Source organism: Bacillus sp. JUb11 (assembly GCF_024807925.1).
GTDB lineage: Bacteria > Bacillota > Bacilli > Bacillales > Bacillaceae > Bacillus > Bacillus altitudinis.
On sequence record NZ_JANUEZ010000004.1, the window covers coordinates 1 to 396,303 of the forward strand.

Genomic DNA, 396,303 nt, shown 5'->3' on the forward strand with positions numbered 1-396,303 from the left:
AAACGAAACTAAACAACCAATCACCGATAAACTATCGGCAATTGGCTGTATAAAGGTGTTTTGATCCCTGTCTCAAAAACGGGGGTCAGTCCCATACGTCGGGTCTTTTTCTTTTTAATACTGCTCGTAATAGGATTGAATTTTATCTGGATCTTTTGTTTTCGTCAGAGCCAGCATGAGTAGAATGCGGGCTTTTTGTGGATTTAATGAATCCGATGAGACAAAATGATGTTCATCATCCATTTTTTCATGTGTGACAATGCCATTTCCTGCACGGCTTGACCTCACGATCACCACGTCTTTCTTCACTGCATCTGTTGCCCCATTGATCGCTTCTGTTGACATCGTTCCATTTCCTGCGGCGGCAACGACAATGCCTTTCGCTCCTGCTTTAACCGCAGCATCATACACATACTTTTGATCATTTTGATAGCCGTATAAGATATCCACTTGCGGCAGCTCTTTTAGCTTTGAAATATCGAATTCACTGTCAGCTGTATGTTTTCTTGTCGGTTCGTTATAGAAAGAGACAACTTCACCTGCCACTTCTCCAATGTACCCTTGCTCAAGAGACTTGAACGAATCGGTTGTGGTGGTATTTGTCTTCGTAATAAAACGAGCAGAGGCAATTCGGTCATTTAATGTCACCATTACACCTTTGCCTTTGGCTTCTTTTGTCGAAGCAATTTTCACTGCATGATACAGGTTAAGCGGGCCATCCGCACTAATGGCAGATGCTGGCCTCATGGAACCCACAACCACCACTGGCTTATCACTTTTTACAACCAAATGTAAAAAATAGGCCGTTTCTTCTAAAGTATCTGTACCATGTGTCACCACAATGCCATCCACTTGATCATCATTTAAAAGCTGATTGACTCGTTTCGCTAATTTTAAAAGAAGAGCGTTATCCACATTTTCACTGCCGACGTTCGCTACTTGCTCACCCGTGACATTTGCAATATCCTTCAGCTGTGGTACGGAAGCAATGACTTTATCGATTCCAAGTGCACCAGATTTATATCCAGTCGTATCTGTATTGCTGTCTGAACTACCGGCAATCGTTCCGCCTGTTGCCAGCACCTTAATATTGGATAAAGATTTATTCCCTGTCTCAACAGCCGTGTTTTTTTCTTTTGTTTCACTGGTAGTGCTTTCTTGATTACTTTGATTATTCTCTTGAGTGCTATCGTTCGCACAAGCTGCGGTCACCAATAGTGAAACAGAAAGAAGGGCAGCACCAAACCATTTTGTTACGTTCATAAGATCATCTCTTTTCTTAAATGTGATGAATAATTATCTATCTATAGGGTTTACTTTATACCATTCCTTCATTCATCAGCATGAGGTGAAAGTCACAGAACCAAATAAAGGAAAAAGGACACTATTATCAAAATTTATTTATACCATAATACCTAAATTGACTTCAGAAGTTGTTTTCTAACCATTTATGATAAAATATAGGAAATCTTACAAAAAGGAGTACATACAGTGCGTTCCGTTCAACCATTTTACAAAATCCTACTCACACTATTCTTCAGTTCCATTTTACTCAGCTTGTTCGTATGTTTATATCCACCGATTCAGGGCGAGCCTGCGTTTATGATGTTTTACACTCCCATCTTTTTTGTTTATTATTTCATCTTTGCGGTACCTTTACAGTTGTTGTTTTCTTTACAGCCTAAGGCTTTTCATCCTCTTTATTTAGCGGCTTACTTACTGATAGCAATGATTGTCATGCTTTTTGTTATGGATGGAATTGAGAGCTCCACATCCCTTCCGATCATGATTGTCAGCAGTCTCATCTACTGGACCTGCGATTCTTTGATTTATCAAAAAATGCATAAAAAAACACCTAATGTGTAGGTGTTTTTTTCTATTCTAGTATGTGTTGACAGTGTTCCACATTATCCAAGACATCTTTCGGCTCGGTGACCTGCTGATCACTAAGAGAATCTATCCTCAGTGATTGGAACTTTTTATTTCATGCTTGTGCCAGCGTGTGAAAAAATGGGGTCCTTCAATTCAAAATCAAATGTCTTCCCATCAACGATACCAACTGTTTTTGAACTGTCGTAAAGCTCAAGCAAGCACGCTGCCATTTCTTTTGATGTGTGATATTTCTTGATAGTGCCTTCATATTCGAATTGATCGACATCTAATGAACGCTTTGCAAATTCCGATTCTGTCGCAGCAGGCGCTAATACTTTTGCCTGTAATTTGGCTCCTTTTTCTTTCAATTCTAGGGCCAGCCCTTCTGTAAAGGCACTCACATAAAATTTCGTGGCTGAATAAGTGACAGCGTTGCCGACGACGGTATAACCCGCTCTTGAAGAGATATTGATTAGCTGCGTCCCCTCTTTTTGCTCATAATCACGGACAAACAGAGTGGATAATATTGTTAACGCTTCAATATTGAGATGAAGCATGTCCCCAATTTTTTTCACATCCTGCTCTCCTATTGAACCAAAATGGCCAAACCCGGCATTATTAATGAACGTATCCAGCTCATCACCAGCTAATGACTCATAGAAAGAATACACTTGCTCTCTGTCTGTTAAATCAACAGACTGGACTTTCACTTGAATATCGGGATATGTTTCTAGAATCTTTTCTTTCAGTTCTTGGAGTTTATCAAGCCGGCGTGCAGCTAAGATCAGATTTTTTCCTCTTGCTGCAAAGGCCAAAGCCGTTTCATACCCAATACCTGAACTTGCCCCTGTAATGACTGTATAGCCCATTGTATATCCCCCTATTCGTATCTTCTAGCTGTTTAAAGTATAGCGAGAGCATGTGACTCTAGTCAATTTTGAAGAGATTCAAAGAGACATGAACAACTGAACGTTCAGCATTTAATCGGTTTCTTTTGAATTATGTTGGAGGATAGCCTGCTGAGCTTTTTTTGTTAATTTGTGAAAAACCAGTTGATAGGAATGTTCAATTAGCTCTTCGACAAATGAAGATGGAATATCTGCATCAAGATAAATAGAATTCCAATGCGTCTTATTCATGTAATATCCGGGAATAATTCCTTCATGCATTTCTCTTAATTCTTCAGCGCGTTGCGGATCACATTTTAAAGTGATGACTGGCTTGCGATCGACGTCTCCCCCCATCATGGCAAACATTTTTCCACCTACATGATAACGATCTGCCTGCCACTCAGGTTGATAGTCGTGGGTTGCTCCTTGTAAAGAAAGACAAAATGCCTGTAGTGTCTCTTTTTTCATTCTATTAGCTCCTTTTTAGATGTCTTCTATCTTACTATTATATCGACTGCTGCGATTGTTGTATCTACACTTCTTTTCAAGACGTCAGCAAGAACACAAAAAAAGCACAGACAAAAAGGTCTGTGCTTTTTACTGATATCCGAATATTTCTTATTCAAACGCCTTCTTAAGCTGATCGCTCATCAGATGCCAAGCCTCTTCAGCTATCTCTAAGTCTCCGGCATGAGTGAACGCATGAGGGACTCCTTTAAATTGTTTGTATGTGACATCTACCCCTGCTTCTTTTAACTTGCCTGCATAATGCTCAGCTTCTTCAGCTAGTGAATCCTTCTCAGCTGTGATAACAAGAGCTGGGGGCATTTGTGCTAACACTTCTCTCTCTGCAAAGACTGGAGAAACGAGCGGATTGTGCGGATCTTGACCTTGCAGGTAGAAGGCATTAAACAGTCTCGCCATTTCAACTGGAATTGCTTCTTCAAACGCTGGCTTTTGTGCTGGATCAGTAGCCAAATCAAGCGGTGGATAGTCAAGCACTTGATAGACAATCGGAAGTTTGTTCCCTTTTTGGATATCAAGCAGACAAACCGCTGTTGCCAAGTTCCCACCTGCACTATGTCCGCCAATGGCTAATCGATTTGGGTCTATTTGTAGTTCATCAGGATGCTCATATAACCACTTCATCACATCGTAGCATTCATGAAGAGCGGCCGGAAAAGGGTGTTCCGGTGCCAGCTGATACTCCACATTGACGACGATACACTCCGCACGATCTGCTATGACCGGACACCAATGATTATCCATTTCAGCACTTCCAAGTATAAAACCGCCCCCATGCAAATTCACGAAAACAGGAAGGGGTTGTTTCAATGTTTTCACAGGTTTAAATACCCACACCTTTGTTTCACCAGCACCCGTTGGGATATCATATTCCATTTTGTTCACTTCAGGAGGGTGGACTGGCTTTAATTCTGATTGACCAGCTAATGAATCTTCAGCTGGTTGACGCAATGACTCAGCCATTTTAATTTGTTCGTCTAAGTTCATGATCTCAGCTCCTATCTTATTCTTTTATCCCTATCCATTCGTTACGAATTTCGCCTTTTCCTTCAATGTCGTCAGAGAGTCGTTGCTTTTTATCTATCTCCCCATTTACAGCTCCTTTGAAACAAACATTCACCCCTATGAGTAAATAAAAAAAGCACTGCGGCGCTAAGTCCTCAGTGCTTTTCATATATTATGATACTTGTTGTTCTACTTTCACTCGTTTAATAAAGAAAGCAATCACCAAACCAATCACTGTCATAATGACAGCAAAGATAAAGGCATGCTGGACGCCATTTGTAAAGGCGAGCAGCTTATTGACTGGATTTGCGGGATCAGCCACATTTTCCATAAAACTGCGCGCTCCTGATGAAAGGATCGAGATACCAACCGCAGTCCCAATCGCTCCTGACACTTGCTGCAATGTATTCATAATCGCTGTACCGTGCGGATATAGCTCTGGTGGCAGCTGATTTAATCCATTTGTTTGGGCAGGCATCATGATCATCGCAATTCCTATCATTAACGTAATATGAAGCGTCACGATATAACCGATGGACGTATTCACACTTAAGTTCGTGAAGCCAAACATGGTCGCTGCAACGATGACAAGGCCTGGGATGACAAGCCACTTCGGCCCAAATTTATCAAAAAGCCCACCCATGATTGGCGATAACAGTCCATTGATAATTCCACCTGGTAATAGCATTAAACCTGCTGTAAATGTAGAAAGTGCCAAGGACGTTTGCAGATATAATGGCAAAATCATCATAGCAGACAGCATCACCATCATACACACTAAGATCAGAAGTAACCCGATCACAAACATTGGATATTTAAATGGGCTTAAATTCAACATCGGTTCTTTCATGTTTAACTGTCTTAGGGCGAACACAAGAATACCAATGACACCTACAACAATCGCCACAATCACATGCATACTGCTCCAGCCGCCGCCTTCACCAGCACTGCTAAAGCCATACACAATTCCACCGAAACCGATGGTTGATAGCACAATCGATAAAATGTCGATTTTCGGTCTTGTGGGTTCCGTAATATTTTGCATAAAAATATACCCAAATACGAGTGCAGCAACTAATAACGGAAGCGAAATCCAAAAAATCCAATGCCATGTTAACGATTTAAGAATGAGACCAGAGACCGTTGGACCAACTGCTGGGGCAAACATAATGACAAGACCGATAATCCCCATTGATCTACCTCTTTTATGAGGCGGAATGATAACCAAAATCGTATTAAACATCAATGGAAGGAGCAAGGCTGTTCCTACTGCCTGCACCACACGTGCCACCATTAAAATACTGAAGACTGGTGCAACGGCCGCAATAAATGTACCGATGATCGAAAAGACCAGTGAGGTTATGAAAAGCTGTCTTGTTGTAAACCATTGAAGAATGAGGCCAGAAATTGGAACAAGAATCCCTAGTGTTAATAAATAGCCGGTTGTAAGCCACTGAGCAGTCGTTGCTTCAATACCAAAGTCTAATGTTAAACTTCTCAGCGCCATGTTGAGTGCCGTTTCACTGAACAGTCCAATAAATCCAGCTGTGATAAATGAAATAATAATGGGCAGCGTTCGAATGTCGGAAGCTGCTGTTTGCTGTTTGTTCATATTAAGTTGGCTCCTTTTCTTTTTCAATATTGAGCAATCTTAGGAAGTCAGGCTAGTCAGAAATGAGCCACTTCATTGTCGTTGAAAAACAGATAAAATTTGTTTTTCCGCAGCGAATTGTGCAATTTTTTCGATTGAGTAGCCGGATTCATGAATATAAAACATGAGTTCAGGCGTCATTGGAGAGGACATACATAATGTCGTCAACTCAATGTCTTGTATGTTCGCTTCTCCCTTTACTTTCGCTTCCTCGAGCAAATCACGAATGATTTGTTTGAGTGATTGACTGTAATGACAATCATATACTTTACTTGTCTGCTCTAAGTTCCCAGAGATTGTGAGCATACGAATCCAATCTAAATGATGACCGACGATGAGATGAATTTCTTCAAGAACATATCGTAAACGCTCACGAACCGGCTGATCACTGATTTTACTTAAGTAAAGATGCAACGCAGGGATCAGTTGTTCAAATTTTTCTCCAAGGATCGAAAGGCATAAATCACTTTTATTGGCATATCGGCGGTAAAGAGTACCCTGTCCAACACCAGCTGTTTTAGCAATTTTATGCATACTGACATTCTCTACACCAAACTCTTGAAACAAAGAAAAAGCGACCTCTTCAATTTCCTTTCCAATATCCTTTTCCATGATGCTTCACCTTCTTTACCTTCATCCACCTTGCATATATCTCTATGTGTAAATCAAATTTCTTTCATTTTCATTAGGACAATTGTACCGGTATTATCTTACGGACAACTGTCCGCTTTGTCAATCATTATTTTTTACCTATCAATTTTCTTTTCATTCTATTAAAAAAACACACTGTTTATCATTATTTAGACCGATTTTCCATTTTGAGAGAATCATGTATGATCAAAAAGAAAACGCTTTCAAAAAGAGAGGGGAATGCCTACATGTCTTACCCTGTAAAACGAATGTTGATGCTGCTTGTCACTGGATTATTCTTAAGTTTGTCCACATTTGCTGCAAGTGCCTCGGCACAAACGGGCGGGTCGTTTTATGAACCGTTCAACAACTATAATACCGGGTTATGGCAAAAAGCCGATGGGTACTCGAACGGAAATATGTTTAACTGTACGTGGCGCGCAAACAATGTCTCCATGACGTCGTTAGGGGAAATGCGATTATCGCTCACAAGTCCTTCCTATAATAAGTTTGACTGCGGAGAAAACCGTTCTACTCAAACATATGGCTATGGGCTTTATGAAGTCAGCATGAAACCAGCCAAAAATGTTGGGATCGTGTCTTCGTTCTTTACTTATACGGGACCGACTGATGGTACGCCTTGGGATGAAATCGACATCGAATTTCTAGGAAAAGATACGACAAAGGTTCAGTTTAACTATTATACCAATGGTGTCGGAAATCATGAAAAAATCGTCAACCTTGGTTTTGATGCAGCAAACTCTTATCACACATATGCGTTCGACTGGCAGCCTAACTCAATTAAATGGTATGTGGACGGTCAATTAAAACATACGGCTACTACTCAAATCCCTCAAACACCGGGAAAGATTATGATGAACTTATGGAATGGTGCAGGTGTCGATGAATGGCTCGGCTCCTACAACGGTGTTACTCCACTTTACGCTCATTACAATTGGGTGCGTTACACAAAAAGATAACCACATCACAAAACCTGTGACAAGTCACAGGTTTTTCTTCATTTAAATAGAGCTCGTTTTTAATTGATGAACTAGTTTTTGTTCATAACTGTGGATAATATCTTCATAACTTTCGATCTTGTAATCTAACCGTTTAATCGTTTCTTCGATTTCCTTTTGTTTGTCTACAAGTCTTTCTCTCTCATTGACCAAAATACTCTTCCTTGAGGACAATGTACGATCCTCTCCCTCGATAAATAAAGCCGTATATTCTCTAAGAGCATCAATTGACAGACCCGCATTTCTCATACATTTAATAAATTCTATCCACTGAATATCTTCTTCTGTATAATCTCGAACACCATTTTCATCACGCCTGATCGGTCTAATTAAACCTATATTCTCATAATACCTGAGCGTAGCAGTAGATAAATCGAGCTGCTTGGCGGCTTGTGCTATTTTCATTGTTTTCACCCTTCTCTTCTTTCTCTTACTTGACGATCTCCCTTTTCCCATCATCTCCATTTTAATCGAGAAGACAAGATACTTTTGGCTCAAATCTTGATTCAAGGTTGATGCTAAAGCCTGAATTGAGGCGATCAGAGGGTTCTATGTTGACTTAAAGTTCACTTTAAGACGTACAGTATAGAGGAAGGACCGAATCTTACTTTTGAAAGGATGATCAAGAATGTGTCAGACGCACCAATCAAACGTTTTAAGTGTTTCCCATGCAAAAGCAAACTTTGAACGGACAACCATTGAACGAAGAGCACTTCGTCCACATGATATTTTAATTGATATTCAGTTTAGCGGGATCTGTCATTCAGATATCCACAGTGCCTTTGATGAATGGGGCGGCGGTATTTTCCCAATGGTTCCGGGTCATGAGATTACTGGAGTTGTTTCAGCTGTTGGGGATGCTGTCACGAAATTCAACATTGGTGATCGTGTAGGCGTCGGTTGTTTTGTCGATTCTTGCGGTACATGTGAATATTGCCAAAATGGAGATGAACAATATTGCAAGAAAGGAGTCGTTCAAACTTATAATAACCTGGATTATGATGGAGAACCAACTTACGGCGGCTACAGTCAGAAAATTGTTGTGACAGAACGATTTGTTGTCAATATTCCTGACCAGCTCTCCCTCGATGTCGCCAGCCCTCTTCTCTGTGCCGGCATCACAACGTATTCTCCGTTAAAACACTGGAAGGCTGGGCCTGGCAAAAAAGTGGCGATTGTCGGAATGGGCGGTCTAGGTCATGTCGCCATTCAATTTGCACGCGCACTTGGCGCAGAAGTGACTGTATTAAGCCGCTCTTTGAATAAAAAAGAAGAGGCCCTGTCATTTGGTGCAAAAGACTATTTTGCTACAAGTGACCCTGATACGTTTAAGACACTAGCCGGTCAATATGATCTCATTCTCAATACCGTCTCTGCCAATATCAACGTGGATGCCTATTTGTCCTTACTTCGTGTTGACGGAACATTAGTGAACGTCGGTGCACCACCAAAGCCAGACAACTTCCATGTGTTTTCATTAATTACGGGACGTCGCAGCATCGCCGGCTCACTCGTTGGCGGCATCCAAGAAACACAAGAAATGCTCGATTTCGCAGCTGCTCACAATATCGCACCACAAATTGAAATGATCAACGCAAACCAAGTCGATGAAGCATATGAACGTGTGCTCAAAAGTGATGTGCGTTATCGGTTTGTGATTGATATTTCGACATTATGATCGAATTCTATTTGGAAAGACCAGCTCAATGGCTGGTCTTTTTTTAATGGTGGATATTCTGTTTTTCTTGTAGCAAGGATTCTTGAGGATATGATCAAAAACCATCCTAAATTCACATGAAAAAATCTCTCTTTTTTAGAACCAAATTTATTGACATAAAATAAATAAACATGTTATTATTAAAAATTTGATTATTTTACCCCTAAGTGTGGTACCCTTAAAGTAGATACATGATATGGAGGCGGATGATATGTTTCAAATTGGTGATAATATTGTTTATCCAATGCACGGAGCAGGTATAATTGAAGCCATAGAAGAAAAAGAATTCTCTGATGAAAAACAATCGTATTATGTCATTAAGATGGCCGTTAGCCATATGAAAGTGATGATTCCTACAAGGAAGATGTCAAGGTCAAAGATAAGACCTGTTACAGATATACTTGCCTTAAAGAACATCATACACACTTTCCAAAATGGAACATCAGATAAGTTATTGCCATGGAAAGAGAGATATAAAATCAACACAGACAAAATCAAAACGGGCCACATACTAGAAGGCGCTGAAGTGGTACGTGATCTCATGCGGATGAAGAAAGAAAAAAAACTGAATGCAAGCGAAAAGAAAATGCTTGACGATGCTCATGGTTATTTGCTTAGTGAGCTAGAAGTCATCAAAGGAATCACTGAAAAACAAATCAAGAGTTTCTGCTAACATTGTCTACCTGCTTCCCCATTTTTTGAATACATTTTCTCTACGAACAAATCCCTCTATCTTCGACCAGTAAAGAAAAAAGAATTTATTTAGGCAAATTCCGCATATTGTAAATCCAATATGCTATACTGTTGATAAACCTTTGAAGCATGAATTTTTTTTACGATTACCTTGTAACATCTCCCTACTTGTACGCTGAGTAGGGTTTTTTATTGCAGAAATAAATGAAAACACAAAAAAACAGGCTCTCTACAGAGAACCTGTTTTAAAAAATGAAGATTAAGCAGTTTTTTGAACGTTAGCAGCTTGAGCTCCACGAGAACCTTGCTCTACGTCAAAAGTTACTTTTTGACCTTCGTCTAAAGATTTGAATCCGTCACCTTGGATAGCTGAGAAATGTACGAATACATCGTCTCCTTCTTCACGTTCGATAAATCCAAAACCTTTTTCTGCGTTAAACCATTTTACTGTACCTTGTTCCATGTTTGTTGCCTCCTAGTGCGTTACCACACAATGTATTATACTATCCTTGCCCAAAGTATCCTCAAGACGAAAAGTCTTTCTTCATGCTATCCTTTACGCCGAACAAAAATAATTATTCTTATTGTAACATGAATCGGAAATTATTGCAATTTAGGATTTAAAAGAGCACCGAATGTGCTATGGTAACACAAATAAGACAGAGATTTAATGATGAAATGTTTATTTAGCTTTGTTCAATCATTTGTGCATAAAATCAGCTTTTTTCAGCATGAAAAGAAATCTTTATCTAAATTCTCTCTAAAATCGATTGGACAAAGTTAGTTTTTCCCTCGGCATATTTGTGTTTGTCATTTTTAATTAAGCTAGATAGGTTCAGTTTGAGTTGCTCGTACTCAATTCTTACTAATTTGTTACTTCTTAAATAATCCCTGAAATTTAACTGTTCAAGTAAATATCTATTACCTGTTTGATACATATGAATTTGGTGAGTACGTGGTTCTCCTTTGTTAAAATAGTGTCTCTCAGGTAAAACTTTGGTCCCTCTATATGAATAACCAAGCCCTTGCAAAGCTGTTACACACTGTTTTCCGTCAAAAAAACAATCTATTTCAATCGCAATATCAATAATGGGTTTCGCACTCAAACCATTAACTGCTGTACTTCCAATATGATGCACATTCACTGTATACTGACCAATGACCTCTACTATGCGTTTCTTTTCCCTTTCAAATTCTTTGCCCCATTCAGCAGACCAGGGAACTAAAAAAACTTCCCCTCTTGGCAATCCAAGCATAAGCTCAACCCCACCTTATCATTTCGTTGTTTAGTTGGAAATTTCAATAGTTTGAAGCCATTCGATCGATTAGAATGACATTTATTATATGATAACTCATACAAAAAGCCCACTCACATAAGATGAGTGGACTTTTTCGTTCAGAAACTATAAAAATTATTAATACAGCCACGAACCCGAATCAAGAAAATTTCTATTTATACAAAGGTGTACAACTACATATTTTCCGACTCAAGTCTGTTTAACCAGTTATAGACTAATGAATGAAACACATCGGGTTGTTCAATCTGCAGGTTGTGACCAGCCATATCAAGCACTGCAAAAGTGGCCCTTGGATAGTCTTCGATCAGCCGCCACGCATCTTGATATCCGACTACATCGTCTTGACGCCCTGTGATCATGAGCGTGGGATACTGAAATTCAGCTGAAATGTCGAAGGTATAGCCATACCCATTTTGAAGAATGTTATTGATGAATTCATGATTTGTTTGTTTAGAAGGAAGGTAAATTTCATCGCGAAACCTCTCCCATTCCGTTTTTCCTTGCACAACCGCCATGGAGCAAAATGCATCCGCCTCCTCTGAAGACAAATGCGATATCAAGTGGCTGTCACTTTTTAGAACTGTCTTCTCTGGTACGACTCTTTCATCGAATGTAGGTATCGTCATTGGTGCCACAAGTAGTAATCCACGAACGGTTTCCCTGCGTGAATGAACAATCCCTCTAGCTATGTACCCTCCATATGAATAACCACAAACAATAAACTGTTCATCAGGAATAATCTCATCCAAAAGACGCAATACCGCTTCTAACATATCATCAGAATTCTGAATAGACGGGTGCGGCTTGGAACGTCCCATCCCCGGTAAGTCTATGTATATTCTTTTCCAACCGCTTTGTTTTTCAAATACCGGTTCCAATGCATGTAACATCACTTGATGGTCAAGTGTCCAACCATGCAATATCACGATCGGAAATCCTTCTCCAATGACTTTATGATAAATTGACATGTATTTGCATCCCCTTTTCTAGCGCTTCCCTAGTAATCTCAAGATTTTTTGTTGTTTTGCTTGTTAGGAAACTATGTTGCGATAACCCCAAAAAACTTCTAACAAAAAATATTGTGCAGCCTGTTTATATTCTTTCACTTCATCATAACAAATCCCCATATTCATGTGTGACATTGAAATGCTTTATGTTACTTCAAATTTTAAAGAATTGAAAATTGTTCCAAAGCTCTTCTAATGAATTGATCAGTTTCTTGCTACAATAAATTGACAACGAACAGTTTGAACCACATACTCTCCATACATGCTAAAATATAAAATTCTGAGAGGAGAAATGAAATGAACCCTTTATTGTTAGATATTCCTTTACAATTAGAGACAAAAAGACTCATACTTCGAGCACCCCACCAAACAGGAGACGGGAAAATTGTAAACCAAGCAATAAAAGATTCCTTTTCTGAATTAAAAGCATGGTTGCCATTTGCTCAAGAACTTCCTACTGCTGAAGAAACAGAGATCAATTTAAGAAATGCTCATATCAATTTTTTAAAAAGGGAAAGTTTCCGTTTTCTTATTTTTGATAAAAACAGCAATCACTTCATTGGGATAACTAGCCTTCAGGGGATTGACTGGACCATTCCTAAATGTGAGATTGGGTACTGGATAAATACAAAGTTTAGTGGGAATGGATATATGACAGAAGCAGTGGAGAAATTAGCTGACTTCGGATTAAACAATGTCAAATTTAGAAGAATTGAAATAAGGTGTGAATCAACCAACCTCAAAAGTCGGGCTCTCCCAGAAAAACTTGGCTTTGCATTTGAAGGCACTTTAAGAAATGATGATTTATCCGCGGATGGCAGCAAGCTGACTGACACTTGTTTTTATTCCATAATAAAGTAACCTAATGAACATCAGCAATTAAAGTAATGGGTGCATTAGTGGAACAAGAAAAAACATAGCATATTATATAATATGCTATATTTTTTAATTTTGGCCTTGATAAGTGGGTCTACTCCTCTAACATTGTCCTTATTGCCTTTACTTCTTCATAATCTGATGTTTTCTTTGATAAACCCTGACAGAAAGTTTTCAGCAGCAGGCTCTCAACACAAGACCACAATGTAACTGCAATCAGCTTCGACCTGTCACGAGGTACTTTTTTATCCCAGTCAATTTCTTTTATAGAGCAATTGGATTCACTCTCCATTCACAGATTTCTAAAGACTTTCCTCCTGATTAGCTTTCATGTTTCTTGCCATTTTTTCATAGTTCGGTCTGTTTTAACTCCGTCACCATCATTTCCACTGGTTTAACTTAATTTCAACGACCTCAACACTCTGTTCATGAAAGGACTCGTAACCTGTTTTAAAAAAACAAAAAAGATGCTACATGTTGAAACACCTTTTTTTGTATTGACAGCTCTCATTAGCAGGGTAATATTACACTTGATTATTTATACAAGAATTTTTATACAACCAGTTTATAGCATCATTAAGGTCATTGGCTATATAGTCTATTTTAATCCCACTTAATTTATCAAAGTGTTCACTAAGCGAATATTCACCAGCCCCAGTTCTAACCAAAATTTTAATACTTCCTACTTTATCAGCTGCAACAATATCACTCCAACGGTCCCCGATTACGACACAATTTTCGAGAGTTAAATCGTGTTTTTGTTGAGCTTCCATTAACATTCCTATGCCGGGCTTCCTACAAGAGCATCCGTCATTATGACCGTGTGGACATATATATACTTCATCAAAACCAAAACCTTTCAATTCCTCTTTAAAATCTTCTACCTTAGCTAGTCCACTTGATATACCAGGTTGATTTGTAAAAGAGAATATTTTCACATTATCTTTTTTTAGTTTATTAATTTGAATTGCTGTATAAGGAAAGAGTTCGAATTTTCCGGGATAATGAATAGTGTCATCACCACCAATTGTTCCATCTCTATCTAAAAAAATTGCTTCTATCTGTTTCATGTTATCCCCCCATTAGCTAGCAACTGATCCTGCGTTAAGATTTATTATTCCATTAGAAAATTTTGATGACATCAGTTTATCATAAATATTTATTATCAATATCCCCTAATAAAAATTAAAATCTTTTCAACTGTCTTTCTTTTCAATTTGTTTCATTCTTTCCAAGAAAGAGAAAAAGGATGTTCATGTTACAGACTTGCCAAATGAATTTACATAATAAGTTTCTACGTGGTGTCTTTGTAAATTACATTTGTTTCATACTCACCAACCATTCAACTTAATTATTAAGGAAGGCTCTGTTAACCTCTCATTAATTGAAAGAAGCTAAAAACATATCTTTAATATTGTGTTGTGTACTTCCGTGTACTGCGACTATCTACAAACAAAAACTTCAAAAATCTTCACTATCTTAAACACTCTCATATCGCTCTATTAATTGAACAAGGAGAAGAATGTATAAGGTCATTTATTTTCTAAAAAAGGCTACGGCTGAGAATTAGACGACAATATATAAAAATATCAAACTCAAACAAAAAAATCCATTTACTTAAGATAAGTGGCCAAATTCATTTAAAAGTTATAAAAAACAAAAAAACCAAAGGTCTATAACCTTTGGTTTCTTAGATGCGGCCGAGAGGACTTGAACCTCCACGGGTTATTCACCCACTAGGCCCTCAACCTAGCGCGTCTGCCATTCCGCCACGACCGCGTGTATGATGTGCTCATATATTCATAAGTGCACTGTTTGAAAAAACAATGCGGGTGAAGGGACTTGAACCCCCACGTCATAAAGACACTAGATCCTAAGTCTAGCGCGTCTGCCAATTCCGCCACACCCGCGTGACAATGGTGAGCCATGAAGGACTCGAACCTTCGACCCTCTGATTAAAAGTCAGATGCTCTACCAACTGAGCTAATGGCTCATCTGCTATGCAGAAAAACATATATAAAAAATGGCTGGGCTAGCTGGATTCGAACCAACGCATGACGGAGTCAAAGTCCGTTGCCTTACCGCTTGGCTATAGCCCAACGAATCAACATAATAAGAAAACATGACCCGTACGGGATTCGAACCCGTGTTACCGCCGTGAAAGGGCGGTGTCTTAACCGCTTGACCAACGGGCCATATGATAATGGCGGAGAAGGAGGGATTTGAACCCTCGCGCCGCTTGCGCGACCTACACCCTTAGCAGGGGCGCCTCTTCAGCCACTTGAGTACTTCTCCATTATGGCTCCGCAGGTAGGACTCGAACCTACGACCGATCGGTTAACAGCCGATAGCTCTACCACTGAGCTACTGCGGAATAATAAGACATGTTTCATTATATCTATGCCAGAAAAATGTGTCAAGAATTTTTAAACGTTTCATTCCTGCTCCATTTGCGACGGCTTTTATAATTTAACATATACTAATATAACAGTCAAGCCTTTTTCCATGCCATTTGTTTAACTTGGCAGAAAGCCCCCGACCTCCACGTAGACCAAGGGCCTTGATGCAGCCTTCCTCATAAGATTAAGACAGATGAAACTTTCGCATCCACTTATAAAAAGTACTTCTTGGCACTCCTGCTAACCTCGCTGCTTCTGACACATGACCTTTTGTTTTATGCAGTGCGTCTATCACTGTTTGCTTTTGAATGCGTTCCCTGAATGTGAGTTCTTTTGAAGTCTCGGGTTGCTCTGCTGGATGCAGCTTCTGTTTTTTCTGATCAATCGTCTCTAATACTGAAGCATATTGCGATTCACCAATCCATCCACCTTTCGGAAAGAGGACCCTTAGATGTTCAAACAGGTTAAAAAGCTCTCGTATATTCCCTGGCCAATGATACGCCTGTAATTTCCGAAAAAATGATTCAGGAAACGCTGCATTCCAGTGATGCTTCTTTTGGTAATAACGATACAAATCATGAATGTCTTCTTTTCTTTCTCTAAGCGGCGGGATATTGATCGGATAGACATGAAGACGGTAATACAAGTCTTCTCGTATTTTTCCTTCCTTCAGCAGTTCGTTCATATTACGGTGAGTCGCTGTAATGATTCGAATATCCAAAGGGATTTCGTGTGTCCCGCCGAGCGGTACGACTGCCCTTTCTTCTATCACCCTAAGAAGCGCTACTTGCATCGCATATGGGATTTCGCCTATTTCATCTAGAAAGAGTGTTCCTTTATGGGCTTGTTCAAATTTCCCTTTAGCTCCGTGACGTTTTGCTCCTGTAAAAGCACCTTCAGCATAGCCAAACAGCTCACTTTCTAACAGGCTTTCAGGAATGGCTCCGCAATTAACAGCAATGAACGGCCCTTTATGCCTTTCACTGGCGGAGTGAATGGCTCTAGCGGCGAGTTCCTTCCCTGTCCCTGTTTCTCCCCAAATATACACATGTGCATCTGTTTGTGCCGCTCTCTTCATCTCACTAAGCGTCTGTTGAAATACCTTACTTGTTCCTGATTCCCCGGGAAATTGAGCAAAAGAAACGGTCATGCTGCTTTTCGCTGCTTCTTCAAGAGAAAGGGATATACCTAGCACCATCCCGTCTTGCTCTGATTGAATGATCTCCTTTCCCCGAATAACAAATGAATGATCCTTAAGCCGCTCAACATCCATTCCATGCCAGTCTGAAAATCGATCTCTAATCGACCTGCTGGCAGACACAATTTGCTTTTTTTCATTACAGACCACATACGGTTCATCTGCTTCCACCTGCTGGAGACAATGAGTGATCAGCTCCATCTCTCTCCTTTTTTGCTCGACTTGAATGTCTCTCTCTATGGCATAAGCAACCGTTGAAGCCATTCCAAGCATAAAAGGGTGCTTGTTATCCGTCATACAGGAGATGTCAATCACCCCTATGATTGTACCGTCCGCATCGCGAATTGGAGCAGCTGAACAACTCCAATGATGAGAGGCGATAGAAAAATGCTCCGTTCCGTTGATCGTCACCGCTTCTCCGATGACGAGTGCCGTTCCGATCGCATTTGTCCCTACATCTGTTTCAGTCCAGCGTGAACCCTCCATAAAATTAATTCTTTTTGCTTCCACCATCGTTCTTTCGCTTCCTGTCAGACTTAGCACATAACCATCTGCATCGATGAGTAAGGCCAGCATATCAGAATCTTTTAATTGCTGATTGATTTTATTTAAGTAAGGAAGAGCCGCATTTAGGAATAATGAATATTTCTTTTTTTGGGCACTGAATCGTTCCTTTTCTAACAACGACTGTCCTTTATCTAAATACGGATTCACATTTGCCTGTTTACACCTGTGCCATGATTCTGCCACTCTCTTATTCAGACGAGACTGATCAAGCAAACCTTCACGAACAAAACGTTTCCACGTATTTAAATAACAAGGCGTCGGATTCATTCCATCCTCTCCTCTGGGGGCTTTTTATTCATTATAGATAAACATAAAAGCGCTTTCAATTATCATTGGCTAACCCAAGAAGTCAATTGGATAGAAAAGGAGTCTCTTTCAGCAGTGCACCGCTCTTCCAATGGTTTGCAGAACGGCTTCGTGTATTGCCTCTGAAAGTGTCGGATGTGCCGCAATAAACTGCTCTAATGTATCAGCGGTCAACTCTGCATGCATCATCACCGCCGCTTGTCCAATCATTTCTGTTGCATTCGGTCCAATGATTGAAACGCCTAATATTTCTTGATATTGCGGTTCTACAATGACCTTTACGTGACCGGCTGGTTGATTTAAGACTAATGCTTTTCCATTTGCAGAAAATGCACATGTCCCTATCCGAATCTCCTCATATTGTTTTCTAGCACTCTCTTCATTTAAACCAACACTCGCGATTTCTGGAGAGGTGTAGATGCACCTCGGAATCACTTGTTCATTGACCTTTAGATGTTCACCTGATGCATGGGAAGCCGCAACCGTCCCTTCATGAAAGGCAGTATGAGCAAGCTGGACACCACCTGTCACATCACCGCACGCATAAATATGCGGGAGATTGGTTTGCATATGTTCATTGACGTAGATTCCATTTCTATCAAATTCAATTCCAATCTGATCAAGATTCAACTCTCCAAGTTGCGGAGTTCTGCCAATGGCCACTAAGCAAAAATCCGACTGGATGTCACAACGTTCTCCTTGATTATTCTCCACCACTACTTTTCTTGAAGTGGAATCAAGCTGTTTGACTGTGGCGGACGTCAAAATGTTTACACCCGTTTCTTCGAGCTGCTCGTGAAGACATTGTGCTGTATCACGATCTTCTTCTGGTAAAATGTGCACTGCCCGTTCAACCATAACAACCTTTGATCCCATTCTGCTAAAGATGCTCGCAAACTCACAGCCAATCACCCCGCCCCCAATGATACAAAGTGAATCTGGGATCGAAGAAAGTGACATGGCGTCCTTGCTGTGAATGATCCATTCGCCATCAAAAGGTGCAAACGGTAAAGCCGCAGGCACAGCCCCTGTTGCAATAATGATTTGTTTTGCTTGAATGATTTCAGACTTCCCTTCACTTTCTATGAATAGCTCATGTGCTGATAGAAATGAAGCCTTCCCATTTACCACGGTAATTTTGTTTTTATTCATCAAGTAACGAACACCATCAGTGAGCTGCTTGACGACAGACTGTTTCCGATTTTGGACAGCATTCCATTGAATGATAGGCTCATGTTCTGGAAGCTCAATTCCAAAATGTCCAGCCGATTTCACATGCTCATACATATCGGCGCTTTGCAAAAGTGCTTTGGTCGGGATACAGCCTTCATTGAGGCAGGTACCTCCCAGCTGACCTTGATCAATTAACACAACCTCTCTGCCAAAACGGGCGGCTGTTATGGCCGCCACATAACCTGCTGGTCCGCCTCCTATAATGACCAGTGTCATGGTACATTCACCTTCTTTCTATAAAAGAATGGATATTGGTTCTTCTAAGTGTGCTTTGACCGTTGATAAAAATGCAGAGGCAGGCGCCCCGTCCAGCACGCGGTGATCAAACGTAAGACTGAGTGGTAGGATGGTCCCTTTGCACAATTCATCCTCTCGATAAACAGGGGTGTCATACATTGTTCCGACACCAAGGATCCCCGCTTCCGGCGGATTCAAAATTGGTGTGAAATGCTCTACACCATACGCTCCAAGATTGGTGATGGTAAAGGTAGAACCTTTGATTTCGTCATGTAGAAGCTTTCCTTCACGTGCTTTTTTACCATACAATTTAATGCCCTTCGCCAGCTCTATCAGCGTTAACCGCTCCGCATGCCGAATGACCGGTACAGCCAATCCGTTATCTAACGCAGCAGCAATCCCAAGATGAACATTCTCAAAGGTTTCGACAACTCCGTTATGATATTGACTGTTCATCGCAGGATGTTCTAACAACGATAGGATCGCTGCTTTGGCTACAAAATCGGTGATGGTCAACTTTGTCTCGTAACGTGCGATGGCTGTTTCATTCAGCTGTTGTTGTAGGTTTGTCAGTTTTGTCACGTCCGCTTTCATCGTAATGGTTAATTGTGCACTTGTTTGCAGGCTTTCCATCATTCTTGAGGCAATTGTTTTCCGCATCATGTTAATAGGCTGTTGCACTGTCTCGTTTTGTTTCTTCTCTTTCCGTTCAGGAAGTGCACGAAGCACATCCTCTTTCGTAATTCTTCCACCTGGTCCTGTCCCCACCAGCGTATCAATGTCTAGGTTTGCGCTATTCGCCATTTTACGGGCAACAGGGGAGATTTTTTTTCTCTCTTTCTTTGGTTTTGACTGGATTTCTTTTTCTTTCTTTCTCTCCACCTGTTCATTTCCTTCACCGATATAGCAGATGACCGTGCCAGGCGGTACACCTTCTCCCTCAGGCACTTTTATATCCAAAATGGTTCCTTCAGCAGGTGATTCGATCTCCATTTCAATTTTTTCGGAGTTGATGCTTGCAATGCTTTCTCCTTTATTTACGGTCTCACCGACCTCTTTATTCCAGACAGATACCGTTCCTTCTTTCATCGACATGCCCAATTTAGGCATCACAACTTCGACAGCCATCTCCCTCTCTCCTTTCTCTAGTTCAAGATCTTGTCATGACTCTTGCCAATCATCTCTAATACGGTGTTCACAACTTTATCAGGTGTTGGCAGATATATATCTTCAAGAGGTGGTGAAAATGGTACCGGTGTATGAGGAGCCGTCACTTTTTTGATTGGTGCGTCCAGTAAATCAAATCCTTTATCTGCAATCAAAGAAGAGATATCTGCGGCAATTCCGCACCTTGGATTTGCTTCATCGACAATGACAAGTCGATTTGTTTTTTCTACTGAAGTCAGAATGGCCTCTTCATCGAGCGGTGACAAACTTCTTGGATCAATTACTTCCGCTTCAATACCTTGAGCAGACAATTGCTCTGCCGCTTCGAGTGCTGTATACACTTGTTTGCCCACCGCAAAGATGGTTACATCAGAACCTTCCCTCTTCACATCTGCTTGACCAAGCGGCAATGTGTAATACCTCTCCGGCACATCTCCTGTGATATTGTAAAGCGTCTTGTCTTCAAAAAAGATGACAGGGTCCTGATCCTCAATGGCTGCCAGCAGCAGCCCTTTGGCATCATATGGTGAAGAAGGTACAACTACTTTCAAACCAGGGATGCTTGTAAATAGCGCATACAAACTTTGTGAATGCTGGGCAGCTGCTCTAAAACCCGCCCCATGTGTCGTTCTAATCGTGATAGGCACCTCTGCTTTTCCACCAAACATGTATCGAAATTTTGCGCCTTGATTCAGCACTTGGTCCAAACAAGTACCGATAAAATCATTAAACATAAGCTCCGCAATTGGTCTTAATCCTGTTGAAGCAGCTGCCATGGCCGCACCTATATAGCCAGCTTCACTAATCGGTGTATCAAGGACACGTTCACGCCCAAATTCCTGAACAATCCCTTTTGTTACACCAAGAACACCGCCCCATGCTTCATCATCCTGTAAGTGATCTACATGAGCGCCTCCTGCAACATCTTCTCCCATTAAAATGACATCTTCGTCTCTTCTCATTGCCAGTTTAATCGCTTCATTCAAAGCACTAGACATGCTGATTTCTCTTGTCATTTCCCTCTCTCCTTTCAGATTTATTGATACGAAACATACACATCAGTTAGCAATTCAGTATGATCTGGATATTCACTTTCTTCACTGAATCTCACGGCTTCATCTATCGCTTCTGCTACAGACGCTTCAATACTTGATATTTCTTGATCTGTTAGCAGCTGCTGCTTTAATAATTCATTTTTAAAAAGAGTGATGGCATCTTTCTCTTCTTGATGTTCGGTTTTTTCTTGATTGGTTTTGTAGCGCTGAGCGTCTCCTTCAAAATGACCATAATTCCGATATGTCATGCATTCAATCAATGTCGGACCTTCTCCATTTTTTGCTCGTTCTATCGCTTGTTCTGCTGCTTGATAAACGGCTGTCACATCTTTTCCATCCACTTGAATACCCGGAATACCATAACTGGCGGCTCGATCCACAATCGATTTGCAGCTTGAAGCATACGAAAATGGTGTCGCTTCCCCGTAACCATTGTTTTCTGCGATGAAAATGACTGGCAGTTTCCAGATGGCAGCGAGATTGATTCCTTCGTGAAAAGTCCCTTGATTATTAGCACCATCCCCAAAAAAGCAAACGCTTACATTATCTTTTTTTTTATATTTAGCCGTGAGGGCTGCCCCGCACGCAAGTGGAAAGCCGCCTCCAACAATCCCGTTGGCACCGAGCATTCCTTTATCAAAATCTGCTATGTGCATAGATCCACCTTTACCTTTACAAAGACCTGTGGCTTTTCCATAGATTTCTGCCATCATTCCTTTTAGATCACAGCCCTTGGCGATACAATGACCGTGGCCACGGTGTGTACTTGTAATACTGTCTTGTTCATTCAGATGAGCGCAGACTCCTACAGCAACAGCTTCTTCACCAGCATAAAGATGGACAAAACCTGGCAAGATCCCCTTTGTAAAAAGCATGTGTACTTGATCTTCAAATTGGCGAATTTCCTGCATTTTTTGATACATCCAAACGGCTTTTTCTTTTGTAAGTGCCTTTTCCATGATAAAACCTCCTATCTTTTTTGCTTGCACTTCTATACAAGCAAAAAGCGTGCCAACATCATGGCGCTTGAAAGCTTAGGATTTGAGCGATTCCCATCGATCAAAAAAGAGACAAAATGAGACTCGCGTCTCTATTTGTCTCAATATGTCTACTTCATCTCACAAAAAAAGCATCCCATAAAGGAATGCATATCACTCTGAACCGATTGTACGCTGCCATTTTAATTTTCCTTTGCAGACGCCGCACACATAACGAGAGGTATCAACTCGCCTTTTCCTGATAAAATACTGACCGCATCCTGTGCAAACATATTCTTGTCGCTTCTGTCCACGTCGTTTATTTTGTACGGTCTTTAGCGGTGTACAAAAACGCGGGGCTCCTACTTGTTTTAATAACTCTTTAAAGGAACGGTCACGATGCTGATAGCCTTTTCCCTCAAGATGCAGATGATAATGACACAGCTCATGCTTGATGATTCCGATTAATTCTTCTCGTCCATGCTCTTCTAGGTATCGGCGGTTCAATTCGATATTGTGTGTTCCAAGTAAATATCTCCCGCCTGTCGTTTTTAAACGGGGATTGAAAACAGCCTGATGGCGAAACGCCTTACCAAAGAACTGCTCTGAAATGTCTTCTGTTAACTGCTGTAACTCGCTCTCGTTCAATCAAGATCGTTCCTTTCTATAAAAACCTCGAACGGGACAATTTCCTCTTTGCATACATTGAAGGTACACCCACTGTTTTGATCAAAGGAGGAATGGGCGATGCCCAACTGGCTGAAAAATCAGATGCAGAAAGCATTTTATGAGAAAAATCATTATCAAATCAAATTGCTCAATCAATGCTGGTACTTCTATAGAAAAAAGCATTCAGTCACATCAAGGCACACCCCATCCTAAGGTGCGCCTCGTTTTTTGTTTACTCTGGTTTTAGCATCGAAAGAGCCACTCGGCCTTTTGCCTGGTCAACGGAGTCTACCCAAACGGTCACAATATCACCAACTGATACCACGTCAAGCGGATGTTTCACAAATCGATTGCTTAGCTTGGAAATGTGGACAAGTCCATCCTGCTTTACACCAATATCAACGAATGCGCCGAAGTCTACGACGTTTCTCACCGTTCCTTGTAGCTCCATCCCTTGCTTCAAGTCCTCCAATTTCAACACATCTGTTTTCAAAAGAGGTTTTGGTACTTCATCGCGCGGATCACGCTCAGGTCTTGTGAGCTGATCGATGATATCCTGGAGTGTAATTGGACCAATGTCAAGCTGCTGTGCGGCTTCGTCTAGCTTGACCTCTGCGATTTTCTCTTTTAACTGCTCTGTACCAAGATCGTCTGGCGTCATCTTAATCATGCGTAAAAACTGTTTTGTTTCTTTATAGCTTTCAGGGTGAATACCTGTGCGGTCAAGTGGATCTTGTCCATCTGTGATGCGCAGGAAGCCGATACACTGCTCATATGTCTTTGCACCAAGCCTTGGGATATCCTTCAGCTCTTTTCTGCTTGTGAATCTCCCAATTTCTTCGCGGCGCTTGACGATGTTCCCTGCGACGGCTTTTGAAAGACCTGACACATATTGCAGCAGTGCCTGTGAAGCTGTATTAACGTTCACACCGACTTGGTTGACGACCGTCTCCACCACGAAGGTTAACGAGCTGTTTAATTGCTTTTGGCTCACGTCATGTTGGTATTGGCCTACTCCGACAGACTTCGGATCTATTTTCACGAGCTCTGCTAATGGGTCCTGCAACCTTCTGGCGATGGAAATGGCACTTCTTTCTTCCACTTGCAAGTCTGGAAACTCTTCTCTTGCCAGTGCAGATGCAGAGTATACACTTGCCCCTGCTTCATTCACGATCAAATATGAAACTGGCTGGTCCAGCTCTTGGATCAAGTCTGCGATGAATTGTTCGGTCTCTCTTGAGGCTGTTCCGTTTCCGATCGCAATGACTTCAATGTTGGATGATTGAATGATTTCTTTCACTTTTTGTTTGGCTTCCGCTTTTTTCTGCACAGGCGGGTGCGGATAAATGACGCCAATATGATGGACTTTTCCTGTATCATCCACGACGGCTAATTTACAGCCTGTACGAAACGCAGGGTCCACCCCAAGTACACGTTTCCCTTTCATCGGCGGTTGAAGAAGGAGCTTTCTTAAGTTTTCAGCGAAAATATGAATGGCTTGTTCCTCTGCTTTTTCTGTCAGCTCTTTTCGTATTTCCCGTTCAATTGAAGGCTGAATCAAGCGCTTGTATGCATCATCAATGGCCGCTTCAATGTAAGGCCTCGCCGTCGTTTGCTTGCCTTTTAAGACTTGTTTATCGAGGTAGAAACGAATATTTTCAGCAGGTGGTTCGATGGCTGCTTTCAAAATTCCTTCTTTCTCGCCTCGGTTGACCGCGAGTACACGATGAGGCACAATTTTTTTAATCGGCTCTTGATAGTCGTAATACATTTCATAGACGTTTTTCTCGTCGTTTTCAACGTCTTTTCCTGATGTGACAAGACTTCCCTTTTGGTACGTCTCACTGCGAATCCATTTCCGCATATCAGGATCATCCGCAAGCTGTTCAGCAATGATGTGCTGGGCGCCCTCTAGTGCTTCTTCTGCGGTTGTGACTTCTTTTTCTTCATTAATAAAAGCCGATGCCTTCTTTTCGATCTCATCGTTTGGCAGCTTCAGTAAATACTCCGCCAGCGGCTCAAGTCCTTTTGCTTTGGCTACATTTGCCTTTGTTTTACGCTTTTGTTTAAATGGACGATATAAATCTTCGACCTCTTGCAACTTATGCGCCTGTTCGATCTTCTGTTTTAATTCATCTGTTAATTTGTCTTGTTCAGCGATTAAGCGAATCACTTCTTCTTTTCGATTCGTCACATTTTGGATATATGTATAGCGTTCAGAAATGGTTTGAATTTGCACCTCGTCTAGTGAGCCTGTCTGCTCTTTCCGGTAGCGTGCAATAAACGGGACGGTATTGCCATCCTCTAATAGCTGGATCACACTTCCAATTTGTTTTGTTGAAAGCTTTAATTCTGTCGCAATTTGTTTCAATAAAAAGTCAGATGTCTTCATACTTTGCATCCTCTCACTGTGTCTTCTCTTTTAGTGTATCAAAAAAACCGGCAAAACAGAAAAAAGGTCAGCTATTTCATGTAAGCTGACCAAGTACATAGGTGAGATCGTCTTTCTTGTCTTGTGTGTATGTTTCAAGTTCTTTTGCGATGTCTGCAACTGAATGGCTATGCTTTAAACACATTCGCATGTTTGGCACATTCAGCCCGTCTGAATACATAATGAATGTCGAACCTTTTTCGTAGGAATAGGTGTATGTTTTGTATTTTCTAGGTTTACCTGATAGATATCCTGATGTCGGAAGTGGATAAATATAGTCGCCAGAAGGTGCATTCAAGATAAAACGAATGTTACCAACCGAACAATAGGTAAACTGCTGTTGGGAAAAATTCACCTTTAATATGGCTACAGTGGCCCCGCGTTTATTTTTCATGGCCTGATTGCATCTATCAATGAGGGTTATTACATCCTCATGTCCATATTCTTCGACAATTTCGCTGACTAAAGAAGATGATTCATTGGCGAACTGGCCGCTGCCTAATCCGTCTGCTACAGCACAAATTAGTTCTTCATCATCTGCTTTAATAAAAAAACTGTCCCCGCAGCATGATTTTCCTTCTTTGTTCGATTGATAGATAATGGCGTTTACATGCTCATGCTGTTCAATCTGCTTCATTACCCTAGCTCCATAGACGCATCTTCTGACAGTGCATCTCGTAGCTTTTTAACTGCCTTCCGCTGCAGCCTTGATACATGCATTTGAGATATGCCGAGTAAATCGCCTGTTTCTTTCTGGCTTTTATTTTGCAAGTACGTGAGATTGATAATTTCTTTTTCTCTATCTGTCAGAACGTGAAGCACACTTTCAAGCATCATTTTTTGGTTTACACGTTCGTACCCTTCTTCTTGTGAGCCGACGACGTCTAAAATCGTCACAGTGCTTCCTTCAGAATCTGCCTCTACGCCTTGGTCAACAGACAGCGCTTGATAGCTTTTGCCCATCTCCATTGTTTCAAGCACTTCTTCTTCTGTTACATCTAGATATTCTGCGATTTCTTGTACTTTAGGTGACTTTTGCGTTTCCGTTGTCAGGTGATCAACAGCCATCTTGATTCTTGGTCCAAGCTCTTTAATTCGTCTTGGTACATGGACACTCCATGTTTTATCACGTAAAAAGCGTTTGATTTCCCCGATAATGGTTGGAATGGCAAATGCCTCAAATGATTTACCGACAAGTGGATCATAACGCTTAATTGCGCCGAGTAGACCAATCATTCCAACTTGTCTTAAATCCTCATGAAAGCTTTTTCCTTTGGAGTATTTCTTAGCGAGCATATCTACAAGATTTGTATAACACTCAACTAGTGTTAGCTGCGCCTGCTCGTCTTGGTTGGATTGATAGCTTTGAATGAGGCGATCCACTTCATCTTTAGTTAGTTTCATAGTTTTGGATGGTTGTGTCATGGTCAACTCGCTCCCTGTTTAAAAACTTTGTCATCGCCACGGTAACTCCGGAGTTTGCTTGCACCTCGACTTCATCCATCAATGTTTGCATTAAGTATAAACCAAGACCTCCTTCTGCCAATTGATCCACCGTATGAGCAGATGTGTACGGCCCTAGGTCTTCCTGCTTTTGCTTAAAGTCAAAGCTACCGCCTTTATCAGCGACAATGATTTCTAGACGATCTTCATAGACAAGAAAGCGAACCGCTACCTCTCCATCTTCGCCATCTGCACCTTTATAGGCATGCTGAACTGCATTTGTACATGCCTCACTGACGGCAATTTTCAAGTCCTCAATCTCTTCGTAGGCATAGCCCATCCGGCTTGCAACGCCTGAAAGAGTCAGACGAATGATGCCTACGTATTCTGGTTTCGCCGGTATTTTCATCTCGATTAGATCTACTGATTCGTTCATTGTACCCCACCCTCTGACTTTGCAGAAATGTCAATGATGTCCTTTAGTCCAGTGATTTCAAACAATCTGATAAGCCGATCCGACAAGTTCTCAAGCTTTAGTGTTCCACCTGCTTTTTGAGCTGCTTTAAACAACCCAACAAATACACCTAATCCTGTACTATCCATATACGTAACATCCTTCAAACAAATCTCTAGATGCTCTCCCGCCTCGGCTTTAGGCATGAGTGTTTCTCTTAGCTGAGGAGCAGAGTACACATCGATTTCTCCGCTAACACTAATTTTTGTTTTTTGATCTATTTGATGCTCTTTTACAGACATATTCATTATGCATTCACCTCGAAATTCTTGTTTCCTTGAATTTTATATACCCGTCTATGCACTTTCTAAACCTTCCTTTTGAGGACAAGTAACGTAAAATCATCATGCAGCTGAAATTCTTGCAGCTTGAGTAAGCTGTCATAGATGGCATCCACCATTTCCTGAGCTGAATAGGATAGGTTCTCAGATATCAGGGCTTTGATATCCTCACGCTCTAGGAAGCCATCCTCCGATTTGGATTCTGTGACACCATCAGAGAATAAGATCACCATATCCCCTACGTCCAAATGCTTCTCATACTGCTTATAATCAAAATCTGGTGCGATTCCAAGGACAAGACCTTTTGCATCTAAATCGTAAAATTGATTTTCTTTTTTGCAATAGAAAAAGCCCGGCTCATGTCCAGCCGATGCGTACTTAAATTCATGTGTTTCTTTATTATAGCTGCCATAAAACATGGTGATAAACATGCTTGGGTCTACGTTTTGCTCGACCACACGATTAAGGGTTTTGAGCACTTTCGTTGGGCCGCTGCCTGACTCTGGCAAGGAATCCATCGCATACTTAATCATCGACATACAGAGCGCAGCTGGAATGCCTTTCCCAATGACGTCTGCAATCGCGATATTGATTGTATCGTGATCTGTTACGAAATGGTAATAATCCCCACTCATCTGTTTTGCCGGCACACTGATGGCTCCGATATCAAATGTGTCTCCTTCTGGAATTTTCGTTTCCAGAAGGGTTTGCTGAACATTTGCAGCAATTTCAATTTCCGACTTAATTTCTTGCTGGATGCCTCTTAGTGTTAAATGCTCCTGGTAGGCAAGTCCGTATCCAATCATGACTTCAATTAAGAAGTCTAGTGAATGAAAGACATCTTCCGGCAAATCAGGGTAAAGCTCCTGAATCACTTTTCGGTGAACACTCACTATTTCTTCAGGAGGTATTTGATGCTCAATGGTTTTACGGCTAAATTTTTGAGCTTGATAAAGCGATGTTTCAGTTAAATCACTGATATAACGACTGAGCAGCTGATGATAACGCTGCTCCATTACCTCCTTAAAATCCATGGTTTCCCTCCTAGCGAAGCCACTTGACAGCTTGTATCTCAGTTCCTTGTTCTGGTGCGGAATCTAATTTAAATTCATCCATCAGTCTTCTGACGCCCGGCAAGCCTGCTCCGAGTCCGCCTGATGTAGAAAATCCGTCTTCCATTACTTTACGTATATCCATGATGCCAGGCCCCTCATCGGCTGCGATGACTTTGAGTCCACGCTTTCCGCGCTCCATCACTTCTTCTATACAAATCTGACCTTTACCAGCGTATAAATAGATGTTACGAGCTAATTCTGAAATGGCCGTCGTAATTCTTGCTTGGTCAACTGTTCCAAAACCAAGTTCTTTTGCAACATTCCGCCCCAATTGTCTTGCTGCGACTATGTCCCATTCCGTCAATATTTTTACACAGGATTGGTCTTTCATATCTATTCCCCCAATTCCCGCTTCAGTGTCTCAAGCCCTTGTTCAAGATCTAGTGCTGTCTGAATTTCTTCCAGTGAAATGCCAAGTTCAATAAGCGTCACAGCGACTGCCGGCTGTATTCCTGTTAATACAACTTTTGCCCCCATGAGCTTGGACATGGTGATCACATCGCCTAATACCTTTGCGATAAATGAATCAATCATATCGACGGATGTTAAGTCAATGACCACACCGTTTGCTCCTGTTTCATGAATTTTATTCAGTAAGTCTTCTTGAAAGTGAAGAGCTGTTTGATCATCAAGCTCCCACTGTATTGAAATCAGAAGACAATTATATAATTTTAAGATTGGAATCTTCGGGTGATTTCTCAATTGGTTATCCCTCCAATGAAACAATTTTTCGATTTGTCATTTCCAAAGCAGTTTGAATTCCTTTTTGAAGGGTATTCTTTGTTGTAACCTGAGATAAATCAATTCCAAGGTTAACGATCGTTTGGGCTATTTCTGGGCGAATACCGACAAGTAAACACTTCGCTCCTACTAATCTCACAGCCTCTGACGCTTGAATAATATGGTGTGCCACCATTGTGTCTACGACAGGTACACCCGTGATATCAATCAGGACGACCTGTGAGCGATGTTTGACGACACCATTAAGCAGGTTCTCCATAATTTTTTTCGCACGATCTGTATCAATTGTGCCAACAAGTGGCATGACGGTGATGTGCTCAAACACAGGGATTAGCGGGGCAGAAAGTTCCTGCAGCGCAATTTTTTGAAGGCTGACGGTTTTTTCCCATGAGATGGAATACTGGTTTAAGATCTCATTATGGATGGGTGTGATGAATCGATCGATTTGCCAGATGAGGTCATGACTTTCTTGTGTTGTATCTTTGTCATCGTTCATTTTTTCATATAAATGTGTACGGATTTCCGTTAGACCGTTTGCCAGTAACTTAAGTGATATACCCATTTGAACGATTTTCAAAGCAAAATTTTGCACTTTTTCTTCAAAATCCTCATTACCCCCCTCTGAAAGAGATGTAATGATGAGTTGAACATATTCCGAACAGATGGTTTCATACATTTTGTCGTTCAGCATCATGTCCGTTTCTTTTTCTCCGAGTCGTTTTAAAATGTCCGTCCACTCTGTTTCTAATTCCTTTTGGTGCTTTCTTGCAAAAGCTAACACGATATGATTCGACATGTTTTACCCCCTACTTACATTTAAAGCTCTTCTTTAGTCTTTCTTCATTATAACGTTAAAAAAAATTGAACACAAAAAAAGTTGCTCCCAATAGAGCAACCAAGTATCACCATATTAAAAATCAATAAGAGCCAAACTAACTTGTAAGGCTTCATCAACCTTCTCCATCATCTCATCATCAAGATGTGTGATTTTATCTGTCAATCTTTGTTTATCGATCGTACGAATCTGTTCCAAAAGAATGACAGAATCTCGTTCAAAGCCGTAGCGCTTTGCATTAATTTCGACGTGAGTCGGTAATTTCGCTTTTTGTATTTGGGCTGTTATGGCTGCAACGATAGCAGTCGGGCTGAAGCGATTTCCAATGTCATTTTGAATCACCAATACTGGGCGAACCCCGCCCTGCTCGGAGCCAACAACAGGAGATAAATCAGCAAAGTAAACATCACCGCGTTTAACAATCAAATGTTTAACCCCCGCTGACTAATCGCTCAACTGTATTCTCAGCCTCAAACTCTGCGTATTGTGCTTCTGAAGAGATATTCAGATTAATTTTCGCCATCTCCATGTAGCCGCGTCTCATCGATTCACGATTTTGTCGAATATTACGTTCACGAATATACGTTTTTGTCGCTCGGTAGATCAATTCATTTCTTGTTACCTTATCCTGCTCTGCTACTCGTTCGATCTCAGACATCAAAGTCTCCGGCAGTCGAATCTTCATTTCGTTTGTTGCGCTGGATTCAGACAAAAAACATACACCTCCACAAAACTTACGGATACCGTTTCGATCCATTCCAAGACTAATCATACCATTATTCAATGCACAAGCAAAGCTGTTTTTTCATGATTTCTTATTAGAACATGAAGCGGCTCGCCACCCGTAAATCAAGATGATAATGGAGTTCCTCTTTCCCATTATACGCTTTTTTCCGAAAATCATACGGTATTTCCAAAATCTCTAAAAAAGGGAGAATGTTTAAGATGCCTTTGTAGAATAAAAGAGAACGATGTCAGTTTGAACATCGTTCCCGTGGATGCTGTTTATAAAAAGCTTGGCCCGCCTTGAAGCAGCGGATTACGTACATGAACCCTTTTGCCGTCCTCTATATAGACTCTTGGGACGCGGTAGCCAACAGAACATGTGACTTCGTAGTTAATGGTTTCAAGCCGCTTGGCTATTTCATCGACAGATATCTTGTCTTCGCCTTGTGTCCCGATGAGCACGACTGGCTCACCTGCCGGAATGTCCTTTTTCAAATCAACCATGAATTGATCCATACACACCCTTCCAGCAATTTTTCGGCGTTTTCCGCCAACGAGCACTTCTGTTCCGGCAAGCTTCCTGATCCAGCCGTCTGCATACCCGATTGGAATCGTACCAATCCATGTATCTTGATTCGCTGTATAAGTTGCACCATAGCTCACGCTCTCACCCTTTTGAATGGGCTTTACATGTGCAAGTTTTGTATGAAGAGATAATGCTTCTTCCAGTTGAAACGGCAATTCATCTTTGATTTCTTCCGACGGCGACAGCCCGTACATACTGATGCCAAAACGAACCATATTAAATATAGTGTCTTTAAACCTTAGACCTGCTGCACTGTTGGCGCAATGAATGAGCAGTTTGTCCGTATGAAGCGGTTGAAGCAATGTTTTAAACGTATCAACCTGCATACCGAAGTAGTTTTCATCTTTTTCATCCGCTGTCGCAAAGTGAGTAAATACGCCTTCCAGTTGTAAAAAAGAATGATCGTGGACAAGCTCTTTTACTTCGCTCACCTGCTCGATTGTTTTCACACCTAACCGATTCATGCCGCTGTCGATTTTCAAGTGGAAACGAATGGGTTGTCCCATCTGCCCTTTCATCACTTTGACGACTTCTCTTAGCCAATCGATCGAGTAAGCAGTCATGATAACGTTGTATCTAACGGCGACTTTGACATACTCTGACGGTACTGCGCCGAGCACAAGAATCGGGGCTTTGATACCTTTATTTCTTAAAGAAATGGCTTCATCTAAAAAAGCGACGGCTAATAGGTCTGCTCCTGCTTCGAGGGCAGCTCTTGCCACTTCTATATCTCCATGTCCATATGCATTGGCTTTCACAACAGCCATTAGTTGGACGCTTTGACCAATATGGTCTTTCATATGTGAAACATTATGCTTGATTGCTGATAAATTAATTTCTGCCCATGTGTCTCTATAAAAGGCGTTTGTGTCCATCCGTCACACTTCCCTATTGAATGATTCAATCCCCTCATATGATACTAAAAATCAGGAATAAAGTGAAACAAATCAAAGAAAATCAGCCCTTGTATAGGGCTGATGTTTCATTTCTAAGGCTCTCGCCTGAGGTATTTATTTAGCTGACTGGCCTTCTACACTCTTTGCAACCATCAAGAGCTCTTCCTTCGATAGATCACTTGAAGAAATCAAGTAGTCAACTCCATCAGATGTCCAAGAAAGAGATTTGTCTGTCAGAACACCCACTGTCATGCCAAGGTCGACTGGCTCGCCATTCATCGTCACAGGCGTAGACGCTTCTGCTACCCGCGCTTTTTCCTGAATAAGCGTGAAGGATTTCTTTCCGCCATACGTCATTACATACCGCTTTCCAGCATCTGTTGTCATTTCTTTCTCTTCCATTTTCTTCACGCCCTCTGGCATATCCACAGGCGTTTTCACAGCAAAGCTGTCAGATGGATCTGCACTTGTGGCAACATCCATTTGAGAAAGTGTCATATTTTTCTTTTCATCAAAGGCGTCTTTGTCAAAGGATTTGTTGAATTCAAAGTGAGAGAATTCTACTTTCACCATTGGCTTTTTATCGCTATCCAGTACTTTCACACTGGCAGGCGCCATTGTTTTTTTATGAAAGGTAATCTCTTGGGTCGGCAGCATTTGGTTGTGCTGATAGTTGGTTTTTGTTTCAAAAACGTACTTCGACTCTTTTGCTTTGAACTGAGCTGCACTGTCATTTTTAATGTCTTTCACAAGTGATTCAAATAAATACACCTGACTGCTGTTGTTCGGCCAATCGCTATGGAAGCGGAAGCTTTTGTTTAATGAAGGTGTCAGCACAAATACACCATTACCATTTCTTAAAATGACTTGACTCTGATCCTTCTTCGGATTTTCTAAGTAGACACGGTAAAGCTCCGGCTTCTTGTACCAAATTTCCACATGGTATTCCTGCGGATCATTTCCTGTCTCAATGGTCATTTTTGCTTTGGCTTTGTATGATGTCATTTCCTCTGCCTTTTTGTTTAAATCTCCAACGATATCCTGTTGAGATTTTTGACCGCATGCGGAGAGAATCAGTACAAAAAGGATCCCCGTTACAAGCAAAACAAAGCTTTTTCTCACCCTTTTCAACCCCTTCGTTAATTGTGTTAAAAGGAAGAAACCGCTTGTTTGACTTTAACAGTACGCCTCAAGAGTTAACTGCGTACCGCGAACCATCAAAGCCTGTTAGCAACTCGCCCTTCCTTATCGCACTACCCAATATATGAAGGGGGGACAAACAATATGCAGACTAGCTTGACAACCTTTCAATTAAAACTTGTGCTGCAGCATATTCTTTTGTGTGTGTAATGGATACATGAACGTAGTCTTCTTTTGTTTTCTCACTTTTGATGAGAGGTTTTCCGTTCGCATCTTTTTGTATCTCGATGTCGTGAAAGCTGACATACTGACCAATTCCCGTACCGTATGCTTTTGCAAATGCTTCCTTCGCCGCAAAACGTCCTGCCAGAAACTCCAGCTGTCTCTTTTCACTTAGTGTGCGAAAGACTTCCTGTTCACGTAAAGTCAAAATTCTTTCTGGTAAACGGGGCTGCCTGCTAAGAACTCGTGACAGCCGGCCGATCTCTACAATATCCATACCGATTCCTTTAATCATGAGGTACCTCCTATGATACTCGTACTAATTTGGATGTTCGCTTCATAAACGTGTTACTATAAACTTACCATTATCTAGTCAAAAGGGGTTTGTTATGTTTATTCGAACGGAGAGCTTTCAACAATTTATTAGATCGTATCCAATCGTAACAGCGATCCTTGCTTTGCAAATCGGCCTATGGCTTTTATTTGCAATCCCTATTCCAATGATCCAGCTTGGGCAGGACCATCTCGTTGGTTTTAATTATGGTGTTGCAGCAGGAGAATGGTGGCGGCTTTTAACGCCTATTTTTCTTCACGGAAGTCTGACACATATTCTGTTCAATTCCATGTCGCTCTTCCTATTCGCTCCAGCACTTGAGTATTTGCTTGGAAAGGTTCGATTTCTTGTGATTTATCTGGGTGCTGGATTCATTGGCAATCTCGGAACCTATTGGGTGGAGCCTTTAGAGTACGTACATGTCGGGGCTTCTGGTGCGATATTTGGTTTATTTGGCGTCTATCTTTATCTTGTCCTATTTAAACCGCATATGATGGACCGGGGTAATTCTCAGGTCATCTTAACGATTCTCGGCGTTTCTGTCATTATGACGTTCGTCAACTCGAACATCAACATCATGGCCCACTTATTTGGATTGATAGGCGGCATGATCCTAGCACCGATCACCCTATTCTTCCATTCAAAAAAACGACGCTATTAAGCTCATAAAAAATGTCGATCACTCCGTTTAACGGGAGCTGATCGACATTTTTTTGTTTAAGTTGATTGATTCGTTTCATAGGAATACCAATCGCATACACGTTCAGCATCTTCCTCTTCAAGGTGATGCACACCAAAGGAATCAAGCAAGGCAGAGGACTTCACAAAGGTGTGAATACTTGCCACCCGCCCTTTCTTTTGAAAATAGGATTGGGTCATCGTATAGTTTTGCATTCGTTTTCTTAAAACAATTCCGGTGGTCTTTCCGATACCTCTTGTCGTTAATTGAATCAGTTGATCTTTGATCACATATCCTGATTGTTTATAGGCTAAATACCCAAAGAACAAGGCAAATGGTAATGGAATCAGTGCCAAATATCCCCATGGTGGAAAACGTACAGAAAGAATTATACCTACAAGTAATGGAACAAATCCGTAAGATATCAGATAACGTTTTAGTGAACGCTTCGGCACTTTTTTCAATTCACTTTCTGGTGCCAGCTGATATTGATCTGTAAATTGCGTTAACAATTCATTGATTTTTTTCTTCCGTATGAGTGGAAATAAGACAGAAGAGGTCTCTTTTTCTGTAATGGAACCTCCTGCGCTGACAAGCATGACCGTCGCAAAACCAAATGGTTCACGCAGAATATTTTCTTTGATTTTCACTGCTTGAATTCTCGCAAGCGGAATGGTCATTTGATGCCTTTCGATGAGTCCTCTTGTGATGATGATGTCTTTCCCTTTTCGTTTTGCGTTAAAATTCGCATATTGAAGGGCTGTTACCCCAACACTAAGAATCCACGCAATCAATACGGCAATAAATATGAGAATCGCATAAATCTCAACACTCGCATGACTTAAAAAAGAGAATTGCTTGACGAATCCGTCCAAAGGCAGAATTTCATCTATTTGTGTGTAAATGGCGAGACACCCAGAAATAATGACGCCGATTCCGCTTGAAGTGGTCGCAGCCAAAAGTAGCTCTGGTATACCCATTCGGTAGGAAACACTGATTTCTTTTTCTACAGGCTGTTGCGCTGTCAGAGGATCAGGGAGATCTAAATTTTCATCATTCATTTCTTCTTGTTGCAAGCTTTTCTTCCGGTTGAAAATCGATTGCTTTAATTGCTCAGCTTCTGCTTTTGTAATGGCCGTCAGGCTCACTTCAGGTCCATCCGTCCCGCCTGCCGTTTCGATTTGCACCCGAACCAAACCGAAAATCCGCTGGAAGATGCCTTCACTTGTATTCACCGTTTGAATTCGTTCTAACGAGATATACTTTTTCTTTTTGGTGATGACACCTGATTCCACTCGAAATTCATCGTCTTCCATTCGGTAGGTGAATCGTCTCCATGCTAAAACGGTTGAAACAGCTTTCCATAAAAGAAGCACACCAAGAATGATGAACGCATAAAAACGAATACTTGAATTCGAGTTCACAAAAATAAGCACGAAAAAAGGGATGATGAAGTTTTTGATCATGGATACGGCATCTGATATAAAATCAATGAACATCGAGATTGGATGTACACGTTTTGGTTCAGACATCATCTTCCGTCACCCTTGCTAATCGAGATATGTAATCGCGAAGCTCATCTGCCTCTTCTAATTCCAGTGCCGGAATATCATGCACTGTCGCAGCAGTAGAAATTTGAACAGATGCCAACCGGTAGCGCCTTAAAAGCGGCCCTTGGGATGTATCCACATGCTGAACACGTACCATTGGCACAATGACACGTGTGACACGAATCAATCCGTGCTGTATTTCAATTTCGTTCTCAAATACTTCGTAGCGCCAGATGTGATGGCGGATTTTCGGAATGAGCCAGATTCCGAAGATGACCTGTAAAATCCACAAACCGATGAGGATGGCTCCAATCCAATATGGCCATTGAAAATAATAACTAGCTACAAATACCCCAATGATGATGAATAAGAAAATCAATGAGATAATTCCATTTTGAAGACGCCATACTTTTAATCCATTTAAGCTGATTTGACGTTGCGGCTGTTTTCTCACATTCTTCCCCCATTCTCTTACTTTTCTATCAATATATTACGAAAGAAAACCTAAAAAGTTTCATTAGACCTGTTAAAAAAAGCGAACCCTGCAAAGGATTCGCTTTTGAATTAGTTGTTATAAGATTTCTTTTGACGACGATCGTTAGAAGAACGATTGCGGTCATTTGAAGAACGCTTTTTATCACCGTAAGATGAACGGCTTTTTCCGCGATAGCCGCCTCCGCCGCCACCGTCTCTACGTTTTGAAGAGCTGCGGTTGTTACGATTGCGTTTTGAAACCATTGGTGCTTCATCTGTCAAACGAACAGGCGTTGCATCTGGCTCTTTTGTCATCATTTTGATGGCAGCCGCAACCACTGTAACAGAATCATGATCTTCTAATAATTCAGCAGCTGCTGTCATGTAGAAGTTTAAGTTGTTTTCACTGATGATTGTGCGCAGACGATCAATGGTTACTTGTTGTTGTCCTTCGATTGCCTCATCTAGTGTTGGTTCTTTCATACGATCCATTTTACGTTTAGTCGTTTGCTCGATCGCACGAAGCATATCTTTTTCACGTGGTGTGATAAATGTCATCGCCATACCTGTACGTCCAGCACGTCCAGTACGTCCAATACGGTGTACATAGCTTTCTGGATCTTGTGGCACGTCAAAGTTATACACGTGTGTTACGCCTGAAATATCAAGTCCACGTGCTGCAACGTCTGTTGCTACAAGCACATCGATTGAACCTTCTTTAAATTTACGAAGCGCAACCATACGTTTCGCTTGAGTCAAGTCACCATGAATTCCTTCAGCTGTATAACCTCTAAGGTTCAGTGCTTCAGTCAATTCGTCAACGCGGCGCTTTGTACGGCCGAAGACAATTGAAAGCTCAGGTGATTGAATGTCAAGAAGACGAGTCAATGTATCAAACTTTTTACGTTCATGGATATCCAAGTAGAACTGCTGGATGTTAGATACAGTCATTTCTTTCGCTTTTACTTTTACGTGTTCTGGGTTTGTCATGAAACGTTCTGCAATACGCTTAATTGGTGCAGGCATTGTCGCAGAGAATAAAAGTGTTTGGTGTTCACTTGGTACATTTGAAAGGATCGATTCAATGTCTTCGATGAAACCCATGTTTAGCATTTCGTCTGCTTCATCAAGCACGACTGTTTCAACATTTTGAAGACGCATTGTACGACGGTTAATGTGATCGAGTAAACGTCCTGGAGTCCCTACGATGATATGAGGATTTTTCTTGAGCGAACGGATTTGGCGACCGATATCTTGTCCACCGTAAATCGGAAGTACGCGCGCACGCTTGTCTTGGCCAATTTTGTATAGCTCTTCAGATACTTGAATCGCTAATTCTCTTGTTGGCGCAATGATAATCGCTTGGATATTTGGAGACGCTGGGTCGATTTTTTCTACAAGAGGAATACCAAACGCTGCAGTTTTTCCTGTTCCTGTTTGTGCTTGTCCAATGACATCTTTATTCTGAAGACCGAGAGGAATTGTTTCCGCTTGAATCGGTGTTGCTTCTTCAAATCCCATGCGGTTAATAGCTTTCATGAGACTTTCGCTTAATTGAAAATCTTGAAACGTTATAGTCAAATTATTCAAACTCCTTCTAATTGCTGTTTCAGTAATCTCGTGAATGATCATTAAAAACTGCCCTTTGTATGAAAGGACAGGTCCATTATATACAAAGCCCGAATTACCCTACATTATATCTTACCATTACACTATTTGTTTTTCAACAAGACAGAAATGGATATATCTACTGCTCGACAATGACCGATTCACCTTCACTTTGATCTCCGTCCATCCATTTCCACTTTTCAAACAGTTGAATTTTTCCGTTATCCAGCTGCTTAGGAGTGGAATGACATGAACCGCTTCTCATGCTGCCATCCTTACTAACATGATGATATCTAAAATGAAGTGCTCCGTCTATATTCACAGTTCCTACAAGCACGCCAGATTGAATACTGCCGCCTTGATATGTGCCCGTTAAAATATTCCCGTCCTGACGATATTGAAATACGGTTCCTTCCGATACTTCCCCATTGCTCGAATTAGACTGCGGGATAAAGGTTTTTCCGTCATATTGAAACAACCGAATCGACCACCTTTTCTTACCTATTGTAACATAGGCCTGTCACTCATTCGACAAAAATGATGCAAATTTTAACAAGTGGGATTCAATTTATATTAGTTTAGCCACATTTTAGCTTTTCTATAGATTAAATTGTTTTTTTTAGAAATTGTTCGACTTTCTCAAACAATTGCTGTGCACAAGGCTCATGACAAACGTGATGTTTACAATCAGGTAAATAGAACATTTCTTTCTGACGGGACGGGATTTTATGATAAATGAATTCTGCACTAGAAGCGGGGACGATCCCATCACTTTCACCTTGAACGATCAAGACAGGTAGATGAAGCTTTTCAAGAGAACCTTTCGTTTGCTTCACCAATTTCATAAATTCTACAGCAGCTGATAGCGGTGTACTCGTCAGCTTATGACGATATCGATCATACAATGGGTTCGTCTCAATCAAACCAGACAAGGATTCCTTCACCATCTGCCTTGTGTCTTGAATCATTTGTTTTGGGTTTACATATTTAGCAGCAGCACTTAACAGAACAAGACGGGCCACTGGATACTTCGCTGCTAAATATGAGGCAATCATCCCGCCCATAGAAAAGCCGACCAAATAAATGGTGTCACATGTTCGGTAAAGGGATAAGAGTTCTAATTCAGCGGTGGCAATCCACTCCTGATAGAGAATGCCTTTGAGCTGAAGTTCCTCCCCATGCCCCGGAAGCGTGACAGATTGTACCGTCCAATCTGTCGTCTGCTTTAAATATTCCGCAAGCGGCTCTACTTCATACGGGGCACCAGTAAAACCGTGTATACATAGACAGCCAATCACCCTGTCACCTTCTTTGCCGATCTGATTTATAGTGCAGTAATAACGTCTTCCAATCTCATGCCACGGGAAGCTTTGACCAGAACGACATCATCAGGTCCTGCCACATCCGCTAGTTTTTTCTTCAATTCTTCTTTGTCCATATAAGAAGACACGCGGTCGTCTCCAAATGCTTTCTTTGCTCCTTCAGCAATGAATGCGCCAAGACGGCCAAACGTTAAAACATGATCAATAAACTCAGGCTTGATGTACTCCCCTACTTCAAAATGATAGTTCTCTTCTTCACTGCCCATCTCCAGCATATCTCCGAGAACGAGTATGCGGTTAGCAAAGCCATCCATATCTCCTACAAGATCAATCGCTGCTTTCATCGACGTAGGACTCGCATTATACGCATCGTTGATAACCGTGATGCCCTTATCTGTTTTAAACAGTTCTAAACGCATGCCTGTCAATTTCGTTTGCATCAGCCCTTGGGCAATTTGTCTTTCATTCAGACCGAAATGCTGGCCGATTGCAATAGCTGCAAGAGCATTCTTTACATTGTGTTTCCCTAATACAGGAATGAGAAACCCTTGAGCATATCCCTCCACTTGAAATTCAGTGCCTTCAGCGAGTTGGTGGATGTGAATCACCTTGATATCACAGTCCTCTGATTCTCCAAACGTTTTTACGCTGCGTGCCAGGGCATTTGCTCTTTGGCGGAGTAAAGGCTCATCTCCTAAATAATAAAAAGTCCCATCCTCTTTTAACCCTTTTGTGATCTCACATTTTGCATCTGCAATAGCTTCTCTTGATCCTAAATCCTGCATATGAGATTCTCCAATATTCGTGATGACAGCTGCATCAGGTTCAGCGAGTTTAGATAAAAATTCGATTTCCCCTTTTGCACTCATGCCCATCTCTAGTACAGCAATCTCGGTTCCTTCTGGCATCGCAAGGATGGTCAGCGGAAGTCCAATATGATTATTAAAGTTGCCATCTGTTTTATGGACTCTGTATGTCGTTTGTAGGACAGAATGGATCATGTCTTTCGTCGTTGTTTTGCCATTACTTCCAGTAATACCGACAACTTGAGGGTTTTCCTCTTTTAAGAATGATTTCGCAAGTTGTTGGAGTGCTGTCAGAGTATCCTCTACAAGAATGACAGGTACACCGGATGGTGGGTTCGCTTCTGTTTCATTCCAAAGAACCGCTGCCGCTCCAAGCTCCACTGCTTTTGAAGCAAAAGTGTGACCGTTAAAATGTTCCCCAATAAGCGGGATAAATAGTGCGCCTTTTGATACTTTTCGTGTATCTGTTGTCACTCCGTGTATCTGTTCTTCGCCAAAAGCTTCATTCGATAATGTGCCACCAGCCATTTGGGCGACTTGTTTCACTGTACGTTTGATCATGTTTTTTCGCCTCTCTTTCTCATTTCACGTTTGAAGGAAAAGAGACACTACCTATAGGATAGTGTCTGCTTGCTTCTTACATTAAAAAGTGGTTTTAATGGTTTGTTTTTCTTGATGGCGTTCAATTGCAAGTGACACCAGCTTCTCAATCAGCTCAGGATACTCTACACCAGTATGTTTCCAAAGCAGCGGGAACATACTAAAAGGTGTGAACCCTGGCATTGTATTCACTTCATTGATCAGCACTTCGCCTTCTTCTGTTAGGAAGAAATCTGCACGTACGAGGCCAGATCCATCAATGGCTTTAAATGCCTTAATCGCCATATCGTGAATCGTCTTGTACTCTTCCTCTGTCACACTCGCAGGAATGATCAAATCTGTATCGCCATCTTCATATTTTGCTTTGTAGTCATAAAAATCTGTTTTAGGTGCAATTTCACCAACGACTGAGCATTTCAGCTCGTCATTTCCTAATACACCAATTTCAATTTCTCGTCCTACAACGCCTTCTTCCACAACAACACGACGATCATATTGGAAAGCCAAATCAAATGCTGTTTGCAGCTCTTCTTTGCTGCGGCATTTACTAATTCCGACACTTGATCCCATGTTGGCAGGTTTCACAAAACAAGGATACCCGAGAACTGCTTCTACCTGTTCTAGACTGTCTGATATGGCTTTCTCATAATCCTTTTTATTGAAGGAAAGATGCTTTGCCTGCGCAAGACCAGCTTGAGCAAACACATCTTTCATCATGACTTTATCCATACCCGCAGCAGACGCGAGAACGCCGTTACCGACATACGGGATATTCATTAGTTCAAGTAACCCTTGCATGGTCCCATCTTCACCATTTGGCCCATGTAGCAATGGAAAGACAACATCAATCTTTTCATCAGCAGATGCAGGTTGTGGAAACATGCTTTCATTTAAAGAAGTTGGTAAAAACGTCTTTGCATTTTGTTCAAATTGAAGCATTTTGACGTTTGATACTGGTTCAGTGAGTTTTTCTCCTCTTAGCCATTCGCCCTCTTCTGTAATATAAATTGGATGTATATCGAACTTCTCAGTGTTAAGTGCTTTCGTAACTGCAAGGGCTGTTTGCAGTGACACATTATGTTCGGCTGACTTTCCGCCGTAAACCAATCCTAAACTTATTTTCAATGGATACTCCCCCCACTAAAATTCATCTTTACTATCTTATCACTTTCAAGCAAAAATGCTCTAATTAATTTTTGTTGTTACGGAATTGAAATGATTTGTAAAGGTTGTAAGCGCCCCCCGAGCATTTGTATGTCATTCGCCTTTATTTTATATTAAAATGACATTGAAAAGGAGTTGTGACAAATTGAAAAAAATTACAAGCACTGAACAATTCAACGAAATCATTCAATCAGACAAAGAGGTCATCGTTAAATTCTTTGCGACATGGTGCCCTGATTGCACTAGAATGGACATGTTCATTCCAGACATCTTAGAGGCTTATGCTCAGAATGAATGGTTTGAAATAAACAAAGACGACTTTCCTGAGTTAGCGGAAACGTATCAGGTCATGGGAATTCCTAGCCTGTTAATTTTCAAAAATGGCGAAAAAACAGGTCATTTACACAGCGCCAACGCTAAATCACCTGAAGAAGTAACAGAGTTTCTTCAAGAACACGTTTCATAACTCATTTGAATGGAGACATCAGCCAACTCATGCTGGTGTCTTTTTTTATATCCTTTTAAATCAAATCTCTTCATAAGACGAGATGTGCGGCTAAAATGTTTCAACATCGGCAGGAATGTTTGATCCGATTTCATGACAAGGTTTGACAGCGGATTATTTCCTGGGAAAGAATTCATCGTCGATATGGATGGGAATATGTCGGTTACGTGAATTTTCTGAATTGAATCTTTACTTATGTCATTCTGCTTTGTATAATGGAGTTGCTAATTGAAAATGATTATCAATTTCATCTATGTGAAATCTTATAGAGTCCATTCTACCAAAGGAGCGTTGAGTTACATGTCTAAGAAGAAAATCAAAACGTATCAGCAATTGATTGAAGAAAACAAGGAAGCGATCATGCGAGACCCTAAGATGATGGAAAGTATATACGCAACCATCGACAAAAAGCACCAGAAGCAGCTTGCCGCTGCTGGACGTGAATCATAAACACAAGAAGAGCAGTCAAACAGATGGCTGCTTTTTTATTTGCCTGAAGAAAAGAAAAAGCCGATAAAATCTATTCTTCGATTTTATCGGCTTTTGTTTTAATGTGATTTCGCTACACGGTCTTGTTTCATTCCTAAATAGATGAGCATATATGTTAGATAACCCATTGTCATCGTTAAACCACCGAAGAAAAATTGTGAAAACACAGGTTCTTCAAATGTCGTAACGGCAGCAAGAACGATCCAGCTCGCATATAAATAGACCATGAACCATTTCATGTTTCTTTTAAGTGTATACAGAAAGAAAAGACCCGCTAATGAAAAGATCCCTAGCGCTAGTCTGAAATAAACAAGATGATCAAACTGGAAGGCAAAAGACACAAACGAAAACGACAACAGCAGCAAAATAGGTAAAGCCGTAATAAAATTTTTCACGATAGTGCCACCTCCATGACTCTGTCTTATTATAAGACAAAATCAGCCGGTTATCGTGAAATACAGACTCGTTTTCACAAAGATGTCACGAATTTTTCTTGTTATTTGACACAATTTTTACACATTTACATCACGCTTCCAAAAAAGGAGCCAAGCAGCACCAACAAAGAAAACAAAATGCGCCCCTACAATGAATAGTGAAAACAGAGGGCTCATGCCCTGAAAGAGCGGCGGACCTTGAAAACTGTATTGTGTGAAGTCCGTATTAGCGAAAAGTAGAATCTTCCCCCACTGATTTTCTAACAGAGACATGATCGACACTAGTGATTTCGCCGCGTATAAGACGAAAAATGAAGTCACAAGTGCAATCAGACTGTTTCTAAACAAACTTGAGCACAGAAAAGCAAAGCTTGCCATCATGACCACTTCCACCCACTGTGATCCAATCACAGCAAATGTGTGCAGAAATAACCGCCCAGTGCTTTCATCAAAATCAGTACCAAAGAAAATAAGGCCAAAAAGAAAAGCGAACACATAATAAAAAACAAACAAGTAAAGGACCATCAGCACAAGAGTGATGTATTTTGACAAGAAAATATGAAGCCTTGTCTTTGGCCGGATCAACAAGAACTTGATGGTTCTTTTTTGAAACTCTGTTGAGATCAATGTGGCGCCAATCACGACAGCGAACACTTGTAAAATAAACACAACATTCGTGGAATAAGCAAAATAGTTCGCGACTGTATCTTGCCCGCCAAGCCCGGAAATGACTCGTTTCAATGCTAGAGCCATCGTCAATTGAAAGACAACAATCAGTCCAAGTGCAATGAATGTGATCTTTTGTCTCGTGATTTTTTTATGTTCATTCTTGATGAGTTGAAGCATCTGCCGTCCCGCCTTCCGTCCATTTCATAAAGGCCTCTTCAATTGATTGTTTTTGAGGCGTCATTTCAAGTACATCAAATTCTGCTAAGACAAGCTGTTTATTCAGCTCCGGTACACGGTCTTTATTCAGTTGAACCAGCACATGCTGCTCCCTTTGTTCATATGTATATCCTTGCTTCTCTAGCCATGAAACTGCCTTTTCTACTGGCTGAATATTCATCAGCACCTGCTCTTTTCCTTCCATGTCGCGAAGGTTTGTATTGGCTTTGATCTGTCCTTTTTGGATGATGATCATGCGGTCACAAAGCTCTTCTACTTCATGCAAAAGATGTGTAGCAAATAACACAGAGACACCTTCTTCTTGTACAAGCATTTGCAAGTGCTCTCGAAACTCCTTCATTCCTGCGGGATCAAGCCCATTTGTTGGTTCATCTAAAATGAGCAGATTGGGCTTATGCAAAATGGCTTGTGCAATCCCGAGCCTTTGTTTCATCCCTAGTGAATACGTTTTGACCTTCTGGTGAATGGCGTGCTCCAGACGAACTCTTTTTACCACTTCAAGAATGCGCTCTTCTGAAACTCCATCATGCATAGACGCATACAGCTCAAGGTTTTCAAAACCTGTTAAATATGAATAAAATTCCGGATTTTCTATGATCGCCCCAACAGATGACATCGCCTTTTGATGATCATCATCTTGAGAATATCCATTCATGATGATCCGGCCGTTGTTTTTTTTCATCAAGCCAACAATCAATCGAATCAAGGTCGTTTTTCCAGACCCATTTGGTCCAAGTAAACCGACAATTTCTCCTTGCCTAATGTCCATCGAAATATGTTGTAAAATTTGATGCCGGCCAATTTGTTTATCGACGTTCTCTATGTGTAGAACAGCAGACTGCAAAGTGGTTCCTCCTTCTAATGTAAAACATATGGCGGCAGTTACGGCCGCTCATCCTGTAAAAAGTATATCACGCTAGACAAGCCGTTCCACGAAAAAAAGGGCTGGTCCAGTCAGCCCTTTCAGATTGTTGACAAAGGGCTAAAATGAACTTTATTTTAGCCCTTTGTCTTCTATTCAGCGTGATAGAAAGCCCTTGTAGTCTAGGAAGGACGAGCACTGGCACGGAGCGAATTTGACATTCGTGAGTACCAGCGCGCAGGACTGACAAAGAATGCGAGGGTTTGTCTACACGCTGAGGGCTGATCCAGTCAGCCCTTTTAAACATTACATTGATACATGAGGTGATGATGCATCTTTCTCATGTTTTTTCTCAGTTTCTGTCACAATCACTGCACACGCTGCGTCACCTGTAATATTGACAACCGTTCTTGCCATATCTAATAAACGGTCTATCCCAAGGATCAGTGCAATGCCTTCAACAGGGAGGCCGACAGAATTTAGTACCATGGCCAGCATAATCAAGCCAACTCCCGGTACACCAGCAGTCCCGATACTGGCTAATACGGCGGTTAATACAACGGTAAGCATTTGTATGAGCGTTAGCTCCACACCAAACACTTGTGCAATAAAAATAGTTGCAACCCCTTGCATAATTGCTGTGCCATCCATATTGATCGTAGCGCCTAACGGCTGCACGAAACTAGAGATCGGCTCAGGTACTTTCAATTTCTTTTGAGCGGTTTCCATTGATACGGGAAGAACAGCATTACTGCTTGATGTACTAAATGCCACGACCATTGCAGGTGAAAAGTCTTTAAAGAATGTAAAAGGATTCCGTTTTGCAAATATCGCCAATGTGGAACCATAGGTGAGAAAGAAATGAACAAGCAGCGCTACTAGAACGACTGTAAAGTACAGCCCCATGGCTTTAATGGCAGCAAGACCTTGGCTTCCAATAGCCGTCACAATTAAGCCAAATGTTCCATACGGAGCAAATTTCATGACCACGCCCACAAGGTACATCATGAGTTCATTGCCTTGTTCTAATATTTTGAGTAATCCTTCTGTTTTTTTACCTAGTACTGCAATACCTAGGCCTAAGAAAACACAGAAAACAATGATTTGCAGCATATTACCTTCAACTAGAGATTGGACTGGGTTTGTTGGAATGATGTTTAATAATGTTTCAGCTGTAGATGGTGCTTCTTGAGGTTTGTATTCTGCCCCTTTTGTATCGAATGAACCAAAAGAACCTGGTTTAATCAATAAGGCTAAAGCCATTGCAATGATAATAGCGAATGTTGTTGTCAGTAGAAAATAAGAGATGCTTTTTGCGCCGATCCTGCCAAGTTTTTTCGGATCGCCAAGGCCTGCTACACCAAGTGTGATCGAAAAGAAGACAATCGGTACAACTAACATTTTAATCAGGTTTAAGAAGATTTGACCTAGAGGTGTAAATAGATAAGGGTCTAACACTTTGAATACATTTGGAGCAAAAATGTTGAGCAGTAGTCCTGTGATTGCACCTACAATTAAAGCAATAATAATTTTCGTCGCAAGCTTCAATAAAATCTCCCCTTCCTCGTCAAAAAGGCCCACGAGAGAGTCTTCTCGTGGGCCTGCGTGTCCATACGTGTACCACTGTCTACTCTCTTCACGCTGATGAGGTTAGCTGACGGGTTAGGACGAAGAGATGTCCTTTTTTCTTAAAATAAGAAAAATTCACCCCAAAAACTTGGGTCCCCCATTCCTTTAGAAGGATTAAGCGTGTGGTAATATGATATTTTCATACTATTTATACCTTATTTTTAGAAAATTGTAAACAGGTTCATATGAACTTTTTAATTACTTTCTTCCTTATTCGTGACCTCCAAGATATCTAAGATAAACACAAAGATTGGGATGCCGATAATCAGTCCCCAAATGCCAATATAGTGTTCAGAAAAGATCAGGACAATAAACGTGAAGAAAATAGGGAGCTCTGTTTTAGCTGACATGAGCTTCGGATTTAAGAAGTAGGCTTCAATGGCATGGATGATCACAATCACCAGCACAATATATAGGACGTACATTCCGCCTCCAAGTGTATACGCAATGATGCTGAGTGGAACAAGGGAGATGACCACACCCGCTACCGGAATTAAACCTAACAAGAAGACCATGACTGCTAATCCAAATAATTGCGGGAAGCCCATAATGCCAAGCGCAATTGTCGTTAAGACACAGTTAACTGTTGCAATGATGAACTGTGCTTCAAGTACCTTACCAAATGTTCTGGAAAACTTACGTCCAAAGAAGGCAATTTCATGATAGAACACGGAGATTTTACTCGTTTTGAACTTATTCATGAATTGAATGAGGCGTTCCTTTTCGAACAGGAAGAACATGCTTAATATTAAGGACATAATGACCTGGATACTGAACGTGCTGAAATCTGTTAAGTATGTATAGAGGAAATTAAACCCTTTCTCGAAGAAAGAAGATATTTTGAAATCTCCGAACACATTGGTGACGACGTCAAAGAAGGGTAAATCTTGTGGATGATCTGCAATCTTTTTCCCTAAATGAAATAACTGTTCCACCTGTTTAGCAATGATGGGCACAAACACAAAGCCGCCAAACGTCAATCCACCAGCCAGAAGGATGTACAAAATGGTGATGACTGATTTCTGCCCTATTTTCAGGAAGCGATTTAAAAAGCCTCTTATGACCTCTTCTAACCGGTTCATTAAAAAAGTGAAAATGAAGGTCAGGAGGATTAAATTCATCATTCCTCTTAATAGATATAATGCTGTGGCTAATACTACAAATACTGAAAACCTCTTGACACCAGGTTTTTCGAACAATTTAAAAAATGCCGCCATACGTTACACACCTGCCAGGACTAAAGTCTATTTTTCGTTGGATCTCATATTCATTATATCGGATCTTTCTGTAAATTATATAACAAAAGGTCAATGAGGTCTTACGATTCGTCCTAAATTAATCAAGCTTTTATGTTTTTTCTTTTTTTACACAAGAAAAAACCGAACCCCATGTAGACATAAGGTTTCGGTTTTTGGTTGTTTTTATACTAAACAGCCTGCTTGATATTTCGCATTTCCTGAAGCGCTGTTTTACTCTTCGCTTCGTCAAATTCCCCTTCACTTTTCGCTACAACAATTGTAGCAATTCCATTTCCAATCAGGTTCGTAATCGCTCTTCCTTCACTCATGAAACGGTCGACCCCTAATAGCAGTGCAAGACCTTCTAGCGGGATAACCTGAAGTGCAGCAAGTGTAGAAGCCAGCACGATAAATCCGCTTCCTGTGACTCCAGCTGCTCCCTTTGATGTGAGCATCAGAACAAGGATAATCGTGATTTGCTGTCCGATGGATAGGTCAACCCCAAACACTTGTGCTAAGAAGACCACGGCCATGGACAAGTAGATTGAGGTTCCATCTAAGTTAAAGGAATAGCCTGTCGGAATGACAAGTCCAACGACCGACTTAGAGCACCCGTAGCGTTCCATTTTATCCATCATTCTTGGCAAGACAGATTCTGACGAACTTGTGCCAAGAACAATTAAAATTTCATCTTTGATAAAACGGAGGTAACCGATCAGGCTGAAGCCATACATTTTACAAATGATGTTCAGCACGACGAAAATAAACAGGAACATCGTCATATAAACGGAAAGCATCAGACTAGCCAGTGGTTTAATTGAAGCTAAACCGAAGTGTCCGATTGTATAAGCCATTGCTCCAAATGCCCCTAATGGTGCGGCACGCATGATGTAACCAATGATTTTAAAGAAGACAAGCGACAGTTTATCAAGCCATTCGATGATGCCTTTCCCCTTCTCGCCAAGTGCAGCGAGCGCAACACCGAATAAAATAGAGAAGAATAAGACCTGTAAAATATCTCCCTTTGCAAAGGCATCTACCATGTTAGATGGCACAATGTGTGTGACAAACTCCATCCAGTCGATACCCTGTCCCCCATTTTGGGTATATTGCGAGACATCCCCTTTTTCAAGCTTACTATAGTCAAGACCTGCTCCCGGCTTCATGATATTGACCACAAACAGTCCGATGACAAGCGCAAGCGTCGTCACAACTTCAAAATAGATAAAAGCTTTTCCCCCAACTTTTCCAACCTTTTTCATGTCCCCCATCTTGGCAATTCCAAGAACAATGGTTAAGAAAATAATGGGTGCAATGACCATTTTCACTGCATTAATAAATGTGTCACCAAGCGGCTTCATTTCTTTCCCGACGTTTGGCCAAACCATCCCAACAATGATCCCGATAATGACAGCTGCAATGACCTGAAATGTCAGGTTCTTCAATAGCCTCTTCATAAAAAATCAACTCCCTCACCCTTTGATGTAAACGCTTAACTATTATCTGTAGATAAATGATAGCGATTTCATCAAAGGCTGTGAAGCTTATGGACATATCGTACATTTTGGTCTTTTTGGTCTCTTAGTCAGAATGTACGATATATTTATTCACAGGGCGTCCGACCCCGCCATATTGCATATCTAATTTCAGCTCGCCTTCTTTTACAAGGAAGTCTAAATAACGGCGTGCCGTGACACGTGCAATCCCAAGTGCATTGGCGACTTCCTCTGCAGACTGCGCTCCTTCTTGCAGACGCATATAGGCTTTAATTTCATTCATCGTATGCACATTCAGCCCCTTAGGAAGCCATGTCTCTTCCTGCTTAACCGCAGGCTTTCGTATGATATCATCGAGCATCTCTTGAGAAAATTCTGCTGCGGTACGAATTTTTGATTTGAACGCTTTATAGCTTTCAAGAGATTCTTTCATCCGTTCAAACTTAAATGGCTTAATGATATAATCTCGGGCACCATTTTGAAGCATGGTGCCGATCGTCTCTTTGTCCTTTGCTGCCGAAATAACAATCACATCCACCTGCATCTTTTGCTTTCTGATGTCTTGCAGTGTTTTGACGCCATCTTTTTTAGGCATATACACATCGAGCACCACAAGATCTGGGCGAATGTCTTTGATCAGCTGGATGCCCTGCTCGCCATTTCCTGCTACAGCCGCAACTTGAAAGCCAGGGACGCTCTTAATGAACTCTTTATTGACTTCTTGCACCATCGGGTCATCTTCAATTAATAGCACCTTAATCTGAGTCATCTGTCTCTCTCCTCTATTGTCATTGGGAATTCGATTGAGAAGGTGGTACCAATGCCGATGCTTGATGTGACTTCTACATTTCCCATTCCTTTGTCGATAATCGTTTTTACAATATACAGTCCGTAGCCTGTTCCGCCTTCTTTACCGTGAGTAAAGCCTTTGTCGAAAATATGAGGAATCATGTCCTCTTCTATTCCAGAACCATAATCTTCAATTAAGATCGCGAGGACATCCTCTGTTTGATCAATACTAATAGAAATGAGTTTTGTGTCTCTTTCTACAGTATCATACGCGGCAAAGGCGTTCTCGATCAGGTTGCCAAGTAGCTTCGTCATATCATGCTGATCCAGCCGCTCTGGGAAATCGCGCAGACTGCTATTTTCATCTACTTCAACCTTGATTCCAAGCTCCTTGCCCCTTCTTATCTTGCTCATCAATAAACCAGCCACTGCGTCATGCTGTATCACACGGTGGAGAAAGTCCGTCACATGCTCCTGTTCTTCGGTCGTTTGAAACGCTAAATCGAGTGCTTGATCGGCTTTCCCCAGCTGAATTAATCCCGCAATTGTATGAAGCTTATTCATATGTTCATGATTTTGCACCCGCAGGCCATCAACGAAGTTCTTCACCCCGGTTAATTCCTCCGCCAATTTGGCCGCCTCTGTCCGGTCCTGAAAAATCGCAACCGCTCCGATGATTTTCTTTTTCATCACAATCGGAATTCGGCTGCTCATGATCCGCTTTCCGCTCATATGAATTTCTTCATTGTAGACGGGTTCTGCGCGGTCAATGATTTCTGGAAGCCTTGTATCTGATAGCACATCCCAAATATTTCGGCCCACTACATCACCTGTCACGCTGAAAATTTGCTTTGCTTTTTCATTAAAAATGGTGATCATGTGCTGGTTATCAATGGCAATGACCCCTTCATTAATGGAATGAAAGGTAGCAGTGCGTTCCTCTAGCATTCTGACAATCTCATGTGGCTCCAGCTTAAACATTTGCTGTTTAATATGACGGGCGAGCAAAAATGAACCGACAAGCCCGAAGCTGAGCGTCAGCAAAAGGATCATGAGGATATCCTGCTTCATTTCTCCTAATATATCTGCCATACTCGGCAATGTTCTTCCGACTAGTACAACCCCTGTTTGGTTAAATTTTTCATCCTTTACTGGATAAAAGGCTCTAATGGCTGTGCCAAGCTCTCCCTGTGCTTCTGAGAAATAGATATGCTCTGCAAAGGCAGGTTCTTCATCTGTCCCCTCAGAGCGCTGGCCTATCCTTGTTTTTACTGGATGTGTCAATCGCACGTGATCCATATCCATGACAACAATGTAGTCAGCATCTTGGATAATCCGAATCTCTTCAATGGCATGCTGTAACTGCGCACGCTCCTTTGTCTGATCATCCAATGCCTGCTTTACCTCATTCATCTCAGCTACTGTTCTTGCCGTGTTCATGAGCCTTTTTCGAAGTTCTCGTTCCTCTGTTTGCTGAATTCCCCCGACCAGAACAATTCCTCCGATTAAAAGGGCAAAAATGACAACGAAATATGTGAGGATGGTGAGCTTCCATCTAATAGATAATTGTTGTAATTTCAGTCGATTTCTCATCATTTTTTCACCTGTATCTTTACGAATTCTTCCTCTGTCAAGTATCCTTGACATAAGGGGGATCTGACGCATGAAGAATTTACTCGCCTATACGCTATTGCTCATCATCGGTTTTGTAACCGCTTTATACTTTGGTTTTTATCATATGATGCCTAAATCAGCGACGATCTTCGACGATGAACAGACTGGGCTGAAGGATCAGCTTGTGTTCAAATTCAGCCATGTTGTCGCAGATAATACCCCAAAAGGGCTGGCTGCAAAGAAATTTGCTGAACTTGTTCACGAAAAATCCGACGGCAGGATCAGCATTCAAATCTTTTCAAACGGGAGTCTTTATTCTGATATCGAAGAAATTAATGCACTAAAAGAGAATCAAGTTCAATTTATTGCTCCGTCTACGTCAAAGCTCGGCATGCTATCTCCTGAATGGCTGGCACTTGATCTGCCCTTTGCCTTTTCTAACTACGATGCTGTCCAAGAAGGGTTACATGGTGCGATTGGACAGAGACTGTTCGGCACACTGCAAAAAGACGGACTAAAGGGAATGGCCTACTGGACAAATGGCTTTAAGCAAATCACTTCGAATAAAGGCCCAATCAAGCAGCCTAGTGATTTAAAAAAGCAATCTCTCCGTATTATGCAAAGTGATATGATTGAAAAGCAATTCAAGCTTCTTGGCGCAAAACCCTATCAGGAATCGTTTAATTCAACATTTCAGCTGCTAGAAACAAAAAAAGTAGACGGTGAAGAAAATACAATTTCAAATATTTATTCAAAAAAATTCTATCATATACAAGACTATATGACGATCAGTAATCACGGGTATTTAGGGTATGTCGTCTTAACAGATCAATCCTTTTTTGATCGTCAAACACCTGAGACGAAGCGAATTTTACTCGAAGCGATGGAAGAAACAACGGCATGGAACGAAAAACATGCCGAACAAATGAACAAGGATCAGCTGGAGGATATTAAACGCGAATCTCCAATTGCCATACACGAATTAACACCAGCAGAGCGGCAAAAATGGATGAAGGCGCTCGATCCTTTGTATGATGAAGCAGGAAGGATCATCGGTTCAACCTTGATCAAACAAATCCGCGAGCTCCGGGCACGCTATGAATATTCTCCGATTCAAGCGTTTGAAGAAGATGCTGAGACCAAATAAAAAATCCCTTCGAGAAAGGGATTTTTTTATGCGCCGGAGTCACGCTGTTCTTGCTGAGCGAGCTCCTCTAATCTTGTTAATATTCTGCGCTTTCGATATTGCATGATGCCTGTTTCGGCAATTCCTTTTAACTGTGAGCGGTTGGACGCTGCACCAAACAAAATCCCCGCAATTGGGACAAGTTGAAACAGCTTCTTCCAGCCAAACGAATCACGGTAGTTATATACGACCTCACGCCATCCTTGAATTTGAGAGATCATGTTTTCGTGCTTCCCTTCTGATGCATGATAGCTCTTCAGCTCTTTTAATATTGATTTTTTCCCAACAACGTCAGCAGAATTCAGCTGTAAACATTTAATGATAAAGACTCGTTCTTCTTTATTTTTCGGATCATAGCCATAGGTGACGGCGATATCCTGTAATGTTTTTAAAGAGAGACCGAGGACAGCCGGAATATCTGCCGCTAATGTAAACATACCTCCGACACCTGTTGTCGCACCTTGTACAGTGGCGAGGTTTGTTCGATTTTTCCCCATCTGATCACTAATGGCATCCATGATCTCAATCGGAGCCGCCTCAATATCTTCAATACGCTGAATCGATTCATCAGCACATTTCTTTTGAAATTGATGAATAATGCCTTTCTCTGACGTCAAATAGACACCGCCTGATTGAATGTAGTGCCCCATCTCATCTAATAACACACCGATTTTCTTTTGAATAAAGGCAGGGGTCAGCTTGTCCAGCATTTGAAATGGAAGCCGGCTGAGTTTCTCCCAAAACCATACCTTTTGCTGGTCTTTCTCCCATTTTTCAATCTCTTTTAATTGTGCTTTTAGCCACTCTCTTTCCTCCATGCCATTTGCCTCCTTAGATGCCGTTCATGTATATGTCTGTTATTATACACAATCCTTGTCCATCATACGTATCGAACATTGAAGTGGTTCCGAAAGGTTTTAATCTCTTTTAAAACGGTTATTGCTTAGTAAACAAACAAAAGAGGAGTGATCAACATGTTAGGATTTCTGATTTCATTAGTTGTGGCGATTGTCATTGGTCTCATTGGGAGTGCACTCGCTGGAGGCAGTGTACCAGGAGGCTGGATCGGTTCAATGATTGCTGGGCTTGCAGGTGCTTGGATTGGTCATGGATTACTTGGAACGTGGGGTCCTAGTCTGGCAGGATTTGCGATCATTCCAGCGATCTTAGGAGCAGCCATTTTCGTCATTATTTTAAGCTTGATCTTCCGCAGCGTTGGATCAAGGGTTTCTTAAAAAACGATACAAAAGAAGAGGAAGCAGAGGATGCACCGCCTAAGATAAGAGGCGGTGTTTTTTATGTGTTGATTGACAAGGTATCTATTTTTTTCACTTACATATGATAAACAAACCTATTAGTTCAGATAGTTGACTTTTCATGAAGATGGGCATATGATGATTAAAAATTGCATCGAGGAAACTTTTTGTGCCAAAGCAAAACTTTGTAGAATCTAGGTGATGACATATGACAAACAAATACATCGAGGCACAAGCCCACATGTCAGTGGCAGCGGAGCGTGCACTTGAAGGAAAGGTGAAGGGATTTAGAAGGCTCCTTCCTTTTCTCGGGCCTGCTTTTATCGCCGCCATTGCCTATATTGATCCAGGAAACTTTGCGACCAACATTGCAGCTGGCTCGAAATATGGCTACCTTCTGTTATGGGTCATTCTCATATCCAATCTCATGGCCTTACTCATCCAGTCTTTGTCTGCAAAGCTTGGAATCGCAACAGGGAAAAATTTACCTGAAATTGCTCGAGAAGAGTTTCCAAAACCAGTCTCGATTGGTTTATGGATTCAGGGCGAACTCGTCATTATCGCCACAGATTTAGCCGAATTTATCGGGGCTGCCCTTGGTTTATACTTACTCTTTCGTATCCCGCTGCTTGAAGCATCGATTATTGCAGCGATCGGTTCTTTTGCCATTTTAGAGCTCCAAAGACGAGGTTATCGAGCGTTAGAAGCAGGAATTACCGGCATGCTGTTTGTTGTCGTGATTGCTTTCGCTGTACAAACCTTTGTCGCCAAACCTGATCTTGCAAGTGTCGCCGGTGGACTGTTCATTCCAAGGTTTGAAGGGACAGACAGCGTACTGCTTGCCGCTGGTATTTTAGGCGCTACGGTGATGCCGCATGCGATCTATCTCCATTCAGCCTTAACGCAAAGAAGAGTCGTCGGCAGAACGGAAAAAGAGAAAAAGCTGATTTTTCGTTTTGAGTTTTTAGACATCCTCATTGCGATGGTAGTTGCTGGCGCCATCAATGCCAGCATGTTGATTGTAGCAGCTGCTTTATTTTTTAAAAATGGTCTTTTTGTTGAGGATTTAGATGTAGCATTTCAGCATTTTGGAACTCTCGCAGGTCCTGTATCAGCGATCTTATTTGGTGTAGGTCTGCTTGTAGCCGGGCTTTCCAGTTCTTCTGTCGGTACACTGTCAGGCGATATTATTATGCAAGGTTTTATTCAGTACCGAATTCCGCTGTATGTCCGCCGGCTGATTACCATCATTCCACCTATTGCGATCATTGCATCTGGAGTCAATCCGACATCTGCGCTTGTGATGAGTCAAGTGGTCTTATCATTTGGAATTGCGTTTGCTTTAATTCCGCTCATTTTGTTTACAAGTAAAAAACGAATTATGGGCGATTTGACGAATGCTCGCTGGGTGACCGGAATATCTTGGGTGATAGCAGCTCTTGTTGTCGCACTTAATGTGTTTTTAATTGTGGATACGTTTATGTAAAAGACAGTGATTAGGCTGTCTTTTATATCGGGTTGTGGTAGAATTTCCCTTGAGAGGATGTGATCACATGTTTTTTTATCAGGATCAAGATCTATCCATGCGGCTGCTTGAACCAAGAGACGCGAGAAGTCTGTATCTGCTCATCCAACGCTCAAGAGAGCACTTACGTGAATGGATGCTATGGGTCGATTCGACGCAGACAGAAGAAGACAGCATGGCGTTTATTCAAGGTGCCATGCAACAAGCTTTGCAAAACAATGGTTTTCAGGCTGGAATCTGGTCACATGGAGAACTCGTTGGTATCATTGGCACCCACCAAATTCATTGGATTAATCGGACGGTTTCCATTGGCTATTGGCTCGGGGAAGGCTATCAAGGAAAAGGCATCATGACAAAAGCATGCAAAGCGGTCATTCACTATTTATTTGAAGAGTGCGGTCTGCATCGCATTGAAATAAGGGCCGCTGTTGATAATCAAAAAAGCAGACGCATCGCAGAGCGTTTATCTTTTTCACTTGAAGGCATATTAAGACAATGTGAATGGCTAGGCGACCACTTTGCCGATCACTGTGTGTACGCACTTTTACAGCCTGAATATATGAAACAAAAAACGAATTCGATCAATCAGCCCACTTAATTGTGTCGATTGCATGAACTATTTTACAAAGTGAAGTTTTGTAGTATCCGTTGTGATTGGCATCTGATAAAATAGAAGGAAAAAATCGAGGTATGATGTATGTCTCTTATTATTTTATTTTACTTATGGATTGTCCCTTTATTATTTGGCATTTTCTTCTCATTCCTAACAAAGAAAGCCACATACAAACGCCGCTTTGTTCCATCATATAGCATGGCAGGACTCAGCATCGTGTTTCTCATTCTGGCACTCGTCTTTTCAGCCAGTCATTTTCTATTCATTTGCGGTATGTTCCTATTCGCCACTACACTTGTCGGCACAGGCATCCCGTTATTTTTAGCCTTTACCAAAACACCTTCATAAACAAAACCACCTTTTCGCGATGGAAAGGTGGTTTCTTTTTTTACTGCTGAGGCATTCGATAGGTCATCGTACCATTTGGGTTTTTTTCAATTACTTTCACAATGTCTTGAAGGATCTCTGACGCTCGATCATTTGAGTCATACTTGCCGAGCGTCTTGACCCAAGAATCACTGCCTGCGATAAACCCTTCAATCTTTTTACCGGTTACTGTGACTTCGTGAACATTAACGAAACTTTGTTCGTTTTGTGTGAAAATCCATAGCATGGTTTATTCCCCTTTTTTTGTGGTGATTGGGTTAGTTTAACATATGATTCCCAATTATGTGTGGGGTGATTTGGTATGAAAGTGAATTTACAGTTTAAAAAACCTTGATTTTATCAGAAAAATCAAGGTGAAATTTTCTATCTATGATAATCGTAATTCCTTCTACGAGTTCACCCATATTTTTATTTTCAAATTTCTCGGATATGATACTTATTTTATTGTCAATCTATGTTTTCACCGTTTCTTTCAAAATTTTATAAAATGATCCTATATATAACATTCCACGTAGAATTCAATCACCAAAGGACTTCTGCAATTGCATGAAAATCCCTATGCTCAAGAGAAAGGTCATTAGACAAACAATCTTATGTACGAAAAAACGATGGCTTATTTATCCATCGTTTTCTTTAAGTTCTCTACTTATTTAAAATCAATTGTTTTTCATTTTCTAAAAACTCTTCTACAAGTTCTTTCATTGTTTTTTGTGAATCATGGGGATAATAAAATGCGTCTGATACTTCTCTAAAAAAAACATACATATTTTCGGGCGTGTGAAAGACTGAGAAAATATGTTCAATTTCTTCAAAGATGGTATCATCAGTTGAGTGAGTATACGCTTCTTTCATAATACTATATAGCCACTTATGATATTCTCTCGTCATGTCTTCCGAAGAATTATCAGAGATTATGCTTTCAAGTATATCATCTACCTTTACTTCTTCTTGTTCCCACGCTAATTCAAGAATGAGCTCGTTATCATCATGAGGGTTATTTTCTAGATATTCCACTGCATAGTTTGTTACTTCTAAGGCAGGAATTAAATTATACTGTCTACCAATAAACAACGTAGCCCAATTACATTCAAATCCACTTTTCTTGATTATTTCAATTTTATACAATTTTTTATTTCCCCCATTGATTTATTTTTCCTGTAACTTTGCCGTCAGGTATAAAAGTTCTATGGGTTACTTTGTTAGTTGTTGGATCTACAACCCATTCAAACACGCCATTTCTTATCTCTTTCGACTGTATCATTTCAGGTGCATTATTCTTAATTTTTACAAACTTTGTCTCATACTTAACCATTGATCCCTCAATTTGATACAACGAATCCATATGTCCTCTTCTATTCGGCAAATCAAATCTTTTAGAATGAACTGCATAGTTGTCAATAATATCATTAAATCTATGATAAAAATCATCTTTTAATGCACTACCTACTCTTGGATTATCTAAAACCGGATGCTTAAGTTCACTCGTACTCTTAATCCCCATCTTCCCACGAAAACCTTTCGATCCAAACGGTAAAAGCATTGTAAGCGCCGTATTCATACTCGCTTCCTGTTGTTCTTTCGAGACTTTATTTCCAAACATGTCTCGACCCGTAATCGCTTCGCTGAAGCCGTTGGTCGCGGTGAGTCCATATAAGCCTTTTTGTGATGTTTTCAACGCATCGAAAGACTTCTGTGATGTCTTGTAAATGTCGACCGCTCTGACTGCGGCGGACGTGGCTTGAGTCGTTTTATAGACGGCTTTTCCGCCTTTGAAAATACGTCCTGCCCAGCCGACAATCGGGATGTAGCCTGCTGCTGCCATGCCGCCTGCGGCGACTCGCTGGCCTGCGGTAAGTTCTTCACCTGTGATCGGATCGACACCTGTTGCGGCACGTTTTGCATCGTTCACGCCTGTCAGTTCATTGACGATATTTCCTCCGTAATCAAGAGCTTTTTCATACCACGGACGGTTGGCTAGCGCTTCTTGTTCCTTTGCAATCTTGCGAGCTTCTTCTTGATCTTTTTTGATTTTTAGATATTCAGAAGTTTGCTTCTCAATATCGCTTTTTGCCTTGTAGATTTCGCTATTTTGATACGCTTTCTTGTCAAAATTCATAGGCGAAATGGACTTTCTGTTATTTGTGGCATTGATCATTTCTGCGTACAATGCCATTGTAGCCTTCTCCTCAGTCTCTGACAAAGCATATTCATCTTTTAGATTTTGATCAAGTTCTATTAAATCTTTAACCGTTTTCTTCCGTTCATCTTCCGCATCTGCAATCTTTTCGTCAAAGGTTTTACTATCAAATACCTCCAGAGAAATGAGGTCATCAATATCTTGAAAAATCGTTTTGAGTGCCTTTTTTTGATCCTTCACGATGCTTTTGGCATTCTTGATTCCCATATGTACAGCGTTGTCTAAAAAGTGTTCTTCTACAAAGGTGTCGCCGCCAAAATTTGTATCATCAAGCGTTCCAGAAACACCTTCATGAAAGGCTTTTTGTTTATCAATGAAGCTAATAAACATGTCCACATTTCCGGCGAGTTCTTTGTAGAAGCTTTTAATGTTATCGGCACCTTTTCCAGTGAAGTCGTCACCGAGATTGGCAACACCTTGTAATGCCTTTTTTAAATCTATCATTTGTTCGCGGAGTTCCTGATAGTGTTTTGCCCTTGTATCCATGGCACTGGTTAGTGCTTTTGCATCAAGTATCTTGCCCAGATTAAGCCACTCCCTCCATTATTGATCATAAAGTCTATTTTACCTTTCTCACCGAATTGGAAAAATAGGCTTTAAGTTGCAAAAAATCCAGTCTGTATATTTTTATATAGAAGAAAACAAGTGACAATTGAAATGATTTTACCTATTCAACAAAAAAAGTCAGTCTTCTAATTAGAAGACCGACTACCTGCTGTTTAGAAAAAGCGTTTAAGGCTTTTCTTGAGTGGAGGGGTATCCAGCTCACCTTTTTCAAAGAATTTTTTCAATAAATATTTACTAAAGCCTGCTGCTTGTGTGTACGTGATTTTACCAGGTAACGGTGGTTCATTGGTCACCGCAACATCAATGATCACAGGTTTCTCAGCTTGAAGTGCTTGATCAAAGGCTGGTGCTAGTTCTTCATGTGATGACACCGAGATTCCTTTACCACCGCACGCTTCTGCAAATTTTGCAAAATCAATATCTTCCAGCTCTATACCATAGTTGATGTTGCCTTTTACCTGTTGTTCATATTCAATCATACCAAGGTTGTTGTTGTTTAAGATCACAACGACAATTGGCAGTTTATATTTTACCGCCGTCACAAAATCTTGCATCACCATTGTGAAGCCTCCGTCACCACAGACAGCAATGGCTTGGCGATTTGGTTCATTTAATTTAGCTGATATTGCGCCAGGTAAACCACAGCCCATTGTGGCAAGCCAGCTGGAAATAATGAAATCCTGCTGCTTCATTTCGAAATGACGTGCCATCCATACCGTCACATTACCGACATCAACTGAAAGAATGGCATCATCATCTACCGCTTCTTCTAATCTAGCGATGACTTGCTGCGGTTTAAGCGGTGATGTGGCAATAGATTTTTCCTTATCCATTTCTTCTCGCCACTTCATCATGTGCTCTGTACAAGCTTCAAGGAAACCGCGCTGCTCTTTATATTCAATATAAGAGGTTAGTTCATGAAGACCAGTCTTACTGTCACTTACAATCCCCACTTCTACTGGATATCTTTTACCGATCTGATCCGGTTTGATATCCAATTGAATGGCAGGTGTGTCTTCCGGTAAGTAATCCCTATATGGGAAGGAGGTTCCAAGCATGATTAATAAATCGCACTCTTCCATCGCTTCATATGCCGGCTTCGTACCGATCTGACCTAGGTTTCCTAAAAAGTATGGATGCCTGTCTGGAACAACACCTTTTGCAGGAAGTGTAATGACGATCGGTGCAGCTGCCTTTTCTGCAAACGAAAGAAGTTCTTCTTTAGCATTTCTTAATCCTTTTCCTGCTAAGATGACTGGCCTCTTCGCATTGTTAATGAGTTGAGCAGCCTTTAGCAGTTGATCTTTCTTCGGCCGCACATCTCCCTCTACATAAAGAGGTGATGTATAAATGGGACTCCGCTTAATTTTCTGAGAAAATAAATCATCTGAGACAGTGAGAACCGCCACCCCTTTATGGGTATACGCAGCTTTGATGGCTTGATTCAATAAGTCAGGCAGAGCTTCTGCTGTTTGTACTTGCTGATTAAAAACAGCAACATCGTCAAACATCCGCTCTAATTTGATTTCTTGAAATGCATCTCTGCCTACTTCAGTTGAGGCAACCTGCCCTGCTATCGCTAATACAGGTGCACCATCCGCTTTTGCATCGTATAGTCCATTTAATAAGTGGACAGCACCTGGCCCAGCAATTGATAAACAAACACCAAGTTTGCCTGTTAGTTTCGCATCAGCTGCAGCTGAAAGTGCTGCCACTTCTTCATGTCTTGTTTGTATAAATTGAATTTTGCTTGATTCATGCCTTAGTTCTTCGATCAATTCGTTAATACTGTCGCCGGGCATTCCATAAATATGTTTCACGCCCCACTCTTCCAGTAGCGCTGTTACTTCTTTTCCTGCGGTTCTTTGCGGCATGTGAGAAAACTCCTTTTTTCTTAATCCATACCACCGCACCCTTTTGATCAAACGTTTCAACTTGCTCTTGTTACTTTTTAAAGTGATATGGAAGAGTGGCGACAACAATATCCCGTTTCCATAATAAACGGAATCTTAATAAGAAAGCAGATTGATTATGCAAAATGGTGTGCCATCTTTTTTTCGGAATAAATTGAGGGACGAGCACCATCACTCTATATTGATGTGCATTTGCTTTCGCTTCAATCGTTTCAAGAAATTTATCAAGCGGGTGAATGAGACTTCGATAAGACGAATGTAAAATCACAAGACGCACATCACTATTCAGCTTTTCCCAATCAGCTTCAATTTTCTTGTCTTTCTCTTTATCAAACGATACATGAACCGCTATGACCTGGTCTGATAAGGATTTTGCATATTGCACAGATTGTTCGACGACACGTGTGACACCTGCTATTGGGACGATGACCACATTTCCTTTGATTTCGACAGGCTCGGTTTCATTCAATAAACGTAATTGTTCTCCAACAGACAGATAATGTTTCTTAATAGAATGAAAAATAAATAGAACAATTGGTATGAAAACAAATACCGGCCATACAAGATGGAACTTGGTCAAAATGAGAATCATGAAAACCGTAAATGAAATAAGTGCTCCCACGATATTGATAGGCATTTTCACTTTCCATCCCTGTGGTTTTTCACGAATCCACTTTACACACATACCTGTCTGAGACAAGGTAAATGGAATAAACACACCGACAGCATAAAGTGGAATGAGGTGTTCCGTTTTCCCATCAAATAGCCAAATGAGCAGCATAGAAGCTACACCTAAAAAGATAATACCATTAGAATAACCGAGCCGATCTCCTCTCACTGTAAACATGCGCGGCATATATTTATCCTTTGCTAAGTTGACAGCCAATAATGGAAAAGCTGAAAAACCTGTGTTTGCCGCTAATATTAAAATTAAAGCTGTGACAGCTTGAATGACATAGTAGAAAAATGTCCGTCCAAATGTGTCTGATGCAATCTGTGACACAACCGTTTCTTCTGGCTTTGGCGAGATGCCAAAACCAAACGCAAGCAATGTCACTCCTACAAATAGAACGGCCAGTAATCCCCCCATCATCAATAAAGTTCTCGCTGCATTTTGTGCAGCTGGTTTTTTAAAGGATGGAATTGTATTAGAAATCGCTTCAACACCAGTTAAAGCAGAACAGCCAGACGAAAATGCCTTTAATAAAAGAAATAACGTGATGCCTGATACATGTGTGCCAAATGCTGTATGTTCAGGTGCTGGCGGCACTTGCCCAGTTAATAGTTTAAAACCGCCCACCCCAATTAAAATGAGCAATGAAAAGACAAATAGGTACACAGGATAAGCCAAAATAGATGCCGACTCTGTCAGTCCACGAAGGTTTAACACCATAATTACTAGGACTAATACGATTGAGATCATGACATGATATGGATATAGAGCTGGAAAAGCCGATGTGATCGCATCGGTCCCAGCAGAAATGCTCACTGCTACGGTTAAAATGTAATCGACGAGTAATGATCCACCAGCAACCAGCCCTGGTTTTTCACCTAAGTTTCTGCTGGAGACGACATACGCCCCGCCGCCTTCTGGATAAGCATAAATAATCTGGCGGTAAGATAGAATTAACGCCATTAAAAGAATTAATACACAACCTGCAATCGGGAGTGAGTACCAAAACGCTGCCGCACTAACAACTGATAGAACAATTAAGATTTGTTCTGTACCGTATGCGACTGACGACAATGCGTCTGATGACAATAATGCCAAAGCTTTGATTTTTGATAGTTTTTGTTCTCCTGCTGCCTGTGATTTTAATGGTTTACCAATTAAAATACGCTTCATCAAACTGTACATGTGATGCCCGCTCCTTTAGTGTCAAACGATTTGAGTTACAAAATTTGGATCGCCAAAAAGACACAGAGGCAATAGAATGCCCCTGTGCCTATTGTTTAGATCACAGGTTGGTCTTTGCTCTCTTTAACGCTTACGAGGTTAGCTGACGGATTCGGGCGCATGAGATTTTGCCCTACCTTAAAAGGATTCACCCCACGTGGTGTTTTATACCACCACAATTGGTTCCCCCGCTCATCGAAATGATTCAGCGATTGGTCTTTTATAAAAGAGATCATACTCCCGTTTGACACCAAAGTAAAGAGATTTTTTCAAGGTCTTTTGATCGTTTAGAACTCAGTCTTTTTACGGTTTTTTCGTACGAAATAGACAATCATTAAAAGCACAAAAAGGATGAGTGCAGCGATACACACAAAGTAAATCCAAGACTCGCTACTGCTTTGTTTTTCACTTGTTTTCAGACTGCTCGATGTGCTACTGACGGATTGATGATTAGTAAACACGCCTTTGTTTTTACTCTCTATTGCAACTGTTGCTTTTTCTGTATTTGTTTGAAGAAATTGCATTACTTCATTTGACACGTTAGCTTCAGCTGCAGTCATTCCTGAAAAGACTGTCATTGTCTGTTCTTTATTCCAAACAGATGGCTGCGTCCATACAATTCGAGCCGTTGTTTCGTTGATCATGCCGAAAGAAGATACATCATACTGATCCTTTTTCACCGGAACAACGAGATCGGCTGCTTTTTCTTTCAGAAGAGAGAATGTTTGAATGCCTCCGATGAAAATGAGAGGGTGATTTTTCAATTGTTCATTTGTCACTTGAGAAGCTTTCATTAAATGATATTGAGCTACTTCTGGCTGACTAAAAGATTCCGTCAGCATGGCCATTTGATTGATTGTTTCACGTTTGATTTGATCTGGTATGATGATCAATGTATTTTTCGAAGTGAACGGGAGCGGCCATGCGGCTAAATCTGGCTTTTCACTCGTTGTTCCTTCTGGTATTTGAAGAGAGCTGTCTTTGTCAATGAATATCCAGCCTTCTTCATCCGTATGTCTGCAAGATTCCATGTTTTTAAAACCACTTGTGACAAATTGCAAATCAATATATTCATTTTTTTGAAGTATCTTTGAATCTACTGGAATCGAGACATGATAGAATCCATTCGCATCTTTGCTGCCTAGTTTTGTTAATGGTACGTCGTGCGGTTCGTCATTGATCATAACAGTTAACCGTTCTGTTTTGCTTGCCGCTGTCTCAGATTTTTTGAATGAAAGATTGAGCTTTGCACCTGATTTTTGGTTAGCCAGTAGCGCTTTCGGATAATAGTAGTGGTCGGATGCCGTCTTGTTGGTCCCAACCGTGACATCATCTCCGCCAAAATCTTTCAAATGAATCTTGTGAGATGGTTTAGACGTTTGAGCTGCAGCCTTTTGAAGCACTAGGTCTGTTCCAGTCAGTTGATCCGTTAATTCTGACTGAGTTAGAACATTGATTTTTTCAGCGATTGTCACAGGCTTTTCCGCTGTCACAAATAGAATGGGCTGTTCTGTTTTCTTTGCTGTCAAAGTTCTCATCGCTAACGTAAGATGATTGCTTTTCGTTTTAATTCCTGCAGCTTGTTCAATCGTTTTCATCCGTCCATCCCAGCTTCCTTTAGCTCCCACAGCAATCGTTGGGTGAGCCACTTGCTTGATGTCCTTTTCTTGGATAAGTTTGATCTCTTTTTGGCGATCTTTGTTTTTCAACGTACGGTATACTTTGATGGCTGCTTCTAATTCAGCTGCATCCGGTGAATTAGGAATTACAATGTCTGTCTGTTCTTTCTGATCACCTGTTTGAATAAAAGGTGATGGAAAGCTATCTAATGTGAAATCTTTTGTCTGGATTCCTTTGAATGTAAGTTCACTTTCAGGATACACTTTTAGCCAATTAGCAGGTGTCTCTTGGTTGATACACACGCCTTCTTTTAAAACACCATAAAATGTGACCTGAATGCGGTGAGTACCTTTTTTCAATTGTGCTTTGTTCAACTTGATTTGAATCGACTTCTTCTGGTTTTCCCCTGATACAGGGATGGTCTTTTCGATCTCTCCATCAATCATAACAGTGAATGAGGAAGGTGAAATCAATAATGGTGAAGCCTCTATATTGAACGTCAATGTGCTTGACTCTGTTTTTTCCTGATCCACTTGATAGGTAAATTCAGTGCGGTCTTCTTGTCCATATAAGGTCACTACGTCTTCTGATAGATGCTGCGTTTTTGTTTTGCTTTCTTTTGAAAAATGAATCCACTCATCTTTGACTTGAACTCGGTTGGATTGCGCCATTGCTTGACCTGCCATGAAAAAAGGCTGGATCGCTAAGGATAATCCTAATATATAAATCAACCATTTTAACGATTTCAATATGTCACCCGCTTTTCTTTTGTTGTTGATTGTAACGCTCGGTTTTGTACCATTTCACTTCTTGTTTCAATAATCGGCTTTTCACCTCTACACATAAGGAGTACACAACAAGCGCAATCCATACTTGGGAATAGGTAAAGTACATGAGAACGACAATGAGAATGTTTTGTTTGGTCAGCTCTGTTTTCTCTATGCTTAACGTAATCATTACTTCTGTTAAAAAGAGGAAGAAGGCTAACCCCCATAGGATGAGTGCCACAGCTCCCACAGATAAGTGAAGATCAACGAATAAGTTTACGATAAAAATGCCATTGGAGAGCAGTACACCAAAGAAAAATAAGAAATACGTAAAGAAAAAATAAAATAAATCGAAAATCATTCGTTTTCGTTTTAATTTCATAAACTGCCTTAAAAATTTGAGCACAACATATTGGTTGCCTCTAGCCCAGCGTGTTCGTTGCCGCCACCAGACTTTCCATGTTTCAGGCTCTTGTTCCCATGTAATCGCAGCAGGAAAGAACCGAATCACATAGCCCAGGTTATACACACGAATCGTTAATTCAGTGTCTTCAGCTAGTGCATGGACATCCCAGCCGCCAAGCTCTTCTAAAATGTGCCGACGGATCGCAAAGTTGGTGCCTGGTATTGTCGCAATTCCAAACCATTTCCATCTCCCGCCTTGCGCCATCCACTGGAAGCAGATCGTTTCTATGTTAATGAATTTTGTCAGGAGGTTTTTGGCTGCATTGATGACCCTGAATTTCCCGACAACAGCACCTGCTTTAGGATCATTCAATAATCCAAGAACCAAATGGTAGACGGCTTTCTTTTCAGGCATATTATCTGCATCGTATACACAAATAACGTCTCCTGTCGAAGCCTTTAAGCCTTCATTCAGTGCAGTAGATTTCCCCTTCCCTGCAAATGGCGGCTTTGTTTCAATCATATGGACATGATCGTATTGCTCACTAAATGATTGCACAATCTCCCCTGTACGATCAGAGGAATTGTCATTAATCACAATGATTTCAAGAAGGTGTTTGGGATAGGATAACTGGACCATGGCTTTTAGCGTCTGCCGAATGACCACTTCTTCATTATGTGCTGGAATGAGAATGCTGACGGTCGGCAGATCTTTCCCTTGTTTTGTCCATTTAGGCAGCACTTTTTCGTAAGTTAAATAGTGCTGAAAGCCTCCCTGCATCAGAAACATATGATATAGGAGCATGATCCAAATCAGTATTAATGATAGGTAAAATAAGATATCAGCCACCTGATTTTCTCTCCTTAAAGATCCGTTTTTTCATCGTCAGCCTTAAATACAATGTGTAAAAAGCAAATGCCACAATAAAGAGCAGCACCACCATTGTGAGTATTCGAAGCATATTTTCCATCCCGCTTCGTTTGTTTGTTTTTGGTTCAGCTATATTGGATTGCTCTATTTGAATCTGTCCATTTCCTGTTGTTTTGATCTGGACATTCTGAGTTTGAACAGTCTGTTTTGTTTTCTTTAAATCTAGCCATTCACTAGAAGGGATCGCATCCATTTGTGTGATTACATCTTGCAGCCCATCTATCCCCGCTTCCACATCATAGGACAGCTCAATGGCGGCGGATTGGATATGCTGCAAGGATTGAATTGTTTGCTCAGTCAGTATGTTTGCACCTTCTTGGTCAGACGCTGTATCTATAGACTGTTCAGGATATAAAGTCATGCCATGAAGCATGGCGGGTGTCGACAAAAATGGTGATGCACTTCTTGTTTTCCATGTACGGTCTGAGAGCTGCACCTGTCCAAATAGACTGGACACATGGCGGGAAATCACTTCATAGCCTTGCAGGGAAATGGCGTCATTTGGCACTTCAAATGCAAGAGGATATAATCCCTGCTGCGCAAGCAGTTCAATGCCTTTTGTCAGCTTTTCTTCTGTATAGATGGCTTCTTGATGTTGATTGGATGTGTTATACGCATTAAAATCTTTTTCATTTGGAAAAAAGCTTTTGTTCAGCTGTTGATTAGCTTTCTCTGGTTCATTTGACGTAACGGGCTGATCGTACTTGACATCCCAGAATTCAAAGCCTTTACCCGACTCCTCCGTTCGATACGTACGGCTAAACCCGTGAAGAACGACACTTGCTCCATTGCTTTGCAATTGTGTTAACACGTGGACAAGTTTAGGCCGGTCACTGAGCGTCACTTCATCCCCTGTTGCTGGATCAATCCATATAGGGGTCACCGCCAGCAGAAAAGGGATATGGCGAGCTGTTACGTATCGTCCAAGTTCAAGTAACTTCTTCTCCTCCGTGACGGGGTTAATCTTCCCAATCTGTAAGTACTTTGTCGTCGTTTGATTAGAAGCCGGCAGGAGACTTTCCAGCACCTCTGCAAGCAGCTTGTCGTGCTGAAGGATATTTAGCATTCCGACATATGCCGCACCTTCTTTTGTTTGAATCACAAATGGCTGTTCAGCTTGATTTTTCTTCAATAAGAATTTACGTTGCAGATCTGTCCCTTGAACCGTCTGAGCTGTGATTCCTCTCTCTAACTGACGGTATTCTTGATCATCAGTATCTTTGATTTGACTGATGTGATCTTGTTTGTGAAAAGTAAGCTTGGAGAATGGACGAAGCTGTTCCGCATTGTATCCTATTGCGATTAAGCGTTTTGATTCGTTTATAAGACGAATTGTTTGTGCTTTCAACGTTCTCTTTTCTTCACCTATATAGATAACTAGCTGAGAGTCATTGAGGTTCTTTTCAGTGATTTGTTCATCAGATAAAATGGTCGTTCGTGTGGAAAAATGCCCCACAAGTACATCAAGCATATGAACAGATGGCGTTGTCTCACCTGATTGTGTGGAATAGACGATGAGGGTCCTTGACTCTTTCTCAAGTGCACCGGCTGATGTACTGTCTTTGATCGAAAGCATAGAGAAAAGAACGATTAACAAACAACATTTCGTCAAAACATTAAAGTTCATTCATCATCATCTCGTTTTCTAGTTCTTCTAAAAATTGCTCTGGTGTCCGATAATCCGAGCTGCTTGTTAAATGACAAACATGAAAGGTTAAGGTCACTTCACGACCATTTAGCAGGACATGCGTTTGCAGTTTATCCTTTAGCTTTTCAAGAACGATCGAGACGTTTTCTGCAGGTGTGTGAGTGAGCAGCAGCCCGATTCGTTCTTCGGATAATCGAAATTTCTTATCGGTTTCTCTCACACTTTCGCGTATCTTCATACTGAGTTGCTGGAAAAGATGCTGCATTTCTTTTTCTCCATATAATGTTTTGAATTCAGCTGAGTAGTGCATATGAAGAAGGATAAAGACGAATGGCTGTTTGTATCGTTCTGCTCGTTTCATTTCCTCAGACAATTCGAGCCTCATCCGCTCTGCATTGTCAAAGCCTGTGGTTGAGTCAATCGCTACAAATTGTTTGATGGCCCTCTTTTGTTGTTCAATGGTGTAACGCATCGTTTTTATTCGCTCATGCACGTTTCCAGCAGAAATAGCAAAAAAGAGAAGCGCCACGCCCCATATCACGACATCTTGCAACGTTTGATGAGAAAAGAGGGAATTTGTGTGACCAAGCTCTGTAAAGAACATCCCGCTTCCTATAAAGAACAAAATCAACAAAGTAAAAACCAATGCTGGCAAAATACCAAATAAAATGCCGCATCCTATCACGACAAATGTGAGTGTGATGATCATGACACTCTCCGCATCACGTCCATTCAAGTAGCCCATAAATAAAATGAGTCCCGCAAACATGAGGAGCACCGTATAATACGTGCGATAGGTGTTACTGAATAACCTTTTCATTTAGAAGCTCCCTTTCTGCAATTAGAGGCAATAAATTATCAAATGAGTGTGTATCTTTTTCGTTCATGTAGCCTCCGTAATAAGGCTTGAGAGGATCTTGGATTTGCAGCTCTTTCATTCGGTGATAGACGTCTTTTGCAAAATCATCTTCTCCTTGTTTGAGTGCATATAAGATCACCAGTGCATAGACCGAAGGTGATTCATACGTCACTGCTGGCTTTAATGTGCTCAGTTTATATCGTCCATACAGTTTTCCTTCCTTTTGGAAGTTGGTTTTCAGCCATTTCATGATGACTGTTGTATCAACCTGTGCACGTTCGGCATAAAGAGCCGTATAAAGCTGGTCGATCAAGTTGATTTCCTGATCAAATGAGTAGACTTTCTTCGCTATGTCATAGGATTTTGGAAAAAATCCTTTTTGTCTCGGTGCATTTTTTAGAATGGCCAATTGGTTGTTCATCATTTGTTCTGTGAATAGGTGGAGGGATACTAGTTCTTTGATTGCTTTTGGGTCAAGATATGAAAGTGTGATTGTATGTGAAGTTTGCTTTGTCGATGCATCATAATAGTCGGTCAACATACCCTTGAACATGTTTTTGTCTTTTAACGCTTTTGCGATTTTTTTGGCTGTGGTTTGATACACTGACTTCTGCCACAATTGATCTGCTTTTTGAAGTGCTGTTACTACACGTAAGTCATCAACTAAAGCATTGACTTTGCTTTTTTGATGAGATTCGATTTGCCAGCTAAGAAGATTATGTTCCAGTAAAAATTGAGTGCGCAGGACGTCTACCTGTTGATCAAAAGATGTTTGATCTTTTTTTCTAACAAGATAATCCATCCAAAGTCCGAGCGATTCTGATAAGTAAGTAGGCTGCTCCGCAAGCGAGGTCCGGATCATGCCTTGATCTGTCATTAAGTGGTGAGTCATAAAGTACTCTCCTGACAATACTGGCTTTGCAGGTTCTGGTTGAGCTGAATGTTGCTGCTGTTTCCAGGTACATCCGCCTAGTAGAATGACAATGAGTATAGCGATAGCTGTACGATATATGGGTGTATCCATTCGTGTCCCCTTTCAATCCTTGTTCTCTCTAAGCATCTAACGATTTATTATAGAGCGTTTCTGTTTAAATGAAAATAAATATTTTATACCAAATTACGAGTCTTTTCGCTTACATATTCCCATTTACAGAAAAACAACATGTCAAAATACTCTAACAAACAAAAAACCCATGCGAATTCACATGGGTTTTTACACAACTATTTATCTAATTTTAGTTTCTTCAATTGTTCTGCAAGTGCGTTATTGATTGGTTCTTCCACTTTCTTTTGTTTCTTCATATATTTGGACACATCGTGCTTACTGGCTCGTTTTTGATTGGATTGTGATTTGCGTTTTTCGAAAACAGACAGTTTCTCTCTATGACCACAAACACAGGCAAATATTTTGCCATCACCTTCTCCTCGTAGCTCAAGCTTTTTATGACAGTTCGGGCAGCGTGCATTTGTTTTCTTTGCCACATTTTTTCGATGTCCACATTCTCTATCCTGACAAACAAGCATGGTGCCGTTTTTCCCGTTCACTTTTAACATGAGTTTTCCGCAGTCAGGGCAATGTGTGCCTGTCATGTTGTCATGCTTAAAGGTTTGGTTCGTTTGTTTGATTTCAGATACGGCTTGTTTTGCATATGACTTCATTTCACTCATGAATTGAGAAGCTTTCAATTGGCCTTTCGCAATTTTAGAAAGCTTTTGTTCCCATTCCGCTGTTAAAGCAGGTGACTTTAAATCTTCAGGTACTAAAGAAAGAAGCTGCTTCCCTTTCGATGTGATGAAGATGTCTTTGCCTTTTTTCTCAATTAAGAAGCTGTTAAACAGTTTCTCAATGATATCAGCTCTAGTTGCCACTGTCCCCAATCCACCCGTTTCGCCAAGGGTTTTCACTAAGTCTTTTTCCTTGTTCTCCATAAATGCAGACGGGTTCTCCATGGCAGATAAAAGGGTCGCTTCGTTAAAACGAGCAGGAGGTTTCGTTTCGCCTTTTGTCTCTTTTAATTGGCGTACATCAAGTGACTGCCCCTCTGTTAATGCCGGCAAGTGCTGATCTGCTTCGGCTGATTCCTCGTCTTCATAGGAATCATCGTACACGGCTTTCCAGCCGGCTGATTGCACAATTTTTCCTTTCGCTGTGAATGTCTCACTGCCGATCTTGGCGATCACTGTTGTTTCCTCATATTCAAAAGGGGTCATCAGTACAGCGAGGAATCGCTTGGCAATCAGGTCATATAATTTACGCTCTTTATCGCTTAATGCACCTGGATACAGCTCTTCCTCGGTTGGAATGATCGCATGGTGATCTGACACTTTGGCGTCGTTGACAAAACCTTTATGCGCTTTAATGCCTGATTGTAGAATGCGATTCACATGCTGCGCGTAAGGTCTAACGTTCATTCCTTTGAGTCGATCTTTTAATGTAGGCACGATATCTGCCGAAATGAAACGTGAATCCGTACGCGGGTACGTGACGAGCTTATGCTGCTCATACAGACGCTGAAGTGTAGACAGTGTTTCTTTTGCTGAAAAACCGTAGCGTTTATGGGCATCACGCTGCAATTCTGTCAGGTCATACAACCCTGGAGCAAAGGATTTTTTCGCTGTTTTTTTCAGTGCATCAATCACTGCAGATTTTCCTTTACAGGCTGCCAAGCGCTCCTTCACTACATCCTCTTGGAATGTACGGTTTTGTTTTGTCTTTGCATCCTGCCAAGTCAGCGTCAGTCCGTCAACTTGTGCAGTCAGCCCAAAGAACGGCTTCGGCTGGAATTGCTGAATGTCTTCCTCTCGCTTGGCGATCATAGCAATCGTTGGCGTTTGCACACGTCCACAGGATAACTGCGCATTGAACTTCGTTGTCAGCGCTCTTGTTGCGTTGATCCCTACAATCCAGTCTGCCTCTGCACGCGCCACCGCAGAGCGGTACAAGTTGTCATACTCTCTACCGTCTTTTAATCGTTTGAACCCTTCTTGAATGGCTTTGTCTGTAACAGACGAAATCCATAGACGTTTTAGAGGCTTTTTCACATGTGCTTTTTCAAGAATCCACCTTGCCACAAGCTCCCCTTCACGTCCAGCATCTGTTGCGATGACAATGTCTTTTACATCTTTTCTCGCCAGCTGCGCTTTAACCGCTTGGAACTGCTTCCCTGTCTTTTTCATCACGACAAGCTTGAGTGGTTCTGGAATAATTGGTAAATCCTCTAGGCGCCAGGATTGAAATTCTTTCCCGTAGCCTTCTGGATCAGCCAGTGTGACCAAATGGCCAAGCGCCCACGTGACAATGTATTGATCTCCTTCTAAAAAACCATTTCCTTTTTTATGACACTTCAGCACACGTGCAAGGTCACGTCCTACCGAAGGTTTCTCTGCTAATACAACTGTTTTTGACACGAAATTTCACATCTCTTTCTTCTATCCATCCTTTTATTATAGCAGACGTGGAGATGCGGTTCTAATGACGGATTATTTCTTCAAGCGCTTGATGATTTCGTTTGTGATTTCTTGTGTTCGATAAGCCCCGCCGATGTCTGCCGTTAAAAAGCCGTCTGCTGTGACTGACTCGATGATTTCGAGCAGGTGTGTACCGAGTTCTTCCTCTCCGAAATGATCAAGCATGAGTTTAGCGGTCCAAATTTGACCGATTGGGTTGGCGATTCCTTTTCCTGCAATGTCTGGGGCTGACCCATGTACAGGCTCAAACATTGATGGATATTTGCCATTTACATTGATGTTGGCAGCAGGCGCCACGCCAATACCTCCCATAATGGCTGCCCCAAGATCAGTTAAAATATCGCCAAATAAATTACTGGCAACAATTACATCGAATTTCTCAGGTCTTGTCACAAAGAAGGCTGAAAGCGCATCAATGTGCTGCGAGTCTGCTGTCACCTTTGGATAATCCTTGGCTACGTCTTGAAACACTTCATCCCAAAATGGCATTGTATGAACGATTCCATTCGATTTGGTTGCACTTGTCACATGCTTTCGTCTCTTTTCTGCTAATTGAAAGGCAAAACGCATGGCTCGTTCTGTCCCTTTTCTTGAGAAAACAGCATTTTGAATGGCAAGCTGATCTTCCCCTTGATAGATGCGGCCTCCAATTTCACTATATTCACCTTCACCGTTTTCTCTTACAACAAGAAGATCGAAATCCTTTGGGTGAGCAAGCGGGGAGCGAATGCCGCTCAGCTGTTTTGCAGGTCTAACGTTGATCACTTGCTCAAATTCACGTCTAATTTTAATGAGCAATCCCCAAAGTGATACATGATCCGGCACTAAATTGGCATCTCCGACTGCTCCTAAGAAAATGCTGTCAAAGGCTTTTAGTTGTTCCAATCCATCCTTTGGCATCATTTCGCCATGCTCTAAATAATACTCACAGCTCCACGGAAAGTCCTGAAAGGTGAAAGACAGACCGCCATGCACATCTGATACCGCTTTCAAAACTCGAATAGCTTCAGGCACAACTTCCTTTCCAACCCCGTCACCTGGTATCGCTGCAATTGAAACATGCTTCATTGATTTTTCCCCCTTTGTTATCGGTCGACCGTCGACCGTTTTATTTGAGTTTACTAAAGAGTGCGTGTTCTTACAATGGACAAAAGACGCTTTTTTTGATCAAAGCGCCTTTTTATCCTGCATCAGCACATGGGGCTTCTGTTTCTTTCTTCCCTCACTTTTTTTATCTGAAAGCAGCAAACCTCCTAAGGTCAGTGCTGTTCCAAGCCCAGACATGAAGGTCAAGCTCTCGTGAAGAACGATCATTGAAATGATCATCGTGATAATAGGCACTCCATAAATATACATACTTGATTTCACCACACCGATCGTCTTCACGGAAAAGCTCCATGTCAGAAAACAAATAGCAGATGCAAAGACGCCTAAAAACAGCAAGTGGAAGGCAAACGATGGATTGGTCAACCGCTCCCAGTCTAAACGAACCTTAAAATGCCAGATCAGTGGAATCATCCATAGCAGTCCGTAAAAGAAGACACGCCTTGTTACCTGAATGATATGGTAGCCATATTGGTTGATCATCTTCGATAAAATGGAATAGAATGCCCAGACGATGGTTGCTGTTAATGCTAAGGCATCACCGAGTGGATTCAATTGAAACGTCGTCATTCCATTCATGCTAATCAGCACGATTCCCGTCATCGCGATGAAAAAGCCTATGAAAAACCGGCTGTGCAGCGGCTCATCTTTTAATAAAAAATAAGCCAATAAAAAAGAGAAGAATGGGACAACGGAGCTGATGACACCTGCATTCGAAGCGAACGTATAAGTAAGTGCGACATTTTCTAAAAAGTAATATAAGACCACACCGCATAAACCTGCCAGCGCAAACATCCCTTCATGCTTTTTACTTTGCACCTTCATCGTAAACGGATAGATGATCATCAGAGCCAAGTACCCTATAAAAAAACGGAAAAATAAAATCTCTGTTGGAGAAAAAGCCGTTAATAATATTTTGGTAGAGATAAAGGTAGATCCCCATAAAAAAATGGTGAACATGGCCGCTAAATGACCGAGCAGCTGTTTATTTTTCATCAGCTGTTACCTGCTTTACAAAAATTTGCTGATACTGCCCTGGCGTGAGCCCAATAAATTCTGAAAAGAAATGACTCAAATGACTTTGATCAGAAAATCCAGCGGAGGCAGCCGCATCTACAGGCTTCACTCCTTGGGCGAGAAGCTCCTTCGCAAAGTTCACTCTGACTGTCTGTAAATAACGATACGGCGTGATGCCTCTAAACTTTGTAAAAGCACGCAGCAATGAATATTTGTTCATGGACACAAGCTCGCCTAAGTCTTCTAACGATATATTTTCCGTGAGGTGTGTTTCGATATATTGCTGTACGTCTCGGACTTTTTGTTCGTTGGCACGTGTGGCTGATGCTTTTTCCTCTGAGGTATCAGCATAGGCTTCAATCAATTGTTTCATAAAGAAATAGAAGGTTTCCTGTTTATTCAAAGCAGGAGCTTCTTCTGTGATCATTTGATGTAGATCATATAATGGCTTTGTTAGTTCACTTTGTGAAAACACAGGGGCTTTAAAATGCGGTTTGTGCTGAAAGACCTTCTCTAGCACACCTGCTTCAATATTTAAGCAGCGATAATCGAGTGTCCTGTGATCAATTTGTTCACATGCGTGATTATCATACGGATTAAAAAGAAGGATATCACCTTTTTCAATGATGTATTCTTGATTTTGGCAGACCAAACGTCTTTGACCGTCTTCAATAAATCCAATCACATAATATGTATGAAAATGATTCGGGAACTTTTGCATGATGCCATGAAAGCGATATGCCTCTATTTGTAAGTCTTGATCAAAATGTACAGTTCGTTCCTCTTGTGTGTTCATGTCGATCCCTCTTTTCGCTGAACTGATCATAAGTGTAGCACACCCCTTTTCTCTTGGATTGTACGATATTGACTTTTTGATGCAGGCTTGCCTAGAGGGAAAAACTTGGATAACATGAGACAAAAGATGATGTATAAAAGAGGGAATGATGGCATGAATTCATTCGAGATGGAAAGACCAACACCGTATCACATGCAATTTTATGAACAGCTGAAGCAAATGATTTTTGATGGCCAGTTTCAGCCAGGAGAGCGCATCAATGAAACACAGCTTGCCAAACAATTTGGCGTAAGCCGATCACCGGTAAGAGAGGCGATGAGGCTGTTAGAAAAAGACGAGCTCTTAATCGCGGATCATCGATCAGGCTATTCCGTCTATACGTTAACAGAAAAAGATGTCGAGGAGCTTTATCAAATTCGGGTAGCTTTAGAAACACTTGCTGTTGAGCTTGCCTGTAAGGAAGCCGTGCAAAGAGAAATGGATGAAATTGAGCAGGTTCTCACGCAGGCGGACGAAGCGATCAAGCAGCAACTGCCCTCTAAAGAGATCGTCCAGTTACATGAAGCCTTTCACCAAAAAATCATTTTGGCGAGTCACAATGACCGCTTATCCAAACAATTGAATCACGTAAATGCACTCATTCACTATTGCCGCATTTTTCATTTTAGCGGCGGGGCTCGTGCTGAAATCATTCAAAGAGAGCATGCAGCCATCTATTCTAAAATAAAAAAGCGCCGCTCCACAGAAGCCGTTCAAGCAATGACGGAGCATTTATTGCATGATGTGATGCACTTAAAGCAAGTACTCTCTGAAACAAACAAGGAGTAAAGGACTTTTCCCATTTTTTAAGCATTCCATGAACATATTTTGAATTTTTCGTAGATTTCAGCATGTCCAGACGATCTTTCGTTTATATTAGAAGATGAGAAACTAGCTTTTATACAGGAGGATTTGTATATGCATACAAGTATTAGCCGTCTGAGACAGGCGGGTTTTATTGAGGGTATGTCTCTTTTAACCCTTCTTTTAATTGCCATGCCTCTAAAATATTTTGCGGATATTCCGATGGCGGTCACCATTGTGGGCTCTCTTCATGGCGCATTGTTTGTGATCTATATGCTCATTTTGGCATATGTGACATTTAAAGTTCGCTGGCACTTGAAATGGTCCATCGCTGGTTTTTTTGCGGCTTTCATTCCTTTCGGTAACTTCGCCTACGATAAGGTGCTCCGCCAATATGATACAAAAGCTTAATCAAAAAGGGCTAAAACGAAATTCGTTTTAGCCCTTTTTTTCACGCTGGGGAACGCTTTTTTAAATCGATGCATATTTCACAATGGCTGCTTGACGCGTCATGTCGTGATACGCCACCCATAATTCATCACCAGGCAAGACGCTAGTGATTGGATCGATCGGCTGCTTCACTTCATACATGATGCCATCTCTCTCAACCTGAATGATCGCTAACGGCTGGTTGCCGATGACACCAGAAAATGTGACATGAGTCACTTTTGCACTTCCTTGTTTCTCTTGCATAAGACTGATTTCTTTATCCAGCTCTTCTTGTTTTGTCTGCATCGTGATTTGAGTTCCTGGCGCGACCTCCATATGGTCAGGGATGAATTGACTGACCGTTTTTGTGATGGATTGATCTCCGCTAGAAACCGTCACATCCAGCGTAATAGGCTTCTGATCATGAATTGTGACTGGATATTGCTTCACCCGTTGGATCGTTCCTGTTAATGTCACGTCTTTCCCCGAACGATTCCGCACTTCATGCCCATAGGCTGCCATTTTCAACTGACCGCTGATGTCAACGAGATCGGCTTTTTCTCCTCTTCTAAACTCAAAACCAGCGGCTTGAATCATCGGAATGGTATACCTTTTCTGATCTGCTTCAAATGTAAGCGATAAGACGGTGCCTCGTCCTACGGTTCCATATGATTCTATGTTTCTTAAAATAGCGCCTTTGATGAACTTTGGCTCGCTCGGCTGCGAGAAGTCACCCTCTTTTAAGAGCATCGCTTTTTTCTTTTTCGGATTGTAGAGAATGGCGATACGCTGACCCGGCTGCGGTATCTGAGTATAGGATACAACCGTTTTAACCGCCTTCTCGATATTTTCCCCATCATATTGAAATTGAAGCTGCATGTTGACCAGCGGCTGTTCATTGATGTAGGTACCCGTTTCTTTGACAGATACAATATTGGCTTCTAATGTGACACTGTCCTTGATCTTGTTCTTTCTCACCAGTCTCAAAATCGGCGGTAGGAAGATCGCTAGCACAAATAACAGCAGTGGGATAAAGAGCCATATCGCCCAGTTGAGAATGAGTGGTCCGCCCTTCATGACATATTGTATAAAGGTGTCAACAGACGTTTGGTGGGCTGGACTGGCATTTTCGATTGAGATGACCTTTTGCAAAGGGAATTCCTTTAGCTGTTTGCTTTTCGCCTCAAATGCCCCCGTTAATTGGTTGCCAAGTGAATAATAGAGCCAATCGCTCTTCACATTTTTATGAAAAGAGAGATCTTCTTTTTGTAAAGACTCATATGACAACGACTGAATAAGCTTGCTGGCAGACGTCGCCTTATTCGTGCGATGATTATAAATATAACCAGTCAGCTTGCCTTTTGCTTCATCCTTTGCTGTAGAGCCTAAAAGAAGAACTTCTTCTTCATTCAGCTGATAGATAAAGGTTTGGTAAATCGGTTTTGGTGTTGGGACGACTTCCCCAAGCCTTCCCTCTGCATCCACTTTCCTTGGTCTTTTTGGATAGTTGGATTCGACAGCGACAGCAACGTTTTGTGATGATCCGATCGTTTTTTGCAGCTGTTGCACGACTTTATCTTCAATGAGGCTAAACGGTTCAGCACTTTTGGAGACATAGACCCCAAGCTGATGTTTCTCGTTTGAGATTCCGCTGACATACGCCTTCTGGTCATTTTTCAAAGTCAATTCAAACATAGGGAATGGGGTCTGCCCTCTAAAAGAATTCATGACGACATCGATGGAAACAGGTCTTGCTGGCAGCTTCAGCTCGTTGAGATTGTGGACATGAAACTGACCATTCTTTAGCTCACCGAGGACCGCAGCAGCGCCTTCCTTTTCTCCTGTAAACAAGAGTCGTCCATTCCATTGATATGTATTCGTTTTTAAAAACGAGGGTATCTGTAGATTTTGCTTAACGAGCTCTTTCTTTTCCCCGCTCGGCGTTAGTTTCTCGATCAACAGCTGTCCCTCTTTATTTTTTAAAGCAAGTAAGAGGTTGTTACCTTGAGTGGATGGCAACATTTCATTAAACGTATCGCTTTCCGTGGTCCATTCACTGATTCTTTTTCCTGATTGAGGATCATACATTGCAAAATGAAGCTGCTGGTTTTTTGATACAGCACTCACCACTCGTTTTCCTTCATCGAATGTAAATATTTGTTTGACATCATATTGCGTCGCTTTCCCTGCTGACAAATCATCTTGGTAATGGTTCCACACCAAGACACTAAGAATGATTGCTGGAATAAAGAAGACAATATACCTGAGGAAAATTACTGGTATTCTTTTCACTTGATCGCTTCCTTTCATGGAGTTCCTTTTTCTTATACGTCAGTGCAGCGAGAATGTTTCATGCTAGCAGAATACCATTCCAACTTTCTAAATCCATATTTTACATATTTGATTATTTACGATAAAATCCAATCAGATTCAAAAAAAGGATGTTATCTCAATGGATAAGCTATCATCGATCATTCTAGCGGCTTGGCTGCGTGTTCCCCGTTGGTTCAAGCAAGGGGTGCTCGTATCTATTACCATTTTCTTTTTTTATATGTGCTTTGTAAAGGGGCTGACTGGCTGGTACACCTTGCCTCCTGTTACTTTGCTCGCATGCGCCATTTGTTCCTTCTTCATCTGGATGGTGTGGCTAAACAGTCAAAAAAACAAGTAAAAAGGAGAATTTCATGAAAGAATCCATCTTTTATTTTGCTATCTCTTTTGTTCTTCAATGGGTTTGGTTTGGGGTTGTGCATCCAGATAGAGGCGTGACACTGCTGGACATGTTGATCTTCTCTATTTTGTTTACGGTGATGTTCTTTTTTATTGGCCGGATTTGGAAGTATCAGAAGAAAGGGCGAAGTGAGTAATGATGAAGCATTTCCTCTTTCTGTCGATGAGTGTTCGTTGTTCTATTGTTGGCGGCGGATCTTTTTGAAGGGGATGTCATGCGGATGGTGTCCGCTTTTATCTTCCTTTTTCCTATTTTATTGTTTAAAACGTAAAAAGGCTGCCAAATAGATGGCAGCCCGTTTCTTACTCTTTTCATGCAAATAAATAATCAATGTTTAATCTCCGTCACGGAGTGTATGAATTAAGATTCGATCATATCAGTGTGTCATATGTGTTCCGAGTGAACCTACGTTTGAAAGTAAACGCCATGGAAGTTCTGGATAACAAGACAACGAAAGCCCTACCTCTCATTCGTCCTTACGGCTCCGAAGCCGTGCCAGTGTGAATTGTAAATCAAAACGTCTTTTTTCCATTCTTCCGCTTTTATAGGGGGCGGTTGCAGAAGGAAAAGAATAAGTTTGTTCGCTTTGACAGCGTCTCGTTCTTATCAAGTAGAAGCTCTATTGCTTCTCATTATGTCATAGAAAAAAGAAAGTTTACTTTCTTTATTTATTTGCTATTTCAACACTTAATATAAAACTATAACACATTCCCCCAACTTACGCAAGTGTTAAAGTGATAATTCTGCTGGTGTCCGGTTTCCTTCGTTCATATAACGAATGGAGGTTGGGTCAATCTTAAGGATCACTAAGTTTGGATCATCTTTTCCTTTAAACCATTTCTCCATCTCATCAGACCAAAGGCGGTCGATCAGTTCTGGATCATCCGTTAATGTGGCTTTACCTGCGATTTCTGCATATGTGTCCCCAAATCCTTCACCTGAATAACCAATGAGAATATGAACATTCGGATTTTTTTCAATCTCATCAGCTTTATGTGTTTCTTTGCTTGTTGGTGTATATAATGTCAGCCCTTCATGAAAAAAAGTCATATAGCGGGTATGCGGCTTATCTTGTTCAACAGTCGCCAATGTTCCCACTTTTTGTTCGTCTAATAAGTTCATTACCTTTTTCTTTAACTCTTCTTGTGACATGTATCTTCACTCCTTCAAAATGTCATCCGTACTCTTAGGTTTCCACGACAATCCATTCATTAAACAAAGAAATGTGTTTTTCATAAAAAGACATCTTCTAGCTGATGCTATAAAAAACGGACACATTGAAAGGGGAAGTTGAATATGCATCATGAAACGATGTTCCATTTGAGTTCACTTGTTATTGCAGCGGTTGTTGTGGGCATTATCATATGGTCTGTCTCATCTGTACAGAAGAATCGGAAGAAATACTAAATACACCGCCCAATTAAATCTGGGCGGCGTGCTATTGATCATGTATTCATAAAGGAACCGCCGTTGACGTGAAGTGTCTGTCCCGTCATATAAGACGATTCGTCCGAAGCAAGCAGTACATAGCAGCCTACATGCTCCACAGGCTGTCCTGGTCTTCCCATTGGTGTCTCGGCCCCGAAGCTTTCGACACTGTCTTCATCAAATGTAGATGGAATGAGCGGCGTCCATATTGGACCGGGTGCTACACCGTTTACCCGAATTCCATCTTTCACAAGCGACTGTGCCATAGAACGAGTAAAGCCGTTGATGGCCCCTTTTGTCGCTGTATAATCAATCAGTACCTTGTTGCCTCGATACGGGTTAATAGATGTTGTATTAATAATGGAACTTCCCGGTTTTAAGTAATCGAGTGCCTTCTTCGTAAAATAAAAATAAGAATAGAAATTGGTTCTAAAGGTTTGGTGAAGCTGTTCACTAGAAATATCTTGAATACGTTCTTTCGGATGCTGTTCGGCCGCATTATTGACTAAGATGTCCAGCTGTCCAAAGGCTTCAACTGTCTTTTCTACCGCTTTCTCACAAAAGGCTTCGTCCCCGACATCCCCTGCAATCGTTAAACATTTGACGCCTTCCTGTTCTACACGTTTTTGCGTATCCTCTGCATCCTCATGTTCATTTAAGTATACGATCGCGACATGAGCTCCTTCTTTGGCATACGCAACAGAAACAGCACGTCCAATTCCGCTGTCTCCACCTGTAATCAGCGCTACTTTACCTTTTAGCTTACCAGACCCTTTATACGATTCATCCTCATAGATCGGGGCAGGATTCATTTCTCTTTCACTGCCTGGCTGCTGATCCTGCGTTTGGCGCGGAATGCCATTTGTTAAGTATTCACGTAAATCCATGTGTAAGCTCCTCCTTGATTTGTTGATGTATCCTTTCATTACCACTTCATTTTTTCACTCAAACATCCCTATGCGTCATCGATGCGTTTTGAAAACTGACAGGTTTCATGATGGGAAAAATCGGTTACATAAACATAAAAAAGGAGCGTTCTCACATGCTGTCAACCATTTCTAAAACCTTTAGCAGACCAAAAGGCTGGCTCGGAAGCATCGCAGGTTTTATTATGGCAAATGAAAATAAGGCACTGAATCAATGGGCGATCCAGCATTTAGATTTATCAGATGGTGAAAACATATTGGAAATAGGCTATGGCCCCGGCTATAGCATCAAACATATGCTCAAGCATTATGACGATCTTCACATTGATGGACTAGATGCTTCTTCAACTATGATGGAACAGGCGCATTCGCGTATAAAGAAACGATCCAAAGAGAAGCAGGTCCGGCTATATGTCGGGAAAATTGAAAAAACACGCCTGCCGGCGGATCAGTATGACAAAGTACTTTCTGTTAACAATTATACGATTTGGGATGACCCAAAGGCTGGCGCACTCAACCTTTATCACACCTTGAAACCGGGCGGAACACTCGTCATTGTGATGCAACCAAGAGAAAAAGGAGCGGACGCCAATCGAACAAAAGAAATGAGCGAAAGCATCCTCAATGATTTAGAATTTGCTGGATTTGATCAGTTTTCTGTTGAATATGAGGAGATTCGTCCCACCCTCGCTGTCTGTGTCACAGCAAAAAAGCCGAGAAGCGAATAAGCTCTCGGCTTTTTTCTTACCATTTTGACTCTTTGACAAATTGATAAAAAAGTTGATGTAATTTCTGTTCAATCTCTTCCTTTGTTCCTTGTCCATAAAGTGCCATGCTTTCTTCGCTTTCAATGATGGATGAACTGATCAGGCTAAACATTTCAGACCCTTCTTTGCCAAGCTCTAGCGGCGCCAGCATGAGGAGCATTCTGGACATAAGCTGCTGCCCGCCATCCATGCTTTTGATCTCGTATGCCTCATCAAGATCATAGATATGAAAGACCGGTTTCTTAATGAGATCATGCTTTAAGTGAAAAAGAGCAAACTCGGTTCCTGGAATGCCTAAACCACCTTGCTGCTCACGCTCAAGCAAACCGGCTGTCACTTCGTCTGCACGTTCTAAATAGCCTTGACTTTCAACCTGACGCATCAGCTCTCTCATTGTTGACTCATGCTGCTCTGTCGTCTTCTTTTTTTCGATTGTAAAATGGGACAAGATGCTGCGAATCACTGACATATAATTCGTGATTTGCTCTGCCATTCCTATCATATCAACCGTTTCCTCCACCGATTCTTTTGCAGATTCCTGCGCTCTTTTTTTCTCAATCAGATAAGGAATTTTTCGTTTAATATGAGACTTGACCCGCACTGCGTCATCCTCGTTTAAGAGCGGGCTGACCATAATGTAATCAATATGCTCATAGGGGATCGGCACGGTTGATACAATCATGTCATAGCTTGCAGCGTCGATTTCCTTTAGCTCCATTAAGGAAGATAGATCAAATTTGGCGATTTCAGGCAATTCTTTTTTTAATCGTGATGCGAGCATTTTTGACGAACCGATACCGCTTGAGCAAACGACCAATGCATGAATCTTGGTTTCTTCTTTTTTAATTTCAAGCACCGAACCAAAATGAAGCACGATAAAGGCAATTTCATCCTCTGGAAATTCGATCTCAGGAAAGAAGCGCTCCACACCTTCTTCAATCGCCATGAACAGCAAGAAGTAGTCTTTTTTTATTTGTTGTGTGAGCGGATTATAAATCCGCATCTTTTCTTTTAATCGGTTCATAGCTGGTTCAAGATGAGACACGAGTCCCTCATACAATGAATCGTTTTCATTTAAATGATAGCCTGTTTTATGAGAAATAAAGTCAATGAGTTTCTTCGTTCTCAGCGCGATATCTAACTCAATCTCATCAATGCGGTATTCTGCCGTAAAGCTTCGATTTGCACTGCGCAAATGGATGGTCATGTATCCAACTTCAGCTTCAGGAATCTCTACATTAAACATGCGTTCTAATGCTCGCGCGATTCTGAGTGAAGATTCAAATTCCTTCGTCCGCTTTAATTCAAGCAATTCTTCCTCTTCCATCCGAATGGTTTCACCGATTTGAATGCGTTCAATGGCATAGGTTAAGTGAACGACAAGTGCAATATAGGCACTATCTGACAACGAGAGAGAAAGTCTGTTTTTCAAATGAAAGAGCAGCCTTTCTACCTTGAGCAGCTGTCCTCGACTGACTACCCCAAACACTTTTTCAGTCGCTTTCGTTCGATGTTTAATATTCATCTCAATCGTTTCGAGGAATAATTGAATGTCGAGACGGTCAACGATCAGGTTCCCGACAATTTTTCGTTTGGCTTCCTCCGGTCCTTTTAATTCAATGCCGTACCCACGCTTGCGGATAAGCAGTAAACCGTAAGGAGCGATCCAGTCCGTCAGTTCATCTAAGTCGTAGCTGATGGTCGCATTTGTGACCTGCAAGTCGGCTGCAAGTGTATATAATTTCACCGGTTCTTTTGCTTCAAGCAGGGCACACAGGATTAAGAGCTTCCGTTCATCAGAACTATATTCAATTTGGTCTTCATTTGAAATATGAGACAGAAGCCGCTGTTTGTCTTCCTGTTCACCGACCGCCTTCAAGCCCTTCCCCGGCTGTTTATCAAGTGATAGGTTGTAATTCTTTAAAATAGGTTTAATGGATTTAAGTTCTCTATGAATCGTTCTTGTACTTACCTGAACAGAATCGGCGATCTCACGAATGGTGACATAACGATTTTGCTGAATCATATATTTGATCACTTTCTGTTCTCGTGCCGTTATGTACATGAAATGCCTCCTTCTGCTTAAATAGGTCTATTGTCACACTTTAATATAAAACGCTTTCACTGATCGATGCAACCTGAAGTTGATCTAAATTTGGCACACAGGCTGTGACAAAATGAAAGACTCACACGTTTCTCCAAAAGGAAGGTCCATAATCCTTTTGATGAAATTGAATCGTTTGTTCATGAAATGGCAGTGTGCCCCCGACCTTTAATGAATAGGTAGGATTATAGACGGGAGAGCCAAAGCAATACTCCATCGTCCCTTCCTCCGGCCGAAACATGACGGTTCGCATCGTCCCAAACAGCTCTTCATAATTGTGCACAGTCAGACCAGCAGGGTATTCTGTCTGAAATAGTTCCGTAAGAGACTCGCTTGACGGCTGTTCTTCTAAAGCTTGAATTAACATGTCGTACCTGACAACAGAATGATGTTTCGTCAACCCTTTTGCCGTGTAATCAGCGAGCGGATGGTTCGTAGCCGCAATAAATCCACGCTCCGGCCTTCTCACCTTTTTTTGCCCATCTATCATTTCAATCACAGCCGCCTCTCCCTTCCGGTCAGCAAGCATGAGGTGAACATTAGACGCGACGGGCATTTCCTGTACCAAACGGACGGCATCCTCCACCGTTTTACAGGACTCTAGCACAGCACGAATGACATGATATACTTGCAAGCCAGCAACAGCAGGCGGCTTTAAGCCTGGTTCGTTGCCAACAGGCGGACCGCATGCAGAAAATGTTACCGATAGACCATGCTCATTCATCCCATCCGATCGACCAAATAAGATTAATGATGAGCCTGTATGGACTGCTGAGCCCTTCACATGCGTAGATACAAGACGCATATCATCAAACAGCGGAGAAAAATCATAGTTGCGAAGCATCACCGTCTGTTGATTGGCAGCCTCATTCCCCTGCATCACACAATGGGAACAGCCTGGCTGAAGATGCGAAGAATAGAAAAAGGTCAAATCGCTTTCATCTATTTGCATTTCATCACAAAATCCCGAGAGCTCTTCTTCTAACTGAGGAAGAAACGGTCGAATCAGCTGCTTTATTTCCTTCACAGCCTCTTTTGATAACGGTTCTGATTGAATGTATTGTTTCTTAAGCAAAGGGCGTTCCTTCAGCCAAATAGCCTGCTGCTTTCCTACCTCATAAGCTGTTCCTTTCAATTCATGAAAATACGCACTCATCTCCTGCATGCATCCACCTCTTTTGTCTTAGTTTCTTTTATCATATCGAAACAGCCCTTCATTTAAAAGAATGAAAAAAACTGTAATCCCGCGGAATCACAGTTGCTTAGTGGATTTTTGAAACAGCGCTTCTGCCATTGCTTCATATCCTCTGTGGTTTGGATGAAATTGATCAATCGATAAGTATGCGCTTTGATGACCTTCAAATACACCGTAAATATCCACCACTTCTACATGTGGATTCGTAGCAAGCTGGCGAAGGTGATGGTTGTATTGCTTCAGCCATCTCTCGGCGATCGGAATCTCAGGAAAAGGATTATATAAATTCAATAAATATACGCAGTATGGTTGATGCTGCCCTCTTTTTATCAGGGCGATTTCTTGAACCATTTTGCTGAAATTCACCTGACAATGCATAGACGCTTGCAGCAGTGTCTTTTCATCTTCACCTTTTTCATACTGCAGAACAGCTTGAACAAGATCATTCCCGCAGCCTGTGATGGTGATGATGTCAGCATGAGCAATCGCCCGTCTTACATCAGACCGCTGAAAAAGCTGCAAGATTTCTTCCGTTGTTAACCCTGATTTCGCAAATACGGACAGTTTCACCGGTATATGCAGCTTCTTTTCAAGCTTCGCCGCATATCGCTCCGTAAAACCGCCGCCAAATAAACGTGCCCCCACCCCAACCGTTAAGGAATCTCCAATCGCAACATAGGATCGTCCCACTCTTATCCCTCACTCTCTCCTGCCTTCTCTTATATATACGAAAAAGAAGAGCAAATGCTTGTAGCAGATGGCTTAAAGGCATCCACCTTTTTTTCAAAAACGCAGGATGAGCGCATTTACAAACACTTTACTTGCGATATCGATCCATTTTTTGTTCAATGGGAGTAGGGTTTTTTTGCTTAAATCGCGGACTTGAAGCGTTTCAGAAAAATTTACAAACTTTTTATCTTGATTTCAAGACTTTATACCTTGACTTCAAACTATATAGTGATTACAATGAAAATATCAGTTTTTATGTAACTGTGCTTGTTACATCTTTTTCATAGCATTCCAATATGATTAAAGATGCCACATATTCAGTGTATCTTTGGGATACACTAAAAAAATCATTGAAACAGGAAGGATTGAATGAACATGGCAAAAGTTTTATACATCACTGCACATCCGCATGATGAAACAGTTTCTTACAGTATGGCTACTGCTAAAGCATTTATCGAATCTTATAAGGAAGCAAATCCAAGTGACGAGGTTGTACATATCGATTTGTACAAAGAAAACATTCCTCACATTGATGCAGATGTATTCGCTGGATGGGGCAAGCTTCAATCTGGTGCTGGCTTCGATACACTTTCAGCTGAAGAGCAAGCGAAAGTTGCTCGCCTAAACGAATTAAGCGATCAATTCGTTTCTGCTGACAAATACGTATTTGTTTCACCACTTTGGAACTTCTCATTCCCACCAGTTCTTAAAGCATACATCGACTCTGTTGCTGTAGCTGGTAAAACATTCAAATACACTGAGCAAGGTCCTGTTGGATTACTAACAGACAAAAAAGCGCTACACATCCAAGCACGTGGCGGATACTACACTGAAGGTCCTGCTGCTGAACTTGAAGCAGGTCACCGTTACCTTGGAACAATTGCAAACTTCTTCGGTATTCCTTCTTTCGAAGGTCTTATTGTTGAAGGTCACAATGCTGAGCCTGCAAAAGCAGAACAAATTAAAGCAGATGCGATCGAACGTGCAAAAGCTTTAGGTAAAACTTTCTAATCATGAACACGCAAAAAGCCAATGATCTTAACGGTCATTGGCTTTTTATTTGTTCAGTTGCAAAACCTAATTCTTTTGAAATGCCGCTGGCCGCTTTTTTGACCTGCTCAATTAAATAAGGAAGCCGTTCCTTTTGATAGCCGGCCTCAAACCCCGCAATACTAATGCCTGCTGCCACTTCTCCATGATGATTGAAAATGGGCGCTCCAATAGCCGCAGTATAGTTTTCAAGCTCTGAATAGCTTAACGTATATCCACGCCTGTTTGATTCTTCGATCATGTTTCGCAGGACATCTTTATCGGTAATGGTTCCGATCCCGATTTTCCCGAGCTCTACCGAATCAATATAGGCAAGTCTCTCTTCCTCTGGCAAAAAGGAAAGAATACTTCTCGCACAAGCTCCCGCATATAATGGGGATCTTCTTCCGACAGCGGTATAGAGCCGGACGGGCTGCGTTCCTTCCATTTTCTCCACATAAATGGCTTCATCTCCTTCACGAATAATGAGCTGAACAGCCTCACCTACCTCATCACGCAAGTTTTCCATAAAGGGCCTTGCAATTCTACGGATATCAAGGCGGTCTGCGACAAGCTGACCGTATTCAAGGAACATCAATCCTAATCGGTAAACACCTGAAGGATGCTTTTCTAATAACCCCATATCGGCTAACGAGTTGGCCATTCGGTGTACAGATGTTTTGGGCATGCTCGAGAGCTCAATCATGTCATTTAACGTTAATTGTTCGTGTGTGATAAAAAGCCGTAATATCTCCATTGATTTCACAACAGTTTTATTTGTGTTCTGCATGTTTCTCACCTTTTCTAAAACGAAAATGCTTCGAGTTTTAATCTTGCCGTCAGGTCCTTCATCTCTGCTTCTTGTGTGAATAAGGCTTGCTCTGCTTCTTGGCGGCCAATTTGTTGAAACGTGAGATTCGCTCCAGGCATCGCCTGCGCAATGAGCGGCAAATCGACTGTAGCCACCTCACCAATACGGGGATATCCACCTGTCGTTTGACGATCTGCGAGCAGAATAATCGGCTGGCCGTCAGGAGGAATTTGAATAGAGCCAAAAGCAACCGCTTCTGAAATCAATTCAAGTTTTTGCTTTAAACGAATCGGTTCCCCTTTCAATCTGCATCCCATACGATCAGATTGGGGAGTGACCTGATAAGACCGCTCGAAAAAAGCTTGCTGCGATTCTTCCTGAAAATGAGATAAATGTCTGCCTGCAAGCACCCGAATGACTGGTGATTTCCCGAGAGGCAAAAAATGCGCATGATTGACTGTCCAGTCTGGCGCACGTTCCCCTTTGCTTTTTAACATGTGAACGAGGCGCTCCGCCAGTGGTGACGGTTCTCCAATTGGCAGGACGTCTCCTTTTTCTAGCGGACGCCCTTCTATTCCGCCTATCTTCGCTCTGACGTACGTACTTTTACTTTTCATCACCGGCTCAACATCAAATCCACCGGCTACAGCGAGGTAGGAGCGGCATCCCCTCTTACAAGGGCCAAAGGTGATCGTGCTTCCTGCTCGAATGAAGAGTGGTTTCCATAGAGGCGCTTGTTCCCGGTCAATCTCAATCTCCACATCAGCACCGGTCACGGCGATCAGCTGATCCTTCTGACATGTCAACACTGGGCCGGGCCCCATTAAAGTGATTTCCAGCACCGCTTCGTTTTCTTGATTCCCGGTGAGGATGTTGGCGATTCGGAGTGAGAGCGGGTCCATGCTGCCGCTCGTTAACACACCGTACTTCTGATAGCCTATTCTCCCTTTATCTTGAATGGTGGTGAACATTCCTGGCTTGATGACATGCATACTCAACGATCTTCCTCCTTCATGCTGAAAAATTCCTTTTCAGACAGTTGAACAAATCGAACCTCGTCCCCTGCCTTTAGTAGACTAGGTCTCTCAGCATTCGGCCGAAATAAGGACAAAGGGGTTTGTCCAATGAGCTGCCAGCCTCCGGGTGTAGATATCGGATAAACCCCTGTCTGCTTCCCCGCAATACCCACAGATCCTTTTGGAATCGACATTCTTGGTGTTTGTCTGCGCGGAGCTGCAATTTTTTCAGAAAGTCCGCCTAAAAACGGGAACCCAGGAGCAAACCCAATCATATAGACAAGATACGTCCCGGAGGTGTGAATGCGTACAACTTCTTCAGGCGTTAAATCATTGATACGGGCGACTTCTTCTAAGTCAGGACCGAGCTCTCCTCCATAACATACAGGAATGTCGACGATCCGGCGCTTTGCCTGATTCCCCTCCTGCCAGTTGTCTTCAAGGAGGTTTTCAATATAGTCTTTGACCCATTCATACGGAGAGATCGCACGTTGCTTAAGCTGAGCAGATTGATACACCTTATAGGGCTCATAAAAGACGGTCACGTTTGTAAAAGCTTGAACAGCTTCCACATATCCTTCAAATGGATGCTGTTCAATACACGAAAACAGCTGCTTCACACGCTCATGAATGTCTTCACTTATGTCAGTCCCGGCTTGGATGACAATGGCTGCGTCTCCTAGCGGGTGGAACGTGATCGTATCTTTTATCGTTGAAAATGCCACTCTTATGACACCTCTCTTTCTACAGGACACCGAGCTTTTGATCTCTTACATCTGTGATAAACATATGACCGGGTGCATGGGTGATCGCAATGTCTGGCTTAGTGTGCATGACGATGGCTTGCGGCGTCACACCACATGCCCAAAACACCGGAACTTCCCCTTTTTTGATCACAGATGGCTCTCCAAAGTCTGGTTGATCTACATGTTCAATGCCAATCACAGCTGGATCACCTATATGGATAGGACCGCCATGTACCGATGGGAATCTAGACGTCACCTGAACACTTCTTGTGACTTGATGTGCTGGGATCGGCCTCATGCTGACAACCATCGGACCATGGAATACACCTGCCCTTTCACATGAAATGTTCGTTTGATACATTGGGACATTATGTCCATTTTCAATATGGCGGACAGGAATGTCATTCAGCATGAGTGCATGCTCAAACGTAAAGCTGCATCCGATGAGAAAGCCCACCATATCATCCTCCCAATAGGAAGCAATATCTGTTATCTCTTCTTGAAGAACCCCTTTTTTGTAAACACGGTATTTAGGGAAATCCGTTCGAATATCCGCATCAGGTGCTGAACGCCTTGGCACTGGATCACCTGGATCGAGCACATCAAGCAAAGGACACGAAGCCGGATTCCGTTGACAAAATAAAAGAAAATCGAAGGCCAGCTCTTTTTTGACGATCATTAAGTTGGCTTGCGCAAATCCCTCAGCAAAGCCAGCCGTTGGTCCTGTGATCTTCTGCTTACGAATCAATTCCCTTATTTGTGACGGCTTATAGGTTTGATATGCTTTCATGTGATCAGCTCCATAGTTTTGGAATTTCATTCATGATGGTATATCCGCCCATGATTGCCATGATGACAACAACAAACGCACCTGTTGCGGTCAAAAAGAATGGATGGCGATAATCACCGACAATTTCTTTTTTATAGGCAGCAATCAGCAATGTTCCGAGTGCAAGCGGCAAGATCAATGCATTGATGGCCCCAACCAAAATCAATATGTTCACAGGTCTTCCAATCGTTATAAAACAAATGGTCGAGAGCGCAATGAATCCAACGATAATGCCTCGTTGATTTTTCTCGATTTTTGGTGAGAAGGTTTTAAAGAAGGAAACGGAGGTGTATGCTGCTCCAATGACTGAGGTAATGGCAGCAGCCCACATAATAATCCCGAACATTTTATATCCAACATTTCCAGATGCTAATTGAAAAACAGACGCAGGCGGGTTCGACGGATCAATCTGTAAGCCTTTTGAGACAACTCCTAGAACGGCTAAAAATAAAGCCACACGCATTACGGATGTGATCAAAATACCGAAAATGGAACTTTTCGTCACTTGCGGCAATGCTTCCTTCCCCTTAATGCCAGCATCCAGCAGACGATGACCACCAGCAAAAACGATATAGCCACCAACTGTCCCGCCGACAAGTGTGACAATGGATAACATGTCAATTTTCTCTGGCACGAAAGTTCTCATGACCGCTTCTCCAACTGGCGGTGCTGTGGAAATAGCCACATACAGCATCAGACCAATCATGACAAAACCAGCGATTTGTGTGAATCGGTCCATCGCTTTTCCTGCCTCTTTGATGACAAAAATGAGAATGGCAATGACTGCACTGACCCCAGCCCCTATGCGGGGATCGACGCCGAATATGACCTGAAAACCGAGACCCGCACCAGCGATATTTCCAATATTAAAGGCAAGACCCCCAATGACAATCAAACAGGCTAACACATATCCGAGCCCCGGCAGAACCATATTGGCAATGTCCTGTCCTCTTTTTTCCGAGACGGCAATGATACGCCATACATTTGTTTGCGCAAAAATGTCTAGCAAAATGGAAATCAAAATGACAAACCCAAAGCTAGCTGCGAGCTGCTGTGTGAACACCGTTGTTTGTGTTAAAAATCCCGGTCCAATGGCGGACGTTGCCATTAAAAAGGCTGCGCCCATCAGCATAGAACGGTTCCCTTTTGGAGCTTTCATCTGTTTGGCTTTCTCTCTTTTCATGCTGTTTCCCCCTTTGATGACGATTTATCGAAAGGCCTTGAGTTGAATAGTGGCTTCTTTTAGCTTCGCTGTAATGGTTTTTGCAAATTGAAGCGCGTGACTGCCATCCCCGTGGATGCACACCGTATCTGCTTTGAGCTGAACATCTTCCCCTTGCACTGTCTGCACTTTTCCCTCTCTTACCATACGGATGACCTGCTGAACCGCCCTTTCATCCTCTTCAATGAGTGCATGAGGTTCACGGCGGGATGTCAGTGTTCCGTCTGGTTGATACGTCCGATCAGAAAAAACTTCATGTGCCACTTGAAGACCGATTCTTTCCCCTGCTGACGCAAGTTCACTGCCTGACAGCGCAAATAACACAAGGTTAGGATCAATATCATACACAGCCTTCGCAATTGATTCAGATAATTCAGTATTTTTAGCCGCCATGTTGTAAAGGGCGCCATGTGGTTTGACGTGCTGCATCATGCCGCCTTCTGCTTTCAGAAAAGCTGATAGTGCACCAATTTGATAGATCACAAGATCATAGGCTTCCTCTGCTGAGATCGCGATTGGACGTCTGCCAAAACCGACTAAATCTTGCAGACCTGGATGTGCACCAATTTGGACCCCTTTATCCAGTGCCATTTTCACCGTCTTTCTCATCACAGTTGGATCTCCCGCATGAAAACCGCATGCAATATTGGCTGAGGTAACATATTCAAGAATTTGTTCATCTGAACCGATGGTGTATTGACCAAAACTTTCTCCCAAATCACAGTTAATATCCACTTGATACATAGGACCCCTCCTTGTCGTTCCGAATTGCGGAATAGAAAGTCCGAATATTCGAATTTATATTGATTATACCAACTTTGAATAGACTGCACATGAAATTGTCAGAAAATATAACAATAGAACTAGGAGAAAACAAAAAAAGTGAGAGGTCATGTCCTCTCACTTTTTCTACTCGCTTATTTAGACAGCACCCAATGCTGGATGGCTTTTGCTACCCCGTACTCTGTATTAGGAGCCGTAATCCAATCAGCGGCTTCTTTCACAACTTCTTGTGCATTGCCCATTGCAATCCCTAATCCGGCTTCTTGAATCATCGCCATATCATTCAGACTGTCGCCAAGTGACATGACGTTGTCCATTGTGCAGCCAATGCGTTCTGCTACTTTCGCAAGAGCTGCCGCTTTGTTAATGCCTGCTGCATTGACTTCGATATTGGTTGGACTGGAATTCGTGATTTCTAGCTGTCCATTTGTTTTCAATGTATGGAGGACTTCCTCACGAACAGCATCGTCATAAATATCAAAACCAAATTTCAACCATTCGTGGTCATGAATGCGTTCTGGGAATTCTCCTCTCCACACCTTATCCACAGTAGATGCCCAGTAATCGGTTTCGTATCTGTTTTTTAGATCCCACATCATCTGAACGTGATCGGGATGCAGCAGTTCCCGTTCGATCAACTGGAAGTTTGAATCCCAAATTTCACTTCCGTTCGCTGTGACAAGATAAGAAGAGAGTTTCAGCGGCTCGACCAGCTCTCGGCATGTCATCAGCGTACGTCCTGTGCTAATCACCACATGGACCCCTTTGGCTTCTGCTTCTTTAATGGCTTGTTTATTTTCCTCAGGAATGACGTGTTCACTGTTTAACAGCGTGCCATCCATATCAATGGCAATCAATCGGATGTCTTTCTTATCAGCTTGTGTTGACAAATTGAGTACCCCACTTTGTATCATTTTTTGAATCTATCTTTATTTTAATATAAAGATGAAGATGGCACAAAGGGACGAGTTTGATCCCAAAGAAAAAAGACCTTGTGACAGGTCTTTTTTCTTCTTCTTAACGTTCACATGCGATGCCGTCTTTATCACGGTCAAGGTGTTTATTTTTTAAGTAGAGTGCTTTTGATACATAAGGCTTGTACTTCGTTTTTCCACCTTTGTTTTTCGTATTTTTGCTTTTTGCCACGCCGCCTTTATACACTTTGTTGAGTGCTTTGCAGTTTTTGTACTTGACTGTCTTTGCATCCGCTGTGTGAGTGTCAACTTGTGTAAAGCTAAGTAAAAGACCGAAAGATATGACAGCCACCATGATTTTTTTCAACATGTAAGTTCCCCCCTATTTTTTCTCATTTTACATTTTTATCATATGTCACCACATTTTGTTTTTCAAGACGATTGAGATAGGAATATTGTTTTTTTTGGAATTAAATGAATCTTATTGCCTATGTGGTAAAATTAGTGGGAAACCTTTCCGGTTTTGACACGTATATGAAGAGAGGAGCTTTCCACATGAAAATGAAATATACCATTCTATATGTAAACGATGTTGAAGCAAGTATTCAGTTCTACCATCATATCCTCGGTTTCCCGATTAAATTGAGAGTTGAATCCTATGTTGAGTTTGATACAGGAGAAGTGACCTTATCAATTAATTCACGCCAAGATGTGAAAGAGTCACTTGGTCTGCCTGTTCCAGAGGCAGTTAGCTCGTCACAAACGTTTGAGATTGGCTTTGTTGTGGATGATGTGAATGAAACAATTGCATCCTTGAAGGAAAAAGGAGTACCTGTCATCAAGGAACCTGCCAAGAAGCCGTGGGGACAAACGGTCAGTTATGTGTCTGATCCTGATGGACATTTCATTGAAATATGTGATGCGGTCTCCTAATAGCTGTCTGAAGGAGTGAAGCATAATGAGAAAGAAACATGCTTTTTTTGCTGGTGTTTGCTCCATGCTGTTGATTTGCAGTGCGGCGCTCATATTACAGCACCATGAATGGATTGGATTCGTCAGTGGTGGAATCTCTATTATTGCGTTCGTTGCATCTGGATTTCTTATGGGTGCATGGACCAACGGGGAAGAGGCACGAGCGGCCTATCACTCTGAAACAAAAGAACACCGGATGTTTCGTCTTGATACGGCTTTTCTTTTCATCATCTTTGCCCTTCCGCATATGGGTGCAGCACTGTTATATGTTTTTATGTAAATAGTTAATTTGGTTCAAAGGAGTAATTAACATGGCTGTTTTTGTCTTATTCGTTGTATTTGGTTTCCCTATGATCTCTGTGCTGATTGGTATTTTCGGCACATTGTTTTTAAAGAACATTTGGTTTCCTACCTTGATTGTGCTGGTTGCGAGTGTGATTCTGATGTTCACCTCTATTGGTGGAAATGAATCTTTTCTCATTTGGGTCATCGTCTACACAGTCTGTGCATTTCTCGGTGCATTCATTACAAAGCGATTCCAAGCTGTTTCATAAATACTCATCAAAAAAAAGAACAGTTTGCACTGTTCTTTTTTTGATTAAATATCGGCACACCATAGCTCTATTTCGATTTTCAGCTCTGGCCACCCTAATGCAGTCACATAGGCAACGGTCATTGATGGATATGCCGTTTTGAAGATTGCATTCCACTGTGGATATAGATGATCCCAATCAATTTCTTCTGTTGCCCAAATATTGACTTTGATGACGTGTTCTTCATTCAACCCTTCTGATGCAAGGATTCTCTTTATATTTTCAAACGTATTGGTGACTTGGTCGTTTAAGCTTGATGGGATCTGTCCATCCGCTCCTGTCCCTACTTGACCTGATGTCACAAATAACCCCGCACCCTTTGGCACCCTTGTGATATGACTGTAGTTGCCAACGGGTTTAGGCATACTTTCTGGATTTTTTCTCGTGATTTTCTCCATGTAAATCCCTCACTCACTATGATTTTTCTGCGTGTTTTTCTTCCTGTAGACAGACTTCACCAATTTTTGTCTATCCTAAAAGAAAACAGCAGTGGAGTATCCGTAGCCACAAGGTAAGAACATCAATATTTTCTTTTTCATGGACGAAACACTCCTTTTTGATTGCGTGAGCAAGGTTTAGATTCATTTCATCCTACCTGATAAATGAACCACAGTCAAAAATAAATGATAAACGATAACGTGCAATATCTTGATTCTTATTGCCTATTATCTAAAATCGTTCTTTTCTTGTTCATGGTTTGTTCAAATTTCTTCTATATAGTAGATCGTAATAGGAGGTAGGATACATCATGGCAAAAATAAATAAGAAAATGATTAGTCTTTGCACCGCAGCTATCAGCAGCTTATACATCACTGGTTATGCAACTACCCATCATGCGCAAGCCGTTCAGACAGCACAATCAAATACACAAACAGACGCTTCTAATCATACATCTCTCACATCAGATACTACCGCCACTCAAACAGAAGATACCACTTCAGAAACTGAACTCAAGGATGGTACTTTCTCTGGTACTGGATCAAATGAGATTGGCTCTATTAGTGTATCTGTTACCATCAAACAAGGAAATATCACTTCTGTCGAGATTACGAGTGATAACACTAGATACGGACAAAGCTCCATTTCCTCATTACCCAATGAAGTGGTCATCAGACAAAGTGCTGATGTAGATACGGTGAGCGGTGCAACATTAAGTACACAGGATTTTGAAACAGCTGTTGCTCAGGCTTTAGAGCAGGCAAAGGCATAGAGAGGAGACACCATGATGAAATGGTTAGGACAACAAAAACTCATTACTTTTCAAAAATCCATGCTGGCTATGGGAACTGTTATCAATATTCAAGTGGTTGCCTATGAAAAAGATCGACGGGCTGTTTTAGAGGACATCAACCGTGCCTTTTCCATTTTTTACGATATCGAGCATCGTTTTAGCCGTTTCCGCTCTGATTCTGAAGTCATGAAGTTAGCCAATCGTTCAAAGCAAGAGGTATTAGTCAGTGAAATGCTTTTCGATTTAACAGCCTATGCGCTAGAGTTAGCCGAGTTAACAAATGGCAAGTATGATCCAACCATCGGAAAAATCATGGAACAAAAAGGATTCGATCGTTTATATACGACAGGACAAACTTTTTCATCACATGACGTTCCACATGCAGCCGTTCATTATCGTGACGTCCAGTTAAACGAGACGAATCGGACGATTTATTTGAACAAACCGCTGATTTTGGATTTTGGTTCTATTGCAAAGGGATTTGCGTGCGATCTTGCCGCAAAAGAGCTTGAAGCATGGGAAGGCTTTATGATGAATGCTGGTGGGGATGTGTTGGTATCTGGATTTAACGAACAACAAGAAGAGTGGACAATTGGGATTCGGCATCCCATTCACAAACAGACCAACATCTCGGTCATTCGAACGACTAATTGTGCGATTTGTACATCTGGAAGCTATGAACGGATCAGTCGTTATGATCCTCATACGCACCATTTGATACACCCTCAAACGAAACAGTCTGAACAAAGTTTGTTAAGCTGTACCGTCATTGCACCACTCGGTATGCTCGCCGATAGTCTATCCACAGCTGCTTTTTTATTAGGTCGAGAAGAGGGTTATTCATTTTTAGCCGAACATGAAATACCTGCCGTGATGGTAGATCAAACCGCTGATATGATCGTAACACCGGAGATGAAGGAGGTTCACTCATGGAATCACAACCAGCACCTATCACAAACCAAACATTTTTGAAACCATCACCCTCACTAAAAGCCTACATTCGGACACCGAAACGGTATGTCATCGCCATTCTTTTGGTCCTTTTATCCGCCGGGAGTCTGCACGCTGGTTTTCTTAGTGGTCTCGCTACAGTTGCTACCAGCATCGGGACAGCACTAATTCTTGACTCTTTCATCTCAAGAGTGATTTGGAAAAACAATAAACACACATTCCCTGATGGAGCTCTGCTCACAGGGCTGATTATTGGCATTGTTCTAAGTCCAGCTACTTCTTTTGCTGTTTCTGTTTTCACAGCCGCAGCAGCCATTTTATCTAAGCATGTCATCACTTATCAAAAGAAACCAATTTTGAATCCAGCCGCATTTGGTTTATGGCTCTCAGTCATTTTATTTTCTTCCAATCAAAGCTGGTGGGGCGGTATGTCTCTTCTACCTTGGTGGACCCTATTCCTTGTGGTGGTCGGCGGTTATTTGGTGACCAGCCGCGTACAAAAATTCCCGCAAGTTTTCGCCTTTCTAGCAGCATACGGCCTGATCCACCTCATATTGGGATTCATTGGCTTAACGGATGCTTCATCTGCTTTTATTACGCCCTACTTGAATGCTGTCTTGTTTCTTGCGTTCTTTATGTTGACTGATCCACCTACTTCACCAGCAAAGAATCGTGATCAAATCATCTTTGGTATCCTGTGTGCTGTCGTTTCGTGTGTGGACTTCTATTTATTTAACAGCCTATCTTACTTACTCACAGGGCTTTTATGTGCCAATGCTTGGAAAGCCTATCGAACGTACCAAACAAATCAAAAGCGACGGGCAATAAGGACGAAAGTTGTCTAAATAAAAAAACGGACATCGACTTCTCGACGTCCGTTTGACCATACCTTATAAACGATAACGTGCAATATCTTGATTCAATCGCATGCTTAGCTCATTGAGCCTTTCTGCTGCCTTCGCCACATTGGAGATGGCGGTGACTTGTTCGTCTGTAGATGCAGTGATTTCTTCAATCGCTGCGGCATTTTCTTGAGAAATATGGGCTGCACCATGCATCGCTTTTGTGATGAGGTCGTTTTGTTCCAGTAATGTGTTCAGCTCTTTTGCCATCGCATTTGTTTCAACGATGGTTTGTGAAATCGATGTAGAGATGGAATTGAATTCTTGTTCTGTTGCGTGAACCGCTTCATCAAGCTCGGCAAAACGATCCATTGTTTTGGACATCATGCCAGCTGTAGCCGTCGTTTCTTCTTTAATGCCTTGAATCATCTGCTGGATTTGAACGGCTGATTGCTTTGTCTGTTCAGCTAAATTCCGCACTTCACTCGCCACAACCGAGAATCCTTTGCCATGCTCTCCTGCACGAGCTGCTTCAATGCTCGCATTCAGGGCCAGTAAGTTCGTTTCATTTGAAATGCTTTCAATGGTATCTGTGATTTGAGAAATATCTTGTACTTTTGTACTTAACTGCTCAATCCCTGATCGAATACCTTGAGATGCCTGAATGGATTGCTCATTTGATTGTTTTAATTGCTGGACAATTTGCTGACCCTGCTCGGAAGATTGGTTCGACTGGTCTGAAATTCGTTTGATCTGGTCGCTTTGTTCTTTGACGTTTTCAATGGATTGATTGAACTGAGTCATTTGTTGATTGGCTACCTCAAGGTCTGATGCTTGATGAAGTGTCCCAGTTGAGATATCCCCAATCGCTCGGCCAATTTCTTCACTGCTAGCGGATGTTTCTTCAGAGATGGCGGATAGATCTGTCGCAGATTCGACGAGCTGGCTGCTCGTTTCCTGCAAACCGCTCACAAGTGCTCTAAGCTCTCCTGACATATGATTAAAGCCTTTTGCCAACTGCCCAATTTCATCCGAGGTTTCTTTTAAGCTGGTGCGTTCAATATTGCCCGCCGCAATTTCTTTTGAAGCAGCCGTAACTTGCTTGAGCAGTCTCACTTTTCCTCGGGCTGCCAAATAAAAGACACCCATACTTAAAAGAGCGACACCTGCTGTAATGAGAATAATATAGAGCTTCATCTGCTCTAGTTCTTTATAAAATTCATCCTGAAATACGGCGATTCCTATACTCCAATTCCACGGTGTAAACTGGTTCATATAAGCGAGTTTTTGCTTTTCTTCCCCCGTGGCATCGTCTTTATCCATATAGGTGATATAGTGTGCATCCTCGCCTTTTGCTGTAGCGCCAGCGACCATTTTTTGACGATTTGTCGTGTTATCTGGGATGACGCCGATGTCGTTAACCGGATGAACCTGTGATGAATAATCGGCTCCATATGCGACAAGGTAGCCTTTATTTTTATAGATGAAATCTGATTTTTGAAATTGATACCCTTTGCCGTCGTCATTTTTAGGCCCGCTCAAGTAAATACGGGCTTGTTCCTGCGCCTGTTCAAGCGTCAGTTCTTTGTTCTCCACACGGTCGTTCAATTGTTCAAGAGTGGCCATCGCTCCATTTACGATGTGTTTTAAATCTGCTTTCCCTGCATCAATTAAGACATTTTTCGCTAAAAAATACCCCGTTGTTCCTACAAGTCCGCCTGTTAAAATCGTAATAACGATAATGGCTGACATCAATTGAAAAAAGACACTTCTTGAAGCAAACGCTTTCTTTTTCATGTTCTAATTCCCCCTTACTACATATATCGTCATGCAGGGGAAAGTATTAAAAAAGTCATAGAAAAAATCCCTTTCACGTTAGAAAGGGATCTTTTGATTATCGCTCGGTTTCTTTGAGGATGGCTTGATAGAGATCGTCTTCAGGTTTGAGTCCACATACCTCTTGAAGCACACCTTCAATGCCTTTTTCTTTCCTTAATGCCTGCAAGCGAACCGCTTCTTCGTCTTCTGCAAAGTCGTAAGCCAAAGCAGCAGCGATCCCTTTGATTAAGTACACTGGCTGCTTGATCTTTTTCGCTGGACCGATTAAACGGTCATCTGCTCCCAGCTTTCTAAGAGGAGAGCGTGCGACACGAGTCACTTCATCGGAGATAAAAGCATTTTCAAATCGTTTGATGATTTTTTGAATGTACGCATCATGTTCTTCTTTTTGGAAGCCATACGCGTCAATTAAATAACTGCCCGTTTCATGAAGGGCACCTTCGACAACTTGACGAATATCTGGTGTATCAACAGCTTCTTTAATGGTTTTTACGCCTTGCTGATACCCGACATAAGCCGCTAGTGCATGTCCTGTATTGACGGTGAAAAGCTTCCGTTCAATATACGGCGTCAAATCTTGGACAAAGGTCGCTCCGTCAATTTGCGGAACATCTCCAATAAAGCCCGTCTCATCAATGACCCACTCGAAAAATGGTTCAACCGACACTTTGAGAATGTCCTCATGGTGCTGAATCGGAACAATGCGGTCAACCGCAGCGTTTGGAAAGCCAACGGTTTGTGATATCGCTGCTTGCTCATCTGCTGTTAAATGAGAGAACACCGCTTCTTTTAAATGAGCACTTCCCCCAATCATATTTTCACATGCCACGATGTTGATGATATGGTCAGGCTTTTTTTGTTTTAATCCTTCAGCAATTGATGAGGCAATGATCTTCAATACGGCTGGTCCAACCGCTGTTGTAATCAAATTGGCTGTGGCAACGGCCTCTGTTAATGCTGCTGGATTTTGCGAAGAATTGATCGCTGATACGGGCCCGACTACTTCTTGCTTCTGCCCTGGTGCTGCCAGTTCAACCGTGTATTCTCCTCTTTCATTCAGCTCATTGATGACCGCTTCATTCACATCGGTAAAGACAAGCTCAAAGCCTGATGTCTTTAACAAAGATCCGATAAACCCTCTGCCGATATTCCCTGCTCCAAAATGAAGTGCCTTCATATTAGTTCACCTCATTAAAGATGGCGATCAGTTCATCCTGATCCTTTGCATGAATGATCCGTTCTACATTTTCTTCTTCTGAACAGACAATCGCAATTTGAGACAGAATATCAAGATGCTCGTTGTTTTTCCCAGCGATCCCAAAGACGACTTTCGCCACATTTCCTTCACCATATTCAACACCATCTGGAATTTGGATAATCGAAATCCCTGAATGAAGGACTGCCGCTTTCGCATCCTCTGTTCCATGAGGGATTGCAATGCCGTTCCCCATAAATGTAGAAGAGATCTCTTCTCTTTCAAACATTTTGTCGACATAATCACTTGTGACATAGCCGTTTGCTACGAGGACTTCGCCTGCTTTTTTGATGGCTTCTTCTTTAGAACCTGCTTGTTCGTTTAGAAAAATATTGTCTTTAGAAAGTACTTGTTTCATACATGATCACACACCTTTTTTAGAATAAAAATCAGGAAAACAACCAAAACGGGGAGTTCAATTAGGAAAAATTGGACTCAACCCGTTTCGTCATGTTATTTTTTCAATTTCTCAATCAGCTCATCATATTTCGGGCTGTTTAAGAAATTATCCACTGAGATATGCACAGCGCCTGGCAGCTTTGCCTTGGCTCTGTCTGTTAAATCTTTATGAGTAAAGACCACATCCGCATCGTCTGGGATGTTGCTGATAGAAGTGTTTGTCACATCGATATCAAGCTCTGCCTTTTTCACTTTGTTTTTCAGAATGGACGCACCCATTGCACTTGAACCCATCCCTGCATCGCAGGCAAAGATGATTTTGTTCACGTCATCTGGATTGACATCACTTGGAGATGCTGCTTGCTCGTTTGCTTGAGCGTCTTCTTTTTGTGCCGTAAGAGCAGCGGCTGCTGCACTTTTCTTGCCTTTCATGTCCTGCATCTTTTCTGTTGCTGCTGTTAAATCTTCGTCAACTTCTTTAGATGCTTTCAAAATGACCGATGCGACAAGGAACGATACGATAGCTGCTACGACAACACCTGCTAAAACGGCAAGGTGACCGCCTTTTGGAGACATCAGCATAAGCGCAATAATACTTCCTGGTGACGGCACAGCTTTTAATCCTGCATTTAATAATGTGAACGTCAGGACACCACTTGCTCCCCCTGCAATGACAGCCAAAATAAGTTTTGGTTTCATTAAGATGTACGGGAAGTAAATTTCATGGATTCCTCCTAAGAACTGAATGACAATGGCACCTGGTGCAGACTGTTTCGCATTTCCTTTTCCAAAGAACATATACGCAAGAAGAACCCCTAAGCCTGGCCCTGGGTTTGTTTCAAGCAAGAACAAAACAGATTGCCCTGTCTTCGCTGCTTGCTCGACCCCTAACGGACCTAAAATACCTTGGTTAATCGCGTTGTTTAAGAATAATACTTTTGCAGGTTCAATGAAGATACTTGCCAGCGGTAGTAAATGAGCATTGACAATGATATCTACACCTGCCGCAAGGGCTTTATTCAGACCTAGTACCACTGGGCCGATAGCATAGAATGCAATGGCAACAAGAATGGCACCGAGGATACCTGCCGTAAAGTTATTCACAAGCATTTCAAAGCCAGATTTGATTCGGTCTTTGAACAGCTGGTCGATTTTCTTAATAAGATAACCGCCCAGCGGCCCCATGATCATGGCACCTAAAAACATTGGAATGTCTGAGCCAACAATGACCCCAATCGTAGCCGTAGCACCGAGCACTCCGCCTCGATGGTCATAGACGAGTTTACCGCCTGTGTAACCAATTAAGAGCGGCAGTAAGTAGTTAATCATCGGTCCAACGAGTGTAGCTAATTGCTCATTCGGAAGATAACCACTTGGAATGAACAAAGCTGTAATCAGTCCCCATGCAATAAATGCACCAATATTCGGCATAATCATGCCGCTTAAATAGCTTCCAAAGCGCTGTACTTTCACGCGGAATCCGCTTTTTTCCTGCATCTGTGAAAACCCCTTTCTTCTCTCCCTTTATTTCGGGCTTTATAGGTCAAAAGATATAAGAACAAGAGTCAGTGAAGCCCTTATACCTATCGTAAAACGCTTTCACTTTCCCTTCAATTGAAACTAAATGTCACTTTGTCACTTAGTGTGTGACAAAATTGAAAAATAATGTGACACCTCTCGGCATACCATAGATGATAGCGGGGTAAAAGTTGAATCTACTGTTGTTTTGGCGCAAAATTCATTGGAATTTCACAACTTTCAAATGGTCACTTCTTGTTTCCTCTACTTAAATCGAATAGGCTTATATTGATCAAACATTCAAGAAATGTCTGCGCAGACAAGACATGACACAGAAAAAGTGAACCATCTTGCTATTTGTTTCGTTTACCTTTTAGAGTGGGCGGTACAATAGAAAGAGCGGTTTTTCTGTGACTCACAGTTTACTGCCGCTTTCTTTCTGATACATGAGACATTTTCATAGGTAGAAAGGCGGTTATTCACATTGTTGAAATATAGTAAGTGGCTTTTGCTGCTCATCTTCATGTTCTCCTTCTTCATGCCAAAAGAGGCATTTGCTCATGCATATGTAGTGAGCTCAAATCCAGTGGCAAATGAAGAGCTAGATCAGCAGCCTCCTGCAGTCTCGATCACCTTTAGTGAAGGAATCGAAAGTGGATTTCATGCCATTAAGGTGTTCAATGCAAAAGGGGATCGTGTAGATCAAGGAGATACGGTCATCAAAGAGCAAAAGATCATGGAAGCAGCTTTAAAAAAGAATTTACCTAAAGGAATTTACACCATTCAATGGAATGCGGTATCAGCCGATGGACACTCTGTGTCTGGCATGATTCCGTTTAGTATCGGAAAAGCGGATGGAGGATTTGATCAATTAGATCAAGGACAGTCGAGTGAATCCATCGATATGGCTTCAACCATTGACAAAGCCTTTCTGTATACGTCATTTAGCTTATTTCTTGGAACCATTTTATTTGGGCTTCTATGGTTTAAAGCGGCCATAACCGACGTTTTAGCCCGGCGAATGAAGCGACTCTTAACTGTTTCATTGATCATGATGGGCGGAGCACTCTTGTTCCAGCTGCCGATTCAAACTAAATCAGCGGCAGACGTGTCCTTTTTAGGGGCATTTCAACCATCGCTTTTACAAGAAACCATTGCGTCGACTTCAGGCGGGAGTCTGTGGATGATGCTAATGGCGTCATTTGTTCTACTGACGATCTGGACGATTGTGGCGATGAAAAAAGGAAACTTCACTTCCTTCCGGGTATGGCTGTTTCCACTGCTCATTTTCATCGTGCTCCTTTGGCTGAAAGCACAAATCGGTCATCCAGCCGCAACAGATAATAAAATACTGACAACGTCACTTGACTTCATTCATCTCGTTTCTGCATCCATTTGGGTCGGCGGCTTAACAGCCATTGTTCTTCTTTTGATGAAGAAACTGCCGAATGAAGATCAGCCGCTCATACGCAGCACCCTGACAGCTTTTCATCCGTGGGCACTGCTCTCGGTTGGACTGATTGTGTTTTCTGGGTTTGTGAATGCGATTTTTATTCTGCAATCATTTGATGCCCTTTTCCAATCAGCTTATGGACGCACCTTCTTAATCAAACTTGGTTTATTTATCATCATGGGTCTTCTTGGGCTCGTCCATTATTTGATGCTGAGATGGGAAAAGAAGCAGAAACGAAACGTATCTTTACGAGCAGAGTGGATCATTGGGATCGCTATTTTACTATTAACAGCCGTATTCACCAATATCCCAAGTCCTCCGCCGCCTGCACCAGAGCCATTCTTTGCAGCCAATCAGGTGGAGCATCGTGACCTTGTGTCTTTGAGCATTACCCCGAATGCTCCTGGTAAAAACACGTTCGAGGTGGCATTTACGAAGAAGGATGGACAAACGATCACAGACATTCAATCTGTGACAGCTAAGATCCACAAAGTCTCCTTGTTCGGTGATGAAACGCCTAACGAGTTTCAGCTGAAACGATTAAAGAATGGACACTTCTCGGCTGAAAACCTCTTACTAAATGAAAAAGGCACTTGGAAAATTAACATTCATGCGTTAACTGGTTCTTTTGACAACATCGATACGACATTCATTAGAAGAAACTAAAAGGAGTTTATATGATATGAAAAAATACGTTAAAGCTTTATTACCAATGCTTCTCGCTTCATTTTTACTGGCGATTCCTGTAAGTGCACACGTGACAGTCAAACCTGATACATCTGCAACTAATGCTTGGGAAACCTATACGTTAAAAGTACCTTCTGAAAGCGACAGTCCGACAACAAAGGTTGTCATCACGATGCCTAAAGGCGTAGAATTCCAGCAATATGAGCCAGTGCCTGGCTGGAAAACAACAACTGAAGAGAAAAACGGAAAAGTCACAAGAGTCACTTGGGAAGCAACTGGCGATGGTGTCCTTGCTGGGCAGTTCCAGCAATTCGTGTTTGTCGCAAAAAACCCTGAAAAAGCCGGCGAAGCGGCATGGGATGCGTATCAATATTATAAGGATGGAACAGTAGTTGAATGGACTGGCGACAAGGACGCTGATAAGCCTCATTCAATCACAAATATTGTTGCGTCTAATACCTTAACGGATTCACATGGGCAAGAAAAACCAAAAGAAGAAAAGGCATCTGAAACAGCCTCTGCTTCTTCTTCACCCCTTGTTCTTGGTCTGTCCATTGCAGCCTTAGTTGTGGCATTGATTGCACTTGGGCTTGCTTTTAGAAAGAAATAAACCTTACATGAGCGATCGTTTTTTCAAGCGGTCGCTTTTTATTTTCCCAACCTATCATTTCCAATATAGGATTGAATAGGATACTCGTGCATGCCATAATGAGACACATGACCACCTAGGAGGCTATGAGATGAACCATCTAATCATATTTGCTCATCCCCAGCAAAGCTTAAATCAAACCCTATTAGATCTTGTTGTAAGCACTCTTTTGAACAATGGTCATGATGTGACAGTTCGTGATGTGTATGCCATTGGCTTTCCGCCAGAGCTGACAACAGCAGAAAAGGCTGCCATGAAAAATGGGCATGTGCCGATACCGGTTCAAAGAGAGCAGAAGCTGATTCAGCAAGCCGATGTCCTCACATTTATCTTTCCAATATGGTGGACAGGCTTGCCGGCGATGCTAAAGGGTTATGTAGAGCGCGTTTTTTCAGAGGGGTTTGCGTATGAGATCAATGAAAACGGAGTGGTGAAAAATCTGCTTCGAGACAAAAAAGGGGTCATTATTAATACGCATGATGCACCGAGGACCTTTCTTGATTCAAATATGATCATCACCCCCAGCCATCAGATGACGACAGATACAGCCGCCTTCGATCTGATCGGCGTTGAGCCAGTCGAACGGCTCTTGTTCAGCAGCATGGAACAAGCATCTGCAGACGACATCCACGAGATTCTCAAAGAAACAAAAGAAACGGTGGATCAACTTTTCCCACCGGCTGTTTAACATAAAAAAGACTGCCGAGACTTCTCGGACAGTCTTTTTCACATGTTATTCATCTAAACCAATTGACACATACTTCGTTTCTAAATAAGGTTCGATGCCTTCGATGCCGCCTTCACGGCCAATACCGCTCTCTTTCATACCGCCGAAAGGTGCCTGCACAGCGGATGGTCCCCCGTCATTCCAGCCAATAATCCCGTAATCTAGATTCTCAGATATATAGAGGCCATTGCGGTAATTCTCTGTAAAGAAATAAGCCGCAAGTCCAAAAGGTGTATCGTTCGCTAATTCAATGGCTTCATCTAATGTGCTAAATGTCGTAATTGGTGCAACTGGACCAAACGTCTCTTCATGCATAATGTTCATTGAAGGGTCGACATGAGTTAGCACCGTCGGCTGAACAAAATAATACGACTTCTCCTCGTCAAAATGTGTATCGCCGCCGACAAGAACTTTCGCCCCTTTATCCACGGCATCTTGAATTTGGTCGACAATTTTATCGAAGCCTCGCTTATTGATAATCGGTCCGATGGACGTGCCTTCTTCAAACCCATTTCCTACTTTCAGCTTTTCCACTTCTTTGCTGAAGCTTTGCGCAAATGCTTCATGAATTTCTTCATGGACGATTAAGCGATTGGCACAAACACACGTCTGGCCTGCATTACGGAATTTAGATGCCACTGCTTGTTTCACAGCCAATTCAAGGTTGGCGTCCTTATCTACGATCAGCGGGGCATGACCGCCAAGTTCCATAGAAACGTGCTTCACTGTGCTCGCACTGTTTTTGATGAGATGTTTTCCAACTGGTGTTGAACCAGTAAACGTGATCTTGCGGATCAATGGACTATCTGTGAAAATTTCCCCCACTTCTTTTCCATCTCCAATCACCCATTGCAAGGCTTCCTCTGGAATTCCGGCTTCATGGCCTAATTTCACAAGCTCAATGGCCGTAAGCGGCGTGTCTTCAGCAGGTTTTACGATAAACGTACAGCCCGCCGCAAGCGCTGGTGCCGCCTTCCTTGTAATCATCGCCGCAGGGAAATTCCATGGTGTAATGGCGGCAACAGGACCGACTGGCTGTTTTGTGACAAATAGGCGTTTGTTTGTCGTATGAGACGGGATCGTTCTGCCGTAAATCCGCTTTGCTTCCTCTGCGTACCACTCAATATATCCAGCGGCATAGACAATTTCTCCTAATGCTTCTTGATACGGCTTCCCGTTTTCTTCTGTGATGATTTTTGCAAGTCTTTCTTTATGCTCGATCATGAGATCAAACCATTTGCGAATGATATTTGCACGTTCATGGGCTGACGTTTTTGCCCATGTTTTGAATGCTTTGTGTGAGCGAGTGATCGCATCTTCAATCTGTTCTTTTGTATGCTGAGCAACTGAGGCAATTTCTTCTCCGGTTGCAGGATTATACACTTTGAGTTCGTTTGTCATGCTCTATCTTCTCCTTCGTTCTTGGATTCATTACATATAGTATATACCCAATGAGTGCCCAACCTAAAAGCAAAATCCATTCAGCTGGCCATGACAAGGAAGCCGGCATCCCTGGAAAATAAAATGAAAGAAAAAGGAGACTGAGTCCAATGGCAAAAACGCCGGTCGTCCGCCAATATTTAATGCGGTATGGACGCTCAAGCTCAGGTTCTGTCTTGCGAAGTCTCATAAAGGCAATGGACACAATCAAATACCCAACGATGATGCCCACCCCCCCTGCATTGACAATCCACACGAGGGCAGGTCGGCCTAGTAATGGTGCAAAAAAGGCCAATGCACCTAAGAACAAAATGGCATTTGTCGGAGTTTTATACTTCGGATGAATATACGCAAACCATTTGGAAATCATGCCTCTTTCCGCCATTGCGTAGAGGATACGGCTTGCACCAATGATAAAAGCATTCCAGCTCGTTACGATACCTGCTACACCGCCAATGACAAGCACAGTCCCAAACGCCTGATGACCAAGAAGCTGTACCATGGCATCTGCTGTTGCTAGTGATGAAGCCTCAAGTTGACCTTTTGACAATCCTGCCGCTACTCCAAAGACAATGAGCAGATAAAATACAACCGCACTCACAATGGAGATAATCAAAATTCTCCCGATGATTTTCTTCGGTGCGTTAATCTCCGCCGCTACCTGCGGGATGACATCAAACCCAACGAATAAAAAGGGAATCATCACTAACACAGCCATCAGACCGCCAACCCCGCCTTGAAACATCGGCTCAAGGTTTGCAAAATCTCCATTAAATGTAGCTCCGCCTAATAGAAGAAAACCTGTCAGGATAATGGCCACTGTGAACACCGATTGAAAAATAGCAGCAGGCTTTGCGCCAATGTAGTTCAGAGCTGTTAAAAACAGCGCACCGCCAGATCCAATCAATACCCATGTAAAGTAAACATCCCATCCTCCTATATTCCATAGGAAACCAACATGCTGTGTTGGAATGACATAGTCAATGACTGTCGGAAGTGCGACCGCTTCAAACGTAATCACCGACACATAACCGAACAATACGCCCCATGCGGAGACAAACGCTGATTTGATCCCAAATGCCCGCTGGACAAAGACGAGTCCTCCGCCTGTTTCTGGAATTGCAGAGGAAAGCTCTGCATACGTTAGTCCAATAAAGATGACGAGAATGCCCCCTATGACAAAGGCAATCACACTTCCTAAAAATCCAGCTGTTAAAATCCAATCTCCCGAAAGTACAACCCAGCCCCAGCCAAGCATTGCACCAATGGATAAAAACAGTACGTCTGACTGCGACATGGTTTTAGCCATTTGTTGTTTTTGCATACAACCATCCCCCTTTGTTGTTTAGCGTGCTGTGAAGGCGTCTTCGATAATCCCTAGTCCTTCTTGCAGCAGCTCATCTGTGATGACAAGTGGTGTTAAAAAGCGAATAATATTCCCATTGATCCCTGCCGTTAATAAGAGTAGTCCGTGCTTGTTTGCATAGGCTGCAATCGCTGCGGCTGTCTTCTTATCTGGTGTACGCGTTTTTTGATCTTCCACAATTTCAATGGCCGCCATTGCCCCTAATCGCCGGACTTCCCCGATGAATGAATACTGACTTCTCCACTCATTCGCTTTGTCCTCAATGACTTGTCCAATGTGTTCAGATCGTTCATTCAGTTGTTCTGTTTCAATAATATCAAGTACTGCCAATGCCGCCACACAGCCTAATGGACTGCCAGCATACGTACCCCCTAGCTCCCCCGGGTCCGCTGCATCAAGTAATTCTTTTCTGCCAACGACCCCGCTCAGCGGCAGGCCAGCTGCAAGTGATTTTGACACAGTGATTAAGTCTGGCACAACATCGTAGTGTTCAATCGCAAAGTATTTCCCTGTTCTTGCGAATCCTGTTTGGATTTCATCTGCCACGAATACGATTCCATGCTGCTGACAGAATGAAGCGACGTGCTGGACAAAACGCTTCGATGGTACAATGAATCCGCCCTCCCCTTGGACTGGCTCCATCACCACACAAGCGACTGTTTCTGGTGCAACGGTTGCGACAAAGAATTGATTGAACTGATCAATGATGTATTCGTCGTAGGCTGCATCGCTTAATCCTTCAGGTTTTTGATAGTAATAAGGATACGGCGCTTGATACACCTCTGACGCAAATGGGCCGAATCCAAATTTATAAGGCTTGACCTTGCTTGTCATGCTCATCGTCATATTCGTTCTTCCGTGGAACCCTCTTGTAAAAGAGACAACCGCTTGTCTTTTCGTATATTTACGGGCAATTTTCACTGCGTTTTCAACTGCTTCTGCACCTGAATTTAAGAAAATGGCTTTTTTGTCGTGGTCGCCTGGTGTGAGGTGGCATAGTTTTTCTGCCAATTCGATATAGGATTCGTACATCATGACATTAAATCCTGGGTGAATCAGGCTGTCTGCCTGTGCTTTGACTGCTTCCACAACCTTTGGATGGGAGTGTCCTACATTTAATGTACCGATGGCGCCTGCAAAATCGATAAAACGATTGCCATCAATATCGAAAAGCTCGGCTCCCTTCCCTTTCGCTGCAAGATGACGGTTGCCATTACTTACGCCTCTTGCGACGTATTGATCTCTTTTCCCCTGCCATTCCTCTGTTGAAAAACGGTTTGTTGTCGTTTGACTCATTGTCATCCATCCCCTTTATGTCTTTTTTATTATTCTGAATATTTTTTGGTATGATAGAAAGTACCAATATCATTTTTTTCATGGTACCAGAGAGGATGGAATGACGAGATGCTGACAATTCAACTAGATCAAACAGGGGAAAACGGGTTTATTTATCATCAAATTTACACGAAAATTAAAGAGGAAATTTTAAACCGCAACCTGCAACCACACGATCAATTACCGTCTAAACGAGAGTTAGCAGATACTTTAAACGTCAGCGTCAATTCAGTGAATGGCGCCTATCAGCAGCTGCTTGCCGAGGGATATTTATATTCAGTTGAACGGAAAGGCTTTTTCGTGGAATCACTGGAAACATTTCATGAATCAGGTCAACTGAAACCCTCTTCCCTTCCAGCTGATTTAAAAGAGAATCCGATTGAACGAGATGACTGGTATTCCTTTTCACATATTTCTGTTGATACAGCCAATTTTCCTTTTAAAAGCTGGCTGAAAAGTGAGCAAAAAGCGATTCATCTCCATCAAGAAGCCTTTGGTGAGCTGCCGCACCCACAAGGCGTCTATGAGCTGAGGGAAACGATTGCCCGGCTGATTGGACTTGCACGAGGGGTCAAATGCTACCCTGAACAGCTCATTTTAAGTGCAGGTACACAGTCACTCATTCATTCATTATCTAGCATCCTTCCAGCTGATCAAATATATGGATTAGAAAACCCCGGCTATCGCAGACTGTATCAAATGCTGAAAAACAATCATCACCGGATTGAAACGATTGGCATTGATCGAAAAGGGGTGCGGATGAGCGATATTCAGAAGAAAGAGCCAAATGTGTTGATCATTACGCCTTCTCATCAGTTCCCAACAGGGGTGATCATGCCGATTTCCCGGCGGATACAGCTGTTAAACTGGGCAGCTGATCAGCCAGACCGCTATATCATTGAGGACGATTATGACAGTGAATTTAAGTACGGTACAGACAGCATACCGGCGCTGCAGAGCCTTGACCGCTATGACAAAGTCATTTATATGGGGACCTTTTCGAAATCATTGCTGCCCGGCTTGAGGATCAGCTACATGGTGCTGCCGCAGCATTTATTAAGACGCTATAAAGAAGAACAGCACTTTTTTATTCAAACGGCCAATCTTTTTACACAATACACCCTTCTTTATTTTATAAAAGATGGCGCCTATCAGCGGCATATTAAAAGAATGAATGGGCTATATGAGGAAAAACGAAAACAACTCATTGGAGAGCTCAATACGGTTTTTGCTGACAATGTGCGGATTATTGGTGAAAATGCTGGTCTTCATTTTATCGCAGAGTTCCGCTCTGATCGGACGCAGCATGAGATTTTACAGCGTGCCAAAGACCGAAAGCTGAAAATGTACGGAATGGACCGTTTCACCCTTGATGAGCATGTGCCCGGTCACAAAGAAGGTTTTGTCCCACTCGTCCTCGGCTTTTCGCACATGCGGCCAGAGGATATTAAGCCAGCGGTGAAACGCCTGTATGACTCGATTTATGGGAAATAAAACAGCCAGTTGCTTTTCTAGACAGCTGGCTTACCACCGCTCTTTATCTACGGCTAAAATGGATGACACGAGTTCAGGAAAAGCGGTCTCAATGTCTTCTTTTCTTAAAGAATAATAGCGGTGTTTTCCGTCAATTCTCACTTTCACGATGCCTGCCTCCCTCAACACTTTGAAGTGATGTGACAGCGTGGATTTGGCAATATTCATCTCATACGTGCCGCATGTCCTCTCGCCTGCTTCAGCTAAGCAGCGGACAATTTCTAACCGGATGGGATCGGCCAATGCGTGCAGCACCGAAATCAGTCTCATGTCTTCTTGGGTTGGATGGATTGGATTATTCATACGATAAATGTACCGTATTTCGTGCCAACATACAATCTCCTTACTCGCCTCATTAAAGTAACGATACATCCTTCGGAAACGACTATGACTATATAATAGCTTTCTTGTGAAGGGGAGGATCTCATTTGACACGAAAATTATGGACTTACTTTTGTTTAATGTTACTCACCATTTGCTTATGTGGATGCCAATCCGTCCGGTATGCCGAATCTAAACCACCTAGTGCAGAAGAGGTATTAGCTCTCGATGAACAGGCAGATTTATTTCAATGGGAAGAAACGGTCTATGAAACAAACATAGATTGGACAAAATCATTAAATGTAACAAAACATCAGCAAGTAGGTGTGATTCAGAAAACAGTTGCCGAACATTTTAATCACGGCACAGCTTCCAAGTTGAAAAAAGGGACAGCGATTTACTCTGTCAAGGAGCGAGAAGACCTTTTAATCGCCGAACTTAACGGACAGATCATCATATATGCCGCACATGCGGAAGGATAAAATACCTGTCATCAGATAGGTATTTTTTTAAGTTCATTTTCTTGTCATAGGTCATTGGTTTTGTTATCATAGCAAAAGTGACCACTCGGTTTCCATTGTGACCATATGGTTTTGCCGATTCGGAAAGGACTTATGAAGATGAACGAAAAGCAAGAAGAGATTTTGCGGGTATCGAAGAAATTATTTTCTCAAAAAGGCTATATGAGTGTCTCCATGCAGTCAATTGCTGATGCCTGTAAAATATCAAAAGCGTCTATTTATAAACTGTTTGATTCAAAGGAAGCTCTTCTATTGGAACTGATTAAATACAATCAGCGCAAAATGAGAGAGATTTCTCAGATCATTCATTCCGAAACGACGCTGTCCAAAAAGGAAAAATTCACAAAAAAGATTAAGCTTGAGCTTGAAGAGTTTAAAGAGAATCATAAATTTTTGAATATGCTGTCCTTTGAAGCTTTTTCACAGCATTCGCCCATCGTCATTAAGCATTTACGTGAGACACGCTCCATTATCATGCAGCGACACAGAGACATCATTTTAAGCACATATGGTGAATCTGTTGCGCCTTATGTGTGGGATCTTGTGATTGTCCTCAACGGATTAATGAGAGAATTCATCTTGATGTTGGCGATTGAGCACAAGAACATCCAATTAGAAAATGCCGCCGAAATGATCATCGGTGTGATGGATCGTGTATCAATAAAGCCTTGCTCCATTGAGCCTGTGCTAACAGATCAGCTGATGGACTCTTATTTGCTTTCCACACAGGAAGAATATGATGAAGAAAAGCTTGTCATCTCGTACTTAACAAAGATGAAACAAGAGCTTCACACACTATCAAACGGAGAAGAAAAGGACGATCTCCTCTCTGCGTTTGAGCTGCTGAGTCAAGAACTGTCAAAGGACCAACCGAGAACCTTTTTAATCAGCTCATTGCTTGATTATTTAGGCAAACACAGCGTTTTATCTCAAAACGTGTCACAGCTGAAAAGCATTATTTTATAGATAAAGAAGGGATAATATGAACCAATCAACAACATCGTATAACCGGTCTGTGATTGTTGGGATTTTCCTCGTTGGGGCGTTCGTTGCGATCTTAAACCAAACGCTTCTCATTCCAGCGATCCCGCATATCATGGAGGAATTCAATATCGATGTCAGTAAAGGCCAATGGCTGACCACAGCCTTTATGCTGACAAACGGGATTCTCATCCCAATTACGGCCTTTTTAATTGAGAAATTTTCAAGCCGTTCCTTAGTCTTAACGGCTCTTAGCATTTTTACAGCAGGTACCATTCTTGCTTCGTTCGCCACGAATTTCCCGGTGCTTCTTGCAGCACGTATCGTGCAGGCAGCCGGTGCAGGGATTTTGATGCCGCTCATGCAAACGATCTTTTTAACCATTTTCCCAAAAGAAAAACGCGGGCAAGCCATGGGTATGGTCGGACTAGTGATTTCATTCGCACCGGCGCTTGGACCAACACTTGGCGGCTGGATTGTCGATTCCTTTAGCTGGAAGTTCTTATTCTATATTGTTCTTCCAATCGGTATTATTGATCTCATTCTTGCTTTCTTCTTAATGAAAAATGTCACACAGCAAAGAGACACTCGTATCGATGTCTTATCGGTAATCCTGTCTTCCTTCGGATTTGGCGGACTGCTGTACGGATTTTCAAGTGTCGGAACGTATGGCTGGACGAGTGCGACCGTTCTGATTTCACTCATTGTCGGCGCTGTGAGCTTGTTCTTCTTTATCCTGCGTCAGTCGAATTTGAAAAGACCCATGCTTGAGTTTGGCGTCTTTAAGTTTGCGATCTTTAGCTTAACGACCTTCCTCGGTATGCTCGTCTTTGCCTTACTAATTGGAACAGAGACGATTTTGCCGCTCTATACGCAGAATGTCAGAGGGTTATCTGCCCTTGATACAGGGCTGATCTTATTGCCAGGGGCTCTCTTTATGGGATTCCTATCACCGATTATCGGACGAATTTTTGACAAAGTAGGCGGTAAAGGGCTGGCTCTAGGCGGGTTTACGATATTAGCTGTCACTTCCCTGCCATTTATGATGCTGAGCCTTGATTCATCGATTACCCTCATTACAGTGGCCTACACGCTTCGCTTAATCGGGGTTGGGATGATCATGATGCCGCTGACAACAGCCGGTATTAACTCGTTACCACCGCATTTGATTCCGCACGGGACAGCAATGAATAATACGATGAGACAAATGGGCGGCTCTATCGGGACGGCTGTGCTTGTCTCCATTATGAGCAGCTCTGCTGCCAATGCAGCATTATCCGATCCAATGAAGTCAGCCGTTCATGGCATGAATACGTCATTTATCGTGTCTGGTGCTATTGCGGTCATTGGACTCGTCCTTTCATTCTTCTTAAAAGAAAAACGTAAGAACAAAGTGATGAAGCAGGAGCTATCTTCTTCGTCCTCTTCTTCATAAAGACAAAGAGCTCGGCATATCGCCGGCTCTTTTTTCATCTATTCACACATAACGTCCTCTCCAAAAATACATTTGTTCATTCAGAGAAGAAAAACCTTGATAATTTGAAGAAAAGAGTTGATAATAGAAACTATTCAATTTGTGAGAAAATTTTTACTATAGGAGATGTATGCATTGAAGGTCGTTAAATTTGGTGGCAGTTCTCTTGCTTCTGGCAAGCAGCTGCAAAAGGTATTTGACATTGTCACAGCAGATCCAGCTCGAAAAGCAGTCGTTGTTTCCGCACCAGGAAAACGGCATTCAACGGATACGAAGGTCACCGATCTATTAATTAGCTGCGGTGAACAATATTTACGTTTAGGTGAAGCAAACGATTTACAAGAAGCTGTCATCGAGCGATATGCCTCGATTGCGGATGAGCTGGGATTAGGTCAAGACATTATTGACACCATCCGGCAAGATGTAAACACGTTATTACAGGCTGATTCTTCTCATCCTGAGCGTTATCTTGATGCGATTAAAGCAAGCGGTGAAGATAATAACGCAAAGCTGATTGCAGCCTACTTTCAGCATCAAGGGGTCGAAGCGCACTATGTGAATCCAAAAGAAGCGGGTCTATTTGTCAGCGACGAGCCTGGTCAAGCGCAAGTCCTTCCAGAATCGTATGATCATTTGTACAAATTAAGAGAACGCTCTGGCATTATTGTGTTCCCTGGCTTTTTCGGTTTTAGTCTAGCGGGTGATATCGTCACTTTTTCCCGTAGTGGATCAGACATTACCGGTTCCATTTTGGCAAATGGACTGAAGGCAGATGTGTATGAAAACTTTACGGATGTGGATGCAGTCTACGCCGTCAATCCAACGATCGTTCATGAACCAAAGGAAATCACAGAGCTGACGTATCGTGAAATGCGTGAATTGTCCTATGCGGGTTTTTCTGTATTTCATGATGAGGCACTTATTCCAGCCTTTCGGGCAGGCATTCCTGTTCAGATTAAGAACACCAATAATCCAGCGGCCAAAGGCACGAAAATTGTAAATCAACGGGATCATACGAATGGCCCTGTTGTGGGAATCGCGTCAGACAATGGATTTTGCAGTATTTATATCTCTAAGTATTTGATGAACCGAGAAGTGGGCTTTGGACGTAAGGTGTTGCAAACGTTAGAGGAATATGGACTTACGTATGAACACGTGCCTTCTGGCATTGATGATATGACCATTATTTTAAGGCAGGATCAGCTGGAGGAGCAACAGATTGAACAAGAGCTTTTAGACCGATTAAAGCTTGTGCTTGATGCAGATGAAGTGGTTCTAGAGCGGAACCTCTCGCTTATTATGGTCGTAGGAGAAGCGATGCGTCATAATGTTGGTACAACAGCAAGAGCAGCAAAAGCGCTGTCAAAAGCCAAAGTGAATATTGAAATGATCAACCAAGGCTCTTCAGAGGTGAGCATGATGTTTGGCGTCAAAGCAGCTCAAGAAAAAGAAGCCGTTCAAGCCTTATATGAGGAATTTTTCTCTATGTCCACGGTGCCTGTCTCCATTTAATCAGCAGACTGTCAGATCTCCGGATCGGCAGTCTTTTTGATCTCACACGATTTGCGCATTAAAGTATATCTATTTCTCGTTTGATTTTGTATGATAGAGACAAATCAACTATTGTTCCGGCCATTGATCGGAGCTACAAGGAGTCCTAATCCATGCCTCGTCAACAACTATTAAAACAGTTTCGCAATTTTCATGATGCTTCTACAAGTATTTTAAACATGATGAGTCAATTCATTCATATGAATACACTGTTTATTGCTAAAAATGATCAAAACACCAATCAGATTGTGAAGGTGCTAAATCATGACGAGCAACTTCTTGAAGAAGGAGAAGAAAATCCTTACGAGAAGACATTTTGCAAGCTGGCGGTCGATCATCGCGATACGCTGTTGATCCCTGATATCCGCTTGGACGAGCGTTCAAAAAACTTAGACGTCACGAAACAGCTGCAAGGCGGCTCATTTATTGGGGTTCCCATCGATTTTACTGATGGTACGAACTATGGAACCATTTGTGGACTTGATCTAAGGCCGCAGCAATTTACAGAAGAGCATGTTCATATGTTTGAAACGATGGCATCTTTGTTGAGTTACGTCTTAGAACTCGACCAGGCCAATCGGCAGATTCAGCAATTATCTGTACCGATCGTACCTGTTGTTGACGGTGTCGCCGTGCTCCCTCTTCTTGGTGATATCGAAGAGACACGTGCGCAGCATATTTTAGAAACCATTTTACAGGAAAGCTACAGGCTGTCGCTCTCTCATTTGGTCATTGATGTTTCAGGGACAAAACGACTCAATGAACAAAGCATTCAATACTTGGTCAGCTATGCGCAAACGTTAAGACTGTTAGGCATTTCAGCTGTTTTAACAGGAATTAAGCAAGACCTTGCGCTGAGTGCGATTCAATCGAATATTTCATTTAAAGACATCACCATTCGTAAGGATTTACCGCAGGCACTTGCTCATATCGGCTTAACGTTCTCCAAAACAGAATAAGTGATGATACACCAAAAAGGGCTAAACCGAGTTTAGCCCTTTTTCTCCTTTTCAGCGTGATAGAAAACCTTTGCAGTCTAGGAAAGACGAGTACCGGCGCGGAGCGAATTTCACATTCGTGAGCACCGGCACGCAGGACTGACACCGAATGCGAGGGTTTGTCTACACGCTGAGGCTAAACAGAGTTTAGCCCTTTTCCTGTGGGAGCGGCAATCGAATGATAAATGTTGTTCCCTTATGTTTTTCACTTTTTAAATCAATCTGTCCGTCATGCAAGTCTACAAGCTGCTTGACAATCGACAGGCCAAGTCCGTATTCTCCATATGGTGTATTCGTTCTCGAAATATCCGCTTTATAAAAACGTTCCCAAATGTGTTTGACTTCTTCGGGTGCAATGCCGATTCCCGTGTCTTCTACTTCAATGATCGTTTCCCCGTTCTCTTCTTTCCCTCTCAAAGAAATACGGCCGCCTTCTGTAAATTGGATGGCGTTCTTTGTGATGTTGACGAGGATTTGAATGAGCCGGTCATAATCTGCGTATACCTTTTGTTCAGGGTGAACCTCTACCATGAGCTGATTGTTTTTCTCTTCAGCCATTCGGCTCAGCTGCTCCTTAATCACTTCAAACGTATCAATGAGTGGATAGTGAAATTTTTGAAGGGTGATTTGATTCGACCTGATTTTCTCATAATCCATATTTTCATTGACGAGACGCAGCATTCGTTTTGTCTCATCAGTGATGAGCGCATAGCATTTCTCTTTCTCTTCTGCCGGCACATCCGCAGTATTCAGCCATTCGACCAATCCTCGAATGGTCGTCAGCGGTGTTTTCAATTCGTGAGACACATCCGCAATGAATTGGCGTCTCCGTTTTTCAAGCCGGTCAATTTCCTCTCTTGATCGTTGGAGGCGTTTGGCCATCATATTAAAATCCTCACCTAGTGTGCCAATTTCATCAAGGTGTTTGTTTTCAAGATGAATGTTGTAGTCACCATGTGCAATTTTCTCAGTTGCCTCTCTCAGTTTTTTGATACGATTCACATGGAACTTCGACAGAAACAGACTGAGAATAAAGGTAATCGTCAATGCCACAAACACGATGATATATAAATACCGGTTCATTTGAGCAATCAGCTCTTCTGCTCCTTGAATAGGAGCTATGAGCACCACCCCGCCCTTCAGCTTTCCGTCTTCCATGACAGGAAGTGCCACAAGTGATGCTTCTTGATCAAGCCGGCGCGAATCACTTCGCTTGACAATGATTTCTTCTCCTTTTGCAAGCTTGGTCCACAAATCTTTTGTGAGTAACGCTTCATGCGGTGGCATCTCTTGCTGCTGAGACAGCACAGTCCCTTTTTCATCAAAGACGAAAAAACGGATTTGTCTTGTCGAAAGAATGTCTTCAAATGGACGCAAACGGAAGTTCATCTCGGCTTTCGACAGTTGTTTAAAATTCTCCAAAATTTCATTCCCATACGAACTCATTTCGTCTACCCTATTTTGATAGGCAATATCTTTTACAAAATGAGACATGAGGGTGCTGATAATAATGATGGCAATGAGCAATAACCCAAGGTGACTAATCAGCAACTGGTAAAAATATTTAATCTTCATCGAACTTATACCCTACGCCCCATACCGTATATAGAAAGGGCTTAGGTCCGTCTCCGATTTTTTGGCGCAACCGTTTAATATGAACATCAACTGTTCGTTCATCACCATAAAATTGGTATCCCCAAATTTGCTCAAGCAATTGTTCTCGTGAAAATACTTGCCGAGGATGCTGTATAAAAAAGCACAGTAGATCGTATTCCTTTGGCGTTAAATTTTCGATCCGTTTCCCCTCTAGAAACACTTCTCTCGTTTTTTTATCTAACTGAAAATGTTCGGTCTCTAGCCGTTCATCCTCTTTCGCTCCTTCTTGAGTAGATGTTGTTTGAGCAAAACGTCGTTTCACTGCTTTGATTCTTGCCATTAAGGTGAGCGGACTAAAGGGTTTTGTCACATAATCATCTGCCCCAAGATCGAAGCCCAGCACCTGATCAGATTCCGTTTCCTTTGCTGTCAGCATAATAATCGGAACATCACTGATCTGCCGTACTTTTTGACAAATGGTCAGACCATCCATTGAAGGAAGCATGACATCTAAGATGAGCAGATCCCAATCCTCCTCTTGCTTAAATCGATTCAATCCTTCTAATCCATCATGGACGAATTCCGCTTGAAATCCTTCTCGTTGAAAAAACATATCCGTCATTGTACAAACACTCTGGTTATCTTCAATCATTAATATTTTCATCATCAGCCTCCGCTGTTGCCTTTGTTTTTCTTTATGTAGCTTTATTTTACATGTTCCTTCTCAAATCTCAATTGGATTGATACGATTTCATGAACTTATCATGCTTTGGTCATCTTTTATTCATACTTTTTGATGGAGCTGACATTTTGGGGAATCACATTGTTCTTTTTTAATATAGTAGAATGGAAAAATGAAGGAATTGTAGAGGATAGTCTAAGATGAGGACAGTGTCATTTACGTTCTTTGAGAAGAAGAAGTCTCCCATGAAGTAAAAGAATGAAATGACACGCTTCCTGATCGTTATAAATGGTCTATATAAAACAGTTTGGAACTGGACATGCATATCGAGGGCGGGTGTGCCCTAACGAAGCTAATTGTGTTTTTCTATAAGGCACCCCATTTCGATGCGAATTTCCTTTTTCTTCATATCTTCATTTGAATAAGAGTTGACATTTAATCCAATCAGTTGAAAGCCATTTTTCAAATAAAACTGGATAGCTGGAAAATTGGATGATTGGGTTTCTAATACAATCATTCTAACTCCCAATTCACGAGCGCGTTTTTTTGCCATTTTAATGAAAGTGCTGCCAATACCTTTTCTTTTAAATTGTTTATCCACATATAAATCATGAATGAGTAATGTATTATTCCATTTCATGTGTTGAATGACTATAATTCCAGTTTCTTCACCATTCATCTCTGACACGTAAACCTCTGAACCCTCTTTATATGGATCGAAAATCTCCTCTTTTAGATTTTTTTTAACTGGCGCTTCAAATTCTTCTTCTGTAAGGGAGATGTTCCAACCATTGTGACTGGTTTCCATATGAATATCATAGTATTTTTCAGATGTATATTGATAATATACTTGTTTTCCTTTAGGATAATTTTTTTGATAGATACGACGAATCGTTAACATTTCATACTCCCTTCATTTCAATGATTTAAATCTTTAATCGTACTACTAAATTCGTCGATTTGCGATTTGATACCTTTAAAAATACACCTAAAAGATAAAACTCGTTTTGCCTCTGTCATAGAATAGGGTCGTTTTTAAATGTGATTGTTGTAGATCAAGATCAATTGTTCACCTGACGAAGAGAATATCTTCTTTGACGTTATAGAGTGTATTCACTCTTATAAGAATAAGGACATTTAAAAAGCTCATCTCCAAAGATGAGCTTTTTTCATATCACACGAGCAACTTCAGATAGGCAGCGTCATTTCCCTCTTCAACCGCCTGTAAAAGCTGCTTTGCCTTAGATGTGCTGGTGACGCTGCTTAACTTTTGTATGATGTCTTCTGTCGATAACGCACAGCCTGGTGCTCCCCGAGGGATATCGACTCGTTTGCTAATTGTGGTTCCGTCAGATAAGGTGAGCTTTACAATCGTAAATCGTCCTTTTGGTACTGCGTCTGGATGGGGTTCTATCGTTTGATCATATACTCTATTCACCCGCTTCATCCATGTCAGCAGCTCTGGTGAAATGGCTTTTTTCGTAAAAGCATCCAGTGATAAAGGTTGTCCAAACACCGCTAGTGCGATGACATACTCGACACTAAATCGTCCCTCTTCTCCCGTCAAAGGTGTCCGCTCCGTGAGTGCGGCATCTCCGCCAGGCGGAAACATGACGTCGACCTGTTCGATCTTCCCCTGTAAGGAAGAGTGTTCTTGTACTAATGACTCGATCGCATCAGCTGCATGATGCGCCGCTGAACAGAACGGATACACTTTAAACCATAGACCTGGCGACACGATACGCCACGCAGTGCCATAGTCTTCTAGCAAACATCTTTCCGCTAGTTTCTGATCCCCATAGAGAGAAAAGAAGCCCAGCTCTCCATCCAGAAGCGATTCACTCCCGCCAAAACCTGAGCAAGCTAAATCTATGGACCATACGGCTGTTTTAGCGGCGAGGCCAGCTTGTAATGGTTTCATATCAGTCCCAAACTGCTTTCGCATTCCAGCTGATTGCGCACCTGCAAAGCCGATCGCTTTCGCCAGCTCTTTCTGTGAAACTTGTTTCAAATAACCAATCGCACAGACTGCTGCAATGGCTCCGAGAGTTCCGGTATTATGCCAGCCCCGCTCATAGTGCGACTTGCCGATGGATTCACCTAGCCTTGCCATTACTTCGACGCCAGTAATGTAGGCTGCTAGAAATCGATCACTGTACGCCTCCCCGTTGGTCAGCTGGGAAAGCAAGGCCGGGATGATGACCGCACTTGGGTGTCCTCTCACATCAGAATGCACATCATCATAATCAAGGGCGTGAATCAGGTAGCCATTTAGCATGGCTGCGGATTGACGGCTGACCTTCTTCCCTTGTCCAATGACAGGAATTTGAGCCGCGCCGCCTTCTTGTTCCACCAGCGCCATGAGCTTCTGAATCCCTTCATCCTCTTTTGCAGCAAGCGCTGCTGCCGCAGCGTCTAACAGACCGTTTCGAGCCATTTGAACGGCCTGTTGATCTTGCAGCGGATGAGCAGAGAGCACTGCCTCTGCGAGCTGTTTCGTTAGTTCCATGTTCTTGACTCCAACGCCCGAACCGCAAGCTCGGAGAAGAAAGCAGCAGCGACTGGGATTGCCTCTTCATTTAACGTAAAGGCAGGATGATGCCACTCCTCGGTACCGCTCGTCCCCATCCATACGAAAAAGCCTGGAATGCGCTCTTGGTAAAGAGCAAAGTCTTCTCCGCCTGGTGACTGCTCTGCCTCTACTACTGCGAGATCAAGCGCTCCTGCCGTTTCTTCAACAACCTTTGTCAAACGCTCATCATTCATCACAGAAGGCAAATACGGATGCCATTTCACTTCTGCCTTTGCTCCAAACCCTTCTGCGATACCGCTCACGATTTGTTTCATGAGATCTGGAATCATCGCTCTCACTTCAGGTTCAAACGTCCGAACGGTCCCTTCCATCTCGACGCGATCAGGTATCACATTCCATGATGTGCCACCTTGAATACGTGTGATGCTGACAACCGCATGATGCAAAGAACTAATGCGGCGGCTGACAATTTGCTGTAGGGCGCTTGTGATCTGACCGCTGATGGCAATCGGATCAATTGTGTGATTTGGAATTCCAGCATGACCACCCGTTCCTTGAATGTCAATTTCAAACCGGTCGACGCTCGCCATTAATGCTTTTTCTCTTATCCCGATGGTGCCAACTGGCAGGTTAGGTTTATTGTGCATACCAAATATCGCATCCACTCCATTTAAGACGCCTGCCTCTATGACGTGTTTCGCTCCTTGCGCCACTTCCTCAGCCGGCTGGAACAAAATGCGGACTGTTCCCTTGAGCTCATGTTTCCGTTCGTTTAATAGGACGGCCGCACCAAAAATCGAAGCGGTATGGAAATCATGGCCGCATGCATGCATTTTTCCCTGTATCTTTGAAGAAAATGGTTCACCAGATGCTTCTTCGATCGGAAGTGCGTCAATATCGGCTCTCAGAGCAATCGTTGGTCCCTCTTGTTCTCCTTTGATTTCACAAACGACCCCTGTTTGAAGATCTGGGAAATCGAGCACTGTGATCCCTTCCTCTTGTAACCAGCCTCGTAGTTTTTTTGTCGTTTCATACTCTTCAAATGCTAGCTCTGGATGCTCATGAAGCGCTCGGCGCATGTTAATTAAACGTTTGTTTAAAGCTTCATTTCCTAATGATTTCACTGATACTCACCCCTCTAAAGAGTAAAAAGCAGCTTATGCTTCTTCAGCCGCTGCTTCTTTTTGGATAAATCGTTTTGTTCGTTCATTCTGCGTTTCGTCAAATAGTTCGGTTGGCGTTCCCTGCTCAATGATATGACCATCTGCCATAAAAATGACATGATCTGCTACTTCTCTTGCAAACGCCATTTCATGTGTCACGATGATCATCGTTGTTTCTTGAATGGCAATGGATTTAATCACTTGAAGCACACCTGAGACAAGTTCTGGATCGAGTGCTGATGTTGGTTCATCTAGCAAAATCGCATGTGGATCGACCGCTAACGCACGGGCAATGCCAATCCGCTGCTGCTGACCGCCGGATAGTGTAACCGGATAGCTGTCAGCTTTTTGTTCTAGCCCTACTTGTTTCAATAATTTCATACCGATTTCATTTGCCTGCTGTTTTGTCATTTTTTTCGTCACAAGCAGTGACTCTGTAATGTTTTGCAAGGCTGTTTTGTTTTTGAATAAATTATAGTTTTGAAACACCATGGCCGTTTGCTGACGCAGGTGATGGGCTTCTTTACGTGTATATTTAGACGCATTCAGCTTCGCATCGCCAATTTCAATCGTACCTTCATCTGGCGTTTCTAATAGATTTAGACAGCGTAGCAATGTTGATTTACCGGAGCCAGAAGGTCCGATAATGGCCACAACCTGCCCTTTTTGCACGTCAAGATTAATTCCGTCTAAGACGACAAGGTCGCCGAATGATTTTTTCAAATTGGTGAGCTTGATCATGTCCACACCTCCTTAATTCCGGTAAGGTTTGCTGAGTTTTCGTTCAAATAGGTCTTGCAGGAAACTATAAATGATGGTGAGCACCCAATACACAATGCCAACCGCTAAATACGTTTCAAAGTACTTATAGTTGGCCGATGCAATCATTTTCCCTTGCGCAAACATTTCTGCCACCCCAATGGTAAAGGCAAGCGATGTTTCTTTTAAAAGTCCAATAAAGGTATTCCCCGTCGCTGGAATGGCATTTCTGACGGCCTGCGGGAAAATAATTCTGACGTAAGACTGCCATCTTGTCATGCCGACAGATAAACAGGCCTCAAGCTGCCCTTCATCCACTGAATTAAGAGCCGCTCTAAAAATTTCTGCTAAGTACGCTGAGTTTTTAATACTTAAACCGATAATGACCGCTGTTAAGGCATCCATTGAGGTCATCGCAGGGAATAGCTGCGGAAGACCAAAATAAATGAGAAAGAGCTGAACCAAAGTTGGAACCGCTCTGAAAAAAGAAATATACAGCTTGGCAAATTGGTATAAGACAGGTATCCGGTTTTTCGTTATAAGCGCGAATACCACACCAATGATAATGGCAAATACCATGGAGACAATCGCCATGAAGATCGTTATCGGCAAGTATTGAATCAAGGTTGGAAAAACCGTCACCATATACTGCCAATCAATGTGATTCATGTCTGCTTTTCACCGCCGCTGTTGTTATTTTTTAATTGGAACTGTGACATCATCTTTGAAATATTTCTCAGACAATTTCTTCAGTGTTCCGTCTTCTCTTAATTCTTTGATCGCTTGATTGAATTCTTCTCTTAGCTTGTCGTGCTTTTCATCTTTGGCAAATGGGTAGCCGACTTCTTCATATACGATTGGGTTGCCGACGATTTTGAGTGGAAGTCCTGTTTTTTCAATTTGAGCTAACAAGACACTGCGTCCGTTGACGTAAGCATCTACACGGCCATTTGCGACTTCATTTAATACACCGTCTTGTGTTTCATATGTTTTGATGTTGATTTTCTTGTCTGGGTCTTTGCTCTCTAGGTTTTTGGCATGGTTTGAGCCAAGAACAGCCGCCACCGTTTTTCCTTTTAAGTCGTCAAGTCCTTTAATGTCCTTGTTGTCCTTCTTGACAATGATTTGTGTTCCTGCGTATGCATACGTATCTGTAAAGTTGAACGTTTGTTTACGCTCATCTGTAATCGCAACTTGGTTTGATACGGTATCCAGCTTACCAGATGTCAGCTGGCCCATCAGCCCGCTGAATTCACTCAGCTGCCAGTCTAGTTTGTAGCCTAGCTTTTTCGCAATGGCTTCTGTGACCTCGACATCAAATCCTACTAGTTTGCCGTTTTCTTTATAGGCAAATGGATAGCTTTGGCCTGTAGCGCCCACTTTAAGCACTTTTTCGTCTTTGCCTTCACTCTGATTACCCCCGCCGCATGCTGCTAACACCGCAAGCATTGCCGCAAATAAAACAACTAGCCACTTTTTGTTTTTCATGTTCGTACACCCTTCTTTCCTCTTATGGTTGTGTAATATCTGATCTTAATTGTTTTTTAAAATAAATGGTGATATGGCCTTTGCCTAGATTCTTTTCACCTGCTCTGACATAGCCTTTACGCTCATACATGTCCATGAGCCACGGATGCTTATCAGCTGTCCCAAGAGAGACAAACGGTACCTTTAGTGTGTCCCTTAGCACTTCCGTTTCAACCCACTCAAGCAAGGCTGAGCCTGTGCCTTTTTTTGCCGCTGGTTCTGAAGCAAACCACCATATATGCGGAACGCCGAATGGTCCTGGCTGTTCTCCCCAAGGCATACGGAGTGATAAAGTGGAGAGAAGCTCTCCGTTTTCTTCCATTACATAGCAAAGGTTCTTTTGTACATTTTTCTGAACGAGGGCGATATCTGCATGTGCTGCTTGGAACTGAATGCCGAGCTCACGAATCGGTTCATAGGCTCTTGTTGTCAGTTCAAGCAGCGCTTCTATATCATCCTCAGTTGCCAGACGAAACGTATATCCCAACGTTAGTCACCTCACCTTTATGTCGTGTAGCGATTTTTTGGCTGTTTTAATCCGAGATTTTCTCGTAAAGTTTGTCCTGTGTATTCTGTTTTGAACAGGCCTCTTTCCTGAAGGATCGGAACGACGCAGTCTACGAAGGCATCAAGTCCTTCTGGCAATAATGGCGGCATCACGTTAAAACCGTCGGCTGCTTCCTCAACGAGCCATGTCTCCATCACATCTGCTAGCTGCTCTGGTGTTCCAATGAAGATATGGTGCCCACGGGACCCTGCAACAGATTGGTAGAGCTGGCGAATGGTCAGGTTGTCCTTTCTCGCCATATTCATCACAAGGTCAAAGCGGCTTTTCACGGCATTTGACGCGCTTGGATCAATCTCTGGAAGCGGTCCGTCTAGTGGATACTGCGAAAGATCAATACCCCCTAAGTAGTTTTGTAAAATGCTAAGGCCGATCTCTGGAACAATCAGCTCTTGTAATTCTTGATACTTCGCTTTTGCTTCTTCGACAGTATCGGCAATGATTGGGAAGATGCCCGGCATGATGCTGACATCCTCTTTAGCTCGCCCAGCAGCCTCTACTTTTCCCTTCAAGCTTTGGTAAAATTCCTTCGCTTTGTCGAGATCGTTTTGTGCCGTAAAAATGAGCTCAGCCGTTTTAGCCGCAAGCTTTTGACCATCTTCAGAAGATCCTGCTTGAATGATCACTGGCTGTCCTTGCGGGGTGCGTGATACGTTAAGCGGTCCCCGTACAGAGAAGAATTCACCTTTGTGCTGTAGCTCATGAAGCTTACTAGACTCAAAGAATTCTCCTGTTTCTTGGTTTCTGATAAGTGCGTCCTCTTCCCAAGAATCCCACAGACCTTTGACGACATCGACGAATTCTTCAGCTCGTTCGTATCGTTTGTGGTGCGCTAAATGCTCTTCTCCGCTAAAATTTTTCGCTGTTTCTTCAATAGAAGATGTGACCACATTCCATGCTGCTCGTCCGCCTGATAAATGATCAAGTGAGGCAAACTGTCTCGCAATATGGAATGGCTCACTGTATGTAGTTGATGCTGTTGCTGCTAAACCAATTGTTGAGGTAGACTCTGCAATCGAAGAAAGCAGGGTGAGCGGTTCAAATCTCGTTAATACATTTGGATGAGATGTATGATTAATTGATAAGCTGTCGGCTAAAAAGAGCAAATCCAGCTTCCCTTCCTCGGCCTTTTTCGCTAATTGTTTAAAGTAATCAAGATTCATGGCTGCGTCTGGTACTGCTTTCGGATGTCTCCAAGAGGCGACATGATGTCCAGTTCCCGCGATGAATACGCCTAGCTTGAGCTTCCGTTTCGGCTGTGACACTTGTTCTTCATCCTTTCTATATCTTCCTTGTATCAAGTGATTATTTTACAAGATACATTTTTCTGATTGAATTAATCGGTTTTATCCATAAAAAAGGGCAAATGTTGTGAAAAATGAAAAATAATTATTACTATATGCCCTTTTTACATGATTGTCAACCGCCTTCTAAACCTCCAAAAAAAGGGATTTACAGGCGGTTACGGTGGATCAATTTCAATATTTCCGATGAGCCGGTCCGTGGAGTGCGTCATCAATTGACTGCGCTCTAGTACGTTATGGGCAATCACCGAATGAGTGGAAGATGTAGTGCGGACGGCAATCGCTTTTTGAGGAGAGAGATTAATGATGTTATTCCGCAGCACACGTGCTGAGACAACCTCATCAAGAAAAACGGCTGTCGGCTGTCCGATTGAACGATTTAAATAAAAGCGGTTATCACCAATTTGGGGTGAGCCATTTTTAATATACATCACCACATATAAGGACGTTTCTTCAAAGGAATTGTCTTTAATCTCTAAAGGAGCGGTCGTATTGCTGTAGACGGCATAGTTTTGATAGTGCTTAAAACGATTCTGCCATATGAAAGCCTTTGCATTTCCTGTCACGCTGATTGTATACGAAGATGCGAGCTGTGAATGTCCTTCTTGAATAAAGTGATTGCCGTTGATCCCCGCTTCTCCCTCCTGCACCCATATCCCTCGGCTGAATTCCTTGAATTGATTATGCTGAATTAAGATATTCGTTCCTCTGACCATCGCCGCATCGATGACAGAGTAGACGGTATTGTTTGAAAAGACAATGCTGTCTGATTGATAAATACGCAGCGATGTACTTCTAAGCCGTGTGTTTGTCCCTGACTCAATATGATTTCCTTCTATTAAAATGCGATTGGCCATATAGACAGACACAGCCGCATCTTCAAAAAGACTGATTTTATTACCTGTGATGTGCACGCTGTCTCCCCTCACATCAATACCCTTTTCAAATCCTTCAATCATATTGCCAATAATGATCACATTGTTTTCCGATTGATCAAGCGGCACACCTAAGCTCGTAATCCCTGCTTTTGTCACGCCCCCTCTCACTGCACGAATCAAATTATTCGCAATGATCATTTCAGTGGCGAAGCCATAGGAGATACTGCTGTCCGTTTGATTGCCTTCAATGATCACACCATAGCCGTTGAAATTATAGATAGAGCTGGCTGCGCCGCCTCTGACTATGTTGTTTCGAATCTGAATATTCAGCGGTTCCTCCAAGTTGGTCGCATTTTCTCCGTATCCTTCAATATCAATGCCCATTTTTGGCTCGACCCCGTTTACCCCTGCCCTTTCAAGCAAACAGTCTTCCACAATGACACCATCACAGCCTGTAATAGAAATATTGTTTCGCCTTGAGTCAGTGATGGTGCAGCCAGAAATATGAATAGACGAAGCAGGCGAGTACGATTCGATATGGGTCAATAAACCGTGCGGACTGACAATGATACCGTCTCCCGTACAATTGTTGATTTGAACACGATCGATATTCACATGGGAAGCACCTTCAATACACACCCCGAAGCCCCATTCATGTGTTTTTCTTTCTGGCGGGAGCGCCTTATACACATGCTCATCACGGTCGCCTTCAATCCGCCCGCCCCGAATGGTCACATGCTCTACCTCTCCTATATAAAAGGCTGCATATCCCCACGAATCATTTGGTTTCACTTTGATGACGGCATCTGATGCCATCTCAATACAAATATGACTTGGCACTCGTATGCCGGCATGACGAAAAGGAAAAAATTGATCCCCCCTGTACACCGCATCTATTAGATACGTTCCACTCGGCAGCCAGACGTGGGAGTAACCCTGTGCTTTTGTCCATTCCAGGCATTCGTTCAGTTTCGCTGTACAGTCCGTTTTCCCGTCAGCAATCACGCCAAAGTCTAATACATTGACAATGGGTTTCTTCAGATCAGATTCATTTACATCCCCCAATGAAAACCCCTCCTTTTTACACATGTCCTCTTGTCATCCTATGCATGTGGGAAAGGTTTGCTTGTACGATATTTCAAATTTTATATAAATTCTTCTGGAATAACTTTCCGATGATTTTCACTTGAACGAATTTTTCATCTTTTTGAGTCTTTACGCCTATTGAACTAACATTTTCCTGTTTTAGAATAGTTTTATATTGACACAAGAACTATACAAGAATATCATTTTTCTCATATCTCTTTTTTTAAGAAAGGATCTATGCCATGTCTACAATTGACCACGATAAAATTGTTAAAAGTGTTCCTCAAAAAGGGTTTTTTGGACATCCTAAAGGACTTTACACACTGTTTTTCACTGAATTTTGGGAGCGTTTTTCTTATTATGGCATGCGTGCACTGCTTATTTATTATATGTACACAGAGGTGACAAAAGGCGGTCTTGGCTTCGACCAGACAACCGCTAATTCGATCATGTCTGTCTATGGTGCGCTTGTCTACATGTCAGGCATTATTGGCGGATGGCTTGCCGACCGGGTATTTGGTTCATCCAGTACGGTCTTTTATGGCGGGGTATTCATTATGCTTGGTCATGTCATTTTGGCACTGCCTAGCGGTGCAACAGCGCTCTTTATTAGTATGGGGCTGATTATTATTGGGACAGGCCTCCTAAAGCCGAACGTGTCAAACATAGTCGGTGACCTATATACAAAAACAGACCCTCGCAGGGATTCTGGATTCAGTATTTTCTATATGGGGATCAACATGGGTGGTTTTATCGCCCCATTAATTGTCGGAACACTCGGTCAAAAAGTGAATTTCCATCTTGGTTTCTCACTCGCTGCCGTTGGTATGCTTGTTGGACTTATTACGTTTGTCATCACGAAAAAGCCGAATCTTGGACTTGCCGGCACTTATGTCACAAATCCACTATCAGCTACTGAACGCAAGAACTTCAAAATTTTCGGTACATTGATCGTGATTGTACTTGCTGTTTTTGCTGTCATCGGTATTCGAACAGGAGCGCTCACGATTAATCTATTCACTTGGTTTGTCAGTGTCCTTGGTGTGCTGATTCCAATTGTTTATTTTATTGTGATGTATTTTAGTAAAAAAACGAGTGCAGTGGAGCAGTCGAGGGTACTCGCTTATATTCCATTGTTCCTAGCTGCGGTGATGTTCTGGGCCATTCAAGAACAAGGCTCAAATATTTTAGCCACATATGCAGATCAGCGAACAAACTTGAATTTCCTTGGCATGACATTAGCCTCTTCTTGGTTCCAATCATTGAACCCAATCTTTATTGTGCTCCTGTCACCAGTATTTGCTTGGTTATGGGTCAGACTCGGTAAGAAACAGCCGTCTACCCCGATTAAATTCTCACTTGGCCTTCTGTTCGCAGGATTATCCTTTATCATCATGATCATTCCTGCATACATGTCTGGTCCGAACACACTTGTGAGCCCATTATGGCTCGTTCTGAGCTTCTTCCTCGTCGTCATCGGAGAGCTCTGCTTATCACCAGTCGGGCTGTCAGCGACAACAAAACTGGCACCTGCTGCCTTCTCAGCGCAAACGATGAGCCTTTGGTTCCTTTCCAATGCAATGGCACAGGCGATCAATGCGCAAGTGGTCAAGCTGTTTGATAAAGTGCCAGAAACCGTCTATTTCGGGATCATCGGCATGCTCGCCATCATTTTATGTGGTGTCATGCTCCTGCTTACACCGGTGATTAAGAAAGCGATGAAAGGCGTGCATTAAATTGAAAAAGAAGCCTCCCGAATGGGAAGGCTTTTTTTTTTGAATTAAAACCGAATTTCATCATCTCCGTGGATTTGCAACTGGAGCGGTTCACTTTTCACCTGATGTTTTTTCACATAGCGGTGATAGACAACATATCCAATGATCATGAGCGGTACGCCGACATACAGCCCAATCCGCTGCTCCGCATCAAAGGCAAGACTGATTAGCACAATCGAATTCAGCGTGATCGCAATGATCGGCAGTACCGGATAAAGAGGGGTTTTAAATTTTAGGTTTTCCAGCTTTCCGCCTGCTTTCAAATATCTTCTGCGGAAAAGCAGTTGTGATAATGTAATCGTAATCCAGCCGGTTTGGGCACTCATGCCCGCAATAGACACGATCCAAGCAAAAACGGTTTTCTCTGCAAAGAATCCTGATAATAACGAAATACCTGTAAACAGGAAAGTGAGCAGTAAGGCATTGATCGGGATGCCCCGCTGATTGACTCGTCTAAACGCCTTCCCTGCCATTCCTTCCTTCGACAAAGAGTACAGCATTCTCGTAGAGGCATATAGGCCAGAGTTCGCCACAGATAATAAAGCAATGATAATGACAAAGTTCATGATATCTGCCGCATAAGGAATGCCCGTTCTCTCAAACACAGTGACAAATGGGCTTTGCAGCACACTCGCTTCTTTCCAAGGCACCATACCCGCTAAGACAAAAATAGATAAAACGAAAAAGACAAGGGTGCGCCAAACCGTCTGATGAATCGAGCGAGGTACGGTTTTCTCCGGATTTTCACTTTCTCCTGCCGCAATCCCGATCAGCTCCGTCCCTTGAAACGAAAAATTCACCGTGATCATCGTGACGACAACGGCCAGCAAGCCATTCGGAAACAGGCCGTCACTCACAAAATGACTAAAGTAAGGAGCTGGTTCCCCGCTCGTCGTTTGAATAAAACCAAACATCGCCGCTCCACCTACGCCAATAAATAGTAAGATGGCAACAATCTTAATGGTTGAGAAGAAAAACTCCGACTCCCCGAACGCTTTCGCTGATCTGGCATTTAATAAGAACAAACACAGCCCAAATATGAGACACCAAATCCACACATCCACTTGTGGAAGCCAGCGTCTCATCAGCTGCCCTGCTGATAAAAATTCCAGCGCCACGGTGGCTGCCCAGCCAAGCCAATAAATCCAGCCAACAGCAAATCCTGCTGCAGGACTCACAAATTTCGTCGCATACGTATGAAACGACCCCGACACAGGAAGCGCGACTGACAGCTCTCCAAGACACAGCATGGTTAAATACATAATCAATCCGCCCACTATATAGGAAAGAACAGCTCCAACTGGCCCTGCTTGTCCAATCGTATAGCCTGTTCCAAGGAAAAAGCCTGTCCCAATGACACCGCCAAGAGAAATCATAAATAAATGGCGGGAGGTCATCGCCCTTTTCAATTGTTCGGGCTGATTTTGTCCAACATCCACAATGATGCCCTCCTTCTTCTAAGATGTTCTGTTATCAAAACATGTCTCCATGTGATTATTCCATTTTCAAAACAACCTACTAATTATACATCTTTTATAATAAATATGCTTCCTTCTATCGTCACTGTAACAAAGTCTTTATTTTAGTAATGTTCGCACAACTAAGAGCAAATAGACATTGTAAAGAATGGAGGTTTGAAAGAATTGGGTTCAGGGCATAAAGTTGGTGAGATTCGCTCAAGCTAGTTTCAAATGCTTTACTTTTAGGTTGCTTCTCTGTAAGATCATATGTTGTAAATACCAACAAGAAAAGTGGGGAATAAAATGAAAAAAATGTTCTTTGCCATTATTTTAGGCGCTTGTGTTGCATTGATCACGGCATGCGGATCAGCTGCAAACGACAGCGCAAATAAACAATCTGGGTCTAAGGAATCAGGTGACCTTTGGAAATCCATTCAGGATAAAGGCGTATTAACCATCGGTACAGAAGGTACATATGCTCCTTTCACCTTCCATGACAAAAAGACAGATAAACTAACTGGCTATGATGTCGAGGTCATCACAGAAGTTGCAAAACGTCTTGACTTAAAACCAGAATTCAAAGAAACACAATGGGACAGCATGTTTGCTGGTCTGAATTCAAAACGTTTTGATGTGGTAGCGAACCAAGTTGGTAAAACTGGACGTGAAAATCAATATGATTTCTCTGATAAATACACAACATCTCAAGCCATTGTTGTGACAAAATCAGATAACAATGACATCAAGAAACTTTCTGATGTGAAAGGCAAAAAAGCAGCACAATCATTAACAAGTAACTATAACAAATTAGCTACAGATGCTGGCGCTAAAATTGAAGGGGTTGAAGGTCTTGCACAATCCATTCAATTGATTCAGCAAGGGCGTGCTGATTTGACGTTCAATGACAAATTGGCTGTCTTGAATTACTTGAAAACAAGCGGTAACAAAAACCTAAAAGTTGCATTTGAAACAGGAGATCCACAAGAAACGTATTTTGCCTTCAGAAAAGGCAGCGGCGAAGTCGTTGACAAAGTGAATGGCGCACTAAAAGAAATGAAGAAAGATGGTACACTCGCTAAGATTTCCAAGAAATGGTTTGGTGAAGATGTTACAAAATAATATCCTCGGAGTCGTCATTCCGTGGGATCTTCTTCAGCAATCTTTTTGGCCAATGGTGATGCAGGGAATTTATTATACAATTCCCCTCGCCATCATTGCTTTTATCATTGGTCTTTTTATCGCGCTTGTGACAGCTCTTGCTAGAATGTCTAAAATCAAAGCGCTCAGATGGATTTTTTCTATCTATGTGTCGGCTGTTCGCGGAACGCCGCTTTTTGTGCAATTGTTTATTATTTTCTATTTCTTTCCGACATTTAATATCACACTTGATCCATATCCAAGTGCTATCATCGCTTTTTCTTTAAACGTAGGTGCGTATGCTTCGGAAATTATTCGTGCATCCGTCCTATCTGTTCCAAAAGGACAATGGGAAGCGGGGTATTCGATTGGGATGACCCATCGCAAAACGCTCGTCCGCGTGATTTTACCGCAGGCAGTGCGTGTATCGATTCCGCCGCTGTCTAATTCATTCATTAGTTTGGTGAAAGATACATCGCTTGCCTCCCAAATCCTCGTGGCAGAGATGTTCCGTAAATCACAGGAAATTGCTGCGGCGAACTTGGATCAAATTTTATTTATTTATATGGAAGCAGCCCTGATCTATTGGGTATTCTGCTTCATTCTATCGCTCGTTCAACACCAAATTGAAAAACGACTTGATCGATATGTCGCAAGGTAAGGAGGGAACGACATGCTAACAGTCAAAGGCTTAAACAAATCCTTTGGTGAAAATGAGATTTTAAAGTCGATTGATTTTACGATCAACAAAGGGCAGGTTGTGGCGATTCTTGGTCCATCAGGTTCAGGAAAAACAACGATGCTTCGCTGTTTAAATGCACTTGAAATTCCAAATGCCGGCTCCTTTACCTTCGATGATTTCTCGATTGATTTTTCTAAAAAAAATAAACAAGCTGATTTGCTCAAGCTTCGCCGGAAGTCAGGCATGGTGTTTCAAGATTATCATCTGTTCCCACATCGCACTGTTCTTGAGAATGTGATGGAAGGTCCAGTCCAAGTCCAGCGCCGTCCGAAAGAAGCGGTGCGAAAAGAAGCGATTCAGCTCCTGCAAAAGGTAGGACTTGAGGATAAAAAAGATTTGTATCCCTTCCAGCTGTCAGGCGGTCAAAAGCAGCGTGTCGGCATTGCCCGTGCACTTGCCATTCAGCCAGAGCTTATGCTCTTTGATGAACCAACCTCTGCGCTAGATCCTGAGCTTGTCGGAGAAGTCTTAAAGGTCATGAAAGATTTAGCGAAAGAAGGCTGGACGATGGCGGTTGTCACACATGAAATCAAGTTTGCCCAAGAAGTGGCAGACGAAGTGATTTTTATTGATGGCGGCGTCATCGTCGAACAAGGTCCTCCTGAAGAAATCTTCAAACGACCAAAGGAAGAACGAACAAAACAATTCTTAAATCGGATTTTGAATCCAGTATGATCAAAAAGGCTGTTCTCATCATGTGAGAACAGCCTTTTTTTATATCTCTTTTTGCAGCCGCAGCGCTAATAAATCTTGCAGGAGCAGTCTCGCTCCCTCTGGGCTGACAACTACACCGCCTGACAGCGCCTTATTGGAACAGGTGACTTGCCCTGTAACGATACAAGGTTTATCCTGCCAATAAGGCTTTATCACAATGTGACTTTCTTCTTGATAGATTTCAATAAAATCTTGTGGATGAATTTTCAACCGTTTTCTTATATCTGTCGGCAGGACAATTCTTCCAACGTTATCTATATACTTTACATCTTCTTTATTTAACAAATTGACCCCCCCTGCATCTCTAGATATGATATAGACGATTCCCTGTTTATCAAGGGATTAAGCGCTCTAATCGGTTAATGAAAGAATGAGCTGCAGGCTGATCCAGTGGCTAAACACGCTTCCCATATATAATATATCTGTTTGGCGCAGGACCAATGAAAGAAAAAGGATAACATGTGGTGAGGACAAGTTCTTCCTTTTCCTGTTGTAGTGTAATAATACTTTGATCATCTTTTTTCACAATCTTTGTTTTCTCAATTTCATAGGTGAATCGTCCGTATGAAAGCTCTATGACAAGTTGATCCCCTTTCACAAGTTCTCCTGTTCGTCTAAACACAGTATCACGATGCCCAGATAAAACGATTTGTCCCTGTTCGTTAGGAAAATAGCTCTCGTGATAATGACCCACTCCCTTTGCCAAATCCTCCGCCGCTGTTCCTTCTACAATTGGTAACTCAGCGTTTAACTTTGGAATGTGCAAGAGCCCAATGGTTTCACCAGCCTCCGGCACAAAAGAGGAATCCATTTTCCCCTTTTGCTGGATGGCTGCTTGCGCAGACTGGAATGATTGATCTACTTGTCTTTGTCCATCAACGATTTTCATATATCCTACAATCACAAGACAAATACCTGCTGTAATCAATAGAGCTGAGATGATTTTTTGAAACATGGACGATTATCCGTTTCTTTTTCTTCTTTTCCATACAATAAGGGATGCACCTATTAGTACAAGTGCAAATCCTGCTAGTAAAAGGTTGTACATCTCTGTTGCAGTGTTCGGAAGATGATGACCAGGTGTATCCGGTTCTGAATGAGAAGGATGCTCTGGATTTGCTGGTACCTCTGGCACATGCGGCGGTACTACCGTTGTTGAGTTTTCAGGTTTGTCTGGTTCGTCAACATTATCACCCTTCACAACTGCGATATTTTGAATGGTTTTACCTTCAGATCCTTTCGCGACCTTCGCTTCAAAAGTCACCGTATGCCAGTCCGTGTCTTTGATATCACCAAATTGTCCGGTGACTGTGCCTTTTGTGTAGTCTCCGTTGTCGTCATCTTTTGCATCTGTGACAGCTTGTCCATCTACTTTTAATGACCCTTCGACGTATTCAAGACCTTCTGGCAGTTGATCTGTGATGACTAGATCTTTGATGATACTGTCTTCTACACTATTTTTTGTTTTGATCGTGTAAAGGAGAGTGTCGCCTACTTGTACTTCTTTTTCATTTGTATTGCCTTCTGCTTTTTGAGCAATCTCAGATGTTTTTTCTGATTCAAGCTTTGGATCTCTTGGATCAATATTTGTTTCGGTTGTCGGCTCATCTGGCGGCGTGTTTTCGCCTGTTACTTTTGCTGTGTTTTGAATGGTTTTATCCGCTTGGCCTTTTGCGACCTTTGCTTCAAACGTCACTGTATGCCAGTCCGTATCTTTGATATCGCCAAATTGACCGGTCACTGTGCCTTTTGTGTAGTCTCCGTTGTCGTCATCTTTTGCATCTGTAACGGCTTGTCCATCTACTTTTAATGATCCTTCGACATATTCAAGACCTTTTGGTAGTTGATCTGCGATGACTAAATCTTTGATGACACTGTCTTCTACACTATTTTTTGTTTTGATGGTGTAAAGAAGGGTGTCGCCTACCTGAACTTGTTTTTCATTTGTATTGCCTTCTGCTTTTTGAGAGATCTCAGATGTTTTTTCTGATTCAAGCTTTGGATCTCTTGGATCAATGTTTGTTTCGGTTGTCGGCTCATCTGGCGGCGTGTTTTCGCCTGTTACTTTTGCTGTATTTTGAATGGTCTTACCTGCTTGTCCTTTGGCTACTTTCGCCTCAAACGTCACAGTATGCCAGTCCGTGTCTTTGATATCACCAAATTGTCCGGTGACTGTGCCTTTTGTGTAATCTCCGTTATCGTCATCTTTTGCATCTGTGACGGCTTGGTCATCTACTTTTAATGACCCTTCGACGTATTCAAGACCTTCTGGCAGTTGATCTGAAATCACGAGATTTTCGACGATGCTGTCCTCTTCAAGATTCTTTGTTTTGATCGTATAAAGAAGGGTATCGCCTACCTGTGGTGTTTTTTCATCTGTGTTCCCTTCTGCTTTTTTCTGAATGCTCGCTGTCTTTTCTGATGCTAGTTTTGGTTCACGAGGATAAATTTCTGTTTTCGTTGTTGGATCATCTGGCGGTGTGTTTTCACCTGTTACTTCGGCAGTGTTTTGAATGTCTTGACCAGCCTGTCCCTTTTCAACTGTCACTTCAAACGTCACGGTATGCCAGTCCGTGTCCTTCACATCACCAAAATAACCTGTGACCTTTCCATCTGTGTAGTCTCCGCTATCGTCGTCTTTCACATCTGTGACAGATTCTCCATCAATTTCAAGAGACCCAGCGACATACGTCAGCCCTTTTGGTAATTGATCTGAGATCACTAGATTTTCCACAAGGCTGTCTTCTATCGTGTTCTTTGTTTTAATTGTATAAAGCAGGGTATCTCCTACTTCTGGATGCTTCTCATCTTTGTTACCTTCAGCTTTTTTCTGCAAGACCGCTGATTTTTCTGATTCCAGCTTTGGATCACGAGGATAGATTTCTGTTTTTGTTGTCGGATCGTCTGGTGGTGTGTTTTCACCTGTGACACTCGCTGTATTTTGAATGTCTTTGCCAGATTGTCCTTTTTCAACCGTCACTTCAAATGTCACGGTATGCCAATCTGTATCTTGAATGTCACCAAATTGTCCTGAAATGGTACCATCTGTGAAGTCTCCGTTATCGTCATCCTTTGCGTCAGTGACTGCCTCTCCATCCACTTGAAGTGAATCCGGCACATACGCTAATCCTTCCGGCAGTTCGTCTGAGATCACTAAATTTTCAACGAGACTGTCTTCTATCGTATTCTTTGTTTTAATCGTATAAAGAAGTGTATCACCGACCTCTGGATGCTTATCATCTGTATTGCCATCTGCTTTTTTCTGCAAGACCGCTGATTTTTCTGATTCAAGCTTTGGGTCACGAGGATAGATCTCTACATTCGTTGTCGGCTCGTCTGGCGGTGTGTTGCCGGTTGTGACATTCGCTGTATTTTGAATATCTTTGCCTGCCTGGCCTTTTTCAACTGTGACTTCAAACGTCACGGTATGCCATTTCGTATCTTTCACTTCACCGAACGTTCCAGTGACAGTTCCATCTGTCATATCACCGTTGTCGTCATCTTTTACATCTGTGACTGGATTTCCATCTACCTGAAGTGAATTTGGTACATAAGATAATCCTTGAGGTAACTTGTCAGAAATGACAAGGTCTTCTATTACACTATCTTCAACAGCGTTACGGGCTTGAATGGTATACAGCAATGTGTCCCCTACTTCTGGGTGCTTCTCATCTGTATTCCCATCTGCTTTTTTCTGTAAGACCGCTGATTTTTCTGATTCAAGCTTCGGATCACGAGGATAAATTTCTATGTTTGTTGTTGGATTGTCTGGCGGTGTGTTTTCCCCTTTGACATTCGCTGTATTTTGAATATCCTTGCCAGCTTGCCCTTTTGCTACTTTCGCTTCAAATGTCACGGTGTGCCAATCGGTGTCTTTCACATCACCTATTTGACCTGTCACAGTACCATTTGTAAAATCACCTTTGTCTTGATCCTTTGCATCTGTTACGCTTGTGCCATCTACCTTAAGAGATCCAGAAACATAGGTTAAGCTGCTCGGAAGATTATCTGATATGATCAGATTTTTAAGAATGCCGAATTGCACCGTATTTTTTGCTCTAATTGTATAAAGCAAAGTGTCGCCTACTTCTGGATGCTTTTCATCTGTGTTGCCTTCTGCTTTTTTCTGTAAAGTAACAGATTTTTCTGATTCAAGGTTAGGAGGATATGGATCGAATTCAGGTTTCACCCTTGAAGCTAAGTCGTAAGATAATGAATCACCTACAGTGCCCATATATGTTGTACTTAATGTTTTCGCATCAAGTGTAAAAAGAGTAGAATGACCAATAGAGTCATCTTTTCCTGATTGTAATAGCATTTGTCCATTTGGCAAAAAGCTAATTCCTCGTACTCCTCCCTCAATCGGTTTACCATCTGCATTTGTGATTGGAATCACTCGAATGACTTCAGCTGTTTCAGGATTCATTTGCGCAATGGACCCACTGGTATTAGATGCGAACCAAAGATAGCCATCCTTATCGACGACAAGGTCTCCGCCAATGTCTCCGCCAATGCCAGGACCAACGTCATAACCGACAATTTTCTTAGACGTTTTTTGACCAGTTGCTAAGTCGTACGTTGCAAGGTAGGGTTCTCCATCAACCGCATACGAATGAATATATTTACCGTTATAAACAACGGCATTAGGCGCTCTTCCGCCTAAAACACCTACACGCTCTGCTTGTCCAGTGGTCGCATTTATTTTATAAAGAACTGGCTCTCCACTTGCTGTCGTAGTTGCATACACAGTGTTTTCTTGATCATTCACAGCAACACCGTTCACTACAGTCGAATTAATTCCCTTCACCTGTACACTAGCCTTTACGTTTGTTGGATTTTGCCCATCAAGCTGATAAAGAACTAACTTCCCATTTCCAATCATGTAGGAATCTGCGTTATTGACAACCACTGTCCCAGCGGCTTTCGTAACAGGTGGCGAAACTGTTAATAAATTCCCAGCAATCAGCACCAATATTAGAAATAATTGACTCGTTCTTTTTAATATGTTCATTTTTTGACATCCCCTTTTCCCTGCTCTAAATCATAATGGTATGTACCAGTTCACCTCCCACACTTTGGTAAAGAATATCAGTAACATTTCAGAACCCTCAACATGACTAAAAGACTATTTTCGACAAAAATAGCCCTTTTGTCATATACAGCTTTCGACATCTGATCCATCTATGTTTTTTCCAATAAAACAAGTTTTTTTATCGTGTATTAAATATTTTATCTATCAATAAAAACAGGCCTAACGGCGCAATTTACATACAATCTATTCTAATTTATCTTGAATATTCTTTAATTGGATAAAGGTTGTTTTTTTGTCATTTTATATTGAATTTTTTTCTTATTTTCATAAAAATTGTTAATTATTGGTTCACTTTGTTAAAAAAAACAAGGCAAAAGTCTTGCTCCAAAATTTGATGTTCTCTGCTCTTTTTATGGAAAAAATTCTTTTTATCGAGTAAGCGATTACAATGGAGCAAAGCCATTTAAAGGGGCGTGCGAGTATGTTACGATTGAAATCGAGTGTTTAAGAAAGAAGGGAAAGCTTTTGAAGCGGGAACATCTTTTACGTTGGTTTTTTTATTTTGTTGGATTGATTGTACTTGCTTTTGGACTATCGCTGACAGTGAAGGGAAAGATCCTTGGCATTGGTCCGTGGGACGCTTTTCATTATGGACTGTTTCAGCATTTTGGTTTAACCATTGGACAATGGTCGATCATTATTGGTGCACTCATTGTGACACTGACATCTGTTTTCACGAAATCTTTTCCAAAGATCGGCGCCCTTCTCAATATGGTGCTGATTGGCGTGTTTATTGATTTCTTTAATGCAGTATTACCTGCACCACATGGGTATTTACCTGCTTTATATGTATTTATTACGGGCGTGATTGTGTCTGGGTATGGCGTTGGCATTTATGTCTCAGCTAATCTTGGCGCCGGGCCAAGGGATTCATTAATGCTGCTCATCTCAGCAAAAACAGGGCTGAACGTACAGTGGGTTCGAAATGGTATTGAGTTAACCGTGCTCCTATTTGCATGGATGCTCGGCGGCCCGATTGGCATTGGAACGATTCTGACGGCCATCTTTACTGGACTCGTCCTTCGCTTTTCATTGCCACAATCGACACGGCTCTTGCAGCTGCTCATTACAAAAACAGCGGAGAAACCTGTTCAAACCCTTACCCGATAAGAACAAGCCATTCTACTAAAAGAATGGCTTGTTTTGTGCTAAACTAAATAGACGCAATATTCTTAAAACAGGAGATGATCCTCTGATGCAGCTTTTCCATTATCATTACTGGACACCATTTGTTGAGGAGACGGAGCAGGCGTACACTTCATTAGGCTTTGAAGTAAAGGGTCGTTTCGCAAAGGAAGGTTCCTTTCCTCCTCCGCAGACATGGGATGATTTTAGAGAGAAGAAGCCCCCTTTCCGAATCATTGAGATGAGAAAGGGACAGATCAATATCACATTTGGTTATAGTAAAAAAGTCCTTTTTGATCACATCGGCTTTCTAGTGACTGATGATGAATATGATCAGCTGCTGGTACAAGCGCAAAAGAGAAACTGGGCAATCCAGACCGGGGAGCGAAGAACGTTTCTTTCTACACCAATGCGCTTAAGGCTTGAATTGCAGCGGCGGACAGATGTGATTGAAACTGGTGAAGAAGCAATTGCCGAGATGACGATCGCAGTACCTGATTTGACTCATACACCTGCGGTCGATCAGTTGCTGGACGGTTTGACACAACCTATTCATTGGAAAAAGGGAGAACGTCTCTCTTTACTTGAAGTGAAGATGATGGATTCTCATGGGATGAATACGACCGATCCAAACGGTGTTCACGTCCTCAAACAAGGATAAAAAGCAGCGAGATACGCTGCCTTTTTTATAATTGTTTACGGATTGGAATCCAAATCAATGTCACATGATCTGGAGAATGTATCTCTCCATCTAAAGGATACGTTTCCATCTCCATTCCCCCAGCATGCTCATATCCTGAGGCAGGAAACCATTCTGTGAAAATACGTGTCCATGTTGAATGCACAGCGGTTTCGACAGGCCCCTTTGCCTGAAATACAGCCCACGTACTGGCCGGAATCTGCTCGACTGTCATGGCCGAATCTGGTTCTTCCTCACCTTGCTCAATCCCAATGATATAGTCAAATGTTTCAAGCGTTTCATCAAAATGCGCACATACACCGATATATCCGAGTTCTCCAGCTGCATGAGCCAGTGAATGCGTCCATCCTTCTTGATTGACACGCTTCCAAAAGGCGGGAATATCCTGTTTGTTTTGGCTATTCTTTGTTGTTGTCTTTAGTCTTCTGCCCATGATTGAAAATGAATCCTTTTCCACAATTCGATAATGCATCGGTTCGACTCCTTTTATTTGAAGTTCGAAGGAGAGACGGGGGTAGGCTTTCACTGTAAACTCGCCTGTTTTCACTGCTGCCGGTGTATATCCGTGATGCCGCTTGAAGGCTTTCGCAAACGACTCTGGGGTTTCATAGCCATACTTCACCGCCGCATCAATGACTTTCACTTGCTTGGTCATGAATTCTTCTGCCGCAAGGGTTAATCGTCTTTTGCGAATATATTCTGCTACTGCAATTCCTGTCAGCATATGGAATAGCCGCTGATAATGAAATTTAGACATACAGGCGGCCTCTGCCACTTCTTCGATCTGCAAAGGCTGATCCAGCCTCTCTTCCATATAATTGATACTATCCATGATCAAGTGAATCATTTTTCCCTCTCCTTCCTTTTCCACTATATCGAGAACCGCCCGCACCTTCCTGTCATTTTGTGCTTTCATTGAACAGGATGTCTGTTTCTCTTTTGCAGAGGTTCATCCAATGGTACAATAAATGTAAAAAATTGAGGTCCGTTATGAAGATTTTCGCAATTCAATTACAACCTTTAGATGATAAAAATGCACGAAAACAAATAGAACAGCTGAAGCCTTTTGTGTCACTTGAAAAACGCGCCGCCGCTGAGCGCTTTCGTTTTTTGATCGATGCAAGAAGAACGCTTTTAGGTGAGGTCCTGATTCGTCACATCATTCATGAGATGTACGCACTGCCTATGGAACAGATCATTTTTGAAACAGAAGGGAATGGAAAGCCTGTTGTCCGGCAAATTCCTTCTTTTCATTTTAATCTTTCTCACTCTGGTGATTGGGTCGTGGGCGCAGTAGATGATGCGCCTGTTGGCATTGATATTGAAGAGATTAAACCGATTGATTTAGCCATTGCCAAACGATTTTTTTCAGCTGACGAATATCAAGATTTACTCTCACAGCCGGCAGAACGGCAGGAAGCCTATTTCTTTCATTTATGGTCCATGAAGGAGGCTTTTATCAAGCTGACAGGGAAGGGAATATCCTATGGTCTTTCATCCTTTACCGCTCGCTTGTCAGAGGATGGACAGGCTACTTTGAGATTACCTGATCACGAAGCCCCTTGCGTTGTCCAAACATATTCGCTTGATCCTGCCTACCAAATGGCGGTTTGTACAAGAAAACCTGCTGCGGCTGAGCACGTCGATATACTCACTTGTGAGAACATGCTATCTCGCCTTAATAACGTGTGATTTGTTGAAGTGATGACTTTAGCAAATCGACGCCTCGTGCGATTTCCTCTTCTTTTACATGCCAAATGTTCAGCTGAAGTATAGGCTCCTTTTGATAAGTAGAAATGAAATGGCGGTCGATCGGCTGAACCATCACAGAAGCCTTTTTTAGCTGCTGAATGAGCTGATTCATTGGAATGGACCGGTCGACACGAACGTGGGTATGGGTAGCTGGCTCCTCTTCTCCCAGCTCATAAGCGCCTTGATCATTTTTCAAACAGGCCACAAGTTGTTTGGATCGAGCTCTATAGGTCGCCTGCATCCTTTCTCTATGACGCTCAAACATCCCGCTTTTCAAATAAATTTCTAAAGCAGCCTGCGAGAGCATCGAGCTGTCGATATCTATAAGCCGTTTATGTTCACTAAAGGGGCCAATCAGCTCGTTTGGTAAAACGACAGCACCTGTTCTAAGCCCCGGAAAAATGATTTTTGAGAAGCTTTTTAAATAAATGACCTTCCCCGCCCGATCATATGAATAGATCGGGTCTCTTTTTGTATCGAATTCTAAATCAGCCAAATAATCGTCTTCAACGATGTAGACATCATATGCTTCGGCAAGGGCTGCAATCGCTATTTTTTCTTGTTTCGACAGACTCGTTCCAAGCGGATTTTGAAACCTTGGCATCGTATAGAAAAAGCGAATATCCTCCTCTCGGAAGATACGCTCCAATTCCTGAAGATCGAGTCCTTTTTCCGTCCGCTGAATCCCCCGGACAGGCAGCTGGTTTTTCTCTAAGTATTGGAGGAATAGGTGATAGCCTGGCTGTTCGACCAATATGGTCTGTTTTCCATTTGGAAACGGGATGGTGCTTAAAATCGATAAAGCCAGCTGAATACCAGAAGTCATGACGATCTGTTCTGGAGAGGCAAACACTTGATAATCCGTTAAACGCTTTGAAATGATTGGCAGTAAAGATGGTAATCCATTGGTGGTGCCATAGATAAATAAATCATTTTGATACAGATCAATCGCTTGATTGATGCAGTGCTGAAAATCGACATATGGAAACACAATGGGATCAGGCGCAGAGGAAGCAAAATCAATCCATGTGCTGCCCTTCTTAACGGCTGACTGATTGGTTTTCACGACAAAATAGCCACTTCTTTCTACAGAGTACAGCAAGTGTTCACGCTCTAATGTGTCTAGTGCTTTTATGACAGTGCTTTTGCTCACAGCATATTGAGCCGCTAAGTGACGAATGGATGGAATTTTCATTCCAGCATTGTATTCACCGCTCTCGATTTTGTTTTTTATATTCAACACAAGCTGATCATATTTCCTCACAGTACTACCCTCCTTGTACCGGTACAGATATCAATAACTCTTATTGTACACTTTACTTGATCCGTTTACGATAAAAAGACAGAACCGGTCAATTCAACTGAAGCATGCATGCTCGTGTAAGGAGAATTCTGATGGATATGTCAAAACAAAAAGCGTATGTTGCTTCGATCGCATACGCCTGTATTATTGGTTTTTCATTCTTGTTTGTCAAAGTAGCCTTAGCATCAGCGAATCCAATTGATGTATTGGCACACCGATTTACCGTTTCTTTCGCAGCGGCTCTTTTGTTATTTCCATTTTTACGAAAAAAGTACCGTTTTTCCATTCAATGGCGTGATCTCTTTTACATTGTGCCATTTTCCTTGCTTTATCCTGTGTTGTTTTTTGCATTTCAAGTGTGGGGGCTGATGTTTACCTCTTCATCAGAGGCCGGCATTATTCAGGCGACCATCCCTATTTTGACAATGGTGCTTGCAGCATGGTGTTTAAAGGAACGTCCTACCTCGATTCAGGTGCTGTTTACCATTCTTTCTGTGTCCGGGGTGATGCTCCTCTTTGTGGTGAAGGGAATTGATGTGAAACATTCTCATCTCATTGGTTATGTGCTGATCTTACTTTCAGCCTTATCATCCAGTGCCTATAGCGTATTTGCCAGGGTGATGACACGGCGATTCCATGTCATTGAACTGACTTTCGTGATGACATTCTTTGGATTTGTCTTCTTTAATGCTGCTGCTCTCATTCGGCACTCGGTACATGCTACACTACCGCAGTTTTTTAGTCCGTTTACGCAGCCATCCTTTGTATGGTCTATGCTCTTTTTAGGCATTCTCTCTTCACTGCTCACAGCGTATTTATCAAACTATGCTCTTTCCCACCTTGAAGCAGCAAAAGTGAGTATCTTTAACAATCTTTCTGCTTTCATTACCATTGCCGCTGGCGTGCTTATTTTACATGAAACGATTGATATGGTTCACCTCATCGGGGCTGTGCTCGTCATTGGCGGAGTGATTGGCGGGAATGTGGTGAGGAAGGGGAATTCATAAAGAAAACGGCCCTCGTTTGACGGGGCCGTTGTTTTCTTTTATTGGCTGATGAATTGCTTTTTTGTTGTCTGCTCAATGACATGCCTCATATGTTCTGCGAACTGCTCGAGGTGTGTGTTGATATACATGTGGCCTCCTTCGAAATCAGTGCGTTCGATGGCGTTTGCCCATGTTAGCCAGCCGTCTGCGTCTTCCATGCATTTTTTATCTTGCTTTCCGTTCAATAAATAAACGGGTGATTCAATGATTGTTTTGTCTGTATGCTGGAAGGATTCTAATGCTTGATAGTCGGCACGTAAGGATGGTGTAAAGTAATCCATCATTGGTTTGTTCTCTAACAATTCTTTTGGAATCCCGCCCATTTCAGCAATATGCTGAACAAATGCTTCACTCGATAAATGGGTCAATATTTGTCTTTTTGTTTGCGGTGGCTGAATGGCAGAAATGACAACTGCTGCCGGATCGATGCCTTCCTTTTCTAGCAGCTGAGTCAGCCTGTACACCACAAGTCCGCCCATGGAATGTCCGAACAAAATAAATGGACGGTTTAATTTGCCTGTCAGTCCTTCTTTATACAATTCAGCCAGCCGGTCAATGCTTGTTTCAAGCGGCATGAGGTTCGTTCCATGACCCGGAGGTTCTGCTGCTGTCACTTCGGCCGTGTCCTTCAGCTGTTCAAAGAGCGGACGGTAAGAGGCGGAATATCCGCCTGCAAAAGGAAAACAAATAAGCTGAATGAGATCTGATTTTTTTTCAAAGGTTTTAAATAATTGGTTCATACGTCCTTACCCCTTTACGATCGTTTCAAGAATCTGCGCAAGTTGATCTGCCTGCGGTCTTTTCATCATGGTCACATGGTCGCCTTTTATTTGATAATACGAGCACGTTTCTCTCGTGTAAGCTTCCCAATCGGCAAATTTCTTCTGGAAATCTGTGGCGTGATCGCTGCTTTGTATAATATAAAACGGCACAGAGAATGGGTCTTTTTCTAATTCAATGGCTTGTGACATGATGGTATTATGTGTCTGCATTTGCAAGTATTTATCTAAATAGTGATCATTCATAAATTGATGAACGACTTCATCCTTTTCTGCTTCTTTGAGGATTTTCTGCTTCACTTCTTGGAAGCTGAGCCCTTGTAATGCTTCTGGTTTGATGCCGACGAGGTTCCCCATACCTAGGACGAGGGCGAGCATTTTCACTTCTTCTTCGTTCATATCGGCATGAAGCGCTTGATCTGCCTCATCTCTTAATACCGGAACCGTATCTAAAATGATCAATCCTTTTGGCGCTTTTCCTGCATGACAGAGTCTCTGATTCATTCCGTAAGCAAGATGTCCGCCCATGGAATGCCCTGCCAAATAATCAATGCCAGGTCGATAGAATGTCTCAATGGCTTCAATAAAAATGGTGACAAGCTCTGTATAATGAAGGAATTGTGGTTCTTCATCCTCATACAAGCCTGGAGACTGCAAGGCGTAAACAGCTCCTTCATGTGTCATGAGCTTGGCCACATCGATATACCCCATCACCGTTCCACCAGCAGGCGGTGCAAAGAAAATTCTCGGTTCAGCCGGATCCCCTTTTTTCAACTCGATCACATAGTCTTTCGGCGCTCTTTCGACAGGCTCGCCTGTTTCTGGCACTGTGTCCAAATATGCCGCTAACTGCGCTGGCGCTGGGTGCATGAAAATCCATTTCGGATCAACACGGACACCTTTTTCTTTTAATTTGGCAACAGCTTGAATACTCATAATGGAATCTCCGCCTAAATCAAAGAATGAATCATGAATTCCTACTCGTTTGACACCAAGCACTTCACTGAAAGCTGTCACAATCAGCTGCTGTGTTTCTGTTGCCGGTTGATCGTCTTCATGTGAGGAAGAGACTGCGTCTGTCGGCTCCGGCAATGCTTTTTGATCGACCTTCCCATTTGTTGTGACAGGAATTGCGTCAAGTACGATAAAGTAACTTGGAATCATATAGCCTGGCAGGCTTTCCTGTAAAAATGCTTTCCATCCAGGAACAGGCTCTCCCCCATCTGTGACAAGGTAGGCTGCCAGCCGTTTTGAGCTGCCGTACGTTTTAGCAATGACGGTACATTCTTTTACTTGTGGATGTTTGAGCAGGGCTGTCTCAATTTCTCCACATTCAATTCGGTAGCCTCTAATTTTGACCAAGTTGTCTTTTCGGCCAAGGTATTCAATACTGCCATCAGACCGCCATTTCCCTAGGTCACCGGAACGATACAGTTTGTCCCCTTTTAATGCCGGGAATGGATTGTCAATAAACCGCTCCTGCGTACGCTCTGGGTCATGCAAATATCCCTTCGCCAACCCTGTTCCACCGATATAGATTTCTCCTTTGACGCCTGTTGGTACTGGATTGAGATGATCATCTAGTATGACAACCGTTGAGTTGGCGACTGGCACACCGATTGGCACTGATCTTGCATCCTCCGGTACGTGTGTGACTTGATAAGTAGTCGCTAATGTTGTGTTTTCTGTTGGACCGTAAGCATTGATCAGCACCCCCTTCATATGTGGCAATGCCTTCCGTGCATGCTCACTAGACATGGCTTCTCCGCCAACAAGTAATGTACGGTATCCAGCTACACTTTTTGGATCATGCTCAATCAGCCGGTTGAATAAAGCAGTTGGCAAACAGTTGGCTGTGACTTGATGCGTTTTGATTAAACGAGTTAATTCGTCCATATTCAGAGCAGCATATTTCGGGATCAGAACCAGCTGACCGCCATTGAGCAACATCCCCCATAATTCAAAGGTAAATGCGTCAAATGCATAGTTAGACAGCTGAAGCATTTTATCTTCTGAACCAAGCTCAATATAGTTTGTTTCTTTCACTAAGCGGACCACTCCTGCATGAGGTAGCATCACGCCTTTTGGTGTGCCTGTTGAGCCTGAAGTGTAGTTCACATAGGCAAGCTGGTCTTCTCCTACAATCGATTTTTCCCTTTGATACACTGCGCCTGTTTCTGGTAACGGCTTGTCCATTTCAATCTTTGTGCCGCTCAGATCGTCTAAACGATTGATCAGATGCGACTGGGTTAAGATGATATCGCTTTGTGTATCGCGAACGATCAGACCGATGCGGACATCTGGATACTCAGGTGACATCGGTACATAAGCAGCACCCGACTTGACGATCCCTAGAACTGAGACCATCATGTCAAACGAACGATCAAACAGCATCGGGACAAGTGAACCTGGTCCAACGCCCTTTGATTGTAAATAGGCAGCCAGTTTTGTCGCCTTCTCGTCTAAATCTTGATACGTCATATGCTCTTCCATATAAGATACAGCAATCCGGTGCGGGTCACGCTGCACTTGTTCTTCAAATAATTCTTGCAGCGTACGCTTTGGATAAGGCGTGTCAGTTTGATTTTTCCCTATGATCATGGCATCCTGTTCTGTTTTGTCCATGACGCAAAAGTCAGCAAATGTCCGTTCAGGCTGAGCCGTCATGCCATCTAACAGATTGAGATAATAATTCATCATACGGTGGACCGTTTCTTGCTCAAATAAATCCGTATTATATTCCACATGGATAGACAGCTTGTCCTCCTGCTCAAATACATGCAAGGTGAGATCAAATTTAGAGACGGTATGATGGACCATCACTTGTTCCGATGTCAGTCCTTTTAGGTTGATATCCAGCGAATCAGTGACATACCCCATGGCGACTTGGAAGATCGGTGAACGACTTAGGTCTCTATCCATTGAAAGGTCATCCACAAGCTTGTCGAATGGATAATGCTGATGCTCAAAGGCTTTTAACGTCATTTCTTTCACCTTTTCCAGTAAATCGGCAAAGGTATCGGCTTTTGAAACGTCCTGTCTCAGCGCCAATGTATTGACAAACATGCCGACGAGCTTCTCTGATTGTTCGACATCACGGCCAGCGATCGGCGATCCAACAATGACATCTGTTTGTCCAGACAACTTGTGAAGCAGGACATAATAGGCTGACAACATCGTCATAAATAGTGTTGTCCCCTGCTGCCTCGACAAGGCATGTAAACGACGAACAAGCGGTTCATCTATCACGAATTGCTCTGTAGCTCCATTAAATGTTTGAACCGGCGGACGAGGACGGTCAAACGGGAGCTCTAATACCGGCAACTCTCCTTGTAACGTTTCTAGCCAATAGCTCTGAGCCTCATGGTGGTTCTTTAATTGCTCATTCTCCCAATGAACATAATCGGTCCATTCAATCTCAAGTGCAGGTAGCTCAGGCGTTTTCTCTGATAATAGCGCACCATACACGACTTCTAATTCTTGAATAAGCAGGCTGAGCGACCATGCATCGGAAATGATATGATGCTGCGCACAAAGCAAGTAATATTCCTCTTTCCCCATATCAACAATTGTCCATTGTGCAAGCGGTCCCCGTTCTAAGTCATAGATGCGGTTCGCCTCTTGCTGAATCAGCTGTTCCAATCTTCTTACTCTTGTTTTTTCATTAAATAATGAGAAGTTCGCAACGGTTACTGATGGCGGAAGATCTTCACGGATGACTTGAACCGGCTTGCCGCCAATGGTTTGAAATGTTGCGCGCAGTGCTTCATGACGTTTTGTTAAGAGACCGATCGCCTTTGTTAACGTTTGGATGTGTAATTGGCCCATCAGCTTCCAAGCACCTAATATATTGTAATGATGGCTCTTTTCTAATGTAGATAAGAACCAAATTCGCTTTTGAGCGTGTGACAGCTCATAGCTTGTTCGTTTTTCCAGCTTTGGAATGCCGACTTCCTGAATGGCTGGTGCTCCATTGATGTCATCGACCATTTGTGCCAAGTGTGCCAGATTCTTGCTTTCAAATAATATTTTTAGCGGTGCCTTTATTGAAAACTCATGATTAATACGAGAAATCGTTTGAGTGGCCTTTAATGAATGTCCACCAAGGTCAAAGAATTGATCCTCTTTGTACACACGATCGACTTCTAAAATATCCTCCCATATGGCCGCAAGCACCTGCTCTGTCTTCGTTTCTGGCAATTGCTTTTCAAACGGCTGTGCGTGTTTGTGATGGAACTGTTTGAGGGCTTCATGATCAATAGAGCCATCTTGTTTTTTCGGTATATCTTCCACTTGCCTGATGTCCCATTTCCCCTCTATGATTCCTGTGATCTTGTCAACATCCACTTCTTTGCCTGATTGCACCGTATAGTACAGTTTCTTTTCAAAATGTGGTATTGGTGCTGGTTGAAGATGTTCAGCGATTTCTTGATTCGCCCCATCTAGGCCAATAAATAGATGCGCTTCATTCAGCCGAACACCTAGACATAATGAATGGAGTCCTTGTTTTTTTCCAATCAATTGAAAGCCCTTGCGAACGGTTAGCGCAGCCCCAGTATGTCCCTTAGACAAACCAAGATTATCCCACATGCTGAAATTCAACGAAATCGCTCTTCTTCCCTCATGATAGGTAAGAGCATGTGCGAGTCCATCTAAAAAGCTGTTCGCCGCAGAATATGCGCCAAATGTGGTGCCGCCAAAAAAGCCATTCACTGATCCAAAAAAGACGAGTGGAACTGACGGGTCATGCTTGAAAGCTTCCTGCAGCACCCAAGCACCATCTGCCTTCCCTGAAAGTTCTTTGACGAAATCTTCTTCTGTTGTATGAGCCAGTGTGTACGTATCCACATGCTGAAAGTGCTCAGATACATTGCCAGCACCGGCTAAATGAAGCGCTCCTCGGATCGACTGTCCGAAATGCTTTTCTGCTTCATAAATCGCCCGCTCGACGTCACATAAATTCGTCACATCGGCTTGTACATAAAGGACGTCTCCCAGATCTTTAAGCTGTGAGAATGACGCCTCTTTTTCTCTGTCTTCTTCAAGGGATGTCCGTCCAATTAACACGAGCTTCAAGCCAAATTGGAGCATTTGCTTAGACAGTTCAAATCCAATACCGCCAAGCCCGCCAGTCAGCAAGTACAAGCCTTCATATTCTAAAAACCCTTCTGTCTGAGGTGCCGTCATCATATTCACTTTTTCCAGCTTTGGTACGAGACGCTGGCCATGCCGGTAAGACACTTCTGCTTTCAAATGAATCGCACCTAGTTCGTCCGCAATATGCTTGGCATCCTGTTCCACATTCTCCGCTTCAATATCAAGGTGAGACACTTCTGCCCCTTCCCATTCTTGCGGGATGGTTTTTAATAATCCGGCAAGAGACGTTTTCTCCACATGAAGCTCATCTTGCGGTTTTACAAATTGACCACCTTTTGTGACAACAACGAGACGCATCGGCTCTTTATTTTCTTGTCTCAATGCTTGATACAAATACAAAATGGATTGGCTAGTGCTTGCATTCAGTTCTTTGAACTGCGCAGGGCTCGCAATCATCTCCCTGTCTGATACATTCCACAAGTGGAGCATACGGTCAATTTTTAATTCATCGGCTTCAAGCGCCGCCACAAGCCTGACGTAATCCCCCTTGATTCGAGGGTTCATCTGATACATCCCTTTTGACAGGCGTAAAAATTCATAACCCTTTTTCACAGAAACATAAGGCAGGTTCATTTGTTCAAATTGTGTATAAAGCGATGGATAAAGCCCTTTTTCATCCTCAAATACGAGTACATGATCAGTGGAGACTGGCTGAGATGGACCGATATTCTCTTTTACCCAAATACGTTTAAAGAACCAATCTGGGAGGGTTTGTTCATTTTCCGAAGCAAGATCAAGTGCATGTTCAATGTCATGAAATACCCCATCTTTCAGTGCCGCACCTAGTTGGGCACGTTGGATTTTTCCGCTTTCTGTTTTCGGAAATTGGTCTTTTTTCACCGGAATGATATGGTCAGGTTCGATTCCCATTTTGCGAATGATGCTCTCTCTAATCTGCTGAATCATTGTGATTTGATCCTCTATCGAATCCTTCTGCGTGACAAAAAAGACGGCGAGTGTGTCATTACTTGATTCGGGATTGTAAATGCCGTACGCAGCGGCAAAGGTGACTTCAACCCCCTCAACTTCTTCCACAACGGCTTCAATTTCGTAATTCAAATAGTTCGCTCCGTTGATGACGATGATATCCTTTTCCCGTCCTGTGAGGACTAGGCGCCCTTCATGAATAAATCCTAAATCTCCTGTATGAAACCAGCCGTTTTCCGCAAATACTTCTTCATTGGCTTCCTCATTTTGATAGTAGCCCATCATAATCGTTGGACTCTTCACCTGCAAGCGGCCGACTTGATCTTCTGGCAGCACTTGGTGATGCTCGTCTACAATCCGAATCCATACAGAAGGGATGGGTGCACCGACTTCTGTAAAAGTCATCTTGTGCGGATGATCGTGCGTCACATATTGAATCTCACTTGTTAATGAGGTCTGATCAATGGTCAGTTGTCCACCCTGATCATCATGACGCATGAATTCTTTTGACTGGACAATGGCTGATGATGTTTCTGACATGCCATAAGCCGGCACCATCGCATGGCGGCTTAATCCGTGCTCACCCATGATGTGCATGAAACGCTGCGTCACTTTAGGAACAACTGCTTCGGCGGCGTTCATGATATAGGTCAAGGTGGAGAGATCCCAGCTCCCTTTGCGAATGTCGTCTTCATATTCATTCATCATCGCAAAGGCAAAGTTTGGCGCCCACGTCCTTGTGACACCATATCTTTCTATCCAATCCAGCCACACCATCGGCCGTTCGATAAATTGATCAATGGATGGACTAATTTGCTGGCAGCCGAGGTAGACATCATGGACATGAAACATGACAATGCCCCCTACATGATCAAGCGGCATCCAGTTCATTGATACATCCTCATGCGTGAAACCATTTGCCTGCTCAAAGGAAATGATTCTAGATAAAATGCTTTGATGGTTGTGCCGGATACACTTTGGCACACCTGTACTTCCTGAGGACAGCAGCTGAAGCACAGGCTCATCCGGCTCTGGCTCATAATGCTGTTCATCTGGGTCACAGGCAAGTAATGTTTCGATTGTTAAAATCGGAATCGCTTTTGATTCAAACGTTTTACGTAGCCCTGCAATGTCCTCAGCACTCGCTTCGTTTGTAATAATGAATGGTTCATTTTGCAGCTGAAACACGCCCTTGAGCTTGTTCACACCTTGATTCATTTCATCATACACAGGTGGTACAGAGACTGGGGTTGGAATGATTCCACCGAGAATACAGCCCCAGAATACTGTGATAAAATCTTGATGGTCTTTCAATTGAAGCAGCACTTGATCGCCGTTTGAAAGTCCGGCTGCCCTTAATCCAGATAGGACACGTTCCGCTCCTGTGAGTAATTCCGGGTAAGTCTGGATCACCTCATGACCGCCTTCTTTGAGATACGTGACTCCGCGATTTGGTGACATAAAGGCGGCTCGGATCAGTACCTCTGTCAATGTGACTGGTGTACCTGGTTTTCTGATCACATCACCTCCATAAACAAGAGCTGGTGGTTTTTCTTGTACGGAGGATTGTATGGTTTGACTGACTTCATCTTTTGAAAACGATTCGTTTCCATTTGTACGCTGTCTATCTGGGAAGAGGTCATCTAAATGATAGGGTGTTTGTTTTTCTGTCTGTCTCTCTATCAAAACGGCTGCTTCCTCTACTCCATCTATGGCTTTCGTGCGCTCTTCTATCTTTCTTCGTTCCTCTTCATCTAGTACGTCAATGGCAAGCAGCGCCTCGGTATCGACCGCTCCACTTTCTTTTCGAGGCAAGGAAGGGACGAGGACGAGTGCGGCTGGCACTTCATCAGGATGAAGTGGTCCTTTCATCAAATCCTCTCTTGTCAGCGAAGGGTCCTTCGCCTGTGCAAACAGCACAAGCGATAGGCCTCCTTCTTGATTTTTCTTCGGGATGAGCGCACATTCCTTTAGTGGAAAGTGAAGCATGAAGACTTTCTCTAATGCTTTGAGATCGATTCGTTTTCCATTGATCCTGACAATATGATTTACTGCATTTCCTTTTCGTCTACTAACTAGCATTCTTCTTCTCCTCCTACATCCAATCCAAAATCTGAATCTTGCTTTCTTCCGTCCAAACGCCGACATCCCCTGTCGGATAAAGATATTCGCCTGTTTGATGTTTGAATGGATGCGGAATTTTATGCGCCTCCATCCAATCGGCTAGCTCTCCAAAAAGTGCTTTGATCTCTTTGGCGCCGATAAAAATATCTCCAGGAAATCCAATCGGCATGAGCTGATGTTCTTCATTCAGGACATATATTTCCGTTTCATAGGCAGGATCATGTACGCCTGCATAAACTTCTTCTTGGTCTGGGTATAGCACGCTGACATGTGCGTTTTTCGCCCAATCACTGATCATCCGCTCTTTTTCCTCATTTGTCACAATGGAGAAGGAAGATAGCGGCGTATCCACTTGTTCTGTCATGGCTTCAAGTGTGTGAATCAGCTGCTGCATCAGCGTTTGTATTTGCTGTTCTGTATATTGATTTAAGTTGTATGTGATCCGAAGCTCCAGCGTATCTCCCGGCACTGCGACAAGGGTTAAGTCATAATTTGTTTCTTCATGACTGGCAATGTCTAAAATGCGTACGCCATACGGCTCAATGGATTCAATCGGATAGTTTTCAAACACGACAATGCTGTGAAACAATGCCTCTCCATTTGGAATTTCCGTCATCTGCTGAATATCTGGCAATACGGTATACTCGTATTCTCTCATCTGAAAAACGGTTTCCTGTGTATGGGCGAGCAATCGCGCAATCGTCCAGTCCGAATGGATCGGTAGACGAAGCGGCAATGTGTTAATAAAGAGCCCTGTCATACTTTCCACTTCTGGTAAGTCAGCTGGCCGGCCAGATACGGTCACCCCAAATATGACATCCTCTGCGCCCGAATGAAGGTGCAAGAGCAGTCCCCACGCTGATTGAATCAGTGTGCTCATCGTGACCTTCTGCTTGCCAGTCATCTTCTCCAGCTTCTGCTGCATCTCTGGCGTCAGTTTGACGCTGGACTGCATCATGCTTGCTTCTTGGTCTGAAGCATGTTCTTCGCCGTCTCCTGGAAGCAGTGTCGCTTCCTCTACACCTGACATATAACGCTGCCAGAATTCTTGCGCCTTCTCTTGATCCTGCTTTTGCAGCCATTCGATAAAATCTTTATATGGACGGACTGTAGAAAGACTGATCTCTCGTTCATCCACAAGAGAGCGATACAGCGCAAAAGATTCCTGAATAAAACTGAACAAACTCCAGCCATCGATTAAAATGTGATGAAAACTAAAGACAAACGTGCATCTTTCCTCATCACAACGGAATAAAGCAATCCGAATCAGCGGTTCATCTATATGGTCTAAATTGAAATCCTTTGAACGATCAGATACTAAAAAGTGTTCGATTGTCTCTTCTTGCTCCGCATCACTCAGGTGGCGCACATCGTGCTGAGTGAGGTGGATGCTTCCTTCTGATTGAATGAACTGAACAGGCTCTTTCAGCCCTTCCCAAGCGAATTTTGTTCTCAAAATCGAATGACGTTCTACAAGAAGGTTCCAAGCTTGTTCATAGGCATCACCGTTTGTTAAGCCTTGGAGCGTCATATGCACCTGACCAAAATAAGCTTGTGAGGCTTGATCTAGCAGTGCATGAAACAGCATTCCTTGCTGCATTGGAGACAGCGGATACACATCGACTACATTGTCTGGAAGTTCATCTATTTGCTTTTGCGTAAGATGAACCATCGGAAAATCAGATGGTGTAAAGCCGCCGCTCGTTTCAACACAATGCGCCAAGATGATCTCCATTTTTTCTTTAAAACGTTCAGGTAACAACCGCACCTCTTGATCTTGAAGCAGTTCACGATTGATCATAAAGTTCATCTGCAACTGACCATCTGTAACATATCCATACACATCGATCAAATGCTGTCTTTCTGCTTTCGGATCGTGAACATGTCCATTTCGTTCGTCTGCGATATAAAGCTTGGCTTCGCCATCTGCCTGATCTAACTGACCGAGGTAATTAAAGCTCATCTGCGGCGTTACCGTTTTGAGTAAACGAGATTCTGTCATGTATTGAAGCAAACCATAGCCGATTCCCTTTTGCGGTACAGCTCGTAAGGTTTCTTTGACGTCTTTGATTTGTCTTGCAACATCGGTTTGTATAAAAGGAATAAAAATAGGATAAGAGCTTGTAAACCAGCCGACTGTCCGTGACAAATCCATCTGTTCAAATAAATCCTCGCGTCCATGCCCTTCTAACGTGATGAGCATTGGCTTTCCAATGGCTTGCGTGAGGCCTGATAACAGTAAATCGTTAATCTCTGTTCGGTATGCTTGTGAGGCCTGTCTAAGTAACATATCTGTTTGTTCCTTTGTGAGCTGAACCGACAGGATCTCTGCATGTTCTTCTATATTAGAAAGCGCAGGCAGTTGGAAAGGAGAACCTTCTTCCTCTTGATCCTTGATTTTTTGCCAAAAAGAGGCCTGCGCTTGTAATTGATCTGTTTGTGCATATTCATATAAGGCATCTGCCCACTGCTTGTAGGAGGCGGTTTTTTTCGCAAATATGATGTCCTGCCCCGTAGCAAGCTGTTTCAATCCATTTAGTACATCTTCTTGTATCATGCGCCATGATATGCCATCCATGACGAGATGGTGTGCAGCAATAAAGAGCTCAGACGTGTCTTCACCTGTATGAAAAAGAATCGCTTTGATCACTTCTCCTCGCTCTAATGACAATGTTCCTTGACAGGCACTTGTCTCCAAGCGGATTTGTTCCCGTGCTTCCTCCTGAGATACATCCGTCACATCAAAGAATGTGACACATGGTGTGACACCAGGCTCACGAATGGTTTGAATCCATGTGCCATCTGCCTCTTTTGTATATATAGCTCTCAGCATATCGTGATGATCGACCAGTTTTGAAAGAACCTGTGTTAACTGTTCATGTGGAACAGATCGCTTCATTTCAATATGCGCCGATAGATTCCAATAATCTTGATTGGTCATCGATTGCTCAAAGAACCAAGATTGAATCGGGAGAAGACGAACCTCTCCTGTCACAGGTGATTGATCATAGACCGTAGAGACCTCTGCCTTTCTCATCGCTTGTGCGAGTTGTGAGATGGTCTGTTTTTCAAATACATCTCTCGGCTGGATGACGTAGCCTTCCTGTGCTAAGCGTGCCACCATTTGTATGACAATAATGGAATCTCCGCCAAGCTCAAAGTAGTTATCATGGACGCCAATAGAAGGAACGCCTAGCAGCTGAGACCACACTTTTTCTAACACACGTTCTTCCTCAGTAGCTGCTTTGTCAATGGCTGTTTCTACTTCTTCTTGTCTCCACTCTGGCGGGGGAAGACGCTTTTGGTCTACCTTGCCATTTGGCGTGAGCGGTAATTCATCCAGCTCTATTAATAGGCTTGGTACCATATAATCTGGCAGAATGTCTTTTAAGTTATGGCGAATGTCTTGCGTGGTCATGCCGCCTTTTTGGACAACATAACCGATCAATCGCTTATGACCACTCTCATGCTGATGCGGGATAACGGCACATTCTGTGATGTCATCAAATGTCAGCATAGCGGCTTCAATTTCTCCACATTCCACGCGGTGTCCACGAATTTTCACTTGATGATCGATTCTTCCAAGACAGTCAATGATGCCATTTGACAGCCAGCGGCCCATATCGCCTGTTTTATATAAACGCGCTCCTTCTTGGAAAGGATGCGGGATAAATGATGATGCTGTTTTTTCTTCATCTCCAAGGTAACCAAGTGCTAGCCCTGTGCCGCCAACATAAATTTCGCCGATGACGCCTTGCGGAACTGGCTGCATTTGGTCATCTAATACATAAGCTTGTGAATAAGCAATAGGCTGTCCAATCGGGACCGTCGCCTGATCTTCTTCCAGTGCCCGAATGTGATGCACACAGGAGAATGTTGTATTCTCTGTTGGTCCATAACCATTTAAAAGCCCTTCAGGCAAATATGGTAGTGCTTTTCGGATATGAGCGGCTGATAAGGCATCTCCTCCGACCAATAATGCATGAAGTCCAGATAAAGCTTCTGGATGTTCTTCTGTTAAACGGTTGAACAGCGGCACAGTCAAGAACCCTGTTGTAATCTGATGAGTTTTTAGTGCTTCCGCTAATGTATCCATTGATAAAATGGTATTTCGATCCGTCAGTATGAGCCTTCCCCCGTTTAAAAGGGCACCCCATATTTCATACGTAAATGCATCAAAAGAGAAGCTAGCGATTTGTAAAATGCGCGTTTGTTCATTAAGGGTGACATAGTCTGTTTCACACACAAGCCGGACGACCGCTTGATGCGGGATCAGTACTCCTTTTGGCTGTCCAGTTGACCCCGATGTGTAATTGATATAAGCAAGTCCATCAGGTCTTAGTGCAGCGGGCATGACCTCTGCTTCTGGTAAAAATTCTTCATACCCTTGATCAAGACAAATGAGTTCCGTTTGATGGATGGATACTTTTTTCAGCCATTCATTTTTTGTCAGTAAAAGCTGAATCCCTGTATCTCTCAGCATATAATCAATGCGGGCATCTGGATATTCAGGATCAATTGGCACATAAGCCCCGCCTGCTTTCACAATGGCCAGCACCCCAAGAATCATTTCAGGCGATCTATCGATGAGCAGTCCAACTGGTTCATGCGGCGTCACGCCTCGCTGCTGCAAATAGCCTGCTAGACGATCGGCTTTCTCATGTAACTCCTGGTACGTCCACTCATCTCCCTGGAACTCGAGCGCCACTGCATGAGGTGTCTTTTTCACTTGCGCTTCAAATCGTTCCGTCATAAGCAGCGGACCTTTTGGTTGATCAGTCTTTCCGCTCCATTCATAGAGCAATTGATGCTTTTCTTTCTCTGGCAGGAAATTCACTTGTCTGATCGGCTGCGCTGGATTTTCACAAATGCTTTCAAGCAGGTGCTCGTAGTATGCGAGGAATCGCTCCATCGTGTCATCAGAAAATAAATCCGCTTGATACTCAAGTTTTAACTGAAGGCCTTCAGCTCCTTCAAACACAAACAGGGAGAGATCAAATTTCGCTGTATCATTATCTTCAATGGCTAAAACCGACGTCGCCTCCCCCATTGGAGATGCTTCCAGCGGTAGGTTTTGCAGAACAAACATGACCTGAAACAGCGGCTGCTTACTGGCATCACGCACAATATTCAGTTCATCGACCACCATCTCAAACGGCACATCCTGGTGTGCATAAGCACCGACGGTTGTCTCCTTCACTCGCTCTAATAATTCCGTAAAGGCTGGATTCCCGCTATGGTCGATCCGAAGCGCCAATGTATTCACGAAAAATCCGATTAAATGCTCCATTTCCGTTCGATTTCTCCCAGCAATGACCGAGCCAATGACAAACTCATCCTGTGAAGACAATCGATGTAAAAGCGTAGAGAAAGCCGACAGCAAGGTCATATACAGTGTGCTGTCTGTTTTCTTAGATAGCTCATCAATCTTTTCAGACAGTGACTTCGACAGTTGATATGTTTTCGTCTTCCCTTTGTAGGATTGAACGGCCGGCCGCGGATGATCATACGGCAATACCAAATCTTCAACAGGTGCCGCAAATTGCTCCTTCCAATAGGCAAGCTGCTTACGCAATGGCTCTCCTGTCAAATACTCCTTCTGCCACAGTGCGTAATCCGCATATTGAATAGGCAATGCCGGCAAGTGAGGCTCCCGCCCTTCGATCGCCGCTGTATACCACTCAGATAATTCTCTTGCAACAATGCCGATCGACCAACCATCTGACACGATGTGGTGAATGGACATAAGTAAGATATGCTCTGCGGGTGAAAGTCGAATCAGCTTCACTCGAAAGAGCGCTTCGTGTTCTAATTGAAAAGGTGTGGATGCCTCTTCTTTCGCCCATTCAGTCGCTTTTTGTTCTTTCTCTTCCTGTGACGCTATGCCTGAAAGGTCCATCACCTCAAGCTCTGGCAGGTCCATCTGTTCATGAATGACCTGTACCGGTTCATCCCCGCTCATCGTAAAGGACGTTCTGAGCGATTCATGCCTTTCCACCATATGTTGCAGACTTTCCTGAAGCACCTTGATATCTAAAGGCCCATTCATCCGAAACGAAATCGTATTATTGTAAAATGGCAGATCCGGCTCTAATTGATAGAGGAACCACTGTCTTTGCTGGGCATAAGACATCGGAATGTCCTGACCCTTCTCCATTTTTCTCATCGGAATCACTTCATCTGCTTTGGCATTTGAATCGATCCAGTCTGCTAATTCTCCGAGTCTCGTATGTTCAAACAACACAGCAAGCGGCACGTCAAACCCTGTTTTTTGCCTAACCGCAGACAGCATTTGCGTCGCCTTCAGCGAATGACCTCCTAGTAGAAAGAAATGATCGCCGCAGTTGACATCTGGGACACCGAGCAGCTCTGACCAAATGTGTGCGAGCAGTTTCTCCGTTTCTGTGTGAGGTGCTCTGTTGTCTGCATCCATTCCGCTTTCCTCTATTAATTCATGAAAATATGCCTCGTCTGGCGATCCATCTTCTGTTTCTTTCCAATATTCCTCAGGAAACAAATGTACGGCATATTCACCAGATAGACGGGACTGTAAACATGTATGAATCGATTGATAAAGCCGCTCTTCCACCGCCTTTGTTTGATCAGTTTTGAAAAAGACGTAAAAGGTCTGCTCTGTTTGCATCTCCGCATCCGCATGGACCATCTCGTGAATCTCTTTCTTCGATCGATCCAATCCCGCATAAATGAGCGGAGCATCTGTCATCAGACATGCGAGCATCGTTTGGAAGCCTGCCTGCTTTGAAATTGGAAGATAACCTCTTTCTTTTAACATGCCTTTTACCATGGAGCCTTCACTCATGCCAATCTCGTCCCACATGCTGAAACTAAAGCAATATGGCTTCACTGTAGATGTCAGCTTCTGATAATGAGCAAATTGTTCCACGAACTCATTGGCAGCGCAATAGGCGCCGACAGTCATACCGCCCTTTAGCGTTCGGGCTGACGAGCTGGAAAGAAATAAAACATCCCTGCGTTTGGAGGCAGCTTCATGAAGCGCAATCGTTCCATACACCTTCGCTTCGTACATTTCATTTAGAGACACAGATGTCATATCAGCAAGCAGTTCTTCTTGAATGATACCTGCGAAATGAATGATGCCATCCAGCCTTTGATTTCCAGCGACCTCATGTCTAGAGATGATCGCTTCCACCTCTTTTTCAGCCGTGATGTCTGCTTTCTCATAAAGAACCTTGCCGCCATGCACTTTTGCCTGCTTCTCTAGGAAAGCCAATGTCTCTTGCTGGTCACTAGAAAGTGCCTCTCTCTCTTTCCTTCCAAGCAACACGAGATGTGCTTGATAAGATGTCAGTAGGTGTTCACTGACTAAACGTCCAATTCCGCCTAGCCCGCCTGTTATGACATAAAGCCCAGATGATTCAAATGGCGGCTCTTTCCTTTTCTGTTCCTTTTCCAAATGAAGAGGTGCTAAAAAGGGAATATAACGAACACCTTGACGATAAGCAGCGACATGACGGTCTTGGTCATGTGTGAGTTCTGCCATAATCGCCATTGCATGAGAATGACTAGATACCGATTCTGCTAGAGAAAAATCAAGACATTGCACCTTGATAAACGGCCATTCATGCTGAACTGCTGTCATCAGTCCGGCTGTCGTTGCTTTTTCTACATCGTGGATGTGATCCTCCGGCACATTCATCGCATGGGTTGAGACAAAAGTGATGGCCACCTGCTCCTCATAGACGGAAATGGCTTTTGTTAAAAATAATGCACTCATGCTGCCCGTTTTCTGCGCTTGTTTCGCCTTGGCCACATAAAGCTTGTCTTCTTGGTTTGTATAGTTCCAAAGGTGAATGATGTGTTTCACCGAAACGCCATACGAACGGAGCGTCTCAAAGAGTTGTTCGTAGTCAGACGGCCGATTCGGGTGGATGATGAAGTGAGTGTGTGTGAGTTGTTTGAACGCTTGACCCGGTTCAACCGTAATGTATGTTTGTTCACTGTTTGCAAAAGATTTCAATTGATCTGCCAGTCCTAATGGATCTGCAAAGATCACAACGTCCCCTATGATCTGCTTGTCAGCTGCATCAAGTGGAGCAGGTATCCACTTCTTTTGATAACTCCAATCAGGCAAGGTATGTTCATTTTCAAGTCTCATATCCATTTCCATGATCATTTCATCAAATTCGCCTTCTTGCCATCTTGTCTTGAGCTGTGCCCTTTCTATTTTTCCAGAGCTGGTTTTGGGAAATGCATGCTTCTGGACAGGAATGATGCGAGATGCAGACAAGCCCATTTTTGTTGCAATATGGGATTTAATGTGCTGACTTGCCCTCATAATATAAGCCGGCTCATACAGCTTCGGTGTAAAAAAGAGAATCAGTTCATCGGATGCAGAAGCCTCCATTCGGACGGAACAAGCAGCCACAAAGCTCGTTTCTACTCCCGGTACTTCCTCTGCTATGGCTTCAATTTCATAGTTGTGATAGTTTTTTCCGTTGATGATAATCATGTCTTTTTCTCTACCGGTTAGTGTCAGCCTTCCTTCGTGCAGGAAACCTAAATCACCCGTGTGAAACCAGCCATCCGCTTGAAATACTTCTTGATTCGCTTCGTCATTCCGGTAATAGCCCTTCATGGTGGTTGGGCCTTTTATTTGCACACGGCCAATATGATCTTCTGGAAGAAGCTCATGCTGATGATTGACGATGCGTATCCTGATACCTGGAATCGGTTTGCCCAACTCTGTAAAGCTGACGGTTCCTGTCTCACGTGCTTCTGCTGGTCTTAGCTGCTCTGTCAGCGACGTTTCCTCAAAGGTCAGAACCCCGCTGTTTTCATCTCCACGCTCAATCGCAAAGGAAAACACAACCGCTGATGAGATTTCAGACATGCCGAAAGCCGGTCTAATCACATCTCCCTTTAAGCCGTGCGGAGCAAGCAGGTGTAGAAATCGGTGGATGGTTTTTGGAACGACCGCCTCTGCCCCATTGATCATGCAGGTCATCGCCGACAGATCCCAAGACCCTGATGAAATCTCTTTCTCATAATCATTGATCATCGCAAATGCAAAGTTAGGTGCCCACGTCTTCGTTGCACGGTAGCGGTCCATCCAGTCAAGCCACCGCAGCGGCTGAGCGATAAAGTCATCTGTTCTTGCCCGAATCTGCTCGCAGCCTGTGTACACATTGACAAGGTGGAACATCACGATGCCACCAATATGATCTAAAGGCATCCAGTCTAACGAGACATCCTCTTGTGTAAATTGATTCGCTGCCACTGTTCCTTTGACGTTCGCCAGCACACTTCTATGGGAATGCTCTACACACTTTGGCATCCCTGTACTTCCAGACGTTAAGATAAAGAAGACGGAATCATCCGGCGCGGCAGGATGAGCGGCTGTATCTCTTTCTAATGTCAGCATCGGCTCAACTGCTGCGACACGTAATTGGTCTGTATGCCACAGTAAGGCTAACCCTTGCACCTCCTCGATCAGTGAGTCATCTGTTAGGATGAGCGGATGCTCGAGCAGCTTCCAAGCATGATGAAGCTTCTTCACTGCAGCATTCATCTCCCGATAGGTTGGGGCAGCCGACACAAGCGTTGGAACAAATCCGCCTAATACACATGCCCAAAAGGCAGTGACCATGGCATGATTCGATGAGAATTGAAAGAAAACAGGATCGCCTGCCTTAAGCCCCAGTGCCCTTAAACCAGTCAGAACCCTCTCGGCGTCTCCTTGTAACTGTGCATAAGATTGTGTGAGTTCGTTCTTGCTATTCACGATATACGTAAGCCCATTTGTCGTTTTTGCAGCCTCTGTTAAGACTTCCTGTAAGGTCTGTGCGCCTTGTGTGACGTCGAGATCCCCTCCATAGGAAAGAGCGGGCGGCATGTCGGCCAAAGCAGGTACAGCCGTTTGCGTCTGTATCGCTTCCGCTGCGGCCTCCTGCTCAATGTGCTTGTCGAGAAATAAATGAGAGAGGTGATACGGCCGCGGTCGAATGGTTTTTTCACGTGAAAAAACAGCGAAGCGTTCGATTTCGTTGGTTTGTAAAATGGTTGTCTTTACATCTTGTAAAATCGCATCCATTGATTCATGTATACTCGTTTGGTTAATGGTTGATGGTTTCATATGAGTTCCTTTCCTTTTTTGTTAGGCAGGACTGCAAAAGCTGCATCCTGCCTAATCTAAAGTTTACAAGACTCGTTCTCTATTTGTTTGATTGACAATATGCTTGATCAGCTTTGCATTTTGAGCTGCACATTCTTTATGTTTGAACATATCAGCATGCCGGCCATAGCCTTGGTATTGGGTAAAAGATCCGGCCGTTGCCTGTGTCCACTCTTCCATCCAGTCCGGGATCGCTATTTGTTCTTCAGATTGGATGAACGTAATATCTGCCTGTATTTTGCCTTGATTCACCCCCTTAACAAACGTTTCATAGTAGGCGCGCGTCTTTTGGGCAAGCGCTTCTTGAACGATCTCCCCTTGAGCAAGTTCGCTTTGTTTCGTTTGATGAACAATCGCTTCAATATCATCATCAATGGATCGCCCTTCTAAATCACTTTCTCCAATTTTCTTATAGGAATCGATCATGATGACCTTCTCGACTGTCCGCCCTCCTTGTTCAAGCGCTTGAACAAGCTCAAAGGCGAGGTAACATCCGCCTGAGTACCCCATCAACGTCAGCGGCCCTTTTGGCTGAAGGTGCTGAATATGCTGAACGTACTGCGCCATTCGGTTATTCGTTTCAATAAAATCAAAGGCGATCAACCGAACATCATCAAGCGTTTTTGCTGCTTCCTGATAGACAAAGCCGTAGCCTGGTAATGGCGGAAGAGCAAAGACTGTTGATGTTTGAGATTCATTGAATACAAGATAGCCAGCGGTTTCCCCGTCCTGATGCTGAATATAATGACTAAGCGCTTCAATCGTCGGGGTCTCAAACAACAAATGGATCGGCACCTGAACCTCAAACTCTTTTGATACTTTGGACAAAAGAGACATCGCTTTTAAAGAATGTCCGCCAAGCTCAAAGAAATGGTCATCTGTGCTAATATCCTCTCGTTCAAGTACTTCCCGCCACATCACCAACAGCTTTTGTTCCACTTCATTTGCGGGCAGTTTCACACGGCGGTTTCCTTGCGGTGCCTCTGGTTTTGGTAGCTGGCGTTTATCAACCTTCCCGTTTGGCGTAAGTGGGAGGTTCTCCAGTTCAATCAGCTCATGAGGCAGCATATAAGCTGGAAGACGCTCTTTCAGCCTTGATTTGATGTCATCGAGTTTGCCTTTCCATGCATCATCACACGTGATATAGGCAAGCAGCCTTGTATGATTGGTTTCATCATGATCCGCTAGGATTACAGCTTGTTTTACACCTGGGTGCATGAGAAGGTTGGCTTCAATTTCTGTCAGTTCAATACGGTGTCCTCGAATTTTTACCTGATCATCAACTCTGCCTGCATACTCAATCAGACCGTTTTCTCGAAAGTAAGCTAAATCCCCTGTACGATACAGGCGCTCACCCGAAGCGAAAGGATGAGGAATAAACACTTGTTTTGTCAGATCAGGACGATTCAAATACCCTTTTGCCAGTCCTTTGCCGCTCAGACAAAGCTCTCCAACCATTCCAATCGGCTGAAGCTGCCTGTGCTCACTTAATATATAAGCGCCCGTCTGGTTGAGCGGCTTCCCAATTGGAATAGAATGTGCCTCTAAAGGGATCGCTTCATCTATCGGATAATACGTGGCAAAAACCGTTGATTCGGTTGGTCCGTATACATTCAACAATCTGCCTTTTCCCATCACATCAAAGGCTTTTCTCACATGCTGAACCGATGCCCTCTCTCCCCCAAACAGCACCTTACGCACACCGCGCATCCAGTCTGTTCCTTCATCAACGAGAAGATGGAATAAAGCGGTTGGAACAAACATGACAGAAATATGCTCTCCTTTTATCAGCTCAGTGAGCTTCCCCATATCTAAAATGGTTTCTTTTTGCGGCAGGACAAGCTTTGCTCCGTTTAAAAGCGCACCATATACATCAAATGTAAAGCCATCAAATACGCTATTTGATAACGACAGCAATGTATCTGTTTCTAAAATGGTTAAATAATTCGTATTTTTGACCACCCGGGCAATATTGGAATGGGTCGTCATGATGCCTTTTGGCTGTCCGGTTGTTCCAGATGTATACATGATGTATGCCGTATCATCTAAACCAGCTTCAAGTGGCAGATTCTCTGAGCTCATCAGTAAAATTTCTTGATCATCTGCAAAAAGATACGTGCCATCAAATGCGAGTGACCTCGTCTGACTGATAAAGGATGAATGAGTCAGAAGATGCGTCGCTCCGCTGTCTTTCAGCATATATTGGATACGGCTTTCTGGATAATCTGGATCAATCGGCACATAGGTGGCACCTGCTTTTAAGACAGCGAGTAAGCTGACAATGAGTTCAGGTGTCCGCTCTGCTAAAATGGCGGTCACCGTTTGATGATTGACCCCATTTTTTTGCAAATGCCTTGCCAGTCGATTGGCTTGTTCGTTCAGCTCCGCATATGTCATCGTGTGATCACCTGTCGATAATGCCACTGCATTCGGCTGTTTTCGGACATTATGTTCAAACCACTTTGTCAAATAAAGCTGATCATGCTCCAGCTCAGGTGCATTCCATTCCTCTAACATTCGCTGCTTTTCCTGCTTTGTCACGAGTGTCAGTGTATGAACTGACTGATCTGGATGTTTGATGGTCCCTCTGATCAAAAGGGTCAGCTGATCCTTTAATTTATGGACAAATGCAGAATCAAATGCACGCTGATTAAAGGCCAGCTTCAGCTGCAATCGTTCCCCAGGTGATGCAAGTAAATTGAGATCATAGTTCGATTTTTCATAGACATTCATGTCTTCTACTGTAAAGCCAAGCAGTGACTCCTGCTCGTCTTTCTTTGCAGCAGGGACATTCTCAAACACCACAATATGATCAATGAGCTGCTGCTGACCTGCCTTAGCCTGAATATCATAAATCGGGATATATTGGTGCGGTTCAGCCGCTAAAGACTGCTGCTGCGTCTCTGATAATAGAGAACGGAACGTCATATGGTCTGTCAGCTGAATTCGTCTTGGAATGACATTGATGAACAATCCCACCATCCGGTCCACACCAGCCAAATCTGCCGGACGTCCTGACACAACCGTTCCAAACAACACATCGTTTGAGCGCTGATACCTGCTGAGTAAGATAGACCAAACCGATTGAAGCGCACTACTTAACGTGGCATTCTGCTGCAAGGCTAACTCTGATAAAGCAGCTGTTTCTTCTTTACTCATAGCCCATTCGATTTCGCCTAATTCATGCTCATTTGTTTGCTTTCGCTGTTCTTTAAAAGTCGATTGCCCCTCAAAGCCAGCCAAAGATTGCGTCCAATATTCAAGTGAGGCTTGTTTATCTTGTTTTTCCAGCCATTGAATATATTCTTTATATGGCTTGACTGGCTCCAGCCTGTAAGGGATGTCATGCAAAAGTGCATGATAAATCGCAAACAATTCCTGTACAACTAGGCCAAAACACCAGCCATCTAGAAGGATATGGTGATAGCTCCATATCCAGCGATAGCTTGAAGGACCCGTTTGAAAAACAGAGGCCCGCATGAGCAGATCCTTCGAGAGATCAAATCCTCTTAGCTGATCCTTTTGTTTAAAACGATCGATACGTTCAAGCTGTTCACTTTCAGAAAGATCCTGTATGTCCACAATATCAAGCTGGAAAGGTCGATTCTTTAATACAACTTGGACAGGACGCTTCACTTTTTCGTGGAGGAACACGGTACGAAAAATATCGTACCGTTCCACGATGATATTCATGCTTTTCTCAAGCAGATCAGACCGAAGTGTCCCCTTTACGTTCATATCCATTTGTTCTACATAAAAGCCTTTTTCATGATGATGGAGGGTATGAAACAGCATTCCTTCTTGCATCGGTGACAGATAGTACATATCTTGAACTTGATCCCTTTTAAATTGACTCATCTATTTCATTCCTCCTTTCCTTTTTCATGACTGATCTAGTGGTGTTAAGTCAATTTCTCCTCGAGCATGTCAAAGATATCGTCCATTTCATCCATTTCAAGGTCTGCAGCCGAGAAGTCACTTGGCGTAAATTCTCGCTCTTGATGCGCTAAGCAATGAGTGATGATGGATCTGATTTTCTCCTTCAACAATGCGATGAACTGCTGTATCGTTTGTTCTTCATATTCACTTGCACAATATGAGCACGACAGAATGAATTGATTGTGCTGAACAAGACCGCTGAGGTTCAGCTTATAAACAGCTTCTGATTCAGGGCTTGCTTGACGGCCCATATCATAGGTTGAAGGTCCAAAGAGTTCTGTCGTCACTTCCTGATCTATCTGCCCGAGATAGTTCAAGCTGATTTCAGGCTGCACGTGTTTGACTGACGGTTCGGATGGTGTCATGTATCTTAAAATACCGTAACCAATCCCTTTATTCGGTACACGCCGCAGCATCTCTTTCGTTCCTTTGATAGCGTCTGCAATGGTCTGATTCGGTTTCGCTTCAAGAACGACTGGATACATGCTCGTAAACCAGCCAACTGTGCGGGATATATCTAATCCTGATAAAATATCCTCTCTTCCATGACCTTCAAGCTGTACATGTACATGAGATTGTCCTGTCCATTCCTGAACGGCCAGCCCGAGCGCACATAGAAGAATATCATTCATTTCTGTTGTGTACGGAAGATGGATATTCGTTAACAGATGCTCGGTTTCTGCTTCTGTCAGCTGCATTTTGACCGCTTTCGTATCCGCGACTTTTCTTTCTTTTACTTCATGGTCAACAGGTAAAGTCGTAAACGGTCTATTTTCAATCGCCGCCCAATACTCCTTCTGGTTTTTTAGCAGCTGCGACTGCGCGTATCGTTCAACCGCTTCTGCCCATTCTTTGAAAGAGTGCGTTTTTGGCGGCAGAACCATCGTTTCTCCTTTTTCTGCCTGATGATAAAGAGACATAAAGTCTTCTAGTAAAATCCGGCAAGAAACGCCGTCAATCACAAGATGATGGGTGATGATGAGTAAGTGATCACCGTTTTCTGTTTGGAAACAAATCACTTTCATCAATGGACCTTTTTCAAGATTCAGTTGACGCTGATACTCATTGGCGTATGTGGAAATCGCCTGTTTCACGTCTTGCGCTTTTGAAACATCACAAGAAATAATTGAAAATGGTTCTGTCAGCTCCCGCTGATTGTATTGCAGAATGTCATCATGCTCCTGTCTGAACACCATGCGCAGTGCATCATGATGTGAGAGCAGTCTTTGCAGAACTTGTTCTGTGACAGCCAAGTCAAACCCTTTTGGTGCATGAAGCATCATTGAGAGATTCCAGTGGTGCTGGTGATCAAATTTCCGTTCAAAGAACCAGCGCTGTATCGGTGTTAAAATGACCTCTCCTTCGACATGTGATTGATCAGCTGTGAGAAGATCCGCTTCTTCGATATATGGGCGAAGCTCCGCAATCGTTGGATATTGGAAAAGCAGTTTCATATCGAGCTTCCAGCCCTCTTGCGTGAGTCTGCTTGCCATTTGGATGCCTTTAATCGAATCTCCGCCAAGGAAGAAGAAATGGTCGTGAATACCGACTTGGCTGACGCCAAGTACATCTTCCCAAATGCCGCAAAGTAGTGCTTCCACTTCATCTCTTGGCGCTTCGTATGCTGTTTGATTCGCTTCCACATCAGGTGCTGGCAGTGCTTTGAGATCCACTTTGCCATTTGCCGTCATCGGCAGTTGGTCTAGCTTAATGATCCATGATGGCACCATATATTCAGGTAAGGTGCGCTTTAGGCTTTCTTTCAAAGTGCCCGTTTCTTTATCTGTGATGGCGTAAACGACAAGAGCGTCTTGATCACTTGCGTCTTTGACCGTTGTCACGACGGCTTCTTGGACTGAATCCAGCGCAAGGAGCTGTGCTTCGATTTCTGATAGCTCAATCCGGAATCCACGGATGTTCACTTGATGGTCTTTTCTGCCGAGATAGATCAGCTCGCCATCCTCTGTCCACTTCACCAAATCACCTGTACGGTACATGCGCTCTCCTGGATAAAACGGATCTGGGACAAACCGTTTGTCCGTTTCCTCTGGGAGATTCCAGTAACCTCTTGCCAGTCCTTTCCCCGCAATCACGAGCTCACCCGGTACGCCTTGCGGCGAGAGGTCATATAACGAACCCATAATGTAAAAACGAGTATTGGCAATCGCTGTTCCGATAGGAAGCGTGCCTTGATCTGGATCAATGATCCCGCTTGTCGCCACGACCGTATTTTCTGTTGGGCCGTAGTTATTGACGAGTTTGTATGGAACGGGCTTCACCTGTTTCAGCTTGTCCCCGCCTGTCAGTAAGTAACGGAGAGAATGATTGTCCATCGACATAAACTGCTCACATAGCTGTGTTGGCAGGAACGCAATGGTGATGCCTTCGTCATTAAAATACGAATTGAGCTTGATCATATCGAGGCGAATCGCTTCGTCGATGATATGGAGCTCTGCGCCGGCCATCCACGTCGGGAACATCTCCCAAATGGAAGCATCAAAGCCAAAGCCGGCATATTTGGCGGTTCGGTCTTGTTTCGTCACCTGGAAAGCATCATTGTGCCAAAAAGCAAGATTGACAAGAGACTGGTGCTCGACCATGACACCCTTCGGCTGTCCAGTCGTTCCAGATGTGTAAATCATATAGGCGAGATCCGTTGGTTTGACAGGAACCTGAATCTCGTGCGCTTCTCCTTCTACTGCCTCTTCTATGAAGAGGGTATGACCTGTGAATGAAGGTGGTGCAGTGAGCCCTTTCTGAATCAGAAGGACCTCTGCCCCGCCATCTTCCAGCATGTAGGCAATGCGCTGCGCTGGATAATCAGCATCAATCGGCACAAATGCCGCACCTGCTTTGAGAACTCCGAGAACAGCGGCTGTCATCTCGAGCGATGGACGTGTGAGAATGCCGATGCGGTCTCCCGGTTTTATGCCGCTGGAAATAAGTCTTGCGGCGACTGTATTCGCTCGGTTGTTCAGTTCTTCATACGTCCAGCTCGTGCCGCAGAAGGCAGCTGCTTTTTGATGAGGTACTTCTTGTGACTTCGCCTCAATCAATGCATGAACCGTTTGATCTGTCGGGACATCTAGGATAGGTCCTGACCATTCATCAAGCAGATGTCGCTCTTCTTCTTTTGTTAAGATGGAGATGGTTGAGATCGGCTGATTCAATTTCGCAAGCATTTCGTCTATGATTCGCTCAAAATATTGACTCCATCGCTGAATGGTACTCTTTTTAAATAGTGCCGCTGCATATTCAAAGCGCAAGCCCACTTGATCTTGTTCCTCAAAGATGCCGAGCGTTAAATCAAACTTTGCCTGAACGGCTTCTTGCTGTTTGTGCGAAAGCGTAAGTCCATTCAATTCCGGTAACGTCAGATCACGCTCATCCGTTGTCATCATGACACTAAATAACGGGTTGCGACTCGTGTCTTTCGGAAGGTCTAACTGCGCGACCAAATCCTCAAATGGGAATCCTTGATGTTCATAAGCTGATAGATTGTGATCTCTTATTTTTTCTAGCAGATGCTCTGCAGTTTCTTCTAACTGAACGTCATGTCGAAGGGCCAGTGTATTCACAAACATGCCCGGAATCCGTTCGATTGACGCATGTGTACGTCCAGCCGTTACAGCCCCTATGACGATGTCATGCTGCCCAGTCAATTTATGAAGAAGAATGGCAAAGGCCGTTTGCATCACCATGTTCAAACTCACATTTTTTTCAGCCATGAGCGCTTTGATATGCTGCGCCTTCTCAGCAGACAGCCATCTATCCACCCGGTCTCCTGCAAATGACTGCACGCTAGGCCGCGGGAAATCAAGCGGAAGTGCTAAGTCTTCTGGCGGCTGTGCATATTGCTCCAGCCAATACTGCCGCTGTTTTTCAAGTGCTGCTTGCTGTTCTTCCTCTTGCTGCCATACCGCATAATCCTTGTAGTGCAACTGAACTGGCGGTAACGTCTTATGCTCATACAACTCCGCTAATTCTTGAATGAGCAGACTGCGTGTCACTCCGTCTGCGATGATATGGTGCATATCCATCATGAATACATATTTGTCATCAGACAGCTTTGCCACTTTCGCCCTCATTAGAGGTGCTTGATGTAATGAGAATGGTGTCATGAAATTGTCTACGACGGATTGTACCTGATCGCTTTCTACTTCAACCATCTGTAACGTAAACGGCACACGGCGATAAATTTTTTGGACGGGACTGCCGTCAATTTCAACAAAGGCTGTCCGCAATGACTCATGTCTATCAATTAAAGCTTGAATCGCTCCTTCTAGCTGCTTCAGATCAAGGTTTCCTTCCATCATGAAAACGGCTGGCATATGGTAGGTGACGGATTCTGGATGCAGCTGCTGTAATACGTACATTCGCTTTTGTGCAGAAGAGACTGGATAGAAATCTTGCTTTTCCGCTGGCTGAATGGATGTGACGAGCGAAGCATCAGCTTCTTCCAAATAGGCAGCTATCGCCCGTATCGTTGGCTTTTCAAAAAGAACCTTGAGTGGAACATGCTGATTCAGTTTGGCTTGCATGTTCGAAATGAGCACCATGCCTTTCAGAGAATGCCCGCCTAATTCAAAGAAATGGTCATCAATGCCAACTTCCTCAATTCCAAGAACATCTGACCAAATATCACAAAGCGTCTTCTCAAGCGCCGTTTCTGGTGCTGCGTGTGCCGTGCGGTTCATATGTGCCTCATGAGGAAGCGGCAGAGATTTCGCATCCACTTTTCCGTTTTGCGTCAGCGGAATATGATCCACTTTGACAAAATAAGTAGGAATCATGTAATCCGGCAGTGTCTCTGAAAGCTTTTCTCTAAATGTCAGCGTTCCAATGTGATCAGGTGCTGTATAATATAACGCCAGCTCCGGTAAACGAGATGTGTTGATCACTTTGACATACACTTTTTGAATGATTGAAAGGGCACGTGCGGCATGCTCAATTTCTTGTTTCTCAATTCGATAACCGCGAATTTTCACTTGATCATCTACTCTTCCAAGGAATTCAATCTCCCCATTTGCATGCTGTCTGACCAAATCTCCCGTTCGATACATCCGCTCTTGAGGGAAATAAGGATTTTCAAGAAAACGCTCCGCTGTTAATTCAGGCTGATTCAAATAACCTTTTGAAACACCATCACCTGAAATGTAGAGCTCACCCGGTGCGCCATAAGGGACAAGGCGCTGCTCGCGATTGCATACGAGCGCTCTTGTATGAGCAATAGGCTTTCCGATGATAGAACGCTCCTTTAAAGCATCCAGCTCATGCGGTGTCATTAGCTTGCTCACTGTACCAATCGTTGTTTCTGTCGGACCGTAATGGTTCATCACTGCCACGCATGGATGCTGCTTCATAAATGTCTCAACATCTTCAGAGACAATCGGTTCTCCTCCCAATACCACAAGCCGTAAAGCGTCAAATGTATGACCCTTCGAATCTGCCATCATATGAAATAAGGATGGTGTCATTTTGATATAAGTCAGCTCTTGTTCATCAATAAAACGCATGAGACGTACAGGGTCTGTATACACGTCTTCACGAGGAATATAGAGTGTCCCGCCTGCTTTTAGAACCGGGAAAATGCTTGTGTAACCAAGGTCGTATGCATAAGAAGACAGGAGTGCCGTTCGATCGCATTCTTGTAAAGTCACTTCATGTGTCAACCAATTGACGTAGTGTGATAGATTACGATGCGTGAGCTGTACACCCTTTGGCTTCCCTGTTGTTCCAGATGTGTAAATCACATAAGCCAGTTGATCAACCGATACGTCCGGCAGGTCTAGAGAATCGTTTCGTTGGACGGCTTTCTCCACATGTACGACCTGAATCGACTTGAGATGCTGATACGAATCGCCAAGAGACTCATTTGCCACGATGACTTTTGCCCCTGAATCTTTTAATGTGTAACGAATACGTTCCGCAGGAAAAGCTGGATCAATTGGTACAAATGCACCGCCTGCTTTCATTACACTTAGCATGGAGACAATGACATAGACAGAGCGATCAAGAATAAGTGCGACTGTGCTTTCTTTCTCTACGCCTTGCATCTTCAGCTCACTGCAAAGAGCATTGGACATGTGATCTAGTTCACGGTAGGTCAGCTTCCTTTCACCATCCATCACCGCAATGGCATCAGGCGTTTCCATGGCTTGACGTGAAAATTGCACATGGTACGGCTCATGATGACCTGTTTGTTCTCCATCCCTTTTCTCCAGCCGCTCCATTTGCTCATGCTGATCCAAGAGGTTGAACAAGCCAATTTGTTCATTCGGATGCTGGACCGCCTCACGAATAATCGCAAGAAGATGTGTTCCGAACCGGCGGATGGTTTCCTCTTTAAATAATGCCGTTGCATAGTCTAGGCTTAGTTTTATTTCTCCCTCACGTTCAAATGCTTCGAGAGACAGATCAAATTTGACGGATCGGTGCTGCATCGCATAAGGCGAAATGTTCAGATCGCCGAGCTTTAGTGCAGGAACATCCATGTTCTGCATATTAAACGAAACACTAAAGAGCGGGCTTCGGGTTGTATCACGATCAAGCGGTAGACGCGCGATTAACTCTTCGAGCGGATAGCTTTGATGTGCAAAAGCATCTACACTCGTTTCTTTTATTTCTTCAAGCAGCTGTAAAAATGACTTTGTTTGTTCCGGTTTCCCGCGCATCGCAATGGTATTGATGAACATCCCCGGCATGTCCTGAATATCTGGATGTGTTCGTCCCGCAACAGGAGATCCGACAATGATATCTTCCTGTCCGCTGTAGGATGCGAGCAGCACTTGAAATGCAGATAACAAGAACATGTACAGCGTCGTATCTGTTTTCTTGAGCAGCTCATGAATACGCTGAGTTGTCGCTTGATCACAGCCAAACATTACTCGTTCTCCAGAAAAATCACGTTCCACTGGACGCGGGTAGTCTGTCGGCAAATCTAAAACCGGTACATCTCCTTCGAATTGCTTCAGCCAATACGCTTCATGCACACGCTGTTTCTCTGTTTCTTCTTCACTTAACTGCCAGACAGCGTAATCTTTATAATGAATGGCTCTTTCTGCAAGTGCCTCTCCATCATAGGCTTTCGTCAAATCCTGAATGAACGTCTTCATGGAGCTGCCATCTGTAATCAGGTGATGTGCTTCCAGAACTAATAGATGACGATCATGACTCACTTTGAGCAGCTGTGCCCGCAGGAGGGGAGCGGCTGTCAAATCAAACGGCGCCTGACGTTCAGCAAGAAATGCCTCGGCCTCTTCTTCCTTTACATCATGGATGGGGAGGTCAAATGCCGATCGTTCATGTACCCTTTGGACGATGTTCTCGCCTTTCATATGAAAACTCGTTCTTAAAATTTCATGCGTTTGAATCAATTCATCAAATGCTGAGGTGAGCCGCTGATGATCGAGCGTACCTTCAAGCGTTAAGACGATCGGAATATGATAGTTCGTACTCTTAGGTTCAAGTGTTTGTAAAATGTATAAGCGCCGCTGAGCTGGTGACACTGGATAGTCCTCCGCCTTCGCTGCGGGTAAGATCGGATGTCCTTGTTCTTCTTGACCGTCCTGGTCAATGTATGACGCAAGCGATCGAACTGTTGGCTTTTCGAATATCACTTGAATCGGAACTTCCTTTTGGAACACTTCTTGGATTTTGGCTGACATCATCATTGCTTTGAGTGAATGTCCGCCAGTCATGAAGAAATGCTCATCTATTCCCACCGCTTTCCCAAGCAGTTCCTCCCAAATTTGAGCAAGCGCCTTTTCCGTCTCGGTTTCAGGTGGAATGATCCTGATTTCTTCACGATCAGCTTCGTCAGGCGTTGGTAAAGCTTTTCGATCGACCTTTCCGTTTGCGGTAAGCGGAAAAGCATCTAGCTTCATGACGTGATGAGGTACCATATATGCTGGTAGTGCTTGATTAAATAGAGCCCGCACTTCTTCTTCCATGATCGTTCCCGTATAGTAAGCGGTCATTTCTTTTTCATCTGAAGGAGACTCATGGATGAGCACAACCGCATCATCGATCCCCGTCTCTTGTTGAAGAATCGTTTCAATTTCACCGAGCTCAATACGGAAACCACGGATTTTCACTTGATCATCTGTCCGTCCGAGGAATTCGATTTGACCATTTGAACCGTACCTAGCCAAATCTCCTGTTCGATACAAACGCCCTTCTGCCTTGAAAGGATCAGCGATAAATGCTTGCTTTGTTAATTCTGGACGATGGAGATATCCTCTTGAGACACCGTCTCCGCCAACATACAGCTCTCCTGGCGCGCCAATTGGCTGAAGTCTTTGATTGTCATCTAAAATGTAAGCGGACGAATGATTGATCGGCTGACCAATTGGAATCGTGCCCGTTTCATCCCCTCTCACCTCATAAATGGTCGAGATGGTGGTGTTTTCTGTTGGGCCGTACGCATTCAGTAAAACAAGTGATGGATGATTTTTCTTCACAAGCTCTGCACTTTTCACATTGATCACATCACCGCCTGTGATCAATTTGGACAGTCCCTTAAACATATGCGGTCGCTGCTGAGCAAGTTGATTAAACAAACCTGTCGTTAAAAAGAGCGCCGAGATTTGATTCGTTTGGATAAAGCGTTCAAACCGGTTGATGTCCAATAACGTGTCACGGTCAACAGGATAAAGCGTTGCACCGTTCAGCAGTGTGGTGAAAATTTCAAAAGTAATGGCATCAAAGCTGACTGCTCCTGTATGTGCCATACGATCCGACTTGTTCAAGCCCAGTGTCTCCTGAGAACATGCCAATCTGACAATATGCTGATGCTCAATTTGAACACCTTTTGGCTGGCCGGTTGACCCCGACGTGTACATGATATACGCCAATTGCGAAGGAGAGGTCTCGACTTCGAATGGTCCGTTGGACTGATTCGATATGTCCGACACACGAACGGCTTGGATACTTTCATGAACTGGCGGCTGGCTGTCCGCATAGAGCAGAACGGATGCGCCGCTGTCTTCAAGCATAAAGCGGATTCTATCCTCTGGCTGGGCTGGATCAATTGGTACATAAGCAGCCCCTGCTTGAAGAATCGCTAAAATGGCGATCACTGCTTCAGCAGATCGATTCATATACACTGCGACGGCATCTTCTTGTTTCACTCCGCTATCAATCAAATATCCCGCAACACGATGGATTTCTTGGCCGAGTTCTTCATAGGTGAATGCCCGCTCTCCTTCGACTAACGCCAGATGGTCTGGTTGCGTTTGAATGCGTTCTTTAAGAAGCTCAGGAATAGACAGATGCTTTGGATAATCTCGTTCTGTCTTGTTCCATGCTTCAATCTGCTGTTTTTCTTCTTCGGTGATACACGTCACGTCATGAAGGCGAACTTCCGGATTCTCGATGATCTGCTTCATGAGGTTGGTCAGGTGTTTCGATATTTTTTCAATGACCTCTTCTTCAAAAGCCACCGCATTGTATTTAATTTTCAATGTCCATGTTTCACCTGGATATACGAGGACATTTAGATCGAAATTCGTTTGTTCAAATCCGTCTTTTACATCAATAGAAAACCCTAGACGTTCCGACATGGTGTCACCAGATAGCTCTTGATCTAAAGGATAGTTCTCAAACCCGACCAAGTGATCGAAGAGTTGTCCTCCTGCAGCTGTCTGTTGCTGAATGTCATAAAGCGGCATAAAATCATAGTTTTCCGCTTCCAGCGCATGCTGCTGAACTTTTTGAAACAGCTGTTTGAAGGTGTCTTCCTGATTCATTTCTACCCTGACCGGTATTGTATTGATAAAAAGCCCTGCCATCTGTTCTATACCAGCCACACTTGGCGGCCTGCCAGATACGACTGTTCCGAAAGTGACATCATGTGCCGCATGGTAAGTGCCTAAAAGAACCGACCAAACAGCCTGGAATAGATTTGGTGCTGTCACTTGGCAATTCCTTGCGATCTCTTGAATGGTGCTGACCATTTCAGCATCCCATGTGAACGTCCATTCCTGATGGTCATATTGTCCGTTCGCTTCTTTTTGCTGCAAAAGCCCTTGATGCTGAATCGCACCATCTAAGCGATCCTTCCAATAGCCTTCCGCTGCTTGTTGATTTTGCTTGCCAAGCCACTGGATATAATCTGCATAAGGTTTTCCTTGTGAGCGATCCGGCGTTTTGCCGTTCCGATAAGATTCGTAGTAATGAAACAATTTTTTCATCAAAACTCCCATGGACCAACCATCCATGATGATGTGATGGTTGCTCCAAATGAGATGCCAGTTTGTTTCATTCAGTTGAAAAACAGCGACCTTCAATAACAAATCATTCGTTAAATGGAAGCCTTGCTTTCTCACTTGCTTTTTATATTGATCTAGTACCTTTTGCTGTTCCTGATGATTCAGGTGAGATAGATTCTCTCTATACACATCTAGATTGCGCTCTGCCAGTACAACCTGACGCGGCTTCTGTAATTGCTGATAGACAAAGGCTGTACGGAGAATGTCATATGTGCCGATGAGCTCATTGAGACTTTTTTCAAAAAGATCGAGATCAAACTCCCCTCTTATTCCAAGCTCCAGCTGTGTGAAATAAGAGGACGAATTAGGGTCTAGCATGGCATGATATAACATACCTTCTTGCATTGGTGTTAAAGGATATACCTTTTGAATCTTCTGTTTGCTCATAGTCCACCTCTTCGTTTGCTTAAAATATATCCATTAGCTTTTCAAGTTCATCCATGGTCAGGTCATCGTCTCCTACATCACTAGGCGTAATTTGCGCTTCATCTTGTGATACACAATGTGAGATGAGTGCCTTCACGTTCTTTTCTAAAAGGTCCTTGAACTGTTCCATCGTCTGCTCTTCAAATTCAAGCTGGTGATAGGACATCGTCATCTGGAACATGCCCTGTTCTACGAAACCAACAATATCTAATGCATGAGGTTTCTCTGATTCTGGACTTAATGATTGACCTGCCTGCCAAGTGGATCGACTTAGTTCACCTCCGCCAATCTGTTCATCAAACTGACCAAGATAGTTAAAGCTGATATCTGGCGTGACATCAAATGCGAGACCGTCCTTCATTTTGTCAGGCGTTAAGTATTTTAAAACGCCATAGCCGATTCCCTTGTTCGGAATGTGTCTGAGCTCTTCTTTCAAAAGCTTGATTTGATACGAAAGATCCTCCGCATGCGACAAATCAAGCAGCACAGGATACATGCTCGTAAACCAGCCGATGGTCCGCGACACATTGACCGCCGGAAGGATGTCCTCCCTTCCATGTCCTTCAAGGTGAATAAAGTGTCTGTCTTCTCCTGTCCACTCTTTCAGGGTCAATCCTAAAGCGGTTAGCAAAATGTCGTTGATTTCCGTGTGGTACGCCTCATGTACTTCTGTCAGTAGGCTGCGTGTTTCTTCCTCAGACAGCGTAAAGCGAATGGTTTTTGTATGCAGCATTCTTTGATCCTCTGTGACATGATCCTTTTGCAGAGGTGCAGTTAAATGCCCAAGTACCTTTTTCCAATAGTCCCTTTCTGCCAGCAGCTCATCTGACACTGCGTATTCCGTCAACTTCTGGGCATACGCTTGGAATGAATGTGTTTTTTCAGGAAGTGTCAGCTCCTCCCCGCGCTTCGCCTGCTCATAAAGAGCCATGAAGTCTTCAAGGAAAATACGCCATGACACACCATCAATGACAAGGTGATGTACAACGAGCAATAAGTGATCTCCATGATCCGTACGGAAAATCGCAGGTTTGACTAATGGTCCCTCTGTTAAAGAAATACTCGCCTGCACTTCATTTGCTAGCTTTTCTACCTGCTGGATTTGCTGTGATCGTTCTCCTTGTACTTCTATCACGTCCACCGCTACATCATTTTCATCTACTCCACGATGACGCTGGATGATGCGTCCTTCTTCTATCGGATAAACCAATCGCAAAGCATCATGATGGGTCATCATCTGCTCGAGCACTTGTTTGACAAGTGCTTCATCCAAACCATTTGCGGCATGGAGCATAACGGACTGATTCCAATGATGTTGGCTGCTGAAGTTCCGTTCAAAGAACCAGCGCTGTATCGGTGTTAAAATGACTTCCCCTTCCACAGGTGATTGATCAGCTGTGAGAAGGTCCGCTTCTTCGATATATGGGCGAAGCTCCGCAATCGTTGGATATTGGAAAAGCAGTTTCATATCGAGCTTCCAGCCTTCTTGCGTGAGTCTGCTTGCCATTTGGATGCCTTTAATCGAATCTCCGCCAAGGAAGAAGAAATGGTCGTGAATACCAACTTGGCTGACGCCAAGCACATCTTCCCAAATGCCGCAAAACAGTGCTTCCACTTCATCTCTTGGGGCTTCGTATGCTGTTTGATTCGCTTCCATATCAGGTGCTGGCAGTGCTTTGAGATCCACTTTGCCATTTGCCGTCATCGGCAGTTGGTCTAGCTTGATGATCCATGATGGCACCATATATTCAGGCAAGGTGCGCTTTAAGCTATCTTTCAAAATGGCCACTTCTTCATCTGTGATGACGTAAGCGACAAGAGCGTCTTGATCACTTGCGTCTTTGACCGTTGTCACGACGGCTTCTTGGACTGAATCCAGCGCAAGGAGCTGCGCTTCAATTTCTGATAGCTCAATCCGGAATCCGCGGATGTTCACTTGATCGTCTTTTCTACCGAGGTAGATCAGCTCGCCATCCTCTGTCCATTTCACCAAGTCGCCTGTACGGTACATGCGCTCTCCTGGATGAAACGGATCTGGGACAAACCGTTTGTGCGTTTCCTCTGGGAGATTCCAGTAGCCTCTTGCCAGTCCTTTCCCCGCAATCACGAGCTCACCCGGTACGCCTTGCGGTGAGAGGTCATATAACGAACCCATAATGTAAAAACGAGTATTGGCAATCGCTGTTCCGATAGGAAGCGTGCCTTGATCTGGATCAATGATCCCGCTTGTCGCCACGACCGTATTTTCTGTTGGGCCGTAGTTATTCACGAGTTTGTATGGAACGGGCTTCACTTGTTTCAGCTTGTCCCCGCCTGTCAGTAAGTAACGGAGAGAATGATTGTCCATCGACATAAACTGCTCACATAGCTGTGTTGGCAGAAACGCAATGGTAATGCCTTCGTCATTGAAATACGTATTGAGCTTGATCATATCGAGGCGAATCGCTTCGTCGATGATATGGAGCTCTGCGCCGGCGATCCATGTCGGGAACATCTCCCAAATGGAGGCATCAAAGCCAAAGCCGGCATATTTGGCGGTTCGGTCTTGTTTCGTCACCTGAAAAGCATCATTGTGCCAAAAAGCAAGATTGACAAGAGACTGATGCTCGACCATGACACCCTTCGGCTGTCCAGTCGTTCCAGATGTGTAAATCATATAAGCGAGATCCGTTGGTTTGATAGGAACCTGAATCTCGTGTGCTTCTCCTTCTACTGCCTCTTCTATGAAGAGGGTATGACCTGTGAATGAAGGTGGTGCAGTGATCCCTTTCTGAATCAGAAGGACCTCTGCCCCGCCATCTTCCAGCATGTAGGCAATGCGCTGCGCTGGATAATCGGCATCAATCGGCACAAATGCCGCACCTGCCTTGAGAACTCCGAGAACAGCGGCTGTCATCTCGAGCGATGGACGTGTGAGAATGCCGATGCGGTCTCCCAGTTTTGTGCCGCTGGAAATGAGTCTTGCGGCGACTGTATTCGCCCGGTTGTTCAGTTCTTCATACGTCCAGCTTGTGCCGCAGAAGGATGCGGCTTTATGATCAGGTACTTCCTGTGACTTCGCCTCAATCAATGCATGAACCGTTTGATCTGTCGGGACATCTAGATAAGGGCCGGACCAATCATCAAGCAGTTTTTGCTGCTGCGCTGGTGATAATAATTGCATCTGATCTAATAATTGGTCTGGTGCTGACACCATTTGTTCGATCAAGTAAAGGAAATACTCCTTCCACTTCTCAATCGACGACCGTTCAAAGATAGAAGAATTATAATCAAACACAAGCTCGATTTGATCGTCAGATTCGTTTCCAGTTAAGGTTAAGTCAAATTTTGCTATGTTCTCATTGAACGGCTGTGGAATAATATCAAGTCCATCCATCGACAGGTTACGAATATCTGCATTTTCCATCGAGAACACCACATCAAAGATTGGATGACGGCTTGTGTCGCGAACCGTTTGTACTTGGTCCACCAATTCTTCAAATGGGTAAAGTTGATGTTCATTTGCCGCTAACACAAGCTCATGAACTGTTGACGCAAATTGAGAAAATGTCTGATGTCCTTCTGGTTTTGTTCTGAGTGCCAGCGTATTCACAAACATGCCGATGACTGATTGAATATCAGGATGAGTTCTGCCCACCACTGGAGAACCGATCATGATGTCTTCTTGTCTCGAAAGCTTGCTTAAAAGCGTACTGTAGCAAGCAAGCAGCACTGTATAAGTTGTACTGTTGAGTGTTCTAACCAACTCATCCAATTGCGCTTTAAGCGCACCGTCTATAGAGAATTCGACGCGGCCCCCTTCAAACGTCTGAACCTTTGGTCTCGGGAGATCCTCAGGCAGCGCCAAAACAGGCAGTTCTCCTTGTAATTGTTCCAACCAAAACGCCGCTTCAGCCTCTTTTTTCACAAGAGATTCTTCACTCTTTGACCAAACCGCATAGTCCTTATATTGAATAGGCAATTCATCAAGTTCGTCTCCTCGATACAAGATCGATAGCTCATCAATTAAAATACCGACAGACGCACCATCTGAAATGATGTGGTGCATATCAATCAACAAATAATGAACACTCTCCGATTCAGACACAAGCCCCACTCTAAGCAGCGGCGCTTTTCCTACATCAAATGGACGGATAAAATCATTCATTAATTGCTGAATGTCTCGGCCTTCCCCTTCGATGTTTTCAATGTTCACAGAAACATTCGTTTCAATTCGCTGAACAGGTTCACCCTGAACGAAGTCAAAGCTCGTACGGAATGCTTCATGACGATGAACAAGCTGGTCAATGGCTTTTTTAAATCGTTTTTCATCAAATACACCTTCAAGCTTTAAAGCAGCTGGCATATGATAGCTCTGCTCGGCATCTGTCATTTTTTGCAGAACAAACAATCTTTTCTGAGCAGATGTCACAGGATAAAAAGCCGCTTCTTCCGCTTTTTCCACTCGTCTGATTTCAGTTCGATCTGTTTGATCCACCGCAAGGGCAAACGTCTCTAAAGTGGGTGATTCAAATAATGTTTTCAAAGTACATTCCACATGCATCTCTTCATAGAGCCTGTTCAGCATTTTCATGCCGCGCAGTGAATGACCACCGCATTCAAAGAAATGATCATGTCTGCCGATTTTCGGCACTTCAAGAACTTCCTCCCAAATGTGTGCCAATATACGCTCTGTATCTGATTGAGGAGGGACGTATTCATTTGCCGCCTGCTCACTTACATCAGGTACCGGTAATGCCCGTCTGTCTACCTTGCCATTCCCCGTTAGTGGCAGCTCGTCTAATTGCATGAAGAAAGCTGGCATCATATAAACAGGGAGTTCTCGTCCTGCTTGCTCACGTAAATCCGACAGCGGAACAGCACCTTCTGCTGTGAAATATGCACACAATGTATCATTTGATATCGCAATGACAACGGCTTCCTTCACCTGCGGATGCTGCAATAGCTGGTGTTCAATTTCGCCAAGCTCGATACGCTGACCTCGAATCTTGACTTGATGATCGATTCGCCCAATGAATTCAATATCTCCATTTGACAGCCATCGTGCGAGATCGCCCGTTTTGTACATGACTTCACCAGATCGGAAAGGATTTTCAACAAACTTTTCGCTCGTTAACTCTGGTTGGTGATAATACCCCATGACCAGTCCATCACCTGCAACACAAAGCTCTCCAGCAACTCCCGGCGGCTGCACTTGTCCAAACTCATCGACAATATAAACAGCCGTTTGACTCACCGGCTTTCCGATCGGAATCGACAGTGCTTGTTCTTCAATGTGATTCACCGGATAATACGTTGTGAAAATCGTGCTTTCAGAAGGTCCATACATATGAATAAGTTTGTCTTCTCCAACCGTTTCAAGCGCTGCCACAACATGCGGCACAGAAGCACGTTCCCCGCCAAACAGCACTTTTCTGACGTTTTTCAGGCTGCCTTTTTTCATATCAATCAGTAAGTGAAATAGAGCGGTCGTGATCATTAAAATACTGACTTTTTCCTTCTCAATCGCGCCAGATAGCTCATTCATATTTAAGATGTTATCCTTTGGCAAAACAATGAGTTTCGCTCCGTTCAATAAAGCACCAAACACATCAAACATAAATGCATCAAATACATAGTTTGAAAGGCTCATCACCGTGTCTTCACGATGAATGGTGAGATAATTCGACTGCTTCACTGTTCTCAAAATGTTCCGATGCGTCACCATGTTCCCTTTAGGTTTGCCTGTCGTACCAGATGTGTAGGTCAAATTTGCCAAGTCCAAAGGCGAAACACATACAACTGGATTGCTCTCTGACTGCTGATCAACGGCTTGATCTTCTGTTTCTATGATTTTCCCTTCAAACGCAGTAAGCACAGAACGATGACGCAGCACCTGATGGGTCAGGACAAACTGTGCACCACTATCTGTCAAAAAGTGCTTGATGCGCTCATCAGGGAAGTCAGGATCAATTGGCACATAGACACCGCCAGCCTTTAGCACAGCTAAAACCGACAGCGCCATCTCATTGGAGCGTTCAAAGAATAAAGCCGCTTTCATCCCTTTTTCAAAACCATGTTCGTGTAAATAATGAGCCAGCTGGTTCACTCTGCGATTCAGCTCTTGATAAGAAAGAACCTCATCTTTACATTGCAAAGCAGGCTGATGACCATGCTGCTGTACTTGTGATTCAAATTGCGTCACAATGGTTTCTTCCGCAGGATAAGGCGTAGGTAACGGGTTCCACATCTTCAATTGAGCCGCTGCCTCTTGTTCAGACAGTAAGCGGTATGATTGAATCGCTTGCTCCGGCACTTCAACCATCTGCTCCAGAAGATAAACATAATGCTTGAGCATCTGCTCGGCAGTACTTCGTTTAAATAACGCCGTACTGTAATCGAGAACAAAGGAAAGACCATGATTTGACTCCGTCGCTTGAAGTGTGAGATCAAACTTCGCAATATGGAAATTGGTTTCCTCGACTTCGACTTTCATCTCTCCAATATGCTGGGCTGTTGAATGATCTGGCGTTAGAGTAAAGACCGTATCAAATAATGGATGGCGGCTAAAATCTCTTTGCACATTTAGCTTTTCAAGCAACCGCTCGAATGGATATTGCTGATGCTCAAACGCCCTCATCGTCTTTTCCTTTACTTGCTCAATCAACTGTGTCATTGAACCGTTAGGATCTACCTCTGAACGTAAAGCAAGTGTTTGGACAAACATGCCGATCATGTCATTCAAATCTGCATGCACCCTGCCTGCTGTTGGCGTCCCCACCACAAACTCCTTTTGACCTGTGTATTTCGCAAGCAATGTATAGTAAGCAGAAAGCAACACGGTATACAGCGTCGTATGATGATTCGCTGCAAGCTCCTGCAAACGGCCTGTTAACGTCTCATCGATGTTTCTGAGAACGCGGTCTCCAGCGAAAGACTGGACAGCGGGACGCTGATAATCCGTTAGCAGCTGCAAAGCAGGTATATCTCCTGAAAATTCTTTCAGCCAGAATGCTTCATCTATTTGACCGCCTTGCTCTGCCTGTTGTTCTTGCCAAACAGCATAATCATGATATTGAAGCTTCAATGGCGCTTTCACTAATCCCTCATATGCGTCAGACAACTCACGCAGCATCAAATCAATTGAAAGACCATCTGAAATCAGATGATGCATATCGAAATAGAGAAGATGCTCCTGATCATGTAAAGACTGTAGCCCAACACGCAAAAGCGGAGCCTGCTCAAGATAAAAAGGTCGGACAAATTGACGCATGTTCTCTTCCATCGTGCTGCCTGTCACCTGTTCTATTTGAAATGGAACGGATGAAGCTACCCGCTGACGAGGGACTCCTTTGACTGTATGAAAAGAAGTGCGTAGCATATCATGACGTGCGATCAGTTTTTCAAAAGCTCCCTCCAATTTCTCTCGTTGCAGCGTTCCTCTTAATTTCACAACGGCAGGCATATGATAGGCGATGCTCTGCTCCAACTGAGTCACCATATAAACACGCTGCTGCGCTGGTGACAATGGATAATCGGCGGCAGTCGGTGCTTTCGGTATAACCACTTGTGAAGACTTTTCCGCTTGTTCAATATAAACAGCAAGTGCTGCAATTGTTTGCTGTTCAAATAAAACCGATAAAGGGACCTCCACTTGAAAAGCCCGCTGAACGAGTGTAAGAACTTTCATCGCTTTGAGTGAATGTCCGCCTATGTCAAAGAATGAGTCGTACACACCTATGTTCTCTTGATGAAGGACGTCTTCCCACAAACGAACAAGCTGCGTTTCTACATCGTTTCTAGGCGCTACATAAACAGCACTGACAGCCTTGTCTCCTTTTAATGCAGCAAGCGCACGCCGGTCAACTTTCCCGCTAACTGTCAGTGGAAATGCCTCAAGCTGCTTGAAATAAAGCGGCATCATATAAGCTGGCAGCTGATGTTTGATAGCGGCTTGCAGGGTGTCCACGGAAAGAAATTCTTGTCGTGCTTGATAGTAAGCACTTAAAGCCTTTCCACCGTCCGGTTCATCCACGACAAGCACGACAGCCTGATCGACTCCGTCTACCTGCTCCATGACTGCCTCAATTTCACCCGTTTCGATGCGGTAACCTCTTATTTTTACTTGGTCATCTATTCTTCCAAGGTAATCAATAGTGCCGTCTGGAAGCCATCTCACTACATCACCTGTGCGATACATCCGGTCTTCAGAGAAAAATGGATCTGGTCTGAATGCCTTCTCCGTCAATTCAGGCTGATTCACATAGCCCCGTCCAACTCCTATTCCCGCAATGCATAGTTCTCCCACAGCTCCTTGCACCTGTAGTTGTTCATGTTCATTTAAAATATAAATCCGATGATGGCCCAGTGGCTTTCCAATTGACACATAGCGCTGTTCTGGTGACTTCTGCAGCTCACTGAGATCTAGACGGTGAACCGTCGCATCCACACACGTTTCTGTCGGACCATACACATTCCACAAGGCAAAATCGGGCTGGCTGACACGCACAGCTTCAATCAGCGCCTGCGCTGCTTTCGCAGGGAGTGCTTCTCCCCCAATCAGCATGTGAGTCAGTGCAAGCCCATCCAAATCCACTGCAAGTAAAAGCTGCACATGTGCTGGCGTTCCATCTGTTGCTTCAATTTGATGTTCTTTGTAATAAGCCGCTAGCTGTACACCGTTTCGTGTCATTTCTCTTGGCACAATATGAAGCGTATGTCCAAATAAAAGAGCAGCAAAGATTTGTTTAACAGATGCATCGAAATGGAATGGTGCAAGAAGCGCCACTTGAAGCTGATTTGCCCCCTCATACACTTCGTGATGCAGGGCATGAACCAAATGATGCAGCTGAAGATGCTCGATCATCACTCCCTTCGGCTTTCCAGTCGTACCCGATGTATAAATGAGATAAGCCAAATCCTGTGATGTCGTCTGATCGATCAGCTCAGGCAGCGGACGATCTTCTAATTCCATATGCTGCTGGACAATCATTTTTTCCGCAATGGATGAATATCGCTGAACAAACGATTCTTCTGTTAAAACGATAGAAGCACCAGAATCTTCTACAATAAATTGAATGCGTTCCTCAGGTAATGCCGGATCGATCGGTACATATGCACCGCCAGCTTTTAATATCCCAAAAATGGCAACCATCGCATCTGCCGTCCGTTCCATTAAAACGGCAACTGGTACATCACGCGAGACACCTTTCATCTGTAAAAACCGTGCCAGTTTGTCCGCTTTTTGATACAGCTCTCCATAAGTGAACGTTCCATTTCCCGCTACCACAGCTGCCCGTTCTGAATACTTTTTAGCTGCCTCATCAAATAAGTGGTGAACTAGTTTCGCTCCTGGTAAATCAAATGCTTCTCCCTTAGATAATTGAAGCAGCTGCTTTTGTTCATCTGCTGGCAGTAAAGAGAGAGCCCCAATCAGCTGATCTGGCTGAGAGACTGCCGCCTCCAGCAAAATCATCAATCGATCAAACAGCTTACTCATATCGTCTTCACTAAATAGATCTGTACGGTAATCCAAATCAATGGTCAATGTATCTGTATCCCAGCGGTCTTTCACATGAATCGATATATCATTCATTCCGCTTCCACTAAAAATCGGCTCCGTAATGAACGAAAGATTCTCTTTTTTCTGCCACTGCATGACCTGATACTCTAAAGAAATATCAAACAGGCGTCCTGTAAATCCATCTCTTTCCCTTAAATCATTCATGAGCACATTGTAAGGATATTTTTGATGACGCAAGATCTTCATCTGATCCGCCATGACCTTCTTCACGAAATCAAGAAACGTGAGGGATCCTTGCACAGATGCGCGCATCGGAATAGTCGACACAAACATCCCAATCATCTTTTTTTCCTTTGCATTTGTCCGATTGCCCATAAAGGTTCCAAGGACCACATCCTCCATGCCGCTAAATCGGTGCAAGTAAATATAGACAGCGGACATAAACATAGAAAGCATACTGACTTTCTCTTCTTCACAAAAAACGCGAAGCTTCTCCTTTAAAGCATCTGGAATATCCCCTGAAAATCTCTCCGCATGTAAACTCATCTCGTAACCTTTATGCGGTGTTAAAGAAGCGAAATCTGGAATATTGGCAAATTGCTCGTTCCAAAAAGCTTGGTCTTTCTGAAAACGTTTAGAAGATTCATACGTTTGCTCACTCATGATGTGATCAACGAAGGAAATGTCTTCAATTGGGGAGATGTCTGTCCCCTGCAGCATGTCATGGTATAGATCAATGATTCGGTTTCCCATCAAGATAATTGAAATACCATCAGCCACAATATGATGCGCTTTACAGAACAGCCAGCACTCTTGATCACTGATTTGAAAGACCGTAAATTCGATTAAGGAACGGTCAATCAGTTCCATCGGCTCACGAATCTCCTCGTTCGCCCACGCCCTGACTTCCTTTTCACTCCATCCTTTCACCAAACGAATCGGCTGTTTTTCATATGGCTTGATATATTGAACGGGCTCCTCCTGCTCATGTTGATACACCAGCCTTAAACGAAGAGAATCAGTTTCACGAATGTACGCTTGAAGCACATCAACGATCAAAGAAGGATTTAGACCTGATACCGATCTTAACTTGGCAAACCCACCCAAATTAGAAATACTTGTGCCTGGATAAAATCTTTCCGTGTAGAATACTCGCTTTTGCGCATGTGTTAAGGGGTAATAAACTGTACTCATTCTTATCCTCCGCTCTTCTATGTTTTCTCCACCAAATGTGATACCCTGCACCCTCTATATCAAAAGAACCAAGTCTATTTCATTAAAATAGACGAATAACAGAAAAGGAGCCCACCCCGAATAAAACGGAGGGACTCCCATTTTGATTCGGTAACCTGCCGACCATAGTAAAAAAAGAAACTTTTACCTTAGGACATGGCTTTGCGTCTCTATGTTTCCATAGATTTGCCTTTTTCTTCTTTTCTTTTAGATATTTTCTATTTACGTCCACTTTATATGAAATTATTGTTTTTTTCACCGAAAAATGGGTGTAAAGATTCATGCGTTATGCCGAAGGGATCACATCATAATTTACGATATTTACCGAAAATAACTAATAATAGTTGCGTTCCACCGAAAATAAATGACCAATTACCGCAAAAATTTCATGTTTTTCCTTAAATTTTGCAAATATGACCGAAAATGTAGGAGAGAGGTCTCCTATCACGCCTCGCATTTTCTTAAATCTTAAGAACTATATTCCCTAAAACTTTGAATATTTTTACCATAAAAAACAATACAAAAAGAGCTGTCATTTCAAATGACAGCTCCTTGTTTCTTCATTATATTTACATCACCTTAGACAGACCAATCGTTTTCTCAATAATGAGCAACGCAATGATAGAAATGATAATAAATATGACAGATATCGCATTGACACTCGGATCAAAAGTTTGCTCAATGTAATTAAACGTCCTCACGGGAATCGTAATGGTTTGAGGTGAAGAAACGAACAAACTAATCGAAATTTCACCAAATGATGTCACAGCAGAAAACACCCCACCTGCGATAATGCCCGGCTTGATCAAGGGCAGTGTCACACGAAAGAAAGTACGTATGGGCCCTGCACCAAGATTCATGGAAGCTAGCTCAAGACGCGGATCAAGATTTGAAACACTGACACCCACGGTTCGTACCACATAAGGAAAACCAATGATGACATGCCCAATGACTAATGCCCACAAAGACCCTGTAAAACCCATAGCCGTAAACAAATACAGCATCGCAATCCCTAATACCACCTGAGGAATCATAAGAGGTGACAAAATAAAGGCTTGAACAGCTTCCTTTCCCTTAAAGGAAAGCCTTGCTAAAGCATAAGAAGCCATCGTTCCTAAAAGAACAGTAAGCGGCGTCACAATCAATAACAGAATCACGCTGATACGCAAAGATTCCATCCATTCTGGATTCGACACGACCTCATGAAACCAACGAACGGAAAATGAAGTCGGCGGGAATTCAGGAAAGGCATTCGGGCTAAAAGCAGAAAGAACAATGACAAGAACAGGTACGGTTAAAAAGAGATAAACGAGTGAGCCTGCGGTCCATATCAGAACCGAAAGCAAACGGTCACTTATTGATTTTTTACGCATGCATCCTCGCCTCCCATCGCTTCAATAGATAGCTTAATAGACTGACGACCGCTAGCACACAAATCAATAAAGTAAAGGACATCGCAGCGGCAAGAGGCAAATTATACACCTGCATGACCTGCTGATAAATGGACAGTGGCAAGAGCGGCTGCATCCGTCCGCCGACTAGCAGAGGAGTAATATAACTTCCTGCTGCAAGTGAGAAGACAATAATTGCTCCGGTGATCATGCCTGGAATCGTAAGCGGCAAGGTCACATGAAAAAATGTCCGTATACGCCCAGCCCCAAGACTCATAGAAGCCGGTCTTAAGTGACGGTCCATATCAGTTAAGCTCGTTGCAATAGGCAGCACTGCAAAAGGCAGCATCACTTGAACATAAGCAATAATGACCGCATTCATATTCCACAGCATCGATAGCGGTTTCTCAATCAGATGTAAATCGATCAGCATACCATTGATCAAGCCATTTTGCGAAAGAAGAACGATCCATGCAAATGTCCGAATGACGACACTCGTCAAAAGCGGCGATACAAGTAAGATATAGAAAAAAGCCCGCAATCTTGGATGAGGTGCTTTCACTAGCACATAAGCTGCAGGATATGCCATCAATAAACAAATCACCGTTGTCTGTAAGGCCACCCACACAGTACTTCCAATTGCTTTCACATATGCATCTGTCGTAAATACATGTAAATATTGAGACAAACTATAGGATTGTAACGTATTCATCATCGAATCCACATCACGAAAACTGAGGACAAACATCATCACAAGCGGAGCAAGAAGGAATACAACTAGAAACAAACAAGCTGGCAGCAGCATAAACCAATGAAAGCGCTGATTCTTTTTTTTGATTCGCATCACGCATGCACCTTCGAATCTAAGAAAACAATATCTTCAGGCTGCCAATGAATATGCACAGTTTCTCCAACTCGAGGCAGCTCGGGAAATGCTGCGTCTGATGCATGGACAATGATTTCACCTTGATCAAGCCCAACGACCAAACGTAAAGAGTGCCCAATATAACTGACATCTGCCAACATTCCTGTGACATGATTTGGCTGAACTTCCTCCCCGCCAGAAGATAACTTGATTCTCTCGGGACGCAGCATGAGTAAATGCTTCTCGCTCTTCTCTTTAAATGCGGCAGCTTTTAGCTGAACTTGCTTCCCGTTTGATTGAGTGAAATGTGGAACAGTGTATGTGGAAGTAACTTCATCATACTCCACTTCAAATAGATTGACCTGTCCGATAAATTCAGCAACAAAACGATTATTTGGCTGACGATATACTTCTAAAGGTGTCCCAATCTGCTGAATTTTCCCCTCACCTAATATCCCAATTCGGTCGGAAAGGCTTAAGGCTTCCTCCTGATCATGCGTCACAAGAATAGTCGTAATTCCGACATTCCGTTGAATATTTCGCAGCTCCGTCTGCATATTTTTTCTTAGCTTTGCATCTAGATTACTGAGTGGTTCATCAAGAAGGAGAACAGCCGGCTGGATAGCAAGTGCCCGTGCAATTGCGACCCGTTGCTGCTGACCACCACTTAATTGGTGCGGCATACGTTTGGCAAATGACTCTAATTGCACAAGAGACAAGCTCTCCATCACCTTTTGCTTGATTTCCGCCTTCTTTTTCTTTTGAACCTTCAACCCATATGCAACATTATCAAATACGGTGAGATGTGGGAAAAGTGCATAACTTTGAAAGACCATCCCCGTTTTCCTTTGATAAGGAGGTAAAGTCGTCACATCCTGATCACCAATATAGACGACTCCTTTTGTTGGTTCTAAAAAACCACCAATGATATTGAGTAAAGTTGATTTTCCGCAGCCACTAGGGCCAAGAAGGGAGAAAAATTCCCCCTCTTTTACCGTAAGACTGACATCATCAAGAGCAATCTGCTCGCCAAAATGCTGGCTGATATGTTCCAAATTGATTCCACTCATGCGATCACCTATTTTCCTCCGCCTAGTACTTCATTCCATCGATTTGTCCATTGACCGAGCTCTGAAGTCGCTGTTTCGTAATCTACCCAAGTCAGCTTGCTATAATAATTTTCGCCAACTTTCACTTTCCCTTTAATTTTGTCTCCGTATTTCACATCAGAATTCGACATGCCATAGTAAGATTTTTCTGAGAAGGCTTCTTGAGCTTCTTTCCCGCTAAGGTAGTTTAATAGCTTATAAGCCGCTTCCTCATGCTGACTTCCCTTTGTTAACGCCCAGCTCGCAACTGCTGCCACAGCGCCTTCTTTCGGATATGAGAATCCAATATCCATCCCTTCTTCTTCAAGTGCAAATGCTCGGCCATCCCAATATGGAACTGCCGTCACGTCACCACGTTCTAACAGCGTTTGAATAGACCCTGGGTTATCAGGAAAAGCAGCTACACGCCCTTTTAATTGTGCGAGGCTTTTAAATGCTTTATCAATATCCTTAGGATTTGATTCTGTCCCTCCTTGAGCATGGACAAGTGCAGAGAAAAATTGTAAGCCCGCTGAATAAGTTGGGGAAGAAATCGCCACTTTCCCTTTCAGTTGATCGCTCCATAAATCTGTCCAGCTGTTTGGCTCCTGTTTGACAAGATCTTTTCTATAAGCAATTCCAAGCTGTCCCATACTAAAGCCTGCTGCATATTGTTTTCCATCAACAGTGAGTTTCTTTTGAACAGAACGATAAAGCTTTTTCACATTTGGCGCTTGATCTTCATCAATAGGCGCAAGAACGTTTGCCGCAATGCCTCTTTGAATCGTATCAGGCTGTAAAATAAGCAAATCATACGGTGGATTTTTACCATTAGATGCTTTTAATTTTGTAAACCATTCAGAATCTGCCCCAGAGACCGTTTGTACCTTAATGCCTGTATCCTTTTCAAACTTTTCGAGGATTGGCTTAATATTCTTTTCCCAATCTCCTCCGTAGACACCAACGATCACAGTCTGCTGCTGTTTACTTTGGTCCTGCCCATTTCCACCGCATGCAGACAGCAGTAACATGACGGATAGGACACCTGCAAATATGGCGATTACTCTTCTTTTCATGATTCATTTCCCCCTTTTTGTTGATTCAAGTGATGAAGTGCTTGAATAATATCCATCTTTGTTAACGGTTCCTGTCTATGACCAAAATGAGAATGAACCGCATGTTTATAGTGCGTACGCTCATTTGCTGGGTATGAACGAAGCTGCACAGCAAGCTCACTGCTGGCTTCGTCCGTCCACACTTTCTCATAAGCTGCTCTTTGCTCTCCAAAATCCCAAGCGACAGCATCAGCATCATTCATCTTTTCACGAAGCCTGCTCGTCTGTTCGTCATCAATTTTCCATTCATTATGATCTCGATAGACTTTGACGCCATATTGCTGAAGTGCTCTTTCTTCACTTAATAGCCCTGCTTCCACTTCATGAAGGACTTTTTCTTTCTTTCTAGCAAATGGATTCCCCCATCCTCCCCCACTTGGTGAAACCAATTGAACAATATCGCCTTTTTCAAGACGCATGACATCAATTTTCGGCTGGTTTTGTGTCTCCCCATTTGGTTTGGTCAATTTCACCTCACCAATTGCTCCTGCTCGGCCACCCATTAACCCCCAAGGTTGAAACTTCATTCGTTCCATTCCTCGTGCCGTCACCATCGATTCTGGCTTGATCATTTCAAATTCTAAACCAATCGCATGTCCCCCTCTATGTTCCCCTGCTCCACCTGTGTTCGGCAACAGTTCATATCGGTGTACATGAATATCAATATGCTGTTCCAAGCTCTCGATAGGTGTATTTTTTAAAAATCCTGACGAATGATCAATTCCATCTACTCCATCAGTCCCTTTTTGAGCACCGCCGCCTCCGCCTAACGGTTCGACCACAGACATTTTTCTGCCTCCTGTTTGATCATCAGGAACAGAGAGAACGACGATAGCGGATTGACCTGCACCTGCCGCCGGCACTGCTTCAGGCAACAGCTTACCAATAGCACCTAGCACGACATTATACAGTCTCATTGTAATGGAATGCCGAATACCGACAGAAGCCGGATATTCTGGATGGACAAGCGTTCCTTTAGGTGAAATCACGTCTATCGGATATGTAATCCCACCATTAATCGGAATAAAAGGATCTTTACTAATGATGTAATTAATCAATCCTTGATATAAGAAGGAGTGCTTTTGACCATTGGTGACAAGATTAAAAGCTGTCTTAACTTGCGGGTCACACTCAGAGAAGTCCAGTGTCAGCTGTTTCCCTTTGACCGTCAGCTTAATCTTTAATCGGATCGGCACGTCCGAAATCATATCATCATCCAAGTAATCAGCGAATTCACTCGTTCCATCAGGGATGGCTTCAATTACTTTTCCGGCGCGATCCTCTGCTTGCTTCAGTAGATCAATCATTCCTTGCTTCACTTCGTTTTTTCCAAATTTCTCGATCATTTCTTTTAGTCTGATTTCTGCTGTATTAACAGCGGCAATCATCGCATTAATATCGCCATCATTTAAATGACTCGCCCGGCTATTAGCTCTTAAAAAGGTACGAACAACCTGATTCTCTTTTCCACCTTCATAGATTTTCACTGGTGGAATTCTTAATCCTTCTTGATGAACATCTGTTGCAGTTGGAGAAATACTTGAAGGGACAAGACCGCCCACATCACTTACATGAACAAAAGACCAGGCATAGCTGACAATTTCATCTTCTATAAAAATGGGCTTGATGATATGAACATCTGGCAAATGAGTCGCTAAACCGTCTGTCGTATAAGGATCATTTGTGATGATAATGTCACCCGGCTGCATCGGTCCGCTTTCTTCAATCGCTTTTCTGAGACTCAGCCCTAAAAAGATCGTGACACCGACTGTTTTTGGGTAAACAAAGAAATCTCCAGAAGGCGTGGCTAATGCTGTGGCAAAATCCGCCGATTCTTTTACGAATGTTGTAAAGGATGTCCGCTCAATGACATGTCCCATGCCTGATGCAATCGCATTAAAATAACTCCTCATCATCTCAAGCTTTGCTGGATCAGTTCCCATGTAAAGCCGCCTCCCTTGAAATCACCAAGTTTCCTGAATGGTCTATGCTGCCTGCCCAGTTTGGCAAAATCAATGTTGTCGTATCATCTTGCTCAATGATGGCAGGTCCATTCACAACAGCACCTAATGACAAAGTACTCCGATTGTAAACAGATGCTTCGTACTCTTTTTCTTCTATAAAGATTCGTCTGTATGATTGTGGTATTAAAGGCTGTCCGCTGCTCTCATCAACAGGAGAGAAAGGCAGTGGAGGCGTTTCACCTATAACCCGAACTCGCAAATGAGTAAATTCAATGTTCGCCTGATCATCTCTATGGCCATATTGACGCTCATGCAGGCTGTGGAAAGCTTCAATCAGATGATAGACGTCTTGTTCCTGCTTTAGCCAATCCACCGATAATGGCAATTCAATCTCAAATGCCTGTCCTTGATAGCGGGCATCTGCTAATAACAAAATGGACGTTTGTTTGATATGTTGAATGTTTTGCTGGCTGAACCAATCCGTTGCTTTGCGAGAAAGCATTTCATAATCTTGTTTTAATTCGTCCATCGTATAGTCTTGTAAGCATATTTTCTTAGACAACACAGCATCATGGATAAAATCGGCTGTAAGTGCACCTAGCGCACATAATGTCCCTGGACTTGGAGGGACGACCACATTTTTCGCATGAATTTCTCTCGCAAGGAAATTCGCGACAACAGGCCCTGCCCCGCCAAATGCTAGCAAACTAAAATCTCTAGGATCAAACCCTTGCTGCTCCATGACATTGCTTAGTTCTGTGTACATATTGGCAACAGCCACTTGAATCAACTGGTCAGCCGCCTGTTCGACCGTTTTATGAAGCTGATCAGCAATTGGCTGAAAGGCTATTTCCGCTGCAGACCGCTGCAATTGTAAATGTCCTCCGGCAAACCGTTCTTGATTGAGGTAACCGCATATGAGAAATGCATCGGTTAAAGCAGCTTTTTTTCCCTTTCCATACGAAGCAGGTCCAGGCTGCGAGCCAACTGATTCCGGTCCTGCTTTAAGAAGCCCGCCTTGATCAAGCCATGCAACAGAACCTCCGCCAGCCCCTATCGAATACATTGCAACAGATGGAAGAATGATCGGAAACCCTGAAAGCTGATTCGATTGAGCCATTGTAGGCTGCCCATTTTGAATGATCGAGATATCTGCACTTGTGCCACCAACATCAAACGTAATTAAATTGGGTTCATTTGCAGATGTTGCAATTCTTGCCGCACCAATTACTCCAGCTGCCGGGCCAGAAAAAAGTGTTTTAACGGGTGAAGTGGCTGCGCTTTCTGCATCCATTAAACCACCATTTGATTGGGTAATGTATGGAGAAATTGGTACACCTTCTTCTTTCAAGCGGTTTTTCAACGTCTGTAAATATTGTTTCACCTTTGGTTGAATGTACAAATTGACAACAGACATCACTGTCCGCTCATATTCTCTCATTTGTGGCCATAATTCTGATGATGTCAGGACTTCTAACTGTGGGTAATGATGATGAATATAGGCTTTTGCCTGTAATTCATGAACTGGATTTTGATAGCTATGTAAAAAAGAAATGACAATGCCTGCTAGTTTTTTAGAGATGACCTGCTGGACAGCATCATCTAGTTGCTGCAGTTGGAGAGGTTTTTTGATCGAACCATCGTGTATGAGCCTTTCAGAGATTGGATATACATGTTTTCGTGGTATCAATGGTTCTGGCAATTGAGAATTGAAGTCATAAGGAATGGGTAGACGTAAACGCTGTAATGACAAAATGTCTTGAAAACCTTCCGTTACAAAAAGGGCTAAATCTGCTCCCTTTCTCTGCAATAATGTATTAAGACCGATTGTCATGCCGTGTACGAGATATTGGATTTTGGATAAATCGACACCTCTTTCTTTTAGAAGTTTTAGCCCATTGATAATTCCTTGAGCTGGGTCATCTGTCACTGTAGGTGTCTTGAGTTCAGTCAGCTCCCCTGTTGCTTCATTCATCAGCGATAAATCAGTAAATGTTCCACCTATGTCTATTCCGAGCCGATAAGAGACATCCGCCATTTGTACTTCCCTCCTGTCATGTAAATGGAATCATATTTTGATAAATTACGACATTTTTTGATATTTGACTCCATATTATTAAAGCATATCGGTCTAGTCAATTTTATTTTTTTGAAATTTCTGTGTGTTAAAATCTTGAAATTAGCCTAAAAACCTGTGATAAAGCCATTTTACATAAGCAGAATTGTAATATGAGCAGCAAAATTAAAATTTTTGTGATTTTTGTTCAAATAGGAAAAGAGCATAAACAGGTAAAAAACGTTTTTCGAACTTTAAAAGACGTTTTTTCAAAACGAGGAGAAATTGGTAAGTAATTCTGCTATACTTCTGTTTACAAAATACGCTAAAGAGAAAGAGAGCCAGCATCTATGAAACTTCTTAAAACCATTCTCTTGCTTTTATTGATTGTCATTGGTATAGCGACAGGCTATGTCCAACTAGGGCAACATAAACAAGAGACGACAAACTCTTCTTATGACAAAACCATTCACTTTCCATCAGATCGATATCCAGAAACCGCGAAACACATAGAAGAAGCAATTGATGAAGGGCATTCTTCCATTTGCACCATTGATCGGAAAAATAGTGATGAGCAAAGAGACAAATCACTTCATGGCATTCCAACAAAGCGTGGTTATGATCGTGATGAATGGCCAATGGCGATGTGTAAAGAAGGTGGAGCAGGGGCTTCTGTCAAATATGTACGTCCTTCGGATAATAGGGGTGCAGGCTCTTGGGTAAGTCATCAATTATCAGATGATCCTGATGGCACAAGAATCCAATTTATTATCGAGTAGCACGATCTTTCCTTTTTTCATAACAAAAATTTCTGTGTAAGTGCATTCACGTATATCAAACATTTTTTTCATGCCGATAATCTTTAAGGAGGGATACCCTACCTTATACCTAAAGGAGTAAAAAGCATGAAGAAAAAAGGAAAACTGAGGCTTGGCGCCAAAATAATGCTGATCTTTTTAAGTGTCCTCATCGTATTTTCAGCAGTGGTTGGTTATGTAGTGAACCGCGAAATGACAGAGAACATTAAGCAAATGGCCACCGAAAAAGCAAAAGGCGATCTAAAGCTAGGATACGCTTACCTAACTGAAAAGGTTGCTGGCTCGTGGCAGATAAAAGATGGCAAGCTTTACAAAGGAAATACTCAAATCAATAACCATGACACATTGGTTGATCAATTAGCCGAATATACTGGTGATACAATCACGATCTTCCAAGGAAATACCCGTGTTGCCACAAATGTCATGTTAAACGGGAAACGAGCTGTAGGAACCGAAGTCTCACCTGAAGTAAAGACCGCTGTTTTGGATAAAGGCGAAAATTATTACGGAACAGCCAATGTTGCGGGTAAAGACTACCAAACGGCTTATATGCCCATCAAAAATGATACAGGGGAAACGATTGGTATTTTCTATACCGGTGCAAATCAAAGCATGATTTCACAAATGCTTCAGTCTTTCTTTATTCAATTTGTCACGGTTTTACTGTTAAGTTTAATTGTTTCTGTTATCATTATTTCTATTTTCACAAAGCGGATTCAGACACGTCTCAAACATATGGCATCTGCTATTAAGAGTGCAGGCGAAGGAAATTTAACCATCAACGTGACAGATCACACAGGCGATGAACTTTCTGAGCTGGCAGGTCACTTTAATAAGATGCGTGAGAAATTAAATCAAACCATTTTAAATGTGATCAAAACATCTGAATTAGTAGCCACTTCTTCTGAGGAGCTGTCAGCTAGCGCAGAAGAAACGAGTGCAGCATCAGAAAAGATTACCCATACCATTCAAGAAGTCGCTCAATCGTCTGAACAGCAATCAGCCCAAATGACAGCTAGTGAGCACACGATGAGACAAGTATCTAACGAGCTGGTAAACATCACTGAAAATGCGGGACAAATGGCAACAAGAAGCCAGTCCGCACAAGAAATGGCCCAAAAAGGTGTACAAAATATCGGTGAAGTCAATTCACAAATGACATCTATTGCAAAATCAATTGAAGAGAACGGCACAGCAATTCAAGCGCTAGAAACACGTTCAGCCGAGATTGATCAAATTTCCAAAGTGATTACAGATATCGCTAACCAAACAAATCTACTTGCTCTTAATGCGGCCATTGAGGCAGCACGCGCAGGTGAACATGGAAAAGGTTTTGCCGTTGTGGCAGACGAAGTGAGGAAGCTCGCAGAAGAATCGCAAACATCATCCAACATGATTTCACATCTCATTTCCGAAATACAAAAAGAGATGAATCATTCGACGAGTGCCATTAAACGAGTACGAGAGGAAGCGGCTCAAGGGGCTGTTCTTATTTCTCATACAGAGGATTCATTTATTGACATTCAGCAGTCAATGAAGGAAATGGCAGATGGCATTAAACATTTATCAGATGCATCCCAAAAAATTGCAGCTTATACAAATGATGCGAAGCAAACCTTTGCCTCTATCACAGAAGGCGTTAAACTGACGAGTGAACATTCACAACAAGTAGCAGGTTTAACAGAAGAACAATTCGCAGCAATGGAAGAAGTAACAGCTTCATCAGAGGCTCTCGCCCATTTAGCAGGAGACCTAAAAGAAATGGTTTCGCAATTTCACATCTAGATCCCTCAAACAGTAGCGCAAGACGGCGACAATCGTCTTGCTGCCTAACATTCTCTTCAATAATCTTACTTTCAAACATTCACTTTTCAACATGATCGCCAGCTGGACAAATTTTATGAATAAAGGAGTTATCTATATGAATGATTTAAATCAAACGTATCCCCTATCTATCTCCTATCACCAAATCACCGTATACACTGGAAGCACGACGCCACCTGTGATTGATTGGACAGATGACGATATTCTTCAAGGATTCGCAACTGGGGATCGAGGTATTTCTTTTGAAGGCATCAATAACGGAAAAGCTTCTATTATCGTGACATTAAACAGCCATGAGCCTCCATCATCCGTTGATAGAGTCATCACAGTGCCATTTACTCATTCAAGTGATCATGTTTATCTGACAAGCGTCATGGCACAGGTACTGTCTTTCTCCATTCCAAAAGGAGACTATCAGCTCACCTGCTATATATCTGAGCACCCTGATCAAGATCTCTATTATTTTGATTTTCAGACTGCTTAGATCACGCCTGGTCGTACTGTTCAAGCCATTTTTCCGCAAAATCGACCGATTCTCTCATCGGCAATAAATACGAATTGGCTAGCCCGATTTGACTGTGGTTATAACTACATCCTGATTGTAAGAAATCACGACCAATCTGTTCAAATAGTTCTTCTCTTGTGATGATATCTTGATACTCTTTCCACACCCTCCAACCATTCTCTAAAATGGGGGCCCCTCGTGTCATGAGGTCTTGCTGTGAGATTCGATATTCAGCTAAGTGAAAAGCTGTCACACTCTCGAATGACGTGCCAATTAGCAGCACTTTTGCATCAAGATCGTACATACGTCCAAGAGGTGAATTTTCTCCTAAACCATAAGGAAGCGCATGGTGTTTCAACACTTCATCTTTCCTTTTCCCCCAGGCGGTGAATGAGAAATGAGGATGATTGCTTCTTTCTACGCCTGGGTATTTCCAAAAGGTCTCCGCTACCTTTCCCATTGCTGTTGGAGCTGTGTAAGCTGGATCAAATGCAGGCATTGTGTCTTTGATCGGTTTCCACCAAGAATAAGGAACAGGCGGATTGATCCAATCAGCAGGATCCGACAGCTCTAATGTTTGTGCCGGCATAATCAGTGTTCCTTCATCTGTTAAAATATCCATCATAGCTTGTACAACGGCTATAGCTCCTCCATTCACCCAGCCAATAGATGACAAGGATGAGTGGACACATAAGATCATGCCCTTCCTTACACCAAGTTGAACCAAATCCGCTTTGATTCTTTCCTTTGTGATCGGTTCAGCCTGATGTTCAATTAATCTTTTCATCGGTTATTTCCTCCTGCGTCTCATCTATTCTTGATGAGTGAGACGTTTCACAGCGATAGACAATTTATAATTTGCATGCTTTGTTAGCTCCGTTAAAAATTGATCAAGCTCATCATGACTGGAAAAATGTCCTTCAGCCATATAACAGCCCTCTCCACTTATTTTAAACAGGTTTTTGATTTCTTCCTTTTGATGGAGAAACGATAAAAGCGGTTCATGATCATGACTTCGGGTAAAGAGCTGTAAAAATGTTTGGATGTTCTGCTGTGTCCGCCAGTTAATTGAAATGGTATAGGCTTCAATAACCCCCTCTTCTTCAAGCTTTAAAACTCTATTTTTAGCAGCTTGACCGGTTAAATGGACTTTTTCACCAAGTGCTTTCATCGTCAATCGGCTATTTTTTGAGAGTTCTTTTAATATATCCATATCTGTTTTGTCTAGCATTGGCTCACCTCTTTCAAAAATCAAGTCGTTCCGCTGAAAGACTTTCATGATCCTCTGTCACATGAAGCTCTTTTAATATACTGTAAACTTAATGAGAAAAAAAGGAGGCCTTCTAATGAAAATAACACTCATTCGTAATGCTACTTTATACCTTCAATATGGTCCGTCAACATTTTTAATCGATCCCTTTTTAGCAGCAAAAGGAACCTATCCACCGTTCCCATATACTGCCAATCAACATGTAAACAATCCAATTGTAGATCTGCCTGCAAACATTGATTTGGACAAGATATTACAGCCTGATGCTGTCCTCCTCACTCATTTACATGTAGATCACTTTGACGACGAGGCAAAAAAGAGGTTAGTGCAAACTTTGCCGATCTATACTCAATCAGAGAAAGATCGCACGGAAGTAAAAGAAGCTGGATTTCAGCATGTCACATGCATTGAAGATGAAATGGATGTTTGCGGTGTTCATATGAAACGAACTGGCGGGCAGCACGGGACAGGAGAAACCGCTAAACGGATGGGACAAGTGAGCGGTTTTGTTTTCTCTCATCCTGATGAGCCTACTCTTTACATTGCAGGAGATACCATTTGGTGTGATGAGCCGAAAGAGGTTGTGAATACATGCCAGCCAGATATTATTGTGGTCAATAGTGGGGCTGCCCAATTTTTAGAGGGAGACCCAATTACGATGACAAAGGAAGAGATTGTAGACATTCACCATACTCAACCACAAGCTCAAATCATCGCCTGTCACCTTGAAGCCGTGAATCATTGTTTATTAACAAGAGCCGCATTAACATCTTACATTCAAGAGAATCATGCAGATCAGGCCATTTTTGTCCCTCAAGATGGTGAGACGCTGACCTTTTAACATATAAACAATAAAAACCGGCACCTTGCTGCCGGTTTTCTTGAACTTATGGTCGATGGTGCTGTGGTTTTTTTAGTAATGGAACAAACCCGTTATTTTTTAAATGATTGTAATGTTCATCCATTCGTTTTGTGATGTGCGTGCCTTGTTCCTTCGTTAACACACCATACTGAACGTATTTTTCAATCACTTCTTTTCGTTTAGACAAAATTTGCTGTTCAAGAACTTCAATTTGTTTTTGTTGCTCTGTCGTTAATTTTACTTGATGCGTGACGGGGCGCTTTTCCATTTGGGGTGTTTCTCCATGAGCCGTATTCACCTGAAAACCAAATAATAGCACCATCGTTAGTAAGATCAAACCACTTGTTTTTTTCATCTCTGTCGTTCCCTCCTTTATTCGATTTTAATTTGCACACTCTTTCCTTTTTTATACATTATTCACAGCATCAAATTGCACATAATATTCTTACTTTTTCGCTTTTCATCTGAAAACGTTGTCCTAACTGAAAAAGCGTGCTATGTTTTGTTTTGTATAAAAAATAGAGGAGGATTCTTAAATGAGTCGTTTTTATCATAGAAAACCTATATGGGTGCTGCTTGTTGTGTCTGCTCTCATGCTTGTCATGTCTGCTTGCAATCAATCAGGCTCATCTCAGTCTGGAGAATCAAAGTGGGATCAGATTCAAAAGAAAGGGAAAATCGTGGTCGCTACTTCAGGCACCTTGTATCCTACGTCTTACCATGATACATCGAACGGCAAGGATCAATTGACTGGCTATGAAGTGGAAGTCGTCAAAGAAGCATTTAAGCGCCTTGACGTAAAAGTAGAATTTAAAGAAATGGGTTATGACGGTATGCTCAGTGCCATTAATTCAGGTCAGGTGGATGCCGCTGCAAACGATATCGACATCACAGATGACAGGAAAGATAAGTTCGCCTTTTCAACACCTTATAAATACTCCTATGGAACCGCTATCGTTAGAAAAGATGATCTGTCAGGTATTAAAACGCTAAAGGATTTAAAAGGAAAGAAAGCAGCAGGTGCTGCAACGACCATCTATATGGATGTTGCCCGTAAGTATGGTGCAAAAGAAGTCATCTATGATAATGCCACAAACGAGCAATATTTAAAGGATGTCGCAAACGGCCGTACAGATGTCATTTTAAATGACTACTACTTGCAAACACTGGCGCTTGCTGCATTCCCTAAGCTAAATATTACGATCCATCCAGACTTAAAATACATGCCGAATGAACAAGGGTTTGTGATGAAAAAAGACAATACAGAGCTTCAAAAAGAATTAAATCGTGTATTAAAAGAGATGAAAAAAGATGGAACCATGAAAAAGATTTCAGAGAAATTCTTTAATCATGCTGACGTCTCAAAGAAAATTGATGTTGATGTCGAAGATGTCGACATTTCTAAATAAGGAGCTGCAGACGTGGGAGATATTCATTTAGAATATATCTTTAATCCTGCACTGGCAAAAGCGTCATTTCCGTTTGTGATGAAAGGCATCTGGCTGACGCTGCTCATTTCTTTTGTGAGCATGTTTTTTGGTACGATTCTAGGCTTTTTTATTGCCCTTGCTAGGATGGCAAATACGTGGTTCCTTCGGCTGCCTGCACGGCTGTATATTTCATTCATGCGAGGGGTTCCCATTCTGGTCATTTTGTTTATCCTTTATTTCGGATTCCCTTACATCGGCATTGAATTTACAGCTGTCACTGCTGCTATTATTGGATTCAGCTTCAATAGTGCTGCATACATTGCCGAAATTAACCGGGCGGCTCTCTCCTCTGTTCCAAGTGGTCAAGTGGAAGCCGCCAAATCACTTGGTCTCAGTTATTGGCAAACGATGCGCGGAGTCATTTTGCCTCAATCCGTGCGCATTGCACTGCCGCCCCTGACCAACGTCATGCTCGATTTAATCAAAGCTTCCTCACTAGCGGCAATGATTACTGTGCCCGAACTCTTCCAGCAAGCAAAAATTGTGGGTGGACGAGAATTCGATTATATGACCATGTATATATTGGTTGCCTTGATTTACTGGGGCATATGCAGTGTGGTCTCATTGCTCCAAGACTTTTTGGAAAAACACTATGCAAAATATCTATAACAACAAAAAGCAGATCCATTGGATCTGCTTAGATTGTTGACAAAGGGCTAAAATGAACTTGATTTTAGCCATTTGTTTCCTTTTCAGCGTGAAAGAAAACCTTTGCAGTCTAGGAAGGACGAGCACTGGAGCAGAGCGAATTTGACATTCGTGAGCACCAGCGCGCAGGACTGACACAGAATGCGAGGGTTTGTCTTCACGCTGAGCAGATCCATTGGATCTGCTTTTTAATGTATCAACCATAACCACACATACAACCCCAATAACGTGATGATCAGCGTTGGTATGGTTAGAATGATTCCAGCTTTCATGTATGCCCCCCAAGAAATATGCACACCTTTTTTCTTCAAGACATGAAGCCACAGCAATGTCGCCAATGAACCGATTGGGGTCATTTTCGGACCAAGGTTTGAGCCGATGACGTTGGCATAAATCAGTGCATCTCTCATCACACCTGCTGTATCTGTGTGACCGATGGCAATCGCATCAATTAAAACGGTTGGGAGGTTGTTCATGACAGAGGATAACACGGCTGCCAGAACCCCCATAAACATCGTTCCCGCAAGTAAACCGTGTGACGCCCCCTGTTCAATCCACGCCGCTAAAATTTCTGTCAGGCCGACATTTTTCAGCCCATACACCACGACATACATGCCGATAGAGAAAAACACAATCGACCACGGTGCTTCTTTGACGACTCGTTTTGTCGCTACTTGTGGACTCCGTTTCGCCAGCCATAAGAAAGCAATGGCAATGCCTCCTACAATGATTGACACCGGAATGCCTGCCAATTCCCCAGCAAAATATCCAACAAGCAAGCACCCTAACACATACCAAGATAACCGGAACATGCGCAGATCACGAATGGCCGAAGCTGGTTCCTTCGCCTGCGAAACATCGTACGTTTTCGGGATGAGTTTCCGATAAAACACATACAGCACAAGCATACTAGCGCCAAGCGATACAAGGTTTGGGACGAACATGTTTGCTGTATATTCAAGAAAGCCAATATGAAAATAATCGGCTGATACGATATTGACCAAGTTACTAATGACAAATGGCAAAGACGTCGTATCTGCAATAAAGCCGCTTGCCATGACAAATGGCAGGATCATACGCTCATCCAGCTTCAGCGCTCTGACCACAGATAAAACGATCGGGGTTAAGATAAGTGCTGCTCCATCGTTGGCAAAAAAAGCTGCTACCACAGCGCCGAGCAATGTTAAATAAATAAACATGCGGACCCCGTTCCCTCTTGCGGCTTTTGCCATATGAAGTGCCGCCCATTCAAAAAAACCAATCTCATCTAAAATCAATGAAATGATGATAATTCCAATAAATGCAAAGGTGGCGTTCCAGACAATTTGGGTAACTTCCCATACATCGCCCAAATGAACGACCCCAAAAGCAAGAGCAAGAATCGCTCCCCCGCACGCTGACCATCCAATGGTTAAACGTCCTGGCTGCCAAATGACAAGGACGAGGGTCATGATGAAAATCAAAATGGCCAAGGTGACTGATCCCAAAGGTGGCCCTCCTTTCACTTTCCTCATAAAATCTTTATCTATCATACAACGAAATAAGGCAATTGTATGCCATTTTATGATCTCGCATAAAAATCCGCAGGTCATCCTTTGCACCTGCGGAGTCCACGCCTATTGATCTTTTTTCATCAGCATCAATTCAATAAATAACTCACATCGCTGGCTAAAATGACTTAAATCAATAGACGTCATTTCAAAAATTTGTTTCATTCGATAGTTTAGTGTATTTTGATGAATAAACAACTGCTCTGCAGCTGGTTTTAGCTTGCAATTATTCAATAAGTAGACCTCTAAGGTTTTTAAAAATGATGTTTGGCTGTCACGGTCTTTTTCCTTTAGGCGCAACAAATCTGGATTAAAGTCGTTTTTCTTTTTTTGGTGACTGTAAATCGAGTCTAAGAACCGGAAGACCCCCAAATGCTCGTAATCGTATGGAATCAATTCCTGTCCGCCGACAATCTTCACTGCTTTCACGACTTCTATCGCTTCAAATCGACTTGTGCTCATTTTCATGACATCTCGATATTCTCTTCCCATCCCAATATATAAAGGAGATGGGTGTGTATGCGTTTTCGATTGAAGATGGGCGACGACATCCGCAGCGGTCGCTTTTGGTGAGTGGCGATCTGACAAACTGCCTAATATCACGACGATGTCTGCTTGCACAGAGTAGACGTGATTGACCTTGTCTTCTAGCTGTAAATAGGTTCTAATCATATCCTTCACATCTTCTGCCGTCTCACTTTTGTTATCGGCGGCATGAACAATCATCACAGTAAAGACAGCTGGCAGTGGAATGCTTAAATTCTCAGCTTCCCATTTCAGCTCTTCTTCTGTATAAAAATGATCATCCATGACCTTTTTGAAGAACTCTTCAATCTTGCCTTCCTTTTTCTCCAACTGTTTCTTATTTTTATAAATAACTTTTCCAACCTGAAACGATGCCTCGTGTAAAAATTGCAGCTCCTCTTGAGAGAGAGAATCTTCAATGTCCTGCACCCAAATAAAGCCGACAACCTCTTGTTTGTGTTTGGCGCTCACAGCCACTCGTCGATTAAACCCGAGCTCCTCATGACCATTCACATAAAAAGGATTTGAATCTGTATATAGCTGCTCAATGACCCCTGTTTTTTTTAACCAATCCACCACAGCTCCCGGACATTCCTTTGAGAAAATGGTTTGCTGATTGACTGGGTCGAACTGCTGGATGCTGTAAGAATTATAAGCAAGCAGCTGACATTCAGTACTTTCTAAAATGACTGGTTTTTTTAAATAACCACTAATAAATGCAATTAATTTATCGACATCAAAAAATGTATGAAGCTTTTCTAATATCTCTTCCATCCCGATTGCTCCCTGAATAAGTGATACATTTATCATACTTCTTTCCAGTCATATTTGTATAGAAACAAGTCGTAGACAGGTAAAAAAAGCATGAACTCGCCTGCACGAGTTCATGCTTTTCCATATTAAAACATTTCGCTGATCGTTTTGGCCTGCATGTGCAGAGCAAGATAATCTGGTCCGCCTGCTTTTGAATCAGTTCCTGACATTTTAAAGCCGCCAAATGGGTGGTATCCCACAATCGCTCCCGTACAGTTACGGTTAAAGTAAAGGTTCCCGACATGGAACTCCTGCTTCGCACGGTTGATGTGATCACGATTATTTGTAATGACCGCACCGGTTAACCCGTATTCTGTGTTGTTGGCTACTTCAAGCGCCTCATCAAAGCTTGAGACTTTTGAGAAAGCTAGGACAGGTCCAAAGATTTCTTCTTGCATTAAACGAGATGTTGGCTCTAGATCTGCAAAAACGGTTGGATGAATGAAGTACCCTTCTGAATCATCACTTGTTCCGCCAGTGACTAGACGACCTTCTTGCTTGCCAATCTCGATATATTCCGTGATCTTGTCAAAGGAAGCTTGATCAATGACAGGTCCCATGTACACATCAGCTGATAACGGATTCGCTGTTGTTTTCGTTTCTGTGATTTCCTTCACTCGCTCAACGACTTGGTCATACAACTTCTCGTGGACGACAGCACGAGATCCAGCTGAACATTTTTGACCTGAGAACCCGAAGGCTGATGTGAAAATGGCATTAGCGGCTAATTCGACATCTGCATCCTCATCTACAACGACTGTATCCTTACCGCCCATTTCAGCAATGACACGCTTTAAATGCTGTTGTCCTGGCTGTACTTTTGCCGCACGTTCAAAAATACGTGTGCCTACTTCTCTTGATCCAGTGAATGTAATGAGGCTTGTTTTTGGATGATCTACTAAGTAATCTCCAACTTCTGCTCCGCTACCTGGCACGAAGTTGACAACACCTTTCGGAAGACCTGCTTGCTCCAGTTCTTCTACAAAGCGGGCAGCAATGACAGGCGTCGCACTTGCTGGCTTTAATACGACTGTATTCCCTGTGACGATTGGTGCAACGGTTGTTCCTGCCATGATTGCAAACAAGAAGTTCCATGGTGGAATGACAAGCGTCACGCCAGTTGGTGTGTACACATATTGATTGCGTTCCCCTTCGCGGCTGTTCACCGGTTTGCCTTTCGCAAGCTCTAGCATTTGACGGGCATAATACTCTAGGAAGTCAATGGCTTCTGCTGTATCTGCATCCGCTTCATTCCAAGGCTTCCCTGCTTCTTTTACGAGAAGGGCTGAATACTCATGCTTTTTACGGCGAATGCTTGCCGCAGCGCGGAATAAGACGCCGGCTCTTTCTTCTGGAGACGTGTAGCGCCATGTTTCAAACGCTTTTGCCGCAGCTTGAATCGCTTGCTCTGCCTCTTCTTTCCCAGCTTTTGATACGGTACCCACGACTTCTTCCTTCTTCGCCGGATTGATCGAGACAATCTTGTCTGTTGTTTCGATTCTTTCTCCATTAATCACAAGCGGATAGGTTTGCCCAAGTGATTCTGTTACTTTGGCTAATGCTTGTTCAAACGCTTGGCGATTTTCTTCCTGGCTAAAATCCGTGAATGGTTCATGCTTGTAAGGTGTTGTCATCTTTGTCACGCTCCCGTTTCAAATTATTTTCTCGTCATCCCTTTTAAAGCAAATGCAATGTTTGCTGGTCTTTCTGCAAGACGTCTCATGTAGTAGCCATACCACTCTCGTCCATACGGGGTGTAGACCCTCATTTGATAGCCTTCCTTCACGAGTGCTTGCTGCGTTTCTGATCTCATGCCATACAGCATTTGAAATTCAAACTGACTTGTCTGTATATTGTGTTTTTTCACAATATGTTTCGTAAATTCGATCATTTGATCGTCATGTGTCGCAATGGCTGTATAGTTCCCTGAGAGTAATTGCTTTTCGATCAACTTCTTGTAATTCTGATCGACGTCTTTTTTGTTTGGATACGCCACTTCGGCGGATTCCTTATAGGCACCCTTTACAAGTCTTAAAAATGGTTGCAACTCATTTAGGTCATCAAGATCTTGTTCTGTTCTGTACAAATACGCCTGCAAAACCGTACTGACATACTCATATTGAGATTTCATTTCTTTAAAAATGTCCAGCGTTTTTTGACAGCGCTGTTCATCCTCCATATCAATTGTCACCATAATACGGTGTTTCTCTGCCGTATCTAAAATGCTTTTCATATTGCGATACACGAGATCATCGTCAATATCTAAGCCAAGCGATGTCATTTTAAGTGACACGTGGGAATTGAGTCCCGCCTCTGCAATTCGCTGAATGGTTTGAATACACTCATTCGTCCGCTCATTTGCAATCTCTGCCTTTGTGACAAACTCACCGAGGTGATCAACCGTTACGGCCATACCTTGATCGTTTAATCGTTTGATGACAGGGATAGCGCTCTCAAAATCCTTCCCACCGATGATTTTCTTTGATGCAACAGCACTTCCCCAATTACGAGCAATATGGTTCAAGAGACTGCTCTTTGACAAAAACAAGAAGAAATTTCTTGTGACCGACTCCATAAAGGGCACCTCCCACTCTTTGTAAGCTATGTCTTTATTGTAAGGCTCATGAGCTGTCCGCTACAATATTTGAAGATGACAAAAATTCTGACTTTTTTTGTGGTTTTATCACAATAGGAGATAAAAAAAGAGTCTGCCGCTATCCGGCTGACTCTCCCCTCCTACGCCCACACCTCATCAAGGATAGACTGCAAAAGCTCATTTAATTCTTGCATCAGATTGTCCTTCGGCTGATTGTAGCTTTTCACCAATTCATCAAAACGCGCCAGCTCTTGATCAATAAATGGATGGACATGAGCGAGACGGTTCTCTACATCCATTTCTTCTCCGTCCATTTTACGTTTGAGCAGTTCGTGAATTTCTGCTAACAGCGGGCCTTCCTCCACTAGCTCCTTGAGTAATTCATGAAAGTCCATTGGTGGAACTGTTCGGTAACGTTCAATCCACTGACAGGCAAGCAGCGGACGAAGCACATAGAAATACTTCTTGATTCGCACCTGCTCTCCTCGTAAATGCCGGCTTTCATTCCGCTTCGCCATATTGAGGTAATGATACATCAAAGCCGCAGGGTAAAACGCTCGATCCTTTAATTCTCTTAGCTCCTTTGCCAAAGAGAAAGATTCAGCATAGATGATATCAGAAGACAGCCATTCCATAATGGACGGATTTGATTTATTGAATAGGCGCAGTGCCTTTCTAAGCTCCCAGCCGCTGATATCAAGCATGTCATCAATCGGTCGTTCTATGACATCACGATGCTCTTCCATCGCCCAATACCATTCTTTCCGGGGAACATATAAAAAGCGAACATCATAATCACTGTCAGTTGAAGGAAATCCCCATGCCCTGCTGCCCGATTCAACGGCGAGACAAATCTTGACGTCATACGTTTCTTCGATGATTTTCAGCTCTTCCTTAATTCTCTCTCTCAAGTGTCCATCAACTCTTTCTATAGAATTCTGCATGACTTCTTCACCTTTTGGGAAAATACGAATAAGACATATATGAAAAAGGAGTTGGATCTGATGTCTATATCTCGCATTATGAAATGGATCACTGGGATTTTTGAAGCTTGCCTTGCTATCCCTGTGATCGGAGGTCTATTCGTTATCAGCAATGGCTATTCACCGCTCATGGTCATGCTTATTCTGCATATTATCACACTCGTCTTATCGAAGCGAGACCAGGGACCAATGATTGGAAGTATCATTGGGATTGTCACATCCTGCCTTGCATGGATTCCGATTCTCGGATTCATCCTTCACATCATCACAGCCCTTGCCCTGATCGTTACAGCATTAGTGCCTGATGAAAAAACAAGACAGAACACCAGTTATTAAGCTGATCGCTCCAATAGCTGAAAAAGACAAAGAGCTAAAATGAATGTCATTTTAGCTCTTTGTCATGCTTTTATGTTGATAGAAGCAAATGTTTTTGTAAAAAGGACAGCTTCTCTGTTTGAAAAGCAGGAATAAACTCGTGCCCAAAATATCGGTACACTTTCAGCTCTTTATCTGTTTCTAAATGATTGTATGCCGCAAACACGGTGGATGGCGGTGTCACTTGATCAATCAGACCGATCGCCATCAATGTTGGCTGTTTCACCCAGCCGGCTAAATTGATTAAATCAAAGTAACTTAATGTCTCAAATACCTTTTCTTCAGCTTCTGGATCACTGTTTCTGCGAAAGTATGAATTGATTTCTAAATAAGGCTGCTCCAAGGCAACATCAACTGCACGCTCAAAATTTGATAAGTAAGGATAGTCTGCCGCAACGACTTTTGGAATGTCTGAAAGGGCTGCGACCGCAATCGCTAACGCCCCCCCCTGACTTCCACCGATCACGCCGATACGATGTTCATCTACTTCGGGGAAAGACTGAATGACTTCAAGTGCACGAACAGCATCTAGATAAACGCCTCGATAATAGTACGTATCCTTCGATAAAATGCCTTTTGTCATCCATCCTAATGCATGCCCGCCTGGCGTCACTGATGTGTCTTCACTGCCACCTTGACCACGGACGAGCATACCAAATGTTGCATAGCCGTGCAGCGCCCAGTTGACGATGTCATGAATGCCGTCGTCATAGCTGGCATTATAGCCATGAAAACGAACGAGCGCTGGATGCGGACCAGTTTGATCAGGCACAGCATAAAAGCCTTCAATTTTAGAATGTCCAAAGCTTTGATACGTCAGGCGGTACACCTTGACGCCTTTCACTGGATAGTCATAAGATTCAAGTGTTGGCTCTGCCTCCACTTGGCGCAGTTCTTCGAGCGATTTCTTCCAAAAGTCTGAGAAATCAGGACGTGCTGTTTTCTTTGGTTTATATTTTTTTAGCTCTTCTAGTGATAAATCGAACAATTGCATATCATACTATTCCCCTTTGTTTTATTAGTTATGAGTATCATACCACTCATTTCTTGATTGAGAAAGTCATTTAACAAAACCTTCTGACATTTCTATTGGCAAAGATGGCGGAAAGCTTTATGATAAAGAAACTGGCTTGAAGACTAGATGCTTCAGGCAATATCACCCGAACCATTCATTGCATGAAACGAATAAAGGAGGCAGACCGACATGAACATCGCCCTGATTCAAATGGACGTACAAATAGGAGAACCTGATGTAAACTTTCAGAAAGCAGAAGCGTTTTTAGAAGAGGCCATCCGCCAACAGCCTGATTTGATTATTCTACCTGAAATGTGGAATACCGGCTATGCGTTAGAGCAAGCGGATGAGCTTGCCGATGCAGATGGCGAGCGAACAAAACAACTCTTCTCTTCCTTTGCCCGCAAGCACCAAGTGTATCTCATCGCAGGCAGTGTTTTAAATAAGAGGACAGAAGATGAAAACATCACCAATACAATGTATGTCTTTAACCGCCAAGGTGAGCTTTTGTTAGATTATGATAAAATTCATTTATTCCGCTTAATGGATGAACACAACTATTTAACCGCCGGTCATCAGCTTGGTTTATTTAACTATGATGAAGATGTCAAGATTGGCACCATGATCTGCTATGACCTCCGCTTCCCTCAGCTTTCTAGGACGCTCGTGAACAAAGGGGCGAAGGTGCTTGTTAATACCGCTCAATGGCCGTCAGCAAGAGTGGACCATTGGCGCAGTCTGCTCATCGCAAGAGCCATTGAGAATCAGTCATTTGTGATTGCGGTGAACCGGACGGGCACAAGCAGAGACACTGAATTCCCTGGTCACTCCATGGTGATTGACCCGCTCGGACGCATTCTACTTGAGACAAATGATGAAGAAGACATTTATTATGCAAACATTGATCTTCAGCTCGTAGATGAAGTGAGACAACAAATCCCCGTCATGACAGATCAGCGGCTGGATTTATATTAGAAAGCAGGGGACTCCCCTGCTTTTTACGTTTAATTAAACGTTTGTTTAAGCTTTTCCTTGATTCTGTTGAAGGTCCATGAAGGCTTGAGCGGCTTTCGTTAAATATCTTTCTTCCACATATGCAAACACAAGTGTGCGGGTTGGGCATGAATCAATGTGTAAATAAGTGACTGCTTTCCTTTCCTCTTGTGCCACCATTTTCGGCACCACCGTCACACCTAGCTCATTTTCAACCAATGCCTGAGCTGTTTGAATATGACTTGTTTCAAATGCAATTCTCGGCCGAAAGCCATGATGACGGCACAGTTCCGTGACCACTTGCCGAAAGCCATATCCCTCTTTCAGCATAATAAATGGGGCATCTTCCAGAAGATGAAACGGGATAGACCCTTCTTGATCCGCTTGATTGATGATTTCATTGAGTTCATCCGTCAACCACGGTTGAGCCGTTTGCGGAATGGCGAGGAGAAGCGGCTCTGTCAGCATTTGTTTTGTTTTCAATGATTCATGCTCGACAGGCAGAGAAAGAATCGCCAGATCCAGTTTCCCAGCGAGTAAACGTCTTTCTAGCTCACGAGGCGATTCTTCTATCAAATGAACGTGAACGTGCGGATACGTTTGACAATAGGTTTTTAATAAACTTGGCAGGACATATCCCCCTGTGACAGCTGGCGCACCGATCATCAGTTCTTTCCCTACCTCATAAGCAGCTTCCCCCATCTCACGCAATAAATCATCTCGTTCCTTCAAAATGATCTCTGCTCTTTTGATCAATCGGTTTCCTTGAGGTGTAGGAGTGACTTGTCCATACTTCCGAATAAACAGAGGAGTATCTAATTCCTCCTCAAGTTTTTTAATTTGCTGACTTAACGAGGGCTGTGCAATGTGAAGTTTTTCCGCTGCTTTTGTAAAGCTTTGCTGCCGGTACACTTCCATGACATATTCCATCATTCGTATATCCACTTCTCTCACCTCATAGGTTTTAACTATTCATATCATATCTTTTATGTCTTAGACAAATCACGGGAAGAACCCTACGATAAAGAAACAACAAAAAGGGGGTAAAGGAATGAATCCATATTCAAAAGCCGAGAAACAATTCTCACAAAATGCAGAGAACTACCGAGATTCACCCATCTTTGCAGCTGGAAAAGAACTTGAATGGATGAAAACGGTGGCGAAGGCAAAGGGCGATGAGCATCTACTTGATATCGGCTGCGCGGCAGGTCATACCGTTTTTTCCTTTTCAGACGTCATCTCTAAAGGAATCGGGATTGATGTCACACCCAAAATGATCGAGGTTGCTACAGCACTTGCGGAAGAGCGACAGCTGAACCACATTACGTTTGAGCAGGCATCCGCAGACGCATTGCCCTTTTCTGATGCATCATTTGATCTCGTCACATGCCGATTTGCTGCTCATCACTTCCCACATCTCCCGGCAGCCATGTCTGAAATCAGCCGAGTCTTAAAGAAAGGCGGCAAATTTCTACTTGTCGATCATTATGCACCTGAAAACCAAGCACAGGATGACTTTATTAATCATTTAAATAGACTGAGAGATCCCTCCCATGTGCGAGAAAGCTCGTTATCAGAATGGAAAGAGCTTTTCGCTGACAACCATCTGACGAAAGAAGATATCCGTTACTGGGATCTGCATATTGATTATCAGGACTGGATCATACGAGGACGTACACCAGAAAATGTTCAAAAGGAAATCGTTGCCCACCTTCATGCTGCAGACGATGAAACGAAACAGCTGTTTCAACTGCAATTCGACGAACATCGTCAGCCAACATCCTTTTGCCTAAAAGCTGCACTGCTTCAAGGGATCAAACATTAAACTGATTGAAAAAGTCTACCCTGGCCGGTAGACTTTTATATTTTGATTCTACATTTACACTATCTGATAGATATTACTTTTCATGTTCGTGACAAGGAGTGCTGATAATGTTTCTATTATAAGATAATTGAACTGAGGTAGGTTAGGCTTTTTCAAAAGTGTACGTAAATCCTCTGAATAAAAAAAGAACCTACCCTCTTTAGAATAAGTTCTTCACTGCATGCATCACTTACGGTGCAATATCCTCTAATACTTTCTCTCTGGTTTCGATCATTTTAAAAGCAAGAATTGCTCCCACTACAGTCACACTTGCAAAAAGAATAAAAATAGTTGAAACACCGCTCACCTCTAAAATAAAACCTATCATAATAGGAGCAATCGCTGAGGCCAGCCTAAGCCACGCTGTAGCAAATGCCGTACCAATTACCCTCATACGGGTTGGATAGATTTCAGGTGTATATAAATAGAGAAGAACTGTAATTGTCCCCATCATTCCGTAGGCAGCGGACCCTAAATAAATAACGCTTTCTGGAGAATTTGCTCCGCTGATCCATAAAGCCGTTAATAAAGCACCTGTTACGATAAATGCAATGGTTGCCCAACGCTTCCGTCCTACTTTATCGATTAAAAATGCACAAGCGAATACCCCTATGGTCTGTAAAATATTTGTGAGAGAGGCTGCCCTTAATGAATCTCCAACTGGCAAATTGTAAACCGTATTATAAAGACTTGGTAACCAGTTATTTAATCCATTCGATACAAAGTAGGCAGAAAACCATAGTCCCCATACGATCAATGTTCTTTTACGATAAAAAGTAGAAAAGAGCTCTTTCCAGTCGCCTTTTTCAGTGCTGCTGGACACTTGCTTTGCAACAGGCATTCGTTTGTCCGTACTAGCTTCAATCTCTTCAATGATTCTTTCGGCTTCATCTAACCTGCCTTTTGAAATAAGCCATCTTGGAGATTCACGCAACATGAAAAAGAAGACAAAGACGATTAAACCGCCAATTCCACCAATCAAGAACATCCATTTCCACCCAAAGCTAGGTACAACAAATGCACCAATTTGAGCTGAGATCATTAATCCTAATGGAAAAATCATCTCATAGAGCATAAAAAATCTCCCTCTGCCTTGGGCCCGGGACAACTCATTGATATATGAGGCCGCTACTGGCACTTCTCCTCCTACTCCAATCCCCTGTATAAAACGAAAAATAAAAAGGGCCATAAAGTTACCTGAAAATACACATGCGATACTCATAATAGACATGAGAAATACAGTCCACTTTGCACTAAATACTCGGCCACGTCTTTCTGCTAACCACCCAAAGAAAATAGCACCAATCGCTTGTCCGATATAACCAGACCCAATAAGAAGACCAATTTGAGCAGGTGATAAATTCCACATGCCGATGAGAACTGGGAGAACAAACGCTAAAGATAGTGCATCAAAAGCATCAAAAAAGGTAGCAGATCCCATAATGATACGAGGTTTTAAATGCCATCTCGAAAAAGGTACACTTTCCATCCTAGTCAATAGTTGTGAAGCTCTATCAACAACTTGCTCATCATGAGAATTTGAATTTCCGCTGAGTTCTAACGTCATGATATCTCCTCCTTAATAGAGGAAATGATGCAAAAGTACATGCTGATGAGCACAAAAGAAATCGCTTACATTTTAAATGAAGAGACATTCTAAAGCGATCATATGAGTTTTCAGCATCTATCATTTCTTTTTTGGCGTTCCCGTGGTGCCACGATCTACATAGTACATCGGGAAGATGTGTTCCATCTTCTCTAACTGTTCTCCTTCTACTAACTGCGTTAGTAAAGAAACCGCTTTTCTTCCCATTCCAACTAAATCAACATGAACAGAAGATAAAGAAGGGGTTAGAAAACTTGCAATGGGCACATCATCAGCACCAACGACAGACAAATCATGAGGTATTGACACATTTGCGATATCTGCCGCTTTCATGACCCCTATCGCCAAAAAATCTGAAGAGCAAACAACTCCAGTCATGTGCTGGTTTCCTTGGAGAAATTGAGAAACCACTTCTACTACTTTTCCCCCATCAAATTCATCTAACTCAAACACAAGCTCTTTGTTCATTGTTAATCCTAAACTTTTCAGTGTACGCTCATACCCCTTGTAATACCTCACACTATGCATCGAACTCATTGGACCATTGACCAGTCCAATGGTTCGATGACCTTTATCAAATAAGGCCGTGACAGATTGACACACACCTTCCTCATCATCTGGCCTGACACATGGAAATGGAGAATCCTCTAAGTAACTTCCGACAACGATAATGGGAATAGCTAAACTTTTTAACCAATCCATGCTCAATTCTTCATTTCTTGGAGAAAATAAAATGGCACCATCTACAGCCTGCGTTTCAAGTAATCGCTGCTGCTGCACAGATGTAAATGACATCAACATATTAAATTCAGTCTCATCTAATTCCTTCGCTATCCCATCTAAAATCGTCGAAAAAAATGGATTATTCAAAATATATGAACCACGAGGAACCACGACAGCAATATTGCCAGTCTTTCTTTTAACGAGCCCTCTAGCTCCTAAATTAGGACGATAGCCTAATTCATCAATCACTTGTTTGATTCTTTCAGCCGTTTGAGCACCTACTCCTGGTTTGCCACTTAATACTCGGGAAACAGAAGCGATAGATACTCCAGCTTTCAATGCGACATCTTTAATACTTACTGACACATTTCATACCTCCGGGAGTCTGTTGTTTTATACTCTATTATAACCTGACTCACCTTCATCATGAAATCAATGGTCTGTTATTTACTAACGTTTTCCTTAAGTAAACCAACACTTTGAAGGCCCTGACGAATCTCTTCTTTTTCCTTTTGAGTTAAAGGTAATACTGGCTTCCTCGCAAGCGAACTGCTGATCAAACCTCGCTGGAACATCGCTTCCTTCATTCGCAGATGAGAGGTAGAAGAAGGTTCATCCATTTTATACACAGCATGCTTTAATTCAAAGATTCTATCGTACACTTTATTAGCCGCTACAAGGTCTTGTTCTTCCACACATTTCACAAGCTCAGCAATCAAATCTGGGACAAAACAGCCGAAACCTACAAGCGCCCCATCAATTCCTTGAACTAATGTTGGCAATAAATATTCATCGTGACATGTGAGCAACGATACATCTGGTGCATGCTTTTTCAGTGCGCGCACATCGACTTCATATTGCGCCATGTCTCTTTGACCGATTTTAAATGAGACAACGTTTGGAATCTCCGACATTTCTAATAATTGACTGGTTGTATAAGAGGTTTTTGTCCATGTTGGATACTGATGGACGATGATTGAAATGTCAATTGCTTCTGCAACATCTTGAAAGAATTGGACAGGTGACTCAGGCTGCATACCGAATCTCAGCCATGAATGTGGCGGCATAAGAAGAATACCTTCTCCGCCAGCTTCCTCCACTGCTTTTGCATGCTGGATCGCTTCAATTGTCCCTTCAGCAGAAACCCCAGAAATGACAGGAATTTCTCCCTTTAATTCGTCGGCTGCAATACGCACAGCTTCAGCTCGTTCATGTGGCAGCAAAGTCATAATCTCGCCAGTATGTCCATTGACAACGATCCCATTAATCCCTTCGTGCCCCGCCACCCAGCGAACAAGCTTACGAAAAGCAGGTTCATCAATTGAATAGTCATCTTTAAAAGGAATTAAGACTGCCGGGAATACACCGCTCCATTTTTCTTTATTTTTCATCAACAAGTTCCTCCCCATCCGTTATAGTAAACGTTTACGGTAAGCGTTTACGTTAATAATCATAGAATGATCTAACCGAAGGTGTCAACAATATTTTTAAAAATTATAATAATTCAAAAAACGGTTATTAGAATTTAGATACTATTTTATTTTTTCAAAAAAAGAAAATGAGAGATATATTTCGTTTCCCATATCAATCAAAAAACCTCATCACCTTGACCTAGTTGTAGTCTGATCACCACTTTTTTCAAACGGCTAGACACACCACACAAAGGATGCATACATTTTGATATAGTGACGAAGGAAAAAACATCTTTTCTTCTTTTTTTCATCCATCATCCAACTTAGACTGTGATTTCTTTGACTACTCCTGATCTAATAGAAAAAGTCTACCCCCTTAGGATAGACTTTTTTATTTCGAATATAGATCCCAGCCAAGCTTGAGTGTGTCGACAATATAATTGGCGACTTCTTCAGCTTCTAGATGATCTGTTTCCACTCTTGAGTTATGAAGGGAATAAATTTCCCGGCGCTCTTCAAACAGTTCTTTCATCTCGTCAAGCGTGCGGTTATGAAGAACAGGACGGTTTTCAATTAAAATATCCAGCCGCTGTTTCCAATTCTCCCAAGATAGGTCAAGGAAAAGAACCGTACAATGCTTTAAGCAAGATCGTTTGATTTCTTCCTGTTTAAACGCACCGCCTCCAAGAGACACGATCTTTAGCTGAGTATGTTCACATAAATCGACGATATAGTCCTTTTCAGCCTGTCTGAAGAAATCTTCTCCTTTTTGCTGAAACATTTCTGGAATCGTCATGTTGTACTTTTTCTCAATCTCCTGATCAACATCAATAAAATCTCTATATAACTTTTTGGCAACCAGCTGCCCAATGGTTGTTTTCCCAACGCCCATAAAGCCAATGAGGACAATATTTCGCTGTCTCACAGGAATCTCTCTATTGTTTTTCATGTTCGTGACACGTCCTCCTTACGACAAGGAATGCTACATAATGTTTCTATTATATGATAAATGGACTGAGAAAAGATAGGCATTCTTAAAAATTGTGTTTGACGACGTAACCGAGTTGTTCGGAGAGCTTCTCGGCATGCTCTTTCACTTTTTGCTGCAGTTGAGGGATGACATCTTCAGTAAATCGTTGGGTCGGTCCAGAGATGGATAAACATGCCTGCACCTCCCCATGAATGTTAAAGATCGGTGCCGCCACTGCCGCCGATCCGACTTCCCGTTCATCAATACTGCAAGCGGTATGCGTTTCAAGAATATGACGACATTCTTTTTGCCATTCCTCCATCGTCATGTGATCAGCCTCAGACGCGAAAACTTGCTGTTGAAACTCTTCGCTTTGGAAAGCAAGCAGCACCTTTCCACCAGCACCAGCGTATAACGGCAGCTTCTCACCGATTTTCACAAGATGCCGAATCGATTGCAGCCCTTCGGCTTGTTCAATACATACCCTGCTTTTGTGATCGAGCACATACAGGTTGACGGTTTCCTTCGTTTCATCACGAAGTGTGTACATGAGCGGTTTTGCCAGTTCCCTCAATTTGATGGACTTCCCAGCAATATAACCGAGAAGATAAAGTCTTTGACCGAGCCGGTACTTCATCGTCTCTTGGTTCTTTTCCACAAAATGATTCATTTCAAGTGCCTTGAGCAGTCTCGTTGTGGTAGACATTGCTAAGTTCATCTCTTTTGAAATGTCCGTTAGCGTCAGCTCTTGACGTTCTTCGCTAAAGCAAGAAAGAATATCCAAAGCGCGCTGAACGGTACGCAATCCTGATTCTTCTTTTGACTTTTTATCAGCCATGTTCACTTTCTCCTTTTCCCCTTTGATTTCTTATCGACATGATTAACCAATTTTGCTATAATCCATTTTAAATGTTCCATTAAAAGAAAACAAATTCCACTGTACGGAATAAAACCGATAGATGTTTTGATGGAGGAGATATCATGATCTACCTGCTCATTTTCACACTTCTTATTAGCTTATACATCGTTCATCAACTATTCCCTGCTCCCATTCTCTCCTATTTGGTTGGTCTGCTGGCGGCTGCTTCGCTCACCATTTCCTTTAAGAAGGCCAATGGGCTTTATTTGAAAACGGGTGCTATGTTTCTCTTGATTGGATTGGTGTTATTTTTCTGGTCAGAACAGCCTTTGCATACGCTTTTTCTTCATTTTCATTCCATGCTAGGCTTGCTCTCTTTATTTTTCATGTTGCCATTTATTCATTCTCTCATACATGTTGGACATTTCGATACTCAATTAAATAAACTGCTTACCTTACATACAACGAGTACAAATCAGCTTTATCGCAAGAGTTCATTTGTCACTCATGTTCTTGGCATGTTTTTAAATATCGCAACGATTCCCTTATTATATACATCCTTGAAACCGTCGCTGAACGCCCTTCAGGAACAAGTCAAACAGCACCTTTATACGCGCAATCTTTTAAGGTCATATGCGCTATGTCTTAGCTGGAGTCCTGTCGAAGTACTGGTGAGTGTCACGATCGATGCAACCAAATTGAAATATTATCAGATTGCACCCGTTACCTTTTGTTTAATGGTGCTTGTGCTGTTGACGGATTGGTTGCTGTTTTCTCGTCAAAGCAAACGATTGCCGCATATCATCCAGCCGGCAGAAGCTCACTCCAACCCTCATCGCATCAAGAGAAAAACCATTCAGCTTGCTTTCATGCTGCTCAGTTTTATGACAGTCGTTTCGCTTGTTGACGCCTGGATTGGGAAAGGTTATCTGTTCGCTGTTGTGCTGACGATTATTCCTTTCGCTCTATTATTCTCGTCTATCATCAAAAAACGAAAACAATATGTAGCCGTCTCTATTCCCCATTGGAAAGAACGGACCCGCCAGCTCTCCAATTATATGTGTCTATTTTTAAGCGCGGGCTTCTTTGTCGATATGCTGCTTGTCACAAACAGCCTGCAGCCGATTCAAGCATTTATCGTCAGTATATCAGATCATGCCATTTGGGTTTATGGGGTTATCGGGCTGTATTTTCTCATCACCGCTCTTTGCGGTTTTCACCCGCTCGTTTCGCTTGCTCTCTTAGTGAGCTTGATGGCACCTGTCATTCATGACTTGCCTGCCCTTCCCATCGCAATCATGCTCATTATCGCTGGAACCTCAACGGTCATGTTTAGCCCATATAATGTATCTGTCTCCCTATTAGCCGATTTGATGAAGGTCAACCCTTACCGAATCACTCGATGGAATATCTGGTTTGCTGGTTTTTATATCAGCATGGGTATCGCATGTGCAACGATCATCACCGTCATCTTTTATTCATAGAAAAAGAGAACCCAATGAGTTCTCTTTTAAGATTGTTGACAAAGGGCTAAAATGAACTTGATTTTAGCCCTTTGTCTTTTTTTCAGTGTGATAGAAAACCTTTGCAGCCCTAGGAAGGACGAGTACCGGCGCGGAGCGAATTTGACATTCGTGAGCACCGGCACGCAGGACTGACACCGAATGCGAGGGTTTGTCTACACGCTGAAAGAGAACCCAATGAGTTCTCTTTTTCTTACTCTCTATTATTTTAATTGAATCCGTTCAATCTTACCTACAATAAAGATATACGACAACGCTCCGCCTAATGCCACTAGGCTGACGAATAAAATACCGCCGTTGTAAGAGCCTGTCGCCGATACAATGAATCCGATGATCAGCGGGGTGATGATGCCGGATAAGTTAGCAAAAAAGTTGAATACGCCGCCAGCCAGCCCGACCATTTCTCTTGGTGCCACCTCAGACAACATGGTCCAGGAGATATTAGACAGTCCTTGCGCAAAGGATGCGATGGATAAAATAGTCAGCACAAGCGGGATATTCGTTGTAAAATTCGCTAAAACAATGGTACTTGTCAGAAGCAGACCGACCACAACCGGCAGCTTTCTCGCTACATTGACCGATACACCCTTTTTAAGCAGCCAGTCAGACACATAGCCTCCAAACAGTACCCCAAAGAATGCAGCGATATATGGCAGGGATGCCGCAAAACCCATTTTGAGAAAGGCCATATTTTTCGCCTCTGCTAAATAGGTCGGAAACCATGTTAAAAAGAAAAAGAGGGTAGACGCAACAGAAAATTGACCAATATAGAGTCCAATCAATTTACGATATTTTAAAAGTGCGGCAAAGTCTGCCCATTTCAGTTTCTCCTGTGATGCCACTGTCAGTCCTTCGCCTTGACGGATCAATTCTAGCTCATCTTCATTGATCTTTGGATGCTCTTTCGGTTCGTGATAATACTTGTACCAAAAGAAAGCAAATATAATACCGAGCGCACCAGCAGTGATAAAGACGGTTCTCCAATCGAAAGTTGTCATAATCCAAAAAAGAAGAGGTGTCGCAAATGCAAGCCCCACATACTCTCCAGCGGTATAAACCCCTGTTGCAAATGCGCGTTCCCGCCTTGGAAACCATGTGGTCACAATGCGATTATTCGCAGGAAATGCGGGAGATTCTGTAATTCCGATAAACAAACGGCAGCCAAATAAGAAGGCAAAGCTGTTCGCAAACGCCTGTAAACCGGTGAAAATAGACCAAGTAATGAGTGATATTCCATACGTTACCTTTGATCCAAACTTATCAAGAATAAAGCCGCCAGGGATCTGCATGGCTGTATAGGTCCAGCTAAATGCTGAAAAGATGAGGCCTAATAAGGCAGGGTTTAATTGCAATGAAGACTGAATCGCAGGTGCAACAATGGATACACTGGCTCGATCAATATAGTTAATAGCGGTAATAAAAAACAACAGAATCAAGATGCCGAAACGAGCTTTTGTTGGTTTCGCATAAGCAGGCCGCAAGTCGTTCCCCTTCAGTTCTGAATGCACTTTCATAACCATCCTCCTTTGTTTCCGCAGCGTGCGGATCGGTTGAGTGTCTTAAATGACCCCTTTTTCTTCTAACTGTTTACACTCTTCTTCTGTGAAGCCAAGCATATTCGTTAAAATGTCATAATTATGTTCACCTAAATCAGGCGCAATATGGCGAATACGACCGGGGGTTTTTTCAAACTTCGGAATGATTCCAGGCACCTTCACTTTTCCAAGACGTGGATGATGCACCTCGACAATATTTTCTCGTGCTTTAAATTGCGGATGCTCAAAGATATCCCGAATGCTTAGAATCGGACTCACAGGCACACCATGTGTATCTAGAATGTCTAGGACGTCATCTCTTGTTTTGGACGCAATCCACTGCGAGACGATCGCATCCATTTCATCGTTATGCTTCAGCCTGGCTGCATTCACAGAGAATTTCTCGTTCTCTAGTAAATCTAAGCGATTCATCGCCTCTGCCAATCGATTAAAGGTCGAATCTGTACTCGTCACAAGAACCAAATAATGCCCGTCCTTTGTCTCATAGGTGCCGGCAGGGCTTGAATGACCGCTTAACCCTGGTGAACGTTCACGCACCTTCCCTAGCTTGTCATATTCAGCAACCAAAAATTCTAACATGCGGAACACAGATTCATAGAGAGCCAAATCCACCATTTGCCCTGTTCCTTCTGGATGTGTGTCACGGTAATACATCGCTGTCACAGTGGCAAACGCCACATAGATTCCTGCGATATAATCCGTAAGGGAAAAGGACGGGCTGACTGGATGCCGATCTGGAAACCCTTGAATATATGTAAAGCCGCTAAACGCCGTCGCAGGTGTACCAAACCCCGCCTTGTCCTTAAATGGACCGGTTTGCCCATAACCCGAAACTCGAATCATAATTAAACGAGGGTTGATTTCTTTTAATACATCGTACCCAACGTCCCATTTTTCAAGTGTTCCCGGACGAAAATTTTCAATGATCACATCAACCTGCGCTGCAAGCTTTTTAAAAATGTCTTTTGCTTCTTCTTTGTGTAGATCGAGTGTAAGAGATTTCTTATTCCTTGAAAGCCCTGACCATCTCAAAGGTTCACCATCTGCAAAAGGGCCAACATGCCGCAGTGTATCACCTTTTCCAGGAATCTCGACTTTAATGACCTCTGCACCGAAATCCCCTAGAAGCACCGCGCCATATGGTGCAGCAATCATCGTAGAAACATCTAATATTTTGATTCCTTCAAGCGGTGTATTCTTATTCATTGCTTGACTCCCTTTCGTTCAATTGATAAAGGGCTAAAATGCTTTCTATTTTAGCCCCTTTTCTTCTTTCTCTCGTGCAAGGTTTCTTTAGTCCTTCGGAAGCTGCCCTTGCGGTGTATAGAGCCAAATCAGCCATAAAGGTTCATCCCCTGTGTTCACATGCTGATGCGAGACACCGTCTGGAATAAACATAAAGTCATTTTGTTTAAATGATTGTCTTTCTCCATCGCAAATGACTTCGCCAGACCCTTTAATCACATAATCAAATTCCTCTGAACCCGGGTGATTGTGCACCGAGCTTGCTTCTCCCGGCTCAAAAATAGTGAGACCTGCCATCATATGCTCTGATCCAACGGTATCTGGTGTGATCGTTTGAAACACCTTCCGAATCATGTTCTCTTCTGGATGATCTAAACCTAACCATAATGGATGACCGTCTTGAAATGGATTTAATACTTTAATTTTCATTGTTGATTCCTCCCTAGTCATGTTTAGTTCACACTGACATGTGAACGTTTTGTATTTGGTGAATAAATATCATTAATGTTCCAATGTCCATCAGTAGGCACAGGATCATTTTTCATCGCTACATCAATGACACATGGTTCCTGAGAAGCGATCGCTTCAGCCAAAGCTTCTTTGAATTCAGAAGCCGCCGTAATTTTGATCCCCTTCATCCCATAACCTCTTGCAATGGCTGCAAAATCAGGCGAATAGCTTTCTCCATCTTTTCTAAAAACAGTGCCGTATGTCGTTTCATAATGTGCCATTTGCAAGCCGGCGATCGTTCCAAACGCACTGTTGTTCATCACAATCCACACGACAGGAATGTTTTCTTCCATAGCTGTTGCGAGAACAGATGGATTTTGACCGAATCCGCCGTCCCCGACAAGTGATACAACGACACGGTCAGGCTGGGCAATCTTTGCTCCAAGTGCAGCAGGAGCGCCAAATCCCATCGTCGCAAAACCACCTGGGGTTAAAATAGTGCCTGGGGTGAATACAGGAAATTGCTGTCCGACCCCATTTTTATTCCAGCCAACATCGGTTGTAATGAAGGCATCAGGCGGCAATACTTCCCGCACCTCCTGCAAAATACGTTGTGGTTTCATCGGGAAAGACTCGTCTTGAATATTCGTCAAATTGCTCTTCTGAAATTCCTCACGATATACCGCAATGTCCTTTTTCAATTGAGGGCGATCCAGACCTTCTGGCAGCCTTTCTTTCGCCACACGATTGAGTACGGTCAACGCCTGCTTGAGATCTGCTACCGCTCCAATTTCCGCAGGATAATTTCGGCCAATTTCATTCGGATCAATGTCAATATGAATGAGCTTGGTTGATTGGAAATTGAACGTATACTCCGATTCCCACGAACTCGCATCTGCTTCAGCAAAACGGGTGCCTAAAGCCAATATATAGTCCGCTGCTTTACACTGATCATTGATAAATTTCGTCCCCCAAAACCCTGTCATGCCAAGGGTCATTGGATGATCATCTGGCATCGCCCCTTTCCCCATCAAAGAATGGGCAACAGGGATACTCAAATGGTCAGAAAATGCCTTTAACTCTTCTGCTGCATCGGCTAGTAAAATGCCTCCCCCTACATATAAAAGCGGTTTGTCTGCCTGCAGCAATCGATCTAATATCCGATTCGCTGTTTGATCATCAATAGATGGTTTTTCAACGGTGTGTGTATGATGAGCGATTTGTTCAAATAACGACACATCTAAGTCTTTTGAGAACACATCCATCGGAACTGAAATCAGGACTGGCCCAGGGCGGCCGCTTTCAGCTAACTGAAACGCTTTTGATAGAATTTCTGGAAATAATTCTGGAATGTCAACTCGCCATGCTCTTTTCACAAACGGGCGATAAATTTCGTATTGAGAAGCATCGGAATGAAGATTGATTTCTTGGTGTGGGTGCTTTCCGTAGTAATGACTTGGAACATCTCCTGCAATGACAACCATTGGAATGGAATCGAGTGCGGCATTCGCTACGCCTGTTGCCGCATTGGTGAGTCCAGGACCTAAGTGACTGAGCACAACAGCCGTCTGTTTTTTCGCTCGTGCATAACCGTCTGCTGCATGCGCCGCTATCTGTTCATGTCTGACATTCACAAATTGAATACGGCTTTTTTCTAGCGCTGATAAAAAAGCAATATTCGTATGACCGCACAGACCGAAGATATGCTCAACTCCTCGATTTTCTAAATACTGAATGACCTGTGTAGATATATTCTTCTTCATGTTTCTCTCCTCTCACGGTGCAGCTATGAATCTGCTACTCACTGATTCTTTGAAAACACAATCGATAGAACGGTATTCAAATCCTGTATCGCAACTTGTCCAGGTGCTGAGCTTTCTTTCCCTACAGCAAAGGTCATGATAGACCCAAAGAGTCCACCTACCATTCTTGTGAAGGCGCCATATTCCCCCATCGCCATCGAAATAACGGGGATGGACAGATACTTGTTCGCCTTGCCCGTCGCAGAAAGCAGTGTCAATGCATCCTCATAGGAATGCGGCATGACGGCGATCTTTGCGATATCGGCGCCAACCGATTCTGCATGGGTGAATAGCTCCACAAGCCGATCCGCCGCGGGGGTACGATGGAAATCGTGGTACGACACAATCAAGATGACCCCGTTTCTCTTAGCCGCCTGACTGACTTGCTGGATATGCGAGACATCATGCATTAATTCAAAATCAACGGCAGCCACAAGCTGAGTGGCACAAAGCTCGACAAGCAGGGAAACCTTTTCACCCTCTGAGAGTGAGATGCGTTCGCCGCCCTCTTTTTCAGAACGAATGGTGAATAAAAATGGGATGTTATCTGCCTTTTCGATCATCCCTTTTAGGGTGTCGATGACTTGTTCCTTGTCATTGAGGTGATTGAAAAAATCCGCTCGCCACTCTATCACATCAGGCTTCTTCTCAGCTAACACCTCAACTTCAAGAAACAATTCTTCCTTTGTTTGTCCAATGAGCGGCGTACAAATCATCGGCTGACCGCCTGTCTGCGCACTCTTTACCTTTTGCTGAAAGACATTCACAACCATCTGCCCCCTTTATAGCCCATTTGGCAGCACAACCATTTTGGTTTCGGTCATCTCCTCGATGGCGAAACGTGGGCCTTCCCTTCCAATACCGCTTCGTTTAATCCCGCCATATGGCCAGTGATCTAGTCTGAAATTCGATGTCCCATTGATGACTACGCCGCCAGTTTCAAGCTCTTTTGCTGCGTGTAACGCAACATCTAGCTGATTCGTAAAGACACCTGCCTGCAAACCATATCGACTATCGTTTGCTTCTTTGATTGCCTCATCCAGCTCCTCATATGGGAGAATGCTGACAACTGGACCGAACACTTCTTCACAGACGACCTTGGCTTGTTTTGGCGGGTTTAGCAAAATAGCCGGTGTAATGCTTGCGCCATTTCGTTGTCCTCCAGATAGAAGCTCGGCACCCATTTTCTCTGCCTCTTGTATCCAAGCCTCCACACGTTTTGCTGCCTGTTCATCAACCATACAGCCGATATCACTTTCACTAGACAGCGGATCTCCAACGACGAGCTGCTCTACTTTTTGTTTAAGTGTCTCAGTAAATGACGACATAATTTGCTTGTGAACATAAATTCTTTGAACAGAAATACAGCTTTGACCAGAGTTGCTAAAGCCCGTTTTGGCACAAAGAGATGCGGCTTGCTCGATATCTGCATCATGATGAACAATCGTCGCTCCATTTCCTCCGAGTTCCAGCAGTACCTTTTTTAATCCAGCAGAGTTTGAAATATGTTCTCCGCCCACCGCACCGCCAGTAAAAGAAACAAGATTGGTTCTTTCATCAGTGACTAACTGTCTGCCGGCGTCTACTCCTCCAATCACAAGCTGCAGGCTCTTTTCTGGAAACCCTGCTTCAAGCAGGAGCTTAACAAACGCTGTGGCAACAGCTGATGTTTGCGGTGCTGGTTTTAAAATAATGGCATTCCCTGCCGCAAAAGCTGGACCGATTTTGTGACAAATTAAGTTAAGAGGCGCATTAAAAGGCGTAATCGCCAGCACAACCCCAACCGGTACTTTAAATGTCATCGCCATTGCTCTCTGTCCACGGGAAGATACATTGCCAGGAATGGTCTCACCGATTAGTCGATTGGCTTCTTCGGCTGACTGCGCCAGCGTTTCAATTGATCGTGAGACTTCATCTCTTGTATTTTTAAGCGGTTTGCCTAATTCTAAAGAAATGAGTTTTGCAAAATGCTCTTTTTGTTCTTCCAATAAGACAGCTGCCTTTGTTAGAAGCGTTGAGCGTTCTAATGCTGATATTGCCGCTAATTGTTTTTTAGCTTGCTGCGCAATAGAAAGCGCCTGTTCTATATCTTCTGAGGATGCAAGATAGGATGTACCGATCATTTCCCCAGAGTATGGATTGATAATGTCTTCTTTGACATGGTTTGCATCCAGCCATTCGCCGTTTATATATGACAACGCTTTCAATTCACTCAAATTCTCTCACCCTCCTTCAAGTGACGCGTCCCGACCCCCGCATAACGAACAAGTCTTTCTTCATTCGGACAAGGACCTTTCACTAGGGCACCTTTTGTCAGCTCTTCATATGCATGCGCCACGATGCCCATTCCTCTGGATAAGGAAAAGATGCCTTTTGCCGCTTCAGCTGGAATGTTTAATTCACATTGGATCGCAGCAGATACACCATCTATGTTCATCGTGATTTTTTTCCCTTTTAATTGTTCAAGTTCATGTCTAATCGCCTCAGCTAACCGTAAGTACGTTCCGCTGATATCACCTTGCTGCACATATGTTTGACTCAGCTCATACAGCCGTCTCACTCTAGGATCATCATCATGCAGCTGATGACCGATTCCCGGAATTTTTTCCTTGCGAGCTAACCATGTCTGACATACTTGCTTTGCAGCATACTTCATATCTTTTTGTGCATCATAAACCGCTTTGGCTTCGTATAACATACGCATCGCCTTTTCACCAGCTCCGCCATGAATATCACCTAATAGATTCACCCCTGTTGCAACAGAAGAATTAAACGAAATGCCGCACGTAACCGCCATTCTTGCCGCTGCAATAGACGGTGCTCTTGGCCCATGATCCGCACCTGCGACAAGAACACTTTCAAAAAGAGCTGCCTTCGAATCATCTAGTAATTCACCAACAAGCAGTAGATAAAGCATCTGCGGATACGACAATTCACCAATAAGCTCTTCAATTGGATAGCCCCGAAGTTCAATTGAATTTTTTTGAATATGACTAATCTCAGTCTCCCACCAAGCGCCTCCTTCTTTGTATATTTCCAGTGCACTTCGATTTTTCATTGTGTGAATCATTCCTTTAGCCACTTATTTGGAGATGAACGACTCCTTTATTCCGTCTAGTGGAATTCAATTTCACTTTTTGGAATGTGTTTTCATTGTAAGCGCATTCGTTTTTATCGTCAATCATTTTTTCTGAAAATACTGTCTTTTGATGAGAAATTAAGTGAATCGAACTAATTATTTCACCACTTCTTCTTCAATTTACCCTTTATTTAGTCAAACAGACTTATGTAGATCGTTCTACTAATTAATGAACCATTTTCGATTCATTCTGTCAAATTCAGCTGAAATTTGACATAAAAAAACCTCTCCATCTACTGGAGAGGTCACTTATTTTATTTCCACCAGTCATCAAACATAGAAGCGGGTACTTGACGTTTATGTTCTGATTGAACATAGCGTTTTTCAATCGCTTCTGCTGCTTGATCTGAAACTGGTTTTCCTTCTAAGTAATCATCAATTTCATTGTACGTAATACCAAGTTCTGTTTCATCCGTTTGCTGAGGCTTGTCATCTAGCAGATCGGCTGTCGGTTTCTTTAAGTATAATCGCTCCGGCGCCTGAAGAGTCTCTAGCAACAACCGTCCTTGGCGTTTCGTCAGACCTGTGAGCGGGAGAACATCTGCACCGCCATCACCATACTTCGTGAAAAAGCCCGTCACAGCTTCAGCTGCATGATCCGTTCCAATGACAAGTAAGCCTTCCTGTCCACCGACGGCATACTGTGCGATCATTCTCATGCGTGCTTTGACGTTCCCTTTATTAAAATCAGACAGCGCACCGCCTGTTTCCTTTTGATATTGTTCACTGAATGCCGTCACGGCAGGTGCGATATCATATTTCCAAGACTTGTCCGGCTGAATAAATGATAGAGCCAGCTGCGCATCGTCTTCATCTTGCTGCGTGCCATGCGGTAGACGGACTGCAATAAAGACAGCATCCTCTTTTCCTTCTTGACGAAGCTCACTTACAGCGAGCTGAGCGAGACGGCCGGCAAGCGTTGAATCCTGTCCGCCGCTAATACCGAGAACGAATCCTTTTGCACCGGTCTTTTTCAAGTAAGCCTTTAGAAATCCAACCCGTTTTTCGATCTCCTGCTTTGGGTCAATTGAGGGCTGCACATGCAACTCTTGGCTGATTTTTTTCTGCAAACTCATACACTTTTCCTCCTAAGCATCCTCTACATGAAGAGAACAGGTTTTACTTCCATTTCAATTGATTTACCTACGATTTTAGCCACTTTATTATATCATGTTTTGAAAAAAGATATTTTTTAGACGTTCCCCTTTTTCATAAATGATCAAACATTCACAAACGAAATAGACCAAGCCGTTTTGACTGGTCTTTCCTTTTCAATCAATCTCCACCCGAATGGATGTACAGCTTGAGCCATTGCATTTTCCAATGTCGGCAGGACATGCAGACACTGCGACGATGAGGTCCATTTCTGCACGCAGACGAATGTAATCACCAGGGAGCGATTTTGGTAGCTCGACAGACAGTTTTCCTTTCTCATCAATGACTGTATTCATAAACGCATTAAAAGGATAATACATATCCTCCTTTGGAATCCCGAATGGCTCAAAAGCCGTTCTGAGATTATCGTAGCATGTATGCATGACCTCTAGGTGCGTCCTGCCGTATAAGAGCTGATACATTTCTTGCCGGCACGCAGGCATATATAAATCATGACATTCGACTGTATCTTCAATGACCGTAAACATTGGTTTATATAAATTAGAATAAAGCTGATCTCCCTTTTTCACCTTGGAAGAGAACAGGCTATCCATTGTAGCGCCTTGATCAAATTTTTCATAAAAATCCTTTTCATGATAGGCCATCACGTCTGCTACTTGCTGCCCTTCGACATCAACCACTCGCATACATTGTCCTTTTCCTAACCGAAAGCCAAATCCATCCTTTGGTAAAATCACGTATTCTCCGTTCATCACATGCACTCCTTTCCATGTTGACAGTATGCCCAAATCGTCCTCTTGATCATGTATAAAAAAAAGAGGCGGTCACAAGCTAATGCTATTGAATCAGAAAGGTGTTGCACATGCATTGAAAGAAGAACAATCTTTATCTTGGTGGCAGCTTTCACTTATCGGAGTCGGCTGTACAATCGGCACTGGTTTCTTCCTTGGTTCCAGCATCGCTATTACAAAATCCGGTTATTCCGTCTGCATTTCATTTTTGCTTGCGGCAGTCGGCACATATCTCGTCTTTAAACACCTGGCTGCGATGACAGCCGAGAACCCAGATAAGGGATCATTTTGTTCCTATGCCCGAAAAGCCTATGGGCGCTGGGCGGGTTTTAGTAATGGCTGGGTGTATTGGTTTTCAGAAATGCTGATCACAGGGAGTCAACTGACGGCGATTTCTCTTTTTACTCGTCACTGGTTTCCATCCATTCCACTATGGGTGTTTTCAGCGATTTATTCCGCTCTTGCCCTGCTTGTGATTATCATTGGGCTTTCTTCTTTTCAAAAGACGGAAAATGTTCTTGCCGTGCTGAAAACCGGGGCGATCCTATTGTTTGTCGTCCTTGCCGTTCTTGTTTTATGCGGCATTCTCACAGAGCATAGGCCCACCCTCCACCTGCCAAATAAAGACCATGAATGGATGCCGCTCGGCCCGCTCGGTTTATGGAATGGGCTGATTTATGCGTTTTATGCTTTCGGGGGAATTGAAGTCATGGGGCTGATGGCGGTTCATTTAAAAGACCCGAAAGACGCCGCAAAATCTGGACGTGTGATGCTGATCATTCTTGCTGTCATTTATATCGTCTCCATCGGACTTGCGCTTTTGCTTGTTCCAGTGACAGCCTTTAACGAGAATAGCAGTCCATTTATTACATCACTGGAGCCATTTCATTTATCGATTTTTCTTCATATTTTTAATGGCATTTTCATTATTGCTGGGTTTTCCACATTGGTTGCCTCCCTCTATGCGGTCACGACGCTGCTTGGCACGATGTCGGAACATCACGATGCACCTGCTTGTTTTAAACAAAAAGAACCATCTCATGTTAGATGGTCTTCAATCTTGTTAACTGCTGCTGGATTGATTGTCTCGATTTTGCTGGCACTCTTTTTGTCCAAACACATATATGAGCATCTCACAACAGCAGCCGGTTTAACTCTTTTATACACATGGGTGTTTATTCTGCTATCAAGTAAAAAGCTGTCAAAACCATCTACTCGTCAAACGTGTGAAACGGTTCTTGCCCTGCTCTTGATTGGTGCGGCTGTTTCAGGCACTCTGACAGAGGCAAGCGGACGACCCGGCTTTTTTATAAGCCTTGGGATCATCGCCGTGATTGGCATCATGGTACTCTTTATGAGAAAAAAGTGGAAACAGGATCAGGCCGCATCATAATTTCATCATGTTTTTTAAAGCAGTAAATGGACATTTGGCGGAGGCAGGTTTCTCCGCCTCATCATCTGAGAGAAAATATTGCTTCCATTCTAAATTTTTCTGATCCCCATACCATTTTAATGCTGGGTGTACATCTACTTGATCATACGCCTTCAGCCTCTTCCGAACGAGTTTACTCATTTTTTGACCAAATGTGGTGGAACCGTTCATCTTTTCAAACACCCACCTTGGTTGAAAGGCCCACATCACATAAGGAAAGTGACGACTTTTTCTTAGCTTATGCGCTGGTGTCGCGCATAAAATAAAATAAGGCTCCCCATGAAAACAAAATTCCCATTCATGATTTTCAGGATCTGATGGAATTTCCTCTGGCCATTTCATTTCATCCTTTTGATGTAATTGCTGAACAACCGACCAAAACTGCTCCTCATACTCTTCGAGCGAATACTCCTTCATATCCTGCGGTGTTTCAAAAAAGCAAATGAACGAAGCATATTGACCGGTTTCCCTAGAGCAGCTTTGGTATTCCCTTAAAAGCTCTGCTAATTCATTCACGGCCTCTTCTCCCCGCGGATCACCGACAAATCCATAACGCAAATGATCGAGAAAAAATCCTTGTCTGCCTGGTACACACGGAAATGTATCTGCCTCATCCCCTACCATCTCTCCAAACTGTGTGAAAGCATCCTGCTTCCATTCTTCGAGTGATCGTAGATTTTGATCAAGGCAACTTTTTGCATACAGATGGGCCATTTTTTTCCACCTCGTTTTAGCGTCTTCTCCATAGCCTATGAGGAGGAAAAAGCTGTGGTGACTGTCCTTCAACGACTTTCACTGGACATTCACAAGGTGATTGATTTGCCGGATGAAGCAGGAATTCACTTCCATTTATCTAATCATGTATGAGTATGCTTCTGCATATCATCATTTAGCCGCCTCTATCTAATAGAGTTGGTCATTATAAAAGAAATGGGTGAATGACATGCGTCTTCTTTTTCTCCATCCGATGTATCTGATCTTATTTACACTACCAGTGATGGCTTTCCTTTGGGGATTTGTTGGTTATCTGCTATTTAAACGGATATGGCCTGTCCTCATATTAACGTCCGTGATTTCGATGATTTTCATCTTCGCTTATACTGGATTTGACCTTAGCAATCTATACTGGGTCCTTCTGATGACAGCTCTTGCTTTTGTATCAAGCGGATTCTCGAAGGTCATACACGTTCATGTTCAAGAGAAAAAACGGGAAAAGCCTTTATGATTGTTTCTTCTTTAAAAAGACGGAATCAAGCAGCCAATAAATAAAGGCCGCGCAAAAGCTAAATAGATAAACTTTGTAGCTAATAAAGACGACAACACCATAATCAATCCATAATGCGAGCGCCGTACAAACCACCCACGCCCCAATAAAATAAACCAATAAATCACGGCGTCGAAACTTCTCAGGATGACGGTGTAAAACCATTTGGATAGGTGCAGCAAATAGGACATAAGCGATCAAAATGAAAAGGCTGGTGACCTCCACATAACTGAATCCGGATTCAGGTGGGGCAAACAACATGGTATAAACAAATGTCGCTGTGATCACAGACAAAATCAGCATACACATATAGTTGAATGCTGGCAGGAACATACGCATGGCAAAAACTCCTTCAATTTTATGTATCTTCCATCATTATTGAAGAGTGTCCTATTTCTGTCAAATATGAAAAAGGGCTAAAATGATTTAGATTTTAGCCCTTTTTCTTATCAACCATTCTATCCAATGAGCGCCATGATCCCTTGATATCCAAAATAGACACCGAAGCCAAGTAAAGAGAGACCTGCCAGAACGGATAAGCCGTGCAACATTCGTTCATTTAAATACCGTCTAAACGTACTGGCGAGCATCGCCATACAGAAATCCCATATGAGCATGCCGATGAAAATAGCGATGCTGTACATCAGCATTTGAGATGCTCCATACTTTTCAATCGTATTGGCCAAAATACTTCCATAAATTCCAAGCCAAAATAAAATACTAAGCGGATTGGAAAGAGAAATAAAAAATCCCGTCATGAACGAATGCCCGATCGACGTGTTGCCTCCATCCTTCTTCGGGCTTTCCTGCAAATTGATTTTACGAAGGCTTTCAATACCGGTATAGGTTAGAACGAAAAAGCCGAACAGCCACAAAAAGGTTTTCACAAGAGGTGCAGTCAAAAGCTGGGCGACACCAAAATAGATGAGGAGCATATAGACAATATCCGCAGCCATAGCCCCCACACCAAAAATCCAAGCGTGCCAAAATCCACTTTTAATCCCTCTGTCGATTTGGGCTGCATTGACTGGCCCAACAGGCGCTGAAAGTGACAACCCTAAAAAGATATAACCAAAAAACACCGCCACATAGACGTCCTCCTTTTGATGCTGACTTGTACATGTTATTCACGCTTTCGTTGTTTTAGTACAAGTCCTTCGTCACCTTTTCTGAAGATAAGCTATACAAAAGGAGGAGCCACCGGATCAGCTGCTTATCGATCTGCTTTCATCGCCGGCGGCTGTGTGGGTATGGTTTCTTTTTTCCGAGATCGATTCATTTGAATGGCAGCCGCAAAAAGGAGAACAGCTAAAAAGGCGAAAACAAAGACGGCGCTTGCCGCACCTGCCCACTCAAGGCTAAACCCAATCAAAAAGGACAAACAAGCTCCACCTAAACTAGCGGCAGCAATAAAATAACTCGTGGCCTCGTCGATGGCATTTTCAATCATTAATGCAGAAGCTGTCAAGGCAATGGGGAACATGCCAGCTGCGCATAGACCGATGAAAAAGATAAGAATTAGCTGCGCGGCGATGTGGGTGACTAGAGCAAATACGGCGAGTAGCACAATCATCAGCGCTGCGCTTAACTTTAAAAAACGAAGCGGATGCAGCTGATCGGCTTTTCTCGCAATGACAGTTCTGCCAATGACGATCGCTGTCCAAAAAGTAGAGACCGCAAAAAGACCCCAGTTGTCTCCCCCTTTTTCTAGCATGATCGACGGTAAAAAGTTCGCAAAGTTCGTTTCAATTCCTGCGTAGAAAAACGCAAAACAGATCATCAGCACCACAATCATTCGATTCCCTCGATCAAACAGCAAGGACGGTTTCTTCATGTCTTGAATAGGAGCCGCCATCTGCCCACGAGGGAGTTTATTCATAAAGGTAAGCCAGAGCATAAGGAAAAAAGTCAGTGCACCGACTTGAAATAAAAACACATAATGCCACGTTTCCTCTGTCACAGTCAGCAGAATCAATAGAGGAAATAATAGCGCACCTAATCCAAAAAAGACCTCCATGATGCTGATTCGCTTTGCACTGTTTGCCATTGAAATGACATACGCCCCGGCCGTCGTCTCAAGACTGCCTGCACCGCTCCCAAGGAAAAAACCTGCCACCACAAGAATCGTCCAGCCTGGCACCAAAAGGCCAAGAAGAAGCGCTCCAATCATCAGCAGCAATCCCATCGTCAGAACAGCGCCATAGCCTTTTTTCCTCACAAGAATGGGCGACAAAAGAACGCCTGTCAAAAAGCCAATAAACTGAAAGAAGATTAAAGAAGATAATTCCCCAGGACCCTTCTCATAACTAGACAGCAAATAAGGCGTTAAACTGCCAAAAAACACATGAATGGTCCCAATAAAAAAATAAAAGATACAGCCAAAATAAAACACCTTTTTCATCTTTTCACTTCCTCTAAAAAGGAGCGGAGTCATGATATCCTCCGCTCCACCTCTTCATTAATATGCGCGGGCAGAGACGACAGCCTCTTCCCTCTCGAAGCACGTATTCAGCGCAGCCTGCGCGCGATAACCATCTTCAAAATCAGCTACCTTCATATGAGATGGATACGAGTTTGTATTTACCCAATGCATCAGCTGATCACGGAATGTATCAGACCATCCATAAAATTCATTTGGTGGATCTGTCAGCAATGTTTGCGGCATTTGATGACGCTCTACACACAAACCATCACTGATCTCATATTCGTTTTTCATGTTTGTATGGTATTTAAAAACCTTGTCATGCCCCACTACTTCTACACTAAATCCACATTCCTCCGGCTGCGTACTTTTGGACGTCACCAAATGAAAGAACACTTGATTCTCCATTTGCCCAAAAATTTCGGTATGGTCATCGACCTGTACCTTTTTCTCTTCTTTTTCCTTTACATGTGTCAGCATCTTCGTATTAAGGGATTCTTTTTTCATTTCACTGCCAAATAAGTACCACAGCATATCAATCAAATGAATCCCTAAATCTCCTAATGCACCGCTTGTACGCAGACTTTCGCCGCTGTCTCTCCACGAAAATGTCTTTCTTCTAAGGGCACTATTTTTCTTAAAATGTGTCCGTACTGTCAAAACGCGTCCTAATTCACCATTGGCGATCAAGTTCTTCAAAATATTCACAAAGGATAAATAGCGATAGTTAAAGCCCATACTGGCTTGAACCTGGAACTGTTTGGCTGTCTCCACCATTTCCTTCGCTTCTTTTAACGATACAGCCATCGGTTTTTCACATAAAATCGGCTGTCCTGCTCTAAGCGCCTGAAGGGCATGGTCCTTGTGACAGAAGTTAGGGGAAGCAATGATCAATCCATCTGATGCATCCGCTAGTGTTTCGATACTGGCATACACCCGTCCGCCGTACTGTTTAATAAATCCTTGTGCGACGGATTCGTGCAAGTCATAGACCCCAGATAATTCTGCACCTTTGATCGTTGATAATGCTCTAGCATGTGCTTTTGCAATATTCCCTGCTCCAACAATTCCAATTTTCTTCATGAATGTGCCTCCTCATGTTTATACATCACTGTTTTCAATGTTTCATAGATTCCTTTTGCATACCCATGATGACAAATTTGATGATGGTGCCGTTTGGCTTCGGCTGTTGCATTTTGGACAAGAAAGCCGTGCGTGACGGATTGAAGCATCCGCAGATCATTCCCACTATCACCAAAAGCAAAACCCTTATCTTTTGACAGGTTATATTGATTCAGCATAAAACGAACGATTTCATCCTTCCCTGTTCCCACTGGTAAAAAATCAACGTCATAACAATCCGCAGGGTCACCCGCAAGTGGGTTGCATTTGTTGATGTTCACCGCCACTCCCCGCTCCTTCGCAAGTGTTTGGATGAACGATAGATGATGGAGATCTGTTCGTTCATCCTGCTCCTGATAATAGAAATTCTTTTTATACCCAGAGCTGCCTAGCTGCGTTTGCGGCCTAAGGGTGATCCCCTTTTCACGTACGGCTTGCAGAATATCTTCAATTTTTTCGTCTGAAAAGCCCTGTGCATCAAGCCGTTTCATCCATTCTGCATCCGGCTGTCCAAATTTCCCATCTGATGTATACACGATTTCAGTTCCTAAATTCGACGCAATAAAATGCGGGAATTGATAGAAACCGCCTTTCTCCATTTTGCTCGTAACAGAATCAAGGCTGCTTCCCGTCACCCAGCCCAGCATGAGCTGTCCGGCTTCGCTCTTTTCTGCCACAAAAGCTTCCAGCCGTTTTACATCCTCTCTCTGCTCCTCGGTCATTCCGTGAGAATAATAGGTCTCATCGAAATCACAGAAGACGATCCACTGCGGATGTTGTGGTTGATGCACCAGCTTTTTATTGAATGGAAGATTTGATAACATGATGGACCCCCTCGATGACTTTCTCCTGATCTTGCAGCGGCATACCTGGATAAAGCGGCAAATGGAGTAATTGCTGTACGGCTTTTTCCGTATGTGGAAGTGCCGTTTGTTTATACTTTTGAGAAACAAGATTCGTTTGATGCTGATGCGATAAAATTGGGTAATAGACATCTGTTTCTATGCCCATTTCCAGTAATTTCTCTGCCAGCTCATCTCGGCTTCCCTTCACCACTCTGATCGGGAATAGATGCCATACATGATCGTCTGTCAGCTTCGGAAGCTTAATATAGCCTTCGTCTTCCAGCGTTTGCAGCTGATCTATGTATCTCTTTGCCAAGTAAAAGCGTTTAAAGTTTTGTAAACCTAAATATTTCATTCGTTCTAGTCCGATTGCGGCCTGTAAGTTATCAATCTTGGAATTAAAGCCATAGTCACTGCGCTTCACGTTTTTCTTTCCTGGTTCAAAACCGTGATAGCTGATTTCCATGCATTTTTCGGCTAGGGCTTCATCATTTGTCGCGATGGCTCCTGCCTTCCCGCAAACTCCAAGGTTTTTGTAAGGATTAAAGCTGAGAACAAGTCCATCCCCAAATGCCCCAAGCCCGCTGCTGCCAATCGCCTGACAGCCATCCTCAATGATCAATAGACCATGCCGTTTCGCAATCGTCGAAATGGCCTTCATATCCGCCTGCTTTCCATACAAATGAACCGGGAGAATACATACTGTCTTATCTGTGATATGCTTTTCTATTTCATTCGGCGCTAGGCAGTAGGTGTCTGGATCAATATCGGCATAGACTGGAACCGCACCAATCGCAAGCACTGCATTTTCTGTTGCAGCAAAGCTGTTAGCAGGTAGGATGACCTCATCTCCAGGATGGACGCCTGCTGATATTAAACTGATCATCAAGGCATCTGTTCCACTTGATGTGGCAATCACATATTTTTTCCCTAAGTACGCTGCGAGCGTCTTTTCAAACTTTGGAATATAAGGGCCTGATGTAAAACGGCCTGAACTTAATACTTCTTTCAGCACCTGCATAATATCATCGATCTCATCCTCTGAAATCAGTTTATCGACCGGCAAGAACGGTATCTTTTTTTCCTTATTTTGTTTATAATGGAAGAGAATTTTTTCCAAACCCGTACGCGCAATATCTTGCTCAAGGAACGCAGCAAGCTTATCATTCGCTAGATTCTTTTCAACTGAATCAGCCTTTACTTGAACACCTTGATTGATCATATCCAGCAACGGTAGATAATCCTTGCTTTTACCTGATATCTTCGTCAATATTTGCATTCCATTCCCTCCAATTAATCAATTCCATTTGTTAATATTTAACTTGTTTCACATTGTAAATGATGTTATCGATTTCAGAACAATAACTTTGTGTAAAGGATTTGTTAATATGTGTACAATTTATGAAATTGCCAAACGCTGCGGGGTTTCAACGACCACTGTTTCTCGGGTACTGAACAACCATCCATATGTATCCGAAGAAAAGCGCCAGCACATTTTACAGGTGATGAAGGAAATGGAGTATACACCAAGCTCAGCAGCCCGCACCCTTCGGTCACATCAGACCAAAACCATTGCTGTGTCTGTTCCAGCTGTGGACCATCCTTTTTTTGCACAATTGATTAAAGGCATTTCAAAGGAAGCACTGGATCAAGGGTATAAAGCCATCGTGCTCCAGACGTTTTATCAAGAATCAGTAGAACTTGAAGGGCTTCAATTATTAAAAAGAAAAGAAGTAGATGGTGTCATATTGGGGGCGTTAGAAAATAAGTGGGGAACAATCGAGCCATTTTTAGCAAACGGCCCGATCGTCATGGCAAATGAATTTCATCAAACAGCAGACATTCCGATTATCGGATATGATGAGCGGGAAGCTGCCTATAAAGCGGTTGACTACTTGATTCAATCAGGGCGTACATCCATTGGATTTTGCTTTGATACAGAAAGCAGCGAAGCGCAAAAACAAAGAAAGCAAGGCTATCTTGATGCGCTTTCTGATCACGGTTTGCCGCTTAAAGAAGATTGGCTGTTCGGCGAGGCTTTTACCATTGAGGACGGCTTTCGTTTAATGGACTTAATCCAACGGATGCCGGATGCGCCGGATGCGATTTTCACCGGCAATGATCAAGTGGCAGCAGGCCTCATTAAACAAGCCATTTCATATGGATATCACATTCCTAAGGATTTAGCGGTAATCGGTTATGACAATCAAGACATTTGCGAGGTGACAGCTCCAACGATCACGACCATCGACATCCCCATCGTCGAGCTTGGCCAGCAGTCTGTAAAACAAATGATTCAGCTGCTCCAAGATCAAAAACCATTACAACGTGAACATATTCAGCTACCTACTCGGCTTGTCACACGAGAATCCACATAAAAAAAGACTGAGAAATCTCTCAGTCTTCCATTTTTCAATCAATCGATCAACCTATATAAATTGAGCAAGAATAAATGTCCATATACATACGATGCCGAGCAAAATGAAGCTGTACTTCACTGTTTTTTGGAAGAGCTCAGATTCTTTACCTGTTTCTCCAACAGCTGCTGTTGCAATGGCAATGGATTGTGGAGAAATTAATTTCGCCATCACACCACCGGTCGTATTTGCCCCGATTAACAAACCTGCCTGAGAGCCGATTTGAGAAGCGGTGACTGCTTGAAGGTTGCCGAATAAGGCATTGTTACTCACAACAGATCCCGTAATAAACACGCCGATCCAGCCAAGCACTGGGCTGACAAGCGGGAATAAATCGCCTGTTTTAGCAAGCGCTAGTCCGATAGCAGAACTTAGACCTGCAAAGTTCGCCAAGTTGGCAAAGCCCATGACAAAACAAATCGTAAGAACAGGGACCCAAAGCTCTTTGACCGCTGCATTTAAGCAGGCAGCCCCTTCTTTTAATGTAATATGTCTGCTGAACAATCCTGTTAGCATCACTGCAATTAGAATGGCGGTACCTGTTGCACTAATAACATCAATTTTAAAGATCGCATCAATCGGTGTTTCTGTTTGGGCAATTGGCGGTAATTTCACAATTTGCTGATGCAGAAACGGCATTTTCACTAAAATGGTTGTCCAGTTGAGCAGTCCTCCTTCAGCAAATAATGCTTTAAAAGCTGGTAGGCTCCATACAGTAATGACGGCAGTTAAAATATAAAACGGAGACCATGCTTTCAGCACCTCAACCCCGCTATACGTTTGTTTCTTCTCAATGGCTGGTGCCCCTTCTTCACGATAAATATGTTTCGGCTGCCATTTTCGTAGAAATAAAGCCAAAATTCCCATACTCGCTAAAGCTGAAATAATATTGGCAAGCTCAGGGCCCATCGTGACCATTGTAACAGCCTGTAGAATCGCATAGCTTCCACTTACAACAAGCAAGGCTGGAAGTGTTTCTTTGATCCCTTTAAAGCCGTCTACAATGAGAATAAGCAGAAACGGGATACAGAAAGAAATAAACGGAATGGTGTACACAAGGGTTTGAGACAGCTCAAGCGGCGTCATATTTCCCATTTGTGCTCCAGTAATAACTGGAATACCTACTGCACCAAAAGCGCCAGACGCAGCATTTGCAATCAAGCAGAGCATGGCGGCTTTCAGTGGTTTAAACCCAAGCTCTGTTAAAAGAGCGGCACTAATCGCAATCGGTACACCGAATCCAGCGGCTCCCTCTAAAAATGCGTTAAAACTAAAACCAATTAATAAGAGCTGTAACCGTTGATCTTGAGAAATTCCTGCAATACTAGAACGAATGACATCAAACTTTCCAGACTTCACAGCAATTTTATAGAGCCATACGGCCATGATGACGATATATCCAATCGGCCACAGCCCATTAGATACACCGAGCACCACAGCAGATAATGCTTTTTCAATTGGCATATGAAAGAAGAAAACAGCTGTTACAAAACTGACGATCAAGGTAAAACAAGCGGCTAATACCCCTTTTAACTTAAATACAGTTAATGCTAGTAGGAAAAACAAGATTGGAAGCATGGCCACCAATGCACTGACGAACTCATTACCAAACGGATCATATATTTGCTGCCACATAGTGATTCATCCTTTTCTGCTCAGATAGGTTGCCTTTGATTGATTAAAAATGAGGAGCTAAAATTTCTTTTAACACATTCACACTGTGTGCGAATTTTTCTTTTTCTGTATCGTTCAGTGCGAGCTCCATAATTTCTGTTGCACCATTTCGGTTCACAAGGGCAGGTACACCAATGTAGACATCTTCTGCTCCGTATTCTCCATCTAAATAAGTGCTGACAGTCAAAATGCTGTTTTCATTGTGTAAAATGGCTCTAGTAATACGGGCTAAACTCATCGCTACGCCGTAATAAGTCGCGCCTTTTTTCTCAATGATTTGGTAAGCAGCATGACGGACATTTTCCATGATGTCGTCTAAATCTTCTTGTTTGTATTGGTCATTTCTCTTCATTAATTCTGTGATCGGTACACTTCCGATATTCGCATGGCTCCAAACAGCAAGCTCTGTATCCCCATGCTCTCCAATGATGTACGCATGCACATTGTGCGCCGCTGCTTCAAAGTACTCACTAAGCATGTATCTGAATCTTGCCGTATCAAGCGTTGTTCCACTACCAATCACTCGTTCTTTTGGCAGTCCGCTGAATTTCCAAGTCGCATATGTCAAAATATCAACTGGGTTCGTAGCAACTAAGAAAATACCATCGAATCCGCTTTTCATCACATTGTCTACAATGCCTTTAAATATATTTAAATTTTTCTCAACAAGATCAAGTCTCGTTTCACCTGGCTTTTGGTTTGCACCAGCGCAGATACATACAATGTCAGCATCCTGACAATCCTCATAATCTCCATACCAAGTATTCACAGGATGCGGGGCGAATGCTTTCCCGTGGTTTAAATCCATGACATCACCCATTGCTTTGTCTTGATTCAAATCGATGACTACCAATTCATCTGTGATTGCTTGATTTATTAATGTAAAGGCATAACTGCTGCCGACAAAACCTGCTCCAATAAGTGCTACTTTGTTTACTTTTTCGTTTGTCATTTATCTCATCCTCCTGAGTAAAACTAGGTTGTTTTTCTTATGTGAAGTATTTCACATTCTTATTGTGCAATACTTCACAAACTTTTGCAAGGGGATTGCTCAAAAAAATAATGTAGCCATTTTGTGAACACTCTTATTGTGGTTTTAAACCGCTGTCCCCATACATTTTCTCATAAGAAAAAAGCCGCCAAACACTCTTTGGCAGCTTCTCTCTTATTTAATAAGGTCCCCAATTGATCATGACACCGATACAAATAAAGACAAGGCCGATGACGAACCAAATGAGCGCAAGCGGTACCATAAAACGCAGCCATTTCACATAAGGAATCCCACTTGCAGCCAAGACAGCCATCAACACACCTGAAGTCGGATTCACGCAGTTGACCACCCCTTCACCGAGCATCACTGCTTCTACCGCTACTTGTCTCGTGATACCCATTAAATCAGCAAGCGGCGCAAGAATCGGTATAAAGACAACCGCTTCTCCTGATCCTGATGAAATCAAAAAGTGAAGGAGCGCACTGGCGATATACATGCCGATCGCACCAGCGATTGGGCTAAACCCTGTCAGCATACTCGCAAGCCCATTCACCACAGTATCAAGCAGCTTGCCGTTTTCCAAAATGACTGAAATGCAGCGTGCCATGCCGACAATGAGTGCGCCGTATACAAGGCTTTGACAGCCGACAATAAACGTTTTTGCAATATCATTGGCAGCTAATCCCCCAAGCAGACCAGCAGCAATTGCCATGAAAATGAACACACCAGCCATTTCCTTATCGGTCCAGCCGAGCTGAAGCGCACCATATAAAAAACCCCCAAGCGACAAACCGCACACCGCTAAAATCAGCTTATGTCTACCGGTGAATTCAGGCTTGTCCACAGATTCCGCATCAGCTCCTCCTAGCCCTTTAGCTGGAAACCACTCGTCACCAAGAAGGCTTCCCTTTTCTTTATTTTTCAAGCGTTTTGTATATAAATAGATGTACACAATACTAGATAGAAGAAAACAAAGATAAATGATGACACGCAGCCCAATACCAGAAAAAATCGGCAGTTCTGCAATCGTTTGTGATAAACCTAAAGGAGATGGAGACAAAATAGTTGCGTTAAAACCTGCATAACAGCCGATGTAAATAACCGCCGCTCCCGCCACTGCATCCCACTTTAAAGAACGTGCCACAATGATCCCAATAGGAATAAAGCCAATGACCGAGTTCACCACAATTCCGGTCGTCCCAAGTACAGAAAACAATCCGCCAACAATACAAATAAACAATAGCTGTTTCGTTTGGAACCGGCTGATGACATTGTGAATCATCCCGTTAATGGCACCTGTCTTTTCCAAAATCGCAATGGTTCCGCCAGTAAAAAGAATCAGAAAAATAATAGAGGATGAACCAACCATCCCTTCTTGAATCGCTGTAAAAAAACCAACCGGACTAACTGGTGATTGATCAATACGGTGATAACTGCCAGGAACAGCTGTTGTGATCTCTCCTGACGTTTTCCGATCAAATTCACCTGCTGGTACAAAATACGTTGCGATCGTACAAATTAAAGCAATCATAAATAAGAGTACATACGCATCCGGCATCTGAAGTTTTCTTTTTTGTTTCTCAGGTGCTGATACTGTCGCTGTTTTCATCTGTCAAAACCCCTTTGTCCCGATCGGAATTTCACTTAATTTTCTGAATAATCAAATGATGTGTTATATTATAAACACTGATGATATTTAAGATCAATATTATTTCACTAAAAGAATGTTTTGGCAGATTATCTGTCAGCAAGGAGGCTTCTCATGACAACTTTGACAAACGAGATGAAACAAACCGTGACAGACATCTTTGAACATCTGCACGCCCATCCAGAAATCAGCTGGGAAGAGACAAATACGACAGCTTATATTGAAGCTCTATTAAAGAAATTAGGCTGTAAAACGAGAACATTTGAAGACTGTACAGGGGTAATCGGTGAAATTGGGGAAGGCGCACCAGTGGTTGCTGTGAGAGCCGATATTGACGCACTGTGGCAGGAAGTAGATGGCGTATTTCAAGCTAACCATTCATGCGGACACGATGCACATATGACGATGGCACTTGGGACATTCATGGCATTGAAAGAAAAAGAACTTCCAAGTGGCACGATCCGATTCATTTTTCAGCCTGCCGAAGAAAGAGGAGGCGGCGCTTTAAAGATGATCGAAAAAGGTGTGTTAGCTGACGTCGATTATTTATACGGGGTGCATGTGCGCCCAATTCAAGAAACCTTAAACGGACGCTGCGCTCCTGCCATTTTGCACGGATCAAGTAATCATTACGTCGGGACCATTCTAGGGGAGGAAGCACACGGTGCACGCCCGCACCTTGGGGTCAACGTCATCGAAGTTGCATCTACGCTTGTGCAGAGACTGGCGCATATCCATGTCGATCCACGAGTCGCCCATTCTGTGAAAATGACCAATTTAAATGCAGGCGGTGGCAGCTCCAACATCATCCCTGGCAAGGCCTCTTTTACACTCGACGTTCGGGCACAGACAAACGAAGTGATGGATGAATTAGAAAAGGAAATTGAAAGAGCATGCCATTCTGTAGCGGATGCTTTTGGCGCCTCTATCACACTTTCAACTGATCATCGTCTTCCAGCTGCGACATTAAATGAAGAAGCTGTGGAGATCATGTCACATGCCATAGAGCAAGTGCTAGGCAAAGAACAGCTCGATCCACCGATCGTGACGACAGGCGGAGAGGACTTTCATTTTTATGCAGCAAAGCTTCCTCATATTAAATCGACGATGCTCGGTTTAGGCTGTGATTTAAAACCTGGGCTTCATCACCCTTATATGACATTCGATCGCTCTGCGATTTTTACCGGCATTGAGATTTTGACGGAAGCTGTATACGAAACACTTCAGCAGCATTCATCGTAAAATAAAAAAACCACCCGTCTTTTCTTTAAGCGGGTGGTCTCCTTTATTTTACGCATTCACATCTGTCATTGCCGGTACATTGATTTCTTTCACACAGGACACCCTGGATAGATGAATGACACATCTCGCCAGCTCGACAATATCTTGTACAGGTATTCTCGTTTCATCATACAGAGCAATGGCTTTGTCGGCGCCATCTTCGTACGGAACTTCTGCCGCCAACTCTCCTGGATTGATACAGGTAACGGATATTTTATCTTTCCTTACGTGCTCTCTTAGTGCGTTCACAATACCACGAAGCCCAAATTTAGAAGCAACAAAAGAAACCTGAGACAAATTCGTATGGTCAAGTCCCGCAGTAGAACCAATGACGATGATCTTTCCATTCTCAGATGTCCTGACGTGCGGAAGCAGAGCTTGGATGTAGGTAATCGTTGAGGTAACGTTCACATTGATTAAATGAGCGATATCCTCCGGTTGATCAAGATCGAAAGAATAATCATCTTCAAAGCCGCGTTTCTCCCATAAACCGACGTTATAAATGAGTACATCAATTGTCTGATCCTTCAATGCTTCGAGCATAAAAGGGATATGAGTTTGGCTTGATAAATCGATCTTCAGCCAAATTCTACGCACTCCATCGTCTATGTTCAAACTGCTTGGTTCACTTCGTGACACAATCCATACTGTATCTCCACTTGAAGGAAGACCTTTTACAAAGGCATCCCCTAATCCTTGACTCGCACCAAATATGATATAGTTTTTACTCATGCTTCCTCCTTCATGGCTCACTTACAAGCTTCCATCCATATACCCATTCATCTGTAAGCGTTTTATACCTATATCATACAATGTCTTATACATGCCTGCCCCTTTTATGCTCATCTTCACTTTCTAAATGGCCTAGCTTCCTTATTTCCTTTAATTCCGCTGGTAACGCACGCTCTTCTATAAAGCTTTTGATCATGTCGACAAAAAGTTCTTTCTTTTCAAAAGTAAACGTATGTCCAATGTCAGGAACGATGAACCCGGCTGCATTCGGGTGTGCATTCGTGATTTTTTCTGCTGACCTAGTCATAATGCTCTTTTCCTTTTCTCCCACTGTCACAAGAATCCGTGCCTTCGCTTGTTGAAACGTCTCAGGGAGCTTGTAATGAAGATTTTCTTGAAACATCGTAAGCAACGTCTTCTTCTGCAATTGTTTGGAATCCGCTGCATAATGATCCAGTACATCGTTTGGAAGTCCCATCTTTTCTGCTTGCAGCTGGATGAACCAATCTTTCTTTAATAACGGATATGTAAGAGGTAAAATGGGCCTTACCATCAAATAGAGCCATGGTAATGGCAACACAAGGGCGCTATTGATAATGGCGATGTCTGCGATGTCTGGCTCTCTCGATAACACATCAACGGCTACCTGTGCACCTAGAGAGAAGCCAATTAGAATGACTGTACGACCATGTGCATGCTCCTTTATCCATGAAATGATTTCAAAAGCACTTTCTCGCATGGAAAACGACGTTTCATTTGCTCTTGTCCCGTGACCAATAAAATCAGGGGTATAGCATTCATACGTTTCCTTGAATATTTCCATATGCTCCTGCCACATCCAGCTGCTTACGCCTCCACCGTGCAGGAAAATCATCATTGGTTTTTCCACCATCGACAACTCATCCACCATCCTTATATATAAGAAAAAGCAGTCGCTTTTTGAGCAGACTGCTTTTTCCATATGCTCCCTTCTATTATAAGGGAACTGTTATACAATTGGCTATTTTTTCAAATCTTCGATCGAGTTGACGTTTTTCATATAAGTCGGAACAACGAGACCCATGCGAAGACCCTTCATACTTGTACCGAGGTCATCATATTTTCCTTTAAACTTCGCTGCATACGTTTTATGCGTATTTGGAAGCCATGCAGATAATGATGCATCAGCACTTCCGGTTGCAATTGCTGTCCACATTGGGCCCGCTTCAACCTGAGTCAAGGTCACTTTAAAACCAAGCTCACGCAATACCTCTGCGGCCACATTGGTACTTGCAATCTCACTATCCCACGCAACGTAGGCAAGATTGATTTTGTCACCGTTTGACTTTTTCACGCCTTTTGTCCATTTCGCTACTTGATCTTTATGCTTTTTCACATATTTAACAGCAGCATCTGTCGGTTTGACGCCATCCTGAATATCAAGCATCACTTCGCCCATATCATCTTGAGACCATTTAAATTGACTGAGCATTTTGGCTGCTTCCGGCTGATCCTTTGCAAATCCTTTACGAGAAATGGTGTGAATTTCTTCTTCCTCACCATATGATTTTTTCGGATCATCTAAATATTTCAAATCGTAGCGGGAAAACATCCAGTGAGGATTCCAGCCAGTGATGATAATCGGTTTTTTACGGTCATACGATTTCTTCAATGTCGCTGTCATCGCTGCACTTGAGGCAGACACAACCGTCCAATCCTCTAAACCGTAGTCCTTTTTCGCTTGATCCGTCAGCGCCATAATACCTGAACCCGGATCAATACCGATAATGGTTTTATTCACTTGCTGTGCTGCACTCGCATTTGAGTCCGACTTTGCACCACAAGCGGCTAGTAAAAAGACAAGCAGGGCGGTCATCCCAATGTAGAGAGACTTTTTCCACATTAAGCATTCCCCCTGGTTTTTTTCGTTTTAATGTTTTGTGTAATACGATCCAGTGTAATCGCCACGATAACAATGGCAATACCTGCTTCAAAACCAATCCCTGTTTTCAGCTGTGTTACCGCACTATATACTTCCGAACCAAGTCCTGGTGCACCTACCATTGCCGCAATGACGACCATGGATAGAGCAAGCATGATACTTTGGTTAATCCCAGCTAAGATGGTTTTTGTAGCAAGTGGAAGCTGAACTTTGAACAAACGCTGAAATGTCGTAGAACCAAAAGCTTCTGTTGCTTCAATTAAATCAGATGGTACTTGTTTAATACCGAGAATGGTCATACGAATCGTTGGCGGCATAGAGAAAATAACCGATGCCACAACGCCAGGTACTACTCCGATGTTAAAGAAGAAGATTGCTGGTAAAAGATAAACGAATGCAGGCATTGTCTGCATTAAGTCTAAAATAGGTGTGACAATTTTACGCACCGTTTCCTTCTGTGATGCCCAAATACCGATCGGAACCCCGATCACGATAGAAATGACCACAGCTGTCAGAACGAGCGCAAGTGTTTGCAGCATTGGCTGCCAGTAGCCTAAATAGTCAATCAGTAAGAATCCAATAAGTGTGAAAAGAGCAACTCCTCTTGTACTGATCCACCAAGCAATGCCGGCAAAGATAAGCGTTAAGATAATGGATGGAATGACGCCAAGTGCAGCCACAATTCCATTTACTGTTCCAGCTAATCCATTTGTGATGCCATCAAAGAAACCACCAAAGGTTAATGTTAACCAGTCAACAAATTGATCGATATAATCCGCGAACGGAATTCTAGGTAAATCACTCATACTAAACATCTTATTCTACCTCCTGTGCAGAAGGCTCTTGTGCTTTAATTTCCTCTAGCTTGTTAGAAGACATGTTGATATATTCATCATTTCCTGATAATGCACCAATCAATGCACCTCTGACCACAATACCCTTCATTCTGTTTTTCTCATCTACAACGGCAATTGGAATATTTGCCGCATCAGATACTGCATCAAAGATCTCTGTTAAATACGTTGATTCCAATACTGTCGTAAATTCTTTATCAAGAACAGTTTCTAGCGACGCACCCGTTTCTGCCGCTTTTTTCGCTGCTTGTGCAGAAATAACACCTAATAAATGCTTTTTCTTATCTACTGCATAGATAGACGAAATACCAAGGTTCTTCATGAGCGTGAGCGCAACACGTGCCCCTTTATCAATCTGAACTGTTTCTGCACGTTTCATAATATGACCAGCGGTTAATACTTTAGAAAGGTCTACATCTTCAACGAAACGTTCAACATACTCGTTCGATGGGTTCATCAGAATCTCTTCTGGTGTTCCGATTTGAACGATATTCCCGTCTTTCATGAGGACAATGCGGTCGCCAATACGAAGCGCTTCATCTAAATCATGCGTGATGAAAATAATTGTTTTTCCTACAGACGTATGAAGCTCAAGCAATTCATCCTGCATGTCTTTACGAATTAATGGATCTAGTGCGCTGAATGCTTCATCCATTAATAAAATATCAGGGTCATTAGCTAGTGCACGTGCCAATCCAACACGCTGCTGCATACCGCCACTTAATTGATTTGGGTACTGCTCTTCAAAACCTTCAAGTCCAACAAGCTTTAAAGATTCAAGCGCTTTAGAGCGGCGCTGATCTTTCTCTACACCTTGCAATTCAAGCCCGTATTCTGTATTCTCCAGAATGGTACGATGCGGGAACAATGCGAAGTTTTGGAAGACCATGCTGATCTTTTTCCGTCTGACTTCACGCAATTGATCCTTTGACATATTTGTTATCATATCCCCATCAATATAAATTTCGCCGGAGGTTGGTTCGATTAACCTATTCAGCAGCCGCACAAGTGTGGACTTTCCGCTCCCTGATAGCCCCATGATGACAAATATCTCGCCGTCATACACATCAAAATTTGCTCGATTGACACCAACTGTTGCGCCGGTCTCTTTTAGGATTTCTCTTTTTGTCTTCCCTTTTTCAAGCATTTGAGATGCTTTTTTAGCATTTTTACCGAAAATTTTAGATACATTATTTATCTTGATTTTGATCTTTCTCTCTTCAGAATTCATTTTTTCCCTCCAAATTAGCATCTTTATAACCGTAACATAAGCGTTATGATGCGAACAATCTTTAGAATTCGCTTATTTCCGTACAATATGTATGAATTCCATATAGAGGTCTGGTGATTACAGTTTATACGCCGTATTACTCGTAAATCCTATAGAATGCTTCATAAACTACATATTTTACGGGGTATTTTCTCTCACCAGACAATATTTTACTGGAAATTCCTTATTGTGCTAAAAAATAAGTCGAATCCTTGTGGTAGCGGGCTTTTTCTTTCATGGGTGAACCATGCCCCTGAACAGGATTTACCCGAAAAAGGTCACATAAAAACCTTTTTTCTCAAATTTTAATCAAATTCATGAAAAAACTGCCTGCAACTTTCGTTACAGACAGCCTGTTTTTTTAGGACTCTAGGGCAGCTCTCTTAATATTATCTTGAAGTTCAAGCATACGTTTTGTTCCGTCCTCACGTAATCGTTTGTTTTCTTCTTCAATCTGCTTCGTCTCTTTCATCCCTTGTACAATCGTATTAAAGGATGATTCGATCGTTTCAATGTCGATGCTTGGACGACCTGATAATTTAGCAATCTCAACACTTTGACTTGAGATATTTTCAGCATTTCGTTTCAGCATTTCATTCGTTCTTCTGTCCAGCTCACTCATGGAATCAGCCACAAGCTTTTGTCTCTTCGCTGTTACCGCTTGAATGATTCCATTTTTGAAAATTGGAATCGTAATGATGAAGGCAGAGTTAATTTTCCCGATTAATTTCGTATTACCACGCTGCAGCAAACGGATTTGCGGTGCCGTTTGAAGTGCCACCATCCGTGCCATATCAAGATCATATACACGTTCTTCAAGCGCTTGAATCCCATTACGAAGCGTATCCAGCTCCATTTGTGCCAGCTGGTTTCCCCCCGCCGCTTTTTCTTCATAAGAAGGAACCAATTGTTTTAATTCTTCGATCTTCATTTGCCCTGCGACGACATACTTTTCAAGCTCCATATAGTATTGAATGTTATGCTCATACATTTCTTCAAGCGTAACCGTCGATTTGGTCATTTCATCTTTGTATTTACTGATTTCCACATTGATTTTTTCAATTTCTGCACCGAGCGTTTGATATTTGCTGAAAATCTTCTCGATCATGCTGCCGCCGCGTTTAAAGATTTTTGATAACAAACCGCCCTTTGGCTCGTCAAAATCATTTTTATCAAAACGATCCATAATTTTTCCAAGCTGTGTAAGCATCGTTCCTGAGTCTGTGACACTTGTTGAACGCATCATAGAGAGGATACGGTCAGAAAACTTAGAGATTTCGACAGCCGGCTGTTTTCCGTATTCAAGCAGTTCAAGCTGATTTTTGGCATCAATCTGTCTCGCAATGTTTTGGACTTCTGGTTCATTGCGCAGCTGAACGCGAATATCGTCTGCCTTTTCAATCGTGATTTCCTCTTTATCAATTGAAATGATGTCATTTCCGTTTGTATTTGTCATAAGCTTTGATCTCCTTATCGGTTTTTAATGGATTGAAATAACTTTCTCACAATGGACGGCTCTTTAAACTCTTGGTTCATGACCATTTCATCAAGCCAATGTGTATCAAATAATTGATCGTCTATATACCGCTCTATACACTGATAGCCGGCGGGATGATAGACGAAGAGATCCACACCCATTTCATTTAGGAAAATCAGGGCAGCCGCATCAGAACGAGTCAGCTCACCATTATATTCCGTATGGTATAAAATCACTTTCGGTACAGTCTGGGCATAATCAAAGGTTTGAATGAGTTCAATTACATCTTGGTTCATATGCAAAAGCTGCTTGAATAAATAAATACGCACATCTAATTCGGTCTCATGACCTTCTTTTAACAGCTTCGGATGCTGACAAATTCGAGAAATGGCCTCTGCGATCGCACGCTGCGTGCCCTCATACAAATGCGAGAACTGCCACACATTGCTTTTCATTAACAAACCAGGGTCAACCTCTCCTGCTTTAGAAAGTGCATGCTGATAATGAAATTGATAATTCGAAGACACTTCTTGTGTGAAAGGGAAATGACGAATCGTTTTCGTTTCTTTCCCCTCCATTAGCGTATGGATACGGTCCCAATATTCTCGCTTGTCTCTCGTCACCCCCATCATCTTCGCAAAAAGATTCGGAATCTGTATGGTGTCACGGTCTGCTTTGAAATTCGGGCGGATAAACGACCGTTCCTTTGCAATTAAAAACAGCTCATCATACGTTGTCTTTAGCGTAATAGAATGAGGGGTATGATCTCTGAATTGCCATGGCTTATACAGCATGGAATCTTCTGTGTGAAGTACCTCTTCAAGCTCTCTTGTCGAACGGTACGCCACCGTTGATTTCCTCTCAGGCTTTTCAGTAGGGAACGGTTCAAGCTTTGACGTCCCTGGATACTGATCAATAAAAGTCAGCTTTTCTTCTGGATCTAATTCACGAAATTGATCCTTGCCTTCTGGATGAAACAGCACCACATCACAGCCAATCAGCATGACATAGTAAAGAAAATAAAGCTGACTTTTATTCGCCTCTCCATACCAAATGACAGCTGGCATTTTTTCTTCCAAATTGCCTTCCTTCAGCCATGGTCCTAGATGATTATTTGAAAACTTCACTACATCTAGCAGCACGCGGCGGAAATCAGGATGCTGGAATCCCCCTTCATGCAACTGCTTGAAATGTTCAAACACCTGGATTAACGAAAGGCGAATATGCCGGTTCATCACTGGGTTTGGATGACGGACAATGAGCTGTTCACCATCTAAGAAAGCCACAAATCGATTCACGGACAATCCCTTTTCTTCCTGATTGATCATATGAATCCGCTGGAGCGCTTGAAAGTGCTCCGGCTCAATATGCCGGTTGAGGGTTTCACTTAAAATATGCATGCCGGCAGTTTCGTATAATTCATGTAAATAAATAAAATAATCGGTTGCATCATGCGGAGTTCCAAGGACGCGGGCAGCGAGACGCGGCAAGGATAAGGTGTGCTCGTCCTTGACGTAGCCATCTCGTTCAGGGAGCGGCTTTTTCAGCAGGTTTTTCCAGGCTTCCTGTTTCGCCCGTGTCTGGGTTACGTTGATTTCTTTATAGCTCACGCCGCTCCTTCCTTTCTCCTATATTTTCTCGAAAGCTACTACTATCATATCATTCAGCCTTCTACTTCTGCTATCGAATCGAAGGCTTTTTTGCTGTGTTCATCTTCTTTGCGACAGAAGCGGCGATTTCGTCTGCCGCCGCCATGCCAGAGGCTGTCGTCGGTTCAAGCGATAGATCAACATCTAAGACTTCCCCATGACTCGGAGCGAAGCCTTTATCCGCTTGACGTATGAGATCAGCATCTAACAAGGAGTCGCCCGCACCATATACATATTCAAGGTGTAGCCTTTCTTTTAGAAAAGCAACAGCAGCCCACTTATTGAGCGGCTTTGGAATAAAATACAGCTTTCGACCCTGAAGGGAAACTTGCCAGCCTCTCTCCTCACCCCACAGCCTTAATTCAGCAAGCGGAATATGAGAAAGAAACTCGTCTTTCATAATTAAATAAAGAAATCTTCCCTCAGCTGTTCGAGTACGTTTCACCCAAGCGGCAACCGGAAGTTCAGAGATCGCCCGCAGCATATCTCTCACTGGCATACACTCTTGCAGTCTCTCATCTACAATCGCCTGCCACTCCTCAAGTGGCTTGCCGTGATGAAGAATACAGCCGCCGTTTGTCGTGACGGCATACTCTGGTTTGATCTCTTGCTGAAAGAGAGTGATTCGTTCAAATTGTGCTGTCGTTCTTGTCGTCACTGGGATAAACCAGCCTGCTTGATGAATTGCCTGTAAGGAGGCTTTCGTTTCAATCGACACATAGGAAAGCGGCCGGTCGTCCAGCACCTCAATTAATTCGTATGCTCCCTTGTATGCATACTGCTCCAGCATTCGATGTGAGTATATCAGTGTCCGGTCTAAATCACTGGCAAATGCGATATTCTTCATGACGATTGCTCCAACGGGCGGATGAGTCCGCAGCATGTGTAGGACATGTTGGCATATTCAATGACGGGCACGCCTCTGTCCTCTGCGAGTAGTAAAATGTGCTTGAGCTTCTCCCGAGATCCAGGCTGAATGAGTATTTTCCAAGGGACTCTTCTGAGCAGCACACGGGTCGTCTCACCGACGCCCGGCTTAATCAAATGTGTATTGTCTATTTTGAACTCCTGACCAATTGCTTCAATGGAGGTCATCCCCCGCCAGTCAGGAGGCGTTCCTTGTGCGAGCAGAGTCTCTGCTTTCTCTTGTACATTTGCCTTAAGTTCAGAAAATGCTTCTTCAATTGTATTCACGTACAGATTAGAGACATCCTCATCAATGAGCTCTTCATAATACTTGGCCCCATGGAAATCATCGGCTTGGATCCAGCGGTTGTTTAGCACCGTTCGACTAACTAGGCCCGAGACCGTTGAATTCAAGCAGGCACTTGGAATGAGGAAATCCTCTCTCGTTCCGTAAACACTCGTACAATAACCAGGATCAGCAAGCACAGCTAGCTCACTCGAAAGACGAATTCCATACTTCTGTTCAAAATCAAGCACCGCTTTTTGAAGCTCTTTGGAAATAGCACCCTTTCCGGTCCAGCCGTCAATAAAGGCAATCTCAAAACCTGGATGTTCTTTGAGGATATAATGTAGCGCATTTTCATCTATTCCACGGTCACGAATAATAGAGATGCTATAATGCGGCAAATCGAGACCATACGTCTTTCTGATATACCGTTTAATGAGCACCCCGATTGGTGTCCCAGCCCGTGCCAAGCTGCACAGAACGGTTTGAAAGCCTCGCTTTTTCACAATTTGTTCTGCGACAACCGCTACGGCTTCCGCTACCTTTTGCTTACTTTCTTCAAGAGATTGATAGAATAAGTCCATATAAGATGACGTCGGCTTATATTCAATTGGCAGCATTTCTGAGTAATGGGCACCGCTTTGAATAGAGCGCTCCCGCTCTTCTGTACTTTTCTCCATCTCAATCGACGATAAATCCTTGAGTAAGAAGGTTACGTCCTGCTCTGGATAGCTTCCCATCTTTGTATACACGTTAGCCATTCACCTTCACCTCATCTGATAAAGTCACAATATGCACATGCTTCACATGCCGCTCAGCAAATAAGTGGATCAGCGGCATCAAAGCTTCTTGAGACACCTTTTTCTCAAAAAACAAAAAGACATCATCGTACTGATCTTTAGGGATATTGTACACGTAGTGCTGAATGCGGGCATCCTCTGGACTCAAAAATGCGAATCCGTTTTGAACGGCGTACCCTTCCTTTTCAACCGGATGAATCGGACTTCTTGTCGTCGAATGAAAAAGGACACCTTCGCCCATATGAGCTGCAAGTCTCATCGGCACATACATCAATTCTCCTGTTCCTAAGCAGAGTGTCTGTTTTCCTTTTCGTTCTCGCTGAAGCTTCAGCCCAGCCTCAGCAGCTGCTTGATCAATGGCGTCCGTGTCCGCTGCGCTTAAACCGAAACGACCTGTTTCATGGATATACGGCGAATGCCCCGCCGGATTGACTGCGTGGGAAAGTGAATATGGCACTTGCTTAAAGAAGGATTGAAAAGAATGAAAAGAGAGTTCAGGTCTTTTCTCTTGCGCAGCAATTTCATACGAATAAGCAGGCTCATCCAGCGTTGTCCCCCGAAACATCATCTGCCCTTTTAATAAAGATAATGATGTGATATTTACCCCTAGCTCCTCTTGAAGCTGAAGCATCGCTTCCTCGTGCTCCTCTGTTCTCCAATCTAAAATGGATAGAATCGTATAAGAGGATCTAGGGTGCTTTGCGTGCAGATCCCGAATGATATTCATATTTGTCCGACCTGTCGTGACCTCATCATCTACTAGCACAATCGGGCGATCCGTCCGAAGTAAGGCGTCGTCTGCGTAGCAAAGCTGATCTGTCGCATGAGAATGTTCCTCTTCAAATACGAGTGAAGGATCAAGATCCAACAGCTGTTCACGTGTCGTATGAATGTAAGATGCTCCTTCTATGACGTCATACACACCATGACCAAGCGCAGTTGCCGTTTCAGCAAAGCCGATCACAATCGGCTCGTTTACCGCAGAAAGCTTCTCTTTTTTGAGCACAGCATAGGCTTCGGTTAACTTAACATGATCATTCGTTTTTAGTGCTTCTACTATATCGTCTTGATGCGGGGGCGTCTTGCCTGTTTGTTCTTTTGCATAAGCCATTGCCAAAAGACCTGAGATGAGGAGTGGTTTCAACGGGTGAACAGGCATATGTTTCCCGAGCACCTTACTAACAAATAAAAAGGCTCTCTTTTTGTTCACCCGTGCCGCCATGTCAAAAAGATGTTCTTTTTCAAGCTGAAGCGTACCCTCTTTGAGGTTAAGCTCCACCTCCATATGTTCCAAGATGTTCAGCGTATGCGGCTTCTGATTCTGTGAGTATGTCGATATAGCTTCTATTTTCATGAAACACCCCGTAAATGTCTGACTTCATTAAAATGTTTTCCGCCCAGCGATAGTGCGGCTTCGTTTCGTTCATTTTATTAGAGAAGGTACTCTTCATCACGCCGACTGTACCATCTGCATGTTCTAAAATACTTAATGCATCCATGTACTCTTCCTTTGTGACAACGTACATGCTTTGAACTGGCTTGAGATGTGTTGGATGGATGACTGTCTTGCCATGAATACCGTTTACCACATCCAGCCTTGTCTCTTTGAGCAGACCTTGCATATGATCGAGTTCAGATGAGGAAGATTCACCGCTCTTAGAAATTGCACGGATGAATGGATTTTGTTCTTTTCGTGCCGGTCCAAAATGCTCCCATACAGCTCCTGATATCACAAAAGAACGACCAAAATAATTGATGATATCTGTGATCAACTCAGCAATGACTCTGATCTCATAAATGGTGGTCTCGCGATCACGGCGAATGCCGTATAATCCACACAGATCCGTTGCCCCAATGCGAATATTCAAAATATATTCCTCATCATTCAGCATGATCTGCTTTAATTCAGACAACACCTGATATCTCGTTTCTTTTTCTAATAAATCTGATGTTTCTAAAATGGGCATTCCGTATAGTGTTTTCTGAGTTTGTGCTGAAGCCTGTTTCAAACTGTCCACATATTCCTTTGCATTGTGAACGGAGCACTTTGGAAACACAAAACCAGTCAGTAAATGAAGAGAGGGACCGAGCAAATCTGCCATTTTGAGCAACTGTTTGGGCGAACGAACCCGAATAAATAAAAGCGGCAAATGCTCAGCTATTTCTGGAGAGTGATGAATTGTCTCAGAAAGGCAGGTCAATTGTGCCACTATATTCTGTTCAGCCATGTCCACTTCCTGATCACCAATGGCGTCCTCCAAGCAAAACACAACAGAGCAAAGCGCTTCATATTTCTGCGAAAGCAGCATGTCTGCTACATCCTGTCTTGTCGCAGGCATATACAAAGTAGCACCTAATGCATGCGCAAGTACATGCCTTGGCGTCAATGAATGAACTGCCGCCGGCCGCTTTAAAAAAATATCGTGCTGCCTCGTCTCTGATAAAAAACGAAAATATCGCATGCAGTGCCACCTCCTGTTGTAATGACTTGATGATTCAAAAAAGGATGGAGCCGCTAGTCAACTCCATTCCTTTTTGATCGTCCTATTCTTCTTTTGAAGCCGCAGCTTCGTTTGTTACACCTTGATGCTTCTTCTTATTGATTTTATGAACAATAAACGTTCCGATAAACGCTAGGATAATAATCGCAAAGAATGCAAGATGCGGGATTTCAATATGAGCAGCACTTAAGCCCATTTTGATGGCAATAATTCCAATGAGAATAAATGCCGTATTCTCAAGCTCTGGTATCCGGTCGATGAGCACAAGGAATAATTGTGCCACTGTACGCATCATGAGAATTCCAAGCATTCCACCTAAAAGAAGAATCCATACTTCCTCAGATACAGCAAATGCAGCAAGAATACTGTCTACCGAGAAGGCAAGGTCCATAATTTCTACAGAAATAACAGTTGCCCAGAAGACGCCAAATACACGAATCATCCAGCCTTCTTTTTTCAATTCCTTCGCTTCGTCATCTCCGTCACCTAACCAGAAGTGCTTAATGACCAGCCAAGCTAAGTATGCAGCGCCTAGTACCTTAATCCACCAAAACTTAATAAGCAGCATCCCTACGCCAATAAATAGAAAACGGAAGAAATAAGCGCCAATTAATCCGTAGGTTAATGCCTTTTTACGCTGCTTTTCAGGTAAATGTTTCACCATAACAGCTAATACAAGTGCATTATCCGCTGACAACAAACCTTCAAGCACGACAAGGGTCCCAATAAGCCCCCAAGAGACAGGGTTTGTTAATACCTCTGCCCACATATGCCAATCAAAAAACGAGGCATACGTGTCCAACATATGTTTCAAAATGTCCAACTGGTTTTCCTCCTATAAGTGTAGAAGCATCAGCAGGCTTTCGCCTGCTGTTATTCTTGATCGCTGTTTCTTTCTCACTTTGGAAAATACCCTCATATGAGTCATTGGCAGCGCCTCTTGAATGAAGTTGTTTCTTCTCTTTACACTTCTAACCCATAATTTTGACAAAGAGCTGCAAGTCCGCCAGAGAATCCGCTTCCGATTGCGTTAAACTTCCAATCGCTGCCGTGTCTATATAGTTCGCATACGACGACAGCTGTTTCAATTGAGAAGTCCTCGCCTAAATCAAAACGAATCAATTCTTCCCCGCCCTCTTCATTTACAACACGAACAAATGCATTAGAGACTTGTCCAAAATTCTGGCTGCGCGCCTCTGCATCATGAATCGTAACTGTAATTCCGATACGATCAATGTTAGCAGGAATTTTCGAGAAATCAACGAGAATTTGCTCGTCATCTCCATCTCCTTCACCCGTACGGTTATCACCGGTGTGAGTGACACTGCCACTTGGATGCTGCAGATTATTATAGAACACAAAGTCTGTGTCTTGTTGACAACGATTGTTTGCATCTACTAAGAAAGCCGAAGCGTCCAAATCAAATTCGGCTCCGCCTGAATATTTATTCGTATCCCAGCCAAGTCCGATCATCACTTTTGTCAGCCCTGGGTTGGTTTTCGTTAAATCGACACGTTGTCCTTTTGAAAGCTGAATCGCCATATTCGTATCTCTCCTATCTCCTGAAAATATGAAAACGGGCGTTACCCGATATCTAAGCCGAAGTCTGTTGCAATGCGGGCAAGTCCGCCTTGATAGCCTGATCCAACAGCTGAGAATTTCCACTCTCCGCCATGACGGTATAATTCACCTACAATAATCGCTGTTTCAATTGAAAAGTCTTCTGCCAAATCATAGCGAATGAGCTCTTCATTTGATGCCGCATTTAAAATGCGGACGTAAGCGTTAGACACCTGTCCAAAGTTTTGGCTGCGTGCTTCTGCATCATGGATTGTAATGACGAAGGAGATTTTCTCAATACTTGCTGGTACAGTTGAAAGATCAACATTGACCTGCTCGTCATCTCCGTCTCCTTCACCTGTACGGTTATCGCCTGTATGTACGATACTTCCGCCACCGCCAGTTGTTTGATTGTAGAAGACAAAGTCAGATGGAGAGTTTGCTTTCCCTGCTGCATCTAAAAGGAATACGCTTGCGTCTAGATCAAAGTCATGTCCGCCATCATACTTGTTTACATCCCAGCCAAGACCTACGACTACTTTTGTTAAACCTGGATTCGTTTTTGTTAAATCAATTTTTTGACCTTTCGCTAAAGAAATTCCCACTAGGAACCTCTCCCTTCTAATTAAATGTAGTTTCTCGTAATATCGGCAAGCTTCGCATCGTTTGTACCATTTCCTACAGCTACAAACTTCCACTCATTCTCGTGGCGATAAAGCTCTCCAACGATTAATGATGTTTTACCTGCATATTCATCTTTCAAATTATATTTCACTAATTCTTGATTGTTTGAACGGTCAACAATTCGGATGTAAGCATTTTGAATCATACCAAAGTGTTGGTTTCTTCTAAGTGCATCATAAATGTTCACAACGAACACCAATTTATTCACATTGCCTGGCACCTTGCTTAAGTTGACGAGGACTTGTTCATCATCTCCGTCTCCTTCACCTGTCAGGTTGTCACCTGTATGCTCAACACTTCCGCATTTGCTTTTCAAGTTACCAAAGTAAATCAAATCTTTATTTTCAACAAACTTATCATTTTTCAGCATCAGCACTGAAGCGTCACAATCAATATCAGCGCCGCCTCCGCCGCCAAACAGCTTTCCAAAAAAACCGCCGCCTTGTGACACAGGGTCCCAGCCAAGTCCAACTAGAATATTGGTTAGTCCTGCTTTTCCTTTTGTTAAATCAATACGTTGACCTTTTTCTAATGTAATCGCCAAATCAATCACTCCTCCAGCATAATAAAAATCTATTTATTAAGCGATGGACCCTATTAAAATCATCATACATGAAAATTCGACAAAATTCATGAAATGACATTGGAGCCTCTTACTCTTTTTTCTATTTACTAGTATATACGATCTATGTATAAAAGAGGTTTCAATATGATGATATTTTTTTAAAGAAAGATCCATGACAAAAATGATTCATGTCGTAAAAGAAGTGTTTCATGTGAAACATTGTCGAATGTTCCCGTTACACAGCCTCTCGCTTAAAAACAGGGCGCGCATCCACTTCATATGTTGATATAGAAAATTCATGTACATAGCTGTGATAAACCCTTTCATTTCCTTCCGTTCCTGACTTTCTTTATACTTATGGATAGAATTCAACGTAATGATGAAAGGGTGTTGATGATGCCATCACTTCATATATTAGATCAAGTCGCCATCCCTAAAGGCCAGTCCGCACAAGAAACATTGGTTCATACGACAGAGCTGGCCAAGCTTGCGGAAACACTGGGGTATGAGCGATATTGGTTTGCTGAACACCACAGCACGAGAGGACTCGCGAGTACAGCGCCTGAAATATTAATGGCACATATTGCTTCACACACATCGACTTTGCGTACAGGCTCTGGGGGTATTTTACTCCCGCAGTACAGCCCTTTTAAAGTAGCAGAAGTCACCCGCCAGCTTGAAGCCCTTTACCCTGGACGAATTGAGATCGGGGTTGGTAAATCCCCAGGCGGAATTGAACGGACGAGACTCGCTTTGACAGACGGCGTGAAGAAAGAACTATCTCAATTTGACCGCCAGCTGGAGGACCTTCTTTTTTACTTATCTGACAGCCTGCCTTCTGGTCATCGGCATGCAGGAGTGAAAGCGGCTCCGCTCGTTGATTCTTATCCGCCAGTCTGGTTGCTTGGACTCGGGGAAAACAGTGCCATCCAGGCGGCATCACTTGGAATCAACTATATTTTCGGACATTTTATTCATCCTGCACGAGGCCGGCAAGCTTTTGAAGCGTATCTGTCACACTTTTCTCCATCCGTTTTCTCACGTCAGCCTCAGTCTATGTTTGCTGTCTTTGTGCTCTGCGCAGACACAGACGAGGAAGCAAGCCGCATTGCCACCAGTACAGATTTATGGCTACTTCGGGTTGAAAAAGGGCTGGACAGCCGCGTTCCTTCTATAGAAGAAGCAGAGAACTATCATTACACTGAGCAAGAAAAGAAAAAAGTGTTACAAAACCGCCAGCGAATGATTGTTGGCTCAAAGCAAACAGTGAAAGAACAGCTACAAATCTTAATGGACCGCTATCAAACGGACGAGATCATGATATTAAACAATTCATTTGATCCAATGGAAAAACAGCGTTCCTTTGAACGAATCGCAGAACTATTTTGAAGCCAATCTTTCATTGGCTTCTTTTTTTACATTGTCATAAAAAATGGGAAATGTAACATCGAGATGTCAAAAAGCTTCCTTCTGTCATCTGATCGCAAATGTGTCTTCTAATCGTTAGCGAACTGTAAACGCATGGTAGGTGTACCTTTTATATAGTAGAGGTACATATGAAGTAACGGTTTACAATGCTGAGAAGGAAGGAGATGACTGGCCTTGAATAAGCGACTCGACTGGGTGGATGCGGCTAAAGGAATCGGCATTCTGCTCGTCGTTATGGCACATGTACCCATTCCTGATTCATTCAAGCAATTTATATATTCTTTTCATATGCCACTCTTCTTTTTACTATCAGGTATGATGTTTCGATCATCCTCACAACCTGCTATGTCATTTATACAGAAAAAAGCGAAAAGCTTGCTCTTACCTTATCTCTATTTCTCCATTATTACGTACGTTTTCTGGTTCACGGTGACCCGATTTTTCGCCTTTAAGGGGCAAACAGATATTGATCCCTTCGTTCCATTTACGGGAATTTTCATTTCAAATGCCGATGAAGCAAGACTGACGCATAACCCAGCCATCTGGTTTTTAACGACGCTCTTTTTAGTGGAAATGTTGTTTTTCTTAATGCATCGTCTGACAAAAGGAAAACCAGCTGTATTGATTTTACTGACCGTCCTTTGCGGCGGAGCCGGATATGCTTCCACGCTATTGTTAAACCAGAGTCTCCCTTGGAATGCCAACGTTGCGTTAACGGCTGTTGTGTTTTATTCAATCGGATTTTTAGCAAAACAATGGTTTGTGGAATTAAAAACAGATCCTACCCTTCTGTTATGTACAGGTCTGCTTGTACTGACTGCATATATGCAAAGCTTTAATTCACGAATTGATATGCGGGTCAATGACTATGGGGATCTATTCATTTTTTATGCTTGTGCACTGCTCGGTTCAGCTGCTGTCATTTATTTAAGCTTCAAATTGAAAACGTCCACGATATTGACGTATCTCGGACGTCATTCCATTGTGATTCTCGTCCTGCAATTTGCCGGAATCGATATCATGAAGGCATTTGTTTATTACGGACTAGGCATCAATATCTCTGATACAACGCAGCTTTCTTGGACGCTCTTTTATACGATCGGTACATTGCTGCTCATGGTGCCATGTATCTCTTTCTTGAGCAAGTATCCTATGCTGCTCGGCAAACCAGCAAAGTCAGCACACCGCTACAAAGAAAAAACATCCGCCGGCTAATGGGGCGGATGTTTTTCTATTATTCATCATTTAATTGAGAAGGATAAAGCGTCATTCCTCCATCAACAAATAATGTAGTACCTGTAATATAGGCCGCTTCTTTCGATACGAGAAATGCAGCGGCGGACCCAATCTCCTTTGGCTCGCCAAACGTTCTCATTGGAATTTTCTCAAGCTGCTTTTGTTTTTTCTGTTCATCTTGAAGGTCGTCATTTGATTCCGTTGCCATCGTACCTGGTGCAATCGCATTGACCCGAATACCCGCTTCGGCATAATCAAGAGCCAGCGTCTTCGTCATCATATTCATTCCTCCTTTAGAAGTACAGTAATGAACATTGAACGGACGCGGGATCTCTTGATGGACACTGGATATATTCAAGATTGATCCTTTCACATCATGCTCCATCATATAGGCGATTGCTGCCTTTGCTCCTAAAAATGAGCCTGTGATATTCACATCAATGACCTTTTGCCATTGTTCCAACGTCATTTCATGCGGCATTGCTTCTTCACCATTAAATCCCGAATTATTGACGAACACATCTAGTGCGTTAAAATTCTCCAGCGCGGCATCCATTAACGCCTGAATCCCTTCCTCTTTGGAGACATCTGCGTGTACTTTCACCGCCCTACCTCCATGCTGCTGGATGGCTTGTACTGTTTCTTCAGCACCCTCTTCATCACCTTTATAATTCACAACCACGTTCATTTGTTCTTGTCCAAACCTCAAGGCGATGGCTTGTCCAATCCCTTTAGAAGAACCTGTCACAATGGCTGTTTTCCCTTTTAAATCTTGATACATCTTCATTTCCTCCAATCACGTGCTTCATCTTGTTGATACACAATGGTTACCCATTTTGAAAAAAAGAAAAACACAATCCTCTTGAATACAAAGGATTGTGCTGTTCATCAAACTAAAAGGTGTTATAAACATTTTCGCAAGTTTCAGCTGTGGGCTGGTAAAAGCAATGTGACTTATACCTTGCCACAAACGGCTGATTGTACCAAGTGGATGGACAATTTCCAGGCGGTTTGAAATACCAAAGACTGAATTTCGCAGGCCAAAATCGTTCACCATTAATGTTCCTCCGTGCAAGTGTCTTTTCACTTTCTCGTGCTCGCTGATAAAAATAGCCATGCGTGACTGCCTCAAACGCATGCTCCTGATAAATCATTTGTGGAATCGTACGCAGCCCTTTAAAGTCAGAACAGTTGGCACGCAAACGATTGATGCCTACATTTCCTACAAGCAGCATCCCTTGTTTCCCTTCACCTTCCGCTTCGGCTCTCAGCAGTCTGGCCATTAAATCAATATCAGAGCTTGTCGCTCTTACCACTGCCATACATCCACCTCCCATTCATTTCTCTTTTATTTTATGTAGGGTTTCTGTGTAGATGACTGCCATTTTGAAGGGAAAAGACACATTCCGTGTCGAGAGCCTGTCTAAATACCTCAACATTTCGCTGGACAAGTGTCTCTATGTCAACAACACACAAACCTAGTGATCATACACATCACAGGAAAAAATATTCATTACTAACGACTCATTTACAAGTCATAAAAATCCTTCTATTTGCTACATCTTCTTCAAAAACAGTCATTTGAACCTATTCAATAATCCGACTCAAAACCTTAAAATATAAAATGTTGAGTTTTTACAGGAGATTTCAAACAATAAAATACACATTTCTCCTCTCAACATAGTGTCATTTTTACTACTTGAAGTGGATGAACCTTTCGAACGCACTGAGGTATTGACAGTACTTTCGCTTCATTCTACAGTAAAAAACATACAGTATTTTTCTTTTTGTGCAAAAAGAACGATATGAACTAAAGCTTTCCAATGAAATTCACCATAAAACCCGAGGAGGAAAACATCTCATGTTTAAAAAGAAATTATCCCTGTTTCTTCTGATTTTGTGTGTAACTGTTGTCGCTGCTGCTTGTAGTGGTGGAAAAGACAAAACTGCTGCGAAAGAAAGCGATACAAAAAAATCCCTTGATGCAGCTGAAGTAAAAGTAGAAAGTGCTGAGTACACTTTACCACCTCAATACGATACATCTGTTCAGGATGATCAATATGTCCTAAAAGTGAATGTATCTGTAAAAAACATCAGCAAAGAACCATTGAATGTGGATAAAAGCAACTTTACGCTTTACCAAGATGACGCTCAGGTGTCTACCATCTCTCCTGATGACTACAACGAAGTATTATCTTCAAGCTCTCTAAATGCAGGTAAAGTATCAAAAGGTGGTCTTTTCTTTGTGGTTGATAAAGAAAAAGACTATCAATTGGTTTACACAGAGCCTGGTACTGGATCGAAAAAAGATGACAAAACACTAGAATTCGATATTAAAGGAAAAGACTTGATGAAAAAGGCAGATACACTTCAAGCGTCTGCAAAAGCCCTTTCTTCTTATATTGATGTCATGATCTTTGGTAAGAAAAATGACGATTTCGAAAAACTAACAGGTGATAACAAATCAACTGTCGTAAACGAATTTGATAAATCATTCAAACAAGGCTACATTTCTTCTTCTGGTATTTCATCTAGCTCAGCAAAAGACGAAAACCTTGATAAGCTTCTAAAAGCTGTGAAAGAAACATTAGCTGAAAAATCAAAAGTATCAACGAAAACAAAATCAATCAGCGGTGATAAAGCTGTCGTGACTGTGACACTTACACCAATTGATGCAAGCCCGCTTGTCGATCGTTTAAAAGAAAAAGCAACTGAATTCTACAGCAAAAACCGTACAGCATCTTATGATGATGCACAGAAATATCTACTTTCTATCTATCCAGATGAATTTAAAAAATTAGGACCATCATCTTCTGAAGAAACAGTAGAAGTGAACATGAAGAAAAACGATATCGACCAATGGAAACTTGATTTGAACGACTACAAAACAAGCTCGTTGGTTGAAAAGTTCATCAAGAACTAAAGAAAAACCCCCGGTTCCCGGGGGTTTTTTGTTATAATTTATCATCTGGTTAGCGACAGACAAGAAGTATTACAGCTGGAGCTAATACAAAAGGTAAACGATTTAAAGAAGTAGATAAATACAAAAATAAGCCCCAAAAAGGGTATTATTATCACTGGCATCCCTATAAAAGGACTCCAAAAGCTCATGCTTTCTAAGGATGTCCTGTTAAATAGTAAATAGAGGTGAATCATGTATCATTACGAAAAGCTATATAAACAGTATTTATATAAAAAAGGTCAATTGACTTTTACTAAAGAACAAGTCGTTGAGATGATAACGTCTAAATTTAAAGCTAGAGAATTTTCAAAAACAAAGATTTTAGATTTAGTAAATGATGATCACTTTGAATATACTAAGATATATAAATGTTTTGTCATTGATGATCCGAGTATATTGATTCAATTGTTTTCGAATGAGGAAAAAAAGGATCATCGTGAACAAGTACTTCATAATCGGCTTCATCCGCTAAAACCTAAAAGAGTAAAAGAATGGGATTATAATCACTTATTGCTTGATGAACTAGAAGGTAGAAGAATTGATATTATTTTAGAAAGTAAAGATGGAGTATATGTTTCAGAATTTACCGTAAGAGCTAGTTGCGAAAAGCTTGATAGGTATATAAATGCTTTAATTGTAGGTGCACTTATTGAAAATGAGTTAGAAGAATATCCAGTTGATATTCATGACGAGTATTTTCAATTTTATTTAGAGAACTTGGGTCAATTCGGCTTCCTAGACTAAAACATACGGTGATCGGCATTCACTTAAAAACGCCCTCTATCATAGAGGGCGTTTCTTTATTTCGCAAGCATCCATTTCTCTTTCATAAACAAACTTCTCACGATGACAAACAAGATCATCACTGTCAGCGCCGAGGAGCCGAGCGTCAGGGCAATTGACATCGGGTCAACGATGCCAAACATCAATTGCTTGCATAGTGCGTGAATATTAAGGAATGGGATCGCAAAATAATACGTATCTAGCTGCGTAGCGCCTGCTCTCATGGTGAAAAACATCGGAATCACACCTAGTGTAATGATCATGGACATGTACGATTGTGCTTCTTTCACTGAGCTTGAAACGACACTGAGCAGCAGTTCAATCATGGATACCATGAATGAGAAGATAATTAATGCCGCTAACATAACGCCGATGATGCTCCACACTTGATCTCCGAAGTTCAGCGCTTGTTTCAGTTTTTCTGTAAAGAGCAATGTAGAGAGCAGCAGCATGCCAATCGCCACAATGCCACTTAATATACCAAACATAGAAACAGCTAGCCATTTTCCAATTAAAAGCTGAAGTCTGCTGGCCGGTGTCAGGAATAAAGCTTCAATTGACTTTCTATCCTTTTCACCTGCTACGATATCAAGCGCAGCTGGCAAAGCACCTGAGATCACAGACGTCACTAAAATCATTGGAAGGAGAATCGACAGCAGCATGGTGGTCACCCCGTTTTCTCCATCCCCGTCCTCTCCTTCTTGCACATCAACCGATTGCACCTCAAACGGATGAATCACTGACGATTTGATCTGATCCTGTGCCAAACGCTTTTCTACGACTTGATTTTGATATTGTTCCAGCAATGATTGCAGCATTTGAACCGCAATCACTGAATCATCATCTGTTGGATACCCATGGACTTTAATGGCAAACGATGTTTGATGCTGAAGCATATCGCCTGCATCTTTTGGTATTTCTAGATAAGCATTTGCCTCACCGTCTTTAACGGCTTGCTGCGGGTCATCAAATGTTTCAAGTTTCAGGTTTTTCACTTCTTTGATCATGTCATTCATATCGGACGGAAGCTTTTCATTGATTGCGACTGTATACGTTTTATCGCCTGGATCAGCGATCATGCTTTCGTAGAAAAACACGAGTCCGAGCATCGTCAAAAGAGGGATCAACACTGTTAAGAGCAACGTTTTCCTGTCTCTGAGCGAATCTGTCATTTCTTTTAAAAAGACGGTTTTCCACATTATGCATTCCCCCTTGCGAGCTTCGACATAAAGATGTAATTCAAGTCTTCACTTTGTTCCTGTGCATATAATTCTGGAAGCGTTCCTTTGTACACGAGCTCCCCTTGATGAATCATCATGACACTGTCACAAAGCAGGCTGACTTCTTCCATGATGTGGCTTGAAAATAGAATCGTTTTATTTTGCTGTTTCAACTGATGAATAAACTCTCTGAAAATATTACTCGATGTGATATCTAAACCTGTTGTCGGTTCGTCAAACAAAATAATGTCAGGGTCATGAATCAATGTTCTGGCAATCGCCACCTTTTGCTTCATCCCTCTTGAAAATCCTTTTACCTTGCGATCCATGTACTGCCTCATCCCGAATCGCTTTGCTAAATCCTCAATTCTTGCTTTGATTTCATGCTGATCTAAGCCATATAATTTCCCAAAGTATTCAAGGTTTTCACGAGCCGTCAAACGGTCATAAAGTCCCGTCTCACCGCCAAATAAGACCCCAATTCGCTTCTTCACTTCAGTTGCTTCTTTGACTGTATCAAAGCCTGCGACAGTGACTGATCCGTGCGTAGGTTCTAATAATGTGGCAACGGCGCGTAGTAATGTGGTTTTCCCCGCTCCATTTTCTCCTAAGATGCCGACGACTTCTCCTTCCTTCACGGAGAATGTCATATGTTTCATCGCCTTTACGACTTTTTTCTTATCTGTAAACCAGCAACTACAATCGCTGAGAGTAATCATTTGGTTCGCCCCTTTCGACTATCTACGTCTATGATAGAAAAAATACCGCCTGTCTGACATAAAAATGTCGCGAAACGTCCTTTTTCTGTCTTGAAATGATCCATTTTAAAAAACAAATGGTAAAATAGACAAATAATAAGAAGAGTCATAGGTGATTTTTATGATAAAAGTAGGTCTTGTCGATGATTACCGAGTGGATTTAGAAAAGCTGCATGCCATTGTCGGCAGAATGGATGCCGTTGACATCGTTTTTGTGACGCAGTCAGCGGAGGAGGCATATGAGAAGGTCAAACAGGGCGACATTGATCTATTGTTTGCAGACATTGAGATGCCTGGCATGTCAGGCTATGAATTAGCAGACCTTATTCACTCTCATGCACTGAATGTGGATGTTGTATTTGTGACGGGAAACAGTGGGTATGCTGTCCATGCCTTTGATTTGAATGTCCATGATTATATTATGAAGCCTTATCAAGCTGATCGAATCGCCAAATCCTTAGAGCGCTACATGTCCACCAAGCAGGAGAAAAGCATTCACGGACGGCTTCTCATCAAGCAGCAATCAAATATCCATGTACTGCAAAAAAAGGATGTCATCTTTGTTGAACGTACTGGCAGGTCGACGACCATTGTCACAACAACAGGAGATATTCAAACATACCAAACTCTCAACGAGTTAAAAGGTGATTTAGCTGAGAAAGACTTTATCCGCTCCCACCGCTCGTTTATCATCAATATTCATTACATTAAGAACTTTTCGGCGTATGCCAAAAATTCATTTATCGTGTCTTTTGAAGGGACTGATAAAAAAGCCATGATGACGAAGCAGCAATTAGAATACTTTAAGAAATACTACTTTTAAGGAGAACGAACGTGAACGCTTTCTATCTTGGATTTCGCATATATACGCTCATCTGGCTCGGTCTTGCAGTTCAAGCTGCTGCTAAAGCTGTTCTGCCTTTGTCATCAAGCATGGTGTGGCTTCTGACCTTTTGCATCATGTGCCTTTACACCTTTTTCATTTACAAAAGGTTTTGGCTAGGTATCAGTGGTTACGTGATATTAGGCGCTTTTGTGCTCATCACCTGTTCAGGCATTTCACTTTTTCTCACGCACGGAAATGGACTAAGCCATCTTTTAACTGTCATCATCATTTTGACAGCCGATCTCCTTTCCTTCAAGGTGATGCAAGCGGAGCAACGATTAAATGGACGGCTTCAAGAGCTGATTCATGCTGAGTCGAGAACCAATGACTTGCTGCTTGAGCTGCGAAGTAAACACCATGAAACAGCTAGACATTTAAATGCCTTTTCCGCATCGAATGACGAGCATGAGATCAAAGATTTGATTCAGCAATACGTGAAACATTTCCCTTGGATCAAAGGGGAAAATGCTTATTTGGCTTCTACCCTTCATTCCTTTTTCCAGCGGGCTGAAAAAGAGGACATTGCCCTTTCACTAGATCTTCAAGCACCCTTTTCTTCTCTTCCTTTTTCTAAGGCGGATCAGGTGAGTTTTACTGGCAACCTGCTTGATAACGCATTAGATGCCGCCATTGAAGCGAAGCAAGCTGGGAACGAGGGAAGCATCTCGATCACGACTTCCATCCGGAGCGGGCTCTTTTTGATTCATTGTGAAAACAGTACTAAGGGCATGGAAAAACACATATTAGATCATCTGTTCAAGACGTTTGGCCGCTCGACAAAAGGCGGTGATCATCAAGGTATGGGTACTTATATCATTCATCAGCTTGTTGAAAAGGCAGACGGCACGCTTGATTTTACGTATCGTTCTCCAAACCTGAGGCTCGTGATCAAGATTCCTCTCACAATGGCATAAAAAATAAGGTGCTACTTGGCACCTTATTTTTTATGTTAAGAAAAGATCTGATCGATTTCGTTGATTTCTTCTTTTGTTAATTGAACATCGTTTGTTTTCAAGTTTTGTAAGACTTGCTCGGCTCGTTTTGCACCAGGAATAATGGCATCAATGCCAGCCTGCGCCAACAGCCATGCCAGCGCTACATGGGCTGTTTCGGCATGTTTTGATTGCGCAATGGCCTTCAGTTTGTCTACTTTTTCGAGGTTTTGAAGGAAAGCATCGCCTTGGAAAAGCGGGTCCTTTGCTCGAATATCATCAAATGTCGCATCCTTTGTAAACTTCCCAGTCAACAGGCCTGACGCCAATGGAAAATAAGGGATAAAGGAAATCCCATGCTCCACGCAGTATGGGAGAAGGTCTTGCTCGGCCTGACGTTTCAGCAGAGAATACTCTGATTGAAGCACGTCTAGGTATCCATCTCGATTAAAGGTTTGAAGCTGTTCAAAATCAAGGTTTGATGCCCCAATTGCCCGGATTTTCCCCTCATCCTTCAATTCCTTTAAAGTACCTGCCACTTCATCCAGCGGCGTGCGGCCATCTGGGAAATGCATATAGTACAAATCAATATAATCGGTTTGCAACCTCTTCAGGCTGTCTTCGACCTGCTGTCTTAAGAAATCACGGCTATTGTCCAGTTCGATTTGTCCGTTTACTTCTTTATGAGCCCCTTTTGTCGCAAGAACCAGTTCGTCTCTGCCGCCTCTTTTGGCAATGATCTCGCCAATCAATTCTTCTGAACGGCCCAGCCCATAAATAAAAGCAGAATCTAAGAAATTGACACCATGATCAAGAGCAGTTTCTACTAGCTCCCGCCCTGCATCTTCACTCAGATTCGGGAATAAATTATGGCCACCTACTGCATTTGTTCCAAGCCCTATCGGATTCACCTGTAAATCAGTTCGTCCAAGCGTTACTTTTTTCAAAAGCTCATCTCCCTTATCTGCTTAATCATCCTTATTTTCCCATGAATCATTTTCAACATTCAAGTATTCTGCTCTCTGAAAATCAATCTGAAGGTGGACGCTTTGAAAGAAACAGATTCGTATGATGAAGATATACTTAAACGAAAAGTTTTGCGATGTGAATCCTAACACATCTTTTGAAATGAAAACTACCTCCGTTTCAAGATTTTTACACACAAAACATTTAAAACTCATGATAAATAGATAAATTAATTCTTATTAACTAGTATATTCTACTTATTAAATTCCGTTTTTTATAGGTATTTGTGTAAAAATCTATCAAAGATAGGGACTAAAACCTATTCCTCATCACGAATGAAATTCGATAGAATGAATAGTGCAAATCGTCATTAGGAGATTTTCCCCTTTAACACCCGAATATACCATTCTATCTGTTTCTTTTTTCTCATTCAGATAGCGGGAAGAAAATGACGAAAGAAAAGCAAAGGAGCATCAACTGTGAATCTTAAAAAAATAAGTGCACTCCTCATGATTTCATTCGTGATGATCATCTCTGCAGCCTGCCAGAGCTCAGCAAAATCAACAAAGGCTGACCAAAAATCAACAAAAACAGCAGAGGTAAAAGTGAATAGCTACGAATATACGTTACCAGAAGACTCAACAACTACCTTGCGAGACAATGAATTGGTGTTAAAAGTCAACCTGACGATCACCAACAAAGGTGACAAAGCCCTTTCACTATATAACTCTGATTTCACCCTTTATCAGGACGATGCCAAAGTCTCTGATTTAAAATTCTACGGCAGTAAAGACCGCCTTGATCTTGGGTCATTGAACAAAGGGAAATCACTATCAGGAGCGCTTTATTTCCTAGTAGATAAAGGCAAAAAATATCAGTTCGTGTACCAAGATAGCATCAAGAAAAACAGCGATTCGATCGAAATTGAACTAGATGGCGAAAAGATACTAGATACAGCGAAAAAGCTAGATAACCCAGCAAAAGCACTATCTGCTTATACAGATCTCATTGTTTTTGACAAAAAGAATGATCAATTCTCAGAATTAACAGGTGACAATCAATCAGATGTCGTTAATAAATATCACGAAATGTTTGTGAAAGACTTCAAGAGAAGTGCAGGCATATATGGAAACGAAGTCAGTGACCGCGATATTTTATCCATGTACAAACGCATGCAAAATACAATGAAGGATAAAGCGAAAGTGGAAACAAGTGTGAAAACCATCTCAGATGACGAAGCGAAGGTTGTCGCTCAAGTAACCGGTATTGATGCTTCTAACTTAAAAGACAAACTAGACAAACAAAGAGATGAGTTTTACAACGGCAAAATCCGTTCGAAAGAAGAATTGTATAAGAAAAGCTTGAATATGTACGCATCTGAGTTTGAAAAGCTTCCTCCAGTCTCAAGCCCTGCTGAGTATGAAGTGAAAATGAAACGTAACGGAGATGGTCAGTGGAAAATTGACCTCAATGATTATAATACAGAGCAATACATGAGTGGTTTTATTAAAACAAGATGATGAAAAAAAGACGCTGGCTCCTTGAAAGGTGCCGCGTCTTTTTTCATGCTATGATACAGTCGTCTCTTGCTCTTCTTTGACCGCTTTTTCAATGTCTTTAAATCGGCTCGATACAGTAGACGCACTAATGCCATACTTTTTAGCAACTTGTGCTTGAGAAAGCGGGGCATCGCTTGCAAGTGAATGAATATAATATTCGATTCCCGCAGCAAATGACGCCGCTTTCCGGATCACAGGTGCTTTCTGATCACAGTAAGCTTTCCAAACTGTTAAAGCGCCATCTGTCAGGCTTTGGTCACCGTGCTCTTTCATCCCGTCTTCAATCAGCTTGGCTGTTTCCAGCTGAACGTCACTCGCCCAGTCCATCCGATCTGCTGATAGTCCTACTGTACTTCCTTCTGTTTGAGCAGGCGCTTCTGTTTCTTCAACTTCTTGCTTCGCAAACATACACTTCAGCACTTCAGGGAAGGCTTCTCTCATAAATGTACTACGTGCTCCTCCGTTTGCCTCATGTGCTTCAACGAGCTGGCGAACCTGAAGAAGAAGCGTATCAGTAAACTCTTTCGCGAACATCGTATATTGAATGAAAAACTCTGCTTTTTCTTCAAACTGAACAGGGAAACCTAGAACAAGACTACCTTTCTCTGGCAGCACGGTTTGATCCGGCTTCACATCAACTTCAACCTTCTCAGCTGTCACCATATTCTCAAAGTAAAGAGACTCGTCCGTTTTTTCATTTAATAAAAGCAAAGATGGCTCCATGTCTGTCCAAGATTCAACCACTTGTCTTGTTTTAGGACGGGTAATATCTTCTGCTTTTTTTGTCAGGAATTCTTGGAAGATAGTCTCTTTCTTATCTGTTAATGGGCGGAAGAAAATGCCCCATACACTCAAATGAAAGACTGAGATTTGTTGCGTTTCTTTATCCATATCTGCTAGGAAAGAAAACTCATTAATGAATTGATTGATCGCTCTCTGATGCTTAGAGAACGCATAATTCATTAAATCCTTTTGAACTTGTACAGCTTCTTTAAACACAAGCTCAGACGTTTGTTCTCCGCCTGACTTTTGACCACAGCAATGTTTATATTTTTTTCCGCTTCCGCATGGGCAGAGCGCATTTCGTTTAATTTTTCCCAAAATAAAACCTCCGACATTCTAGTCTAACCTCACTATTTTAACAAACGATTGCACAGGAGAGTTTTATTTTCAAGAAAAAAGAAAAATCAGAATGATCAGATAAATAACAAAGACGTCTAAAAGAGCAAGGCGGCTCATAGTCAAAAGCACTCTGTCTCTGTTTATTTTCTCCAATCATTCCAATAGATTTCCCTCAGCTCATCCCTTCGAATAGCTGCTTTGCTTCAAAATAAAAGATTTGCACAAACTTTTTCGTATTGACTCTGCCTGTTGACCCTGCAGATGAAGAAGTCTTCTGCATTTCTTTCATCCTTTGGCTGACATCAGTGAAATCAAAAAACTTCGACGCATAGTGCTCAAATTTAGGATTTGAAAAATCTGTGAGCCCAAGTGATGCGAAATGATTTAAGGAATGATGGATGGCTCGTCTAATTCGCTGCTCTGCTGCTTTCACTTCCCGCATCACTTCCACATCCACCGCACCACGACCAAGCTTTCGTTCCGCCGTTTTGATAAATAGCTGCTTTAATGGCGGAAAATTCACCTCATGAGAATTGGCTGTCTGCGTTTCATGTAAGTAGATCAATATCTCTAGTAAATCCTTAGAGCCACTCTCTCCGACAATTCCTAATTCAGATAGGAGGAATTCCCCTGCCTCTTTCATCGTTCTTCGCTTTGATCCAGTACCTGTCTCATGAGAAATCACTGGCTCTAATGGCAGCACATGCCGAAGAGAAGCTTGAATATCGTAAATTGATTTTTCGAGCTTGATCCGCTCCATGACCTTTCGAATGACACTGACAATCTCAATTCGATTGACGGGTTTATGAATATAATATTCAATTCCAAGTTCATAGGCTTCTGCCATCATCTCTTTTGCTTCTACTTGAGATATCATGATGACCTTTCCTTTGAATTCAGGGTGAATATGACGTATGGTTTGAATGCCGTCTCTAGCTGGCATTAAAAGATCAATCAGAAGGATGTCTACTTTTTTCAGGTTCAATGAATGCGCTTCTAATCCAATGCCGTCATCAGCTTCATCCACGACCTCTCCTAGATCCTCATCCTCAATGATCTGACCTAAAATCGAGCGTATTGCACGATCATCATCTGCAATGAAAAATCGCATACACTCACCCTCTCTGTATTAAATTTTTTATCGGAAGGACAAGCAGAAAAGCTGTTCCTTTCGTTTCTTTCTGCTCAATCTGGATTTGACCGTCCAGCTCTTGAACCAGCTCTCTCACATAGGATAAGCCAATCCCAGTTGACGGTGTTCCATATGCATCAAATTTCGAGGTATATCCAGGATCAAATACAATCTCTCTCAATTTCTCAGGAATACCCGGTCCATCATCCTCAACCCGAATCTCTATTTTATCATGACTGCCTTTTAATACGAGTGAGATGGCTCCATCATCCTTGATTGCTTCAACTGCATTTGCCATTAAATTATTAATCAGCGATAAGAAAATGAACACATGATACTCATGCAAGTGAATGCCTTTTATATCAGATGTAAAGGAAATGTTCTTCCCGAGAGATAGCGCATATTTCTCTTGAATGCGAATCACGATTTGAACAAGATCCTCTGCCCTCATATAATCTTGCATGTTTTCCTTTGAAATCAGCTTTGAAAGCCCAGCGTATATACGCTGATTGTCCTTTTTAACTTCATGTATTTCCCCTGCAAGCTTCAGCAGCTCCTGACTCACTTTCTTTCCTGCCTCATGTTCATTCAGCAGACGATAGAGCCGATAGGATTCTTGCGTTATGTGCTCTGTATGATTTAGCGTTTTCTTTAGATGAACTGTTTCCTCATATAAATTTGAAATGACCATCATCATATGCTCATTTTGCTTCATGATTTGTTTCTCTCTTGATTGTGCCTCATACAGCCTCATCATATTAAAAAAGCTGATGACCACGAAGCTGTGAGCAAATGCAATGAGGATCATATCACTCAGCTTTGAGAAAGTCATGGTTGTATCAAACACTAAAAATTGTACAAACAGCTCAACAAAATCAGCAAGCAGTTCAATCATCAGTCCGATCAGCCCAATAAAAATGGAACGCTGCTTGAAACGGCCTGTACGGACAACAAAGAAAAGAAAAGCATAAGTAAAGTAAAAAAAGAAGCTCGGAAACTGCTGATAAAATGACAGAGCCAGATCAGCTTTTTGCTGAATAAGATCTAAACCTACCCGAAATAGGACAATGGCTGCGCCTGTTAAAAACCCTGGCAGCAATGGTCTTGATTTTCTTAAAAGTAATAAGCAAAAGAAAAACGCAGGTGCCCCAAAACTAATACGAAATGTTTCATTCACAGGATAAAACTTCAGCTCTCCCGCAAGCGGCACAATGACGATCATAAAAATCAAAATAAATGCGTCTTTTTTGACAAGCTGGTTTAAACTCAAATGACTGACATCCCTTCCCCTGTTTACATAGCCACAGTATACAAGGAGACTCTTTGCTTCACAATGAGCAAAAAAATTATTTTCACGGCTACTTCTCTCTTCAAAATCATTTTTTATGACTATTCTCCGAGAAGGCATGGTGACCTTTCAGCTATTCTACGATTTGGAGATTGTCTACAATAATGGGAATTGTTTAGACAATTACATGCAGACTGATTTTTATTTGTAAGTTTTTCTGTAGATTTTCGTCAGATTGTGTAGTTTCCAAGATAAATTGAATGAACAATTTTAGTGAAACTATATGTAAGCGTTTTCTGAATTTTCACTAAAAACCCTTTTTGTTGTTTCGCCGCCAAAGCCTTCATTTGAACATATATTTAGGTGTAAAGGAGTGGTACAAGCAGCGCATGACAAGTTCTTTGAAGATGTGTAACATGTTTTCGTGCCTATTTGATCGCATTTTTTGTCATCCGCCAATTCAATAGGGTACTTTTTGATTTTTGATTGGAGGAATCGTATGAAAACAGCAATTTCTAATAATACACAACACGCATGCCAGTCTTCTGTTGATCAATGGGCAGAAGAAATACGTCCGTATTACAAAAACGGGCAGAACGCTGGCTACATTCCAGCACTCGGAAAAGTAAATTCCTCTCAACTTGGTATCAGCGTGATAGGCCCAGATGGATCATCTGTACGTTATGGTGATTGGGACGTTCCCTTTACCCTGCAAAGTATCTCAAAAGTCATCAGCTTTATAGCTGCCTGTTTAGGAAGAGGCGTTCCGTACGTCTTGGATCGGGTAGATGTAGAGCCAACTGGTGATGCATTTAATTCCATCTACCGCCTTGAGATGCATAAACCAGGGAAGCCCTTTAATCCAATGATTAATGCTGGAGCTATTACCGTATCCTCCATCCTTCCTGGAAAGACTTCTACAGAAAAGCTAGCATATATTTTCGATTTAATCGAAAACTTAATAGGTAAGCGTCCTTCTGTTAATGAAGAGGTTTATCAATCAGAATGGGCAACGGCACATCGCAACCGGGCACTTGCTTATTATTTAAAAGAAACCAATTACTTAGAATCAGATGTCGAGGACACGTTAGAAGTGTATTTAAAGCAATGTTCCATTGAGGTTACAACAGAGGACATCGCCTTGATTGGACTGGTTATATCAAGTGATGGCTACCATCCCTTTAAACAAGTCCAAGTCATCCCAAAAGATATCGCAAGACTAACAAAGGCATTGATGCTGACATGCGGCATGTACAATGCGTCTGGTAATTTTGCTGCATTCGTAGGTGTTCCAGCCAAAAGTGGTGTGTCTGGAGGAATCATGGCTTGCGTTCCGCCAAGCGCAAGAAGAGAATTCCCATTTCAGACAGGCTGCGGGATCGGCATTTATGGTCCTGCCATTGACGATTGTGGAAATAGTATTACCGGTGTCATGATGCTGAAGAAACTCGCCAAAGAGTGGGATCTCAGTATTTTTTAAAAAGAACAGTGATGAATTCGAAGAGGTGATGTTATGAACGAAAAAGCTTTGCTATCTTATTTAACAACTACAAATGATTTTATTTGGACTTATCTTGTCATTGCTCTGTTACTTGGAGTAGGGGTCTACTTCACATATAGATCACGCTTCCTGCAAGTTAGAATGCTGAAAGAAATGCTGCGTGTTCTAAAAGAAGGAAGAAAAGAAAAAGAGGGAATCTCACCGTTCCAAGCATTTGCCATCAGTATGGCAGCACGTGTAGGAACAGGGAATATCACAGGGATTGCCATCGCTATTGCGATCGGTGGACCTGGTGCAATCTTCTGGATGTGGATCGTCGCGATTATCGGTTCTGCCTCAAGCTTTGTTGAAAGTACATTAGCTCAAGTGTATAAAGTCAAAGATAAAACAGGATTCCGCGGGGGACCTGCTTATTACATGGAAAAAGGGTTAAACAAGCGCTGGATGGGGATTTTATTTGCCATTCTGATCACGATCTCTTTTGGGATTGTCTTTAACGCAGTGCAATCAAATACCATCACAGTTGCTTTTCAAAACTCTTTTGGTCTAGATCGCCTAACTGTCGGCATCATTATGGCTGTTATTTTTGCCGCCATTATTTTTAAAGGTATCCAAGCGATTGCAAAAGCATCTGAATATATTGTCGTTGTCCTTGCCGTTGCTTACATCGGGATTGCTTTCTTTGTGATTGTCACAAATATTACTGAACTGCCAGGTGTCATCAGTACGATTGTGAAGCATGCTTTCGGATTTGAACAGTTTGCCGGCGGTACACTAGGTGGAGCATTGTTACAAGGGATTAAACGCGGTCTCTTCTCAAACGAAGCCGGTATGGGTAGTGCGCCTAACGCAGCAGCAACTGCTGTCACGAGCCACCCAGTCAAACAAGGATTAATCCAAGCATTTGGTGTATTAACAGATACGTTAATTATTTGTACAAGTACAGCCTTTCTTGTCTTGTTCTCTGATGCGTATAAAACAACCAACCTGCAAGGAATTGAGCTAACTCAGGCTTCATTAAGCCAGCACATTGGGCCTTGGGCTTCTGGATTCCTGGCGATCATGATTTTCTTATTCGCTTTTAGTACGTTAATTGGTAACTATTACTATGGTGAAACGAACATTGAGTTCTTGGGAGCGAATAAAATTTGGCTCAACATCTATCGTGTTGCTGTCATTGGCATGGTTCTTTTCGGAGCTGTTGCGACTGTTCCTCTCGTTTGGGGTCTAGCCGACTTATTCATGGGTCTCATGGTCATCGTCAACCTCATTGCCATTACCATGTTGTCCAAAGTCGCCTTTGCAGCACTGAAGGATTACATGAGACAGAAAAAAGAAGGCAAAGATCCTGTTTTCTATAAAAATGCCGTTCCAAACAATGAAGAGATTGAATGCTGGGACGACGAACCTGTTTCCTTGAAAAAGAATCAAATCGGATAAAACAAATAAGCTCTGGTCATATGATCAGAGCTTTTTCCTTTATGCTAAAAATTCGAGAATGAGCTTGTTCACGACATCTGGTTTCTCATGATTGATCCAATGAGTCGCATCATCAACAAAAATCAGTTGTCCATTTGGGCAAATCTTGATCGTTTCTTTTGCGAGCTTTCTGCTTAGAAATTTGTCCTCCATTCCCCAAATCATTCGGACAGGCACGAGAATTCGTTTGGAAATCGGTTTTTCAAAGCCGCCTTTTTTAATCGCTCGATACCAATTCAACATGGACGTAATGGCTCCAGGCTGCGTCCATGCCAGCTTATAGCTTGAGACATCTTCCTTCGTGAACAGATGAGGTCTAGCAGACAGTCCAATGGCTTCATCCAGTCTTTGAAAGTGATTTTCTTGAAGGGCTGCCTCTGGTACATTTGGAAGCTGAAAGAACGCGATATAAGAGCTCTTCTTCCACTGCGGCGGATAAAACGGAAGGACCTTCATCATCACACGAGGATGCGGCATGTTGACGATGATTAATTTCTCTACATATTGAGAACGGGTTGAAGCAAGGTGCCAAGCAACCGCTCCGCCCCAATCATGTCCGCCGACAATAGCCTTTTGATTTGGGCTCAGCGCCTTAATTAATCCCACGATATCATCTCTTAATTTGTCTAAGACGTATGATTCGACTCCTTCCGGTTTGTCACTCAGATGGTACCCCCTTTGATCAGGAACAACGACACGATACCCCGCCTCAGCCAGGGGGAGGATTTGATTTTTCCAACCATACCAAAACTCAGGAAATCCATGCAGCAGAACCAGCAGTGGGCCATCTTCAGGACCAGCCATTGCCGTATGGAGCCTTATGTCGTTTGTTTGAATATATTGAAACTCAACTTGATCCATTCCTTTTCCACCCTTTCCCCATGTCTTATCATTCTTCCAACATAGCATATTTTCCATTTTTCAGAAAATAAAAACACTCACAAAAAAACCTTCACAAGGGTGAAGGTCTCAGATTACTGACAACGAATGCGAGGGTTTGTCTTCACGCAAAACGTCTTTATTTCATATAATTCAGCACCCATATCAGACCATTCTTCCGATCTTGTACTTGTCCATGAAGTGCGCCAAAAAACGTATCCTGTAATTCCACAAGGACATCTCCGTCAGCTTCAAGCGCCTCGTATACAGCCTTTAACTCTTCCTCATTGTCAAACTGCATGATCAATCGAAGATTCTCTGGTTTTGGTGTGCGGCCAAATGTATCTGAAAAGTGGAGCAGTGATTCTCCAAGGTGCAGCTCAGCATGCAATACACGGTCTTGATGTTCATTTAAGATACGAATATCTCCGCCAAAAATTCCTTGATAATATTGAAGAGATTCTTTGACGTCTTCTACGACAATATAAGGACTAACGCTGATCATTTCCCTCATCCTCCTCTTGTTCCGTTCATTATCTCTTATATAGCTTATCCCAAATCGTATGAAAAAAGGCACAAATCGTCAACGGATTTGCACCTTTTTTTCAAGCAGATTTCGCTAATTCACTGTGTTTGTTAGAATACGCTGCGTACATGACGACACCGATAATCAGCCAAACCCCGAAGTACAGCCATGTCCGGCCTGGTAAATTGAGCATCAGAAACACACAACACCCCATCGAGATAATTGGCAAAACCGGTACAAACGGAACCCGGAATCCCCTTTCCAGCTGTTTATGTGTCTTTCTCAAAATGAGTACGGATAAACTCACCATCGCAAACGTTAATAATGCACCGATATTGGCTAGGTTGGACAGATCCTTCAAATCAATAAACCCTGAAATAACAGCTGTCATCCCGCCAATCACCCATATACTTGCAACAGGTGTATCACTTTTGTTTGTTTTAGAAAACACTTTAGGCAAGAGTCCGTCCCGCCCCATCGCAAAAGCAATTCGAGTTGCCGCATAATTATTGGCGAAAATCACAGCCATCAATCCAATCACAGCACCGACAGAAATAATACCAGCCACGCTATGTTGATGGACACTTTGCAATACATAAGACATCGCCTCTGTCACATTCAACTTCGTATAGTGCACCATGCCTGTCATGACCAAACAAACGACAATATAAATGATCGTACAAATGAGCAATGAACCAATAATGCCAATTGGCAGGTTCCGCTGTGGATTTTTCACCTCTTCTGCAGAAGCTGAAATGGCATCGAATCCTAAAAAGGCAAAAAACACAGCAGCGGCTCCAGCAATAATCCCTTCCGTACCAAACGGCATGAACGGCTGCCAATTGGCTGGCTCTACATAAAAACCACCTACTACAATGAAAAGAACAATAATGCCAAGTTTCACAAACACCATGATATTATTGAATTTTTTACTTTCTTTCGTTCCTCTAGATAGGATCCACGCAATGAGTAAAGCAATGATAATTGCTGGCAAATTCATATATCCGCCTTGTTCTGGACCAGCTAAAAATTGATGTGGAATTGAGATTCCAAACCCCTCCAGCAGGCTGTTAAAATAACTCGACCAGCCACTCGCTACAGCTGAAGCAGTCAGCATATAAACAGATAATAACGTCCATCCCATGAGATGACCTACGAGTTCACCCATTGTGGTATATGAATAAATGTACGCACTGCCGAACACAGGCAGCGCGGAAGCCATTTCTGCATAACAAAGTGCTGCTAAACTGCACACAATCGCTGCGATCGCAAAGGAGAAAATAACAGCCGGTCCTGCATCCTTAGCTGCTGTAATTCCGGTTAACACCATGACCCCCGTCCCAATCACAGCCCCTATGCCAAGGAGCGTGAGATCGAGCCCGCCCAGTGTTTTCTTTACCTTTTGCTGTCTGCTCTGTTCTAACAAATCGTGAATGTGTTTCTTACGAAGTATATGTCGCAAACCCTTTCCCTCCAAAACGTTAGAAAAACAAAAAAATCATTCAAATTTCATTATAGCAGAATAGGTCCTACGCATTCACAACCAATTCACGTAAATCTTTCTTCATGATTTTACCAAGTTTATTTTTTGGCAGATCCTGCGTGAAATGAATGGATGGCACTTTGTAATCTGCTAAACGTTCCTTGCAGTAATTCACCACATCTTCTTCGCAGAAATCGACAGATTCGTCTTTTACGATATACGCACTTGGTACTTCACCATATAAGTCATCTGGTACCCCAATGACAGCAGATTCAATTACACCTGGAATTTGATCAATGACCTCTTCCACTTGGTCAGGATAAATATTATCCCCACCGTATAGAATCACATCTTTGTATCTCCCTGTGATGTAAAGAAAACCGTCTTCATCCAGATAGCCTGCATCCCCCATATGGAACCAGCCATCTTTGAGCACTTTCTCTGTCGCTTCAGGTTGATGATAGTAGCCTAAGAAATAAAATGGGCTTCTCATGACGACCTCGCCAATTTCTCCAGCTGGGAGCGCCTCTTCTGTCTCAGGATGCACGATTTTGACTTCTACATCCGGATCCACTTTACCAGCAGAGCCCATCTTATCCTCGCCCATCGCTGGATGCCACGCACTCACAACCCACGCTTCTGTACTTCCATAGCCATGCATCATCTGAATGCCTACTTCTTTGTAATCTTTAATTAAGCGTACCGGTACCTTCGTACCACCAGAAATCGCAATTTCAAAAGATGAGAGATCGTACGAACCGCGCTTCATTTCTTCTAGCATGTACGTATAAGCTGATGGGAAAGCCATCATAAACGTAATTCTTTCTTTCTCAATCGTTTCTAAAATGCGTTTCGGTGTTGCATCATGTAAGAAGACTAACGTATACCCTTCAATTGCAGCTGCAATCAAGTGATTAATAGAACTCATATGATACAGCGGATGACTTGCCAAGTACCGTTTTCCTTTCAGATCAAATCCTCGATTCCCACGTCGTGTTAAAAATTGATAGATTCGTCCATGTCCGACCATACAGCCTTTTGGATTGCCTGTTGTACCTGAAGTGAATAAAATCATGGCCAAATCTTCTTCTGATACCTCTTCAGCAAGATCACTTCCATCATTAGACGCCAATATGTCTTCAAACAGCTGTGTTGTTTTCGCATTGACACCAGATTCCACCATGAGACAATCTTCTAAAGACACATTCACTGCCGCAATGATGTCACGGAATTCACGGTCAAAAAATAAAGCCTTTGGCTCTGCTTTTTTCAAGATACCTTCTAGCTCAAAAGAGGTAAGCTGCCAGCTAAGCGGTACGGCGACTGCACCTGCTTTAATGGCTGCCAGCATAATCGTAGAAAAGTGATGATGGTTTTGACAAATAAAGCACACCCGGTCACCTTTTCGAATTCCTTTACGGTGTAAGTAATGTGCCAGCTGATCAATGCGTTTTGCATATTCTTCAAATGTATAAGACACACCTCCGCCAGTTACCGCTTCAATTTGTGAAGAGCGTTCCATTCTGTCGTTTAGTAATGCCTGTAAAGTATTCAATATCTTCATCTCCAAACGTTTGATGTCCAATAGCCAATTTCCAGAGAATTGGATTGGCAGATTTTATCTCATTCACATTCTAAAATAAAAAGAGGTGAAAGTAAAATCATTTCATTTTGGAATTGTTCCTTTTATTAATTGATAATATAGGTAATTTTATAGCCGTCTTCCATTTTGGTTTAAATGATGATGCTTATTATGATAAGATAGACCTAGTAATTGATCGGAAAATGCGAATGCAATAGGAAAAGAGGTATGGAGAATGCAACATTTCGAGCTAGAGGCAAGTTTGTTAGACCATGCACTGACAAAGTATTTAAAGGCGACGAAACGAATAGATGAAGAGAATATCCCGAAAAACGTCACGAATGTAAAAGGGTTTATTTTACGCATCATCTACCGCCATCAATCATGTACTGTGAAAAATATTCTGCAGGAAGTTTCATTATCTCCCTCCGCAACAACAACCGCTCTCAATCACTTAGAAGATGAAGGGCTGATTATCCGCTCTAGAAATAACAATGACCGCCGTACGGTATGGATTACACTCTCTGAATCAGGTGAACAAATCGCCAGACAAATGATCGACAATCGTCAGCTGCTTGTCAATCAACTGTTCAATCACCTATCAGAAGAAGATAAAAAAACATTTTTTGAATTAATCGAAAAAATGATGGACGAGCGCACATTAAAGGCTTAGGAAATATCCTAAGCCTTCTTTTTATGGCTTTAAGATGACTTTTATACAATCATCTTGTTTTTCATTGAATATGTGATACGCATGAGCTGCGTCATCTAGCGGTATTTGATGTGTGATGATCGCTCTAGGATCAATTTCCCCGGTTGTCACTTTTTGATAAAGCTTTGACATGTACCCTCTCGCTGGCGCCTGTCCCATTTTCAGCGTGACGTTTCTTGCGAAAAAAGCACCCAATGGGAACATATTGTAAAGACCTCCATACACACCCGTCAGCTGAACAGTCCCGCATTTCCTCACGGCTTTTGTGGCAATTTGAATGGGCCCTATCGTTCCGCCTTGCAGCTTGAGCTTCTGTTCAATCTTTTCAAGCGGTGACTTTTTCCCATCCATCCCCACACAATCAATGACAACATCCGCCCCACCTTTTGTGAGCTCTTTTAGGGTTTCTCCCATGTCAGGGTCTTCTGTAAAATCAAATACTTCTACGCCGCTCATTCGTTTTGCATGGTGAAGGCGATAGTCTATGTAATCAACAGCAATGACCCGCTCTGCGCCCTTTTGCCAAGCAAATTGCTGTGCCATTAACCCAACAGGTCCACATCCTAGCACAATGACCGTATCCCCCTTTTTTACACCTGCGTGTTCTACACTCCAATAAGCAGTTGGCAGAACATCTGATAAAAACAGCAATTGTTCATCCTCTAACTCACAATCATCCGGCACCTTAAATGGTGTATAGTTTCCAAAGGGCACACGTAAATATTCAGCCTGTCCTCCGGGGTAATTCCCATATTTCTCACTGTATCCAAAAAGTCCGCCTGAATCATAATGGGGATTTGAGTGATCGCATTGACTTTCTAAATGGTGATGGCAATACTGGCATTGACCACACGCCACGGTAAATGGAATGACGACACGATCTCCCTTTTTCACCGCAGTGACATCCGGCCCGACTTCCTCTACCACCCCCATCGGTTCATGCCCAATCACATAGCCAATAGGAAGCGGGAAATTCCCTTGATATAAATGTAAATCTGACCCACAAATTGCTGTAGATGTTATCCGAACGATGACATCTTCACGATCTTGTATAGATGGTGCAGCTACTTCCTTTACCGCAATGCGGCTTTTCCCTTGATAGGTGACAGCTCTCATCTGCATTTCCTCCTTTAGTTCAAGTCATCATTTCTATAGCTTCACCTTGAATGGATGGTTCATGCATATGAATAGGGATGCTGTTCCATAAGGGAAAACAAAATAACCCGCCGATTTATTCAGCAGGTTGTTTACTTCAATATGTGTAACGCGTTACACAGCTATTTTTCTTCGACAAACACCAAATCATACTGAGCAGAGGTCTCCCCACCCTCCATCATGTTCCCTTCCTGTATAAAATAAGGGCACATACCTGGACTTTGTGCTTCTTCAAATTGTTCAAACACTTGCTCAATATACCCAGGCAGCAGCAAAACCAAAAATTTATTTGAATGAGACACTAATTCATACGAGTGAACGGTATTCGGAGGAATATAAGCAAAATCCCCCGGCATCAAGCAAATATTTTCTCCGTTTAACTGAAGATTCATTCTGCCTTCAACACAATAAAGTGCTTCTGTATGCACTTCATGATAATGCGGACGTAAGCCTTTTCCCTTTGTCCCTTCAATCACAAAATAACTGAATCCGCCTCCTGTTGTTTCTGTTGTCGCAATCAGCTCATGAAGCTGACCTTCGACCATGTATTGCTTTCCTTCACCAGCCTCCAGCACATATGGCTGCACTGCGCGCGGGAGCTGACTATGAAACAAAACAGCTGGCTTGGTTGTATTGGATAGCTCCCTAATGCCGTGCATCAACATGATATCGCTTTCTTTTTCAGCCTGATGAAAGCTGTCTGCATCAAATGGGTGATCAGTCATCGGCCATTCATTCTGCAACAGCCTCTTTCCGATTTGCAGATAGACATCTGTCATTTGCCCGCCCAGTGTATAAGAAATAAACCTTGTTTTGTGACTATGCATTCTATAGCCATGAATTGTTTTGGGCGGAATATGAATATAATCACAGGCCGTCATCATATACTTTTTACCGTCCAGTATCACTTCCAGCTTCCCTTCCAGCACAAAGATGGTTTCAAATAGCGTCTCATGACAATGCAGCGGAAAGTAAGCACCTTTCCCACCTGTGATTAAGACAAGCTCAAACAGTTGATTTGTTTGATTTGCTTCTGCCAGCACATGTACAAGCTGATTTTCCAAACCATACAGCTCCCCCGAACCGGACACGGTATAAAAAGAGGTATCTTCGGATTGCTTGATCGATTGTGGTTGCTCCGACATCCCATCACTCCTCATGACTAATTGACTATCTTTATTATATAGACCAATTGATATAATAGATAGGCAATATGCGAGAGATTTTACTCTTCTCGCATAAATAAGTGTCTAAGGTAACATTTTACGTGCTCTAAAGGTGTCGTTTGCTTTAATGCAGTAGTCATTGATAATCCGCCGATGACCATTGAATGAAGGAGAGATGCCCGCTCATCCGCTTTTGTTTCATCATATCCGCTATTCATCAGCTTTTCTTTGACAAGCTCTTGCCAGCGGATCATTTCTTGTTTACATGCAGCATGAAGTTTTGTATGTTCAGGTTTTGACTCTGCCGCTAGTAAGACAATCGGTATCCCTCTTTCACTTTCTTGCTCCATAAAACCCCGAATGATATTTGTCATAAAATGATCGACGGCGACATATGGGTCATCAGAATAGGCAAAGCTTTCTTCAATTTGATCGATGACCCTTTGACTAATATATTCAACGGCTGCTATGGCTAGCTCTTCTTTTCCATTTGGAAAGTAATAATAAAGAGATCCTTTCGGCGTGCCGCTCTCTCTAATGATTTGATTCAACCCTGTCGCATGATACCCCTGTTTACGTAAAAGAAGTGCGGCCGTTTGAATGATTTTGTCCTTCGTACTCACGTGTGACACTCCTTTCCTCCATAGACCAACGTCGATGCCATTGTTATTGATTCAGTAATGGATGCGTTCCTTTCCATAATGAGGATGATTCTATTTCTGACGCCAGTCTGAGCAGCCAGTCCTCTTTTCCTTTCGGTGCTGTCACCTGTACGCCTAAAGGCATGCCTGCTTCTGTGAGATGAACTGGCACACTCATAGATGGCTGGCCGGTTAGGTTAGCCAGCTGTGTAAATGGTGTGTAGGTCAAACTCTTGAGGAACATTTCATAAATCAGATCCTGCTGTGCTTGCATTGAAAGGGATGACACACGTAACAATGCAGACATTTCTTGATCGTTATGCATCAGCTCGCCAACCTTTGGAGCCGAATAGGCAGTAGCTGGGGTCACATATAGATCGTAGGTTTGATGAAATGCGGCCATTTTTGCAGCGGCCATATCCCATGCATCAAGACTTTCTGTATAAGCAGCAGCCGTCACATTTTTTCCTGCTTCCGCCAGTACCCATGCCACAATATCTGTCTCCTCCGGCTTCACCGGACGCCCGAATGAACGAGCCAGAGAGGTAAATAAGGCAGACATTTCACCGCTGTTCATGACGTAATATTGCTGCATCAGATGGACACCATCAATGTCCGGCTTCACTTCTTCTATTTGATGCCCTTGTTCACTCAGCCATTTCACAGTGTTCAAGACTGCCTGCTTTGCTTCCTCACTCACCTTCGTGCCTACTGGAGAGTCTACACTGTAAGCAATTCGCATAGAAGAGGTTCGTTTCACCAAATCCTCCTGATAGCTGCCGTCATATAATGGCGTTTGGAACGCAGCCTCTGGCTGAATGACTTGAAGCAAATCAAGAAGGGCAGCACTGTCTCGAACTGTTTTTGTGAGCGTAAAGTCAATGGAAGCTCCTTGCCACTGCCTTCCTGCACCCGGGCCGACCGGTGTTCTCCCCCTTGTTGGCTTGAGTCCAAATAAACCAGTAAAGGATGCCGGAATCCGAATAGACCCTCCGCCATCACTCGCTCCACCCGCAGGTACGATGCCGCTTGCCACAGCTGCTGCCGTCCCGCCGCTTGAACCGCCCGGAGAATAGTCAGCATTCCAAGGGTTTCTCGTCGGACCATATAAAAAGGGTTCTGTCACATTTCTCAATCCGAATTCAGGTGTGTTCGTATGACCGATCATGAGGAGTCCAGCCTGCTTCAATCGACGGACAAAGTGGGAATCTGTTTGCGCCTTTACATCCTTTAACAGCAAAGCACCCGCCGTCAAAGGTTCATGCTCCAGCCCCTGCGATATATTTTTCAACACAAACGGAACACCAGCAAACGGCTGATCCGCATCTAGTGACTTCATGTCTTTGAACACTTGATCTCGTCTAGTATGAATCACCGCATTTAGTACTGGATTCACTTCTTCCAATCTAGTAAATGCAGCTTGTACAAGCTCTTCGGGCGTGACCTGCTTTTTCTGCACAAGTGACGCCAGTCCCGTCGCATCATACGTCATATACTCTTTTACATTCATCGGCATGTCCTTCTTTCTCATATTATGATCTCTCTATTGTCTACTAGAATTCTATGAAATTCAATTTCGGGATACGTGTGAAAAAAACTTTCTTTCTAGACTATGATTCTTCTAACCATCTATCTTATTTCTCCGATATAATAAAGAAAAAAAGACGGAGGTCACCTCATATGCAAGGAGCCATTGCCTTGAAAAAGAAAATCGTCGTGGTCATCGCGTTTCTTCTTGCTTTGACAACTGCTTTGCCCTTCCATTCGCAGGCAGCTGCACCACCAAAAGAAACAGATGTCATCATCGTCTATAAAAATCAAAAAGGAAAACAAACGGCTATTCAAGAAAGTGAAAAAGTGAACGCTCAATACATACATCTTCCAGCTGTAGCAGTGACAGCAGATGAGCAAGCTGTCACCTCACTTAAAAAAGACCCAAACATCGCTTATGTTTCAAAAAACGTTAGGGTCAAACTCGCAGCTTCTACCGTGAAAAAAACAGCTGCTGCTACTGGTCAGGATGCTTTGGTACAAAAATCTTATAACTTGCAGAAGCTCAATGTAAAGCAAGCAATCAAAGAAGGCGTGACAGGGAAAAATGTGAAAGTAGCCGTTCTCGATACTGGTATTTTCCCACATGAAGATTTAAAGGTAGCCGGCGGTAAATCATTCGTCAATTACACGTCTTCTTACAAAGATGATGAAGGACATGGAACACATGTCGCCGGTACAATTGGGGCGCTCAATAATGATTACGGTACGGTCGGTGTCGCTTCTGGTGTGAAGCTGTATGCTGTAAAAGTATTAGATAAAAAAGGAGAAGGCGACTTATACAGTCTGCTCCGAGGCATTGATTGGGCAATTAGCAATAAGATGGATATCATCAACCTAAGTCTAGCTTTTGAAGATAACATTCCGATTTTACGTTCAGCAGTTGATGAAGCATACAAAAAAGGACTGCTGGTCGTTGCTGCAAGTGGAAATGATGGAAAGAAGAATGGGATTAGTTATCCTGCCGCATACAATAGCGTCATTGCTGTTTCCGCAACGACTGACAAAGACAAACTCGCCTCCATCTCTAATACGGGGAAAGGAATTGAATTTTCCGCTCCCGGCGAGAACGTCATCAGTACCTATTTGAAAAATGAATATTGGTATGCAACGGGTACATCACAAGCGGCACCACATGTCACAGGAATGCTTGCGCTGTTAAAACAGCTACATCCTAAGAAAACAAATGTTCAGCTCCGTACTTTATTGCGCAGCTATACAGTGGATCTTGGCGCAAAAGGAAAAGATCCACAATTCGGCTATGGCCGCGTGCAATATGTGCCGCAGTCAACCTTTTTAAAGGCTGCGACAAGCGCAGTCAAGACAGCCGAAACATCTAAAAAACAGACAGATGTTGATCAAGCCAAAACGAAAATTGGCAGACTCACTGCCAGCAAGCAAAAAACCGCACTCACTGACCGAGTCAAAAAAGTCCAAACAGCCATTGATATTCGTGACGCACGAGCGAAGGTCAAATCAGCTGAAAAAAGTAAAACCCAAGGCTCGATTAAAAGTGCCCAAACGGCTATTAAAAAGCTATCCAAAGGCAAAGAAAAAACAAGCCTGCAAAACCGGCTCGACAAAGTCAAAAAACAAGTCGACTATCAAAAGAAAGTGACAGATGCCAAACAAAAAGTCAAAAAAGCCGAAGCCAAACGAACAAAGAAAACAAAAGCAACCGCTCAAAGTGCGGTCAAACAACTAAAAGCATCTAAAACAAAAACTGATTTACAAAAACGACTAAACCGGATCAAGGTTTGATAAAAAAACGATTCCTTTCAGCAAGGAATCGTTTTTTCTATTTCAACATCTTCTGAAAGAGGGTGTGATGATACTTCCCTTTCGCATCCAGCCTCACTTGATCGAGGATGTGCGCTAACGAATGGATGACATCACGGAGTGCTCGATGAACCGAGCCGTGTTCAAAGGAAGCTAAACTCTCCGGCAGTTCATCTTCATCCAAAACAAAGAAATCACCATTCGGAAGAACGAGTAGATCAATCAATAAATCTTCAAAAACAACCGTCCGTTCTTCAAACCATGTATGTCTGACGATATTCAAATAAGAGCCAAGTTCATTGCCTTGATCATCCCGCCAAAAATAGACATTGTAAGGCCGGTCCGTCCAATAATAGGCGGTCGTATAACTCCCTTTTGGAATCGTGACAGTACCATCACCAGCAACCATTGTAAATGGTTCTTGAATTTTATGAAACAACACGACTTGCTGCTCCTGTGCATCTAACAGCTGACACGTATGTTCCACAACCTGATCATCATATTTGATTTTTCTCTCAATGACGTCCTCCCAAGAATTTGCATATAGCGGAAACAATCGGTCACAACCCCTTCTGCATCTACTTCTTATTCTAGTATACACTGCTTTCTTTTGAAGAAATAAAGGTTCACTGCTGCTGCCTATGGAAGACATATGGTGAGGTGAAAACAAATGAACGGAATCACAATCATCGAAACCGTAGCAGAACTCGGACAAATCATCTTGGTTTTTTGTGGCTATGCCCTTTACTGGCGGCTTGTGAAAACGAAAAGAGATCGAAAGCTGACCCCTTATGAACATGTGTTGAAATTCTTTGTCATGTTCGGATTAATCTCATGGTGCTTTTCATATATGGCACTGAACGTATGGGTATCATGAGAAAGAGGAAGAGCCCCGTCCATGCAGGACATGCTCTTCCTCTTCTTATACAGCGTGTTATGAGCCAGCCGGCTGTTCTTTTTTGATCACATACTGATAGCTCTTCACATGCGTCCCATTTTGATTCACAAATTCTTTATCAAGTGCCCGTTCAAAGCCCATTCTTTCATATAAACGAATGGCGGCCTGCATTTTATCCGACGTATGAAGGTACAGGACGTTCTCGCCCCACGATTGCGTCAGTTCTATACTTTTACGCAACAAGGACTCTGCAATACCTTTTCCTCTCACATCAGGATCTACCCCTAAAAACCGGACAATCGCTGAAGTAATGCCCATCTCCGGCTTGTCATATGCCTGTTCTGATGATCGGAACATTTGAAGGGTCCCCACGACCTTGCCCTCAAGCTCGGCCACAAGCATCAACTCCATGTTTGGGTTATCTACAGCCGCTCGCAGGGCTGCAGAATAATTTTGCCAGCCTTCCTCTGTAAATTGAGGCTCATACTGTGCGTATGATTTGATCAGCACATGTGTGATCGCCTCATGATCTTCACTCACCGCTTGACGAATGATCAACTCTTGCTGCTCCATGCCAGCACCTCCTGTTTGTCTATGAATGGATATACGTATCATGCAATCACTGCATGCCGATGATCTGATTCTTTTCTCTACTCATTCAATGTAAAGAGTCTTCTTTTAAAGATCAATTATTTTGCACGAAATTTTCTTTGAAAATTTTGATTGAAATGGAAAGCTTGATTCATTATGCTGATTTGAGGACGTATACGAGGAGTGTCATCATATGAATTCTTTATCTTATCCCCAAGAATCGAAAAAAAATCGATTCCTCCTTGCCGCGCTTCTTGGCTCTTTAACAGCCCTTGCACCGCTGGCAATGGATATGTATTTACCTGCTTTACCTAATATCGCCCGTGACTTTGAAGCAAGCACGGCGCTGTCTCAGTTAAGTCTCATGGCTTGTTTGATTGGACTTGCGCTTGGACAGCTGATTGCAGGTCCAATCAGTGATACAGTTGGCAGAAGAAAGCCGCTCATGATTGGATTGATCATTTTTATTGCGGCCTCTCTTTTATGTACAGTGGTCACATCAATTTGGACATTCATTCTTTTAAGACTGATTCAAGGACTTGCTGGTTCAGCAGGCATTGTAATTGCACGAGCCATCGTACGAGATCATTATGAAGGCTCAGAAATGACGAAATTCTTTGCTTTGCTCATGTTAGTCAACGGAGTCGCTCCAGCAGCGGCACCGATCGTGGGCGGACAAATGTTACGGTTCACGACGTGGCAGGGTGTGTTTGTTCTGCTAGGAATCCTCGGGGCGCTCATGCTTCTAAGATCGATGTTTTCATTGAAAGAAAGCTTACCTGTGGAACGTAGACAGACTGGAGGCTTCAAACAGATCCTAGGTGCGATGAAAATTCTAGCGAGCGATCGACTCTTTGTCGGATATGCTCTCTCACAAGGACTTGTCTTCGCCGCCATGTTTGCGTATATCTCTGGATCACCGTTTGTATTGCAGGAGATTTTCAACCTTTCTCCGCAGGGCTTCAGTGCTGCCTTTGCGGTGAATAGTCTTGGCATCATCACAGCCGGACAAGTATTTGCCCGCGTTGCTGCGAAAATTGGTGAGGAGAAAGTCCTTCGCATTGGGCTGCTGACAGCTGCTTTAGGGGGCGTCACCTTGTGTGTGATGATCTCTATTGATGCAGGGCTTTATGGCATCCTCATCCCGCTCTTTTTTGTGGTCTCAAGCGTTGGGATTGTCGGCACGTCTGCTCCTTCTCTTGCGATGCAGCATCACGGTGCGCATGCTGGAAGTGCCGCTGCCCTCATCGGTGTGGCACAAATGCTTCTTGGCGCATGCATGACACCCCTTGTCGGCTTAGCTGGAAGCCAGACTGCCTTTCCCATGGGACTGATTATTATGCTCTGTGACCTTGGCGCACTTTGCTGTTATTTTTTCTTTGTTGCCAGAGCGAAAAAAAGACCCGCATAAGCGGGTCTTTCATTTATGGCTTGCTCCAATTGATCGTGCGGAACACATTGTTCTGGTCATTGTTTTGATATGCATCTAGATCAAAGCCTGAAAGTCCAAAACCAATTGCCATGACAATTCCTCCGGCAACGGTGAAGATGATCCCCCATTTGATGCATTGCTTTTTTAAATCATTCACGTTCATACTCTCACGACCTTCTTTTTAAACATTCCCATGAATGCCTTAGTGGTTTGAACAGTCACTTGCACAAATAGCTTTGTTAAATACGCCGTGGCTATGCCGCTTAATAATCCGACACCTAATAGAAGAATCCCAACTCCGATCTGCGTCACCACCACATGCAAACCATCCTGAAAAATAAATGGAGAACCAATGATACTCCAAAAACCACCGAGCAAACCAACTAGCGTCATTGTACCTGTCACGAGTGGAACGCACCAAATCACCATATACACAGAAAGAATCAGCAGGAAGACTGTTGCTAGAATGCTGCCCCATAACGGAAAGCCTAAAATGAGGATGGAGAGCCTTGTGGCTTTTTCTCCAAACGTCGGCACCTGAATGGTTTTGATTCCTTGTTCCTTTAAAATCCCTTCAGCAATAATGGCAGGCTGACCGACTTGATGAACTGCTTCCTGTTCACTGTAGCCATCTTCCTGATAATCCTCGATCATTTCATCGTAATACTCGATGAACCGATCACTTTCTTTTTCGCCTAGACGATGCAGGTGCTTCTCTAAGCTGGCTAAAAATTCTTTTTTATTCATTGCTCTGTCCTCCAGAAATAAAGTCGTAAATCGCCATCACTTGATCCCATTCCGCTAAAAATTGCGCGATATGCTCCCGTCCGTTCTTTGTCATCCGGTAGTATTTTCTTAATCGACTGTTATGTTCCTGTGAATAGGTCTCCACATAATTGTTTTGCTCTAACCGCTTTAATATCGGATATAATGTCGATTCTGAAATCTCAATACAATGGGACATATCTTTAATCATTTGATAACCATAGGAATCGCCTTTCTTTAATACCGCCAGTACACAGAATTCAAGTAAACCTTTTTTTAATTGTGCATTCATGATTACAACTCCTAACCATTTATACTATACAATACATAGTATGATGTGACAAGAGGTATCTTTTGCAACTTTTCACTCTCAACGTCCCTATAAATTTTCATACAGGAAGTTTCTCTTTCTTCAAGGCTTCACCTGATCAAGATAAATCTAGCGTGTGTCTATTGTAGACAACAAACATACACAGGAACGAATATCATAGAAAACAACTCATTTAATCTCTTTATTTTAAAGGGATAAGCTGAATTTTATGGAATTAAGAAGTTCATTCACAATGGCGTATCCTTATGAACTTCATACTAAGTTTTACAAACACTCAACTCGAATTAAAGTGATGAGAACGGCTGAAAGTGGCTAGTTCTTTTCAACCCAACCAATACCGAATAATGGTAGACCTTAAAAAACGAGGAGCTGATGACCTTGAAAAAAATGTGGAGTAATTATCTCACTTTAGTCATTACACTAACTTTGTGTTATATCGTGTATTTGTTCATCTTCAAACAACCTTTTACCATTACACCCATCATCCTGTTTGTGGTGGGAGCCGCCATTGCTGAGTGTATACGTTTTTTCTTTCTGAAAAGTAACGAGAAAAAAGATGATACCTTGAAAAAATAGTCCCTTAAACATAAGATCACTCAACATATGAAAAGACACCCCCACTTTATAGTGGAGGTGTCTTTTTTCACTTTTTATATATTCACAAATCCTTCTCCAAACACATCACGCACGTCATGGACAACAACGAATGCGTCTCGATCAATTTTCTTAATGATTTTCTTTAAACGCATAAGCTCTTGCTTTTGAATAACCGCATAGAGAATTTCCTTCGATTCCTTCGAATAATGACCGCGACCGTTTAAAATGGTCACGCCTCGATCCAAGGTGTGATTGATTTCTTCTGCAATATCATCTTTGCATGAAGAAATAATCGTCACTGCTTTTTTCGTGTTAAGCCCTTCTATGACGAAATCCATCACCTTAGTCGCCACATACAGCATCACAATCGTAAACATTAATTTTTCCGCACCAATAATAAAGTAAGAAGCAAAAACAACGATCAGATCAAAGAACAAGATGGCGTAGCTCACGTTCCAGTCTAGATACTTATTCGCAATTCGCCCAAGAATGGCAGATCCCGCTGTTGTACCGCCCGCTCTTAAAACAAGACCAATGCCAATACCAATGATGATCCCTGCGAAAATAGAACCAATGATCAATTCATGGACATTCACCACCCATGTAGTGGTCAAATGTAAAAATAGAGAGTTACTTGCGACAGCTACCACTGTGTAGATCGTGGTCTTCTTGTCCAAGTATTTATACCCCACAAGTAATAAAATCGCATTCAACACAAGGTTTGTCAGCCATGGCGCAATCTCAAACATATAGTAGAAAATGATGGACAGCCCCGTTACGCCGCCTTCACCAAACTCAAGTGGAATGACAAACATGTTCACAGCTGCAGCAAATAAAAAAGAACCAACTAGAATCATTGCAATATCTTTTACACATTTTTTCAATTTCTTCTTTCCTCCTTTTCTAAGCATATAAAAAACCCTCTTTCTGCACGAAAGAAGACAGTCGTTGGACAAAATAAAAATCAAAAGACGGCGCCTTTTGATGAAGCTTTCTGAAATGAACCTTTCCATAATATATATCTCTTTTTAGAGGCTGTCAATGACTTGGTTTTCTATTATTTCAACTGTATGTTTATGCACTCAAACCCGCATGTTTTCAGGGTTTTTCCGTCGTATGATGCTTATTCCTCTCCTTGACAAAAACACTTTAGTCATTTAAACTACTGCCTCATATCATATCCATTATTTCCGATCGACAAAGGAGGCTGTTTGATTTATATGAATCCTATTCAAAGCCGTTTACAGGCTCACACACCTTTGATTTTAGATGGTGCACTTGCAACAGAGCTTGAACGAAAGGGCTGTGATTTAAACGACAGTTTATGGTCAGCCAAAATCCTCATTGAACAGCCAGAATTGATTCAGCAAGTACACTTGGACTACTTCCAAGCAGGTGCTGACTGTGCAACAACAGCCAGCTACCAAACGACAATTGATGGCTTTGCTGAAAAAGGCTATACAAAAGGAGAAGCCATCGAATTAATGAAACGATCTGTCACGTTAGCAAAAGAAGCATGTGAGCAGTTTTGGCAGGATGAGACACATCGTAAAGAGCGGACGAAACCATTTGTCGCTGGATCTGTGGGGCCCTTCGGCGCTTATTTGTCTGATGGTTCAGAATATAAGGGAAATTACGGACTCACAGAACAGGCGCTCATTGATTTTCACAGACCAAGAATTCAAGCATTGGTAGAGGCTGGTGCAGATATTCTCGCTTGTGAAACCATCCCTTGTCTCATTGAAGCAATCGCCATCGCTAAACTGCTGGAGGATGAATTCAGCGGTGTGTATGCGTGGATCACGTTTAGCGCAAAGGATGGCAAGCATATTAGTGAAGGGGATCTGCTGAGAGACTGTGTACAAGCACTTGAGCCATATGAGCAGATCGCTGCTGTTGGCGTAAACTGTACACCGCCGCAATATATGTCTTCTCTTATTCAGGAGATGAAAAAAGGGACGAGCAAACCGATTGTCGTGTATCCGAACTCAGGGGAATTATATGATCCTGAGGAAAAGGTTTGGAGCGGCGATACGTCTCACCATACATTTGGTGAATGTGCGCAGCAATGGTATAAAGACGGTGCACAAATCATCGGCGGCTGCTGCCGGACGACACCAGAAGATATTACAGATATCTTAAAACAGGCAACATCGTAGCATCATGACTCAACACACATACTTCTAAGCAAAAGGGCGGGAAGACATGGAACAAGAAAAAGATCAGTCACAACAATATCAACGAAAAATGACAAGCCGTCACCTGTTCATGCTTTCTTTAGGTGGCGTGATTGGCACAGGACTCTTTTTAAGTTCAGGATATACGATCAATCAGGCCGGACCTGCGGGAACGATTTTGGCTTATCTGGTTGGGGCATTAATTGTGTACCTCGTGATGCTCTGTTTAGGTGAACTGTCTGTCGCAATGCCGGTTACAGGCGCTTTTCACACATATGCAACAAAATACATTGGGCCCGGCACTGGCTATACAGTGGCTTGGCTTTATTGGCTGACATGGACCGTGGCACTTGGTTCAGAATTTACAGCGGCAGGTCTTTTAATGCAGCGCTGGTTCCCAGACACATCGGTTTGGATGTGGAGCGGTGTTTTTGCGCTTCTCATCTTTTTACTCAATGCTTTTACAGTTAAGTTTTTTGCAGAATCGGAATTTTGGTTTTCTAGCATTAAAGTCATGGCTATTATTCTCTTTATTATTCTTGGCGGAGCGGCGATGTTTGGATTGATTCCACTAAAAGGCGGTGAGGCCGCTCCGTTCTTCTCTAACTTCACTGGAGATGGAGGTCTCTTCCCAAACGGCTTTTTACCGATTTTAATGACCATGCTGGCTGTTAATTTTGCTTTTTCGGGTACTGAGCTGATTGGGATTGCTGCGGGCGAAAGTGTCAATCCAGATGAGACCATTCCCCGGGCGATTCGCACGACTGTGCTACGTCTTGTCCTGTTTTTCGTCGGAACGATCGTGGTCTTAGCCGGCTTAATTCCAGTAGAAGAAGCCGGGGTGATCAAAAGTCCTTTCGTTGTGGTATTTGATCGCATCGGTATTCCGTATGCGGCAGATTTTATGAATTTTGTCATTCTGACAGCGATTTTATCTGCTGCAAACTCAGGGCTATACGCCTCATCTCGCATGCTATGGTCCCTTTCTGAAGAACGGACACTGCCTAAAAAGCTGGCAAAATTGACGTCAAAGGGAATTCCTTTGAATGCACTCATTTTGAGTATGATTGGGGGCATTCTCTCTTTGCTATCGAGTGTCATCGCACCTGAAACGGTGTATCTGGTTCTTGTTTCAATCTCTGGACTCGCCGTTGTTGTTGTATGGATGGGAATTGCAGCTTCACAGTTCATGTTTCGCAAAAAATTCTTACAGGATGGCGGACAGCTTCATGATTTATCTTTCCGAACCCCGCTCTATCCGGTGGTTCCGATTGCTGCCTTCCTCCTATGCCTTGCATCTGTGATCGGCATTGCTTTTGATCCAAATCAGCGTATTGCTCTTATCTGCGGTATCCCTTTTATCGCACTCTGCTATGCTGCCTATTACGTGACAACATGGATTCAGAAAAAACGAGAAAAACCTGGTGTATAGCACCAGGTTTTTTGTTTGTTCCAAAAAAGGATATCACTAGAAAAACAAAGACATTTTGGTATATGATAGGAATCTATGATTTTCAGGATGAATCAAGGGAGCTGTCGTTAATATGGAAATGACCATTACAAGAGCATTAAGTGAACTGAAAATGTTAGATAAAAGAATCAGCCGAACGATTGATGAAGCAGTACTCGGTGGTTTGATCATCGGGAAACATATACAGAACGGATTTCAAAATCAAGAAGAAGTAGAAAAAAAGGCAAAAGCAGATGACCAATCGATTCAAGCATTAATCAAACGCCGAAATGCCATTAAATCAGCCATCGTTGTGTCGAATGCTACGACAACGATTGAGGTGGCGGGTGTTAGCATGACCGTAGCAGAAGCCATTGAACGCAAGACATCCATAGATTACGATATTCGTTATTTACGAAAATTAAAAAAGGTCTATACAGAGCTGGTTGACCAGTCAGAACAAATCAATGAAGATGTGAAAAAGAGACTGGATCAACATTTAGAAACACTATTTGGGAAAGACGGAAAAACACAAGCCGCTGCCAACCAAGAGATCGTCAAGTCATTCCTAGCTGAAAATGAGGCGGCGATCATTGACCCTCTTCGTCTTCGAGTGAAGATTGAACAGCTTTCGAAAGAGATTGAAGATTTCCAAATGGAAGTGGATTTCTCCTTATCAGAAAGCAATACCTTGACAAAAATACAGATCGACTAGTCGATTTTGTTAGTGAGCCGAAAATCGATAGGACTAAACACCTCCGAGGGAAAGGTCATTCCCTCCTCATCTGATGATCATCTTAGGATGATCCATGATAAAAGCTCAAAGCTGAACGTTCAAAGCTGAAAGCTCAAGTATTCAAAGTTCTTATCCATCAAAGCTCAAGATGTAAAGCTCAATGCTCGATCGAATCTGGGAGAAACGGCTCATGAGTGTTTGTTTAGCGACTCTTTCGGTTGCCGCCCAGCAGGTTTGCTAACAAAAAGAAAAGGATGTCACTAGCTGACATCCTTTTTTCTATGAAAACGACAGGGCTTGCGCCAAGTCGCATCTTCTAGCAGATTAGTAACGTGATGTATATGCCAAATGGTACACACTTGTCACATTTGAAGATAGCGTGATGTCGTTTGAAGTGAAAGTCACTGGAACGATATCGTAGTAATGTGTAGACCAGCCTGCATTATTGTATGTACGGTAGCCTGCACCTGCAGGAACTTGAATCGTTAGTGAAAATTGTCCATTCTCGTCTGTTGTACCTGTCGCTGTTTGAGCATATGATTTGATTGCTGCTTCAAAATAAAGCTGAATTGGCTGATTCGCCATGAGTTGACCACTTGTGTCCTTTAATGTTCCTTTAAAAGTAGCTGGATAATATGAACCTACACGATATTTACTGCCAGAACCGTAATTGACCATACCACCGTCTGCTGCTGTGACGCCTGTTACTTGTACGGATGCTGGTACTGCTCCTGTTTCCTCTGCATGTGCAAAGCTTGGGAAAACGAGAAGCAATGATAGAAAGAAAGCAAACATGATTTTTTTCATCGATAAATCCTCCTTTTTTTCCTACTATATTACTATCGACAGTTATTGTCATTTTTCCAGTAAAAAACAAAAAACTTCCCTTTTTATTCAAAAGGGAAGCTACAAGACTATTTTTTCACAACAACTTTCACTGCTTTACTTTCTCTTTTTCTCACATCTGAAGCCGTCACATACAAGACAGTTTTGGCTTTTTGCGGCTTGATTTTAGCCGTAAATGCGCCTTTGCTATTGGTTTTGACCGTTTGAATGACTTTCTTTGATTTGTTCTTCACCTTGATCGTCAAGCCTGCACCCGCAGTTCCTTTGACCGTTTTACTTTTCACTGTTACTCGATTCACCTTTGGCTTAGCTGGCGCTTTGCCCTTTTTCACGACCGTTTTGAGCGAAGTCGCAGCCTTTCCTTTTGACATCTTGATGTGAAGCACTTTATTTTTGTTTTGATGCTTGATCTTCACACTAAAGGTTCCTTTTTTGCTTGCCGTGCCTTTTCCAAGCAGGGTTTTGCCTCTATACACAGAAATGGCAGCGCCGGCTTTCGCCTTTCCTGTCACCTTTTGATGCTGATCTTCTACTTTGTTAACTGATGCGTTTAATTCAACAGCACTTAACGCGGCAAAAGCATTGAGTCTGCCATGTCCTGTCATCCAGTCGATACCCGGAATTTTCGGATCGACAACAGGCTCGTCATATTCATCATAGAAAATGTCGTCTGTTCCATCAACAGCTTTAAAAGAAATATCATCCGCTGTATTTTGTAAAATATTTCTCACTTGATTTGGTTTCAGGGTTGGATTTTTAGAAAGGAGTAATCCTGCTGCTGCTGCAACATACGGTGTAGCCATTGATGTCCCGCTCAGGTATGAAACATTCCCATCAGGCATTAAGCTTGGGATATCAGACCCTGGTGCAGACATGCTTAATCCTTTCCCATAGCTTGAGAATTCAGCGGCAATATCCATGCGATTGCTTGCACCAACTGCCATGGCGTACTTGGAAGTCGCAGGATAACCCATTTCTGGAATGCCATCGTTTCCGCTCGCCACTACCACTAATACATTTTTTTGTGCAGCATAGTTCATCGCATATTCAATGACCTTGCTGTAGTAGCCGCCAAGGCTCATGTTGATGACCTTTGCACCTTTGTCCACTGCATGTTTAATGCCAAGAGCAATATGCTCTGTATCTCCATTTCCATACGCATCCAGTACTTTGACTGGGATGATACCTGTATGTTGGTTCAGCCCTGCCATGGAGTAATGATTATCGGCTTTTGCTGCAATGATACCTGCCACATGGGTACCGTGGCCATTGTCATCAATTGCATCTTTATTACGGCCAATCAGATTGGCACCTAAGTCTGTGCGAACCGTTCCGCTTAAATCAGACAAACGGCTGTCGACACCTGTATCCACAACAGCGATTAACGTTTGCTTCATTTTGCTTGTACCAATCAATGTATTCATTTGTTCAAACTTCACATCAGCGCCTTTTTTCCCACTGTTCTGCGCACTGTTTTTCAGCGGCCACTGGTAACCATACTGCGCGTCATTGCTGAGCGCACGATACGTTTGTACAGGCTCTGCAAATTCAACATTCGGCATACTAGAAAGCTTTCTCGCCGTGCTTTTGATCACAGCTGTGCCTGCTTTAAGCGTTTTGCCAGCTGATTCTTTCCCTGCCGGTACATCGTAAACATACATTCCTTTAAATAAAGGATTTACTGACTGAGATGTCACACGGTTTTCTTGAATTCCGTAGCCTTTCATCTTCTTTTTTGCGGATTGAAGCGTTTGACCATCCTTTAATTTAAAGATGATTTTGTTTGTGTTGACCTTTTCTTCTGGAACAAGCTTTTGTTTCTCTAATACATAACCGATCGATTTTCCTTCAAGCTGATCGATTCCTAGTTTTTGCCCCACTGCTTCTAATTCCTTTTTTAAATAGGCTGGACTTGCATCTTTGAGCATATCAAAAAGGGAACGGATCGCCTGTTGCTCTTTCTCTGTGACGATATGACCGCTGAATGCACCATTTTTCTCTACGTCATTCAGCAATGATTTTAATGTCAGCAAATGATTGTACACCGTTTGCTGCTTTTTTTGATTGTTGATGAGTTTAGATTTGAGAAACGGCTTTGTTTTTTGTAGCAGACGTGTAAGCTTCTGACCATCGGCTGTTTCATTGAATCGTTTGTCTTCGATCGTACGAATGGATTGAAGAATTTCACGTCCATGCTTTTTCTCAATAATGATGATCGTTGGCTCTTCTTCTTCAGGGAAAATCGGTTCAGATGGCGGAAGATTCGCACCTTTATACCCGATTGTATATGCTGCATCCTCTTCCTCATCACGGCTGTCTTCCTCTGAACCTAAATACAGCACTTTGACATAGTAAGGACCTGACCATGCATGCGGGAAGTTGATTTCTGTCTCTCCACTTGCTGTGTCCACACGATATCTCGAATAAGTGTCATCCTTTATCGCTCTATCCTTACTTGGGTAGACCGATACAGATAACACTTGTTTGCTTTTGACAGAAATTTGCATATGTGTATGTTTTGCCACATCATCTGCAGATGGCGTAATTTGGTACCATGACTCTTCTTTTTCATTCTGTAATGTACCTGAGATGACTTCACCATCTTTCAACCCAATGGCTTCATTGACACTTGTGCCTTTACTAACTGCTGATGCTTCGTACCCAGGTAATACAGCCATACATAGAATGATGGCCATGAGTACAACCACACAGGATTTGACCTGCTTTTTAAACATGAAAAGACCCCCTTATCTTTTACAATACCTTGGAAGAATATCACAGAATCCCTTTTAGTAGAATCTGTTTTTGACATAATTAAACTCGTTTTAAGCTAGGATTTGAGATATTCAGATGGCTAGTCTGATCGCTTCATAAACTTTTTGCCATTTCAAACGGAAAATGATGCTATTTAACCATGTCGAAAAGTACATTACAATCAAATTGTAAGCGCTTAACAAACAAGAGAGAAGGGATCAGCTTGTTCCAAAAAGATCATGTTTTTACACAAGTAAACGGTCGATCAAAGAATGAGATTTTACAATACATTTCCGAGAAAGCTGAAGACCTTCACATTACAAACGATCAGTCAGGGTTATTAACAGATTTGTTGAAACGCGAAGACGAAGTCTCAACAGGACTTCAGCAAGGTTTTGCGATTCCTCATACAAAAAGCTCTGCTGTTCAAACGGCTTCACTTCTCTTTTTAGAACTTGAACAACCCATTGAATGGGGAAGCTTCGACGATTTGCCAACAAGCTATTTATTTACACTGCTCGTTCCACTTGAAGAGGCCAATGTCACACACCTCAAATTACTGTCTGGCATTGCCACAAGTTTAATGGAGCCTGCTTTCATCGAAAAGATTCAACCCGGTCAAACAGCAGACTATTATTACGAAGTCATTGAACAACAATTGAAAGAGGGGATTACACAATGAAAATTGTCGGTGTCACTTCATGCCCAGCAGGGTTAGCTCATACACCAATGGCAGCAAAAGCATTAGAGAATGCGGGTAAACAGCTTGGACACGAGATTAAAATCGAACAACAAGGAATTATGGGACAGGTGAATGGCATTACAGCAGAGGAAGCCAAGCAGGCAGACCTTTGCATCATTGCCTCCAATCAGCACATTAACGACGCTGAACGCTTCTCAGGTATTCCTACTGTTCGTGTCGAAATCGGACGCGCTCTAAAAAATGCCGAGCAAATCATCACAAAAGCCGTTGCGCTGGTTGAAAAGAAAAAATCTGAATCCCAATAAAAAAGAGCAATGCCATATAGAAAGGAGCAAAGCAGAATGAAAGCAAAATTAAAAGTCATTGAAGGCCACCTCATGACCGGTATTTCTTATATTCTTCCGGTGATCATCGGAGCTTCACTTATCGTTGGTTTAGCCAAACTAGTCGGGTTAGGTTTTGGTGTGTCAGATTTAAACGCCTATAAAGATGCAGGCGGCATTTTACATGGTGCCTATTTGATGGAACAGGTTGGCTGGACAGGCATTGGCTTAATGAACGTACTGCTCGCTGGCTTTATTGCCTATTCGATTGCGGATAAATCTGGTCTTGCGGCCGGCTTTATCGGCGGAGCTCTTGCCAGCTCAACAAATGCTGGTTTTATCGGCGCCGTCATTGCAGGTTTCTTTGCCGGATATGTCGCTCTCTTTGTGAAAAGAAAAATTCAAATTCAAGGCTCTGCAGCTGGACTCGTCCCTCTGCTCATCTTACCGCTCATTACTGTTGGCTTAACCGGACTTCTCATGTCCGTTCTGCTAGGCGGTCCATTAGGAGCTTTGAACACCGCATTAATTGAATGGATCAAAGGCATGGTCGCAGATGGAACGAGCACACTCGCACTTGCTCTCATTCTAGGTGCAATGATCGGCTTTGACCTTGGCGGCCCAGTGAATAAATCAGCTTGGATGGCTGGTAACGCACTCTTCCTATCAGGTGTCTATCTTCCTGCCATTCTCGTCAATATCGCGATTGTCATTCCGCCGCTAGGATACGGGCTTGCGACATTGATTCGAAAACGCAACTTCTCTCCTACCTTCAGAGAAGCTGGACGAGGCGGCCTTGTGATGGGGATTATCGGGATTACAGAAGGAGCCATTCCCTTTACACTCGTCAATCCTTTGAAATTGATTCCGCTGAATGTCATCGCTTGTGCTGCAGGAAGCGGGGTTGCTGCCTTATTAGGTGTCCATGACATCATGCCGCCAATTGGCGGACTATACGGATTCTTCTCAGTAGGAAACTGGTGGGCGTATTTAATCGGCGCGCTAACTGGCGCACTTGTTATTGGAATTGGTGCCAACCTACTTGTGAACTTCTCTGAGAAAAAAGAACCCCAAAAGCCCGAACATGATCAGAAGCAGAAAGAAGAAGATGATTTTGACCTTGTGCTAGAAGGATAATTTGAACAAAGAAAGGTGTCGTTACACAATGACTGTCAATGTACATGTGATTCCACATACTCACTGGGACCGGGAATGGTATTTTACCACCTCCCGCTCCCGTATCTACTTAATGAAAAGCGTAATGGACATATTGGACACCCTCGAAACAGATGAACGGTTCCATTACTTCATGCTCGATGCACAAGCATCCTTGCTAGATGATTACTTGAAATGGCGCCCAGAGGATGAAAATCGAATCAAACAGCTCGTCACAGCAAAACGCCTCATCATCGGTCCGTGGTATACACAAACGGATCAGCTCGTTATTTCTGGGGAATCGATTGTACGGAACCTGCAATATGGGATTGAGCGCTGTCAGCAGTTTGGACATGTCATGAAGGTCGGTTATGTCCCTGATTCCTTCGGTCAATCTGCACAAATGCCTCAAATTTATCAAGGCTTTGGTATTGTCGATACAGCCTTTTGGCGCGGCGTTTCTGATCATATGACGAATCACACAGAATTTAATTGGCGCGGGGCGGATGGCAGTGAAGTGTTTGCAGTGAATCTGCCATTCGGCTACTACTACGGAGGAAATATTCCTGAGAAGGATGAAGACCTGCAAGCCTTTCTTTCTGAAAAAATCGGGGCGCTGCAAGCAAAAGCTACGACAAAGAATGTCTATTTCCCAAATGGCTTTGACCAAGCGCCTATTCGTAAAAACCTGCCTGACTTATTAGAAAAAGCCAATGAAATAGACGAGCACCACTATCAAATTAGCAGTTTAGAAGACTACATTGCAGCAGTGAAAAAAGAGCGGACTTCTTTTGAGACATTAGAAGGAGAACTCATTCATGCCAAGCATATGCGAATTCACAAGTCCATTTTTTCAACAAGAGCAGATTTGAAAATCTTAAACAACCAAATTGAAAACTATCTTGTCAATGTGATGGAGCCGATCCTTACAATCAGCTATTCACTCGGACATGACTATCCGCATGACACGGTGCGTGATATTTGGTATCTCATGTTCGAAAATGCAGCGCATGACAGCATTGGCGGCTGTAACAGTGATACGACGAATCAAGATGTCTTCTTCCGCTATAAACAGGCAAAGGAAATCGCCGAGAATCTTGTGGACTTACACATGCGTCTCATCGCCATCCGGCTGCAGACTGAGCAAGAAATTACGTTCACTTTATTTAATACACTGCCTTCAAAGCGCTCTGAAGTCATTGAAGTCGAAACCTTTATCACAGAACGTCCATTTACACTAAAAGACGCTGATGGACGAACTCTTCACTACACAGTCAAAAGCAAAACCGATGTGACAGATTATGTCTTAGCACAGCAGATTTCACTTAACCCAAGCAAAGAAGTGTACATGCCAAAGCAAGTATGGAAAGCTGTTTTACTCATTGAAGCAGTCGACTTGCCATCCGTTGGTTATACACAAGTCAGCATGGTTTTCGATGAATCTAGTGAATCCATTTTGGAAAAAACAGAAGGCCGTGTCATTGAAAATACGTTTTACCGCATTACAGCAAATGACAATGGGTCATTAGAAATTACGGATAAACAGACTGGACGAACGTTCTCTGAGCAAATGATCTTTGAAGACAACGGAGATGATGGGGATTCTTATAACTATTCACCACCGCGTGAGGATCTTTATGTATCATCAAAAGATATCTCATCAGCAGACATCATCGTATCGAAAAGCAGTTTACAGGAAGAGCTCACCATCAAGCTTCAATTGACTGTCCCGTATGATTTAGAGGAACGTTCGGAGCAAAAGGGGACGACTTCCCTCCCGATCACAGCGAAGGTGGCTTTAAATAAAGATGAAGCGGTCATCCGTTTTCATGTGAATGTTGAAAACCATGCGCTAGACCACCGTCTACGGGTACTCTTTGATACAGGTATTGCATCAAACGTATCACTCAGCGATCAACAGTTTGGCACCATCGAACGTCCAACGGAGCTGACGCAAGAGCTAGAATGGTGGAACAATGAACATTGGGAAGAAAAACCGATTACCATTGAACCCATGCAATCATTTGTTGCACTTCGCGATGAAGCATATGGTGTCTCTCTTTTGACGGACTGCGTCAGAGAATACCAAATCACAGGCGCGGGCTACACAACCATTGCTTACACACTCTTCCGCTGTTTCGGAAAAATGGGGAAAGAAAACCTTCTTTACCGTCCCGGCCGGGCTTCTGGAGAAAAAATCGTGGAAACACCTGACGCCCAGCTTCAAGGATCGCTATCATTCTCCTTTGGCATGCACTATAGCCAAGAAGCGGTGAGTGAAGGACACTTGGCTCAGCTTGCTAAACGTTACACCACCCCGGTTCAGTGCTACGAGCGGGCAGACTTTTTAAACGGTCGTTTAATTTTCTCTTTCCGAGATGAAAAAGAAGACTTACAATCTACTTATAGCCTGCTTGACATTGAGACAGACGGGGTCGTTCTAAGCGCTTTGAAAAAAGAAGAGCATGGAACAGGCATTGTCATTCGTCTCTTCAATCCATATTTAACACGTCAAACAGCCGCTTCAATCAATAGTTCATCTCTACAACATGGAGAAACAGCGAATTTAGGCGAAACACCTGAAGGACATATACTGAAAGCACAACATGGATCATTACACATTGAACCGCTCACACCTTGTCAGGTACAAACCTACATTGTAAAGAAAAAATGAACATGTAGGGGCGGGATCCATTTGGATTCCGCCTCTCTTTAATGGAGGGCATTGATCATGCGAATTGGAGGCATCGAAGCAGGCGGTACAAAATTTGTCTGCGGCTACGGAACAACAGACGGAACGATTGAACATATGACTTCCTTTGCAACAGGGAACCCAGAAGAAACATGCCGGCAAGTGATCGAATACTTTACAGAGCATCCAGTTGATGCGATTGGCATAGGCGCATTCGGACCTGTCGATGTAAAAGAACACAGCCCCAGCTATGGAACGATTCTCGAAACACCCAAAACAGCTTGGCGCCAATTCCCTTTACTCTCAACCTTAAAACAAGCACTCGGTCTCCCTATGAAGCTTGATACGGATGTGAACTGTGCGGCGCTCGGTGAAGCTCGTTTTTCAACGGAAACAGACAGACCAAATTCCTTGATCTATATCACGGTTGGGACGGGAATCGGTGGCGGTGCCTATATTGAAAACAGCCTCATTCACGGACTGCTTCATCCAGAAATGGGACATATCACCGTTCAGCGCCACCCTCATGACACCTATGGGGGCTGCTGCCCTATACATCATGATTGTTTAGAGGGACTGGCATCCGGACCTGCCATAGAAGGGCGCTATCATACACTGGCACCCATGCTGCCAGAGGATCATCCTGCTTGGTCACTTCATGCCTACTATCTCGGGCAGATGACCGCCAATTTATTACTCACCCTTTCGCCAGAGCGCATTATTTTTGGTGGAGGTGTCATGAAACAGCCGGCCTTGCTGCCGCTCATCCTTGAAGAAACAGACGAGCGACTTCATGGTTACTTACAACTACCAAAGCCATTAAATGAAATCGTCACAAAGCCTTCCTTTGACGGATTATCTGGTTTAATGGGAGCCATCGCCCTTGGAGCTGATGCCTTAAAGGAACAAGGAGCGGCGCAATGATGATGACGGCAGATACTCGAACCTACCAGCTCATTCAGCGGCTATTTGAAACGAAAGGGTTCGTGAAGCTGGAGGAGCTCACTGCCTCTTTTCGCTTATCTGACCGCTCCATCCGCAATTTAATCAAAGAAGCAAACGAACTGTTAACACAAGCTGGAGCCATGATCAAGACCATCCGCGGGAAAGGGTATACGCTCTTAACAAATGACCAAGACGCTTTCCTGCTTTGGCTTCATCAGCAAAAGCTTCCTGCCCGCTCTCTCGTACCCGTCATGCCAGAAGAGCGCATACGATTTATGATGAGAAAACTATTGCTTCAATCAGACTACTTAAAAATTGATCAATTAGCAGAAGAATTGTTCATCAGCCGTATGACGGTCAGCAGTGATTTAAAAAAAGGACGGGAGCTGTTAGCCCGTTACGGTATGACCCTTGTCTCAAAGCCTGGATTTGGCTTAAAAGTAGACGGAGACGAATTGCAAAAAAGGACGTGCTACGCAGACTTACTGCTTGAAGAAGAGCCCGCCCTATCTCATATAACTGAGCGGGAACAGCTTCATTTCCCTGACATTTCACTTGAAACCATTCGATCCATTGTGCTGACAAATCTATATCAAGAATCACTGCTCATTAAAGATATTGCCCTAAAGAATTTAGTGATTCACTTAGCGATTGCCATTCAACAAACGCAAAAAAAACAGCGGATACCCGCCAGTATCACTCACTCACAAAGACCGCCAGTGTTAACAAGAATCGCTCAAAAGATCACTCATCAAATAAGCGACACGTTTCATGTCACCTTATCAGAGGATGAAACAGATTACTTGGTGATGCATCTCTTAGCGAATCAAACGTGGAAAGAAATTGATGAGCACCAAACGACAGAAGAAGTACGTCAGGCGGTGACACGATTTCTCAAGCACATTGAAAAAACAAGCGGTCATCGTTTTGTAGATGACGATATCCTGCGTCAAGATTTGATGCTGCATATGAAGCCATTATTAAATCGAATTCAATACGGCGTGTCTTTACAAAATCCGCTTTTGCATGAGATCAAAACATCTTACCCTTATCCGTTTGATTTGGCTGTCAGCGGACTCAATGCCTTACAGCTGGTACGGACGCCAAATGAAGATGAAGCGGCATATGTTGCCTTACATATTGCTGCTTCATTTGAAAGAAGTCATCTTGACACCTCACAAAAAAAGAGGGCCATTATTGTATGCGGGTCTGGACTAGGAACGGCACGTCTGCTTGAAATTAAATTGAAGGCGGCCTTTCAACATGAGCTTGAGATTGTTGAGCTTTATTCTTATCAGGATTACGCTTTTAGCACGACTTTGCCATGTGATGTAATTATTACAACCGTACCTCTCGCACCAAAGGGGAAACCAATCATTCAAGTGAATGCTTTTTTTGAACATCATGATGTCCAGCGTGTGAGTGAGGTCATTCACCTGTTAAACGGACACGGTGCCCCTTCGCAGGAGCTGATGGCTTTTTTCCAAGAACGATTGACCTTGTTGGATGTGGACCTTTCAAGCAAAGAAGAGGTATTAGATACGCTTTGCAGCCGGCTGGAGGCGCATCAGCTTGTTTCATCTTCTTTTCGTTCCTCCGTGCTGGAGCGGGAGCAAATGTCATCGACCTATCTTGGCAAGGGGATTGCAATGCCTCACCCGCTCATCACAAATGAAGGCACCTCCTGCGTGGCAATTGCACGATTGAAACAGCCAATTGATTGGCAGGGCGATCAAGTATCTCTGATTTTCTTGTTAGCCATTCAGAAAGATGACGCTGCCTGCATGAATCAATTTTTTGAACAAGCTGTCGATTTGTTAGACAGTCCTGACCGCCTTCACTCCTTGACACATGCAAGGACATTTGATGAGTTGATGCATGTCCTGTTTCAATAGCACAAAAGGCCGCCCAAGTGAAATCGGACGGCCTTTTATTCATCTATTCCTCACATACGAATCAATCGTATATGACATTTTTTCCTTCTTCCCTTAACTTTTTCAACGACGTCAGCATATGATTGATTTCTTCATCGGAGTGTCTTTCCCAAGCGCCTAATTCTGCGACAATTTTCAAAGGAGATTTCGATCGATAGGAACGGGTCGGGTTACCGGGGAATTTTTTGTCAGTCAAATTCGGATCATCTTCAAACTCGCCTGTCGGTTCTACAACATAAATTCTCTCTTTTGCATCAGACCGGGCTAATTCAGCTCCCCATTTGGCTGCATTTAATGTTCCGGTGAAATAGATGTGGTTCGATTGTTTATCCTGATAATTGGATAAATGCAACGGTTCAAGCAGGTCCCCAATCTTCAATTCCGCTTTCGTCCCATGAAAAAACGGCCCAGGATCTAAAACATCTTTCTTGTCATTCATACAGCCACATCCCTTATCGTTATTGACTTGCGTATAACAGTATACGGGCTGATGCGGGCGGAAAACAGTCTATAAATGAGATTAAATTCGGGGTATAATGATAGTAGAGAGTAAGATGTGATCGGACATAGATGATTGATTGAACCTCCTCTATTCGGTCATCTTTTAACAATCTTAGTGTTTTTTCGTAATTCCTTTGCAAGATATTTGTTGATGTTGATAGATGACGCAATAAATAAAGTGATTAACTATAAAGGCTCTATGACAAATATTGTCATAGAGCCTCCTCTTTAGCTAGGTACATTGCTATTCTTTTTGCTTTTTATAAAGTAGATTATCACTGTAATTATAACTACGGGTATCACCACAATTAAACCAAATGTCACATTTGTATTCCAAGGCATGTTACGATCTAGTTCATGTTCTGAACCTGAATGGATTGGAAAAATCCACTTTCATATACCAATAAAACCAATTATTGTATTTATTTTCATTTTATAGGAGGACTTTTTAATTAATGTACGAATTTAATATATTGTTAGTGAAAAAATTAATTAGGAGTGATTAATTATGTCTATTAAAAAAGTACTAATTACCTCTTCGTTGGCTGTGGCGTTACTTGGAAGTTCTATTCCTGCTTTTGCTACTAGTCCAGTTACTACAAGTTCTAATCAAAATGTAAGAATAACAGATGATGCCTCAACTAAGGCGAGTTTCACAAGATATATTTATGGCCAAGATTTTAACGCTTTTCCAACTTCATTTACTGAAGACAACTTACTATGGATTCTTCAGCAAAGAGTAGATATGGGAGACGGCTGGTGGCGTGCTGAATATAAAGCCACATTTTAAACGGCTATGATTTGAAGAACTCACTAATCTTACATGATTAGTGAGTTTCTTTTCCGCAGGTATTTTTTACTTTTTTATGTTTCATGGCTTATAAAATAAATTTTCTTTGATTTATTATTTAAAAAAAAGGAAATTTCTCATTGAGTCCAACAAGGACAAAAACAAGAATACCTTCCACAGCTGACAGCGTCACAATCAATCCGTGGTTCATTGGGTGTTCCTTCGCAATTAATTTCTGACCAATATAGTTTAAAGCATAAAAAAGAAAGAACAATAAGAAAAACAAATAAAGGATCGTCATCATCTACATAACCCTCTTTCTTATAATGGATAATAATCCAATTTTTACAATATATCATTAGACTAACATTTTAGAACAATTCGAACAATATGCTCTTGCCAATAGAGTGAACAAAAAAAACCAGCCACCCGCTAATAAGGTGACTGTGACTGGCTTTTTTCTGTTACTTCCCGATGTTCTCTCCATTTTGCTCGATCAATGTTTCATACCAATAAGAGCTCTTTTTCCGAATTCTCTTCAGGTCTTTCAGGTCAAATTCATCACGGTTGACGTAGATAAAACCGTAGCGTTTTGAGCAGCCTTGGTGTGTACTGATTAAGTCGATGGCTGACCACGGGCAGTACCCGAATACCTCAACCCCGTCTGTGATCGCCCATTTGATTTGTTCAATATGTTTTTCTAAATAATCAATTCGATAATCATCCTGAATCGATCCATCCGCTTCTAACTTGTCAAAAGCGCCTAGCCCGTTTTCCGTAATAATAAGAGGCAGCTGATAGCGGTCGTAAATCTCACGCATCGTTGATCGGAAACCGGTAGGGTCAATCTCCCAGCCAAATGCATTTTTACTTAAGAACGGGTTGTTGCCGCCTTTGTAGACGCCATCTTCACCAGATTTTAAATGCTGATCTCCGCCGCGGGCAAATTCATCATTGCCATCTCCTTTACTCGCTTCAACCGTTTGAGATGTGTAGTAGTTAAAGGCAATGAAGTCTGGTTTTGCACTTTTCAAAATATCCATATCTCCCTCTTCAATCACAGGAAGAATGTCTTTTTCCTTCATGTATGCCCATGCAAGGTTGTTATAACGACCGAATACCGCCATATCAAGATATAGCCAGTTGCGGATCGCATTGTAATTAGCCGCAGCAATGACATCCTCAGGTTTTGGAGATGCCGGGTAAATAAGGGCGATGTTTGGCGCTGGTCCGATTTTTGCCTCAGGCAGCAAACGATGACAAAGCGTCATGGCTTTCGCCTGTGCCACAAGCATATGGTGGTTCTGCTGATATAGTTCTTTTTTCGGATTTTCTAAATTTGGATCCAGTGTACCTAGAGCTGATCCATGTAAAATCATCATGTTTTGTTCATTAATCGTCAGCCAATATTTTACCTTCTCGCCATACTCCTGGAACAAAACCTCCGCATAACGTTCAAACGCATCGACTGTCGAACGATTTGACCAGCCGCCTTTCACTTGAAGCGCATGAGGTAAATCAAAGTGATACATCGTCACAATTGGTTCAATGTCATAGCGGCGCAATTCATTAATGAGAGAATGGTAGAAGTCAATTCCCTTTTGATTGATCTCCCCATCTCCATCTGGAATGATACGTGTCCATGCAATGGAGAAACGATAAGCCTTCAAGCCCATTTCTGCAAACATCTTCACGTCCTCTTTATATCGATGATAGTGATCGCTGGCTACCTTAAAATCAGTTGTTCCTTCAGGATAGCTTTCTCTCATATCAATGACTGAAGGTCCCTTGCCATCCTCGTTCCATGCACCTTCTACTTGATAGGCGGAAGTCGATCCACCCCAGAAAAAGTCTTTTGGAAATGGTGCTAGTGTTGAATATCTCATGATTATGTCCTCCCTTTCTTAAACTAAGTGTAAAAATGATTGTCCTGGTGTCACTTGTTTTTCTTCTGTCTCAATGATATCGCTAAATTCACCGGAATTGGTAATAATCACAGGTGTTGTGACAGAAAGACCTGCTGCTTGAATGGCCTCAATATCAAACTCCGCAAGCAGTTCACCTTCTGTAATGGTTTGGCCCTGCTCAACCTTCGGCGTAAAATGACGGCCCCCAAGTTGTACAGTATCCAGTCCAATATGAATGAGTACTTCTGCTCCGCTTTCAGAGGTGAGACCGTATGCATGTCCTGTTGGGAATACCGTTGTCACGACCCCAGTTACTGGTGCAAACAGCTTGCCTTCTGATGGAATAATGGCTGCGCCCTTACCTAAAGCGCCAGATGAGAAGGCTTTATCTTGCACCTCTTCTAGCTTGATGACTTCGCCAGATAAAGGACTTTTCACATGAGCTGCTTTGACACCATGTTCATTTTCAGATGCTGGTGCAGAACTAGCTGCAGGAGCATCTTCTTCATCCACAGGATCTTTGAATCCAATCAAATAGGTTAAGACGATTGAAAGGACAAATGAAACGGAAATTCCGATTAAGAATCCTGTAAACCCTTGACCATAGAAGATCGGAAGTGTCAGTAAACTCGGAAGACCTGATGCGATCGCAATACTTTGTGAATAACCGATAATGGCACCACCGACACCGGCAGAGATCACCGCTGCAATAAATGGTTTTTTCAAACGAAGTGTGACGCCGTATACAGCAGGCTCTGTAATTCCAAATACAGCAGAAACCGCTGTTGATCCAGCTAATGATTTCAGCTTTTTGTTCTTTGTTTTCAGCATAACACCGATTGAAGCACCGGCTTGTGAAAATACAGCTGGCGCAGTAGCCGGCTTAATATGATCTTTTCCATGAACCGCAATATTATTTAAAATGACTGGCACAAGCCCCCAATGGATACCGAAGATGACAAGAACCTGCCATGCCATCGCAATTAAAGCACCGGCAAGTGTAGGGCTAAAGGAGAATACTTTCAGCAGGACGGCTGCAATTCCGTTCCCTGCATACACACCAAATGGTCCAAATACGATCAGCGTCAGTGGAACGACCGTGACCAGTAAAATCAGTGGTGTAATAAAGTTTTTCACACTTTCATGAATGACTTTGTTAAAGAAACGTTCGATATATCCCATCACAAACACTGCCAAAATAATCGGGATAACCGTTGATGTATAAGACATTAAGACAACCGGAATACCGAAGAACGACACATCTCCGCCGCCTTTTGTGAGCTCTTGAATAGTCGGGTAGATCAGTGCACCTGCAATCGTCACAGCGACAAATGGATTCGCTTTAAACTTCCTAGCAGAAGTGAATGCGAGCAGCAGCGGCAGGAAGTAGAACAAGCTGTCTGATGCGGCAAATAAAATTTGATACGACGTATCTTCAGGAGATAACCATTTTGCATTGATACAGATGCCTAGAAGTCCTTTTAAAATACCGGCACCCGCCATGACACCTAGAAGCGGTGTGAAAATTCCAGAAACAATGTCGACGAATTTTCCGAAAAGACTTGTACTTTCTTCACTTGATCTAGCAGATGAAGAAGTGGAATCCTCTAATAGATTCGTAAACTCCCCAATCTCTCGATATACCTCTGGTACCGTGTTGCCAATGACCACCTGAAACTGGCCGCCGCTTTCCATGACAGTCACCACACCATTTAATTTTTCAATGGCCGCTTTATCTGCTTTTGATCTGTCATTTAATGTGAAGCGAAGTCTTGTGGCACAGTGAACCAATGAATGAACGTTTTTCTCTGTCCCGATATGTTTGATAATGTCTTCTGCTAATTGACGATGACTCATACAAAAACCCCCTTTTTTTCAAAAAAATACGTTTTTAGGCAAAATAAAAACCTAAACGGGCACCAAAAATAGTCGCAACTTGCTATTGCGCTTTTTCAGTGAACGTTTAGGTTTTGCCTGCCGAACAGTCACAATCCTCTAAGACGATCATTGTGAAACCGTATTCTTTTATGTTTATGAGCAAATAGTACCACTCACTTTTTATGATGTCAACGCTTTCTTTTAAAATTCTATCTTTATTTTTCTCGTTTGATGAGTCGATTCAAATGAATCGATAGATAGAGCATCTCCTCTGATGTTAGATCGCGATGATATGTTTGATACACATATTCCGCGATTTTCTTTGCGCATTCGTACGCCTTCGGATATTTCACTTTAATCAGCTGATATAAATCTTGGTCTTCACTGACGAGTAACGTTTCGTTGATGAGACGCTGTACGAAAAAGCGTAAATGTGTGAGAAAACGATAAAAGTTGAGCGAGTCTTCATCAAATTCCATGTTCAAGTGATATTTCACAATGGTCAGTATGGCATTCACTTCTTTTGTGATATTGACCGTTGTATTCATGTCTTCATTGAGCTCTGCATTAATGATATGCATGGCAATAAAGCCCGCTTCATCTTCAGGCAGTTCAATATGAAGACGATCTTCAATCATCTCAAGGCATTCCTTCGCCACGAGAAACTCATCTTTGTATAAACGTTTAATCTCCCAAATCAGCGAATTCTCAATCAAGTGGTTTTTCTTTAATCGTTCAATGGCGTAATGAATATGGTCTGCCAGCGATACATGCAGACTTTCGTTTAATCTTCGGTTCAGCTTTGTATGTGCGTATTGGATCATTTCCTCGGTCACCTTGACGACATCATATGGAACCTCTTGAAGCAACATTTTCATCCGCTCATGTACGGAATGATCTTCTAGGCGGAACACTTTATCAATTAACGCCTCGTCCACCGGGTCGCCGGGACGTCTTTGAAAAGCGATGCCTCTGCCCATGACGACGATTTCTTTTCCTTGTTCATCTATCACACTAATGACATTATTGTTTAGAACCTTTTGAATCTGCATCTCCAAACACCTCCGTCTATAACCAGCCATCTACACTCAAAATATGCTCTCATCTTAACACAACTGTCAAATCACTTGGCGTTTTTATCTGACTTTTGAAATAGATTTAACGATATTTCCACTTCTTTCTTGCTGGTCTGATCCTCCCTCGGCCTGCATACAATACCCCGAGGAGGTGACCTTCGATGAAGGCTTTTTTCTGGTCAGCATCTTTTTTATTCATGTTCATTCTGACTCTCTTTATTCTAGGTATTGTTTTTTGGCTTAGTGGACAAGGCTTAGAGCAGCTATGGAGATATGCGCTTATCTGTCTTGTGACAGCCACCGTTCTACACGGCGTTACCACTTGGCTAAAGCAGCATGTCATGCATCACTCATCCAAATAAAAGGCTGCCCTCAGTATTCAGGCAGCCCTTCCGTTATTCCTTAGATGAGGCGGCTTCTTTCTGAGAAGCACGCAGTTCATCATTGATTTTTTTCGCATCTTCTAAAAACTCTGTTTCAAATCCACTTTTGAGTGCCCACATATAAAATAACAACGCCACAACTGCAATGAGTGCCATATCCCAGCCATAATGAATGACGTTATACCCGCCAAATTTATCACTACCGAGACAAGAAATCGTCATCATCACAAGCAAATACACAACCATCCAAGCACCTGCTTTAAAGTGACGACCAAAGCCCTTCCACTTCGCTTTTGCTTGATAGTAAAAATAGATTGGCAGACCGATGAGAATAATGAACAGCACCTGACCCGTCAGCGGCCATCTCGCCCAGTACAGTGTCAATGATGCAAAGACAAAACCGAGCGGGGCAATGATGCTGAGTCCTTTAATTCGCAATGGACGATATAAATCTGTGCCCGTCTTTCTCAGCGTCATCACTGTCACAGGTCCTGTCAAATAGGAAATCAGGGTCGCCACAGAGATAATTTCAGCGAGAACCCCCCATCCTCTAAACAAAAACAGAAAGATAAACGATACGCCTAAGTTAAAAAACATCGCTGGACGAGGCACACCATAAATTGGTTGCAGACGACCAAGTACACTCGGCATGTACTTGTTTTTTTCCATCCCATAAATCATACGAGACGTCGTCGCCGTATACGTAATCCCTGTTCCAGAAGGAGAAACGAACGCATCTGCATATAAAATAAGGACAAGCCAGTTGATCCCTAGCGCAATGGCAAGGTCAGCAAATGGCGAGTTGAAATTCAAATGCCCCCAGCCATTCACTATCATTGATGGATCGACAGCCCCAATAAAAGCGATTTGCAGCAGCACATAAATGACCGTTGCAATCAAAATCGATCCAACAATGGCGATTGGAATCGAACGCCCTGGATTTTTCGCTTCTCCTGCCATATTAATCGGGCTTTGGAAGCCATTAAAAGCAAACACAATCCCTGATGTTGCGACAGCTGTGAGCACACTCGCCCAGCCGTTCGGCGCAATACTTGTTCCAGAAGTAAAATTCTCACTATGAAAACCTACGAATAAGAGCGCACCAATTGTTAATCCTGGAATGACGATTTTAAAAACCGTAATGAATGTATTCGCCTTTGAAAACAACCCAACTGTCCAATAATTGAGCAGAAAATAAATCACCAGCAGCACACTTGCCACCATGAGCCCCTCGGTCGTCAAAACCCCTTTTGTGACCAAATGGCTTGTCCACTTTGCCCACTCCCAAGGCCATGAGCTCATGTATTGCACGGAGGCCACTGCCTCAACAGGAATCACTGAGACAATCGCAATCCAGTTTGCCCAAGCGGCGATAAATCCAATAAAAGAGCCGTGTGAATATTGCGTATATTTGACCATTCCGCCTGCCTCTGGAAACATCGACCCGAGTTCACTATAAGACAATGCGATAAATAAAATAACAACCATCCCGATCAACCATGACAAAATAGCAGCAGGGCCGGCGATTTGAGCAGCCCGCCACGCACCAAAGAGCCATCCTGAACCAATGATTGAGCCAAGACCTACCATCATTAAAGCGAAAGTTCCCATCCTACGATGCAAATGATTCATGTTCATAACACCTTTCGATTAAAATACAGAGCATGTGTCGAGCAAGCGCCTTTCTTTTATAGCAGCTCACCATTCATTCCATTGGCAAATACTTTCTGATCTGAACTTTTATCTTTGTTCATTTTTTTGCCTGTTATATTATCTCTCAATTCTCCATTTTCTGAAATAGTCGAACATGCTTATTTCAAAAGAAAGCGCTTTTTCAACTGTTCAATCTATTAGACTGATTAACTACCTTTACCCTTATTTTGAAAAAAACAAAACAAAAAAGAAAGAGGAAATGACTTCCTCTTCCCTCTGAACACGTATCATTCAAAGAAAAAAGGATAAAAGGGAAACCAACCCTCTTATCCTTGTGAGATTGCTTGTTCTTTTTCAATGACAGCTAGTCTTTCTTGAACTTCTTCTTCAGATAAATTGTGCTGTTTCACATAAAGGTTACGTTCGCTTGTGCGGCATTCATGGCTGCAGCTGCGCATATATTTATGCTCGCTTTCTTCTGTTGCAATCATTTTGCGGTTACATGCAGGGTTCGCGCAGTTCACATAACGCTCGCAAGGTTCGCCAGTGAAGAAATCTTTTCCTACCACGACGTGCTCTGTTTGATTGACTGGAACCGTTAGGCGGTTATCAAACACATAACATTGACCGTCCCATAGCTTTCCTTGAACTTCTGGGTCTTTTCCGTACGTGACAATTCCACCGTCAAGCTGGGATACATCTTCAAAGCCTTCACGCTTTAACCATCCTGAGAATTTCTCACAGCGTACGCCGCCTGTGCAATACGTCAGAATTTTTTTCCCTTCAAGAATCTCTTTGTTGTCACGAATCCACTCAGGTAATTCACGGAATGTCTCAATGTCAGGGCGCACAGCACCTCTGAAGTGACCGACATCAAACTCATAATCATTACGTGCATCAATCACGACCGTATCAGGTGATTGCATTTGCTCGTAAAATTCAACTGGGCTGAGATGTTTCCCCGTTAATTCTAGCGGATTCACATCATCTTCAAGACTTAAATTCACCAATTCATTTCGGTGGCGGACGTGCATTTTCTTAAACGCATGACCATCTGCTTCGTCAATTTTAATTGGCATGGACGCAAAGCGTGGATCTTCTTTCAATGCTTGCATGTACTTGTCCGTCTGCTCAATGGTACCAGAAACGGTTCCGTTTATGCCTTCAGATGAAACAAGAATACGACCTAACAAACCAAGTTCCTTACAGAATGCTAGATGCTCTGCTGTAAACGTTTCTGGATCCTCAATGGGGACATATTGATAGTAAAGTAATACACGATATTGTTTTTCCATATATATAAACACCTCTTAAATTTAATCAAAACATACCATTTTATATCATACAGGAAATACATACCTTAAGGCAATGTCAGCAGTTCAATTCCATAAAACGGAAGAGTCTATGGTCTCATATTGTCCATTTATTTGACAGAACTTTCTGTAAAATGAGATGATTTAAGTACTATATGATTTCGTAAAGGAGCATAAGTCAATGATCCAGCCAGAAGATATCGTCAGAAGCGGTCCTAACCAGTTTATTTCTCAAAAGGGGATTTATCATGAAATCGAGTCATTTGTTACTCCCTTTCAGTCACCAGCTATAGTGACAGGATATGACTCATATCAAGCCTTTTCACAGTACACAAAGCTTCCATCCGAGTGGCCTGTTGTTCAGCATAAAGGTTACAGTTCACCAAATGCGATCACACGAATTGCGGAAGAACTCAAGAGTTCAGACGTGATCATCGGGATCGGTGGCGGCACGATTTTAGATACAGCGAAGTCTGTTGCCGACGCTCTCCAAATTGAAGTGATCATGGTGCCGACGATTCCTGGGACATGTGCGGCTTCTACACCGCTCAGCGTCATTTATGATGACAAGGGGAATTTCATGAGGGTCGACTATCATAAGCGGTCCAGCTATCTCACGTTAATTGATCATACTTTTTTGCTTTCATCTCCTCTTTCCTATCTCCAAAGCGGAATTGGGGATACGCTCGCAAAATGGTATGAAGCGGAAGCCATTATTCGTAACACAAAAGGCACCTTGCCGCTCATGGTACATGCTGCATTAAAGCAGGCAGTGTACGTTCGTGACATTCTTCTGACTCATAGTGAAGAAGCCGTTAGCAGTTTAAAAACAGGTCAGCTTTCTCAAGCCTTTGCAGATGTAACAGATACGATCATTACGTTAGCCGGAACAGTCGGCGGCTATGGAGGACGTTATGGCAGAATGGCAGGAGCCCATGCTGTTCATAATGGATTAACATTTATTGATGAAACACATCATGTGTTACATGGACAAAAAGTGGCCTATGGCATTCTCGTTCAGCTTGCTGCAGAAAACCGTATGACGGAAGTAGAAGCATTACTTGAGCTTTATCAAACACTCGGATTACCTAGAACGATGCGTGAGCTTGGCATCACAGCTCAGCTAGAGGAAGCAGCACATACAGTGGCAAACCATGCTGCAAGTAAAGATGAAACCTTTTGTTTGATTGGAGACTATACGAAAGAGCAAATTGTCGACGCCATTCAAATCATTGAGACCTATCAGCCTCAAAAAACGGTCTGAACATACCGGCAAATAAAAAAGCACAGGCATCCCGCCCGTGCTTTTCTTATATTAAAAATCGAAGTTATCTGGGTCTGGACCCGTGCGCTCATCTTCATTGAGCTGATCAATGACACTCATTTCATGGGCGGACAACTCGAAATCAAATACGTTTGTGTTTTCGATGATTCGGCTCTTCGTCACAGATTTCGGAATGGTGATAATGCCATGCTGCAAGTCCCATCGAAGAATGACTTGCGCCACTGACTTCTCATGTTTTTTCGCAATATCTTGAAGCACCGGATGGTTAAGAAGTTTTCCGCTGCCTAATGGCGACCATGCTTCTACATGAATGCCTTTTGCCTTGCAGTAGTCACGTAAAGGCTCCTGCGTCAGCTTCGGATGCAGCTCAATTTGATTGACCATTGGTACCACTTCTGCCTCTTCTAATAAATCTTCTAAATGGTGCTGATGGAAGTTACACACGCCAATGGCTTTCACGCGGCCATCCTTATACAGCTTTTCTAGCGCCTTCCACGTTTCTTTATATTTGCCTTCAACCGGCCAATGGATTAAATAAAGATCCAATACATCCAGACCAAGTTTGTTCATACTCGTTTCAAAGGCTTCAAGCGTTGACTCATATCCTTGATCACTATTCCACACTTTTGTCGTAATGAACAGATCATCGCGAGAGATGCCTGATTGCTGAATGGCTTTGCCAACACCTTCTTCATTTTGATAGGCCGCTGCTGTATCTATACTGCGATAGCCCGCTTCTAGTGCGTCTTTGACTGCATTTACAGCCTCATCCCCATCTTTTACTTGCCACACACCAAAGCCAAGCTTCGGCATTTTCACTCCGTTTGCTAATGTGACTGTATCTGTTAATCCACTCATCAAACAAACCTCCGCTTCATTTTTGCTTACCATGCACTATACCCGAATGTGCGAAAGATCATGCATGAAGATAAACCATTCATAGACTGAATGATCTCAGATAGTTGACAAAGGGCTAAAATGAACTTGATTTTAGCCCTTTGTCTTCTTTTCAGCGTGATAGAAAACCTTTGCAGCCCTAGGAAGGACGAGTACTGGTGCAGAGCGAATTTGACATTCGTGAGCACCAGCACGCAGGACTGACAAAGAATGCGAGGGTTTGTCTACACGCTGAAACCATTCATATACTGAATGATCTTATTTGATGTATTGTCCCATATCGACTTGATTTGCATCAACGATTTGGTATTCACTGATTCGATTTTTTGTTTTAGAACCATCATATGTCTCTAAAAAGCTTTGGTCATAAAAAGTCAGACCATAAGTTTGCTTTTCGTTCTCGTACACTCTGATCCAATAAGATTCTTTTGAGGCTTTTTTAGCTTCGTTTATTTTCTTTAATTGAATACCCGAAAATTTTTTCAGCAACTTTTGAATATCCTCTTTCTTATCCACTACAACGCGCTCATCATCATGCTCAATTTGAATAGAAGTCACTTTATCTTTATCAATCGAGACCACATCATCAAAAGCATATGTTTTGGCATTGATCATAAAATAAAGACCTATTCCGATGAAAATAACGACTACTAAACCAATGATCCACTTCTTCAACCTAACTCCTCCTTCAATTCACGCCATCCCTATACAAACAGCGAGGTCCAATCATCCTCCTCAGAGAATACTTGAATCCCATGCTGTTTCAGCAAGGCAGACGTCACACCGTCCCCAGCCCTTGTCTTCCCGTTAAACTCTCCCCGATAGATCATCCGGCTTCCGCAAGAAGGGCTGTACTCTTTTAACACGACGGATGTTGCGCCAAGAGTCTGAACCTGCTTAAGCGTGTCTTGTGCACCATTTACATACATCTCTGTCACATCTGTTCCATGAACATCAACAACAGAAGCCTGCCCCCGTAAGACATCATGACCATCTCCACCAATAATTTCTGCGGGAGGTCTTGGTGTAGAGAAGCCGCCAAGCAGCTCAGGACAAACTGTTACCGCCTTTCCTTCCTGCACAAGCTCCTCGATACGTTGATCTAATCGATGGCTGCCATTATAACGGACCTTTAATCCCGCAAGACAAGCGCTAACAACGATCATGTATGTTCCTCATTTCTATGTATTGAACGTTTTTTGCTGACTTTAAAATAAATCCATAAAGGCAAACAGAGTATCGTGTACATCAGAAAGGGCAGAGCACAATACAAAACAGCCGCCCACATGGACCCTTCAACTCCTGTGATCCCAAAAAAATAAACAAATAATAGCAAGCTGACAAACAATCCGACGAACGGCATGATAAAAATAGATTTTTTAAAATTCTCCATCATCTCTTTCACCAACACGGCTCCCTCCCTCAATCATCATCACGAATAACGTCAATATATGTTAATTTTACCATAAAAAAACCGAAAGCATCTAGTTTATAGAAAGCTTTCGGTCCGTTATTTATATCTTTTCCTTCCAAGCCTTTAAGAAGCGCTCAATAACCTGTAACTCGTCTTCATTAAATTCATGGAGGAATTCTAAGTAGGAGGAGACTGCCTGTTCATGAAGCTCATCATGCAGTGCCGCAAGCTGTGTGCCTTCCTCTGTGAGTGAATAATAGACGGATTTCTTGTCACCTTGCCGGTGGCAATAGTCGACCATGCCTTTTTCGATGAGCTTTTTCACAGCCTTTGTAATGGCTGGTTTTGATAGTTTTAGTTGTTGTGAAAGAAATGTATTATTGGATTCATTAGGGTTTGCTTGAATCATAGATAAAATATGAAGCTGTGTAAGTGTCCAATCTTGCTTGAGTGTATCAGTCGTGGTAATCAGTGGATCTGTTGGATCGTTCCGTTTCTTTTCCCTATGCATAATCAAATCTTGAATCGCTTTTAAGACAATCTGCTCGTTTGTTTCCATCTGAACCTCCACTCTTAACTGGTTAATAAAATGGTACTAATAATCAATAAAGGAGTCAAAAGAAATGTGGGGATGAGGAAAAGAATGGGTCATCAGACCTGATAAATAAGAGAACTTTTTTACTAGATTACAAGAGACCGCACAATTTCCTTTTCTTTGCTATTATTTATGATAGGTAACCCTCAATCAAAAAAAGAAGGTGAGAGAATGAAAACAGAGCAGCAAATGGCCATTCGCCAGTTAGAAGAAAAAATAAATTTGTTTTCTTCTGTTGTAAACGGATCGTTCCTATCAACGGAAGATTTCGTTCTATCAAACACGCATATATCAACTGACACGTTCAATTTGTTATTACCCATTTCAGCGCACATACAAGATCAACAAAAAGTGGAAGCTGCCATCGAACAAATGCAGCAACAGCAACTAACATTCAGCACATGGATCACTCAAAGCCTGCTTCACCCCGATTGGTCGAATATCATGCAGAAATATGGGTTTCAAGAAGTGGAACGCAATACCATCATGATGCTTGAACATACAAACGACATCGATCAAAGGACCTCTCAATCGCTTACGATCAAGGAAGTGACTGACGATCAAACTTTTCTCGATTATCAACATTTATTTACCGAACTTTTCGAAGGATCACCTGAGGCAATCGCTTTAAACAGCTATTTCCAACGCTTTTCGATTGAACGATTACACCCGAGTACCCGCATGTTCGTTGGATATGAACACAACAAACCGGTCACAACGGGCTTATTGATCGAAACAGCAGACAGCTACGGTATTTATGATGTCATCACAAAGGCAGAACACCGCGGAAGAGGACTTGGCAGTGACATGTTTCATTACCTTCTGACCCAAACAGATAACAAACAAAAGTGTGTGATGTTACAAGCCTCAAATGACGGCAAACATATCTATCAGCGTGCCGGATTTCAACCAATTGGAGAAATGGTAGTTTTTGAATAGAAGATGACATTTTTCCTGACGTATCAAGGGCAAAGAAAGGCATCCTGTCTCTTCTTTGCTTCCAACATCTCACCATGAAAATGAATGTACATTCATTCACTCCTTTGGTACATTTAAAAAAAGGAGCTGAAAAAACAGATGGTTCGACCAGGCGATCAATTTCAAACAAGCAAAACCTATACGCATGAAGATGTGATTCAATTTGGAAACATGACAGGTGATCTTGGCAAACATCATACCGAGCTAGATGATCAAGGAAGGCTCATGGTACACGGTTTTCTCACAGCAAGTCTAGCCACGAAACTTGGCGGTCAGTTTCATTTTATCGGTCAAGAGATGACATGTACCTTCATACGCCCTGTTTATACAGGTGACACCATTACCTGTCAGATGGCCGTCACCAAGGTAGAACCCCTTGAAAAATACCATCGTGTCCACCTTTTTTCCCGTTATATCAATCAGCATGGAGAAGAAGTCATTACTGGTAAAAGTGAAGGTGTGGTTTTCAAAAAATAAAAAGCTGCCTATGATGAGGCAGCTAAACGATCTTATTCTCTTCTATTCAGCCTGATGCTGACGATCCATATAAAGCGGCGGTCTCTTTAATGAAATCACTGCACAGCTAAAGGCAATCAGCACAAAAATAGCGCCGAATTTAGCCAAGTCAACTGATGAACCAGTCATTGTAAACATGACGCCGCCCACTGCTGATCCAATGGAAATCCCAATTTGCAAAGCGGATGTATTCAAACTCTGCTGAATATCAGACGTCACAGGGTCTGTTTGAATCAAATAGCTCTGCAAAGCAGGTGTCAGTGCCCAGCTAAGAGCACCCCATAGGACAACCATCACCATAAAGAGCATAAACACTCCCGCTGTATAAGGAAGGATAAACATCACAATGGCAAACGCCATGGTCACAAGCAAAATGGCTTTTCCTGATCCTAGTTTGTCACTCAGCCAGCCGCCAAACCCATTCCCGCCAATCGATGCAAGCCCGAAGACCAAATAACAAATACTAATCCAAAACGGAGTCATATGCAGAACTTCCATCAGAAATGGCGTGAAATAAGAATACAGCATATAATGACCAGCAAGCATGAACAGACTAATCAAATGCGCACTGAAAATTTTCGGATGCCCTAAAGAACGAATTTGTTCTTTAAGCGGTGTGACTTTTTCAACAGGCATTTTCTCCAATAGAAAATAAATGAGTACCATGGATATGGCTGACAGAATACTGATTCCTAAAAACATCACTCTCCAGCCAAAGCTCTCTGTAATAAAAATACCGATCGGTACACCGAGAACAAGTGATGAGCTAATCCCAATAAAAATCAGACCTAATGCTTTCGCTCGATGCGCCGGTTCCACCAGCTTGGCGGTAATCGTCAATGATAACACCACAACAAGCGCTGTACTCATGGCAATCAGGACCCTAGAGATCATGACAAGGGTAAAGGTGGAACTAAAATATGTGAATACATTGCCTAATGTAAAGACCAATAATGCGATTAAATAAAGACGCTTTCGTTCGATTTTGGCTGTAACGGTCAGTAGCACCGGTGCTGAAATAGCATACACAATCGCAAATACCGTGATCAGCTGCCCAGCTGTCGCAAGAGACACATTGAGATCCTCTGCTAAACTTGGCAAAATGCCCCCGACCACAAGCTCAACTAATCCAACCGCAAAAGTAGAAACAGCTAATAAATAAACTCTCCAGTTCATGTCTAACATCCCTTCTCTATATCATGGCTTTCACTTTTGATACAGGGTGCAGACAAACAAAAAAACCCTGATTACAAAAAAGGAAAGCGCGCTTTTGTAATCAGGATTTATCGGATCCTGGTAGAAACCCTCAAACCATATTATTGAGGTTATACAAGTCTATTTTTTCTTCAAATATATTAGCATAGCCTTCCATAACGTGCAAGCTGCAAAAATAGAAAATGTTTGCCAATGGCTCTTCGACATAAACGACCTCAGAAAGGCATGAAATGAACTTGCGGACCAACTTGCTTTCTCCCCCATTTACAGGTAAACTGATGAAAAATCAACGAACAAGGATCAACGTAGATCTGGAATAGTAGCTTGAATCGATCTTTACCAGAGAGGGAACGGTGCTGAGAAGTTCCTACTGACATCTTCAAGTGAACCTGCCGATTTAGTTCTGTTTCATACAGCGGTTCATACCGTTATCATGATCGAGTGTAAAGCTGTGCTTTAAATTAGGGTGGTACCACCAGGAATGGTCCCTAACTTAAAGCACAGCTTTTTTGTTTTTTTAAAAGGAGGAAAAAGACGATGTCAAAGAAACAATTTGTTGAGAAAATTACAAGCATGGAAGACGACTTTGCCCAGTGGTATACAGATGTTGTCACAAAGGCGCGTCTCGTCGATTATTCAAGCGTGAGAGGCAGTATGATCATTCAGCCATACGGTTTTAAAATTTGGGAGAATATTCGCGACGAACTTGATCGTCAAATCAAAGAAACGGGTCACGAGAATGTCTATATGCCGCTCTTTATCCCAGAAAGCCTTCTCCAGCAGGAAAAAGATCATATCGAAGGCTTTGCTCCTGAAGTGGCGTGGGTGACACATGGCGGTGATTCGGAATTACAAGAAAGACTCTGCGTCAGACCAACCTCTGAAGTGCTGTTCGCCGAGCATTATAAAAACATCATTCACTCCTATCGTGATTTACCGAAGCTATATAACCAATGGGCCAATGTCGTCCGCTGGGAAAAGACAACACGTCCATTCCTTAGAACCCTTGAATTCCTCTGGCAGGAAGGGCACACTTGTCACGAGACAGAGCAAGAAGCGATTGAAGAAACAGAAAAAATGCTCCATATCTATGCGTCTATTTGTGAAGAGCTTCTAGCGATCCCTGTCATTAAAGGAAGAAAAACAGAGAAAGAAAAATTCGCTGGCGCCCGCTTCACCTATACGGTTGAAAGCTTGATGCATGACGGAAAAGCCCTGCAAACCGCCACTTCTCACTTCTTCGGCAACGGATTTGCCAAGGCGTTTGGCATTGAATTTTTAAATCGAGAAGGAAAATTAGAGCATGTCCAGCAAACATCATGGGGCTTCACCACAAGAATCATTGGCGCTATGATCATGGTGCATGGCGATGACAGAGGACTTGTCCTGCCGCCAAACATTGCGCCAACCCAAGTACGTGTTGTGCCAATTGCTTCCCATAAAGAAGGTGTCCTCGATCATGCCTATGAATTAAAGGATCGACTCGCCCGCATCGCACGCGCTGACATCGATGCAAGTGATAAACAGCCTGGCTGGAAATTCAACGAATGCGAAATGCAGGGCATCCCATTACGCGTAGAAGTAGGACCAAAGGATATGGAAAAAGGCCAGGTCATGCTCGCAAGACGAGACACAGGTGAAAAGCAAGCCGTCACATTAGATGCACTTGAACAAACCATCACGTCCACGCTTGAAGACATTCAGCAGACGATGTACGAAAAAGCAAAAGAACGATTACATGAAAAAACATCAAACGCCCACACAATCGAAGACATCGAGCAGCTTCTTGCCGAAGAAAACAGGTTGATCAAAGCCATGTGGTGCGGTGATGAAGACTGTGAAAACGACATCAAAGAGAGAACAGGGGCGACATCACGCTGTATCCCGTTTGAACAAGAATCCGTTTCTGACACATGTGTCTGCTGCGGAAAGCCTGCATCTGATATGGTGTTCTGGGCGAAAGCCTATTAATCATACTTCAAATTGTTGACAAAGGGCTGAAATGAACTTTATTTTAGCCCTTTGTCTTCTTTTCAGCGTGACGGAAAGCCTTTGGACTCTTGCGAAGCGAAATTAAAAATCATGAGCGCCAGCATGCAGGGCTGACAAAGAATGCGAGGATTTGTCTACACGCTGAAGCATCTTATACGATGCTTCTTTTTTGTTAAAAAGAGCCAAATATCCATTGACCTCCTTCACACAATCCCCTATAATTCATATTAATATAATCGGTTTTTAAGACTTTAACTGGAGTGGTGATCTATGAAGCGCTGGCTCTCAATTTTTAACGAACGCTGTCCAAAATGTAAAACAGCATTAGATGTCTCGAAGTCCAATGCCTTGCAAGGCAAAGTCGTGAAAACATGCCCCAATCTTCATTATCAAAAAGAGTACCACCCTGCACTTGAAACGTATATCGAGCACGATGACATGAAATAAAAAAGACCAACACATGGAAAAGAGCCCTTGCTCTCAGTTGTTGGTCTTTTTCTTATAATAAATCCACCCAGATTTTGATCGCTGTGGCTGTAATCATCACGGCAAGCGCCCATTGCAAATAAACGGCATTGATTTTCTGGCCAATTTTCGCCCCAATCGGCGCGGCCATCAAACTGGCTACCATTAAGACAAGCGCAGGCATGAACATGACTTGACCAGTCAGCACTTTCCCAGCCGATGCGCCGATCGCGGAGAGAAACGTAATCGCCAGAGACGAGGCAATCGTCATCCGCACAGGGATTTTGAGAATCGATAGCATCACCGGCACTAAAATAAAGGCACCGCCTGCACCTAATACACCCGATACACTTCCGATCACAAAGGCAATACCAGCCGCCAGTCCTTTATGAAAGGTCACCTCTCCATCCGCTTCTGCCTGCTGACCTTTTTTCGGAACAAGCATTAAAATGACAGCGACAATGGCAAGCAGACCATAGACTACATTGATGCCTTTCTCTGGAAGGAAATGTGATAAATAGCTGCCTAATAAACTCCCTGCCAATATACTGCTCCCCATATATAAAATCAATGGTCGATGTAAAAATCCGCTTTTTCGATACGCCAGCACACCGCCGAGTGTCGAAAATAGTACTTGAATGGCACCAATCCCTGAAACCTCGTGTGCCGATAATGCCATCACTCCGACAAGAGGCGGGATATAAAGCAGCATGGGATAGTTGATCACCGATCCTCCTATTCCGACCATTCCTGATAAGAAGGAACCAATAAATCCGATGATAAATAAAGTAATGAAAAATGCAAAATCCACGCTGGTCTCCTCCTTTGCAAAAGGAAAAGGGGCTCCCTCATAGATACCCCTCTCCCCTTTAGGACCCTTTTCTCACCCAGAACTTCAGCACATGTCCTTCATCCGTCTGCGTGATCAATTCATGTCCGCTTGACTTAGCCCATGCAGCCAAATCAGCTTTGGCTCCTTTATCTGTTGCATGTATTTCTAATACTTGACCTTCTGCCAAGTCGTTCATTTTTTTCTTCGTCCGAATAATCGGCATCGGGCATGCAAGCCCGGTTACGTCTAAAATGTGATCTGATGTCATCTGATCATCCCTCGCTTCTTTATTTTATTGAACATTATCGAATCGCACAACGGTTTGGACCAATTTCCATGTCTCGCTGCGCTTCCTCGTCTGGATGCAGCTTCCCCATATTGGTAGACCGAATGTCTTGATAAGCGTTTGGCTGTGCAGGGAGATGCTGCGTGACCATTTGTCTAAATACGTCTTCATCTTCAATGTTCAGCCCGTGATTTTCTTCAAACAAAGCGCCTAGCTCCTTCCAAACGCTCCCGTCTTCATTCAGTTCATCCACGATCATAAAATGTGCAGGCAGCACAATCAATTCTGCCGAAAGCGCCGTATATCGTGTATAAAGGGTTTCTCTCAAATCACCTACCCAGTCCTCCGCCATACCGGCTAGGTCAGGTCTTCCGATCGAATCAATGAACAAAATATCACCTGAAAGGAGGTAACGGCCGTCTACGATAAAAGAGGTTGAACCAATCGTATGGCCCGGTGAATAAAGGGCATGAATCTCAATCTCCGTCGCTCCAATCGTCACACGCTGTCCTTCTTCAAGGTGTTTGTAATCAAATGTCACCTCTTCGGCGTCTTTTGGCGGTAGCCAATAGATAGCACCAGTCAGTTCAGACAGCTTTTTCCCGCCAGATATATGGTCCGCATGAAGGTGCGTATCAAACACATGCGTCACCGTGACTTGATGTTTTTTAGCAAATTGCGTATAGACCTCCGTCATTCTAGCCGCATCAATAATCGCAGCTTCCCCATTCGACATGATCATATAGGACAAGCACCCCTTGCCCATTCGCACAAATTGGTACAACTCTCCACCCCCAGTTAAATCACCGATCTTCACTGGCTCTAAATGCTCACTCCATGCCTTCATGCCGCCTTGCAAATAATGGACCGTTCTACCTGCCTCTGACAGCATCTCTGCCACCATAATAGAAGAGCCTTCTTTCGCACAAACGACCAGTACATCTAGGTCATCCGGTATGTTCTCCACCATATCCTCTACGCCATCAAGAAGCTCAAAGTAAGGCACATTTAAATATTCAACGGCTTTCCCTTCAATTTTCCAGTCCTGCACATCTGATTCGTTTCGTACATCCAACAAAAAGATCGGCTCTTTGTTGATGATCTTTTTTGTTAACTGTTCTGCTGTCATTGCTTTTACAGTCATCGTTTCATTCAGCTCCTATTTTTCAATCTCTGCTGTCATTGCTTTTACAGTCATCGTTTCATTCAGCTCCTATTTTTCAATCTCTCCTGTCCAGCTGTTCATGCCTGGCACTACATTGATCAATTGATGAAATCCTTTTTCTTTTAACTTTTGTGCGGCTAATTCACTTCTTCTACCTGAATGACAGATGAGGTAAATGAGCGTCTCTCGGTTCAATTCTTCAGCACGTTGTTCCACCTCACCGAGAGGAATGTGAACAGCTCCTGGAATATGACCCGCTTCATATTCATCCGGCTCTCGTACATCTAAAATAAACAATGACTGATCTTCTTTTACCTTCTGTTGAAACATGTTCAACGACATTTCCGAAATCATTGACTGCTCCTCCTGTTTCGCTCCACCTTTACGAATCAAATGATGAAGCACCTGTCCTTCTACTTTTGTTCCTAAAAATTCATGACCGGCGCTTTTTGACCAAGCTGCTAAATCCGCTGTAGACCCTTTATCGGTTGCTTGCACTTCAAGCACATCTCCTGGCAAGAGCTCATTCATTTGTTTTTTCGTTTTGACAATGGGCATTGGGCATGCCAATCCTTTTGCATCTAGAATTGCTGTTGGTTGCTGCATTGTTTTTCCTCCTTTTATAGGGGTGGGGGTATATTTTAAAGCCTATTTATACCTATAATCGCCAAGCATTCATGCCACCCTTGATATTCGTAATGTGGGTAAATCCCTGTTTTTTTAACAATTTAGCCGCCTGCATACTTCTCATCCCGCTCTGGCAGATCACATACACTTCTTTGTCTTTCTCAAGCTCATGCGCTCGATTCCTTAACTGTGGTAAGGGGATATTTTGAAAGCCTTTTATATGATTTGTTTGAAATTCTAAAGGTGATCGCACGTCTATCAGCTGTTGATGCCGACTATGCAATTTAGGTTTCAGATGAGCTGCGTCCATTTGTTTCACACCCCGTACGGGAAGAAAACGGCTCACAAGCAAAGCGATCACAATAATGAGCAAAAGCGTTTGAATCATGTATGGACACCCCCCTAGATAAATAAGTTCACATTCCCGATTTCTGCCTCTGCTAAATACGCTGCCACACCGGCATATTGAATGTCTGCTAGTAATTCATTCTCCTGCAGCCCTAAAAGATCCATCGTCATCGTACATGCCACGAGGTTGATCTCTTGTTCCTTCGCCATATCAATGAGCTGCGGCAGGGTCATGGCATTGTGTTTGTTGATCACATGCTTGATCATCTTCGGTCCCATTCCTGCAAAATTCATCTTTGATAGCCCCATTCGATCAGCCCCGCGCGGCATCATTTTGCCAAACATTTTTTCTAAAAATCCCTTCTTCAGTGGCACCATCTCTTCCTTACGCAAGGCATTCAGCCCCCAAAAAGTATGAAAAATAGTCACCTCGTGATCATAGGCTGCTGCGCCATTTGCAATAATATAAGCGGCCATCGCTTTATCATAATCTCCACTAAATAAAACAATTGTCGTTCGTTTCTTTTGTTCTTCCATCATGCTCCTCCTTATCTTAATTACCCATGGGGGTATATAGAAAACAAAATATATATACACATACCGGTAAGGGTATATTATAACAAGTAAAAAAATTCGTCAACCTCCAAAGGCTGAGGAATTTCTTACCGGCTTTTCACCAAGAGCTCAACCGCTTCTTTGACAAGCCCCTCTGTATCCTTGCCCTGCTCAAGACTTTCACGGACACATTGTTCAAGGTTTGTACTCACAATCACACCCATTGCACGATCAATGGCATTGCGTGATGCAGATAGCTGTGTTACCACCTCGCGGCAATCCTTTCCCTGCTCCATCATCGCAAGAACCCCTTTAATCTGTCCCTCAATCCGGCGAAGACGATTCTTCATCTGCTGATTATACTCCACGTTTAACACTCCTTTCTCTTTTCCCTATGATCAGATAGTATACCCTGATAGGTATTTAGTCAAACATGATGAATCAGTATAAAAGAGCTGCTGAGAGCAAATGCCGCAGCAGCACGTTCTCTTTAAGCACTCGCTTCCTCTCGAGAGCGCTTATTTCCTTTGTAAATAAAATAAAAAGCGATCAGCATAAAGAACAATGCCAATATGCGTTTGAGATCAAGTGAAATCACCAGACTATGGAACCAGCCAAAATGATCAATGACCGTTCCAATGACAAGCTGCCCAGCAATCCCCGCAATATTCGCAGCAATGACACCGATTTTCGGAACAGCGATCACTGTCAGGATTAAATAAGCCGTTCCAAGAAAAGCCGCACTCAACTGCCACTTTGGTGCATGCAAGAGATTCAACAGATGGCCGCTCCCAAAGAATAAAATCAGAATGATTAAAAACATCGTACCCGTTAAAAAGGTCAAAAAGGTCGTTTCAATCGTACCCGCTCTCCTGCTAAACGTACCGTTTATGGAAGATTGCGCACTTAACGTAATGCCTCCGATTAAAGTAAATATAATTAACAATAATGCCATATCGACTTTCCTCCTAATGAATAAGAATAAGGGCAATGATCATCGAAATGACCGCAAATACCTTCTCTTTGTTTACTCTCGTTCTCTGACTCCCAAGCCAGCCAAAATGCTCAATCACCATACTCATCAACAGCTGACCAATAATGACAGCGACCATCGTTACCCCCACACCAACGAATGGAACACTCACCACAATAGACGTTAAATACACAACCCCCATCGCTCCGCCAAGCAGTGACCATTTTGGTGCCTTCAACGTATAGGAAAGGTCACCTTTTCCAAAAAAGAGCCACAATAGCCCCATAATAATTGAACCGACAAAAAAGTTATAAAAACTCGTTTCTAACTGTCCGATCGACTTCCCAAGCTCCGCATAGATGGCTCCTTCAAAACTAAGTGCCGCACCCGCTAATAGTGCAAGCACATAAAAAATTAAACGCATCATTAAATCTCCTTTGATTCATATATTTATATATCTAGATAAACAGATATATAGAATAGAAAAAAACAGAAATCACACATCCTTTAGATCTCTGTTTTCATATATTGTCCGATCTGTTGGATAAATTCTTCATTTCGTCTATAGTATGTCCATTGTCCATGCCGTACCGATTCAAGCAGACCAGCCTTTTGCATCAAATGTAAGTAGCTAGAGACCGTTGATTGAGAAATTTGCGCCTTTTCTTGAATATCCCCAACACAAACGCCCCCCTTATAACTAACCTCCTTCGGTAAATGAGCGCCTTGCTTAGGAAAATGCTTCTCAGGTTCCTTAAGCCACTTTAAAATATTCAACCTTGTTTCATTCGATAATGCCTTAAACACATCAATAGGTTCCATGGCAGACATTGTATATCTAGAAATACCGATATGTCAAGCCATTGCATATTCACCTCTAAATTGGTAAAAAGGAAATAATCAACGCTATAAGGAATATTTCAAGGAAAGAGGGCAACCCATGACTTTACAGCATTATATTGGATCAAACAAAGAACTGCCACTTGGTACCATTGGTCAAAATCCTACCTATAAACCATTCTCTGAACTCAATATCAGCATGTTTGATAAAAAACAAAAAAAGCCCAAAATCTATCAAAAAGATGATCTTTTGATAGAAGTATTTGAAACAGAAGAGGATTTCGAAGGCCTTCACATTGATTATCTAGATCCCGTCAATGAAGCGGTAAGAAACAAATTCACGCACCCTTATGTTTATGAATTAGACATCATTCATTCTCTTCGTGCACTTTTTAAATTCATTGAAAAAGAGCTGTCAAAAGGAGAAACCATCGAAATCTATTCTTGTCTAAATGAACTCGAAATGAAAGAAAAGGACGATCAATTGGATGTAGAAATTGACCTAAGCACAAAACGGTTTGGAAAACATATCGATTTTAAAGGGATCGATGAACTGATTGATATGTTTGAATTAGAAAACTTACAATATGTGTTGGTGAAAAAATAGACCTTCTGCAGTAAAAGTATAGAGAAAAGGAGACATTATAATGAATATGACATGTGAATCAAAAAACTTTAATGATTATTTACTGGAATTAAATGAAGTTGATTATTCTAATCCTATTATTTGTACACTTGTAAATGAACTTTTCAACCCTTTGCAGACAGAAATAGAAAAAGCAAAAGCAGCCTATGAGTTTGTTCGAGATGAAATATCCCATACACGGGATATTCAATCCAAACGAGTGACTTGTCATGCATCAGATGTATTAACATTTAAAGAGGGAATTTGCTACGCAAAGTCGAACCTATTGGCTGCCCTGTTGCGCTCACAGGGAATACCCACAGGTTTTTGTTACCAGCGATTAATGTTGTTCGATACGCCAGATAAAGGATATTGCATTCACGCATTGAATGCTGTATTTTTTCATTCACTTAATAGATGGATTCGATTAGATTCACGCGGGAACAAAACAGGAATTAATGCTCAATTTTCTCTTGACCATGAGAGATTAGCTTTTCATACTCAACAAGAGTTAGATGAAGTCGACTATCCTTTGATATATGTAAGACCCCATCCAAAAACAATGAGTATTTTAAAAGAACATACAGATGCTATTGAGATGTATAAACACCATTTACCAGAAAAGATATAGGCTTGGGGGCAAGAAGCCTCAACGTGAAACTAAACCCGTGCTCATCAGCATCGGTTATGCCCACTTCTCACTGACAGCATAGGATCTCTTTTATATTTAATGGCCATAATAACCTCATCCAAACGAAACCTACCCTTCAATTAAACGTTTTAACTTAAGCTCCGTTTCAGTATCCTCAACTGGAGTATAGACACTGCATCTTAAATCAGTATCCCCGTACACTTGTAATGAAGTGAGATTAAACAACATTTTCCCTACCTTAGCATGACGAAATTCAATTAATACTTCAGGTGCATAACTGATCTCATTTTCATTCCAAATTTTACGAAACTCAGGATATGCCTGCTCCATTTCTTCTATAAATTGCTCATACCAGTCGTCCGCCACATACTGTCCATAATACGTTCTAAATATGGCGATATATCCTCTTACAAAATGCTCCCAATTCACGGCTAAACTTTTAAATTCCTTTCTTGCGAATAGTAAGCGGATGATATTCCTTTCTGCCGGGATGATTTGTTCAAAGTCCAAAAATACATTAGCTGCTGCTTGATTCCACCCAACAATCTGACTTCTTCTATCAGATATAATTGTTGGGCAATAACGAAGTTCCTGCAAAATTTTCACTAAAGCCGGACTGATTTCCTTCTCATTCTCAATGATATAGGATTGTTTCACACCTTCCTCTAACGCTAAAGCGTACAAATATCTCCTTTCATCGTTATTTAATTGTAATGCACTAGAAATCGCATCTAATACCGAAGTAGATACTTTTATATCCCTGCCTTGCTCTAACCATGTATACCAAGTAAGACTCACACCGGCTAGTTGAGCTACTTCTTCTCTTCTGAGCCCTGGTGTTCTTCTGCGGGTTCCTACAGGTAAACCAACCATTTGAGGCGTGATTTTTGAACGTTGGTTTTTTAGAAATTCTGATAATGCTTGAAGTCTTGTTTCAGGTTTCATTAAGGTCTCCTTTTAAAATATTATTCATTATACTAGGATAAACAACAACTTGTAATAGGATAACACAATGGCTAAAGTTAATAAAAACAAGGAGGGAATGATCATGAAAAGAGTTGTCATTACTGGAATGGGAGTTATTTCTCCACTTGGAAATGATATAGATAGCTTTTGGAATCAACTAGTTCAAGGACAATCGGGAATATCTCTCATTGATTCTTTTGATACGACTGATTATAAAACAAAAATAGCTGGAATCGTTCGTGATTTCGATGCAGATGAAGTATTAGGGAGAAAAGAAGCAAAACGATTAGATCGTTTTAGTCAGTTTGCCTTAGCAGCAGCCGAACAAGCATTAGAACATTCACAATTACAGTTAGATCAAGTAGATCTTGAACGTTTAGGCGTATATGTTGGTTCAGGAATCGGGGGCATACAATCGCTTGTTGATCAGGTGAATGTATTAGATAAACGAGGTCCCTCGAGAGTAAGCCCTAGCCTTGTCCCCATGATGATTTCAAATGCAGCTGCGGCCCAAATCAGCATTAAATTAGGCGCACAAGGGCCATCCTTGTCACCGGTCACAGCTTGTTCTATTGGGAACACTTCTATTGGTGAAGCTTTCAATGCGATCCGAAACGATGAAGCAGATATTATATTTGCCGGTGGAGCAGAAGCCGCCGTCAACCAGATATCTTTGGCTAGTTTTGGAAACGCACATGCACTGTCTACTAGAAACCAAGACCCAAGTCGAGCCAGCCGTCCATTCGATACAGATAGAGATGGCTTTGTTATGAGTGAAGGCGCAGGTATCTTAGTATTAGAATCATTAGACAACGCAATTCTTAGAGATGCGCCGATATTATGTGAAGTAGTGGGATACGGGGCTAGTTCAGATGCACATCATATGGTCGCTTCACACCCAGAAGGTAGGGGTGCCTACTTAGCCATGAAGAAAGCATTGAGAAGTGCAGATATATCAACAAGTGAAATCGATGTTATTAGTGCTCATGCAACAAGTACACAAGTAGGTGATCGTTCAGAAGTTCTAGCCATTAAGAAATTATTTGGTGATCGTTCAGGCGAAATTCCAACAACTGCGAACAAGTCAATGACTGGGCACATGTTTGGTGCTGCAGGCGGAGTAGAAGCGATTGCTTTAGTGGAAAGTTTGAGACGAGGATTGATTCCGCCAACTATTAATGTAGAGAAACAAGATCCAGATTGCAATTTAGATGTTGTATTAGAAGCGAGACAGCTTCCATTGAAATATGGGCTATCCAATTCTTTTGGTTTTGGAGGACATAATTCAGCCATCTTGTTAAAACATTACGATTGAAGTAGTGAAAAGGTGAAATAATGACAAAACAAGGGTTTATAGCCCTTGTTTTTTTATGATGGGAATACCTCACAGACAAAATATGACGAGCCTCAGCAATCTGATATATTAAATGGAGAAAAGAAAATACTTAAAAAATTGAAAGAGCAGGTGACCCATGCCAAAGAACCAAACACCCAACCCACTCATCACGGAAAAATCACCTTATCTCCTTCAGCACGCTCACAACCCAGTTCACTGGTATCCATGGGGGCAAGAAGCCTTCGACAAAGCGAAACGTGAAAATAAACCGGTGCTTGTCAGCATTGGCTATGCCACTTGCCACTGGTGCCACGTCATGGCACACGAAAGCTTTGAAGATCAACAAGTCGCCGACATCCTAAACGAGCATTTCATTTCAATCAAAGTCGATCGTGAGGAGCGTCCAGACATTGACTCGATGTATATGTCCGTTTGTCAGATGATGACTGGGCAAGGCGGCTGGCCGCTCAACGTGTTTGTCACGCCTGATCAAAAGCCGTTTTATGCGGGGACTTATTTTCCAAAAAGAAGTGCTTACGGCCGTCCTGGCTTCATTGATGCACTGACGCAATTGCTGGATGCGTATCACAACGACCGAGATCATATTGAATCATTGGCAGAAAAGGCAACAAATAATTTGCGGATCAAGGCAGCAGGGCAGACAGAAAATACGCTCACTCAGGAGTCGATTCACAAAGCCTATTATCAGCTCATGAGCAGCTTTGATACGCTGTATGGCGGCTTCGGTTCTGCGCCTAAATTTCCTGCGCCTCATATGCTCACGTTTCTCATGCGCTATTTTGAATGGACAGGGCAAGAAAATGCGTTATATGCTGTCACAAAAACGTTAAACGGTATGGCAAACGGCGGTATTTATGATCATATTGGTTCTGGATTTACTCGGTATTCAACCGATGAAAAATGGCTTGTGCCGCATTTTGAAAAGATGCTGTATGATAACGCCTTGCTAATAAATGCCTACACCGAAGCCTATCAAATCACTCAACACCCTGAGTACGAAAAGCTTGTCCAAGACCTCATTCAATTTATCAAACGAGACATGATGAATCGTGATGGCTCTTTTTATTCGGCAATCGATGCCGATTCAGAAGGAAAGGAAGGGCAATATTACGTTTGGACAAAAAAGGAGATCATGACCCATTTAGGCGATGACCTCGGCACTTTATTTTGTGCGGTCTACCACATCACAGAGGAAGGGAACTTTGAAGGACAGAACATCCCTCATACTATTTCCACCTCATTTGATGACATCAAAGCAGCTTTTTCAATCGACGACAAAACCCTTCATTCCAAACTGCAATCCGCTCGACACATCTTACTCACTGTAAGACAGCAGCGGCCTGCACCGCTAATCGATGACAAGGTACTCACCTCGTGGAATGCGCTGATGATTTCCGCACTTGCCAAAGCAGGGAGTGTCTTTCATGAAAAAGAGGCCATACGCATGGCAAAACAGGCGATGTCTTTTCTCGAAACACACCTCATCCAACAGGGACGCCTCATGGTCCGCTTCAGAGAAGGGGACGTAAAGCATCTAGGCTTTATCGAGGATTATGCGCACATGCTCACAGCGTATATGTCTTTATACGAAGCGACCTTTGACCTAGATTGGCTGACAAAAGCAAGAGCCGTTGCTGAAAATATGTTTGAACTGTTTTGGGATGAGCAAATCGGGGGCTTTTTCTTCTCAGGCTCAGATGCAGAAGCGCTTATCGTTCGTGAAAAAGAAGTATACGACGGGGCCATGCCGTCTGGTAACAGTACTGCACTCCAACAGCTTCTGAAACTAAGCAGAATGATCGGACGTCAAGACTGGATCGAAACACTAGAGAAGATGTTCAGCGCCTTTTACGTCGATGTCTCTTCCTATCCAAGCGGACATACCGCCTTCTTACAAGGACTATTAAGCCAATATGCCGTAAAACGAGAAATCATTATTCTCGGGAAAAAGGGCGATCCGCAAAAAGAACAGCTTCTACAAGCATTGCAAAAACGATTCATGCCATTTGATCTCATTTTAACTGCCGAAACAGGGCAAGAATTAGCAAGGCTCGCACCTTTTGCAAAAGATTACAAAACGATCAACGACAGCACGACGGTCTATATTTGTGAAAACTACAGCTGCCGCCAGCCGATCACCAATCTCGACGAAGCGATGGAACAATTATTCCAAACTTGAGCTGTCATATGATGACTATGAGAAGACAAAATGAGGACAAACAGATAAAAAAAATGTCAATCCGCTAACAATTCGTCTATACGGTTTTATTTTTCCTCTAAAACGGATAGAATGCGCACTAGATGTTCTCATACCGAAGGGAGAGAAAATAATTGAAAAAAGTATCATATACACTCATTGCTTGTCTGTTATCAGTGGGGCTTGCAGCCTGCTCATCAAACGATGCGAAACAGGATAAGCAAAACGATTCAGCCAAAAGCAAGGAAACAACACAGGCTGACCAAAAAGAGCAGCAAAAGCAAATGGAAGAGATGCAAAAGAAATTAGACGCACAAAAAATTGATGATCAAAAGGTCGTTGCGACCGTCAACAAAGATAAAATCACAGGCAGTGAATACAATAGCGCTCTATCGACCATTCAAGGTCAACTTCAGCAGTCAGGACAAGACCCAACATCTAAAGAAGGCGCTAAAGCTGTCAAGAAGCAAACCATTGATGCGCTCGTAGGTCAAGAGCTCATCCTGCAAGATGCTGAGAAGAAGGGCTATAAAGCCTCTGACAAGCAAGTCGATAAGCAGCTAAAAGAAGAAAAGAAACAATTTAAAGACAATGCTCAATTTGAAGAAGCACTCAAAAAGAGCGGACTGACAATGGATCAGCTGAAAAGTGATATTGCCGACAGCATCAAATACAGCCAATATGTCGACAAAGAAATTAAATCAGCCTCTGTGTCTGAAAAAGACGTCAAAGCGTACTATGACCAATACGCCGAACAAATGAAAAAGCAAAAACAAAAAGCACCTGATTTCAAAGACGTCAAATCACAAATCAAGAAGCAGTTAGAATCTCAAGAAAAGCAAAAAGAAGTACAAAAAGAAATTGATCAACTAAAGAAAGCTGCAAAAATTGATGTATCAATTTAACCACTATTAAAAATCCGCCATTGTGCGGATTTTTTTCATCACTTCACGAACTGTTTTTCCAAAATAATGACAAAAGCCTCATCATAAACATCTTCTCCATCCGATATGATGGGAGTACAAAAGAAAGCGTTATCAATTCTTTTGTCTCTAAAAAAGTACAAGATCAAAGACAGACCTCGTACTTTTGTTTCAGTCATATCTACAAGAGGAGGATGTTTATGTTCAAATGGTTTAAACCAGCTCCGCATATCGACAGGCTCGATGATGCCAAAACAGACGAAACCTATAAACGGTTGCGGCTGCAAGTCTTTTTGGGAATCTTTATCGGATATGCGGGCTACTATTTGCTGCGCAAAAATTTCGCATTTGCCATCCCTTATTTACAGGAAGAGGGGTTCACAAAAAGTGAATTAGGCTTTGTACTGGCGGCTGTTTCAATCGCTTATGGCTTTAGTAAATTCATTATGGGGATGATCTCAGACCGGTGTAACCCAAGATACTTTTTAGCCGCTGGACTCTTTCTATCAGCTCTTATCAATATTCTTTTTGTCTCATTTCCATGGGTGACATCCAGTGTATGGATCATGTTTTTATTCATGTTCTTAAACGGCTGGTTTCAAGGAATGGGGTGGCCGCCATGCGGACGAACGATGGCGCATTGGTTTTCGGTGAGTGAACGTGGTACGAAAATGTCCATTTGGAACGTCGCTCACAATATCGGCGGGGGGATTCTTGCACCGCTTATTACATTAGGAATTGTTCTGTTTGCGACGTGGAAAAGTATCTTTTTCTTCCCTGCCATCATCGCCATTATCGTCTCCTTCGTCATCATTCTTCTCGTACGGGACACCCCGCAATCCGCTGGTCTTCCGCCAATTGAAGAATACCGAAATGACTATCCGGCACAACAATATGAAGATCAAGAAAAAGAATTAACCGTAAAAGAGATTTTGTTTAAATATGTACTCAACAATAAATTCCTTTGGTATATCGCCATTGCCAACGTCTTTGTGTACTTTGTCCGTTACGGGGTCGTAGACTGGGCACCTACCTATTTAACAGAAGCAAAAGGATTCTCACCAGAGCATTCACGCTGGTCTTATTTCCTTTATGAATATGCAGGCATCCCTGGTACATTATTGTGCGGGTGGATTAGTGACCGCTTCTTTAGAAGCCGCCGCGCACCTGCTGGCGTACTCTTTATGATTGGCGTATTAATTGCGGTTCTTGTGTACTGGTTAAACCCTGCTGGCAATCCAATGGTTGATAACATTGCCCTCATCAGCATCGGGTTTTTAATTTACGGACCCGTCATGCTCATTGGACTGCAAGCCATTGATCTCGCTCCGAAAAAAGCCGCTGGCACTGCTGCCGGGTTGACAGGATTCTTTGGATATATTGGCGGCTCTGCTTTCGCTAATGCCATGATGGGTGTCGTCGTCGATCACTATGACTGGACAGGAGGTTTCATTTTACTAGTTGGTTCTTGTATCCTTGCAATTGTGTTCCTCGCCATGACATGGAATACAGGAAAGCGCGTAGAGCAAGCTTAATGAAAATCACATAAAAGATTCATCTCCGCCCAACATGCCCTTTACATCTATTTCTTATGATGGAGGCAGTTACCGTAAAAGGAGGATAAAATATGAAGAAAAGTAGATTACTTGCTTTCGTGTTACTCTCTTTTGCTTTACTGTCTTTTGGTTGGGTGCCGACCACCTTATCGGCACATGAACATCTTTTATCTCCAGATCGCATTTTAACCGTTGCACACCGCGGAGCATCAGGGTATGCCCCAGAGCATACCCTAGCTTCCTACAAGCTCGCCACAAAGATGAATGCAGATTACCTCGAACTCGACCTTCAAATGACAAAGGATGGACACCTCATCGTCATGCACGATGAAACGGTTGACCGGACGACAAACGGAACAGGCTGGGTCAAAGACCTCACACTTGCCGAAATCAAACAGCTCGATGCCGGTGCATGGTTTAACGAAGCCAACCCCGACAAACAAAATGCCCACTTTATTGGACAGCAAGTCCTCACATTAGATGAGGTATTACGCTACTTCGGTAAACGAGAAAATTATTATATTGAAACCAAAAAACCAGACATCTATCCGCAAATGGAAGAAAAGCTATTGGCCGTCTTAAAGAAACATCATCTTCTTGGAAAACATACGAGAAAAGGGCAGGTCATCATCCAATCTTTCAGCCAAGAAAGTCTATTAAAATTGCAGAAACTCGCCCCTCGGCTTCCAAAAGTACAGCTATTAGATAGAGCGCAAATGACGTCTATTACAGATGATCAGCTCGACTTCATCAAATCATATGCAGTGGGGGTCGGACCGAATTTTAGAGCTTTGACACTTGAAAATGTACAGCAGGTCAGAAGCCACGGACTCCTCCTTCACCCATATACGGTAAACAGCGAAGCAGACATGACACGTCTTCTGCAATACGGCGTCACCGGTCTTTTCACCAATTTTCCAGATGTCTTTCAGCGTGTCAAAGCTTCTCTGTAAACGACAAAAGCCTTGCGGTTGTTCCGCAAGGCTTTTGATTATTCCACCGTTTGATCAGAAGAAGCTGTTTCAATCGGTTTTCGTTTACCAATTCCAAATACAAAAAAGCTAAGCGCCACTAAAATCAAGAACCCAATTGCCACAATGAGAGAAATTCGTGTATCCTGATTAATCAGCATAAACACAAGCACCATCAGCAAGAATCCGATTGTCAAATAGTTAGAAAATGGCGCAAGCGGCAGCTTAAACGGATGATTATCAAGCGCTGCCCCCTTCGCTTTTCTGAAGCCAATATGACTAATCAAAATGACAAACCAAGGCACCATACCAGGAAGGACACTCGCACTATACACATAAACGAAAATGTTTGGCGGAGAAACGTAATTTAAGACCACCCCAACCGCTAAACCAATCAGCACAGCAAATGTCCCAAAATACGGTACACCATTCTTCGAAATTTTTGTAAAGAAAGCAGGTGCCTGTCCATTCACACCTAATGTATAAAGCATACGCCCCGCACTGAAGATTCCACTATTACAGCCGGACATCGCTGCTGTAATGACAACAAAGTTAATAATACCTGCTGCTGCCGTAATTCCAATTTTCGCAAACGTCGCCACAAATGGACTGCCGAGCGTATTCAGCTGATCCCACGGATACACCGTTACGATGACAAAGATCGCACCGATATAGAAAATCAAAATACGCCAGATGATGCTTTTGATGGCATTTGTCAGCGTCTTTTGCGGATTTTGCGCCTCACCTGCAGTAATCCCAATGAGCTCTACCCCTTGATAGGCAGCAATCACTAGGGACAATGCAAACAAGAAACCGCTAAATCCACCTGTAAAGAACCCGCCGTGCGCCCAAAGGTTAGACAAACCAATCGCTGTTCCACCATTGCCAAACCCAAAGAAAATAATGCCTAAACCTGCAATGATCATTAAAATAATCGTCACAATCTTGATCATCGCAAACCAGAATTCAAACTCACCGAATGACTTAACCGAAATCAAGTTGGCCGCACCTAAAATGATCATGGCGATTAATCCGGGAATCCACGCCGGTAACTCCGGGAACCAATATTTCATATAAGCACCTACGGCGATAATCTCAGACATTCCAACAATGACCCACTGGAACCAGTTACTCCAAGCTGTCATATACCCCGCAAGCGGATGAATATATTGATGCCCAAATGTAGCAAACGATCCCGTACTCGGTTCAAGATACAACATTTCTCCCATCGCACGCATAATAAAAAAGATAAAAATACCACACACTGCGTACGCGAGAAGAACCGATGGACCTGTCCATTGAATGGCTTTAGCTGACCCCATAAATAAGCCAACACCAATTGTGCCGCCAAGCGCAATCATTTGAATATGACGAGCACTTAACCCTCTCTTTAATTCCTTTTGAGCCACTTCTATTCCCCCTCATCAACAAACAACATAAAAAATAAAAAATCAGAATTTTCATTCTGATTCAAAATCTTCAATCTTTCGATGTATATTATCATAATAAATCTACCCTTAAAAAACAATTGTTTTTTTGAGGAAAACACTATTAACAAAATATTCTGACATAAAAAGATATTCAAATTATTTTATATTGATATATCGAATCAGAGGATCATCATCGCTTCAATGACCATCACTTAATAGAAAAGAACCTCCCCTTATATCGACCTCAAAGCTTTTCCCTCCATTTTTATAAACCATTCTCTCCTGATCATCAACACAAGGAAAGTCATTGTGAAAAGTACCTGATCTTTTCTTCACATAACAAATAAATCCATCATTTTCCGGAATTGCCACTTTGACAGATGATCCAGTTGACGTCGATTTGAGCGAATGCAGCATGGCCTTTGAATGTATCTGTACCCTTCTGCCTATTAAATTCAGATCAATATCTGAAAAAGCACCTACCATCTCCACTTTTGACGAAGTAGTACGCAGGCTCAAGGTCTGCGTGTTGAGCTGTTGACTAGAGATAAGTCCACCCACTGTCTGCAAGCGCAGATGCTTGATTTCTCCCGTAAACATGGACTTTCCAGAAATCAATTGGCAGTCAGCCTCCTTCACCTTCAGTCCATCCAAGAATAGATTTGCTCCTTTACAATGAATAGACAAGGACTGTAACTGTGCCTGAGGGAGGTAAATCTCCAAATTCGTTTGATGAAGATGAAGCCCCAAGCTGATCGCTCGTTTTCTTTTATCTTGAATGACTAGCCTGCCTTCCTGCACTTGATGATGCAGTAAATACCGATGGGGGAATACGTGATTGGTGGTCTGCTTCATCAATAAATAAGGATGATCATGGTGATAAAGGCGAACATCTCCCACCAGCCAGTTTAACGAAAGTTGCGTTATTGCTTCTTCAATTTGAACCGTATGCTTCACATGTCTCCATCCTTTTCCCATCATGAATTACCTCGTTTGCAGCCGGCCGATGCGGCTCCACAATTCCAAGATCACAATGAGGACTGCTGCAATCATCACTCCTGACAGGATGAGATTCATTTGATTATTTCCATAGATGGCGAGCGATATATTTCCTAAAACAGCACATAAAACAATTGCAGTCAGGACGGTCATCAAAACAGATTTCTTCCTCAACCCTATTCTCATCGCAATCATCCCAATCGCATGGACACACCCAATAAACACAAAGTACGTTTTCATCAATTGCAATAGAGCACCTGCCGTCAACGTATCGTGAACTATAGGGAAAAACATTTCAGTCACACTAAACACAACAAACGAAGGAATGATACTGCACATCATCGCAAACGTTGAAAGGCACACCATCCATATCATATGAGAAAGGAATCTCACTGAATTGGATGTGCTTTCCTGATAAACAGTCTTGCCTACACGCCAATACAGCATAGCTGTGATGATAGAAAAAAAGATCATCCATACTGTACTCGTTAACAAATAAATATTCGTATATTGCTGAAAACCCGGTTCGCGTTCAATTTTTGCAGCAAACGCAATAAAATAGATGAATACTAGCAGCACAATACTCGCGATGAAACTAGCTTGAATATACTGCTTCATGTGGCCTTTTCTTAGCTCAACCTTCATAAAATGAATCATACGTCATCCTCCTATCAGTTGGCATTCTTTATCTTTCGGGCAGATCATACCCGCCAATTTCAGCATAGTGCGCTGTCACCTTTTGAATAAATAGATCACTCACAATATCCACGCCAAGACCCTTCATCATCTGCTTTAAAAAACACAAACGCTGGACCGTTTCTTCATGATTGCGGACAAACAAGGTGGGATTCAACCATATATTCACAAGAAGCAAAAATACTTCTGCCACTTCACCAGGAAACGCAGTTTCCATCGAACCATCCTCAATCCCTTCAATGATTAACTGTTTGATTCTCAAAGCATCCTGATTGACACCTGTCTTCATGCCTTCAATCACAAATTGTGGGTTTTTCATCTGATCAACCAAGATCCCATCAATCGAATGAGACTGCGGGTCTGCCACAAGCTGCTCCAGAATAAGCTGCAGCTTCTCTTTCGCATGAGCTGCCTCCGTATGCTCAATTAACTCCTCAAGCTTCTCGGTTGCATAACGAAACTGCCGATCCATCACGCCGCGTAATATTTCATCCTTCGATTTAAAATGATGATAAATAGCCCCTTTAGACATATTCAATTCATGGATAATATCTTGCAAACTTGTCTTTTCAAATCCCTTTTCCTGAAACAACTTTGTCGACACGTCCAAAATTTGCTGCATCGTCTTTTCTGGATACTTATTTCGCGCCAGTTCAAACGCCCCCTTTTACATACCGACCGTCGGTATGTTTATTTATATTTTTCATTATAAACGGTTCATGCAGATTTGTATACAACAAAAAAAGACCGCTCACACGGTCTTCTCAAGCTCAAAATGCAAATTCATCGGCACATCTGGCAGAGCCGAAGCCTCCACCATATTCGTTGTAGGTGTTTTCTCATCCACTTCCTCAAATCGAAAACCGTCAGCCCAGACTGTTCCATGACCGCTGAGTAGCACTCCAAAATGAATGGATTCACTACGCGTAGGAACATCTAATACGATCGCATATTGATTCCATTCCGTAGAATCTGTCACAGGTCGATTCTGCATATTATCAAACTGCACCGTATCACCCTTTCCGTCATCTACCCGCATCCAAATTCCTGCTGAAGATACATTCTCTGTTTTCAAGAAAGCAGAGAGCTTCAATCGCTTGCCTACATACTCTTTTGCTTGAAACCCCTGCATCATCGTCGCAAACTGTCCTTCTTGTACGCCTTCTTTAGATGATAAAACACCTGATTGCTTTCCCGTATGAAACTCTGCTGAATCAACACCCATCTCATACATATGCGGATGTGAACCACTCAAACCCCAGCCAGGTACTGCTTCATGTAATGTCATCGAATCTTCCTCCTTTTTCATTTGCATGTCTCTCATCATGGACCTGTACATTCCGGGAGGTAAAGAATAAAGATGCTTAAAAGCACGCGTAAAGGCTTCCTGCGATTGGAATTGTAACGAAAAAGCGATGTCTAAAATCCCCTGATCCGTATACAAAAGAAGCTGTGCAGCCGTAGCTAATCTTCGTTTCCGCACATATTCCCCCATCGACAGCCCGGTTTCTCGTTTAAATACACGCAGCAAATGAAAATGTGAATATCCTACTTTCTCATGCACCTGTTTCAGCGACAGCTCATCCATCAAATGCGACTCCAAATAAGAAATCACCTCTTGCGTCACCCGACTATACATCATCTCCCTCACCTCTTCTTGATCATAAAACAAATCAGTTCACTCGTTTTGATCAAAATTGCGATGTTTCATCTGTCCAGCTGAGGAGGAAAAACGCTAACGTGAGCGCTCGTTATTCGATAGAAACTCCCTCACATCATCTGCGATTTCTTTTGATTTCGTATGATGCAAATAATGGCCGCCTTTGAAAGTAACGACTTTTCCGTGGTCTACATTTTTCAGCAGCTCTTCATGCATTGGTTTCCAGTTTGGTGTTTCTTTCTCCGTTTGATCCGCTAGATAGAAAGCAACAGGGAGCTTCTTAGGGAAATGTAGGCGTTGAGCGTTTTTAAAATTGTTTTTAAAGTTTTCTGCCTCACTAGCTTGGCTTTCATCCAAGAAATTTCGGAAAGTCAGCATTTTAATCTGAGCTTTCGTTTGATCATCTACTTTAGGCATCACTAGTTGATCTGGATTCATTTTCACTATCAATCTGTAAAAGCCGGATTGATGAAGCAGCTGTAAGCTGGAGACTGGCAATTCATCTGCATCCTCCTGCTTAGGAAAACTACTATCAATTCCAACAAAGGCTTGGACTTCTTTTTCGTATTGATTCACATATTCTAATCCATAAATGCCAGAAATCGAATGACCCATTAGCGTATATTTTTTAATGTTGAGTTTCTGCAAACATTCATGAATCTCATCCACAATGTTTTGACTTGTCCTTACTTTATCTGTGTCGTCACTTAAACCATAACCAAACGGTTCAATCACTACGACTCTATAATATGGCGATAACTCCTTGACTAATGGTTCAAAATCCAGCACGGGTGAAGCAGTTCCATAGCCTGGGAGAAGGACAATCGTTTCTTTCCCAGCGCCTTGAATGAGCACATTCATCTGCTTCCCATCCACCCAGACCTTTTGCCCATAAGCTTCTATTTTCCCTTTCTCCCGTTCATTACTAATGAGGTTTACAAAATAAACAGTAGCTAGAAAAACAACCATGACCGTGATAATGGTGCCTATGGAGATCAACATGATTCTCAATATTTTTTTCATTGATTTTCTCTTCCCTTCATGATGAAGAACTCTAGCTTACATCCATCGATGAAAATTAATATTTTCTTTCACAATAGATGATGCCGATTGTATTTGCGCAAACACTTGATACATACATAAACGTAATTGCTATATAAAACCACTCTGTTGGTGATGAGAATTGATGGACCAAAGATTGAACGACAGCAACCAATATATAGGCTAAAGCCACACCTATAATGGAGAAACTTCCGGCTTTCGCTAAAATAAATTGACCTCGTTCATCATGTTTATATTCACGGTTTTTCTTAAATTGAAAGGCCGTGCTTAAAATAGAAAGGGTAATGAGAGAATAAAGTATGATCGTCGTTATCATTGCTGTTCCTCCTTGTCGACCTCTTGAAATACGTCATACAAATCAACTTCAAATGTCCTAGCAATTTGAAATGCTAATTTTAAAGACAAAGAATATTTACCATTTTCAATCGCTGCCACAGTTTGACGAGTCACACCTAACTTCTCTGCCAAATCCTTTTGTGTCCAGTCTCTTTCTGCCCGTAATACTTTCATTCTATTTTTAATTTCCATTTCAGATTCCTTTCCTAAAGGATGATTTATTTAACAATATGTTAAAAATAATTAACATTATGTTAATTAACAATAACCTCTTTTCTTCTGTATGTCAATTTCACCGGATGCAAAAAAGAATCATCCATTTTGAAAGGCCTACCTCAAAATGAATGATTCTCTATAAATGATGTGATCTTCTGATTTAAAACACTTTCCTCTGGTAAATCGCAGTAGAAAGTCCCCAAGACAGCAAGTAGATGAGCATAATCAGTACAGTTGACCCCGTATATACAATAGGGATCGATAAATTCATGATAAAATCAGTGATCCCACTGAATTGCTCTGCTAAATAGAGAACAACAGGCGGTCCCATAGCAGATAATACGATAAAGCCAATGATCACTGCCGTTGTGATATAACCAGGCTTTAAGATATAAAACAATGGAAACGTACATGCTGCGAACAATAAAAACAACCCGCTGCCAATCGCAATATCTGACAGCGAAAACAGCTTCCCAAACACAAATAATGCAGCACTTGTCAGCACGATCGCAATACTCATATAAAAAATGGCGCCAAGATAACGTGATGCGATAATTTCTTTACGTGTATAGGGCAAGGAATTTAATAGAATATTCGTTTCTGCCTTCTCATCATAAGCATATGTGTTAAATGGAATGAAGACACTAGCGACTAGAAACGTTAATACTGGATGGACATCCATGAAAATGAAAAATAAGATAAACGGAATAAAAATAAGTAACTGCTTCTTTTGCAAAATCACATCACGCTTAATTAAATGAAACATGCGCAACCCCGCCTTTCAAATAAAACATGATATCCTCAAGCGACGCCGGTTCAATCACAACAGCATCCCCAAAAATAAATTTCACCTCATCAATCCGATCTGTTAATGCTTCAAATCCGGCTGCCGTACGCTGAATATGGATAAACGCCTTTTCTGTGTCTCGATCCAGCAAATCCAGGCTCCCCTTCACCAGCGCATAATTCTCCGCCACCTCATGAATCGACTGTTGAAAGACCAATCTTCCATTTTGTATAAACGCAATATAATCCGCGATGCGATCTAAATCAGTCGTCATATGCGTTGAGAAAAAAATCGTTCGATTTCCATCAATCATCAATTCTTGTAACGTGCCGAGCAGCTCTCTTCTAAAGACCGGATCTAAACCAGCAGTTGGTTCATCCATGATAATCAGCTCTGCATGGTGCGACAGCGCAATCGCAAGCGATGCCTTCATCTGCATCCCTTTTGAAAATGTTTTAATCGCTTTATTCAGCGGCAGACCAAACTGTTCAATATATTGATAAAATAGTCTATCATCCCAGCGTTTATAGGCAGGTGCCACAATTCGTTTGATGTCTTTTAAATTCAATCCTGGGAAAAAAACGTTAGCATCGTAAACAAAGCCAATTCGTTCCTTAATCTCTTTTTCATGGGTGCGATAATCTAATCCAAAAATTTTAACCTCACCAGAATCTGGTTTTAACAAATTCATGATCATTTTAATCGTGGTCGACTTACCGGCTCCATTTTCTCCAATAAACCCAGTAACAAAGCCCTTTTTGACCTGTAAATCAAGATTCTGCACAGAAAAGTCTTTGAACCGTTTTGATACTCCTTTGAATTCAATCACGTGCTCCACTCATCTCACTCCTCATACAAGAACTTTAATAACTGCTGCAATTCATCAAAAGATAAGCCTAATTCCTTGCCGTTTGTAACAACCGCTCCAAGCTGTTCCTCAATCACCTTCAATTTTTTCTCTCTCATGACCTCTAGGTTTTGCTCGGCAACAAATGATCCCTTACCGACAATCGAATAAATAAATCCTGCCTTCTCTAACTCTTCATATGCACGTTTTGTTGTGATGACGCTGATTTGTAAATCCTTCGCCAGCTTTCGGATAGACGGCAGTCCCGCACCTTCTGCAAGCTCACCCGTTAAGATCAACGATTTGATTTGCGTCGTGATTTGCTCATAGATAGGCTCCTTAGAATGGTTAGAAATCGTAATTTGCATATAAAAAACCTCTTTTTTCTGTACTGGTATTTGCAATGAAATATTGTATATACACTATATATACATTATATACACACTGAAAAAATATTCAACTCCTTTTATGAACTTTTTTGAATGCGATCCAACTAAAAAACCGCACAGCTCTTCAGCCATGCGGTTCCTCAACAAATCAATTTATCTCCAATATACCCATTTTCCCATAAGCCATTCCACAGGCCCTCTTCTCCACTTTTTCAAATAGAGATAGCTGATGAACAGCTGAGCTGTGTAAAGTCCAACAGCAAGTACCAGTCCAAACATTGAGCCCATTTGTCCGAATAACCCAAGTCCGTAAGAATAGAAAATCGTTGTACAAATAATAGATTGAGCCAAATAGTTTGATAAAGACAATCGGCCCAGTCCTGCAAGCAAACGTTTCAACCCTTGTGCAGCATTTGAATAGTAGAAGACAATAAAAGCTTGAATATAACCGATCGTCAGGACATAGGCTCCTAACGTCAACACCATTTCGCTCCAAGGAGCATCACTGAACGTCGCACATTTTAAAGCGAGCCCGATGATAATCATCCAAACCCAGCCTTTACGATAAGCCATGCCTCGATCTTCTTCTGTCAAATGACCTTTTTTCCCGATCGCCATGCCAAGCAGTGCAAATGGACCGATCATGATAGGAGCATAGAGAAGACTTAAAATTGGTGTCAGAGTAAGTGTTACAATTGCCATCATGATGGAGACGATTACCATATCATCTTCGATTGTAATCCGGCTCAACACAATATCGCCATATGTACCAGTTCCATATACATTTGTTAATAATTCAGAATTTCCGTAAATAAAATTCATTAGAGATGGATAAATCACTAAAGATATGGCACCTAAAATACCCGACCATATAAACACTGTTTTGATTCGGCTGTGTATAAACATCATTAGGAAAAACGTACAAGCTCCATAATAGAGAAGAATGTCGCCACTCCAAATAAAGATTAAATGCAGCATCCCAAGCACAATAAGACCAAAGCCGCGGCGAACGACGATGGCATTCGTATTCAGCCCCTTTGCCTTCGTGGATTCAATCAACTTGATAAAAGAATACCCAAACAAAAAGGAGAAAATCGGATAAAATGACCCCTGAAACAAGATCTCCGTCACATATACCCCAAACTCCTGCCCCCATATGCTCGGATCAAACATCTTCTCAAAATCATAATCATATTGAAAATTAAGCATATTCACAATCAAAATACCTAATAAACTAAAACCACGTAAACTATCAATAAACTCAACCCTAGATCCCTTCAACACGACAGCTCCTTAAACAATATATAACAAATTTAAGATATACCTGTATATTTTACCAAATATTTTTCGAAATAGTATATATATTTCTAATAAAAAAGTGATCTTTCATCCTATCAGTGAATCCAGCCTATCTTATGATTCAATTTCCCCCTATTTTCATCTCCTCTTGATCATCGAAACGCTCATTCAAGGAAAAAGCCGAGGGTCCCATACATTTTATCTCTAAATAGGACAATATATCTGCATATTATTTCAATTATTATATAAATTTTACATTTCATTGTTAATATGACCTTCATTGACAATGAATATTTCTTCATATACACTTTGGGTGGATTTAGGAATAACATTCCTAATCTATCAAATTCTAGAGGGGGAATATCATCATGAATGATCAAAATTTATGTGATATCATGAGACACCACGCCACTCACACGCCGCATCATCCAGCTTTAGCGTGCAACTATCAGAACATCACATATGCTGAACTTGAGAAACAAAGTAACCAGTTCGCCAATTACCTTATCAAAATGGGCGTAACGAAAGCTTCTCATATTGGCCTAGCCTTAGAAAGATCACCACAATTGATTGTCTCTATTCTCGCTATCACCAAAATAGGAGCCGTATATGTGCCTATAGATATAAATTACCCTAGTGAACGTATTCAATTTATGATTGAAGATGCCGAACTATCGTTTTTACTCACAACATCACATGTCACTCAAAGCCTAACCTCCTTGCCTATTCCTACTATCTACTTAGATAAAGAAAAACATCTCATCCTTACACAATCAACGTCAAACCCGTCTTTTGATGCAAAACCTTCTGATGCCGCTTATATCATGTATACCTCTGGCACAACAGGAAAACCAAAAGGTGTTGTCATTACACATAGATGTATCGTGCACCTAACGCATAACCCTTCCTTTCTGCCCGTTAATTCTTCTGATACCTTAGCATTATTATCTACCATCTCTTTTGATTCCTCTACATTTGAAATATGGTCCGCTTTATTAAATGGAGCGACACTCGCTATTCCTCCTTCTGGAAAACTGACTCCTGAACTCGTCAGTCAAACCATTAAAGACTATGATGTATCGATTCTTTTTTTAACTACTGGATTGTTCAACTTGATGATGGAGTTACACCTGAACGATATCAAATCAGTTAAATACATCGTCTCTGGCGGAGATGTCATGTCTCCTCAAGTCGTCCATCAAGCATTAAAGGAGCTCCCACATACGACCATCATTAATGGCTATGGCCCGACAGAAAATACAATCTTCACAACAACTTTTCAACTGCCAGACACCTGGGATGATCTCGTCAGTATACCAATTGGCAGACCTGTAGTAGGAACCATCATTGACATCACAAATGAACAAGGTGAATCTGTCTCTCAAGGACAAATAGGGGAACTCATCACTTCAGGAGATGGACTAGCATTAGGCTACTGGCGAAGAGAAAATCTAACAAAGGAACGTTTCATCGAACGGAATGGAAGAACCTATTACAAAACAGGGGATCTTGTTCGACAACAACCTGATGGGCTGATTGAATATATTGGTAGAAAGGATGACCAAGTCAAAATTAGAGGCTTTCGTATTGAGCTTAGCGAGATTGAGCATGTGTTGATCCAGCACCCAAGTGTTAAATCCTGTTTGGTGACAGCCACAGAAGTGATACCTGGGGATAAACGCATCATTGCATACATCATTCCGTCCAACAAAAAGACATGGGATCTATATACCATTCAAACTTATGCAAAGAAAACATTCCCTGATTTCATGCGCCCTGCACATTATGTTCTATTGACAAACTTCCCTACGACCACAAATGGAAAAGTCGATCGAAAAGCACTACCAAGACATCATTTCGACAGACCCAAACTGCAAACCGAATATGTCGCACCAACTAATCAAACCGAAGAAGCACTCTGTGAAATATGGACAGACCTATTAAAGGTAGAGCCCATTGGCACAAACGATCACTTCTTCGACTTAGGAGGAAACTCCATCCTTGCCGCCAAAACCTTAATGCGTATGCAGGAAACATTACACGTTGAACTACCTGCCAGCACCCTTTATGAACATCCTACGATTCAACAAGTTCATCTTATGCTACAAAATCAAACACCTGAGCCGAAACAACAGCTCACATCAGAGGGATTTTTAGATGAAAAGATTCAGCCAAAGCACCTATTCGATTCTAAATCCTTTAAGCAGAATGCCGTGTTATTAACAGGAGCAACCGGCTTTCTAGGCGCTTATCTCATTAAAGAGCTTGTTCGAATGAATCCCTCCATCCAAATCTATTGTGTCATCAGAGCAAGAGACAAACAGCACGCAAGACAGAGAATACAAGTAAATATGGAGAAATATCACCTATGGGACGAACATTATCTGAAACAACTAAAACCGATTGTAGGTTACTTGGACAAGCCTCAACTAGGGCTCTCAACAGAGGAATTTCAACAACTCGCCCAAACCATTGATGTCATCTATCATAATGGAGCAAAAGTCAATTACGTTCAGCCCTATCACATGCACAAGGATACAAATGTCACCGGCACAGAAAATATCATCAAACTCGCCTGCACAGAACAGGTAAAGCCTGTTCATTTCTTATCGACCATTGCCATATTCGGACCTGCCGGGTATCTAGATGGCACGACCGTTCTTTTTGAAGATACATCCATCGATGCTTATCTTCCTATTGTAGAAAAGGACATTGGGTACTCTCAAAGTAAATGGGTGGCAGAAAAAATCATGTGGGAAGCAAAAAAACGTGGCGTGCCGATCACAGTCCTTCGCCCCGGCTTCATCATGGGCGACAGTCAAACAGGCGTTCATAATACAGAGGATTACATGGCGAGACTAATCAAAGGATGCATCCAATTAAAGGCTTACGGTGAGCTACCGAATCAACGAAAAGAATTCGTACCCGTCGACTTTGTTTCAAAAGCCATTACAACCATATGCAAGGATCCAGCCAACTTCGGCAAAGCCTATCACCTCGTTCCACCTCAAGAAGAAAGCATGGAATTAGGTGAATTTTTTCAAAAAATCACAGAAGAAATAGGCTATCCATTAGAAAAGAAAGCATATAACGATTGGGTAGAAGCTCTCATTCAAGCAAGCGACCAACACGCAGACAACGCCCTTACGCCATTTCTTCCAATGCTCACTGAAAAGGTAGAACGAGACAAAACAGTCTGGGAATTATACGAAAACATGGCGCACTTTGACTCAACAAATACTCAAACGGTTCTCCAAGCACATGGAATGACCTATCCCCCTATGGACGATCATTTAATCAAACGCTATTTCAAATACATGGAGGACATTGGATTTTTAAAATTTGATTCAAACACTGCTCTGAGAATATAAAAGCATTCCCTTGTTTTTAAACTCAATACAGGAAGTAATAAAAGGTTGGATGCAACATCCAACCTTTTATTACTTACCTTTCATCAACTGTACCTTTCTAGATCACCTCGGTAGAAAACTTATGCCTTATGATCTTTTTCTTCTTTAAAAAGCACACGCTTCACATAAAACAAAATCCCCAATCCAAACAAAATCAACGGCAACTCCCAGTCTGCAGAAATCGGCAGCCATTTCAACAGCATGAGAATCAACAAAACAGCTCCCACACCTGCATAAAAGATCACCGTTTTTTTCAATTCTTGCTTTGATTGAAACAAAACGCTCTCCTCCATAACTCTAATTATGATCGTTTTTCTAGTTTTTTTAATATCTTTTCCCAGCCGGTATCTCCCATTTTCCGATCAATTAATTGTCCCTCTTTATCTATGAGGCAAAAACTTGGTAATCCTTGAATTTTATATTTTGTGACAATCTCATAATCTTGATCCAACACAATGGGAGCAATGAGATTCTTTTCCTCCGCATATTTCGAAACAACCTCTATCGATTTTTCTTCTTCCGTATATGGAACATGGACACAGGTTAAATGGATACTCAACTGATCCACACTATGTAGAATGTGATCGGTTAATTCTTCACAATGCGGACAGTTAACTGACCAAAAATAAAGAAGGTGAGTATGCCCTTCAGGTAAACACCGCTGATGTGAAGAATGAATCCAAGGAAGGTGCTCAGGCCATTTATGTATTTGCGTTTCCACTACTCATCCCCCTTTTCTTTTAATTGAAAGGCAATGATTTTTCCTAGTGCCTCTTCTGCGGCAAAAGGGGCCACATTTCCTGATGGATTCTCTTGTTCCTGTTTTAGGCACTCGTACATATTTTTTTCGATTTTTGATGGGTCAATCCAAGAGATACACCACGACGCCCAAAAACAAGTAGGACCCTTATAGCGTTTTGCCAAAGGCAGAAGAAATGGCAAACTAGGCTGACCAATTCTCATGAGTGAGATCGCAGCCGCCATTCTTGTCTCCTCTTCTTCACTTTCTAACAGTTTGGCAAGAGCTTCTGCTGCGTCCCCTGCATCTGCTCCAAATTCACCAAGAACCGCTGCTGCAATATTCCGCAAAGAACCCTCTTCTTTTAAGGCTTCAACAAGCACTGGCACTGCCTCTTTTCCTGATTTCCTTAACTCCCCCATGGCTTGAACGATCGTTACTTCATTGGTATTGACTAAACGTTGAACCGATTGGGATAGCTTATCTTCTGGTTTCATGACAATCAACTCCTCTTTTTAATGAGTCCCACGGCATCGATAACACATCACATAACATACACATCCAGCAAATACACATGTCATCGTTGTAAACCAGCCATCAGTGAACAGATGAATCCCAATGATGACCGCAGCACTTATGACAGATCCGATGAGCAATGATCGATAATAGATGCCCAAAGAAAGACTCGCTTCTCGTCTCAAAGGCTGCGTAAAGGCAAAGAGCCGTATGGTCAAAAACCAAATATAAACCCCTACCCCATAAATGGCCCAATACAATACATCATGAATCTCTAACAAGATAAGAGAAATCAAGTAGACACCATACAACCAAAAGGTTTGAAACACTTCCAATAGAAGAATTTTTTGATATAAAGCACCCGGAAAAAGATACAGCAATCCTGTTTGCCCGTGTCTTACAATCCCAGCGTAATATGAACTGAGCAGGACAGATGCACCAATGACCAGAAAGAATAGAGTCAACCAATCTGAAAAATAAGAACTGACGACATAGTAAGTACCGATCAACAGCATGGTAGATAACAGGTGGAAGGTAGCATACTTTTTGATCATCAATATTTCTAGCCAAAGGAAAGCCCAGATGCCCGTTAATGTTGAAAACCCCCACCACGTCTTGCTTTTCTTTGGACTTATTGGATTTGCATGAACCTGTTTCCCCTCAAACTCCTCCCAAAATGCCGCCTCTTTGACTAACGACTCCATCATCTCTATACGATGACTCGACCTGTACATCATCATGAAAGATAGAATTATCACTCCAAGTAATATCAATACAGAAATGAATGAAAACTCCTCTATCATGCGTCCGACTTGATACATCAAAGAAGCAGATATCTCCATCATAGACGACTGTTTCAATATCAATTGATTCAAAGTGAGCAATGAAAGACAACCAAACATCAGTATAAAACCAATGAAGAGCACTCGCTTATATACTTGAATGGTTCTTGCACAAGATACCGCAATCATCCATGTTTCGATCATACATAACAGCGCTGTTAACAGGAGTGATTTACCAAGTAGAAAAAAGTACTGCTGCGTTAAACAAAGAAGGAGGATATCAGCCATCACAGCAGAAACAATGAGAAAAGCACATCGCCAAAGAATGTGATATACCCATACACTCATCACAACTGTCCATAAGGAAGCACCACTTCCATACAACCACATGATATCGTTCATCTGACTAGGCAGCCTATTCGAAAACAAGCCAAAGCCAGTATAAAGAACAAATAAAACGACAATGATCCATCCAGCTGTACTTGCATTCCAATCGCCCATACTTGAGACTGCGCTCAGCTGAAAACCGATGGCAGCCATCATAAGTAGCAAGATCAGAAAGGGCATTTTCTTTTCTTGATTTTTACTGATCAAGCGCCTTTGGGATTTCATCCATAAAAGGGAAAGTGTGTTATTCACTAGACCACTCCCCTAAGAGTTGAATGACTTCTGCCCGCCACTTCATTTGTTCTTCCTGCCGCTTAGGAACAGCGATACTTTTCATGATGGCACCATCTCGAATCAATATCACCCTGCTAGCCGTATCAAGAACAAACTCTAGGCTATGAGTGGACACAAGAACCGAACCTCCTTGAAGGCTCTTCTGTATCAGCCAATCTGACAACCATTGTTTCGAAGGGATGTCTAACCCAACAGTCGGCTCATCTAAAATAAAAAGGGAGGCATCTTGCACAATGGCCCCTGCTAAGACGACACGCTGTTTTTGACCTCTTGAAAGCCTTCCGCACAATTCGTTCATCTTCATTTCGATATGTACTTCTTTCAACGCCTCAAATACCTTTTCTTTGATCTGTTTTAAACCTTTATGATAGCCCCTCGCACGGAATTGAACATGTTCAGCAACCGTTAAATCTGGGTACAAATATGGCTGATCTGGAATAAGAGCTACTTGTTTTTGGACATGGGAATGACCAGGAGGAAATCCCTCTATGAGTATTTCCCCTTGATCAGGTTGATAGAGACCTGTTAAACATCGAATGGTTGTCGTCTTCCCCGCACCATTAGGCCCAAGCAGCGCCACAACCTCCCCTGCTTCAATGGAAAATGAAAGGCCCTCTATCCCATCACCATTGCTATATCGTTTGCTTACATTCTGAACCTCCATGAATGGCATCAAATCTCTCCCTTTTATTAGAGTGATGTATGCTGATCTATGGTGTTTTTACGGTGGAATGTAAATGTAATTAGACCCACTTATTATTTACCACAATATTACCATATGAGGTATAAAAGGGTAAGAGAATTATAATCATTTAAAATACTAAAAGATAACAAAACAAAAAAGATTGGGCATCAATCATCCCAACCTTTTATCTATTAAATAAACCAATTCAAACCGAATCCATATCCCGACAAGCCCAAGCATCCACCTCGACCTTTAAAGCAGGTGAAGCCAAAGCCACCACATAAATCATCGTCATACAAGGCAGGTGGTCTCCTAAAAACTGACCCATGATTCGTTTTCTACTCACAGCATCAAACTCACCTACCAAATAAAACACAAGCTTCGTTATATCTTCCACTTTCATATCTGCCGCTTCTACATTGCGTTTTACATTCTCTAACGCTAGCTCGAGCTGTTCCATCGGGCTCGCTGGAATGGTCCCATCGACTTCCATCCCCACTTGTCCTGATAAGGTTAACCAACGCTGCGGCCCTGTTGTCTCTATTTGATGGATGTACGGTGCAACTGGCGCGTGAATGGTCTCAGGATTACGTGATGTTTTCATTGATCAAACCCCTTTTCTGAAAATACAATCAATTTACACCTATCATACCAAACTTTCTTCCCATCCTATCTGCGTATGCTCCGAACGAAGCCAAAAAAAAGACCTTTCTTCAAAAGAAAGACCTCTCTAAAATGATGCTCCGCTCCGATGCTCAATTTGATGAATCCAATTCAAATCCGCCTCTAAATGAAGCAGCGTGCCAGAAATCAATAAGTACCGACTCTCATCACCTTGCACAAGACATTCCGTTTTCAGCTTCGTGAGTTCCATCACATCTTTCATGATGACGGCTTTCTGCTGCTGAAGCATTTCTTTTTCTTGATGAAATCTGATTTTCCGTGCACAGCCCCATTTAAAGTGAAAATCATCCTTTACAGCATGATACGGAACAGGCGCCAACAGCCATGATTCCAGCTCTTGTCTGCCTTCTTCCGTCACGTCGTACAACTTTCGATCTTGGTCATCTATTCCCACTGCTGTCACCAATTGATCACGAATTAACCGATCAAGCGTTGTGTAGATTTGACCCGGATTGATTTTTCCTTTTATTCCGAGCAATGACTCCAGCTCTAGCTTTAATTCATATCCATGATGTTGCTGCTGACAGAGCGATGTTAAAATTCCGTATTTCACTGACATATGATTTAACCTTCTTTGAGAGATGATATCATCTCTATTTTACTCGCTGTCGCACTAGAAATCCACGAAGCCGCTAAACTGAGTGCAATTCCTGCGATCACTGCCAGCAGCACATGCACAAATGGCAGCTGAAATGAAACAAATCCACCGAGCCAATCAGATTGGCTTGAGACATATAGAAGAATCACACCAAATAAAATGCCGCCAATCACACCTGATAACCCAATGAGCACACCTTCTCCGACGATCATTTTTCTCACCTGCTGCTTTGTCAGCCCAAGCGCCCGCATGGTGCCAATCTCAGATGTACGTTCAAGCGTATTCATCAGCAGTGTATTGGCTGTTCCAATGCTCGCGAGCCCCATAATGAAAATGAACATCATAGAAATTAACTCGTTCATACCAGTTAAAGCCGATGTCGTTGATTCAATCTCATCCTCTACTGTTTTCACCTTTGAAAGCCGCTGCCCAAAGTCTTCCCATAGCTGATCTCGTAAAGACTCACCGGCCCCTTTGTCTTTTAACGTAAGCAGTAGATCAAGGGGCTGCGTCCACCCTAAATCCTCTTGTAAAAATGTCTGATCGACAAATGCCACATAACCCGAATGATGAGAAGTCTTGACCACATCAATGACTTGTAACTGCTGCCGGCCAGAAGGTGCATTGAGATACACACTCTCTCCAATACGCCCACCCCATTCATCAAACGCACGCTCTCCTAACACGATAGAGGGCTTTTCTGCTAAATGTTGATACAAATCGCCTTTATTGTCATCTTCTATAAAAGACGGTCCCTTTTCTTCTACGCCGATCAGAGAAAATTGTCTTTTCTCTCCATCAGCCGTTTCCCATGTCAAAGGAGCCGCTTCCATCATCGGTTCCACCCGCTCAACAGCCTCATAGGATGACAGCTTTTCTTGATCCGCTTTCGTCCATGGGGCTTCAGAAGTAACCCTGAGATCGCCTCCATACGTTTGACGAATCTCTTTTTCGTAGCCATCTGGAGCCGATTCAATGACCGCACTTAAAAGCAAGATCACAGCAATCCCAACAGCTAGAATCGCCGCCGTATTAGCATTTCTATTCAGTTGCTGCGTGACATGCTGCGAGGATAGATAACCCGGGTAACCAAAGACAAGCTTCAAAAGAGGCGCCAACAACCGGTTCAAAAAGAGCAGGAAAAATGGGAATAACAGAACCATGCTGGCTAAAATGGCAAGATAAGCAGCCGGATGATCCACCCATACAAATGAAAGCAAGCCTATCCCTATCGCCGCTCTAATGACCGATTGTTTCTTCGGTGCAGAAGTTTGGGTGGTGGATTTTAAAGTCAGCAGCACAGACGTTTTCCCTGCATGATAGATCGGAAATAACGAAAACAGCACAGGGAACACAATACCAATGATCACTGCTATTACAACAGGCACTTGCCAATCTAACGAATACACCATATCAAAAGCAAACACACCAAGCAGTGTTTGCATGAACACATCTCCAAGCCAAACGCCAATCGGTACCCCAATGACGGTTCCAATACATGCCAAGATCAAAACCTCAATCAACATCAGCTTAGAAACAGAGCCCTGTGTATAACCGAAGCTCTTCATAATCGCAAATTCTTTTTTTCGTTCCATCACACTCGTATAAATCATATTAAACACGATAAAACCGCTCATAAACATCGACAGCCCTGCGATGAGGTAAAAGAACGTGTACAACCCGCCAATGTCATTACTTTGCCGGTCATCCGCCACCACAGGCTGGACAAAAACATCGGCATCCTTGAACTCTTTCTGTAAAGATTGAAAGAGCTGTTCCCCGCCTTCATTTGTCTGAAATCTCATATAAGAAAGCTGATGATCGAGTCCCGTCCAGTCTCTCAATAAATCAAGCGGCGCCATCACACGAAAGCTCGATGATTCTGCACCCTCCCAGTCACTTGGACTTGAAAGCAGCTGTGTATATTCCACAATGGCAGATACCTTCGCTTCGCCCAAATCAGAAAAACGAATGGTATCTCCCACCTTCTTATTCAGCAGTTTCGCCACAACATCTGGTATGACCAACCCCTGATTATCCAAACGCCCTTCAATCACAGGCAGCTTCAGTAAAGAGCTCGTTTGATCTTGTACTCCGGTAATGCGCACCGCCCGTTGGTTAAGAGAGTGATCACCTTCTACATCAAAAAACGTCTGTTTATCCAGCGCTAATAATGATCCTGTCACATCAGGATGCTTTAAAATGGAGGAGATCTGTTCCTCATCATACGTATGATCATCACTCAACACCCAATAATCTGCATCAGCGACATACATTTGCTCATAGTAATGAAACACATCATTTGTCGTTCGATCGGCAATGAGCATCGACGTGACAAAAGCGATCCCCACCATGATGCCTAAGACAGAAATGGCGAACCGCTTTTTATGCTGAAGCATGTTACGCCATGAAATTCGCCACATACTGAGCATAATCATCATCCTTTCTAGAAATCACTTGATCAATAACACCGTCTTTAAAAAGGATGATTCGATCCGCAAACCCCGCTGCGAAAATATCATGCGTCACCATAATAATCGTCTGCTTGCTTTCTCGATTGAACTTGCACATTAACGCCAAAATATCCTCCGCTCTATGTCGGTCCAAGTTCCCCGTCGGCTCATCTGCTAACAGCACTGATGGCTGATTGACTAGAGCTCTTGCAATCGCTACACGCTGCTGCTGCCCGCCGCTCAGCAAACTAGCCCGTTTCCGTCCAAGTCCATTCAAGCCAACAGCCTCTAACAGCTCTACAACCGTCTGTTGATTCTCCTTTGTTAAACGTCCATCTGCATGCAGCGGAAACGCCACATTTTCTTCGACAGTTAATGTAGGCAGCAGCTGATAATTTTGAAACACAAACCCAATCTGTTTTCTGCGAAAAATCGTTCTCTCTTTCTCATTCATCTCACTCAACTGATGCTCATCTATCAAAATCTCTCCATCAGTAGGCAGATCAAGCCCGCCTAACAACTGAAGTAATGTACTTTTTCCAGAACCACTCGGTCCCATCACCGCTACAAACTCCCCTTCTTCTACCGTCAAATCAACGCCCCTCAGCACCTCAGTCCGCTCCTGGCCTTGAATGAACTCCTTCTTCACATGCTTGATCTGAATCATCTGCAAACTCCTCCCACCCCTTTACGGAGTAATTATATACTAAGTATATATCATTTCAACATTTAAATCATGATAATATGTATTTATTTCTTATTTATTACTTACTAAATATATAAAAAACCCTTTAGATTTTCATATCCAAAGGGTACATCATGCTATAATTCTTGTTTTCTAAAAAGAAACCATCCGATGAGAAAAAAGAAACCAATCAATACCGATACACCTAGAAAGCTTGTAAGCGCCTGATCCGAATAGGTTCCTCTATAAATCATCTCCTCAGCCGCACTTGTGACGCCTTTAGGTGCAAACTTCCCTAATGTATCCTCATAAAACGAAGGAACGGTAAACAGGATGAGATTGATCAAAAGGGAAACGCCGCCCGCAGTCACTGAACGCTTAAAGAACGCCGATGCACAAATGGTCGACACCACAATGAGCAGTAGGTTTGGATAATACAAAAGCGTTCCTTTTAACACATTGCCCCAATCCACATACCCAAATTGAATGTCCACATAATAAACGGAAGCTAGCACCGCCACTATCAAACTAAACAAAGTTAAACAGGCATAGGCACATATTTTTGAGGCATAATAACTCATTCGACTGATCGGTTTCACCATAATCATGGCCGTCACACCAGAGGCACGCTCTCCAGCAATCGTCCCCATCACGATCATAATCAGGATAAACACGCCGAGCGAATCAAATTTACTCAATGCACTGGCTAAAGCTTCTCCAGCACTAGGCTCTGGTATATAAAATGTAGACCCTTCAGGTAAATTAGCCGAATTCGATAAAAGATCCGGCAGCATTTTGAGCGTAATAGGCTGTGTGATCATTAAAATCGTGAAAATGATCGGCACAAATAAGATTTTATAACTAGTGAATAACTCCCTAAATTCCTTTTTCAACATCATCATGCCGTCACAACCTTCATAAAAATATCTTCAAGCGTCAGCTTAGATAGTCGATATTGGAGAAGAACACCGCCAGCTTCAGTGATGAGACCCGGCAGCTCTCTCAATGCCATTTGTTGATCTTTCACTCGTACCTGATAAGTGCCTCCTGTCTCCATGCAATCCTCCACCCAATCCCGTTCTTTTAACAAAGCCACTAGTCTCGGATTCTGTTGTTCTAATTGAAATTCAATCACGGGCTGGATATAGTCTTCTTTGAGCTGTTTCATCGAAGAGGACATCTCAATTTTGCCGCTGTTGATCATGATAATATGATCGGCCACCCTTTCAATGTCATCTAAAATATGGGTCGACATAAAGATCAGCATCTCATGCTTTAGACGCTCAATCAAAGTCAGGACGTCTTTTCTTCCCATTGGATCAAGTGCCGACACAGGTTCATCTAGGATAAGGACCTTTGGGCTGTTGATCAGTGCCTGCGCAATAGCAAGCCTCTGCTTCATGCCTCCACTATAGCTGCCAATGGCACGATCCTTCGCCTCGTATATGCGGCAAAGCTTCAACAATTCATCTGTTTTGGAACGAATGGTGTTTTTCTCTAAATGAAATAACCCGCCAACCCAATGCATCCATTCCTGCCCCGTCATATCCTGATAAAATGCAGGATGCTGCGGACAGTACCCAATCACCTGACTGATTTGATCCATGTCCTTTTCGACATCAAAACCTGCCACCTTCACAACGCCAGACGTAGGACGAGCAAGCCCCGTCAAAATCCGGATCGTCGTTGTCTTCCCCGCTCCATTGGCTCCTAAAAAGCCAACACATCCAACCTCCCCTACAGAAAACGAGACATCTTTTAACACTTCATGCCGTCCATACGATTTCGTCAGCCCGTGACACTCCAACATATTCAAGCGAATCCCCCCTACTAAGATTGTTTACGACCAAAAATGAAATACGCAATAGGACCGGCACTCGCCACAAACACAATCACCAAAGCCCAAACCCACTTCACTTCTCCCCTAATCCTCGATGGATCTCTTTTCAACAAATCAAACAAACCAATCACCATTAAAATCGCTTGTAGCAAAATAAGAGGTAATATCATCTTCATATCCATCACGCCACTCCCTTTTCAAACGTCAATTTGTTTTGGTATTACTTCTTTTGACGACATGAAGAGAGAATTCGTTCAAATGGATTTTATTTTTATTGGTCGAATGATCTATAAATATAAAAAAGCCCAGTGAAGGTTATTCACTGGGCTTGATTGTGATGATCATGACGAATCTCGCAAAATCTTTTCCATTTTCTTTCCCTTGGCTAATTCATCAATCAGCTTATCTAGATACCGAATGTTTTTCATCGTTTCTTCTTCAATGTCCTCTACCCGTACACCACAGATGACTCCTTTGATTAAACTGCGGGAAGGATGAAGCTCAGGAGCCTCAGCAAAGAAGGTTTCAATGTCTATCTGCTTGTCCAACTGTTGCTGTAACTCTGCTGGACTGTACCCCGTCAACCAACAAATAATCGTATCAACCTCAGCCTTCGTTCGACCCTTTCTCTCTGCCTTTGCGATATAGAGAGGATAGACTTTTGCGAAGCTCATTGTGTAGATTTTAGGTTTGGTCATGTATCTGCTCTCTTTCTTCGTTAAATATTTAAACTGTCATGCTTTCTCAAGGGGACGTCTCTCTCATTATGCACTTAGTATAATATGTTATAAATACAACTTATAAACGATGATATATGCCTTTATTATTTCTTTCATCTTTCTTGAAAGCTCTATATTTAAGAAATTGAACAATACAAAATCCAAGGAACACACCTATTGGTCCTTCTCTTGAAACAGGGCCTCCAATTAAACAATAAGAAATGATAAACAATGCAATATAACCAATTATGAAAAAAACAATTCCCCATTTTTCTTTTTTTACGTATCGAATAAAAATAATATTTCCCCCTAAGAATATTTATCATAATAGCAACATGGAAATAGTATCTATCAATCAAAGTTCAGCTTAGATCTTTCAACTGTTAGTTCTATTGACACAAAAATACCCCTTTAGACAATTATATCTAAAGGGGTATCAAAAATCCGATTTTATTGAAACCTACTCCACCGTCACACTCTTCGCAAGGTTACGTGGTTTATCCACATCACACCCGCGGTGAAGGGCTGCGTAGTAAGCGATTAGCTGTAATGGGACAACAGATGCAAGTGGTGCAAGTGCTGGGTGTACAGCTGGAAGGACGAAACGGTCGCCTTCGTCTTCTAGGCCTTTTAGTGAGATGACACATGGGTTTGCGCCGCGTGCAACGACTTCTTTGACGTTACCGCGAATGCTGAGGTTTACGTGCTCTTGCGTTGCAAGGGCAATGACCGGTGTGCCTTCTTCAATTAAAGCAATGGTGCCGTGTTTGAGTTCTCCGCCAGCAAATCCTTCTGCTTGGATGTAAGAGATCTCTTTTAGTTTGAGTGAACCTTCAAGGCACACATAGTAATCAAGTCCTCTTCCGATAAAGAATGCGTTACGTGTCACTGTGAAGAAGTCACGAGCGATTTGTTCCATTTCATCCTTTTGATCGACAAGGGCTTCCATTGCGTTTGCTACAATCCCAAGCTCTTTCACAAGATCAAAGTCAAGAGATTGACCATTTAATTCAGCTGCAACGGATGCAAGGATCGCAAGAACAGCGATTTGCGCTGTGTAAGCTTTTGTTGAAGCCACTGCGATTTCTGGTCCTGCATGAAGAAGCAATGTGAAGTCTGCTTCACGAGAAAGCGTAGATCCTGGTACGTTTGTGATCGTTAATGCTTTATGACCAAGCTCTTTGACTTGAACAAGTACAGCACGGCTGTCCGCAGTCTCTCCAGATTGAGAAAGGAAGATGAACAACGGCTTTTTCGATAGAAGCGGCATGTTGTAAGAGAATTCACTTGCTACATGGACTTCTACAGGTACTTTCGCCCAGTCTTCAATGTATTGTTTACCAACAAGTCCAGCATGGTAGCTCGTTCCGCAAGCCACAATGTAAATGCGGTCTGCTTCTGCTACTGCGCTTGCGATATCGCCAGCGACTGACAGCTTGCCGTTTTCGTCTTGATATTCTTGGATGATTTTACGCATCACTAGCGGCTGTTCATCCGTTTCTTTTAACATGTAGTGAGGATATGTGCCTTTCTCAATGTCGCTTGCATCCAGCTCAGCGATATAAGAAGGACGTGTCATAATATCACCGTCAAGGTTTTTAATGATAACCTCGTCTTTTGTGACAATGACCATTTCTTTATCCATTAATTCCGCATATTCGTTTGTTACTTGAAGCATCGCCATTGCGTCAGAAGCCACAACGTTGAAATCTTCGCCGAAACCAACCAATAATGGGCTTTTGTTTTTCGCCACATAGATTGTTTCTTTGTTTTCGTTATCGAAAAGGGCAATTGCGTAAGAGCCTTTTAGTTGAAGAAGCGTTTGACGGAAAGCTTCCTCTGTATCAAGACCTCTATTCACAAATTGTTCGATGACTTGAACAACAACCTCTGTATCTGTGTCGCTTTTTAGTGTGACGTCTTGTAAATATTCGCGTGTCAATTGTACATAGTTCTCGATGACACCGTTATGAACAAGCGTAAAACGGCCAGAAGCACTTTGATGCGGATGCGCATTTAGATGGCTTGGTACACCGTGTGTTGCCCAGCGTGTATGTCCAATTCCTGCTGAAGATGCCACGTTTGCATCAACGACTTCACGAAGCTCAGCGATACGTCCTTTTTCTTTGAACACATGCACGCCATCTTCGTTTGCCACAGCGATACCTGCTGAGTCATACCCACGGTACTCAAGCTTCTCTAAACCTTTTAATAAGATTTCCTTCGCATCATTCTGACCAATATAACCTACGATTCCACACATAAATATTCTTCCTCCCGATCATGTGAAAGGGACAAAGAAAGCCTACTAAAATAGAAGGGACATTTCTTCGTCCCTCTCTACATGTTTAATTTGGGAGATCATGTGTATTCCCTTTGTACAAAGAGTCACCTCTTTGCTTTAAAGAAACACTTACGGCTGTGATCTCTATATTTGATCAGCCGGGAGGCATCCGCCGAAAAATTCGATAACCTCCATCCTCGTCAACTAAGCATCTGTCTCGTTCGATCGCTTAGTTCGGGCGCTATAATTATAAGAGTGGCTGAACATCTACCCTGCCTTTCCTGCTAGAATAAAAATCCAGTAACACAAGGATGATTGTACTATAAGGTCTGACCTCCGTCAATCACAATTTAGCGGGTGATCCCCATCATGTTAGAAAGTAAGACCTCCCTACACTATATGCGATGAGGCTTGTCACGTTCTACCTTTGATGTGCTCTCTTATGTATGAAAGCAAGCAGCAAATTGCCCTCACTTATATCATTCGTATAAAACTTTCTTCTTATGACGTTTATTCGAAAAAAAAGCAAACCGCTGCTTAGCGATTTGCTTTACATCAATTACTCAATACCCATTTCTTCTTTGACAACAGCCGTAATGCGAGCCACGTATTCATCACACAGCTCTTTTGTTTTCGCCTCTGCCATGACACGTACAAGCGGCTCTGTTCCTGATGGACGCACAAGGATACGTCCGTCACCGTTCATCTCTTTTTCAACCTCTTGGATCACAGCTTTTACTTTTTCATTTTCTTCCACTTTATACTTATCAGATACCTTTACATTCACTAGAAGTTGCGGGAATTTCTCCATTTCAGCTGCAAGCTCTGACAATGTTTTTCCTGTTGCTTTTAGTGTATTCACCAGCATGATCGCAGAAAGCATGCCGTCACCTGTCGTATTATAATCAAGGAAAATCAAGTGGCCTGACTGCTCGCCTCCGACATTATAGCCATCCTTTTTCATCGCTTCGACCACATAGCGGTCACCAACAGCGGTTTGAATGCTCTTAATGCCTTGCTTCTCAAGCGCTTTATAGAAACCAAGGTTACTCATGACCGTTGACACGACCGTGTCATCCTTCAATCGGCCTTCACCCTTTAGATAACGTGCACATATGTACATAATTTGATCGCCGTCTACAATATCACCTTTTTCATCGACTGCAATTAAGCGGTCGCCGTCGCCATCAAACGCAAGACCAATATCCGCTCCTTTTTCTTTCACAAAAGCAGAAAGTGCCTCTGGATGAGTAGAACCTACGCCATCGTTGATATTCAATCCGTTTGGTGATGTTCCCATTGTTGACACATCTGCATCTAAATCTGCAAATAAATGTGTTGCAAGAGAAGATGTTGCACCATGTGCACAGTCAAGCGCTACGTGAATACCTGTGAAATCCTCGTCTGCTGTCTGTTTCAAGAATTGCAAGTATTTCTGACCGCCTTCAAAGTAGTCATTTACTGTTCCAAGATCCGCGCCAACTGGGCGTGGCAATTGATCGACCGGCTGATCCATCAGCTGCTCGATTTCATTCTCCTGTTCATCTGACAGTTTAAAACCGTCACCGCCGAAAAATTTAATTCCGTTGTCTTGAACTGGGTTATGCGAAGCTGAAATCATGACACCTGCTTCTGCATCCATTGCCTTCGTTAAATAAGACACACCAGGTGTTGAGATCACACCTAAACGCATGACTTCAGCCCCAATTGAAAGTAAGCCTGCTACGAGTGCTCCTTCTAACATATGACCAGATACACGCGTGTCTCGTCCAACGAGTACCTTTGGACGTTCTTTATCCTTCGTGAGCACATAGCCGCCAAATCTCCCAATTTTAAATGCGAGCTCTGGCGTTAATTCGCTATTAGCCACACCCCTTACACCATCAGTTCCAAAGTACTTGCCCATGTTTCAATCGCTCCTTTTTTACCATTCAAGAGGACGCTGCGTCCTCTTTGTTATCTTCTTTGACCCGCTGTCTTTGACTCGATTCTTTTTTTGCTTTATCTTGTGTTGATTCCTTTTGACTCTTCTCTTCCTGATCATCATCGGATGATTGATCTTTTCGATCATTCGTAGAAGCCGGCTGATCTTCTGTATCAGTAGAAGTCAGTTTCACTTTGACCTTCGATCTAGATAATGTCCATGTCACATTTTGAGGGCCATTCACTTGTACTTTGACCTCATGTGTTCCTTCGTTTAAGTCCCCGACATTGATATAGGCTTCAATATCTGAAGCCTTTAGTTTATCAATTGCACTCTTTGATCCTTTTGCTGTTAGTGTGAGACGCCCAGAAGACGGACTCACAAATGCAGAGCTAAGATCCTTGCTCAGACCCACGACAGAAATTGGAACATTATCGATCTTTTTTTCTTCAGCTGTTGCAACCTTCACTTTGATTTTAACAGTTTCAGGTGATACCTTTTTCACACCATCTGGCAGTGGAATGTCGGCATCAATCTCTGTATCATCTTTAATCTTGCTTAGGTCGAGCTTAACGCCGTCAATAAAATCAAGTGCATCCAGCACCTTTTGAGAACCGTAGACTGTCACCTCACTTGGGCTTGTCTCGATGCTTGAGATACTGATCCCATCTGGCAAGCTGCCCGTCCGCTCAATCTTAAACGGAACTTTCTTGCTTGGACTCGTAATCGGGACCGTAATATCTACCACAGACGGACTCACTTCGACTGGTAGCTCATTCCCGCTGCTATCATACACAGTGAGCTTCGCTTCTTTCTCAATTTGCTGATCGACATCCTCTAAGTTCACAAATGCTTTAATGACAGAAATTTTGTCGATCACGTCTTTTGAGCCAGTAACCGTGACATTTTTCGGATTCACAATAGGCTGCTCTGGTGAATAGCCGTCTTTGATTTTATTTTGATTATAAAATTCAGTTTCAACAGGAAATTCAGCTGTCGTTTTTTCTTGTATCGTCACAGTCGTCACAGACGGATTAATCGTTAACGTGATTCCTTTCGATACATCTCTTGCCTTCAATTCGACTTTATGTGTACCTGTCGTCAGGTTTTGCATATCTGCGTAAATTTCAAAATTTTTCGTTTGTCTTGCTGTTTTCACAGCACTAGTTGATCCTTTAATCGTGACATTGACTGTCTGCGGCACACCAGTGACTACATACTTTTCGTCGTCATAATATGCTTTAACAGGAATGTCCGTTAAGGTTGCCTCGTCTGTTGTCGATGTTGGGAAAAAGGATTCACCGATTTTTTTCGGCGTGGGCGCTTGCGCTGAATTGACTGCACCATACAGCAATAAAGCGAAGACCAATGCAAGAAACTTAACGGCCCAGCGATTATTCAAAATCTTATCCATTTTTCTTGCCCCTCCAATACCATTTGGTCGAGGAAGCATCTTTGCTGTTCTTACTAAACTCAGCAATCAGCATTTCTTCAAGCGCTTCTTCTGTCAATTCTCGATGGAGATCACCATTTCTTGCGACACTAATGCCGCCTGTCTCCTCGGAGACAATGACGGTTAAACTGTCCGTTACTTCACTAATACCAACTGCCGCGCGGTGACGTGTACCGAGCTCCTTAGAGATAAAAGGACTTTCAGACAGCGGTAAATAACACGCCGCAGCTGCAATCTCATCACGCTTCATAATCACAGCGCCGTCATGAAGCGGTGTATTCGGAATGAAGATATTAATCAGCAGCTCAGAACTGACCTTTGCATTTAAAGGAATTCCGGTCTCTATGTAATCATTCATCCCAGTATCGCGCTCAATCGTTAGCAGCGCGCCTATTCTTCGTTTTGCCATATAGTTAATTGCTTTTGTAATTGCCTCGATCGTTTTCTGCTGCTGTTCCTCTACAGGTGTTCCGCTTCTAGAGAAGAAACGGCCGCGCCCAAGCTGTTCAAGCGCTCTCCTTAGCTCTGGCTGAAAAATAATAATGATCGCAAGGAACCCCCACGTAATCGCTTGATCCATCAGCCATTGAAGTGTGTTAAGACCGAGATACGCACTTCCCATCCTGACGAGAACAATGACGACAATTCCCTTTAAAAGCTGAACCGCTTTTGTTCCGCGGATGACCATCATTAATTTATATATCACATACCAAACAACGAGAATATCAACAGCATTACCGAGGTACTGCAAAAAAGGAATATCCCCTAAAGCCATTTCCTCGTCCTCCAGAATTTTCAGTTATTCTTCGTTCGATTCATTTTTTATAAAAAAAGAGCCTATGTGTAAGTACATAGCGTGGCTATTATACCACATTTTGTTTCAGCAAGGAAAATAGTTGCCATATCTGGCTGGCATTCAAGTCTGTCCATCAATAGAAAAAGAGCAGTCCCCTTAGAGACTGCTCTCACACTGTTTGATTTACTTTTGCTCCTCTGGCCCAATGACCCGCATCACGTCTTGTGCTGTAGACTTCATTTTGTACCAAACCCAATCAAACACTTCATTAATTTCATTGATTTGACCAGTGACTTGTCCGGCAGAAGCAGTCAGCTGTTCTCCATTGACGACTGTTACGTTTCCATCAACCTTGCCTTCTACAATCAGCTTGCCATTTTTCACAGTGACATCACCTTTGACGGTTTCCCCTTTAGGTACCGTCACTGTATCATTTTCAACCACGAGATTCGGCTGCTTTGACACACTGAAATTATGATCCGTATTCCAGCTAGTAAACAGACTGCCTCCCATCAATATGACAAAGAGGGCAGCGGCGACCATTAGCGGATGAGCTTTGATCCATCTTTGAATCGACACACGCTTTTTCTCCTTTGGAAGACCTGCCATCACCTTTGCAGTGAAATCAGATGGTGCTTCTATATGAGATGTACTCTGCACGAGCGCGATGGATTTCTCAATTTGTTGAAAATGAGTACGGCATTCCTCACACGATTGCAGATGGCTCTTTAATTCTTTTTCATCTTCGGGCTCTATGTCCCCGTCTAAATACTGATGCATAAGCAGGACGATTTTTTCCTGACAGCTCATCAAAATCACCTCACTCAAAGGTCTCTCAACTGTTTCCGGAGAGCCTCTCTACCCCTGTGTATTCTCGTTTTCACCGTACCAACTGGTATATTCAGAATCTCACTAATTTCTTTTAACGAGAGTTCATCAATATACTTTAATACGATGACCGAGCGATATTTATCGGGTAATCTTAAAATTTTTTGCTGAATGGTGCTCGATAATTCAAGCGACACCACCTCGTCCTCTGGCAAAATGCCGTCAGCCGCAATTTGAGAATACATATTCAGTCCTTCTGTCCCTGCCACCTCTGCATCTAAATAATAATCCGGCTTTTTTTTACGAATACGGTCGATGGTCAGGTTGGTTGCAATGCGGTACAGCCACGTGGAAAACTTACGATTCACATCAAAGCTCTCAATATTCACATAGGCACGAATAAACGCCTCCTGCGCAATATCTTCTGCTTCATGCGCATTCCCAAGCATACGATAGCACAGCTGATAAATTTTGTCTTTATACAGGTCTACGATGTCTGCAAATGCGTTCTGGTCGCCTTTTTTCACTTGCTTAATTCTCTTTTTAATCATTGTTTCCATAGTATATTCAACCTCTGCCTTCACCGGTCTTTATGTATACGAACCTCGTTCCAAAAGGTTTCATTCTCCTCTAAAAAATAGTGTAACAAATTTTTGACAGCATGTTACGCTTATCAGCCGGTAAAAACCTTAACATATCCTTAAATTTCCCCAAAATTAAAAAAAGAACGGGAACAAGTCCCGCTCTATAATAGCTTTTCACCCATTAAAGAACCAATTAATGCAACTGCCGCTTCTGCTGTTTTATTTTTCTCATCTAATACCGGATTCACCTCAACAAACTCAGCAGAAGTCAAAATACCTGCTTCCTCTAAAAGCTCCATTGCAAGATGACTCTCTCTATAACTGATGCCGCCAGCAACCGGCGTTCCCACGCCAGGGCACTCCGCTGGATCAAGGCCGTCTAAATCAAGCGACAAATGAACACCATCTGTTCTTTCTTTTAAATACGCAATGGCTTCCTCCATTACTCTCGTCATCCCTAATCGATCGATTTCATGCATCGTATACACTTTAATGCCTTTTTCTCTAATCAATGCCCGCTCTCCTTCATCTAAAGAACGAGCACCAATCAAGATCACATTCTCAGGCTTTACTTTAGGGGTATAACCGCCAATATTGATTAGATCAGCATGCCCAAAGCCGAGACTGACAGCGAGCGGCATCCCATGAATATTTCCAGAAGGAGAAGTTTCCTCTGTATTTAAATCACCGTGCGCATCATACCAAATGACACCCAAATTTTCATAATGTTTGGCTACACCGGCTAGTGTACCAATTGCAATGCTGTGATCCCCGCCTAAAATCAGCGGAAACGAACCTGACTGCACAATACTGCTAACCTTTTCAGCAAGAAGCTGGTTTGCGCCAGCATTCTCCGTTAAGTTTTTCAGTTTTTCACTTGTATAGAGACCTTTCTCATCATCTCTTTGCTCAACGGGAATATCCCCTAAATCCTCGACATCAAATGAAAGCGATTCCAATTTTTCTTTTACACCAGCACAGCGAATGGCACTCGGCCCCATATCGACGCCCCTTCTCATTTGACCGAGATCCATCGGCACCCCAACAATCGTGACCTTCTTTTGATCTCCCATATGTACATCCCCTTTCCGTTCATGCTTATATTTTACTTTCTCGGTGCCTTCTGACTCAACTCAACAATATTTTGAATAGTTATACATTCCAATCGTCAAAATAAAAAAAAGACACCTTTTTAAAAAAGGTGTCTTAACTGGGCTAGCTGGATTCGAACCAACGCATGACGGAGTCAAAGTCCGTTGCCTTACCGCTTGGCTATAGCCCAAAAATGGTGGAGGGGGGCGGATTCGAACCGCCGAACCCGGAGGGAGCGGATTTACAGTCCGCCGCGTTTAGCCACTTCGCTACCCCTCCACATATGGAATTGATAAAAGAAAAACAGTGCCGGCAAGAGGACTTGAACCCCCAACCTACTGATTACAAGTCAGTTGCTCTACCAGTTGAGCTACACCGGCATATGGTGGAGGATGACGGGCTCGAACCGCCGACCCTCTGCTTGTAAGGCAGATGCTCTCCCAGCTGAGCTAATCCTCCACATGATGGTGACCCGTACGGGATTCGAACCCGTGTTACCGCCGTGAAAGGGCGGTGTCTTAACCGCTTGACCAACGGGCCAGTTTGTCAAGTTTACTGTTTCCGTGAAGCTGACAAAAGTTATTATATACAGGTTGTCCCCCTTTTGTAAAGGGGATTTTTATTTTTTTTATTTTCTAACTATTCAACCCTCATCAGCACAACATTTCGATTGAAATATAATTTCAGTATTTAAATATAATATTGAAATTTCATGTCATACTAAATATACTGAAAATGAAGAAATAAGGAGGTATGTCACATGCAGCCATCTCAACTGCGTTCTTTGACAACAGAATCAAGAAACCCTAACACCATGAGAATTTCACAAGCAAGCCCGCTAGAAATACTCCAAATGATAAATGCGGAAGATATGAAGGTCGCTCAAGCCGTCAACCGTGTCCTTCCAGACGTAAAGACAGCAAGTGACTTGGCCTTTGAATCCATCTCGAATGGGGGCAGACTCATTTATCTAGGCGCTGGAACAAGTGGCAGAATTGGGGTAATGGATGCGGTCGAATGTCCACCTACCTATAGCATTTCACCTGATGTCATCGTAGGCATCATGGCCGGTGGAGACTCTGCCTTTTCACATGCAGCAGAAGATGTGGAAGACAGTGAAGAAGCTGGTCAAAAAGATTTAGAACACATTCACCTAACATCAAAAGATACGGTTGTCGGAATCGCGGCGAGCGGTAGAACACCCTATATCATTGGCGCTTTAAACTATGCTAGAACCATTGGAGCAAAAACAGTAGCCCTCAGCTGCAATGAACAAGCAGAGATTAGCGAACTAGCAGACTGCGCCATTGAAGTCGTCGTAGGAGCAGAAGCCATCACTGGATCAACACGAATGAAAGCCGCATCCGCTCATAAAATGATTTTAAATATGCTTTCCACCTCTGTCATGATCAGACAAGGCAAAGTATATGAAAACCTGATGGTAGATGTAAAAGTAAGCAATCATAAACTGAAAGAACGCGCCATCACCATCATTCAGCATGTGACCAATGCTTCCTACGAACAAGCCGTAAAAGCCCTTGAAGCAGCCGATTTAGAAGTTAAAACAGCCATCGTCATGCTCCAAACCAAAACAGATAAAAAGACAGCCAAAGACCTGCTCAACAAAGCAGATGGTCACATCGACAAAGCCATCTTACGTCATCAATCTTAAAGGAGGAAACTCATGTCAGCAGGCGGACTCACCCTACTACACACAATGAAATCAAAGCTTCCCCAATCTGAAAAAATCATTGCAGACTATATCCTTGCCCATCCTGACAAAGTCATTAAAAGCACAGTGCATGAAATCAGTCAGGCTGCCGGCGCAAGCAGCTCTGCCGTCATCCGCCTCTGTAAGTCTCTCGGGCTGGATGGCTATCACGATTTGAAAATGCGGATCGCTGGAGACTTAATGCACACTGATAAACAAGGCTACCGGGATATCGAACAAGATGAACCACTTCAATCCATTATTCAAAAGACAGCAGGAAACACCATTCAATCGATCAAAGATACAGCCTCTATTTTAAATGTAGAAGCTTTAGAAAAAGCTGTTCAACTGCTACTGAATGCAAACCAAATCCATTTTATCGGTGTGGGTGCATCTGGCATCGTCGCAGCTGATGCCCAGCAGAAATTTCTCAGAATCAATTATGCAGCTACAGCCTTTACTGACATGCACATCGCATCTACGGTCATCGCAAATGCTGGAAAGAATGACATTGTGTTCGGTATATCCTTTTCTGGAGAAACGTTAGACATCATCCAAGCCCTTCAGCTCGCAAAAGAAAATGAAGTGAAAACCATTGCTTTAACGCATCCAGGGCATACAAGCGTTTCTGCATTGTGTGATGTCCATCTATCAACGTCCGGTTCCAATGAAGCACCTTTTCGTAGTGCTGCCACTTCCTCTAGAATGGCACAGCTCTATTTAATCGATGTCTTGTTCCTCAGTTTAGCCTCTCGTCAATATGAACAGACGGCACAATATATTGACAAAACAAGGCATGCCATCCGCTCCATGAAACGAAAAACAAAGGGGGATTCAACATGAGTCATCAAAAGAAATATCAGCAGTTGGCGAAAGACATCCTTTCACTCTGTGGTGGTTCTGAAAACATCTCTTCCCACACACATTGTATGACACGTCTCCGAATTACACCCATTGATCGTGAAAAAGTGCAAACTACCGCGATCAAAGAACTCGATGGCGTCATTGGCGTCGTCGAAGCGGAAACACTGCAAATCATTTTAGGCACAGGTGTTGTTAACCAAGTATCAAGTGCATTTGAACAGCTGCTCAAAGCCTCAGGTTCATATGACTTAAACAACGAAGCACAGAAAAACAAACAAGCCATTTCACAAAAGAACCGCACACCATTCAAGCTGTTCTTACGGCGGATCGCCAGCATTTTCATTCCCATTATTCCAGCACTCGTTGCATCGGGTCTTATAACGGGTATTACAAAAGCGGTCGTGCAAGCAGGCTGGCTCGATGAAAAATCTCAAGCTGCGATTATCCTAACCGTTATAGGCTCAGGCTTGTTTGCTTATCTCGGTATATTAGTAGGAACAAACGCCGCAAAAGAATTTGGTGGCTCTCCTGCATTAGGCGCATTAGCAGGTATTCTCATCATTAACCCAGCTGCCGCTGATATTATGTTATTTGGCACTAATATTCTACCAGGTAGAGGCGGACTTATCGGTGTTCTTCTTGCAGCTATTTTTATGGCACTTGTTGAAACCCGGATCAGACGCTTCGTCCCGCAATCACTCGATATCATCGTCACACCAACCATCACACTACTCATTACAGGCATTTTCACGTACGTTATCTTCATGCCAGTCGGCGGATTTATATCTGATGCCATCACCTCTGGACTTACTTATCTATTAAACATTGGCGGTATTTTTGCCGGATTTGTTCTTGGTGCGACCTTCCTTCCTCTTGTTGTCACTGGACTTCACCAAGGCCTAACACCTATTCATATGGAACTGATTAATTCAATTGGAGATGACCCGCTTCTGCCAATCCTCGCTATGGGAGGCGCAGGACAGGTCGGTGCTGCCTTTGCCATTTATATGAAAACAAAAAAGAAAAATCTGAAAAGAGCCATTGCAGGCGGACTTCCTTCAGGAATGCTTGGAATTGGAGAACCGCTCATTTTCGGTGTCACACTCCCGCTCGGAAGACCCTTCCTCACTGCTTGTCTCGGCGCTGGAATCGGCGGAGCATTTCAAGCCTATTTCCAAATCGCCACTAAAGCAATCGGGGTATCAGGTCTCCCATTAACCTTTATCGTTCACACACATCAAATGCTGCTTTACTTAATAGGTCTCTTCATTGCATATGTCGCTGGATTTATCTTCACATACTTATTCGGATTTCATGATGATATGGCTGTTGAATTCGAGGAAAATAAGCAATAGGAGGTCTAGTTCTTGAAGAAATATTTTCTCATCATCACAAGTCTGTTCATGCTCCTAGGGTTACCAGTGCAAACATTTGCAACTAGCTCCCATCCTGTATCGTCTTTGTCTAAAACAGCACCTGAAGAATATCCCGTCTTAAAAAAAGCAAAACGACCGGAACAAGTAGGTTTTTCTTCTAGGCAGCTTAGGAAGGTTGATCACATGATTCAAAACGATATCAAAGCAGGGTTTCCAGGGGCAGCACTCATCATTATCAAGGATGGTCAGATCGTCCATCAAAAAGCCTATGGCTACAGACAAAAATATAAAGGGACAACAGAACTCAAATTCTATAAGAAAATGAAAAAGAACACACTGTTCGATTTGGCATCCAATACAAAAATGTATGCCACCAACTATGCCCTGCAAAAGCTAGTATATGAACAAAAACTAGATGTAAATGAAAAAATACAAACCATCCTGCCTGACTTTCAAGATGAACCAGATGCAAAGGTAACCGGCAAAGATCAGCTTCGAGTCAAGGATCTTCTCACCCATTCTGCCGGACTGCCTTCCAGTGTTTTATTTTATAGCAAAGAGCAAGCGGGCTCTTTTTTCTCTCAAGATAGACAAACAACCATGAAATGGCTGCCAAAGGTACCTCTGCAATACAAGCCAGGCACTCAGCATATTTATAGTGATATTGATTACATGCTGTTAGGCATGATCATTGAGAAAAAAACCGGTATGCCACTTGATCAATATGTAGAGTCGACGATTTATCGACCGCTTGGTCTAAAACATACCATGTTCAATCCGCTGAAAAAGGGATTCAAGCCAAAGCATTTTGCAGCAACCGAGCGTCTAGGCAATACAAGAGATGGTGTCATTGATTTTGAAAACATTCGCAGGTACACCCTGCTAGGTGAAGTCCACGATGAGAAAGCCTATTACTCAATGGCAGGTGTCTCCGGACATGCTGGACTTTTCTCTAATACATCAGATATGGCCGTACTGCTTCAGCTGATGCTCAATAAAGGAGGCTATGGGAAAACAACCATCTTTGACCAAGCTTCTATCGATCTCTTTACGGAATCATCAGACACGAACCCAACTTACGGGCTAGGCTGGCGGAAAAACGGCAATACTGACATGGAATGGATGTTTGGGAAATACGCAAGTAAAGAAGCGTATGGACACACAGGCTGGACCGGAACGATGACTTTGATTGATCCAAAACACAATCTAGGCGTCGTCTTGCTGACAAATAAAAAACATTCACCCGTCGTTTCACCTGAAGTCAACCCAAATCAATTTGAAGGTGACCTTTTCCCAACTGGTACTTATGGAAGCATCATGACTGCAATCTACGAATCTTTTAAGTAAAAGGAGGAATTCGATGTTAAAAGCTCTGTTCCCCGCTGCACTCGTTTTGGCCCTGCTCACCTCTTCCATTCCAACGGAAAAGGTGAGCTCCGCCCCTCTCCCAACTGCCAAACAAATGGTTCAGGACATGTCCTTGGATGAAAAAATTGGCCAAATGCTCATGCCAGACTTTCGCAATTGGCAAGCAGAAGGTGAATCCGCTCCTACAGGCTTCACAAAAATGAATAAAGAAGTCTCTCACCTTGTAGAGAAATATCATTTAGGCGGTGTCATATTATTTGCAGAAAATGTCGTTGATACGAAACAAACCGTCAAACTCATACATGAATTTCAACAAGCATCACCCAACATTCCTTTACTCATTTCCATTGATCAAGAAGGCGGAATCGTCACAAGACTACAAAAGGGAACACATTTCCCAGGAAATATGTCGATTGGTGCCTCTCGAAGTAAGAAAAATGCTTATGATACTGGTAAAATCATCGGCAAAGAATTAAACGCTCTAGGTATCAATACAAATTTCTCTCCTGTTCTTGATGTAAATAATAACCCGAATAACCCCGTCATCGGTGTCCGTTCCTTTAGCTCTGACCCTGAACTTGTCACGAAACTTGGTCTGCAAACCATGAAAGGACTTCAAAAGGAAAAGACCATTTCCACATTAAAGCATTTCCCAGGACATGGTGATACAGCTGTTGATAGTCACTACGGTCTTCCGCTTGTCGAACATGATCTAGATCGTCTTAAAAAGGTGGAGCTGTATCCATTTCAACAAGCAATCAACGCAGGGGCAGATATGGTCATGACCGCTCATGTTCAATTCCCAGCCATTGATGACACAACGTATAAAAGCAAAAAAGATGGCGAGGACATTATGGTTCCAGCAACCTTATCAAAAAAAGTCATCACAAACTTATTAAAAGAAGACATGGGCTTTCAAGGAGTGGTTGTAACAGACGCCCTCAATATGAAAGCGATTGCAGATAACTTCGGACAGGAAGAAGCTGTGGTAATGGCTATTAAAGCAGGCGTCGACATTGCCCTCATGCCAGCACCTGTCACGTCCTTAAAGACAGAAAAAAACCTAGAGAATGTGTTCAATGCTTTAAAAAGAGCAGTTCTCACAAACGAAATTCCAATGTCCCAGATCAATCAATCTGTCGAAAAAATCCTTCAATTAAAGATCAAACGCGGCATCATTTCCGCCAATAAATCAGTAAGCCTTGAGAAGAAAATCAAAAAAGCCACACAGCTCGTTGGTCAAAAGTCGCACCGAAAAGCAGAACAAAAAATGGCACGCGAAGGAATCACTCTCCTTAAAAACAACGACAAAACCTTGCCTTTTAAGCCTAAAAAGAATGACAAAATCTTGTTCATGGCACCGTACGAAGATCAAACAAAAGCAATGTCCGTCACAATTGAATCACTAATCAAACAAAAAAAGATCAAACCTGTGCGTATCCAATCATACGCATTTGCAGATAAGAGCTTCTCCAAAGAAACAGCCAAACTCATTCAAGATGCTGACTATGTCATTACCGGCTCTTACGTTGTCCAAAATGACCCGGCTGTGAATGATGGCGTCATTGATGACGGTGTACAGGATCCGAAAAAATGGGCAACGGCCTTCCCTCGTGCTGTCATGAAAGAAGCAGCAGCACAAAACAAAAAATTGGTCATCATGAGTCTTAGAAACCCTTATGATGCGGCAAATTTCGAGGAAGCCGACGCCTTACTGGCTGTGTACGGTTTTAAAGGGTACTCAAACGGACAATTCAATCAACCGAATATTCCTGCGGGACTAGAAGTGGTTTTTGGAGCGGCCTCACCTAAAGGGAAATTACCCGTCGCTATCCCATCAGTCACTCATCCTAATCAAACCCTTTACCCATTTGGCTATGGACTCAATTTAAAAGGAAAACAGATCAAATAGGAGGGATTCTCTTGAAAAAGACAGCAAGCTTGATACTCGCTAGCATTCTCATGATCAGCACATTGACCGCCGCCTCCCCCGCAGATTCAGAACGAACAGATACAAAAGGAAAAAAAGCAACAGTCAAAACAGGTATCGAAACATTACTCTCAAGTAACCTCTCTTGGCTTAAAGGGAAAAAAGTAGGGCTTATTACGAATCCTACAGGCATTGATGCAAACATGAAAAGCAGTGTCGATCTGCTATTTGAACACCCCGATATTAAACTGACTGCCTTGTATGGGCCTGAACATGGCGTCCGCGGTGATGCACAAGCAGGAGAAGGCGTCGAATCGTATACCGACGAAAAAACGGGCCTGCCTGTTTACTCTCTTTATGGAAAAACAAGAAAGCCAACTCCTGAAATGCTCAAAAATGTAGATGTCCTGCTATTTGATATTCAAGACGTTGGTACTCGTTATTACACCTATATTTACACGATGGCGTATGCAATGGAAGCAGCTAAGGAAAACAACATTCCATTTGTTGTCTTAGATCGTCCAAACCCCATAGGCGGGCTAAAAGTAGAAGGACCCGTATTAGAGCCAGAACACGCCTCTTTTGTAGGTCTCTATCCCATCCCATTAAGACATGGGATGACAACTGGAGAACTTGCATACATGTTTAACAAAGAGTTTCATATCAACGCTGATGTAAAAGTGATCAAAATGAAACATTGGAAACGATCCATGACGTTCGATGACACGAAGCTGCCGTTCGTCCTCCCTTCACCTAACATGCCGACCGTTGATAGTACCTTTGTTTACCCAGCAACAGGATTAATCGAAGGCACAAACGTTTCTGAAGGCAGAGGAACGACAAAACCGTTCGAACTCATTGGCGCTCCATATATCAATAGCAATGAGCTAGCAGATCATTTAAATAGGTTAAAACTAAAAGGCGTTCAATTTAGACCTGTCTCATTTACCCCTACCTTTTCAAAACATGCCGGGACTTTGTCTCACGGGGTACAGCTGTATGTCACAGACCGAAAATCATTCGAAGCAGTCAAAACAGGTCTATCCATCATCAAAGCAATTCATGACTTGTATCCTAATGACTTTCAATTCCTACAAACAGGCAGCTTTGATAAACTCATCGGGAATAGCTGGATCAAAGAAGAAATCAATAAAGGCACTTCCATCAAACACATCATGAAACAATACCACCATGACCTAAAGACATTCGAAAAGAAACGGAAGAAATACCTCATCTATTAATCGCAAAAAAGCCTCCACCTTAAAGGATGGAGGTTTTTTCATGATAAAGACTTAGTCACAGCAGGTACTTTCAGCTCGAAACGATGAAGTAAAAAGCCAAACAAGGCTGCAAGCACTTGCTGAAACAGCATGCCAATCACTACAGGAACAGCAACAGCAGGCGGGAAAAAGCTAATGGCAAGCACAGCACCCGCGCTAATGTTCCGCATACCGCCCGTATACACAATCGCCACAATTTCTCCTTGGGTACATTTCATCGCCTTTCCAATCAACCACGCAAAAGCATACCCACTCATCGCAATGAAAAAGACAGTCGCTGCTTTGCTAAAAAATGCAGCATCCAGTTCACGCAAATATGGGGCGACAACAGAACTGTTAATCGATACGACAACAAACAAGCCTAATTTTGAAAAAGGAGCCAAGGTCTGACTCATTGCTTTTGTCACCGATGGCTTTGCATACTGACGAACGAGCATCCCTAAAATAGAGGGCAGCACCACCATACCGAATAGTCCTTTCATGATCGCCACCATGTCCATATGGACCTGTGTACCAACGAAGATTGACAAGCTTACTGGTACAATCAATGGCGAAAGCAATGTATCAATTAATATGATAGATAACGTTAACCCCACATTCCCTTTATACATTGCCGCCCATATTAAACTAGACACACCTGTCGGAATCACCATCGCAAGCGTCAAACCGGTGATCGTCATAGAATCACCTGCAAATATCAAATGCCCCGCCGACCATGCATAAAGGGGCATCAGCACATGCAAAATCACAAACGATAAAATCAAAGGCAATGGATGCATCACCGTATGCTTTAAAGCTGAAAAAGTAGATGACAAGCTCCCTGAAAATGTCATCACAGCAAACACCCAAGGCACCAAAAAGGTGAAATCTTTTAAATACGCCGCCAATAATACACCAAGTAGCACGCTGACAGGCGTAATGAGCGGCATCATACGGCCGAGCACCTGATTCAAACGGACAAGCATGCCGGCCACCTCCATCCTTCACTTTCTTCCTTGTTCTATTGTAACAAACAGAAAAGTCTTTTTAAGATCCGATCACTTGTTTCATAAGTTTTTGACTAGACGTATCCATTCCAACTACGTCCACCTCTACACCAGCTGTACGATATTTTTCCTTCACACGTTCAATCGCGGCCACACCTGATTCGTCCCATATACGCGCTTCAGACAAATCAATCACAACCGTGTTCAGGTCGTTTCCATGATGGAAGGCTTGAATCAATTCAGTCACGGAAGCAAAGAAAATTTGACCCTTAATTCGATAAACCCATGTACCAGCTTGGCTTTCTGTAGAGGTAATATGGAGTTTTGATATTTTAGCCACAAAGAATACGGCACTAAGCAGCACCCCTGCAAAAACACCCTTGGATAAATCATGAGTGAACACCACCGTCACGACCGTGACAAGCATCACAAGAGAATCTGTTTTTGGGTTCTTTTTCAGCTGCTGGAATGAACTCCAATCAAAGGTACCAATAGAAACCATGATCATGACAGCCACAAGAGCAGCCATCGGAATTTGAACAACCACATCACCGAGCACAAAAATCAATACCATTAAAAATGCACCAGCCACAAAGGTAGAAAGCCTGCCTCGTCCCCCTGCCTTTGTATTAATCACAGATTGACCAATCATCGCACAGCCAGCCATACCGCCAAAAAATCCTGCCACCACATTGGCAATTCCTTGGCCTCTCGCTTCCTTATTTTTACGACTAGACGTTTCCGTCATATCATCTACAATCTGTGCTGTTAATAAAGATTCAAGTAAACCAACCATCGCTAGTGCTAAGGAATAAGGAAAAATGATAGCAAGTGTTTCCCAGCTAAACGGTACATTGGGAATAAGAAAAGTTGGCAAAGAGCTAGGAAGCTCTCCCATGTCCCCAACCGTTCTGACATCAATATGCCCAAATACAGCAATCATCGTCATCACAATAATCGCAATAAGTGGAGAGGGAATAACTTTTGTGACCATCGGCAATACATAAATGATCAACAATGCTCCACCTGTCATGATATACATAGCCATGGATTCCCCAACGAAATGCGGCAGCTGGGCCATGAAGATCATAATTGCCAACGCATTGACAAAACCAACCATCACAGACCTCGGAATAAATTTCATCAGACGAGAAACACGGCACAATCCAAACATAATTTGAATCAAGCCTGTTAAAATCGTAGCTGCGAACAAATACTGCAATCCATGATCTGCAATTAAATTGACCATGACCAGCGCCATAGCCCCAGTAGCGGCAGAGATCATACCTGGTCGTCCACCAACAAACGAAATCACAATCGCGATACAAAACGAAGCATACAAACCGACCTTAGGATCAACGCCCGCAATAATTGAAAACGCAATCGCCTCAGGAATCAAAGCCAAGGCCACTAAAATACCCGCCAGCACATCCTGACGCACATGTCCAAACCATTCTTGCTTTACAAATAAATCTTTCAAACCATCTACTCCTTTTTATATACATACCGTACAAGGAAAAAGAAGGCGAATAAAAACCGGAGATACAGAAAGGGAAAAACAATAACCATTCAATTTCGGGGAAAAAGAGGAACGTACAGAGTCTTTTGTAAGAGAGGAAGTCATCACTTTAGTAAGGATAAAAGAAATACGCCGAAGAATCAAGAACAAATAGAAGGGGTATGTAGAAAGCTAAGGCAAAGCTTCCATCAAAATCGCTCGAGTCATTTTCTATTTTCATGAGCCTAACTAAGATCAATAAACGTCAACTTATTTTAAAACAAACAAAAAAAGCCTTCTCATCAACGAGAAACCTTAACATTTACCATTATCATATAGAGGAAAGCTTCCAAGCGGGCTCGAACCGCTGACCTCTTCCTTACCATGGAAGTGCTCTACCTACTGAGCTATGGAAGCATGGCTCCGCAGGTAGGACTCGAACCTACGACCGATCGGTTAACAGCCGATAGCTCTACCACTGAGCTACTGCGGAATGGATAAAGTAACTTCTTCCATTGGAAGGATATAAACAAAAAGCTTGGCGGCGTCCTACTCTCACAGGGGGAAACCCCCAACTACCATCGGCGCTGAAGAGCTTAACTTCCGTGTTCGGTATGGGAACGGGTGTGACCTCTTCGCTATCGCCACCAAACCTGATGGAGAGAATGTTCTCTCAAAACTAGATAACAATGTTCATTTTTCACATTAGAATATAGGTTAAGTCCTCGATCTATTAGTATCTGTCAGCTCCACGTGTCACCAC

General features: G+C 42.6%; 341 protein-coding genes, 14 tRNA genes, 1 rRNA gene, 1 pseudogene and 4 riboswitches. Of the genes and pseudogenes, 98 read left to right on the forward strand and 259 right to left on the reverse strand.

The genetic code is table 11. The annotated features are described in order from the left end of the window. Positions 1-114: 114 nt before the first annotated feature. The 6 genes from M2369_RS08410 to M2369_RS08440 all read right to left on the reverse strand — a co-directional run bounded on the left by M2369_RS08410 (position 115) and on the right by M2369_RS08440 (position 6,555). Entirely contained in the window at positions 115-1,263 is a 1,149-nt protein-coding gene (locus M2369_RS08410) for a type II asparaginase (protein ID WP_007496435.1), read from the reverse strand. A 716-nt stretch (positions 1,264-1,979) separates the two neighbouring features. Continuing rightward, positions 1,980-2,741, reverse strand: coding sequence for an SDR family NAD(P)-dependent oxidoreductase (locus M2369_RS08420; protein WP_041507603.1), 762 nt, complete (start codon positions 2,739-2,741; stop codon positions 1,980-1,982). A gap of 111 nt (positions 2,742-2,852) precedes the next feature. Further along, positions 2,853-3,230, reverse strand: a complete 378-nt coding sequence (locus M2369_RS08425; RefSeq protein ID WP_041507602.1) for an MmcQ/YjbR family DNA-binding protein — start codon at positions 3,228-3,230, stop codon at positions 2,853-2,855. Positions 3,231-3,380: 150 nt separating this feature from the next. Continuing rightward, positions 3,381-4,274, reverse strand: coding sequence for an alpha/beta hydrolase (locus M2369_RS08430; RefSeq protein ID WP_035390348.1), 894 nt, complete (start codon positions 4,272-4,274; stop codon positions 3,381-3,383). 190 nt (positions 4,275-4,464) lie between these two features. Continuing rightward, positions 4,465-5,904 (reverse strand): DHA2 family efflux MFS transporter permease subunit, encoded by a 1,440-nt coding sequence (locus tag M2369_RS08435; protein ID WP_041507133.1) that lies wholly within the window; start codon positions 5,902-5,904, stop codon positions 4,465-4,467. A gap of 72 nt (positions 5,905-5,976) precedes the next feature. Beyond that, on the reverse strand, positions 5,977-6,555 hold the full coding sequence (locus tag M2369_RS08440; protein WP_039169846.1) for a TetR/AcrR family transcriptional regulator: 579 nt from the start codon (positions 6,553-6,555) through the stop codon (positions 5,977-5,979). 266 nt (positions 6,556-6,821) lie between these two features. Between M2369_RS08440 and bglS the strand changes: the two genes are divergently transcribed. Next, positions 6,822-7,553 carry a beta-glucanase gene (gene bglS, locus M2369_RS08445; RefSeq protein WP_259253958.1) on the forward strand — a complete coding sequence of 244 codons (732 nt, stop codon included), beginning with the start codon at positions 6,822-6,824 and terminating at the stop codon, positions 7,551-7,553. Between the two features lie 42 nt (positions 7,554-7,595). On the opposite strand, the gene M2369_RS08450 is transcribed toward bglS, so the two are convergent. Continuing rightward, positions 7,596-7,997: a MerR family transcriptional regulator gene (locus M2369_RS08450; protein ID WP_039169850.1), complete on the reverse strand. Its 402-nt coding sequence runs from the start codon at positions 7,995-7,997 to the stop codon at positions 7,596-7,598. Positions 7,998-8,220: 223 nt separating this feature from the next. Between M2369_RS08450 and M2369_RS08455 the strand changes: the two genes are divergently transcribed. Both M2369_RS08455 and M2369_RS08460 read left to right on the forward strand, forming a co-directional pair. After that, the gene (locus M2369_RS08455) at positions 8,221-9,270 is read left to right on the forward strand and encodes an NAD(P)-dependent alcohol dehydrogenase (protein ID WP_216896066.1); all 1,050 of its coding nucleotides are present in this window, start codon (positions 8,221-8,223) and stop codon (positions 9,268-9,270) included. 250 nt (positions 9,271-9,520) lie between these two features. Further along, positions 9,521-9,982: a CarD family transcriptional regulator gene (locus tag M2369_RS08460; protein ID WP_050826994.1), complete on the forward strand. Its 462-nt coding sequence runs from the start codon at positions 9,521-9,523 to the stop codon at positions 9,980-9,982. Positions 9,983-10,261: 279 nt separating this feature from the next. Here M2369_RS08460 and M2369_RS08465 read toward each other — a convergent pair whose 3' ends face one another. The 3 genes from M2369_RS08465 to M2369_RS08475 form a co-directional block, all read right to left on the reverse strand. Then, positions 10,262-10,465 (reverse strand): cold-shock protein, encoded by a 204-nt coding sequence (locus tag M2369_RS08465; protein WP_003214229.1) that lies wholly within the window; start codon positions 10,463-10,465, stop codon positions 10,262-10,264. A gap of 286 nt (positions 10,466-10,751) precedes the next feature. Beyond that, complete coding sequence (locus M2369_RS08470) at positions 10,752-11,258, reverse strand: GrpB family protein (RefSeq protein WP_144668423.1); 507 nt, start codon at positions 11,256-11,258, stop codon at positions 10,752-10,754. A gap of 215 nt (positions 11,259-11,473) precedes the next feature. After that, positions 11,474-12,268, reverse strand: coding sequence for an alpha/beta fold hydrolase (locus tag M2369_RS08475; protein ID WP_217967512.1), 795 nt, complete (start codon positions 12,266-12,268; stop codon positions 11,474-11,476). A 336-nt stretch (positions 12,269-12,604) separates the two neighbouring features. On the opposite strand from M2369_RS08475, the gene M2369_RS08480 reads away from it, so the two are divergent. Continuing rightward, complete coding sequence (locus tag M2369_RS08480) at positions 12,605-13,168, forward strand: GNAT family N-acetyltransferase (protein WP_144680377.1); 564 nt, start codon at positions 12,605-12,607, stop codon at positions 13,166-13,168. 193 nt (positions 13,169-13,361) lie between these two features. On the opposite strand, the pseudogene M2369_RS08485 reads toward M2369_RS08480, so the two are convergent. The 15 genes and pseudogenes from M2369_RS08485 to M2369_RS08555 all read right to left on the reverse strand — a co-directional run. Continuing rightward, positions 13,362-13,430: pseudogene (locus M2369_RS08485) on the reverse strand (hypothetical protein); the annotation flags it as partial. Between the two features lie 277 nt (positions 13,431-13,707). Beyond that, positions 13,708-14,253: an HAD-IIIA family hydrolase gene (locus M2369_RS08490; protein ID WP_144680382.1), complete on the reverse strand. Its 546-nt coding sequence runs from the start codon at positions 14,251-14,253 to the stop codon at positions 13,708-13,710. Positions 14,254-14,878: 625 nt separating this feature from the next. Continuing rightward, a tRNA-Leu gene (locus M2369_RS08495) sits at positions 14,879-14,962 on the reverse strand. A 48-nt stretch (positions 14,963-15,010) separates the two neighbouring features. Continuing rightward, a tRNA-Leu gene (locus M2369_RS08500) sits at positions 15,011-15,093 on the reverse strand. 7 nt (positions 15,094-15,100) lie between these two features. Next, positions 15,101-15,176 (reverse strand) — tRNA-Lys (locus tag M2369_RS08505). A gap of 31 nt (positions 15,177-15,207) precedes the next feature. Continuing rightward, positions 15,208-15,282 (reverse strand) — tRNA-Gln (locus M2369_RS08510). Between the two features lie 24 nt (positions 15,283-15,306). Next, positions 15,307-15,378 (reverse strand) — tRNA-Glu (locus M2369_RS08515). Positions 15,379-15,387: 9 nt separating this feature from the next. After that, a tRNA-Ser gene (locus M2369_RS08520) sits at positions 15,388-15,478 on the reverse strand. Positions 15,479-15,482: 4 nt separating this feature from the next. Beyond that, a tRNA-Asn gene (locus M2369_RS08525) sits at positions 15,483-15,557 on the reverse strand. 209 nt (positions 15,558-15,766) lie between these two features. Further along, complete coding sequence (locus M2369_RS08530) at positions 15,767-17,614, reverse strand: sigma-54-dependent Fis family transcriptional regulator (protein WP_259253959.1); 1,848 nt, start codon at positions 17,612-17,614, stop codon at positions 15,767-15,769. 108 nt (positions 17,615-17,722) lie between these two features. Beyond that, complete coding sequence (lpdA, locus tag M2369_RS08535; RefSeq protein WP_259253960.1) at positions 17,723-19,102, reverse strand: dihydrolipoyl dehydrogenase; 1,380 nt, start codon at positions 19,100-19,102, stop codon at positions 17,723-17,725. Between the two features lie 18 nt (positions 19,103-19,120). Further along, the gene (locus M2369_RS08540) at positions 19,121-20,251 is read right to left on the reverse strand and encodes a dihydrolipoamide acetyltransferase family protein (RefSeq protein WP_058336377.1); all 1,131 of its coding nucleotides are present in this window, start codon (positions 20,249-20,251) and stop codon (positions 19,121-19,123) included. 17 nt (positions 20,252-20,268) lie between these two features. Then, positions 20,269-21,306 (reverse strand): alpha-ketoacid dehydrogenase subunit beta, encoded by a 1,038-nt coding sequence (locus tag M2369_RS08545; protein ID WP_024719198.1) that lies wholly within the window; start codon positions 21,304-21,306, stop codon positions 20,269-20,271. A gap of 20 nt (positions 21,307-21,326) precedes the next feature. Then, positions 21,327-22,304 (reverse strand): thiamine pyrophosphate-dependent dehydrogenase E1 component subunit alpha, encoded by a 978-nt coding sequence (locus M2369_RS08550; RefSeq protein ID WP_041507145.1) that lies wholly within the window; start codon positions 22,302-22,304, stop codon positions 21,327-21,329. A 192-nt stretch (positions 22,305-22,496) separates the two neighbouring features. Beyond that, positions 22,497-22,970, reverse strand: coding sequence for a SprT family protein (locus M2369_RS08555; protein WP_259253961.1), 474 nt, complete (start codon positions 22,968-22,970; stop codon positions 22,497-22,499). Between the two features lie 99 nt (positions 22,971-23,069). Between M2369_RS08555 and cmpA the strand changes: the two genes are divergently transcribed. Beyond that, positions 23,070-23,204 (forward strand): cortex morphogenetic protein CmpA, encoded by a 135-nt coding sequence (gene cmpA / locus M2369_RS08560; protein WP_008346893.1) that lies wholly within the window; start codon positions 23,070-23,072, stop codon positions 23,202-23,204. 19 nt (positions 23,205-23,223) lie between these two features. Here the strand turns inward: cmpA and M2369_RS08565 are convergent, their stop codons facing one another. The 14 genes from M2369_RS08565 to acpS form a co-directional block, all read right to left on the reverse strand. Further along, a complete protein-coding gene (locus M2369_RS08565; protein ID WP_041507146.1) occupies positions 23,224-25,383 on the reverse strand; it encodes a Tex family protein in 2,160 nt (719 codons plus the stop codon). A 76-nt stretch (positions 25,384-25,459) separates the two neighbouring features. After that, the gene (locus M2369_RS08570; RefSeq protein ID WP_024719202.1) at positions 25,460-26,059 is read right to left on the reverse strand and encodes a PP2C family serine/threonine-protein phosphatase; all 600 of its coding nucleotides are present in this window, start codon (positions 26,057-26,059) and stop codon (positions 25,460-25,462) included. Next, positions 26,059-26,847 (reverse strand): RNA polymerase sigma factor SigB, encoded by a 789-nt coding sequence (gene sigB, locus M2369_RS08575; protein WP_012009000.1) that lies wholly within the window; start codon positions 26,845-26,847, stop codon positions 26,059-26,061. Before sigB ends, M2369_RS08570 begins: the two co-directional genes overlap by 1 nt. Then, positions 26,813-27,301, reverse strand: coding sequence for an anti-sigma B factor RsbW (rsbW, locus tag M2369_RS08580; protein WP_007496471.1), 489 nt, complete (start codon positions 27,299-27,301; stop codon positions 26,813-26,815). Before rsbW ends, sigB begins: the two co-directional genes overlap by 35 nt. Then, positions 27,298-27,627: an anti-sigma factor antagonist gene (locus M2369_RS08585; protein WP_113767289.1), complete on the reverse strand. Its 330-nt coding sequence runs from the start codon at positions 27,625-27,627 to the stop codon at positions 27,298-27,300. The genes rsbW and M2369_RS08585 overlap by 4 nt, the downstream gene beginning before the upstream one ends. Positions 27,628-27,686: 59 nt before the next feature. Beyond that, the gene (locus tag M2369_RS08590) at positions 27,687-28,694 is read right to left on the reverse strand and encodes a PP2C family protein-serine/threonine phosphatase (protein ID WP_061418047.1); all 1,008 of its coding nucleotides are present in this window, start codon (positions 28,692-28,694) and stop codon (positions 27,687-27,689) included. Between the two features lie 10 nt (positions 28,695-28,704). Beyond that, on the reverse strand, positions 28,705-29,106 hold the full coding sequence (locus M2369_RS08595; RefSeq protein WP_003214085.1) for an anti-sigma regulatory factor: 402 nt from the start codon (positions 29,104-29,106) through the stop codon (positions 28,705-28,707). Between the two features lie 2 nt (positions 29,107-29,108). Then, positions 29,109-29,477 carry an RsbT antagonist protein RsbS gene (gene rsbS, locus M2369_RS08600; protein ID WP_003214235.1) on the reverse strand — a complete coding sequence of 123 codons (369 nt, stop codon included), beginning with the start codon at positions 29,475-29,477 and terminating at the stop codon, positions 29,109-29,111. Between the two features lie 4 nt (positions 29,478-29,481). Next, positions 29,482-30,312: an RsbT co-antagonist protein RsbRA gene (locus M2369_RS08605; RefSeq protein ID WP_024719204.1), complete on the reverse strand. Its 831-nt coding sequence runs from the start codon at positions 30,310-30,312 to the stop codon at positions 29,482-29,484. Between the two features lie 114 nt (positions 30,313-30,426). Then, positions 30,427-30,777 carry a type II toxin-antitoxin system endoribonuclease NdoA gene (gene ndoA / locus M2369_RS08610; protein ID WP_003214169.1) on the reverse strand — a complete coding sequence of 117 codons (351 nt, stop codon included), beginning with the start codon at positions 30,775-30,777 and terminating at the stop codon, positions 30,427-30,429. 4 nt (positions 30,778-30,781) lie between these two features. Beyond that, positions 30,782-31,063: a hypothetical protein gene (locus tag M2369_RS08615; protein WP_012008995.1), complete on the reverse strand. Its 282-nt coding sequence runs from the start codon at positions 31,061-31,063 to the stop codon at positions 30,782-30,784. 293 nt (positions 31,064-31,356) lie between these two features. Further along, complete coding sequence (alr, locus tag M2369_RS08620; protein WP_056703459.1) at positions 31,357-32,538, reverse strand: alanine racemase; 1,182 nt, start codon at positions 32,536-32,538, stop codon at positions 31,357-31,359. 135 nt (positions 32,539-32,673) lie between these two features. Then, positions 32,674-33,690, reverse strand: coding sequence for an outer membrane lipoprotein-sorting protein (locus M2369_RS08625; protein WP_007496489.1), 1,017 nt, complete (start codon positions 33,688-33,690; stop codon positions 32,674-32,676). Positions 33,691-33,850: 160 nt separating this feature from the next. Beyond that, positions 33,851-34,216 carry a holo-ACP synthase gene (acpS, locus tag M2369_RS08630; RefSeq protein WP_017366663.1) on the reverse strand — a complete coding sequence of 122 codons (366 nt, stop codon included), beginning with the start codon at positions 34,214-34,216 and terminating at the stop codon, positions 33,851-33,853. A 94-nt stretch (positions 34,217-34,310) separates the two neighbouring features. On the opposite strand from acpS, the gene M2369_RS08635 reads away from it, so the two are divergent. Beyond that, positions 34,311-34,916, forward strand: a complete 606-nt coding sequence (locus M2369_RS08635) for a rhomboid family intramembrane serine protease (RefSeq protein ID WP_007496491.1) — start codon at positions 34,311-34,313, stop codon at positions 34,914-34,916. 56 nt (positions 34,917-34,972) lie between these two features. Here M2369_RS08635 and M2369_RS08640 read toward each other — a convergent pair whose 3' ends face one another. The 7 genes from M2369_RS08640 to M2369_RS08670 form a co-directional block, all read right to left on the reverse strand. Next, positions 34,973-36,469, reverse strand: a complete 1,497-nt coding sequence (locus M2369_RS08640; RefSeq protein ID WP_056703462.1) for a PH domain-containing protein — start codon at positions 36,467-36,469, stop codon at positions 34,973-34,975. Continuing rightward, positions 36,459-36,938 (reverse strand): PH domain-containing protein, encoded by a 480-nt coding sequence (locus M2369_RS08645; RefSeq protein ID WP_008346922.1) that lies wholly within the window; start codon positions 36,936-36,938, stop codon positions 36,459-36,461. Before M2369_RS08645 ends, M2369_RS08640 begins: the two co-directional genes overlap by 11 nt. 110 nt (positions 36,939-37,048) lie before the next feature. Next, positions 37,049-38,539, reverse strand: coding sequence for a degradosome RNA helicase CshA (gene cshA, locus M2369_RS08650; protein ID WP_041507152.1), 1,491 nt, complete (start codon positions 38,537-38,539; stop codon positions 37,049-37,051). Positions 38,540-38,705: 166 nt separating this feature from the next. Next, positions 38,706-39,044 (reverse strand): avidin-fold protein, encoded by a 339-nt coding sequence (locus M2369_RS08655; RefSeq protein WP_045035110.1) that lies wholly within the window; start codon positions 39,042-39,044, stop codon positions 38,706-38,708. Positions 39,045-39,171: 127 nt separating this feature from the next. Then, on the reverse strand, positions 39,172-39,864 hold the full coding sequence (locus M2369_RS08660) for an alpha/beta hydrolase (RefSeq protein WP_045035109.1): 693 nt from the start codon (positions 39,862-39,864) through the stop codon (positions 39,172-39,174). A gap of 26 nt (positions 39,865-39,890) precedes the next feature. Continuing rightward, on the reverse strand, positions 39,891-41,255 hold the full coding sequence (locus tag M2369_RS08665) for a UDP-N-acetylmuramoyl-tripeptide--D-alanyl-D-alanine ligase (RefSeq protein WP_073415657.1): 1,365 nt from the start codon (positions 41,253-41,255) through the stop codon (positions 39,891-39,893). A gap of 81 nt (positions 41,256-41,336) precedes the next feature. Then, complete coding sequence (locus M2369_RS08670) at positions 41,337-42,419, reverse strand: D-alanine--D-alanine ligase (protein ID WP_259253982.1); 1,083 nt, start codon at positions 42,417-42,419, stop codon at positions 41,337-41,339. A 184-nt stretch (positions 42,420-42,603) separates the two neighbouring features. Between M2369_RS08670 and M2369_RS08675 the strand changes: the two genes are divergently transcribed. Then, the gene (locus M2369_RS08675; RefSeq protein ID WP_008346934.1) at positions 42,604-42,924 is read left to right on the forward strand and encodes a thioredoxin family protein; all 321 of its coding nucleotides are present in this window, start codon (positions 42,604-42,606) and stop codon (positions 42,922-42,924) included. Positions 42,925-43,263: 339 nt separating this feature from the next. Further along, positions 43,264-43,413: a Fur-regulated basic protein FbpB gene (gene fbpB / locus M2369_RS08680; RefSeq protein WP_017366658.1), complete on the forward strand. Its 150-nt coding sequence runs from the start codon at positions 43,264-43,266 to the stop codon at positions 43,411-43,413. A 98-nt stretch (positions 43,414-43,511) separates the two neighbouring features. Here fbpB and M2369_RS08685 read toward each other — a convergent pair whose 3' ends face one another. The 8 genes from M2369_RS08685 to M2369_RS08720 form a co-directional block, all read right to left on the reverse strand. Further along, positions 43,512-43,847, reverse strand: coding sequence for a hypothetical protein (locus M2369_RS08685; RefSeq protein WP_017366657.1), 336 nt, complete (start codon positions 43,845-43,847; stop codon positions 43,512-43,514). Between the two features lie 117 nt (positions 43,848-43,964). After that, positions 43,965-44,732, reverse strand: coding sequence for an ABC transporter permease (locus tag M2369_RS08690; protein WP_024720482.1), 768 nt, complete (start codon positions 44,730-44,732; stop codon positions 43,965-43,967). Beyond that, positions 44,710-45,636, reverse strand: coding sequence for an ABC transporter ATP-binding protein (locus tag M2369_RS08695; protein ID WP_259253987.1), 927 nt, complete (start codon positions 45,634-45,636; stop codon positions 44,710-44,712). Before M2369_RS08695 ends, M2369_RS08690 begins: the two co-directional genes overlap by 23 nt. Before the next feature lie 324 nt (positions 45,637-45,960). Next, the gene (locus M2369_RS08700; protein ID WP_251185575.1) at positions 45,961-47,202 is read right to left on the reverse strand and encodes a dicarboxylate/amino acid:cation symporter; all 1,242 of its coding nucleotides are present in this window, start codon (positions 47,200-47,202) and stop codon (positions 45,961-45,963) included. Between the two features lie 77 nt (positions 47,203-47,279). After that, a riboswitch (cyclic di-AMP (ydaO/yuaA leader) is annotated at positions 47,280-47,414 on the reverse strand. A gap of 63 nt (positions 47,415-47,477) precedes the next feature. Next, the gene (locus tag M2369_RS08705) at positions 47,478-48,500 is read right to left on the reverse strand and encodes an AI-2E family transporter (protein WP_007496515.1); all 1,023 of its coding nucleotides are present in this window, start codon (positions 48,498-48,500) and stop codon (positions 47,478-47,480) included. A 209-nt stretch (positions 48,501-48,709) separates the two neighbouring features. Next, the gene (gene dctP, locus M2369_RS08710) at positions 48,710-49,978 is read right to left on the reverse strand and encodes a C4-dicarboxylate transporter DctP (protein ID WP_041507155.1); all 1,269 of its coding nucleotides are present in this window, start codon (positions 49,976-49,978) and stop codon (positions 48,710-48,712) included. A 124-nt stretch (positions 49,979-50,102) separates the two neighbouring features. Further along, positions 50,103-50,786 carry a response regulator gene (locus M2369_RS08715; RefSeq protein ID WP_039166112.1) on the reverse strand — a complete coding sequence of 228 codons (684 nt, stop codon included), beginning with the start codon at positions 50,784-50,786 and terminating at the stop codon, positions 50,103-50,105. Continuing rightward, entirely contained in the window at positions 50,783-52,402 is a 1,620-nt protein-coding gene (locus tag M2369_RS08720) for an ATP-binding protein (protein WP_041507162.1), read from the reverse strand. Before M2369_RS08720 ends, M2369_RS08715 begins: the two co-directional genes overlap by 4 nt. Positions 52,403-52,469: 67 nt before the next feature. Here M2369_RS08720 and M2369_RS08725 point away from each other — a divergent pair, with 67 nt between their 5' ends. Beyond that, complete coding sequence (locus M2369_RS08725; RefSeq protein WP_056703470.1) at positions 52,470-53,567, forward strand: TRAP transporter substrate-binding protein; 1,098 nt, start codon at positions 52,470-52,472, stop codon at positions 53,565-53,567. Between the two features lie 26 nt (positions 53,568-53,593). Here the strand turns inward: M2369_RS08725 and M2369_RS08730 are convergent, their stop codons facing one another. Further along, positions 53,594-54,424, reverse strand: a complete 831-nt coding sequence (locus M2369_RS08730; RefSeq protein ID WP_045035105.1) for an EcsC family protein — start codon at positions 54,422-54,424, stop codon at positions 53,594-53,596. 156 nt (positions 54,425-54,580) lie between these two features. Here M2369_RS08730 and M2369_RS08735 point away from each other — a divergent pair, with 156 nt between their 5' ends. The 4 genes from M2369_RS08735 to M2369_RS08750 all read left to right on the forward strand — a co-directional run bounded on the left by M2369_RS08735 (position 54,581) and on the right by M2369_RS08750 (position 57,348). Further along, positions 54,581-54,841 (forward strand): GlsB/YeaQ/YmgE family stress response membrane protein, encoded by a 261-nt coding sequence (locus tag M2369_RS08735; RefSeq protein WP_003214275.1) that lies wholly within the window; start codon positions 54,581-54,583, stop codon positions 54,839-54,841. 229 nt (positions 54,842-55,070) lie between these two features. Further along, entirely contained in the window at positions 55,071-56,348 is a 1,278-nt protein-coding gene (locus M2369_RS08740; protein ID WP_041507157.1) for an Nramp family divalent metal transporter, read from the forward strand. 67 nt (positions 56,349-56,415) lie between these two features. Next, complete coding sequence (locus M2369_RS08745; RefSeq protein WP_008346964.1) at positions 56,416-56,985, forward strand: GNAT family N-acetyltransferase; 570 nt, start codon at positions 56,416-56,418, stop codon at positions 56,983-56,985. Between the two features lie 99 nt (positions 56,986-57,084). After that, positions 57,085-57,348 carry a hypothetical protein gene (locus M2369_RS08750; protein WP_008346966.1) on the forward strand — a complete coding sequence of 88 codons (264 nt, stop codon included), beginning with the start codon at positions 57,085-57,087 and terminating at the stop codon, positions 57,346-57,348. Between the two features lie 40 nt (positions 57,349-57,388). Here M2369_RS08750 and M2369_RS08755 read toward each other — a convergent pair whose 3' ends face one another. The 14 genes from M2369_RS08755 to M2369_RS08820 form a co-directional block, all read right to left on the reverse strand. Beyond that, complete coding sequence (locus tag M2369_RS08755) at positions 57,389-57,613, reverse strand: hypothetical protein (protein WP_041507158.1); 225 nt, start codon at positions 57,611-57,613, stop codon at positions 57,389-57,391. Positions 57,614-58,029: 416 nt separating this feature from the next. Continuing rightward, on the reverse strand, positions 58,030-58,512 hold the full coding sequence (locus M2369_RS08760; RefSeq protein ID WP_041507159.1) for a DUF2247 family protein: 483 nt from the start codon (positions 58,510-58,512) through the stop codon (positions 58,030-58,032). 4 nt (positions 58,513-58,516) lie between these two features. After that, a complete protein-coding gene (locus M2369_RS08765; protein ID WP_259254136.1) occupies positions 58,517-60,109 on the reverse strand; it encodes a ribonuclease YeeF family protein in 1,593 nt (530 codons plus the stop codon). Positions 60,110-60,303: 194 nt separating this feature from the next. Continuing rightward, a complete protein-coding gene (locus M2369_RS08770; RefSeq protein WP_041508293.1) occupies positions 60,304-62,025 on the reverse strand; it encodes a pyruvate oxidase in 1,722 nt (573 codons plus the stop codon). 70 nt (positions 62,026-62,095) lie between these two features. Continuing rightward, positions 62,096-63,922 (reverse strand): APC family permease, encoded by a 1,827-nt coding sequence (locus tag M2369_RS08775; RefSeq protein WP_041508292.1) that lies wholly within the window; start codon positions 63,920-63,922, stop codon positions 62,096-62,098. Positions 63,923-64,034: 112 nt separating this feature from the next. Further along, positions 64,035-64,182, reverse strand: a riboswitch (cyclic di-AMP (ydaO/yuaA leader). Positions 64,183-64,248: 66 nt separating this feature from the next. Continuing rightward, positions 64,249-66,330: a cellulose biosynthesis cyclic di-GMP-binding regulatory protein BcsB gene (locus tag M2369_RS08780; protein WP_041508291.1), complete on the reverse strand. Its 2,082-nt coding sequence runs from the start codon at positions 66,328-66,330 to the stop codon at positions 64,249-64,251. A gap of 4 nt (positions 66,331-66,334) precedes the next feature. Further along, complete coding sequence (locus M2369_RS08785) at positions 66,335-67,558, reverse strand: glycosyltransferase family 2 protein (protein WP_202394383.1); 1,224 nt, start codon at positions 67,556-67,558, stop codon at positions 66,335-66,337. Between the two features lie 37 nt (positions 67,559-67,595). Continuing rightward, a complete protein-coding gene (locus M2369_RS08790) occupies positions 67,596-69,311 on the reverse strand; it encodes a DUF2334 domain-containing protein (protein WP_041508290.1) in 1,716 nt (571 codons plus the stop codon). Further along, the gene (locus M2369_RS08795; protein ID WP_144679562.1) at positions 69,301-70,152 is read right to left on the reverse strand and encodes a GGDEF domain-containing protein; all 852 of its coding nucleotides are present in this window, start codon (positions 70,150-70,152) and stop codon (positions 69,301-69,303) included. Before M2369_RS08795 ends, M2369_RS08790 begins: the two co-directional genes overlap by 11 nt. After that, positions 70,133-71,215 (reverse strand): glycosyl hydrolase family 8, encoded by a 1,083-nt coding sequence (locus M2369_RS08800; protein ID WP_178929491.1) that lies wholly within the window; start codon positions 71,213-71,215, stop codon positions 70,133-70,135. Before M2369_RS08800 ends, M2369_RS08795 begins: the two co-directional genes overlap by 20 nt. A 197-nt stretch (positions 71,216-71,412) precedes the next feature. After that, the gene (locus M2369_RS08805) at positions 71,413-73,599 is read right to left on the reverse strand and encodes a DNA topoisomerase III (protein ID WP_259253999.1); all 2,187 of its coding nucleotides are present in this window, start codon (positions 73,597-73,599) and stop codon (positions 71,413-71,415) included. A gap of 72 nt (positions 73,600-73,671) precedes the next feature. Then, positions 73,672-74,727, reverse strand: a complete 1,056-nt coding sequence (locus tag M2369_RS08810; protein WP_045035033.1) for a tartrate dehydrogenase — start codon at positions 74,725-74,727, stop codon at positions 73,672-73,674. Positions 74,728-74,826: 99 nt separating this feature from the next. Next, the gene (locus tag M2369_RS08815) at positions 74,827-75,759 is read right to left on the reverse strand and encodes a DMT family transporter (RefSeq protein WP_061417982.1); all 933 of its coding nucleotides are present in this window, start codon (positions 75,757-75,759) and stop codon (positions 74,827-74,829) included. Beyond that, positions 75,749-76,576, reverse strand: coding sequence for an AraC family ligand binding domain-containing protein (locus tag M2369_RS08820; RefSeq protein ID WP_173407771.1), 828 nt, complete (start codon positions 76,574-76,576; stop codon positions 75,749-75,751). The genes M2369_RS08815 and M2369_RS08820 overlap by 11 nt, the downstream gene beginning before the upstream one ends. A gap of 153 nt (positions 76,577-76,729) precedes the next feature. On the opposite strand from M2369_RS08820, the gene M2369_RS08825 reads away from it, so the two are divergent. Together M2369_RS08825 and M2369_RS08830 are read left to right on the forward strand one after the other, a co-directional pair. After that, entirely contained in the window at positions 76,730-77,404 is a 675-nt protein-coding gene (locus M2369_RS08825; RefSeq protein WP_217967533.1) for a GntR family transcriptional regulator, read from the forward strand. Between the two features lie 129 nt (positions 77,405-77,533). After that, positions 77,534-77,830 carry a DUF3817 domain-containing protein gene (locus M2369_RS08830; protein ID WP_008347156.1) on the forward strand — a complete coding sequence of 99 codons (297 nt, stop codon included), beginning with the start codon at positions 77,534-77,536 and terminating at the stop codon, positions 77,828-77,830. 60 nt (positions 77,831-77,890) lie between these two features. On the opposite strand, the gene M2369_RS08835 is transcribed toward M2369_RS08830, so the two are convergent. Further along, positions 77,891-80,140, reverse strand: coding sequence for a hypothetical protein (locus M2369_RS08835; RefSeq protein ID WP_259254001.1), 2,250 nt, complete (start codon positions 80,138-80,140; stop codon positions 77,891-77,893). A 160-nt stretch (positions 80,141-80,300) separates the two neighbouring features. Here M2369_RS08835 and M2369_RS08840 point away from each other — a divergent pair, with 160 nt between their 5' ends. After that, entirely contained in the window at positions 80,301-80,519 is a 219-nt protein-coding gene (locus M2369_RS08840; protein WP_048002380.1) for a hypothetical protein, read from the forward strand. Between the two features lie 13 nt (positions 80,520-80,532). Next, a complete protein-coding gene (locus M2369_RS08845) occupies positions 80,533-80,715 on the forward strand; it encodes a hypothetical protein (RefSeq protein ID WP_259254004.1) in 183 nt (60 codons plus the stop codon). Positions 80,716-81,308: 593 nt separating this feature from the next. On the opposite strand, the gene M2369_RS08850 is transcribed toward M2369_RS08845, so the two are convergent. Together M2369_RS08850 and M2369_RS08855 are read right to left on the reverse strand one after the other, a co-directional pair. Then, positions 81,309-81,731: a pyridoxamine 5'-phosphate oxidase family protein gene (locus M2369_RS08850; protein WP_216896158.1), complete on the reverse strand. Its 423-nt coding sequence runs from the start codon at positions 81,729-81,731 to the stop codon at positions 81,309-81,311. A 293-nt stretch (positions 81,732-82,024) separates the two neighbouring features. Continuing rightward, a complete protein-coding gene (locus M2369_RS08855) occupies positions 82,025-82,894 on the reverse strand; it encodes an SDR family oxidoreductase (RefSeq protein WP_024720227.1) in 870 nt (289 codons plus the stop codon). Between the two features lie 155 nt (positions 82,895-83,049). Here M2369_RS08855 and M2369_RS08860 point away from each other — a divergent pair, with 155 nt between their 5' ends. Continuing rightward, positions 83,050-83,661, forward strand: coding sequence for a class I SAM-dependent methyltransferase (locus M2369_RS08860; protein ID WP_259254005.1), 612 nt, complete (start codon positions 83,050-83,052; stop codon positions 83,659-83,661). Positions 83,662-83,677: 16 nt separating this feature from the next. On the opposite strand, the gene M2369_RS08865 is transcribed toward M2369_RS08860, so the two are convergent. The 3 genes from M2369_RS08865 to M2369_RS08875 form a co-directional block, all read right to left on the reverse strand. Continuing rightward, complete coding sequence (locus M2369_RS08865; RefSeq protein WP_100325534.1) at positions 83,678-85,765, reverse strand: BglG family transcription antiterminator; 2,088 nt, start codon at positions 85,763-85,765, stop codon at positions 83,678-83,680. A 121-nt stretch (positions 85,766-85,886) separates the two neighbouring features. After that, a complete protein-coding gene (locus tag M2369_RS08870; protein WP_144679578.1) occupies positions 85,887-86,969 on the reverse strand; it encodes a C45 family autoproteolytic acyltransferase/hydrolase in 1,083 nt (360 codons plus the stop codon). A gap of 87 nt (positions 86,970-87,056) precedes the next feature. Next, positions 87,057-87,689, reverse strand: a complete 633-nt coding sequence (locus M2369_RS08875) for a GDSL-type esterase/lipase family protein (RefSeq protein WP_144679580.1) — start codon at positions 87,687-87,689, stop codon at positions 87,057-87,059. A gap of 414 nt (positions 87,690-88,103) precedes the next feature. Between M2369_RS08875 and M2369_RS08880 the strand changes: the two genes are divergently transcribed. Further along, complete coding sequence (locus M2369_RS08880; RefSeq protein WP_024720223.1) at positions 88,104-88,739, forward strand: FMN-dependent NADH-azoreductase; 636 nt, start codon at positions 88,104-88,106, stop codon at positions 88,737-88,739. A gap of 34 nt (positions 88,740-88,773) precedes the next feature. On the opposite strand, the gene M2369_RS08885 is transcribed toward M2369_RS08880, so the two are convergent. The 8 genes from M2369_RS08885 to M2369_RS08920 form a co-directional block, all read right to left on the reverse strand. After that, positions 88,774-89,547 carry an IclR family transcriptional regulator gene (locus tag M2369_RS08885; protein ID WP_047946144.1) on the reverse strand — a complete coding sequence of 258 codons (774 nt, stop codon included), beginning with the start codon at positions 89,545-89,547 and terminating at the stop codon, positions 88,774-88,776. A gap of 14 nt (positions 89,548-89,561) precedes the next feature. Beyond that, entirely contained in the window at positions 89,562-90,566 is a 1,005-nt protein-coding gene (locus M2369_RS08890; protein ID WP_310503972.1) for a 5-oxoprolinase subunit C family protein, read from the reverse strand. Then, a complete protein-coding gene (gene pxpB / locus M2369_RS08895; RefSeq protein ID WP_024720220.1) occupies positions 90,563-91,309 on the reverse strand; it encodes a 5-oxoprolinase subunit PxpB in 747 nt (248 codons plus the stop codon). Before pxpB ends, M2369_RS08890 begins: the two co-directional genes overlap by 4 nt. A 19-nt stretch (positions 91,310-91,328) precedes the next feature. After that, positions 91,329-92,120, reverse strand: a complete 792-nt coding sequence (locus M2369_RS08900) for a putative hydro-lyase (RefSeq protein WP_259254007.1) — start codon at positions 92,118-92,120, stop codon at positions 91,329-91,331. A 4-nt stretch (positions 92,121-92,124) separates the two neighbouring features. Beyond that, positions 92,125-93,342, reverse strand: a complete 1,218-nt coding sequence (locus M2369_RS08905; RefSeq protein ID WP_007498097.1) for an NRAMP family divalent metal transporter — start codon at positions 93,340-93,342, stop codon at positions 92,125-92,127. Positions 93,343-93,366: 24 nt separating this feature from the next. Beyond that, on the reverse strand, positions 93,367-94,125 hold the full coding sequence (locus M2369_RS08910) for a LamB/YcsF family protein (protein WP_039166171.1): 759 nt from the start codon (positions 94,123-94,125) through the stop codon (positions 93,367-93,369). 173 nt (positions 94,126-94,298) lie between these two features. After that, the gene (locus M2369_RS08915) at positions 94,299-95,078 is read right to left on the reverse strand and encodes a Cof-type HAD-IIB family hydrolase (RefSeq protein WP_396126108.1); all 780 of its coding nucleotides are present in this window, start codon (positions 95,076-95,078) and stop codon (positions 94,299-94,301) included. Positions 95,079-95,181: 103 nt separating this feature from the next. Then, positions 95,182-95,433 (reverse strand): excalibur calcium-binding domain-containing protein, encoded by a 252-nt coding sequence (locus M2369_RS08920; RefSeq protein WP_370539175.1) that lies wholly within the window; start codon positions 95,431-95,433, stop codon positions 95,182-95,184. A 200-nt stretch (positions 95,434-95,633) separates the two neighbouring features. Between M2369_RS08920 and M2369_RS08925 the strand changes: the two genes are divergently transcribed. The 3 genes from M2369_RS08925 to M2369_RS08935 are packed head-to-tail and all read left to right on the forward strand — an operon-like array spanning position 95,634 to position 96,604. Then, positions 95,634-96,011: a VOC family protein gene (locus tag M2369_RS08925; RefSeq protein ID WP_058336799.1), complete on the forward strand. Its 378-nt coding sequence runs from the start codon at positions 95,634-95,636 to the stop codon at positions 96,009-96,011. Between the two features lie 25 nt (positions 96,012-96,036). Continuing rightward, entirely contained in the window at positions 96,037-96,330 is a 294-nt protein-coding gene (locus tag M2369_RS08930; RefSeq protein WP_017358499.1) for a DUF5316 family protein, read from the forward strand. 31 nt (positions 96,331-96,361) lie between these two features. After that, entirely contained in the window at positions 96,362-96,604 is a 243-nt protein-coding gene (locus M2369_RS08935) for a DUF2651 family protein (RefSeq protein WP_056408094.1), read from the forward strand. A gap of 44 nt (positions 96,605-96,648) precedes the next feature. On the opposite strand, the gene M2369_RS08940 is transcribed toward M2369_RS08935, so the two are convergent. Continuing rightward, positions 96,649-97,041, reverse strand: a complete 393-nt coding sequence (locus M2369_RS08940) for a RidA family protein (RefSeq protein ID WP_056408095.1) — start codon at positions 97,039-97,041, stop codon at positions 96,649-96,651. Positions 97,042-97,391: 350 nt separating this feature from the next. On the opposite strand from M2369_RS08940, the gene M2369_RS08945 reads away from it, so the two are divergent. From M2369_RS08945 to M2369_RS08955, 3 genes are read left to right on the forward strand one after another with little or no spacing between them, the layout of a single operon-like run. Continuing rightward, the gene (locus M2369_RS08945; RefSeq protein WP_096881014.1) at positions 97,392-97,853 is read left to right on the forward strand and encodes an FMN-binding protein; all 462 of its coding nucleotides are present in this window, start codon (positions 97,392-97,394) and stop codon (positions 97,851-97,853) included. A gap of 15 nt (positions 97,854-97,868) precedes the next feature. Further along, positions 97,869-98,846: an FAD:protein FMN transferase gene (locus M2369_RS08950; RefSeq protein WP_259254011.1), complete on the forward strand. Its 978-nt coding sequence runs from the start codon at positions 97,869-97,871 to the stop codon at positions 98,844-98,846. Continuing rightward, on the forward strand, positions 98,804-99,670 hold the full coding sequence (locus M2369_RS08955) for an RnfABCDGE type electron transport complex subunit D (protein WP_259254012.1): 867 nt from the start codon (positions 98,804-98,806) through the stop codon (positions 99,668-99,670). The genes M2369_RS08950 and M2369_RS08955 overlap by 43 nt, the downstream gene beginning before the upstream one ends. 45 nt (positions 99,671-99,715) lie before the next feature. Here the strand turns inward: M2369_RS08955 and M2369_RS08960 are convergent, their stop codons facing one another. From M2369_RS08960 to M2369_RS08975, 4 genes are all read right to left on the reverse strand, one after another. Then, positions 99,716-101,464, reverse strand: coding sequence for a methyl-accepting chemotaxis protein (locus M2369_RS08960; protein ID WP_039166197.1), 1,749 nt, complete (start codon positions 101,462-101,464; stop codon positions 99,716-99,718). Between the two features lie 97 nt (positions 101,465-101,561). Then, positions 101,562-102,683, reverse strand: coding sequence for a mannitol-1-phosphate 5-dehydrogenase (locus M2369_RS08965; protein WP_144679598.1), 1,122 nt, complete (start codon positions 102,681-102,683; stop codon positions 101,562-101,564). 1 nt (position 102,684) lies between these two features. Continuing rightward, entirely contained in the window at positions 102,685-103,119 is a 435-nt protein-coding gene (locus M2369_RS08970) for a PTS mannitol transporter subunit IIA (RefSeq protein WP_019743148.1), read from the reverse strand. A 95-nt stretch (positions 103,120-103,214) separates the two neighbouring features. Next, a complete protein-coding gene (locus tag M2369_RS08975; protein WP_144679602.1) occupies positions 103,215-104,657 on the reverse strand; it encodes a PTS mannitol transporter subunit IIBC in 1,443 nt (480 codons plus the stop codon). Positions 104,658-105,162: 505 nt separating this feature from the next. Between M2369_RS08975 and M2369_RS08980 the strand changes: the two genes are divergently transcribed. From M2369_RS08980 to M2369_RS08990, 3 genes are all read left to right on the forward strand, one after another. Next, the gene (locus tag M2369_RS08980) at positions 105,163-106,797 is read left to right on the forward strand and encodes a copper resistance CopC/CopD family protein (RefSeq protein WP_058336805.1); all 1,635 of its coding nucleotides are present in this window, start codon (positions 105,163-105,165) and stop codon (positions 106,795-106,797) included. Positions 106,798-106,813: 16 nt separating this feature from the next. After that, positions 106,814-107,428 carry a YcnI family copper-binding membrane protein gene (locus M2369_RS08985; protein ID WP_259254017.1) on the forward strand — a complete coding sequence of 205 codons (615 nt, stop codon included), beginning with the start codon at positions 106,814-106,816 and terminating at the stop codon, positions 107,426-107,428. A gap of 130 nt (positions 107,429-107,558) precedes the next feature. Further along, entirely contained in the window at positions 107,559-108,155 is a 597-nt protein-coding gene (locus M2369_RS08990) for an NAD(P)H-dependent oxidoreductase (protein ID WP_058336806.1), read from the forward strand. Positions 108,156-108,200: 45 nt separating this feature from the next. Here the strand turns inward: M2369_RS08990 and M2369_RS08995 are convergent, their stop codons facing one another. Genes M2369_RS08995 through gabT form a run of 3 tightly spaced genes read right to left on the reverse strand, consistent with a single transcriptional unit; the run spans position 108,201 to position 112,296 of the window. Further along, entirely contained in the window at positions 108,201-109,595 is a 1,395-nt protein-coding gene (locus M2369_RS08995) for an NAD-dependent succinate-semialdehyde dehydrogenase (protein WP_047946157.1), read from the reverse strand. Continuing rightward, entirely contained in the window at positions 109,570-110,958 is a 1,389-nt protein-coding gene (locus M2369_RS09000) for an APC family permease (RefSeq protein WP_039166214.1), read from the reverse strand. The genes M2369_RS08995 and M2369_RS09000 overlap by 26 nt, the downstream gene beginning before the upstream one ends. Before the next feature lie 21 nt (positions 110,959-110,979). Beyond that, positions 110,980-112,296 (reverse strand): 4-aminobutyrate--2-oxoglutarate transaminase, encoded by a 1,317-nt coding sequence (gene gabT / locus M2369_RS09005; protein ID WP_039166217.1) that lies wholly within the window; start codon positions 112,294-112,296, stop codon positions 110,980-110,982. Positions 112,297-112,404: 108 nt separating this feature from the next. Between gabT and gabR the strand changes: the two genes are divergently transcribed. Then, positions 112,405-113,829, forward strand: coding sequence for a MocR-like transcriptional regulator GabR (gene gabR, locus M2369_RS09010; RefSeq protein WP_259254022.1), 1,425 nt, complete (start codon positions 112,405-112,407; stop codon positions 113,827-113,829). A gap of 30 nt (positions 113,830-113,859) precedes the next feature. Here the strand turns inward: gabR and M2369_RS09015 are convergent, their stop codons facing one another. Next, positions 113,860-114,171 carry an ArsR/SmtB family transcription factor gene (locus M2369_RS09015; protein WP_041091115.1) on the reverse strand — a complete coding sequence of 104 codons (312 nt, stop codon included), beginning with the start codon at positions 114,169-114,171 and terminating at the stop codon, positions 113,860-113,862. A 125-nt stretch (positions 114,172-114,296) separates the two neighbouring features. Between M2369_RS09015 and M2369_RS09020 the strand changes: the two genes are divergently transcribed. The 5 genes from M2369_RS09020 (at position 114,297) to M2369_RS09040 (ending at position 119,675) form a co-directional block, all read left to right on the forward strand. Then, positions 114,297-114,671 (forward strand): hypothetical protein, encoded by a 375-nt coding sequence (locus M2369_RS09020; RefSeq protein WP_203144099.1) that lies wholly within the window; start codon positions 114,297-114,299, stop codon positions 114,669-114,671. Between the two features lie 138 nt (positions 114,672-114,809). After that, positions 114,810-115,676, forward strand: a complete 867-nt coding sequence (locus M2369_RS09025; protein ID WP_224559208.1) for a TetR/AcrR family transcriptional regulator — start codon at positions 114,810-114,812, stop codon at positions 115,674-115,676. Positions 115,677-115,692: 16 nt separating this feature from the next. After that, positions 115,693-117,126 carry an MDR family MFS transporter gene (locus tag M2369_RS09030; protein WP_007498149.1) on the forward strand — a complete coding sequence of 478 codons (1,434 nt, stop codon included), beginning with the start codon at positions 115,693-115,695 and terminating at the stop codon, positions 117,124-117,126. Between the two features lie 174 nt (positions 117,127-117,300). Continuing rightward, positions 117,301-118,677, forward strand: coding sequence for an aspartate kinase (locus M2369_RS09035; RefSeq protein ID WP_146271728.1), 1,377 nt, complete (start codon positions 117,301-117,303; stop codon positions 118,675-118,677). A gap of 152 nt (positions 118,678-118,829) precedes the next feature. Beyond that, complete coding sequence (locus M2369_RS09040; protein ID WP_024720194.1) at positions 118,830-119,675, forward strand: GAF domain-containing protein; 846 nt, start codon at positions 118,830-118,832, stop codon at positions 119,673-119,675. 186 nt (positions 119,676-119,861) lie between these two features. Here M2369_RS09040 and M2369_RS09045 read toward each other — a convergent pair whose 3' ends face one another. From M2369_RS09045 to M2369_RS09095, 11 genes are all read right to left on the reverse strand, one after another. Next, positions 119,862-121,289 carry a sensor histidine kinase gene (locus M2369_RS09045; protein ID WP_041508254.1) on the reverse strand — a complete coding sequence of 476 codons (1,428 nt, stop codon included), beginning with the start codon at positions 121,287-121,289 and terminating at the stop codon, positions 119,862-119,864. Further along, the gene (locus M2369_RS09050; protein ID WP_024720193.1) at positions 121,279-121,974 is read right to left on the reverse strand and encodes a response regulator transcription factor; all 696 of its coding nucleotides are present in this window, start codon (positions 121,972-121,974) and stop codon (positions 121,279-121,281) included. Before M2369_RS09050 ends, M2369_RS09045 begins: the two co-directional genes overlap by 11 nt. Positions 121,975-122,344: 370 nt before the next feature. Then, on the reverse strand, positions 122,345-122,893 hold the full coding sequence (locus tag M2369_RS09055; RefSeq protein ID WP_041508253.1) for a GNAT family N-acetyltransferase: 549 nt from the start codon (positions 122,891-122,893) through the stop codon (positions 122,345-122,347). Between the two features lie 273 nt (positions 122,894-123,166). Then, positions 123,167-124,501, reverse strand: coding sequence for an MmgE/PrpD family protein (locus tag M2369_RS09060; RefSeq protein ID WP_259254025.1), 1,335 nt, complete (start codon positions 124,499-124,501; stop codon positions 123,167-123,169). After that, a complete protein-coding gene (locus tag M2369_RS09065) occupies positions 124,492-125,649 on the reverse strand; it encodes an amidohydrolase (RefSeq protein ID WP_310503975.1) in 1,158 nt (385 codons plus the stop codon). Before M2369_RS09065 ends, M2369_RS09060 begins: the two co-directional genes overlap by 10 nt. Positions 125,650-125,682: 33 nt before the next feature. Continuing rightward, the gene (locus M2369_RS09070) at positions 125,683-126,429 is read right to left on the reverse strand and encodes an amino acid ABC transporter ATP-binding protein (RefSeq protein WP_024720189.1); all 747 of its coding nucleotides are present in this window, start codon (positions 126,427-126,429) and stop codon (positions 125,683-125,685) included. Between the two features lie 12 nt (positions 126,430-126,441). Then, entirely contained in the window at positions 126,442-127,116 is a 675-nt protein-coding gene (locus M2369_RS09075; protein ID WP_249855982.1) for an amino acid ABC transporter permease, read from the reverse strand. Positions 127,117-127,140: 24 nt separating this feature from the next. Then, entirely contained in the window at positions 127,141-127,935 is a 795-nt protein-coding gene (locus M2369_RS09080) for an amino acid ABC transporter substrate-binding protein (protein ID WP_007498164.1), read from the reverse strand. Between the two features lie 22 nt (positions 127,936-127,957). Continuing rightward, positions 127,958-128,461: a GNAT family N-acetyltransferase gene (locus M2369_RS09085; protein WP_259254026.1), complete on the reverse strand. Its 504-nt coding sequence runs from the start codon at positions 128,459-128,461 to the stop codon at positions 127,958-127,960. Positions 128,462-128,478: 17 nt separating this feature from the next. Next, positions 128,479-129,804 carry an LLM class flavin-dependent oxidoreductase gene (locus M2369_RS09090; RefSeq protein ID WP_259254027.1) on the reverse strand — a complete coding sequence of 442 codons (1,326 nt, stop codon included), beginning with the start codon at positions 129,802-129,804 and terminating at the stop codon, positions 128,479-128,481. Positions 129,805-130,001: 197 nt separating this feature from the next. Next, on the reverse strand, positions 130,002-131,786 hold the full coding sequence (locus M2369_RS09095; RefSeq protein ID WP_039166244.1) for a right-handed parallel beta-helix repeat-containing protein: 1,785 nt from the start codon (positions 131,784-131,786) through the stop codon (positions 130,002-130,004). A gap of 263 nt (positions 131,787-132,049) precedes the next feature. On the opposite strand from M2369_RS09095, the gene M2369_RS09100 reads away from it, so the two are divergent. After that, positions 132,050-133,543 carry a peptide MFS transporter gene (locus M2369_RS09100; RefSeq protein WP_045035005.1) on the forward strand — a complete coding sequence of 498 codons (1,494 nt, stop codon included), beginning with the start codon at positions 132,050-132,052 and terminating at the stop codon, positions 133,541-133,543. Positions 133,544-133,587: 44 nt separating this feature from the next. Here the strand turns inward: M2369_RS09100 and M2369_RS09105 are convergent, their stop codons facing one another. Then, positions 133,588-135,021: an amino acid permease gene (locus M2369_RS09105; protein WP_082055595.1), complete on the reverse strand. Its 1,434-nt coding sequence runs from the start codon at positions 135,019-135,021 to the stop codon at positions 133,588-133,590. 324 nt (positions 135,022-135,345) lie between these two features. On the opposite strand from M2369_RS09105, the gene tcyA reads away from it, so the two are divergent. From tcyA to M2369_RS09120, 3 genes are read left to right on the forward strand one after another with little or no spacing between them, the layout of a single operon-like run. Continuing rightward, positions 135,346-136,161: a cystine ABC transporter substrate-binding lipoprotein TcyA gene (gene tcyA, locus M2369_RS09110; RefSeq protein WP_007498178.1), complete on the forward strand. Its 816-nt coding sequence runs from the start codon at positions 135,346-135,348 to the stop codon at positions 136,159-136,161. Next, complete coding sequence (locus M2369_RS09115; RefSeq protein ID WP_008347286.1) at positions 136,148-136,840, forward strand: amino acid ABC transporter permease; 693 nt, start codon at positions 136,148-136,150, stop codon at positions 136,838-136,840. The genes tcyA and M2369_RS09115 overlap by 14 nt, the downstream gene beginning before the upstream one ends. 12 nt (positions 136,841-136,852) lie before the next feature. After that, positions 136,853-137,596, forward strand: coding sequence for an amino acid ABC transporter ATP-binding protein (locus M2369_RS09120; RefSeq protein ID WP_007498183.1), 744 nt, complete (start codon positions 136,853-136,855; stop codon positions 137,594-137,596). Positions 137,597-137,635: 39 nt separating this feature from the next. Here the strand turns inward: M2369_RS09120 and M2369_RS09125 are convergent, their stop codons facing one another. From M2369_RS09125 to M2369_RS09135, 3 genes are all read right to left on the reverse strand, one after another. Then, positions 137,636-137,920 (reverse strand): AbrB/MazE/SpoVT family DNA-binding domain-containing protein, encoded by a 285-nt coding sequence (locus M2369_RS09125; protein WP_041508244.1) that lies wholly within the window; start codon positions 137,918-137,920, stop codon positions 137,636-137,638. Between the two features lie 109 nt (positions 137,921-138,029). Beyond that, a complete protein-coding gene (locus M2369_RS09130) occupies positions 138,030-138,590 on the reverse strand; it encodes a class D sortase (protein WP_039166256.1) in 561 nt (186 codons plus the stop codon). Positions 138,591-138,596: 6 nt separating this feature from the next. After that, a complete protein-coding gene (locus M2369_RS09135) occupies positions 138,597-142,646 on the reverse strand; it encodes an isopeptide-forming domain-containing fimbrial protein (RefSeq protein WP_259254029.1) in 4,050 nt (1,349 codons plus the stop codon). Positions 142,647-143,192: 546 nt separating this feature from the next. On the opposite strand from M2369_RS09135, the gene M2369_RS09140 reads away from it, so the two are divergent. After that, on the forward strand, positions 143,193-143,837 hold the full coding sequence (locus M2369_RS09140; RefSeq protein ID WP_007498187.1) for a YczE/YyaS/YitT family protein: 645 nt from the start codon (positions 143,193-143,195) through the stop codon (positions 143,835-143,837). Positions 143,838-143,922: 85 nt separating this feature from the next. Continuing rightward, positions 143,923-144,513 carry a hypothetical protein gene (locus tag M2369_RS09145; RefSeq protein WP_259254033.1) on the forward strand — a complete coding sequence of 197 codons (591 nt, stop codon included), beginning with the start codon at positions 143,923-143,925 and terminating at the stop codon, positions 144,511-144,513. A gap of 25 nt (positions 144,514-144,538) precedes the next feature. Here the strand turns inward: M2369_RS09145 and M2369_RS09150 are convergent, their stop codons facing one another. Then, positions 144,539-145,399, reverse strand: a complete 861-nt coding sequence (locus M2369_RS09150; RefSeq protein WP_041508241.1) for an effector binding domain-containing protein — start codon at positions 145,397-145,399, stop codon at positions 144,539-144,541. Positions 145,400-145,542: 143 nt separating this feature from the next. On the opposite strand from M2369_RS09150, the gene M2369_RS09155 reads away from it, so the two are divergent. Next, a complete protein-coding gene (locus M2369_RS09155) occupies positions 145,543-146,244 on the forward strand; it encodes a 4'-phosphopantetheinyl transferase family protein (RefSeq protein WP_256689001.1) in 702 nt (233 codons plus the stop codon). On the opposite strand, the gene M2369_RS09160 is transcribed toward M2369_RS09155, so the two are convergent. Further along, on the reverse strand, positions 146,231-147,568 hold the full coding sequence (locus M2369_RS09160; protein ID WP_041508240.1) for an aminotransferase-like domain-containing protein: 1,338 nt from the start codon (positions 147,566-147,568) through the stop codon (positions 146,231-146,233). The genes M2369_RS09155 and M2369_RS09160 overlap by 14 nt on opposite strands. Before the next feature lie 131 nt (positions 147,569-147,699). Here M2369_RS09160 and M2369_RS09165 point away from each other — a divergent pair, with 131 nt between their 5' ends. Continuing rightward, positions 147,700-148,614, forward strand: coding sequence for a DMT family transporter (locus tag M2369_RS09165; protein ID WP_041508239.1), 915 nt, complete (start codon positions 147,700-147,702; stop codon positions 148,612-148,614). Between the two features lie 38 nt (positions 148,615-148,652). On the opposite strand, the gene M2369_RS09170 is transcribed toward M2369_RS09165, so the two are convergent. The 12 genes from M2369_RS09170 to M2369_RS09225 all read right to left on the reverse strand — a co-directional run bounded on the left by M2369_RS09170 (position 148,653) and on the right by M2369_RS09225 (position 201,625). Beyond that, positions 148,653-149,393: a thioesterase II family protein gene (locus tag M2369_RS09170; RefSeq protein WP_259254037.1), complete on the reverse strand. Its 741-nt coding sequence runs from the start codon at positions 149,391-149,393 to the stop codon at positions 148,653-148,655. Positions 149,394-149,399: 6 nt separating this feature from the next. Then, positions 149,400-157,598 carry a non-ribosomal peptide synthetase gene (locus tag M2369_RS09175; protein WP_259254038.1) on the reverse strand — a complete coding sequence of 2,733 codons (8,199 nt, stop codon included), beginning with the start codon at positions 157,596-157,598 and terminating at the stop codon, positions 149,400-149,402. Positions 157,599-157,611: 13 nt separating this feature from the next. Then, positions 157,612-167,754: a non-ribosomal peptide synthetase gene (locus M2369_RS09180; RefSeq protein ID WP_259254039.1), complete on the reverse strand. Its 10,143-nt coding sequence runs from the start codon at positions 167,752-167,754 to the stop codon at positions 157,612-157,614. Between the two features lie 63 nt (positions 167,755-167,817). After that, positions 167,818-171,651 (reverse strand): non-ribosomal peptide synthetase, encoded by a 3,834-nt coding sequence (locus tag M2369_RS09185; protein ID WP_259254040.1) that lies wholly within the window; start codon positions 171,649-171,651, stop codon positions 167,818-167,820. 44 nt (positions 171,652-171,695) lie between these two features. After that, positions 171,696-182,390 (reverse strand): non-ribosomal peptide synthetase, encoded by a 10,695-nt coding sequence (locus M2369_RS09190; RefSeq protein ID WP_259254041.1) that lies wholly within the window; start codon positions 182,388-182,390, stop codon positions 171,696-171,698. Positions 182,391-182,409: 19 nt separating this feature from the next. Then, a complete protein-coding gene (locus M2369_RS09195; RefSeq protein WP_259254042.1) occupies positions 182,410-193,125 on the reverse strand; it encodes a non-ribosomal peptide synthetase in 10,716 nt (3,571 codons plus the stop codon). Between the two features lie 146 nt (positions 193,126-193,271). Beyond that, positions 193,272-193,365, reverse strand: a riboswitch (cyclic di-GMP riboswitch). A 368-nt stretch (positions 193,366-193,733) separates the two neighbouring features. Continuing rightward, positions 193,734-194,537 carry an ABC transporter permease gene (locus tag M2369_RS09200; protein WP_008347828.1) on the reverse strand — a complete coding sequence of 268 codons (804 nt, stop codon included), beginning with the start codon at positions 194,535-194,537 and terminating at the stop codon, positions 193,734-193,736. Continuing rightward, a complete protein-coding gene (locus M2369_RS09205; RefSeq protein ID WP_008347830.1) occupies positions 194,530-195,399 on the reverse strand; it encodes an ABC transporter permease in 870 nt (289 codons plus the stop codon). The genes M2369_RS09200 and M2369_RS09205 overlap by 8 nt, the downstream gene beginning before the upstream one ends. After that, a complete protein-coding gene (locus tag M2369_RS09210; protein WP_144668201.1) occupies positions 195,399-196,490 on the reverse strand; it encodes an ABC transporter ATP-binding protein in 1,092 nt (363 codons plus the stop codon). Before M2369_RS09210 ends, M2369_RS09205 begins: the two co-directional genes overlap by 1 nt. A gap of 8 nt (positions 196,491-196,498) precedes the next feature. Further along, positions 196,499-197,584, reverse strand: a complete 1,086-nt coding sequence (locus M2369_RS09215) for an ABC transporter substrate-binding protein (RefSeq protein WP_017358546.1) — start codon at positions 197,582-197,584, stop codon at positions 196,499-196,501. After that, positions 197,581-199,566 (reverse strand): hydantoinase B/oxoprolinase family protein, encoded by a 1,986-nt coding sequence (locus tag M2369_RS09220; RefSeq protein ID WP_144668204.1) that lies wholly within the window; start codon positions 199,564-199,566, stop codon positions 197,581-197,583. Before M2369_RS09220 ends, M2369_RS09215 begins: the two co-directional genes overlap by 4 nt. Beyond that, positions 199,556-201,625, reverse strand: coding sequence for a hydantoinase/oxoprolinase family protein (locus tag M2369_RS09225; RefSeq protein WP_259254045.1), 2,070 nt, complete (start codon positions 201,623-201,625; stop codon positions 199,556-199,558). The genes M2369_RS09220 and M2369_RS09225 overlap by 11 nt, the downstream gene beginning before the upstream one ends. A 368-nt stretch (positions 201,626-201,993) precedes the next feature. On the opposite strand from M2369_RS09225, the gene M2369_RS09230 reads away from it, so the two are divergent. The 3 genes from M2369_RS09230 to comJ all read left to right on the forward strand — a co-directional run bounded on the left by M2369_RS09230 (position 201,994) and on the right by comJ (position 204,769). Continuing rightward, positions 201,994-202,422 (forward strand): NucA/NucB deoxyribonuclease domain-containing protein, encoded by a 429-nt coding sequence (locus M2369_RS09230; RefSeq protein WP_007498233.1) that lies wholly within the window; start codon positions 201,994-201,996, stop codon positions 202,420-202,422. 126 nt (positions 202,423-202,548) lie between these two features. Continuing rightward, complete coding sequence (locus tag M2369_RS09235; RefSeq protein ID WP_259254049.1) at positions 202,549-204,246, forward strand: methyl-accepting chemotaxis protein; 1,698 nt, start codon at positions 202,549-202,551, stop codon at positions 204,244-204,246. A 136-nt stretch (positions 204,247-204,382) separates the two neighbouring features. Further along, entirely contained in the window at positions 204,383-204,769 is a 387-nt protein-coding gene (comJ, locus tag M2369_RS09240; protein WP_039166300.1) for a competence protein ComJ, read from the forward strand. A gap of 1 nt (position 204,770) precedes the next feature. Here the strand turns inward: comJ and M2369_RS09245 are convergent, their stop codons facing one another. Both M2369_RS09245 and M2369_RS09250 read right to left on the reverse strand, forming a co-directional pair. Then, positions 204,771-205,577, reverse strand: a complete 807-nt coding sequence (locus M2369_RS09245) for an AAC(3) family N-acetyltransferase (RefSeq protein ID WP_259254051.1) — start codon at positions 205,575-205,577, stop codon at positions 204,771-204,773. Positions 205,578-205,601: 24 nt separating this feature from the next. Next, positions 205,602-206,021, reverse strand: coding sequence for an Lrp/AsnC family transcriptional regulator (locus tag M2369_RS09250; RefSeq protein WP_024718958.1), 420 nt, complete (start codon positions 206,019-206,021; stop codon positions 205,602-205,604). Positions 206,022-206,136: 115 nt separating this feature from the next. On the opposite strand from M2369_RS09250, the gene M2369_RS09255 reads away from it, so the two are divergent. Continuing rightward, positions 206,137-206,901 (forward strand): MBL fold metallo-hydrolase, encoded by a 765-nt coding sequence (locus M2369_RS09255; protein WP_259254052.1) that lies wholly within the window; start codon positions 206,137-206,139, stop codon positions 206,899-206,901. A gap of 46 nt (positions 206,902-206,947) precedes the next feature. Here M2369_RS09255 and M2369_RS09260 read toward each other — a convergent pair whose 3' ends face one another. Beyond that, on the reverse strand, positions 206,948-207,277 hold the full coding sequence (locus tag M2369_RS09260; RefSeq protein ID WP_024718960.1) for a YckD family protein: 330 nt from the start codon (positions 207,275-207,277) through the stop codon (positions 206,948-206,950). 238 nt (positions 207,278-207,515) lie between these two features. Between M2369_RS09260 and M2369_RS09265 the strand changes: the two genes are divergently transcribed. Both M2369_RS09265 and M2369_RS09270 read left to right on the forward strand, forming a co-directional pair. Beyond that, complete coding sequence (locus M2369_RS09265) at positions 207,516-208,331, forward strand: transporter substrate-binding domain-containing protein (protein WP_370529221.1); 816 nt, start codon at positions 207,516-207,518, stop codon at positions 208,329-208,331. 12 nt (positions 208,332-208,343) lie between these two features. After that, the gene (locus M2369_RS09270; RefSeq protein WP_096880980.1) at positions 208,344-209,021 is read left to right on the forward strand and encodes an amino acid ABC transporter permease; all 678 of its coding nucleotides are present in this window, start codon (positions 208,344-208,346) and stop codon (positions 209,019-209,021) included. 227 nt (positions 209,022-209,248) lie between these two features. Here the strand turns inward: M2369_RS09270 and M2369_RS09275 are convergent, their stop codons facing one another. The 5 genes from M2369_RS09275 to M2369_RS09295 all read right to left on the reverse strand — a co-directional run bounded on the left by M2369_RS09275 (position 209,249) and on the right by M2369_RS09295 (position 215,488). After that, a complete protein-coding gene (locus M2369_RS09275) occupies positions 209,249-210,547 on the reverse strand; it encodes an arsenic transporter (protein WP_008342056.1) in 1,299 nt (432 codons plus the stop codon). 129 nt (positions 210,548-210,676) lie between these two features. Continuing rightward, the gene (locus M2369_RS09280) at positions 210,677-211,909 is read right to left on the reverse strand and encodes a PucR family transcriptional regulator (RefSeq protein WP_045034603.1); all 1,233 of its coding nucleotides are present in this window, start codon (positions 211,907-211,909) and stop codon (positions 210,677-210,679) included. A 125-nt stretch (positions 211,910-212,034) separates the two neighbouring features. After that, positions 212,035-213,582 carry an L-glutamate gamma-semialdehyde dehydrogenase gene (gene pruA, locus M2369_RS09285; RefSeq protein ID WP_007498254.1) on the reverse strand — a complete coding sequence of 516 codons (1,548 nt, stop codon included), beginning with the start codon at positions 213,580-213,582 and terminating at the stop codon, positions 212,035-212,037. A 23-nt stretch (positions 213,583-213,605) separates the two neighbouring features. After that, the gene (locus M2369_RS09290) at positions 213,606-214,523 is read right to left on the reverse strand and encodes a proline dehydrogenase family protein (protein WP_024718963.1); all 918 of its coding nucleotides are present in this window, start codon (positions 214,521-214,523) and stop codon (positions 213,606-213,608) included. 161 nt (positions 214,524-214,684) lie between these two features. Beyond that, the gene (locus tag M2369_RS09295; protein ID WP_045034604.1) at positions 214,685-215,488 is read right to left on the reverse strand and encodes a nucleotidyltransferase domain-containing protein; all 804 of its coding nucleotides are present in this window, start codon (positions 215,486-215,488) and stop codon (positions 214,685-214,687) included. 60 nt (positions 215,489-215,548) lie between these two features. On the opposite strand from M2369_RS09295, the gene M2369_RS09300 reads away from it, so the two are divergent. After that, on the forward strand, positions 215,549-215,863 hold the full coding sequence (locus M2369_RS09300; protein WP_008342068.1) for a hypothetical protein: 315 nt from the start codon (positions 215,549-215,551) through the stop codon (positions 215,861-215,863). Between the two features lie 70 nt (positions 215,864-215,933). On the opposite strand, the gene M2369_RS09305 is transcribed toward M2369_RS09300, so the two are convergent. Then, entirely contained in the window at positions 215,934-216,896 is a 963-nt protein-coding gene (locus tag M2369_RS09305) for an acetylxylan esterase (RefSeq protein WP_058336342.1), read from the reverse strand. A gap of 210 nt (positions 216,897-217,106) precedes the next feature. Between M2369_RS09305 and M2369_RS09310 the strand changes: the two genes are divergently transcribed. Beyond that, positions 217,107-217,892, forward strand: a complete 786-nt coding sequence (locus tag M2369_RS09310; protein WP_058336341.1) for a carbon-nitrogen family hydrolase — start codon at positions 217,107-217,109, stop codon at positions 217,890-217,892. A gap of 45 nt (positions 217,893-217,937) precedes the next feature. On the opposite strand, the gene M2369_RS09315 is transcribed toward M2369_RS09310, so the two are convergent. Further along, positions 217,938-218,843, reverse strand: a complete 906-nt coding sequence (locus tag M2369_RS09315; RefSeq protein ID WP_259254140.1) for a LysR family transcriptional regulator — start codon at positions 218,841-218,843, stop codon at positions 217,938-217,940. Positions 218,844-218,961: 118 nt separating this feature from the next. Here M2369_RS09315 and M2369_RS09320 point away from each other — a divergent pair, with 118 nt between their 5' ends. Next, a complete protein-coding gene (locus M2369_RS09320) occupies positions 218,962-219,735 on the forward strand; it encodes a class I SAM-dependent methyltransferase (RefSeq protein WP_259254060.1) in 774 nt (257 codons plus the stop codon). A gap of 229 nt (positions 219,736-219,964) precedes the next feature. On the opposite strand, the gene M2369_RS09325 is transcribed toward M2369_RS09320, so the two are convergent. The 5 genes from M2369_RS09325 to M2369_RS09345 form a co-directional block, all read right to left on the reverse strand. Continuing rightward, positions 219,965-221,341: an MFS transporter gene (locus tag M2369_RS09325; protein WP_024718969.1), complete on the reverse strand. Its 1,377-nt coding sequence runs from the start codon at positions 221,339-221,341 to the stop codon at positions 219,965-219,967. Positions 221,342-221,461: 120 nt separating this feature from the next. Next, the gene (locus M2369_RS09330; RefSeq protein WP_017358562.1) at positions 221,462-222,469 is read right to left on the reverse strand and encodes a LacI family DNA-binding transcriptional regulator; all 1,008 of its coding nucleotides are present in this window, start codon (positions 222,467-222,469) and stop codon (positions 221,462-221,464) included. A gap of 77 nt (positions 222,470-222,546) precedes the next feature. Beyond that, on the reverse strand, positions 222,547-223,494 hold the full coding sequence (locus tag M2369_RS09335) for a dihydrodipicolinate synthase family protein (RefSeq protein ID WP_017358563.1): 948 nt from the start codon (positions 223,492-223,494) through the stop codon (positions 222,547-222,549). A gap of 412 nt (positions 223,495-223,906) precedes the next feature. Further along, a complete protein-coding gene (locus tag M2369_RS09340) occupies positions 223,907-224,464 on the reverse strand; it encodes a shikimate kinase (protein WP_025206715.1) in 558 nt (185 codons plus the stop codon). A gap of 85 nt (positions 224,465-224,549) precedes the next feature. Then, on the reverse strand, positions 224,550-225,323 hold the full coding sequence (locus tag M2369_RS09345) for an IclR family transcriptional regulator (protein WP_017366579.1): 774 nt from the start codon (positions 225,321-225,323) through the stop codon (positions 224,550-224,552). Positions 225,324-225,466: 143 nt separating this feature from the next. Here M2369_RS09345 and M2369_RS09350 point away from each other — a divergent pair, with 143 nt between their 5' ends. Then, a complete protein-coding gene (locus M2369_RS09350) occupies positions 225,467-226,828 on the forward strand; it encodes a hypothetical protein (RefSeq protein WP_259254062.1) in 1,362 nt (453 codons plus the stop codon). Positions 226,829-227,070: 242 nt separating this feature from the next. Here the strand turns inward: M2369_RS09350 and M2369_RS09355 are convergent, their stop codons facing one another. The 9 genes from M2369_RS09355 to M2369_RS09395 all read right to left on the reverse strand — a co-directional run bounded on the left by M2369_RS09355 (position 227,071) and on the right by M2369_RS09395 (position 236,927). Then, positions 227,071-228,381, reverse strand: a complete 1,311-nt coding sequence (locus M2369_RS09355) for an MFS transporter (RefSeq protein WP_259254063.1) — start codon at positions 228,379-228,381, stop codon at positions 227,071-227,073. A gap of 45 nt (positions 228,382-228,426) precedes the next feature. Then, positions 228,427-229,629 carry a CaiB/BaiF CoA transferase family protein gene (locus M2369_RS09360; RefSeq protein ID WP_045034609.1) on the reverse strand — a complete coding sequence of 401 codons (1,203 nt, stop codon included), beginning with the start codon at positions 229,627-229,629 and terminating at the stop codon, positions 228,427-228,429. An 87-nt stretch (positions 229,630-229,716) separates the two neighbouring features. Continuing rightward, the gene (locus M2369_RS09365) at positions 229,717-230,097 is read right to left on the reverse strand and encodes a cupin domain-containing protein (RefSeq protein WP_024718975.1); all 381 of its coding nucleotides are present in this window, start codon (positions 230,095-230,097) and stop codon (positions 229,717-229,719) included. 23 nt (positions 230,098-230,120) lie between these two features. Further along, positions 230,121-231,881 (reverse strand): thiamine pyrophosphate-binding protein, encoded by a 1,761-nt coding sequence (locus tag M2369_RS09370; RefSeq protein ID WP_110487704.1) that lies wholly within the window; start codon positions 231,879-231,881, stop codon positions 230,121-230,123. Between the two features lie 38 nt (positions 231,882-231,919). Next, positions 231,920-232,693, reverse strand: a complete 774-nt coding sequence (aroD, locus tag M2369_RS09375; protein WP_259254064.1) for a type I 3-dehydroquinate dehydratase — start codon at positions 232,691-232,693, stop codon at positions 231,920-231,922. A gap of 9 nt (positions 232,694-232,702) precedes the next feature. Then, positions 232,703-234,136 carry an aldehyde dehydrogenase family protein gene (locus tag M2369_RS09380; protein ID WP_110487702.1) on the reverse strand — a complete coding sequence of 478 codons (1,434 nt, stop codon included), beginning with the start codon at positions 234,134-234,136 and terminating at the stop codon, positions 232,703-232,705. Beyond that, positions 234,133-234,990 carry a citryl-CoA lyase gene (locus tag M2369_RS09385; RefSeq protein ID WP_110487701.1) on the reverse strand — a complete coding sequence of 286 codons (858 nt, stop codon included), beginning with the start codon at positions 234,988-234,990 and terminating at the stop codon, positions 234,133-234,135. The genes M2369_RS09380 and M2369_RS09385 overlap by 4 nt, the downstream gene beginning before the upstream one ends. A 323-nt stretch (positions 234,991-235,313) precedes the next feature. Continuing rightward, entirely contained in the window at positions 235,314-236,135 is an 822-nt protein-coding gene (nadE, locus tag M2369_RS09390) for an ammonia-dependent NAD(+) synthetase (RefSeq protein WP_007498287.1), read from the reverse strand. 195 nt (positions 236,136-236,330) lie between these two features. After that, complete coding sequence (locus M2369_RS09395) at positions 236,331-236,927, reverse strand: DUF1989 domain-containing protein (protein ID WP_024718981.1); 597 nt, start codon at positions 236,925-236,927, stop codon at positions 236,331-236,333. An 82-nt stretch (positions 236,928-237,009) separates the two neighbouring features. Between M2369_RS09395 and M2369_RS09400 the strand changes: the two genes are divergently transcribed. After that, a complete protein-coding gene (locus M2369_RS09400; protein ID WP_039166350.1) occupies positions 237,010-238,359 on the forward strand; it encodes an amino acid permease in 1,350 nt (449 codons plus the stop codon). Here the strand turns inward: M2369_RS09400 and M2369_RS09405 are convergent. The 7 genes from M2369_RS09405 to M2369_RS09440 all read right to left on the reverse strand — a co-directional run bounded on the left by M2369_RS09405 (position 238,354) and on the right by M2369_RS09440 (position 245,330). Then, the gene (locus M2369_RS09405) at positions 238,354-239,112 is read right to left on the reverse strand and encodes a YqcI/YcgG family protein (protein WP_259254068.1); all 759 of its coding nucleotides are present in this window, start codon (positions 239,110-239,112) and stop codon (positions 238,354-238,356) included. The two genes, M2369_RS09400 and M2369_RS09405, sit on opposite strands and share 6 nt — an antisense overlap. A gap of 505 nt (positions 239,113-239,617) precedes the next feature. Continuing rightward, positions 239,618-240,001, reverse strand: a complete 384-nt coding sequence (locus M2369_RS09415; protein ID WP_256688981.1) for a UPF0715 family protein — start codon at positions 239,999-240,001, stop codon at positions 239,618-239,620. A 119-nt stretch (positions 240,002-240,120) separates the two neighbouring features. Then, positions 240,121-240,750 (reverse strand): LysE family translocator, encoded by a 630-nt coding sequence (locus tag M2369_RS09420; protein ID WP_256688980.1) that lies wholly within the window; start codon positions 240,748-240,750, stop codon positions 240,121-240,123. A gap of 125 nt (positions 240,751-240,875) precedes the next feature. Further along, positions 240,876-242,063 carry an MFS transporter gene (locus M2369_RS09425; protein WP_259254072.1) on the reverse strand — a complete coding sequence of 396 codons (1,188 nt, stop codon included), beginning with the start codon at positions 242,061-242,063 and terminating at the stop codon, positions 240,876-240,878. 57 nt (positions 242,064-242,120) lie between these two features. Further along, positions 242,121-243,167: a Gfo/Idh/MocA family protein gene (locus M2369_RS09430; RefSeq protein WP_007498302.1), complete on the reverse strand. Its 1,047-nt coding sequence runs from the start codon at positions 243,165-243,167 to the stop codon at positions 242,121-242,123. Further along, complete coding sequence (locus M2369_RS09435) at positions 243,164-244,030, reverse strand: HAD-IIB family hydrolase (RefSeq protein ID WP_024718989.1); 867 nt, start codon at positions 244,028-244,030, stop codon at positions 243,164-243,166. The genes M2369_RS09430 and M2369_RS09435 overlap by 4 nt, the downstream gene beginning before the upstream one ends. Then, positions 244,005-245,330 (reverse strand): DegT/DnrJ/EryC1/StrS family aminotransferase, encoded by a 1,326-nt coding sequence (locus M2369_RS09440; protein WP_259254073.1) that lies wholly within the window; start codon positions 245,328-245,330, stop codon positions 244,005-244,007. The genes M2369_RS09435 and M2369_RS09440 overlap by 26 nt, the downstream gene beginning before the upstream one ends. A gap of 109 nt (positions 245,331-245,439) precedes the next feature. Between M2369_RS09440 and M2369_RS09445 the strand changes: the two genes are divergently transcribed. Then, the gene (locus M2369_RS09445) at positions 245,440-246,429 is read left to right on the forward strand and encodes a LacI family DNA-binding transcriptional regulator (protein ID WP_259254074.1); all 990 of its coding nucleotides are present in this window, start codon (positions 245,440-245,442) and stop codon (positions 246,427-246,429) included. A gap of 51 nt (positions 246,430-246,480) precedes the next feature. On the opposite strand, the gene M2369_RS09450 is transcribed toward M2369_RS09445, so the two are convergent. From M2369_RS09450 to M2369_RS09460, 3 genes are all read right to left on the reverse strand, one after another. Continuing rightward, on the reverse strand, positions 246,481-248,103 hold the full coding sequence (locus tag M2369_RS09450) for an L-lactate permease (protein ID WP_138278067.1): 1,623 nt from the start codon (positions 248,101-248,103) through the stop codon (positions 246,481-246,483). Positions 248,104-248,146: 43 nt separating this feature from the next. Next, a complete protein-coding gene (locus M2369_RS09455; protein WP_025206699.1) occupies positions 248,147-249,094 on the reverse strand; it encodes an L-lactate dehydrogenase in 948 nt (315 codons plus the stop codon). A gap of 217 nt (positions 249,095-249,311) precedes the next feature. Beyond that, on the reverse strand, positions 249,312-250,742 hold the full coding sequence (locus M2369_RS09460) for a YfcC family protein (RefSeq protein ID WP_007498311.1): 1,431 nt from the start codon (positions 250,740-250,742) through the stop codon (positions 249,312-249,314). 153 nt (positions 250,743-250,895) lie between these two features. Here M2369_RS09460 and M2369_RS09465 point away from each other — a divergent pair, with 153 nt between their 5' ends. Next, positions 250,896-252,023 (forward strand): M20 peptidase aminoacylase family protein, encoded by a 1,128-nt coding sequence (locus M2369_RS09465; protein ID WP_193804039.1) that lies wholly within the window; start codon positions 250,896-250,898, stop codon positions 252,021-252,023. Between the two features lie 48 nt (positions 252,024-252,071). Here M2369_RS09465 and M2369_RS09470 read toward each other — a convergent pair whose 3' ends face one another. The 15 genes from M2369_RS09470 to M2369_RS09540 all read right to left on the reverse strand — a co-directional run bounded on the left by M2369_RS09470 (position 252,072) and on the right by M2369_RS09540 (position 267,246). Further along, positions 252,072-252,794, reverse strand: a complete 723-nt coding sequence (locus M2369_RS09470; RefSeq protein WP_193804037.1) for an SDR family NAD(P)-dependent oxidoreductase — start codon at positions 252,792-252,794, stop codon at positions 252,072-252,074. 85 nt (positions 252,795-252,879) lie between these two features. After that, positions 252,880-253,686: an alpha/beta fold hydrolase gene (locus tag M2369_RS09475; protein ID WP_228003929.1), complete on the reverse strand. Its 807-nt coding sequence runs from the start codon at positions 253,684-253,686 to the stop codon at positions 252,880-252,882. 108 nt (positions 253,687-253,794) lie between these two features. Continuing rightward, positions 253,795-254,676: a glycine betaine ABC transporter substrate-binding protein gene (locus M2369_RS09480; protein ID WP_024718998.1), complete on the reverse strand. Its 882-nt coding sequence runs from the start codon at positions 254,674-254,676 to the stop codon at positions 253,795-253,797. Continuing rightward, complete coding sequence (gene opuAB, locus M2369_RS09485; RefSeq protein WP_024718999.1) at positions 254,676-255,521, reverse strand: glycine/proline betaine ABC transporter permease subunit OpuAB; 846 nt, start codon at positions 255,519-255,521, stop codon at positions 254,676-254,678. Before opuAB ends, M2369_RS09480 begins: the two co-directional genes overlap by 1 nt. Positions 255,522-255,531: 10 nt before the next feature. Beyond that, entirely contained in the window at positions 255,532-256,800 is a 1,269-nt protein-coding gene (opuAA, locus tag M2369_RS09490) for a glycine/proline betaine ABC transporter ATP-binding protein OpuAA (protein WP_096880961.1), read from the reverse strand. 400 nt (positions 256,801-257,200) lie between these two features. Further along, entirely contained in the window at positions 257,201-258,295 is a 1,095-nt protein-coding gene (locus tag M2369_RS09495; RefSeq protein ID WP_024719000.1) for a toxic anion resistance protein, read from the reverse strand. Between the two features lie 14 nt (positions 258,296-258,309). After that, positions 258,310-259,926: a YceG family protein gene (locus M2369_RS09500; RefSeq protein WP_168948443.1), complete on the reverse strand. Its 1,617-nt coding sequence runs from the start codon at positions 259,924-259,926 to the stop codon at positions 258,310-258,312. A 70-nt stretch (positions 259,927-259,996) separates the two neighbouring features. Further along, positions 259,997-260,812, reverse strand: a complete 816-nt coding sequence (locus tag M2369_RS09505; protein WP_072367525.1) for an HAD family hydrolase — start codon at positions 260,810-260,812, stop codon at positions 259,997-259,999. Further along, on the reverse strand, positions 260,809-261,918 hold the full coding sequence (locus tag M2369_RS09510) for a cysteine protease StiP family protein (protein WP_259254081.1): 1,110 nt from the start codon (positions 261,916-261,918) through the stop codon (positions 260,809-260,811). The genes M2369_RS09505 and M2369_RS09510 overlap by 4 nt, the downstream gene beginning before the upstream one ends. Then, positions 261,911-263,242, reverse strand: a complete 1,332-nt coding sequence (locus tag M2369_RS09515) for a phosphoribosyltransferase family protein (RefSeq protein ID WP_041508199.1) — start codon at positions 263,240-263,242, stop codon at positions 261,911-261,913. The genes M2369_RS09510 and M2369_RS09515 overlap by 8 nt, the downstream gene beginning before the upstream one ends. After that, positions 263,226-264,419 carry an HpcH/HpaI aldolase/citrate lyase family protein gene (locus tag M2369_RS09520; protein WP_041508198.1) on the reverse strand — a complete coding sequence of 398 codons (1,194 nt, stop codon included), beginning with the start codon at positions 264,417-264,419 and terminating at the stop codon, positions 263,226-263,228. Before M2369_RS09520 ends, M2369_RS09515 begins: the two co-directional genes overlap by 17 nt. A gap of 82 nt (positions 264,420-264,501) precedes the next feature. Continuing rightward, on the reverse strand, positions 264,502-265,281 hold the full coding sequence (locus M2369_RS09525) for a TerC family protein (protein WP_007498342.1): 780 nt from the start codon (positions 265,279-265,281) through the stop codon (positions 264,502-264,504). 140 nt (positions 265,282-265,421) lie between these two features. After that, the gene (locus M2369_RS09530; RefSeq protein WP_007498343.1) at positions 265,422-266,000 is read right to left on the reverse strand and encodes a TerD family protein; all 579 of its coding nucleotides are present in this window, start codon (positions 265,998-266,000) and stop codon (positions 265,422-265,424) included. Between the two features lie 41 nt (positions 266,001-266,041). After that, positions 266,042-266,623 (reverse strand): TerD family protein, encoded by a 582-nt coding sequence (locus M2369_RS09535; protein WP_008342133.1) that lies wholly within the window; start codon positions 266,621-266,623, stop codon positions 266,042-266,044. Positions 266,624-266,643: 20 nt separating this feature from the next. Further along, positions 266,644-267,246 (reverse strand): TerD family protein, encoded by a 603-nt coding sequence (locus M2369_RS09540; protein WP_039166394.1) that lies wholly within the window; start codon positions 267,244-267,246, stop codon positions 266,644-266,646. Between the two features lie 417 nt (positions 267,247-267,663). On the opposite strand from M2369_RS09540, the gene M2369_RS09545 reads away from it, so the two are divergent. Both M2369_RS09545 and M2369_RS09550 read left to right on the forward strand, forming a co-directional pair. Then, a complete protein-coding gene (locus M2369_RS09545; protein WP_041508197.1) occupies positions 267,664-268,656 on the forward strand; it encodes an LLM class flavin-dependent oxidoreductase in 993 nt (330 codons plus the stop codon). A gap of 213 nt (positions 268,657-268,869) precedes the next feature. After that, entirely contained in the window at positions 268,870-269,910 is a 1,041-nt protein-coding gene (locus M2369_RS09550) for an acyltransferase family protein (RefSeq protein ID WP_017366554.1), read from the forward strand. Between the two features lie 19 nt (positions 269,911-269,929). Here the strand turns inward: M2369_RS09550 and M2369_RS09555 are convergent, their stop codons facing one another. Together M2369_RS09555 and M2369_RS09560 are read right to left on the reverse strand one after the other, a co-directional pair. After that, the gene (locus M2369_RS09555; RefSeq protein WP_144679693.1) at positions 269,930-270,712 is read right to left on the reverse strand and encodes a glucose 1-dehydrogenase; all 783 of its coding nucleotides are present in this window, start codon (positions 270,710-270,712) and stop codon (positions 269,930-269,932) included. Between the two features lie 112 nt (positions 270,713-270,824). Then, on the reverse strand, positions 270,825-271,253 hold the full coding sequence (locus M2369_RS09560; RefSeq protein ID WP_008342138.1) for a cell wall hydrolase: 429 nt from the start codon (positions 271,251-271,253) through the stop codon (positions 270,825-270,827). 539 nt (positions 271,254-271,792) lie between these two features. On the opposite strand from M2369_RS09560, the gene M2369_RS09565 reads away from it, so the two are divergent. Further along, positions 271,793-272,854: a DUF4352 domain-containing protein gene (locus M2369_RS09565; RefSeq protein ID WP_024719008.1), complete on the forward strand. Its 1,062-nt coding sequence runs from the start codon at positions 271,793-271,795 to the stop codon at positions 272,852-272,854. Between the two features lie 231 nt (positions 272,855-273,085). Next, positions 273,086-273,637, forward strand: a complete 552-nt coding sequence (locus M2369_RS09570) for a hypothetical protein (protein ID WP_259254083.1) — start codon at positions 273,086-273,088, stop codon at positions 273,635-273,637. 56 nt (positions 273,638-273,693) lie between these two features. On the opposite strand, the gene M2369_RS09575 is transcribed toward M2369_RS09570, so the two are convergent. Both M2369_RS09575 and M2369_RS09580 read right to left on the reverse strand, forming a co-directional pair. Beyond that, a complete protein-coding gene (locus M2369_RS09575) occupies positions 273,694-274,875 on the reverse strand; it encodes an ABC transporter permease (protein ID WP_259254084.1) in 1,182 nt (393 codons plus the stop codon). Then, positions 274,875-275,615: an ATP-binding cassette domain-containing protein gene (locus M2369_RS09580; RefSeq protein WP_041508193.1), complete on the reverse strand. Its 741-nt coding sequence runs from the start codon at positions 275,613-275,615 to the stop codon at positions 274,875-274,877. Before M2369_RS09580 ends, M2369_RS09575 begins: the two co-directional genes overlap by 1 nt. A gap of 160 nt (positions 275,616-275,775) precedes the next feature. Here M2369_RS09580 and M2369_RS09585 point away from each other — a divergent pair, with 160 nt between their 5' ends. Beyond that, positions 275,776-276,477 (forward strand): LytR/AlgR family response regulator transcription factor, encoded by a 702-nt coding sequence (locus tag M2369_RS09585; RefSeq protein ID WP_135226913.1) that lies wholly within the window; start codon positions 275,776-275,778, stop codon positions 276,475-276,477. 11 nt (positions 276,478-276,488) lie between these two features. After that, a complete protein-coding gene (locus M2369_RS09590; protein WP_259254085.1) occupies positions 276,489-277,454 on the forward strand; it encodes a sensor histidine kinase in 966 nt (321 codons plus the stop codon). 35 nt (positions 277,455-277,489) lie between these two features. Here the strand turns inward: M2369_RS09590 and M2369_RS09595 are convergent, their stop codons facing one another. Continuing rightward, the gene (locus M2369_RS09595; protein WP_259254086.1) at positions 277,490-278,419 is read right to left on the reverse strand and encodes an aldo/keto reductase; all 930 of its coding nucleotides are present in this window, start codon (positions 278,417-278,419) and stop codon (positions 277,490-277,492) included. Between the two features lie 498 nt (positions 278,420-278,917). Here M2369_RS09595 and M2369_RS09600 point away from each other — a divergent pair, with 498 nt between their 5' ends. Further along, positions 278,918-279,958, forward strand: a complete 1,041-nt coding sequence (locus M2369_RS09600) for a DUF4352 domain-containing protein (RefSeq protein ID WP_008342147.1) — start codon at positions 278,918-278,920, stop codon at positions 279,956-279,958. A gap of 48 nt (positions 279,959-280,006) precedes the next feature. On the opposite strand, the gene M2369_RS09605 is transcribed toward M2369_RS09600, so the two are convergent. From M2369_RS09605 to M2369_RS09615, 3 genes are all read right to left on the reverse strand, one after another. Beyond that, positions 280,007-281,098 (reverse strand): SEC-C metal-binding domain-containing protein, encoded by a 1,092-nt coding sequence (locus M2369_RS09605; protein WP_024719014.1) that lies wholly within the window; start codon positions 281,096-281,098, stop codon positions 280,007-280,009. Positions 281,099-281,291: 193 nt separating this feature from the next. Continuing rightward, entirely contained in the window at positions 281,292-282,230 is a 939-nt protein-coding gene (locus M2369_RS09610) for a response regulator (RefSeq protein ID WP_041508188.1), read from the reverse strand. 4 nt (positions 282,231-282,234) lie between these two features. Then, a complete protein-coding gene (locus tag M2369_RS09615) occupies positions 282,235-283,521 on the reverse strand; it encodes an ATP-binding protein (RefSeq protein ID WP_310503976.1) in 1,287 nt (428 codons plus the stop codon). A 517-nt stretch (positions 283,522-284,038) separates the two neighbouring features. Here M2369_RS09615 and M2369_RS09620 point away from each other — a divergent pair. Continuing rightward, positions 284,039-285,019: a glutaminase gene (locus M2369_RS09620; protein WP_047945838.1), complete on the forward strand. Its 981-nt coding sequence runs from the start codon at positions 284,039-284,041 to the stop codon at positions 285,017-285,019. A gap of 33 nt (positions 285,020-285,052) precedes the next feature. Then, entirely contained in the window at positions 285,053-286,480 is a 1,428-nt protein-coding gene (locus M2369_RS09625; protein WP_024719017.1) for an alanine/glycine:cation symporter family protein, read from the forward strand. A gap of 39 nt (positions 286,481-286,519) precedes the next feature. On the opposite strand, the gene M2369_RS09630 is transcribed toward M2369_RS09625, so the two are convergent. From M2369_RS09630 to M2369_RS09645, 4 genes are all read right to left on the reverse strand, one after another. Next, positions 286,520-287,380, reverse strand: a complete 861-nt coding sequence (locus tag M2369_RS09630) for an alpha/beta fold hydrolase (RefSeq protein ID WP_259254087.1) — start codon at positions 287,378-287,380, stop codon at positions 286,520-286,522. A 157-nt stretch (positions 287,381-287,537) separates the two neighbouring features. Beyond that, positions 287,538-287,903, reverse strand: coding sequence for a VOC family protein (locus M2369_RS09635; RefSeq protein WP_008342155.1), 366 nt, complete (start codon positions 287,901-287,903; stop codon positions 287,538-287,540). Positions 287,904-288,003: 100 nt separating this feature from the next. Then, positions 288,004-289,386, reverse strand: coding sequence for an amino acid permease (locus M2369_RS09640; RefSeq protein WP_019743569.1), 1,383 nt, complete (start codon positions 289,384-289,386; stop codon positions 288,004-288,006). A gap of 67 nt (positions 289,387-289,453) precedes the next feature. After that, positions 289,454-290,962: a class I adenylate-forming enzyme family protein gene (locus M2369_RS09645; RefSeq protein WP_061417791.1), complete on the reverse strand. Its 1,509-nt coding sequence runs from the start codon at positions 290,960-290,962 to the stop codon at positions 289,454-289,456. Positions 290,963-291,224: 262 nt separating this feature from the next. Between M2369_RS09645 and M2369_RS09650 the strand changes: the two genes are divergently transcribed. Then, positions 291,225-291,662 carry a MarR family winged helix-turn-helix transcriptional regulator gene (locus M2369_RS09650; RefSeq protein ID WP_007498406.1) on the forward strand — a complete coding sequence of 146 codons (438 nt, stop codon included), beginning with the start codon at positions 291,225-291,227 and terminating at the stop codon, positions 291,660-291,662. A gap of 21 nt (positions 291,663-291,683) precedes the next feature. Here the strand turns inward: M2369_RS09650 and M2369_RS09655 are convergent, their stop codons facing one another. The 4 genes from M2369_RS09655 to M2369_RS09670 all read right to left on the reverse strand — a co-directional run bounded on the left by M2369_RS09655 (position 291,684) and on the right by M2369_RS09670 (position 296,173). Continuing rightward, the gene (locus tag M2369_RS09655) at positions 291,684-292,817 is read right to left on the reverse strand and encodes a zinc-dependent alcohol dehydrogenase (protein WP_058336307.1); all 1,134 of its coding nucleotides are present in this window, start codon (positions 292,815-292,817) and stop codon (positions 291,684-291,686) included. Positions 292,818-292,978: 161 nt separating this feature from the next. Further along, the gene (locus M2369_RS09660) at positions 292,979-294,001 is read right to left on the reverse strand and encodes a quercetin 2,3-dioxygenase (protein WP_144679707.1); all 1,023 of its coding nucleotides are present in this window, start codon (positions 293,999-294,001) and stop codon (positions 292,979-292,981) included. A gap of 80 nt (positions 294,002-294,081) precedes the next feature. Next, a complete protein-coding gene (locus M2369_RS09665) occupies positions 294,082-294,645 on the reverse strand; it encodes a TetR/AcrR family transcriptional regulator (RefSeq protein WP_024719023.1) in 564 nt (187 codons plus the stop codon). 43 nt (positions 294,646-294,688) lie between these two features. Beyond that, entirely contained in the window at positions 294,689-296,173 is a 1,485-nt protein-coding gene (locus M2369_RS09670; RefSeq protein ID WP_048003133.1) for an amidase, read from the reverse strand. Between the two features lie 188 nt (positions 296,174-296,361). Here M2369_RS09670 and M2369_RS09675 point away from each other — a divergent pair, with 188 nt between their 5' ends. After that, a complete protein-coding gene (locus tag M2369_RS09675) occupies positions 296,362-297,975 on the forward strand; it encodes a S8 family peptidase (RefSeq protein ID WP_235123200.1) in 1,614 nt (537 codons plus the stop codon). A 37-nt stretch (positions 297,976-298,012) separates the two neighbouring features. Here M2369_RS09675 and M2369_RS09680 read toward each other — a convergent pair whose 3' ends face one another. Further along, on the reverse strand, positions 298,013-298,549 hold the full coding sequence (locus M2369_RS09680) for a ribonuclease FAU-1 family protein (protein ID WP_259254089.1): 537 nt from the start codon (positions 298,547-298,549) through the stop codon (positions 298,013-298,015). A gap of 114 nt (positions 298,550-298,663) precedes the next feature. Between M2369_RS09680 and M2369_RS09685 the strand changes: the two genes are divergently transcribed. Further along, positions 298,664-298,870: a hypothetical protein gene (locus tag M2369_RS09685; protein ID WP_008342164.1), complete on the forward strand. Its 207-nt coding sequence runs from the start codon at positions 298,664-298,666 to the stop codon at positions 298,868-298,870. A gap of 57 nt (positions 298,871-298,927) precedes the next feature. Here the strand turns inward: M2369_RS09685 and M2369_RS09690 are convergent, their stop codons facing one another. Beyond that, complete coding sequence (locus tag M2369_RS09690) at positions 298,928-299,464, reverse strand: GNAT family N-acetyltransferase (protein WP_008342165.1); 537 nt, start codon at positions 299,462-299,464, stop codon at positions 298,928-298,930. 211 nt (positions 299,465-299,675) lie between these two features. Between M2369_RS09690 and M2369_RS09695 the strand changes: the two genes are divergently transcribed. Then, positions 299,676-300,893: a multidrug effflux MFS transporter gene (locus tag M2369_RS09695; protein ID WP_048001339.1), complete on the forward strand. Its 1,218-nt coding sequence runs from the start codon at positions 299,676-299,678 to the stop codon at positions 300,891-300,893. 13 nt (positions 300,894-300,906) lie between these two features. Here the strand turns inward: M2369_RS09695 and M2369_RS09700 are convergent, their stop codons facing one another. The 4 genes from M2369_RS09700 to M2369_RS09715 all read right to left on the reverse strand — a co-directional run bounded on the left by M2369_RS09700 (position 300,907) and on the right by M2369_RS09715 (position 303,491). Next, complete coding sequence (locus M2369_RS09700; protein WP_162835678.1) at positions 300,907-301,077, reverse strand: hypothetical protein; 171 nt, start codon at positions 301,075-301,077, stop codon at positions 300,907-300,909. Then, positions 301,074-301,661 carry a DUF1700 domain-containing protein gene (locus tag M2369_RS09705; protein WP_041091193.1) on the reverse strand — a complete coding sequence of 196 codons (588 nt, stop codon included), beginning with the start codon at positions 301,659-301,661 and terminating at the stop codon, positions 301,074-301,076. Before M2369_RS09705 ends, M2369_RS09700 begins: the two co-directional genes overlap by 4 nt. Further along, positions 301,654-301,971 (reverse strand): PadR family transcriptional regulator, encoded by a 318-nt coding sequence (locus M2369_RS09710; protein WP_025206674.1) that lies wholly within the window; start codon positions 301,969-301,971, stop codon positions 301,654-301,656. The genes M2369_RS09705 and M2369_RS09710 overlap by 8 nt, the downstream gene beginning before the upstream one ends. Positions 301,972-302,660: 689 nt before the next feature. Beyond that, complete coding sequence (locus M2369_RS09715) at positions 302,661-303,491, reverse strand: YitT family protein (RefSeq protein WP_025206673.1); 831 nt, start codon at positions 303,489-303,491, stop codon at positions 302,661-302,663. A 336-nt stretch (positions 303,492-303,827) separates the two neighbouring features. Between M2369_RS09715 and mmuM the strand changes: the two genes are divergently transcribed. From mmuM to M2369_RS09730, 3 genes are all read left to right on the forward strand, one after another. After that, positions 303,828-304,766, forward strand: a complete 939-nt coding sequence (mmuM, locus tag M2369_RS09720; protein WP_259254092.1) for a homocysteine S-methyltransferase — start codon at positions 303,828-303,830, stop codon at positions 304,764-304,766. 46 nt (positions 304,767-304,812) lie between these two features. Next, positions 304,813-306,216, forward strand: a complete 1,404-nt coding sequence (mmuP, locus tag M2369_RS09725) for an S-methylmethionine permease (RefSeq protein WP_039166448.1) — start codon at positions 304,813-304,815, stop codon at positions 306,214-306,216. 112 nt (positions 306,217-306,328) lie between these two features. Continuing rightward, a complete protein-coding gene (locus M2369_RS09730) occupies positions 306,329-306,949 on the forward strand; it encodes a hypothetical protein (protein ID WP_144668299.1) in 621 nt (206 codons plus the stop codon). Between the two features lie 345 nt (positions 306,950-307,294). Here M2369_RS09730 and M2369_RS09735 read toward each other — a convergent pair whose 3' ends face one another. Both M2369_RS09735 and M2369_RS09740 read right to left on the reverse strand, forming a co-directional pair. After that, positions 307,295-307,777, reverse strand: coding sequence for a DUF2059 domain-containing protein (locus M2369_RS09735; protein ID WP_007498435.1), 483 nt, complete (start codon positions 307,775-307,777; stop codon positions 307,295-307,297). Positions 307,778-307,884: 107 nt separating this feature from the next. Beyond that, positions 307,885-310,551 (reverse strand): S8 family peptidase, encoded by a 2,667-nt coding sequence (locus tag M2369_RS09740; protein WP_259254093.1) that lies wholly within the window; start codon positions 310,549-310,551, stop codon positions 307,885-307,887. A 242-nt stretch (positions 310,552-310,793) separates the two neighbouring features. Here M2369_RS09740 and M2369_RS09745 point away from each other — a divergent pair, with 242 nt between their 5' ends. Genes M2369_RS09745 through M2369_RS09770 form a run of 6 tightly spaced genes read left to right on the forward strand, consistent with a single transcriptional unit; the run spans position 310,794 to position 318,283 of the window. Further along, positions 310,794-311,252 carry a PTS sugar transporter subunit IIA gene (locus tag M2369_RS09745; RefSeq protein WP_024719036.1) on the forward strand — a complete coding sequence of 153 codons (459 nt, stop codon included), beginning with the start codon at positions 310,794-310,796 and terminating at the stop codon, positions 311,250-311,252. Further along, entirely contained in the window at positions 311,249-311,578 is a 330-nt protein-coding gene (locus M2369_RS09750) for a PTS fructose transporter subunit IIB (protein ID WP_007498438.1), read from the forward strand. Before M2369_RS09745 ends, M2369_RS09750 begins: the two co-directional genes overlap by 4 nt. A 36-nt stretch (positions 311,579-311,614) precedes the next feature. Continuing rightward, positions 311,615-312,733: a PTS fructose transporter subunit IIC gene (locus M2369_RS09755; protein ID WP_178929547.1), complete on the forward strand. Its 1,119-nt coding sequence runs from the start codon at positions 311,615-311,617 to the stop codon at positions 312,731-312,733. Positions 312,734-312,761: 28 nt separating this feature from the next. Beyond that, positions 312,762-315,425 (forward strand): mannosylglycerate hydrolase, encoded by a 2,664-nt coding sequence (mngB, locus tag M2369_RS09760; protein ID WP_259254094.1) that lies wholly within the window; start codon positions 312,762-312,764, stop codon positions 315,423-315,425. Positions 315,426-315,482: 57 nt separating this feature from the next. Beyond that, entirely contained in the window at positions 315,483-316,367 is an 885-nt protein-coding gene (locus tag M2369_RS09765; protein ID WP_259254095.1) for an ROK family protein, read from the forward strand. After that, positions 316,364-318,283, forward strand: a complete 1,920-nt coding sequence (locus M2369_RS09770) for a BglG family transcription antiterminator (RefSeq protein WP_259254097.1) — start codon at positions 316,364-316,366, stop codon at positions 318,281-318,283. Before M2369_RS09765 ends, M2369_RS09770 begins: the two co-directional genes overlap by 4 nt. Positions 318,284-318,344: 61 nt before the next feature. Here the strand turns inward: M2369_RS09770 and arr are convergent, their stop codons facing one another. Continuing rightward, the gene (gene arr / locus M2369_RS09775; protein WP_041508172.1) at positions 318,345-318,761 is read right to left on the reverse strand and encodes an NAD(+)--rifampin ADP-ribosyltransferase; all 417 of its coding nucleotides are present in this window, start codon (positions 318,759-318,761) and stop codon (positions 318,345-318,347) included. Between the two features lie 570 nt (positions 318,762-319,331). Here arr and M2369_RS09780 point away from each other — a divergent pair. Next, positions 319,332-319,613, forward strand: coding sequence for a hypothetical protein (locus M2369_RS09780; protein ID WP_025206666.1), 282 nt, complete (start codon positions 319,332-319,334; stop codon positions 319,611-319,613). Positions 319,614-319,731: 118 nt separating this feature from the next. Here M2369_RS09780 and M2369_RS09785 read toward each other — a convergent pair whose 3' ends face one another. The 4 genes from M2369_RS09785 to licT all read right to left on the reverse strand — a co-directional run bounded on the left by M2369_RS09785 (position 319,732) and on the right by licT (position 324,450). Beyond that, positions 319,732-319,917: a hypothetical protein gene (locus tag M2369_RS09785; RefSeq protein ID WP_058336295.1), complete on the reverse strand. Its 186-nt coding sequence runs from the start codon at positions 319,915-319,917 to the stop codon at positions 319,732-319,734. A 160-nt stretch (positions 319,918-320,077) separates the two neighbouring features. Continuing rightward, complete coding sequence (locus tag M2369_RS09790) at positions 320,078-321,499, reverse strand: glycoside hydrolase family 1 protein (RefSeq protein WP_259254098.1); 1,422 nt, start codon at positions 321,497-321,499, stop codon at positions 320,078-320,080. 18 nt (positions 321,500-321,517) lie between these two features. Further along, entirely contained in the window at positions 321,518-323,377 is a 1,860-nt protein-coding gene (locus M2369_RS09795) for a beta-glucoside-specific PTS transporter subunit IIABC (RefSeq protein ID WP_008343857.1), read from the reverse strand. A 236-nt stretch (positions 323,378-323,613) separates the two neighbouring features. Beyond that, positions 323,614-324,450: a BglG family transcription antiterminator LicT gene (licT, locus tag M2369_RS09800; protein ID WP_008343858.1), complete on the reverse strand. Its 837-nt coding sequence runs from the start codon at positions 324,448-324,450 to the stop codon at positions 323,614-323,616. 185 nt (positions 324,451-324,635) lie between these two features. Here licT and M2369_RS09805 point away from each other — a divergent pair, with 185 nt between their 5' ends. Next, positions 324,636-324,836, forward strand: coding sequence for a hypothetical protein (locus M2369_RS09805; RefSeq protein WP_259254100.1), 201 nt, complete (start codon positions 324,636-324,638; stop codon positions 324,834-324,836). A 33-nt stretch (positions 324,837-324,869) separates the two neighbouring features. Here the strand turns inward: M2369_RS09805 and M2369_RS09810 are convergent, their stop codons facing one another. Together M2369_RS09810 and trhO are read right to left on the reverse strand one after the other, a co-directional pair. Continuing rightward, positions 324,870-326,489 carry a glutamate/serine transporter AimA gene (locus M2369_RS09810; RefSeq protein WP_259254101.1) on the reverse strand — a complete coding sequence of 540 codons (1,620 nt, stop codon included), beginning with the start codon at positions 326,487-326,489 and terminating at the stop codon, positions 324,870-324,872. 347 nt (positions 326,490-326,836) lie between these two features. Further along, on the reverse strand, positions 326,837-327,805 hold the full coding sequence (gene trhO, locus M2369_RS09815; RefSeq protein WP_007498459.1) for an oxygen-dependent tRNA uridine(34) hydroxylase TrhO: 969 nt from the start codon (positions 327,803-327,805) through the stop codon (positions 326,837-326,839). Positions 327,806-328,004: 199 nt separating this feature from the next. Here trhO and M2369_RS09820 point away from each other — a divergent pair, with 199 nt between their 5' ends. Then, positions 328,005-329,087: an iron-containing alcohol dehydrogenase family protein gene (locus M2369_RS09820; RefSeq protein WP_008343865.1), complete on the forward strand. Its 1,083-nt coding sequence runs from the start codon at positions 328,005-328,007 to the stop codon at positions 329,085-329,087. Positions 329,088-329,138: 51 nt separating this feature from the next. Here M2369_RS09820 and M2369_RS09825 read toward each other — a convergent pair whose 3' ends face one another. From M2369_RS09825 to M2369_RS09840, 4 genes are all read right to left on the reverse strand, one after another. Continuing rightward, on the reverse strand, positions 329,139-329,966 hold the full coding sequence (locus M2369_RS09825; RefSeq protein WP_008343867.1) for an aldo/keto reductase: 828 nt from the start codon (positions 329,964-329,966) through the stop codon (positions 329,139-329,141). Between the two features lie 297 nt (positions 329,967-330,263). Beyond that, positions 330,264-330,680 (reverse strand): DUF5301 domain-containing protein, encoded by a 417-nt coding sequence (locus M2369_RS09830; RefSeq protein ID WP_008343869.1) that lies wholly within the window; start codon positions 330,678-330,680, stop codon positions 330,264-330,266. Positions 330,681-330,709: 29 nt separating this feature from the next. Further along, complete coding sequence (locus M2369_RS09835; RefSeq protein WP_008343870.1) at positions 330,710-331,171, reverse strand: 2-thiouracil desulfurase family protein; 462 nt, start codon at positions 331,169-331,171, stop codon at positions 330,710-330,712. Positions 331,172-331,519: 348 nt separating this feature from the next. Then, entirely contained in the window at positions 331,520-331,978 is a 459-nt protein-coding gene (locus tag M2369_RS09840) for a MarR family transcriptional regulator (RefSeq protein WP_024719151.1), read from the reverse strand. A 207-nt stretch (positions 331,979-332,185) separates the two neighbouring features. On the opposite strand from M2369_RS09840, the gene M2369_RS09845 reads away from it, so the two are divergent. After that, complete coding sequence (locus tag M2369_RS09845; RefSeq protein WP_039169312.1) at positions 332,186-332,953, forward strand: GNAT family N-acetyltransferase; 768 nt, start codon at positions 332,186-332,188, stop codon at positions 332,951-332,953. Positions 332,954-333,091: 138 nt separating this feature from the next. Further along, the gene (locus M2369_RS09850; RefSeq protein WP_045034653.1) at positions 333,092-333,469 is read left to right on the forward strand and encodes a hotdog domain-containing protein; all 378 of its coding nucleotides are present in this window, start codon (positions 333,092-333,094) and stop codon (positions 333,467-333,469) included. A 42-nt stretch (positions 333,470-333,511) separates the two neighbouring features. Here the strand turns inward: M2369_RS09850 and M2369_RS09855 are convergent, their stop codons facing one another. Continuing rightward, positions 333,512-334,684: an MFS transporter gene (locus M2369_RS09855; RefSeq protein ID WP_259254102.1), complete on the reverse strand. Its 1,173-nt coding sequence runs from the start codon at positions 334,682-334,684 to the stop codon at positions 333,512-333,514. 77 nt (positions 334,685-334,761) lie between these two features. After that, positions 334,762-334,861, reverse strand: a riboswitch (purine riboswitch). Between the two features lie 399 nt (positions 334,862-335,260). Between M2369_RS09855 and proS the strand changes: the two genes are divergently transcribed. Both proS and M2369_RS09865 read left to right on the forward strand, forming a co-directional pair. Further along, positions 335,261-336,694: a proline--tRNA ligase gene (proS, locus tag M2369_RS09860; protein WP_008343878.1), complete on the forward strand. Its 1,434-nt coding sequence runs from the start codon at positions 335,261-335,263 to the stop codon at positions 336,692-336,694. A gap of 291 nt (positions 336,695-336,985) precedes the next feature. Beyond that, complete coding sequence (locus M2369_RS09865; RefSeq protein ID WP_017358723.1) at positions 336,986-337,162, forward strand: hypothetical protein; 177 nt, start codon at positions 336,986-336,988, stop codon at positions 337,160-337,162. Between the two features lie 52 nt (positions 337,163-337,214). Here M2369_RS09865 and M2369_RS09870 read toward each other — a convergent pair whose 3' ends face one another. The 10 genes from M2369_RS09870 to M2369_RS09915 form a co-directional block, all read right to left on the reverse strand. Then, entirely contained in the window at positions 337,215-337,991 is a 777-nt protein-coding gene (locus M2369_RS09870) for a sulfite exporter TauE/SafE family protein (protein ID WP_008343880.1), read from the reverse strand. A 58-nt stretch (positions 337,992-338,049) separates the two neighbouring features. Then, positions 338,050-338,280 (reverse strand): sulfurtransferase TusA family protein, encoded by a 231-nt coding sequence (locus M2369_RS09875; RefSeq protein ID WP_008343881.1) that lies wholly within the window; start codon positions 338,278-338,280, stop codon positions 338,050-338,052. Between the two features lie 34 nt (positions 338,281-338,314). After that, positions 338,315-339,442: an MBL fold metallo-hydrolase gene (locus M2369_RS09880; protein WP_008343882.1), complete on the reverse strand. Its 1,128-nt coding sequence runs from the start codon at positions 339,440-339,442 to the stop codon at positions 338,315-338,317. Between the two features lie 69 nt (positions 339,443-339,511). Further along, on the reverse strand, positions 339,512-340,069 hold the full coding sequence (locus M2369_RS09885) for a sulfurtransferase TusA family protein (RefSeq protein WP_008343883.1): 558 nt from the start codon (positions 340,067-340,069) through the stop codon (positions 339,512-339,514). A 52-nt stretch (positions 340,070-340,121) separates the two neighbouring features. After that, positions 340,122-340,478, reverse strand: coding sequence for a rhodanese-like domain-containing protein (locus tag M2369_RS09890; protein WP_008343884.1), 357 nt, complete (start codon positions 340,476-340,478; stop codon positions 340,122-340,124). A 14-nt stretch (positions 340,479-340,492) separates the two neighbouring features. After that, entirely contained in the window at positions 340,493-340,975 is a 483-nt protein-coding gene (locus M2369_RS09895; protein ID WP_008343885.1) for a DsrE/DsrF/DrsH-like family protein, read from the reverse strand. A gap of 125 nt (positions 340,976-341,100) precedes the next feature. Continuing rightward, positions 341,101-341,361, reverse strand: coding sequence for a metal-sensitive transcriptional regulator (locus M2369_RS09900; RefSeq protein WP_003217059.1), 261 nt, complete (start codon positions 341,359-341,361; stop codon positions 341,101-341,103). A gap of 122 nt (positions 341,362-341,483) precedes the next feature. After that, complete coding sequence (locus M2369_RS09905) at positions 341,484-341,948, reverse strand: DMT family transporter (protein ID WP_008343886.1); 465 nt, start codon at positions 341,946-341,948, stop codon at positions 341,484-341,486. A 13-nt stretch (positions 341,949-341,961) separates the two neighbouring features. Then, the gene (locus M2369_RS09910) at positions 341,962-342,390 is read right to left on the reverse strand and encodes a DMT family transporter (RefSeq protein WP_008343887.1); all 429 of its coding nucleotides are present in this window, start codon (positions 342,388-342,390) and stop codon (positions 341,962-341,964) included. A gap of 83 nt (positions 342,391-342,473) precedes the next feature. Next, positions 342,474-342,788 carry an ArsR/SmtB family transcription factor gene (locus M2369_RS09915; RefSeq protein ID WP_008343888.1) on the reverse strand — a complete coding sequence of 105 codons (315 nt, stop codon included), beginning with the start codon at positions 342,786-342,788 and terminating at the stop codon, positions 342,474-342,476. A gap of 118 nt (positions 342,789-342,906) precedes the next feature. Here M2369_RS09915 and M2369_RS09920 point away from each other — a divergent pair, with 118 nt between their 5' ends. Beyond that, positions 342,907-343,413 (forward strand): hypothetical protein, encoded by a 507-nt coding sequence (locus M2369_RS09920; RefSeq protein ID WP_259254105.1) that lies wholly within the window; start codon positions 342,907-342,909, stop codon positions 343,411-343,413. Between the two features lie 40 nt (positions 343,414-343,453). After that, positions 343,454-344,062 (forward strand): transglutaminase-like domain-containing protein, encoded by a 609-nt coding sequence (locus M2369_RS09925; RefSeq protein ID WP_259254106.1) that lies wholly within the window; start codon positions 343,454-343,456, stop codon positions 344,060-344,062. Between the two features lie 129 nt (positions 344,063-344,191). Here the strand turns inward: M2369_RS09925 and M2369_RS09930 are convergent, their stop codons facing one another. Continuing rightward, positions 344,192-345,028 (reverse strand): helix-turn-helix transcriptional regulator, encoded by an 837-nt coding sequence (locus tag M2369_RS09930; RefSeq protein ID WP_008359338.1) that lies wholly within the window; start codon positions 345,026-345,028, stop codon positions 344,192-344,194. A 103-nt stretch (positions 345,029-345,131) separates the two neighbouring features. Between M2369_RS09930 and fabF the strand changes: the two genes are divergently transcribed. From fabF to M2369_RS09960, 5 genes are all read left to right on the forward strand, one after another. Continuing rightward, entirely contained in the window at positions 345,132-346,364 is a 1,233-nt protein-coding gene (gene fabF / locus M2369_RS09935; RefSeq protein WP_259254108.1) for a beta-ketoacyl-ACP synthase II, read from the forward strand. Between the two features lie 157 nt (positions 346,365-346,521). Further along, a complete protein-coding gene (locus M2369_RS19355) occupies positions 346,522-348,585 on the forward strand; it encodes a thioredoxin domain-containing protein (protein WP_310503978.1) in 2,064 nt (687 codons plus the stop codon). 152 nt (positions 348,586-348,737) lie between these two features. Next, positions 348,738-349,508 (forward strand): SurA N-terminal domain-containing protein, encoded by a 771-nt coding sequence (locus M2369_RS09950; protein WP_041091710.1) that lies wholly within the window; start codon positions 348,738-348,740, stop codon positions 349,506-349,508. A 218-nt stretch (positions 349,509-349,726) separates the two neighbouring features. Further along, complete coding sequence (gene glpT, locus M2369_RS09955) at positions 349,727-351,061, forward strand: glycerol-3-phosphate transporter (protein ID WP_008343899.1); 1,335 nt, start codon at positions 349,727-349,729, stop codon at positions 351,059-351,061. Between the two features lie 92 nt (positions 351,062-351,153). Further along, on the forward strand, positions 351,154-352,035 hold the full coding sequence (locus M2369_RS09960; RefSeq protein WP_259254112.1) for a glycerophosphodiester phosphodiesterase: 882 nt from the start codon (positions 351,154-351,156) through the stop codon (positions 352,033-352,035). A 38-nt stretch (positions 352,036-352,073) separates the two neighbouring features. On the opposite strand, the gene M2369_RS09965 is transcribed toward M2369_RS09960, so the two are convergent. The 12 genes from M2369_RS09965 to M2369_RS10020 all read right to left on the reverse strand — a co-directional run bounded on the left by M2369_RS09965 (position 352,074) and on the right by M2369_RS10020 (position 361,756). Beyond that, positions 352,074-353,462 carry an amino acid permease gene (locus tag M2369_RS09965; protein WP_041091711.1) on the reverse strand — a complete coding sequence of 463 codons (1,389 nt, stop codon included), beginning with the start codon at positions 353,460-353,462 and terminating at the stop codon, positions 352,074-352,076. Positions 353,463-353,681: 219 nt separating this feature from the next. After that, positions 353,682-354,440, reverse strand: a complete 759-nt coding sequence (locus tag M2369_RS09970; RefSeq protein ID WP_039956127.1) for a DUF4097 family beta strand repeat-containing protein — start codon at positions 354,438-354,440, stop codon at positions 353,682-353,684. Positions 354,441-354,467: 27 nt separating this feature from the next. Further along, complete coding sequence (locus M2369_RS09975; protein WP_008343903.1) at positions 354,468-355,139, reverse strand: hypothetical protein; 672 nt, start codon at positions 355,137-355,139, stop codon at positions 354,468-354,470. A gap of 28 nt (positions 355,140-355,167) precedes the next feature. Then, the gene (locus tag M2369_RS09980) at positions 355,168-355,800 is read right to left on the reverse strand and encodes a TetR/AcrR family transcriptional regulator (RefSeq protein WP_008343904.1); all 633 of its coding nucleotides are present in this window, start codon (positions 355,798-355,800) and stop codon (positions 355,168-355,170) included. A gap of 129 nt (positions 355,801-355,929) precedes the next feature. Then, a complete protein-coding gene (locus M2369_RS09985; RefSeq protein ID WP_008343905.1) occupies positions 355,930-356,820 on the reverse strand; it encodes a helix-turn-helix domain-containing protein in 891 nt (296 codons plus the stop codon). 93 nt (positions 356,821-356,913) lie between these two features. Then, complete coding sequence (locus M2369_RS09990) at positions 356,914-357,861, reverse strand: alpha/beta fold hydrolase (protein ID WP_008343906.1); 948 nt, start codon at positions 357,859-357,861, stop codon at positions 356,914-356,916. 55 nt (positions 357,862-357,916) lie between these two features. Then, positions 357,917-358,216 carry a hypothetical protein gene (locus M2369_RS09995; RefSeq protein ID WP_008343907.1) on the reverse strand — a complete coding sequence of 100 codons (300 nt, stop codon included), beginning with the start codon at positions 358,214-358,216 and terminating at the stop codon, positions 357,917-357,919. Beyond that, positions 358,213-358,428, reverse strand: a complete 216-nt coding sequence (locus M2369_RS10000; protein ID WP_008343908.1) for a helix-turn-helix transcriptional regulator — start codon at positions 358,426-358,428, stop codon at positions 358,213-358,215. Before M2369_RS10000 ends, M2369_RS09995 begins: the two co-directional genes overlap by 4 nt. Before the next feature lie 184 nt (positions 358,429-358,612). Beyond that, positions 358,613-359,218, reverse strand: coding sequence for an ABC-2 transporter permease (locus M2369_RS10005; RefSeq protein WP_008343909.1), 606 nt, complete (start codon positions 359,216-359,218; stop codon positions 358,613-358,615). Further along, entirely contained in the window at positions 359,202-360,077 is an 876-nt protein-coding gene (locus M2369_RS10010; protein WP_008343910.1) for an ABC transporter ATP-binding protein, read from the reverse strand. The genes M2369_RS10005 and M2369_RS10010 overlap by 17 nt, the downstream gene beginning before the upstream one ends. A 5-nt stretch (positions 360,078-360,082) precedes the next feature. Next, positions 360,083-360,454, reverse strand: a complete 372-nt coding sequence (locus tag M2369_RS10015) for a GntR family transcriptional regulator (protein ID WP_008343911.1) — start codon at positions 360,452-360,454, stop codon at positions 360,083-360,085. Between the two features lie 174 nt (positions 360,455-360,628). Beyond that, entirely contained in the window at positions 360,629-361,756 is a 1,128-nt protein-coding gene (locus tag M2369_RS10020) for a DUF418 domain-containing protein (protein WP_146271277.1), read from the reverse strand. A gap of 386 nt (positions 361,757-362,142) precedes the next feature. Here M2369_RS10020 and M2369_RS10025 point away from each other — a divergent pair, with 386 nt between their 5' ends. Then, positions 362,143-365,145, forward strand: a complete 3,003-nt coding sequence (locus M2369_RS10025) for a non-ribosomal peptide synthetase family protein (RefSeq protein WP_259254121.1) — start codon at positions 362,143-362,145, stop codon at positions 365,143-365,145. 119 nt (positions 365,146-365,264) lie between these two features. On the opposite strand, the gene M2369_RS10030 is transcribed toward M2369_RS10025, so the two are convergent. The 25 genes from M2369_RS10030 to M2369_RS10150 form a co-directional block, all read right to left on the reverse strand. Further along, positions 365,265-365,462 carry a hypothetical protein gene (locus tag M2369_RS10030; protein ID WP_259254122.1) on the reverse strand — a complete coding sequence of 66 codons (198 nt, stop codon included), beginning with the start codon at positions 365,460-365,462 and terminating at the stop codon, positions 365,265-365,267. A gap of 23 nt (positions 365,463-365,485) precedes the next feature. Then, positions 365,486-365,905, reverse strand: coding sequence for a TlpA family protein disulfide reductase (locus M2369_RS10035; RefSeq protein ID WP_259254123.1), 420 nt, complete (start codon positions 365,903-365,905; stop codon positions 365,486-365,488). Then, positions 365,905-366,420 carry a HEAT repeat domain-containing protein gene (locus tag M2369_RS10040; protein WP_024719127.1) on the reverse strand — a complete coding sequence of 172 codons (516 nt, stop codon included), beginning with the start codon at positions 366,418-366,420 and terminating at the stop codon, positions 365,905-365,907. The genes M2369_RS10035 and M2369_RS10040 overlap by 1 nt, the downstream gene beginning before the upstream one ends. A gap of 18 nt (positions 366,421-366,438) precedes the next feature. After that, positions 366,439-367,860 (reverse strand): sporulation killing factor system integral membrane protein, encoded by a 1,422-nt coding sequence (gene skfF / locus M2369_RS10045; RefSeq protein WP_259254126.1) that lies wholly within the window; start codon positions 367,858-367,860, stop codon positions 366,439-366,441. Next, positions 367,853-368,575, reverse strand: coding sequence for an ABC transporter ATP-binding protein (locus M2369_RS10050; RefSeq protein WP_019744076.1), 723 nt, complete (start codon positions 368,573-368,575; stop codon positions 367,853-367,855). Before M2369_RS10050 ends, skfF begins: the two co-directional genes overlap by 8 nt. Before the next feature lie 217 nt (positions 368,576-368,792). Beyond that, the gene (locus tag M2369_RS10055) at positions 368,793-369,191 is read right to left on the reverse strand and encodes a RidA family protein (RefSeq protein WP_259254127.1); all 399 of its coding nucleotides are present in this window, start codon (positions 369,189-369,191) and stop codon (positions 368,793-368,795) included. A 126-nt stretch (positions 369,192-369,317) separates the two neighbouring features. Then, positions 369,318-369,830 (reverse strand): PadR family transcriptional regulator, encoded by a 513-nt coding sequence (locus M2369_RS10060; protein WP_041508142.1) that lies wholly within the window; start codon positions 369,828-369,830, stop codon positions 369,318-369,320. Positions 369,831-369,835: 5 nt separating this feature from the next. Beyond that, positions 369,836-372,301 (reverse strand): ABC transporter permease, encoded by a 2,466-nt coding sequence (locus tag M2369_RS10065; protein ID WP_259254128.1) that lies wholly within the window; start codon positions 372,299-372,301, stop codon positions 369,836-369,838. After that, positions 372,270-372,989: an ABC transporter ATP-binding protein gene (locus M2369_RS10070; RefSeq protein WP_024719122.1), complete on the reverse strand. Its 720-nt coding sequence runs from the start codon at positions 372,987-372,989 to the stop codon at positions 372,270-372,272. Before M2369_RS10070 ends, M2369_RS10065 begins: the two co-directional genes overlap by 32 nt. Positions 372,990-373,144: 155 nt before the next feature. Next, a complete protein-coding gene (locus M2369_RS10075) occupies positions 373,145-373,909 on the reverse strand; it encodes an ABC transporter permease (protein WP_259254130.1) in 765 nt (254 codons plus the stop codon). Continuing rightward, positions 373,906-374,823: an ABC transporter ATP-binding protein gene (locus tag M2369_RS10080; protein WP_310503979.1), complete on the reverse strand. Its 918-nt coding sequence runs from the start codon at positions 374,821-374,823 to the stop codon at positions 373,906-373,908. Before M2369_RS10080 ends, M2369_RS10075 begins: the two co-directional genes overlap by 4 nt. Before the next feature lie 14 nt (positions 374,824-374,837). Beyond that, entirely contained in the window at positions 374,838-375,029 is a 192-nt protein-coding gene (locus M2369_RS10085; protein ID WP_003217265.1) for a PLD nuclease N-terminal domain-containing protein, read from the reverse strand. Between the two features lie 159 nt (positions 375,030-375,188). Further along, positions 375,189-375,545, reverse strand: a complete 357-nt coding sequence (locus tag M2369_RS10090; RefSeq protein ID WP_138278021.1) for a DUF2200 domain-containing protein — start codon at positions 375,543-375,545, stop codon at positions 375,189-375,191. Positions 375,546-376,026: 481 nt separating this feature from the next. Further along, a complete protein-coding gene (gene glmS / locus M2369_RS10095; RefSeq protein WP_007498541.1) occupies positions 376,027-377,829 on the reverse strand; it encodes a glutamine--fructose-6-phosphate transaminase (isomerizing) in 1,803 nt (600 codons plus the stop codon). Positions 377,830-378,409: 580 nt separating this feature from the next. After that, positions 378,410-379,756 carry a phosphoglucosamine mutase gene (gene glmM / locus M2369_RS10100; protein ID WP_008360584.1) on the reverse strand — a complete coding sequence of 449 codons (1,347 nt, stop codon included), beginning with the start codon at positions 379,754-379,756 and terminating at the stop codon, positions 378,410-378,412. A gap of 25 nt (positions 379,757-379,781) precedes the next feature. Beyond that, entirely contained in the window at positions 379,782-381,188 is a 1,407-nt protein-coding gene (locus M2369_RS10105; RefSeq protein ID WP_035704327.1) for a CdaR family protein, read from the reverse strand. Further along, on the reverse strand, positions 381,181-382,002 hold the full coding sequence (gene cdaA, locus M2369_RS10110) for a diadenylate cyclase CdaA (protein WP_008344027.1): 822 nt from the start codon (positions 382,000-382,002) through the stop codon (positions 381,181-381,183). The genes M2369_RS10105 and cdaA overlap by 8 nt, the downstream gene beginning before the upstream one ends. 204 nt (positions 382,003-382,206) lie before the next feature. Further along, a complete protein-coding gene (gene rsiW, locus M2369_RS10115) occupies positions 382,207-382,833 on the reverse strand; it encodes an anti-sigma-W factor RsiW (protein ID WP_008344028.1) in 627 nt (208 codons plus the stop codon). Positions 382,834-382,847: 14 nt separating this feature from the next. After that, on the reverse strand, positions 382,848-383,411 hold the full coding sequence (sigW, locus tag M2369_RS10120; protein ID WP_007498553.1) for an RNA polymerase sigma factor SigW: 564 nt from the start codon (positions 383,409-383,411) through the stop codon (positions 382,848-382,850). A gap of 185 nt (positions 383,412-383,596) precedes the next feature. Continuing rightward, a complete protein-coding gene (gene rocF / locus M2369_RS10125; RefSeq protein ID WP_039170230.1) occupies positions 383,597-384,508 on the reverse strand; it encodes an arginase in 912 nt (303 codons plus the stop codon). 137 nt (positions 384,509-384,645) lie between these two features. Further along, positions 384,646-384,717: transfer RNA gene (locus M2369_RS10130), tRNA-Gln, on the reverse strand. Positions 384,718-384,721: 4 nt separating this feature from the next. Next, positions 384,722-384,806 (reverse strand) — tRNA-Tyr (locus M2369_RS10135). A 28-nt stretch (positions 384,807-384,834) separates the two neighbouring features. Further along, positions 384,835-384,907 (reverse strand) — tRNA-Thr (locus tag M2369_RS10140). 3 nt (positions 384,908-384,910) lie between these two features. After that, positions 384,911-384,986 (reverse strand) — tRNA-Val (locus M2369_RS10145). Between the two features lie 6 nt (positions 384,987-384,992). Then, positions 384,993-385,067 (reverse strand) — tRNA-Glu (locus M2369_RS10150). Between the two features lie 220 nt (positions 385,068-385,287). Between M2369_RS10150 and murQ the strand changes: the two genes are divergently transcribed. The 6 genes from murQ to M2369_RS10180 are packed head-to-tail and all read left to right on the forward strand — an operon-like array spanning position 385,288 to position 393,017. After that, a complete protein-coding gene (gene murQ / locus M2369_RS10155; RefSeq protein ID WP_045035284.1) occupies positions 385,288-386,199 on the forward strand; it encodes an N-acetylmuramic acid 6-phosphate etherase in 912 nt (303 codons plus the stop codon). A gap of 12 nt (positions 386,200-386,211) precedes the next feature. Further along, entirely contained in the window at positions 386,212-387,081 is an 870-nt protein-coding gene (locus M2369_RS10160) for a MurR/RpiR family transcriptional regulator (RefSeq protein WP_007498558.1), read from the forward strand. After that, complete coding sequence (locus M2369_RS10165) at positions 387,078-388,457, forward strand: PTS transporter subunit EIIC (RefSeq protein ID WP_259254132.1); 1,380 nt, start codon at positions 387,078-387,080, stop codon at positions 388,455-388,457. Before M2369_RS10160 ends, M2369_RS10165 begins: the two co-directional genes overlap by 4 nt. Positions 388,458-388,469: 12 nt before the next feature. Then, complete coding sequence (pbp4b, locus tag M2369_RS10170; protein ID WP_060832001.1) at positions 388,470-389,825, forward strand: penicillin binding protein PBP4B; 1,356 nt, start codon at positions 388,470-388,472, stop codon at positions 389,823-389,825. Between the two features lie 13 nt (positions 389,826-389,838). Further along, complete coding sequence (locus M2369_RS10175; protein ID WP_259254133.1) at positions 389,839-391,758, forward strand: glycoside hydrolase family 3 protein; 1,920 nt, start codon at positions 389,839-389,841, stop codon at positions 391,756-391,758. A 50-nt stretch (positions 391,759-391,808) separates the two neighbouring features. Beyond that, positions 391,809-393,017: an exo-beta-N-acetylmuramidase NamZ family protein gene (locus tag M2369_RS10180; protein WP_396126109.1), complete on the forward strand. Its 1,209-nt coding sequence runs from the start codon at positions 391,809-391,811 to the stop codon at positions 393,015-393,017. A 38-nt stretch (positions 393,018-393,055) separates the two neighbouring features. Here the strand turns inward: M2369_RS10180 and M2369_RS10185 are convergent, their stop codons facing one another. The 5 genes from M2369_RS10185 to rrf all read right to left on the reverse strand — a co-directional run bounded on the left by M2369_RS10185 (position 393,056) and on the right by rrf (position 396,192). Further along, the gene (locus M2369_RS10185; RefSeq protein WP_236551954.1) at positions 393,056-394,021 is read right to left on the reverse strand and encodes a bile acid:sodium symporter family protein; all 966 of its coding nucleotides are present in this window, start codon (positions 394,019-394,021) and stop codon (positions 393,056-393,058) included. A 61-nt stretch (positions 394,022-394,082) separates the two neighbouring features. Continuing rightward, positions 394,083-395,522 (reverse strand): SulP family inorganic anion transporter, encoded by a 1,440-nt coding sequence (locus M2369_RS10190; RefSeq protein WP_212362069.1) that lies wholly within the window; start codon positions 395,520-395,522, stop codon positions 394,083-394,085. Positions 395,523-395,884: 362 nt separating this feature from the next. Then, positions 395,885-395,957, reverse strand: a tRNA-Thr gene (locus M2369_RS10195). Between the two features lies 1 nt (position 395,958). Next, positions 395,959-396,033, reverse strand: a tRNA-Asn gene (locus M2369_RS10200). 43 nt (positions 396,034-396,076) lie between these two features. Further along, positions 396,077-396,192: ribosomal RNA gene (rrf, locus tag M2369_RS10205) — 5S ribosomal RNA — on the reverse strand. Between the last annotated feature and the right edge of the window lie 111 nt (positions 396,193-396,303).

Excerpts from the sequence above, each read along its gene's own strand:
- M2369_RS08410 (WP_007496435.1), bottom strand. The coding sequence starts at position 1,263 with ATGAACGTAACAAAATGGTTTGGTGCTGCCCTTCTTTCTGTTTCACTA.
- M2369_RS08420 (WP_041507603.1), bottom strand. The coding sequence starts at position 2,741 with ATGGGCTATACAGTCATTACAGGGGCAAGTTCAGGTATTGGGTATGAA.
- M2369_RS08425 (WP_041507602.1), bottom strand. The coding sequence starts at position 3,230 with ATGAAAAAAGAGACACTACAGGCATTTTGTCTTTCTTTACAAGGAGCA.
- M2369_RS08430 (WP_035390348.1), bottom strand. The coding sequence starts at position 4,274 with ATGAACTTAGACGAACAAATTAAAATGGCTGAGTCATTGCGTCAACCA.
- M2369_RS08435 (WP_041507133.1), bottom strand. The coding sequence starts at position 5,904 with ATGAACAAACAGCAAACAGCAGCTTCCGACATTCGAACGCTGCCCATT.
- M2369_RS08440 (WP_039169846.1), bottom strand. The coding sequence starts at position 6,555 with ATGGAAAAGGATATTGGAAAGGAAATTGAAGAGGTCGCTTTTTCTTTG.
- bglS (WP_259253958.1), top strand. The coding sequence starts at position 6,822 with ATGTCTTACCCTGTAAAACGAATGTTGATGCTGCTTGTCACTGGATTA.
- M2369_RS08450 (WP_039169850.1), bottom strand. The coding sequence starts at position 7,997 with ATGAAAATAGCACAAGCCGCCAAGCAGCTCGATTTATCTACTGCTACG.
- M2369_RS08455 (WP_216896066.1), top strand. The coding sequence starts at position 8,221 with ATGTGTCAGACGCACCAATCAAACGTTTTAAGTGTTTCCCATGCAAAA.
- M2369_RS08460 (WP_050826994.1), top strand. The coding sequence starts at position 9,521 with ATGTTTCAAATTGGTGATAATATTGTTTATCCAATGCACGGAGCAGGT.
- M2369_RS08465 (WP_003214229.1), bottom strand. The coding sequence starts at position 10,465 with ATGGAACAAGGTACAGTAAAATGGTTTAACGCAGAAAAAGGTTTTGGA.
- M2369_RS08470 (WP_144668423.1), bottom strand. The coding sequence starts at position 11,258 with ATGCTTGGATTGCCAAGAGGGGAAGTTTTTTTAGTTCCCTGGTCTGCT.
- M2369_RS08475 (WP_217967512.1), bottom strand. The coding sequence starts at position 12,268 with ATGTCAATTTATCATAAAGTCATTGGAGAAGGATTTCCGATCGTGATA.
- M2369_RS08480 (WP_144680377.1), top strand. The coding sequence starts at position 12,605 with ATGAACCCTTTATTGTTAGATATTCCTTTACAATTAGAGACAAAAAGA.
- M2369_RS08490 (WP_144680382.1), bottom strand. The coding sequence starts at position 14,253 with ATGAAACAGATAGAAGCAATTTTTTTAGATAGAGATGGAACAATTGGT.
- M2369_RS08530 (WP_259253959.1), bottom strand. The coding sequence starts at position 17,614 with ATGAATCCGACGCCTTGTTATTTAAATACGTGGAAACGTTTTGTTCGT.
- lpdA (WP_259253960.1), bottom strand. The coding sequence starts at position 19,102 with ATGACACTGGTCATTATAGGAGGCGGACCAGCAGGTTATGTGGCGGCC.
- M2369_RS08540 (WP_058336377.1), bottom strand. The coding sequence starts at position 20,251 with ATGGCTGTCGAAGTTGTGATGCCTAAATTGGGCATGTCGATGAAAGAA.
- M2369_RS08545 (WP_024719198.1), bottom strand. The coding sequence starts at position 21,306 with ATGACAAGAGAAATCAGCATGTCTAGTGCTTTGAATGAAGCGATTAAA.
- M2369_RS08550 (WP_041507145.1), bottom strand. The coding sequence starts at position 22,304 with ATGGAAAAGGCACTTACAAAAGAAAAAGCCGTTTGGATGTATCAAAAA.
- cmpA (WP_008346893.1), top strand. The coding sequence starts at position 23,070 with ATGCCCAACTGGCTGAAAAATCAGATGCAGAAAGCATTTTATGAGAAA.
- M2369_RS08565 (WP_041507146.1), bottom strand. The coding sequence starts at position 25,383 with ATGAAGACATCTGACTTTTTATTGAAACAAATTGCGACAGAATTAAAG.
- M2369_RS08570 (WP_024719202.1), bottom strand. The coding sequence starts at position 26,059 with ATGAAGCAGATTGAACAGCATGAGCATGTAAACGCCATTATCTATCAA.
- sigB (WP_012009000.1), bottom strand. The coding sequence starts at position 26,847 with ATGACACAACCATCCAAAACTATGAAACTAACTAAAGATGAAGTGGAT.
- rsbW (WP_007496471.1), bottom strand. The coding sequence starts at position 27,301 with ATGAACGAATCAGTAGATCTAATCGAGATGAAAATACCGGCGAAACCA.
- M2369_RS08585 (WP_113767289.1), bottom strand. The coding sequence starts at position 27,627 with ATGAATATGTCTGTAAAAGAGCATCAAATAGATCAAAAAACAAAAATT.
- M2369_RS08590 (WP_061418047.1), bottom strand. The coding sequence starts at position 28,694 with ATGGATTTTAAGGAGGTAATGGAGCAGCGTTATCATCAGCTGCTCAGT.
- M2369_RS08595 (WP_003214085.1), bottom strand. The coding sequence starts at position 29,106 with ATGAAAGACCAATCCTGTGTAAAAATATTGACGGAATGGGACATAGTC.
- M2369_RS08605 (WP_024719204.1), bottom strand. The coding sequence starts at position 30,312 with ATGTCGAATCATATCGTGTTAGCTTTTGCAAGAAAGCACCAAAAGGAA.
- alr (WP_056703459.1), bottom strand. The coding sequence starts at position 32,538 with ATGGACACAAACGCCTTTTATAGAGACACATGGGCAGAAATTAATTTA.
- acpS (WP_017366663.1), bottom strand. The coding sequence starts at position 34,216 with ATGATTAAAGGAATCGGTATGGATATTGTAGAGATCGGCCGGCTGTCA.
- M2369_RS08635 (WP_007496491.1), top strand. The coding sequence starts at position 34,311 with ATGTTTATTCGAACGGAGAGCTTTCAACAATTTATTAGATCGTATCCA.
- M2369_RS08640 (WP_056703462.1), bottom strand. The coding sequence starts at position 36,469 with ATGATGTCTGAACCAAAACGTGTACATCCAATCTCGATGTTCATTGAT.
- M2369_RS08665 (WP_073415657.1), bottom strand. The coding sequence starts at position 41,255 with ATGATCAAACGTACAGTGAAACAAGTCGCCCAAATGGCTGGTGGCACA.
- fbpB (WP_017366658.1), top strand. The coding sequence starts at position 43,264 with ATGTCTAAGAAGAAAATCAAAACGTATCAGCAATTGATTGAAGAAAAC.
- M2369_RS08690 (WP_024720482.1), bottom strand. The coding sequence starts at position 44,732 with ATGCTTCAACTCATCAAGAATGAACATAAAAAAATCACGAGACAAAAG.
- M2369_RS08705 (WP_007496515.1), bottom strand. The coding sequence starts at position 48,500 with ATGGCGGCATTTTTTAAATTGTTCGAAAAACCTGGTGTCAAGAGGTTT.
- dctP (WP_041507155.1), bottom strand. The coding sequence starts at position 49,978 with ATGAAGAGGCTATTGAAGAACCTGACATTTCAGGTCATTGCAGCTGTC.
- M2369_RS08715 (WP_039166112.1), bottom strand. The coding sequence starts at position 50,786 with ATGACTCAGATTAAGGTGCTATTAATTGAAGATGACCCGATGGTGCAA.
- M2369_RS08720 (WP_041507162.1), bottom strand. The coding sequence starts at position 52,402 with ATGATGAGAAATCGACTGAAATTACAACAATTATCTATTAGATGGAAG.
- M2369_RS08725 (WP_056703470.1), top strand. The coding sequence starts at position 52,470 with ATGAAGAATTTACTCGCCTATACGCTATTGCTCATCATCGGTTTTGTA.
- M2369_RS08730 (WP_045035105.1), bottom strand. The coding sequence starts at position 54,424 with ATGGAGGAAAGAGAGTGGCTAAAAGCACAATTAAAAGAGATTGAAAAA.
- M2369_RS08735 (WP_003214275.1), top strand. The coding sequence starts at position 54,581 with ATGTTAGGATTTCTGATTTCATTAGTTGTGGCGATTGTCATTGGTCTC.
- M2369_RS08740 (WP_041507157.1), top strand. The coding sequence starts at position 55,071 with ATGACAAACAAATACATCGAGGCACAAGCCCACATGTCAGTGGCAGCG.
- M2369_RS08745 (WP_008346964.1), top strand. The coding sequence starts at position 56,416 with ATGTTTTTTTATCAGGATCAAGATCTATCCATGCGGCTGCTTGAACCA.
- M2369_RS08750 (WP_008346966.1), top strand. The coding sequence starts at position 57,085 with ATGTCTCTTATTATTTTATTTTACTTATGGATTGTCCCTTTATTATTT.
- M2369_RS08755 (WP_041507158.1), bottom strand. The coding sequence starts at position 57,613 with ATGCTATGGATTTTCACACAAAACGAACAAAGTTTCGTTAATGTTCAC.
- M2369_RS08770 (WP_041508293.1), bottom strand. The coding sequence starts at position 62,025 with ATGCCGCAAAGAACCGCAGGAAAAGAAGTAACAGCGCTACTGGAAGAG.
- M2369_RS08775 (WP_041508292.1), bottom strand. The coding sequence starts at position 63,922 with ATGTACAGTTTGATGAAGCGTATTTTAATTGGTAAACCATTAAAATCA.
- M2369_RS08785 (WP_202394383.1), bottom strand. The coding sequence starts at position 67,558 with ATGCTCCTATATCATATGTTTCTGATGCAGGGAGGCTTTCAGCACTAT.
- M2369_RS08790 (WP_041508290.1), bottom strand. The coding sequence starts at position 69,311 with ATGAACTTTAATGTTTTGACGAAATGTTGTTTGTTAATCGTTCTTTTC.
- M2369_RS08795 (WP_144679562.1), bottom strand. The coding sequence starts at position 70,152 with ATGAAAAGGTTATTCAGTAACACCTATCGCACGTATTATACGGTGCTC.
- M2369_RS08800 (WP_178929491.1), bottom strand. The coding sequence starts at position 71,215 with ATGGATACACCCATATATCGTACAGCTATCGCTATACTCATTGTCATT.
- M2369_RS08810 (WP_045035033.1), bottom strand. The coding sequence starts at position 74,727 with ATGAAGCATGTTTCAATTGCAGCGATACCAGGTGACGGGGTTGGAAAG.
- M2369_RS08815 (WP_061417982.1), bottom strand. The coding sequence starts at position 75,759 with ATGAAAAATAAACAGCTGCTCGGTCATTTAGCGGCCATGTTCACCATT.
- M2369_RS08820 (WP_173407771.1), bottom strand. The coding sequence starts at position 76,576 with ATGAACACACAAGAGGAACGAACTGTACATTTTGATCAAGACTTACAA.
- M2369_RS08825 (WP_217967533.1), top strand. The coding sequence starts at position 76,730 with ATGAATTCATTCGAGATGGAAAGACCAACACCGTATCACATGCAATTT.
- M2369_RS08830 (WP_008347156.1), top strand. The coding sequence starts at position 77,534 with ATGCATACAAGTATTAGCCGTCTGAGACAGGCGGGTTTTATTGAGGGT.
- M2369_RS08840 (WP_048002380.1), top strand. The coding sequence starts at position 80,301 with ATGGATAAGCTATCATCGATCATTCTAGCGGCTTGGCTGCGTGTTCCC.
- M2369_RS08845 (WP_259254004.1), top strand. The coding sequence starts at position 80,533 with ATGAAAGAATCCATCTTTTATTTTGCTATCTCTTTTGTTCTTCAATGG.
- M2369_RS08850 (WP_216896158.1), bottom strand. The coding sequence starts at position 81,731 with ATGTCACAAGAAGAGTTAAAGAAAAAGGTAATGAACTTATTAGACGAA.
- M2369_RS08855 (WP_024720227.1), bottom strand. The coding sequence starts at position 82,894 with ATGGATTTACGTGAATACTTAACAAATGGCATTCCGCGCCAAACGCAG.
- M2369_RS08860 (WP_259254005.1), top strand. The coding sequence starts at position 83,050 with ATGCTGTCAACCATTTCTAAAACCTTTAGCAGACCAAAAGGCTGGCTC.
- M2369_RS08865 (WP_100325534.1), bottom strand. The coding sequence starts at position 85,765 with ATGTACATAACGGCACGAGAACAGAAAGTGATCAAATATATGATTCAG.
- M2369_RS08870 (WP_144679578.1), bottom strand. The coding sequence starts at position 86,969 with ATGCAGGAGATGAGTGCGTATTTTCATGAATTGAAAGGAACAGCTTAT.
- M2369_RS08880 (WP_024720223.1), top strand. The coding sequence starts at position 88,104 with ATGGCAAAAGTTTTATACATCACTGCACATCCGCATGATGAAACAGTT.
- M2369_RS08885 (WP_047946144.1), bottom strand. The coding sequence starts at position 89,547 with ATGCAGAACACAAATAAAACTGTTGTGAAATCAATGGAGATATTACGG.
- M2369_RS08900 (WP_259254007.1), bottom strand. The coding sequence starts at position 92,120 with ATGAAAGCATATCAAACCTATAAGCCGTCACAAATAAGGGAATTGATT.
- M2369_RS08905 (WP_007498097.1), bottom strand. The coding sequence starts at position 93,342 with ATGAAAAGAGAGAAAGCCAAACAGATGAAAGCTCCAAAAGGGAACCGT.
- M2369_RS08910 (WP_039166171.1), bottom strand. The coding sequence starts at position 94,125 with ATGTATCAAGTGGATATTAACTGTGATTTGGGAGAAAGTTTTGGTCAA.
- M2369_RS08915 (WP_396126108.1), bottom strand. The coding sequence starts at position 95,078 with ATGATACAAAGTGGGGTACTCAATTTGTCAACACAAGCTGATAAGAAA.
- M2369_RS08920 (WP_370539175.1), bottom strand. The coding sequence starts at position 95,433 with ATGGTGGCTGTCATATCTTTCGGTCTTTTACTTAGCTTTACACAAGTT.
- M2369_RS08925 (WP_058336799.1), top strand. The coding sequence starts at position 95,634 with ATGAAAATGAAATATACCATTCTATATGTAAACGATGTTGAAGCAAGT.
- M2369_RS08930 (WP_017358499.1), top strand. The coding sequence starts at position 96,037 with ATGAGAAAGAAACATGCTTTTTTTGCTGGTGTTTGCTCCATGCTGTTG.
- M2369_RS08935 (WP_056408094.1), top strand. The coding sequence starts at position 96,362 with ATGGCTGTTTTTGTCTTATTCGTTGTATTTGGTTTCCCTATGATCTCT.
- M2369_RS08940 (WP_056408095.1), bottom strand. The coding sequence starts at position 97,041 with ATGGAGAAAATCACGAGAAAAAATCCAGAAAGTATGCCTAAACCCGTT.
- M2369_RS08945 (WP_096881014.1), top strand. The coding sequence starts at position 97,392 with ATGGCAAAAATAAATAAGAAAATGATTAGTCTTTGCACCGCAGCTATC.
- M2369_RS08950 (WP_259254011.1), top strand. The coding sequence starts at position 97,869 with ATGAAATGGTTAGGACAACAAAAACTCATTACTTTTCAAAAATCCATG.
- M2369_RS08955 (WP_259254012.1), top strand. The coding sequence starts at position 98,804 with ATGGAATCACAACCAGCACCTATCACAAACCAAACATTTTTGAAACCA.
- M2369_RS08960 (WP_039166197.1), bottom strand. The coding sequence starts at position 101,464 with ATGAAAAAGAAAGCGTTTGCTTCAAGAAGTGTCTTTTTTCAATTGATG.
- M2369_RS08965 (WP_144679598.1), bottom strand. The coding sequence starts at position 102,683 with ATGAAGGCACTTCATTTTGGAGCAGGGAATATCGGCAGAGGGTTTATC.
- M2369_RS08970 (WP_019743148.1), bottom strand. The coding sequence starts at position 103,119 with ATGAAACAAGTACTTTCTAAAGACAATATTTTTCTAAACGAACAAGCA.
- M2369_RS08975 (WP_144679602.1), bottom strand. The coding sequence starts at position 104,657 with ATGCAGGAAAAAAGCGGATTCCGCGTGAAAGTACAGCGCTTTGGAAGC.
- M2369_RS08985 (WP_259254017.1), top strand. The coding sequence starts at position 106,814 with ATGAAAAAATACGTTAAAGCTTTATTACCAATGCTTCTCGCTTCATTT.
- M2369_RS08990 (WP_058336806.1), top strand. The coding sequence starts at position 107,559 with ATGAACCATCTAATCATATTTGCTCATCCCCAGCAAAGCTTAAATCAA.
- M2369_RS08995 (WP_047946157.1), bottom strand. The coding sequence starts at position 109,595 with ATGACAAACGAACTCAAAGTGTATAATCCTGCAACCGGAGAAGAAATT.
- M2369_RS09000 (WP_039166214.1), bottom strand. The coding sequence starts at position 110,958 with ATGCAAAAACAACAAATGGCTAAAACCATGTCGCAGTCAGACGTACTG.
- gabT (WP_039166217.1), bottom strand. The coding sequence starts at position 112,296 with ATGAGTCAAACGACAACAAACCGTTTTTCAACAGAGGAATGGCAGGGG.
- gabR (WP_259254022.1), top strand. The coding sequence starts at position 112,405 with ATGCTGACAATTCAACTAGATCAAACAGGGGAAAACGGGTTTATTTAT.
- M2369_RS09015 (WP_041091115.1), bottom strand. The coding sequence starts at position 114,171 with ATGAATAATCCAATCCATCCAACCCAAGAAGACATGAGACTGATTTCG.
- M2369_RS09025 (WP_224559208.1), top strand. The coding sequence starts at position 114,810 with ATGAACGAAAAGCAAGAAGAGATTTTGCGGGTATCGAAGAAATTATTT.
- M2369_RS09030 (WP_007498149.1), top strand. The coding sequence starts at position 115,693 with ATGAACCAATCAACAACATCGTATAACCGGTCTGTGATTGTTGGGATT.
- M2369_RS09040 (WP_024720194.1), top strand. The coding sequence starts at position 118,830 with ATGCCTCGTCAACAACTATTAAAACAGTTTCGCAATTTTCATGATGCT.
- M2369_RS09045 (WP_041508254.1), bottom strand. The coding sequence starts at position 121,289 with ATGAAGATTAAATATTTTTACCAGTTGCTGATTAGTCACCTTGGGTTA.
- M2369_RS09050 (WP_024720193.1), bottom strand. The coding sequence starts at position 121,974 with ATGAAAATATTAATGATTGAAGATAACCAGAGTGTTTGTACAATGACG.
- M2369_RS09055 (WP_041508253.1), bottom strand. The coding sequence starts at position 122,893 with ATGTTAACGATTCGTCGTATCTATCAAAAAAATTATCCTAAAGGAAAA.
- M2369_RS09060 (WP_259254025.1), bottom strand. The coding sequence starts at position 124,501 with ATGGAACTAACGAAACAGCTCGCAGAGGCAGTGCTCTCTGCTCATCCG.
- M2369_RS09070 (WP_024720189.1), bottom strand. The coding sequence starts at position 126,429 with ATGATCAAGCTCACCAATTTGAAAAAATCATTCGGCGACCTTGTCGTC.
- M2369_RS09075 (WP_249855982.1), bottom strand. The coding sequence starts at position 127,116 with ATGAATCACATTGATTGGCAGTATATGGTGACGGTTTTTCCAACCTTG.
- M2369_RS09080 (WP_007498164.1), bottom strand. The coding sequence starts at position 127,935 with ATGAAAAACAAAAAGTGGCTAGTTGTTTTATTTGCGGCAATGCTTGCG.
- M2369_RS09100 (WP_045035005.1), top strand. The coding sequence starts at position 132,050 with ATGTCTACAATTGACCACGATAAAATTGTTAAAAGTGTTCCTCAAAAA.
- tcyA (WP_007498178.1), top strand. The coding sequence starts at position 135,346 with ATGAAAAAAATGTTCTTTGCCATTATTTTAGGCGCTTGTGTTGCATTG.
- M2369_RS09115 (WP_008347286.1), top strand. The coding sequence starts at position 136,148 with ATGTTACAAAATAATATCCTCGGAGTCGTCATTCCGTGGGATCTTCTT.
- M2369_RS09120 (WP_007498183.1), top strand. The coding sequence starts at position 136,853 with ATGCTAACAGTCAAAGGCTTAAACAAATCCTTTGGTGAAAATGAGATT.
- M2369_RS09130 (WP_039166256.1), bottom strand. The coding sequence starts at position 138,590 with ATGTTTCAAAAAATCATCTCAGCTCTATTGATTACAGCAGGTATTTGT.
- M2369_RS09135 (WP_259254029.1), bottom strand. The coding sequence starts at position 142,646 with ATGAACATATTAAAAAGAACGAGTCAATTATTTCTAATATTGGTGCTG.
- M2369_RS09145 (WP_259254033.1), top strand. The coding sequence starts at position 143,923 with ATGCAGCTTTTCCATTATCATTACTGGACACCATTTGTTGAGGAGACG.
- M2369_RS09150 (WP_041508241.1), bottom strand. The coding sequence starts at position 145,399 with ATGATTCACTTGATCATGGATAGTATCAATTATATGGAAGAGAGGCTG.
- M2369_RS09155 (WP_256689001.1), top strand. The coding sequence starts at position 145,543 with ATGAAGATTTTCGCAATTCAATTACAACCTTTAGATGATAAAAATGCA.
- M2369_RS09165 (WP_041508239.1), top strand. The coding sequence starts at position 147,700 with ATGGATATGTCAAAACAAAAAGCGTATGTTGCTTCGATCGCATACGCC.
- M2369_RS09170 (WP_259254037.1), bottom strand. The coding sequence starts at position 149,393 with ATGAACCAATTATTTAAAACCTTTGAAAAAAAATCAGATCTCATTCAG.
- M2369_RS09175 (WP_259254038.1), bottom strand. The coding sequence starts at position 157,598 with ATGCTAGTTAGTAGACGAAAAGGAAATGCAGTAAATCATATTGTCAGG.
- M2369_RS09180 (WP_259254039.1), bottom strand. The coding sequence starts at position 167,754 with ATGAAACCATCAACCATTAACCAAACGAGTATACATGAATCAATGGAT.
- M2369_RS09185 (WP_259254040.1), bottom strand. The coding sequence starts at position 171,651 with ATGAGTCAATTTAAAAGGGATCAAGTTCAAGATATGTACTATCTGTCA.
- M2369_RS09190 (WP_259254041.1), bottom strand. The coding sequence starts at position 182,390 with ATGAGCAAACAGAAGATTCAAAAGGTATATCCTTTAACACCAATGCAA.
- M2369_RS09195 (WP_259254042.1), bottom strand. The coding sequence starts at position 193,125 with ATGAGTACAGTTTATTACCCCTTAACACATGCGCAAAAGCGAGTATTC.
- M2369_RS09200 (WP_008347828.1), bottom strand. The coding sequence starts at position 194,537 with ATGCGTAAAAAATCAATAAGTGACCGTTTGCTTTCGGTTCTGATATGG.
- M2369_RS09205 (WP_008347830.1), bottom strand. The coding sequence starts at position 195,399 with ATGCGAATCAAAAAAAAGAATCAGCGCTTTCATTGGTTTATGCTGCTG.
- M2369_RS09210 (WP_144668201.1), bottom strand. The coding sequence starts at position 196,490 with ATGAGTGGAATCAATTTGGAACATATCAGCCAGCATTTTGGCGAGCAG.
- M2369_RS09215 (WP_017358546.1), bottom strand. The coding sequence starts at position 197,584 with ATGAAAAGAAGAGTAATCGCCATATTTGCAGGTGTCCTATCCGTCATG.
- M2369_RS09220 (WP_144668204.1), bottom strand. The coding sequence starts at position 199,566 with ATGGGAACTGATCCAGCAAAGCTTGAGATGATGAGGAGTTATTTTAAT.
- M2369_RS09225 (WP_259254045.1), bottom strand. The coding sequence starts at position 201,625 with ATGGCGGATGTCTCTTATCGGCTCGGAATAGACATAGGTGGAACATTT.
- M2369_RS09230 (WP_007498233.1), top strand. The coding sequence starts at position 201,994 with ATGAAACTTCTTAAAACCATTCTCTTGCTTTTATTGATTGTCATTGGT.
- M2369_RS09235 (WP_259254049.1), top strand. The coding sequence starts at position 202,549 with ATGAAGAAAAAAGGAAAACTGAGGCTTGGCGCCAAAATAATGCTGATC.
- comJ (WP_039166300.1), top strand. The coding sequence starts at position 204,383 with ATGAATGATTTAAATCAAACGTATCCCCTATCTATCTCCTATCACCAA.
- M2369_RS09245 (WP_259254051.1), bottom strand. The coding sequence starts at position 205,577 with ATGAAAAGATTAATTGAACATCAGGCTGAACCGATCACAAAGGAAAGA.
- M2369_RS09250 (WP_024718958.1), bottom strand. The coding sequence starts at position 206,021 with ATGCTAGACAAAACAGATATGGATATATTAAAAGAACTCTCAAAAAAT.
- M2369_RS09255 (WP_259254052.1), top strand. The coding sequence starts at position 206,137 with ATGAAAATAACACTCATTCGTAATGCTACTTTATACCTTCAATATGGT.
- M2369_RS09260 (WP_024718960.1), bottom strand. The coding sequence starts at position 207,277 with ATGAAAAAAACAAGTGGTTTGATCTTACTAACGATGGTGCTATTATTT.
- M2369_RS09265 (WP_370529221.1), top strand. The coding sequence starts at position 207,516 with ATGCTTGTCATGTCTGCTTGCAATCAATCAGGCTCATCTCAGTCTGGA.
- M2369_RS09280 (WP_045034603.1), bottom strand. The coding sequence starts at position 211,909 with ATGGAAGAGATATTAGAAAAGCTTCATACATTTTTTGATGTCGATAAA.
- pruA (WP_007498254.1), bottom strand. The coding sequence starts at position 213,582 with ATGACAACACCTTACAAGCATGAACCATTCACGGATTTTAGCCAGGAA.
- M2369_RS09290 (WP_024718963.1), bottom strand. The coding sequence starts at position 214,523 with ATGGAGTCGGTCACAAGAAATTTCTTCTTGTTTTTGTCAAAGAGCAGT.
- M2369_RS09295 (WP_045034604.1), bottom strand. The coding sequence starts at position 215,488 with ATGCAGAATTCTATAGAAAGAGTTGATGGACACTTGAGAGAGAGAATT.
- M2369_RS09300 (WP_008342068.1), top strand. The coding sequence starts at position 215,549 with ATGTCTATATCTCGCATTATGAAATGGATCACTGGGATTTTTGAAGCT.
- M2369_RS09305 (WP_058336342.1), bottom strand. The coding sequence starts at position 216,896 with ATGCAATTGTTCGATTTATCACTAGAAGAGCTAAAAAAATATAAACCA.
- M2369_RS09310 (WP_058336341.1), top strand. The coding sequence starts at position 217,107 with ATGAACATCGCCCTGATTCAAATGGACGTACAAATAGGAGAACCTGAT.
- M2369_RS09315 (WP_259254140.1), bottom strand. The coding sequence starts at position 218,843 with ATGATGGAATATGTCATGGAAGTGTACCGGCAGCAAAGCTTTACAAAA.
- M2369_RS09320 (WP_259254060.1), top strand. The coding sequence starts at position 218,962 with ATGAATCCATATTCAAAAGCCGAGAAACAATTCTCACAAAATGCAGAG.
- M2369_RS09325 (WP_024718969.1), bottom strand. The coding sequence starts at position 221,341 with ATGACGTTAGAACTCAGCGGAAATTCAAATTCTCATGATGAGCAAGTT.
- M2369_RS09335 (WP_017358563.1), bottom strand. The coding sequence starts at position 223,494 with ATGAAAAATAAAGAAAAATGGAGCGGTGTATTCCCGGCAGTCTTAATT.
- M2369_RS09340 (WP_025206715.1), bottom strand. The coding sequence starts at position 224,464 with ATGAAAAACAATAGAGAGATTCCTGTGAGACAGCGAAATATTGTCCTC.
- M2369_RS09345 (WP_017366579.1), bottom strand. The coding sequence starts at position 225,323 with ATGGCTGATAAAAAGTCAAAAGAAGAATCAGGATTGCGTACCGTTCAG.
- M2369_RS09350 (WP_259254062.1), top strand. The coding sequence starts at position 225,467 with ATGATCTACCTGCTCATTTTCACACTTCTTATTAGCTTATACATCGTT.
- M2369_RS09355 (WP_259254063.1), bottom strand. The coding sequence starts at position 228,381 with ATGAAAGTGCATTCAGAACTGAAGGGGAACGACTTGCGGCCTGCTTAT.
- M2369_RS09360 (WP_045034609.1), bottom strand. The coding sequence starts at position 229,629 with ATGAATAAGAATACACCGCTTGAAGGAATCAAAATATTAGATGTTTCT.
- M2369_RS09365 (WP_024718975.1), bottom strand. The coding sequence starts at position 230,097 with ATGAAAATTAAAGTATTAAATCCATTTCAAGACGGTCATCCATTATGG.
- M2369_RS09370 (WP_110487704.1), bottom strand. The coding sequence starts at position 231,881 with ATGAAGAAGAATATATCTACACAGGTCATTCAGTATTTAGAAAATCGA.
- aroD (WP_259254064.1), bottom strand. The coding sequence starts at position 232,693 with ATGGTTGTGAATGTCTTTCAGCAAAAGGTAAAGAGTGCGCAGACAGGC.
- M2369_RS09385 (WP_110487701.1), bottom strand. The coding sequence starts at position 234,990 with ATGATTCACACAATGAAAAATCGAAGTGCACTGGAAATATACAAAGAA.
- nadE (WP_007498287.1), bottom strand. The coding sequence starts at position 236,135 with ATGAGTTTGCAGAAAAAAATCAGCCAAGAGTTGCATGTGCAGCCCTCA.
- M2369_RS09395 (WP_024718981.1), bottom strand. The coding sequence starts at position 236,927 with ATGAACGGAGAATACGTGATTTTACCAAAGGATGGATTTGGCTTTCGG.
- M2369_RS09400 (WP_039166350.1), top strand. The coding sequence starts at position 237,010 with ATGCTATTGAATCAGAAAGGTGTTGCACATGCATTGAAAGAAGAACAA.
- M2369_RS09405 (WP_259254068.1), bottom strand. The coding sequence starts at position 239,112 with ATGGCCCATCTGTATGCAAAAAGTTGCCTTGATCAAAATCTACGATCA.
- M2369_RS09415 (WP_256688981.1), bottom strand. The coding sequence starts at position 240,001 with ATGCGTATGTTCCTGCCAGCATTCAACTATATGTGTATGCTGATTTTG.
- M2369_RS09425 (WP_259254072.1), bottom strand. The coding sequence starts at position 242,063 with ATGAAAAAGGTGTTTTATTTTGGCTGTATCTTTTATTTTTTTATTGGG.
- M2369_RS09430 (WP_007498302.1), bottom strand. The coding sequence starts at position 243,167 with ATGAAGAAAATTGGAATTGTTGGAGCAGGGAATATTGCAAAAGCACAT.
- M2369_RS09435 (WP_024718989.1), bottom strand. The coding sequence starts at position 244,030 with ATGTTATCAAATCTTCCATTCAATAAAAAGCTGGTGCATCAACCACAA.
- M2369_RS09440 (WP_259254073.1), bottom strand. The coding sequence starts at position 245,330 with ATGCAAATATTGACGAAGATATCAGGTAAAAGCAAGGATTATCTACCG.
- M2369_RS09445 (WP_259254074.1), top strand. The coding sequence starts at position 245,440 with ATGTGTACAATTTATGAAATTGCCAAACGCTGCGGGGTTTCAACGACC.
- M2369_RS09450 (WP_138278067.1), bottom strand. The coding sequence starts at position 248,103 with ATGTGGCAGCAAATATATGATCCGTTTGGTAATGAGTTCGTCAGTGCA.
- M2369_RS09455 (WP_025206699.1), bottom strand. The coding sequence starts at position 249,094 with ATGACAAACGAAAAAGTAAACAAAGTAGCACTTATTGGAGCAGGTTTT.
- M2369_RS09460 (WP_007498311.1), bottom strand. The coding sequence starts at position 250,742 with ATGAAAACAGCGACAGTATCAGCACCTGAGAAACAAAAAAGAAAACTT.
- M2369_RS09465 (WP_193804039.1), top strand. The coding sequence starts at position 250,896 with ATGACAACTTTGACAAACGAGATGAAACAAACCGTGACAGACATCTTT.
- M2369_RS09470 (WP_193804037.1), bottom strand. The coding sequence starts at position 252,794 with ATGAGTAAAAACTATATCATATTTGGTGCGAGTCAAGGATTAGGGGAT.
- M2369_RS09475 (WP_228003929.1), bottom strand. The coding sequence starts at position 253,686 with ATGGTGGAAAAACCAATGATGATTTTCCTGCACGGTGGAGGCGTAAGC.
- M2369_RS09480 (WP_024718998.1), bottom strand. The coding sequence starts at position 254,676 with ATGTGGAAAAAGTCTCTCTACATTGGGATGACCGCCCTGCTTGTCTTT.
- opuAB (WP_024718999.1), bottom strand. The coding sequence starts at position 255,521 with ATGAGTGATTTACCTAGAATTCCGTTCGCGGATTATATCGATCAATTT.
- opuAA (WP_096880961.1), bottom strand. The coding sequence starts at position 256,800 with ATGAATTCTGAAGAGAGAAAGATCAAAATCAAGATAAATAATGTATCT.
- M2369_RS09495 (WP_024719000.1), bottom strand. The coding sequence starts at position 258,295 with ATGACAAATACAAACGGAAATGACATCATTTCAATTGATAAAGAGGAA.
- M2369_RS09505 (WP_072367525.1), bottom strand. The coding sequence starts at position 260,812 with ATGAAGAATATCGCATTTGCCAGTGATTTAGACCGGACACTGATATAC.
- M2369_RS09510 (WP_259254081.1), bottom strand. The coding sequence starts at position 261,918 with ATGGCTAACGTGTATACAAAGATGGGAAGCTATCCAGAGCAGGACGTA.
- M2369_RS09515 (WP_041508199.1), bottom strand. The coding sequence starts at position 263,242 with ATGGAGGTGGAGCTTAACCTCAAAGAGGGTACGCTTCAGCTTGAAAAA.
- M2369_RS09520 (WP_041508198.1), bottom strand. The coding sequence starts at position 264,419 with ATGCGATATTTTCGTTTTTTATCAGAGACGAGGCAGCACGATATTTTT.
- M2369_RS09530 (WP_007498343.1), bottom strand. The coding sequence starts at position 266,000 with ATGGCGATTCAGCTTTCAAAAGGACAACGTGTCGATTTAACGAAAACC.
- M2369_RS09545 (WP_041508197.1), top strand. The coding sequence starts at position 267,664 with ATGCCATCACTTCATATATTAGATCAAGTCGCCATCCCTAAAGGCCAG.
- M2369_RS09555 (WP_144679693.1), bottom strand. The coding sequence starts at position 270,712 with ATGTATCAAGATTTAAAAGGGAAAACAGCCATTGTGACAGGTTCTTCT.
- M2369_RS09560 (WP_008342138.1), bottom strand. The coding sequence starts at position 271,253 with ATGGCAGTGGTAAGAGCGACAAGCTCTGATATTGATTTAATGGCCAGA.
- M2369_RS09565 (WP_024719008.1), top strand. The coding sequence starts at position 271,793 with ATGTTTAAAAAGAAATTATCCCTGTTTCTTCTGATTTTGTGTGTAACT.
- M2369_RS09570 (WP_259254083.1), top strand. The coding sequence starts at position 273,086 with ATGTATCATTACGAAAAGCTATATAAACAGTATTTATATAAAAAAGGT.
- M2369_RS09575 (WP_259254084.1), bottom strand. The coding sequence starts at position 274,875 with ATGTGGAAAACCGTCTTTTTAAAAGAAATGACAGATTCGCTCAGAGAC.
- M2369_RS09580 (WP_041508193.1), bottom strand. The coding sequence starts at position 275,615 with ATGATTACTCTCAGCGATTGTAGTTGCTGGTTTACAGATAAGAAAAAA.
- M2369_RS09585 (WP_135226913.1), top strand. The coding sequence starts at position 275,776 with ATGATAAAAGTAGGTCTTGTCGATGATTACCGAGTGGATTTAGAAAAG.
- M2369_RS09610 (WP_041508188.1), bottom strand. The coding sequence starts at position 282,230 with ATGCGATTTTTCATTGCAGATGATGATCGTGCAATACGCTCGATTTTA.
- M2369_RS09620 (WP_047945838.1), top strand. The coding sequence starts at position 284,039 with ATGAAAACAGCAATTTCTAATAATACACAACACGCATGCCAGTCTTCT.
- M2369_RS09625 (WP_024719017.1), top strand. The coding sequence starts at position 285,053 with ATGAACGAAAAAGCTTTGCTATCTTATTTAACAACTACAAATGATTTT.
- M2369_RS09630 (WP_259254087.1), bottom strand. The coding sequence starts at position 287,380 with ATGGATCAAGTTGAGTTTCAATATATTCAAACAAACGACATAAGGCTC.
- M2369_RS09635 (WP_008342155.1), bottom strand. The coding sequence starts at position 287,903 with ATGATCAGCGTTAGTCCTTATATTGTCGTAGAAGACGTCAAAGAATCT.
- M2369_RS09650 (WP_007498406.1), top strand. The coding sequence starts at position 291,225 with ATGCAACATTTCGAGCTAGAGGCAAGTTTGTTAGACCATGCACTGACA.
- M2369_RS09655 (WP_058336307.1), bottom strand. The coding sequence starts at position 292,817 with ATGAGAGCTGTCACCTATCAAGGGAAAAGCCGCATTGCGGTAAAGGAA.
- M2369_RS09660 (WP_144679707.1), bottom strand. The coding sequence starts at position 294,001 with ATGTCGGAGCAACCACAATCGATCAAGCAATCCGAAGATACCTCTTTT.
- M2369_RS09670 (WP_048003133.1), bottom strand. The coding sequence starts at position 296,173 with ATGAATGTAAAAGAGTATATGACGTATGATGCGACGGGACTGGCGTCA.
- M2369_RS09685 (WP_008342164.1), top strand. The coding sequence starts at position 298,664 with ATGAACGGAATCACAATCATCGAAACCGTAGCAGAACTCGGACAAATC.
- M2369_RS09690 (WP_008342165.1), bottom strand. The coding sequence starts at position 299,464 with ATGGAGCAGCAAGAGTTGATCATTCGTCAAGCGGTGAGTGAAGATCAT.
- M2369_RS09695 (WP_048001339.1), top strand. The coding sequence starts at position 299,676 with ATGAATTCTTTATCTTATCCCCAAGAATCGAAAAAAAATCGATTCCTC.
- M2369_RS09700 (WP_162835678.1), bottom strand. The coding sequence starts at position 301,077 with ATGAACGTGAATGATTTAAAAAAGCAATGCATCAAATGGGGGATCATC.
- M2369_RS09705 (WP_041091193.1), bottom strand. The coding sequence starts at position 301,661 with ATGAATAAAAAAGAATTTTTAGCCAGCTTAGAGAAGCACCTGCATCGT.
- M2369_RS09710 (WP_025206674.1), bottom strand. The coding sequence starts at position 301,971 with ATGAATGCACAATTAAAAAAAGGTTTACTTGAATTCTGTGTACTGGCG.
- mmuM (WP_259254092.1), top strand. The coding sequence starts at position 303,828 with ATGAATCCTATTCAAAGCCGTTTACAGGCTCACACACCTTTGATTTTA.
- mmuP (WP_039166448.1), top strand. The coding sequence starts at position 304,813 with ATGGAACAAGAAAAAGATCAGTCACAACAATATCAACGAAAAATGACA.
- M2369_RS09730 (WP_144668299.1), top strand. The coding sequence starts at position 306,329 with ATGGAAATGACCATTACAAGAGCATTAAGTGAACTGAAAATGTTAGAT.
- M2369_RS09735 (WP_007498435.1), bottom strand. The coding sequence starts at position 307,777 with ATGAAAAAAATCATGTTTGCTTTCTTTCTATCATTGCTTCTCGTTTTC.
- M2369_RS09740 (WP_259254093.1), bottom strand. The coding sequence starts at position 310,551 with ATGTTTAAAAAGCAGGTCAAATCCTGTGTGGTTGTACTCATGGCCATC.
- M2369_RS09750 (WP_007498438.1), top strand. The coding sequence starts at position 311,249 with ATGAAAATTGTCGGTGTCACTTCATGCCCAGCAGGGTTAGCTCATACA.
- M2369_RS09755 (WP_178929547.1), top strand. The coding sequence starts at position 311,615 with ATGAAAGCAAAATTAAAAGTCATTGAAGGCCACCTCATGACCGGTATT.
- mngB (WP_259254094.1), top strand. The coding sequence starts at position 312,762 with ATGACTGTCAATGTACATGTGATTCCACATACTCACTGGGACCGGGAA.
- M2369_RS09765 (WP_259254095.1), top strand. The coding sequence starts at position 315,483 with ATGCGAATTGGAGGCATCGAAGCAGGCGGTACAAAATTTGTCTGCGGC.
- M2369_RS09770 (WP_259254097.1), top strand. The coding sequence starts at position 316,364 with ATGATGATGACGGCAGATACTCGAACCTACCAGCTCATTCAGCGGCTA.
- arr (WP_041508172.1), bottom strand. The coding sequence starts at position 318,761 with ATGAATGACAAGAAAGATGTTTTAGATCCTGGGCCGTTTTTTCATGGG.
- M2369_RS09780 (WP_025206666.1), top strand. The coding sequence starts at position 319,332 with ATGTCTATTAAAAAAGTACTAATTACCTCTTCGTTGGCTGTGGCGTTA.
- M2369_RS09785 (WP_058336295.1), bottom strand. The coding sequence starts at position 319,917 with ATGATGACGATCCTTTATTTGTTTTTCTTATTGTTCTTTCTTTTTTAT.
- M2369_RS09790 (WP_259254098.1), bottom strand. The coding sequence starts at position 321,499 with ATGAGATATTCAACACTAGCACCATTTCCAAAAGACTTTTTCTGGGGT.
- M2369_RS09795 (WP_008343857.1), bottom strand. The coding sequence starts at position 323,377 with ATGAGTCATCGTCAATTAGCAGAAGACATTATCAAACATATCGGGACA.
- licT (WP_008343858.1), bottom strand. The coding sequence starts at position 324,450 with ATGCAGATTCAAAAGGTTCTAAACAATAATGTCATTAGTGTGATAGAT.
- M2369_RS09805 (WP_259254100.1), top strand. The coding sequence starts at position 324,636 with ATGAAGGCTTTTTTCTGGTCAGCATCTTTTTTATTCATGTTCATTCTG.
- M2369_RS09810 (WP_259254101.1), bottom strand. The coding sequence starts at position 326,489 with ATGAATCATTTGCATCGTAGGATGGGAACTTTCGCTTTAATGATGGTA.
- trhO (WP_007498459.1), bottom strand. The coding sequence starts at position 327,805 with ATGGAAAAACAATATCGTGTATTACTTTACTATCAATATGTCCCCATT.
- M2369_RS09820 (WP_008343865.1), top strand. The coding sequence starts at position 328,005 with ATGATCCAGCCAGAAGATATCGTCAGAAGCGGTCCTAACCAGTTTATT.
- M2369_RS09825 (WP_008343867.1), bottom strand. The coding sequence starts at position 329,966 with ATGAGTGGATTAACAGATACAGTCACATTAGCAAACGGAGTGAAAATG.
- M2369_RS09835 (WP_008343870.1), bottom strand. The coding sequence starts at position 331,171 with ATGATCGTTGTTAGCGCTTGTCTTGCGGGATTAAAGGTCCGTTATAAT.
- M2369_RS09840 (WP_024719151.1), bottom strand. The coding sequence starts at position 331,978 with ATGGAAACAAACGAGCAGATTGTCTTAAAAGCGATTCAAGATTTGATT.
- M2369_RS09845 (WP_039169312.1), top strand. The coding sequence starts at position 332,186 with ATGAAAACAGAGCAGCAAATGGCCATTCGCCAGTTAGAAGAAAAAATA.
- M2369_RS09850 (WP_045034653.1), top strand. The coding sequence starts at position 333,092 with ATGGTTCGACCAGGCGATCAATTTCAAACAAGCAAAACCTATACGCAT.
- M2369_RS09855 (WP_259254102.1), bottom strand. The coding sequence starts at position 334,684 with ATGAACTGGAGAGTTTATTTATTAGCTGTTTCTACTTTTGCGGTTGGA.
- proS (WP_008343878.1), top strand. The coding sequence starts at position 335,261 with ATGTCAAAGAAACAATTTGTTGAGAAAATTACAAGCATGGAAGACGAC.
- M2369_RS09865 (WP_017358723.1), top strand. The coding sequence starts at position 336,986 with ATGAAGCGCTGGCTCTCAATTTTTAACGAACGCTGTCCAAAATGTAAA.
- M2369_RS09875 (WP_008343881.1), bottom strand. The coding sequence starts at position 338,280 with ATGACATCAGATCACATTTTAGACGTAACCGGGCTTGCATGCCCGATG.
- M2369_RS09880 (WP_008343882.1), bottom strand. The coding sequence starts at position 339,442 with ATGACTGTAAAAGCAATGACAGCAGAACAGTTAACAAAAAAGATCATC.
- M2369_RS09885 (WP_008343883.1), bottom strand. The coding sequence starts at position 340,069 with ATGCAGCAACCAACAGCAATTCTAGATGCAAAAGGATTGGCATGCCCA.
- M2369_RS09890 (WP_008343884.1), bottom strand. The coding sequence starts at position 340,478 with ATGATTCAAACGCTTTTGCTCATTATTGTGATCGCTTTGCTTGTGAGC.
- M2369_RS09895 (WP_008343885.1), bottom strand. The coding sequence starts at position 340,975 with ATGGAAGAACAAAAGAAACGAACGACAATTGTTTTATTTAGTGGAGAT.
- M2369_RS09905 (WP_008343886.1), bottom strand. The coding sequence starts at position 341,948 with ATGGCATTATTGTTAATTATATTTACTTTAATCGGAGGCATTACGTTA.
- M2369_RS09910 (WP_008343887.1), bottom strand. The coding sequence starts at position 342,390 with ATGCGTTTAATTTTTTATGTGCTTGCACTATTAGCGGGTGCGGCACTT.
- M2369_RS09915 (WP_008343888.1), bottom strand. The coding sequence starts at position 342,788 with ATGGAACCTATTGATGTGTTTAAGGCATTATCGAATGAAACAAGGTTG.
- M2369_RS09920 (WP_259254105.1), top strand. The coding sequence starts at position 342,907 with ATGACTTTACAGCATTATATTGGATCAAACAAAGAACTGCCACTTGGT.
- M2369_RS09925 (WP_259254106.1), top strand. The coding sequence starts at position 343,454 with ATGAATATGACATGTGAATCAAAAAACTTTAATGATTATTTACTGGAA.
- M2369_RS09930 (WP_008359338.1), bottom strand. The coding sequence starts at position 345,028 with ATGAAACCTGAAACAAGACTTCAAGCATTATCAGAATTTCTAAAAAAC.
- fabF (WP_259254108.1), top strand. The coding sequence starts at position 345,132 with ATGAAAAGAGTTGTCATTACTGGAATGGGAGTTATTTCTCCACTTGGA.
- M2369_RS19355 (WP_310503978.1), top strand. The coding sequence starts at position 346,522 with ATGCCAAAGAACCAAACACCCAACCCACTCATCACGGAAAAATCACCT.
- glpT (WP_008343899.1), top strand. The coding sequence starts at position 349,727 with ATGTTCAAATGGTTTAAACCAGCTCCGCATATCGACAGGCTCGATGAT.
- M2369_RS09960 (WP_259254112.1), top strand. The coding sequence starts at position 351,154 with ATGAAGAAAAGTAGATTACTTGCTTTCGTGTTACTCTCTTTTGCTTTA.
- M2369_RS09975 (WP_008343903.1), bottom strand. The coding sequence starts at position 355,139 with ATGATTCATTTTATGAAGGTTGAGCTAAGAAAAGGCCACATGAAGCAG.
- M2369_RS09980 (WP_008343904.1), bottom strand. The coding sequence starts at position 355,800 with ATGCAGCAAATTTTGGACGTGTCGACAAAGTTGTTTCAGGAAAAGGGA.
- M2369_RS09985 (WP_008343905.1), bottom strand. The coding sequence starts at position 356,820 with ATGATGTATAGTCGGGTGACGCAAGAGGTGATTTCTTATTTGGAGTCG.
- M2369_RS09990 (WP_008343906.1), bottom strand. The coding sequence starts at position 357,861 with ATGAAAAAAATATTGAGAATCATGTTGATCTCCATAGGCACCATTATC.
- M2369_RS09995 (WP_008343907.1), bottom strand. The coding sequence starts at position 358,216 with ATGATAACGACGATCATACTTTATTCTCTCATTACCCTTTCTATTTTA.
- M2369_RS10000 (WP_008343908.1), bottom strand. The coding sequence starts at position 358,428 with ATGGAAATTAAAAATAGAATGAAAGTATTACGGGCAGAAAGAGACTGG.
- M2369_RS10005 (WP_008343909.1), bottom strand. The coding sequence starts at position 359,218 with ATGTTTCATTTAATTAAGCGTGATGTGATTTTGCAAAAGAAGCAGTTA.
- M2369_RS10015 (WP_008343911.1), bottom strand. The coding sequence starts at position 360,454 with ATGCAAATTACGATTTCTAACCATTCTAAGGAGCCTATCTATGAGCAA.
- M2369_RS10025 (WP_259254121.1), top strand. The coding sequence starts at position 362,143 with ATGAATGATCAAAATTTATGTGATATCATGAGACACCACGCCACTCAC.
- M2369_RS10040 (WP_024719127.1), bottom strand. The coding sequence starts at position 366,420 with ATGAAACCAGAAGATAAGCTATCCCAATCGGTTCAACGTTTAGTCAAT.
- M2369_RS10050 (WP_019744076.1), bottom strand. The coding sequence starts at position 368,575 with ATGCCATTCATGGAGGTTCAGAATGTAAGCAAACGATATAGCAATGGT.
- M2369_RS10055 (WP_259254127.1), bottom strand. The coding sequence starts at position 369,191 with ATGAAAACATCACGTAATCCTGAGACCATTCACGCGCCAGTTGCACCG.
- M2369_RS10060 (WP_041508142.1), bottom strand. The coding sequence starts at position 369,830 with ATGTCAGTGAAATACGGAATTTTAACATCGCTCTGTCAGCAGCAACAT.
- M2369_RS10065 (WP_259254128.1), bottom strand. The coding sequence starts at position 372,301 with ATGCTCAGTATGTGGCGAATTTCATGGCGTAACATGCTTCAGCATAAA.
- M2369_RS10070 (WP_024719122.1), bottom strand. The coding sequence starts at position 372,989 with ATGATTCAGATCAAGCATGTGAAGAAGGAGTTCATTCAAGGCCAGGAG.
- M2369_RS10075 (WP_259254130.1), bottom strand. The coding sequence starts at position 373,909 with ATGATGATGTTGAAAAAGGAATTTAGGGAGTTATTCACTAGTTATAAA.
- M2369_RS10085 (WP_003217265.1), bottom strand. The coding sequence starts at position 375,029 with ATGGATATGAAGATGATATTACCTCTTATTTTGCTACAAGCGATTTTA.
- M2369_RS10090 (WP_138278021.1), bottom strand. The coding sequence starts at position 375,545 with ATGACCAAACCTAAAATCTACACAATGAGCTTCGCAAAAGTCTATCCT.
- glmS (WP_007498541.1), bottom strand. The coding sequence starts at position 377,829 with ATGTGTGGAATCGTAGGTTATATTGGTCAGAATGATGCGAAGGAAATC.
- glmM (WP_008360584.1), bottom strand. The coding sequence starts at position 379,756 with ATGGGCAAGTACTTTGGAACTGATGGTGTAAGGGGTGTGGCTAATAGC.
- M2369_RS10105 (WP_035704327.1), bottom strand. The coding sequence starts at position 381,188 with ATGGATAAGATTTTGAATAATCGCTGGGCCGTTAAGTTTCTTGCATTG.
- cdaA (WP_008344027.1), bottom strand. The coding sequence starts at position 382,002 with ATGGCTTTAGGGGATATTCCTTTTTTGCAGTACCTCGGTAATGCTGTT.
- rsiW (WP_008344028.1), bottom strand. The coding sequence starts at position 382,833 with ATGAGCTGTCAGGAAAAAATCGTCCTGCTTATGCATCAGTATTTAGAC.
- sigW (WP_007498553.1), bottom strand. The coding sequence starts at position 383,411 with ATGGAAACAATGATTAAAAAGAGAATTAAGCAAGTGAAAAAAGGCGAC.
- rocF (WP_039170230.1), bottom strand. The coding sequence starts at position 384,508 with ATGGGAGATCAAAAGAAGGTCACGATTGTTGGGGTGCCGATGGATCTC.
- murQ (WP_045035284.1), top strand. The coding sequence starts at position 385,288 with ATGCAGCCATCTCAACTGCGTTCTTTGACAACAGAATCAAGAAACCCT.
- M2369_RS10160 (WP_007498558.1), top strand. The coding sequence starts at position 386,212 with ATGTCAGCAGGCGGACTCACCCTACTACACACAATGAAATCAAAGCTT.
- M2369_RS10165 (WP_259254132.1), top strand. The coding sequence starts at position 387,078 with ATGAGTCATCAAAAGAAATATCAGCAGTTGGCGAAAGACATCCTTTCA.
- M2369_RS10175 (WP_259254133.1), top strand. The coding sequence starts at position 389,839 with ATGTTAAAAGCTCTGTTCCCCGCTGCACTCGTTTTGGCCCTGCTCACC.
- M2369_RS10180 (WP_396126109.1), top strand. The coding sequence starts at position 391,809 with ATGATCAGCACATTGACCGCCGCCTCCCCCGCAGATTCAGAACGAACA.
- M2369_RS10185 (WP_236551954.1), bottom strand. The coding sequence starts at position 394,021 with ATGCTTGTCCGTTTGAATCAGGTGCTCGGCCGTATGATGCCGCTCATT.